Genomic DNA, 416,645 nt, shown 5'->3' on the forward strand with positions numbered 1-416,645 from the left:
CTGTTTTTTGGTTTTAGTGGTATCGGCAGGGGTACCTGCAGGTTTGGCTACGGTAGTATCTTTTTTAGATCCGCCACCAAATAAGCGTTCAAAGAAACTTTTATTTTTATCGTGCACAATTACAACCGGTAAACCATCGCCATCATCATCAAACGCGGTGGTATCTACCACAGCGGTATCAGGTGCTAAATAGCGGCGTAGTCCTTCTCTCAGGCGAACGTTATAAAAACCATAACCTGAGGTATCACTTGGTGTTAAACCTTTTCTGGCCATAATATTTCCCATAAACCTGAAATAATTAAACATATAAGGTTTCAGGCTACCGTCGGCCATAAACTTGTACATCGATGCTTTTGGTTTAGGCACAATACTGGCCAAAAACAATCCATCGCCGATGGTTAAATCGGCTGGTTGTTTCCCGAAATAATATCTTGATGCCTCTCCTATCCCATAAATGTTCTGGCCAAGCTCCATAATGTTGAAATACACTTCAAGCATGCGTTGTTTACTAATCAGGTGGTTATGTTCGATAAGCCAAACGATTAAAATCTCTTCGGCTTTACGGGCCAAAGTTTTCTGACGGCTTAAATAAACGTTTTTAACCAGCTGCATGCTGATGGTACTGCCGCCACGTTTAAATTTCTTTTCTTTAAAGTTTACCGCAATCGATTTCCGGATTGATTCTTCAACGAAACCATTGTGTGTAAAAAAAGATGGATCTTCTGCCGTTAAAACTGCATTAATGAAGTTTTTGGATATGGCAGATAATGGTGTAAAGTTCGGGTTAGATGGGCCAATGGTAATATCACGCATCGGTTTGCCGTATTCGTAGGGCGTGTAAACAAAGGTATTGTTGATTTTTTGCAGATTTGTTTTTCCCCACTGCACAATTTTAAAATCAACGGGCGTTAAGGTCGAATTAAAACGGACACTATCAGGTATTTTGGTATCCAGGTAAAAATTGAGGTTGTATTTTACCTTTCCCTGTACTTTTAATCCTTCCAGCGATTCGAACAAACCTTGAGGAAAAGCATCTAAAATACTTTGCGCATCCTGTTCTTCGGCCCTTAACTTTAACTCGTAAATCTTATTTTTGCCTAAAGTGTATTTAACGAAAGGATGTATCTGCGCATTTTTAAGGTAAGCCGTAGATGAACTGTCTAACGCAATATAATTTGGGCCAACCAAAATATCGGCATCCAGTTTTGCACTTTGTACGATAATATCATTTGAGGCAATACGCGGCTGGTTGATCAGCATGTTTTTTACAGACCAGGAGCCCGATATTTTGTAATCATCGCCACTGTATTTTGCATTTTTAAGTTCAGTTTGCAGGGTGTCGAAACTGAGTTTTGCGTGCAGCTTATTGTTTAAATAGGGTAATTCGAGTTTTTTGCCGTCAGCGTAAGCCATAAAGCGCAACTCTTTACTTCCAGGATTTACATAACCATCTACATGCCAGGTAGCTTCGCCATTGTTCACATTTATGGCCGATTTTAAATCCCCACCATCGATTGTAGCCATGGTGGCAAAACTTAATTTAGCGGTATCATGATCATTCAGTTTAAAAATCATGTTTTGCACATCCATGTCATCAGGGATTTTATACAAAACCTGGTTAAGGATGTTACTGGCTATTTCTGATAAATTAACTTTCCCTTTAGTTTCGGTGCTGTCTTTTTTCTTCCTTTTTAAGATAAAATCGATGTTGGTAGTCGAATCTTTAAGCACTACGCTTACAAAACCTTCCTTCAGTTTTACTTCCGAAAACTTCACATTGCCAAAAATGAGTGGAAAAAGTTTTACACCAACACTTAGCTCTCCGATGTTGGAAAGCGTATCGCGCTCTTTTGGAACGACAGAAATATTGGTCATTTTTACGGTGCTTAAGCCTGTAAATCCGGCTGATCCGATTTTAACTTCCAAACCGTAATCTTTATCGGCTTTGGCAATTGCCTTTGCGACCATTTTTTTAAGAAGGGCTTCCCTTTTGCTATAAGCTACGGCACCCAAAGCAATACAAACAACTAAAAAAACACCTAAAACCCAGGCTCCGATTTTTAAATATTTTTTGGGGATCTTAATTTTTGGTATTCGCATATAGTCGTTAAAATGGTTAATTGCTTAAACGTAACAATTAAATGTTTATTTCGTGTTAAAATTACAGTTAAAAAGCCTAAATAAAAGTATTTATGGCTATGTTTTGTTAATTTTGAATTTAAATTAATACAATGCAGATTAGCCCGCAACAAGTTTTAGATGCGCTTAAAAATGTTGAAGATCCGGATCTTAAAAAAGACCTGGTAACCCTGAACATGATTAAGGATTTACAGATAGCAGATAACCACGTCAATTTTACATTAGAGCTTACTACGCCTGCATGCCCGATGAAGGAAATGCTGAAAAATGCCTGTACAAATGCCATTAAACATTTTGTATCGCCAACGGCAGAAATAACAATCAATGTAACATCCAGGGTTACCCAGCCAACCAACTCATCTTCACTAGATAACATCAAAAACATCATTTTGGTTTCATCAGGTAAAGGCGGTGTGGGTAAATCTACCGTATCAAGCAATCTGGCTGTGGTATTGGCCAGGGATGGTGCTAAAGTTGGTTTGATTGATGCCGATATTTATGGTCCATCGGTACCTACCATGTTCGATCTGGTTGATGCCAAACCAGGCGCAGAAGAAACTGCAGATGGCAAAACGAAAATTTTACCGATCGAAAAATACGGGATCAAACTATTATCCTTAGGCTTTTTTGCTGATCCCGGGCAACCGGTGCCCTGGCGTGGCCCCATGGCTTCTAACGCAGTAAAACAATTATTTAATGATACGAACTGGGGAGAACTGGATTATCTGATCGTAGATCTTCCTCCTGGTACCGGCGATATCCACATTACCATTACGCAGAGTTTCCCGATTTCGGGAGCGGTTGTGGTTACCACGCCACAACAGGTTGCTTTGGCCGATACACATAAAGGGTTGGCCATGTTCAGGATGCCCGGAATTAATATCCCGATTTTAGGTGTTATTGAAAACATGTCGTATTTTACACCTGCAGAACTGCCGGATAATAAATATTACATTTTTGGTAAAGGTGGTGGTACGGAACTTGCAGCACGTTTTGATGTGCCGTTTTTGGGAGAAATTCCGATTATACAGAGCATTTCTGAAGCAGGCGACAAAGGAAAACCGGTGGCATTGAACCAAAATCCTTTGCTGGATGGCATATTTGGCGATATTGCAAGTAAGATTGCACAGCAGATTTCCATCAATAACGCGCAAATGGTGAATTGCTAAAAAATTACTATTTTTATAACCTTAAAAAATATATAATGAATTTAACAGAACAAGTAGAACAGGCATTGGAAACCATCAGGCCATATTTAAAGGCCGACGGAGGTGATGTTTCTGTTGAAGAAATTACATCAGAAGGAACGGTAAAACTTAAGCTTTTGGGTAACTGCGGGTCATGCCCGATGAGTTTTATGACCATGAAATCGGGTATAGAACAGGCAATTATGAAAGCTGTTCCACAGATCACTTCGGTAGTTGCCGTAAATATGGCAGAGCAAGAGTAAGCTTTAACACTATTTAACTAGAAAGTTTTATTTTAAAAATTACTTTTGTCTTAATGAGATATTGTATTACCCTGATTTGCCTAATTTTTTCCATAACCGCTTTTGCACAACAGAAGCCGGTACAGGATAAACTCATCCAGTTTTCAGGGATTATTACCGATATCGATAGCTCAAATGTAATACCTTACGTAACCATCACCAATCTTTCTGCAAAGAGTAAAAGGGTTGGTGCCGATTACAGGGGATACTTTACTTTTATTGTTAACCCGGGCGATACGATCCTTTTTACCGCCATCGGTTACAAAAAATTCTCAACCGTAATACCGCAAAGTACGCCGGATAGCAAATATACCATTATGGTTAAACTAAAAGCAAATGTGATCGATTTACCTTCGGTACGTGTTTTTCCATGGGCTACTACAGAAGAATTTACCCGCGAGTTTTTATCGATGAAACTGGCGGATGATGATATGGCCATTGCCAAAAAGAACCTTTCGCGTTCATCAATCGATGGGTTGATCCAAACGCTGCCACGTGATGGTCAGGAAATCGGCAGTCAGAATTACCGCTATAATTTTGACAGAATGGTGAATAAGAACATGGTTCAAACCAATCCACTACTTAATCCTTTCGCCTGGGGCAAGCTGATGCAGCAGATCTTTGATGGCGATAAGAGCAGAACGAATTAGTCTGGAGTCTTAAGTCCGGAGTCCTTAGTCTTGGATGCAGCGGACAGTTTTATTTAGCAATACATTTTATTCTTGATTCAGATTTTTGCGCATTCCGGAAAGATTTGAAAGCTGTTTTTTAAGTCTCAAAGATAAAACTGTTGGTTCATGGAGACACGAACCAAGACGCGTGATAATTCTGTTTACTTCCATAAGTCCATCATCTAGACTGAAGCGTAGCGGAATGGAGAGATCTATTTGGTTAGATTTCTCGACGTCATTGCATTTTTTGTCATTGCTAATTTCAATAGAAAAGTCGTCATTGCGAGGCACGAAGCAATCTTAAAACGATCGCTAACAGCGTTCGCATTAAGATTGCTTCGTCGGCTGAAAAGCCTTCTTGCAATGACGAGACCTCACAGCTGAAATAAATTAAGTATGATGATATGGCAGAGAATCATTCAAATTAAAAAAAGGGAAAACGTTTCCATTTTCCCTCTTACATCTTCCTTCAAAACCTATCTTTTCTTGCTCTTGTTCGGAAACTTCATTTTGTAATCTGTTTTGATATTTCCTTTCGAAATGGCATCCAGTTTACTTTTTAGCATTGTTTTGCGGAGTACACTTACTTTATCAGTAAATAATTTACCTTCAATGTGGTCATATTCATGCTGGATTACGCGTGCCGGCATTCCGTCAACATCATCGGTATGTTCTACCCAATTTTCGTCGAAATAAGTAATCTTGATATTAGGCTTACGCATGATGTTTTCACGGATATCAGGAATGCTTAAGCAACCTTCGTTAAAGCTCCAGGCTTCACCGGTTTCTTCCAGAATCTCTGCATTGATAAATACTTTTTTGTAACCAGGTTTGCCATCTTCATCTTCACCAGTATCTACAATAAACAAACGGATCGGTAAACCGATCTGTGGCGCAGCAAGGCCCACACCATTGGCGTAATACATAGTGTCGAACATATCGCTGATCAATTGTTTTAATTCCGGATAATCTTTATCGATATCGGTTCCTACCTTTTTTAAAACAGGATCTCCGTAAGCTACTATTGGTAATTTCATTGTATTGTATTTTATGTCGTCCGTCATTGCGAGGTACGAAGCAATCTTAAAGCGCTGGGTGAACTAGCGATTGTTGTAGGATTGCTTCTTGCCTCGCAATGACGAAAAAAGTCAAGCAATGCAAATTGCATTTTTTTACAAAAATAACAATTATTCCTCTATTGGGCAGAAAGTAAAGATATTCAGTTGATCAATATCTAAAACTTCGTGTACCACATCAGCCATTTGCGTGGTGGTAACGGCATTAATTTTCTCAAAAACCGTCTCCAGCGGGTCTATTTTATCATGATCGATCAGGCTTTTGGCCATCGAAATGATTAAACCGATCCTGTTTTCTTCTCCTAAGGCAATCTGTCCGATAAATTTGTTTTTGGCTTTTTGCAGTTGCAACTCATTTAAAGGTTTTTCTTTAAGTTTCCTGATCTCTTTAAAGATTAAAGAGAGTGCCTTTGTCTGTTTTTCCTTATCGGTGCCAAAGTAAATGGAAAAAATGCCGGTATCGTGTAACGGCGAGAAATTAGATTCGATGGTATAAGCAATTCCGTATTTTTCCCTGATTTGTAAGTTTAAAACCGAGCTCATCCCATTACCGCCAAAGTAATTGTTAAGCAGCATTAAAGGAACTTTCTGCGATTGGTAAGTAGAATATGCCTGTGTGCCCAAAATACAGTGTGCCTGCATAATCGGTTTGTAAATGGTGGTGTTGCTTTGTGGAAGAATGCCTGGTTTAATCCTTTTTTTATCCGGATTATTCTCTTCAACATCAGCAAAATATTTGCTTCCTTTGGTTATAACACTGTTTAAAGTATAATTGCCTAAAACGGCCACAACAATTTCGTTGGTGCGGTAATTGGCCTTTCTGAAATTGATCACATCCTCACGGGTAAAATTTTGAACGGATTCTGTTGTGCCTAAAATATTGTTCCCCAATGCATGACCAGCAAAAAGCATATCTTCAAAATCATCATTAATGGCTTCTTCGGGCTGATCGAGGTAAGAAGAAATTTCATCCAGGATAACGCTTTTTTCTTTATCCATTTCTTCTTCTGGAAAAGTAGAATGGAACATGATATCGTTAAAAAGATCTAATGTTCTATCCAGATATGGATTTAAAAATGAAGCATGTACACAGGTATATTCTTTTGTGGTATAGGCATTTAAATCGGCCCCAACACTCTCCAAACGGTTTAAAATCTGGTTAGTGCTGCGTTTTTCGGTCCTTTTGAAAATTAAATGCTCAATAAAATGAGCTAAACCCGCCTTATTTTCGGGTTCATCGCGAGATCCGGTATTGATAATGATGCAGGCGTGAGATATGGCTGAAGCCGAAGGCACATGCAGTAAGCGTATGCCGTTTGGCAGGGTGTGAACATTGTATTCCATTGAAAGGCAAAGATAAGGCTAATTGCTTACAAAGCCTCTGTATCGGGGTATTGCAATTGTAAAGCGGAAATCAATTTATCCTTAGTTGGCCTTTTTAGTACTAGAAAAACAAAATTAGCGAGGCCAAAAATTAAGAAGAACGAATTATGTGTCATAAAAAAACCTACAATATTAAAAAGTGCACCGCCTTCTAAAAGTGCTGAACTGATGATAAAGGCACTTTGGTACATGTTGATTTTGGTATCGGCAGTGGCAGATTTATCAATTTTGGTAATGAGATTTCTGTAAAAGAATATGCTTCCGGATATGGTAATCAGCCCCATAATTGGAAATATCGGGTTAAAAGGCGAAGTAGTTTTTGGATTGGCATCAAAAAACATGATTTCGCGGTTAAGAAAAATGGTTACCAACGCGAAGAGGAAAACGCCTGAGCATAAAGCAAGGTGGATAATTTGGAGTGTTTTTAGTTTGGTGTTCATGATATTGTTTAAGGTTTTTAATTAGATCCCGTCATCTCGACCGTAGCGGAGAGATCTATCTAGACAGATTTCTCGACTCCATTGCATTCCGCTCGAAATGACGAGGTTAATGTATTTACTTCTCTATCCCCTCTAACGAGAATAAAAAGGCCCAGCGTAATGCCACATCTTTTAAATAATCGAAACGGCCTGATGCGCCTCCATGGCCAAATTCCATATTGGTTTTAAGTAGCAGTACATTTTTATCGGTTTTGGTTGCCCTTAATTTGGCTACCCACTTGGCCGGCTCAAAATACTGTACCTGACTATCGTGCAGCCCGGTTGTAACGAGCATGTTCGGATAGGCTTTTTTCTCTACATTTTCGTAAGGTGAATAGCTTTTCATATAATCATAAGCCGCTTTTTGCTTCGGGTTTCCCCATTCATCAAATTCGTTTGTGGTGAGCGGAATGCTTTCATCCAACATGGTATTAACTACATCCACGAAAGGAACATCGGCAATTACACCATTCCATAAATCAGGTGCCAGGTTTACAACGGCACCCATTAATAAACCACCGGCGCTACCACCATGGGCATATAAATGGCCTTTCGAGGTGTATTTCTGATCAATCAAATATTCCCCTGCCGCAATAAAATCGGTGAAGGTGTTTTTCTTTTTCATCAGTTTTCCGTCTTCGTACCACTGGCGACCCATTTCCTGTCCGCCACGGATATTGGCGATGGCAAATACAAAGCCCCGATCTAACAAGCTCAAACGCGGAGATGAGAAATAAACATCAGAATTTGCACCATAAGATCCATAACCATACAGCAATAAAGGCGATTTCCCATTCTTTTCAAAACCCTTTTTATAAACCAAAGCAATCGGAACTTTAGTGCCATCTTTCGCGTTTGCAAAAACACGCTCGGTTACATAATCTTTAGGGTTATATCCACCCAAAACTTCCTGCTGTTTCATTAGTTTCTGGTCTTTTTTGATCAGGTCGTAATCGTAGGTAGAATTTGGCGTTGTTAATGAGGTATAAGCATAGCGCAAAGTAGTGCTGTTATATTCAGGATTAGCACCAACACCGGCATCGTAAACAGGCTCATTAAACTTGATGTAATAATCGCTTTTGTCTTTTTTAAGTACACGAAGCTCGGTCAGGCCGTTTTTGCGTTCGGATAAAACAGTAAAATCTTTAAATTCTTCAACACTTTCCAATAAAACATCAGCACGGTGCGGAATTACCTCTGTCCAGTTTTCCTTCTCCGTTTTATCCAGCGGACATTCCATTAAGCGGAAATTTCTGGCATTCCAGTTGGTCCGAATCAAAAATTTGCCATCAACAGGCATTACATCATACAATACATCTTTTGATCGCGCTGCAAAAACTTTAAAAGGATTTTCAGGATGGTCGGCATCTACTATTTTATATTCTGATGTAAGCGTTCCCTGTGAAGCAATAAAAATATACCTGCCGTTTTTCGATTTGCCTACGCCTATGTAGTTGGTATTATCTTTCTCATCGTAAACTATAACATCGCTTTTAGCATCTGCACCGAGTACATGTTTCTTGATTTTTTCGCTTAAGAGCGTAACCGGATTTTTTGAAGTGTAAAAGAATGTTTTATTATCGTTGGCCCAGGCAACGCTGCCTTCGGTATTGGTGATGGCATCTTTTAAAATTTCGCCCGTTTCTAAATTTTTAATGTTTATGGTGTACTGACGGCGTGAAACCTGATCAACCCCAAAGGCTAAAAGTTTATTGTCAGGGCTGATGCTAAAACCGGTTGCGCTGTAATAGGCATGTCCTTTTGCAAGCTGATCTACATCCAATAAAATTTCTTCAGCTGCTGATAAATTTCCTTTTTTGCGGCAGTATTTAAAATATTGTTGTCCGTCTTCGGTGCGGGAATAATAATAATAGCCATTTTTAAAAACGGGAACCGATTCATCTTTTTCTTTAATGCGGGCTTTCATTTCCTTAAATAAACCGGCCTGAAACTGATCGGTACTTTTCATCATGGTATCCAGATAAGCATTTTCGGCCTTCAGGTAATTTACAACCTTGGTACTATCCGGTCCTTTTTTAAAATAATCGATCATCCAATAGTAATTATCTACTACGGTATCGCTATGTATTACCCTTTGGTGCGGAATAACCTCCGCGATGGGTGCCTTTGCATCAGGCCACTTTATTGCTTTCATTTCTTTTTTTTGTGGATGGTTACAAGCCGTAATTGCACTGAGCAATATAAGGCTTGGTAAGATACGTTTCATAGTGTTTTGATTTAGGTTCAATTGCAATTTAATAATTTTTTAGTTCAGTAGTTCATTGGTCATTTGTTTATTAGTGGCGTGGTGGTTAAGTGCTCAGCAAACTGTCAATTGAAAATTGGTTAACTGTTTAATTGTTTAAATCGGTTAACTGTATTCGGCGCCCAAGACTTCGGACCTCCGTCATCAGACTTCAGACTTGCACCAAACGCATAGCGCCATACGCCAACCGTTGCCATTTTCGCAAAAATCCATTAAGCCTATAGATATTCCTCCGATTTAAAAAAAATGATGTTAAATTGCCACATCCAAACGGTTTGAAGATCATAATGAAATTAGGCTACAAAAAAATAGTTGTTAAAGTTGGTTCAAATGTAATTACGCAAGCGAATGGTTTGCCGGATGAAGCAAGGATTAAGCACCTTGTAAATCAATTGGCCGACATTAAAAAGCAGGGTATTGAAATGATTCTGGTTTCTTCGGGAGCAGTGGCTTCGGGAAGAAGTTTAATCAAGGTTTCCGAAAAACAGGATGCAGTAACTACCCGTCAGCTATTGGCAGCCATTGGTCAGGTAAAACTGATTAATACCTATTCCAGTTTCTTTGCAACCCACAAAATACAATGCGCCCAGGTTTTGGTTACTAAAGAAGATTTCCGCGACCGTGCACATTATTTAAATATGAAAAACTGTCTGCAGATTTTACTTCAAAACGATGTAATCCCGGTGGTAAATGAAAATGATGTGGTTTCGGTAACTGAGCTGATGTTTACCGATAACGATGAATTGGCGGGGTTAATAGCCTCGATGCTGAATGCTGATGCACTGATTATTTTATCGAACGTAAACGGTATTTACAATGGAGACCCGAAAATTGAAGGATCAGAAGTGATTCAGGAAATTAATGGTTCGGTTGCCAACCTGGCTTCTTTTATCCAAACCGGAAAATCGCAGTTTGGTCGCGGCGGGATGATTACCAAATCGACCATGGCGCAAAAAGTGGCTAAATTGGGTATTTCTGTGCATATCGCCAATGGAACAAATGACGACGTACTAATTTCTTTATTGAATAATGAACTGGTGCATACCCGTTTTGTACCCGAAAAAAGTAAATCGGGCAAGAAAAAATGGATCGCCCATTCAGAAGCCGCAGCAACAGGGGTAGTTAAGCTAAATGATGGCGCAAAAACAGTATTAACCTCTGGTAAAGCAACCAGTTTATTGCCTGTGGGGATTATCGAAATCCAGACCGACTTTTTAAAGGGTGATATTATTAAAATTATTGATGAAAAAAATAACCTGATCGGGCTGGGCATTGCAGAATACGGATCGGATAAAGCAAGAGAAAGAATTGGCCAAAAGAAACAAAAAGCGCTGGTACATTACGATTATTTTTATTCGGCTATTTAAGCTGAAAGACCCAAAGGGCATGGCCAACTTAAGCTAATTTAAGTCTTGATACTTTATACCCCTCGTACTTGATACTATTAAAATGGATTACAAACAATACTTCGAAAAAGCAAAACAAGCTAGTCGCAATTTGATTAGCTTAAGCAAAGACATAACAGATGCTGTTTTAAATGATCTGGCTGAAGCTTTAGTGGCCAATACAGCTGAAATTCTTACTGAAAATGAAAAGGATTTAGCTAAAATGTCCATCGAAGATCCCAAATACGACAGGTTAAAGTTAAGCGCATCACGTATTGCAGATATTGCTAATGACCTTAAAAATGTCGCGGATTTAAATAGTCCGTTGGGTAAAATACTTTCTGATAAAACACTGGATAATCAGCTGCATATCCAAAAAGTGAGTGTGCCACTAGGTGTTGTTGGTGTAATTTACGAGGCCCGCCCGAATGTTACTGCCGATGTATTTTCCCTTTGTTTTAAAACCGGAAACGTTGCTGTACTTAAAGGCGGTAGTGATGCTGAGTTTTCAAATCTCGCCATTGCAAAAGTAATTCATGGAGTGTTAGATAATCATAAAATTAACCGGGATGTTTTAACTTTATTGCCTGCTGAAAGGGCTGCAACCGAAGCTTTATTAAATGCCAGGGGTTTTGTTGATGTATTGATTCCGAGAGGAAGCCAATCGTTAATTAATTATGTCCGCGAAAACAGTAAAATACCTGTAATCGAAACCGGCGCTGGCATTGTACATACTTATTTCGACGAATCAGGCGATTTAGAGAAAGGCAAAGCGATCATTTTTAACGCCAAAACCAGACGGGTAAGCGTTTGTAATTCGTTGGATTGTGTACTTGTTAACGAAAACAGATTAAATGATCTGCCTGCACTTTTATCTCCTTTAGCTGATGGAAATGTGGAATTATATGCAGATGAAAAAAGCTATGAAGTATTAAAATCTTTCTATCCTGAGAATCTGTTAAATCAGGCAACTCCCGAACACTTTGGTACAGAGTTTTTATCGTTAAAATTAGCGGTTAAAGTGGTTGAAAATTTAACCGCAGCATTGAACCATATTGCCGATTACAGTTCGAAACATAGCGAAGCCATTATTTCGGAAGATGCTAATAACATCGCCAAATTTTTAAATGAGGTAGATGCCGCTGCGGTTTATGCGAATGCCTCAACAGGTTTTACAGATGGTGCACAGTTTGGTCTTGGTGCCGAAATCGGGATCAGTACGCAAAAACTTCATGCCCGCGGACCGATGGGACTAGAAGAATTAACGAGCTACAAATGGGTGGTACGTGGTGATGGGCAAGTGAGGAAGTGATAGATTTATTGTCATTCTGAGCGCAGCGAAGAATCTGCAGGCGATAAAAAACTGCCAATGAATTTCTTGTAATCGGTGGTGCAGATAATTAAGAGATTCTTCGCTGCGCTCAGAATGACAGCGAAGTATTACAACTCAAAAACTGCTCCCCTTTCAGGCACTTCAACATTAAAACCTTCTTCCTGTAATGCCAATGATAAACTTTGAAGGCTCTTATCTTCACCATGCACCAGGAAAACTTTTTTTGGCTGTCCGGTTTGTTTAATGGTTTTTACCAGGTCGTTATGATCGCCGTGACCACTTAACAGATCGGTTTGGCGGATGGTGGCATAAACCATCATTTCGCGGTCTTTAATCCGCACAATTGGTGCGCCACTTAATAATTTGTAGCCGAGCGTTCCTTTAGCACAGTAACCGATAAAAAGAATGGTACAGTAGTAGTTCTGGATGTTGTAATACAAGTGATCCTGAATCCGTCCGCCTTCTAACATACCAGCAGATGAAATGATAATGCAGGGATCAAAATAATTGGAAACATCCTTACTTTCTTTCATGGTTTGCACATAGGCCAGATGCTCAAATTCGAATTCGTCACCCATCGTCTGGTAAAAATCTTTCGCTTCCTGATTTACCAGGTTATGGTGCTTGCGATAAATCTCTGTTGCCTGAATAGCCATCGGACTATCTACAAAAATCTGGATTGGTGGTAATAGCTTTTTGGTAAAAATCTGGTTAAGCGCAAATACGAGCGATTGCGTTCTGCCAATGCTAAATGCAGGAATGATTAATCTTCCTGGGCTTTTAATGCAGGCTTCTGTAATTTCCTGTACCAGGCGTTCTTCAATCGTTTGGTCTTTGGTATGCATCCTGCCACCATAGGTAGCTTCGCTTACCACATAATCTACTTCAGGCAGTGGTTCAGGATTTACCAGAACCGGATAGTTTTCTCTGCCGATATCACCGGTAAATGCTATTTTTTTTTCAATGCCGTTATCATTTATGGTTAAAATAGCTGCTGCGGCACCCAACAAATGGCCTACAGGCACGAATGTCAGGCTGATATCGCCATTAATTTTGAAAGGCTTATTGAAGGCAATAGTTACGAAACGATCTATCGTATCCATTACATGTTTGTGCAGGTACAAAGGTTTTGGCCCGCTGAAATTGCCCCGTTTGGTGCGTGGTTTTCGCCCGGCTTTTCTTAAAAAAAGTTCAACAGAATCGAACAGCAATATCGAAGTTAAATCGGCAGTTGGTGGTGTACAAAGCACCTGCCCATCAAAACCCATCCGAACCAATGTTGGCAAATTACCAGAATGGTCGATGTGTGCGTGGGTTAAAATTACCAGGTTAATACTTGCCGGATCGAAGGGAAATTGCTGGTTTTCTTCCTGATAGGTTTCCTTTTCATAATCTAATCCACAATCTATCAGTATTTTATAATGCCCGATTTCGAGTAAGTGCATACTCCCTGTTACCTGTTGCGCTGCGCCCCAAAACGTTAACTTCATCTTCTTATCTTTCGCGTAAATTCTTTTGCCGTAAAGTAGTATAAATGATGGGATTTTTAAACAATCAGGCGTAATTTTTTAATTATAGTCCGTTAACTTCTCTGAACTTAAGGCTCTTCAGTATTTCGCTTTTTCCCTCTTCCGAAAAATCTTCTAAATCAGCTGTTGTAATGATTTTCTCTACGAGAAGAGCAGTTATGGTACCTAAAAACCATGAATTTCTAAGTCCGTCGTACCTTCTGGCAATGTGTTTATCAAAATCTTTTACAGCAGTAAAAATTTTATAATAATCATCTCTGTTGTCTTCAGGTTGTTGCGTTTTCCATTGGTCTAAAATTTCGGAGAATAACTGCATTTCCTTTTTTAGTTCCCGTTGTAAAGCTACTTCGAATAATTTTCGGGCAACTTTATTGTCTGCTTTTGAAAAATCCATAGGTTAAATTTATGAGGATAAAGATAGCAAAGTCTCGTTTATAGCTAGTTACCTCAACAAAAAGATTTTTATCTTTGTCAAAAAATATCAGTATGCAAGAACCTTTCGACATCGAAATCGGCCCGATCAATTATTCAGTTTTTCCGGAAGGAAATGATTCGTACACCATATTTAAAGATGGAAAAGAATATATCCAGATTCAGAAAGATACTTCATCAATCTGGTTGAAAATGGATTACAAAACAGAACTTCCAATTTTTGAGGAAGATGAAGAGGTTAATGCCATTGGACAGGCGATTGAAAAATACGTGCCTGAAGAAGATGATGAGGAAGAAGAATTATAGGTAAAAAAAAAGCCCGGTTTTTATAAAACCGGGCCTTTTACTTGTTTAATGGTTATCTTGTACAGTTTGCCGTCCAGGTTTGGCCATCTTTTACAACCAGAATTTTAAGGTTGCTGGCATCAATACTAATGCCTGTTAAGCCCGAGCCTACACTTACATAACTGTTATCGCCGGTTTTTTCAAACTTTACGCCGGTAATATCAGGAATGTTGCTGCCAAAGTAAAAGTTATACGTTTCGCCAACTTTGCTTACGGTTACTTTACCATCAGAACTGTTAATGGTTGTTTCGCCATTTCGGTAAGAAACCGTTCCCTTGTAAGTACCCACGAAGAAATCTTTATCTGCCGGATCAGTATCTTTTTTACACGATACCATTACTGTTAATGCTATTAAAAGCATACTGAAAATTTGCACTGTCTTTTTCATCTCTTTCACTTTTTGTTTTAAATAAGGTTGATAATGTAACAGCCCTATGACAATGACTATGCCAAAGAAGATTGTGAACCTCTTAAATGAAGGTGATTAGTCTCTTGATTATAATTTTAATTGCCTGATAGATAAGTAATTGTTATGATCTTTAATTTTTATAACCAGGCTTTTTAGAGACGGGAAAGAAAGGGAACTGAATAGCGTATTCTTTTTTAGAATAATCGTTCTTAATGGACAGATTTTTTTAAAATCTTCCTGATTCTTTTATCCAGTTCAGTGGGGTCGCTATCAAAAGTGTCTTCAAAACTTTCGCCGATCTGATAAGCTTTGTTAGCTTTAGAAATTTTATAAATACTGTAATTATTTGTACCAGACAAACCATAAGATACAACAACATGATGTTTGCGGTTGTATTCAGGATTGACAATGTTTTCGAAGTTTTTAACCTTACTAATCTTTTTGTTTTTAGGATCAAGCAGAAATAAATAATAAAACGCATTGCCGCCTCTTGCGCCTGTTTCTGAAAAGATGAGTACATCTTTAATGCCATCGCTGTTATAGTCTTCGTAGGAAACATTACCGGTAATCAGCTTTGCATAAATTTTTTCTTTCCAAAATAGCTGATCTGTTTTTAAACCAATTTTACCAAAATAAATAGTGGTATTTATATTTTCTCCTACTTGTTCTTCTTTTACTCCATATTGTATGGCAAGTACATAGCTTTTATCTTTAAATGGAGAGATGTATTGCCACGTTCCCATTGCATCAGGTTGTTTAAATATCTTTTGAGCAAACGAATAACCGGAAATAAATATGAGGCATAGAAATAATATCCTTTTCATGTGTGGTATTTACAAATCGTTTACATTACATTTCTGAAAGTTTTTGGCCAATCTCTTCCGTCATTTCTTCAAGTGTAAATAGTTTGCCCCAGTTAAACTTCTTCCAAACTGTTTTTGGTTTATTGGTTTTGTCGCTAAACATATTGCCGCCAAAGGTTTCACTTTTTTTTCGTGTAGAGAAATTGAGGCTCGTAATGGTTTCTTCTCCTGAAGAACGGCTATAACTTGAAATGTTAAAGCCAATCAGTTCCATTTTTTGGTTTTGAAACCTGAAAGTATAATCGAGGTTGCTTACTTCGTAGGAGCCGCAACTTAACCAATATTGATAGCTTAAAATTAGTGTACCATTCTTGATCATAATTGCACCCGTTTCTTGTAAGGGATCGGCCAGGCAGGTACTTACCGTGTCGTTTTCCGTAGGTATAAACCTGGTGTTTTGAGCCTGTAACTGGTATTGACCGGGTGTTTTAAAAAGGACCAGAAGCATACGGGGATTAACATTCAGTTTATTTCCGCCCATACTGCCGTTTTTGATGATGTTTTTTGGATTGGTATTCTGGATAATGATTGCTTCATCAGATACATTATCTTTATTTAAATCGCCTTTGGCCTTATAAATTACTTTCCAGCCTTTTGGAATAAAGGAATTGATATTGGCGCCTGTTTTTGGGATTTGTGGATGATCTGCCTGTGCAAATAGATGAATGGAAATTAGCGATAACAGTACTACTAAAATGATTTTCATGGTAGATGGAGGGTTAATAATAAAAGTATTTGCTCGTAGCGGGGATTTTTAGTTCGGCTTTACCAGGCGCAAAACCATCCATTTTGGGGATGGCTCTAAACGGATATTTAAAATTATAAAAACGATCTTTTGGTATTTTTTTGTCGTCATCGCAACTGCCGTAAGTGTAAGCTACGCTCACCTTTTTGGTAGAGAAATTAATGTCGTATTGGTAATTAAAATCACAGGTATCGTAATCGTTAAGGGTAGAGCCAATTAAAAACCAATCGTTATTTTGATATCGGTAAATGTTCTTCCAGGTACTGTAATGCCTGCTGTTATGGTTAAATGTTTGCCCGGTAATCAGCGTATTATTGCTGATTTTTATGGAGAGATTTACGCCGGCATCTACACAAAAACCGCAGTCTTTATTGCTGCGTAAAATAGTACTGCTGCTTTTCCATAATTTGATTTTACCATCAAGCTGTTTACAGATATAGAGAATCCTTTTAAGTCCGTTATTTCCATCGGGTTTGTCTGTGTCAAATGCATATACCACTTCGTTAATGCCATCTTTATCTAAATCGCCTTTGGTTTCGATGACCAATTTGTAATTTTTTGGCGGGTTGAAATCGGGTAGTGTCTGGCTGCTACAATTAAGGGTTATAAATAAGCTGAAAAAAGTAAGGGATATTTTTTGCATAGCGGATATTTGTAGATCAATAAACATAATGCTTATTATGATAACAAATAAATTTTAACAGCAACTTTTTACCATGTGCCTACCCGGCCCATCCATCCCGATCTAAACTCCGGTAATTAATGGATTCGGCCAGGTGCTCAAGCTCTACATTTTCGCTTCCTGCTAAATCGGCAATGGTACGGGCCACTTTTAAAATCCTGTCGTAAGCCCGCGCCGACAGACCTAAACGTTCCATCGCGGTTTTTAAGAGCATGATTCCATCGGGATTAATATGGCAGACTTTACGTACCATTTTAGGGCTCATTTGTGCGTTATAGTGCAATTCTGGTTTATCTGCAAAGCGTTTATCCTGAATTTCCCTTGCTTTAATTACACGGTTTCTGATGATGTCGCTTTTTTCAGCATCGTCTGATGATGCCAAAGAAGTAAAATTAACAGGTGTAACTTCTACGTGCAGGTCGATCCGGTCTAAAAGCGGGCCTGAAATTTTACTGAGGTATTTTTGCACCACACCGGGAGCACAAACGCAATCTTTTTCGGGGTGGTTATAAAAACCACAGGGGCATTCCTGCGTTGCCCTGTTTGCGTCAAGAACGGCAATTTAGTAAGCCTACTGCGGTTTTCATTCCTGAAACACCATCCTTTTTAGGGGAGCATATAAGGAAGAAAAGGATAGAGAAAGGATTGGTCCAGACTGATCTAGCGAGGCTATTTAACGTCACTCCTGATTGTATCACTTATTGGGAACATAACAGGAGTAAACCTCAAGTTCAACATTACCCCGATATAATAGAATTTTTAGGGTATTTCCCATTTAAACTTGATATATCAACGTTTGAAGGTAAGATTAAAGCATATAGATATATAAATGGACTAAGCCAGAAAAATTTTGCAAAGAACATGGTTATAGATCCCGCTACCGTTACTAGGTGGGAAGAAGGAAAAGGCCGTGGACCAAAAAGGAAGGAAATAGAAGCTTTTTTATCTAATTTTTTAGTAAATAATCTAAATTATCCGATTGATTAGAAATAGTGTTTTAAGTGTCTGAAAAACAAGCGGCTTTTGAAATATTCAATCACCGAAAGGATGATATCGATATTTTTTGAATATGTAATCTTCTTATCAATAAATTATTAAAACATCATATGTAAACAAGGCAACATTTATCAGATAGGTCGATCAACTTTGGTACATCATAAATTAGTATCAAGACTATCCCAAGCTTCATACTATTGGATCAAAAGACTTTTTGCTTGTTCGGGGGTGTATTTTGATAATGATTATAAGCCTTATCTCCGGTTTTCTGGATTTTGATTTCCGCCTCTGTTATTAACAAGTCTAGTAATCCCACAAGGGTCTTCAGATCAGTATGTCTTGAGTATCCTCATGCAGCATATACCCAGTTTTGGATACCTTGATGAAAACTATAGCTTGTTCATATGCCGTATCATCAATATATTGCATAATTTGAAAAAAAATGGTTATAATTGAATTAAATCATGCCTCAAATTAATCAATATGCAAACTCTGGTGTTCAGGGCTCCAATGGCTATGAATTTCAGAAACATTGCGCTCTATACATTCTTCTTAACGGGTATGCTAGCTTGGTTGGCACGAGGTATTTCATTTGCCTTGAGCACCATGAAGATTTTTTATTTTGTCATCTCACGGACAATGATCTAGTGAAGTACATAGAAGCCTACCAAGCAAAGAAAGCTTCGGATAGTTGGGGGTTATCAGTAGATCTTTTTGAAATCATCCACAAAATGACAAATGTGGGTTTGGATCTAAATAATGATCATATGACAAAAGACTCTTCTTATGACCATTCGCTTGATTTTATATCTAACCATGATATAAAACTTACGATTAGGGAAAAAGGAAAGAAAGATATAAAGGATACCATAAACGTCGGAAACGAAAAAGTACTATTTAGAGACTTAAAACCAGAAGTAGCCAACAAAATTAAAGATGAAATCGATAAGCTATCGGGATACAATTCAGATAATATGGATCAGCTCGAAAAATTGTCTTTCGGTTTTATCGACTTAAATAAAGCTTATTCGAGACAAAAGCAAACTTTAATTGGACAGTTTAACCTTATTTTTGGAAATACTGTGGCTGACCATTCTGCTGCTGTTGAAACACTGCTAAGATTATTTAGGGATGCTGAAAATGTTCTAAATCAGGGGGGGGTAGTTCAATTAATGGATCCTTCCAAAAGGGTTCATTCAAATGCTATTAATCATGCTATTGCCATTATTACAAATGAGCAAAAAGCTTACCAGTTATGGCGATCTCAAGCTGACGAAATTGCAAAAAAGATTGGAATAACATTGGCTGAAAGAAGTAGATTTGAATTAGAATTCAAAAATAGCTTTGATTTGTTCAAAGATACAAAACAAGCAGAGCACCAAAAGATACTGAAGTTTGTGGTAGATAATAAATCCGTTTTCAACAACCATACTTCAGAAGTTGAGTGTATTGAAGACCTGTATAGTCAATTCACAGGCAAACATAACACACAACTTACGTCCGCGACAATTAAGGCAACATTATTTGCCGCTTATATTGAAGTTAGAGAAACATTATAATGAAACTAATGCTGATCATAAATCGCTTGTTTGTTTATTCCGAAAGCGAAAAAAAATATTTTGATGCTGAATTTTCTGAAGGTCTGAATATAATTTCCGGTCGTAATACTTCTGGTAAAAGCACCTTATTCCTTGCTATTAATTATACGTTTGGTATCAATGATTTTAATACCCAACTTAAGGCTATCTTAAATTTTAAACCTGTTTTTCGTTTAGACTGTACTATGAAAATCGGTGCCACAACTCAATCATTAATTCTGATTAGGGAAGATGACACGCTTTTGGTTGAACAGGGTGATCTACCTGTAAAGAGATTCAATGGAATAAATGCAAATCATTCGGCCGAACATGTTAAACTAAAAGAATATTTTCATACTCTATTTGATTTCCATCTAGATCTAGAAACCCAAAACGAGTATAAAGCAGCCCCAATTGAGGTAATATTTCTTCCATATTTCATATCACAGAAAGTAGGCTGGGTATATATGAGAAAGTCATTCAGTAGCCTAGATTTTTTTAGAAACTTTAAAAACGATTATTTGGATTATTATCTCGGGATTGAGAATAATACTGAACGCGAAAAGAGAAAAAAGATTGAATTACAGCTGAAAGCAATAAGTGAAGAAATCCGATTTCTTGAAAGAGCAGAAACTACAAATGAGGATTTTCAGATTAGCAAACTTTCTGACGAAGAGTACTCGAAACATTCAACAGATTATATTCAGGTATATTCTGAACAACTCATGGAACTAACTGCGCTAGAGAACGAGTATGTTCTAAAATGTAATGAGCTTGGTTTTTTAATTGAGCGACTATCAGTCTTAAGAAAAGTATCCCGAAATCACAAGTTACAGGATCCTGAGATTGGCGATTGCCCAGTATGCAAACAAAGTCTTCCACATCCCGTAAGCGCAACATATAAACATCTTCAAGAGGAAAACGATACTAATACAGAAATTGCTAGGTACAGAGCCAAGATTAAAGATGTTCAGGGGCTAATCAACAGTCTTAATAAGAAAATAAAGGAAAAGAAACAGATTATTGAAGATGCCTATAGAATTGTTTCCCGATATACTAATACAGAGCATTCATTTGAAAGTTGGCTAAATAATAAAGCCAATCTAAAGCTATCAGAAAATGTCAGTAAAAATATTGGTGACCTCGTGCTGCAACAAAATAGATTAAAGGAGGAACTGAAAAACTATAAAACAGCTGAAGAGGTTGAGCAAATCAGAAAACAAAAGAATTACGAATTTGAGAAAATTTTTGTTCAATATAGGACAGATCTAGAAACAGTCGATGAACTCGATGAAAACAGATTTACAAAACTCTACGATATAACGGCATTCCCTTCTGATGGAGTAGAGCTCCACAAAACAATTATGGCTTATCATTTTGCATTTAATAAACTTATTAAGTCAACCGAAAACATCCATAGGCTGCCTTTTATGCTCGATGCTATTTTTAAAGAGGATATTGAAGCTTATAATAAGACTGTTATTCTAAAGTTTATTGCGAAAAATAAACCTGATGATACTCAGACTATACTTTCGATTGCGGAAAAATCAGATCATGAAAAGGTCGTAAATGAATATAATGCAACATATTTCAACAATCAAGGGAAAGTCATATTGATTGGCGGTGGCGTGAACGTAAAATCATTTTTAACGGATTATAAGGGACAAGAGGATCGTTATTTGAAAGAAACTTTGGGATACATTTTGAATAATTAGTTTTTTGAAATGGATCTAGTATGAAAAAAAAGAATACAACACAGACAACCTGCCTAACATAGCAGAATTAGAGAGAATTGTTCACGAACTGAAATCTGCCATCTTGGGGAAGGTCTCTAACGAGAAAGTGTTTTACAGAATCTTAAACGAACTGAAGTTTATCCCCTTTGTTACGGCTAAACTTAGAGCAGGACATCATATTGAACGTGCAAGAATTAACGAACCAGGGCAGATTTTCTATTCAGAAAGTGAGTTGATCTACAGGACAGACGCTCATAATCTAAGGACGTTCGGTCGCGCAAATTGCACCAGAACAGGCAATCTTTATGGAGCGATAAAAACGGAACATATTGAATACCCCAGGATTGTCAACCTGTTTGAGATCTATGAGATATTTCGGAATAATGACCAGCAATCCGTTGATACGTTTACAATGACAGTAGGAAAATGGAGAATTAAACAAGATTTCGAAATTGTAGAAATGGTTTTCAACCAAAGTAACATTGAGAATATCCCACAGATAGCTAGGGCTTATGAACACCATATAGAAAGACTACGAGCGGAGATACCCGATAGAATAGACACATTGAATTTCTGCTCCCGTTTTTTTTTGACGAATTTGCCAAGAAAGAAATAAAATCGGATAGCGATTACAAGATTTTCGTCGCTTATACACAAATGGCTGACGCCTTTAAGAATTTATTAGGAGCAACTTATCCCAGTGTTCGAACAGACTATTACGGTTATAACGTGGCATTGACAATACCTGCAGTTGAGGCTTTCTTAGATCTAGAGGCTGTAGCGATGTTTAAGGTCTATAAGAAACAGGGACATACTTTTATTGATAATCTAGCTTTTGCGACAGAACTGGGGGAACTGAAATCAAACTTTAAGTGGGTGGATATAAAGGAGACGGATGAGAAAGTAATAAATGCAATACTGTTAGGAGATTATCTGTTTAGCTTCGAGATCTCTTTCACTAGTTTTAAACAACCTGCTAAAACTAAAAGGAAGGCACAACTAAAATACTGCACCCACCTTATCTAAGTCTCAAGAATCTACTTTCTATACTACCGATCCTAATGTCGACATATCCTTGGGAATTTATATATCGATGATACAAATTTTTGAATCAATTTGCTTATCCAAGCCAGCATTTCTAATTAAATTCTGACCTAAAATTCATTTTTGAAAGCAAATTTTTACTTAGATTATCCTGCGAAAATCAAAAAATAAATTGGCAACGTATTACACTAAGGTAAATCTCTTTAAGCAACGTAAATCGCGAGAAGCATTTCCAGGGGAATTTCTTATTTAAAACCAATTAACCTTCATACTGAAAGCCCTTAGTAAAGGGACATGGTTGCGTTGCCTTTAGTGCAATTTAGGCGAGAGTATACCAAACCTATGTCTCCGAGCTATCCTAAAAAACCCATGAGCATCGGTGAACACCTGAGGAAGAAAAGGATGGAATTAAGGCTTTTGCAGCGGGATTTGGCTGATATTTTAGGTGTTTTTGAGGGTTGTATCACCTATTGGGAAACCAATAGAAGCGAGCCCCAAATTAACTATTTTCCAGCAATACATCTATTTTTAGGTTACACGCACCTTAAGTTTGATGAAAGCACTTTTAGGGGGCAACTTGAAGCGTATCGGTGGAAAAACGGACTGAGCCATAAGCGTCTCGGGAAGGTTTTGGGCGTTCACGGATCAACCATCGGTTCATGGGAGAATGGAGATTCGAGACCTAACAAGGAAAACCTGGAACAGCTCGAAATGCTGTTTGGCAAATAAAGATTATTTAAGAACTGAACTGATGAACTTAAGCAAATAGTAGTATGCGTGGATGGAATTTTTTTAGGCGACACAAAATCCCTTGGAATTGTTCATCTATATAATTAGAGAGTTAGTTTAGATAAACGGGAGCAATCAAATTCGACTGTTCCTGTTTTTTTCCTTTTCCATATTTAATGAATAGGGAAATTTAAGCTTAATTGACGAATCGACGATATTCAATGGGGTACTATTACAGTGGAGAAATCATTGTTCTTGCTCTCCAATTATGTTTCCAATACGATTTTTGTACTATTCTCCCCCGAAGTTATCTAGATAGCTTTCCTCAAGAATCTCGCTCACTCTAGCATATAGATTTTCTGAAAGATTAAGAGAGCTGCAGTAGTGATCTAATAAGTCGCGGTTTAGTTTGGATTTCGCGCTGTTTCCAAAATCTTTTTGATAAAAGTGTGTATAACTCACTCGCTCGAACCAGAGTTTTATATTGTTATGATGGTTTATGTGATCTGCTGAACCCAGTAATCCCTCAAGGCTTTTGAGATGATTAATGGTGGACCTAATATTTTCAAGAAGTAACCCCGCAACTCTACGCACTTCTGGCAAATTATATTTCGACTTTAGTTGAAATGCATTAGCATTCCCCAGTCGTTCAACATTGTCAGGACCAGTGCCCATGATTTTTTCTTCCCTACTAATATGTACACCAGTTTTTATTTCTAGCTTAATCTCTTTGACTTCGATGTTAAGTGGATCCATTATTGGGACAAAAACAAGATCCCTACGAAATCCATCAAGATATGGATTCATGTGATACTGGTCTGTAAACTCAGTAGTTCCTTTATTAACTTGATTGCAATTTTGTCCAGAAGGTACTAAATTAAAAATTGAGGTGGCTAACATTGGGTGCCTCGCCTTATCATAAAAATGATCCAAATCAAAGCGATATACATGTTGTTTATTAACGGAATTCTCCAAATACATTGCTGGTTCGTTGTTGCAATACGGACAAAATTGCGTTAGCTCCTTATCTTTAAAAAATGTTTTAATTGGTTTGCCGGCAGCATTATCATCCCAATATCTAAAACCGAGTCTCAGTATTTTCAGTTCCCCGTCGAGTTTTATCGAAAATTTCTGTAGTAAACTTGTGTTGATACCTAACAATTGGTCAGCTTCACCACCCAACAATTCATCAAGAGCATTTTTGTCAGTTAGTAAATGGTCTAGTATATTTGAAACGTTAGAAAGGTTGGCAATCGCGTCCTTGTTCGGAGCATTTTCAATCATTAAAGCCGATGCAATATAGTTTTTTTTGATGAAGGGTTTTTCGCCTAGGCCTTTGATATCAAATGTTTCCTTAATAACCAAAGCATTAGCTGCTATTCTGCGGCTATGTTCATTTATGTTAATCATTGAAGCATTCTGGAGGTGGCTTATCGTTGTTTTTAACTGCTTTAAATCTTCCAATACTTGTGGTTTAATCGCTAGAAGATAATCAGTCTTAAGCTGTTCACGATCACTTATTTGAAGTTTTATCATGACTTATTATCTATTAGATTCATCAGACTAATATTTAGAAAGTCATCCCCTATCAAGTTGATCGTATTCATTTCATCCTTAGATAATTTGATATTTTCATTAATCTTACTAATCAATCCTTTGATTTTTTCCTCCGCGAACGACCCCATAAGTGTCCCTTTAAGAAAGAAACCATCGGCGAGCAAATCATTAATATTGGCAGCAAATGTATTTTTGTCCAAGCTTAAATAAGGAATTGATAATGAGCGTAGGCCATTCTCTCGCACTTTGAGAAGAAGAATATTTTCCCTTGGTATATCTGATAAAATAAATGGAGAATGAGTGAGAAAAAGAATATTGATTGCTTGGATACCATCTTTCTTTTGAAGTTGTAAACTATCGACGGCAGAAAGCAAGTCCATGAGGAATTTTCGTTGATAATCTGGATGAAAATATAGTTCTATCTCATCAAACACAATGTTTACTGCACGGTAACGTATGCGATCCTTAGAAATTTTGCCAGCGTGAACAGACTGAAGGTTGTTTAGATGGTAGATTACAGATTGAATAGTATGGACCTTTTGCTGCTCACCAGAGCTTAAATCATTAAAATAACATGGAGAATCCGAAATGTCGTCAAGGACAAAATCTATATCAAAAAATGATGGTGGAAGAAAATGCATGAGGTCCCCGTCTAGAGGAACATTCATCCAATCTATCAACTGCTTTGGAGTTGGTTCGAAGAATACCTTGCTTTTAAGTCTTAATTGATCTGCATTGACATGAAATAGTGCTTTCCTTCCACGATAGACATTGTAATGAAGAAAATTGAATGCCTGCCTCAGCTTATAGGTAATATGACTTTGGTCACTTTTGATTGCATCAATTAATTCTGAATTAAGGATAAAGGGAGTTTGTTCGTTGAACTCAAAAACTGGACCGAACCAGGGGTATATTTCGGCTATTTTGTCGAATTTTTGAACAATATAGCTACAAAGTATGTCCTTTAAGGGAAATTCAGCAATGTAAAAATCTACCTCGTTGCCAATGTAAAAATGCGGCAAAAGCTCTTTAAAAAGTGCGACTGCACGTGGATTTCCTGAAATCTGCCTTTTCGAGAAATAAATCGACTTTGGAATACTCGCAACCTTGTTATGATTTAGATCCAACCTAATCTTACTGATATATTGTTTATCAGTTAATAAAACCTTTCGTTTTGATCCTCTGGAGTTTTGCCACTGCCTTAGAACATTTGTGAGTAACCGATATTTTGCCCGCTTCATTTCTGGTATGATCTCAAAATCTCCGTTTGTACGCATCGGGTTTATTACTAGCGGCGCTGTGTATCCGTCATTTTTGTGAAACAACTGATTAATCCAATCCCCCATGTGTTGAGAATTTAAGGCGAAGTGCGAATTATTGACTGCTATCGTATAAAATAGATTTTCCAGTATATGTTTCGATTCGCCACCTTCGATTACTTTTGGGCTGACTTTGTGATCCGTTCCGATTATTGAAAGCCTTGAAATAGGCTGTAATTGTCCTTTATCGAAATTTAATTCGAGTCGATAATTAGTTTTATCGAACTGAAAATATAGCTCACCTTTATATTCCCTTTGAAAACGAAGGATCTCCTGTGGAAGTTTTTTAAAATATTCAAGCTCACCTTCTATAATTTCTAACCTTCTATTATCCAAGGTTTCTTGGGCAAAATATTGTCGCAGTTCTTCAATGTCGGCACTTTCTTTAAAGTTGCTTTTTATCCTGGTGTTACTCTTCCTTTGCTTTTGTGTAAGTTTGCTCTTTTCCTCCTTTAGCCCTTCAATGGCTGAATTAATCATTCGTGGATTAGCATTCAGTTTTTCGTTATTTACAGAAAAAACATATAGCGCGGCAAACATAAATTCAATCAGAGAACTTTTTCCGCTACCATTCTTTCCGGCAATGGCGGACACATTTATCGCTGTTTTTTGCTTTGCTTTTGAAGAAGTTGAAAAAAAGTTTTCAGGAGTTTTGCTGTTATCAAGAATAGATGCAACTTCATCGCCTCGCTTTACTGTGTCGCCTTTTTCATTACGAAAATCAAATCCATTATATAGCTGATAGATATGTCCAGGAGTTAGATTCTTTATAAATCTTTTGTTACAGCCCACTAAAGGACGTATTGCAATAAGTTTGAAGTTATACATTTTGATAAAGCGTCTTATGATGACGTAAATTTATCAATTCGAGAGAATTTTTACTTCAGGTATAGTGTTATTTTACAAAGTTTATTTCAAGAATGTTCTCTTAATAATCCCTTCAATTATGGAACGTTTTATTTTTGTGGTTTCATGGGAGGTTGGAATATAGATCACGTTTACCTTGTAAACCCTGTCTGGTTTTTTTTAATTTGGTTGTTGTCCCAGTGTAACAGTGTAGGAATTCTGATGCGGTACTTTTACATCCGAAAACTCATCAGAGATTTCTTTTTCCATAGGCAGATAGCAGGTTGATAGATGAATTAACAAATGTTACGTTTTTATGTTTAGATATATAACATTGTTTGCCATCTTTGGTTTTGAATTTACATCTGTTCAATAGATACATTTAGAAAATATCTTCATTGCACCGATCTGTATAACAGATTATTCATCAATTCGGTAACTTGCTTGACACGCTGCTCGATATCTTTTGAACTCATCAAAATGCGGATTGAGTATATCGAATTCTGAAGCTTTAGTTTCAGCCTTGTGCCAAGCATCAGTTTCACGTAGATATTTAGCCATGGTCCCTTCTTTTAACTCTTCGTCCAGAGGTCGTCTTTGAATTAGATGTCCATATTCATGGAAAATTGACCAAAGAATATCCAATTGTACCATACGATCCCGGACGCCGATGAAAAGCTCGAAATTTCTTTCCTTGGAATTAAAAGGAGTTTGGCAGAGGTATGACGATTTACGGCGCGAATCAATAATGATAATTGAATCTCTCGAATAGAATTCAGAAAATAGTTGGTCTATAATGTTTTCAAAAGGAGCTAAATCTGGAGCATTAGCAATTAATTCACGTATGGTATTTCTTTTTCTCGTTTCCAATTTATTGATTAATAATATATTAATGTATAAGGATCTCAGTTTGGTTTTTATCAAGCAGGTTGTAGAAATAATCTAGAAGGGCATTGAATGTTGCAAACCCTTTATCCTCGTACGTTATTCCTTGAAGCTTGCAAAATAGACTAAGCCCTACGTTCATTACCCGGTTAAGTTGAAATTCGTAATCTTCAGAGAATGCAGTTTGTCCCAGAAAGTTAAATATTCTAACATGTGAGCTTGGGTGGGTTATAGATGTTAATTTCGATCCCTTCTTTAAAGCAAATAAGCTAACAAGCCCGGTTAAAATAATGCCAAGTTGTTTATGATACCTTGCCTCTTCGTCTAACTGCGAACTAACTAAGCAGTCATAGGCGAATGAATCGGCTTCTTGTTCCATTTGTATGCAAAGCATTTGCTCGTCAGAATTTAAATGTTCCCCTATAATTAACTTTTTCTGTATAGCTTGATAATTTTTCCAGTGGCCATTCACTAGGTGAGCAACCTCATGAAACATGATGTAGCAAATTGCATCAATGAAGATTACATTTGTGACTCTAACGGAAAAAGTTTTCATGGTCGGATTGGGAAGATTCGTTGGCCAATCAGTTTTATCGTCATGTTTTAGGCTAAATGCCCAGTCAAATAAGTGATCTAAATCTTGGACCTCGGGATCTTTTTTATCCAGCAAGCTATACGTTTCCGTTAATTTAATCGCTGTGCTAGATTTGTTTTGGGTAACCTCATAAATTATGTAGGTTATGCACCATGTCAAGATCAGAAATCTTTCATTCAAGACAATCTCTTTGGTTTGATGATCTGAAAAGGGAGTCGAGAAATTGCCGGTTTCAATTTTTATGCTTCTGCTTAATTGCTCTTCACCGTACGACATCAACCTTGAATTTGAGATTTGACTAGTGTTTTCAAATGTAGTTATAAGACGGTCGTAAAGCGATGCAATCAAATTTTCGGTTCTCATATAGTCGAATTTAATGCAAAAATTCTGTTGCTGGACTAGCGGTCTCTAGGTTGTAAGATGAGCGTTAGAATCCGTTCTGCGCAACGAAATTTTACTGAATAAGATAAGCAATAATACAGATTTTAATTAACCTAAGCCGCTCGCGAAATGACAATTTTTGCTTAATGATCAACACTAAGATTCGGCTAAGCTTCAGCTATTATCAATTTCAATTACGAGATACCTTTGTATAGTTTCCGACTGAAAATAAGCTGTCGTTTATCGTCTTAAGCATGCTTTTTACCTTTAAAATAGTTTGTTGCCAAGATTGGATATACGTTTAGAATTTTATGTAATGGGCAGCATAGACATTTAGTGATAATATGGTTAAAAACGGGATGAAATGGATTTAGAAAACGGCTTTACTAGCCCCAAAAATAAGGGTATTTGCCTGTCCTTTGCAAAATCGAAAATTATTTGTATAATAGGGCGGTCCAACGCCCATAAAAGGGAGCGCAATAAAAAATTGCGATAGCTATGGACTTTAACCAGATCATCAAAATAGTTGCCATCATTGGCGGATCCGCCAATGTAGGTATAGCGCTAAGCCTTACCTATAAATTTATTCTAAGGAAGAGGCCACTGGAGGAAACAGAAGAATTTGACAGCAAGGGCAGAATCCTAAAGCGACACAAAAAATTCAGGTAGCAAAATGCAAAGAATAAGAGAATGCTTATTCATGATCAGCTCACATGCTAGATCTCGGTTTGGAAATGTTACCTACCTTCCAAAGCTTGTAATTGAGATTATACATTACTTTAAAGGCGGCACTGGCCTTTTCGATCAGTTCCGACCAGTCGATATTTTGTGCATCCCATTTCAGGGAGAATTGCCCAAGATCTAAGGATGGTGGCAATTGATAATTCTTCGCGTTCATTTTCTCTGTTTGGTAGATCATAAAATTTCGAATCAGCTGAAAAATAGTGCTAGTCTTATTTTCATAATAAGGCTTTTCCTCCTTGGCTATAAAACCAGTGTCGAAAAATTCAAAATCCCCAAGTCCTTTTAGCGTTAGAATAAGTTCATAAAATTCATCGTTCATGTATCGCAGATTCTCTGCACAAATGATATGGCATTCTAGATAAAAATATTGTTCATCCAGACCCCAGTGAAAAGTTGTGTTTAGTTTTTCCGATTTCAATAAGAGGTTTTGCCCATAAACATTAATGTGACATTTCGAATTATCCCAAGTATCTTTAAATTTTCCAAATCTGAAAAAATTCTCTGCTACCTCTAGTAGAAGTTGATTGCTCTGAAAGAAAATCCTTTCACGTTCCTGATCTGTCCAATCTAGCCTGTTATACAGACAGTGTAGATGTTCATTAAGCATTTTGTCCAATTTTGAGAAATGCTTAACGTTCGAAGAGGTCAATTTGGTAGATGCCATTTTAATATTGTGTCTTTTAGAAGTGTCAAAATAAAAGTAGAGGTGAAATCACGAAATATAATGATCACATAGCGAACTTATTTGATTAAAAATCTAAAATATCAGGTTTTTTGTAGGTACGCTCTTTCTTTAGTATAGACCTCTCGTAAGGGATTTCCTTTCTTACAACCTCTAATGAGCTTATTTCGAATATCTGTAGGTTATTTTCGTGAATCTTTAGAGTGAACTCCCTTTTATCCTCTGAAACAGGCCATCGTGGTGAGGGAAGAAATCCTAGTCTTGGATGATAAATATGGTCTTTTATTGGCTCCTCTTTTTTAGGCTTGTTTGGTGGTCGAACAACTACATTATAGGTTTCGTATTCTCCCTCAGCAGGTTCATAGATGGTTGAATGGGCAGTAATTGTCGCACCTTCAATTACATCGATAGGCTGAACCCTTGCTGCGCGATGGAAAAGCACAACATTTGCGCCATCTTTTTTTGACTGAGTCGATGAGAAAATGATTCCATCAAAAGGGGGATCCTGGGCTTCTGCTGAAAAGTCTGCAATTATCTGGGTTGAGAGATAATCTTTTGATTCTTGTGCCGGCATAATAGGAAGTGCAATTCGGTCTACAAGGTGGCTGAGGAAAAGTGCCTTTTCGCGAAGTGGCGCGTAGGCTGGGTCAAAAATGCTTCCTTCTGCTCGCGCGTTCCTGAGCGCTGTAAGATCAAGAAGTCGAAGTGGCCTTAATATTTCAAAATAACCGATAACCACCTTGCTTCCTACTGGCGGTCTAACCTCTGCCAGGGCAAGTTCATGGCTGGTGGCACCATAGAAAACTGCGATACCCTGTGCGTTCATCCGTCCACTCCTTGCAAACTTGGAAGATGGGGTGCCGATTTGCTGATCAGGGTATTTAATTGCTGATAACATCTCTTCCATGTCCTGGAAAACCCTCGCCCTGTAAAGTCCTTTGATATCTTTTATCCCGGCCTTGCGGACTAGTGGTGCACTTCTATAGGAGGTGAACTTGTCTAATCCGCTGAAAACCCTAGAGAGATATTCATAAACCTTTTTACTGAAAAAACGGGATTCCGATTGGACAACGCGTTCGAATTCGTCCCAATCCTGTTGCCAGAGGTGATCGGATACCCCTTTCATTTCATACAGTGCTTCACTGCTAAATTGTTGTTCCTGAAAATCCGTATCGTGATCGTAATACCGGGACTGAAGTATTTTTTGAATATCCTCTGCTGCGTTTTCAGGAATGCCACCCATATCTTCGAGCAAGAAAGGTAGACTTTCACCTTCGCGATACCACCAATATGTAGATTCGGGATCAGAGTGTTGCCTGTAGTATTCTTCCTCAGTAGGTTGGTCATTGGTTGGCTCAAAATGCTGTTCAAAAGCTTGTTCAACACGATCGGCCATCTGAGTTAATGTGTATGAGCGCCTTTTCTTCTTGCAATATGAGCATATACAACTTACACCCTTACTCCTTACTTCTGCGCTCAGAAAGTCATCAGTTACACACTTGTAGCACAATCGGTCATCGTCAAAGTCTTCCATATTTTATTGTATTAGGTATAGGTTATTAAATAGCTGAAAACCTTCTCATATCTTAAACATCATGCTCCTTCTTATCTTTTAAAGCCTGATAGTAGTAGCTAAAGGGAAATCCGTGATATATAGGTTCGGAAATCCTGGACCCCGATTTAGCTGTGGATTCATCGTTATTTCCCATCTTACCTACCATCAGCCTTAGTTTTAGTAGCAATCGATTGCGGCTGGAATCCAGGCGTTTAAGCTGTATGCGAGAATATTTATTGTCCGTTAATAGTTTGTAGCCGCTCACCCAGCACATCTCATTTGGGATTTGCTTATAATTCCAAAGGGCTACCCTTCCTACTGACATGCCGATTAGTCGGCTGGCAACAGACTCATAAATGGATCCCTTGCCGCTCCTGCAGTTGGGATCCCTTAATATTTGTTTCAGGTCGCCGACTACCCGGAACTGTTTTTTCATCTCTTTCAAAAGGGAACTTTTTCTGACCCTGATATGTCCTTGGTAGTGGACCTCATAACCTACAAAGCCAATCCAAGGCGAGCCCATTCCGGTTTCATTACCCCATTTATAACAGCTTTTTGATTTTTCCGACCAGAACTTTTTCGGAGTTGCATAGGGGGTTTCCACGGGATTGTGCACTACAAGTTTTTTAGAGTTTAATCCCAAGAGATACTGTTGAAATGCTTGTTGGCATTTCTGTTGCTGGGGGTGTATGATAAGCATGTCATCGCAGAATCTTAGATAAAGAAGCTTTCCGTCTTGTAATGCGGTTATTTTCCTGTCTATGCCATGCAAAACAGCATTCGCTATCAAGCCAGAAAGTGCGCCGCCTTGGGGAATGCCAATTTTAGCAGATGAAAGGCGTTTATAATATCCGTTGGCAACCAACTCCTTTCCCACCCAGGCATATTCCCCTTTGGGGATATAAAACCTGTCGAAGTGGGCCTGTTTCTTATTTAATGGTAAGACGCTTTTATTGAAGGTATAGGAATCTAGATAGTCGTAGAGAATCCGCTTTGCATCCCCTAGATCTTGCTGCGGGTAGCTTTCCATTCCCTTTCGGCTAAAAAACTGGGCGAAAATCTTTTTGATTAATGTATGGCTTACTGTATCGAAAAACTTTTTCATGTCGCATTCGGCCACATAAAGACTTCCCTCTTCAAATCGTTTCCTATAAGCCAAGATTTCTTCAACAGGTTCATGGTGTGTTGGACACATCAGCTTCTCTTTGATCATACGTTTGGATCGAAAGGCAAACGAATTGTCAATAAAATATGGGTCAAGGACACCTGTTAGATACCTGTTAACAATGCTTAAGATGATCTTATCTTTCAGGCCAAATGATGCAATAGGTCTACAAATATTTATTTTTGTATCGCTTGCTTTGTCCTCTTTTAGCTTGGGGATGATCTTTGGGGCACCGATTTTATAGTTAACTCCGTGAATACCTTCTTGAACCTCTTTTATAAAGGAATCAAGACGGCCAAGGAAAGGAGCGTCCGGCTGATTATCTCTAAAATATCTGAGAGTTGCCTGCAAAGATAACATGGTCTTTTCCGTTGAGCTGCGCGGAATGCCGTTTTTCATCCTTTTTCGTTGGATTACCGATTTCCATTGTTTTCTTGGTGGAAATAAGCTGGCTAAAAGTTCCGTGCTCTTAGTACTGGAATTTTTGTGGTAGTTATGTTTTTTTGATTTGGTATGTAGGTGGATCAGGTGTTCCTTATTGCGGCGATGGGCCAGCTTTACCCTTAGTCGGCAGAGCATATCAAGGATGCTTTTTTCAGATGAAAAATCCCTGAGCTTTAGCATAAAGAAAGAGAAAAAGGTTCCTGACTAGAAAATACTGAACTATAAGAGCTCCTCCCAACTTTGTCGTGCACAGAATGGCTGTTAATACTTGCGATGTACTTTGCTATTTTCATAACATTTCCTCCACCTTAGGTACCTCTTTCTCTTTCTTATAGCCAGCTTGCTTAGCAAAAAAGACTACGGTTGCAAATGTAAACTTTCCCATCGAATTTGCATAGCAGTAATTCATCATATTCCGGCTTCCCTTTTCGTTATAGTCTTTGCCATCAAGTTTAGATAGAGAAAGGAAATATTTCATCCCTAGTTCGTAGGTAAATGTGTTGGCTATAGCGTATGATACCTGGTACCAGTTGTGAAAACTGTCAGTTATCGAAAGCCCTCTTTTGAAAAGATACCTGATGATTGCCTGTATTTCGGACCTGTTTGGCTGACTATTCTTTCCCAAGGGGTTGAACTTTTGGTTAGCGGTCGGTTCTGGGGCGTAGGAATAGACCGCTTTTCGGATCGTCTGACTTACAAGCGCAGCTTCGGTTTCTGTATATGGTACCTGGAAGGGCGTTATTTCTTCTCGAATAAAAAGCTTTGGATCAAAAGAAAAGAAACAAAGGCGGGTAACGTCGCTACCACTTTTATCAAGTTCGGATCCGTGTTTTTCCTTAAAATAGGTGTGTACCTTTCCAAAAGCATAGGTATGCCTAAAGTTGGTGTCCTCGGCGGGGAAATCCGAAGGGAATTCCAAGTACATCAATCCTTTAAGTCCTGATCCAGAGGGGGATTCCCAAAAGGATAATATATGTGAATCGTCTTTGAGCTTGGACTTCAGCATATCCTTGGCTTCGGCAGTTAACTTATCGAAATCTAGTACAAGTAGTTGGTTGTATTCTAATATAGATGACCTGTTTCTTTGGTTGTCGAAACTGGCCGAAAAAGTTACTGCGGGCAGCCTTTTTTTCTCTCTGTCATAATAATCGGTATCTCCTTCGCTTAGACGTTTTCTTAGATTTTCAACCTCGCTTCTGTAAGTCCCGTTTTTGATATGCTCCAGACATTTTCCAACATTAAATTGGCCGGAAAGTGGACTCCAAGAATTTTCCTGGAAGGAAACGGTCATGGATAATAGCGATTGAGAGGTCATTTTTTATCTAATTGGATATTTTGAAAAGTAGGCAAAATTTGGAGTCTACGAAAATCTTTCTTCCATTTTAGGGTTGATCTTCATCAAATATCATTCATCCCGTCCAGAATGGCCTGCCATCTTGCTGTTTCACGTTTTGATATTATTGCCCTGACCCTTTCAGCAAGTACCGGCGAATCGGCTAGTAGTTCTCTTATTTTTTGGCCTATCAGTCTTGAGCAGACCAGTTGAATATAATCATTCTCTTTAGTGTCGTATAGTTCCATCAGCTCAAAATGGGATGTATAGATGTCATCTGTATTCAGTTCGAAATAGCTTTGTATCAGATGCTCTATATCGGTAATATCCTTAGTCCGCTCTGGCCGGTCATCATTGGCGATTAATTTTAAAAGGATGATACCCTCAATCGTGCAGACCTTCACCATCTGACCGTTGCCGATATCATAATCCCTTGCGAATGGATAGATTTCGGTAAAGCCGGGCATGTTGAGCACAAAGGTTGGGTCTGTTAGTCTGACGTTTCTGTTCGGTTCCTCAATCTCCCCGAATGGAAGAAGGTCAAGTTCTATCCCTTTTTTGTATATAAGCTTTATAGTTTCTGTCTCATGGCCTTCAAAAATTCCTGTTGCAATCAGCGCATTTTTAATTTGGTTATACTGTCCCTCATCGCTGATGGTGATGGCAAGGTCTACATCTTTTGTCCCTCGTTTCGATAATAGCTCTTCGTTGGCAGACAGGTGTATATCTCTTGCGATCGCACCTACAAGATAAAAATCGATGTCGAATTTCGCGCATATAGTGCTCATCTCCCTTAGCATTTCTGATACCAGTGGAAGAAGTATTGGATTATCCGACATATTTTTCTTTTATTCTTAGTGCTATTTCTCTGTTTCTGCTGTCCAGGCTGCTTATTAGTTCGGCATATGCTAACATAGGTGGAACGGTTCCGTGTCCGAGTTCTGCTGTATCTTGGTTCCAAAAAGGTCTCAGAATTTCTACGTCGCCATTTGTAGCAGGAACCAATCTTAGCCTTTTCATGAGTTCAAATCTATCGCTGTTCGAATAAATGGTATAAATCTCTGGAACAAGGTGCCCCGTGAGAATCTCCCCCGCAGTTTCTCCGCCCCAAAGGATGTCATCATATTGGGTTGTATGCTCGTGCCAGTTTGTTCTGTCCTCTTTTTTTGCAAAACGGAATTTTCCGACCAGTTGCTTTGGTCTTAAAACTGTACGGTACATATCTGCCCATTTGTCTAGAATTGCAGTTTTGTTTTCAAGGATTAAAGTAGGCTGTCCGAGGCGCGTGCCCATAATAATGTAGCCGTCCCGCTTCATCTCGGTGATAAAGTTACCTACATTTCCGAGAGCGACTCCAGAGGCATATGCCATGTTACGATAAGATGTATTCAGTATTTCAGGCTCCTGAAGTACGGCAAATAAGAATTTGATCCCTGCAGGTGCCCATAACTTGGTATCTTCGTTAAATTTTGGCTGGGCTGTTTTTTGGTCGCTTACCAGAATAAACATACTGCGTGTTTCGATGTAGCAGTTTCCCGAGGTTTCGATATAGCAGATGCTGTGCTTACGAAGTTCTTCCTTCATTGGAGTGGGAATATATTTTGCAATTAGGATTCTTCTGCCGTCTGTTTGGTCTTGGCGTAAAATGATATTGTCCAGAGTGGCAGTCCTTACCTCGGTTTTAACGTCTGCTTCGAGTATAGATGTTTGTTGTCCTTTGATAAGTTCAATTACAGCATCTGAATTTTTGCCTCGTCCAGATGGATAGCTCAATATTTTTGCTGTTATTCCAGCAATTTCTGTTAGTCTATCTAGCGCAGGCAACAATATATCTTGCTCTTTCATGTTCATTATATTTGACTGTTCATGTAACATGAACAGTCAAATATAATGAACAAATTCTAAAATCCCTATCTATCCTTATTTTTATGTTCAATAAATTCAAATGTTCATGTAACATGAACATTTGAATTTATTGAACGGGTGCAAGCTAAAAATAGGGAAAAACATTGTACACATGTTTTTATGTGCTAAGAATTCGCTAACTTTATGATATAAATACGCTCGATAATGATACAAATAAATCTAAAACTTCCACACTCAGTCCGGGTGAACTGTAAGCCTTCCATTCGTAAATCAATTAGTTTAATGCTATAGAATGATTACGCTACAGCGGTTTCGAAAAATAGACAAAGAAGTTCAAAAGGCGATCGAAGAAGCATTCGACCATATAGCTGCAAATACATTAGAACATAACTACCTATTGTTTTTAGCTGAAGGGGAATACAAGGCAAGGCCTACAAATCCCGTTCTACGTCTAAATCCCTACACGATTGACAATAGAGAGGATAGGTACAAGGACGAGTCGAGGCTTAGATTTTTTATTCAGTTCATGAAGAATCAGTATGGCTTTCCATCTGGGCAGACATTTATTCCTGATGATGAGTATCAGATTACGATAGAGATGATGGTTTATACCCATATTTGGGAGGCCAAAACGTTCCTGCGCCAGTTGTACCGAACGGCAGAGTTGGTGAAAGGGGCAAGTTACCCTTGGCAGGTCGAAGTTCCCGAGATGAGCAAGCATACATACATCAGAAGTAATATCAGAGATGTATTGGCAAAGAAAAAGCTAAAGCTGGCAAAAGTAATTAGCGATGGTTTTCACACTTCACTCAGAAATGCATTTGCACATTCAGAGTATCAGATAGACATGCACAAAAAACAGATCTACCTGGATACTTATAAGGGAGCAAGTTGGGATATCCCCTGGATAAGTTTTGATGATTGGAGCATACGGTTTGCATATTCGGCATTGCTTTCTTATCATTTCCTAAATATTAAAGCCAGAAGAAGAAAGGAATTTGGGACTACAAAGCCCAAGGCTCTGATCATACATCCAATAACATCGGTAAGGCATTTTCGTGCCCGCTATATTTATTATGACCAAAGAAGGAACTCATTTGGATTCCACCCATAAGCAAATGGAAAACTTAACAGAACAAGAACTTGAGGATGTACTATTCAGCATCGGCCCGAATTATCTGGGCAAATACCTCATGAATAAATTTTTTATACAGATAAAAACGACATTTAGGAAAAAGGATATACCAAGCTACGATTATGAAAAGCACGATTTTTCGCATGTTGACCAGCTGGCAATACAGAAGCTTTACCAAGAGGTAATACATCATGAGAATATACATTATGTACATGAGGTAAGTACGATGGTCGGTATAACCACCTTTTATTTTCAGGTTATAAATAGAGCGATATTCACCGAATTCGTGAATGTTCCAGAGAGTAGCTCGGTAGAAAAAATTTCTGGAGAAAAGTTTGATATGTGGAAAGGTATAAATGGAACACTCTTTACAATTATGGGTGGATCCGCTGTGAACTTTGATAACAGAATCGTATATAATATTCAAAAAATTGAGCATATCGATATAAAGGCGTACGCTCCCTATTATGAAGATAAAATGGATATGTCCGTCCCCATGATCCATTATGAATACTTGGAAAAGACAACAGGTCAAAGGCTCACAGACCAGGTTTTCTTCGGTCATTTCTATATATATGAGGGATTAGCATCTAACCTCGAGCGCGAATGTGCCGGACTCTTGGGCAAGAAAAACCCTCCAAAATCTAAGCTCGGCTTTGAATATCTACTGATGGAGAAAGTGGCAAAGCACATCTATCCAAGGATAAAAAGTAGGGATATGCTCGAACTCGCCTCACTTTCTTTAAGCTACCTAAATGCAGCTCAAATGTTTGTCCAGTTTGTAACAGAACTGAAAGCTGCAAAGGGCAAAAAAAAGAATTTCGTAGAAAAAAAGAAAAATGAAGTTTCATATATCCTGAGTGAAAAACTAGATGGTGTAAAACAGACGTTGGAAGAAATTGCCGGTATATTTGATTATCGTGAATCGTTCAAAAAAGCAGTAGGGCATCTAACATCAGTTATGTTAGAAGGGTATAAAAAACGAATAGAAAACCCAGTTTTCGAAGTGGATCTTACTTTTGCCGGCGAACATTATAGAATGGGCGAATATGTGACGTTATGCGATATGGCATATGAGCTCGTTGATAATGATGATTACATGAAAGATTATTCAGGAACCTATCTTGCTGAGGATTCCTTAAGCCATGCATTGAGGGTTTTACTATGTCATGTAGACTACTATTCGTCTTTCGTAAAAGGAGAACAGAATCACCGTTGCCCACAATATACGTTCTGCTCCCATGAGCGAAGAAAACAAAAGCCCGACCAGTGCAGAACTACCCCTCGATTGGCATTCGAGGATATGGATGAACTCGGAGCATGCCACTATTCTCTTGGAGTAGCTTATTGCAAGGCCACGGATATTGCGCAAACCGGTTCTCAGGAGAAAATATAAATTTATCTGACGAATCGGTAGATTTAAATTCTTAGATATCGCCCTTTACTACATTGGTTAATCTAGTTAAAAAAGTGTTGGAACAAAATAAATTTTAACTTTATTGTCGGGGAGCTGGTACCAGCTATATTCTTAACACATGAAGATGTCTATGCCTTAGTCCAATCTATATATTCCTGTCATGAACTTGAACTCGAAACCTTTGTCGCTCAGTTGCCATTTTTTTTGGGCATGAGGGTTTCGTTATAAAGTCGTTTTAAGATCTGGTAATTGCGCATGATGATGCAGTTTAACTGGCGAAATGTTCTGGTTCCTCCCAAAACGGAACGTACGGTTTCGTTGAAATACGCAGTCTATCAGCCATTTTTGTGTCATCCTCTATTTTGGTTCCATCAAGTAATTTTAATGCATGATAAAATCCATGACGCATATCTAATATTTCTGAACCTTTAAGTTTCAACACATCAGTTTGCGATTCGTTTTTTTGAAGAATAGCTTCAAGCTTTATAAAGGGAATATATTGCTCAATAGCGATATATCTTTTAAGTTCTATTCAGAAGGATTTTCCAAGTTGCTAAAGTCTAATAAATCATCAACGCTCACATTCAGTGCTTCAGCTATCTTAACTAAAATATAAGCGGTTGGGTTAGCACCTTGTTTTTCGTATCTATTGATAAATTGTTTGTCTTTTCCGTCTAATATCGCTGCCAGTTCAGTTTGCTCTAAGCCAGATTTCATTCTGAGTTGAGCAATTCGCTTTCCGAGCTTGATTCTAAAGTCTACAACCGCTTGCTTCATTGCGCAATCTTGCAAATAAATAAAAATGATGGTCAACAAATTTGTTTACTCATGTATTTTTTATATATTTGATTATATAATTATGTATTAATAAGAGTCTTGTAGCTGCTTTTCTGACCCCGCTAATGCAAGACAGCAGATTAATACTCACGTCTATTTAAAGATGTGCTATATTAGCATGTCCAAATAGATGTGAGGCTGCTGTAAATCCATGTTAGCTTAAGGGGTCAGAACTTTTACAGCGGCCATGGTTTGCAGCCTCACATGTATTGCCTACCATAATATCAAGACTCGTATAACACGATACGAGTATGATTTTAGAAACAACACATCTTTTCGATCACCTCATTTCTTTAGTGATCTGCGCACCTGAGTAGCTTTATTAGTTACAGCAAGAAATCCGTATGGGGATATAGTAAAATAGGTTTTTTAATAATGCTCCTTGCCCCAATTCCTATTTAGTTTAAGGCTTTCAAATATGAACTTCATGAAAAAAATGATTAAAGCAGTCGTAATGGCTATCTTATGCTTTTTTGACGAGGATAGGCAGGCAATCTTTAAGGCTCGATCTCAAGCAGAAAGTTTAATTAAATTATTTACTAAGCTCGCATTTGAGGAGCTTGGGCTCAAAGACGTATTTCTCCGTACCTCTGTAGGGTCAGACATGGCAGAGAGCCGGCCTACACCTTATTTGTGTCGTCCGCTTCCACTGCCCATTTACAGACACTTAAGATGATATCATTATGGAATTAATAAAACTAAACTCAAATCGTGCTGTAAATTTCACCAAATTTAAGGAAGGGAATGAGAAGGGGCTTGAATTTTTTTATAAACTATTATATCCGCGGACATATTATTTTGGGTACAAATATATAAGGGATGACGTAAATGCGGGATGCATTGTAAATGAAGCTTTCTTGCGACTTTGGTTGTCCAGAAAAGTTATTACTTGCCCAGAGCATATCGAGACTTTTGTCAGAAAACTGACTTCAGACGGATGCAGGGCGTATTATAAAACCTCTAGTAGCAGGTTTCACCGTAATATGCTGCGGCTGGATGAAATCGAAAACTACCAGGAATTTATAGGTGGTTATGAACCTAGCATAGAAGAAGAAACGGATATATTCCATTATCATGAACCAGAGGAAGAAGAGAAAAAGCAATGGGATCGAGTGAAGGCGGTTATCCCAAACCTCAGCACTGACCAACAGCTATTTATTAGGCTATGTATTAAATACTCCTTTGACTACGGGCAGATGGCCTGGCATATCGGTGGTATCTCCGATTATCAGGTAGCAAGAAAGGTGGAGAAAACACTCGAATGCCTGAAGTCAGTGATCAGCGATACAGAAAAGCTCAATAAAATAGAGAAAACGAGCAGGTTTACTTTCGAGGGGGATGTCAGCGAAGAGCAGGCGGTGATCCTGCAAATGCGATATGAGCTCCAGTATAGCTTCACTGAGATTGCGGAAGCGTTAAGCCTCGATCAGGGACACATTCAGAAGGCTTTCGCAGCTGCTTCACTAAAGATAAAAAAAACAAAAATCAGGTGATATGGAAAACGATACAATGGTTTTGACACGCAAAATACAGCTTTTCATCGATTCTGAAGATCAGGACTTTGTGAAGGATGCTAGGGATCAGCTGTACAACTGGCAATGGATCTGCTTCCGTGCAGCGAATATGATCATGAGCCATCATTTCGTTCAGGAACGGGTAAAAGACTTTTTTTACCTGACTGAAGAGATTAAACTTAAGCTGGCCGATGAGAAAAAAGAGGACAACGGCATTCTGAAATCTTCACGTCAGAATACTACCTATAGGTTGCTTTCCAATCATTTTAAGGGCCAGATCCCAACAAACATACTTAGCAACCTCAACAATACTTTGATCTCTTATTTCAATAAAGAAAAGGATGCTTATTGGAAAGGCGAAAAATCGCTTAGGAACTATAAAAAGAATATACCGTTGCCTTTTGGGGCAGAGGTAATTTCCAAACTAAGCAGGACTGCTGACAACAGAAATTTCACCTTCAGGCTTTTCCAGATCCCGTTCCGGACGTACCTTGGAAAGGACAGGTCTGATAAAAAGATCATGCTGGATCGGATCATAGGTGGAACCTTGAAACTTCGTGCCAGCCAGATACAGCTTGACAAAGGAAAAATATTCCTTCTGGCAGCAGTACAGATAGATAAGGAAAAGCATAGCCTGGACCCTACCATTATCGCTGAAGCATCACTTTCCATAGAACATCCTGTCACTGTCAAGATCGGCAGGCATGAGCATACCATTGGAAACAGGGAAGAATTTCTCCACCGGAGACTGGCCATACAGGCTGCGGTAAACAGGGTCAAAAAAGCAGTTCCCTTTAACGGCGGCGGCCATGGCAGGAAGCGTAAAATGAAAAGTTTGGAGGATTACCGCCACATGGAAAAGCGGTACGTGGAACAAAAGCTGCATGTTTACAGCCGGATGCTAATTGATTTCTGCGTTAAGCACCATGCAGCAACTTTGCTACTTATAAACCAGCAGCAAAAAGAAGAAATAGCGAAGGAAGATCATTACCTGTTGCAGAACTGGAGCTATTATAGCCTTAAAGATAAAATCAGTTATAAGGCAGAAAAAGCAGGCATACAGGTCATTGTTGAATAGGATTAAAAAAAGAGGTTTCTTGCAAAACCGTATAGTGAGATTAAAATATGCTCATAAGCCAATAAGCAAACAGGCATGCAATGGCGGGCTTCATGTTAGAATTGCTCGGAAATACCAGATGGTTTTCTATACGAATATATGTGCAGATGTCCGGTGGTCGTCAGATGGGAAAGGGGAGAAAATTACTAGTTCTGATAAACAATTGGATATCAGCAGCCTCAAAGATAAACGTCAGACCAGGCTAGGAGGTGTCTGGTGTCAAATAGTTTTTGAAATATGGATATTGAGGCTGCTTGTACAGCCGTATGGTGAGGATTCTTTATCGCTCACTGACTTGTTTTATTATTTGGGAAGTAAGACCTGGAAGTATATATTTCCCGGATTTGAAATGGAGATACAACTTACTATGGTTTTTCGCATTGTTTTCTTCCTGTAGTTTGAACTGGAGATACAACTACTATGGTTTTTCGCGTTGTTTAACCAACATTTCTAATAAAAGCCATTTGAATGTAAGTTCTCAAGTATGTGAACTCACATCCAAATATTACTTAAATTTTAGAGATATTCATCAAAACCGCTTTCTAAATAGTATTTCACTTTCTCCTTTTCTTCTGAAGTCTGCTCTCGTGATATATGGGGATAAGCATTTAAGAGCAGTTTCTTGAATTTATCGAATGCATTTTTCTCCAGTCGCTCGTTGTGTATGTTAATCGAGTTTAACCAGGCCATTAACTTTTTGATAAAACCAACAGGATAAAGGTAGTCCGGAATATCAACCCATTCGTCAATAAAGTCATCCAGTTGAAGATATTTGTTTTTTAAGACGTGATCACATGTACCCTTACAGCTAAAATAAGCTTCTTGGTAGGGATGACGAATAGGGTTTTCAGCTGTATAATCCGTGCGCTTTCTAAGGGTTACGAAAATACCACTTTTCGTCTCCAATAAATCCTTTTCACAATATTCACAGCAAATACTGGGTTCTTCGGCAAAGATTTTTGCTGGCTTTGGATTTTCATTCGTATAATTTTTGTAGCTCACAGGAAAATAGCGACTTGATAGTTTTAATCCGTTGGGACTGTCAAGCAAAATCTGCTCAATTGACTCATGATCAAAACTTTGGATCTGGAGTCTATTTTTGAGCCCTTGTAAATTTGCTCCGAGAGATGTTGCTGGCAGGGTTGAGTAAAATCCGATAAAACCATCACATTGATGTGTTATTACCCTATCAACTATGTTTGGCTCATCTGTATCTGAGACCGAACGGCCACTATAGGCATAGTGTTTACAGCTTACCAACCATTTTATTTTTGTCGTGCCAGAAACGCCAGTTCTAGTTTCCTGTATTATCAAGTTCTTTTTTCCGTCGGCACCGCGATCAGGATGTTGCAGTATTTCATATCCAAGGTTTTGAAAAAAGTCTCTCGCAAAAAGTTCAAATGTATCTTGCATTCCTCCACCACCATTTGCCTGTGGTATTTCTTTAAAGTCGAATATCATTGTTGTATTTTGTTTTTTTATCTATCGTTTGAAATTTAGCGTGATGGTATATTTTTAGGTAGTTTACTACTCCTCTGGAACTGGTAAACCCTAATATTTTCCCAGACATAAACCTTGCCGTTGATAGATTTAATCGCTCTTACTTCTCCGTCCTGAGAAACCACAAAACCTACACTTTCGGGATATTTCTTGCAATAGGCGAACATCGACTGATGCCTTGTGCCAAAATGATTGGCTGGTGTTTTAATTACTGAATTACCAGGGCGTGATGCTGTACTCAGGTAAACGTATTCTGGCGAAACAGTTTCGGCAATAACGGTTCCAAAACCATAAACATTTAGCCTTGGCGACATCAAGACCAATCCGTCAACGCAACTGAGCGATGCGGCAAAACGTACCGCTCCAACCATTTCATTGTAGGCTTCTTCGATTTCCAACTTATTATCATCATAATCGTCGAAATCATCAATGGGAACGTCCTTTTTTCTTTTCTTTAGGTTTTCTATTTTTTCCTCATAATATTCCTCGTCTGTAATGGAGGTTATCAAGTGTTCAATGGAAAGAGAAATCCTGTTGTATTTCATTTTATATTTAGGCGTCAGGTCATCCTCCCTATTTCTTGTGATCAGCACCGCACCCCCATGATGATAATTCTTCATTTTCAACAATATCCTGCAAATTGCCTGCACTGTATAATCATAGACAACTTCATTGTATGCTTCGGTATCTTCTTCATCTAATTCTCCTTCAAGCAGATCTTCCAATCTACTTTTGGATATTGCGGAATGTTCTTTCAGAAATGACGAAACAGGCCCGATCTTGAAAACGTTGGGATACAATTTTATGAGAGTTTGTTGATTAAGTGTAGCTAATGCTTCATAATCTAACATCACATTCAAAATTCCAATACCATTGATGATGGTCTGAATGATCCCTGGATGTTCCGGTTTATCTTCGCGTTCGTAGTTTAAAAAACTCTGGTAGTGTATTGATTGATCGATCATACCGTAGATGAACAGGTTTTCGTCATCATCAAAGTAAACCGCAAGGCTTGAACTCCATGGATCTGCAGCCTTTGACAGTTTAACCATATTTTTTACATTAAACTCTAAAGGCTCTGAAAACGGATAAAAACTCCATCTGTCCAATTGGTCAACTTCATCATCAAAATTCTTGATGGTATCATGGTCAACCAAGGTTGCCGTGACCTTGATAAATTGACCTTCCTCCGTTTTCAAACTGGTAAAATATAGGGTATTGAATAAATCCCGAAGAACGTTAATGCTCGGCTTGGTCTTTATTTTTGTCAGGCCCAGCTTTTGATGAACAAAATCTGCTAGGTCATCTGGTAAGTAGTTTTTTGGCATAAGAGAGATTAATTTCCGCTAAATATAGTTTTAACGATGCAATCTTTTTTATCTCAATAAAAATAGATGTTCATAGACGAGTAATCCCAAACTATAAATTGTTTAATTTGCTAAACTAAACGCTCCAAATCAATGAATAAAAAAGAGATAGAAAATATCATTACCGACTACAGAAAACTACGGACACAACATCCAGATTATTGGCTTATAGATTGCGCAGCAGCTACGAGCTTGGAGCATGCCGTTGAAATGGCTGCAACAGCCAGAAATTTAGTTGGGCGAAAACATCCCCATCAGTTTCGTATCCAAAATTCAGTCCTTCAAGATTTTTCGCTTTCTCTCCTATCCATCAAGTTCGAAATAAGAGAAGCCGCTTCTTTTCGGCTGTTGTACTCGTTGGTTGATGGTTGCAGAATAAAGGGAATTTCGGATTTAACAATCTATGATACCTCGCATAGGATTGGTTGCTTTTTAAACCTATTTCCCGAGGAAGTCTATCTACACAGCGGCACAAGAAAAGGAGCGGAAATTATTCTTGGAAAAATTATGGGAAAAACCATACTTGTTGAACAATTACCCCCACTATTCAACTCCGGATTATCTCCTTCTGAGCTTGAGGATATGTTGTGCATTTACAAATCCGCCTTGCAAGATTCATTAATTAACAAAAGAACAAACAAATGCTAGAAGATAAATACAGGGATGCAACTTGGAATGGAAGTAGCTTTTGGCATGGTACTTCTTCGATTTTTTTAGACTCTATACGAAATACAGGACTTGGCGCGATCAATCCAGCTACGGATTATAAATTATTGGATGTCCTCGGTTTTCTCTATGATGAAATCATACGAAACGGGATTACCCACCCAGTTTTTTTGACTAATAAATCTTCGATAGAGGCGGCAATAGCACAAGGCACACTAGAGTTAAATGGTATGTTGTTGAACTTCAAACATGATGGCGTTTACGTGTCTGCAAGTCCAATAAAGGCTGCATATTATGCCTGCCTTAACTTGGTAGGAAGTGAGATCTTAGAGAAGTGTCTTATTTTGTTGAGCGTGTTAATCGATGGCGGAAAAGAGCCTAAAATCCCAGATGAACTCGATGTTTTTGGTGTCCGTAAATACCTTGATAAAAAGCCAACACCAATAATGATCGAAATTACTGAAATTACTGATGATAAATTGCTTCTGGAAAATGGTGCTGATCCCTCGGCATTGCTAAAGGAAATGCGAGAAATGTTTCCCAATCTTCCTATTGCCCAGCAATTTGAACGTCTTCAATTTTGCAACTTCAAGTTACTGAATCCAATTCCTAGAACTAAGCTTCGCTTTTATGAGGTTGATTTTGAGGGCGATCCTAAAACACGAAATTTCCAATACTATCTATCACGGATTTGATTGCCCTAAAGCTATTGCAATGGTCGACATAAATGTTTCTTCAAAAATTATCCTGTGGATGGAACTGCATTAACCTGCCAGTGGGATCAATTTTTATCGAGTAATAATTCCCATTGTAATAATAGCCCTTATCGTTTTGGATATGAAATCCCTTACCTTCCAAAAGACGGCTCTCAATGGCATCTTTATTCGCACCTAGGACAATAGTAATAATTCTTCTCACATCTTTCAATGTGTACTGAAATCCCGTGCCCTGCCCTTTGGATGACTCTTCGATGAGGAACTTTTTATAATGTCTCAAATAGATATGTATGAACCTCTCGAAATCCCAGTAGACATGGACTTTCCAACCCCACAGCGTTAAGGTCTCATCTTCAAAGCCATACACAAGCCTCATCAGTTCCATCCATGCTTCCTCATTTTCGGCTCGGAGCTTATCGATGTGTTTAACCGCAACTCCCAAATGGCGACATATAAAAGCAACACGTTCTTTTTTTCTGTTGGATAGGGCCTTGTTTAATGTAGATTTAAGTGGGCTATTTTCTCTATCTCCATACACAAGGGTATTCATTGTGGTAATAATTACGTCATCATAGACATAACCTGTTTTTGGATTGATTAGAAAATCCTTTCTATCCTGATCGGTGAGTTCATTCTTATCGAGTAGTAAAAGGAGAGAATAGTAGGCTCTTTTTTCGGCTGCAATCAAAGGAATTCCTTTTTCCATTCTTTTTCTAAACAGGTTTAGCCTCATCCTTTCGCCGTAGAACAGGCTTGGAGTAAAGTCAATGTTGATAGTGTTTGGTATTTCTTTTTTATCGGTATTATCGTATTGGTTTTTGATTGGATCAAGATCAAATGTACTCAGCCTACTGATGTCTTTTGCAAAGAAGCCCTCGATTTGGAGCATCTCGTTTATTTTGGTATCCTGCAAAGCACCATCTAGCAGTACCAGACCATCATCATCGCCAATTGCATCCGAGTTAATCTCCTGCTTTAGCTTTGCGCGTTGGGACGGTGAATAGATAATGTAGCCGTAAACAGTATTGCCATATTTCTTATAGGCTTCCGAACCAAAATAGAAATCAAATATTGCATAACGGTCATATTGGCCGACCTGTACAAAAATATTCTGTATCGAATGTCTTATGGGCTTATCCATTGTCTGCAGAATTAATCCTCTTCTGTTTGGTTCGCAGAATCGATTAACTGCTCAATCCCATTTCTTGCTCTTAGCAAAAATGGCAGCCCCTCTTGTCCCACCCATCCAGTGGGATTTGACAATTCCAAAAGCATCCATAACGAATTGTTAAACCAATCATAGTTTCCCCGTAATGGCGGTATCGCATGCGCATTTAAGAACTTTATAGCTGAGATAAGTACTACCTCCCCATCCGGCAAGTTTTCGACCATATAGAAATTCCTTTTAGCTATCTCTACAAATTTTTCGGTCATCTGTGAAAGCTCTTCCATCTGCTCTGGCAGTTTTTCCAGTGGCGAAGTGATTTTCTCCCAAGTCAAATCCTCTGCAAGCGAAAAACAGGCTTCGAATAATCTTTTCTCATCCATACTTACTGGTTTATTTGAGTAAATGTAAGAAGTTCCGTGAACTATTTTTTACCACCTTACGGCCGTAGTGTTAATGCTTCGATTTGTGCTTGTACAATTTTGCCGTAGTTAAACCATTGAACGCTGAAAATTGAAAGAAGTTCACATCCCAGAGGGACGATTAGAACCAAACAATCTAACTATCAAATCCGCTGAATTTTTGAAAGCCAAATCCCACTTCTTATCGCAACACTATCAATTAATTTCTTATTTAAATAGTCATTTACAGCCAAATGGAAAAAAAATGGTGAGCATTTGGTGAGCTGATTTTAATTTTTTCCTTTAAGACATTAATTTATAGGTTCTTATATTTTGGTGTTTAAGTCCAGTCCAGACCGAAATTGTTATTCCTAGATTTTCTGATGTTAAGCTTCTCATTTACAATTTAAGTCACTTTGATTTATTCAATAGCTTTAAAATATTTCGATTTTTAGAAAATATTATAGGCATTCCGGACAAAGTGTCAAATCGCTAGTTATCTCCTCATGATTTTTGACCGACAAACGATTGATCTTTGACATTTAGGAATGAAACATTATCCGGCAGAAAACCGGAAATTTTGCGAAACCTTGAGATAGCGTCAACTTGGTGAAAGCGCACTGGCAGGCTGATAGGCCCGGATCGGGGGATCTGACGTGAGTAGTTCCGTTTTTTTAAAAACTTTTTTGCCATTAGTTTGCGGCAATATAGATGTCAAGAATGGCTATGTCCATTCTTTGTTTTTTATTATTTATTCGTTTCATCTGGTGAAAGGCAGAATGATGGTAAATGCTTTATCAGATAATCCCATATTTGCATATTTAGATATCTAGATAGATATGTATCCATCGAAATATATTAACGCATCTATTTTCGTTGTGTTTTCCTTTAGCTATCATTCCTCACTATATGTGCCTATCCACATTGCTACACGTTCAAATATCCTTTATTGAGATATTGAAATGTGTTGATTCTGATTGTTTTTCTTTTAGGAGTTACAATTGGTAATATGTGCATATTTGTATTGCTATATATATGAATATTCCTGTATGGGAAATATTTAGTATTTCCGCTTTGATGGATTCCCTTAATTACTGTTATTGGGCTCTGTATAATTGCTATTTATGTTAATATCCATATATCAAAATAGATCTCGATCCAGATTTTATGGTTTTTGATCAGCTTAGTAGTAGAAGTAGGTAGTATCAAAGTATTAGTTTGTTTGCTGCATTGCTTGATATATCAGGCATCAAATTATCAGAAGAGCTTTCAGCTTAATTTTGTTTAAAATAAGCTTGAAATAGCATTTTAAGTTTGTTTTTTGCCGGACTGTTTTTACCGGAACATGGAAACAGGTTTAAGCTCTGGTTCTATCCTGAAAATGGGATAGGTTTTTTTGTCGTTTTTTAACCTGCAAGTTGTGTTTTTGTTGCTCAAAAACCCTATAACTTGCCCGCTTTTTTCCGCCCAAAGGGGGCGAGCGGGATGAAAAAACGTCGCAACTAGTTTTTTCTTTTTAGGGAGGATATCCTTAAAGTATTCGATATGACCAAGAAAAAGAATGGAAGATCTTTGAAGCTTGTGGGGAAACTAACAAGGCTTGTTAAGGCGAGGGTTAACGAAGAGGAATATACTTTAATCTGTAATTTCGCTGATGTTAAAGAAAGTGAATTCCTCGGGTTATTAATCAACCAGCTAGACACTCCAATTTCATGAATAAACGGGGGATGCTCTCAGCGTGTGTATTTCACTGAATTTTTGCCGAAATACCTATTTGGAAAAAAAACTATTCAGCATGCTCATCTTACACCCAATGTAACATTAATCGATTAATAAAAATGCTTCCTAATGAAACAACAATCAACTTCTCCCGAAGATGGAGAAAAAAAACAAACCCAATATTATGGAAATAAAGGGATGGCTACAGGAAGAAAGGTCACACTTACTAAAGAATCAGTAAAAAGATATAAGGTTACTGTAATATACATCCCAGTTTCTGAAGAAGAAGCTAAAATTAAACGAGCCATTATCGAAACAATTATGAAGAAGCCGTCTAAAAAATAGAGATTTTGTTTATGTACGATATCTTGTTAATTAATCAAAGAATATAAAATTAGATGGTGAAAAATTAACTGCTTGTGAACACAAGGATCTGTTAATGAGTGTTTTGATTAATGTTTTTATTTAAAATTAGCTAAATTTTTGATATCTTTAAGTAACAAATAAATCATCGTATTATGGAAGATAAAAAACGAGTTGGTATTTGGATAAGGGTATCCACTGATATGCAGGTGAAGGATGATAGCCCAGAACATCACGAACAACGGGCAAGATACTATATACAATCAAGGGATTGGCAAGTGGCCGAGGTATATAGACTTGAAGCGGTATCTGGAAAGACAGTTATGAACCATCCAGAGGCACAACGCATGCTAAAAGATTTAAGAAGCGGTCGTATTTCGGGTCTGGTATTTTCCAAACTAGCACGCCTAGCGCGCAGTACAAAGGAACTTTTAGAATTCGCTGAAATCTTCAGGAAAGAGGGTTCGGACTTGGTTTCATTGGCGGAACAGATAGATACCAGTTCTCCTGCCGGCAGATTGTTTTTTACAATAGTAGCAGCGATGGCAGAGTGGGAACGTGAAGAGATCTCAAGCCGGGTTGCTGCATCTGTTCCTATACGTGCACGGATGGGCAAACCATTAGGGGGACAGGCAAGCTTCGGTTATAAGTGGCAGGATAAAACTTTGCTTATTGACGAGAAAGAAGCTCCTGTTCGCAAGCTAATTTATGAGATATTCCTGGAATGCCAACGTAAGAAAACCACAGCCAATAGACTAAACGAATTGGGACACCGGACTAGAAACGGGTCTCATTTCTCTGACACAACTATAGACAGATTATTAAGGGATACAACTGCCAAAGGAGCTCGCCTTGCTAACCACACAAAAAGTATTGGGGAAGGCAGGCAATGGGTGTCTAAACCTGAGGAGGAATGGATAGTGCTACCCTGTCCGGCGTTAATCGACGAGCAATTATGGGATAAATGCAACTCCATTCTTGATGAGCAGGCAATTAAGCGAGTTAAAACCGGAAGAAAATCAGAATACCTGCTTGCCGGATTCGTGAAGTGCCAATGCGGTACATCGATGTATGTCTATAGCAGGGCTAAGAAATTTACCTGCAAAAACTGCAAAAATAATATCTCGGTTAAAGATATGGATGATGTGTATCAACAAGTTCTTAAAGGTTATCTCAACGACCTTAACCCACAAGTCTATCTAGAAGAAATAATGGCGCGGCTGAAAGAAAAGGAAGTTCTGCTTGTTGAAAGTGTTAAAAAGCACGCCAAGTTGCGTAAACAAATGGATGATCTGATTCCACTGAGAATAAATGGAGATCTTGATAGCGACCATTTCGCTGCGGTCTATCAGCCGCTCGTATCTCAGGTTAAGCAACTTGACAAGTCGATTCCTGAACTTCAAGGAGCGATAGATTTTGAGAAAATACAACTTACATCAACCGATTATGTGTTGAAAGAAGCAAAGGAACTGTATAATGAATGGTCAAAAATGCTTTTCCCTCAAAAACGGGCTATTGTTGAGACAATTACAGAATATGTTACCGTTGAAAAAGATAACGTAATTGTGGCAATTTCCCATCTTTCTTCGGGTTCTCTGCTAACAAGTCAACACGACTTCAAGGATTCATAGAAGCCACCAGCATAAAACTGGCAGGGTATTCTACCGAAAACCTGGCCCTCGAAATGGCAACTTTACGATCTTCTAAAGGTTGGCGCATTACTTCTAAAACGGTACGTTTAAATTCGGGCAGCTCATCTAAAAAAAGCACACCGTTGTGCGCCAGCGATATTTCTCCCGGCTGCGGGTTAATTCCGCCGCCAACCAGGGCCACATCGCTAATGGTATGATGGGGAGAACGGTAAGGACGTGAGGTCATTAAAGCATCTGCAGCAGAAAGTTTTCCGGCTACAGAATGGATTTTTGTAGTTTCCAGTGCCTCATTTAAATTTAAGGGTGGCAAAATGGTAGGCAGGCGTTTGGCGAGCATGGTTTTTCCGGCGCCCGGCGGACCGATCAATATCACGTTATGTCCGCCAGCAGCCGCAATTTCGAGGGCACGTTTAATGTTTTCCTGTCCTTTAACATCTGCAAAATCGTGTTCGTAATTGTTGATGTTTTTTAAAAACTCTTCTTTGGTATCTACCTTAACCTCTTCTAACGCCGCTGTTTTATTAAAAAATGCGGCTACCTGTGCCAGATTTTCTACGCCATAAGCAGTTAAGCGATCAACAATAGCCGCTTCGCGTACGTTTTGTTTGGGCAGGATAAAGCCCTTAAAGCCATCTTGTTGTGCCTGTATAGCAATGGGTAGAGCACCCTTTATAGGCTGGATACTTCCATCTAAGGAAAGTTCGCCCATAATGAAATAGTTTTCCAGTTCATCATTGGGGATTTGCCCTGATGCAGCTAAAATGCCGATGGCAATGGGTAGATCATAGGATGAGCCTTCTTTTTTAATATCAGCAGGTGCGAGGTTGACTACGATTTTTTGCTTAGGCATGCGCAAACCCGAGATATTAATGGCGCTGGCCACGCGTTGCAGACTTTCTTTTACCGCATTATCCGGCAAACCTACCATGTAATATTTGGTGCCCGCACTGATATTCACTTCGATGGTTATGGTTAGCGCATTTACACCATAAACAGCACTCCCGTATGTTTTTACAAGCATTAAATTTTTAATTAAATAAAAGCAGGATGTAAATTATTCGGGATGAATATTGATTTGTACTAAGATAGTAATTGTTTAAATAAAAGCAATGTTTAGGTGTTAACTTATATGCTTATCTAAATATCTTTGGTTGAAACCAAAGACAATGGTAGCTGAGCGAATAATATTTTTGTCTCGCTTGCAGCAAACTTCGTTAAATAAACCTGATTGGACGAATGCCGGTTCCTTCTATCGGCAGCAGGGAAAGCAGGGCTATATTTACCAATGGAATACAGCACATTCATTTCCAAAACCTTTAAACAAGAAAATCCCAATCATTACTGATCGGGATTTCAATACTTGCAATCTGTTATTTTTGCTGTAAGCTTTGGTCTTTAACCTTTCAGCTAAAACCTATCTTCCAAACGGCATTTTAGGCATACCTTTCATCATGGCTGCTGCGGCTGCCGGGTTAGAAAACTGCTTCATCATTTTACGCATATCCTCAAACTGTTTAATCAGCTTGGTTACTTCTTCAACTTTGCTGCCCGATCCTTTTGCGATACGTAAACGGCGGCTTTGCTGGATGGCATCCGGATTTTCCTTTTCAAACGGCGTCATCGAATTAATAATGGCTTCGATTGATTTAAAAGCATCATCCTGGATATCGACATTCTTCATCATTTTGCCTACACCAGGAATCATTCCCATCAAGTCTTTCATGTTACCCATTTTCTTGATCTGCTGAATCTGGTTATAGAAATCGTTGAAATCGAATTTATTTTTACGGATTTTTTTCTGAAGTTCTGCTGCCTCTTTCTCATCAAATTGCATCTGTGCACGCTCAACAAGTGAAACCACATCACCCATGCCCAAAATACGCGATGCCATACGATCAGGATAGAAAACATCCAATGCCTCCATTTTCTCGCCGGTACCAATAAATTTAATCGGTTTGTTAACTACCGATTTAATCGAAAGGGCTGCACCACCACGGGTATCACCATCTAATTTGGTTAAAACAACACCGGTAAAATCTAAACGGTCGTTAAATACTTTTGCCGTATTTACCGCATCCTGACCGGTCATTGAATCTACTACGAATAAGATCTCATGAGGCTGAGTTTTAGCTTTTACCTCAGAAATTTCGTTCATTAAAGATTCATCAATGGCTAAACGACCAGCGGTATCGATAATGATTACGTTATTTCCGTTTTGTTTACCGTGCGCAATACCTTCCAAAGCAATACCCACAGGATCTTTAGAATCGCGGTTGGCATAAACCGAAACCCCGACTGAAGTTCCTAAAACCTCCAACTGGTCTACCGCTGCAGGGCGGTACATATCGCCGGCAACCAATAAAGGTTTTTTGCCCTTGCCTTTTAAATGTAGTGCCAGTTTACCCGCAAAGGTGGTTTTACCCGCACCGTTTAAACCCGCAATTAATATAATGGTAGGGTTTGCTTTCGTTTCTAACTCCGTAACTTCACCGCCCATTAAGGCCGCAAGTTCATCGTTCATGATTTTGGTAAGCAACTGCCCTGGCGAAACCGCTGTAAGTACATTTTGCCCTAAAGCTTTTTGCCTAACCTCATCGGTAAATGCTTTTGCTGTTTTATAGTTAACGTCGGCATCCAATAACGCTTTGCGGATCTCTTTCATGGTTTCTGCCACGTTGATTTCCGTAATGCTGCCTTGTCCTTTTAATACTTTAAACGCTCTGTCTAGCTTGTCCTGTAAATTATCAAACATCTTTTTTTAAGCTAAAGCCTCATGCCGCGGGGCAAAAAGCTACTTGGTTTTTAATAAAAGGCAAATGTATCAAATTTTGCTTGTAAATCGCTGCACCTCAAAGTCAAAAATCTTTTTTTGAAAGTGAGCGGTTAAATTACTGAGTGACTTAAATTTTATGTTTTTTTCTTTAGGTGCAACATTTTGTTCCCGGCATAGTCTTATATCTGATTAACCTAAACAAATGAAACGCTGTATCCTCCCTGTTTTAATATTTTTATGTATTTTCTGTAAGGCGCAGGATATTTCTAAACAAAAGCATTTAGATGCTAAAAGGACACTACAGACTCCTAAAATTGATGGTGTTTTGGATGATGAATGCTGGAATAATGTACCTGTTGCCACTGATTTTATACAAATAAGGCCAAATCCCGGAAAAATTGAAACGCAGGATAGGCGCACCGAAATGAAAGTGCTTTACGATGATGTTGCCATTTACGTGTACGCCCGGATGTACGATCATCCTGATAGTGTTTCGCACGAGTTGGTTTCGAGGGATAACATTGGCAATGCCGATTTTATTTCAATCATTGTAGATCCTTTTTATGATAAAATGAACGGAAACGGATTTTTCGTTACCGCTGCAGGTGTGCAGTTTGATGCTAAATACTCGCAGGTGGGTGATGAAGATGCCAACTGGAATGCGGTGTGGGAAAGTGCAGTTAAACTGGATGATAAAGGCTGGACCTGCGAAATGAAAATCCCCTACTCCGCATTGCGTTTCTCTGGCAAAGATATTCAAAACTGGGGCCTTAATTTTAGCCGCAGGATACAGCGGAGCAATACTCAAACCTTTTGGAACTTTGTTGACCCTAAAGTGAATGGTTTTATCAATCAGGAAGGGCTTTGGACGGGTATAAAAGATATCAAGCCACCTTTAAGGTTATCTTTTTCGCCATACATTTCGGCCTATGTAAACCATTATCCTGCTAATTTACCGGGAGTAAAAAATACAACCTCGCGCTTTAACGGCGGGATGGATGTAAAATACGGCATTAACAACAGTTTTACCCTCGATATGACTTTGGTGCCCGATTTCGGTCAGGTGCAATCGGATAACCGGATCCTTAACCTTACCCCTTTTGAGGTAAAATTTAACGAAAACCGTCAGTTTTTTACGGAAGGAACCGAACTTTTTAACAAAGGCGATCTTTTTTATTCCAAGCGGATCGGTTCTATCCCATCTTATTACGATTACAGCGGAGTGGGCAGCGATAAAATTATAAAAGATCAAACCGAAGCTAAAGTACTAAATGCTACCAAAATTTCTGGCCGGACGGCAAAGGGCCTGGGTATCGGGATTTTTAACGCCGTTACCAATGGCATGGAAACCGAAGTGGAAGATGCTCAGGGTAACCTCCGTATGGTAGAAACCCAGCCGCTTACCAATTATAACATTTTGGTTTTCGATCAGTCGTTAAAAAATAACAGTTCGGCAACATTTATCAATACCAATGTTTTAAGGCGGGGTTCGGCTTATGATGCCAATGTAACGGCCTTATTGTTTAATTTAAATAATAAAGGCAATAAATATTTTGTTAACGGCGCGGCCAAAATGAGCTATTTACATGGTAAAGAAAGCAGTACCGGATATAGTTACGGGCTTAAGTTTGGCAAGCAGAGCGGTAATTTTCTCTGGAGTTATTCGCAACAATACGCTGATGATAAATTCGATCCCTCTGATTTAGGCTTTTTTACCAACAACAATTTTTTAGATCAGGTAGCAGAATTACATTATAATATTTATAAACCAGGCAGCTGGTACAATCAGCTGTTAAGCTATTTTAGCGTTTTATACTCGCGCAGGGCCATGCCGGGCAGCTTTCAAACTTTTTCGGTAGAAGGCGGACCTTACGTTCAATTCAAAAACCTGTGGTCGGCAGAAGTAAACGGTATTTATACCGCAGCAAAAAACGATTTTTACGAATCGAGAAACGGGCAGGTGTATAAAGCACCCGAAAGTTATAGTTTCGTTTTATATATTAACCCTAACCGTGCAAAAGCCTATAATTTTGGCGGCAACATCCGTTACAGGGAACAGGGACTTTTTAAGGGCAGGGAATATAATTTTTACTTTTTCCAGAACCTGCGGTTAAATGATAAAATCGCCTTTGGTTTAGACCTTAATTTTAATCCCAATTACAATTATGTAAACTGGGTAACGGCACAGGGCGATAAAGCAATTTTTTCTAAATATGACCGCCGGACGGTTGAAAACTCCTTCGATGCCAAATATACTTTTACTAATTTAATGGGCTTTACGGTGGTATTAAGGCACTATTGGAGCGACAGAAGGAATAAAGAGTATTTTATGCTCAAACCTGATGGCAATTTAACAAATTATACCGGAGCGCCGCTAAACGGACTGGACAGAAATTACAACGTGTTCAACATCGATTTAATTTACACCTGGCAGTTTGCCCCTGGCAGCACACTATCTGTTTCTTATAAAGATGCTGCAGAAACTTACGATACCTATTACACGCAACGTTATAATAAAAACCTGAGCGGGATTTTAAATGCGCCTCAAAATAACAGCCTTTCGGTTAAGGTTTTGTATTATGTAGATTACCTTGATCTGAAAAAGAAAAGAAAAAAGGTTTAAATAGATTTAACCTCATTTCCTGGCGTTGGGTTTAAACCCAACGCCAGGAATAACGTTCAAAGACTAAAGACTAAAGGTTGGGGAATCCAAACTTTAAACTCCCAGCTAAATCAACGCGCTTTCCCGGGGCTTATCCCAAATTTCTTGCTAAAGGCATTACTGAAATGTTGTACTGAAGAATAACCCAGCTCATCTGAAATATTTTTAATGTCTTTACTGCTATCAGCGAGGAGTTCTTTGGCTTTCATCAGTTTATAATCGCTCAGATAACCAAAAACGGTATTTTTAAACACTTCCTTAAAACCGTGTTTCAGTTTAAACTCATTTATACCTGCAGTTTTGGCCAGTTCGGTTAAAGATGGAGGGTGATTTGCATTGGCCAGCAGATATTCTCTTGCATAATAGATGCGATCTTTATCGTAAGCCGATTTTATTGCCGGGTTTACTGTTTTTTTAGCAGCCTCCTCAAAAGCCTGTGCCTGTAAGGCCAAAAGCTCCAGGCATTTAGATTGAAGGAATAATAATTTTAATCCGCCTGTAAACTGGCAGTTCATAATATCATTAATGCAGCTATGCATGGCCAGGCTGATCGGCAGGTTTTCTGATGAAATTTCTACCGAACGGTTGTTCATAATATTTTCGGCAAAATTCTTTAACAGTGTGCTGCTTTCGCTGGTTAAATCGATAAAACGTTCCCTTTCGAAATTTACTTCGAAAAATTTATGCCGGCCTCCGGTATCAAACTCAGCCATCCCGTCAAAATCAGGGCTGTAAATAATGTTATGCTGGTTCGCTTTAATATCCAGTCGTTTATTGGTGAGGTAATTCTCCATGATGCCACCGCCAGTGAGCGCAAAGTGGAGTTCTACCATATCAGGTTCATCAAAAGATTTAATGCGCAGGCGGCTTTGTTTCACCACCATATCGCCGTAAACAATATAAATACCCGAAAAAGCGATCTGTACAATCTCTGCATCACCAAAAGGAAAACTGTATTTATCTCTCCTTTCGGTTACCAGTGGCTGATTAAATTGAGAAATGTCGAACTTACTTCCTACAACATAATATTTATCATCGCTATCGTAAATGTTTAAGGCCATAAAATCCTTTTGATATAAACTTTAATCCTTTTGGTATAAAAAGATGCGTTTGTTAGACAACTACTTTTGTTCAAAGTTACTAAACAAAAGAATACGATGCCTAAATTACCTTCATGGCTGGCCAACACAATGGAAAAAGTGATCAGCAATAAAATATATCAAGTAGAAGTTGTAGAAACCAAAATGTTAAGCAGAAACTTAAAGTGTGTTACCTTTAAAGGCGATTTTTTTGATGCCAAATTTATTCCCGGAAACGAAGTGCTGTTAAGGGTTAATGCAAATGAATACAGGCATTACACTTTATCGGGCTTTGATGAAGCACACGAAACCTGTGAAGTGATTTTTTATCTGAACAGACAAGGGCCGGGCCATCATTTGGCCGTAAATATTCAAAAAGGCGACCGTTTAAAATTGATTGTAGACCGTGCGAAGGTAAAATATAACGAAGCCTCTAATCAGCATTTCTTTTTTGGCGATGAAACCAGTCTTGGCTTATACGAATCGTTGGGTAAAAAAGTGATGGAAGAAGATGTAGAATATTTTGGCGTGCTGGAGCTTCAGGAAGAAAACCTGAATTCGGTTGAACACCTTAAATTATTAATTGATACGGTACCATCTGATGTAAATGCCCCGGCGAAAAATGCCATTACCTGGATGGATAATATGCATCCGCTGTGTTGGGAAATGTGGCAAAACGCTACGTTTTATCTCACAGGCAGGGCGAAATCGGTGCAGCAGTTTAAACGCTATCTAAAACAAAGAGGCGTAGGTTTCAGGCAGATTATTACCATGCCCTACTGGGAAATTGGCAAGGTTGGCGGCGGTTAACGCTACCTCGGGAAGGTAAACCCGAAACCGAGCGCCAGCGTTTGGTTGGCCTGGATTTTATTGGTGCCTGTATCATCATCAAATAACAATACGCCCGTTAAACTAGTATTCATAAAACGGTTAATTTTTGCCGTTAAAGCAATATCCAGCCTGTGATCGATTTTACTGGCCTTAAAATCCTTATAAGGTATAAACATAGCATACCTGGCTTTCAGGTTGGTATTGGTGAAAATATCTTTGTCAAAAGCACTTACAACCTGAAAAGCCAGTTCGTTTTTAAACTTTTTGCCTTTTTCTACCGCATAAACCTCGTTTTTACTGTCGTAAACTGCAGTATCAAGTACAAAAGTTTGTCGCGCTGTACCTGTACCAATACGGGTTGAGAAATATTTAACAGGTTTATACTCAAAACCGATTGATTCTGTTAAATAACCTGGTGCCATAAATTTTGAGATTAAAACCTGCTGTTCATCACCATTTCCATCTCTATAGTATCTGAAACCTTTATCAAACTGAGATTCGAAACTTACCGACCCGAAGAAATACCAGCTTTTAGATAATTGAAAAGAAGCCTTATTATCCCAAAAAATACGGTCGTTGGTTTTCTTTTGCAGCTGATCTTTGTTTTTAATCTTGCCGTACTGCAAAACCACCTCGCTCACGTAGCTATAACTGTTTTTATTATATTCTGCTTTCCAGTTAACCAAACCGCCAACGGCTACCGAGTTGGTACCTCCACCCTTCCAGTTATTGCTAAACTGTGCCTGGTTTACATTAATACCGATACTGGTTTTGGTTTTCCAGTAATTAATCTTTGCATTAACCACCAAAGGTTTAATTTTTACCGGTTCAAAGTTTAACGGGCCCTGTCTGCTTGGCAGCGGACTGCGTTTCAACTTTATGTTCAGGTCTTTGGTATTGATAGGAATAGTATCAATTTCCTGTGCACGTAATTGGATAGAGCAGAAACTTATAATCAGGATAATGGCAGCTAAACAGTTCTTCATTATTACAAAGAAAAAGAAAAATTTTAGAGATAAAAAGCATTTAACGAAATGATTGTCAGATCGACAATTCAATTTGAACAGAAAATTGTCCCATCATATCGATCTGATCCAGCCATACCAATTGCCTTTTTTAAGGTAGTGGAGGTCGGTTTCATGATCGTAGGCTTCCTTTTCAAAAATGATGTTCCGGTAAGCTAAATCGTGGTTTTGATACCTGAAAAGGTTAATAAGGTAGTTAAAAAAATACAGGAGGTAAAAAGGAAAAATGAGCAGCTCCAGTTGCTGGCGCAGGTGGATTGTTTCATGGTTAATAATCTCCGGATCGTTTTTAAGCCTTTCTGATTTTAGCAGAATAAACGGAAATATGGCCATGCCAGCTGCCGGAAGTTTTTTAACGATGATAATGGGCGCCCTCACAGCTTATCGATGGTTATTTTAGGTAATGGGGGCAATTGCAGTGCCTTAGGGTTTAATCTGTAGCTTTTATAAGCATTTCTGATGAACTGATTAAAAGAATAATCTGTCGCATCGAGCACAAACTGATAAGTGGGACGGTATTGTTGCATAAAATCGGTCAGTTCGTCTCCCTGTATGCCCAATACCTGGCGCACTAAATTGGCATTAAAACGGTAATCGATTAAATCTTCCCGGTAGTCTTTTTCGAGGATTTTCTGCAGGTGCCGGGCATTTCTTCCCTGCCTGCTTAACAGGTTGTAAATGGCATCAATACCCAAACCTACACCACCATTGCCCAGGTTTAGTAAATCTTTACTGCTGCCTTTCATGGTTTGGTAGCGGTATTCCTGTACATTTTTTTCATACAGTTGCTGCGGGGTTAAGCGTTTACGTTGAATTACAACATCGCGCAGCCTGATCCCTAAAGTTTTAAGCTGAAAATACATGGCGGTTTGCCCCTTAAAAAGCATGGTATCTACCCCATAACCCGATAATGCAGCCACTAAAGTATCACCGGGTATAGCGAAAGTGCTAAATTCTCCTTTTGTATTGTTGTATAAACCATCTCCGGTGCGGATATTGTATATGTACACTTTGGCCAAACGCTGCTTGGTTTCTTTGTCAATTACGATTCCCTGCACAGGTTTTGTTTGTGCAAAAAGCAGCTTCGAGAGGCCTAAAATGAGAATAAGGGTGAGAAAAAACTTCATCAGACTACAAAACTACAAATATCCGGCAGGCAATGTTTGTACTTAACATTATTTAACCTTAAGCACCTGGCCCAACTTAATTCCATCTGTAGTCATTTCGTTCAGCATTTTTAACTGATCAACCGTTAAATTGAAGCGTTTTGCAATATTGTACAAAGTATCGCCCTTAACAACAGTATAGGTACCATCAGCAAGAATTGGCTTTGCACCCGGAGGAGGTGTATCAACAGGTGTAAACTTAGCCTTTTCCTGCGGGATATTCTGGTTAATTTCTGTAAAAACCCTGTCCTCACGGGCAATTTTCTGCTTTTCGCTTTCAGACTGATCGTATTGGTAAAGCTGGTATTTCTCTATGGTATTGATCAGCAGATCCGGGTATTTTGGGTTAGTGGCATATCCGGCTGTTTTTAAACCCTGTGCCCAGCTTTTGTAGTCGTTTTTATCCAGCTGGAAAAGAAAACCATAACGTTTACGCTTTAAAAATTCAGAATGATCCCTGAACGATTCGCGGGCATCTTTATACACCCTGAAGCAATCGTTTTTCTGGTCGTCATCGCGGAAATAATTTTTTCCCTTCCATTCTGAAGTACATTTAATGCCGAAATGGTTGTTGGCATATTTAGCTAAATCGCTGTTACCGCTCCCCGATTCTAAAATGCCCTGTGCAAGGGTAATACTTGCCGGAATACCCGCCGAATTCATTTCTTCTATTGCTACACCTTTAAACTCGTCGATATAACTTAAAGTATTATAGCTTTTGTACGAGTTGTTATTGGCTTTATTGGCTGCTTTTTCGATCTGTTTATTGTTTTTCGAAAATTTCCTTGAACCACATGAGCTCAAAAAAACAAGGATTGCCGCTAGCAGAATAAAATGATTGGATGAACGCATATGGGGTTTAATTGTTTAAATCGGTTAATTAAAATATGGTTAACTGTTTAAATTGGTTAATTGGTTAACTGTTTAAATTGGTTAATTGGTTAACTGTGGAATGCAAATTGGATAAGGGTTAACTGTTTAAATTGGTTAATCGGTTAACTGGTTAACTGTGAGCTGCAAATTAGACTTAAGACTCATGACTATGGACTTAAGACTAAAACTTAATCTTCTGTCCTGGTTTTAAATTGGCCTTTTTAATGCCGTTTTTCTGCATCAGTTTTTTAACCGTTGTACCTTTCTTTTTGGCGATGATACTTAAATTATCGCCTGATTTTACAGTATAGGTTTTTGTTGTTCTCCTGCTCCTCGTACGGTGACGTACCGGGGCGGCGTAAACAGGCTCCTCGTATCCTTCAGGCCTTTCGTCGTATTGGTAAAGCTCGTATTTTTTAATGAGCCCTATAACCTGACTGGCCCAGCTTCTGCTGCTGGCGTAACCGCAGCGGCGGATGCCATAAGTCCAGCCTTTATAATCGTATTGATCGTATTTGGCAAAAAGGTTATTGAAAGGCTCCCGCGTTTCCATAATCTCTACAAAATGGCTGTAAGATTCGTCTGCATTTAAATAATCGCGGTACGAAGAACGGATTTCTGCATTATTGTTAGGCCCTTTTACGCCAAAATGGTTGTTGAGGTGCTGAGCAATTTTACTGTTTCCGGCACCCGATTCGTGTATGGCAACAGCTAAAATAACGCTGGCCGGAATTTTATGATCATGCATTAAACCCTGGGCATATTCTGCATGCTCAGCAATATATTCTTCTGTGTCTTGCGCCCTGGCGATAATGCCAGATAGGAGCAGCAGACAAAAAGTAAAAATCTTCTTAGTCATGGTTAACTGTACAAATTGTTTAATTGGTTAACTTTACGATTAACCGGTTAAATAATTTAACCGATCAATCTTAATATACTAAACGCTCTTCATTTCATTTTTTGGTTAATTGCTTAACCGGCGTTCATTAATCAATTAACCGGTTAAAACAGTTTCTACAATTAACCCAGCTTCCTGATCACAAACAAACCATCGCGAACAGGCAATATCAATTTCTCAACCCGCTCATCTGCAGCTATTTTGTTATTAAAACTAGTAATATTTCTGGTGTCTTTATCTTGTTTCTCCTGAAGTACTTTTCCACTCCATAGCACATTATCCACAATAATAATTCCGCCCGGGCGTACGCGGTCAAAAATCAGGTCGTAATAAGTGCCGTTATTTTTCTTATCCGCATCAATAAAAACAATGTCGAAAACTTCGTCTAAACCAGCTATTGTTTTGGTGGCATCGCCCAGGATATAATTAATCTGATCGTTATATGTTGATTTTGCAAAGTTGCTACGCACCATATCTTCCAGCTCCTCATTAATATCGAGGGTGTAAAGCAATCCGTCTTTCGTTAAACCTTCAGCCAGGCATAAAGTAGCATATCCGGTAAAAGTGCCGATTTCTAAAATCCTTTTAGGGGAAACCATTTTGCTGAGCATGCTTAAAACCCGGCCCTGATAATGGCCGGAGAGCATCCGTGGCATTAAAACTTTAAGGTTGGTTTCGCGGTCTATTTGTTGCAATAGTTCGCTTTCTGGCTCGCAGTAGGCAATTAATAAATCTTGTAAATCGTCGTTTATCAGGCTCATTTGTTGGTTATAAACGGTTACTTTCCATAAAATATTGTAAAATGATGGTTGCGGCAATAGTATCAACCCGATCTTTGTCTCTTCGGTCCATCTTTTTTAAACCACTTTGCATAATGGCCTGATGGGCAAGTTTAGAGGTAAAACGCTCATCAACCCAGTGCCTCGGAATATCGGGAAATGATTTTTTTAACAGCGTGGCAAAACCTTTCACATGTTGTGCAGAATCAGAAGGCGAACCATCCATTTGTTTAGGGTCGCCGAGTACAAAAGCTTCTACCTGCTCGGTAAGCATATATTTTTTAACGTATTCAATCGCATCTTTCGGGTGTACCGTATCCAGTCCTGTTGCAATAATCTGCAAAGGATCGGTTACTGCAATACCGATGCGTTTTGTTCCGTAATCAAATGCGAGGATCCGTGCCATACAAGTTAAGCGTTGGGTGTTTGGCGTAAAGCGTTACCACCGTTAAAAAAATAAAAGCCCAAAGTTAAGGTTTTTGAAATAATCGGTAAATTTAACAGGTAATATGCTGTTAGCGTGTGTGTTATTGTCTTAAAAAGTTGTTATGTTTATTTTTTTGGAAAACCAAAACCTGTAGTACTTGGGTATGTTGGTCCTGCTGTATGCTTTAGCCCTCATGCTTCGGGGCTGCCGCTTCCATCAGGTTTAATTGATGCAAACCGGTGCAGTTTGGGTAAAGTTGCAGCCTGCACTATTTGATGTTCCCTAAGAATCACCAGCTTTGTTAAATAAACCTGATAGGACGGAAAGCCCGGAGCGAAGTATGAGTGAGGACTTGGAGGGATAGCAGGGCTGCAACGGCCATTAAAACGGAACCTTTCATTTCCAAAAAATATGTTGCTGATGATTCGTCTAAGCCTCACCGTTTTTGTACTCAAAACATAAGATCATGATCACGAATGTGCGAATATCATATCTATTTCTTATTTTGCACCAAATGCAGTTTAAAGAAATCATAGGACAGGAAAGAGTAAAGCAACAATTGGTGCAAACGGTTAAAGAAAACCGGATTAGCCATGCGCAGCTGTTTTTGTCGCCTGCCGGTTCGGGTGCGGTACCGCTGGCCATTGCCTATGCGCAGTACATCAATTGCCTCGATAAAGGTGAAAATGATAGCTGCGGCGAATGTTCGAGCTGCAGGAAATACGAACGCCTGATCCACCCGGACCTGCATTTCTCCTATCCGTTTTTTGCTTCGGCCAGTGTAAAAACCGCGGTAGATGTACTGGAAGAATGGCGCGCTATGTTAATGCAGGATCCTTATTTTGATATGGATATCTGGCGTTCCAAACTCGATGCCGCCAATAAACAGGCCAATATTAACATCGCCGAATGCCACGACATTATTAAAAAACTGAGTTATAAAGCTTTTGAAGCAGAAACCAAGGTTTTAATTATGTGGTTGCCCGAATACCTGGATAAGGCTGGTAACGCTTTGTTAAAATTGATTGAAGAACCACCTGCAAACACGCTGTTTATTTTAATTGCGCAAAGCCAGGACCAGATTTTAACCACTATATTATCCAGAACGCAGATTGTGAAGATCCCGAAATTATCTTCAGAAGAAGTAACAGGATATTTATTAAACAGCAGTGGATTAAACGAAAACCAGGCCATTGATTATTCATTTTTGGCCGACGGAAATTTAATTGAGGCAAAAGCTTTAGCCGCCGATACGCAAAGTGATAGCTCGGGTACCTTTACGGCCTGGTTAAGGATGGGTTTCGGAAATAAAGTGCCGGATCTGATCGATTTTACCGACGATGCCGCGAAGTGGGGAAGAGAAAACCAAAAGAATTTTTTAAAGTATGGCGTAAATTATTTACGCGAATGCTGTTTAATTATAAGCGGTGCAGAAGAATTGGTGAAATTACCGCCTCTTACCTTCGAAACGGCGAAAAAGCTCAGTACACACGTGCTTACCTTACCAATGGCTGAGGCCATAATAGGCGAGCTGGAGAAGGCACATTACCACATTGAAAGAAACGCGAACCCGAAAATTCTGTTTTTAGATGTATCTTTACAATTGGTAAAAATTATCAAGTTTAAAACGCTCCCCGCGGGGACTCAATATATATACAATTAATATGGGATGTGGAAGTTGTTCAACAGGTGGTGGTTGCACCCCTAATGGATGCAAAAGTAATGGCTCATGTGGCACCGGTGGTTGCCAGACAATGGAAGTTCACGACTGGCTGTCTAATTTGGATATGCCTTCTAATTATAAACCTTTTCAGGTTACCGAAATCAAGTTTAAAGGCTCACGCAAAGAGTTTTTCCTTAATAACGACAACATTTACCTCGAAATCGGGGAGCTTGTAGCTGTTGAAGGACCAACGGGTGGTTTCGATGTAGGGCACGTTTCGCTTACCGGCGAGCTGGTACGTATCCAGATGAAACGCCGCAAAACAGCACTCGATCAGGTCACCAAAAAAATCTACCGTAAAGCTACCGAAGCCGATGTAGAAAAATGGAATGCCGCAAAAGGGATGGAATGGGAAACCATGCACAAAGCCCGTAAACTGGCATTGGATTTACGTTTGCAGATGAAAATCAGTGATGTAGATTACCAGGCCGATAAAACAAAAGCTACTTTCTTTTATACTGCCGATGGACGTGTAGATTTCCGCGAGCTGATTAAAAAGATGGCTGAAAGTTTCCGTATCCGTATTGAAATGCGCCAGATCGGAATGCGCCAGGAAGCTGGTCGCTTAGGCGGAATTGGTTCATGCGGGCGCGAATTATGCTGCTCTACCTGGTTAACCAATTTTAAAACGGTTTCTACAGCTGCGGCGCGTTATCAAAACTTATCATTAAATACTTTAAAGCTTGCCGGCCAGTGCGGTAAATTAAAATGCTGCTTAAACTACGAGCTGGATACCTATCTGGATGCCTTAAAAGATATTCCCGATAGAATTGAAAACCTTGATACTGAGGCTGGTTACGCCCGTCACCAGAAAACCGATATTTTCAAAAAAATCATGTGGTTTAGTTATCAGGGTGATGAAAACTGGATTCCGGTTAAAGCTGCCCGCGTAAAAGAAATCATGGCGATGAACAAGGCTGGCAAAAAAGCACCTAATCTGAAAGAGGAAGCCGTTCAGATTGCTGCGCCGGTTGTGGTAGAAAAATCGTTCGATTACGAAAATGTGGTGGGTCAGGACAGTTTAACCCGTTTGGACGAACGTTCACGCGGAAAAAATAACCAGAGCAAAAACCAGAAAAATAACAGAAACAATCAGAACAGACGGGATAGAGTGCCCGCCGGAGAGAAAAATACCGGGCCTAATAACAGGCCACAGCCTCAACAAAGTGCACAGAAAGCTCAGCAAGGTGGAAAACCACAGCCTAACGGACCAAAACCTCAGCAAAACAGTAGTCAGAGGCCTCAACAGACCGTACCAAAACCTCAGCATGTTAATGGACCAAAACCTCAAAATAACAAGCCAAAGCAGCAGCCACAGGCGCAAAAACCTGTTGTAAACGTAGAAGGAAGTGTTGCTGCGGAGGGAGCTAAGCCAGAACAGAGCAAAAATAAGAACAGAAATAACCGTAGGAAAAACAATAACCGCCGAAACAATAATAATGGCTCAGAAAATAAACCTGCTGCTGAATAAGAGACAAGTATTTTTGCTTGGTTTTTTATTGATTACTTCGCTATTTGTTGGCTGTACTTCAAGCATAATAGATAGTAATGTAGAAATTGCCGACCGCAGGTGGACTTACCGTAACCATATTTCGACCCCTTTTGAGATTAAGGATAATACCAAAGCCTACAATATTTATTTTAAGCTTAGGCATACTGCAGATTATAAATACGCCAATATTTTCATCCTCGCCCATTTTAAAGATGGCAAAAAGATGGAAACTAAGCGTTACCAATACAAACTGGCCAAAAACGATGGTGAATGGCTGGGCAGTGGATCAGGAAATTTGTTTAGTTACACCCTACCCTTATTAACTAACCATCGTTTCCCTCATAATGGTAAGTTTGAGATAGAAATTGAACAAAATATGCGCGACAACCCGCTTTTAGAGGTTAGCGATGTTGGTATTTTGGTTAATGCAGCCGAATAACTGTTCATTTTCTTGTTTAGAGTTTAATTTTCGCAATATTTTAGTCTTTTGTCTTAAATTACCTACATAAAAATTTTGTTTATTTAATATTCTGTTCTTTATCAGGCATTTGTTGTGTGAAACTTTGTAATAAATTTGTTATTATTGTTTATAAACCTATGAACTATGATAAAAATATTATTCAAAAACTCCCTGATCATCCTCCTTCTGTTCTTTTCTAATCATTTACTTGCCCAGGGCTTAAAGGGGAAAGTTACAGATTCTGCAGGATTAGCTATTCCAGGCGCTACCGTACAGGTAGTCGGCTCAAAAGTGGGTACCTCTTCGGATGGAAATGGCCTTTATGCATTAAAATTTCCTTCGGCCGGGGCTTATAAAGTCCGGATTTCTTTTACCGGTTATCAGACAGCTGAAGTAGCGGTTCAGATTGATAATACCGTTAAAACAATGGATTTTGCTTTGCAGGATACCAAAGAACTGTTAAGTGATGTTGTTGTGGTAGGATCGAGGTCAACGCCGCGAACAAATATCGAAAGCGTGGTCCCTGTCGATCTGATTTCTACAAAAGACGTTAAAGTATTTGCACAGACCGATTTAACGCAGATTTTGAACTTTGTAGCGCCATCTTTTAGTTCTAACCGGCAAACCGTTTCTGACGGTACCGATCATATCGATCCGGCATCTTTACGTGGTTTGGGTCCAGATCAGGTTTTGGTGCTGGTAAACGGAAAACGCAGGCATACCACCGCATTGGTAAACATTAACGGTACTTTCGGACGTGGTTCTGTTGGTACAGATTTAAACTCCATTCCGGTTTCGGCAATCGAACGGATCGAGGTTTTACGTGATGGTGCTGCGGCGCAATACGGTTCTGATGCCATTGCCGGGGTAATTAACATTGTGTTAAAAAAGGTAACACCATATAGTTTCTCTACCTCTTTTGGTCAATCTTCATCAAATGCCCTGGGCCGCGATTTTAGCGACGGAAGGACTTTTCAGGTTGATTTTAGCAAAGGATGGGCATTTAAGAACGATAAAGGTTTTATTAATTTTGCAGCGCAGTACCTTCAACGCGGATATACCAATCGTGGCGGTTTAGATACCCGGCCATTATTGTATTCTGCAAGTCCAACCAAAGGCCCGACAGAAACCGAAGCTGCTTTTCAGGCCCGTTTTGCCAGTTTAAAAGCTGCTGATGATGCAAGGGCGGCCGCAAATGGTTTAGACAGAAATAATATGCGCGTGGGTAATTCTGATTCTAAAAACGGCGGCGGTTTCTTAAACGGACAGTTTAATTTTGGGAAAACCACCCAGTTGTACTATGCAGCAGGTTTTACCCATAAAACAGGAAGTGCTGCGGGTTTTTACCGCTTGCCAACGCAAACCACCCAGATAGATTTATCCATCTATCCTAACGGATTTTTGCCATTTATTGATACCAAAATCAACGATTATTCGTTTTCTGCTGGTTTAAGAGGTAAAATAGGCACATGGGATTACGACATTAGTAATACCAGTGGAGAAAATACCATAGCTTTTAATATTAATAATACGGTAAATGCCTCTCTGCCAACCGGAATAAGCCCTACTTCGTTTTATGCCGGCGAGTTGCTGTTCAGGCAAAACACCAGTAACCTTGATATCAACAAAAAGCACACCTTTGATGGTGATTTTTTAACTTCATTAAATACTGCTTTTGGTGGAGAATTCAGGATAGATAACTATCAGATTAAAGAAGGTGAGCTGTTATCCTATTCAAATGGCGGAAGACTGATCGGGACATCGCCTACCGCTTCCGGCGCACAGGTATTCCCTGGTTTTAAACCCAGCAATGCTTTGGATAAATCGCGACATAACGTTGGTGCTTATGCCGATTTTGAAGCTGAATTCGGACCAAGAGTAACTTTAGAAGCGGCAGGCCGGTATGAAAACTATAGCGATTTCGGATCGAATTTCTCTTACAAATTTACAGGTAAGGTTAAACTTTTTGGCGATGTTTCCATTCGCGGGGCTTATGCTACTGGCTTTAGGGCCCCATCGCTGCATCAGCAATATTTTAACAACGAAAGTACCCAGTTTGTAGGTACCAATGCTACGCAGGTTTTAACGGTAAATAATGCGAACCCTATTGTTGCACAGTTTGGTGTTGGCGCATTAAAACCTGAAATTTCCAGATCAGGAAGTTTAGGTTTGGCCGGTAAAATTGCAAAAACTTTTACTTTCACCATTGATGCTTATAACATTGATATCAGCGACCGGATTGTTTTCTCCAGTCAGTATGCGCGCGAGCGTTCAGGAGGTGTTTTAATACCCACAGGTGTAGTAAACCAGATTTTAAATACCGTAGATCCATTGGCACAGATTAACAGTGTGCAGTTTTTCACTAACGCCATTACGACCAATACCGCAGGAATCGATGTGGTATTGACCAATAGATTTAACCTGGGCGCAAAAAGCAGCCTGATTTTAAGTGTGGCGGGCAACGTAAATAAAACCGTGGTGAGAAGTATTCAGGGATCTGATAAAATTGAAAGCGACCCAACCTTAAAAGCGAAATTATTCGATCGTTTGGAGCGCTCGCGTTTTGAAAGTTCTGTGCCTAAAAATAAATTGAACATCACCGCAACATATAATGTGAATAAACTGTCGTTTGTTGCCAGAACGGTTCGTTTTGGTGAGGTTACCTATTTAAATGCCATCGATCCCAATATCCCTGCCAATGGTTTACCAACCCAGCTTGATCAAACTTTTGCCCCTAAATGGGTAACGGATTTCTCGGTGAGTTATGCAGCAGGTAAAAACTGGTCGGTTACTGTTGGTGCGAATAATATTTTTGATGTTTATCCGGATAAATTATACATCGATCCACGCGATAACCAAAATAACCTCAGCGGCAATCCTGCAAGCAATTATTCTGGAGGACTAGATAACACTTCCAACGGCAGGTTCTTATATCCAAGGGCAGTCAGCCAGTTTGGTTTTAGCGGCAGGTATGTTTATGGTAAAATTGCCTGTACATTTTAATGTTATCAGGCTTTTTAGCTACAGATGCACACAGATAAGCACGGATTTTTGATATCTGTGTGCATCCTTTTTATCTGTGGTAATTAATACCGGGCTTAAATCATTTCAGGCTTAAAGATTGACACTATAAGTACTGCAGCAAATTTTCCAGTTTCATTCCTCTTGATCCTTTTAACAGGACCAAATGATTCTGAACCGGATTTTCCTGTAAAAAAGTAGCTGCTTCGGCAGGTGTTTCAAAGAAAATGCCTTTTACGTTGTTTTTGTAGTGAAAAAAGTCTTTCCCGATGAAAATGATCTGATCTAAACCGCTTTTAGCTGCCTGTTTTGCAATTAATTCATGCTGACCGGGAGATTCTGGCCCTAATTCCAACATGTCGCCCAAAATAGCGGTCTTTTTATCTGCAGATATCACGGAAATGTTTTTTAAGGCAGCGGCCATACTACTTGGATTGGCATTATAGAAATCACATATGACCGTGTTTTTTTCAGTTTTGGTGAGTTGTGAGCGGTTGTTTTTCGGCTGGTAGCTTGATAAACCTGTATTGATCTCTTCAGGGCTCATGTCAAAAAAATCTCCAATACAAATTGCCGCCAATATATTTTCGAAATTATAACTGCCTGTTAAATTGGTTTTTACAGACGATGAAACTTCATGATTGGTCCAGTGTACTTCGATAAAAGGATCGCTGCTTTTCAGTTCCCCTTTAATGGTATTGCCGTTTTCTGTTCCATAATAAATCAGTTTGCTTAATCCTGCAACGGCACTCATTTCGAGTAAATTTGCATTATCGCGGTTAATAAAGGTATAGCCATTTGTTTTTTTCAGGTATGCATAAAGCTCTGCCTTGCCTTTTTTTACGCCTTCAAAGCCCCCGAAGCCATCTAAATGGGCCATACCTACATTGGTAATAATGCCATGGGTGGGCTGTGCGATGGTACAGAGTAGTTCTATTTCCTTTTGGTGGTTGGCTCCCATTTCGATTACCGCAATCTGCACATCATTGGTGATGGATAAGATTGATAATGGAACACCGATGTGGTTATTTAAATTGCCAAAAGTGGCAAAGGTTTTATAACGTTCTGCTAAAACCGCATTTACCAGCTCTTTACTGGTGGTTTTACCATTACTGCCGGTTAAACCGATAACCGGGATATTAAGCTGTTTACGATGGTGGCGTGCCAGATCCTGCAAAGTACCAAGTACATTTTCAACCAGCAAACACTGAGCATTAACCGCATATTTTTCTTCGTCGATTATAGCATAGGCCGCTCCTTTTTCAATGGCCTGGGCAGCAAATTCATTAGCGTTAAAAAGATCGCCTTTAAGCGCAAAAAATATACAACCTAGCGTAATGTTTCTCGTATCGGTAGAAATAACAGGGTTTTTCAGGTAGTAATCGTATAGTTTTTCGGTAGTAATCATGCTTATCGTAAAAAATATGATGTAAAATTAAGCTTTAGCAACAACAAAAAACAAAATTAGTACATTAGGTAAAAATATTTTAACATGAAGAGACTGTTAACGTTCTGCATAATCTCCCTTACCTCTGTTTTTTTTGTACAGGCACAGCTTAAATCTCCCGATGATTTTTTAGGTTATTCGCTTGGTTCACATTTTACACCACACCATAAAGTAGCCGAATATTTTAGGCAGATTGCTGCGGCAGCACCAAAAAACGTAAAACTGATAGAATATGGCAAAACCAACGAAGGCAGGCCTTTAATGGTGGCTATTGTTTCTGCTGCAGAAAATATAGATCAACTGGAACAGATCAGAAATAATAACCTGGCTTTAACAACAGGGATCAATACCAGTGTAAATTTAACTAAACAGCCTGGTCTGCTTTGGCTAAGTTATAATGTGCATGGCAACGAAGCAAACTCTACCGAGACTTCGATGAAGATGCTTTATACACTGGCTTCGGGCACAAATAAACCGGCTACAGAGTGGTTAAAAAATACCGTTGTGGTAATCGATCCCTGTTTAAACCCCGATGGTAGGGACCGTTATGTAAATTACTTTAACAGTGTGGTTGGAAAGATGCCTAATTCCGATCCTTCATCAAGAGAGCATATCGAACCCTGGCCGGGTGGCAGGCCAAACCATTATTATTTTGATTTAAACCGCGACTGGGCCTGGCAAACGCAAATTGAAAGTCAGCAAAGGCTGGCTTTATATAACCAGTGGATGCCACAGGTACATGTCGATTTTCATGAACAGGGATATAATGAGCCTTATTATTTTGCACCTGCGGCAGAGCCTGTACATCAGGATATTACGCCATGGCAAAAAAGTTTTCAGGTGGTTGTGGGTAAAAACAATGCTAAATATTTCGATGCAGAAGGCTGGCAATACTTTACCAAAGAACGTTTCGATCTGCTTTACCCGTCTTACGGCGATACTTATCCTTTATATAACGGATCAATTGGTATGACTTATGAGCAGGGCGGAATCAGGGCCGGATTATCGGTAGTAACCAACGATGGCGATACCTTAACCTTAAAAGATCGTATTGCGCATCATTTCACTACTGGAATGTCGACGCTTGAAATAACCTCTTTAAACCATAATAAGCTTTTAGAAGAATACAAAAAATATTTCCAGCAGGAACTGGCCAATGCACCTGGTATTTATAAAAGTTATATTATTAAACCGACTAACCTGTCGCGGTTAAAAAAACTGGCTGAACTGTTAACGAAAAACAAGATCGAATTTGCCTATGGAGGCGATAAAACCGGCCGGGCTTATGATTATGATACACAAAAGGAAGAAAATTATACCCTTGGCAGGAACGATCTGATCGTAAATGTTCAGCAATCAAGGGCTGTTTTGGCCAATGTCTTATTGGAGCCGCAAACATTTGTAACCGATTCTAATACTTATGATATTACGGCCTGGGCGCTCCCTTATGTATATGGATTAAAGGGTTATGCCAGTAAAGAGAGCATTAAAGGAAAATATGCTTCATTAGAAGAACCAAAAACGGTAAATACAGAAGTAGAGAAGCCGTTGGCCTGGTTATTTACCTGGGGAACAAGTGAAGATGCCCATGTTTTAATCGCCCTGCAGAAAGAAAATATAAAAGTAAGGCAGGCAGATCAGCCTTTTTCGGTAAGTGGCAAAGATTATCCTGCCGGGACACTAATTGTGCTGCGTGCTGAAAATGAACGATCGGTTAAAGGTGTAAAAGATAAAGTTACTTTTATCGCCAAAATGCTCGATAAACCCGTTCAGGCGGTAAGCAGTGGTTTTGTAGAAAAAGGAAAGGATTTTGGTTCTAATGTTTATCCTTTACTAAAACAACCTAAAATTGCCATCGTATCAGGCATGGAGGTTTCTTCTTTGGCATTTGGCGAAGCCTGGTTTTACCTGGAGCATGACTTAAACCTTTCGCCGAGTATTATTAATGCCAAAGACATCAACAATTTAGACATTAATAAAATCAATACACTTATCCTGCCCGATGGAAGCTACAGTCCGTTTATTGGTGATGGCTTAACCGCCTGGTTAAATAAAGGAGGTAAGTTGATCTTAATGGAAGATGCCATTGAAAGTGTGCTGGAGAAAAAAGGATTTGATATTAAAAAGAAGGAAGCGGTTGTTAAAAAAGACGAAAAACCGGAAGCCAATAAACTTCTTTTTAAAGATAAGGACAGGGATGATTTCGAAACCACCATACCCGGGGCCATTTATAAAATTAACCTCGATGCCACTCACCCATTCTCTTATGGCCTGGGCAAAGCTTATTATAGTTTAAAAACCGACCGAAAAATTTATGAACCTTTTGCTAAAGGCTGGAATATTGGTTTAATTAATGATAAAAGTTTAATGGCAGGTGTAGTAGGTAAAAAAGCCAGGGAAGAACTTAAAACCGGATTACTCATCGGTGTGCAGGATTTTGGCCGCGGACAGGTGGTTTACCTCGCAAACGACCCCTTATTCAGAAATTTTTGGGAAGGCGGCAAAACGCTCTATGGCAATATTTTATTTTGTAGTTATTAGGATTTCACCTCAATAAAACTAAACGGCCTTGCAATTAAATTGTAAGGCCGTTTTCTTTTTAACAAAAAATTAAAGGCTAAAAATTTTCCAATAATTTCTAAACGTAATAAAATAACGTATCTTCGTGATTATTCACCCCTGAATTATTAGTTAATTCCGGAGATTATACTCCGGAAAGATCACATCCTCCAAATGCGCAACGCATTTAATTAATCTTTACTAATCTATTTAAGAATGAAAAAACTTTTACAAAGTTTGTTCATCCTCGTGCTGTTTGCATATTCTGCAATGGCCCAGGAGCGGACAATTACTGGTACAGTTACTTCAGGGGATGACAAGCAAGCTATACCTGGGGTAAGTGTTAAAATTATCGGAGCTCAGGGTGCTACCGTTACAGGGGCTGATGGAAAATTTTCCATAAAAGTGCCTTCTACAGCAAAAGAATTGGAGTTTTCGTACATTGGTTATGCCCGTCAAACCAAACCCATTACGGCCGGGGCAATCAATGTGGTGTTGATGCCCGATGCTAAATCGCTGGATGAAGTAGTGGTAACCGCTTTAGGGCAAACAAGAAAAAAGAATACACTTTCTTATGCCGCACAGCAGGTTAAAGGCGAAGAGCTGAGTCAAACACGCTCTGCCAATGCCGCTTCAGCATTATCTGGTAAAGTTTCTGGTCTGCAAATTATTCAGGGCAATGCAATAGGTGGTTCAACCAATGTAGTTATACGCGGGAGTAAATCGCTAACAGGGAACAACCAGGCGCTATTTGTGGTAGATGGTGTACCGGTAGATAATTCGAACAACAATTCAAGTGATCAAAAAACAGGGAGGGGCGGTTATGATTACGGTAATGCCGCTGCGGATATTAATCCCGATGATATTGAATCAGTAAACGTATTAAAAGGTGCTGCCGCAAGTGCATTGTATGGTTCAAGAGGTGCTAATGGTGTAATTATGATCACCACAAAAAGTAGAAAAGCGAATGGCATGGGCATCACCATTAACAGTGGCCTTACCATTGGGCACATTGATCGGTCTACTTTTCCAAAGTATCAAAAAGAGTATGGGGCAGGTTATTCTGATGGCTACGACAGTGGAGATGGCTTTTACCTGATCGATGTTTTAGGCAATGGCATAAAAGAGAAAGTTGCCCCTACCGGTGAGGATGCTTCTTATGGTGCAAAGTTTGATCCTAACTTATTGGTATATCAATGGGATGCTTTTGATCCCAGCTCGCCAACCTACCATCAAAAAACGCCCTGGGTTGCAGCAAAAAACGATCCCTCTACTTTTTATGAAACTTCCATTTCAAATAGTAACAGCATCACCCTTGACGGTGCTTCAGATAAAGGAACATTTAAACTGGGCTATTCCAGAAATGACGAACGCGGTACTTTACCCAACAGTAAAGTGCTTAAAAACATCATTAATTTTGGTGGAAGCTACAAAATTACAGAACGCTTAACCGCATCGGCCTTAGCCAATTTTTCTAAAGTAGACGGGCTTGGCAGGTATGGTTCCGGTTATAGTGGCCTGAACGTAAATCAGAATTTCAGGCAATGGTATCAAACCAATGTCGATATCCAGGAACAAAAAGAAGCTTATTTTAGAAATGAACGAAATATTAGCTGGAACTGGAAATATCCATCCGATCAAATGGCTTTAGTTCCGAGGTTTACTGATAACTACTATTGGACCAGGTACCAAAACTATGAAAATGATACCCGGAGCAGAATTTTTGGTAATGCATCATTAAACTATAAAGTGACAGATTACCTGAATATTTTGGGTCGTGTTACCTTAGATTCATACAATGAACTTCAGGAAGAACGTATTGCCAGTGGCAGTAAAGATCCGGGCATGTACAGCCGGACAGACAGGACCTTTCATGAAACCAATTTTGATCTGATCGCAAATTTCGATAAAAATCTTAACGATAATTTTAATCTTAAAGCACTGGCTGGCGTAAATATAAGGCAAAGCCTTTTAAATGATACCTACTCTACCACTAACGGAGGCTTAATTGTACCCGGCTGGTATAGTATTGCCAATTCTGTTGGTACAGTAGATGCGCCTGTAGAAAATTATGAGCCAAGGGAAGTTGATGGTATTTTTGGAGGGGCAACTTTAGGTTATAAAGAATTTTTAACCCTTGAGGGAACTTTTAGGAGAGATAAATCATCAACACTCCCTGTCGGAAACAATGCTTACAATTATTATTCTATCGCAGGAAGCTGGTTGTTTTCCAAACATTTAGAGAAAGAACTTGGCTGGCTGTCATCCGGCAAAATCAGGGTAAATTATGCTACTGTTGGTAACGACGCACCCTGGGGAAGTATTAAAAATGTGACACTCCTCAAAGGCCGTTTGGCACAACTAAACTTTTTGCCTTTCCGATAACCGTAAAAAATCCTGACTTAAAACCCGAACAAACCGAAAGTAGTGAAGTAGGCCTGGAAATGGCTTTTTTAAAGAATAGAATCGGCTTTGATGCATCCTACTATCTGGCAAAATCCAAAAATCAGATTTTTGCTGTAGCTACTTCAGCAGCCGTTGGCTTTACCAACAAATTTGTAAATGCAGGGATAATCAGAAATAATGGTGTAGAACTATCGCTGTATGGCAGTCCGGTTAAAACCAAAGATTTTTCCTGGAACATTAATGTAAACTGGACAAAGAACAACAGTAAAGTACTAGAGCTTTATAACGGGAGTACTAATTTGCAACTGGGCAGTTTTCAGGGTGGCGTAAGTATAAATGCTACACTTGGTCAGCCTTATGGAACAATCCAGGGGAAAGATTTTGTTTATGATGGAAATGGGAATAAAGTTATTGGAGCCAATGGCTATTATTTGGTTACCAATACCACTACCAATGTAATTGGTAACATTAACCCAAAATGGACTGGTGGTATTCAAAATACGTTTAAATATAAAAATGTATCGCTTGGCTTCCTGGTTGATTTTCGCCATGGTGGTAATGTTTGGTCGCTCGATCAGTATTATGCCACTTATTCCGGTGTATTAGCCAACACTGCAGGTTTAAATGACCTGGGTAATCCGTTAAGAAACCCCCTTACCAATGATAGTAAAAGCGGAGGCGTAATTTTAGATGGCGTTACAGCTGATGGAAAGCCCAATACAAAACGTGTGGTAATCGATGCGAGCTCGCCAACACCGCCGCCGGCTGCTTTTTCGTATGATGCCAGTTATATTAAACTGAGGGAAGCTACATTAACCTATGCGCTGCCTAAGAATATTGTTTCGAAGTTAGGGCCTCTTAAAGCGGTAGATTTATCTGTTTTTGGCCGTAACTTATGGATTATTCATAAAAACCTTCCGGATGCCGATCCTGAAGAAAACCTTTCTTCTGGTAACATACAAGGTGTTCAAAGTGGGGCTTATCCAACCACCAGAACATTTGGGTTTAACGCAAAAATTTCATTCTAAACGTTTAAGAAAATTCCAATGAAAAAACTTAAAATATTTTTTGTTGCCCTGTTGGCCTTGGGGGCATGTAAAAAAGACATCACCTCATTAAATGATCCAACAAAAAGGCCGGCAGTGGCACCGGCAGGTACATTATTTGCCTATGCAACAAAATCATACAGCGATGCGATTACCAGCGCCAGTGTAAATACAAATGTATTCAGGTTTGTGGTTGGCCATTGGGCCATGACCACTTATCAGGATGAATTACAGTACGATTTTAATACCCGCGAAATTCCTAAAACATGGTGGACCATTATGTACCGCGATGTGCTTCAAAATTTAACTAAATCTGCTGATTTTGTGCGTGCAGATCCATTAATGGATCCGGCGGTTAAGGTTAATAAACTTGCTATTTTAGATATTATGCAGGTGGTGGCTTACAGTACATTGATAAATACATTTGGAAATGCACCCTACAGCAAAGCATTAGACGAAAACAATCTGTTTCCGGTTTACGATGATGCCAAAACCATTTCACTCGATCTGATTAAAAGGTTAAATACTGATATTTCAAAATTAAATACCAGTAATAATGGCTTTAGTGATACAGAAGACCTGATTTATAAAGGCGATATTGCCAAATGGATTAAATTTGCCAACTCTCTGCGCATGCAACAAGCCATGATTTTAGCTGATGTTGATAATGACGCAGCTAAAGAAAGTGTTGAAGCATCTGATGCTGGTGCTATTTCTGCTGCTGCTGATAATGCTTCCTTTATTTATCTGGATGGATCGCCAAATCAAAATCCGCTATTTGTTGATATCGTAACAGGTAACAGGGGCGATTATGTGGCAGCTAGTGATCTTCTTAATAAATTAAAAACATTATCCGATCCTCGCCTGGGTTTATTTTATTCCCCTAATAAGGATGGATTATTTGTGGGTGGCATTTCTGGTTCAGGCAATTCATTAAATGCAATATCCAACCCCAATCCAAGGCTTTACGCTGCTAATGCGCCAACTTTGTTTATGGATTATGTAGAAACAGAATTTTTCAGGGCAGAAGCAAAAGAAAGAGGGTATGCCGTAAGCGGAACTGCTGCAGAGCATTATAATAATGCCATTACTGCCTCTATTATTTATTGGGGAGGAACAGCGGCCGATGCTGCAGCCTATTTAACAAATCCCGAGGTAGCCTATCAAACCGCGTCGGGTACTTGGAGAGAAAAAATTGGCATGCAAAAATGGATTGCGCTTTATAACAGGCCGTTTAACGGCTGGACAGAGTTAAGAAGGTTTGATTATCCTAAAATTACACCTCCGGTTGGAGCTAAATCAGGTTTCCCTGTTAGGTTAAACTACCCAACTAATGAACAACAGTTGAATGGCGCCAACTATACAGCTGCTGCTGCCGCAATTGGCGGTGATTTGGTAACAACAAAATTGTTCTGGGATAAGTTCTAGATGAGCTATTTGGCTTCACCCCCTGTTAGTGCCTGCTTTGTCGGGCACTAACAGGGGTTTTTCTATAGTAATCATCTTAAAGGCGCTCCACTTTAACCACATAATTAAGTTACTATTTTATTTGCTATATATTTCCCAGCCCCGGGGCTTATTCAATGTCTGCCAGTTAATAAAAATGTGGGTTTAACTGCTGTTTTAGTTCTTTTTAGGGTGTAGATTAGAATTTTGGCACAATTTTTTTATACAATTTAGTCGCCCTATGCTGCCGTTTTAATGTTAAATTAATGCTATTTTGATCATGTTTCTGCACAATTTGTTTAAATGCATATAATTTAATGTCTTTTTGTAGAAAAATACCCCCAATCAGTCTTTTTTGTAATACAGCTTAATTGTCAAATAAAAGTCATTATATTTCTTTGTTTTGTTAAAGTTTGTTAAAATGTTGGGTATCTCTGCTATATTTAGCTTTTAAAATAATCATTAACTAACCTATTTTCAAATTATGAAAAAACTTCTACAAAGTTTGTTCATACTTATGTTTATTGCTGTAACGGCAATGGCACAAGATAGAACAATCACTGGTACAGTTACATCAAAGGATGATGGATTACCAATTCCTGGTGTAAGTGTTACGATTACTGGAGCTAAAAGCGGAACTCAGACATCTTCTGATGGTAAGTTCAGCCTGAGTGTACCTTCTGGTACTACAAGCTTAAGATTCTCTTTTTTGGGTTTTCAGTCTCAAACAGTAACTATTCCTGCTAACGGAGTAATTAGAGTATCTTTAACATCAGATCAACAACAACTAGGTGAAGTTGTGATCACTGGTGCATTGGGAATCCAAAGACAGAAAAAAGAACTTGGATATGCAGCTGCAACAGTAGGAAATGCTACTTTGAATGCAGGTAATGCAGTTAACCTGGCAACTGGTTTACAAGGTAAGGTGTCGGGCTTAAATATTGCTACAACTAATAGTGGTGTATTCGAAAACGTTAAAATTAACCTTCGTGGTATCCGTTCATTAACCGGAAACAACAACCCATTATTGTTATTGGATGGTGTTCAAACTGACATCAACTATTTATCGTCATTAAACCCTAATGACATTCAGGATGTTTCTGTATTAAAGGGAGCAGCTGGTGCTGCGGTTTATGGTTCTGATGCCAGAAACGGTGTAATTATCGTAACAACAAAAAAAGGCACTAAAGATGGAAAGCCTGTTGTAACAGTTAGTAACTCAACTCAATTTCAGGATATCAGCTTTTTCCCTAAATTCCAGGAAGGTTTTGGTTTAGGTGGTGGTGGTAACAACGCTAAACTTGGTGATTATACCTCTATTGAGAACTGGTCATGGGGCCCTGCTTATGATGGCTCACAAGTTCAGATAGGGCCTGACTTAACTGGAATTACAGATCCTGTTTATGGTCCGCTAACTACTCAGCATGTAACTTATAGCCCTGTTAATGACAGAAAAGAATTTTTTAATACGGGTTCTATTATTCAGAATAACGTTTCATACGGAGATAAAAACTTCTTCTTAAGTTTACAAGATGCAAACATCAAAGGAATTGTTCCAGACGACAAAAACCGTAGAACAGGTATCCGTTTAAATGCATCTAGAGAATATGGCCGGTTAAAAGTTGCTTTAAACACGAATTATATCCAACAAAACTACAATATCTTTGATGCAGAGGGTATGTCTGATTTTAATGCTTCTCAGAACATCGGTTTGAATCAGGGTTTAATGAACTTGTTGTTTAACACTGCTGGTTATATTCCTCTTAACAGCTATAAGGATTTTAAAAATGATCCTTATGCTTCTTATAACTATTATTATACAGACTACGGGTTAAATCCTTATTTTGCTATCGATAACTGGCGTAAAACAGGTAAGAGAGCAGATTTAGTTACTAACTTAAATTTAGATTTCAAAATTACCGACTGGGTTAACTTAAGCTACCGTGCCGGGTTAACTACTCAGGCTACTGACGAAAGAAGAACTTCTCAAGGTGAACAACCAAATGCATTTGGTGTAGCTACAAGAGGTTTTGGAACAATTTCATCAAATGTTGAAGAGCGTTCTTTCAGATCAGAAAGATTATCATCAGAGTTGTTTGCTAATTTTAACAAACAAATTAATGATGATTTCAAAATCACTGGTGTTTTAGGTACATACGTTCGTCAGGATAAAGCGCGTGATACACGTGTTGGTGCTGTTCAATTAGTAGTTCCTGATTTGTATAATATTTCTCAACGTGTTGGTGAATTAACAGGAACTTCTCCTTCAAGACAAAGCCGTTTATTTGCACTTTATGGTAGTGCTGCTTTAAGTTATAAAGGTTGGGCAAATATTGAGGTTACAGGAAGAAATGAAGAAACATCTGTTTTAGCTGACAATCTAAATAGCTATTTTTACCCAGGTGTTACTGCTTCATTTATCGTAACGGATGCAATTGATGCGTTAAAAGGAAGTAAAGTACTTTCATATTTAAAGTTAAGAGGTGGTTGGAATAAAACAGGTAATGCTGATATTGCTCCTTATCAATTGGCAGCAACTTTCTCTCAAGGTGGTGGTTTCCCATATGGAACAACTCCTGGATACAGTGCTGATAACACCATTTATAACCCATTATTAAGACCAGAATTTATTAAGAGTGTTGAAGCTGGTTTTGAGGCAGGATTCTTAAACAACAGAATTAGTCTTGAGGCAACATACTTCCACCAAACAATGACTGATCAGATTATTCCGATCAATTTATCTTTAGCTACAGGTTATTCAAGTGCATATGTGAATGCAGCATCTTTCATTAACAAAGGTGTTGAGATGGACTTAGGATTAACTCCGCTAGTAGATTTAGGTCAGGTAAGGATTAACTTTAAAGTTAATGCAACCTATAACAACAGTAATGTTACTGAAGTTTATCCTGGTTTAGATCAAATTTCTATCGGTGGTTATACCTCTGCAGGTAATTATGCAATCAAAGGCTATCCTGCTTTTATGGTTAGGGCAACTGATTATTTAAGAGATCAACAAGGTAGGGTAATTGTTAGTGCATTAACTGGTGCGCCAACTGCAGATCCTAATACTAAAATTTTCGGAAATTCAATGCCTAAATGGATTGTTGGTTTAAATCCGTCTATCCGTTGGAAAGGTTTAAATGTTTCTGCATTATTTGAATATAAAGATGGCTATATGGCATATAGTGACATAGGTAATGCGATGTCTTGGACTGGTGTTTCTGCACTTTCAGCTATTAATAACCGCGAAAGATTTATTTTCCCTAATTCTTCTATATTAGTTAATGGTCAGTACGTAGATAATACCAACGTTACCTTAAACAATCCTGAAACATTCTTTACAGGTGTTGCAAGAAATGTTTCAAGTAATTATTTGTTTAGTGCTGCATCATGGAGATTCCGTGAACTATCTATTGGTTACGATATTCCGGTATCTGTTTTCGGTAGTCAAAAAGTAGTTAAAGCATTAAACGTTGCATTAACCGGTAGAAATTTATTTTTATGGTTGCCTAAATCAAACATGTACACAGATCCAGATTTTACATTTAGTCCGGCGGCCAGTAACTTCGGTAGCGGAAGTACAACTGGTGTTACAACAGGAAATCAAAGTGGTATTAGTAACTCAACCATTAACCCTCCTGTAAGAACTTTTGGTGGTAGTGTTACAATTACATTTTAGTGATTAAATTAAATAGAAAAGAGATGAAAAAAATAATAATTCCAATTTTTGCAGCAGCTGTTTTACTTGGCGCGGGCTGTAAAAAAGAATTTTTCGATATAAATACAAGTCCTAACTCACCAACTGAAGTTTCGGTTACACCTCAGGTTCTTTTACCTAGAACACTTCATAATGTTGGATTGAGAGTAGGAACTGGATTTGATTATGCAGCTGATTGGACGGGTTATTGGAGCCGTTCAGGTTCGTATGGACAATCAATCGAACTTGAATCGTATAACATTACCTCTACTACATTAACAGCACAATGGACCAACTGGTATGACATCTTAACAGATGTTAACTTGATGGAGAAGAAGGCGCAGGCTTCAGGCTTACCTTTTTATCAAGGCGTTGCGAAAACAATGAAAGCAGTTGGTTTCATGTATCTTGTAGATCAATACAATAACGTTCCATATTCTAAAGCATTTGACTTTGTTGGAAATATCACCCCTGGTTATGATAAAGGAGAAGATATTTATGCAGATCTTTTTGTGCAGTTAGACGCAGCAGGAAAATTGTTTGCTTCTGTTACTACAATGGACGCAGCGACTCAGGCTTCTGATATTATGTTTAAAGGCGATCTTACCTTGTGGCGTAAATTTGTAAATACCATGAGATTAAAATTATTAATCCATGAGTCACAAGTTGTATCTTCAGCTACTGTAACTGCGGTAGTTGCCCAAATTACGGCAGATGGTTCGGGTTATCTTGGTGCTGGTCAATCGGCTTTAGTAAACCCTGGTTATGTGCAGGTTGATACCAAACAAAATCCTTTTTATAATACCTATAAGTTATCTGCTTTAGGTGTAAAGGATACTTATAACAGAGCTAACAATTATATTTTGAAGAAATATTTTGGTCCGGACGGTCATGCGGATAATGCTGTAACACCTGGCACTGATGATGATCTTCGTTATAAAGCTGTTTTCAGTGTGGTTGATACTAAATTAGCTGCATTCCCAAGCGCAACATATGATTATGTTGGTACCAACTTTGGAGAGGTTGTTCCTAATAGTGACCCATTCAGAGCGGTTAATCAATCGGATGTTGCTGGTCCGGGTCTTGCTAAAAGCCCAACCCAGTCTCAACCTGTATTAACATCAGTAGAAAGTTTATTCCTTCAGGCGGAAGCTGCTCAACGTGGCTGGATTACAGGTACACCTCAAACCTTGTTAACAAGTGCTGTAAGAGAGTCGTTTACTTATCTGGGCGTTCCTGGGGGAGCTGGTGCTGCAGATGCTTATTTAGCACTTGGTATTCCTATCGTTGATTATACAGGAGCAGCAAATAAAGTTAATTTCATCGTAATGCAGAAATATTTGGCATTAATTGGATTGGCAAACTTCGAAGCTTATGTAGATTACAGAAGATTAGGCGTTCCTACAGATTTGCCATTGTCATTAAATGCAAACAGGATTAATAACGTAATCCCATTGCGTTTACAATATCCTCAAAGTGAGTTTAACTTCAACGCAGCGAATGTTGCCGCTCAAGGAACAATTAACCCACAGACTTCAGCAATTTTTTGGGATAAATAGATTTGACTTATAAAAGAAATTGAAATGAAAAAAATAACAAACATATTATTGCTCGCAGGCTTAACCTTAAGCTTGTCTTCTTGTCTGAAAGATAAGGGAGCCGAGTCAAACTTGTATGGGATCAATCCATCCTTAGAGGATAATAAAGTGGTAAATATTCCTACAGCTGGTACTACTTTTACTGTTGCTGGTACATACCCGCTTACAGGTACGCCTGCTACCACTCCTGTAACTATTACTATTCCTGTGCATCTTTCAGCGAAGGATGTTGCAAGTGAAGAAGTGAATGTAACTTTAGCCGGCGATCCAACTGACGCCCGAATTACCGCATATAATGCTACTATCGCAACTAATCCAAAATTCATTAGGCTTCCAGCTGATAAATATGTTTTATCAAATGGCGGTGTAGCGAAAATTGCTCAGGGAAGCAGAGATGCATCTGTTACCTTAACTTTTACACCTTCGGCATTAACTCCGGGCGTGCGTTATGCACTTCCTGTTAGTATCGCAAGTATTGATAAGTCAGGCTATATTATCAGTGGAAATCAAGGATATCGCATGTTTCTTCTTACAATAAGATAATCCTGTTTTTGTACGGAGAATAAATTCTTGTAAAAACGGCCGTTTGTAGAATATACAAACGGCCGTTTTTTTGTTGTAATTGCTATCAGGAATAATATTATACCAATAGTATTACAAAGCATTAAAGTGATCAAATAAGATTGCTAGATCACCATCTTTTTTTATGTTTAATTTATAGCTGGAAATATAATTATCAACTTCTTTTTTATCTTGTGATAAGATTGGGTATATAGCGCTTCTCTCTCTTTTAATTTTCTCCAGTTTTCCCGCCTTTTCAATAAAATAGGTATCTACAGGCTTCATTTTTTTAACAGAATAAAGCATTCCTGCTTCTCTTTCATCTACCCTTTTCATCTGTACTCTTTTTAATAAGGTGATTTTCCCTTCCGATAGAATTTCGTAAAAAGTTTTTTCATTTCCGCCGTCTATTGAAGGGTACCCAGATTTAAATTTTTTGCTTGCTCCGCCATTTTCTGAAGATGTAATGGTAAATTCCTTTACTGCAAGCTTAAATAATTGTGGTAAATCATTATCTGCTTTAAATATTAAACGGTCGTTGCTTAAATCGTACATAAGGTTCATCCCTTTATACAAACTATCATTAGATAATTTTACCGATCCTTTATTCCATGTTTCGTATAGATAAGAAACATCATTATTTCCTTTGGTCGTGTTTCCTGAATAATTTACATCATTATTTGCCAGTTGCAGGTTTACCCCTAATTGGGCATGACCGGCTAAATAAGGCAATACAAAAACTAATGACAATACGATTGTTTTTTGAAAGAGATTTTTCATGTTAATATGATTATTTATATAAACTTACAAATAATCATGGCCTTTTACTATTAAGCATAGGTTGTAATTAAAAAAAAGAAAAGACTTATCGTGAAGATTCAAATCAGAATAACCTTTTCTGAACTATGTTTCATTGAATTTAAAGTGGAACCAAAAAAATTTGCTTAAGTGCAAACAAACCGTTAACTAAATAGTTAGTACTAAATTTTAATTGAAATATAGTAATCAAAATGTCATAATTTAGTTAAAGTCACGCTCTTTGTAAATTTCGAGACTTAAAATTTGAACTACGCTTCAATTATTTTATAAATTCGAACCTCATTAATTCAATTATCCCTAACTAACTTAAATTTCATGAAAAAACTTCTACAAAGTTTGTTCGTGCTTTTGTTAATCGCATCCTCTGCAATTGCACAAAACCGAACAGTCTCAGGTACAGTTACTTCAAAAGAAGATGGTTTACCTCTTCCAGGAGTAAGTGTAAAAGCGGGTGGCACAAGCGCTGTTACTCAAACAAACGTTGACGGTAAATACACAATTAGTGTTCCTTCTACGGCAAAAACATTAGAATTCTCTTACATTGGTTATACTAAACGAACGCTTGCCATTACAAGTGTACTAAATGTTACTTTAGTTGCCGATAACCAATCACTTCAGGATGTTGTAGTAACCGCGTATGGTACGGTTAAAAGACAAAATTTTACAGGTACTGCTGCAACTGTAGGCAGTACGCAGATTAAAGATCAATTGGTTAGTAACATTGGTAACGTATTACAAGGTCAGGCAAGCGGTGTTGTTGCTGTTAACAGTACTGGCCAGCCTGGTGCGAACCCAACTATCCGTGTACGTGGTATTGCTTCGGCAAATGCTTCTTCAGATCCTTTAATTGTTTTAGATGGAGCAATATACGGCGGTCATTTAAATAACATTAATCCCAATGATATCGAAAGCATTACCATTGGCAAAGACGCAACCGCAACATCATTATACGGATCGAGAGCAGCCGCGGGTGTTTTGTTTATTACCTCAAAAACAGGATCGGGCAAGCCTAAAATTGATATAAATATTAACAGTGGTTTTTCTAACAGAGCTGTTAAGGATTATGAATACCTGGGCTCTCAGGGGCTTTACGAAACTACCTGGGAAGGTCTTCGTAATCAGGCATTAATTACTCCGGCTTTGGTTACTTCTTCTGGTTCTGCATCTGCAGCAGATTATGCCAGCAAAACTGTTGCCCCTACATTAGTGTATAACCCATATAATCTTGCTCAGCCGGTTGGTTTAGATGGTAAACTGGTTGCAGGTGCAAATGCACTATGGAATCAGGATTGGGCTGATGCGTTATTAAGAACCGGAAAAAGAACAGACGTTAATGGAGCTGTTTCAGGCGCTTCTGATAAAACACGCTATTATATTGGTGGTGGTTATCTGTCAGATCAAGGTTTAGCAACAGAATCTCAGTTTAAAAGGTACAGTGGCCGTGTTAAATTAGATAACCAAACTACTAACTGGTTAAAAGTTGGCGCAAACGTAAGCGGGTCTTTTTCTACTCAAAACTATCCAAACCAGGCGGGTTCTGGTTACTCTAACGTAATCTCCTGGATCCGTACGGTATCAAGCATTTATCCTGAATACCTTTTGGCTCCAACAACTGGTCAGCCAATTTTAGATGCTAACGGTAATAAACAATACGATTTTGGTAACAACGGACCATTGCTTCGTCCGGTATTAAGACCAGGTAACCCAGCGGCTACTACTTCAATGAACCCTACTACTTACGATCGTTATTTAACTTCACTTAACGGTTATGCAGAAGCTAAAATCATTGATGGTTTAACAATCCGTTCTCAATATGCTTTAGATTACTATCAATACGCATTTGACCAGTATTATAACCCATTTGTAGGTGATGGTGCTGCATATAGTGGCAGAAGTGAAAAGTACAGAGAAACAACAATTACGCAAACGTTAACAAACACTGCCACATACGATAAAACATTTGGTGTTCACCATCTTAACTTATTGGCTGGTTGGGAAGTTTATAAATACAAAGATAACTATACTGATGCAGAAGCAAGAGGTTTTACTTTCCCTGGTACTACCGAGCTTTCTTATGGTGCAACGCCATATACTGCAAGTTCTAATACTTACCTGAACAGACAGACCAGTTTCTTTGGTAGAGCAAGCTATGATTATAAAGATAAATATCACGTAACGGGTTCGGTTCGTGGTGATGGAAACAGCCGTTTTGCAGAAAATGTTCGTTGGGCAACCTTCTATTCAGTTGGTGCTTCCTGGAATGTTAACCGCGAAAGCTTCCTTTCGGATGTTAAAGCGCTGAGCGACTTAAAATTAAGGGCAAGTTATGGTACAACTGGTAATCAGGCATTATTAAACAGTGCTGGTAGCCAAAGTTATTTCCCTTATCTAGGCGTTTATACCGGCGGTGCAAACATTGCAGGATATAGCGGTTCTTACATTTTAAGTGCAGCAAACGACGTTCTTACCTGGGAGAAACAAACGGATTTAGATCTGGGTATTGATTTCGGTGTTTTGAAAAATAGAATTTCAGGATCATTTACCTACTTCAACAAAAAATCAAAAGGATTATTGTTTAACAGGCCATTAGCTCCTTCAAGTGGTTTAAATGGTGTTAACGATAATATTGGTCAGTTATCGAACAAAGGTATTGAGGTTGAGTTAACTACAAGAAACTTTGCCGGTAAAGATTTCCAATGGACAACCTCGATCAACTTTACACACATCAGAAATAAAATTACATCACTTCCTCAACCTACCATTACAGGAAGTAACTTTTCTCAGCTTTCTGTTGGAGAATCATTATATAATTTCTACTTAAGAGATTATGCTGGTGTTGATCCTGCTGATGGTCGCCCGATGTGGTATCTGGATCAAACAGATGCTAATGGAAATATCACACAAACAACCACAAAAACCTACAGTGCAGCAACCCGTTACTATAAAGGAACAGCGTTGCCAAATGCTACTGGCGGTATTAACAACACATTCAGCTACAAAAACTTTGATTTGAATGTGCTGGCTTCATTTAGTTTCGGCGGAAAAATTTATGATTCTGATTATGCCGGCTTAATGCACGCGGCAATTGGTACAAACCCAGGTTACAACTGGAGTGTTGATATATTAAACAGATGGCAAAGTGCAAGTAATCCTGGTGATGGCGTAACTCCTCGCTTAACCGGTACAACAGATGATCAGGCAACTTCGGCTTCAACACGTTTCTTATATGATGCAAGCTATGGCCGTATCCGTAACATTACTTTAGGTTACCGTTTGCCTCAGCGTTGGTTAGATAAAGTTAAATTTGCCCATGCCAGAATTTTTGCAGATTACCAAAACCCATTCACCATTTTCGGTCGTAAAGGTTTAGATCCGGAGCAAGGTATCGCTGGTGTTACCAATAACGCTTCTGTTGTTTACAAAACCTTATCGTTCGGCGTTAACTTCGGATTTTAGTAGGCCTATTTAAAAAAGATTATTATGAAATTTAAAAAATATTTATTGATTGGTTTAGGTGCTATAGCGCTTTCATCATGCACCAAAGATTACCTTAACGAGCCTCAGCCTGCTGATGGCAGCGTTTCGGATGTATTGGTTTTTAATTCTAAAGTGGGTGTAGATAATGCTCTGACAGGTATTTATTACCTGATGCGTAATTACCAGGGTTCTGCGCAAAATATGTACGGTTGGAAAACGGTACAGTTGAACTTTGATTTGAGGGGTAATGATATGATCTCCGATGCGAGTAACTGGTGGTTATACGAAAACAACTGGAGTGATAATACTTACGGAAGAATTGCTACAGCATCACGTAATGCCCAGATCTGGAACCTTTGCTATAAAGTAATTAACAATGCAAATGCCATTGTAACCAACATTAACAAGTTACCAGAATCAGATGCTGTAAAAAATGCTTTTGTTGCAGAAGCCAGGGCCTTAAGGGGTTGGGCTTACTTTCAACTGGCAAGAGTGTATCAGTTTACTTATGCCAAAGATATAAATGCAGCAGGTGTGCCGATTATGTTAGAAGCTACTACAGCAACTACTACAGGTAAACCACGTTCATCAATGAAAGATGTTTATGCGCAAGTAGTGTCTGATTTAGAGTATGCAACTGCAACATTAACCACAACCCGTGTTGATAAATACCGCATTAACAAAAGTGTAGCTCAGGGTATTTTGGCTGAGGTTTATCAGGAAATGGGAATGGCAGATGCTTCATTATGGACAAAAGCGGTTTCTAATGCACAGGCAGCCAGAACTGGTTTTACTTTAATGAGTGCCGCAGATTATAAAGCTGGTTTTAATACTGTTTCTAATGCAGAATGGATGTGGGGCTTACAATTTAATGCATCACAGTCGTTATCGTATGCATCTTTCTTCGGTTATATCGAACCTTTAAATACACCAAATACCTCTTTCAAAGCGAGGTATAACGATTTATACATCAATAATACTTTCGTAAGTTTATTTACTGCTACTGATATTAGAAATACTTTCTTGGCTGCACCTGGACAATCTAGTGCTTTAACCTGGAAAAAATTTGTAACCTACAAATTTCAGGATAATGCAACTCAAACAGGCGATTTTGTAATGATGCGTGCTGCTGAAATGTACCTGATTGAGGCAGAAGGCGATGCGCAGCAAGGTTTATTAGAGCCTGCTAAAGATGTGCTTTTTGTATTGCAGAAACAGAGAGATCCTAATGCCGTTCGCTCAACAGCTACAAGTAAAGATGCATTAATTAATGAAATTCTGGTAGAACGCAGAAAGGAATTATACGCAGAGATGGGAGTTGAATATTTCGATTTAAAACGTTACCAGAGAGGTTTAGTTCGCAATGGTATCCAGTGGAGTTTATTAAATATCGCTGCAACCGACAACCGTTGGAGGTGGCAGATTCCACAAACAGAAATGGACAACAATAAGAGCCTAACCAGCGCTGATCAAAATCCATTATAGATTTATAATATAATTTCAAGCCCTGTAACCAAAAGTTACAGGGCTTTTTTTTAAGTAACTTTGATGTTGTTTTTTTTAATACCTATAATATTTTGATGTTATCCCTCTATGGCTAATTATTTCTAAATTGGCTATTTACATTTAGCTGATTTATTTCCTCACCTCTACCTGATTTTGACTGGTTATTTTAATCGTGATGTTTTTGCCGGGTTTTTCTGATCAATCGATATCGCCTCATAATCATAATTTTTCTAACCCTGTTTTAATGTAATTGTATCTTTTTAAATAGATAATTAGCAGTTAATAGTTTGATTATATTGCTTTTTTGGTGTTTCTAGCTGTTTTTGACAGATTTTACTGATGATTTTTAGCTTCTTTTTGAATAATCACAAAAAAAATAAATTAATTTTTATTTTGTAAAATTTGCATGACGTTTTTCTAAATCCTATATTGGATTATTAAACGGAAACTAAACTAATTATTTATGAAACAACTCGCCCAGAGTTTGTTCTCATTGTTGTTCATTGCAACCGGAGCAATAGCACAAGAAAGAACAATCAAAAGCGCTGATGTGGCCAGAGAAGGCTACAAAGATCCCCCGGAAACAAGTGTTAAAATTCAAAATGCGACCTATAGAACCACCATCACTGGCGCAATTGAAAATTTAACTTAAATAACCCTGGTCGTTAACTCAAAAATAACTCAATCATTAACTTCTAATATTTAATCTTTAAACCGGCAATAAAAACAGGTGCAGTTCTTATTGTTGAATTTGTGTTGCAGAATACAAACCAATTGCACGATTATTAACTAAACTAAACTAAATTTTTTTATGAAAAAACTTCTACAAAGTTTGTTCATATTGCTGTTTATTGCCTCTTCGGCAATAGCGCAAGAAAGAACAATCACTGGTACAGTTACGGGTAAGGAAGACGGAATGCCGCTTCCTGGTGTAAGTGTTAAAATTAAAGGCGCAACCGGCGGAACCACAACTGGTGCAGATGGTAAATACACAGTCCGTGTAACATCAAGAGCAACAACATTAGAATTTTCGTACATAGGTTACAGTACTCAATCAAGAACGATCGGAGGAGGATCAGTAGTCAACGTGGCTTTAGAAAGCGATTCGAAAACGTTAACAGATGTAGTGGTTACAGGTTATGGCGTAACCAAGAAAAAAGATTTTACCGGATCGGCAGCAAGCGTTAAGGGTGACGATTTAAAAGATAAACCCGTACAAAGTTTTGTGCAAGGCTTAACTGGTCAGGCTGCTGGTGTGAGTATTATCCAGCCGAACGGCTTGTTAAACAATCCTCCGGTAATCCGCGTAAGGGGCGTAAGTTCAATATCACTAAGTTCTTTTCCTTTGGTAATAGTAGATGGTATCCCTTTTCCAACCGGCGATGCCTCGGCTAACTCTGCAGCAAATAACCCATTGGGCGATATTAATCCGTCGGATATTGAATCTATCGACATTTTAAAAGATGCTGCCTCAACCGCATTATATGGTTCCAGAGCTGCAGCAGGTGTATTGGTAATTACCACTAAAAAAGGAAAAACCGGCGATGCCAAAGTTACCTACGATGGTTGGGTGGGTGTAAATAACGCCGTACGTTTACCAGAAGTATTAAATGCACAACAATATATCGATTCGAAAAATGCTGCTGTTAAAAATGCATTAGCAATTAATCCCAGCGCACTTACCGCTGCTCAGAGAGACGCTAACGGACTAAGTTTCTTCCCGAGCTACAACGCAGATGGTTCATTGGTAGATACCAAATGGTATGATGAAGTTTACAGAACGGCTTATTCGCAAAACCATAACGTAACCATAAGCGGCGGAACAGCTAAAACAACTTATTACATTTCGGGTGGTATTTCTGATCAGGACGGTTTCTTGAAAGCGAATTCTTTTCAAAGAAACTCTGCGCGTGCCAATTTAACGCACAAAGCCACAGATTGGTTAGAGTTAAACTTAAACCTGAATTACAACAACAGTTTCAATAAATCGCCACAAAGTGGATCTGCTCCGGGTTCAGCATTTGCGTCTTCAGGTTTAGGTCGTATTGCCATTGCTGCTGCGCCAAACGTTTCTGTATATAAACCAGATGGCAGCTACAACTTAAGCGGTCAGTACATTGGTAACAATGCCAACCTTATTGCTGGTACCTGGGCACACCCAACTGTATTGGTAGAAAAAGATTTAAATACATCAGAAAATACCCGTTTTTTAACTAATCTGGGTGCAACTTTCAAAATTGTAGATGGATTAACCTTTAGGTCAAACTACTCATGGGACAGAAGTAATACCGAAAATATCCAATTCTGGAATCCTTTATCAGGAGATGGTTTTACTTATACTGGTTATGCATACAATAATACTGCACGCCGTAACAACTGGAACTGGATTAATACCGTACAGTATAACAAAACTTTTGGTGGCGACCATAATTTAAACTTAACCTTAGGCTCGGATGTTCAAAAAACAAGAACAGTAAACTGGGGAGCTATCCGCCAGGGCTTAGGTGATCCAACTTTCTTCAATCAGTTTCAAGGTACTTATGTAACCAATGTTCCTGGAGGAAACAGCATAAACCAAATTTCTTTCGAAGCTTATTTGGCAAGCGTTAGCTATAACTATAAGGGTAAATATTTCTTAAGTGGTAATTTTAGAAGAGATGGTAACTCTGGTTTGGCTCAAGAAAACAAATGGGGTAATTTTGGTGGCGGATCAATCGGATGGTCCATCTCTCAGGAAGATTTCTTCAAAAATTCATCGTTAGCAAATACCATCAGCAATTTACGTATCCGTGCAAGTTATGGCAGGGTTGGAAATGCAAACGTAGGTTCGTACAATGAATACACCACTTATAGTCCTGCTTTATATGGTGCTATTCCTTTTGCCTGGTTATATGGACAAGCTGGAAACAAGGATTTGAAATGGGAAACCAGTAACCAGACCGATATCGGTTTAAATATCGGGTTCCTGAAAGACAGACTTACCTTTGAAGCCGACTACTTCCATAAAGATATCAATAACTTAATTTTAGATGTTCCTCAGGCGCCATCAAAAGGTATCCCGGGCGGAAGTATCCTTGCCAACGTAGGTTCGATGTATAACAAAGGATTTGAATTTGCAATTTCAGGTGTTCCTGTAAAAACAACAAACTTCACCTGGACCACAAACCTAAACTTTACGACAATTAAAAATGAGGTAACTGCATTAGATCCAAACGTGAAACAAATTATCGGTACTACGAGTTCTTTAGAATCGGCAAGTGTTACCACAGTTGGCCAGTCTATCGGAAGTATATATGCGGTTAAAACGAATGGTGTTAACCCGGCTAACGGACGCAGGATTTTTATTAATGCGGCAGGCCGTGAAGTACAGTATTTACACCTTGGCGGTGCAAACGCATGGACATACCTCGATGGTACCCCAGCTCCGTCTCCGGCAGGTGATGCTCAGGTAATTGGTGGTACCCTGCCTAAATGGTATGGTGGATTTAACAATACATTTGCTTATAAAAACTTCGATCTAAACATCATGTTTACTTATTCCGGCGGAAATTACATCTATAATGGTTCTCGTGCAGGATTATTAGACCAACGTTTCTGGAACAATTCAACTGAGATCTTAAACGCCTGGACTACACCTGGTCAGGAAACCAATATTCCAAGAGTGGTTTACGGAGATAACGTTTCCAATGGATCATCATTCCCTATTGATGCCAATGTTGAAAAAGGAGACTTTCTTCGTTTGCAGGCAGCAACTTTGGGATATAAAATTCCAAAATCTGTATTTGGTAAGATCGGTATCAACAGCGCAAGGGTTTATGCTTCTGTAAACAATGCTTTTATTATTACAGGCTATACAGGCGTTGACCCGGAGATATCTACTAATGGTAACTCAAACCTTGCGAGTGGTATCGAACGTAATAGTATTCCTCAGGGAAGATCTTTCACCTTCGGAATTAGTTTAGGATTATAATTTTAACTACAAATCAACATGAAAATTTTTCATATCAATTCATACAAACAGAAGGTTGCTATATTGGCAGTAACAGCATTGCCATTAATAGGTTTTGTATCTTCTTGTAAAAAAGATTTTCTGGTGGCAGCACCAGAATTGACCCTTCCCGATCAAGATGCATTTGCCAATCCAACAAGGATTTTAGGACAAGTAAATGGTTTATATGTGTCGCTTAAATCTGGTTCATTTCTTGGTGGCAGATACGAAATTTACAATGACATCAGGGCCGAGGAATTTACGAACAGATTAAGTAATAACGTTACAGGTTATGATGTTTATGGGGGAACCAACAACTCCACTAATACCTATATCGCCAGTTTTTGGTCGCAGGGTTATTTAACCATTAACAGGGTAAACCTATTTTTAAAAGGGATAGAAACCAATTCTACTGTTTTAACTCCTGCTTTAAATGCCAACTACATCGGCGAGGCTAAGTTTATCAGGGCTTTGAGCTATTTTTCTTTAATACAGATTTTCGCTAAACCTTATGTCCAAAATAACGGAGCATCACGTGGTTTGCCATTGCGTTTGCAGCCTGAAACATCACTGGCCAATAATGCTTTAAAAAGCAGTACGGTTGCAGCAGTGTACGCACAGATTTTAAAAGATCTGGATGATGCAGAAGCTGGCTTGCCTGATACTTATTCTGCGTCAGGTGCCGCAGAAACAGCACTTCTCCGTACAACACGTGCGCACAAAAACACCGCAATTGCTTTAAAAACGCGTGTTTATCTGGCTATGGGAAATTATGCGAAAGTAATTGAAGAAGGGAATAAACTGGTTCCGCAAGTTGCTCCATTTATCAACACAGCAAGAACACCTCAGGCTTTACAAGCTAATGTGGCTAATGTGTTTGCTGCACCTTATACTACTTCAGAATCTATTTTCTCTTTACCGATGGCAGATACTAATGCGCCTGGAACACAGAATCAGCTTGGGTATTACTATAATAGTAACGTAGAATACTTCCTGAATCAAACAGGTGCAGGTATATATGCAGATGCCGCATGGCCGGCAACTGACGCCAGAAAATCCAGTTTAACAGGAAATGTGGCCCTGTCTTCTACCAGTACGGTGCGTAGGGTAATTAAATTCTCAGGAACTTCACCATTTATTGATTATGTTCCAATTATTCGCTATGCAGAAGTGCTGCTTAATGTTGCTGAGGCAGAAGCTTTGGTAACTGGTGGTAATTTAGTTCGTTCAAGAGCCATATTACAGGCTGTACGTACACGTTCTGATGCTACTTATGTATTTGGTGTGTTTGCTACTCCAGCCGATCAGGTAAATGCAATTCTGAAAGAAAGGCGAATTGAGTTACTGGCTGAAGGATTTAGGTATAACGATTTGGCCAGAAAAGCCACTCCGCTCCCTTCTTTTGGTATCGGTGCTGCTGTTCCTGTTACGGATGACCGCTACACTTTCGCTATACCGCTTGCAGAAATTAATACCAACTCAGAAGTTAATAACTTCTAGTTAAACAATATTGCCGAGGCTATCTTTTTAGATAGCCTCTTTTTTTACTATCTCTTGCTGAGCTGAAAAATAGCTTATAAAAGCTAAATTTTGTAATCTTTTCAGCACTGCCAACATTCGGCTAACTTCCCTCTTTAATCGTTGACCCTCAGTTTATTCCATGTTTTAAGGTTTTTTGAAAATAGGAGAAATTTTTATTTTGTAAAATTTGTATTACAAAATACTAAGTCTTATATTGTACTATTATTAACTAAACTAAACTATTTTTTTTATGAAAAAACTTCTACAAAGTTTGTTCATATTGCTATGTATTGCCACCTCAGCAATTGCGCAAGAAAGAACAATCACTGGGACAGTTACGGGCTCGGAAGACGGAATGCCGCTTCCTGGTGTAAGTGTTAAAATTAAAGGAATATCCAGCTCTGGTGTTTCTACTAATGCAACAGGTAAATTTTCGATTAAAGTAAGTGCAGATGCTAAAACTTTAACTTTTTCTTCTGTTGGATATTCGACACAGGAAATTGCTATTCGGGGAAGCATAATCAATGTTTCTTTGGAAGTTGATTCAAAATCCTTATCAGAAGTTGTAGTAACGGCATTAGGTCAAAAAAGAGAAGCTAAATCTTTAGGCTATGCAGCTACTACCGTTGATGCTTCAAAATTAACCGCTGGTCGTTCAACTAATGTGGTAAATGCATTAGCAGGTAAAGTAGCGGGTGTAAAAATTCTATCAACGGGCGGTGCAACAGGTGCTTCTTCAAATATCAATATCAGGCAGGCCACAACCTTTACCGGATCGAACCAACCGTTATGGGTATTGGATGGCATTCCAATTGATAATGGCGGAGGAGACCAATCAGTAAATACGGGAAGTACGAATTCGAACAGGGGTATTGATTTAAACCAGGACGATATTGAGTCGGTAACGATTTTGAAGGGGCCAGCTGCGGCCGTACTCTACGGATCAAGGGCTGTTGCCGGGGCAGTTATCGTAACCACTAAAAAAGGAAGTAAAGGTCAGGCTGGAAGAGTAGAATTAAGTAGTAATTACAATTATATAGAAGTTAACCGTTTACCGGATTATCAGAATCAATATTCTCAGGGCGCCAATGGATTATATGATTCTTTTTCACAAATGTCGTGGGGAGCTAAAATAATAGGCCAAACGGTTACCAATTACCTTGGTAATCCGGAAACCCTAACCGCTTATCCTGATAATGTTAAGGATATATTTAAAGGTGGGTATAACCTGCAGAATAACGTTACTTTTTCTGGAGGTACCGAAAAAACAGCCTACTATTTTAATTATGGTAATTTTAAAGAAAGTGGATATATCGATAATAATACTTTGGCTAAAAATAACTTTACTGTTAACGCCAGTACACAATTGAGTAAAAATTTAACCATTAGTTCTTCAATTCAGTACATCCATAATAATTCTGTGGGTACCCCTACCGGTAATGCAAGGTCAAATCCCTTATTTGATGGTATGACTTTACCCAGGACCTATAATCTTGCAAATTATCCATTTGAAACGGCTGCAGGTTTGAATAATATACCAAGCAACCGTGTTAACAATCCAGGTTATACTTATTATAATGTTTTAGGTACAGATAACCCCCTATGGTCAATTAAATATGTATTATTTAAACAAAAAATAGATCGGGCCATTGGTAATGTGGGTTTAGATTATAAAATAGCTGATTGGTTAAGTGCCAATTACAAAATCGGGATTGATCAATATACCAATGTGTCCAAAACAATCAACGAAAAATCGGCAAACAATAATCAATCTGCCAGTAGAACAGGTTCCATTATAGATAATACCACCAACAGGCGTGAGGTGAGTTCGTATTTCAATTTAGTGGCCAATAAAAGGTTTTTAAAAGATTTTGGTGCCAGATTTTTATTGGGTAACGAGATTAATTATAGAAGAACAGATCAATTGCAGGTAACTGGTAATGGCATACAGGCAGCGCATAACTACAATATCTCCAATACCCTAACTTATGTTCCGCTTCAAACCATAAGAGAACAAAGTTTGGTAGGGGTATATGCCGATATTAGTTTAGATTATAAATCCTTTGCATACCTTTCATTTACAGGTCGTAGAGATGTTTCTTCAACTTTTGCTCCTGATAAAAGAAGTTATTTTTACCCTAAAGTAGATGCCAGTTTTATTGCTACAGAGGCTTTTCCGGAGTTAAAACAAAACGATATTTTAACCTACCTGAAAATCAGGGCTAACTATGCAAAAGTAGGTAGAGAAGCACCAATTTATAGTACCGGCACTTATTTTAGTACTGCGGGTCCTTCTGATGGTTTCGGGCCAAATCTTATTTTTCCATTTAATGGAGTAAATGGTCAAACTTTTTCAAATGCAGCAGGCAATATTAATATCAAGCCCGAATTTACAGCTTCAAGAGAAGTTGGTTTAGAGGCTAAACTTTTAAAAGACAGGTTAAGTATTGATGTTGCGTACTATAGCACTAAAAGCACCGACATTATATTTTCTGTGCCTAGTGCACCTTCTTCAGGTTATACCAGCACCCTGTTAAATGCCGGAACATTAAAAGCTCACGGTATTGAGTTGTTGATTAGTGGAACACCAATAAAATCTACAAACTTTAACTGGGATTTATCTGTAAACTTTACCAAAGGCAGAAATGAAGTAGTAGAACTGGCACCGGGTGTACCCTTTATTGGCAACGGTGGCTTTACCAATCCGCAGGGACGGATTGTTACCGGATATCAGTATGGAACACTATTCGGTCAGGTATTTAAAAAACTTAACGGTAAGGATGTGGTTGATGCGAATGGCAGGTTAAGTTCTGGTCAGATCAACACTGCAGAATTACAACCCATTGGCGATCCAAACCCAAAATGGACGGGCGGTGTAAATACCACCTTCTCTTATAAAGGCTTATCATTAAGTCTATTTGCAGATATACGTTACGGGGGCGATATTTATTCGAGAACAATTACCGATTTAAGAAGATATGGTGTGGCTGCAGAAACAGGCAACAGAGATCGTTTATATATGCACAACGCAGTATATGCCGATGGTACGCCAAACAATACCTTAATTACAGCCGAACAATATTATAGCGATTTGTATTCTTCTGCAGCCCAGGAATACGCTGTTTTTGACGGTTCCTGGATCAGGTTACGGGAGGCCACAATCTCTTATCGTATCCCGGGCAAATTATTAAACAAATTAAGCTTTATAAAAGGAATTAATGTTGGTTTAACCGGAAGAAACCTTTTGATGTATGCGCCCAATTTCCCTCACTTAGATCCCGAGAATAACCTTTTAGGTGTGGGGAACGGACAGGGGATTGAGTATAATGGCCAACCTCAAACAAGAACCTATGGTGGATTTTTAAAATTATCATTTTAGCATTAGGAGAGTTTAAATATGAAAATTAATATAAAGAAAGTAGCTTTTGGATTGGCATTAGCCATAACAGGACTGAGCTCGTGCAAGAAATTTGTAGACATTAATGATGATCCTACACGATTAAAAGATCCCGATGCAAGTTTGGTTTTACCTGCTGCACAAGGTAATCTTGGCTTTACAATGGGTTCTGATATACACCGTTTTACAGCTTTATGGGTGCAGCAGTTTGCTGCACAGGGTGGTGGTGCAGCCCAGCCTACGCAATATGATAAATATGCCATAGGTGAAGGTGATATTAATAATACCTGGGCAGCAACTTTTGCAGGTACCCTGACCGATTTACAGAAAGTGATCGAAAAAACTAAAGCAACAAGCCCCAAATATGCAGGTGTTGCAGAATTGGTAAAAGCGTATGTTTATCAGACCCATGTTGATGCATTTGGAGATTTGCCTTATACAGAAGCTATAGGCTATGAAGCGAATTTAAAACCTAAGTTTGATGGATCTTCTGCCATATATGACAATGTGTTTAATTTAATTGATGAGGGTATTGCAGATATCAAAAAAGCATCTTTATTGGCCCCTGCAACTGATGACCTGTTTTATGGAGGCGATATGGATAAATGGGAACGTTTTGGAAATGCTTTAAAATTGAGAATGTATATCCACTACTTTTCTACCAACGGAACTGCTGCAGATGCAACGAGAGCTAAAACGGGTATAACCACTATATTAGCTGGCAATAAACTGTTACGGGCGAATACCGACAATTTTCAAATGCGGTTTTTAACTTCTGCCAATCAAACCAACCCTATTCACCAATTTGAAGGATCAAGACCGAACCAGTTTTTTCCAAGTAAAACTTTGGTAGACATCATGAATGCCAAGAGCGATAGCAGGAGAAATTCATTTTTTACATTACAGGCGGGTTCATATATTGGTGCTACTAATGGAAATGGCGATATAGTGGTAAGTACTTCCTTTTCGCGCATGAGCACTTACCTTAGAGGAAAGCTTTCAGCAGGTGCATATTCTGGCGAAGCACCAATAAGAATGTTAACATTTGCTGAGCAAAATCAGATTTTAGCTGAATATTTCGCCAGAACAAACGGTGGAAATGATTTAACCACGGCAGATACTTATTATAAAGCAGGCATAAACGCTTCATTTGCAAGTGCAATTGAGTTTTCAGATGTAACAGAAGCTGGGGCTGTAACCGCCGGTTTAGCTACTTATCTGGCTTCAGCAAATGGAACGCTGCTAACTGGTAATGCGCTGCAAAAAATCATCGAAGAAAAATTTGTGGCTAACTTTGGGGTTGCTATAGAGCCATGGACGGACTGGAGAAGAACAGGATTTCCTGTATTATCGCCGGTATCTCCTTCAACAGCCATTCCTCGCATATTACCATATTCATTTAACGAAAGAAGCTACAATCCTAACACACCAGCCCGACCTTCAGTATTTGTAAAATCTGTATTCTGGGATAAATAATTATAACTATGAAAAGAATTTTAATCATATTATTTGCATCAATTTTAGGCCTGGCCTCATGCAAAAAAGATCCAAAGCAACCTGAAACACTTGATACAGTTGCAACCATTACTTTTGATGGTAACTTAAATACGGTATCAGGCACCTACTCAAGCTATGCCACAGCTACTCCTACTACAAAAGGAACAGGAACTGTAAATATTGTAATTACCTATAGTGGAGATGTAAAAACACTTTCATTTACCACGCCAACAGGTACGGTAATCAACAATCTGGGCACCGCAACAGTAAGCGGAGGCAGTTATACCTTTACCAAATTGGTAAAAGATTTACGTGGCGCGGCTGATGCGCCGCTCCCAACCTCTGGTACAAGCGGCGCAGTTATTTTAACGGTTACGGCCACACTCGGCAATGGCCAGACGGTGAAACGCTTTTTTACCATTAACATTACCGGATAATTTGCTAAAACAAAGGCCTGGAAATTTTCCGGGCCTTTATTTCTTAATTGAAAGAATAGTTAAGCTATTTCTTATCCACACTATATTTTCCCGGGCCGATAAAAATCAAGCCGAAAAATACAATGCCTAATTCTATTGCATGGCTGGCACCGCCTAATCCATCTCCCTTGCCAAAATGCACTAAAGCGGCAATAATCATGGTAAAGATTAATAAAATTAAGGCCGGTCTAAAAAACAAGCCTACAATTAGAAGAAAACCACCAAAGGTTTCAGTCGCTGCGGCCATAAAGCCCCAAAATATCGGCAAAAAATCTATGCCGATTACTTTCATACTTCCGCCTAAGTTTGTCCAGCCGTTTGGCCCGCCGGCAAGTTTTGGAAATCCGTGGATAATGAACATTACTCCTATGCCCAATCGCAAAAGTAACAATCCGGTATTGCGGTATTTTCCTAAATTATCTAAAATCGCCATCTTATAAATATTTAAATTGAACGTTATTGGTTTCTACATGTAATGCTACTTCGGCGCCCAAAGCCATACATAGGTTGTTTTCAATATGCCCTGTAGGGAAATTAAAACAAACCGGGTAGTCGTATTCCTTAACAATCTCCCAGATTACCTCATCGGCTGTTTGCCCGAATGAAATTTTTTCTTCTGCTATCTCATTAAAAGCACCAACAATTAAGCCTTTTAAATGCTTGAGTTTGCCAGCCCTTTTCAGCATCCGTAACATCCGATCGATGCTGTATTCATGTTCGCCAACATCTTCCAGAAATAAAATTTTATCTGTAAAATCCATTTCCGAAACCGAACCCTGCATCATGGCCAGTAAAGTAAGGTTACCGCCAATTAAAATGCCATTGGTTTCTCCAACCCTATTTTTAAACGTGCTCTGGTAATTATACTCCTGTTTTTCGCCAAATAAAGCCTTTTGTAAAGATATTAAAGCTTCAGCTGTTGATTCATCGAAAGTGTAAGGCATTTGTGCATGGAGGCACTGCGTATGGCTTTGTGCAATCAGGTGCGATAGAAGCACCGTAATATCGCTGAAACCTACAAACCATTTCGGGTTTTTGTTAAATTCGGTAAAATCAAGGTTATCAATGATACGGATGGCGCCATAACCTCCGCGACCAGAAATAATGGCTTTTATTGATGGATCATCTAAAAAGCGCTGAATGTCTTTTGTCCTTAAATGGTCGCTTCCGGCAAACTGGTGGTGACTGGCATACACACTATCGCCTATAATAACCGCTAAACCCCAGCTTTTTAATATTTCAATGGCATGGTCTATCGGTTTGGGTAATTTTTTTGCCGGACATACGAGGGCAATTTTATCTCCTTTTTTTAAATACGGGGGCTGCTTAATCATCTTCAAAACACTTATCTTTGCCAAATTAATAAAAATTGTTTTGGATAATAGTAAAATAAAAAGATATACCGTAACTGCGGCCCTTCCATATACCAATGGACCGGTTCATATTGGGCACCTTGCTGGTGTTTACATCCCTGCAGATATTTATGCCCGTTACTTAAGATCGAATAAACGTGATGTGAAATTCATCTGCGGATCTGACGAAAACGGCGTTCCGATTACTTTAAAGGCCAAAAGAGAGGGAATTACCCCTCAGGAAGTGGTAGATAAATACCACAAAATTATTGGCGATTCTTTTAAAGAATTCGGGGTTTCTTTTGATATTTACCACCGTACTTCTTCGCAAACCCATCACCAGACAGCAGCCGATTTCTTCGAAACGCTCTATGATAAAGGTGTTTTTACAGAAGAAATTACCGAACAATATTACGATGCTACGGCGAAACAATTTTTGGCCGATCGTTACATCACCGGTACCTGCCCGAAATGTGGCAACGAAAATGCTTATGGCGATCAGTGCGAAAACTGTGGCTCTACGCTTAATGCGACCGATTTAATTAATCCAAAATCTACCCTGTCTGGCGATAAACCGATTCTGAAAGAAACCAAAAACTGGTTTTTACCGCTCGATAAATACGAAGACCGTTTAAGAGCCTATATCGAAAGCCACAAAGAATGGCGCCCTAATGTTTACGGCCAATGCCAAAGCTGGTTAAATGCCGGTTTACAACCAAGGGCAATGACCAGAGATTTAGATTGGGGAGTACGCGTTCCCCTTCGCGATGCTGAAGGAAAAGTACTTTACGTATGGTTTGATGCGCCGATTGGTTATATTTCCGCCACGAAAGAACTTTGTAACTACGCAAAACTGGATGTCTGGAACCCGAAAGCGGAAGAATATTATATCAGCAGTTACGAAAGTGATAAATGTGGCTGGGAAGAATATTGGAAAAGCGACGAAACCAAATTAGTCCACTTTATTGGTAAAGATAACATCGTTTTCCACTGCATTATTTTCCCTGCAATGTTAATGGCGCATGGCGAATATACTTTGGCCGATAACGTGCCTGCTAACGAGTTTTTAAATCTCGAAGGACAAAAAATATCCACTTCTAAAAACTGGGCAGTTTGGCTGAACGAATATTTAACGGAATTTGAAGGTAAACAAGATGTTTTACGTTACGTATTAACTGCAACTGCGCCTGAAACGAAGGATAATGATTTTACATGGAAGGATTTTCAGGCAAGGAACAATAATGAATTGGTTGCTATCCTGGGCAATTTTGTAAACCGTGTAGTGGTACTTACCCATAAATATTTTGGCGGTTCGGTTCCTACCTGTATGGAAATTACCGATGTAGATCAGGCTGTTATTGATGAACTGGCTGGCTATCCTGCAAAAATTTCTGCCTCTATTGAGAACTACCGTTTTAGAGAAGCCTTATCAGAAGTAATGAATGTGGCGCGTTTGGGTAATAAGTACCTGGCAGAAACAGAACCATGGAAACTGATTAAAACCGACGAGGACCGGGTAAGAACGATATTGCATATTGCACTTCAAATTGCTGGCAATATTCAGATCCTGATTGAGCCTTTCTTGCCATTTACAGCAGAAAAATTAATGAAAATGCTTAAAAATGGCGGACATGATTGGGAAAATGCAGGTACAATCAACCTGTTAAAACGCGGTCATGAAATTGGCGAAGCTGTTCTTCTGTTCGAAAAAATAGAAGATGCTGAAATTGATTTCCAGATTGAGAAATTAAACCAGAGCAAAGCCAGCAATGCTGCCAGTACAGCGATTGCTGTTCCTGCAAAAGAAAACATCCAGTTTGATGATTTCTCGGCCATGGATATCCGTGTAGCCACCATTATTGCTGCAGAAAAGGTAGAGAAAACCAAAAAACTATTAAAACTGACTGTAAATACTGGTATTGATGAAAGAACAGTCGTTTCTGGTATCGCCGAATATTATAAACCTGAAGATATTGTTGGTAAACAAGTAAGTATGATTGTAAACCTGGCTCCACGCGAAATTAAAGGGATATTATCACAGGGAATGATCCTGATGGCAGAAAATGCTGAAGGAAAACTTACTTTTGTGGCTCCTGCAGAGAAGTTTCAGGAAGGTAGCGTAATCCGGTAATATCACAGATAATAATAAAAAAAGCCATCTGATCTACTGATCAAATGGCTTTTTGCTTAAATATTAAAGTGGATTAAGGATTCATCCGGTTAAAATATTCGCATATAGAATCATTATTCGCTTTTGCCCTGTCTTCACTCGTGCCAAAGGTTAATTCGGTTTTTCCTTCTTTCATCTGTTCAAATACTGATGTTACAAAGTCACTCACTGCGGGGTGTGCATCATGGATTCCTTTTCCACCCAAATCAGTATTCAAAGCCGGCGGAATCATCTCAATTACCTCTATCTTCGAATCTTTCAGGCTGTGGCGTAATGAAAGCGTAAAAGAACGCATAAAGGCTTTCGTTCCACAATAAACAGGTACCTGAGAAAACGGCACAAATGCCAAACCTGAGGTAACATTAATAATCGTATCTAAAGAATCCAGCTCGGTGAAAAGTTTTGTTAAATGAATCGGCGCCAAAACGTTGGTGGTGATTTCATCATTTGCTTTTTCATAGAAATCATCATCACCAATTTTCATCCAGTTTTGGATACCGGCATTATTTACCAATACATTTAAATCGCTATGGTTTTCGGCAATCCATTTGTATAATTCAATTCTATCTGTTTCGTTTGATAGATCGCAAGCTTTAGTAATTACCGATGGTAGTTTTTCTTTTGCCTCGTGTAAAGCCGATTCACGTCGGCCACAGATAATTACCGTATTGTTTTCTTTTATAAATCTTTCGGTCAGCCCGAAGCCTATGCCACTTGCGCCGCCTGTAATCAGGATTTTATTATTTGCTAATTTCATGTTCTAATAAATTGATTGGTCAAAGATGAAGCTATTAAAAAGATTTATTATGGTGAGTAGTACAGTTTTTTCATAGTCCTTTAAAAGATGAGTTCATTAAATAAATCAGATTTTAGTCCCCAGGTAATAAACCATTAATGCATGATAAAATGAATTCTCTTGAGAGAAAACTTTTGTTATATTTGCGCAATCAAAATAAAATGGTCCCGTAGTTCAACGGATACCCGCCTGAACGACTTAGTCGGGCAGGGAATAGAAGTTTTCTAAACTTTAGCAATGAGTTACTTTGCCTATGTAATTAAAAGTTTGCATTTTGATTATTTTTACAAAGGACATTGTGAAGATTTAGATAAACGATTAAAAGAACACAACGCTGGTAAGACGAAGTCAAATAAGGCTTACCTCCCCTTCATAATTTTTTATTATGAAGAATTCCCAACAAGGGATGAAGCAATTAAAAGAGAAAAATATTTTAAATCTGCTTCAGGAAGGCGATATTTGAAAAATAAAATGGTCCCGTAGTTCAACGGATAGAATAGAAGTTTCCTAAACTTTAGATATGAGTTCGATTCTCGTCGGGACCACACTTATTAGTTGCAACCAATTGATTTATAGTAAATTAATATTGGTTGCGACTATTTTGCTTACAGATTTACCTACACTTTTATATAATTATTTTGCAGGTTGTATTTTGCTATGACTTGTGTATTGATACCTATCCTAAATTTTATTGCGTATCTGTCGATAAATAAAATAATAATTCTAGAGCAAATTTCTCAAAGTTATGCCCTTTGCGGTAATAATGTCAAGAAAGTCTGCGTTTGTATCTTGAATGTTCAAAGCATGTTTTATTTTATCATAGCCTCTTTTTAATTTAAACTTTTTATTTAAATCCTCGATGGAATCGTCAGATACTTTCTTCCTTTTCAAAAACATACATTCTGGATCAGACAACTGCCAGGTACCGTCAAGCAATTTAAATGCTTTCAAATATTCGAGTAACTGGATTTTATACTTAAAAGTTTCTCCAGCCGAATCGACTTCAGTCAAAACAATATATTCATTTGGATCTTCCTTTATGGAGACTAATATTTTAGCTTCAAGCTTTCTTAGTTTTATTAATGTTCCTTTTAGCTCAATCAATTCTAATTTATAGATAGGGGCATCTAAATTATCATGCGATAAAGGATTTAGAAGAATATCCTTATATTCTTTCAGTTTTTTAAATTCATTGAAATCACCTCCATATTCCTGATAAACCTTTTTAAAATTATCCATTAACGTATCTAGTTGCAGAGCTTTAGTGCCTTCTTCATCAGTAGTTTTAATGGTTTTATGATATGGAAGTAATTGCTTTAAAAGCCTCTCTGCTTCTTTTCTTAAGTAGTTCGCACATGCAGGATAATCGAATTCTCGCAAGTATTTTTCGGCCCTCTCTAGGTAATCACTATTATTTGGGATAAAGGGGATTGGTATTTTTTCATTATTTTCATCTTGATACATTTCCCTTATTGCCCATTCGGCTAAAAGGCCTTCATAATCTAATCTTTTTTTAATCAAGTTAAAAAAACTCCGATCGTGCGTCAATATTATTATTTGATAATTTTTAAACTGATTTAATACTAGCTCTAAAACCATATCTCGATTGCTCATATCGAGACTAATAAGTAAATCATCTAAAACTAATAGTTTTGTTGCATCCCTAATGTATTTCAAATCCAAAACAGCGAACCGGATGGCGAGAGCTATTGTTGTTAGCCTTGCTTCATTAAGAAAAGAATGTGGTCTATTAATGCCTTTATTCGCATCATCTAAAGAATCATGTAGGTACTGTACAGACAAGAGAATTTTCGGTCTTATTACTGAATGATTTCGTTTAGTTGTGCTGTTTGGTAAGAATGCATCATAAGATGTGTTACAATATTTAAATTCGACTTTTAATTTTTGCTTAAATTTATTTTGAAGATAGTCATTTGCACTCTCTACTATTCTATTTAAAAAGGTATCGAATTCAATATTAAATCTGTTAACCGAATCTTGAAATTCGACATATGCTCGCTCATGCATTTTTGGTCGTGGATTCAGTCCATTAGCGATATGTTGCCACCAATCATTTGCATTTCTGTTACCTGCAATAAATTCAGAATCGAAGTTAACATAAGTCAGTATTTCTGCTTCAAAAATTGAAAATAAATCAACTTTATCTCTATTACTAAAATCGTATACTTTAGACAACAACCTGTAATTAATGAAGTCACTACTTTGAGCAACCGTTTTTAAAAAATTATCACTTTTCGTATTAACTGTAGCTAATGAAATTTTCTTCGTTATACTTGACTCATGTTCATCCTCAAATTCGACAACGATTGAACTGTTTGTGCCTGGAAGCATAAAGCGATTGACGAGATTTTGCTCGTTTTCCGGATCGAAATATTTTTTTATTTCCTCATCCGGCTTGTATACGCTTTGAAGGAAAGTGTATAGCGCCCAATAGATTGAACTTTTACCACTTCCATTCTCTCCATAAATGAGTATATTTTTTTGACAGAATTCGATATTATTTTCTCCGAAAAAAAACTTGAAGTTGTTTAGATGTAATTTTTTTATCTTTTGCATTGAGAGGCGTTTATCGAATTATGAAAGTGTTTTAAAAGGCATAATTAATGATGCTAGTCTTATGTCCATAAGCTTGAGGTTATTTCGAACCTCATTATCCTTATTTCTTAATAGTTGATATGTTTGATGAACTATATTGACAGAGCCTGTTATGTCTTCCGTATCTATAGGATAAAAGATATTAGATACATTGTCTAGAATAACTATATTTTCCTCTTTGAATTCGCCTGGGAAATATAGTTCATAGACTAGCGCGTCTAAAATATCCATTACCTCTTGAAAAATATGATGATTCGGTACATATTCGTTTATTTTAACATCATATAGCTCGTTTATAAATAAAAGGTACTCAACTAACAAACTGATAGTGTATTTGACAGACTCTGAGACTTTTTTAATAGGAATTTGTCTTAATTGTTCTGGTTTGATATTTACATCAAAAAAATAAAATGAAAACCATCTGTTAATTAATTTAGAGTTAATTATTCCTAAAATATATTTCAGTTCAGTTTTGACATCTTTAACATGTTTTTTGCATAAAATATTAGATAATCCATCACTACTAATAAAACGGTTTTCATCATATGTTGCTACCAACCTGTCCTTTAGTTTCGGATTTCTGATTCTTTGAATTAACAAATGGGGCTCTGTATATATACGTTCCGGCCTTGATCGATGGAGCCAGTTCCCGAACAAAATGTACTCTCCAGCCCATTTAACTTGATACTTGCCTATATCGCCCCCATTAAGCATCGGCCTATGGTTCTCATCAATTTTGATAAAAGAATTGTATGGTCTATCTTCACTCTTAGCACCATAGGCTGACATACCTCTAAATATGTCTACTATATCTGCAAGAGGGTAGGAATTTTCTTCAATCAGCCCGATATCTAACGGTTTTGACTTTAGCGATATTATTGAATCTGTCGGAGTTGATATTATAGTGCCCTTTCTGGAATATTTTAAATCCTTGCCAATTACATCGAAAGAAAATTTATCATCTAATTTTCTTGAAATACCGTATATATTTGTATCTACAGTAGCTTCATCGAATACGTCGTACAGCGTTTCAGAGCAAAATTCCAAAGAAAATTTTTCAGAAATTATTACTCTTATCCTTTTGAAATAACTAAGATTAATCCACGTATTAGGTGTTATAAAACATAGCAAGCCGTCATTAGAAAGTAGCTCTAAGCTTCTTTCTATAAAAAACTTGTAAATTTCAAAGGGGCCCTGTGTTGAAGAATAATTATCCTTGAAATAACGTTTTTCATTTTCATGTATTAAGGAACCATAAGGTGGATTCCCTATAATCAGATCAAAGCCACTGAATCCACCATCTAGACCTAATGTTTCTGGAAACTCAATACGCCATTCAAATGCATTTTGATAAATAATATTCTGTCTAGCTTTTTCAATTTTGTCTCTTAATTTTATAATTTCATCAGCAAGTTTCTTTTTGCCAGAATTACGCTTTTCATCTAAATTTTCAGAAAAGAGTTGAGTGCTGTCATATTTTATATAAAAATCTCTTTCTTTTTTGTCTAGAGACGCGACATTTTTATCTGTCTTTGAAATAGTGATTCTAAAATTATTTTTGATATTATTTATTTCATTCTCTATTTCCTTTTTCTTATTTTTATCACTAGTATTTTGATACTCCTTTACAGATTCATAATATTTTTTTATCGCAATTTCCTTATTTTTTAAACTTGAATCTAAAGGCAGTTTGTTTATAAGGGAATTTCCCACTTTAATATTAATATCAATATTAGGTAGGGTTTCTAATACTTCAATTTCGCCTGATTCTAAATCGGCATGATAGTATGAATGCTTTAATAGTTCTATCCATAGCCTAAGACGACAAATTTTCACCGAATTTGGATTAATATCTACACCAAATAGACAATTTTCGATTAATGTTTGCTTTTCATTAAAAATAGCAACCTGTAATTTTTGAATCGAATCTATAGTTCTATTATGTGTATTTAAAATATAATTAAAGTTTTTTTCATCTATTTCATCTACAATGTTCAACTCGTCATCACTATTACTTATAACATAACCTCTGATTATGCTACCATCTAAATAACATAAAATACCTAGCTCAAATTTGATAACAATCAATTCATTTAATGCTGAAACTAAAAAGTGGCCCGAGCCGACTGCTGGGTCACAAATTCTAACCTGATTTATGAGCTCATTAGCAAATTGCCTAACTTCTCGATTTGTGAAATCCAATTTTTGCTTCAAATCTTCAAAATCTGCAGCTTTAATACCTTTGTTTTTAAAAGTTATAGATCCATTAAATTTATTTACAACTACTCTTCGGAGAGACTCTCTACACATGAATGTTGTTATTCTCCCTGGGGTAAAAAATGAACCCTCTTTGTACCCGTTAATTTTTTCAAAGATTAATCCTAATACAGAAGCGTTTATTAGTGATTTCTTCTCTTCTTGAATTACATCATTTGTATTACTACTGAAATTGAATGAACCAAGGAATTTAAAAATATACTCCAATGGATCCAGACTGCCTTTGAGTCTTTTACCCCCACTCTCGAGGACAGTTGAAGAAAAAATCTTCAGCTTGACATTTGGATTAAGGTTATTGAGAGTAAGAATTCTTTTTTCGAGTTCTGTTGGTTCAAACAAAGAACTATTTAAATACGGAACACTATTAAATTTTGGCCGTACCTGTTCCGTCCTCGTTTCGAGTGGGCGAGCTAGTACTTCAAAAAAAAGGTCGTTTAAATCAGTGTAATTTTTTAGATAAGAACTATTTAAAAAATTATAACTTTTGCTATCACGGTGATATTTAATTAATTGTGATTCCAAAAGCTTTAAAAACAAAATTCTATTTACCCAAGTAATGACTAACTCAAGCGATATGTTAAATAGTTGTTCTGGGTATGTTTTCCCATATATCTGAATTTCATCTAAATCACCAATTTTATTTACGGCATCAATTTTATTGATAGTGTTTTCAATAAACGATCCTGGATCCCTTTCTCCAATAGGCTTTCTATTTATCACTTTCTTCCCAGCGGAAATCTCCTCTAATCCTATTATATGGAGAAGTTCATGATAAAAATCATTATCTAACGCATTACTTTCATTAGAGACAGGAAGCTTTAAGAGATGACCTGGAGAAAGAATTTTATAAGGGACAATTAAGGCGTCATCGTAATCGTTGTTTTCAAGATGTCTTTTCTTTATATCCGCAATCGTGAAATAGGTAACATTCAAGACCAAATCGTTTTGTGAGTTTAAAATCTTAAATAACTCCTCATAAAAAAAAGGATTTAACTTGCCGTCACTCAGCTTAAGTTCAAAAAGACGTTTTATTTGTGAATTACTATAAATTTTTTTATCAAATTCATTAGCATCAAAAATATACCACTCTTCGACGTTTGAAATTATAAGGTGTTTCAACTCCGTATTTTTATTTTCAAGTCTTTCCCTAAAATAATATAGTATTAACTCATGAAGTGCTTTAACATTAGGCTTTTTGAATGTTATCATCTCGCTAACATTCTTAGGGCTTTTAATTTCTAAAATTACTCCAACAGGGTGTGACGGTAGTTTGCCTAGATGAATTACTAAGTCATTTTTTGCAATGGGATTAATTTGGTTTGATTCCTTATACCATGTATCTTTCAAGAAATCACCAAGCAAATATTTTAAATGATCTTCATCGAATTTCTTATCAACTTTTTCAAACAAGCTTTTCAAATTCTTCTTATAAGAATCGATCTCCTGCCTATCAACAGGAACTTTTCGATACGAAGTATTTAAAGATTTGAAAGGTGAGATTTTATTTAGCTGCATAGGTGATTAAAGAAGTAATGGTAATTTCTCAATGAAATTAGTATTAAATATAAGTAACTTTCCGAACTGACAGAATCAGCTTATTGTTTGTAAATAGCACTAGGTTAATTGAACCCAGAAATGATGTAAGGTTAAATTAGATTTATCGTCTCTAGTATGGAATGATTCTAACCGATTATTCGAGCCGTTCACCAACTGAAGGTGTTCACTTTTTTCCCACCCAGCGTCACCAATCCAGCCATTAATTTTTGTTAACCAGAACTTGTAATCATCGGCCTTAATAAACCCTATTAGTCCATTAACTGATAAGGGTTCATTCCGATTATTTAAGCCATGCTTACCCTCCTTAAACCTCTGTATACCTGCGCCTTTTCCGAAAACATATTCATGTTCAAGTCTTTTTTCTTTTGGTCCTGAATTTGGAGTTGGCAATAACTTAGCTTCAATTGTGAAAATTAAGCTACTCCCATAATAAACACCGATATCAATTACACTTGTTCCCAACTGTGAGTTTTCTCTTGCAAAATAAAATTTCGAGCTACAATTGTTAGTCATGAAAACACAAAAAGATAATGAGTGTTGATTTTCATTCTTTTTTAATTCCAGAATATTAATAAACTCTTCTGACCCAGTGAAGGATTTTAATTCTGACTCTATATAGATTACTAATTCATCAATTATATTATTTGGCTCTAGCAGCTTAAACCCTATGAAATTTTCCATAATTTAGAAACCAGCTTTTTTGAAATCCATAAATGTGTCATCAACATCTTTTAAAGCAATTGAATCCAGCCAGTACCTTTGGGCAATAGGTTTAACGAATATGATGCAATCATATCCATCTACATGCTGATAAATTCTTAAAATCCGCTTATTGATTAGTCCAGAATTTGTTATATTATCATTTACTAGAACTTCTAAATCTTTGGGGTCTCCATTTAAAGCTGCATTATTGAACCCTCCATCTGGTCCAAAACCAAATTGTAAATAGACAAACTGATTTGTCGATTTTTGGCAACCTACTTGCCAGGAATTACCATTTTTCTTATAAAGTTTATTAAGTGATGCGCAAAAAACTTTACCAAAGCTAGTTAATTGGTTATCAGAAACTGGTGAAACAAAGATATTTCCTGCGCTTCTAGAACTAATTGCCTTGCCCAAATGCACATAATACTTTAATATATCTTCCTGTATTAATTTTTCTTCAATAGAGAGGTCTAAGTCTTCTATTTGCTGTGGATAGGGTAGTGAATCAAAATCTTCCTTAATAAATGCAGTTTCTTTATGTATTAAAAGCTTTGAACTAGTAAGCAACATGTAAAGTCGATTTATCTTTGAAATATCATCATTAACATAAAGTCGGTTATAAATATCATTAAGTTTATCGAACTCATTTAAAGGAGCATGAATACCAATGAAACTAATATTAAAAGTTTGATAAGCATTAAACAACTGCATTGGAATCTTTTTCTTTCCAAGGATCTCGGCTACTACTAAAACAGGCGGACTAAAAAGTAACTCATTTCTAGGTGCTTCGAATTTTTTTTCAGCTTCTATAGTTGTTGTAAAACAATTTTGGCTTTCATCAAATTTTATTTTAGTGCTTATTGATGGCTTTTGGTGTAGGTGTAAGGCGAATGATTTAGTGTTTTCATTACCTCCGATTTTATACCCGGAACTATATAACCATTCCTCATTTTGTCTTTTAAGATCTTCAAAATGATTCTTAAGGGTTGGCAATAAACTCAACTTATAAATTAGATGAAACAATCTTCCTCCACCAAGTAAATTTGTTTTCCAAATAAATGATTTGGAAGGATCTAGTGCCCAATCTAACTTGACTTGCTGTTGATCATAATAATCTATCTCAAATCTAATTTTCTTCTCCGCTTCAGTAGTTCTTTTAACAATTACATGTTGTATAGGTGCGTCTATTGGCTTGACGTTATTTATTATTAATGCAGCAACAGGTGTTCTACCGATTTTCTTTTTATCATCATAATTACTATTGCTCTTTTTGGTAAATAATACCTCTCTCAAATGGGTAAAGTCATAAATTTTTTCAACAGTAAAATTTGAAAAAAGACTGTGCCTATAACTATGAGCTGCTTTATTATACAACAGAACATTGGAAGGGATTATTAAACAAATTTTCTTCCCAAAAAGGCAAGATCCTTCTAAAAAATGAAGAGCGAAGTTATTGTTAGGGATTTTTTTATTAAAAAAATCAAGTTTCTTTATAACTGAGGGAGCTAGTACATCTTCTTTGTTTTTTCCAGTCTCAATATTAAATGGGGGATTTCCAATTATCAAGTCAAAAGAAAGCTTTTGTTCTTTTGCTGTTAAAGCCCACTCAAAAAAATTGTCATTTTGAATGTTTTTTTGACTAAGATCCTTAAATCTAAGATTGTTCCAAATCTCTTGAGGAGTGAGTTTGTCTAATAAAGCAGTCGTTAGGCCAAATATTGTTACTAATGTTGCGGTTTTTTTAACGTCAATTCCAAAAATATTCTCTTCGAGAATACGTTGAGCAACTTTAGAACTTGGGTATACAATCTCGTCTTTGGTACTATTAGTAATAGCCCACCATTGTAATAATCGCTTATATGCTGCAACTAAAAATACCCCTGATCCACACGTTGGATCCAAAATTTTGAAATTCCCATCGTTAAATAGATGAGGTTTATCCAAAGGCATCACCTCATCTATTAATAGATTTACGAGGTGTATTGGGGTATAAACCACTCCTTTTTCACTATCACCGTTTTGTCTTATTGCTTCAGCCTGAATAAAATTTTCGTAAATGGCACTAATGATCTCTGTTGGTAGATGTTTAAAGCTATACTGTTCCCAAAAAAATAATTGTCCAGACTTAATATCTATGTTAGCACGTAAGAAATGCGCTAACAAACTGAGATCGGACGATGAAATGAGATTTTTTTCTAAACTATCAAATTTATCAAAAATACGGCCATTAAATTCATTAGCTAAATCATTTAAAATGTCTATGACTAGTTTATTATCGACTGCTTCAGCAAAATTATTAATTTTGTATTTCTTATAAAGTAATCTTAGAGTATGCTTGCCCTGATCATCTTTTATCTCCTCTAAAAATTTAACAAGAATGCACGTAACTAATAATTTGTCTATTGTTTCAGGTAATAGGTTGAGAGATCCGTCTGCTAATAAAAGTTTTCTAACGGTCATTAAATAGTCCAATAGAAAAATATATGGACTATTTCTCTCGTCAATTTTTTCTTCAAACTGTGGTTGATCCCAAAAAGTACCGCTACCAAATAATTTAGCAGAAAAAAGTTCCTCCTGAATTCCATTAATTGCTCTACTAGATGCAAGCACTAAACTTTCGATACTTAGATTATTTTCATTGTTAGATTCAGCAGGTTTTCTGGCGTTGATGATATCTATGCGAGTCTCGCCCTTTATTACATAAACTTCATTTTTTCCAGCACTCCATATCGCCGCATGCAACTTTATATGCTCTGCACTATCAAAAAAAACATCATTTTTTACGAGTACACAAACTGACGGCTCGGATTTATAAGAAATTTTCTCTGTTTCTACATAGTATCTACGAAAAAGTACCGCATCTATACCTAGCTTCTTAGCTTCGTTAATATAAAGGATTTCATAATTATTTTCAAGACTAACAGGATTGGCGCAAAAAACAAGCCCATTTTTTTCAGTAAAATCTAAAACGTTAGCTTCCATTTGTATTTTTTTGCGAAATAATTTAGTTTGCAAAACTAATAATGATATTGACTAATTCATGTTTCTATTTACATGATTAGAACTATTTTGCCACTTAAATCCTAAATTTATCTTTTTAATTACGCTATAATATAATTAATATAGAAGTAATGCAGTTTACCGCCCTTTCAGAAGCTCTACTTTTTCCTTTTCACTTGCTAGTAACTTTTCATATAATTTCTTGTTTTCTTCATATAATTCAATGACTTTTTCTAAGGGATTGAATGTTACCTGATAACCAATATTTGCACCAGTATTATTTGAGTTCTCATAATTATTCTGAATATTGTAGATCATTTTTTCTTCATCGAAATTGCGTATCGAGTCGGCTGGCAACCCTAATACCAAGGCAATCTTTTCCAACGTAGAATCTTCAATAACCTCACTTTGTTCGAGTTTACTAACAGTCTGTTGACTAACTCCCAATTCCATAGCCAATACCTCCTGTTTCATGCCTCTTAATTCACGGATTTTAGAGATTTTACGGCCTAAATGCATACGTGTGTTTTTTTCTGAGGTTTCCATATCCCAAATATATCTTTTTTTTTGATGGTAAAAAACAAGGAATGAGCTGTATTTTACGCCGGTAATCGGTTCAGTACGCCCGATACACTTTCGAATTTAGGGTTCACTTAAATCCCAGATTATGAATGTAGAAACTATCAACCAAAGCAAAATTAGTCCGGATAGGCTAATATCTTTCACAGAGACATTGGTTTACAAGTTTGAGCCAATGCAGATCTATCTGTTTTCAAAAATAGTAAACACAAATATTGAAGACGGATGTTTCACACCACAGGTCAATAAAGAAAAGGTCCATTATTTTTTGATGATGATCATGGAAAGCCCAACCCGGAATGAACACGAGGCTCAGGACTTTTGCAGATCTAAGTTCGGTTATGGGAAAATAACAATTCTTTCACATAGCCTAGCGACCGTTCAGGAAAGCACCAGAAAAAACAACAGGTTTTTTATCAGTATACTGAACAATGGCAAACTACTTTATGACCATACCGGATTTGTCAAATCAAAAAACAACCTTCCGTTCGATCCCAGTCAAAATTTCGAAAAAGCAGAAAGGCATTATAGCCATCGGATCAGATTGGCACAGGGCTTTCTGGACGGAGCCGGTGACAGTTATGGTAACGGGCATTATTCCGTAGCGGTCTTTATGGTGCATCAGGTTATTGAGCAATGTACGATCGTTCTGATCAAGGTGAACCTTGCATACCGCTCCGACATTCATAACTTAGGCAGGCAACTGGACTTGTGCCAGTGCTTTTCTGCGAAACCATCAGAAATATTCAGGACTTCCAACGAAGATCTTCGGCTCTTCGAAATATTGCTGCGAAGTTACTCACAGGCAAGGTATAAGGATAATTTCAAGGTCGATCAGGAAGATGCGGATAAGCTGGTAACAAAGGCCTATGCTTTCTTTGAGCTGACCAAGAAAATCTGCCTGGATAAAATAGAAGAGTTTAAGGCCGAAAATGCCCAGTTAAAAGAAAGAGAGGTAAGCTTTGAATAACAACATTATCGAAATCCCTGACCATAGGTTTTTCAGGCTTCCCTTTGAACACGGAACACTGAAACTGACGAGAAGTATACTCGACTCACATTCTGAATTCAGGAAGCCCAGACGTACCTATCTCTATGTCGGAACCAGAATGATTTCATTTTTAAATAATATCCTAACTTTTTCAGTAACCATTGAAAACGAACATGAAGAAATGGTATATCTGAAGGTTATTGAATCACATCTCCTGGTAAGTTGCAGTGTAGATACCGATAGGACATATCTGAGCAGGTACGCCTATTTCTTTCTGGATAAATACCTGAATTTTTATCCGGCAAAGGATATGGATAATTTCTACTGGCCGGATTTTTTTGATGCTACAGGAAAGTCGAAATTTCTTAAAATTGAAAATAAGGAAAACACCTTTGAGATAAAACTGAGAACTAAATACCAGTTTTTTTATAAACCGGGTCTTGCGCTTCCGCTTGTCTCTGGTAAATATCGGGTTAGAAAGAGCGAAGTATCCCGATATACTACAACTAGTAAACCTATAAAAGAGCCTTACGTAATTGCATATTGCCTTCTGGATTCCTTAAACCTCCGTGTACAAAATCAGGAAAACAAAGAACTGACGCTGTTAATTCCAATAAAGGCCACACTCAATCAGGATCAAAAATCTTTTAAATCCATGTTACGTTATCTGAGCACAAGCGACAGTCATAAATTGACGGCACAGAATGATGATCAATACGTGCTAAACAATATATGCAATGAGATGTGGAAAAACACGCTGTTTTACCATAGCAGAAATGCAAAGACAGGAATACTATCAAAAAAATATGTTGAGAGAAACCTCACCCAGTTCAAATTATGGGAACAGGCTTTTCCCTTGCTGACCGGACAAAAATTTGTCTGTTATCAGCAGTTCTATGGCTTACGTTATATCAAGGGGAAGCCGACCAAAAAAGATATCAGTCCCTGCGAATTTTCACCGGAAATACCAACGCTTAAATTTTTCCTGAAAGATAAAGGCGATTACTACAGGTTGGAAATCAAGTTTGCGGTTAACGAAAAGACCTTCAATTTCGCCAGTCATCTTACAGCGCATTACTTTGCTGCCTCCGATATCGATCCAAAAAGATTTTACCTTCTTAGATCACCGGAAGACGCGGAACTTGTCAGTTTTTTTGCAAGAATAAACTTTAGTCTGCCTGTTCTGAAGAAACACTACCATAGCCACTTTAAGGTTTTCGCTGACAAGATCCGCAGGATTTATGGAATCAAGGAACGATAAGCTAAAACAACCACAGCTTAATCTAACCAACGCTTATAAATCGCATTTAATATTTTTACTCCGTAGATGCAAAAAAATAAGCAAAACAGGTAAGGGAAAGAGGCGACTGGGTTTTGCAGGCCGAAAATGCGCGCGAGGGAATTGGATCAATCGTCCTGATATTATTGGCACCTGCTAGCGTGTATTTGTTCTTGCCTGTTTCTTTCGTTGGCGGTTGCGCCCGTTAATGGCTTCGTCATCAATATCATCCTGAATATCTATATCCAGAGAAAATATATAGCCATTTTCCATCTGCGCAAAATCAGTTTGAGTTTGATAGTTTTCTTGCAACGTTTCCGTGCCTGTCTGTAGTTCTTTGATATTAGTTGCAGCCGATTCCAACTTTTCTTCCTGAACTTTCATCTCTATGCGCTCTGTAAGGGTGCCGTTCTTCCTTGTATTGGAGTAAGCCATTGTTTCTGTCAGTTGTCTATCAAAACCAAACAGATCATCAAATAAACTTTCCCCACTCTGTTTAAAGGCAACACGGTCAAACTGGCCCATTTTCTTTGAGTGCTCGGCATTCTTTCCCCGTGAAGTGTTCTGGGGACTGAGCTTGATTTTATTGGTGGCATCCTTCCGGCTGACAATAATCTGCAGATGCATCTGGTCACCAGGTTTACGGTCCCCTCTTTTTTTTAAACCTTGTTTGACTTCAAGATCATTATGGCCGTAATAACGATAGTTTTCCAGTTTGCCAAACCAGACAAGATTATGATGGCTTTCAATCCCTGTCCTCTTGAAGTTCTGTGCATAAACATCCATTACGCGAACCACAAATGCTTTCATCTGGGCTTTCGCACCGTCTTCTCCATACTGCTGCTTTAAAAATGCTATTTCCTTCTGACTGGGACTGATGTTGATCAAAAAGAATTTTGCATCATCCCTGCCCAGTTTGGCGTTATTGCTATCAATCTTACGCCTGACCTCATAGGGTTCAATATTTGTTTCACTCCCGTTGAACCAGTATTCAGGCTCTTTGTTATGAATACGGTTCTCTTTTTCCAGATAATGGACAAGGCCACTGCTGCTGGTTTTGTTGTCCGCCTGTTTACTGTCTGTGATATTGATAAACATAGAACTGGGTTAATTATTTATAGCAACCTTATCTGTTCTTTGGTAAGGGCGATAAGATCTTCTTTTTCCTTGGCAGAAGTCATCATACCGAACGAATCCCTTGATCTGATATAACCGTCCAGAATGAAGACAAACTGTGCCTTCAGGGCGTGCTTGTTGTTAAGGCTATCAAGTATCGTATTCAGTAGTTTTCCTGATTCACTGAATGCCCCGGCAAGGGCATTCAGGTTGTTAAGTACATCAACATTGTGCTTCAGCACTTCCTTGTTGAAACGGTCTATGATCTGCCGCTGCGATTCTGATATCCTGCTCATCTCCATTTTGGCAGGAATGAGGAGCATCTCCTCCTGTGCCTTGATGAAACCAATGTATTTCTGGTGGTTTTTAACCAGCATATTTTTTAACAATTCATCATTGAAATCAAGCGGATCTTTTTTGCTCCTATAGAAATAATCCACCATCTGCGAGAAGACTAAACGCTTTGAACGGCCCAGTTTTATGGCGATCCTGTCCATTTTTGAAGCGGTCTGACTGTTAAACTTAATCGTGCTTAATGTTTCTTCCTTTATATTTATCGGGTCAAGTGACATAAAATTTGATCGTTAAAATAATTATCATATATCTGCATATATAGCCTACCAATGCTACAGATATGTTGAACCCTGCCTAGGGTTCCTTTTTCTTTTACCTGGCCCTCCCATGGGCCACAAGAACCCCTGGAGGGTTCTTCAAGCGGGCTTTACGGTATCGTAAGGCCTGGAAGTAGGGCTCTGCCCAACTTCCGCTTGCTCCTTTTTCTGGAAATGAAAAAGGACCTTTTGCATACTCGATAATCCCCTCAAAGTTTCGTTCCCTGGGTTATATAGGTATATATAAATATCAAACTATTCGATTATCTATATATCCGTATATTCTGGTTCTGCCCAGCGGAACAGGCTTCGTCGGCTCTGTGAAGGGATGCACAATGCAGTACCTAATTTGCAGTTCTTACTTCCAGTGGGTTTTGTATTTTACTTTCCATGCTCTCCTTCGTTTTTTGATCGAATAACCATTACATTGATTACTTCGCTTTTTCTGAAATAGATTCGCTTTCCTAATCGCAGATAAGGGATAATACCCCTTTTCATCCAGTCAGTTAAACTTACTAACGAGATATCAAGTTCATTGGCCATTTCTTTCTTTGTAAAAAGGCGTTCGTTTCCTTTTTCCTTTTCTGCAAGTAGAATATCATTCATATCGCCGAATTGGATTTTCATTTCATCCCTAACTGCATCCTTGATGCATTGGATAAGGACATTTGAATCAAATAGTTGCATATTCTGCTCATTTAGGTTATTTCTCAATAAAGACTACTTTTTTTAAATCGTCTTTATTAAGTGGAGCAAAGTTTGGCAGAAGGCTAAAAAAAAACTGCCTTTCAAGTTCGGAAAGGCAGTTTTACGAGAAAGGTTGGCGACAATCACCTATCTATGTATGAAATGTTATAAATCCTATCGCTTTTTTTTAGTTTAGAGGTGCCATCAAAATAATTTAACGCTGTCTCAAGAGGGATAGCTTTTCCATTTTCAGTAAAATAAAGTGAAACAATTTTTGCCCAGGTCTTAACAGCACTTGTCGATATCGTTACTTTATCGCTATTTTTCGGATGTTCGATTTCAATAAGATCTTGAAACAATGCAATTAGATTTTTCTTATTCCCATTTTTAATATCAATTTTATGATGGGGCTCAACTGTAATTTCAGAAAGAAGGCTTGTTAAAGCTTTATTTTCCTCCTGAAGCTTTTTATTTCTCTCACTTTCGCTTTCCAATATACCCCATTCATCATACTCTGAAATTGTTTTTATGAACTTATCAAGCTTATTATGCCTACTATCTAATTTAACCTTCTCTATGCTAAATAAAGTTTTCCTTGATTGCCTTATGATTTCACTTCGGGTAAGTGTTACAATATCCATTATTTTACGGAAAAAGTCTTCTTTCAGTTTCTTTTTCTGATTACCTAAGAAGAATTTTAAATGGTAGTTATAAAGCGCGGAGTACTCTATCTCTTTCACCTCAAATATTTTGTTTATAAAAAAGTTGTCAAGAAATGGCTCTGGTGCATACATCAGTGGATGTAAGACAATATCGTAGATTGTTCGATTTTTATCTCTTATATCACAGGTTTTGAAAAAAATATTCATTCAGTTAGAGTTTTTAGTGTACAAGGGCAATTAACGGCTAAAATAAAAATTGATTTCTCTCTGTATTAAAGAACCTGAAATCCAATCATAAATCCACTCCCTTAGTAAGGATCTTATTCTTGCAGGATACCTGGTAACTTCTACAAAAATGATATCAATTAATAATTAATTCTATGTTTATAAAGATACAAATATCGGACAGTTTTAAAATTAGGACAGGTGTGACAAGCGATGGAGGGCGTATTGGTACAAATCCAAAGGAACAATTATAATATGCTTTTTCTTGATAGTCCCATGAAGTGTTGCTTATAGGTTTCACCATTTAAGATTTCTGATGAATGCTTTTTAAATAACCCTGTTTCTCTCAGGATTAGTAGTTTTTATTATTTCAATGATGAACGACTTTTGAATCAGGATAAATATTGTTACGGGATGGCTATTTGTTTGAGCCAACGTGGTAAGGGGTTTTTAGTCCGGCAACTCTTCTCTAAATTTTCCACATATCCTTTAATCGATTAGCCTCCTCCTGAGCTGTTACCTTAATATATTTGAGAAATATGGTTTCAGTTTTGTGAGATGTTATCATCATTATCAAACGACTTGGAACTCCCCGCAAATATTGATTTGTGGCGAAACTTCTTCTTGAGGTATGCGAGCTTACCAAATCAAATTTCTTGGTTTTTTCCGAGACCACTTTTCCCCCTTTTGTGATGGTTGTTACAATCTCTTCATTGATCTTAGCTTTTTCACAGATTTTTTTGATGTATTCATTCATTTTTTGATTTGAAATAGCTTTTGGAAGCTTGTAATCATATTTCTCCAAAATCTGTTTGACTAGGTTATGAATTGGGATAATAATTTTTTGCTCTGTCTTTTGAGTCCTGATTGTCAAGAAGTCATCCTTTATATTGTCGCCATCAACTTTCGACAGATCACCGAATCTTAAACCTGTCCAACAACCGATAATAAACAAATCGCGTACTTTATCTAAGTGTGGCAATTTAGAGAGATTTAACTTATAGAGCCGTTCAATTTCGCTTTCATTTAAATATATCGAATCACTATCTTCCTTTAAAACTTTAAACTTCTTACTCCTAAACTTGAGGTTGTCGTTTATTCCTCTTTCCGTTGCTTCATTAAGAAATACCTTTATTATTTTAATGTGTTTACCTATACTGTTTTTACTCAGTTCGGCATTGGTTAAATAGTTTATAAAGTCATTATAGAAGTTTAAATCAATGTCATTGAATTCAAGCCTTTTATTATTCGTCCTTGCCGCATGAAATGTCTTTAAATGCACCACTGTGGTATTGTAAGCTAGCATGGTTGCGGATGCACGTGTAGATTTCACATTCTCGAGGAAAAGCTCTATAAATTGTAGAAAGTCCGGCTTTATTTCCCGATTTTTTTTATTAAGTATTATGTTCGAGATATTTTCCTTAATGATTTCATCGTTTATTAATTCATTATTTAGTTGTAACCTCCTGTACATACTTTGTATTTGTTCAGAATAGCTATCGAGTTTTCCATTAATTTCTAAGCTTCCTGAAACTGAAGTTTTTACGCGTTTACTTTTTGGATTCCAATTTTTCTTATTAACAGTTTCGTTTGTGCTGAACATTAGCCTCCTATCATTATAAGAATAGTATAACAGGATTAATCTATTGTCTTTAGAATCAGCTTTGCTGTTTAAGTAGTAGTTTACTTTTGCCATGATCAAATTTAGCAAAAAGGATTATTATTACCTACAGAATTACTTACACTTTTTAGTTATTTCATCTTTATTTCATTTAGTCTGGTTTTTCTCAATTTAGTTATAACTAATTAAAATATAGTATTTTATGATAAATTAAAATAATTTATATTAATTAATATGTGGTCTCGTCGGGACCACAACTGTTAAGCCTTTGGATAAAATCTGAAGGCTTTATCATTTCATCACTTTTACAGCTTTAAGTCGTCCTTGCAAATTATTAACCATTCTGCAATGATTTTTTGTATCTAATTAAATAGCGCTGCAATTTCTATCAATTTAGTCTATCTAAATTTACCGTTTCTATAATATAATGCCTGATTTTGGTTGCAATAAGCATTAATTTAAACTTTTTGTTAAAATTATTGGCAAATATCATTTGTTTTACTACACGAATGATGTTAGATTTGGTAATCAACCATCCTAAGAGAAACCAAATAAAAGAAATTGGCAACTACAATATTTAGGTCTGCAATTGCAAAACATTCGATATTTTGGATATTATACTGGCTATACGAAATAGCCATCGTTTTAGTATTGGATGCTACAAAGCTTCTGTGGCAGGAAACCATTTTAATGGCCATTTTAAATACTTCAGTATTTTATTCCAGTGCCTACTGGGTAATGCCACAAAGAGGAAAGCAAATTTCCTATTTTAAATCGGTTTACAAGATTCTTTTGGTGCTTTGTAGTTATTTGGCTTTTAAAACGGCAATAACAGTATCCTTATTACACATAAATATAATAGAACATACAAACCTATATCAAAACTCTTTCGCCTATGTTATATCGGCAATATGGCGGAGCAGTTATTTTATTTTTCTTGGAATAGCATTTTGGTTTTCCCGGATGTCGATTTTAAGTGAGCAGGAATTAAGAAAAAAAGAGTTAGAAGAGCAGAAATTAAAAATGAGTATTCTGGATATGAAAATCGCCTACTTTAAATCGCGGATCAATCCACACGTGCTTTTTAATGCGCTAAACTTTCTGTATTCTGAATCGCTTGATTTATCTAAAGAACTTTCCAAAGGAATATTAACACTATCAGAAATCCTGCGATACTCTTTAAGAGACATAGAGGATGACGGAAAATCGTTATTGGTTGAAGAAATAGCGCAGATCAAAAATTTGATTCTCTTAAATCAGTTTAGATTTGGAAAGGAAATCCACTTTATACATCATGAAAAAGGAGTTACCAAAACACATAAAATAGTGCCGCTCATTTTAATAACGCTTGTAGAAAATGCGTTAAAGTTTGGAGAAATGACAGATGAGCATAACCCTATTAAGCTTAATATTGAAGTAAATAACGGGAAGCTAAGGGTTTCTTTAGAAAACAAGAAAAAAACGGAAACTTTACTAAGTGTTGAAGGATACGGAATTGGCCTTAAATTTATAACTTACCAACTTGACCGATATTATCAAAAAGATTATATCCTGAAAATTGATGATAAAGAAGAGTTTTATACTGTTACACTGGAAATAAATATTTAACATAATCAATGTCCCACCATGATAAAATGTTTAATTGTTGATGATGAACCGCATGCAATAGAAGTACTCAAAAAATTTTGCCAGCGAACGCCATACCTCGAAATTGCTGGCACCTTTAATAACGCCATTGAACCGATAGCGCTCATCGAAAGTGAAAAAATAGACCTGATTTTTTTGGATATCAATATGCCCAATTTTACCGGTCTGGATTTTGTGAAGAGCTTTGGCAATAAAGTAAATATTGTTTTAACAAGTGCATATTCCAATTATGCTATAAATGCATTTGATAACGATGTGATAGATTACCTGTTAAAACCTTTTTCTTTCGAAAGATTCCTGATCGCCACACAAAAGGTAATTAACAGGCTATCAAAGCCCGTTGCAGGTGTAGAGCATGCCAAGCCTGAAAAAAGAGAGCATATTTTTGTAAAAACGGATAAGAGTAAAATTGTAAAAATTAATTACGACGAAATCGTTTATATTGAAGGACTTAAAAATTATATTTCGCTTTATTTAACTGGTAACAGAAGGGTAATTACACTTTTAAATATGAAAACACTCGAAGAAAAACTCCAGCTCCATGGCGTATTGAGGGTTCATAAATCCTACCTGATCGCTCTTGATAAAATCATTTCATTAGATGGTGGTGTGGTTAATTTATCCGGTGCCGAAAAGCCTATCCCGATAGGAAGCACTTTCCGCACTTCGTTCCTGGATAGTTTAAAAGGAAGGATGTTAACATAATAACTATTTCATGATCCGATCCTTATCTTTTTTATTTACCATATTTTTGAGTACATATTCTTTGGCCCAATCTGTTTCTGCCCCCAGAGCCTATCTAAATTCGGCGCTGGCACTGATGAAATCGAATTCCATTCGCAAGAACGAACTTAACTGGACTTCTATTTACGAGTTTGCTTACAAGCAATCTGAAAAATGTACTACTATAGCTGAGTTATACCCGGTTATTGATAGCACTCTGACCATGTTGAACGATCAGCATTCTAGTTTTTATGCACCAGAAAAAGTAGCCGGATTATTTAAGGGATACAGGGCAAATGAGGAAGAACTGCCAATGGTAAGCGCAAAAATCGTTAAAAATGGATATGGTTATTTAAAAGTTCCCCATTTTTATTTTGCCAATAATGAAGAATGGGAAGAATTTGTAACGGATGCCTACAATAAGCTAAAAAAGCTGGATGTTTTAAAGCCAAAAGGTTGGATTATTGATTTACGTGATAATGACGGTGGAATGCTTGTGCCTATTTTGGGTGCAATAGCGCCATTTATAGAAGGATCGAAAGCCATAGGAATAAAAGATGCAGACGGTATCATTAAACATTATTACTATTCGGCAAATGCTGTTAAATATGGCGATTCGGTTGTTTATCAGTTTAAAACACCTTTAATTAAACTTGGCAGTAAAACAAAGCCTGTTGTTGTGCTGATTAACAAGCATACAGGTAGTTCGGGAGAATTTGCTGCTGCGGCTTTTATTGGTAGACCGGATACAAAACTCATGGGGTCAGAAACCAATGGCTTAACGTCTTCCAATACAGAATTCAAGCTTGCTGACGGGGCGTATCTTGTCATTACAAATGGTACATTGATAGATCGTAACAATTACGAGTACAAGGAAGTGGGCGCGGGTATAAAGCCCAACATCAAAATATTAAAAAAGGATCTGGAGAGCGACAAAATATTTAATATCGCAATAAAAGCAATGAAGTAGTCAGGCATATTTTAATACCACTTTACCCATACGGTTTTTATCGTTAAAAGCCATTTCTATAAACGGGCCTAAATTATCCAGTTGGTAAATGTTTTCGATGTTTACTTTTATCCTGCCACTCTTTAAATCTTCAATTCCGTTTAAAAGATCTTTTGTGTTGCCCAGGCAGTTGCCTATTAACTGCACATTTTTCATAATCATGTGGGCAAGCAGATAACCAAGAGACGCATTACCCGGCTGATTTAAGGCTATAAATTCGGGCTTTTGTTTATACAAGCCACAGGTGATGTACTTTCCGTTTACATTAACAAAAGGGAGTAATTTCTCAAAAAACACATCAGAAAACGGATCAAACACAATGTCAAAACCATTATTTAATCCATTAAATTTTCTGAGCGCCGTTTCAATGTCTTCAAGTTGATTGTATAAAACCACCTCATTTCCATCCTTTTTCAAAGCTTTAAATGTATTCTGGCTGCTTGTAAGGATTGTAGGTAAATATCCTTTCATTTTAAGCGTTTCGATAATAAAAAGGGAGGTGTTTGAACTTCCTGAAGTAACCAATATCCTGCTGTTCTTTTTTAATTTTGCCTTTCTGATCATGGCGTAAGAGGTTTGAAGTCCGATAGATATGGAAGCCGCAACTTCATCACTTAAATCATCATCAATTTTAATTAATTTATCTTCAAGCAGAAATTCATAGGCCATTGAAGCCCGGTTTGATGGAATGCCTTTGCGCGAAACACCCCGCATTGGTTTAATAAAATAATCACAATTTGGAATTACCCTGTCTCCTATCTTAATCGATCGTACTTTTTTACCTATGCCTACAACTTCTGCAACAAAATCAGACCCAAAAAAATGATGGCCCGATGGAGATTGTTTTAAATTGTTGTTAAGCGTAAATAACATGGATAAATCCCTGAAATTTATGGATATTGCTTTTTTTAAAACGAGAACCTTATAATCTCCAAGACTATCTTCGCCATCAGGAACTGGTTCAGGCGTTTTTAAGATTCCAAAATTGAATGGTTGATGATGGATCTGGGTCGAATACTTAAATTCAGGCCGTTTAGGGCCATTTGGGGGAAGCAATGCAAGTGATTTCATATTACATCAGAAATATTTTAGTCCATGAAGTTTCTTTGGGCGTTAACCGTTCGTTAAGCCTGATGGCAACTGCCCCGAGGCCGGCTTCAAAAACAAAAGGAGACTGGTAGGGATTAATTTCTTCGTATTTTGTATAAAAAAGCGAAAACTGTTGCTTTGTAAATTCTTCGCACCAGGTATTTTTACTAATTGCTGAAAGCTTTTGTAAAAGCAATAACTGTCCGGCAAGTCCATGCCTTAGTCCAATTTCTATTTTATCGGTTTTATTGTTTTTTGTTTTTTCGGTTGCAATTTCGAATAGTTTTCCGCAAAGGGTGTGTAAAGCGTTATCTTTAAATAAGGCAGCGAGTGTATATAGTAGGCACAATACACCAAAATCGCCATAACTCCAGCTTTGGCTGGCTGAGTAAGTGGGTATTGCCCCTGTTTTTTCAATTTTAATAGGAAATATAGATTGCTCTGATAAGTTAATTTGCTCTTTTAAATATTTTAGGGTTTGATCAAGTAAATCCCAGATCTGATCTTTTTGCTTAACCCGTTCATCGGTTACTGCTTTACATAGTACAAGTGCAGTGCCTGTTATGCCATGGGCAATACCCAGGTTAACATGTGAAAAAAAGCGATTCGGTTCGATAATCCGTTGCCGTGTGATCTGGTTTTTTTCTACGCCATTAATTAATGCAGAGAGGATACCATTAATGTATCCGGTATTTGCCATATCAGCTTTTTGATTTAAAAAATAAGATAGCGGGCCAGAACACCCAAATAAAAAATCGGTGTGCCCTAAATTGGCCTGAAGTGTGGCTCCCTTGAATATAATCTGATCAATATCCGTTAATTCTGCTAAAACCGAATCATCAAAAACCTCCTGTTCTATTAAATAGGCAATTACAGAGGTAAAACCCGAAAGCCCGGTACCCATTGAGGTATTGGTAAGTGAAGAACTGCTGGAAGATAGTCTATCAAATACATCTGCAACAATATCGAACGTCCTGTCTGTATTCAACAGGTCTTTGTTAAGCTGAGAAATAAGGTGCTGACAAATGCAATGCCCCATTGAGCCAGCCAATAGAGAATCGCCCGAATAATCGCTTTTTTGGAGCGAATCGGAAAATAATTTAGGGTTAAACATATAGGAAGAGGTGATCGGATGAATAAAAAAGGGTATCCGGTTTTCTTTCGGATACCCTTTTAGAAGTTCGAATTAGCTACAAGAATAGTGGATACTATCGCTTTCAAGCGCTTCTTCTTTTGGTTTAGGCTCGATGGTTACTTTAGTGCAGCAAGTGAAAGTAACACCACCTTGAATCTGGTCAAGATTTGAATCGTCTAATTTAGAGATTGATTTTTTGTTCAATGACAATTTTCTGTCTGTTAAGTTTTTCTTTTTCATGTTGTTGTTTTTTAAGTGGTTCTAATTATTTACCGCAAGAATAGTGTACACTGGTATCTTCAGCTAACTCTTCTGAAGCCTTTGTTTTGATTACAACTTCTGTGCAACAAGTAAAAGTTGCGCCACCTTGAATTTGGTCAAGATTTGAATCATCCAGGTTAGAGATCGCTTTTTTGTTCAGTGACAATTTTCTGTCTGTTAAATTTTTCTTTTTCATGTTTTTTGATTTTTATGGTTATAGATTTAATTGTTTTTAACTTTATTAATTCCCCGTAAGCCGGGTTTCTTTATCGTTTTGACAAGGGTAAAATTATGGCGATTGCAGCCTGGTATTTATAGTTAGAATTAATCATTTTGAGCAATCAAAATAGTAACTGCCGAAAACTGTGGCTACCGCTCTTATGCTTATCTTGCATGATGTAATTCGCTAACAGCCTAAACCTTAAAAACATGTCAAACTTTAAAAACAACTATTCATTTACCGATAATTTTGTAGTCAGGCTCCCTGTTTTTCCTTACCAAACGGCTTATACGGGAGAAGAAGTGAAGACTTATTTTAAAACCTCCGAATTGTTTAGAGAAGCTGTTTTTCTAGCTTCGCCTATTCTTTATGCCGAGGCAGATAAATGGATAAATAACCAGATAGAATCAAAACAGGAGGCCGATAAAATTTTGGTATCCTTAACCAAATACCTGATCAGGATGAGTACTAGATGTACACCTTTTGGACTATTTGCTACATGTTCTTCGGCAAAATGGAAAAACCGGAGCGACTTAACCATCAGTGATAAACTATCCCGGAAAACAAGGTTCGATATGCTCTATCTGTGCGAACTGGCCAAAAGTTTAGAGCAGCACGATAATATCAGGCATGCTTTAAAATATTATCCAAACAGTTCAATCTATCATCTTGGTGATGAAGTAAGGTATGTAGAATACCATGTTACCAACGCTAAAAGGTTTCATCAGATCAGTTCCGTTTTACGGTCGGAGGAGTTGCTTGCCCTTTTAAATGCATCAACAGATGGAAGCACAATTAAAGTACTGGCTGATGTGATCCAACAATTGGGTTATAGCCTTGAAGAAGCACAGGAGTTTGTAGAAAGCTGTATCTCATCGCAGGTTTTAACCAGTGAACTGGAGCCCGAGATTACCAATGAAGATGTACTGCAACAGATTATCAATATTTTAGAAAAAATTACTGCACAAGGGGTAGATATTGCTTTCGAATTGAAAACATTACAGCAATTGCAGAAAAACTTACAGGAGCTTGATGGAGCAGGGATTAACCAACCCGGAGCTTATCTTTCCATTATCGAAAATGCAAAAAAACTGAATGTGCCCATCAGCGAAAAATTTTTCTTTCAAACAGATGCTTTCCGCGCAGAAAACCAGTTTAGCCTTGATAAAGCGGTGCAGGAAGATATTATGGAGGCACTTCACGTGCTTTCTGCAATTAATCCGGTAAAGGAAAACAATAACCTTCAGCAATTTGCAAAGAAATTTTATCAGCGGTACGAAGAAAGAGAAGTGCCCATTCTTGAAGTACTCGATACCGAATCGGGCATAGGTTATCTTGCAAAACAAAAAAACGGTTATTCGCCTTTAATCGATGGACTAACATTAAATAAAAGATATGCTGATGCCCTTGGGATGGATATTTACCAGCAGGAACTTTTTTTGATAGCCAAACTGGAAGATGCCATGAGAAAGGGACTTAAAGAAATTGAAATTACCCGCGATGATTTAAAGGCCGCCGGAATTGATGTGATCAATAACGACCTCCCCAACAGCATGTCGGGTATAATTTATCATTTAGGCGGACAGAAAATTCATATAGAATCTTTTGCAGGTAGTAGCGCGATAAATGTACTTGGCAGGTTTGGACATGCAGATGAACAGATAAAGGAGACCATCCTCGACATTACCAGGCATGAATCTGAATTAGAAACTGACGCGGTTATTGCAGAAATTGTCCACTTACCCGAAAGCAGGGTTGGAAATATCCTGCTGCACCCTAAATACAGGAAATATGAAATTCCATATCTGGCTAAAAGCTCAGCCAGCCCGGAAGATACCATTAATCTGCAGGATATTTTGGTGTCGGTAAACAGGGGAAGGGTTGTTTTAAGGTCAAAAAGACTTAAAAAAGAAATACTTCCCAGGTTAAGCAATGCACATAATTATGTATATAATGCGCAACCGGTATATCAGTTTTTGTGCGATATGCAACAACAAACAGGAAGAAGGGGCTTATCGTTTAATTGGTTCGATTTGGCTAAAAAGTACAGGTTTTTACCCAGGGTAACGGTTGGTAATTCGATTGTTTCGCTGGCAACATGGACGCTTAACAAACAATATATGGCTGATTTTTCAAAGGCCTCTAAAAGCACAACCGACCTGGAATTGTGGTTGAAACAGCTCGGGCTGCCCGAAGTTGTAACACTTGTTGATGGCGACAATACTCTTTTAGTGGATTTTAGAGAGCAAAACTCCATTCAGTTGTTTTTAGACCTGATCAAAAAGCGAGAAACTTGTATCTTAAAAGAGCATCTGGCTGCTAACGGAGATTATCCGTTTAGGGATGCCAAAAGCCAGACGTATCTTAATCAGCTTATTGTTCCAATTGTTAAAAAACAGCAAGCGAAAACTGCATCTGCCGGACGTACTCAAGCCGATGTACCGAAAGCCCAAAGAACATTCTCTATCGGTTCTGAATGGTTATATTTTAAATTTTATTGCGGTGCCCAGATTAGTGAAAGAGTTGTGGCAGAAATCCTTGCGCCTTTAACACAGTTGTTAAAAGAAAAAGGCCTGATTAAAGAATGGTTCTTTTTAAGGTTTGCAGATCCGGACCTGCACCTCAGGGTAAGGTTTAAGTTAGCTGCAGTTGAGCGGATTGGTGAGGTAATCGCTATAGTAAACGAAAATTTATTACATTTTACCAGCAAAAAACTGATCTATAAGGTAACAACAGATACTTACGAAAGGGAAATTGAACGCTACGGGGATGAATATATTGAAAGGGCTGAGGAGATTTTTCATCATGACAGCGAGAGCGTAGTGCAGGTTTTAGGAAATATTGAAGGCAGTGAGGGCGAAACCATCCGGTGGTTATGGGGAATGAAATCGGTAGATGCTCTTTTAAATGATTTTAACCTGTCAACCGAAGAAAAGCTTATTTTCTTAACCCCCCTGAAAAGTGGTTTTGCAAATGAATTTAATGCCGATAAAAGCACAAATATGCAGATCAATAAAAAATACCGCGATTTTCGTAATGAAATTTATGATATTATGGGGAGCAAAAAGGAAAATGAACATCTTTATCAGCCATTGTTCGAAATAATAGAAAATCGTTCTGCACAGATAGGCGAAACCATTATTCCAAAAATGCGTGCTTTGACAGATGTGAAAGAAAATCAGAGGAAATTGTTCGATCTGTTGGCTAGTTTTACCCATATGCACATTATCCGCCTTTTCCCTTTTCAGCAGAGGTTGCATGAAATGATTATATATGAGTTTCTTTATACTTATTATAAAACGCAATTGGCGATAAAAAATGGCAAAACAAAAGAAAGTACATTGAGCCTGGCCTAGTAAGTCAGGTCATGTTATAATTACGTTATCAATAAAAAAGGGCCAATTGGCCCTTTTTATAATTATTGCTTGCAATCACGACTGTTTAGGTTTCGGATTTACCGGGAATTATAAGTTTATTGTTTCACCAATTTCTGGTAATAGTAACGTTTTCTTTTCGCGCTCAAATTTATCTACGGCAACTTTGGTATCAATTTCAATTACGGGGAAAGTGTTATAGTGCACGCCGATTACTTTATCGCAATCAAAATATTTGGTGGCAATTAATGCGTCATCAACATCCATGGTATAGTTTCCACCGATTGGTAAAATAGCATAGTCGAGGTTATAAATATCGGCTAAAACCTTCATTTCGATGGTTAAACCAGTATCACCTGCAAAGTAAATCTGCTTGCCATCTACTTCAAGCACAAAACCTGCAGGGTTACCGCCATAACTTCCATCAGGTAAACCCGACGAATGTGTAGCAGGCACCATACGTACTGCTCCCCAATCGAAAGTAAATTTACCAAAGTTCATTCCGTGTACTTTTTCTACACCTTGTTTAGAAGCCCAATCGGTAATTTCCGGCATTGCGATAACGGTTGCCTGAGTTTGTTTAGCCAGTTCAACTAAATCGGCCACATGATCGCCATGACCATGACTCACTAAAATATAATCAGCTTCAATTGATTTAATATTAATATGTTTAGCTAATGGATTGTGTGATATAAAAGGATCGAACAATAATTTTTTGCCGGCAGCTTCAAGCAGGAAGCAAGATTGGCCATAATAAGTGTATTTCATAATTGTAGTATCAGTTAAGGAATTTGAGTATCAAGTATTGAAATCTGAATATTAAGTATCAAGCTTGGAGCAGCAAGATTGATTTAACAATATTACTGGCCAAACATACCGCCTAAACCGCCCAGCATATCCTGCGCAGAGGCCTGCATTTCTGCAGCACTAACCTGCTCGGCACTTGCCATGGCTTTGTTAATTGCGGTTAACAACAGCTCTTCTAATTCTTCTTTATCGGCGCCTTTTAAAAATTCTTCATCAATAGCTACTCCGGTAATGGCCTTATTTGCTGTTGCAGTGATTTTTATCGCACCATTTTCAACTTCGCCATATACCGATATGGTATCTAAGCGCTTTTTAATTTCTTCGGCTTTTTGTTGAGCCGCAAATAATTTATCGAACATAATCGTTTTGTTTTATTATAAAACTAAATCCGGCCCAAAATCGTATTCGCTTCATCAAGAAAACGCTCAATTTTTTTAGTGCCTATAAAGCTTTTAAGGTTTAAAATGGTTGTTTTGTTTTTGGCAGGCAATAAAATTTCTGCCCTTACCTCAGTACCCGAATAAATAAGGTTGGTTGTTTTACGGATTACCTGAAAGCGGATGAGGTCTTCAAAAGGATATTCTTTTTTAAAACGGCCGGCAAAAGTAGAACGGATAATTTTTCTCTGGCTTTTATCAAAACGGATATTCGAAGTTGCCGCGAAAAGAAGTGCCAGGCCAATCGCCGCCGGAAAATAGGTTAAGAGTACTTTTTGAATAGGCCCTTCGTTTGCCAAAAAACCGGGACTAAACAATATCGCAATGGTAGCTCCGATAAAAATCAATCCAACAATGAAACTTCCTATCTTATTATCGCGCAAGAGGTAAACGCCTCCTTCTTCTTTAAAAAACCTGAAATCGTATATTGTCTGTTTAGGAATTACAGGTGCATTGGCGAATACTAGCTCATCAATTTTTGGTAGCACTTCCTGCTGAAAAGAGATTAGATTAGCATCATTGGCTTTGCCATATCCGGACGAAACAAGAATGCCTCTGCCATGCCGGTTACTTTTTTTGAACAGTTTATAATTGAAACCGCTTCCGAGTATCTGATAGGGTTCTACTGAGGCAATATCATCAAACGGAACTGATCCCGTTGGTAAAAAAGCAATTCTTTTATATAAAACCCTGCTGTTGCCATCAAAAATAACTTTGGTTTCGGCAACAAAAATCAACAGTAACGGAATCAGTAGAAGGAAGCCATAATAGCCTATGGTGAGGCCGGCAGAATAACCTTGTACCGATCTTGATAAATAGAAAATTAATGCCGCAATTAATACAAAAAATATAAGCCCAACTATCCTTAAATTTCTTTTAGGATAGATGGTTAATGTACCTGGGCTGATAATCCATTTTGTTTTTGCCATAAATTTAATCTTCGTCAGAACCTGGCAAACTGCCGTTGCCGTGATAAGCCCCCTTACGGATAATTGGCATATCGAAGTGCTTGTAAAGATCGTCGAGATGCATTAAACTTCCATTGGTCAGGTTGCCTAAAAACACAATAACAATGTTTTTGTTTAAATCTCTTACATAAATGTGGCGGAAACCATGCCACCAGCCCGTATGGTACACTACTTTATCCATTTTTTCGCCATCGAACATTCTCCAGCCATAACCGTAGTTAAAGTGTCCGTTTACAGGCTTATTGTGACCAGTATAGGCAGAATCGAGGCTTTTTTGGGTCAATAGTCTGCCGTTTTTCAGGTATTTATCAAACAGTACCAAATCATGTACGGTACTGTAAATGCCTTTATCTCCAACGGGGCCATCCAGAAAGTTTTGCGCAACAGAATAACGCCAGGTACGATCGTGACCAACCACATCAACCGGGATTTTTTCGTATTCAGTTGTGCTATATACGTGGGTATGTTTTAATCCGGCGGGTTTAAAAACGTGCTCCATCATGTATTGCGAATAACGCTGTCCGGTTACTTTTTCTATAATCGCACCCAAAACCATAAAGTTTGAGTTATTATAATGGAAACGGTTATCGGGTTTGGTATAAGGATTGGGTTTACGCTCGGCAATTACATCCATTACTTCCTGGTTGGTTACGCCTTTTTTCATCGGGCGCTTTTCTTTACGCCAGATATCGTCGATAAAGTAAACGTAATTCATCATGCCGCTGCGGTGCGAAAGCAATAACTTAACGGTTATCCCATCGTAAGGGAAATTAGGATAAAACTTTTTAACGTTATCATTTAATGATAGTTTACCGGCCTCAACCAGTCGCATAATAGCAGTACCTGTAAAAGTTTTGGTAATTGAGGCGAGTTCAAATTCAGAATTGATGTTTAAGCTATCGCGGTGCAGGTAATCGGCCCATCCAATGGCTTTTTCATAAAGGATTTTGCCATCTTTGGCCACCAGCATATTTCCGTTGAAACCATATCTTTTATGCAGGTTATCTACAAAATCAGCGATCCATTTGTCGCCTTTTTGTGGATTATAAACTAATAACAGGCTGTCGGCTTTATCATCTTCTTTGGTGCGGATTTTTCTATCAGCGGCTTTTTTCTCTTCAGATTTTTTACCTGAACAGGCGGTTAATAGAGTTGCGGAGAGGGCTAATGCTGAACATATATATCGAAAATTCATTTATATCAGGGATAGTGTATTTAAAACCCGAAAATTAAAGAATTTTAGACGGTAAAAACGAAAGAGTTTTACACATTTTCGCATTTTTGATTGTACCAGCATTCAAATAAATGGCCTTTGCTTCCATAAACAGGGTCGCTGTCAGGATTTTTTACTTTGGCAATGTCTTCGTCTGCTTCAGCACGCTCTTCGGGCTTACCATATTTGATATTATATTCTGCTCCATTCGGATAGGCACCCACTACCGTAAAATCATCGGTGGAGTTTAATTTCTTATGTGCTACACCTGCCGGAATGATAATTACATCGCCTTTATCCAGTTCGATACAAACCCCGTGATCGCCACCAAACTGTACATCGGCCTTGCCACAGAAAACACCCATCACTTCATGCGTATTGCTATGGTAATGGTGATAATCAAAAATGCCGTCAACCCACGAATTAGTATAGCCGTTTTGCGCAAAAACCTTTCTGATCACGTCTTCGGTATCATCAGGATGCAACCTGAAAGTACCTTTATAAATCATTAATGGCAAATTGGGATTATTAGGGAAATTGCCATTCTCTTCTATCTTGTGCGCAACCAGGTAAGCTTCTTGTATCAATTTTTCTTTGTCCATGATTTGGGTGTTTTAATAATTAACAAAGGAATTGGAAAAGGGTTTAGCGATATGGTTAGTTTCCCGCAGATTTATATCAAAAGGGGTCGTCATTGCGAGAAGGCTTTTTCAGCCGGCGAAGCAATCTTAATGCGGATGTTCGTAGCGATCGTTGTAAGATTGCTTCCCCGAAAATTCGGGGCAGGCTGTCGCACCTCCCCGCAATGACGATTATCTCTATTTCTGGCTTGCCGCCCAGGTATCCATTTTAGCTTCAAAAACTGATAATGGGAATGATCCGTCTTTTAACACTGCGGTATGAAAAGCAGCAAGTTTAAATTTCGGGCCTAGTTCTTTTTCGTATTTAGTTCTTAGCTCGCGTATTTTCATGGCGCCGGTTTTGTAGCCTAAGGCCTGTGCGGGCATCCCCATATAACGTTCAATTTCAGCAGTAGCACCTTCGGTACTGATGGCTTCGTTATCCGTCATATATTTAATGGCATCTTCCCTGCTCATGTTCTTGCTATGGATGGCCACATCAACCACTAAACGGATGGCACGGTGCATTTCATCTCCCAAAGCGCCCATGTGTTGGTAAGGATCCTGATAAAGGCCCAGTTCTTTGCCCAGCGATTCGCAGTAAAGTGCCCAGCCTTCTACATAAGCATTGTGCCCGCCAAAACGGCGAAAATTTGGTAGTGATTTATTCTCCTGGGTTAAAGAAATCTGGTAATGGTGACCAGGGATTGCCTCATGAAGAAATAACGATTCCATGCCCGAAGTGGTGTTGAATTTTTTGGCATCTAGAATCGGCACATAAAATATTCCCGGACGAGAGCCATCTGCAGAACCCTGATTATACTCTGCACTAGCCGATGCTGCCCTGAAAGCCTCTGTTTGACGGATTTCAAATGGAGTTTTCGGTTCCACTTCAAACATCTTTTTTAAATTGGGTTTCATGCGCTGGTGAATATCCTCAAAAGCAGCTAAAATTTCCTGAGGTGTTTTATAAGGCATGAATTTTTTATCTGTTTTCATGTATTCAAAAAAGGCTTTTAAATCGCCCTTAAAACCAACCAGGTTTTTAATGCTGTCCATTTGGCCTTTAATGCGGGCTACTTCTTTTAAACCCGTCTGATAAATTTCTTCGGGAGTTTTATTGGTGGTAGTTTGTTGCTTTACCAGATAAGTGTACCAGGCTAAGCCACCCGGCATAGCAGAATATCCTGAAGTGGTGCGGCTTTTTGGCAGGTATTCATTTTGTAAATAATCGCCTAGCTTTTTATAGGTTGGAATAATTACCTTGTTGATCGAATTGAGGTATGCTGCTGTTAATCGCTGTTTATCTGCCGCAGAAAAACTGTTTGGAATTGATTTGATGGGGCCGTAAAATAAACTTTCTTCCGGTTTGGCTACCACCATGCTCTGCATCTGTGGGATCATTTTTACCACCAACGCTTTTGGCAATACAATGCCTGCTGCCACACCTTTTTTGAAGTTTCCAATGGCGGTATCGGCCCATACCGAAAATGCATCAGCACGTTTTAACCAATCTTCATAATTTTTTACGGTTTTAAAAGGCTGAGCTCCTGTGCCGGAACCCAATTGCCCAATGGTTAGGGGCAAGGCAGTCATTTGGTTAAATGGCAGGTATTCTGAATGGTATTTCAAGCCTTCTAAATTGATTTCCAGCTGATCTTTCAGATAATCGAAAGATAGTTTATCATTTGCATTAAGGTTTTCGCGGTCGTATTTGCCTAAGCTATCCAAATAACGCTGATTGTAACTTTTAAATTCTTTTAAATAGGCTTGCGATCCATCGTTTGCCAAAAGATCGTTATAACGCTCATCGCCAATGTAAGTAGCATTAAGGGGATTTATTTTTAATCCATCCTGATAATATTGTTCGCAAAGTGCCGAAAAAGCTTTATTTTCTGTACCATTATCAGAATTGTTTTTTTGCTTACAGGCAAGCATAGCAGTAATGCATGCAGCAAAAAGAAGTGTTTTTTTCATTTGGGTTTTAAGTTAGTATCTAATCAAAAATAGCAAATTAAGTCGCTATTTACGAAAAGCCTTAAACGCAAAAAGCCACCCTGAAAGGATGGCTTTAAATATACAGTCAGTATAAACTGAAAACTGTGAATTGCTAACTGATTAAGCCAATAACCTGATCGGCTCTTCTAATAAACCTTTTAATGTTTGTAAGAATTGTGCTCCTGTTGCCCCATCAACCACACGGTGATCGCAACCTAAAGTTAATTTCATTACGTTACCAGGAACAACAGCACCGTTTTTAACAACAGGAATTTGCTGAATGGCACCTACTGATAAAATTGCACCGTCAGGAGAGTTGATGATTGAGGTAAACTCATCAATACCAAACATACCCAGGTTAGATACGGTGAAAGTAGAACCTTCCCAATCAGCAGGTTGTAATTTTTTAGCTTTTGCTTTTCCACCGAAATCTTTCACTTCAGCAGAAATGTGCGATAATGATTTGCCATCAGCAAAACGTACAACCGGTACCAATAAACCGTCTTCAACAGCCATCGCTACACCAATGTTGGTATGTTCGTTAAACCTGATTTTATCGCCACCCCATGATGAATTAACTGCCGGGTGTTTTTTCAATGCAACGGCTACCGCTTTAATTACGATATCGTTGAAAGAAACTTTAACCGGAGCAACAGCGTTGATTGCCGTACGGGCAGCCATTGCGTTATCCATATCAATGCTGATGGTTAAATAGAAGTGTGGAGCGGTAAATAAACTTTCGGCCAAACGTTTTGCAATTACTTTACGCATTTGCGAAACCGGAGCTTCTGTATATTTAACCTCACCAACAAATGTTGGGATAACCGGTGCTGGCGCAGCAGCTTTGTCAGCAGCAGGAGCTGAAGCAGATTCTGCTTTAGCCGGAGCGGCCGATGGTTTGAAGTTTTCGATATCTTTTTTAATGATACGGCCGCCTTCTGCACTACCTGCAACCTGGGCTAAATCGATTCCTTTATCTTTAGCAATTTTTTTAGCTAAAGGAGATGCTTTAACACGGCTATCTGAAGAACTTTCTGCAACAGGAGCAGATGTATTTGCATCAGCAGTTGCAGCTTGTTTTTCTTCTTTTGGCGCTTCAGTACTTTCAGCTTTAGGTGCCGGAGCAGATCCACCAGCTAAAATCCCGCTAACGTCAGTTCCTTCCGGGCCAACAATTGCGATAATTCCGTTTACTTTAGCGGCCTGGCCTTTTTCTACACCAATGTGTAATAAAGTTCCGGTTGCATAACCCATTACTTCCATAGTTGCCTTATCGGTTTCTACATCAGCAAGAACATCATCATCCTTCACTTTATCGCCCACTTTTTTATGCCATTCGGCAATTACGCCTTCTGTCATGGTATCACTTAATAAAGGCATGCGGATAACCGTAACACCTTTAGCAGCCAATTCTTCTTCGCTTAAACCACCGCCTTGAGCAGGGGCAGCTTCTTCTTTTTTATCTTCAGCTTTAGGCGCTTCATCTTTGCTTTCAGACTTCGGACTTGCCGACTCCTGACTTCCTGATTGTTCTGCCTCTAAAGCTGCTTTATAATCTTCGCCTTCTTTACCAATAACGGCCATGATGGCATCAACCGGAACAGCTGATCCTTCTTCTACACCTACGTACAAAAGGGTACCATCCCAATAAGATTCCATATCCATTGTTGCTTTGTCAGTTTCTACTTCTGCCAAAACATCACCGCTTTTCACTTTATCGCCCACTTTTTTGTGCCACTTCGCCAAAACCCCTTCGGTCATGGTGTCGCTCATTTTGGGCATTTTAATTACATCAGCCATTATATCTAATTAATTGAAATCTTATTAATATTAGTCCATTACGTAAGGGTAGTTCTCGGTCATGTACACATCTTTATATAACTCAGATGCTTCCGGCCATGGAGATTCTTCAGCAAATTTCACTGCCTGATCAACAGTTGCTTTTACTTTAGCCTCTACTTCTTCAATCCATGCTTCGTCTGCATACTTTTCTTTTAAGATAGTTTCTCTTGCAAGTTCAACCGGATCTTTAGCTTTATAATCTTCTAATTCTTCTTTGGTACGGTATTTAGCCGGATCGGACATCGAGTGACCGCGGTAACGGTAAGTTCTCATTTCTAAGAAAGTTGGTCCTTCACCTTTACGTGCACGTTGAATAGCCTCATCCATTGCATTATGAACTGCAACAGGATCCATACCATCAACCGGTGCGCATGGCATATCAAAACCTAAACCAATTTTATAAATATCGGTCATGTTGGTGGTACGTTGTACTGAGGTACCCATTGCATAACCATTGTTTTCGCAAACAAAAACAACAGGCAATTTCCACAGCATGGCCATGTTAAAAGTTTCGTTTAATGCACCCTGGCGCACCGCACCATCGCCCATATAACAAATGTTAACATTATCGGTTCCTTTATATTTTTCTGCAAAAGCAACGCCAGCGCCTAATGGAATCTGACCGCCAACAATTGCATGTCCTCCGTAGAAGTTATGCTCTTTACTGAACATGTGCATTGAACCACCTTTACCTTTAGAGCAACCTGTAGCTTTACCGTACATTTCTGCCATAATACTATCGGCACTTACTCCTAAAGCTAAGGCATGGGCGTGATCACGGTAAGTGGTAATCATTGAATCGCCTTTTTGCATTGCAGATATTGCTCCTGCAACTACAGCTTCTTGTCCAATGTATAAATGACAAAAGCCACGTATTTTTTGTTGTCCGTATAACTGGCCGGTTTTCTCTTCGAATTTGCGCATCAGCAACATCGACTCAAACCACTTTAACCAGGTATCTTTATTTATTTCTACTGCACTCATTTTAGGGTATTTGTTTTTTGCGACAGCAAATCTAATTTTTTTATTGTAATTTTTGGCACTTTTAAGTGTAAAAACATCATGGTATTGGGGCTAAAATAAGATTTAACAGTTGTTTTACAATTAAATACGAATCTCCGGCACATTTGTTAATTTAATAACGATTTCTCATAATTAAATCATTGCCCTTTATCATAATATGGATTCAATTTATTCTAAAATTTAATTCTGCATAAGTGCCTGTTTACATAATTTAAAAACCATCTGTTTTTTCAACCTGCTCTCGTTACTGAAATAAAATCCTTTTGAAAAAAAGATATTTTAAGGCTGAAACTGCCAGTGAAATGGTGGATAAAAAATAAAAATGTTAATAACTTTCATTTTTTATAACATTACATTTGGATAACATTTGTATAATCAATACTTTTGACAACCAACAATAAGCCCATGTGGTGTACGTTAATGTGTAAGTGAATACCCAAACATAACTGTATAACATGATTAAAAAATTTTTGTTTTCTACCCTAATCGCTATCTGCACGCTCTCAACCGCATTTGCGCAAACAAAAACAAAAGAATCTGGTAAAGAATTAAATGACCCTGATAACCTTGCATCGCAATATTTTTCGCAGGTAATGGGTGTTGCGGTAGATGCGACCTCGAATTTAAAACTCTACAAATTTATATACGAGTGGATCGGAACACCATACAGCTATGGTGGAAACAGTAAAAGAGGCATCGATTGCTCGGCTTTTACTAAAGCGATTTACGACAAAGTTTTCAACACTACCATCAGAAGAAATTCGCGTGATATTTTCAGCATGGTAGATCCGCTATCCAAAGAAGATTTAAAAGAAGGCGATCTGGTTTTCTTCAAAATTAAAAGCAGAAGCATTTCACACGTAGGTATCTACCTTGGCGACAACAGATTTGCACATGCATCAAGTTCTCGCGGTGTAGTAATCAGCAACCTGAATGAACCATATTACAGTCGTTACTTTTATAAAGGCGGGCGTGTGTTAGAATCGTTTAAGAAAGAATTTGAAGTAGAATAATTCAGCTGGCAGTTAACAGTTCACAATTTCGGTTAACGGTTGCCTGAATAAAGAATACAATCCTCCTAAAGAAATTTCGGAGGATTTTTTGTTTAACACAACTCAAGCCGTCATTTCGCGCGGAGTGAAACGGAGTCGGGACCCCAAAGGCTCTGCGAAGCAAAATCTATCGGGATAGATCTCTCCATTCCACTACGTTCCAGTCGAGATAACGAGTATAATAAATACCTAATGAAGCTCATCAACACCATCCTAATTTTACCCTTTGTTGTTATTGTCCTGATCAGCTGCACCAGCAATAATGCCCAGGTTGCTGCACCGATAGCTAAACAGGATACCGTAATCCGGAAAATAAAAGATACGATATCGATCACCGCAGTAGGCGACATTATGCTTGGCTCTGCTTTTCCGTCAAAAACCAATCTTCCACCTGATGATGCCGTTAACAGTTTCCAGGTGGTTGATAGTTTGTTAAAAGGAGATATCGTATTTGGAAATCTGGAGGGCTGTTTTCTTAATTCAGGTAATTCGAACAAATGCAATGGTATAAACCCGAACAATTGTTATGCTTTCAGAATGCCTGAACGTTATGCCGGAATTTACAAAAATGCAGGCTTTAACGTATTGAGCATTGCCAATAACCACGTTGGCGATTTTGATGCGAAAGGAAGAAAAAATACGGCAAGGATTTTAGATTCGCTACAGATCCATTACGCCGGACAGGTAAATAAACCATTTGAAGTTTTTGAGAAAGACAGCATAAAATATGCTTTCTGTGCTTTTGCGCCAAACGAAAACACGGTATCGATCAATAAGATCGATAGCGCAAAGGCCCTAGTTGCCCGTTTAAAAACCATGGCTGATATTGTAATCGTATCTTTCCATGGTGGAGGTGAAGGCGCCAGGTTTGAGCATGTTCCCCGCAAAAATGAAATTTTTTACAAAGAAAACAGGGGCAACGTTTATGCTTTTGCACATGCCGTGATTGATGCCGGTGCCGATGTAGTACTGGGCCATGGGCCGCATGTAACCAGAGCTGTTGAAGTTTATAAGAATAAATTTATCGCTTACAGTTTGGGCAATTTTTGCACCTATGGAATGTTCAGTTTAAAGGGGAATAATGGTATTGCTCCTTTGCTTCAGCTAAAAATAAACGCCAAAGGCGATTTTCTCTACGCAAATGTAGTATCAGTTAAGCAGGATAAAATTAACCGTTTAACCCTCGATGATAATCATAGGGCTTTTAAACGGATAAAAGAACTTACCGATATTGATTTCGTTGGTCACCAACTTAAGTTCACCGATAATAAAATTAGCTTAAAAGATTAATTTTCTGCGACACCAATCTCAATTTAATTCAGAATATTTGCCTTATGAAAACGGGATTAATACTTCATTATATTATTGGTATCGCAGCGGCTATTTTAGTCCTGGCAGCAGCTTATTACATTCAGCAAAATCCAAAAAACTTATTATCTGCCGGCATTATTATACTGGCGGGTTGTTTGGTTGCTTTTAGTCAATACCAGATTATTAAGCACAAAAAGAAACAAAAATGATTGCTGTTGTTATAGAAGCAATAAATGCCTCAAACTTTAAGGATGGTATTTACCTTAGTTTAGCCATCGGTGCAGCAGTGGTACTTTTTCTTTTATCAAGAAAGTTCGGGAAGAAGAGATAGTTTAGCTCTCATCTTTCGTATTCTTTACCAAACCAATTCCAGAAACAAAGAATATCAGTCCGATGATGCCATAAACCATTAATCCCCTTGTATTTTGATTATGGTTTACAAAGCCATATCCGGCATAAATTAAGCCGATAATTCCCAGTATTGTTAAAATGGTTCCAAAAGTGCGTTTTACGTTCATGATCTATTTTTTAAGATAAGACAAAAATTTAAGGCTTTTGTTTGAGCACCGGAAAATGGAGTATTAATCGTTTGTATTTATTTTTTTATAACTTCATAAAAAAATCTAATTATGCAATACACCATTTATGTTATAGCTATTGTAGCGTTCATTGTCCTACTCAGCTCATTTGTTACCGTTAAACAGGGAACCATTGCGGTGGTAACGGTTTTCGGTAAGTACCGCCGTCAGTTAAGACCAGGTTTAAATTTTAAAATCCCATTAATAGAGCAGATTTATTCGCGCATTTCGATCCAGAACCGTTCGGTTGAATTATCTTTCCAGGCGGTAACACAAGATCAGGCTAATGTGTATTTTAAAGCGATGCTTTTATATTCTGTGGTAAATCAGGATGAAGAAACCATTAAAAATGTAGCGTTTAAATTCGTAGATGCCACCAACCTGATGCAAGCCTTAATCAGGACCATAGAAGGTTCGATCCGTGCTTATGTAGCCACGCAGAAACAGGCAAACGTATTGGCACAACGTAATGAAATTGTGCTTCATGTTAAAGAACAGATTGATCAGGTTTTAGATGGCTGGGGATATCACCTGCAAGATCTTCAATTGAATGATATTACTTTTGATGAAGAAATTATGCGCTCGATGAGTCGTGTAGTAGCGTCGAATAACTTAAAAGCAGCGGCTGAAAATGAAGGTCAGGCTTTATTGATTACGAAAACCAAGGCTGCTGAGGCTGATGGTAATGCCATCAAGATTGCTGCAACAGCCGAACGTGAGGCAGCTCAATTACGCGGACAGGGTATCGCTCTTTTCCGTGCAGAGGTTGCGCATGGTATGAGCAAGGCCGCACAGGAAATGGAACAGGCTAACCTGGATATTTCTGTGATTTTATTCACCATGTGGACGGAATCGATCAAACATTTTGCCGAGAATGGCGATGGTAATGTAATATTCCTTGACGGTAGTACTGAAGGCATGAACAAAACCATGAAAGAAATGATGGCCATGCAATTAAGTAAACAAAACGAGCCTTCAGGAAAGAAATAAGGATTTAATAGTCAAAATTGAGACCTATTAGTTTAATAAAGCACATTACAATCAAACCCAACGGGAGGTCTTATCAAAACTCCAAAGTAAATAATAAAGCCTCTTTAGCCAAAACTAAAGAGGCTTTATTATTTAAAAGATATTTCTTTTTAGTTATTCTTTGGCATCAGGCCTAAGTTCATTACATAACTACCTGATTGCTGCATAAAATCGCCCATTACCCTTAACGATTCATCTTCAATAAAATCGAAAGCATCTTGTTTGGTTACTTTATCTCCTTTTTTAATGGCCGGTAAACCTCTCAATGCCCTTAATTCATTTTGTCTGGTCAGGGTTTTGGCTTCCTGTGCTTCGCGTTCTGCTTTAAGTTTAGCCTCATTTAATGTTACAGAAACTTCGTTATCACGTTTTTTAAGATCTGCGATATCCTGTTTAAGGTATTTGAAATCTAAAGAGTTTGCAATACGTTGTTCACTGTTTTTAGTCAATTGAGCTTTCACAGCAGCTAAATTAGCAACGGCTTTAAAATTAGAACTTGGAATTACATCCCATGGTAAAGCAGATGGCTCTGTATCTTCGCCAATTTTATCCATTGGGTAAATAGAAGGGAAAACAACATCAGGTGTTACGCCTTTATGCTGTGTACTGCTACCAGCCACACGGTAAAATTTAGCCATGGTTAGATTAATCTGACCTAAATTGATATCTGCAGGATTTGCACTATTAGGAGAAGTTCCAACGGTTTTATCTTTCGAAATTAAACCTGCCACCCTTTGCAACATGCTCGGATTTACCAGTTTATTCAAATCTATAGAAGATTGAACGGTACCTTTACCATAGGTTTGGCTACCCATAATAATACCGCGGCCGTAATCCTGTATCGCTCCGGCAAAAATTTCAGATGCTGATGCGCTTAAACGATCAACCATAACACCAAACGGACCATCCCATGCTACACCACTGTTCTCGTCTTCATCTACCTCAATTTTACCGCGTAAATCTTTTACCTGCACTACAGGGCCTTTATCAATAAATAAACCTGTTAACGAAATGGCTTCAACTAAAGAGCCACCGCCGTTTCCGCGTAAATCCATCACAATGGCATTTACTTTATCGTAAGTTTTTAATGAATCGATCAGTTTTCTTACATCGCGGGTGGTACTTTTATAATTTTTATCACCAGCATTGGCTGCTTTAAAATCAGCATAAAAAGCAGGCAAAGTAATAATACCTACTTTAATGTCTTTACCATTGCTGTTAATGGTTTTTACCTTTTTCTTGGCAGAAGTTTCTTCCAGTACAATTTTATCGCGCACCAGTTCTATAATTACTGGTTTAGACGACATTTCTTTTCCTACAGGAATCACTTTTAAACGCACTTTAGTGCCTTTAGGGCCTTTTATTTTCGATACGGTGTTATCCAGTCTCCATCCAACTACATCAACAAACTCACCGTCGCCTTGCGCTACAGCAATAATACGATCGCCAGCACTTAACTGTTTGCCTTTAAAAGCAGGTCCGCCGGCAATGATTTCTGAAATTTTAACTACCTCATTTTCCAGTTGTAAACGTGCACCTATACCCTCAAAAGAGCGCGACATGTCTTCGTTAAAAGCAGCTGCATTGCTCGGGTTGAAATAATTGGTATGGGGATCAATAGATTCGGTAAATGCATCCATTAAAATCTGGAAAACATCCTGATTATTCATTTTTGAGGTTTGCGACTGTAAATTCTGATAACGTTTGGTTAAAGTTTCTACATTTTTTGCTTCAGCTGTTCCGGCTAAATTAAGGTTAATCAACTCATATTTAACACGTTTTTTCCAGGTATCGTTTAAGGCAGTTGTAGAAACCGGCCAGGGTAATTTTTCCCTGTCGTACACATAAGTATCGGTTTGGTTAAAATCGAATTTGGTTTTAATCTGCGCCAGCGAATAATTAAAATATTCGTTAAGCCTTTTAGCGTAAACGTTATAGATAAAAAAGGGACCACTTAAATCGCCGTTTTTAAAATCGTCGTCTAACGTATATCTGTATTTTTCAAATTCCTTAATATCAGATGCAAGGAAATAATTTTTACCCTGATCTAATGATTTGATATACTTATCTAAAATAATGGAAGATATAGAATCGTTGACCTGAATTTTCTTGTAATTGTAACTCTCAATCAGATTCACAACCTCCTTAATCACAAGCTGTTGCTGCTGATCCGGCTTTATATTGGTAATTCCCTCAACAATCGGCTGAGTTTTGGGCGCAGCATGGCAGGCAAGTACGGCTCCGGTAAAAATTACAAAAAATATTCTCTTTAACATCTCTTTAAATGATTTAAAATCCATTTCCAATTCTATATAGCCAATATGATACCATTTTAGCAAAAAAACAAAAAAGAGACAGCATTATTACCGTCTCTTGTTAAAACTTTATCAAATCTAACTAAAAGCTTTTTATTTAACAATTTCTTATAGCACAACGCTAAGAGATATTTTTTGTTTTAGGCAATATTTAAAATTTGACCGAATAAAGACGTATAATCGCTTTTAAAGCAATGTTTTAGTATTTGTGGGAATAATTTTTCCGGATGATTAGAGGTTACAGGTTGATTAACCTTTTTTAGTAGCGGTTTTGCTGGCAATTATTTCCCTGGCATCCTTAATCTGCGCTTTATACTGCGTGGTTTTGATGGAATTGGCCAGCCATTCTGCCGATTTTAAATCCCTGAGCGCAAGGGTAAAATCTTTCTTTTTAATTTTCACCTGAACAATGCCCAAAATAGATTCGATATAGGCATTATTGCTTTTTAACTGTTTAGCCAGTATGCCCTGCTGGGTGTAAAACCACATCGATTGCGTGTATTTGGTATTAGCAAGGTACACTTTGCCCAAAAGGCTGTAGGTATTCATGATTCCGGCACGGTTACCGGTTTTAGAATAATTTTTTAAAGCAACATTTAAAAGGATCTGTTCTGCATCGGTGAAACGGCCCAGTTGGTAATGCATGCTGCTCATCTTAATGATGGCCTGCCCGTACCTGTTGAAATTTTTTACAGAATTATATTCGAAAGCAGCTTTGCCAAATAATGTTAAGGCTTCGTTATAATCGCCTTTTCGCTCTAAATCTTCAGCTTCTTCAAAAAAAGAATTCCCGTCTTCCAGGTCGAATTTAGATACCGCTATATTAATAGCGCTACCTCCATTGGGTTCCTGGATGTCTGTTTTGTCTATGTTTTGAGCCTGAAGTTGTAACGATGCAAAAAGGCCGATTAAAGCCAGTACAATTTTGGTCATGCAACAAAAATAATACTTTAATTCTAATTTTAGCTAAATACCTGTAAATTAACATCAAAAGATGCCCAAACCATATAGGGATGCGAATCGCAATGATATATTTCGCCTTCTGCGGTGATGCCAACTATACCTGCAAAGCCATCAAAAGCCTTTAATTCGGCGAAAGATTTGTCTGATGCATCCTTTAAAGTAAAGCCATCGGTAACACGTGTAACGATTTTGGCGGCCAGTGCACCACTCACAATATCTTCGCCAACACCAGTACAAGAGATTCCTGCAAACTGGTTAGCATAATTGCCGGCAACGGTGGCCGAATCGCTTACGCGGCAGGGAATTTCAAAGCCTTTACCGCCTGTAGAAGTTGCAGCTGCTAAATCTCCATTGGCATCAAGCGCTACACAACCTACGGTTCCTTTATTGTTTTTCTGGTTTAATTTTGCTTCGTACTCAGATTGACGCTGTAGTGTGATGGGATTAAAATATTCAAATCCGTTATCGCGGGCAAATTGCTGTGCGCCATCGCCACTTAATACACGATCATCATAGGTCAAAAGGTTTTGGGCTATCTGGATCGGGTTTTTCACATCCTCCACATTGATTACACCACTAAATTTTTCGGTTTTACCATCCATTAAAGCAGCGCTTAACCTTACTTTTCCATCACTTTGAATCTGCGAACCAATTCCTGCATTAAACAATTCGTTATCTTCTAACAAAGCAACGGTATAAACCACAGTTTCTAAAGCGGTATGTGTTTTCAGGTATTCGTGGCCCAGCGTAACAATAGAAGCTAAGGCATCTTGTTTTGCCTTTTTTGTTTCCTGATTGGTGGATGATTCGCTGAAAAAGCCGCCGTGTATAATTAGTTTCATTTTTGTAGTATCGAGATGTAAGTTACTTAGACTGATAACCGCCCACTGTTAATTGCTAACTGAACTACCCTATTGGAATAACTTTAGGATGATGGATTACTAAACTATGATCATTTAAATCATAAACGTCGCCATCGCACATAACGTGTACCACCATGTTTTTTATCGAAACCGGTTGTCCCATTTCTACATCGGTTAAATTGGTGTCGGCCATGTTGCGGCCATCAACCAAAATTACCATACCTGAGCCAATGGCTTCCATGGTATGCCCGTCTGATATAAAAAGCCCGGTATCTTCACCTAAACCAATGCCCAAAATACCAGGATTACTGGCTGCAGCATATAATAAACGGCCGATTCTGCCACGCTGAACAAAGTGTGTATCTACAATAACATCATCAATAAAACCTAAGCCACCGGTAATTTTAACTTCACCTTTAAGTAAAGCATCTTTACTGCTGCCCTGGTAAATCATGTTTTTAGAGCTTGCTGCTGCTCCGGCCGAAGTACCCGCAATTACAACAGGTTCATTTCTGTATTTTTCTAACAGGATCTGATGGATTTTCGTGCCGCCAAAAATAGATGAAAGGCGAAGCTGATCGCCACCGGTAAAAATAATTACCTCAGCGGCTTTGATACGCTCATAATTTTCGTCAGAATTGGCTTCTTCACGGTTGGTAATATTTAACACACCAACATTATGTACATCCAGTTGCGCATAAGCTTTAATGTATTCTTCACCAACTTTTTCGGGCATTAATGATGCGGTGGTGATGATCTCGAAACGTGATTGGGTATCTTTAATTGATTCAGTAGTAATCCTTTTTAAAATTCCACGCTCAAAAAAATTCATGTTTTCTGGTAGTCCAAATTGCGTTTCTGCGAAGCTACCGGTGTTAATTGCGCCACCAATGATGATGAGTTTACCTTTCGGAACCATTCTTTGTGTATATAATTGTATCAAAAAACCCAAATATATAGGCTTAAGATAAAAAACACGACTTTTTTTGTCAATAATATTCAATTTATTAACAAACGTTAAAATAATCTAACCTAAAATTAACGTAATAGTGCTTGAAAATAAAACAAATACGTATTAAAATTGATTTACGTAAATGGAACGCCTAATTTCAAAATAAATGCATATTTTACAGTCATCAATTTCATTCTCAAAATTGAATTAAAAAGGCCGTCCCAAAACCTTGTTAAATTAAAAAACGAACAAAACATTACATGAAGATATTAAACATACAAGTATTAAGAGGACCGAATATATGGTCGATTAGCCGGAAGAAATTGATCCAGATGCGGTTGGATTTAGAAGATCTGGAACAAAAACCCACCAATGTGATAGACGGTTTTAGCGAGAGGATTGAGAAACTGTTGCCAAGCATGTTTACCCACCGTTGTTCTAAAGGGGTTGAAGGCGGTTTTTTTACCCGGGTGAAAGAAGGAACCTGGATGGGCCATGTAATTGAGCATATTGCACTTGAAATTCAGACCCTGGCAGGTATGGATACCGGATTTGGCAGAACCCGAATGACCAAAACCGAAGGTATTTACAATGTGGTTTTCAGTTACCTGGAAGAAAAAGTAGGTATTTATTCGGCCGAAGCTGCAGTAAGGATTGCCGAGGCTTTAATTAACAATGAAGAATACGATTTAGAACACGATATCCGCAGGATGAAAGAAATCCGCGAACTGGAAGCATTGGGACCCAGTACAGGCTCCATTGTGGAGGAAGCGGTGAAACGCAGTATCCCGTGGATCAGACTGAACAAAAGTTCGCTGGTGCAATTGGGTTATGGCAAAAACCAGGTGCGTTTTAGGGCCACCATGACCGAAAAAACCAGCAGCATTGCAGTAGATATTGCCAGTAATAAAGAAGAAACCAAACGTTTGCTTACCGAAGCTGCCATTCCTGTAGCATCAGGTGTAACCATTTCAAATGTTGATGACCTCGAAGCGTCAGTTAAAAAAGTTGGATTTCCTTTAGTTTTTAAACCGCTGGATGGCAATCACGGTAAGGGTGCAACCATCAACGTAAAAACCATGGAAGATGCGTTGGCGGCTTTCGAATATGCCAAAACCTATTCGAGAAGGGTAATTATAGAAAAATTTATTACCGGCTACGATTTTCGTGTATTGGTAATCGATCATAAAGTTATTGCCGCGGCACAACGCGATCCGGCACATGTAAGAGGCAATGGAATTCACACCATTCAGGAGCTTATTGATAAAGAAAATGAGGATCCACGCCGTGGTTATGGACATGAAAATGTATTAACTGAAATAGCTGTAGACCGCGATACGCTGGATTTACTGGCTAAAAAAGAATATACTTTAGAAACCATTCCGGAAAAGGGAGAGGTAGTTTATTTAAAGTCGACCGCAAATTTAAGTACAGGAGGAACATCGATTGATGTAACCGATATCGTACACCCACAGAATATTTTTATTTGTGAAAGGATTTCGAGGGTAATCGGACTGGATATTTGCGGTATAGATATTATGGCACAAAACCTTACGCAGCCTTTAACCGAAAATGGTGGTGTGGTGTTAGAGGTTAATGCTGCGCCTGGATTCAGGATGCACCTGGCGCCAAGCGAAGGTTTGCCTAGAAATGTTGCTGCATCGGTTATCGACATGCTTTATCCGCAGGGAAAATTATCGCAGATCCCGATTATTGCCGTAACCGGAACAAACGGAAAAACCACAACCACGCGTTTAATTGCGCATATTATCCGCAGCAATGGTAAACGTGTAGGTTTTACCACCAGCGATGGGGTATATGTGCACAACACCATGTTAATGAAGGGCGATACCACCGGACCGGTAAGTGCCGAATTTATTTTAAAAGACCCGACTGTTGAATTTGCCGTTTTAGAAACTGCCCGTGGCGGAATTTTAAGGGCTGGTTTAGGTTTTAATGCCTGCGACATTGGTGTAGTAACCAATATTCAGGAAGATCACCTCGGGATTTCCGACATTCACAACCTCGACGATTTAACCCGTGTTAAAGCGGTTGTAATTGGCGCGGTTCGCCGTAAAGGCTGGGCAGTATTAAATGCTGATAATGGTTATTGCGTACGCATAGGTAAAGATGCCAGGTGTAATGTGGCTTATTTTAGTATGGATGAAAACAATCCGGTAATTAAAGAGCATTGCAGAAAAGGTGGTATTGCTGCTATTTACGAAAACGGATTTATTACCATTAAAACCGGCGACTGGAAATTAAGGGTTGATAAAGCCACTCATATTCCTTTAACATTTGGTGGTTCGGTAAATTTTATGATCCAGAACGTACTTGCGGCAACACTGGCTACCTATTTATGGGGTTATAAACCAGAAGATATTCGTTTATCGTTAGAAACATTTATCCCCTCGGCAGCACATACGCCAGGAAGGATGAACATTTTCAGGTTTAAAGACTTTAAAGTTCTGGTAGACTTTGCGCACAATCCTGACGGGTTTAACGGCGTAAAAAGTTTCTTGCAGGGAGTAGAAGCTACAGAACATGTGGGTATTATTTCGGCAACCGGTGACAGAAGAGATGAGGATATCCTCGAAACAGCCCGGATTTCTGCACAGATGTTTGATAAAATTTACATTTGTCAGGAGAAATACTTACGCGGAAGACAACAGGATGAACTGGTTGATTTATTATTGAAGGGCATTAAGGAGGTTGATCCGAATAAAGAGGTCATCATTAATAACAAAAGTACCGAGTGTTTAAAAATCGCGATTGAAACAGCTCAAAAAGGTTCTTATCTGACTATATTAAGCAATACGATTGACAATACAATTCAGCGTGTTACTGAGCATTTGGATAGGGAACTGGAGGCGTAGTTTTCATCTATAAAACCGTCATTTCGAGCGGAGTTCAGCGCAGTCGAGATAACGGCCCTAAATAAAAAAACCTCCTCCGATTAGATCGAAGGAGGTTTTTTCGTTTTTATATATTGTTCACTTATGCCTGGGCATCACGCAATCTTTTGATTTCGTCGTGAGATGTTCTCAATGATGCTTTTTGATCAGAGATTAATTCTCTGATATTTGCAGGAATTTCTTCTTCTTCCAGGGCCATTTTATAACCATTTTGAGCTGCATCTTCGCCGAATTCGCAATTGTTTAAAACGGTTTTGCGATCGTGACCGGTAAATATGGCTTTAACATCCATCCATGCCCTGTAAATTTTACCTGAATTGGTTGTTCCTGTTTCAATATCTTCGCCTAATGCACTTACTTCTGTTGCTAATGCCATTTTATATTTCTGGCTTTCGGCAATCATATTTAAAAATAGCGTTTTCAGATCTGCATCACCGTCTTTTAATTCCTGACGGGCTTTTTCATAACCTTCAATACGGTCGTTATTGATCTGGATCAGGTCATTCAATACCTCTGCTGTTGCTGTTGTCGTTTTCATGTTGTTATTTTTTATAGTTTCGATGTATAAAAGCAACACAATCAATCAAAAAAAGGTTTGTCATTTTTTCAATTGATTAAAAATACAGAGATAAAATGTTGTTTGTCAGGTTATTTCTTCGAAAAGTATTGCGCCAGTTTTTCTTTTACAAAACGCCTTACCCGCGTTACCATATTCCCCTTACGTTTAGTTAAAAAGGATTTGATGGCTTTATATGCAGTTGCATCCTCAGCAATTACGGTCGGAAATTCGACGATAGGTTTGGGATTGATAATAACATTATAGATGTCATTTATCCCCGAATGGACACCGGTACCATCATGTCCGATGTTATTTACCAGCGACTGTGATGGGTTGAGGGTTAAACCACCTTTTAAGAAAATAGAGGCGTACCACCTGATGGCCCAGCTGTTGTTTTTTCCTTTTTTGAACTCCTGCATCTGTTTCCAGAAATTCATTTTGTTATCAATGGAAAAAGCCGCTTTTTTCCTTTTATCAAACTGTTTTAAAAGTACATCGATATTGGGTTCAAAATTTTTCCAGGCCCTCCCCCATGTGGCCCAGCCCCAGCTCGTGGCTGCCCTGTAAAAAAATGATTGTGGCAGTTCTTCAGCTTTTAAAGGATACATATAAGCACCAATGTGCATCACTTTTTCTTCTTCGCTATATCGGGTTAGTGCCTCGTTAAAATAGTGCAAAGTGTGCGGAGAAGTAACCAGGTCATCCTCAAAAACAATTACCTGATCGTATTCTTCTATTAGCCGGGTAACTCCCGCAATTACGGAATTGGCTAAGCCTGCGTTATCCTTTCTCTCGATTACTTTAACGGATTTAAAGCCCTTCGTTTTATTGATAATTTTCCTTACAGCAGCCACATTCTCCTCCTCACGAACGGTCTTTGCGCCATCAGAAAAGATGTACAGATGGCTTTCGGCAGCCAGATCGTTCTGTTGCAAAAATGTTAACGTACGCTCGGTATGCTGCGGACGGTTATATACGAAAAGTGCTATGGGAGCAAGGTTTTGCATTTTTGTTTTTATCAATTAAGCTTATCAATAAGCGTACTAGGCATTTTTTAGATTCGTCATCTCGACTGAACGCAGTGGAATGCCCGCCTGCTTCGGGCAGGGAGAGATCTATGTAGAAGTTTTTTCAAGATAGATTTCTCGGCTTCATTGCATTTCGCTCGAAATGACGGGTTGAGTGGATTTCCGCCTGAAATAAAGGCAACTCTAATAATACACTTTAATTTACTAAAATATCTGCAGGTTATGCTCTGATTTTTTAGTTAGTACAGTATATGCATTGGCAAACTGTTCTTGTTTTTTCCTTCCGAATAAATTGCCTAATGTTTTTTTAATGCGGTATTCCAATTCAATTTTTAAGTTTTTAGAAAATGTTTTTGGCGCTTTCCTATTAATAAACTCATTAAATTTTACGGTTTCAGGAGCAGTCATCGAAACTTTATCTTCCAAAATCTCCAGACCCTCACTCTGCAGTAAAAATCTTAAAGAAGTTGGCGTGTACATATTGATGTGTCCGTAATCCAAAAAGTGTTTCATCCTTTGGTCTACACCGAAACGGTAATCTTTTGGCACTTCTACCACTATATATTTAGCCACGCGTTTCAATTCCCGGATCAGGATCCTCTCGTGTTCTACGTGTTCTAAAACGTGTGCAAGAATAATCAGATCAAAAGTATCATCTCCGTAAGGAATTTTATAGCCATCAAAAGTTTGCGCTTCTTTTAAGGCCGAAAGATTACGGTCTTTTATAATATCAACACCACTTTGTGCAATTTCCAAAGCATACAGTTCTGGAGCGAAATGCCATTCATTTAAAAAATGCAGAATACTGCCATCGCCTGCACCAACTTCAAGCACTTTTTTAGGCTTCAGTCCTTTGCAAACATCAACAATATTCCGGGCTTTATATTTGGCTCCCAGCATTCGCCAGGCCACATCGCTATTGGTATAAAAATTATCGTAGGCAGTTTTTACTTCTTCGCTTAACATGGTTCTGACCGATTTAAATACCTAAACAATTATCCTGCTTATAAAAAACTGAAGTTGCCTTTTCGTAAAAAAGTCCGGGAGAAATGCCACTAAAGCTGATTTCTTTAAAACCCTGTGCTTTTAGCAATACCCGTGCAGGATGGTAAACTTCGCGTTCGCTATCATCCAAAACCAATACCCCATCCGGAGAAAGTGCCTCAATACTGTATTTACAGCAGTTTACGCGGTCGCGGCCATCAACAATAATAATGTCGAATTTTTTATTCAGCAAAGTTGCTTTTTTAGCATACTCACCATCTTTTTCCAGTTGACAAAAGATCATTTCTGCGTTGGCAGGGCTTGTATTTTTAACCTTATCGTGCCATCCTTTATCATGCTCAACAGACGTTACAGCGCCAGCTCTTTCCGCATAAAATATGGTAGAATTGCCTGAGCCATATTCGAAAATATGCTGGTTTTTGTTTATCCGTTCTTTTATAAAATCGATAAACGAATAAGTTACCCATGGAAGTGCCTTTCCATTGCCATCTACGGCCTGTTTTTTGTCAAAAGCGGTAAACCAGCCAATGCTGTTCAGGTAGCCTTTATGTCCGTATGATAACAATGCTTTAAGCCTGTTTGGCTTTGCAATTAATGTGCTTAATGCTTTAAGAGTACTCAACGTTTAAATATTTTTTGAAATGCTGTGACCAAAAATAATGATTTTAACATCATTATACCTTGTTTACGAAGTTTCGGTATAAATAGTATAAAAAATGCGGAAATAAAGTATGCAACTACTGTAGCTACTGCTGTACCCATCATGCCCATTCTTGGGATGAGTATAATGTTTAGAATGATATTTACAACCGCACCTATCCCTGTTCGAATAAAAGTTAAGCGGCCAAAGTTTTCGGCAATTAAATACTGGCCACTTGCTACGCCAAGAAATATGAAAGCAGAGCCCCAAACATGAACAGACAAAACTGGTGCAGCATCTGCAAATTCTGGTTTAAAATAGCTGTAAATAAATGGTGAAGCAAAAGTTATAAAAATTGCAAAACTTAAACTTAACCACACCATTAAATCGTATAAATTCTGAAGTCTTTTTTGATAACGCTCCTGATCATCTCTTCTTGCATTTAAAATTGCCGGGAAAAGCGACGAAACGATTGCAACAGGAACAAAATTTAATGCCTCACTAAAGTTAACTACAGTTGCATAAGCACCTGCTTCGGCTGTTCCCCTTTCTCCTAAAATTTGTTTAAGCATAATTTGATCAATTTTCATGTATATAGAGACCATTATGCCTGAGATGATTAAAGGCCAGGAAAGCGCACAAAGTTTTTTTGCTAATGTTTTTTCAAATTTCCAGCTAAAAATACTTCTGCCTTTACGGCTATAAGTAATAATATAGCCTACTGAAAGTAAAACAGTGTCAAATAGAAATGCGAAAAAGAAATAACTAATCGGCGAATGTGTATAAATCAGGATAATTTTTATAGCAGCTGAAATCAAATTTCCAATAATCTGAACCTGCATGATGTATTTCGATTTTACTTCTGATTGGAAATAAGAATCTATAACCGTAAAAGATTGAAAAACGCCTATAAATGAAAGCAGAAGTATAAAGGAATATTGAATGTCCTGTAATGGATAAATAAGCCACGCTAACGAAATTAAAGGGATACATAAAAATCCTGCAAAAGTTTTAAGCCCGAATGCGGTACCTAAAATCTGATCTCTCCTTTGCGGAAACTGGTGAAGTTCTTTAACGATAAATTGATCCAAACCAAGTCCTGCCAGCGCTGCAAATAAAAATACATAAGCAATCGACGTCGTGAGAATACCATTGCCATAAGAAAGGAGATAGTTTGCAACAGCAATGTTGGTTAACATTTTAATTCCTAAGCTGCCAACTTTCCCTATTAGAAGCATCCCTGTATTTTTAAAATACTTTTTTAGTGCTTCTTCGTCAAAACCTTTTATGGCGGGTAATTTCATTAACGCAAAGATGTAAAAAAATGTGCGTTAAGTAAGGTACCCTAAATTCAAAATATTTTTATTGCATAATGGCGGTTAGCCTTCACTTTTTGTTTCCGGCACTTTGGCTTCTGTATTTTTGGTTTCGGGTGCTGAAACCGGGTTTACAACCGGAGCAGGTTTGCTGTTTAACGGTGCACCAACGGCGAGGTCGCACCTGTGGTTCGGCTGACCATGTGGTGGATTCAGACCTTTACCCACTTTTACACCCGATACTTGTGTAACCGCAGGTTGCGAAGTTGTAGCTACCTGGGTCGGCTTACTATCTAAAGGCACACCAACCGCTAAATCACATCTATGGCCAGGCTCACCGTGTTTAGGATTTAGCTTCTTTCCGGAGGCATTTACAACAGGAGCAGCCGGGGCAGGTGCAGGCTGTGGCGTTACATTTTGCTGAGGCTGTACTCTTGCCGTCGGGTTTAGAGGCGCACCAACGGCCAGGGCACAGGTATGGCCGGCTTCGCCATGCGGCGGATTAAAAATCAGGTTACTTTGGGTATTCTGCGCTGCAGGTTGAGTGGCATTGCTTTTTTGTAATCCCTGGAGCCCTGTTGGCGTTGGGATAACCGCCTGAGCAGTTTCTTTCTTTCCGCTGGTATTACAGGCACAAAGTACAGTAAGTGTTAACAGGTAAAAAGCGTATTTCATGAGCAAGAGGTTTAGGATTAACCAAATATGGCGAAATTAATTTAGGCCTGAAAGCTCTTTTCTATTCTTTCTAACTGTTTCAGGTGGTGTTTTAGATGAATTTCGATAAACCTAAGCCATTGTTTAGCATTTAAATAGCCTAAACGCGGATGTTTTGTTTTGCAATTGGCTTTTGCATTTACAATTAACGGGTAATTATCATCCAAAGCTTTTTCGAATTCTAAAATAAAATCAAGGGCTTCTGTTTTACTAATTTTTTTTACTCGATCTGCCAACCGTTTCGGCACCTTATATTTTTTTGCCGGAGGTAACGAACCCAGTAATAAAATCAGCTTTACAATAAAATGTGTGGGTTTATTTTCGCCTTTACCATTTGCTGCGTGTACAAAGGCAATTATTGAAAGTAAGCTCGAATCAAAAATATGCGAATATACCTCACTGTAACTCCAGCCAGAAATTGGTGGAGTGGTTTGGAAAATATCTTCGGGATAATGTGATAATTTAGATTTATAGGCATCGACCACCTGATGTATCGATGCCTTTACTTTTGCGGCCGTCATTTAATAAAGATAAGCCGAAAAAGGGGTACAACTAAAAAAGTTTCAATAATTCTTCCAAATGAGTAATTTCCTGTTTTACATCTTCAGGTTTTTCTTTTTGTAAAGGATTGAAAAAGATCGCTTCCATACCAAAATTTAATGCACCATAAATATCAGCCTCCAAACTATCACCAATCATGATACTTTCTTCTTTCAGGGCGTTTGCTTTATTCAATGCATATTCAAAAATGATTGGATTTGGTTTATTTACGCCTACATCTTCCGAAATAATCACGTTTTCGAAATAGGGATTGAGGTTAGAGAGATTCATTTTGGTTAAGGTAGTTTCCTTAAACCCGTTGGAAATGATATGCAGGGTATATTTTTGCTGTAAGTATGCCAATACTTTTTGTGCACCTTCAAACAGGTTGGTTTTAGTTGGCGAAATATTTACATAATCATCCTCAAATTGATGCGGTACGGCATCGGGATGAATGCCCAGCTGGATAAATGTTTTACTAAAACGCTCCGACCTTAAAAAATCTTTCGTGATTTTTCCTAAATGATAATCGGCCCATAACTGGTGGTTATTTTCTGTATAAGTGCTGATGAAGTCGGCACAGGATTTAAGGCCAAGTTCTTTTAATTTATAGGTATGGTAAAGCTCGTTTAAAGTTTCTTCGGCATTACGGTCAAAATCCCAGATGGTATGGTCGAGGTCGAAGAAGATGTGTTTTTTCATTTGTGATGATTTTTCACAAAGGTAACCTAATGATGTTTGATTTATAAATTTTGAGGGAAGCTTTGAATGACTTTAATTAAGATTGTTATAAATCGATTGTTAGGATATCATTTCCATCTTAAACGAAAAATGCCTGAAGATTTCAGGCATTAAATTTATTTTTTCTTTACAACAGGTAGACCGAACTTCTCAAGTACTTCTATTGCTTTCTCTGCTTTTTTCACAAAATACAGATCATTTTCATAATCTTTAACATGTTTGCTAACTACAGCATTACCTTGATCAGTATGTTGGGCACTTTTTTTAATTGTAGTAGGCATATCTCTCTCCTTTCTGTATTGCTAATCAAATATACTTGTTTATTTTTTCTTTATCAAGAAAGCTTTGTACTCCTCTGTACCTGTAAATTCTACCCATCCTGCTTCCTCTAATCCATACACTTCAAATTCTGTGCTAATTATTTGCAGCATCTGCGATATTTTCCGTTGATACAATTTTGTTCTGATGGGCGTGCTTCCGTGAGCAAAAATAAATTGGTTAGGATAATGCGCTATAAAATCGTAAATAGTGTTAGCAACGGTAGAAAGAACTTTTTCCATATCCCCGTTATTGCTATTTACAACATCATTAATACGACCATCACTGGTAAGGTCACCAAAACCAAGATTATATACTATTCCAACGCCTGGGATAGTTAATTTTGAGTACTGAACAATTTTTTCAATTGCCCCGTTTTTTCCCTTGCTGGTAAATTGATAGGTTAAGAAGTTGTTTTTAGCAAAATATTCATATTGATCCAGGAACATAGCATCATTTAGTCTCTTCGAAAATAACAAATTTCAGCCCAAAATTTAGCAGCTTTTTCCAATTAGTTAACTCAAAAAACTATAATCTATATTATTTAGCAATTTCACAAATACCCATCCACTTTCGCTCTAATTTCACAGATAAGCTCTTCATCCATATACTGGTAATCGTCAGGAATATCTAACGTAACGATTTCTTTTTCATAAACTTCTGCCGGGAAACGTTCGGTAATTCTTTGTTTATGTTTTTTCTCCATTACGAAGATGAGATCGGCCCAGATAATCAGTTTAGCATTGATTTTAATCCTTGCCGAAGGCTCCGTACCTGCTGAGCGTACCTGATGATCGGGATTGTTTTTATAAATAGTTTCGGCAGTGGCACTGCGCCATTTATTTCTACTGCACACAAAGAGGATATTCATTTATATTGAGCGTTACAAGACTCCGGACTAAGGACTAAACCTTCTCTCCATAGGCTAAATCGCCGGCGTCGCCTAATCCTGGAACAATGTACGATTTGCTGGTCATTTCTTCATCAACAGCTCCAACCCAAATTTTCGCCTTAGGCAAATTGGCACGTACATGGGCAATGCCTTCGGTACTGGCTATTGCAGCAACGATATGGAGTTCTTCAATTTTGTAACGGTTAATCAGTTCTTTACAGCACATTACCATACTTTGTCCCGTTGCCAGCATTGGGTCGGCCATGATCAGCACTTTACCATCTAAATCGGGTGTAGAAATGTAATCCATCTGGATTACGAAATCGCCACTTTTTTCTACTTTCCTGTAAGCCGAAATAAAACAGCATTCGGCCCTGTCGAAAATGTTAAGCAAACCTTGTTGCAAGGGTAGTCCGGCCCGCAGAATAGTGGCCAAAACGGGTTGTTGTGCTAAAACTTCGCAAGGTGATACACCTAAAGGAGTAGTGATATCTTTAGTGGCATATTTTAACGATTTACTGATTTCGTAAGCAAAAAACTCACCAAGCCTCTCCAGGTTTTTGCGGAAACGCATCGAATCTTTCTGGATATTCTCATCCCGAAGTTCGGCAATAAAGGTATTGGCAATCGATTTTATTTTGCTGATATCAAAAATCATCATTCTCGTTTTATAGGGCTATTTTTTAGCCACGGATATTCACAGATAGCCACAGATTTTATATCTATGTGTATGCTTTATGTCCGTGGTTAGTTTTACTAAATCCACTCCGGTTTAATGGTTAAATTTAGCGATTTCATGCGAATAATTTAAAAAAATCAATTTCCTGCGTAATTGAGCATTTCGATAAACAATAATTTCAATTTTTTATATTTAGGATGATCTGATAAACTCCTTAAACTCCAGCTGCTATAAAAGGTACCATTTACAACCTTAACTGCATCGATATATTGATGTAAGGTTTTCGTTGCCGATTCGTTTGTTAAATATTGCAGGATATAATCGGTTAAACAATACGAATTTACCACTAAAGGTGTTACTTTTTCGAGCTGAAGATCGTACCAGTTAAAAGGTGTACAGGTTCCGGCCCTAAAGCCCGGCACATTGCTGTAGCCCATAGAATAATCTGCCGTAATACCCGAATTGAGGATGTTTAAATAACAGATTGGAAATTTTAGTACGTCTAATTGCTGACTGGTTAAAGGAATAGCTACTGGATGGATTTTCCTGAGTTTAATCAGGCCTTCTTTAATTTCGGTCATTTTTTGCTTGTCGCTGGCGCAGGGCCTGAGTAAACCCACAGATTGACTGTGAAGATGTTGATTGATACCATTGATTTTAATATAATCCATAGGCACTTCAGGAAAATCGACAAAATAAAGTGGTGTATTTTTTTTAGCTGCAAAAATTTTGTTCACATCTTCCAGTACCTGTTCATTGCTGATGCCTACTCCGGTAAGCCTATCGAATTTGGAGCTCAGGTAATTATTTTCTTTTTTGAAAAGTGCACTAAAAACAAATTTAGTTCGGTTTAAAAAACCTTCGGGCAAACCAGGCAAAATGTTGAAGTTAATGGTAGGCTGGTGCTGAAACTTCTTTTCGTGAAACTTAAAAGCCGGATGTTTCTTTTTGATGATGCTTTTAATCATCAGGGCCCATTCATCAATTACCGGTTTATCTAAAACCTTCCATTTATGCTGGTAACTTTTTGAGGGTTTAAACTCTTCTTCGGTATTTTTCTGGTGCAGGTATTCCTCGTAACGGCTTACCATAAAAAAAGACGCTGCAAAAACATCGAATGGCAAAGCCGATTGCTCAACCGGGAAAGGAGCCTGATATTCGCCAAAAGAAATGGTTTTCGGTTTAATTTCTACCAGTTTATTGGAAAAGAGTAAAGCTGTGCTTTTAAAAAAAAGCTCATCACCCAGCGGTTGGTCGCCATAGCTTATTTTAACCTGTTCACTCTGTAAAAAATACTGGCTGTTACCTGTAAATTCTATTTCAGCTTTAAGGATATCTTTAAAAATAAAATTGAAGATATATTTTATGCGGGGCGTTAATATATTGGAGAAGATGATTAGATGCATAACTTATTTTAACAACACAGGATTTAAAAAAAGATGACAAGAAATATTCCTCAGCTAATATTAACACATAATATTGCCAATTAAATTTAACGGTAATTTAACATTGAACCATTATCTAATACAAAAATTACAATTAAAAGTTTGCAGCGAACTTCTTCTCGGGGTAAAGTATTTTGGTGCTTTTGCGGGTGTTACCCTTCACTATGTGTACGATACTCATCTGATCATCAAACATATCGTATAAAATGGTATCGTTAACTTCAACAGTTTTAACGGCAGTTATTTTTTCAACCTCAAGGTAGATATTTGTCGCTTCGTGATCAATCTCAAACCCTATATAGTTCATGGCAACGGTTTTTCCATTGGCTTTCAACTGTAAATGGCTAAGCAGGTATTTTTTTACCAGTTCGTCCATAGCGGCTTTCAGGTTCGTATTGCTTAAATCAGTTTTCTGCTTGTATAATTTTGATAAAATGGCTTCAAAATCATCTGAAAAAATCCGACAGCTTATTTCTAAAGTCTTATCCCTGGCATTAAAATTTATTTCAGTGGTGCTTACATGCAAAGGGTGTTTCATCCCGGCACTGGCAGAGAAGAAGATACAGCACAATAGCAAAAAGAGATATTTTAATTTATGCATCAATATTAAGGTATTACGGTAAGCAAAGTTAAGATTTAAAGCTTAAACCAAACAATCGCCATAAATCACTTAAAAATCAGTAACAAATTTGGTATTTATGGTTTTGTTTGAAGGATATTTGGGCTTTTTGCAATTAAAAACATAATTTTAGCTTTATAAACTATTTTAACTCCAATAGTTAGCTTATTATTTCATGCCGTTACAAGATTTTATCTTTTATTTTAAATTAGGATGGGAGCATATTATAAGCGCCGATGCTTTAGATCATCAACTTTTTATTTTAGCATTGGTAGCCATTTATAGTTACCACAACCTAAAACAGGTATTGATATTAGTTACGGCTTTTACCATTGGCCATTCGCTTACCTTGCTGTTGAGTGTTTTAGATATCATCAGGTTTGAAAGTAAATGGGTAGAATTTTTAATCCCCTGCACCATTGTAATTACCGCGATAAGTAACCTGTTCAGAAAGAATTTCTCGATGAAATCTGTAAAGATCAATTACTTTCTGGCATTGGGCTTTGGACTGATCCACGGCATGGGCTTCGCTAATTCGATCAGAATTATGCTCGCAAAAGACCAGAATATTGGCTGGGGACTATTCGGTTTTAACGTTGGGCTTGAGGCAGGGCAGATATTTATGGTGATTATTATTTTATTGATTACCTTTTTAATTTTTAACTATACCCGCATTAAACGCCTCAGCTGGGTGTTATTTGTATCGGCAGCCGTATTTAGCCTGGCTTTAAAAATGGCTTTGGAAAGAATTCCCTTTTAATAAAACATAACATGAATAAACTGTTTACTTTAACCGGTCTTTTACTCTTTTCGGGTAGTTTGGCCATGGCCCAAAACATTCAGAACAACCCTGGCAGCAACCACGGGAACAAGTTTGAGCAGCTGGGCACTATTTTACCTACACCAAACGAACAACGTACGGCCAGCGGAGCACCCGGTGTTAAATATTGGCAGCAACGTGCCGATTACAACATTAAATGTGAGCTTGATGAAAAAAATCTATTGCTTACGGGATCTGAAACGGTAACTTATACCAACAATTCTCCTGATCCATTAACTTATATCTGGTTACAGCTTGATGAAAATGAGCACAGTACCGATAAAAATGCAAACTATCAGGATGCAACTAAAATGCCCCCTATCGGCACAACCAAAACTTTAGATCAGTTAAGTGCAACCGCAAATAATGGCGATGGAATCAATATTACGAAATTGACGGATGCCATGGGCAAAAACCTTAAATATACGGTAAACAAAACCATGATGAGGATTGATTTGCCTGTAGCTTTAAGAACCGGTCAGAAATTTGTTTTCAATATAGACTGGAATTATAAAATTACCGACAGGATGAGTGTTGGTGGTCGTGGCGGTTACGAGTTTTTTCCGGCAGATGGCAATTACCTGTTTACCATGACGCAATGGTACCCACGTTTGTGTGTATATAGCGATTTTCAGGGCTGGCAGAACCACCAGTTTACAGGAAGAGGCGAATTTGCACTAACTTTTGGCGATTTTAAAGTGCAGATGACGGTGCCAGCAGATCACCTGATTGGGGCAACAGGAGAGTGTATCAACTATAGCGCGGTGTTAAACCCAGCACAGTTAAGCAGGTATAATGCTGCAAAAACTGCAGCAGCTCCGGTTGAAATCCAGACTTTAGCCGAAGCAAAAACTGCTGAAACCAAAAAATCTACCGCTAAAAAAACCTGGGTTTTCAACGCTAATAATGTGCGTGATTTTGCCTGGACTTCTTCACGTAAATTCATCTGGGATGCCATGCCGCAAAAAATCCAGGCCAACAACAATACCGTTATGTGTATGAGTTTTTATGGTAAAGAAGCCTATAACCTGTACAGCAAGTTTTCTACCCGTGCCGTAGCGCATACCATTAAAACCTATTCAGATTTTACCATTCCTTATCCTTATCCGGTTGCGCAGAGTATCGAGGCCGCTAATGGAATGGAATACCCGATGATTTGTTTCAACTATGGCCGTACTGATGCCGATGGAACTTACAGCGAAAGCACTAAAAATGGGATGCTTGGCGTAATTATTCACGAAGTTGGCCACAACTTTTTCCCAATGATTGTAAACAGTGATGAACGCCAGTGGACCTGGATGGACGAAGGTTTAAACTCTTTTGTTGAGTATTTAACCGAGGAGCTTTGGGACAATAAATTTCCAAGCAAAAAAGGACCTGCTTACACCATTGTTGATTACATGAAATTGCCAAAAGATGAGCTGGAGCCAATTATGACCAACTCTGAAAATATTGCACGTTTCGGTCCAAATGCTTATTCAAAACCTGCGACAGGCTTAAATATTCTTCGCGAAACCATTATGGGCAGAGAATTATTTGATTATGCCTTTAAAGAATATGCCAGAAGATGGGCTTTTAAACACCCTGAACCGGCAGATCTTTTCCGTACCATGGAAGATGCCAGTGGCGAAGATTTAGACTGGTTTTGGAGAGGCTGGTTTTATGGAACAGATCCATGCGATATCTCATTAGACAGTGTGAAATTTGCCAAAGCCGATTTCCCTAAAGAAGTTCCGGCGGCCAGATCAAGAATGGTGAAAATTGATAAACCTGCGGTAAATGCTTTTGAAGATATTTCGAAAATTAGAAACCGTGAGGATAAAAAAATTGGTTTCTACGTAGATAAAAATACTGCTGCACAGGATTTCTATTATAAATATGATAGAGGCCTTGTTACCGTTGATACTACTGTAGCAACTAAAATGGATGCTTCGGCGCCTTTAGAGGTTGTTGCTGATGCCGATCAGAGTAAATATGCCAACCAGTTTTTATATGAATTAAGCTTTAGCAATAAAGGTGGCCTGGTGATGCCGATTATTGTGGAATTTACCTATAAAGATGGCACCAAAGAAATCGACCGTATTCCGGCGCAAATCTGGAGACATAATGAACTGAAAACTTCAAAATTTTATGTAAAAAACAAAGAAGTGGCTTCAATTTTAGTAGATCCATTGCGCGAAACTGCCGATATCGATACCTCAAACAATACCTGGGGCGGTAAAGCAAAAGAAAGCAAATTTAAAGTTTACAAAATGAAAGCCGGCGGAGCCGTAAGAGGCCAGTCGGTTGGTAAAAACCCAATGCAGGCAGCTGCGGGTAAATAAATAACCCTATCGTCATTTCGACCGTAGTGGAGAAATCTACCTCGAGTTAGATCTCTCTCCCGAATATTCGGGACTGCGCTTCAGTCGAGACGACAAAATGTTCTAAAAATCCCCGTTGAAGAAAAAATTCAGCGGGGATTTTTTATTGGATCTCAGGTAAAATATCCAGTAAAAAGGTTTTAATATTGGTTACCTTAATATCATTAGAAGCCAGATACGTTTCACTCTTTGGCGTAATAATATACTTGTATTTCGGTTCCAGATCCTTGATGCAACTGATAAACCCTTTTGATACCGTAGGAGCATTCGAAAGTTTAATTTCAATACATGCTATCGGTGTAATCCCCTGAACGAGGATTAAATCACATTCTGCTCCGGTTTGGGTCCTGTAAAAAAAAAGGTCCGTCTGCTTTGCTTTCATCTGATAAATCTGCTCAATTACATAGCCCTCCCAAGATGCACCTACAGCGGGGTGACCAAAAAGATCGTTATAACCCGGAATATTTAATAAACGGTGAAGAATCCCTGTATCCCTTATATATGTTTTAGGCGACTTAATTAAGCGCTTTTTCGCGTTAACAAACCATGGCTGCAAACGCCTGATCAAAAAACCTCCCTCTAAAAAATCCAGATACTTATTTACAGTAGGTGCACTTACGCCTAACGATCTAGCGAAAGATTCTCCGTTAAATAAATTTCCATTCAAATGAGCAAGCATACTCCAAAAATTTCGTAGCAAAGTTGGTGCTAAGTCTACATTAAACATCTTTGCCAAATCTCTTTCTACATAACTTACAATAAAATCATCAATCCATTCTTTACTCAACAGATCGGTTTCTGCCAATATAGCTTCCGGAAACCCGCCACGAAACCAATGTTGCTCGAAATTTAATTGATTGGGTAGTTCAGTTAAGCCTATTGGACATAATTCATTATAAGAAATTCTTCCGGCTAATGTTTCAGAAACTCCCTTAACCAATTCAGGAGAAGCAGATCCAAGCAATATAAATCTTCCGGGAGTTCTTTTTGCATCAATTAAAGGACGTAATAAAGAAAATAATTCCGGCAATAATTGAACCTCGTCAATAATTACGGTATAATCCTGCAAACTTTCTAAAAAAGTATAGGCATCCTCTAGCTTAGCCACATCCCGGGGATTTTCCATGTCAAGGTAGATATAATCGCTACTTAAACTTTTTGCTAAAGTAGTTTTTCCAACCTGCCGTGGGCCTAGGATTGCGATTGCAGGAGACTTTTTAAGCTTATCCGTTAATTGTGCAGCAAGATTTCTGATAATTAGCATAAACAAATATACAAACAAACCTAGTAAATCAAAAGTTTAACTTTCGATTTACTAGGTTGATACTCATTTAAATGCTTTAAAAGCACTTTTTGTTTTTATCGTAATTCATCGCTATGTGTTAAAGCCCATTATAAATCCGATTAATTAACAACTTTCCTGACTTTCGCCTGTTTTACTCTTTGCGGCCTAAACCGTATATTTCTCCCAACCGTTTATGTTTTTATAAGCGGTGGAGAGAACATTAAAATTGATTTAGAGATCAATTTTAACTAAGTTTGATATACTCATGAAATTTAAAATCACCTCAGAATATAAACCTACCGGAGATCAGCCAAATGCTATTAAACAGCTGGTGGATGGTGTAAATGCTAACGAACATTACCAAACCTTATTGGGCGTAACGGGATCTGGAAAAACCTTTACGGTAGCCAATGTAATTGAGCAGACACAAAAGCCAACCCTGATTTTAAGTCACAATAAAACCCTGGCCGCACAGCTTTACGGCGAGTTTAAAAATTTCTTCCCCGAAAATTCGGTGAACTATTTTGTATCCTACTACGATTATTACCAGCCAGAAGCTTTTATTGCTTCCAGTAATACCTATATCGAAAAAGATTTAAGCATTAACGAGGAAATCGAAAAACTACGTTTGCGTACCACCTCTTCATTAATGAGTGGCAGACGTGACATTATCGTGGTTTCATCCATTTCCTGCATTTATGGTATGGGAAATCCTGAAGATTTTTCGCGCATGGTTTTCCGCTTTGGTGTAGGCCTAAAGATTTCCAGAAATGCTTTTTTGCATAGCCTGGTCGAAATTTTATATTCCCGTACCACAACAGATTTTAAACGCGGAACTTTTAGGGTTAAAGGTGATACGGTTGATATTTTTCCGGCTTATCTGGATCATGCCTATCGCATTTCATTTTTCGGAGATGATATTGAAGAACTTTCTGCCATCGATCCGGTTTCGGGTAAAACCCTGGAAAAACTCGAAGATATGGCCATTTATCCGGCAAACCTTTTCGTTACCCCTAAAGACCGTTTCAACCAATCCATTTGGGGGATTCAGGAAGAGCTGGAAATCCGTAAGAATCAATTAATTGCCGACAGGCATTTATTAGAGGCCAAAAGATTAGAAGAACGGACCAATTTTGATATCGAAATGATGAAAGAATTAGGGTATTGTTCAGGTATCGAAAATTATTCGCGTTTTTTTGATGGAAGGCAGCCTGGCATGCGTCCTTTCTGTTTACTGGATTATTTCCCTGAAGATTATTTAATGGTCATCGACGAAAGTCATGTTACCGTTCCACAGATCAGGGCAATGTACGGTGGCGACAGGTCGAGAAAATTGTCGCTGGTAGAATATGGTTTCCGTTTACCCGCCGCGCTTGATAACCGGCCATTAAACTTTAACGAGTTTGAAGCACTTGCTCCACAAACCATTTATGTAAGCGCAACACCAGCCGAATACGAACTCGAAAAATCAGAAGGTGTGGTGGTAGAACAGGTAATCAGGCCAACCGGTTTACTGGATCCGGTGATCGAAATCAGGCCAGCCATAAACCAGGTTGATGATCTTTTGGATGAAATAGACATCACGATAAAAGATGGCGGTCGTATCCTGGTAACTACTTTAACCAAGCGAATGGCCGAAGAGCTGACCAAATATCTGGATCGCTTAAACATTAAAACCCGGTATATCCATTCCGAAATTAAAACCTTAGAGCGTGTAGAAATCCTACGTGGTTTGCGTTTAGGAGAATTTGATGTTTTGGTTGGGATTAACCTTTTGCGAGAGGGTTTGGATTTACCAGAAGTAACGCTGGTTGCTATTTTAGATGCCGATAAAGAAGGTTTCCTCCGTTCCGAAAAATCGTTGATCCAAACCATTGGCCGTGCCGCCCGTAATGATAGGGGCCGCGTAATTATGTACGCGGATGGCATTACCGAAAGTATGGAAAAAACCATTTCCGAAACGAACAGGCGCAGGGATATACAAATCGCCTATAACCTGGAAAACGGAATTACACCAAAAACCGTTGGAAAGTCTAGAGAGGCTATTTTAGAACAGACTTCTGTGCTGGATTTCTCACAAAAAGCGAGCGACAACAAAGCAAGGGCTTATGTAGAAAATGCCGAAATCAGCATTGCAGCCGATCCGATTGTACAATATATGGGTAAGGGCGAATTGCAAAGAGCGATTGACAATACCCGGAAAGATATGCAGAAAGCAGCAAAAGATATGGACTTTTTACAGGCAGCAAAACTCCGCGACGAAATGTTTGCCTTAGAGAAAATGTTTAACGAAAAGTTCGGTAAGTAACGATTTAGTTTTAAAGAATGGTTTTTAGATAAATTTGGATTACTATTGCAGCTCAATAAGTTATCTAAAAATCATTCAATGAAATCTTTTAAACTCGTAGCGCTGATCGTACTCGGCGTTATCGGTCTGAAAAGTCAGGCCCAAAATTCTGCGGTAATTTCTTTGCCGCTTGCAGGCAACGCCTACAGTTCCCTGCATCAGGATTCGGAAAGAACCTTGTCTAATAAAGGTATTGTAAACTGGACCAATCCAAAAGAGTATTTTACCGCTTATTTCAGGGTTTCCAAACCAGGAACAGTTGTAATTTCGCTGGTCGACAAACCTTTTGTAGAAGGGCAATCCACACTAGAATTTACCATTAATAATCAACCCAAAAAAGTAAGTTTCGATGAAAACAAAGTTTTCGATGGTAAAATTGGCGAATGGACGGTCAAAGATACCGGTTATGTGGCTGTCAGCATTAAAGGGATCAGCAAAAGCGGGGCAAAGTTTCCTTCCATTCCAACGTTAACCATCGGTGGAACAGCTACCGAAGGAAAAACAGCCTATGTTAAAAATAATGAAGGTAATTTCTTTCATTGGGGAAGGCGTGGTCCGTCCGTACATTTAAATTATCAACAACCCGAAAATGTTAATGCAGAATGGTATTATAACGAAGTAACCGTTCCAAAAGGCGAAGATATTTTAGGTTCCTATTTTATGGCCTGTGGCTTTGGAGAGGGTTATTTTGGCATGCAGGTAAACAGCCCGACAGAAAGGCACATCCTGTTTTCGGTATGGAGCCCGTTTAATACTGATGATCCTAAAAGCATCCCTGAATCGCACAAAATTAAAATGTTAAAGAAGGGTGAAGGCGTACATACCGGAGAATTTGGCAATGAAGGATCTGGGGGACAGAGTTATTTAAATTATCTATGGAAAGCAGGAAATACCTATAAGTTTTTGCTTCATGGCGTTCCCGGAAAAGATAGCGTTACCACCTACACCGCCTATTTCTTTGCGCCTGAAATTAATAAGTGGCAATTGATTGCCAGTTTCACCAGGCCACAAACCAAAACCTACCTTAAACGTTTCCATTCCTTTTTAGAAAATTTTTCTCCGGTACAAGGCGATTTATCAAGAAAAGTATTGTTCGATAATCAATGGATCTGTGATGATAAAGGCAACTGGAGCGAGTTAAAATCAGCACGTTTTACCACCGATAATACGGGAACAAAAGGATACCGGATGGATTATCAGGGAGGAACTGAAAAAGGAGCATTCTATTTAAAAAACGGTGGTTTCTTTAATGATTACACCACACCAAGAAAAATCTTCACCAGAAGCTCTGCAGGTAAGAAACCAGAAATAGATTTTAGCAAATTACCTTAACATTCAAATTAATTATGGAATTTTGAGGCTTTTATCATCAACTTATTAGAGCACAATGGACGGGCAAAACAGAAAAGACATTTATCCGGGGTTAGAAGTCGGAATTATTTTGAAGAAGGACCAAAGGTCGGGAAATATTACTTATGGAGTAGTTAAAGACCTGCTTACTTCTTCAGCATTTCATTCGAGAGGGATAAAAGTGCGGCTCGAAGATGGCCAGGTTGGCCGCGTAGCTGAAATAGTTGGAGACTAATGAAACAAACTTACTTTATCCTTTTATTTTTTCTTTTTATCGGCAGCGCATCTGCTCAGATAACCGATGCGCTTAACAGAAATCTTGAAGAGTATAAAGCCATTCCCGATCAAAAAATCAGGATCTGTGCACCTTCAAGGGCAGGTATAATTACAAATCAACCACTTTATGTTGTAAATAAAGTCGCCATTAAAAACACCGGTGCATTTGAATATTTAAGCCCCCTGGATATAGTATCGATAAAAGTACTCAAATCTGAAGAAGAAGTTAAAGCATACGGCCCAAACGCAAAGAACGGTGTAATTGAAATTACACTAAATAATAATATTGAATTATTAAGTTTAGCCGAACTTTTTAAAAACTATAAGATCAAAAAGAAATATCGGAACCTGCCTGTTTTTATTGAAGGGAAAAAAGTAACCGACACCAATGATTTTTATCTTGCAAACAACCTTGTTAAGGCTATAGAAGTTATAAAAACGAATAATACACTTGAAAAGGACCGCTTTATAAAAATTTGGTTAAAACCATTATAGGCTTATTTGCGTATTATATTGTAATCAAATTGCAATTAAAGGCTCAAAAAGTAACAAAATAAATTTTATGACGTCTATATTTGTAATAACAGTAATTTAAAGAATGGTATTAATAAAATTCATTTTCATCACGATATTGGTGCTTTGGCTGATCAGAATGTTGATCAGGCTGATTTTGCCAATGCTGTTTAATAACCTGACCAGCAAAATGCAAAGTCAGGCAAGCGGGCAGCAACAACAACAAAGACGATCTAAACCTGAAGGTTCTATTTCTATAGATTATATGCCTCCAAAACCCGATCAAAGTAAAACAGATAAACTCGGCGATTTCGTAGATTACGAAGAAATAAAATAAAAAAGACCCTGAACTTGTTTCAGGGTCTTTTTGCTTAAAATCAAATCTGTTTTTCTCCTGGTAACTTTCTTCAAAATCTATTCAATCATTAACAAGGTCCGTTTTGTTCATCGATACGCTTCAGTATCGACGAGAGCACTATCGTGTAGATCACATAAGCTACAAATATGAAAAAGCCAAGTTGCAGGGCAGAATTATTTGCTGTAACCGTTTTTAGGGTGTCATTTTGCATGTTCAGTCCGGAAAGCTGACTCTTTAGGATTCCGTTAAGACCAATATAAGTCATCGCAACACCAACCACCATTACATCAGCCATATCCCATTTCCCAAGGTCAAACGCCAGAAACCGCAACACTTTTTGGCTGCCAAAAAGATGGCCGCAGGATACATGAACACCTCTGGCTATAATTCTTAGGAGTGGAAGAATTACCACAAAAATCAGCAGCAGTGCCCCAACCAAAACGGCATCAGGCTTCGGTTGTTCAATGAGCGTTCCGATAATCCCCAATATGCTCTTGCTCTGAAAGAAAAGTACCTGGTTGGTAAAGGCAATTTTATCTCCAAGCAGTGCAAACTCCAGAGACTGAATCCTTGCATCAACTTCTATAATCGGAGAGGTAACTCCTACGGCAAGCAGGATAACGGCAAACAACAGCGACATGATAAATAATGGCACATGCAGCTGTACTTTTTTCCTCAAAAATAACCACAATATCAGTGCAATGGCCACGCAGCCAAGCATTCCAAGTGCATACTGAAAGCTGGCTTTTTTTATTTCTGCCAATCTTGTATTCACTAAACGGTCAAAAGCATTGGCATTCGTTACATGGTATTTATGATAAATGTTTTGTTCAACAGTAGTAATGGTTGTATCTGTACTATCGTAGGTTTGTGCTTCAAGTTCGTCCACTTTACTGGCTGCAATCCCTTTTAATCTTTTTAAACTGGTAGGGCTCGTAATTTTTGCAACAATCGTTTTAGCGAAAGAAGGTACCTGCGCATGAAGTTCACCTACATCTACAAAACTTTTAAAGGCTAATTTTTTAAGCTTTCCTCCAAGGCTTTTCTGCGGTTTGGTTACTTCAGCTACTGCTTTGTTTACCAGGCCGTGCAGTTCTTTCTCCACCTCTTTCCGCATTTCTGTTTTTTGTTTCGCTGTGAGGTTAAAACCTTTCACCCTGCGATCAACAACGGCCGAAATTTTCTCTCCCCACCTGTCAACCGAAAATATACCAAAAGTAATGTTGTTTGACAGGCTGTAATCTTCTTTGATATGCTTCTGCTCTACAGATAGCTGATGGAAGCGGTAGCCAAAATAGGCTTCTCCCAGCAAAAGGATGCTGAGGGCAGCGATAAGCAATATAGGAGCTACCCTGTTTTTCCTTACCGGAGTATCTGGAGTGGTATTTATTGTTGTTGCCATAATAATTAATCAAACAGCTGAAATAAAAATGGTTTAGTGGGCATCATGTGGCGTAATGAACTTTAATATAGTGGATAAGATAAGGCCATAAAGTACAAAACTGATAAATATGATATATCCCGGCTGCAGGGCTGTATTGTTGGTGGTTAAAATGGTGAGTGAATCGTTTTTAATATTCAGTGCCTGAAGTTGTCCTTCGAGCAGTCCGTTTAGCCCGATATAGGCCATCAGGATGGCAATTACAATCACATCGGCCATACTCCACTTACCCGACTGGAAAGCAAAATATTTAATCACTCCGTTTTCAGCCAAACGTTTATTACCCAAAAGATGGATGCCCGTTGAGCTGAGCTTTACCACAGGAAAAAGGATGCTAAAAACCAATATCAGTACCCCAACGAGTATCGAATCGATCCCGGGCTGACTGATCAGTACCCGAACTACATCCATAATGCTCTTGCTCTGAAAAAACAGTACCTGATCTTTAAACATCACATGTTCGCCCAATAACACAAAATCGAGTGAACGGATCCGTGCATCTACCTCAATCATAGAGGCCGTAAGGCCTACGGCTAGGAGGATAAAGGCAAAAAACAGCGACATTACAAAAAGCGTAACATGCAAATCTCTACGTTTACGAAGCCCCCACCAAAAGCCAAGCACCACCACTACACAAGCCAGCATACCAAAAGAATAGCCGTAGGTTTTTGTGCGGATTTCAGCAAGCGAGGCTACTAATTTTTTGTTCAGCACGTCAGTAGAAGATACCTGATATTTCTGGTACATCGTTTTAATCGCGGCTGCATTTGCAACAAACGCGCTATCTTTTTTCTCTTCATTGGCAATTTCATTAAATTCACCAATGGCCATTTTACTCAATTGCTTTTTGTTTTTTGGGTTATCTACCTCGGCAATGATCTTTTTGGCAAAACCAGGTACCTGAGCTTTTATGCTATCAGAGTTCACAAAATTCTTAATGGCGAATTTCTGTATCTTCCCGCTTAAGGTTTTTTTCGGTTTATTTACGAGGGCTTCTGCCTTATTAATCAGAGCCAGCAATACCTGTTCAACTTCGGTTTGCAATACCTTTTTCTGCTTTTTGGTCATCTTCAGGTTACCTACCTGGTGATGCACAATTTTTGATACATTATCTTTCCACTGCTGTACCGAAAACAGCCCGTAAGTAATGTTGTTGATGCCCGAATAATCTTTCTTAATCTGCTCCTGCTGATCAGAAAGTTGATGTAGCCTAAATCCAAAGTATCCTTCTGCTCCAAGCAGCAGTGCAAGGGCAAGTATAAGCAGCAATTTAGGAAGAAAAGACTTCCGCTCCTTTGTATGTTTTTCTTGTGTTTCCAAGCCGGTTAATTTAAGTGGTTATGCCAATTGACGGCAATATTTGGTCTGGTATTGCCAGATAAAACCATCAACACGTAAAAAGGTTTTAAAAGCGCGATAAAATTGTGCCGGTACGGCTAAGTGCGGAAAAATCAGGCTGATAACTTTGATCACTGATGCGCCGTATATCCCCTACTTTTGTTTAATGGATCATGATAACTCTGCGCTTACCAAAGCTTCAATATCCTAAATCATTTTTCAGGTCGTCCTTAAATTTCGATAGTTGGACATTTTTCCAGCACAGTTGGTGTATATCTTTTTTTTATTTCTGAGCAACTTCTCACATTAGATTAAACAAAAAAACAAATCCCATGAAGAACGCTAAAAACACAATCAAATTAAAAAAGAGAATCATTGAATACCTGAACAATGATGAAATGAAATCGCTAAACGGTGGAGGTGGAAATTTTGATACCATGGATACCACGCTTACGATTACCGTTACCAACCTGCCTCCAATGAACAAATAAGATAATTCATCTACCTATGGAAAAACATCTCAACTTTAAAAGCATTGGACCTATTTGTATCGCATCAGAAAACAATATTTTGTGCGAAGCATTATTTGAATACCTGGGAAAAAGAAATTTCGAAAATATAGGTATTGCAGGTTCGGAAAAAGAAACCATTAACTTTTTGTGTGCAAACACTTCTTCCATCCTGATCATTAGTTCGAGCCTGCTCGACAGCACTATTTTTCAGACGATGGATGCCTTAAAAAAAATAAGATCAGATTTTAAAGTTATCTTATTAAGCAATGATGTAGAAATATTAAGGTATTACAGTGAAGGGAAGAATAACCTGGTGAAGGGATTGCTTTCTAACCACGAGAGTATGAGTGATTTGTACTACTGCATTATGGAAGTTGCTTACGGACTGGATTATCAATCGAACCATGTAAAAAGATTACTCCAGACCAAAAACTCGTTGGTTAAAGAAAACTTACTTTTTATCTCTTATTTCAACAAGATAAAAGAACTGACCAAAAGGGAGATGGAGATTTTTATTGCACTATCTACTTCCTTGTCTACTAAAAACATTGCCGAAAAACTTTACATCAGTCCCGCAACTGTAAATAACCACAAAGCCAGTATTACCTGCAAATTAAGCTTAAGGGGCAAAAACCAATTGTTATCGCTTGCGCTGTGGTACCGTACAACTATAATTAAATCGGCATGATCGAACCATCGGACATACTAAAGTTTCTGCTACGCCAGATTGATGGGAAGGGCAAACCGTATGAAAATACTGTGCGCTATAGTGTGGTGCGATTTTTATTGGCTGTAATAGAGGGTAGTCCGGTGAAAGCTGAAGACAAGGCACTTTTAAGGGGCGCAGAATCTTTTGATAAAAAGATATTTATAGAACCTTTTTTAGGTGCGGTAAATGTACTCTTTATCATAGAGCCAGAAATTGAGAAACGCATTTTTGAAGACGAGTATTTATTGCCCGAACTCAACACTTACATTGCAGAAAGTGCCAATATAGCTATAAGCAGTAATATTTTTGATTTTGCCCATGGTGCATCGGGAATGTTGTTCTACCTGAAATCGGTAAACAGCAGCGAAATACTATGCCTTAAAAGCAGGTTTGTTAGCGGTGTAAGAAATTATGTTGATAAAAGGGCATACACACTTACCGAGAACCCTCAATATCTGTTGTCGAAATTAACCGATACCCTGATCGGAATATATTTAAATAAATCAGACGAACTCGAAGAAACAGAGCTTATTGATACCATTGATACCTGCTTTAACGCCATGTTTTCATTTTGGCAGGAAGTAAACCATGAGGATCAGAAGTACCTCTTTTTAGGTAGAAACCTGGAATACCCTACGTTAAAGGGATTACTTACCTGGTGTGAAGGTGATATCCAGAAAGCAATAGTTACCATCGTGTACTCGGTTTTAAAAAACAACAAGCCTCTGTATAAGACCGGGCTTTTGCTTGGACTGCATACCTTAATATTACCCGATTTGTTTGAGGATAATATTGATGGCGTTGATTTTTATTCGGGCGCACTGGGGCCGTATTATGGCTATAAACTGCTGTACGATTTTACGGACGACATTAATTTTTTGGAAGCTTCGGATCTCTGGATGTCGAGGTTAGAAGCCAATCTCTCCAGAATTATTTACGCCCAAAAAGAATTAAGCTTTCAGGAAATCATGATGATAGCCACCTGTTATGCATTCGTTAACCAAAAAAGCCAATACAATGACTACACCAGAGAAATCTTTTGATTATATGAACTCCAGTTCTTCAGAGATTGTTGAAAAGCTGATTTTTAACGGTGTTAAAACCCTGAACAATTCGCTTTTTTCTGGTCAGTTGGGTTATATTCTATATTTATTTGAAAGTAGCAGGCTTACTGGTGATGATGCAAGAGAAGAAGCTGAAACTTTACTCTACGGGCTGTTTGAAAAAATAAATGGCTCCACGCCTGCTTTTGGCGATTACTCTCTTGCCAATGGCTATGCAGGCTTTTCTTTATTGGTTAATTACCTGGAAAAACAGGGTTTTATTGAGATAGATGTAGAAGATGAATTGCATCAGTTTGATCTGGCCATCGCTAATAAGGCAATTGCCGATGTTAAACTTAACAATACCGATTTCCTTTATGGTGCTACTGGGTACCTGCACTATTTTGCCGAAAGAAATTTTAGTCCCTTTATAAAACAACATATAGAAACATTATTAAAAAGAATTTTTGAAAATGAAATCCTTGACGAAGAAGGGCTAAGGTTTAGAAATGCCTTCTACCATAAAGAACCCGGCGAAAATAACCACATTAACTTAGGTCTTGCCCATGGAAACCTGGCTTTAGGATTGGTTTTTTTGAATTTGGCAGACAAAGATCCGGCGCTCCATTGGTTGAGAAAAAAAGCCGAATTGCTTGCAGATTATATGATTAAAAATCTTGAGCTGCGAACCGGCGATGATGCAGTAATCAGGTCTTTATTTCCGTCAATTATACGAACCGACGGGGTAAAATGCTTTAACAAAATCCCCGTGGCCTGGTGTTATGGCGATCTGGCGATTTGTATCTTTTTATACAGGATAGGGCAGTTTTCAGAAAATAACCAATACCATAAAGTTGCCGGTCAGATTGGTCATTTATCGATGAAAGATACCTTTAAGCAGCTGGATTTTGTTAACGATCCGTTTTTTTGCCACGGAAGCGCCGGTATTGCTCAATTATATAAATCATTGTATCAATTATCAAACGACGAAAATTACCTCAATCATTATGAGTTCTGGATCGACAGGACAAATAAGATCATCGCTACAAAATACAGATCGAAAGATATCAACGATGCTATCGAAAAACCAGAACATGCATCACTTCTGGAAGGATTAATTGGAACCGCTTTAGTGCTTAACAGTTATAAAAGCAATATCGATCCCTGGAAATCTATTTTTTTACTTTAAAATCTACCAAATGAAAAAGTTAATCTTATTACTCGCACTAATTGTTGCCATAACCACCACCGTAAGTGCACAAACAGATATCCAGATCAAAGGAAAGGTTTTGGATGCCAAAAAAGAACCGGTAATTTTCGCTACCATATCATTAATTGATAGTTTGGGCAAAGCGGTCAATTTCGCAATATCCGATGAACAGGGAAACTACCTCTTTAATTTAAAGCAAGGTAAAGGTGCCTATAAATTATCGGGATCATCAATGGGGTATTCGGGCGCTGCCGTTTCGATTAATATTTCTGCTATTCCTGAAACAGTTACGGCACCTGATATTATACTCCTGGCCGACACCAAAATGCTGGCCGAGGTAAACATTAAGGGGAAAAAGGCATTAATAGAGCAAAAAATCGACAAACTGATTTTTAATGTTTCGCAAAGCCCCATGACGGCCGGAAGTTCGGCTTTGGATTTGCTTAAAAGGGCACCCGGGGTTTTTGTTGATCAATCAGACGCGATCAAACTGCGTGGTAAAAGTGTTCTGGTTTTGGTAGACAATAAGCAGATATATTTATCAGGAGATCAGGTAGCACAATATTTAAAGAGTCTGCAGGGCGATAATATCGATAAAATAGAAATCATCAGTAATCCATCTGCCAAATATGATGCACAGGGCGTTGGTGGGATAATTAATGTAATTTCTAAAAAAGATAAGAAAATAGGTGTTAACGGCAACCTTACAGCCGGCGGGGGCTACGGCAGAAATGGAAAATACAATAGCAGTGGTTTACTTAACTACAGGCAAAAAATGTTTGCAGTTTCGGGCAATATTGGCTACAATCATGATAAAAGCCCTACATCCGGAGAACTTAACAGAACCTTATCGGGAACCAGTTTTTCGCAAAACAGCTCCAGCATTAAAACCATTAACTCTGGCCTTGCCAAACTATCTGTAGATTTTTTTCCAAATGAAAAAAATACATTAGGTTTTGGTTTTATTGGTAACAGAGCGAGTAATGACCTCGCAAACAACAGTTTAACTTCGTTAAGTGAAAGTGGCGCCATTAACCAGCTTAATCTTTTTAGTGCCAACCTGACCGATTGGAACAGCCTCACCTATAGTTTAAATTATAAACTGGCACTGAGTAAAGATGAAAACCTATCTTTTGATGCCGATCTTTCTAATTATGAAAATGACGGGGATATTAATTACACTTCCAATAATGCAAACAATCAGCTTTCGCAGCCAAATACCCTCAACATCAATAAAACCATGATTAAGATTGCTTCGGCAAAGCTTGACTATGAACGTGTGCTCTTAAAAAAGCTTAATCTGGAAACAGGTGCAAAGGTAAGCCGCGTAACCACTGATAACATGACCCGGTTTAACCAACAGATTGATGGCAATTGGGAAAATGATGTAAAAAGAAGCAATGTTTTTAACTACGATGAAACCATAGTATCGGGTTATGTAAACCTGAATACCAAATTAGGTAAAAAACTATCATTGCAATTGGGTTTAAGGGGCGAGCAAACACGATCAGACGGTGATTCGAAAACGCTTGATTCAGTTTTCAGGCTTAATTATTTCAAGCTTTTTCCAAGTGCCTATATTACTTATGATTTTAACCAGAACAATCAGCTCGGTATTTCTTATAGCAGGCGGATTGGGAGACCAGGCTATAAAGATCTGAACCCGTTTACCTATTACACCGATCAATACACGGCAAGTCAGGGTAATCCGTTTTTGAGACCAAGTTTTACCAATTCATTCGAACTAAATTATACCCTGCTCCAGCAGTTTAATATATCGGCAGGTTTCCAGCATACAAAGGATGAATTTGAAAAAATTGCCGTGCAGGAAGCCGATACCAAACTGGTAAAAGAAATCTATCAAAACTTTGATCAATTTTATGGCTACTATATCGGGGCTAACATTCCGGTAAAAGTGCTTAAGATATGGGAGATTAGTAACTACGCCAACTTCTACTATACCGATTATACCATGGGCCAGATCAGATCGAAAGGCTCGGCGCTGCAGCTTAACAGTACTTCATCTTTCACGCTGCCAAAAAGCATAACAGCCGAACTGGACATGATTTATTTTTACAACAATGCCTATGGTATTTACCGGGTAAAGCCCAACCTGTATTTTAATCTGGGCATAGCCAAAAGCCTGTCAGACAAAAGATCTACGTTTAAGCTGAGCATTTTCGACTTATTCAATACAAACAGGTCTTCTATAACGGCCAACCTGGGTACACTAAACCTGGCTTCGAACTACAGGTGGGAAGGCACGAGGGCGAATTTAAGCTATAGCTACAAATTTGGTAAAAGCACAGTTAAGGGGGCCTCTACCAAGAGAAAATCTTCGGGCGAGGAACAGGGCCGGATTAAAAACTAATAGCACAGGCAGTAAATTATTATTCACTTTTAACTGTAGATATGAAAATCGGAATTCTGGAGTTTGGCGCCATTGATGGACATTCAGGGGCTGAAATATTGGAAAATGTTTTGGAATATGCTCAAATTGCTGATGCAGCTGGTTTTAGCCGTTTCTGGCTAACCGAACATCATCCTTTAAGTCTGGCATGGAACAGCCCCGAAATGTTGATTCCAACACTAGCCTGTTATACCGATCGCATTAAGATTGGCATTGCAGGCACATTATCTGCTGTTCACTCACCATATCGCGTGGCCTGCGATTTTAAGCTTTTAGCTACACTTTTTCCGGGCCGGATAGATTTGGGCTTTGCAAATGGCAAGCCAAACTTAACAGCTGCGGGATATTTATTAAACCGCTCTGATGTAACCGATGAAATTTATAAAACCTTTAACGATAATGTTAGATTAACCTATGATTTTCTGAAAGGAGAAGCACAATCTATAGCCCCCGTACATGGAGATTTACCCGAAATGTGGCTTTTAGGGGCTTCGTATAATCAATTACCTTTTGCACGCGAAATGGGAATAGGTTTTTCAAGGTCTTTGTTCCACACAACCGATCCGGCTGGTAAAAATGCAGATTTATTATTTAGTCACATGGAATTATTTGAGGCCCGGCATAAGGCCCCGCCACCACTTAACCTGGCATTTGCAGGGATTTGTGATGCGGATAGCCAAAGGGCCGAAAAACGCTTTTACGATACCTATAAAACAGCATATGACCCGCTGAGCAATTTCATAGTCGGATCGCCTGCTTATTTTTCTGATCGTCTGGAAGCCCTCTATGAAGAAACCGGCATCAGTGAATTTATTTTCAAAGACCTAGATACGGATAACAGCAGGCGGCTGGAAACACTATCAACATTAAGCAATTTAATTAGTGACCGGATTCCAATACTCAAAAGCCATGATTAACCCAAGTTTAAAAAAATTCCCGCATTTTACGCAGCTAGATCATATGGATTGTGGTCCAACCTGCCTGAGGATTGTGAGCAAATTTTATGGTAAATTCTTCAACCTGCAAAGTTTAAGGAACCTCAGTAAAACTACACGGGCCGGCAGTACCATGCTCGGGCTGCTCCGTGCATCCGAAAAACTGGGTTACAATAGTTTTGGTGCAAAAGTAAACCTGGAAATGCTCCAAAACGAGGTAGACCTGCCTTGTGTTTTACACTGGAACCAGAACCACTTTAATGTGCTTTATAAGATTACCAAAACAAAAGCTTATATATCAGATCCGGCAAGGGGATTATTGGTGTACAGCATAAAAGATTTTTTAAAAGGTTGGGCATCCGGCGGAGATATTGGCTTTGTACTGATTCTGGAACCTACACCAGCCTTTTATGCTCAAGAAGATGAGGAAAACGGGATATATAAAGGAATAGGTTTCCTTTTGCCTTTTTTGAAAAAATACAGGAGCTATGGCGTACACCTGCTGGCCGGGCTGGTAATTGGAGGCGCCTTACAGCTTGCCTTTCCTTACCTCACACAATCTATAGTTGATAATGGAATCAAAAACAAAAATGTAAACATCATTTATATGATCCTGGCTGCTCAGTTGTTCTTGTTTTTAGGCAAAATAAGCGTAGAGATACTGCGCAGCTGGATCCTGGTACATATCGGTGCGCGTTTTAACATTTCCATGCTTTCTAATTTCTTTGTAAAGCTGATGAAATTGCCTCTATCATTTTTCGATGTGAAAATGACAGGTGACCTTTTGCAAAGAATTAACGACCATAAAAGAATAGAACAAACACTTACGTCCAACTCCATTAGTACCTTAATTTCATTTTTTAACCTTTTCCTTTTCAGTATTGTATTGGTAAATTATAACCTGTCGATTTTCTTAATCTTTATGTTTGGCAGTTCCTTAAATTTTATATGGATTTATTGTTTTATCAAAAAACGTGGAGATCTCGATTATAAAAGGTTTAACCAGCTGAGCGCAAACCAGAGTAAAACCATAGAACTGATAAATGGCATACAGGAAATTAAATTAAACAATGCAGAACGGGAAAAAAGGTGGCAATGGGAAAAATTCCAGACGAAACTGTTCAGGACAAATATCCAGAGTTTAGCACTTGATCAGGTGCAGAATATCGGTTCACTTTTTATTAACGAGCTCAAAAATATTATTATTACGGTTATTGCAGCACAGCTTGTAATTAAAGGAGAACTCACGCTGGGTATGCTTTTGTCCATCAGTTATATTATTGGCCAGTTAAATTCGCCTATTACGCAGCTTGTATCATTTGTACAATCTTTTCAGGATGCTAAACTGAGTTTGGAACGGATTGCAGAAATACATGGCAAGGAAGAAGAAAACAACCATTACAATGTAGAAATACCAGACACTACAGATGGGGTTGAAATTAAACTGCAAAATCTTACATTTTGCTATTCCGGGGCGCCCGATCAGATTATTTTAAACAATATTTCCCTTACCATTCCACGCAATAAAGTAACGGCAATTGTAGGCTCGAGTGGCAGTGGTAAAACCACCCTGATGAAACTGCTGTTAAATTTTTATAAACCAACGGTTGGCGAGATATTGGTGAACGAAAAAAGATTAGCCTCTATTTCTGATGAATTTTGGAGACATATCTGTGGTTCAGTACTTCAGGAGGGGTTTATATTTTCGGATACGATTGAAAAAAATATTGCTGTTGGGGTTGAATATGTAGAACACGACAAGCTGCGGAATGCACTTAGGGTGGCCAATATTGAAGGTTTGGTAAATTCTTTACCGCTGGGTTTATCAACAAAAATCGGTCAGGAAGGTGTTGGTTTAAGTACCGGCCAAAAACAACGGTTATTAATTGCACGGGCAATCTACAAGGCTCCTCAGGTACTGTTTTTTGATGAGGCTACAAGCGCGCTAGACAGTAAAAATGAAAAAGAGATCGTTTCTAATTTAGACCGTTTCTTTAACGAAAAAACAGTTGTTGTAATTGCACACCGGCTTAGTACCATTAAATCGGCAGATCAGATTGTTTTACTAAATGAGGGCCGTGTAGAAGAAATTGGTACACATGAAGAACTGATCCGGAAAAACGGGTTCTACTTTGATCTGGTTAAAAATCAGTTATCAATGGATGAAATTAATCAAAATCTAATTCAATTTAAAACAGCCTAACCATGCCAGTTAACCAACCAATTGCCGAACCTGCTGCAAATGATTATTCAGAAGAAGTTGATCATATTTTAAGTAGTTTGCCTAAATGGCTCAAACAATGGAACATCTATATCATCGTTATCGTGATATCAGGCAGCCTGCTGATTTATCAGTTATTTCAAAAGAAACTTCAGTTTACGCCAATTTATACCACACTCAATATATCTCCTGCACCTCAGTATATAGAAGTGAAAAACCTTTCGAAGATCAGCCGGGTTTATGCCATAACGAATAAAAAGGTTGTGAAAGGAGATACTATAGCGAAGTTGTCAGAAATCGGATCTCCCTCAAAATATCAGTTTTTAATTGCCCCAATAACCGGGGTATTAAATATTAAAGGCGATTTAAAAGCTGGGAGTATTCTTCGTAAAAATCAGGCAATGATAGAAATTTCGGCAGAAGAAGAGAAAACCATTTATGGCGAATTAAGGGTAAACAAAACTCAGGCAGATAAATTTAAGCCGGGAAATCTGATAAAGATAGAACTGGATGAACAAGGCAAAGAGCAGTTTTTACAAGCGAGTATCCAGCAGGTTGATGATACTGCCGATTCGGTAATTATTTACTACCAGATTGCTAATCCCGGCAAATACAATATTAATCCCAGGCTTAAACAGGTAAGGGGAAAATTAGTGCAGGAGAAAACAAAATTTTCTTTCAGTTCGCTCTTGTAGGCGGTTAAGTATCAAATCAATTTGGTAGAAATAACCATAGCTGGATTAAAGAAATGGTTAAATAGAAATAAGAAGTTTTTGTAATGCTCTGGTTGAAAAAATGGATCAACGGTTTTTAAAACAAAAAAGGGCCTCCAATTTTCATTAGAGACCCTTTCAAATTATAAACCTGAACCTAATTCTTTTTTGCAGCTTCTTTATTGGCTTTGTAGCGCATATCAGCTGTACCGTCTTTCTTTGTTGGACCAGCAACTTTAGTTACTGCTTTTGCTTTATTTTCTTTAAAACGCATATCCGGAGTGCCATCTGCTTTTACTTTAGCAGCTGTAGTAGTGGTTTTAGTTTCTACTTTTTTGGCCTCTTGTTTTACACCTGCTTTTACTGGGGCAGTGGTAGTTTTTACTTCTTTTTTAGCAACTGTTTTAGCCTTTGCAGGAGTTGTTGCCGGTGTTTGAGCAAATGCTGTGGTTAAACCAAATGCTGCGATTGCGATTAAACTCAATAACTTTTTCATAATTTTTAGATTTGTTTTTAATTGTTATGAAGCTTCTTCGTTACACTCCAAGGTTTCATAACTTCTGTTTTACTCGTTTATTTTGTTGATATAAAATTCATAAATCGATATGAAGTTTTAATGAAGATAACGAATATTTTTATTTAACTGAAAAAACTAATTAATGGAAAAATTAATGTTGATGTTGTAGGGTACGGCTATTGTTTTACCGAATAAGGTAGCCGGAATCCAGTTTGCAGATTGTTCCAGTACCTTGATGGCTTCCTCCGCCAAACTAATGTGTGGTGCCGAAATAACCTTAATATCTTCTATTTTGCCTGATCCGGATACTAAAAATGATAAGTAAACCTTTCCCTGCGCCCTGCTGTTCCGGGCATCTGCCGGATACCTGATGCTTTTGGCCAGGAACATATAAAATTTCTTCATGCCGCCAGGAAATGAGGGCTCTGTTGTAATTTCGGCTTTGCTTACCGGTTTTCCATCAATATCTAAATAAGTGCTGTCCGTTACCTTGCTTTTACTGTCATAAAGCTCTCTAAGTGCAGGTTTACCATCTTCGTAACTAATTTTCCATTCTCCAGTTTTCTTATCCTCAGTGTAGTTTCCCGTGGTTTTAGGCGCACCATTTTTCCAATAAGCAGTATAAGGGCCATTAAGTTTGTCCTGATCGTACACCTTGGTTTCCTTTGTTTTACCATCAGCATCGAAGCTTGTCCACAAGCCCGTTTTTTTATTATCGTGGTAAAAACCCTTCAACGAAACTTTTCCATCCTCATACTCCAGGTATTCGCCGTTTAACGTTTTTAATTTACGGTCGGTAAATGTCTCAGATTTGGTTAATGCCTGTTTCGAATTAAAAGTTGTTCTGATCCAGACACTGTCTTTTTTGTAAACTTTATAGGTTTCGGCCGATTTGGCTTTATCATAATTACCTCCAAAATTGTAAGTAATCAGCGTATCGCTTTTCTGGGCCATACATCCAATGGATATAAAGCAGCCTAAAATAAATATGGAGAGCGTTTTCATATTAGTGTGCAGCCAGCCAGTTATCTCCCTCTCCAATTTCTACCACAATAGGCACGGTTAATTTTATGGCATTGGCCATTTTATCCTGGATGATGGCTTTCATCACCTCTTTTTCCGATCGTACCACATCAAAAACCAACTCATCATGCACCTGCATGGTCATGGTTGATTGTAAGTTTTGTGCCTTCATTTCTTTATGGATATTGATCATCGCAATCTTGATCATATCGGCTGCTGAACCCTGAATCGGTGCGTTAATGGCATTTCGTTCTGCAAAACCACGTACGGTTTGATTGGCAGAGTTAATGTCTCTTAAATAGCGTCTTCTGCCCATTATCGTTTCCACAAATCCGTTCTCACGTGCAAAGTTCATGGTATCGCTCATGTAGCGTTTAATACCCGGATATTGCGCAAAATATTGTTCGATAATTTCTGCTGCTTCTTTACGCGGGATACCTAAGTTCTGAGATAAACCAAAAGCCGATTGACCGTAAATGATCCCGAAGTTTACAGCTTTGGCGTTTCTACGCTGGGTTCCATCTACTTCTTCGATGCTTACGCCATATACTTTGGCTGCTGTAGCGGTATGGATATCAATCCCTTTGCTGAAAGCATCCAGCATATTTTCTTCTTTACTAATTTCGGCAATAATGCGCAATTCTATCTGCGAATAATCGGCAGATAGAAGGATATGGTTTTCATCCCTTGCAATAAAGGCCTTACGCACTTCCCTGCCCCTTTCGGTACGGATCGGAATGTTTTGTAAATTCGGATTATTGGAACTTAACCTGCCTGTAGCGGCTACGGCCTGATTATACGAAGTATGCACCCTGCCGGTTTTCGGGTTAACCATTAAGGGCAAAGCATCAACATAAGTTGATTTAAGCTTCTGTAACTGGCGGAAATCTAAAATATCCTGTACAATATCACTTTTACTTGCTAAAGCTGTTAAAACGTCTTCTCCGGTTTGGTACTGACCGGTTTTGGTCTTTTTAGCTTTCGGATCGAGCTGTAGTTTATCAAACAGCACCTCTCCCAGTTGTTTTGGCGAAGCCAGGTTAAACTTAATCCCTGCTTTATCGTACACATTTTGCTCGAACTTAATGATCTCAGTTTCGAGTTCTTTAGAATAAGCCTTTAAGGTTTCAATATCAATACGTACACCTTCTTTTTCAATATCTGCCAATACATAAACCAAAGGATTTTCAATTTCTTCGGCCAGTTTGGCTGCATTTAATTCTTTTAATTTGGGCTCGAAAATGTGCGCCAGCTGTAAAGTTACATCAGCGTCTTCTGCGGCATAATCTACCACATCTATCACCGGAACATCGCGCATGGTACCCTGGTTTTTGCCTTTTGCACCAATTAATTTGGTGATCGAAATTGGCGAATAACCCAGGTAATTTTCTGATAATACATCCATGCCATGGCGGGTATCTGGATCAATCAGGTAATGGGCCAGCATGGTATCGAACAGTTTTCCTTTTACTTCAACGCCGTACCATTTCAGCACTAAAATATCGTATTTGGTATTCTGACCAATCTTCTCGATATTTTCGTTTTCCAATACCACCCTAAATTCATCAACAATAGCCTGGGCTTCTTCCCTTTCTGCCGGAACGGGAATGTAATAACCTGTGCCTGGTTTTATAGAGAATGATAAGCCAACCAAATCGGCCATATTTGCATCGGTGCCTGTAGTTTCGGTATCAAATGAAATGCGTTTTTCGGCAAGCAAGCGTTTAATTAAACCGGCACGTTGCTCAACAGTATCTATTAATTGATAATCGTGTTCTGTATTTTCGATGGTTTTGGCCGGAAGTTTTTCTGCCGGTTCTTCTTCAAGCGTATTGGTATATTGTATGGCCTCACCAGATTGATTGCCGAAAAGGTCGGTTTGGGTACCTTCCTGAAAACGTGCCGTAGTAACCGAAAATTCGTCGCCGAATACCCTTCGGCCTAAAGTCCTGAATTCTAATTCGGTAAATAAAGGTTCTAATAAATCGCGGCTTGGATCGCAAAGTTCTAAACTGGCTTCATCCAGTTCTACAGGCACATCTAATAAAATGGTAGCCAGTTTTTTGGAAATCAGCCCTTGTTCTGCAAAATTTTCTACGTTCTCGCGCTGTTTTCCTTTCAATTCGTGTGAGTTGGCAATAATGTTCTCCATCGAACCGTATTGTTTGATCAAAGCTTTAGCCGTTTTCTCGCCAATCCCCGGAATGCCCGGGATATTATCTACTGCATCGCCCCACAAGCCCAAAATATCGATTACCTGTAATACATTTTCGATTTCCCATTTGGCCAATACTTCTTTTACGCCCAATATTTCCATATCGTTACCCATACGGGCCGGCTTGTAGATAAAAATATTTTCAGAAACCAGTTGCGCGAAATCCTTATCCGGCGTCATGCAGTAAACCTGAAAACCTTTTAGTTCTGCTTTTTTGGCCAGTGTACCAATAATATCATCAGCCTCATAACCATCAGAAGTTATTACAGGAATATTAAAACCCGTAATTAATTTAATTACATAAGGCATTGCGGCAGCCAGATCTTCGGGCATGGCCTGGCGGTGCGCCTTATAGGCTTCGAAAGAAGTATGCCTTTCTGTTGGTGCCTCGGTATCAAAAACAACCGCAATATGTGTCGGTTTTTCTTTCTTCAGTACATCTAATAAGGTATTGGTAAAGCCCATTACTGCCGATGTATTGATGCCTGTTGACGTAAAACGAGGGTTTTTACTTAATGCAAAATGCGCCCTGTACATTAGCGCCATACCGTCTAGGAGAAAGAGTTTTTTCATATTATGATTACACCGGTTTAATGATTACTCCGATAAGCCGTTTAAATGAACTTATTGGTGATAAATTAACCAAAGTTAAAGGTTTACAAGAGATATACATCCAATTTAACGGAAAAAGAACTCCAATAATATCATTATAAAATTAATGAGACTATGAAATATGATAGAGTAGATTAAACCATATTTAATTCGGAGATATCCCATTGATAGTCCATCAAAGAATTGTGAGATGACAAATATAATAAATACAGGGTCGCTAAGGGTCAAGTCTTTTATGTTAGTTAAATGGATTAAACCAAATATTATGGCTGAATAGTAAAATATATATCCGAACGATTGACGTTGGAAAACAATTTTTCTACGGATATCCATTCTTTTAAAGTATCCGCGCAAAATGAGAGATATAAAAAAGAAAATTATATAAATTGGCAATTTGAGATAAGTGCTGTTTATGAAATAATCAGTTATCAAGGCAAGGGTAAAGCATATAAAGTATATGGAAAGATATTTTCCTCTTAAATGCCACCTGAATAAAGATTCTTCTAATAGTGGAGCTAGAATACAGGCGATTAATAGTGCTGCTAATAGACCAAATTTTTTTAGGATATCGATTTTTTCTACATATTCATCGATAATTTTGAATTGTACCAGGATATAATAAATACCCATTATAATACCTGCAAATATTATGTCGAGTAGGAGTAGCCAAAAGATATCTCTCCGAAGAGATTTCTTATCTTTACTGAGTTTTAGAAGTTTTGGCTTTTTTAAGAAATGCCAAAATGCAGAGAGCGTTTCAATCATTACTGTTTTTGGATATTATTTTTAAATAATTACGTTATATCCCGATATTGCTAACTTATGAAGATTTTTAACCTTTTTATTTTATTTTTATCAATAACCATTACTACTTCTGCCCAGGATTTTATCGTTAAAAACAATGATGATGTGATTCGCGGAACCATAAAAGGCACTGATTATTTTTCGGTATTTATCAGTGCCAATGATGAAGCAGATGTAATTTTACCGGCAAAGGATGTTAAAAACTTCTTCTGGAATGGCGACAGCTTTGTAAGCAAGGGATTTGCAAACGGCCGTAATTTCGAATACCGTTTTGTAAAGGTGATTGAAATGGGAACGGTTAACCTTTATTCGTTTGGTGGAGGAACTTTGGTGCCCCAGGTGAAAGAGAAAAAAGTAAGGTTCAGGCCTTCAGTAGGTATCGGAACCGGAACCGGTGGTTACGGCGGCATGGGCATGGGCGGAGGAATCAGCATTGGTGGCGGACGTAGTTCGGCTCCGGAAAGGCCTGCAGGAGCACCTGCTGTCCGTTATTTTATTGAGAAACCCGGTGCTGGTCCGCTGCAGGAAGTACCCATGAAAGCCATCACCGAGGATGCCAGGAAGCCAGAGGTTAAAAATATTCTGTTGCAGAAAATGGGCGATCAGCCATTATTAAAAGCCAAAATAGAGGCTGGTGCAGAATTTAATACCCGTGATGTGACGGAGTGGGTAAAGGAGTATAACGCGACTAAAAAGTAAAGCCAGGATTTAATCGATTTTAGGATTGCAGGATCATTTTGGTATAAAATTATCTCGCACAGCAGTTTAACAGGTGATCGTTAACCATTCCGGTGGCCTGCATGTGCGCGTAGCAGATGGTGGTGCCGAAAAACTTAAAGCCACGTTTTTTCATGTCTTTGCTAATGCGGTCAGAAAGTTCGGTGCGTGGCGGAACATCACTCATCTTTTCAATACGGTTTTGGATCGGTTTGCCATCAGGAACGAAACTCCACATGTATTTAGAGAAACTACCAAATTCTTTCTGGATTTCGATAAACAGTTTGGCGTTGTTGATCGCTCCATTCACTTTTAAACGGTTGCGGATAATGCCTTCATCATTCATTAACCGCTCTACATCTTTTTCATTAAAAGCAGCCACCTTTTTTACATCGAAACCTGCAAAGGCCTTGCGGTAATTTTCGCGCCTGCGAAGGATCGTAATCCAGCTCAAACCCGCCTGCGCACCTTCGAGGATTAAAAATTCGAATAAAATCTTATCATCGTAAACAGGCTTTCCCCATTCTTCATCGTGGTACTTAATGTAGAGGGGATCGGAAGTGGCCCAGGAACAGCGGGTTAGTGAGTCTTGCATATGGTATTATGTGAGATTTTATTTAATTACTTTTCGATAAGACGCTGAAATAAGTTAATAAGGACTAATTTACATAATGGCATCGTCATCTCGACTGAAGCGTAGCGAAATGGAGAGATCTACAATAGATTTCTCGGCTGCGTTGCACTCCGCTCGAAATGACGACTGTATTGTGCTTGTTCTTGGAATAGCACTCTAAACTCCCAACTCCGAACTTAGTTCATCCCAATACTCTACAGCTCTTCTATAATGCGGAATTACAATGCTGCCGCCTACGAGGTTGGCGATCATGAAGATTTCATTCATTTCATCGCTGTTAACGCCGGCATCGAAACATTTACCCAGATGGTATTTAATACAATCGTCGCAACGCAAAACCATTGATGCCACCAGGCCCAGCATTTCTTTCGTTTTAATATCCAGGGCGCCATCTGCATAGGAAGTGGTATCTAAAGCAAAAAAACGTTTGATGTTTGTATTCGCCGTTTCCATAATCCTATCGTTCATTTTTTCGCGATAGCCATTAAATTCTTCTACTAATTTTCCCATGTATAATTAATTATTGAATGAATGATTTTTTAGTGAGAGAATGGCGTTAATATTATTTGTTCAATCGAGGTTGATTTCTTCCAGCGGGTTCCAGAATACTTTTTTAAAGTTAACCACCTTATCATTTTTAACTTCAACGCCTTCCTGCCTTAACAGTTCTTCCATTAATTCAGGTGGTTTAAAATGAAATTTTCCGGTAAGGAGGCCGCTGCTGTTTACCACACGGTGAGCAGGTACCCTGGGATGCGCCGTGCCGGCATAAAGCATGGCATGCCCAACCATCCGCGATGATTTTGCCGCGCCTAAACTTTTGGCAATTGCCCCATAGGATGTTACCCTTCCTTTCGGAATTAAACGGGCAATCTCATAAACCTGTTCGTAAAAATTGGTATCCATTATTCAAAAGAAAACTGAATATAGTTAATATTTTTATCGTGTAATAGGTATTTTTTCTCGTAATAGGTTTTGATCGACAGCACTTCGTCAACCAGATCCGAAGTATATAAATGATCGGTGTTTTTATGGACCTTTAAGCCTAATTCTGAAACTTTTTCGCAGGTATAGGCATATAACTGATCGTTATCTGTTTTTAAATTAACGTTGCCACCAGGTTTTAGAACCAGTTTATACCTGTTCAAAAATGCAGGAAAAGTTAAGCGTTTTTTCTCACGGCTATCCTGTGGCTGCGGATCAGGGAAGGTGATCCAGATCTCATCAATTTCTCCTTCATTAAAATAATCAAGGATATTTTCAATCTGTATCCTTAAAAACGCAACATTATCAATCCCGTCTTCAATAGCGGTTTTGGCTCCACGCCAGATGCGGTTACCTTTATAATCAACGCCGATAAAATTCTTCTCAGGAAATAACCTGGCCAGGTTTACCGAATATTCGCCCTTTCCACATGCCAGTTCGAGCACAATAGGGTTTTCATTTTTAAAATGTGCTGAAGCCCAGTTTCCTTTTAAAGCTTTTCCTGCGTCTAATTGATATACGTTTGCAAATGTTTCGATTTCTGCAAAACGCCTAAGTTTATCTTTACCCAAAAGTTTTTTTCTGCAAAAATACAATTAAATCAATAACCCATGTTTCTTTTGCCATAAAGATTCATGTCAATCTTGTTTAGGAATCGTATTTTTGTAACCTATAAAATTTACTGTGAAAAAAGAAGCTAAAATATACATTGCAGGCCATCGTGGTATGGTGGGTTCGGCCATTTACCGTAAACTGCAGAAAGAAGGTTACGAAAATATCATCACCAGAACTTCAGATGAACTTGATTTGCGCAACCAGCAGGAGGTTACCGGTTTCTTTGCTGAAGAAAAGCCTGAATATGTGTTTCTTGCTGCAGCAAAAGTTGGTGGTATAGTGGCAAACAATACTTACAGGGCCGATTTTCTTTATGAAAATTTAGCCATTCAGAATAACGTAATCCATAATGCTTATGTAACTGGCGTTAAGAAATTAATGTTTCTGGGCTCGAGTTGTATTTACCCGAAAATGGCACCACAACCTTTAAAAGAAGATTACCTTTTAACCGGAACTTTAGAGCACACCAATGAGCCTTATGCCATTGCAAAAATTGCAGGAATCAAAATGTGCGATGCTTACCGCGATCAGTACGGATGTAATTTTATTTCAGTAATGCCAACCAACCTGTATGGTTATAACGATAATTACCATCCCCAGAATTCGCATGTTTTACCGGCCCTGATCCGTAAGGTACATGAGGCAAAAGCAAACAACGAAAAAGAGGTGGTGGTTTGGGGATCTGGCTCGCCAATGCGCGAATTTTTGTTTGCAGATGACCTGGCGGATGCCTGTTATTTTTTGATGCAACATTATAATGAGCCTAATCTGATCAACATTGGTACCGGACACGATTTGACCATTAAAGACCTGGCTTTACTCATTAAAGACGTGCTGGGTTTTAAAGGTGAATTGGTCTTCGATGCCGGCAAACCCGACGGAACACCGCGTAAATTAATGGATGTGAGCAAACTGCATAATTTAGGCTGGAAACATAAAGTCGAATTGAGAGAAGGAATTGCACTGGCTTATCAGGATTTTGAAAGCCGGTACTAAATAAATTTTACAATGGTGCGCAGGATTTTATCCTGCGCATTTTTATTTGCACCTTATTTTTTAGCAGCAGGATCATAAATTGCTACTGCCACCTGGCTATCGGCACAGCCGTAATATAAAAACCATTTCTTTTTGAAATAAACCAGTCCTTCGATAAAAACTGTACCCGACGGGTATTGACCACTTTTTTCAAAAGGTGCAGTAGGCACGAAAAAGGGTTGATCGAGCCGTGCTATCACTTTTGAGGGATTTTTCAGATCGAACAATACCTGCCCCGCCGAATAGGTATTGGCCACGTAATTGGTATCTCTTTCGGCATCGCCCCTGTTTTTACCATTGTACAAAACTAAAATACCTTTGTCGGTAACAATTGCCGGTGGACCGCATTCGGTCAGGTCGCTATCAAAATAATTTTTCCGGGGTTGCACAATTAAATCCAAATCGCCTTTTGCATTTAAGGAGGGCTCCCAGTTAATAAGATCAACCGAAGTAGCAATATTCATGAAACGTTCTCCCCAGTACATCATATATTTACCATTTATTTTGGTAATTACCTGTTTTCCGTTTTCTACCTTGGTTACAATAGAACCGGATTTACATTTGAGCTCCCGAAATTTACCATTATAAGCCTTACTAAACGCAGCACCGTGTTTAGTCCAGTGTTTTAAATCTCTTGAAGTAGCTACAGCCAAACGAAATATATTGCGGTTCCACTGTGTATAAAGCATTACATACAATCCTTCTTTGGTTACCGCAATTCGTGGGTCTTCACAACCTCCCGGCCATTCGGCTGCTTTCTGACTGTCTTCATCAGGATAAAACACCGGTTCGGGATTTCTTTTCATTATAATCCCATCACTACTTTCGGCAATGCCTATTCTCGAAGTACGCTTGCCGATACCAATGCCTGAGCGGTCTTCTCCGCGATAAAGTACATATATTTTATTTTTGTATTCGGCAGCCGCCGGATTAAATACATCACCCGCTTCCCAGGCAATTTTTTGTTTGCTCATCGGGTCGAAGAAAAGACTTTCGGTTTTTGGCGAAAGAATGGGATTAACATTTTCCGGTCGGATAAACGGTCCTAGTGCCCATTCAGGAAATATAGCCTGGGCATTTGTTGCAGAGGCCAGCGGAAGAAAAACGACAAGAAGAAATAAGCGTAAAGCGATTTTGTTCATAAAGCTAATATACCCAATTAATCTGGTAAGTATTGAGGGTTAGATAATTGCTAATTAAGTCAATAGCACCTGCATATTCTATTCAATTTTTTGTTTAAACGTCTCATATGCATGAAGAATTTCATCATTTGATTATCCCGAAAACAGCCTTTTATTTCTAGCCAGCTCAGATCGTTTTTTATTATAGTTAAAATTGATATCTTTGAGATTATAAATCAATTTTACCTATATGACTTTAGTTCAGCTTGAATACATTGTTGCAGTTGATACTTACAGAAGTTTTGTAACCGCTGCTGATAAATGTTTTGTTACCCAGCCAACCTTAAGTATGCAGGTGCAAAAACTGGAAGAATTGATCAGCGTTAAAATTTTCGACAGGAGCAAACAGCCTGTAAGTCCAACGGAGATCGGAGCACAGATTATTGCACAGGCCAGGATTATTTTGCAGGAAAGCGGTAAAATAAAAGAACTCATCAGCAGCCAGCAGCAGGATGTTTTAGGCGAATTGCGGATTGGGGTTATTCCCACAGTTGCACCTTATTTACTGCCAGAAGTAATTTCGGCCATGCTCGAAAAATATCCTGAATTAAAGCTTTTAATCTGGGAATATACCACCGAAGATATCATCCATCATTTAAAAACAGGTGTGTTGGATTGCGGGATACTGGCTACGCCACTAACCGATCAAAACATTACGGAAACACCGCTGTACTACGAAAACTTTGTAAGTTACATTAGCAAAAACAGCAAACTTTATAAAAAGAAAGCGGTAGATGCCGAAGACCTGAACGACGAAAATATCTGGCTGCTAAACGAAGGTCACTGCATGCGGAACCAGGTATTAAATATCTGCCGTTCTACAAAAAACAATCGTTTACAAGGCTTGGAATATAATACCGGAAGTGTAGAAACTTTAGTACGAATGGTTGATTTAAATGGTGGCGCTACCTTGCTACCCGAACTGGCCATTGCCGAGTTAAACGCCAAACAAACCAGTAAAATCCGTCATTTTAAATCTCCTGAACCCGTGCGTGAGATCAGTTTGGTAACCCATAAAAACTTCATCAAAAAACGGATGCTTAATGCTTTAAAAGACGAGATTTTAGAAATCATCCCAAAAGCCATGAAGCAAAAAAAGAAAAAGGATATTGTAGGGATTTAGTCTTCTTGCCCCGCGATCGTCATTTCGAGCGGAGTACAACGTAGTCGAGAACCACGTAAGTGCTCAGCGAAGCTAAATCTGACGCGATAGATCTCTCCATTTCACTGCGTTTCAGTCGAGATGACGACTTTTTATAGCTCAGAAGCTAACCCCTTATCCTTATCTACATGCTCCGCCAGCTTATAGCTTTGGGCTTCAGGATTTTTATCTTCCAAAAAAATCAGTATAATTAGCGAAATAATAGGGATTAAAAAAGAAATAAAAAACCAGAACCAAAAATTTCGTCCGGTTCTTTTCGCTAAAAAGCCAGCCAGTAACTGCGGAGATAATAACAACCCGAGTACTATAGATCCGAGGATTATTTCCGGCATTTCTTAATTTAACTATTATTGGTTTTGTTTTTCAACCGGTGGGGCAGAAAGCAGGCCTTTAATGTCGCTTTCCACTTCTTCTTCCTCGCCTTTTTTCTTTTTCTTGTTTTTGCCTTTCAGGCCTTTACCGCTTAAACGTTCTTCTATAACTTTATCGTATTCAGTCTGTTGCTCGGGTCTTAACACATTGCGGATATTTTTGGTGGTTTCGTTCTGCAGTTTATAAAATTTATCTACATCCTCCTCGCGCGAGTTTCCGGCTTGCTGTCTTTTAATTAAATCGGCCTGTTCTTTTGCCTGGTTAAAAGTAAAGCTATAGATTACGCTTTTTTGCGTAGCATTCAGTTTTAACCTTTTATCCAGATCATCTACATTTTTTTGTGCAATTTCTGTAGGTGTAGGCATTTTGTTCTGCTGTGCACTTACCATCCCATTTACACTAACAACAATTAAAAATAAAATTACAAGCCTTTTCATTTCGAATATTTTAATTGGTGCGAAGTTACTTAATTATCTTAAAACAAGAAAGTCCCGATTTTTAACCGGGACTTTCTTTTAATTTTATTGGAATTAGCTTACAAAGCTTTTTTGTAAAGTTCTGCAACAGCATCCCAGTTCACTACATTCCAGATTGCCGCTAAATAATCAGGGCGTTTGTTCTGGTATTTTAAGTAATATGCATGTTCCCAAACATCAATACCTAAAATTGGTGTACCTTTTACTTCAGCAATATCCATTAAAGGGTTATCCTGGTTTGGAGTAGAAGAAACCTGAAGTTTTTTATCAGCACCAACTGATAACCAGGCCCAACCCGAACCGAAACGCGTAGCGCCAGCTTCCTGTAATTTAGTTTTAAGCTCAGCAAACGATCCGAAAGTTTCGTTAATTGCTTTAGCTAAATCGCCGGTTGGCTCACCACCTTTATTCGGGCCTAAAATGTTCCAGAACAAAGAGTGGTTATAGTGACCGCCACCATTGTTTCTAACAGCAGCAGGGAATTTTGAAATGTTTTTAACAATTTCTTCGATGCTTGAAGTCGCCTCTGGTTTACCTTCCAACGCTTTGTTTAAGTTGGTAACGTAAGCCTGATGGTGTTTATCATGGTGGATTTCCATGGTAGTTTTATCAATATGCGGTTCTAATGCATCGGTTGCGTAGTGTAACGCAGGTAATTCAAAAGCCATAATGTTTATGTTTTAAGATTTAAAAATGTTTCTTGTAGCAAATATAACATTAGAACGTTAAGATTTGTTCATGTTATTATCATCAAATCGTTTTCCCGGGTAATGTTATGGTGTTAAAGGTTTTAATGTTGGAAGGTTTAAGGAGGAAATCGTTTTTCTTTGGTTCATGGTTCATGGTTTTTTGAATATAGACGAAGTTTTGGCTATAAGGCTATCAGCCATAATACCATGAGCCATTAACGAATAAGCCTAAGCATCTATCGTTTCCTCGCAAAAAATCCCTTCATCAGCGCACCGCATTCTTCTGCCATTACGCCGCCCTTTAATACCGTTTTAGGATGGAGCAGAGTTGCATTTTTCGAAATAAAGCCTCTTTTTTCCTCACGTGCACCGTAAACAATACGGCCAATTTGCGTCCAATAGCTGGCGCCGGCACACATCACGCAGGGTTCGATGGTTACATATAAAGTGCAATCCCTTAGATATTTGCCGCCAATGGTTTGGGCTGCCGAGGTAAAAGCCTGCATTTCGGCATGGGCAGTTACATCGTTAAATCGTTCGGTGAGGTTATAACCCCTGCCAATAATCCGGTTTTTACTTACCACAATGGCGCCGATCGGAATCTCATCTTCAGCTAAAGCTTTTTTCGCTTCTTCCAAAGCAAGCTTCATGTAATGGATGTCTTCTTCTTCAGGGTCGGTATTTTCGAAATTGTAAAAACTCATAGGGCAAATATAGGGTTTTAAGCAGCCAGAATCTGGAATTTCTAATAGGCATGGCGCAGGCGAATTCGGAAATCTAAAGATAATTTTTTGAAGCGCGTTTTCAGTGCTTATCGGTTATTGCAGTCCTGCTTTGCGCTTCAAGTCCGCACTCGTTCCTCGCTTGCGGGCTTTCCGCTTCAATCAGGGCTATTTTACAAAGGTTTGTGCGAAGACTTCCGAAGTTTTCAAAGGCCTAAACGCTGACCAACTTCGGAAGTCGGGCCTAAAGCTCCTAAACCAGCTTACTACCATTCGGTACCTTGCTTTGCACTGCAGTTAATACAATATCACCGTTTTCATCGGCAAAACCGGTAACCAGAAATTCAGACATGAACTTACCAATCTGCTTTTTTGGGAAATTAATTACCCCAACAATTTGTTTCCCCGGTAATTCTTCCAGGGTATAATGTTTGGTAATCTGTGCACTACTCATTTTTATGCCGAATTCTCCAAAATCTACTTTCACTTTATAGGCTGGTCTGCGGGCTTCAGGAAATTCAAAGGCTTCTAAAATAGTGCCCACCCTTAATTCTACTTTTTCAAAATCATCCCAGGTAATCTGTTCCATAACTTAATTTAACGTATGTCCCAAAAATATAAATTATTCACCATTCGAATGGTTAAAACAAGTAATTGTGGTAATAGATAGCTTTCATTTTAACTCGATTTTATAAAAAATTTGCGTTTTATATTTTTACATCTATCTTTATGCAACCGTTTGCATAACCAAATATAAAATAATTTTGAATCATGTATTTATTAGGAATTGATTTAGGTACCTCATCCATAAAAGTTGCAGTTGTTGATGTTGCCACTCAAAAAAAAGTAGCCACTGCTCAATACCCGGAAGAGGAAACCGCAATCAAATCACTGCAACCGGGTTGGGCAGAACAATCGCCAAATGTGTGGTGGCAAAATGTTCAGCAGGCCATACTTAAATTAAATTCGGCAGGCTTATTTGATCCGAAAGAAATTAAAGCCATTGGTATTGCCTACCAGATGCATGGTTTGGTGGTGGTCGATAAAAATCAGGAGGTTTTGCGCGATAGCATTATCTGGTGCGATAGCAGGGCTGTAGCACTCGGCAATAATGCTTTTGATTCCATCGGTCACGATAAATCGTTAAAACACCTGTTAAATTCACCGGGTAATTTTACCGCTTCGAAACTGGCCTGGGTAAAAACAAACGAGCCTGATACCTATAAAAAAATTGATAAAATGATGCTGCCCGGCGATTTCATTGCCATGAAGTTAACCGGCGAAATTACCACCAGCATCTCTGCCCTGTCTGAAGGTATTTTATGGGATTTTGAGAAACACGAAATCTCTAAAGATGTATTAAACAATTATGGCATTAATGAGCAGCTTATCCCAACAGTAAAACCATTGTTCTCGGCGCATGGTCATTTAAAAACCGATATCGCTTCGTTATTAGGCTTAACTGCTGGTATCCCGGTTGCTTACAAATCCGGCGATCAGCCCAACAATGCACTTTCTTTAAATGTATTAAAACCGGGCGAGGTGGCTGCAACTGCCGGTACCTCCGGAGTAATTTATGGCGTAAGCAGCGATCTTACCTGCGATAAACAATCACGGGTAAATACCTTTGCACATGTAACCTATTCAGCAGAAAAAAAACATACCGGCGTGCTCCTTTGCATTAACGGCACGGGGAGTATGTACCGCTGGGCCAAACATACTTTTGCACCTCAATCTACTTACGCCGAATTGAACGGCCTGGCGGCTGAAGCACCAATAGGCAGTAACGGATTAAAAGTACTTCCATTTGGTAACGGTGCCGAAAGGATGCTGAACAACAAATATACAGGCGCGCAGTTATTAGGCATCGATTTAAACATCCACAGCCAGGCCGATATTTTTAGGGCCGTGCAGGAAGGTATTGCCTTTGCTTTTCGTTATGGTTTGGATATTATGCGCGAGAACGGTATGGAACCTAAGGTAATCCGCGCCGGACTGGCCAATTTGTTTTTAAGTGAGGTTTTCGCCCAAACTTTTGTGGATGTTACCGGAATCCCTGTCGAGTTATACGAAAACGACGGAAGTGTTGGTGCCGCTTTGGGTGCAGGCATTGGCGCGGGTATTTTTAGCAGTGCCGAAGAGGCTTTTAATAATCATGGAGTGATTAAAACGTTAAACCCCAAAAATTCAGCAGCATACGAGCCAGTTTATCAGGATTGGAAAGTAATATTAGAAAAAGAATTAGCAAAATAAACGGGTTCATGGCTCATGTTTTAATGGTTCATAGATAAGTTTATTATCATGATCCAATAAACTATCAACCAATAAACCATCAACGAAAAGATCAACCAAAAACAAAACACATGACAAAAGTAGTAACAGGAGCAAAAGAATTTTTTAAAGGCATCGAACAAATTCAGTTTGAAGGCTTAACCAGTGATAATCCTTTAGCCTTTAGGTGGTACGATGCCAATAAAGTGGTAGCAGGTAAAACCATGAGCGAGCACTTTAAATTTGCCTGTGCGTATTGGCACTCGTTTAACGGCAATGGCTCCGATCCCTTTGGTGGTGCCACACATGTTTTTCCCTGGGATGAAAAGAAAGATGCCATAGAAAGGGCTAAAGATAAAATGGATGCCGCTTTCGAGTTTATAACCAAAATGCAGATCCCTTATTACTGTTTCCATGATGTGGACGTTGTAGACTATACCGATGATGTGGCCGAAAACGAAAGCAGGCTGCAAACCTTAGTAGAGTATGCCAAGCAAAAACAGGCAGAAAGCGGTGTGAAATTACTTTGGGGAACAGCTAATCTGTTCAGCCATAAACGTTACATGAATGGTGCCTCTACCAACCCCGATTTCCACGTACTGGCTCACGGTGCCGCACAGGTTAAAGCCGCTTTAGATGCAACAATTGCCCTGGGTGGCGAAAATTATGTTTTCTGGGGCGGACGTGAAGGTTACATGAGCCTTTTAAACACCAATATGAAACGCGAGCAGGAGCATTTGGCTAAATTTTTACATGCTGCTAAAGATTATGCGCGCAAACAGGGCTTTAAAGGCACTTTCTTCATCGAACCGAAACCATGCGAGCCATCAAAACACCAGTACGATTATGATGCAGCAACCGTTAAGGGCTTTTTGCAGCAATACGATCTGCTGGCCGATTTCAAATTAAATCTGGAGGTTAATCACGCTACGCTGGCCGGTCATACTTTTCAGCATGAATTGCAGGTAGCGGTTGATAATGGCTTATTAGGATCTATCGATGCCAACCGTGGCGATTACCAGAATGGCTGGGATACCGATCAGTTTCCGAACGATATTAACGAATTAACTGAAACCATGCTGATCATTTTAGAAGGTGGCGGACTACAAGGTGGTGGTGTAAACTTTGATGCAAAAATCCGCCGTAATTCTACCGACCCCAAAGATTTATTTTATGCGCATGTAGGTGGAATGGATATATTCGCCAGAGCCTTGATTACGGCAGATGCCATTCTTCAAAAATCAGATTACAAAAAAATCAGATCCGACCGTTACGCTTCTTTTGATATTGGTAAAGGAGCCGAATTTGAACAGGGTAAATTAAGTTTAGAAGATTTGAGAAATTATGCTGCAGAAAACGGCGAACCCGAAGTACGCAGCGGAAAACAGGAATACCTGGAAAACCTGATCAATAGATACATTTAAAAGATTTGTCAGTCTGAGCGTAGTCGAAGACCTTTATACCCGTGGTCTGTGTCCTCACAGACCATTTGCATTTTATGACCTTTTTCAAAGCTCCGCAAAATAATAAACGTCACATTAACATTTTTTAATTTAAAAAAAAGCGGATATTATTTCCTGATTTTATTACATTTAACTTTCTAAACCAAATAACCACTATTACTTTAATGAAACAAAATTTATTGGACACGAAGGATTACATTGTATTTGCAATCTACTTCGTCATTGTGGCTGCTTACGGTCTGTACATCTACAATAAGAAAAAATCCGCATCCACAGGCTCAAAAGATTATTTTCTGGCAGAAGGTTCACTTACCTGGTGGGCAATTGGTGCATCTTTAATCGCATCAAATATTTCGGCCGAGCAATTTATCGGCATGAGCGGATCGGGCTTTAAGATGGGACTGGCAATTGCAACTTACGAGTGGATGGCTGCCCTTACGCTGGTAATTGTTGCTGTTTTCTTTATTCCGGTGTACCTGAAAAATAAGATTGCTACAATGCCCCAGTTTTTGCACCAGCGTTACAATGGAACCGTAGCCATGATTATGGCGGTGTTCTGGTTATTGCTGTATGTAGTGGTAAACTTAACTTCAATCCTTTATTTAGGCGCATTGGCGGTAAGCAGTATCTCTGGTTTTGATCTCAGTTTCTGTATGTATGCCATTGCTGCTTTTGCCATCGTGATTACGCTGGGTGGAATGAAAGTGATTGGTTATACTGATGTAATTCAGGTGTTTTTCCTGATTTTAGGTGGATTAGCTACAACTTATCTGGCTTTAAACCTGGTTTCTACCCACTATGGTACCTCAGGTATTTTTGAAGGTTATAGTTTAATGACTTCAAAAGCATCTGAGCATTTCCACATGATTTTAAAACCTGATAATGAAAACTATATCGATTTGCCGGGTTTAAGCGTGCTTGTAGGTGGTATGTGGATAGTAAACCTGAACTATTGGGGCTGTAACCAGTACATTACCCAGCGCGCTTTAGGTGCCGATTTAAAAACCGCCCGCGGAGGTATTTTATTCGCTGCATTTTTAAAGTTATTGATGCCAATTATTGTGGTTTTACCCGGTATTGCGGCTTATGTATTGTATAAAGATGGTGCTTTCCAATCTGAAATGTTGCAGGGCGGATCTGTTAATCCAGACCGTGCCTATCCTGTATTGTTAAATTTATTGCCTGCAGGTTTAAAAGGTTTATCTTTCGCTGCTTTAACCGCTGCGGTTGTGGCTTCTTTAGCAGGTAAGGCAAACAGTATTGCAACCATTTTTACTTTAGATATTTATAAAAAAGTATTAAAAACTGATGCTTCTGAAAAGAACCTCGTTTTTATAGGTAAAATTGCTGTGGTAGTAGCCATGGTGCTGGGTGTTTTAATTGCGCCTCACTTAGGTATCGATAAAAAAGGAGGCTTCCAATACATTCAGGAGTACACAGGTTTTGTATCGCCAGGTATCTTTGCCATGTTCATCCTGGGTTTCTTCTGGAAAAGAGCTACATCAAATGCAGCACTTTTTGCTACCATTGGTGGTTTCGGATTATCCTTGCTGTTAAAATTCCTTCCGGGCTGGACTGATCTTTCCTGGTTATCTGGAATGGGCTTTTCGGTTAAAAACAGTGCGGGCATTTACGAAATCCCTTTCTTAGACAGGATGGGTTTTGTATTCGTATTCTGTATCATCGGTATGGTGATTATCAGTTTATTCGAGAATAAAAATGGTGTTAACCCTAAAGGATTGGAAATCGATTCGAAAATGTTTAAAACCACCACCAGTTTTGCGGTTGGTGCATTAATTATTATAGGATTATTGGTAGCCCTTTACGGTATTTACTGGTAAAATTTCTTTTTAAATATTTTAAAGCTTTCCGGGGATACCGGAAAGCTTTTTTTGTTTAGCAGAAACCGATAATATAGTATTGTTTTTTGGAAAGCAGATGTAGTATCGTTTAGGTGAGGTTTAGTCCTGCTCTCCGTTCCTTCCGGTGAAAAACCGGAACCACTCCGATCAGGTTTAGGTGGCAAATAAGGTGCTGCTATTTGTGGTTGCAGTGTAGAGAAGTTTTAGCAATAGACCTCGGTTCCTTAGCCCTGATTGAAGTGTAAAGCCCACAGCGCAGCGAGGACTTGAAACGTAAAGCAGGACTACCTTATCCGATTAGCAATGCAACTGCGCTGCAAAAAATAAATTGAACAAGTGATTTGTTTCATGGCGATACGAAACAAGGCAATAGCTTACTGCGCGCAAGGCCCGTCAGGAATTTCTTTGCTGATTTTAATTACTTTAGTAACCACCAGGGTAGAATCGAAATCGGCAGAAACAGTAGCGGTATCGGTTTTTTTGAAATAACCTTCTAACTCTACATATACCGGCTCGTAAGGCTTTTCGAAACCTAAATTGCTATATGCCAGCTCTAAATTTTTTACGCTGTCGGTAACCCAATAATCGCGGGTATCTTCGCAAAGTGTAAAAGATTTCATTTCTGGTCCAAAGCTATACAAACCTTTAACAATTTTCAGGTTACTTTTTTCTCCCTCGGCTTTATCGTTTCTATTACAAGCTGTAATGGCCACGCCAAGGAGCACAACGAATACAATTGCTTGTTTAACTAACTTCATTTTATATGGATTGATTAATTTGATCGATCTTTTTTACACTTAAATTGGAGGACAAAGCCGATGCCAAAAATGAGAAGATTCCTACGGTAAAGAAAACTAAAATGAAATCTTTCCATTTTAAGCCTATAGGATAAGAACTTACCAAAGTTTTATTTTCTTCGCCCATTTTAATCAGGCCGTAAGTGTGCTGAAAATAGTAAAAAATGAGGCCAATAATTAAACCCAATACGCAGCCCGACATGGTAATCATCATGCCCTCAAATAAGAATATACGTTTGATTAATTTTTTACCGGCACCTAAACTGCTCAGAATGGCAACATCCTTCACTTTATCGATTACTAACATGGTTAACGACCCTATGATGTTAAATATAGCAATTATCAGGATAAAAGTGAGAATGATATATACCGCCCATTTTTCGGTATTTAAAATGTGGTACAGTGATTTATTCTGCTCGGCCTGGTTCTTTACCTCGTAATCTTGTCCGGCTTTTTCAATTACCTCTTTTTGAAAGGCATCTACATCCGTACCTGGCTGTAGATTGATCTCAATTGCAGACACATTTTTTTCTTCACCGAGCAATGCCCGGGCAAAATCAAGGGGGACAATAATTCCATTGTCAAAATCCTGCTGTACTTCAAAAACGCCACTAACCCGGATGCTTTTTACCACAAAATCATCAGCAGGATTTAAGCTGTTTGGCACGATATCTTTTTTAGGCGAATAAATTTCCAGTTCGGTAAAAGGATCTACCGTATTTACGGCCAGGTAACTTTGCAGCGCCGAACCAATTACGGCGTTATTGCCGCTTTTGTTATGGAGGATAAAATGGCCCTCTTTTATGGTGCTGTCTAATTTGGTGTTTTTTAAATAATCGGCACTTACCCCTTTAACCATTCCAACAGCCTGTTTATTGTTGTACTTTAACAAGGCATTTTCTTGCAGTACCTCTGTAAAAGCGGCAACAGCTTTGTTTTTTCTGAGCTGGTTAAAGTAAGGGGTGTTCGGATCGAAAGTTTTGCCTTTAGCTGGTGTAATGGCAATTTGCGGGGTAATGGTATCGAACATGTTCAAAACCACCGTTTCTAAACCGTTAAATACCGAAAGGATGATAATTAATGCTGCGCTGCCCACCATTACGCCCACCATAGATATGCCCGATATCAGGTTAATGGCATTGGTAGATTTTTTGGCAAAAAGATATCTTTTGGCAATATAAAACGATGTATTCACAGCGGTAAAGATAGGTAAAATGTACTATGTAAGATGGAAGAGCTATGATGGACACTTAATATAGCAGATGTAAAATGAAAGATCAATATTCCATTATCCATTTAACATCTTACATTTACCATCTTCATTATCCATCATACCTTAAAAAAACGGGTTATGTTGTTTTTCGAAACCGATGGTGGTAGCTGGTCCGTGGCCAGGGTACACTTTGGTTTCATCAGGTAATACAAAAAGTTTATCCGAAATGTTTTGAATTAATTGCTGGTGGTTGCCTCCCGGAAGATCAGTACGGCCAATACTGCCATAAAAAAGGACATCGCCTCCCATTAAAATGTGATCGGCTGCGCTGTAAAAGCATAAATGTGCAGGTGAGTGGCCGGGTGCAAAAATTAAGCTTAAAGTGCTCTTGCCAAAAGATATGGTTCCGGTTTCAGGCAAAAAAGTGTCTGGCTGCGGCGAAACCTCGTATCGGGTAAAGCCCATTGAAGGAGCATAACCGGGAATTGCATTTAAAATCGGTAATTCGCCTTGATGAAACTGTGGTTTTAAACCGTAAGTATCAAAAACGAATTTATTGCCAAAAACATGGTCGAGGTGGCAGTGCGTGTTTAATAATAATACAGGTTTAAGGTTTTCCTGTTTAATAAATGCCGTCAGTTCATTCTGCTCATAACCTTCGTACATGCCCGGGTCGATAATGACACATTCTTTGGTTTCATCGTAAAGCAGATAGGTATTTTCGCTGTAAGCGTTAAAGGTGAAGGTTTTTACTGTAATCATATATTTTTAGAAAGATCTGGTAGCCATCAGGTGAAGTTAATTTTTCCACATAAAGGTGGCAATTAAGGTATCGATATCTTTTTTAATAAAGTTAACAACGGGTGCTATCGAATCGTATTGTGGTCGCTCGTTAAAATACAGTGCACCCCTAAAATAATGTTTGGCACTATCGGTTAAAAAAAACTGTACGGATGATGCGGTATTACCCTCAATAGCGTAATAAATGCCATATACCTTGCGGCTGGGATAATTAATTATTTTTTGATCGATGGCACTTGCCTTTATGGTATGTTTAAAAGCAAGTTTGCGGGCATCTTCCACCATTTCATCGTATTCGCCCTTGCCCGATACATCGTAATAGGTTAAGTGCAAAAAGCCGTTAAACTGTTTAAAATGAAGGTTATACCAGTTCTTTCTGGCGTCGCGGCTCTGATCCTGCTCTACTGTTGCGTAAATTGGATATTCAAAGCTAAAGGGAACGGGCTCGGTAAAATTGGTATATTTTTTTTCAGGGAAAACAATCCTGAAATAAGCTTTAGGTTTAGGGCTGTAATCGTGGTTTTGGCAGGCTGTTATGCATAAAAGCAATACAAAGGGTAAAAAAATGAGTTGTTTTAATTTCATAACATTCAATCAAAGATTGCTTACCCCAAATTCGGGACTGGCTGTCGTTCCTCCCTGCAATAACGATCAGTTAAACTATTTATTCCATATTGCCCAGGCTTTTTCGGCCTGTTTGTATAACATTTCCAGGCCGTTTTTGATCGCTGCGCCCTGTGCTGCTGCTTTTGCCAGAAATGTAGTTTCTAACGGGTTGTAAACCAGATCGTAAGCCAGGTGTTCAGTCCCGAGCTGCGAATAATCAATTTCAGGAAAGGTATCAATATTTGGCGACATTCCCAATGGCGTGGTGTTGATCAATAATTTGTGCGAAGCCAAAATTTCAGGTGTAACCTCTGCATATAAAATAGCACCATCAACCGCTTTGCGTACCACCACCTGGTATTCGATATTCAGTTTTTCTAAAACGTATTTTACCGCTTTGGCTGCTCCTCCATCACCAAAAACCAATGCTTTGGTATGTTGTGGCCCTAACAAGGGGGTTAGTGATGCTTCAAAACCATAGGCATCGGTATTGTAACCTTTTAAATAATTTTCGCCTTCAAAACTTTTAATAGAAATGCAGTTTACCGCACCAATTTTTTCTGCAGCCTCATCTACTTCGTTTAAGTAGCAAAGCACATTTACCTTATGCGGTATGGTTACGTTTAAGCCACAAAGTGATGGGTTTTCGCTTAAAAGATCGGGCAGCGATTTGATATCTTCAATGGGGAAAAGCTCGTATTGATGACCGGCGATGCCTTCATTTAAAAACTTTTCGGTAAAATATTTTTTAGAGAAAGAATGTGATAAAGGATATCCGATTAAGCCGTATGTTTTCATATTGATGTAAATAAGCAAAACCTTACAGGTTTATTTAAATATGCCCTGCTATGCAATGTTATTAAGTAAGCCATTGGCGGGCACAGGTAAAAATAATTTAACCACAGATAAAGAGGATGCGCACAGATATAAAATCCGTGTTTATCTCTGTGCATCTGGGTTAAAAAATCTTAACTTAATAATATTGCCTCGCAATAACGATTTTTGTCTTTATTTTACCTGGTTCAGGAAATAATCGAAAGTATCTCCACGTAAACCCAAACGGATGGTTTCTAACGGAATAACTTCTGCAGGGGCAATATTGCCCAGGTTTACATTGCTGCCGATTAATTTGATAAACCAAACCTGTTGTTCTTTTTGAGGGGCCTCCCAGATAATGGTTTCTTCAGGAATCTGGGTTAAAATTTCATCAACCAAACCTTCGCGTACTTCGCCGCTTCCACGGTAAATACCTACGTTACCACCTTCGCGGGCTTCAGCAATAACTTTCCACGAGCCGGCTTCGATTTCGGCCTGCATTAATTTAATCCACTTGTATGGTGCAAATATTTTAGCCGCATCTTTACTGCCCACTTCAGAAATTACCGTTACCTGTTTAGAAAGTTCACGGATAAATTCACATTTTTTATCATGCTCAATTTCGATCGATCCATCAGAAACTTCTGCATATTCCATTCCGTACTGGTCTAAAACGCGCTGATAATCTGCAAACTGGTTGCGGATGATAAAGGCTTCAAATAAGGTTCCTCCGAAATAGGTTGGGATGCCGGCACTTTTATATAAAGCTAATTTTTCTTTAAGGTTTGGTGTTACGTGTGAGGTAGCCCAGCCTAATTTTACGATATCTGTATGTACACCGGCAACTTCAATAAAATCTTCTACCTGGCGTAGGCTCAATCCCTTATCCATAACCATTGTTAAGCCTTTTTGGCGTGGTTTAGCTGGACGTTCGGGAACGTTTAATAATGGATAATTCATATGCGTACAAAAGTGAAAAAAATTTTGAGATTTATTTGTTAAATTTTTCTCACAAGGTCATTACCTTATATATCTGTTTATAACGTTCAAAATGGCACTATTATCCTGCAATTGCGGTAAATATTCAAACAAAATATAATGTTTGTCAGGGTCGGTTGTTAAAGCTGTTTCCAGGTATCCCAGCGCATCGCTATAATTGCCCATGGCAAAAAGATAGGCTACCATGCGGTAGTAAAGCTCGGCAGCCTCAGGGTTATTTTTGATTGCCTCGGCCATTGTTTCTGATGCCTCAAGCAGTTTTCCCTGTTCGTAAAGCACGGTACTAAAATCCAGCCAGGCTTCGATATCCATTGGATTAAACTCCAGTACTTTTTCGTAGGCTTCAATCGATTCATCAATCTGGCCTAATTTATAATAAGCATCGGCCATGGCGAACCAGAAATCAGGATTTTCAGCCTCTAAATCAATTGCTTTTTTATAAAAATGTAAGGATTCGAAATAACGTTCCTCAAAATTCAGCGTAACACCGATCCCAAACCAGGCATCAGCCATTTTGGGGTCCATTTTTACCGATTTTTTATAATAAGAACGTGCCTCATCCATTTTTTCCAGCTTTTCGTAACACTCCCCAATGGCACAATAAGTATCGGCATTAGGTGGTTCATATTCGAAAGTCTGTTTATAAACTTCAATGGCCTCATCGTATTTATCCAGCTGCACCAAAGCATTCCCTTTATTGAAATAAGCCGAACTGAAATCTTCTTTAATTAAAATGGCATAATCGTAAGCATCAATTGCTTTTTCGAAAAGATTCAGTTTGTGGAAACTATTGCCCAGGTTATACCATGCCGCATACGAATAGGGGTCGGTATCGATATATTGCTGGTAAAACTTAATGCTTTCTTCCTGCTTGTCTAAAACATCGTAGCAAAAAGCCAGTTCGTATAAACCATCCTGGTTTTCCATATTCTGCTCTAAACTGAGCTTAATATAGGTAATGGCACTTTCATAATCGCCCATGCTTTGATATACATAAGCCATCTGCAATAAAATCTCATCCGTGCTTTCGGCAAGGCCTAAAGCTTTTTCATAATTTTCCAAAGCCTCGTCATAACGTTCGGTGTTCTGAAAAATATTACCGCGAAGCAGGTAAATATCCGGTTCTGATGGTTCTAAAAGTTCAGCCTTTTGTAAAGCAATAAAAGCCTGTTCGTGGTTGTTGGTTAAAATGTAAAGATGAGCCTGTTTAATTAAAAAAACAGTTGCATAAGGGTGCTGACTAATTGCAAAATCAACTACCTGCAAAGCTTTGACCGGATCATTTTTCTCGATGTAAAAATCTACAATGTATTCAAAAGCGCCTGCATCGAAAAAATACTGGTCCTGATTGCGGAGCATTTCTTCGTAACGTTCTACCGAGCGTTGTGCGTCTTCGTTGGATTCAAAAAAGAATTCTTCTTCCATATATTATACTATTAAAGAACCGTGCCAATTAGCAGAAAAACACATTATAAGTTTACCAATTTAAATAATCCGTTTTTAAAATAATTATTAACATCAATAAGCTTAAACAGCGTAAATGGCTGAATATAAAGTGTATTAACTGTGGTTAAGATGTGTGGATAATCGACAGATTTTTTGCAACATCGCGGTTCCTTTTCCCTTCTTTTACAAAAATACTATAAATTTATGGGATATACGTAATTATGAAGTCATGAAAGGATTGATCACTTTTGCCCTGTTTTTATCGGGTTTTACTACACATGTTCTGGCACAAAATAACGAAGAAAGCGCTGTTAAGGAAGCTATAAACCATTTGTTTGCCGGTATGAAAACAGGCGACAGCACTTTAACCAGATCGGCCTTTGCAACCGGCGCGGTGATGCAAACCATTGTAAGCAAGGATGGAAAAGTAAGTGTTAGGACAGAATCGGTCGATGATTTTGTTAAGCTGACCGGCACGCCGCACAAAGAAGTGTATGATGAGCGTATTGTATTCAGCAAAATATTAATTGATGGGCCACTGGCTGCAGTATGGACAGATTATAAATTTTATGTAGGTGAAAAATTTAGCCATTGCGGGGTTAATTCCTTTCAATTGGTAAAGGGAGATAAAGGCTGGCAGATTGTTTACATTATTGATACGCGGAGAAAGGATAACTGCAATTAATTTATTTCCTTTTTCCACTTAATTTGGTTTATTGTAAAAGTTGAATACTTTAATCAAATCCTCCTCTTGTTTCAGGTCGAGCTGTTCATTTTTGATAAAAGTGGATATTTCGTCTTTTTTATCGCCTAAAACGGTTGTAACATTTTTTGCTGATGGCGTAAATTTCTGAACCACCCCACCTTTATTGGTAAAATAATTGCTTTGCTGAACCATTTTATTAGCCTTTTTTTTGGTGTACCAATCTTCTGTTGCCTCTTTTTTCACTGTGTATTGTTTAAGCAGCGCAACGCTTCCATCGGCCACTGTTTCGTAGAAATTATTGGTATGATCAGCACCTGATTTATTAAATGTATGAGATTTGCCAAGCGAATCGACCAGGGTGAATGACTGAACCGAATCCTGAATGGCATAAATATTATTATTCTCAGTATATTCTAGTTGCTGCGTTTCTAAATTATAGCGTAAATCTTTTACGTTAAATTCCTTCTGGCTCACGGTTTTTATTTTGCCGTTAGCATACCTGTTGTTAAAGTATGGACTGCCTTCTGTTGGATTTTTTGTTACTGACTTTAACAGCGGCTTGGCGCTTGGACCAACTGTTACATTTTGTGCAAAAGCAAAAATTGCCTGAGTGGTTAGAAAAAAAAGGAAAATGAGGTTTTTCATATTGTTTTTTTTAGTTAAAATTTAGAAAATAGAAAGCTTTATTGCGCAATTAAGGCTTTAAAATTATTAATGTTTCTGGATTTCTGTTTTTTATTTATTTTTTATCAAAAATCTACTGTTTTTTTAGTTTGAAATTGTACTTATTAAGAATTACTAAAACAATTTAGATCTATTTTAAATGCAATTTATACTATTTTTAATATAAATGATGTTTTTTTTGATTTATTGATAAAAATAACTGTAATTCGGGGATTATTAACTTAAACTAACTTCTAAAAACTATGAAAAAACTCGTACTGTGTTTATTCATATTTTTATTTTGCGGCATTACAGAAACCAATGCTCAAAGTAAAAATATTACTGGTAAAGTAGTTGCATCTAATGATGGCCTTCCGCTTCCAGGGGTAACTATCCGTGTAAAGGATACAAAAAAAGCCACCACAACAGGCTCCGATGGTAAATTTACCATCAACGTTAGTCCGAATGATGTTCTCCAGTTCGCCTACCTTGGGTCTTTACCTAAAGAAATTACAGTTGGTACACAATCTAACCTCGTTGTTAGTTTAGAGCCCGATTCAAAAACTTTAAGTGAGGTTACCATTTCTACCGCATTGGGTATTAAACGTAAGCCAAAAGAAATCGGTTATGCAACGCAGCAGGTAACCGGTAAAGCATTAACCGCAAGCAGGCCAACCAACCTTGCCACCGGTTTATCAGGAAAGGTTGCCGGTTTACAGATTAACCAGGCAAACAACCAGATCGATGCCGGCGATCAGGTAAGGGTTGTATTGCGTGGTAACCGCTCATTTACAGGGAACAACCAGGCCCTTTTGGTATTGGATGGTATTATTGTGCCTTTGAGTCAGTTAAATTCGATTAACCCGAACGATATTGACAATGTAAACATTTTAAAAGGTGCTAATGCTGCAGCGCTTTATGGTTCTGATGCTTCGAACGGTGTAATTATTGTGAGCACCAAGAGGGGATCTTCTGACGGAGGAGGCATCACCTATACTAATTCTACTTTACTAAATCGTTTAAGCTACTTTCCAAAGCTGCAAACGGAGTTTGGAGGGGGAACAAATCAGGATGATTTTGGATTTGGTTTGTACACGCCTTTCGAAAACCAGACTTTCGGCGATCGCTTTGATGGAAGCCTCAGGCCACTGGGCCGGGTATTGGAAGATGGTACCTACCAGATGGTTCCTTATTCCTATAAAGATGGTGAGAAAGAAAATTTCTTCGAAACCGGTATTGATGAGCAGAACGACCTTACCTATTCGGGCGGAAATGAAAGCGGAACCACGTATATCAATTTACAGCGCGTAAACAGTAAGGGTTATGTTCCTGGCGATAAATCGAACAGAACGGCAATCCGCATTAACGGAACCCGTAAGCTGAATAAATTTTTAGCCGATTACTCGTTCAACTACACACAAAGAAATTATGATAAAAGTAACAACCAGGTGTATAATAATGTAATTAACACGCCGGGTAACGTACCATTAACAGAGTATAGTGATGTAACCTCTAAATATGGCAATCCGAACGATTATTATAACGATTATTATAACAACCCGTATTTTGGTTTACAACAAAACCGTAATAATGAGAGAAGAGACGATTTGCTGGGTAATATTTCTTTTACTTATAAGCCGGTTGATTGGCTGAGCTTATTGGCCAGGGGTGGTTTCAGCAGCAAGAATACGCAGGGAAAAAATAAAAATTATGCCTATACCTATTCAGATTTTGCTCACAACTCAGGCAAGGCAGCAGCTGCAACGCAATACACTAAATCATCGGTAACCGATTACAATGAATTTGAAAGCAGGTACACAGGCGATTTTCTTGCAACAGCCACTAAAACGTTTAACCAATTTAAATTTACTTTAATTGGCGGTGCCCAGGTGATTCAGAAAAATTATAAGTACATGTCGCAATCGGGTTCTAACCTGGTGGTAGATAACCTTTTCAATATCAATAATCGTACTGGTGAGATTGTAGGTTCGGAAACGGAGCGAAATTCTAGACAACTGGGTGTTTTTGGTGATTTCACCGCTACGTATAACGATTTTTTAACCATCCACGTATCGGGCCGAAACGACTGGGATTCAAGGCTAGCGGCAAGCAACCGTTCATTTTTTTACCCCGCAATTGATGCTGCCATAACCCTTACCGATGCTATACCAGCTTTAAAAGAGAGTAAGGTAATCAGCAATTTGAAACTCCGCGGAGGTATTTCTAAAGTATATGCGGTACAGGTTGATCCTTACAATATCATTTCTACAATTAGTCCTGCAGGAAACTTCCCTTATGGTGGTACGGCAGGTTATTCGATAGATAACAAATTATTTGATCCAAACCTGAAACCGGAACACACAATTTCGAAAGAGATTGGTGTTGATATCGGTTTCCTGAATAACCGGATTACTTTAGAAACTTCTGCATACCTTCAGAATACAAAAGATCAGGAGATTATTAACGGTATCGATTTATCAGGCACAACCGGTTATACCAGTGCAGTTATCAATACTGGTGAGGGACAAAATAAAGGGATTGAGTTCAGTTTAAACGCTGCTCCCGTTATTGGTTTGGCCAATGGATTTAGGTGGAACGTTGGTGTAAACTATTCTTATAACACCAATAAAGTTCTATCATTATATCAGGGCCAAAATCAATTGGGAATTGGCGATAACAACTATATTGTGGTTGGCCAGAGTTTCCCTTCTTTACAGGTTAGTACTTATCAAACAGATCCGCAGGGGCGTGTTATTGTTGATGCCAATACCGGACTGCCACTTTCTAATCCGATCAATAAAGATTTCGGACAAACCAACCCCAGTCATGTTTTAGGTATCAACACCAGTTTTACCTTTAAAAACTTTACCCTTTCGGGTGTAGCCGAATACCGTAGTGGTAACGTGTTTTACAATAGTTTTGCCGGAACGCTTGATTTTGCCGGTATCAGTTACACTTCAGGAGAGGCCGGACGTGAGCGGTTTATTTATCCAAATTCAGTTATAGAAACATCGCCAGGGGTATTTGTGCCTAACACCAATACCACAACTATACAGGGCAATGGCTCTTTCTGGTCGGATGGTATCCGTACAAACACGGCTTCTAACTATGTAATGAGTGCTGCATTCTGGAAAATCAGAGAGCTTTCTTTGGCTTACCAGGTGCCAGGCCAGTGGTTACAGAGCAAGGCTAAATTTATTAAAAATGCGAGTATAGCGCTCATCGGAAGAAACTTGTTTATGTTCCGTCCGAGCGATAATATTTACACCGATCCGGAAATTAACGTAGGCACAGGAAATGCGCAGGGTGTTAATAACCTTAATCAAACGCCTCCAACCCGTATTTATGGTTTTACCGCAACAATTGGCTTTTAACGATTAACGAAAAAAACATGAAAAAGAAATTAATATATGTGTTTACAGTATCAGCAGTATTACTGTTGGGTGCCTGTAAAAAGGGGTTTTTGGATATTAACGATAATCCGAACAATGCAACTACGGTTAAACCGGCCCTGGTTTTAACCGGTGCATTAAATAATACTGCTGCCTATACAACCGGCGGTTCTATTTTTTACAGCTTTGCTGCACTATGGATGAATTACTGGATGACACCAGGGGGCGTTTCGGGATGGTATGAAGAACGTTCGTATAATTTTACCACCAACTGGAGCGGTTCTACAACACTTTGGGCCAATCTATACGATAATTTAAATGATTACCAATATTTGGAAACGCAGGGTAAAGCATCCGGACAGAATTTTTATGTTGCTGTTGCCAAAACAATGAGAGCATGGGATTTTCAGTACCTGGTAGATTTTTATGGTAACGTACCTTATACGCAGGCATCAAAATCTGTAACTTTCCTTAACCCAAAATACGATAAAGCGCAAAGCATTTATGAGGATTTAGCGAAACAGCTTGATACTGCTGCCAATTTGTTCAAAACCATTACGGTATCTCCTGCAGATGCCGCTGCTGATATTTATGCCAAAGGAAACCTGCAAAAATGGGGCAAGTTTGCCAACACCTTAAAACTGAGGATTCTTTTGCGTCAATCAGAGATGCCTGGTCGCGAGCAATATATTAAAGATGAAATTGCCAAAATTACGGCCAATGGTTTTGGATATATCGGAACCGGAGATGGGATATTCAATAATCCGGGGTATTTAAATACGGCAGGAAAGCAAAATCCGTTTTGGGCCGTTTATGGTTATGGTGTTGATGGTACCAGAACTGCTTCGCATGGTTACATGTTGGCGAGTTCTTACGGTCTTAATTTCCTTCAGGATAATGATGACCCGAGATTGGGCCGGTTATATAATACCATTAACGATGGTGCGGGCACTACCTACGAAAGCTTAATTTGGGGACAGGACGTTGATGCTCCTTTTACCATTGCGAGGGTTTCGAGTATCGGTAAAGGTGTGTTGAAATCATTCGATCAGCCACAGCCGATTATTACTGATTTTGAAAGTTTGTTTATTCAGGCAGAAGCTGCACAAAGGGGTTATATTTCTGGCAGTGCACAAGCAGATTATGAAGCTGCTGTAACCGCAAACTTTGTTTACCTGGGGCTGACCGCAGCTGATGCAGCAACTTATCTTGCTGATCAGTCTGTTGCAACATGGGATGCGAATGCCGATAAAATTGCATTGATTATTAAACAGAAATGGGCGGCAATGAACGGCACAAATGCAATTGAACCATGGACGGATTACAGGCGCTTGGAGCTTCCGGCAGATATGCCAATTTCTATTGCTTCAACCGTAACCACTAAAAAAATCCCGGTAAGAATGTTATATCCACAGAGAGAATATAACACCAACTCTGCCAATGTAATTGCAGAAGGTACTATTAACCAGTTTACTTCAAGAATTTTCTGGGACGTTAAATAAATCAGTTAAAACGATGAAAAATAAAAATATATTCAGCGGACTTGCCGCAATGTTATGCATTGTAAGTCTTTCGTCTTGTTTAAAAAACAAAAACGAACAACCCGATTTTTCGACTACAACACCCGTTGTAGAAATCCCGGTTGGCTCTCCGGTTGGTGATGGCAGTGTAAATTCGTTAACAACTTCGCTTATCCAGCAGGATGCACCCAGCGATTACATTTATTATATCAATTATGCAGCATCCAGTACAAAATCTACCGACATTAAAGTAACTTTATCTATCGATCCTGCCACACTTGATAAGTACAATGCTGCACATACTGATGCCCCATTAACCATGGTGCCAACAAATGCTTTCAGCACTTCTACAACCATTACCATTCCGGCCAATACCCGTAGGGTACAGGTTCCGGTAAAATTTGTGAGTACAGCTCTGGATCCTGCACTTAGTTATGGGTTGCCGATAAAAATTACCGATGCATCGGGAGAAGTGATCAGCAAAAATTTTGGGGCAGTTGTTATAAAGGTTGCAGTAAGAAACCGCTACGATGGAAAATATAGCTTAAAAGGTTATATTTTCAGAGAAGGTGATACTGATGGGCTTATGGGCTATTTTAAAGGTTTAAGTCAGGATTTATCGAGTAACGGTGCCACGGCATTAAACTTTTCTCAGGTTTGGAAAACTGGTGCCGGTGCTGGTGGTATTGATGGTTTAACCATTAATGTTAATCCGACAACCAATAAGGTAACGATGAAAAGTACAGCAAATGCAACTTTAGTAAACGATCCGGCTTACGATAGCCGTTACGATCCGGCTACTAAAACTTTTTATATTTCTTTTAAATGGGGCGCAAGTCCGGCCAGCAGGGCAGCTACCGACACACTTACCTATGTATCAGCTCGTTAAGAAATAAAACATTTTATCAAAGCCCCAAGGATGATTCTTTGGGGCTTTTTTATTATTAAGGTAGATGAAATTTTCAACCACGGATAAACACAGATCAACACAGATTTTATATTCCTTTCGCATCAATAATCTGGTCTTAGCGTTTCGCTAATACACCAAAATATACTTTATTGTATGTCCGTAACAAAACGCTACAGACTAGATTGGTTCATAAAAAAGTCGTCATCTCGACTGAAACAGCCCTAATATTCGAAAGAGAGATCTATCTCGAGGTAGATCTCTCGGCTACGTTGCACTCCGCTCGAGATGACGATCTGTTGGAGGTTAGCACAAGGCAATCTTAAAGCGCATGCTAATAGCGATCGTTTTAAGATTGCTTCCCCGAAATCGGGGCAGGCTGTCCGCTGAAAAAGCCTTTTAGCAATGACGACCTAGTGGAGGAATAAAAATTATTCCTTTTCTAAATCTGCAGCACCTTTTTTAAACAGCTCGGCCTGTTTGTTCAGGTTTGTTTTAGCTTCTCCACTTGCTGCTGTAGCCTGTTTTGTTTTGGCTTGTGCGGTGGCTGTGTAAGCTCCTGCCAGCTGTTTATTTAAATACGATTGCAGTTTTAACCTCTCAATTGCACTGCTGATGTTTTTTATCCCTTTTTCGGTAATCGCAGGGTTTGTATTTGCCCTTAAATACTGGAAATACTGGCCAATTACACCAAAAATTTTATTACGGTCGCCGTTTAGCATAATGTTTTCGTAAAATGCCTGATGCTCATCTTTAGGATCGCTGATGTACAACGATGCAATAGATGGCGCGATGTGGTCTTTCGTATCTGCATCTAAAGCCGATAGAGCCGTAATACTTTCTTGCGGAGCCAGTTTAGCCAAACCACCAATACCGGCAGCAAGCACTTTGTACGATCTGTCTTTCAGGCTTTCCTGCATCAACGTTTTATAAGCCTGATCGCCGGTTTCTGATAATTTTACTATCGCAGCCGATCTTACTTCAGTGTCTTTATCACTTTTTGCCATTTGAAGCAGGATTGGTAAAGCTGCGGCTTTAATTTTTGCATCTTCCAGGTTAATCCCGTCGATACTTAAAGCACGTAAATCTCCCGATTTATCTTTTAGTCCTTCAAGCAATACCTGCTGACCGCTGTTGGCTTTGCTTTGCATAATAAATTGTAAAGCTTCGATCCTGTTGGCATAACTTGGTGCATTTTTATACTGGAAATAATAGTTTTCGGCTGTTTTATTATCATTCGTTTCGCCCACAATGATTTTATCCACGTCGAAATCGATCAGATCGGGTTTAGCGCTTACGTCAAAACTAAAATTCTGCTCGCGGCTATTGATCAGGATCTCTTTTCTGATTTTTTTACCGCCAGCATAAATATCGATTTTAACCGGTAAGGTAAAAGTTTGCACGCCCGAGTCCTGAGTTTGTTTCACCTTAATGGTTGCTTTGCCATTTTCGTAACCATAATCGATGCTTAAGATTGGGTGACCGCCATTGTAGTACCACTGGTTAAAATACGGGCTCCAGTCTTTACCGGTTACATCTTCCATGGCCAAACGCAATTGGTGTGTTTCGCCATTTTTGAAAGCATTGGTGGTTAAGTAGCGGTTAAGCGATTTGTAAAAAGCTGCATCGCCCATCTGGTTTTTAAGGGCATATAAAATGATCGATCCTTTGGCATAACTCACATTATCGAACATATCTTCCTTGTCGTTATAATAAAAACGGGCCAAAACAGGGCTCTCACCTTTCTTTGTCGATCCTAAATACGATTGCAGTTTTTCGTAACGCGATTTATCTTCCGCATCCTGACCAGCGTCGTGCCCGTGCCAGATTACCTCTCCAAAAGTAGCAAACGATTCGTTCATGGTTAAGTTAGACCACGATTCGGCAGTAACATAGTCGCCAAACCATTGGTGAAAAAGCTCGTGCGCAATGGTTCCTTCTTCATTGCCATCCAGTAATTCGCGGTCTGTTTTTTGTACCTGCTCGCCATGTAAGGTTGCTGTGGTATTTTCCATCGCACCCGAAACATAATCCCTGGCTACCACCTGCGAATATTTGTTCCATGGATAATCTACACCCAAAATATTGCTGTAAAACTGGATCATATCGGGGGTTTTCCCAAAGATCTGTTTAGCATAAGGCGCAAATTTTGGTTCCAGGTAATAATTCACTTCTTTGCCTTTATAAGTATCCTTTGTCACCTTAAACTCGCCAATGGCCATCATGAATAAGTAAGGTGAGTGTGGCAGGTCCATTTTCCAGGTATCGGTTCTGGTTCCATCGGCGTTGGCTTTCTGACTGACCAGTTTCCCGTTAGAAAGTGTGGTGTACTTTGATTTAACCGTCATCGAAATTTCTTCGGTGGTTTTCTGGTCCGGTTTATCTATTGTAGGAAACCAGGCTGATGATGATTCCGTTTCGCCCTGCGTCCAGATTTGGGTTGGTTTATTTTTATCCGTACCATCAGGGTTGATAAAATAAAGGCCTTTGGCATCGGTTATGGCCGCACTTCCCTTTACTTTCAGTTCGTCAGGTTTGGCAGTGTAAGCAATGTAAACCGTATATTTTTCGGTATTGGTGTACTTTTTATTTAATGTGATGTATAGTTTATTGTCATTATACACATATTTAAGCGGTGTATTTCCGTTAGCACCAACTAAAGCAACGGTTTTAATGTCCATACCCTGCGCATCGAGGGTTAAAGAATCTGTAGGGTAAAAATGAGGCTTTAAAGTTACCCATTCTTTACCATATAAATATCGTTTAGCATAATCAAAAGATACATCGAGTTTGGTATGTACCAGATCGTTAACCTTGGTTGCGGTAACGCGGTAAACGCTGAGGTTATTTGATTTTTCGGCAGGTTGTTCCTGTGCGAAAAGTGGATTAGCCATAAAGGCTGAAACCAATATTACCCCACAGGCAATAAATTTTTTATTCATTTTTTAAGATTTTATAAGTCAGTTATCTTTAAAGCAAGATATTAAGAATTGTGGTAAAAGTAAAGCGTCAAATGTAACCTGCTTTAACTTAATTTTTTGTTTTTTTGTGTAAATCGTTAGATATATGACTACAGATATTCAATCCATTTTAAATAAACTGGGTGTACAGGCAGACAATTCGGCCTATAGTACAGGGAGCAGCTGGGGCGGTGCATCGAACACAGACAGGTTGGAAAGCTATTCTCCTGTTGACGGTAAACTGATTGCTTCGGCGAGAGTTGCAAGTGCTACTGATTACGATGCCATTATGGTAAAAGCACAAGCTGCATTTAAGGATTGGCGTACTGTTCCGGCTCCGAAAAGAGGTGAAATTGTACGTCAGTTTGGTGATGCCCTGCGCGAAAATAAAGAGGCTTTGGGCACGCTGGTTTCGTACGAAATGGGGAAAAGTTTGCAGGAAGGATTTGGCGAAGTACAGGAAATGATCGATATCTGTGATTTTGCAGTGGGTTTATCGCGGCAGCTTTATGGTTTAACCATGCACAGTGAACGCCCGAGCCACCGCATGTACGAACAGTGGCATCCGCTTGGGGTTGTAGGCATAATTTCTGCCTTTAATTTCCCGGTTGCGGTTTGGAGCTGGAATGCCGCGCTGGCCCTGGTTTGTGGTAATGTTTGCATCTGGAAACCATCAGAAAAAACACCTTTAACGGCCATTGCCTGTCAGCATATTATTGCAAAGGTTTTTAAAGCTAACGATGTTGCCGAAGGCGTTTGTAGCCTGGTATTAGGTGATAGAATTGTAGGCGAATTAATGACAAATGATAGCCGTATTCCATTGGTTTCTGCAACCGGATCAACCCGTATGGGGAAAGCGGTTGGTGCTGCTGTTGGTGCCCGTTTAGGTAAGAGCTTACTCGAGCTTGGGGGTAACAATGCCATCATTATTTCCGAACATGCCGATCTGGATATGAGTTTAATCGGAGCAGTATTTGGTGCAGTTGGTACGGCCGGTCAGCGCTGTACGTCAACCCGGAGGTTGATTATCCACGAAAGTGTGTACGATGCTTTTACCGCCAAACTGGTTAAAGCTTACGGGCAACTGCGCATTGGCGATCCGTTAGATCAGAATAACCATGTTGGTCCACTGATTGATACCGATGCCGTTGCAGCATATTTAGATTCAATTGAAAAATGTAAGGCCGAAGGAGGTAATTTCATAGTAGAAGGTGGTGTTTTATCAGGCGATGCTTATGCCAGTGGCTGTTATGTAAAACCTTGCATCGCCGAGGTTCAGAATGATTATAAAATCGTACAGCACGAAACTTTTGCACCAATTTTATACCTGATTAAATATAAAACATTAGATGAAGCCATTGCGCTGCAAAATGGTGTGCCACAAGGCTTATCGTCAGCAATTATGACCTTAAATTTAAGAGAAGCAGAACAGTTTTTATCAGCTAATGGATCTGATTGTGGCATTGCCAATGTAAATATCGGTACTTCGGGTGCCGAAATTGGGGGTGCTTTTGGAGGCGAAAAAGAAACCGGCGGCGGTAGAGAAAGCGGGTCGGACGCCTGGAGAGCCTACATGCGCAGACAAACCAATACGATCAATTATTCGAATACTTTGCCACTGGCGCAGGGCATTAAATTTGATTTGTAAAGAAGAATTGTCATTGCGAGAAGGAACGACGAAGCAATCTATATTGGCCAGGGTTTATAATCCGGACCATCTTTTAAAGCAAAAAAGGCGCTGAAATCTAAATTCAGCGCCATTATGGTAAAATATATGATAGGGTTAGAATAGTTTTTCTAATAAATCAACCCGGATATCATCGTAACGGGATTTGTTGTTGGCTAAAAGTGATTTTCCGGTTAACCGGATACTGGTTTCCTGAGCGGTAAAACCAGCCATATTTATTTTAGATGCTATACCCAAAACGGCCTGGTGAGAATCGGTTGTGCCTTCTAATTTTAAGGATGCATCATCTTTCACATTTGTTGATAAATTAACTGTATTGGCTTTAATGTCTGCCGATGCCTCATCATTTAAAACCACGTTCAGGTTTAACAGATTGAAAGTTCCGGCAGTGCTTACAGTTGCAGTATTTGAAGCTTCGATATCGGTTAAATTATTTACATGCGCTATAACCGTTAAGGCATTTTTATCAAATGAACTGATTCTCAATTCTGCTCCCTGTTGTTGTACCAAAGCATTTTTGGTGTAATATTGATCGTAAACCTCAACGCTTTCCTTGGCATCCTGAACCAGGATCAGTTTCACATTGCCTGATACCACAATTTTGCTGATGTTTTTAACTTTGGTTATAGCAGTGTAGTTAGCATTGTTTTCTGTTGCGTTTGCTACAACTGTTGCGCTGCTTAAAGTAACCATTACTAATGCTGCTGCGAATAAATTTTTGATAGAGTTTTTCATGACCTTAATATTTTATGTTTATAAATCTTAATTTTAAATCCCTAGTAATTAGGTGTTTTTGTAGTTAAGACTGCGATCTGGTAAAAACGTTTCAGCCAATTTTAGGCTATTATACCATGCGCTTGTATTTATAGACGAACGCCAAAATAACCTATACGAAAACCTGCTTGTTTTTTGAAACTTCGACAAACAAAAAAGCCGATTTGGTTAAAGACCGGCCATTTATTAAAAGTGATTTGGCTTAAAGCTTTTTAATGAGCAGATAACTCCTTGTCTCACTCCAAAAATAATCCTTGCTATCGTTTTCGTAATAAGTACTTTGTAAAGACGTAACGATGATGGTATATTGGTATCCGTTAATACTTTTAGAAACACTCATCAGCTTTGCGGGGTAAAAGTATTCCTGTTTTTTATTAGTGGTTTTTAAGGCACCTTTTTTATAGGCATTAACGGCTTGCTTAAATACTTCTTTTAAATCAAACTGAAGTGCTGGTTGATTATTAACCAATAGCAGGAGTTTTGAACCGATTTTATTTGTTGTTAAATCTGTACCGTAAAGCCGTGTTATTTTTTTTTCCTGATATCCATTCATTTCGATCAGGTAATCATAACCCTTAACATTTAAAACCTGGTTTTCATCATTTTGGAGTGTAATGCTTACACCGTGATCATATTCCAAATCACCTTTAACTTTAAAAATAGCCAATGCGGTATCAACCTTGTTCATGCGCATGCTGTACCGATAGCTATTGGTAGCATCTATTTTTTCTTCTATTTTACTAAGATCTCTTTTGGTAAAGGGTTGAAGGGTTTTTAATCCGTGGGTGTACACCAGATATCTGATTACCGCTGGTTTTTCTTTAATATCGTCTTTTTTCTTACTGCCCATGATTCGCTTTAACCGGCTCAACTGCGAGTATTTTGATACAGAAAAGGCACTTTGCGGGCCATAAGTAGCCAATAGCGAAATGATGCACAAGCTTATCGGGATTACTTTGATATTCTGCTTTTTACTGAAGAGAAAATAGATGGTTACCCCTGCCAGCCATAAAGCCAGTGCAGTTAAAATATACCTGCTTTCTGTAATGCCATAATGCCCCACCCTTTTCCATACGGCAAGCAATAAAAGCACCACTAAGGGGATCATCATGGCATAAAAGAATTTGGAAAATAATTTAATCCAGCTGTTACCTGCAGTTTCTTTAACCGGAAAAACCAGAAGCAATGACAGGATTCCAAAAACAGCGTAACCTAAAATCAGGCTGGAAACCAAACCCTTTGGCAATTCCCATAACACCACGATTTTGAGTTCATAAACGAGTAAAATTGCTAAATAAATAGTCACCAGTGGAATAAGTACAAACTGGGCAAATATTTTCAAGCCTTTCGGATAGCTTTGATCTTCTTCCAGTAATTTATAATCGGTAGGAATTCCTGCCAAAAAGAATGTGGTGCTAAATCCTGCGCTAATGATGGCAAATAGGATCATATATGTTTGCCATTTAATTTCGGCATTAAACAATCCGTTAATGGCAACCAGGGCAATAGCCAAACCAGCATATAGTACCGCAGAATAAAGTGCAGAAGTAAGAAACCGAAGAAAAAGGGCTTTGTTAAACTGCCAGAAGCCGTTTACATTTTCCTGGCCGATAAATGGTGCAAATGCAACAAGCAAATGGAAGGCAAAAGCAAATAAGAAAATGCGGTAAAGATCTGCTGAATAGTTGGTCGGATCGAGGCTGAAATAAAGTAAAACACAGATAAGTAACCCACCCAAACGCAATAACCATTTTTTCTTTACTGCGTATTGGTTCCGTTCTGAAATTAAATCGAGGGCCAATAAGAGTGTGAGCGCCAGATTTAAAATGGCAATGGCCTTTATTAAATGATCTTTTAAATTTTCGTTCTGTTCTGAGTAGTCCCGATAATCTGAAATATGGATATAATAGCACCAGCACAATGTTGCAGCAACTGCAAAAATAAATTGTAAGGGAAAACGCTTAATTACATTTAAAAACCCATTGTAGAGCTGTTGGAGAGAAGGTAATTTCATCTGATTTTTTTATTAAAGATATAACGTTTTAAGCTTAATGATTAAGGCTCAGGATTTAATTTGTTAAAAAAGGTTAAAGCATTGCACGCAACTAATATATTAGTTTTATATTCGGGCAACAAAACCAAACCTTATCTATGACACGTCTATTCCTCTCGTTGTGTTTTTTAGTATTGATTAGCTCATACTCAAAAGCACAGGGCCTTCACACCATTAAAGGCCGAACGATTGACACCGCATCTACCACCCTTTTGTCCGGAACTTCCGTTGCAATTTTAAATGCAAAAGATTCTACACTGGTAAAATTTACCCGAACAGCCGAAAACGGCTCTTTCGAAATCAGTGGCATTAAAAACGGAAAGTTTATCCTGTTGGTCTCCTATCCAAAATATGCCGATTTTGTTGATCATTTTACCTTAGATTCTACCACTCAGGTTAAGGATTATGGAAAGATCAATCTTACCGGAATGGCTAAAATCCTTTCTGATGTAATTATTAAAGGAAACCGTACTGCTATAAAAATTAAAGGCGATACCACCGAGTTCGATCCTAAAGCTTATAATATTGAGCCAAACTCGAAAGTAGAAGACCTGATTAAACAGTTTCCAGGCTTTCAGGTAGATAAGGACGGAAAAATTACCGCCCAGGGCAAAACCGTTCCAAAGGTACTGGTAGATGGTGAAGAGTTTTTCGGCGATGACCCAACTTTGGTAACCAAAAACCTCAGGGCAGATATGGTAGAATCGGTTCAGCTGTATGATAAAGCCAGCGATCAGGCCAGTTTTACCGGTATTGATGATGGCGAGAAAACCAAAACGCTGAATATCAAACTAAAAGAAGATAAAAAGAACGGTTATTTCGGTAAAGTGCAGGGTGGTTATGGAACGAAAGATTTTTACCAGGGACAGGCGATGTTCAACAAATTCTGGGGTAAAAAGAAATTCTCTGCCTACGGTATTCTGGGCAATAACGGAACAGTAGGTTTAGGCTGGGATGACCGCGATAAATACAGCGGATCAAGCGGTTTAACGATGACCGATGATGGCGGAATGTATTTTAGCTATGGCGGTGGCGATGATTTCGATTCGTACGATGGCAGGTATAACGGGGTGGGTTTGCCGGTGGCCAGAACAGGTGGCTTGCATTTCGATAATAAGTGGAACAAAGACAAAGAATCGATCAATACCAATTATAAAATCGGGTCGATCAGGGTAAAAGGCAGCCGGAATTCCATCAGCCAGAACAATTTAGCTTCAGGAACGCAGTTTAGCACTTCAGATGAAGATTTTGATAACGACATGTTCAGGCAAAAACTGGATGCGACTTACGAAATAAAAATAGATACCACCTTAACCATGAAAGTGAGTGTTGATGGCGCCCTGAAAAAAAGCAACACTTCAAACCATTATGTAACAACTACAAACGGAGAAAACGAGTATTTCTTAAATTCATCAGATAGAACGGTCACCAATAAGGCGGATGATCAGAATTTCAATATGAATGTGTTGTTAACCAAAAAACTGAAGAAAAAAGGGCGTACATTATCCTTAAATCTTAATCAGTCGATCAATAAAAACAGTACTGAAGGCTATTTGAACTCTGAAAATAAACGACGTATTATAGAAACGGGTGCAATCGTAGACAGCCTTACCAATCAGTTTAAGGTAAACGATATCACAAACAATTCGTTTAAGTTAAATACAGCTTATACCGAACCGCTCTCTAAAACCTTAACGGTAATTGTGAACTATGGTTTGACGTTAATGAATGGGAAATCAGACCGCAGGTCCTTCAATCAATCTGGTAGCGGCAGGTATGATATTTTAGATACATTATTCAGCAATAACTTCGAACTGAACCAGACCATTAATCAGGGAGGTGCCATTTTCAACTATAAAAAAGGTAAAACGGTAATCAATTTCGGCTCTAAATTTAGTGGGGTAAACTTTAAACAGGATGATCTTTACCACAACAGAACGTACATCCGGAATTTTGTAAATTATATGCCTCAGGCATCTTATCAGTATCGTTTTTCTCAGCAAAAATCGCTTAGAATTAATTATAATGGTAATACCAATCAGCCTTCGCTTGATCAGTTGCAACCGGTTAGGGTAAACAACGACCCTTTTAATGTGGTTAAAGGAAATCAGGATTTAAGGCCTTCCTTCAGAAGCAATGTGAATGCAAGTTATAACTCCTATAAAGTGTTAACCAATCAATCCATTTGGTTAAGCGGTTCTTATAGTTTTACCTCAAATCCGATCATTAGCGATGTGAATACCGATGGTGCTGGTAAGAGTACCTACAGTTATATCAATTTCTCGGATAAAATGCAGACCAACTTTTACCTGTACGGGCAGGTTGGCCGGAAAATTAAGCTTCTGGACATGAACATTGGTTTAAACCTGGATGCGAATGGAAATTCTAATTATAACTACATTACCACTAACCAGGGCAGGACATTAAACAACACTAAAAACTATAATTATGGCGGAGGATTAAATATTTCAAAATATGTAGAAAAGAAGTATAGTTTTTATGGCCGTTTTGGTCCGACTTATAACATGTCGAGGGTAAGTATTGGTACAAACAGTGATGGATGGGGATTAAGTGGCTATTTCTCCGGAAATGTGCAGTTACCGGTTAAATTCGAAATCTCAACTGACGGAGAATACCAGTATAATGGAAAAACACAGGTGCTGAACAAGAGTTTTGAGCGCTTTATCTGGAATGCCTCACTGGGTAAAAAATTCTTCAAATCTGAAAATTTAAAATTTGCGGTAACCGTAAATGATATTTTAAACCAGAATGTTGGGTTTGATCGTTCGGCAACCAATACCACCATCAGAGAAACCCGGAATACCACCATTCAACGGTATTTTATGTTCTCGGTATCATGGGATTTCAACAAAATGGGCGGCGGTATTAAAACACAGAAATAATTATGAAAACTACACTAAAATATATTATCCTTTTTGCTGTTATTTTCATCAGCAGCGATCTTTTTGCCCAAAATATCCACTTCGTGCAAAATGGTGTAATCGAATTCGAAAAAAGATCGAATATATATGCGTTGATTAAAAAGAAAATCGATAAAGACAATGAAAGTTACATGAATGAGGCTTTCGAGTTGTACAAAAAAAATAATCCTCAGTTTAAGGTTGCCAAAAGTACCTTAAGTTTTACCCGCGATAAAAGTTTATATAAATGGCCACCGGTAGAAGAAACAGCAAATAACAACTGGATTTCATCTGATGCACTGGCTGATTTAAAAAATACAATTGCCACAAATTTCGATCAGCAAACCAGTATCACGCAAAAAAATGTGTACGAAGAGGTGTACCTGGTTAAAGATAGTGTGCGTAAAATAAACTGGAAAATTACGGATGAAACCCGTGAAATTGCCGGTTACGAATGCCGCAGGGCAAATGCCATTATTATGGATTCGGTTTATGTAGTGGCTTATTACAGCAACCAGATAGCGGTTTCCGGCGGACCAGAATCTTTTACCGGCTTACCCGGGATGATTTTAGGTTTAGCCTTGCCGCACGAAAATGTAACCTGGTTTGCAACTAAAGTAACAGAGATCACCGTGCCCGAAAAAGACCTGCTGGCACCCACAAAAGGAAAACCAACCGATAATAAAGGATTAAAAGCAATATTACTTTCGGCAATGAAAAACTGGGGGCAATATGCACACCCTATTTTTAAAGCCTTTTCGCTTTAGCGCCATGAGGTTCTTATAATTATGCTATTTTAGCATAATCAATAAGATAACATGTACAGCGCACTTTATAACCACATTAATAGATTTATAGATTTGAGTACCGGTGAGCAGGAGATTCTTGCACCGATGCTCAAATCTTTTTCTGTTAAAAAGAAAGCCTTTTTGTTAACCGAAGGACAAACCTGCAGGGCCAATTATTTTGTGGCGAAAGGTTGCCTGAGGCTTTATTTTATTGATATTAAAGGTGCAGAGCAAACTACCCAGTTCGCCATCGAAAACTGGTGGATTACCGATCTCACCAGCTTCCTTTTTCAAACCCCTTCCGAATTTTATATTCAGGCAGCAGAAGCAACAGAAGTAATTGCCATTGAGCATCACCTTTATGATGAGATGTTTCATAAACTACCCAAACTGGAGCGGTATTTCAGGTTAATTTTACAAAAGAACCACCAGGCTTCACAAAGGAGGATAAAGTTTCTGTACAGTCAAACCGCCGAAGAAAGATTCCGCCATTTTAATAGTTTGTTCCCCGAATTTGTACAACGGGTACCGCAATATATGCTGGCATCTTACCTGGGCTTTACACCTGAATTTTTAAGTAAGATCAGAGCAAAGAAATAGTGCCTTGTTAACCCCCGCAAAGTACTTAAGACGGATTTGAGCTTATTGATTCGTCATTTCGACTAAAGCGAAGCGAAACGGAGAAATCTGTAAGTTCTAATTCCGTGGTTCGTGTCTCCACGAACCATTAAGTTATTATATGCGATATGTTATCCGTGGCTAGAATAAGATATTTTTTGTGCAATCTGGTGATTCGTGGAGACACGAACCACGGCAGCAGCAGATTTGAGCTTATTGATTCGTCATTTCGACTAAAGCGAAGCGGAACGGAGAAATCTGTAAGTTCTAATTCCGTGGTTCGTGTCTCCACGAACCATTAAGTTATTATATGCGATATGTTATCCGTGGCTAGAATAAGATATTTTTTGTGCAATCTGGTGATTCGTGGAGACACGAACCACGGCAGCAGCAGATTTGAGCTTATTGATTCGTCATTTCGACTAAAGCGAAGCGGAACGGAGAAATCTGTAAGTTCTAATTCTACTAAGCTATTATATGCGATATGTTATCCGTGTTTCCGTGCATCCGTGGCTAGAATAAGATATTTTTTGTGCAATCTATGATTCGTGGAGACACGAACCGCGGCACGGAAATGACGGAGCGCATAAATTTGTCGCATAGTTTAAATGGCAAACTAACAGGACTTTTAAGCTTACTTAGCGCAATTTGCGAAGAAATTTACGTGTTTTCCGGTTAGAAATCCATTTCTTAAACTACATTAAGTTTTTTGTTTTTTATGATGCCGACCTTTACATCGTAATCAAAAAACAAATAAAATGGAAAACAGAATTGATATCCCAAAAGTAGAGCCTGCAGCTTATCAGGCCATGTATGGTTTAGAAAAATATTTATCAACCAGCAAACTGGATCCGATCCTTTTAGAGCTGATCAAAATGCGTGCTTCTCAAATTAACGGCTGTGCATTTTGTTTAAACATGCACTCAACCGATGCACGTAAAATCGGCGAAACCGAACAACGTTTATACCTGTTAAACGCCTGGAAAGAAACCACTTTGTTTAGCGAAAAGGAAAAAGCTGTTTTGGCTTTAACAGAAGAAGTAACTTTAATTAGCCACCACGTTGCTGATGCCACTTACCAGAAAGTAGCAAGCTTTTTTAATGAGCAGGAGGTAGCGCAGATTATCATGGCCATTGTAACCATTAACGCCTGGAACAGGCTTGCTATTACTGCAAAAGTAATGGTTGGGTAGATATTTTCAGACCTCGCAGGTTTCTCAGAACTGCGAGGTCTGAACCTAACAGAGATGCCCTCAGGTGGCTCAGGTGGTCGATATTTTTTTGGAAAACAATGGTTCAGTACCTTTTGGTCACTGTAGTCCTGCTATCCCTTCAAGTCCTTGCTCATGCTTCGCTTCGGGCTTTCCGTCCTATCAGGTTTATTTAACAAAAGTCAGTTGTTTTAATACTAACTATCAAGACTTCGCAGGTTTCTGAAACCTCCGAGGTCTAATTTTGTCCTCCGTTAATCTTCTTCAATTCCTCATATACCAACCTCGCAACTTCTTTAGCTCCCTCTGGCTGGAAATGCGTGTTATCCTTCTGCCCTTTCAGGTAAGCTTCGTATTTGCCCGAATCTAAATTCATAAAATAGTGTTTGCTTACAAATTCGTTTCCTTTAGTGGTGAAAAAATCAGCTGAAAGTGAAGTAAGATCGATTATGGGCACATTTAATTCTTTGGCCACATCTTTTACAGCCTGCGGATATTCACCATGCGCACTGCCCAGTTTACCGTCTTTCCAGGGATAATTTCTGGTAACAGGAGTAATAAGGATGGGTAAAGCACCTTTAGCCCTCGTTTCTTTTACATACATCCTTAAAAATTCTTTATAACCGGCAATAGCTACATAACGTTCGGGTTTATCTTTGGCTGCATCATTATGCCCAAACTGGATCAATACCAGATCATTTTTGTCTAAAGTGGATAAAACATCTTTCCATCTGCCCTCTTCAAAAAAAGTCCGGGTGCTTCTGCCGCCTTTTGCTTTATCAATAACCAATGCACTATCGCTTTTAATCAGATTAGTTAATTTCTTTAAGCTGTCTTTAGCTAAAAATTGCTGAAAAACCTGCCCCCAACCCGTAATCGGATATTTTTTCTGCATATATCCATCTTCCAAAGTATAATCAGCAACCGTAGAATCGCCGATCAAATAAACTTTAACAGGTTTAGTTTTCATGATGAAAGACATGAATAAAATAGCACCAAATGCTGCGATCAGAAATTTGTATTTTTTCATCCTATTTTATTTTAAAGTTTCTACACGGAACCAATCATACTCAGCAATTCCTGAATCATTCGTTTGTGTATCTCTGGTGGCAAATATTCCCATTTTGGCCCCAATCCATTGCCCGGCTGTAGCCTGAAATTCATCACCTGCATTACTGAAATTTATTCCATCTTCGCTAAAACTGAACTGGCATTTTGCGCCGGCCGAAACTTTTACGCGCAGATAAACCAGGCTCGATTTCAATTTCGTAATCTCTTTTTCATTCTCTGCTTTTCCCTTATCCGCATTCTGGCAAACACCATACATGAGGTACAACCCATCTTTTTTGCTTTTGATGCTCATTTGTGCATAACTTCTTCCCATAACCACTAAGCCCGTTTTTTCATTTTCCAATTTAGGATTAGGTTTAAACAAAAGTTTTGTGGTTGCCATAAACTCATCAGCAGGGAATTTCTGCATCAATAAATTCGGAACATCCCACAGGTTTTTCGCTTCATCAGGCATCCTGGCCGTATATAATTTTAATATTCCTTTAGCCGCATCGGTAAATAGCCAGGTTGGCTGCGGGTTCGCCTGCCATTGCCACTGCAAACCTAATTTCGCAGCATTAAATTCATCACTTTCTGCCGGAGTTTCAATCGGGTACACCTTGCCCACATTTGGTTTTTTATAAGTAGCCACAGGCTCGCCTTTTCCGTTGCCATCTTTATCAATACCGATAACCGGCCAGTTATTTACCCATTTCATAGGCTGTAAATGCACCACTCGTCCGTAGGCATCTTTATCCTGAAAATGCAAAAACCAGTCTTCACCGGTTTGTGTGTTTACCCAGGCGCCCTGATGCGGCCCGTTAACAGCAGATTTTCCCTGATCCATCACCACTTTCCTTTCGTACGGACCGTAAACATTTTTGCTCCTTAAAACGAGTTGCCAGCCTGTAGAAACTCCTCCGGCAGGTGTAAATAAATAATAATAACCATTGCGTTTGTAAAATTTTGGCCCTTCAATGGTCGGGTCTAATTCGTGTCCATCGTACACAATTCTACCGGTTTCCGTTGCCTGTGAACCATCGTTGTTGAGCGGCATAACAGCTAATACACTTTTAATCCCCGCACGGCTGCCGGCGTATGCATAGGCCAGATAAGCCCTGCCATCTTCATCCCACAGCGGGCAGGGATCGATCAAACCTTTACCTGCCGCGACTAATTTAGGGGCACTCCATTCGCCTGTAATGGTTTTGGCTTTCGTTAAATAAATGCCAAAATCGGGATCCGGGTAATAAATGTAAAATTCGCCATTACGGTAACGGATAGCAGGGGCCCAAACACCGTTGCCATGTTGTGTTTTTTCAAAATGTTCGAAAGGAGGCTGACGTTTTAAAGCATGACCAATTATTTTCCAGTTCACCAGGTCTTTCGAATGTAAAATCGGTAACCCCGGAATGGCATCAAAACTGGAGGCAATCATATAAAAATCGTCACCTACGCGGATGGCATCCGGATCAGAATAATCGGCATTGATTACCGGATTTTTATAGGTTCCGTTCCCCTGATCGGCAACCCAAACTTTAGAAACATATCCTTTATCCGGCGTTTGCTGTGCAAATGCATTTATAGTAAAACTTAAAATTAAGATTGAACAGTATAGATATTTCATCTTACAATGATGTTTTTAATATTTGGTTATTGCAGCGTTCCTTTTTTCCTGCGAAGGCGGAATCTTAATGTGGCTAGATCGCTTAATTGTCAATTAGCCTGCCAACAAGATTAAGCCTTTTTTTATTTTAAGGCAAGCTGATATTGTGCAATCGTTCCCGACATCGTTTGCGATGTTTAATGTTTGAAAAATTTCTTTCTGATGAATATTAATGTTTAAAATTGTTCATCATATATTTTAAAACACGGCTGCGTTACAAAGTTTATACTTTTACGTGGCCGATTTTAATTTTAGCCTAACCAAATTAATATGAAAGCAATCATCCTATTTTTTCTAGTAGCTGTTTCTTCTGCGGTTTACGCCCTGGATATTAAACCCGATTTCGTGGTGGCAGCCGATGGAAGTGGAAATTTTAAAACCGTGCAGGAAGCCATCCACGCGGTACCTGATTTCAGAAATAAAACCACCATAATTTTTATTAAAAAAGGCATTTACAAAGAAAAGCTGGTATTGGCGGCTTCTAAAAAGAATGTAAAGTTCATCGGCGAGAGCCTGAATGAAACCATTTTAACCTACGATGATTATGCCCAGAAAAAAAATACTTTTGGAGAAGAAAAAGGCACTTCGGGTTCATCAAGCTTTTACATCTATGGCGAAGGTTTTTCTGCAGAGAACATCACTTTCGAAAATTCTTCTGGTACGGTGGGGCAGGCTGTAGCCATTTGGGCTGGCGGTGATAAACTGATTTTTATCAATTGCAGGTTTTTGGGCTTTCAGGATACACTTTATACTTATGGAGGCAATAACCGCCAGTATTATAAAAACTGCTACATCGAAGGAACAGTCGATTTTATTTTCGGCGCCTCTACGGCCTGGTTTGAAAGTTGTACCATTTTTTGCAAAAAAGCGGGCTACATCACGGCTGCTTCAACAGCTGATACCACAAAATTTGGCTACGTCCTCAACAGATGCAAAATAAAAGGAGATGCTCCTGCCAATAGTTTTTACCTGGGTCGCCCCTGGAGGCCTTATGCCAAAGTTGCCTACCTCAATTGCGAACTACCCGATTTTATCCGTCCCGAAGGCTGGAATAACTGGGGTAAAGAAAGCAACGAAAAAACGGCTTATTACGCTGAATATAAAAGCACTGGCAAGGGTGCCGATCCTAAAAACAGGGCCAATTGGTCGCACCAGTTAACGGATAATGAGTATAAGGCTTACATTTTGGAAAACGTTTTCCGTGGGTGGAATCCGGAAGCAAAATAACTGGCGTAACTATCTGTTTTACAGCTGTTAATGAGGTTTTTAAATTGATTTTCTTGTCCGGGTTTCCGGTAACGATTGCATAGATTTCTCTTCTGTTTTAACTGCAAACAACGTACACTTGTTATTACAATAACCAAGTATAATTTAACAACGCGAATAATGAAACATATTTCTGGTCGTTTATGCCATATTAAAATAGCGCTCGCATGCTTAATTTTATCTTCTGCAACGGCTATGGCTCAACAAAAGCAAAGCTTACCCGTTATTCAGCAGGTTAAATTTAAAAAAGATACGACGAGCATAGTAAGTTTTGGTGCAAAAGGCGATGGAATTATCTTAAATACCCAAAGCATTAATAAAACCATTGCCAGCGTGAGCCAAAAAGGCGGTGGTGTGGTGTTAATTCCATCCGGCCTATGGTTAACCGGACCTATCGAATTAAAAAGCAATGTAAATTTACACTTAAAACGCGACGCGATTCTTCAGTTTACTGCCGATTTTAATCAATATAAACTCGTTCAGGGAAATTGGGAAGGTCAGCCCGCATGGCGCAACCAGAGCCCGATTTCGGGTGTAAACCTCGAAAACATTGCCATTACCGGCAGCGGGATTATTGATGGTAACGGTGGTGCCTGGCGCATGGTTAAAAAAGATAAACTCACCGAAACACAGTGGAAAAATCTCGTTGCATCGGGCGGAATCGTTAAAGCTGACGGGAAAATGTGGTATCCGTCAGAGAAAACCGTTAAAGGTTCGAATACCAAAAATGCCGGCGTAATTGAAGCAGGAAAAACTGCGGCAGATTATGATGATATCAAAGATTTTCTTCGCCCTAATTTATTGGTATTAACGGGCTGTAAAAAAGTGCTTTTAGAAGGCGTTACTTTTCAGAATTCGCCGGCGTGGAATTTGCACCCTTTATTATGCGAAGATTTAACTTTAAGAAATTTACAGGTAAAAAATCCATGGTTTGCACAAAATGGTGATGGTGTTGATGTAGAATCGTGCAAAAACGTATTGATTGAAGGCAGCACTTTTGATGTTGGCGACGATGGGATCTGCATCAAATCTGGCCGCGATGAGGCCGGACGTAAACGCGGTGTGCCAACCGAAAATGTAATTGTAAGAAATAATATCGTTTATCATGCCCATGGCGGTTTCGTAATCGGTAGCGAAATGAGCGGTGGTGCTAAAAATATCTGGGTGTACGATTGTTCTTTTATCGGTACTGATATTGGTTTGCGTTTTAAAACAACGCGTGGTCGTGGTGGTGTGGTAGAAAATATCTACATCAATAACATCAACATGATCGATATCCCTGGCGAAGCCATTTTATTCGATATGTATTACGCTGCCGTTGATCCGGTTCCTCTGGCTGGCGAAAAACGCGAAGCTGTTAAAACGGTTACTGTTCCCGTTACCGAAGCCACGCCCCAGTTCAGGAACTTTTACATTAAAGATGTAGTAGCCAATGGTGCAGAGAAAGCTATATTTTTCAGGGGATTACCTGAGATGAATATCAAAGATGTGCATCTGGAAAATGTAACCATAAAAGCTAAAAAAGGCATCGAGATTATTGAAGCAGCAGGAATTTTCCTTAAAAATGTAAATGTAATTACAGAAGATACCAGTCCGGTAGTGATGATCCAGAATGGCTCGAATATTAACATCAGCAACCTTATTTATCCAGCTAACAGCAAAGTTTTATTTGATGTTTCAGGCGAAAAATCAAAAGGTGTAAAAATTAGCGGAACCGATGTTTCCAAAGCAAAAACAGCATCTGTTTTAAGTACAGAAGTAGATAAAAAAGCACTGGAAATTTCAAAATAATTGAAAATGAAGAAATCAATCTTATATAAAGCAGCTGCACTTATCGGTTTTTCCATTTTAACACAAAGTGGATTCGCCCAAAAGAAACTCTCGGAACAGTTAACCCTGACTGCCATGGAACAACTATGGCAGGATACAACGGTTTTAAAAGGCCCAAAGGGACCGAGATGGAGCTACGATATGGGTGTGGTTTTAGAAGGTGCAGCAGCAGTTTGGCGCAATACCGGCGATGGAAAATATTTTAAATATATCCAGAGTTCGATGGATGCATATCTGGATAAAGAAGGCAATATCACTACCTATAAACCCGATGATTTTAATATCGATAACATCAAAAACGGTCGGTCATTATTATTACTGTTTAAAGTTACCGGGCAACAGAAATACCTGTTGGCAGCAACTAAATTATACGATCAGTTGCAAAAACAGCCGCGTACCAAAGAAGGTGGCTTTTGGCACAAGAAAATTTATCCAAACCAGATGTGGCTGGATGGTTTATACATGGGCGAACCTTTTTACGCAGAATATGCAAAGCTGATGAAAAAAGATGCGGCTTTTGATGACATTGCCAAACAGTTTATCCTGATGGAAAAAAACTCTCGGGATGCTAAAACAGGTTTACTTTATCACGGTTACGATGAAAGCCGAACCGAACAATGGGCCGATAAAACCACCGGCCGATCGCCAAATTTCTGGGGAAGGGCAATGGGCTGGTACATTATGGCCCTGGTTGATGTGCTGGATAATTTCCCGGCCAATCATCCACAACGAAAAGAATTACTGGCCATTTTAAATCGTACAGCAACTGCTGCCGTAAAATACCAGGATCCGAAATCAGGGGTTTGGTTTGATATTCTCGATATGCCAGCCCGTAAAGGAAATTACCTCGAAAGTTCGGCATCGAGCATGTTTGTATATGGCCTGGCCAAAGGTGTGCGTAAAGGCTGGTTAGCACCATCATTTATGGCTGCTGCAAATAAAGGTTATGCCGGTTTAAAGAAAGAATTTATCGAAAAAGCAGGCGATGAAAGGGTAAACCTCACTAAAACCGTTTCAGTATCAGGCCTCGGCGGAAAACCGAAATATCGCGATGGCAGTTTCGATTATTACATCAGCGAAAAGGTAATTACGAACGATCCGAAAGGAATGGGCGCATTTGTTTGCGCAGCCGCCGAAATGGAAGTAGATCAGTTACCGAAACCGGGCAAAGGCTTGACAGTAACCGTTGATAATTTCTTTAACAACGAATACATGACAGGGCCAACCGGCGATAAAATCCCTTTCCATTACCTTTGGGAAGAAGATGATAACAACGGTTTCTCTTTATTCGGAAAAGTATTTAACGATGCCGGCGTAAAAACGACCACACTTAAAACTGCACCAACTACTTCAAATTTAAAAGGAAGCAATATTTACATTATTGTTGATCCTGATACGGAAAAAGAAACCGCGAACCCAAATTTCATGAATGCCGCACATGCCAAACAGATCAGCGAGTGGGTTAAAGCTGGTGGTGTTTTGGTATTGCTGTTAAACGATGCAGGTAACTGCGAAATTTCAAAATTTAATGTACTGCCCGAAACTTTTGGTATCCACTTTAACGAAGATAGCCGCAATAAAGTACAGGGAACAAACTTTGAACAAGGTGCAATAAAAATCACGGCAGGCAATTCTATTTTCAAGACAGCCAAAAAAGTGTACATCAAAGAAATATCGACCATTGTGGCGAAAAGTCCTGCGGTTTCTGCTTTAAACGATAAAGGAGATGTGATTGTAGCTACTGCAAAATATGGTAAAGGAACAGTTTTCGCGGTAGGCGATCCATGGTTTTATAATGAATATATCGACGGTAGAAAATTACCTGCAGAATTTGAAAATTTTAAAGCCACCAATGATTTAGTGAACTGGCTGATTAAACAGGTGCCAGGGAAGAGGTAAGATTTAACTACAGATGAAAAGGATGAACACAGATAAATAAATATTAGCCGCGGAAAAAGAATTAAATGGTGATCTGTGGGGACACAGACCACGGATAAGGAGAAAAATCCTCCGTGTTAATCCGTGCCTCCGTGGCAAACAAAAACCATGGCACATGGAAACAAAAAGAAAATTAGTGGTCTGGACCACGAAACAAACCAAACGATGAAAATAAAAATATTGTTCACCCTCATCTGCAGCACTTTATTGCTATCGTGTTATGCGCAGCAACCAACCGATGCTACAGCAGATAAAATGCTCGTGTACCAATTGGGCAATGGTGGCTGGCCAAAACAACTGGAAGATAAAAGTGTGGTTAATTACGGTGCGGCCATAACCCCCGAATTATTAGCAAAGATAAAAGCAACTAAAGATCTCCACGCCACTTTCGATAATAAGGCCACCAGCAGAGAAGTGGTGTACCTGGTAAAAGCCTATAAAAAAACACAGAATAAAACTTACTTAACTGCTGCCGAAAAAGGACTGGATTATATTCTGTCTGCCCAATATGCCAATGGTGGCTGGCCACAATATTATCCTGATAAAGCTTTATACCGCTCAGAAATTACCTATAATGATGATGCGATGATTAATGTGCTGAATATTTTGCAGGATATTGCCACGCAAACAAACGATTTTGAAGTGGTAAATTCTGCTTACATTAAAAAAGCAGAAAAAGCAGTTGCAAAAGGTATCGATTGCATCTTAAAAACCCAGGTAAAACAGAACGGTGTTTTAACTATCTGGGCCGCGCAATACGATAAAGATACCATGTTGCCTGCAAAAGCCAGGAATTTCGAGCCGGCCTCGTTAAGTACAAGCGAATCAGCAGGGATCGTGAGGTTTTTAATGCGGATGAAAAATCCTTCAACAGCAGAAAAAAATGCAATAACAGCAGCAATTAAATGGTTTGATACCTATAAAATTGCCGGCTACCGTTTCGACAGGCCGAGTGATCCAAAAACCAATATTAAAACCGCTGCTTTGATTGCCGATAATACCGCCAGTACCTGGGCACGTTTTTACGACCTGGAAAAAAACACCCCGATTTTCGGCGATCGCGACAATACTATCAAAACAAAACTGGAAGAGTTAAGCCCTGAAAGGCGCAACGGTTATGCCTGGTATGGCAACTGGGGGCAAAAATTAATTGAAAAAGAATACCCGAAGTGGTTAGCCACAAACGGGAAATAAACATCATATAACTCGTCGCTGCGAGGCACGAAGCAATCCTACTACTATGGGTGGGTATCACTACCGCTTTAAGATTGTTTCGTTTCCCAGCAATGACGGAAACAGGAAGACCAATGATTTTAAACAAAGAAAATTTAAAAAACATTAACGGCGATAAGGTTACAAAACCCACTGCCGGAATTTTAACCTTACCCGAAAAAGTAATCCAGTTTGGAACAGGTGTTTTATTACGTGGATTGCCAGATTATTTTATCGATAAAGCCAATCAAAAAGGCATTTTTAACGGTCGTGTTTTGGTGGTTAAATCTACCTCAAGAGGCGGATCTGATGAATTTTCGAAACAAGATAACCTATATACACTTTGCGTAAAAGGGATTGAAGATAGTGTAAGTGTTGAAGAAAATTCAATCAATGCTTCAATCAGCAGGGTTTTATCTGCTTCGCAGGATTGGGCCGAAATTTTAAAAGCAGCGCATCAGCCCGAAATGCAGGTCGTGATTTCGAATACCACTGAAGTTGGGATTGTTAAAAGCGAAGATAAAATCACCGATAATCCGCCACAATCTTACCCGGGCAAATTACTGGCTTTTCTGCACGAAAGATACCAAGCCTTTAATGGTTCGGCCGAAAGTGGAATGGTGATCGTCCCTACGGAACTCATCAGCGATAATGCCGATAAATTAAAAGAAATCGTACTGGATCTTGCCATCCAGAATAAACTGGGCTGGGATTTCGAAAACTGGTTAAAAACAGCCAATCATTTCTGCAAAACTCTGGTTGATCGCATCGTACCAGGAAAACTCCCTGAAGCCGAACAAAAGGCCATCGAAAATGAATTGGGTTATGAAGACGAACTCATGATCATGGCCGAACCTTTCAGGCTGTGGGCCATTGAATCATCAAGCGAAAAAGTAAAAGAGGTTCTGTCTTTCGCAAAGGCCGACAAGGGTGTTTTCATTGTTCCTTCGATCGATAAGTTTAAAGAGTTAAAACTGCGTTTACTTAACGGTACGCATACCATTAGCTGCGGATTAGCCATTTTAGCAGGTTTTAATACCGTAAAAGAGGCAATGGCCGATAACGATTTCGCCAACCACGTGTTAAAACTGATGAAAGAGGAAATTGCTCCTGTTGTAGTAAATGAAGACATTACTGAAGATGAAGCCCTTGCCTTTGCCGAAAGTGTAACCGATCGTTTTAGTAATCCTTTTTTAGAGCATCAGTGGCAGGCCATTACACTAAATTTCACCTCAAAAATGCAGATGCGCAACATGCCGCTCATCAGAAGATATTATGCCTTAAAAAATGAAGTGCCACAACTTACCGCTTTGGGTGTTGCCGCATATATTCTTTTTATGAATGTAAATAAAGATGGCGATACTTACACGACCAGCGCTCATGGAAAAGCCTTTCCTGTGCAGGATGAATTTGCGGAAGTGTTATACGAATACTGGAAAGATCCTGAAACCGTTGTAGATAATACCCTTGGCGACAGGCGCCTTTGGGACAAAAACCTGAACAATTACCCCGGCTTTAACGCAGCCGTAAAATCATACGTTGAATTATTACAAAATAAGGGTGCAAAAGAAACTTTAAGTAACTTGCATTCAGAAAGAACAATTTAAAATGGTTACTAGAATTTTAAAAATCCATCCTAACGATAATGTACTTGTTGCCTTGCAAAACCTGGCAAAAGGCGAAACCGTTATTTACGATGGGCACGAATATATTTTACAGGATGATATCCAGGCGAAACATAAGTTTTTTATGCAGGATATGAATCCGGGCGATCACATCATTATGTACGGCGTACTGGTAGGAAAAGCGCAGCATTTTATCCTCAAAGGCGGTTTAATGGATACCGAAAATACCAAACACGCCTCCGATCCTTACGAATTCCGTCCGTACCATTACGAATGGCGTGCTCCGGATGTTTCTAAATTTGAAGGGCGTACTTTTAACGGGTATATCCGTAGCGATGGCCGTGTAGGCACCGCCAATTACTGGTTGTTCATCCCGACTGTTTTCTGCGAAAACAGGAATTTAGATGTCATCCGTGAGGCTTTGCACAACGAATTGGGTTATGCCGTAACCGATAAATACAAATCGTACGCGCACCAGCTGGTAGAAGCTTATAAAAATGGCGAGATTTTAGAAGAAGCTGATCCAAATTCCATCGGATTGGCCAATCCGTCGGCCAACCGCGTTTTTAAAAACGTAGATGGCATTAAATTCCTGAACCACCAGGGTGGCTGCGGTGGTACCCGTCAGGATGCCGCTGTGTTGAGCAAGCTTTTAGCTGCTTATGCCGATCATCCCAATGTAGCTGGTGTAACCGTCTTAAGCCTGGGTTGCCAGAATTTACAGGTGAAAGATTTTGTGGATGATTTAAAACAACGCAGTCCGAATTTCGATAAACCATTATTTATTTTTGAGCAGCAACAATCTCAAAGCGAAGAACAATTGGTTAAAGAAGCCATCCGTAAAACCTTTATTGGTTTAACCGAAATCAATAAAATCGAACGTCAGCCTGCGCCATTGAGTAAACTGGTTTTAGGCGTTAAATGTGGCGGTAGTGATGGTTTTAGCGGCATCAGTGCTAATCCTGCAGTAGGTTATACTTCCGATTTACTGGTGGCTTTAGGCGGAACGGTGCTTCTTGCCGAATTTCCCGAACTTTGCGGTGCCGAACAACAACTTATCGACCGTACTAAAGATGAAACTGCTGCACGTAAGTTTATCCAGTTGATGACAGCTTATAACCAGGCTGCTGAAAATGTGGGTTCTGGATTTTTTATGAACCCATCTCCGGGTAATATTAAAGATGGTTTAATTACTGATGCCATTAAAAGTACCGGTGCAGCTAAAAAAGGCGGAACATCGCCAGTAGAAGATGTTTTAGATTATACCGAACCAGCAACAAAACCCGGCTTAAATTTGGTTTGTACACCAGGAAACGATGTGGAAGCCACTACAGGAAAAGCGGCATCGGGCGCAACATTAATTTTGTTCACTACAGGTTTGGGTACGCCAACAGGAAACCCGGTTTGCCCGACCATCAAGGTGTCAACCAATAATGCATTAACCAAACGCATGGGCGATATCATCGATATCAACTGTGGACCAGTAATCGAAGGCGAAAAAACCATCGAGCAAATGGGAGAAGATATCCTGGAATATTGCATTAAAGCTGCCAGCGGCGAAGTAATCCCTAAAGCAGTATTGCTTAACCAGGATGATTTTATCCCATGGAAAAGAGGAGTTAGTTTATAGTCCGGAGTCATGAATCCGAAGTCGTGAGTCTTAGACCCATTCCCGTGGTCTGTGTCCCCACAGACCACTGAGAGAATAAAATATAAATTGATTTCCTTTCTGTGTCGATACAGGGAATAGGATAAAAAATAAAATATTAACAGGATATGATTAAAATGTAATTCATATCGTACATCTAACCATAGCATGAAACCTTTTTTAGACGAAAATTTTCTTTTGCAAAGCAAAACAGCAGAAAAGCTTTACCACAACTTTGCAAAACCACTACCCATTATCGATTACCATAATCACCTTATACCGGAGCAGATTGCCAATAACACCCAATTTACCAACATGAGCCAGGTTTGGTTGTATGGCGATCATTATAAATGGCGTGCCATGCGTGCCAATGGTGTTGATGAAAAATACATTACCGGCGTAGGATCTGATTATGAAAAATTTGAGAAATGGGCAGAAACCGTTCCTTATACTTTGCGTAATCCGCTCTACCACTGGACGCACTTAGAACTTCAGCGTTATTTCGGTGTAACCGATTTACTTTCGGGCAAAACCGCTCAGAAAATTTACGACGAATGTTCTGCAAAACTGCAAACCCCGGAGTATTCTGTGCGTGGTTTATTGGCCAAAATGAATGTAGAGGCAGTTTGTACCACTGATGATCCACTGGATAGTTTAAATTTTCACCAGCAACTGGCAAGAGAAGGCGCAAACCTGAAAATGTTGCCCGCTTTCCGTCCGGATAAGGCGATGAACAGCGATGATATCGAAGGTTTAAACGAATATATTGATAAACTGGAAAGTGTGGCCGATAAAACCATCAGCAGTTTTCAGGATTATATCGATGCTTTAAAAAGCCGTCACGATTACTTTGCCGATAATGGCTGTTCGGTTTCCGATCATGGTTTAGAGCAGATTTATGCAGAGGATTATACCGAAGCCGAAATCTCGTCTATTTTTGATAAAATCCGCAGTAAACAAAATATTTCTTACCAGGAAAACCTGAAATTTAAATCGGCCATGCTGGTTTATTTTGCAGAGTGGGATCACGAAAAAGGTTGGGTGCAGCAATACCACCTCGGGGCCTTGCGTAACAACAACGCCCGGATGTTAAGGCAGTTAGGCCCTGATACCGGTTGGGATTCAATCGGAGATTTTAGTCAGGCCCGTATGCTTTCTAAATTTTTGAACCGTTTGGATAACCAGGATAAATTGGCCAAAACCATTATTTACAACCTCAACCCTGCCGATAATGAATTAATTGCCACCATGATCGGTAATTTTAACGATGGCTCGGTTGCTGGTAAAGTTCAGTTTGGTTCGGCCTGGTGGTTTCTGGACCAGAAAGACGGGATGATCAAACAATTAAATGCACTATCGAACATGGGGCTTTTAAGCCGCCTGGTGGGTATGCTTACCGATTCGCGCAGTTTCCTTTCTTTTCCTCGTCACGAATATTTCAGAAGGATTGTTTGTAACCTGTTTGGAGAGGATATCGAGAACGGCGAATTGCCTAACGATTTGGAGTGGGTTGGCAAAATTGTTCAGGATATTTCGTACTTTAACGCAAAAAATTACTTTAAATTTTAACCAAAATCAGGCTTTAGGAAGGTATTTCATTGGAATTAAATCATTTCAATCGTTTTCCTTCCATTTTCATACCGTTGCAGAAAACAGCATGAAATACGCCGGTGAGACACAAAAATGAGCACCCAAATATTCGCTTCATCAAAAAAAGGAAAAAAAGTTTTAAGCTTTGGTGAAATACTTTTGCGCATCTGTCCTGATATGGATGGTGCCTGGTTAAAAGAAAACAAACTTCCGTTTTATGTTGGCGGTGCAGAGCTGAATGTGGCCACTGCACTGGCGCTTTGGAATGTTCCGTCCGCCTATTTATCGGCTGTGCCCGATAATTCGGTAACCAGGGAAATTGTGGATTATCTTGATGCCCGTAATATTGATACTACACCAATGGTTTACCATGGCGAGCGTTTGGGTTTATATTATCTTCCTAAAGGAAAAGACCTTAAAAATGCCGGCGTAATTTACGATCGTGCAAATTCGGCCTATGCCGATTTAAAGGTTGGCCAGATTAACTGGGATGAAGTTTTTCAAGGAGTGGGCTGGTTTCATTTCAGTGCAATATGCCCTGCAATCAACCAATCTGTTGCCGATGTTTGCCTGGAAGCCTTAAAAGCAGCAACAGAGCGAAACATCACCATTTCACTGGACCTGAACTACCGCGCTAAACTTTGGAAATACGGTAAAGATCCGATTGACGTGCTACCAGAACTCGCTCAATATTGTACGCTGATTATGGGTAATGTGTGGGCGGCCAGTAAAATGCTGGGAACGGCGCTTCACGAAGATTTAACACCAACTGAGGGTTATGCAAAAGAAACGTTACTACAGCAGGCAACCGATACTTCTAAAGAAATATTAAGTTTGTTTCCGGCATGTAAGGCGGTGGCCAATACCTTCAGGTTCGATCATGGCAAAGGTATCAGGTATTATACCGCTATTTATACCGAAGGTGAATTAACCGTATCGGAAGAATATGTTTCAGACGAAATTTTAGATAAAGTGGGCAGTGGCGATTGTTTTATGGCAGGTTTGATTTATGGTTTTTATAATCAGCTATCAGCCAAAGAAACCTTAAACTTCGCGACAGCGGCAGCTTACGATAAATTATACATTCCAAGTGATGCTACAACCAGTACCGTAGCTGATATAGAAAAAAGAATAATACGCAATGATTAGCAACAAGCACAAAATTTTAGATGCCATTTTAGAGCAGGGTATGTTACCGCTTTTTTATCAGGATAGTGAGGCAGGTAGCGTAGAAATATTACGCACGCTGTATAAAGCTGGTGTCCGCGTTTTCGAATATACAAACCGTGGTAAATCAGCACTGCCGAACTTTAAAAAACTAAAGGAAGTACGCGATGCCGAAATGCCTGATCTTTATCTGGGTATCGGAACCATTAAAACCCCTGCTGATGCAAATGCCTTTATTGAAGCCGGAACAGATTTTATCGTGGCACCGATCGTTAATCCGGCTGTTGCCGAAATAGCCAACAAAATCGGTATGCTATGGATTCCGGGTTGTATGACGCCGACTGAAATCAGCGTTGCCCAGGAACACAAGGCCATGCTGATTAAAATTTTTCCTGCCAATATTTTAGGCCCTGAATTTATTTCATCCATTAAAGATCTTTTCGCCGGACAGTTATTTATGCCAACCGGCGGGGTAGAAATTAATGCCGATAACTTAAAAACCTGGTTTAAATCTGGTGTTTGTGCAGTTGGTATGGGCAGTAAATTAATCAGTAAGGATGTGATGAGCAAAGGCCTTTACGAGGAATTATTCGACAATACTAAATTAGCCCTCGATCTAATTCAGCAGAGCAAATAAAAAATTTAACATACCTAACCAAATGAACCAACCCAAAACAAGCAAATATAGATGGACCATCTGTTTGCTGTTATTCTTAGCCACTACGATAAATTATTTAGACAGACAGGTCCTTTCGTTAACCTGGACGGATTTTATTAAACCGGAATTTCATTGGGACAATAACGACTATGGAAATATAACGGCACTGTTCTCTATTTTTTATGCTATATCGATGCTTTTTGCAGGTCGTTTAGTTGATAAACTGGATACCAAAAAAGGCTTTTTATGGGCCATCGGTGTTTGGTCGGTTGGAGCCTGTTTACATGCTTTCTGTGGTATAGCAACTGCAGGTATTGTTAATGGAAACTGGTTTGTAGGTTTTGAAGGCGCTAAAGAAATTATTGCCCGCGTTAACGATACCGGTTTGGTAGTTTCAGTAAGTGTTACCCTCTTTATTTTTGCCCGTTTCGTACTGGCGGTTGGAGAAGCAGGAAACTTCCCTGCGGCAATTAAAGCCACTGCTGAGTATTTCCCTAAAAAAGACCGCGCATTTGCAACCAGTATTTTTAATGCAGGTGCTACGGTTGGTGCATTGGCTGCCCCGATTACCATTCCTTTTATTGCAAAAGCTTATGGCTGGGAAATGTCGTTCATCATTATCGGTGCCCTGGGCTTTGTGTGGATGGGCCTATGGATTTTTGTGTACAACAAACCAGAGCTTCACAAGCGGGTGAGCCCTGAGGAACTGGCTTATATCCAGCAGGATGTGATTAACGATAGAAAACTGGCCGATTACGTAGAAGAAACCAAAGAAAAAGTTTCTTTTATTGATTGTTTTAAATACAAACAGACCTGGGCTTTTGCTTTTGGTAAATTTATGACCGATGGCGTATGGTGGTTCTTTTTATTCTGGACTCCTGCCTACCTGAAATCGGTTTATGGAATGGATTCTACCCAAAGTGCGTTGCCGTTATTTGTACTTTATATGATTACCCTGCTTTCGATTATCGGAGGATGGTTGCCCACTTATTTCGTTGATAAAAAAGGCATGAACCCTTACGAAGGCCGCATGAGGGCCATGTTAATTTTTGCATTTTTCCCATTATTGGCTTTGGCGGCGCAACCTCTCGGTCACATTACTTACTGGATTCCGGTCATTATTATCGGTATTGCAGGTGCGGCTCACCAGGCATGGTCGGCAAATATTTTTTCTACTGTGGGCGATATGTTCCCTAAAAAAGCCATTGCAACCATTACCGGTATTGGCGGTATGGCCGGTGGCTTAGGCTCTTTCATTATCAATAAAGGCTCTGGTTTACTGTTCGATTATACGGGCAAAAACGAGATTGTTTTTATGGGTTTTAAAGGTGAAGAGGCCGGTTATTTCATTATCTTTTCCATCTGTGCGGTTTGTTATTTAATCGGCTGGACGGTAATGAAAACCTTAGTGCCAAAATATAAAGTAATCGAACTAAAATAAACCAAAGGCTGATGTTAAGGAAAGCTTTCTGAACAATCAGCCTTTTTATACAAACGAATCTATACTTAAACGATAGATTTAACATTAATTTAACCCTAACAACAACTTAAATTGAGTACAACGCTAAACCTCGAAAGTATTTTCGTTGAAGAGAGCCAGATTCCAGATGAATTTAGGCTCACGGAAGAAATCAATCAAAAGGAGTTTCTATCAAATGGAGAGATGAAACCATGGAACGGACCGTTTAATGAAGTGTTTTCTCCGGTATGCGTAAAAACCCCTGAAGGTTTGAAACGAAAGCGTATCGGCAGTTTTCCGGTATGTACGGAGAAAGAATCGACCGAAGCTTTGGATGCCGCTGTAGCCGCTTACGACAACGGTCGCGGGCAGTGGCCAACTATGAGCGTTGCCGATCGCATTGCCTGTGTAGAAAACTTTACCCATAAAATGATCGAGCAAAAAGAAATCGTTGCGAAATTGATTATGTGGGAAATCGGTAAATCTTATGCAGATTCGGTAAAAGAATTCGACCGGACAGTTGAATATATCTATGCAACCATTGATGCATTGAAAGATATCGACAGACAGTCATCACGTTTCGAAATAGAGCAGGGTATTGTGGCCCAGGTGCGCCGTTCGCCGCTTGGAGTAGTACTTTGTATGGGGCCGTTCAACTATCCGCTAAACGAGACCTTTACTACGCTGATCCCGGCTTTGATTATGGGCAACACACTATTATTCAAACCACCTAAACACGGTACTTTATTGCACTATCCTTTGCTTGAAGCTTTCCGTTCCAGTTTCCCTAAAGGTGTGGTGAATACCATTTATGGCCGTGGCAATACCATTGTTCCGGGATTGATGAAATCAGGAAAAATCAATGTGCTTACTTTAATCGGTTCGAGTAAAGTAGCCAACGAACTTAAAAAACTGCACCCTAAAGTAAACCGCTTAAGGGCAATTCTAGGTTTGGATGCCAAAAATGCTGCGATCATCACTAAAGATGCTGACCTGGATTTAGCCGTTTCTGAAACAGTTTTAGGTTCGCTTTCTTTTAACGGACAACGTTGTACTGCGATAAAAATCGTTTATGTACACCGCAGCCTGGCACAGGAATTTTTAAAGCGTTTATCTGCAGAAGTAGAAAAACTGAAATTTGGTATGCCATGGGAAAAAGGCGTAAACCTTACACCGCTGCCAGAGCTGAATAAACCGGAATATTTAAAAGAATGTATCGATGATGCGGTTTCGCACGGTGCGAAAGTGGTCAATAAAAACGGTGGACAAACTTTAGAAACTTTTGTTTATCCGGCCATTGTTTATCCGGTAAACAGCAACATGAAATTATACCGCGAAGAGCAGTTCGGCCCGATTGTGCCGGTTGTACCTTTTGATGATCTGGAAGAACCTATTGAGTATTTAATCGGCTCGCCACATGGCCAGCAGGTGAGTATTTTTAGTAACAATGCTGCGGTAATTTCTTCACTGATTGATCCTTTGGTGAACCAGGTGAGCCGTGTAAATATTAACTGCCAATGTCAGCGTGGACCAGATGTTTTCCCTTTCACCGGTCGTAAAGACAGTGCCGAAGGAACGCTTTCTGTAGTGGATGCCCTGCGTTCATTCTCGATCCGCTCTTTGGTGGCCACTAAATTTACCGATGATAATAAAAAGTTATTGAACGAAATTGTGAGGGGAGATGATTCGAACTTCTTAAGTACGAAGTATATTTTCTAGTTGCTAATTATTTAGTGTAGATCGTCATTGCGAGGAGGAACGACAAAGCAATCTTAAACGATGAATTAATCATCAGTTCTAAGAAGATTGCTTCGTCGGCTGAAAAGCCTTCTCGCGATGACGATTTTTTTTATTTTAAACTCTTTGCTAAACTCAATTTCAATTCCTTAATTCCTTTCACTACCAAACCCGCTACCTGTTTAGCACCCTCCGGACTTAAATGCGTATCATCTTTTTTGCCATTTGGGTAATTTACATTTCCTGAATCGACGTAATTGAATAATTTTATCGAAGGTTCATCTCCCAAACGGGTTAATAAACTTTCTGTTTTTGCCAGCATATCAATTAAGGGCACATTTAACGAATCGGCCACCTGACGGGTAATTCTCGGATAATCGCCATGCGAATCGATTAAAACCCCATTTTTGAAACTTCTGCGGGAGATTGGCGTCAATAAAACCGGGAAAGCTTTTTTGCTTCGGGTTTCTTTTACATAGTTCACCAGATTAATTTTAAAATCAGCAAGTGAAACCCCAACTGTTGGTTTGTCTACTTTCTCATCATTATGCCCAAATTCGATAAAAACATAATCGCCAGGGTTTAATTGCGCTAAAATTGGATCCCAGCGTTTTTCGGCTCTGAATGATTTGGTGCTTCTTCCATTTAAAGCCCTGTTATCAACGGTAACATCAGGTTTAAAATACGATTGCAATGCCATGCCCCAACCCGTTTCCGGATAAGCTTTTTCTTGTTTATTGGCTGCGGTAGAATCGCCGATGATGTACAATTTTGTTTTCTTTTGAACAAAAGTAAAAGAGAATAAAACGGCTAATGTTCCTGCCGCAAAAATCTTAAAGAAATTCGTTTTCATTTTAACTAATTTGTGATTGGGTTCCATTGGTCTGGTCCACCCAGTATATTTTTTAAAGTATAATTTTTTGCTTCTTTATCTGTGAGCTGTTTCGTCCAGGGTAACCTTGTTTTTGGCGATGCACCTGCGCCTGTATTATTATATTCCGCGTAAAAAACAGTTTGTTCTTTATCAGGAAACATTTTATCACCTTTCCAGGGGTTCCAGCCTTCTGCTACAATATGTTTGCCTAAATCACAGTTAATAAATACTGTTTTCGCATACGGTCGCCACGGCCGGCCTAAAAAAGCTTTCGTTACCGATGGATCCGCAACGAGCTTACAATTTAGAAAAACAAATCCGAATTTTTGCTGTGCAGAAGTTGAGGCTGCTGTAACATAAGAGTCGCTTAAATTTTTGACCGTACAATCCTGGAAAACGACTGTGGCCTTGCCGAAAATGAAATCGGTTGTACCTTCGACATAACAGTTTTGATAATATTGACGGCTATTTTCAACAGCAGCATAAAGGGTATCCTGATTGCCCAGAAATCTACAGTTTTTGGCTACAAAACGATCACCTTCTACATGTAAGGCAACCGCCTGTCCGACACGGCCGGCTGAATTAATAATGGTTAAATTCTCGAGGTGGATGTCAATGCCCTGAACCAACACGGTAAAAGAGGTATAAGTGCTGAATTTAGCATTGCCATAAACATCTTTACCAGCCGGATTTGGTTTGCCCGAATAATCATCAAAAGTAATGATGGTATTTTCTGCATCTTCTCCTGTAATTGAAATCCTGATTTTCCAGGAGGGAATAATCAACTTTTCCTTATAAATTCCTTTTTTAACGTAAATCTTAACTTCTTTTTCTCCTAAATCTCTTACCGAATTTACTGCTTCCTGAATGGTTTTATAGTTTGCATCACCATCTTTTGAAACGGTTATTGTTGATGGATATTTAGGATCCTGTGCGTTGGCGTGAATAAAGGATAAGGTATTTAAAAAGAGTAGCGTAATCAGTTTAAAATAAGGTATTCTTCTCATTATGGCTAAGTTTGTAAAAATCAATGACAGTATATTCTTCGCAATTTGATAGTCCGAGGAGAATCGTCATTACGAGAAGGCTTTTTCAGCCGACGAAGCAATCTTACCACGATCGCTACCAGCGTTTGCTTAGGATTGCTTCGTTCCTCGCAATGACGATATTTTTAATTAGTAGTTAAATTTCATTAAAAAAGGGCAGATTAAAACCTGCCCTTCATAAAATAAATTAATATGCCCACCTGGGGTCGCCAATTGGCCCTCCGGTGCTTCCTGCGCTTCTTAAAGGCGAGGATGCAGGCAAAGTAAAATCAGTTGTAGTGGCGGTCCAGCCCATGTTAATGCTTTGGTTGCTGGCTAAAGTTGCCGTTCCAAAGGTTAAGGCTGTTCCACCGGTTAATGCACTGAACAAATTAAAATAGTTGCTGTTCGAAATTCTTAAAGCGCTTCCCGTTCCTGTACCCCTAATGGCGGCAGCATTTACAGTGCCTGATTTTGGGGTATTGGCCAAAATACTGTTCTGGATCGTAAAGTTGATCGGGTTAGTATTGGCATCCAATAAGGCGTATTTCGCATTGCCACCAAAGCCGTTAAAAGTTGAATTGGTAATCGAAACGGTTGGGATAACATCACCAGTATAGGTGGTACTTGCGGTAACTAAACCCGGACCAGCGTTATAAAAAGTAGATTTCGAAACGGTTAGGGTATTAAACTGCATTTTGTTTACATGGAAGGTATAATAAGCCGAAGAACCATTTGCGCCCATATCGTACACAATTGAATTATTCACCGTAATACCGGTTATTTTAAAATCGCGGGCTGCTGTTCCCCTGTCGCCTCGTAAAAATGCGGTTGTAGCACCATGAGCAATGCAATTATCCACCACCACGTTGGTAAAGGTTGCTGCGGCGCCATTTGATGCCTGTGTACCAATAAAATTGATAAAATAAAGGGCGGCGGCCGAAGTTCCATCAAACTCAAGACCCGATAGTGTTACTCCTGCGCCCGTTCCTTCTAAATCAATCTCTTTAAAGTTAACCTTCGTATCTGTTGGGTTGCCTGAAGTTGATTTAATGGTAATGGTTTTCTGGGTAATAAAAGTGGACAATGCGGTTATGTTGTAAATGCCCGGATTTAAACCAATAATTGCGCCATTGGCTGCTGAAGTAATAGCCGCCGCAAGGTCATCGCCCGGATTTAATTTTACGGTGTAAGTGGTTGGCGCAAGAGTGGTAAATGTGGTAATACCCTTACTCTTGGTACCTGCAAAAAGTTCGGCGGTATATTTTGTTCCTGCCGTTAATCCTGTAATGGCTTTTAAGCCTGCAGATGCATCACCTGCACTCAAAGTTGTGGTAGTAGCAGCGCCTGTTGCAGGGGTTAATACAATAGAAGTTAAACCAACAGTTGGCGTGTAACGCAAAGTAATGCTGTTTTCTTTAATTTCGTTATCCCTGATCAGTAAAAACAGCTGGATACCTGTTAACTGAAATGCACTGCTTCTTACATACTTCGATTCAGGCTGACTTTCGGTTGCGTTGGCTTTAACCCTGGCGTAATATTTTGTTCTAACGGCCAAATTATCTTCCGTTACCGTTACGCCAGCGGTATCGGCAGTAGTGCTGTAATTCACTGTTGCAAACAACGAATCGGTAGAAAAATCGATACTGTATTTAAAGGTTTTTCCTGTCGACATTAAAGGCGTAGTCCAGGTTAGTTTAGCCGAAGTTTCTCCCGACGTAATTTTTATATCGCTGGGCTTAAAAATCCTGGCCGGATCTGTGGGTGCATCATCCTCTTTTTTACAAGAAGAAACTACCGCAACCATTAACGATAAAATGATCAGTTTAAGCCCGAATTGATTTATAATTCTTTTCATGATTGATAATATAAATGCGTTAATAACCAAAATTTTGAACCATGCCTGGGTTTTCGATCAATGTAGTTTTTGGATATGGGAAAAGCTCTTTTTTGTTGGCTTCGAAGTAAAATGCAAGGCCGGTAGAAGTGCTGGTGATCGAATTATCTTCGGTTACGGCTTTTCTCCAGTTTTTAACCGTATAACCTGTTGGTGCTGTTGAGCTGTTTAAACCCGGAGAAGCAAATACATTGTTTGGCACACCGCCATAAAGATCGAGCGTGGTTACTTCATTTACGCTGGTGCCCAATAAATAATTACTTTCTTTAGCGTAGATATAATTTGGCACGTTAACATAATCACCCGTTCCGGCAATTAAAGCACGTATTTTAGTACGTGTTTCGTCAAACTTGCTCGCCAGTAAATTCCAGCGGATCAAATCATATTTACGGATGCCTTCGCCACCAAATTCCAATAAACGCTCTTTAACAAGCGCATTAAAAAATCCGGTTTTATCCATCGGCGTTACAGGAATCTGGGCTTCGAAACCGGCATAAGCACGTTTCTGAACCTCTTGCAGGGCACTAACTGCTGTAGCAGATGGCGCACCATTAATTTCGTTATCGGCTTCAGCGTACATCAGCAGGATATCTGAGAAACGTAACATCGGCCAGTTTACCCCAAAAGTTTGCGAAGCAGATGAATTGTTAAAAGCCGTCCACGATTTACGGAACTTTCCATCCGTCATGTTAAACAGCGTATTAACGATTTTTTTAGATGAGGCCACAATTTCGAAAACACCAATGGTTACATCCCTGCGGCAATCTTTACTTGCATCAAATTCATAAAAATAAGTTGGAATGGCATTCATACCGCCGCCGCCCGAGCCAAAAGTAGAAGCTGAGTTAAAACGGATACCGTTGTAATAACCCAATTTACTATCAGTAGAAGCATTGCCACCAAATGCAGCCACTTCGAACATCAGTTCATGGGCATCATCATAGCGCGTGGTGGTGTGCAGGCTTTTAAATACATTTTCGTAAACCGGGTTTAAATTATGTTCCGAACGGTGGTTCATAATATCCAGGCACTCATCAAAGGCAATTTTATAATAGGTTAAATAATCAGCACTGCGCTCCATGGTATGGCTTCCTGATCTTAACGAGTAACCGCCCCTGGCCAGGGCAATCCTCGCCCTTAAACCTTTAATTGCTCCTTTAGTATAACGGAAACTGCCGTATTCGGTAATTCCGCTTCTCCACGGAACCAGGTCTTCAGCCATTTTTAAATCGGCAATAATCTGGTCGTAGGTTTTATTACGGTCTACATTCGGGCCGTACAATGTTTCTGCATCAGCCGATGGCACAAAAGATGCCGGAACATCTCCCCAGTTGCGGATCAGCTCATATAAAAATTGTGCCCTTAAAGTAAGTGCTTCACCATAATAACGTTTCATGATGGTTTTCTCGGCGTCAGATCCATTGGCATATAATTTTGAAGCCGGAATGTATTTGATACAGATATTTGCACGCTCCACGCCTGAATACAATTGCAGAAATGGGTTAATCAGGTCGGTATTGTCAGAGCTTGCCCCGTACATACTAATCCCCCTGCGATCTGACGAGCTATAACTCCCCGAAGTTTTAAAATCATCAGCAGTTAAGCCAAATAAGGTAGAAATACGGCTTCCGTAGCCATTATCGCCGCAAAGGCGGTTATAAATGGCAATAACTGCAGCATTGGTATTATCGGTACTTTCGAAAACTACATCAGGCGAAGAAGTTGACGGCGATTGTACATCTAAATATTTTTTACAGGAAGTGGTGATACTCAATGCTCCAACAGCAATTACCATTAAAGCCGATTTAATAAATTTATTGTTCATTTTCTTTAATGTTGAGGTTAAAATACCATGTTAATACCAGCTAGAATGTACCTGCTGCGCGGATAAGCCGCATAATCTATACCTGGCGTAAGCGGGTTCGACCGGCGGGTATTTGCTTCAGGATCATAACCCGTGTAACCTGTAATGGTATAAAGGTTGTTCACTGTTCCATATACCCTTAGTTTAGAGATGAAACCTGTTTTTTTGATCAAACTTTGTGGCAAACTATAACCCAGGGTTACATTGCTGATCCTTAAAAAAGATCCGTTTTCGATGGCATAAGAAGTTAAGGCATAATTTCCGGTGGTTGGTGTCCACAGGGTGGTATTTGCATTCATCGCTGTCAACACAGCCGGATCGGTTACTTTCACCCCATTGGCATCAAAATTCTGCCACCTGTCGTTCATCACTGCCAGTAAATTATTGTCTTTTACATTGTATTGCGAAGTAAATTCGAGTTTATTGGCATTATAAACCTTACTGCCATAACTGAAGTTTACAAATACCGTCAGGTCGAAATTTTTATAGGCAAACTGGTTGTTGAAACCGCCGGTAAATTTTGGCTGTGCTGTACCTAAAACCGTTCTGTCGTCATCGCCGATCATCATGCTCGATGAAGAAGAAAGTTTCTGTACTTTCATATCGCCCGGCTGCGGATCGCGGTTGCCCAATAATACCCTGCTGTTTGCCACATTTGGTTTAAGCGTGTAGGTATAAACTCCGGTGGTGGCATTTTGTACATAGGTAAAATCATCAACGGTATAACGCCCGTCAGAAACGAAACCGTAAAACTGGCCGACAGGTTTTCCTACTTCAACTTTAAAATCGCCCAAACTGTTTACCCAGCCCGATTGCGTGATGTAAGAACTTACGCCGTTCTGCAGTTCGACAATTTTATTTTTATTAAAGGAGATGTTAAAACTGGTGTTATAACTAAAGTTTCTGGTTTTTACCGCCTGATAATTTAACTGCAGCTCGAAACCTGTATTTTGAGTTTTACCAACATTTTGCTGTTGGGTAGAGTAACCTGTAGTTTGTGGCACATTTGCATTTAACAACAGGTTTTTGGTTCGGTTGTCGTAATAATCTAAATTAAGCGATAACTTATTTTTGAACAGGTCGATATCGATACCCAAGTTTTTTGAAATATTGGTTTCCCAGGTAATATTCGGGTTAGATAAAATATTTCCGGTGGCTGTACCCGAAATCAGTCCGGTTGATATTGCGCCATCCGTTGCTGCATAACCACCAGTGGTAGAGCTCAGGTAAAACAAGGTTCTGAATAAATCCTGACCAATCCGGTTATTTCCGGCAGCACCATAACTAAACCTCACTTTAAAGTTATCAAGCCAGGTTAACTGCATGTCTTTAATAAATTTCTCCTCCGTAACCCTCCAGGCAACCTGTGCGGATGGAAAATAGCCCCATTGTTTGCCCGCGGCGAATAATGATGAAGCATCTGTTCTGAAATTGACCGTAGCCAGGTATTTATTTTGAAAACCATATGATGCCCTTCCGAAAATCGAAAACTGCCTGGTTCCCGAAATTAATGAAGTTGGCCTGTCCTGGATCGTATTTGCCGGGGCACTGCTTACAAAAGCATCTTCAGCAGAAATGTTGACCGGTAAAAATTTGAGCACCGTTGTTCTCGAATCGATATCTACCATATTGATTTCCTGTCCTACCAATAAATCTAAACTGTGGTCTTTACCCAGGTTTGGTTTATAATTGATGGTATTGGTGTTGATAAACGATTTTTGAGCTACCGTATCCAGTTGGATGGCCGGCAAACCCGCATTGTTCCTGGCCACATTACTCACCGGGCCGTTAAAGGTATTGGTGTGCCTGCTGGTTCTGTTGTAACCAACGGTACTTTTTATCGTTAAGTTTTTAAGGATTGAATATTGTACATAACCGCTTGAAATTAAATCATTGCGGTAATCGTATTTCAGTTCCTGGTTTGCTAAAGTGATCGGGTTCGTTAATCCGGTGGTCAAATAATCGGCATCGAACAGATCGCCGGAATCACTTCCGCCTGAATAGGGCTGATAACGCACCGAGTTTCTTAAACGATTGGTGCCCTGCGAGCCAGTAGAGCTTGTGCCCACACCATCAACGCGCTGACGGCTGTAACGTGCGTTTAAACCAACCCTGAATTTGTCTGAAAATTTATGGTCTAAACGCATCGAAGCAAATGTTCTCCTGTAGCCTGAATTAAGCATAATCCCGTCTTCTTTGGTATTGTTTACCGAAACATTGTAAGTAGTTTTAGAAGTGCCGCCCGATAGATTTAACACTTCGGTATTGCTCCATGCCTGGCGACCGAAAACTTTATCCTGCCAATCGATATTTGGAATATTTTTGTAAATGTCAAGATCTTCAAAAGTGCCGTATTTCTTGGTAAAAGTATCTTTAACATCCTGGTTGGTGTTGTTATTATACAGTTCATACTGGTATTTGATAAAATCATAAGGATTCATCACATCCAGCTCATTTACAATCTGTCGCGCACCCGCATAAGCATCAAACGAAACAACCGGTCTTCCTTTTTTACCGCTTTTTGTAGTGATGATTACCACCCCATTGGCCCCGCGGCTACCATAAATTGAAGTGGAGGCCACATCTTTCAGCACATCGATAGATTGGATTTCATTTGGCGATAAAATAGATAAAGCATTTTCAACCTGAATACCATCTACAATGTATAAAGGAGAATTATCGCCCGTAAGCGAGCTTCCGCCACGTACTTTAATTACAATATCTGCACCCGGACTTCCCTCAGTTGTAGTAACCGATACTCCTGCAAGTTTACCCGCAAGTGCCTGTGCAGCAGTACTCACCGGAAACTGATCGATATCTTTCCCCGTAACGGAAGAAACTGAGCCCGTTAAAGCTTCTTTACGTACCGAGCCATAACCGATATTTACCGTAACCTCTTGTAAAGTATTGGCATCTTCTTCCAGGCTGATATCAAGTTTAGTCTGATCGGTGATGGTTACATTTTTGGTTTTGTAACCTACGTAGGTAAACGTTACCACAGCACCTTTGGCGGGCACACTGATTTTGTAAACCCCGTTTGCATCGGTACTGGCGCCTGATTTCGAGTCTTTAACGTTTACACTAACCCCAACAAGTACCTGTCCGTCAGTTTTATCCTTTACCGTTCCGGTAACCTGCCTGGTTTGTGCCGAGGCTACAGATAATCCAAAAAAAGCGAAAAATGCTAAAAAGAGTAGAACTCTGCTCATAAATTATTTATTTGAAGTGATTTGGTTATTTTTAAGATGCTGCAATCGCTTGCATGTAGAATTAAATTCTATTTCGGGATGTTATTGTTTGTTTATATTTGGTTACGTTGATGTAACAATTTTACAAACTAAAAACCGTTTGAAACCATTTTTAACTAAAAAAGTGTGCAAACGTTCCCAAAAACGTTGTTATAACGTTTATTAATCTTACTGATCCCATCCCCTTAAAGAGATATTTTTTGTAACTTGTACGCACTACGAAAATGAGATTTGAAACATCTACCATAAAGGATATTGCTAAAGCATTAGGACTGTCAACTTCAACAGTTTCAAGGGCTTTAAGAGACCGTTACGAAATTAGTGAGGAGACGAAAAAACTGGTTTTGGCCTATGCCGAAAAGGTTAATTATCGCGCCAATCCCATTGCCCGGAGCTTAAAAGAACGCCGTAGTTATTCTATTGGTATTATTGTGAGCGAAATTGCCAACAATTTTTTTTCGCAGGTAATAAACGGCATTGAATCAATTGCTTATGATCGTGATTACCACGTAATCATCTCTCAGAGTCATGAATCTTACAAACAGGAAAAACTGAATGTTGAGCACCTCGCCTCGCGCTCTATAGACGGTTTGTTGATTGCACTCTCATCTGAAACGCAGGATATCGATTATTTACGCAGCCTGTATGCCAAAGGTTTACCTATTGTTTTTTTTGACCGTGTACCCAAAGATTTTGAAACCCATAAGGTAATCGCCAATAATTTTAAAGGCTCTTTTGATGCAACCGAACACCTCATTTTATCAGGAAAAAGGACTATTGCACACTTAACCAATTCAGAAAACCTTTCGATAACGAAAGAAAGACTGGAAGGTTATAAAGCCGCCCTGGTTAAATACCATATCGAATTTAAACCCGAACTGGTTAAATATTGCCAGCATGGTGGCATGCACAGTGCAGAACTGGAGCAGGCCGTTAAAGAACTTTTACCCTTAAATCCCGATGGGATTTTTATTTCGAGCGATCGTTTAACCACCGGCTGCATTATGGCGCTTAAAAAAACCAATCCCGAGGTGGCCCATAAAATCGCCATTGCAGGTTTTACAAATTCTAACCTGGTCGAATTGTTTAATCCGTCATTAACTTCCGTTAAGCAGCCCGCTTTTGAAATGGGCCAGGTAGCTACCGAGTTATTAATTTCGATGATTGAAGCCAAAAGACCTATTACCGAATTCGAAACCAAAGTTTTAGATACGGAGCTGGTAAAGATGGCGAAGCGATAAGCGGTTTGTGTTTAGCGCTTAGCGAATGGCGATAGGCGTTTAACTTTACTCCCAACTCCAGTCCCTCAACTGCCAAATTTATCTTTCAACGCTTAACGCCAAGCGCTCTACTCCAAACTCCCATCTCTCAACTCCAAACTAATTATTACCTTTGCACCATGGTAGAAATCATATTAAAAAAGGGCAAAGAAAAAGCAGCATTGCAACGACATCCATGGGTATTTTCTGGCGCACTGGAAAAAGTTAAAGGAAGACCTGAAGATGGTGATGTGGTAAAAGTTTTTGCTTTTGATCATGAATTTCTGGCCTATGGTTATTTCAACAGCAATTCGCGGGTTGCGGTTCGTTTGTTGGAATGGGATGAAACACAAAACATTGATAATAACTGGTATCAAAACCGGTTAAAACAGGCCATTGCTTCACGCCAGTTTATTTTAAATGAAAATACCAATACCTGTAGACTGGTTTTTAGCGAGGCCGATTTCCTGCCGGGTTTAATTGTTGATCAATATGCAGATTTCCTTTCCCTGCAGATTTTAAGTTCCGGAATCGAAAAAGTGAAAGAACAGATCGTAGACATTTTAAGAACAGAATTAAAACCGAAAGGAATATTCGATAAAAGTGATGCCACTGCCCGTACCCACGAAGGTTTACCTGTTGAAAACGGTTTGCTTTGGGGCGAAAATCCACCTGAATTTTTAGAAGTAAAAGAAAACGGGATTATTTATCATATTAATATTGCTGAAGGACAGAAATCTGGTTTTTATTGCGATCAGCGTGATAACAGAAGTATTTTGGCAAGCTATACCAAAGGTAAAAAAGTGCTGGATTGCTTTAGTTACAGCGGTGGTTTCAGTTTAAACAGCCTGGCCAATGGAGCCGCTACTGTAACCAGTGTTGATAGTTCTAGTTTAGCGGTTGAAACCTTAAAACAAAATGTAGCTTTAAATAAATTCGATATAAATCAAGTAACAGCCATCCAATCAGACGTAAACAAACAATTACGTGCTTTTAAAGAATCAGGAGAACTATTTGATGTAATTGTACTCGATCCACCTAAATATGCACCCTCACGCTCTGCATTAGATCGTGCTGCAAGAGCTTATAAAGATTTAAACCGCCTGGGCATGTTATTGTTGGAAAAAGGTGGTTTATTAGCAACGTTCTCCTGCTCTGGAGCCGTGGATATCGAAACCTTTAAACAAATTATTGCCTGGGCAGCGCTCGATGCCGGTAAAGAAGTGCAGATCATCAAACAGTTCTGCCAGCCGGAAGATCATCCGGTTAGGATTTCTTTCCCGGAGGGAGAGTATTTGAAGGGGTTGTTACTGAGAATTTTGTAGCGACATGTCATCCTGAGCGTAGTCGAAGGATCTTTGTGTTTTGTGGCTCATCAGTTTATTTGTCATTCGTTTATTAGTTAGCACGTTACACAACCCACTTACCCTGGTCTGTGTCCTCACAGATCAGTATTCTATAATTTTAGCCCCGGATTCACAGATTAACACGGACTCAGTCTGTCATCCTGAGCGTAGTCGAAGGATCTTATAATAACGTCATTTCGAGCGGAGTGCAACGAAGTCGAGAAATCTGCTTCGAGATAGATCTCTTCCTGCCGTTACCCTGGTCTGTGTCCTCACAGATCAGTATTCTATAATTTTAGCCACGGATTCACAGATTAACACAGATTCAGTCTATCATCCTGAGCGTAGTCGAAGGATCTTTATAATAACGTCATTTCGAGCGGAGTGCAACGAAATCGAGAAATCTGCTTCGAGATAGATCTCTCCATTCCGCTATGCTCCAATCGAGATGACGATGCTTTTTTCGAAAAGTCTTTCAATCCTTGGTCTGTGTCTCCACAGACCAATAATCTTATAATTTTCAGGCCACAGATGCGCAGATTGACGCGGAATTTAACTCGATTTGTCCTCCTGAGCGTAGTAGAAGGATCTTTGTGCATTTGTGATTCATCAGTTCATTTGTCATTCGTTTATTGGTTAGCATGGTTCAGAAATCTGATGGCGTAGATTGATTCGTCATTGCGAGAAGGCTTTTTCAGCCGACGAATCAATCTTTCTGGCAAAGATCGCTAGCAGGAAAGATTGATTCGTCGTTCCACCTCGCAATGGCGCCAACTGAAAACTCATCTTTCTTGTTCAAAAAACTTCGCTACAGCCCCTCCGAATTTTCCGGCAGTTGCTCATACTCACCTTTCCAGGCATAAAAACCGAAAATCATCAATCCCAAACTGATTGGCAGAAAAATAAACAGGATAATTCCCCATTGTAAAATCGTATTGGTACGTTCGATATCAGTATGCGTTAAACCTACTTTATCAATCGCCTGTAAAAACAGAAAAGTCATGGTCAATGGTCCCAAAACCATCCAAACCAAACCTAAAATTTTCTTTAACGTATTCATCCTTTTTGTATTAATCGTTAATGTTTTCGTCTCTTTTATTCGATAAATAAATCGTTCCGATAATTAAACTAAGTGCCGCAATGCCTATCGGGTACCACAAACCTGATAACGGCGTAGAACCCGAAAAACTTGCAATTAAGGTCGCAATAAACGGAACAAGTCCACCAAAAAACACCGTTACCGATATGGTAGGGTAACGACATCGAAGTGTACCTGATCTTAGTTGGGAACAACTCTACCAGAAACGCCGCAATTGGTCCATAAACCATCGTTACCAATAAAATCTGGAAGAAAATTAAACCCACAAATTTCCAGAAAACTGGTGTAGCCAAAACTTTGTCTTTAATCACTTCTTTACCCAAAAGAATACCTCTTGTTGCAGAAACAGTATCTATCTGAACTTTATTAAATTCTGCTCCATTTTTGAGGAGTACTTTAACAGATGTTGTCCTTAAACTATCTGGCGAATCTGCAATTAAAACTGAGGTTATTGGTGCAGGGGTAGATGACAAAATATCCGTCTGTTCAATTTTTGTATAATCTGTATCATCCAAAAATATTTGATAAATAGGGCGGTAAAAAAGGATTCCCAGCAACATTCCGCTCAACATAATCCACTTTCTTCCTACTTTATCACTCCAGGCACCAAAAACCACAAAAAATGGTGTGGCAAAAGCAATTCCCCAGAGTAAAATATACCTCGAATCGTTAAAGTCCAGTTTGCAGGTATTCTCTAAAAACGATTGTGCATAAAACTGGCCAGTGTACCAGATTACGCCCTGGCCCATGGTAGCCCCAAAAAGTGCGAGCAGCACCATTTTAAAATTTGCCTTATTGTTAAAACTTTCTTTAAGCGGATTTTTAGAAACATTGCCTTCTGCTTTCAACTTCGAAAACATAGGCGATTCATGCATCTTCATGCGGATATAAATCGAAACCACCACCAATACAATTGATAGCAGAAAAGGAATCCGCCAGCCCCAGTCGCCAAACGTTTCGGCACCCAAAATATTCTTGGTAATGACGATAATTCCCAACGAAAGAAAAAGTCCTAAAGTAGCCGTAGTCTGGATCCAGCTGGTAAAAAATCCTCGTTTATTTTTCGGTGCATGTTCGGCTACATAAGTTGCTGCGCCACCATATTCGCCGCCCAAAGCCAGGCCCTGAATCAATCTCAATACCAATACCAGAATAGGCGCTGCATAACCAATGCTTTTATAAGAAGGAATTAAACCGATAAAAAATGTCGATCCGCCCATCAGTATCAGTGTGAGTAAAAAGGTATATTTCCGGCCGATTAAATCGCCTAATCTGCCAAAAACCAATGCACCAAAAGGGCGAACAATAAATCCGGCAGCAAATATGGCCAGGGTATTAATTAAGGCCGAAGCACCTGCATCTTCAGGAAAAAGCTGATGGCCAATGATAACAGCAAGGCTTCCGAAAATGTAAAAATCGTACCATTCTATCAGTGTGCCCAGTGATGATGCACCAATAACTTTAAAAATGTTGTTTTTGGGTAACGTTTCGCTCATAAGAAAAAGAATATTTGGTTCTCCAAGATAAACATTTGAATAACAATCGGCAACCTGTACTGTCTGTCAATTAATTTGTTACATTCTAAAACATTTCAGCTTTAGTTTTGTATTTTCAACCGTAACAATTGTTTCCAATCAAAATATATGCTTTTAATACAGAACATCCGGTTAAGCAGGATTTTAAGAAATACATGGCACGTTGATCTGATTATGATCGCTTCCTGTACGGCAGCGTATCTTGTGCGCGAATATTTAATTGCCCACCATTTCTCCATTCCATCCATTATTCCAACCGTTTTAGGTACAGCAATTGCTTTTTTTATCGGTTTTAACAATAATCAGGCTTACGATCGGTGGTGGGAAGCCCGGAAAGTATGGGGTGCATTGGTAAACGATTCCCGCTCTTATGCACGGGCTTTGATTAATTATGTTGATGAGGATGAAGAAAGTGTGAAACGCATGGTGTACAGGCATATCGCTTTTTTATATGCGCTAAAAGCTAATTTAAGAAACACGGTTGATGAAATTTATACCAAATATCTACCGGAAGCCGATTTAAATGAAATAAAAAAACACAATAATGCACACAATGCCCTGCTTAACATCCAATCGCGGGATTTGCAGAAGTTAGCAAAAGCAAATAAAATTGATGGTTTCCGTTTTATAGAAATTAATGAAATGCTTACCCGATTTTCAGATTCGATGGGAATGAGCGAAAGGATAAAAAATACGATATTTCCAACCACCTACACCTATTTAACTAAGGTATTTATCTGGTTGTTTGTGGTAACTTTTACCCTTGTAATTAGTCAGGATGCCGGACCTGCAGCCATATTTTTAGGCTGGCTGATTGGTTTCGTATTTGTTTCTACACAGATTAACGGGATGAGTCTGGTAAATCCTTTCGAAAACAATTCTGCAGGTGTACCGCTTAATCAAATCACCCGGACCATCGAAATTAACCTGTTACAAATGCTGGAAGAAGAAGAAATTCCAGAACCTGTTAAACCAATCAATGACGAATATATTCTTTAAATTTTAACAACTTTCTTGCTGACAAATCAAAAACTAAGCTAAGCATTTCAACTATTCTTTTGGATCTTAGCGAGACGCTAAGACCAGAGGATATTTTAATAGATTTTTCGTTATGGCGAGGCACGAAGCAATCTTACAACGATCGCTTGCCCAAACGCAATATTTAAGATGCCTTATCCAATGAAAATTAGCTTCATAATGTCCAGCAAAGATCATCCTTTCCAATGCTTCACAGATTCTTCACTGCGTTCAGAATGACAGAGTGGTATTTAACTTCTCTTCAAACAAAACCGACTTAGCTTTAAACTGAGGATCTGTAAATGAAATATTTGCTGTAGCATAAATAATCTTTCCATCCTTGCCTACCAGAACATTTGATGGAAAACCATGATTGATGTTCAACCTGCGGATTTCATCTTTACTCAAAGAAACAATTTCATATTGATAACCATTCCGTTTTTGAAAACGTTTGGCGCTTGCAGGAGCATCGTGGGTAATACCGATAAACCTCACGCCATTTTCGCCATATTTGGTTACCAGCCTGTTTAACTCAGGCATTTCGGCAATGCGGGGCGGACATTTTTCGAACCAGAAATTGATTACGGTTACCTGGTTTTTTAAATCAGCATTGCTGAAAGCTTTTTTGTTAATCGTTAATCCTTTAAAAGCCGGGAGTTCTTTTCCTGCTAAATCTTCGAAAAAGGTTTCCTGTGTAGCCCATTTAACCGGAGCATCTTGCGCCAGCACTTTTAGCGAAAAAACAGAAAGCAGGGTAATCAGTAAAAATTTCATCGGCGATAAATATAAAAAAAGTCCTGCCAATGCGGCAGGACTTTATAGTTTGTTTGGTTTTAAAATTCTTATTTAAAAGTAACCGACCCGTACTCGGTTTTAACAGATACGTTTGAAGCACCACCGCTGCCAATCTTACCCGAATATTTTTTAGTTTCATCATCTTTGCTTACCATGCTCGAGGTTACGTTCGAACCATATTTAAATCCGGCATAAGAGGTAGAAACATTAAAAGTACCATTATAACGGTCGGCAAAGCCAAGGCTTACGCTTACATATTCTCCACCAAAACTGAAGTTTCTGCAGGCGGCTGTAATTTCATTTACGCTCAAACGGTTGTAGTCCATGTTAATATTCGCATCGCCATTTAAGGTACCCAAAGTAACGTTAGAATATTCTGCATTTACTACTATTTTACCTGCTGAAGCGATATTTAAGTCGCCATAAGCCTGTTTGGCAACCGTATTGCCCCGCACCGTATTGATATTTACCTTGGCATATTCTGAATTTAAAAGCAGGTTACCGCCAATGGTGCCAATGGTTAGGCCCTTGCCATATTGCACCTTAATATCAGCCGATTTTCTGATGGTATTAATGTTTACCGCAACGTATTCTGCATCAAGTTCTAAGGTGCCAACAGCACCGATTGTTACCGGGCCATTGTATTCATGTTTCACCACGGCAGCATTTAAATCCTGAATATCACATTTACCATACTGCACATTAATGTAATTATTAGCGTTGCTTAAATTACCTGCAACCAGATTGCCATACTCAACTTTTAAAGATGTAGGACCGGCAAAATTGCCCATTTCTACACTGCCGTATTGTTGTAAAACTGTTAAAGGATTTATAGCCGGCATGTAAACCGTATAAATTACCTTAACTTCCCTCCTCCAGGTGGTTACCCCGTTTTTAACACCGCGGCCATAACGTCCGTTCCTGTCGCCCATATTGGTTTTAACAGAAACCACATCTCCGTTTTTAGAAGCGTCGATATTTACACCGTCGATCAATCTTTGTACATCACTATCCGAATTGCTGTAAGCTTTAATGTCTACATCTACTTTTACTTCCTTCCTGTCCCAGGTTTTAATGGTGATGGCTCCGTATTGGTTGTTTAAATTAATCTTATCATTATTATCTACACTAAAACTCTTGCTAAAAGATTTAGAACGTTCGGCGTCACTCCCTGTTTGGGTGCTTTTTGAGTAACTCACCATAGCCAGCGAAGTCGACTTATCGGAAGCTTCTGCAACTGCTTTTTCAGTTGGGTTATTCACCGCAATTTCTTGTGCATTGGTTTTTACGGCGATTAAAGCCATAAAGGCTAAAAATATTTTTATCGTTTTCATGTGTTTGTTAATTGTTAAACATTTAAAAGCTTAAAACCTGCCGGCTGGTAATAAGCAATGTAAATGTGGTGAGCGTTCTCCTCCTGGTATCAGGTAGTGTAAATCAGGTATCAAGACTGATTTCGGCTACTGTTTTAATTTATATCTGGTTAACCCTTTTATAATCGTCAACCTGGTTAATAATCAATAATTGTTGTTTTAATAACTGTAACTGTATTTCGCGGTTTTTAACCATGGCCTTTACCACAAAAGTTTGGTTGGGCGAGGTTGGCAGTTCTGCCTTTAACCTTTCGTAATCTTCATCAAGCTTTCTCAGGTCGGCAGTAAATTTTTTATATAATTCAGGGTTTGCCGAGGCGAAAATGGCCAAACTATCTCTTTTTTCAGTAATTAAGCCTGCAAAGTGGACTTCTTTTTTTGCATACGAAGCACTAACGTCGGCTATTTCTAAATCTTTGTTTTGTAACCTTCCGGCGTACAGCCAAACTAAACCGAAAACCACTACAATAGCTGCTGCTACACTCATCCATAAATACAGCTTTACCGGCTTTTTTTTCTTTTTAGCATCTAAACCCTGTTCAATCTTTGCCCAAAGATCGGCCGATGGCTCCATGATATCAAAAGCTTTACGGTTATCCTTTACAAAGGTTTCTAATCTGTTATTCATCTCTCATCCCTTTCTGTTCTAAAATACTTTTTAACTTCTTTTTTGCCCTCATGTACTGTGTACGACTGGTATTTTCACTTATTTTTAAAATGTGTGCAATCTCTTCATGGTCGTAACCTTCTAACAGGTACAAGCTCAGTACCACGCGGTAACCATCGGGTAACTGGGTAATGGCCTGTCTGATCTCTTCTGCCTGTAACTGCACTTCACTGTCGTCAAAACTATCTTCATCCGGCACTTCCGATATTTCTTCCGTACCTACAAATTCCATCTTGCGTTTACGCAGGTAATTGATGGATTTGTTGATCACAATCTGCTTGAGCCAAAGTCCGAAGGTGGTTTCCTGCCTAAAATCAACAATTCTGGTAAAAGCATCCAAAAATGCTTCCTGTAAAACATCCTCAGCCTCTTCCTCATAATTTAAAATGCGCAGCGCCACATTATACATGGCCTTGGCATACAGCTTGTACAATTCAAACTGTGCTGCGCGGCTGCCCTGCATGCATTTTTTTACGAGGTCCAGGTTTTTATCGATGTAAACGGCTTCCAAAATTTCGAATATTCTGATTATAAGACATAAGGGATTTTAAAACGTTGCATCAAGGTATAAAAAAAGTTTAAAATATGTTAATTCAGTATTAAGATTAAAATTTAATGTGCTGCGAGTTTCAGGAAAGGAATAAGATAAGCGCTTTGGTTTGTAAAAAATGTTTTATTATAAATTGGAAATGAGCAGTTCTGTGCTTTTGGCATTTTCAGTCCCGCTTTTTGGTACGAGTTCCGATGAAGGATCGGAAGCTCTTCCCGGCAATCGGGTTTAGATACAAAGTTTTATGCCTTGAAACGAACCTTTGTTAAATAAACCCGACAGGAGCAGGCATCCCGATTTTTCATCGGGATAAAGCGGATGGCGGGACTACAGTGCCTATGAAAGGCTGATCTTTCATTTCCTAAAAAAGAAAAAATATTAAGATTATTAGGAAATGGTTGGTTCTGTGCCTTTGGCCGTTGCAGTCCCGCTTTTTGGTACGAGTTCCGATGAAGGATCGGAAGCTCTTCCCGGCAATCGGGTTTAGATACAAAGTTTTATGCCTTGAAACGAACCTTTGTTAAATAAACCCGACAGGAGCAGGCATCCCGATTTTTCATCGGAATAAAGCGGATGGCGGGACTACAGCACCTATGAAATGCTATCCTTTCATTTCCATAATATGAAAAACATTTTATAACTATTCAAAAATTCACGATTTCAATTTTTTTGACATTTGTGGAAAATCAGCTTCCTCATCATCATAAATTTGAAAACCCTGCTACAAACCATTAACTTCATGCCATGGAAACCGATTTAATTATTTCTGCCATTAACGAGCTACACCAAAAAGCAAACCTGGCTTTAGAAAATAAAGATTTAACGGCTTACGCAGCCATGTTTGATGATGCTTTTAGTTTTGCCCCTTTCGAAAAATCAGCTATAAATAAACGTGATTATACCATCGATATAAAAAAACATTTCAACAATGCTAAAGAAATCCATACCAGTTATTACCGGATAAAATCAGCTATTGAAGATGATGTTTTTACTGAGAAAATTGCCCGAAAATCAATTATTTTAAAACCTAAGCTGCTGGTTTTTTCCAAAAAACAGACCATCCAGACGGAAGAAATTTACCATTGGAAAAATATTAAAGGGGAATGGAGGGTAATTGCGCTCGAAATTGTGTTAGAAGAAAAGTATTAGGCTAAATGTATAGCTCTTTCATTTTTTGACCTACATCAAAGGTTAGGCCTTTTAATACCTGCACTTTTGAGTATTAGAAAAAATATAAAATGAAAAAAGAATACTTTAGGTACATCAATACTTTATTTGTGGTAATACCCATGACATTAATTATGGCTTTTGTAGGTTTAATGCGCAATTACGGTTTTGGTGAAGACTGGATAATCAAATTTTTAAAAGCATGGAGCGTTATGCTGCCCGTAGCTTATTTTGCAGCATTTATCATTATTCCGAACGCCCGTAAGCTTGCTGAAAAAATTGCAGGTAAACCTTAAATTATTTATAAATATGTACAAACTGCTTCCGGATTATATTAAGGAAAAAATCACGATCAGCGATCCGGATCTGGAAACAGTATTGTCGTATTTTAAACCACAAAAGTTAAAAAAAAATGAAATCCTGGTTAATCCTGGCGAAAAACCACAAAGGATTTATTTTGTCGTAAGTGGCTGTTTGAGGATTTTTTTTCTTACCGAAGGCGGTGCTGAAGCCACCAGGCATTTTGCCTTCGAAAACCAGTTTGCAACCGCTTTGGTTAGTTTTATTACCGGCGAAATTTCTAAAGAATATGTTCAGGCTATAGAAGATACCGAGGTATATTTTATCTGGCAAAGCGATTTTTACGAATTGCTTAAAATTATTCCTCAATGGGAAAAACTCTACCGCCATTACCTGGAATATGCCTATGTAACCAATACCAACCGCTTAATGTCGTTTATTACGCTCGATGCAACCGAACGTTACCGCCAGTTGCTGGCGCAAAACCCAAACGTGGTGATGCGTATGCCGAACAAAATGGTGGCCTCTTATTTAAATATTTCTCAGGAAACGCTGAGCAGATTGAAATCAAAAGCATAAATTTAAGCAAGGCATTAAATAGTGTTACTTTTTCTTTGGGTTCTTCGTGCCTCCGCGGTCCACAAAGGCAAATCTTCTATTGCAAAATTTCCTTAAATCTTCTGCGCTGAACTTTAAAACAAAATCGGTATTTTTGCCGCTCAATTTAGATTATATATATGTTAAGAACAGTAACTTGTGGTGCATTAAACCTAAATAACTTAGGCGAAAGTGTTACGTTATGTGGTTGGGTACAAAAATCAAGAGATTTGGGCGGTATGACTTTTATCGATATCCGCGATCGTTATGGTATTACCCAGTTGGTTTTTAACATGGACGACAATAAAGCGCTTTGTGAAACTGCACGTACTTTAGGCCGTGAGTTTGTAATTAAAGCGGTTGGTACGGTTGTAGAAAGAAGCAACAAAAACCCAAAAATGTCAACAGGTGATGTTGAAATTAAAGTTTCAGCTCTGGAGATTTTAAATGCTGCAAAATTGCCTCCTTTCATGATCGATGATGAAACAGACGGTGGTGATGAGTTGCGTATGAAATACCGCTATCTGGATTTACGCCGTAACCCGGTTCGTAATAACCTGGTTTTGCGTCATAAAATGGCACAATCGGTTCGCCGTTATTTAGATGCTTTAGATTTTATTGAGGTAGAAACACCTGTATTGATCAAATCAACACCGGAGGGTGCCAGGGATTTTGTGGTGCCTAGCCGCATGAACGAAGGTGAGTTTTATGCTTTGCCTCAATCGCCGCAAACCTTTAAACAATTGTTAATGGTTTCGGGTTTCGACCGTTATTTCCAGATTGTAAAATGTTTCAGGGATGAAGATTTAAGGGCCGATCGTCAGCCCGAATTTACACAGATCGACTGCGAAATGTCGTTTATTGAGCAGGAAGATATCTTAAATACTTTTGAAGGTTTAATCCGTACCTTATTTAAAGAAGTGCGTAATTACGATTTACCGGAGGTTCCGCGTATGCAATACGCTGATGCGATGCGTTTATACGGTTCTGATAAACCCGATACCCGCTTTGCAATGCAGTTTGTAGAGCTCAACGATCTGGTAAAAGGAAAAGGTTTCCCTGTTTTCGATAATGCTGAACTGGTTGTGGGTATTAACGCTAAAGGCGCTGCAAGCTATACACGTAAGCAATTAGATGAACTGACTGATTTTATTAAACGTCCGCAAATTGGTGCTACCGGCCTGATTTATGCCCGTCATAACGAAGATGGAACCATTAAATCATCAGTAGATAAGTTCTTTAACGAAGAAGACCTGAAACAATGGAGTGAGGCTTTCGCAACCGAAAAAGGCGATTTATTGCTGATTTTAGCAGGTACTACTGATAAAGTTCGTAAACAATTAAACGAGCTTCGTTTAGAAATGGGTAACCGTTTGGGTTTACGTGATAAAAACGCTTTTTCTGCCCTGTGGGTACTTGATTTCCCGCTTTTAGAATGGGATGAAGAAACAGAACGTTACCATGCCATGCACCACCCGTTTACTTCGCCTAAGCCTGAAGATATTGCCTTGCTGGATACTAAACCTGGTGAAGTAAGGGCCAATGCTTACGATATGGTTATTAACGGAACCGAAGTTGGCGGCGGATCTATCCGTATCCACGACCGTACATTGCAGGCTTTAATGTTTAAACATTTAGGTTTCAGTGCAGAAGAAGCACAAAAACAATTTGGTTTCTTAATGGATGCTTTCGAATTTGGCGCACCTCCACACGGTGGTATTGCTTTTGGTTTCGATCGTTTAACTTCAATTTTCGCAGGTTTAGATTCAATCCGTGATGTAATCGCATTCCCTAAAAATAACTCAGGCAGGGATGTAATGATTGATAGTCCGAGTACTATTGATGAGAAGCAATTGAAAGAATTAAAAATTAAGACGGATCTATAGGTTTATTGGTCATTGGCCATTAGTTTATTGGTCATAATTGGGAGGCCAAGTATGCTCATTTCGTTATTAGTTATATAAAAAACTATACAGAATCTTGAAGTTTAACAAGATGGAAAGTGAATATTTCGACTATTCTTGCAATGTTAACAATGAGAAATTTGAGCATAGACTGAAAATTATAGAAAAATTTGTCGAACATATAGCTATATGTCCAATTTGTGGGGCTGAAAATTGTGGCGGACCTGAAGATAAATTTATTTGGGCTGAATTCGAGGATGAGAAATTAGCCATACATTTTGGAGATGGTAAGTTTGAGGAGTATTTATCATTTTGGCATTACGAAGGTATAACTGAAGATAATTACAAAGCTTTACCCAACTTTATTAATGAATTTAATGAAGGTAGGGGTTGGGATGGTGATGAGCTTAACCCAAATTCAGTAATAGATGCTGTTGATTTTAAAAAATCGATGGACGTAATAAAAAATTCAATGTATGTTAATGAAAATGATGAATTTTCAACTTCATTTTATCCCAAAATAATGGAATTCGTAGAGCGGGTAATTAAGGGAAATAAAGTATTGAATATATTGAAATATTGATAAAACCATGTTCAACTTTTCATTAAAATTTAACAAAAAAGCCTCGAAATTTTTAAATTTCGAGGCTTTTTTGTTTGAAATGATATCTGCAATTTGCTAACTAATAAACAAATGGCAAATGAACCACTGAACTAATAAGTTTCACTATCAGGCGGAATGCCATAATCAATAAACTTCTTGTCCTTTTTTTCTTTCTTTTTGCCAAACCAGCCTTTAACCGAGTTAAAAATGGCCGACAAATGTTCAGCGTCTAGTGATTTGCCTACTTTGCCCGAAATTAAACCAACGGCTGCCTTTGTTAAAAAGCCTGCACCTCTGAATATGGTTTTATTCATTACCATGGGTAAAAGTAACGACATGGCAGTGCCGCTGATGTTTAACTTTTCGTCGGCTTTAAATAGGTTATTCGGCGTGGCGTACCTTTTAATCAGAGCACCTAACGTAAACTGTTTAAGAAACGTTTTGGTATCCGTTTTAAGCATATTCTGCTTAAGTGTGTACTCAACCTTAAGTTCTAATTTTCTAGCCTGCAGGTCGTTCAGGTTGCGGATGTCTTTATAGCTTCTCATCTTCCTCCTTATCTGCAAGTTTATCGAAGTATTTTCTAATGGCTATATTGATAATTGCTTTTTCGATGTATTTATCCTTGGTTAAATAAACAATGATGGCCAATAAAATATAGAACAAGGAAACACAGCCAAAACCACCCGCATAACTGCCCAAAAGATCGGATACGTACAGCGCCAGGGTTACAGAGCCAAATAAAAAGGCTAATATAAAGCAAACAATAACGGCAGTACTGGTTACCAGATCGGCAAAAATTTTCGATGCTTTTTCTACAATATAAAGTCTGGTGTACTCTACCCGGGCTTCTAAAAAGCCTTTAGCATCGTCTAAAAGATCTTCTATACTTTTATCTTTATTCTCCTGCATAATTCAGATGAGATTTAACCGGGCAAAATACCCGGCTATGCAATATTTTATTTATTAAGCGTGCTCTACGTCGTCGCTGTATTCTTCTTCTACACTTCTCAATTTGGTTTTGATAGAGCTCACCACTTTATCTTTCAAGCTCGCCAGGTTGTTAATTTCATCAGCAGCTTTATCTTTGATAGAGTCGCCCAGATCTTTTAACGATTGACTTAATTTATCACGTGTTTCATCACCTTTATCTGGTGCGAACAAAATTCCTAGGGCTGCACCGGCAGCTAATCCAGCTAAAAGCGCAACTACAACTTTTGAGTTATCATTCATAATTAATGTATTTTAAGGGTTTAACAATTATGTACAATATAAAACTACTACATTATTTTATTGTTAAGCTATATTTATAACTCACTATGCTCATTATTTGTTTTAATTCTTTCCAATCTTTCTGATGCAAGCGTACTGGTTTCGTAAATTTTAATAAGCAAAATAAAATAAGACAATAGCAAGGGGCCAAAAACAAGGCCTAATATTCCGAATAAAGGAATACCAATAATTACGCCAATTACTGTAATTATGGGATGAATGTTGCCAACTTTTTTTGCAATGATGAAACGCAGCACGTTATCGATGTTAATAATTACTACAAAACCAAAAATAAGCATGGCCCAGCCGGCAAAATTATTTCCATTGGCAATTTGCAAAATGGCAGCGGGTACAAAAACAACAGGAGGGCCCAAAACCGGGACAAATGAAATAAATGTAGTGATAACGCCCCAGAAAACAGGGTCTTTATACCCCAAAACATAAAATGAAAGGCTTACTAACGATCCTTGTACCAAACAGATTAATCCCTGGCCTAGTACATTAGCATAAGTGGTATTCCGCATTTCATCACCAAACCGGAGCGCATTCTGTTCTCTGAAAGGAGCATATTTTATTAATGAAAATTCGAATTTTTTCCGTTCAATCAGCATAAAATAGAGTAAAAAGTACATCACCAGTAAACTCAGTATAATATTTACTGCACTCGAAATAAGCGAGGGAAAAAGCTGTGTGGCCCAGTTGCCTAAGCGGTTCATGCCGTCCTGAATCAGTTCCTGGTTAATTTTTATTGGGATAAGATGCTGTAATTTAACCAAAAGGTTTTTAAAAAAGATTTCGTTGCTGCGTAGCTCTGAAATTTTGCTGATTACCATGCTGCTTAGCGCATAAAAAGGCAATACAATTAAAATAATGCTGATGGTGATAAGTAAAATAGCCACAAACCTTTTATTCCATCCTTTATTTTCTGCGAGGTGAATGTAAGCGGGCCGCATCATGGTGTACAATACCAGGGTGCTCAGGATGGCGCTAAAAATACTCTGTAAAGAATAAGCAATTAAAATTCCAAGCGCAATAATGATAACAAGGTTAATGTTGTTACGCTGTTTATAAGAAAATACTGACATAATTTAGGACGCTTGGATTATTCTTTAAAATACCAAATGAGCCTGTTTTGTTTTATCGATTTTCAATTTCTTCTTCATTGAGATTATTCACCTTTATTTTATTATACAGTGTCTTTCTGTCGATCTGGAGTATTTTGGCCGCCTTGGTTTTATTAAAGTTAACTTCTTTTAAAACATTTAAAATGGCAGTATATTCTGCTTCTTTAGTTAGTTTCTTCAAATCCTGGGCGGTATTGCCTGATTTTTTTAAGGCGGTAAGTCTTTTTTCGCGCTGCTGACTTTTAGCAGAACTGACCTTTTCGAATTCCAGCGGCAAAGCACTCATTTCAATCTGGTGTCCGTTAGTTAGTAAAGCCACGCGCCTGATTACATTTTTAAGTTCGCGTACATTACCGGGCCAGTTGTAGGTTAAAAAGCAATTTTTAACTTCTTTAGAAAAAGAAACAATGTTTTTATTAAGTTCTTCGTTTGCTTCTGCCAGAAAACAATCTGCAAAAACGAGTATGTCTTCACTTCTGTCTTTTAAAGATGGAACGTTGATGGAAAATTCGTTAAAGCGGTGGTATAAATCCTCTCTGAATGTTCCTTTTTGAATACAGTTTTCGAGATTTTCATTTGTGGCAATAATAATCCTCACATCGAGGTCTATTTCTTTTGTACTGCCTATGCGTTTAATTTTTCGTTCCTGCACGGCCCTTAGTAAGATAGCCTGGGTTTCGTACGATAGGTTGGCTACCTCATCAAGAAACAAGGTGCCGCCGTTGGCCTGTTCAAAATGCCCTACTTTGGTAGATAATGCACCTGTAAACGATCCTTTTTCATGCCCGAAAAACTCACTTGCAGCCAGTTCTTTGCTTAAAGAACCACAGTCCATGGCCACAAAGGGTTCATTTTTGCGTAAACTGTTCAGGTGAATGGTTTTGGCTACACATTCTTTTCCTGTGCCACTTTTTCCGTGCAAAATAATGCTGTAATTGGTTGGTGCAACCAGATTAATCTGCTCTAAAAGCTTTAATGAAGGTTTGCTTTTACCTTCAACATATTTAGGAAAATTAAGTATTTCTGCCTTATTTTCGTTTTTATTGCTGCTGTGTTTTTTTAATGCTTTTTTAGTCTCCAGCGATTTGTTTACGGTATTTAAGATCTCATCGGGGTAGAGCGGCTTAACGATGTAGTCATAAGCGCCCATTTTAATCAGCTCTACAGCAAGCCTGATATCTGAGTAACCTGTAATAATAATAACACCGGTGGCAGGATAATTTTCCTTTACGTGTTTTAAAATTTCTCTGCCATCTGTATCGTCAAGGCGATAGTCGCATAAAATCAGGTCGAACTTTTCATTTTCCAGCATCTCTATTGCTGAAGTACCTGTTGTGGTATTTGAAACCTCAAAGCCGTTTTTAGTTAGATACCTGGATAATAATAGCCCTACATTTATTTCATCGTCGATTATAAGTATTTTATTTTTCATTAATAGGATTTTTTATTGATTAAAGAACCCCAAATAATTAAGTAGGATGAGTCAAAAATATTTAGATTAAATCACACATAATTACTCAAAAATTATGACAGTGGGAAATATTTTCTACACTTTTGATTTTTGCGAATAGATTTAATACTACACGGTTGTTAATGTCCTGTAAAACTGGCTTTTCTTTTTTCTAAAAATGCGGTAACCCCTTCTTTAAAATCAGCAGTTTCAAAGCATTTGCCGAAAGATTCTATTTCTGTTGCATAGCCATTATCATCATTTAAAGAAGCAATTACCGATTTTATGGCAGCAGAAATGGCTAAAGGCGCGCGTTGCTTAACCACATTGAGGATTTCTTCTGCCTTGCCGGTTAAACCCGCTTGCGGAACAACATGGTTTACCAGGCCAATTTTTCCCGCTTCTTCGGCAGTAATCATATTAGCCGTTGCAATAAGTTCAATTGCCTTGCCTTTTCCGACCAGCTGTGTAAGTCGCTGGGTACCACCATAGCCTGGTATCAGACCCAAAGTTACTTCAGGAAGTCCTAATTTGGCGTTTTCGGATGCAATACGGATGTGACAGGCCATCGCAAGTTCCAGTCCGCCGCCTAGTGCAAATCCATTAATTGCAGCAATAAATAATTTTGGCGAATTTTCGATGGCATTAAATACCTCATCTTGTCCGCGTTTGGCCAGTTCTTCTCCCTGTTTGCCGCTGTAATCTGCAAACTCCTTAATATCAGCGCCTGCAACGAAAGCTTTTTCTCCCGCCCCGGTTAAAATAACGCCCCTCACTTCATCGGTTTTGCCTGCATAAGCAATTACGTCGGCGAGTTCGGCTAAAGTATCCTTATTTAACGCGTTAAGTGATTTTTCGCGGTTTATGGTAATGTATAAAATGTTTTCTTTTACTTCTGTAATTAAATTCTGGTATGCCATTGCTTAAAAATTTCTGTTTTCAGTAACCCAATTTTGAATATATTCTACAATACTTGCCATTGTTGTGCCCGGCGGAAATAATTCTCCAACGCCGAGGCTGGCAAGTTTTAACCGGTCGGCCTCCGGAATAATTCCTCCACCGGTTAATAACACATCATCCATCTGTTTTTCTTTCATAAAATGGATAATTTTTGGAAAAACGGTCATATGCGCACCAGAAAGTATCGAAATCCCGATGGCATCAACATCCTCCTGGAGTGCCGTATTTACCACCATTTCTGGTGTTTGGCGGAGGCCCGTATAAATTACTTCCATGCCGGCATCGCGTAAAGAAGTGGCGATTACCTTGGCGCCCCTGTCGTGACCATCCAGGCCAACTTTAGCCACCAGAACGCGTATAGGCCGGTTTAATATTTTGCTCATAAATGAATATTAAGTTGATGTAAATGTATTGATTTTATTAACGAATAGAGAAACAGGCCGTATAGATTATGGCTGATGCTTCATAGCCATTGCCTGTAAGAGCAAACCGGCACATCATTTTACAACTATTAATGAAATTCTATTGCCACTAATGTTAACTGTATGCTAATAAACCGTTAATCATTGCATAAATACGCTCAATCTTTTTACATTTGCATTCCTAATTTACAGGTTTTTATGAGTGAAGAGAAGTCATTGAACTTTATTGAAGAAATTGTTGAGAACGACTTAAATAGTGGTAAGTATGAAACTTTGGTTACGCGTTTCCCTCCGGAGCCTAATGGTTATCTGCACATCGGCCACGCGAAAGCAATATGCTTAAATTTCGGACTAACACAAAAATATGGCGGTTATACCAACCTGCGTTTTGATGATACCAATCCGGTAACGGAGAAAACAGAATACGTTAACAGCCAGCAGGAAGATATCAGGTGGCTGGGTTTTAACTGGAAAAATGAATTGTATGCATCAGATTATTTTGATGAACTTTATGGTTTTGCAGTTAAGCTGATCGAAAAAGGATTGGCTTATGTGGATGAAAGTTCGGCAGATGAAATTGCAGCTTTAAAAGGCACACCAACAGAACCTGGTCAGGACAGTCCACACCGTAACCGTACCATTGAAGAGAACCTCGATATTTTTACCAAAATGAAAAATGGTGAATTTGCCGATGGTGCTTATATTTTGCGGGCTAAAATCGACATGGCAAGTCCGAATATGTTGATGCGCGATCCGATTATTTATCGCATTAAACATGCTGAGCATCACCGTACAGGCAACAAATGGTGCATTTACCCGATGTATGATTTTGCCCACGGACAAAGTGATAGCATTGAAAACATCACACACTCGATTTGTACTTTAGAATATGTTTCGCACCGCGAACTATACGATTGGTTTATCGAAAAATTAGAGATTTTCCCTTCTAAACAATATGAATTTGCCCGTTTAAATCTTACCAGTACGGTAATGAGCAAACGTAAGCTTTTGCAATTGGTTAACGAGAAGCTGGTAAGCGGTTGGGACGACCCACGGATGCCTACAATTTCGGGCCTGCGCAGAAGAGGATTCACACCAAAAAGTATCCGCAAATTTTGTGAGCGTATTGGTATTGCCAAACGCGAGAATTTAATTGAATTAAGTTTGTTGGAGTTCTGCATCCGCGAGGACCTGAACAAAACAGCGAACCGCGTAATGGCAGTTTTAGATCCGATTAAACTGGTAATTACCAATTACGAAAAAGGAACAGAAGATTTAATCGGCGAGAACAATCCGGAAGCTGAAGATGGAGGAGGTACCCGCGTAATTCCTTTTAGCAGCCAGCTTTGGATTGAGCGTGAAGATTTTATGGAAGTACCGGCTAAAAAATGGTTCCGTTTGGCGCCGGGTGCAATGGTTCGTTTAAAATTTGCCTACATTGTGAAGTGCGAAGATTTTGTGAAAGATGAAAACGGAAACGTTACCGAAATCCGTTGTACTTACATTCCTGAATCGAAAAGCGGAAGCGATACCAGCGGTATCAATGTTAAAGGTACTATCCATTGGGTAAGTGCGCCACATGCTAAAACGGCTGAAATCCGCCTATACGACCGTTTATTTACTTCGGAAACACCAGATGCGGAAGAAGGTGATTTTAAAGATTATTTAAATCCTGAAAGTTTAACGGTGTTGCCAAATGCTTACATCGAGCCGGCTTTAGCCGATGCAGATTTAGATGGCCGTTACCAGTTTATCCGTAAAGGTTATTTCTGTTTGGATAAAGATTCTACTGCCGATAAATTGGTTTTCAATAGAACGGTAACACTAAAAGATACATTTAAGAAGCCAAACTAGTTTTTTCTTTTTTGGCTACAGATAGGCACAGATGAACACAGATTAGCGTGATTTATCTGTGCTTTTTTTTAGTTCGTTGGTTTATTCGTCATTGGTCATTGGTGGGTTTTGGCGCCAGATCATTCCATCATCCATTTTACATCTTCCATCATAACCGCAAAAAATGATTAGGTTGATTGGTCATTAGCCATTGGTGGGTTTTGGCGCCAAATCATTCCATCATCCATTTTACATCTTCCATTACTAAAATGTGAAGCTCGCAAAGTAGCGACGCGAAGTACGCTGAGAAGAGTATTTTGCACCAAAACTTCAGACATCGTCCTCCAACTTTTCGGACTCATTTGCGCTAACCGCCGAACGCCACCCGCCTAGTACTTCGCATACACATTATAAAGCACCAAAATATCAACCGGTGTTAAAATCGGTGTAATATCACTCTGTATAAAATGGATTTTAAAAGCTGTAATTGCTGCCGGCAGATTGCTGGTATCGTAACCGATATATTTTAAGGCCATTTCGGTGTTAAAATCAGCAGGTGGGTTTTTTAGTACATCATCATACCAATAACCGAAGCCTTTATCAGCGAGTTTTTTCCAGGGGAAATTTTTCGGGTCGTTTTTACGTTTTGGCGCAATATCGGAATGGCCAATAAAATTTGCAGTTGGAATGTTATAGGTTTTCTTCAATGTAGCCAATAACTTCAGCAAACTATTAATCTGTGCATCCGGCCATGGGTCTGTTAATCCATTATTATCCAATTCTATCCCAATTGATGAAGAATTAAGGTCGGTATCTTTGCCCCATTTGCTTATTCCGGCGTGGTTGGCGCGGAGGTAATCGTTAACCATGTGTACTACCTTACCATCTCTGCTGATTACATAATGTGCACTGGTACCTGCTTTGGTAGAGAAAAATGTTTTAATCGTTTGTGCCAGACTATCTTGCGCCGTATGGTGGATCACCACAAAATTTGGTTTACGTATCCCAAAATTTACAGAACCAACCCACTCCTGATTTGTTGCTTCTAACGAATCATAAAGCTGACCTGTTGGGGGCACGGTACTGATTATTTTCGAAAAATCTTTTGCCTTATCTTTATATATTTTTTCTGTTGCAGCGTATTTATTGGTGCTACAGGCCGATAAAATGAGTACGAGAGAAAAAGATAAAATAGAAGTTGACTTTGATAATCTGGAAAATAACATGGGCATGAATTGTTAATGGGATGAAGTTACAAAGTTATAGGAAACTTAAGTCAATACATCAAACTTTATACAAAGCTTTCAAAATTTACTAATTTAGCAGCGATATACTTTAATATGAAGAATTTATACAAATCAACCCTGATTTTATCTGCAATTGCTATTTCGGCCGGGTCAATAACATCTTGTACAGGCGATAATAAACCTGCAGATGGAAAAGCCACTGTAACAATACAAAAAGATAGCCTGACAAATTATGTTGCTCAGCGTCTGGCCATTTACGAAAAAGTTAAGCTCACTACCAATATCAACCAATTAAGTGTTAACGACCGTAAAATTTTGCCTTTGCTGATCCAGGCGGCAGAAATTATGGACGAGCTGTATTGGAAACAGGCCTATCCGCAAAGGGATAGCTTGCTGGCAACCATTAAAGATGAAAAAACACGTGATTTCTTAAATATCAATTATGGTCCCTGGGATAGGTTAAATAACGACAAACCTTTTGTTGAAGGCGTGGGTGCTAAACCAGAAGGGGCCTCTTTTTATCCTTATGGAATTACAAAGGACGCGATAGAAAAATCTGACCTGGCTGATAAATTTGGTGCATATTCTGTGGTTCAGAAAGATAGTACGGGGAAATTATCTACTGTTCCTTACCACGTTTTATATGCTTCAGAATTGCAACGCGTGAGTTCTCTCCTTAAACAGGCTGCTTTAATTACGGAAGATGCAGGTTTGAAAAAGTATTTAAACTTAAGGGCTGATGCCCTGGTTACAGATAATTTTACGGCGAGTGATTATGCCTGGCTGGATATGAAAACCAATGGGTTGGACATTATTATCGGTCCGATTGAAAACTATGAAGATAAACTCTTTAATGCCCGTACCAGTTACGAAGCTTATGTTTTAATTAAAGATAAAGAGTGGAGCAAACGTTTAGCAAAATATGTTAAAATGTTGCCTGAATTGCAGAAAAACCTGCCTGTTGCAGCTAAATATAAAGCTGAAACCCCGGGTACAGATTCTGAACTCAATGCATACGATGTGGTTTATTATGCCGGTGACTGTAACGCGGGATCGAAAACCATTGCCGTTAACCTTCCGAACGATGAAAAAATACAACAGGAAAAAGGCACCCGTCGTTCGCAGTTAAAAAATGCGATGCAGGCTAAATTTGATAAGATTCTGGTGCCGATTTCTAAAGAACTGATTGATGCCGATCAGCAACAATACATTAAATTCGACGCTTTTTTTGCTAACGTCATGTTTCATGAAGTGGCGCATGGTTTGGGTATTAAAAAAACCATTACCGGAAAAGGATTTGTACGTGCAGCACTAAAAGAACAATATAGCTGGTTAGAAGAAGGTAAGGCCGATATTTTAGGCTTGTACATGGTAACTGGTCTGCTTAAAAAAGGCGAATTAAAAGGAGATATTAAAGATTACTACACCACATTTATGGCTGGTATTTTACGCTCGGTGCGCTTTGGGGTATCAGAAGCGCATGGAAAAGCCAACATGCAGTGTTTTAATTATTTCCAGGAAAAAGGAGCTTTCGAACGTACTGCCAAAGGTACGTACAAGGTTAATTTTGAGAAATTTGCAACTGCCATGAACGATTTAAGTGCATTTATTATCACCCTCCAGGGCAATGGCGATAAAGTTGCGGTAGAAAAAGCGCAAAAAGAAAAAGCAATTATCCACCCGGAACTTCAAACCGATCTTGACCGCTTAACCAAAAAGAATATTCCGGTTGATGTTGTTTTCGAACAAGGAGTTGATGTACTCGGCGTAAAATAATATTTTCTCATTCAGGGGATCTAAAGGCCATAAATCAGCAGGTTTAAACTTGTTGATTTGTGGCTTTTTTATTGGTAATTGCAATTGATTATTGGCCATTTTTTATTTGGGTAATTGTTTCCTTCGGCAACGCTCAGGGGGTTAATTGGTTAATTGGCATGATCTGGATTTGAGTACTGCCAATTGCCAACTGAAACTTCCTGGTGTCTTCGTGCCTTTTTTAAAAAGATTGTTCATTAGTTACTGCGAAGTTATAACGCTAAACTTCCGTTATCGGACGTCCGACTGAGGACTCAGGACTGCGGACTTCAGACTTTTTCAAAATCCTTGTAACCTTTTCAAAAAACGGTCGTCTTATTTATAACTAAACAATGGGGAACCTTTCGTTCCGAGCTAAACTTTAAATAAGCAAGCACAAAGTAAAAAGCGCATGTAAAAGCGTTGTGGAATCTTTTTGCCCATTTTTTTAAGATAATAAAACCTGAAAATGAAAATATTTTACACCATATCGTTAACATTAACGCTGTTTTTAAATGCCACAATGGGTTTTGCACAAACAAATCCCAAAGCCAACATCAGCGGGATAATTTTGGATGAGAATAAAAAACCTGCCGATTATGTTACAGTTGTACTCTTTAAAGCGGCTGATTCGAGCATTGTTAAAACAGCTTTTACTGATCCGAACGGAACCTTTGGCTTTAATGTGGCCTCTAAGGGAAGCTACTTTTATAAAGCCAGCAATATGGGTTATAAAACGCTGAAAAGTAAAATCATTGTTTTAACAGAAGATAACCAGAAAGTGGATTTTGGAACGGCACAGCTTGTTGCAACAGCCCAGAACCTAAAAGAAGTGAGTGTAGCGGTAACCAAACCGTTAATCGAAAGAAAAATGGATAAGATCGTAATGAACGTTTCTAACAGTGCCATCATGACCGGTTCTACTGCGCTGGAAGTTTTACAAAAAGCGCCCGGCGTGACGGTAGATCAGAACGATAAAATTTCGATGATGGGTAAACAGGGTGTACTGATTCAGCTGGATGGAAAACAGACTTACATGAGCAGCGCCGATGTGGCCAATTTACTCCGTAATATGCAAAGTTCAGAAATCGAAAGTATTGAGCTGATCACCAATCCTTCTTCAAAATACGATGCTTCGGGTAATTCGGGAATCATCAACATTAAAACCAAGAAAAATAAAAACGGTGGTACAAATGGCAGTTTAACCGGAACAGCCGGATATGGAAAAAACTTTAGGGGCAATGCGGGTTTAAACCTTAACCATAGAACACAAAAACTGAATCTTTTTGGCAATTATAATTATGGCAGGAACGAGCGCGAAAACCGCATTGACATCGACCGGATTTCAAACGGAACACCGGACACCTATTTTATGCAGGTTGGCAGCAGTTTAAGAAAGCAACAGAACAACAACTTTAAAGCAGGTTTAGATTATTTTATCGATAAGAAAAATACCATTGGTGTATTGGTAAACGGTTACTTTAACCACGGTACAGAGGCCTCGGTAAATAATACGTTAATTGGTCCTTCTTTTCAGAAAACAGATTCCATACTGATTTCGAATACTTTGCAAACCAATAAATACAATAATCTTTCTTACAATTTAAACTATAAGTCGGTTTTAGATACCGCCGGGTCGGAAATTTCTGCTGATGTAGATTATTCAAGGTACAACGGAAATGATGGGTCGAAGTATGATAACGATTACCTGTTTGCTAATGGGGAAAGAATGCGACCTATTATGTACACCAGAAATAACACGCCATCTATTATAGATATTAAAGCATTTAAAGTTGATTATAATGTTTCGTTAACTAAAACCATTAAACTAGAGGCGGGGGTAAAAAGCAGCTGGGTTAAAACCAATAACGACCTTCAGGCTGAAGAATTTGTAAACAATAACTGGCAGAACGATGTACGCCGCAGCAACCAGTTTATTTATGATGAAAACGTAAATGCAGCTTATACCAATTTAAACAAGCAACTTAAAAATACGAGTGTACAGATTGGTTTAAGGATGGAACAGACCAACTCGAAAGGGAATTTGATCACCACTAATACTGTTGTGGAGCGGAGTTACTGGGATTTCTTTCCAACATTGTTTGTTCAGCAAACGCTTTCCAAAAACAATCAATTGGGCTTTTCTTACAGCAGAAGGATCGATCGCCCGAGTTACGATGCCTTAAATCCTTTTGTGTATTATCTGGATCAATACACTTATAATAAAGGGAATCCTTTTCTGAACCCGCAATACACCAATAATTTTGAACTGAGTTATACTTTATTGCAAAAATATATGTTATCAGTTGGATACAGCAGGGTTAACGACGTTATTATGGAAGTGCTTTTGCCAGATACTGCTCAAAAAGCCCTGTACCAAACCAATGCAAACCTTGCCAAAAACATCAGCTACAACGCCAATTTGAATATCCCTGTTCAGGTGACGAAATGGTGGCAGATGAATAATAATTTAAATGTTTTTTACCTGAGTTTCCAGGCGCCGGATTTGTCGGGGAAGGAATTAAAAACAGGAAAAACATCTTTTCAGTTTAAAACGCAGCAAACCTTTACCATTATGAGCGGTTTCACGGCAGAACTGAATGGCAGTTATGAATCGCCGCTTGATTATGGCACTTTCGCGATCAGGCCCCGTTACTCTATCGATGCCGGTTTAAGTAAAACGTTATTTAATAAAAAAGCAAGTTTAAAACTGGCTTTATCGGATGTGTTTAATACCTATAAAACCAATTTATCGAGTATATATTCTGGTTTAACCTACGAAGTGCGTCAGAAAAATGAAAGTCAGGTGGGCCGGATCAGTTTTACTTACCGCTTTGGCAAGAATGAGATTAAACCCGCTCGCCGGAGATCAACTGGAACTGAATCGGAACAGGGAAGGATGAAGAATTAGGAATAAAAAAGCCTCAGAATTGTTAAGATTTTGAGGCTTTTCGTTAAAAAAAAGTCGTTATCCCGACTGAAATGCAGTGTAGCGCCCGCCTGCTACGGGCAGGGAGAGATCTATCCCGAGATAGATTTAGCTTCGCTGAGCACTTACGTGGTTTCCGACTTCGTTGCACTCCGCTCGAAATGACGGGAATTTTAGAGGTGTTAAAACCTGTACTCCATTACATAATCATCCATAAAAAAACCTCCGCCGATATCGATTTTCACCGATTCTTTAACGGTAAAACCTCCTTTTAGGTAGAAATCTTTGGCTTTATTATGTTTGTTTACATTTAATTGTAAAGCACTTCCACCGGCATCTTTTACCTGATTAAATACTTCATTAATCAAAATTTTACCCACGCCTTTACCGTGTGCTGATGGCAATACATAAAGTTTGTGCAGCTTGAAAATCCGCTCTTCATGCCCGGTGATGGAATAACCTGCAAAGCCAAATTGATTTTCGCCTTCTTCGGCAATCAGGAAAATATGCCCCTCCATCAATTGTTTTAATAGTTCGCCTCTGTTGTACATTTTATCCAGCATGTAATCAATCTGCGCCTGTCCGATAATATCCAGGTAAGTTGAAGGCCAGGTAACCGCTGCAATATCCCTGATGATTTCTAAATCTTCTTCTTTTGCTTTTCTAAGGGTAATCATATCGGTTCGCTAATAAAAATAGGTTGTCCGGAAAAGGTGAATTCTACAAAACCATCGTTAACCACTTTAAAAATTTCGTCTTCATCCTGCATCAGGTTGGTTACCTCAAGGTATCGGTTGCCGTGGATCAAAAACTCGCTTCCTGCAGGTTTCCAAACCGAAAATCCCGATTTAATCGGATAATGTTTAGCCCTTTCGGTAAAAACAACCAGGTTGATTTTGTCTTCAAAGCCTGCGTATTTTTCTAAATCGAATTTACGGGTGATCACATTTACTGCAGGATATTTTTCTTCGTACAGGTAATTAATGGCCACCATTAAAGCATCAACAGGCCCCTGAATTATTTTGGTATCTTCCTGTACTTCCTGTCCGTTGCCATTCACTAAAACATCAACCTTTAAACCGAGAGAAAATATTTTATCATAATTTTCGCCATTAACCAATAAGGTTGGGCTCCATTCTAACAGCTGACCTAAAAGTTCTTCGTTAAAATTTCCAAGCTCTTCTATAAATAAAGCCGGCTCCTGTTTTTCTTTTACAATGTGATGTGAAGACATACTGCGAATATAGAAATTTCACATTAAGAAGCATACACGAAGAATCAGCTCCGGGTAAAATGATTAGCGGTTATAAGGATATTCATTTACCCAATGAAAACCCCTGTTAGTTAGCCTGAAATCTTTCAGGTTTTTCTTTTTAAAACTCACCGAAACAGAATCTTTATTTCTCAAGCCCGAAATAACAAGTTGATCTTTCCCGATAAGATTGTAGTTTAGCACATATTTCAGTGAATCTTTAGCGGTGGATTTTAATACCAGTTCTTTCTTTTTCTGGTTAAAAACCGTGGTGAAATTGACGATACTATCATTCATTTTTTTAACCTTCGCATAACCCTCATAGCTAATAATCATCTGTTTCCATCGGGTACTGTCGGTAGTTAATGGCGGTAACACTGCGCCTTTAAGTTTCATGTTTTCTACATTGTAAATACCGTATAAAAATGGTTTCGGAGCGGCGCTGCCATAAGTTTTTCTTTGCTGAAGTAATGAATATAGAAGTAAAATAACCGAAGCCGTAATGTACAGGTATTTTAAGCTATAAGCCGAAATATAAAGCCATCGTTTTTTAAAGGTTGGCCGGTACATTTGATCGAGCTGTTGACTTTCGTATTTAATAAAGAAACGGTATAATTTTAAAAAGTGGGGAGCTAAAATAAAAAGGCTCATTACTACAAGTGCTGTAGAGAGTAGTTTTACAGGAACATCGAAAAAATAATTCATCGACATTACATGAGCGGTTGCTGCGAGTGACAGGAAAGCACCCACAATTACCGTTCTGCGGAATAATAGTAAAACCGCAGAAACTTCTACAATGCCCATAAAAAGATTATATCCTTTCGAAAAACCAAGGAAGGTCCATGCCAGACCCATTGGAGAGGCATCGCCAAATGGCTGAAGCAACCTGTTTAGCGAAGGATCAGGAAACTGGAGCTTAATTACTTTTACCGCTCCATATAGTAATAAAGTTAAAGCCAGGTAAAACCTAACCAGCACCACCAGCCAATAATATGCAGCATTATAACTCTTGCGTTTGCGATCTAAAACCGACCAAATAATACAACCTATAACCGAAACAAGAAACATAACCAGCAATAATACCCAGTCATATGAGGTATCGCCACTTCCGTTGGTTTGGATGCTAAAATCGTAAGTGTAGTGGATGATATGTTTGGAGAACCAGGGAATAAAATCGTGTAGCAGTAAACCAGGCAACTGCAATACACCCGACAGCACCATGAAAGCGCCGTTATTGTTCAGGATAATAAAAAGTGATAACAGCAGAAAAAAGAACCTGAAGGATACTTTTTTATAAATATTCCATGAAGGGCTGGTTTGAAGCGCGTTTTCAGACATATTGGTTTGGGTTTATCCCAAAACTAAAAATTATCCAACGGTCATCAAACTATAAAATGTTAATTAACAGCACTTTCTTTAACTAAGCTGTAAAAATCCTGATAAGCTTCTATAAAATCATCAGCAAAATTAACTGCTCCGGAAACGGCTATTCCGTAAACGCCGGTTTGCATTAGAGCTTCTACATTATAAATTTTAACGCCCCCTACCGCCAATACCGGAAGATCGATTCCTTTTTCCTCTAATTCCCTTATGGCTTGCTGATAACCTTCGAGATCCAAAAGCGGATAATCGTTAGGCTTGGTTTCAGTCACTGCATATGGACCAAACCCTGCATAATCTGCTCCTTCGCTAGCCAGTCTGATTAAATTCTTAAGTGTATTTGCTGAGCCACCTAAAGTAATATCATTACCCACTAATTTGCGCAAGGCAATAAAATCAGCATCCATATCCTCGATGTGGAAACCCTGGATATCGGCTTTTCCGTTTAAATGCACATGATCGGTAACAATCAGTGTGGTACCCCAATCATCACAGATTTCTGCAATGGCATTGATATCCTGCAAAAGTTCTTCATCTGTTTTACTCAGGCAACGGTATTGGATCCATTTTGCTCCTGCCTCGCAGGCTAACTGTACCTGTTCGATGTGGCTTAAGTGTGGAATATCGTGTGTGATATACTGAAATTTTTCGATATACTTCATTGGATCAGGATTTGTAAGATTAAAGGATTTTTAAGATCAGGAGGGCAATATAACTAAAATCGCCATTGAGAGTTGATCTTCAAATGGCGATTTTTAGCTTTAGTTTTTATTTAGGCTTTAGTCTCTCAGCTTTGGCCTTTCTTAAAACTTAACGTTCAAACTCAGTAAAAAGTTAGTTCCGGCTTGCGGGTAGAAAAAGTTTTCGGTTATTCTGCTCCCGCCCGATTGGTAACCATAAGTATAGCCGTTGCTTTCGTATTTTTTATCTAAAAGATTATTCACCAATAAACCAAGGTTAATATTTTTAACGCCGGCAAATTTAAAATCGTAACCTAAACGTGCGTTATTTACCCAGTAACCATTAATGGTTCTGTCGTTGTTTTGCGTATTGTCTAAATATTGTTTGCTAACATATTTGCTCTGTAATGCGATAGCAAAACCACTTACAGGTTTATAAACCAGTTCGCCAAATAGCACCGTGTTTGGAGAAAATGAAATATCGGTAAGGTTGTAGTTGTTTACTACCTGTCCGCCGTTATCGTAATCATCATAATATTCGGTAAAGTTTTTGATTTTGTTGCGGCTAAAAGCGGCGTTGGCGTTTACAATAAACTGTTTGCTAATGATATAAGAACCGTCCAATTCAATACCCATACGATAACTTTTATCTACATTCTGGCGGAAGTTACCACCCACATCATTTATTTTTCCGGTTACCACCAACTGGTTTTTATAGAACATGCCATAAGCATTAGCGCCAATATTAAACTGATCATTTTTAAAACGGTAACCCAATTCCACATCGTTCAGGTGCTCCGGTTTAGGGGTAACGCCTACCGTTGCATCGGTATAATCATCGCGGTTAGGCTCTTTATTGGCTACACTAAAGGAAGCGTAAACATTGCTTTGCTGATTAATAAAATAAGTAGCGCCAAATTTAGGATTAAAGAAATTTAGGGTTTGGTTAATCGCCAGGGTATTCAATTTGTTTTCTGTTCCGGCAATATCATAATAAACACGGCGGTACTGTAAATCGGCAAATAAACTCAAAGCTTCAACCGGACTGTAGTTTACCTTACCATAAACGTTAAAATCGGTCTTGAAACCATCGTTATCATAATAATGCCTGTCTATGTTTCCGTTTGATGCGTATTGCGCCCAGATTACCTGGCCAAAATGTGCTCCCTTATATTCGTTGTAAGCACCACCCAAAGTAAAGTTTAAACTCTTTTCCGGCACATAGTTGAAAGCATAGGTAACCCCATAAAAATCATTATCCAGCCAGCGGCGACGGATTAAATCGGTATTGGTAACCGGAGCTCCGCCAGGAATAACAACAGGGTTTAGACCGTAGTTTTTCAGTTCATCCTGCACCCGGTATTCTTCGTAATACCCTTGTCCCTGAGTATAATGTAATGCCCCGTTAAAAGAAAACTGATCAGAAAACTGTCTGGCATAAATTAACTGATAGTGGTTCTGTGTATAATTATCCGTCTGGTTATTATAAAGGAAACTGTTGTACCTTCTGCCCGAGTTTAAAAGGTTTGCAGCATCTTCGGCACTTAATCCGTTTCTGTCGATATAGGCATTCATTCCGGCTACATCATTTTCTAAACGTGATTGCGGAATGCCGTTCCACGATTGGTAGGTTTTCTCATTGCCCGAAAAAACATTTACACGCAACAAATCTTTATTTCCATGGTAGGCACCAGATAAAAAATACGATTTAAGTAACGACGATCCGCGGTCTACATAACCATCAGAACTGATTCTCGATAAACGTCCGTCGAAACTGAAACGGTTATTAATTAAGCCTGTCCCAACTTTTACCGTGTTTTTCCAGGTGTCGAAACTGCCATAAGTGCTGTTTACCTCTGCGTAAGGTTCCGTTTCGCTGGCGGTGGTTTGGATGTTTAAACTTGCGCCAAAGGCACCTGCGCCATTGGTTGAGGTACCTACCCCGCGCTGGATCTGTACATTATCAACCGAAGAAGCAAAATCGGGCATGTTTACATAAAACGTTCCCTGGCTTTCGCTATCGTTAATCGGAATACCGTTCACCGTTACATTGATCCTGCTGTTATCGCTCCCGCGGATCCGGATCCCCGTATAACCCACACCGGCACCAGCGTCAGAGTTTACCACTACGCCAGGGGTATTCTGCAAAATAAAAGGCAGATCCTGCCCGAAGTTATTCTGCTGGATTTCTTCCTTGCTGATATTCTTATAAGTAGTTGCCGATTTATCTGTAGCACGGGTTGCGCGAACAATTACCTCCTCAGTAAGGAAATTTTGTGGCGCGAGGCTAAAATCCAGGGTAGTGTTTTGCGTAAGTTCTACCGTTTTTTCTGTCGATTTATAGCCCACATAACTTACTATAAGGGTATATTTTCCGTTCGACAGGTTGGTAATGGAATAATTTCCGCCGGCATCGCTCATTACAGCTGTTTTCTGATTCCTCAGTTTTACCGTGGCACCCGGAAGGGCTTGCTGATTCTGATCGGTTATTTTGCCTGTAACCGAAAACTGTGCCGATGCAAAGAACGGTAGCATTGCAACAAGCGCTGCAAAAAGTAAATTTTTCAATGTTTTTGTTTTTAGTTAAACCCATCGGAAAAGGGGCTTCCCCGATTTCAGTTAAACTTCCATAACTCCAATCCCTACGCCGGCATTACCCGGATCAGGTGCATTCGAGGCTGATGGATGGAGGGTTTTTAAGGCTGATGGTTTTACCCTCTACCTTTTTACCTTCTACCTTTTACCTCAAAATGGGTATGATCTCAGCCTGTTTTTGTGTTTATTTAAACAAGGCACCCCTAATGATGAGGCAAATGTAGAAAATATTTGGCAATTCAGATGGTTTTTAATGCGTTATAGGTTAACCGGGCAAAAATTGACAGTATTATTTAAAAAAGAGCGTTTTTTTATGTTTAGAAAATGATCGGTTCTGTGTACATGGCATTTTTAGTCCTGCTTTACGTTTCAAGTCCTCTCCCGATGAAAAATCGGGATCCGGGCTTTCCACTTCAATCAGGTTTAGGTGGCCAGAAATTTAAATTTATCAACGGCTGCCCATCAGGCGTTCTACGGAACGGCAAAGGCATCATATTACAGATCGTCCCATCGGGACGATTTATGGGTAGAAAAAAAAATGTTGTTTTTTTTCCGTTCCGTAGGAACGGTTCGTGTTTCTGCACCATGGTAACAAACCGCTGTTAAATAAACCCGACAGCAGCGAACACGATTCCCAATTCTTTACCGATGAATCGGCACTAACTTAGCATCGGGATGAGTAAAGTGGATGGCGGGACTGCCGGCCGCCAAAAAACTACTGACAATCGTTTCCAAAAAATAAAAAAACCTAATTGATTTATTATCTCCCCAAAAACTCATCAATAGCCTTAATCGCATTTGCAATTCTTTCATCATCCAAACCGCCAATAACTTTATAATTGGCATGAAGCGATTGTAGTTCCTGATGCCAAACCTCCATAAAATATTCTCGTTTATCTGGGAAATCTCGTAGCGGATCATCCTGCCAGGGTAAATCGATGTCCATTAACAGGTATAAATCGTAAGGCCTTTTGGGCAAAGCATCAAGTACTATGTTTGGCGTTTCGCCCAGCACCTCATCACTCCATATTTTTACGGTAACAAAAGTGGTATCGCAGATGATAAAATCGCTTTCGGTAACGGCTAAAATGGCATCTTCGAGGGCTACTTGTCCGTAATACATGTTTTCTTCATCTTGCAGGGTATAATCCGTAACCAGGTTTTCGCAGTAATAACGGGCATATTCCGGCACCCACGAAACTTTGTAGTGTTTTGCCAGCCATTGAGATAGGGTAGATTTTCCCGTACTTTCCGGGCCAACAACAGCGATTTTTTTGATATTTTTATTCACGATAAAATTTTCTGAATACATCCAAATGTAAAGGAAAAAGCCTTAAAAGAAAAAATCCGGTTGAGGAGGGCTCCTCTAACCGGATAATAAACCAAACAAACTATTTATGAAGAAATCCTCATTGCGGGTAACTAATCCGCGGAGGAAGCTTTAGATCATTGTCTAAAGTATATACAAAACGCATATATGTTCTGCTTATTACAACATTATTGCCAATAATGGGATCTTCACAACTTCGTGACTTAATTCTGACGCGTGAGGCTGTTTTTTCTAAATTCTTTTAACACTAATTAACATTTGCGGTAATATTGTACATTTTGATTTTACATTCGTGTATAATTTATAGTACAATATGTATTTGGGGTGTTCATTATTTAAAACTATTTATACAAAATGGTGTTATTTATTTCGGACATCACACTAAAACGATATACCATGAAAAAATTATGTGTTGTATTATCACTGATTATTGTATTTGCCCTGGGTGCAATTGCATTTACCAATATTAAACAGGGCGGAATAATCGGAAAAATTAGCCCGGTTGATGCTGCATCATCTGTTACGCTTGTAGCTGCCACAGACACGCTTAGAGCCGAAGTAAATCAGGGAGTTTTTACTTTCACCAACCTTAAACAAGGTGTTTATAACGTGGTGATAAAAGCCAATGCACCATATAAAGATGCTGTGATAGAAAAGGTTGCCGTAAAAGATAGCGCCACTACAGATTTAGGCGAAATTAAATTGCAACAGTAGCGAATTTTACGAAAGAAAAATCTAAAAAGGGGGTTCGGTAAACCCTCTTTTTTATTTTAAAAAAATCAGCATAAAATCCCTCTAAAGGTGTATCTTTGCATCCCGACAGAACAGTTGGGATTTTTCTTCTTACAAGCACAAAATCTCGTTGCTTCCTGGGTTTAAAACACCCTGATACTTTAGAATTTTAATTATTGTTTAAGCTTTATCATGCCTAAAGACACTTCCATCCGCTCAGTACTGATTATAGGATCTGGACCAATTATCATTGGCCAAGCCTGTGAATTTGATTACTCGGGTTCGCAAGCGGCCCTTTCTTTAAAAGAAGAAGGGATTACCGTTTCCATTATCAACTCCAATCCGGCTACTATTATGACGGATAAGGTTATCGGTGACCATGTTTACCTGCGCCCGTTAACTGTTGATTCAATAGAGGTTATTTTACAAGAGCATATCGACTCTGCAGATTTACCTAGAATTGATGCGGTACTTCCTACAATGGGAGGTCAAACAGCCTTAAATCTTTGTAAAGAAGCTGAAGAACGTGGTGTTTGGGAAAAATACGGTGTTAAAGTAGTTGGTGTAGATGTTGCTGCAATCGAAAAAACAGAAAACCGTGAAGCTTTCCGCCAGTTAATGGTTGATATCGGTGTAGGTGTTGCTGAATCGAAAATTGCCAATTCATTTTTGGAAGGTAAAGAAGCCGCACAGGAAATCGGTTATCCATTGGTAATCCGCCCTTCGTACACTTTAGGTGGCTCTGGTGGTGGTTTCGTACATAAGAAAGAAGAATTTGATGCCGCTTTAAAACGTGGTTTAGAAGCTTCTCCAACACACGAAGTACTGGTAGAGAAAGCGGTTTTAGGCTGGAAAGAATATGAGCTGGAGTTATTAAGGGATAGCAATGATAACGTAATCATTATCTGTTCGATCGAAAACTTCGATCCGATGGGTATCCATACCGGAGATTCGATCACTGTTGCGCCTGCAATGACCTTATCAGATCGTTGTTATCAGGAAATGCGTAACCAGGCCATTAAAATGATGCGTGCAATCGGCAACTTTGCCGGTGGCTGTAACGTTCAGTTCTCGGTTAACCCGGTAAATGACGAAATTATCGCCATCGAAATTAACCCACGTGTATCGCGCTCATCAGCCTTGGCAAGTAAGGCAACCGGTTATCCGATTGCAAAAATCGCTGCAAAACTGGCTATCGGTTATAACCTGGATGAAATTGAAAACCAGATTACGAAAACCACTTCGGCCTATTTTGAGCCTACTTTAGATTATGTAATCGTAAAAGTACCTCGCTGGAACTTCGATAAATTTAAAGGCGCAAACAAAGAGCTTGGCTTGCAGATGAAATCTGTGGGTGAGGTAATGGCTATCGGCCGTACCTTTATCGAAGCGCTGCAAAAAGCTTGTCAGAGTTTGGAAATTAACCGCGCAGGTTTAGGTGCAGATGGCAGACAGGTGCGCAATATCGAAGAAATTATGGACGGTTTGGAACATGCTTCATGGAACCGTTTGTTCTTAATAAAAGATGCCATGGTAATGGGCGTGCCTTTGGAGTCGATCCGTAAGGTAACCAAAATCGATAAATGGTTCTTAAACCAGATTCAGGAGCTTGTATTGCTTGAAACTGAACTAAAAAGATACTCTTTAAATAATATCCCTCAGGATTTCTTTGTAACGCTTAAACAAAAAGGTTTCTCTGATATTCAGATTGCCTGGTTGTTAGGAAACGTTACCGAAGATGAAGTGTACGATCGCCGTAAGGCTTTAGGCATCAACAGGGTATATAAAATGGTTGATACCTGTGCAGCAGAGTTCCCGGCTAAAACACCATACTACTACTCTACTTTTGAGGAGGAGAACGAATCTAAACCGTCCGACAGGAAGAAAGTAATTGTATTGGGTTCTGGTCCTAACCGTATTGGTCAGGGTATTGAGTTCGATTATTCTTGTGTACATGGTTTACTGGCTGCAAAAGAATCAGGTTTCGAAGCAATCATGATCAATTGTAACCCTGAAACGGTTTCTACAGATTTTAACATGGCCGATAAATTATACTTCGAGCCGGTTTTCTGGGAACATGTACGCGAAATTATTGAACTGGAGAAACCAGAAGGTGTAATTGTTCAGTTGGGTGGACAAACAGCCTTAAAAATGGCAGAGAAATTAACCGAAAAAGGAATCAAAATTATCGGTACCTCTTTCGAAAATATGGATATCGCGGAAGACCGTGGCCGTTTCTCTGACCTGTTAAAAGATCTTAATATTCCTTATCCAAAATATGGTGTTGCAGAAAATGCTGAAGAAGCAATTGTTGTAGCAAACGAAGTGGGTTATCCGGTGTTGGTTCGTCCGAGTTACGTATTGGGTGGACAAGGGATGAGTATCGTTATCAACGATGAAGACCTTGAAAAAGCAGTAGTAAAATTATTGGGCGATTTACCGGGCAACCGCGTATTGATTGACCACTTTTTAGATAGAGCAGAAGAAGCAGAGTCGGATTCGATTTCTGATGGTGATGACGTTCACATTGTAGGTATGATGGAGCACATTGAGCCTGCAGGTATCCACTCCGGAGATTCGTTCGCAGTATTACCAACCTTTAGCTTATCAGAAACGGTAACTAAAGCGATGGAAGAATACTCAATTAAAATTGCAAAAGCTTTAAATGTACGTGGATTATTGAACATCCAGTTTGCCATTAAAGATGAAAAGGTATATGTAATTGAAGCCAACCCAAGGGCATCGCGTACGGTTCCGTTCATTGCAAAAGCATACGATGTACCATATATTAATATCGCGGCTAAAATTATGCTGGGCGCAGCAAAACTGAAAGATTTCACAATTGTGCGCAAGCTTAAAGGTTATGCGATTAAAGAACCGGTTTTCTCTTACGAGAAATTCCCTGAAGTAGCGAAAGAATTAGGTCCTGAAATGAAATCAACAGGTGAGGCGATCCGTTTCATCAAAGATTTGGAAGATCCTTACTTCCGCAAGCTTTACAAAGATAAATCGATGTACTTGAGTAAGTAATCTGCTTATTCAGTGTTATAAATAGCAATGGCCAGTGATTTTTCACTGGCCATTTTTGTTTCATCATCTCGACTGAAGCGCAGCGAACCGGAGAGATCTTTTAAACTGGCGGAAAAGATTTCTCCACTTCGGTCGAAATGACGATCGCGCTTAAACCTATTAGATTTTTAAAACCTGGTAGATTTACAATTTATTATTTCTTCAGCTTCGGTATTCTGGTTGGTGTATCCGTTCCGTTTACAATGGTTACAGCGCTTTTAGCAATGGCTTTGATGGTAGAAAGGATATTCTCTACATCTAAAGAGCTATACTCATCTTTCACGCTGTGGTATAATTTATCGATATCAATTTTATCGGTACTAATGGTGTGTGCCGGAACGCCTAAAGCGGCTAAAGTAGCATTATCACTTCTGTAAAATAAGTTTTGATCCGGATATGGATCCGGGTGGAAAGTAAATTCCGTTCCAGCTAAGTTTTTCTGTAAAATCTTGCCAAAATCCGATCTTTCATAGCCAGTAATAAATGCGGTGTTTTTTCCAAATTTCGAATCTTTACCGATCATTTCGATATTGAACATGGCCACAACATCATCAGGATTTAGTTTTTCTGAGAAGTATCTTGCACCAAAACCACCAATTTCTTCTGCTGTAAAAGCAACAAAGATTAAAGTACGTTCGTTATTTTTTTGTGCTTTGTAATATTTTGCCAGGGCAATCATTGCGGTTGTGCCCGATGCATCATCATCGGCGCCGTTAGCAATACTATCACCTTCTACAGGTTTTAAGAAGCCTAAATGATCATAATGACCAGAGAAAACCACAATTTCTTTTGCTTTAGATTTACCCGGAATTACGCCTGCTACATTGAACAATGGCATTTTAGTTACCTTGTTTTTAAAAGTGGCTGAAAAATCTGTTGCAGCATCCTTACCTAAAACAAAAACCTGTACAGCACTGGTTGTTTTTTTAATATCTTCTTCATCAACAGTTGCCGGTTTACTGAAATGATCCCTGTAACGGTTAAAGAGATCTGCAAATTTACTGTCGACCAAAACAATCTGACTCTTTTCTGCATTGAGCATAGCCCTGAACTGAGCTACAAAAGGCTTTTCGGGGTCTAACTTAACTACTGTGGCATTCGATTTATCAAGTGTAATATTTTCGGTGGTAGTGCCCGTAACCATTAAATTTTCCGGTGCAATTTCCTGTCCATCTATTTTAACAATGGTACTTTGGTTGGCTACCTGGTATTTGTTAAAAGTCTGGCGGAATGTTTTTTCTCCCGTTAGAGGCTGTAAACCGATTTTTTTAAATTCTGACTCAATAAATGTAGCTGCTTTATCAATGCCCGGGGTAAATGTTGCACGCCCCTGCATATCGTCTGCACTTAAAGTTTTAATCAGGTGATCGGTGTACTCACGCGTGATGATTTTATCAATATTTTGCGCCCTAAGCTGCAAACTTGCCATTCCGACAAGGGTAAAGAGGAATATTTTCTTCATATAATAAGTATAGAGGTGTGAATTTAGGGAAAATTAAGGTTTTTGACTGATAGTTGTCTGATTTTTTAGTTGATGGCCTGATAGTTCGTAGCCTTATTGGTTTATAGTTGATGGTTTTTTTGTTCATAGTTCTATTTTACTTTGCAACCTTGAAACCTTTCAACATTACAATTTACCCTGATCTATTAAACCATTCGCCCCCTCATCCCTCTCACATTATCCATCTTCCATCTACTCCCCATCCCAATCATATTTCTCCAGGTCGCGGTAGGCTTTTCCTTTAATAATTTCTTTCTTTTTGGTTGATTCGGAATCTACCCTGGTTTCGTGGATGTTATCGGCCACTTCGAAGTGGAAATCCTTGTCTTTTTTAGAGTGATAAATCGCTACCTCATCACCATCTGATATGGCATAATCATAAGGTCCGCGGGCGCTCATGAGTTTTACAAAAACCGGCAAACATTCGAAGAAAATAAATAGCAGTCCGATAAAAGTAACTGCAATGGCTGTATTGTTATCGCTGGTGCCATCTACATTAAATTTAAGCTGACCTAAAGCCCAGTTGCGGTCGGCAAAACCTGCAATATCCGATAAACTGTCTAATTGCTTTTTGGTGTACAATTTCTCGGTAAACAAACCATCAAATGCTTTGCGTTTATCTACAAAACTTTCTGATTTACTGATGGCAGCTTTTAACGAATCAAGCTCTGTGGTTCGCTGTGCAATTTCTGCTTCCTTACGTTTGGCATAAGGACCATAGCCCATCACCCCCGATGTTTCAGTGGTTTTATTCCCGAAAATCTCGAAATTAAGCTTTTGTCTGTCCGCTTTGATGCCTTTTTCAAGTGAATCCCTGGTGGCTTTCTGCTGATTTAACCTGCCAAATTCTACCTGGTATTTTTTCTCGAATGCTTTGTTCAAAGTATCAATTTTGGCCCGCTGACCATTAAGGTAACTTACTTTTAAGCGTTCTTTAATCTCTTTATCAAAAATTTTAAGCTCAATTGGGCGCGATATCACCATACCGATCATAATGGCCAGTAAAATACGAGGCGTAGCCTGGAGCAGCTGTTTGTTGGTGCTTGCGCTTTTATTAATGCTCGATACAATGTAACGGTCCATATTAAAAATGGCTGCACCCCATAAGAAACCAAAAATGATGGCGAAAATTACGGCGAGATCGGTGCCCTTAAATACAAAATACATGGCGTAACCGCCAGAAAGTGCTGCAAACAAGCCCGTAAAAAAGATGGTGGCACCAATGCCGGTATATTTATTTTGTTCCGAAGGGTATTTCTCGAGCGTTGGGATGTGGGCGCCAGAGCAAAACCAGAAGAAACGGTTCAGTTTGTCCATTTGTAACTATTTATATTTAAACGCCTAAGGGTTTCAGTTGTTACAGTTTTAAGCAAAATTTTATGGCATTTTTTTGATGGGGAGTGTAAAGCTGATTTTCCTATATTTGCATAAATACATTTAATAAAATGAAAGAAATATCGGTACAAGAACTAAAAGAGAAAATCGATAACAAAGAAGATTTTCAACTAATTGATGTTCGTGAAACATTCGAATATGAGGTTTCCAATCTTGATGGTGAGAATATCCCTTTGGGCGGAATTTTAATTGAAGCGGATAAGGTTGCTAAAGATAAACCGGTAATTATTCAGTGCCGTAGCGGAAAAAGAAGTGCAGCAGCAGTAATGCAGTTAGAGCAACAGTATGGGTACGACAATCTTTATAACCTAAAAGGTGGTATTTTAGCCTGGCAAGAAGCTTTTGACCCGAATATGCAAGTATATTAATGATAGAATGAAGGAATGATAGGTTGAGTGAATGTTTAATCAGTCTATCATTCCAAATTTAGCATTCACTCGTTCAATTCCTCTCGCATTCACTCATTCTATCATTCAATCCTTCTATCATTCAATCCTTCTATTGTGGGTAAAAAATTTGCTTTAAATATCTTTTATAACCTCGCCATTATCCTTTCCATTTTTGGATTGGTTTGGTGTTATAATAACCATAAATACCTGCCTGCAGCGTTTTTGGTTGGTGTGGTTTGCTGCTTGTTTTATTTCAAGTATCAGTTAACTAAAGCGCTTAGAAAAAGTTTTAAAGAAAAAGATCAGAAGTAGATCCTTCTAATCCTAAACCGGGTAAATTTTTCAAAACATATTTTCCGTTTTCAAAATCGGGATCGGTAAATGGGTTGTTTTTGGTGAGCCAGGGCCCGTCTAAATCGGCCCAGTTGCATAATGGTGCTAAAGCGGCTGCGGCTAAAGTGGCGCAACTGGTTTCGCTCATACAGCCGATCAGTACTTTCATGCCAAAAGACCGGGCTTTTAAAATCATCTGATGGCCTTCGTACATGCCACAGCTTTTCATTAGTTTTACATTAATGCCATGATAAGCCCCTTTAAGTTTATCCATATCGGCTAAACGCTGCACCGCTTCATCTGCCAGTAATGGAATCGGACTACGTTCAGTAAGCCAGGCATTTCCTTCAATATTATTTTTATCCATCGGTTGTTCAATCAACACCACGCCCTGGTTATGCAACCAATAAATTAAGTCGATTGCTTTTATTTTATCTGCCCAGCCCTGGTTTGCGTCTACATAAAGGGGTACGTTGGTTATGCTGCGGATGGTTTCAATAATTTCCTGGTCGTTATCCCTGCCCAGCTTTACTTTGATCACTTTAAATGCTTCGGCATCTTTCAGTTTTTCGCGGATTACTTCTGGGGTATCAATCCCGATGGTGTAAGAAGTTACGGGCATTTTTGCCGGGTCGGCACCATAAATATCGTAACAGGGCTTGTTTAATAGTTTGCCTTGAATGTCGTTAAGTGCAATATCGATAGCCGCTTTTATCGCAGGTTGGCCAGGCGCAAGACTATCTAAATAAGCAATAATTTCTTCAAAATTGAATGGAAAATGGATTCTATCCCAATCTACCAGTTTAAGAAAATTACCTGCACTTTCGTAGTTTTCGCCCATGTATGGCACCATAGAGGCCTCTCCATACCCCACAACACCTTCGTGCTCGATCTTTAATAACATTAAAGGGGTACTGGTACGGGTAAATTTCGAAATCGAAAAAGGATGTTTTAACTCTAACTCAAATTGCTTGCAACTAATTTTCATTATCAATCGTCTTCTAAATAAATGAGGTAATTGTCGTCTTACAAATTATCTTTGTTTATTAACGCAAATATTCCTGCCATGAAAAACATTTCAAGATTACGGTATTTTATTTATTTATCCTTAATAATTATTGGAGGATGTACCACAGGGAAAAAAGCCTTGCAAAAAGGTGATTATGATGCTTCGGTTGAAAAATCGGTAAGCAGGTTGCAAAACTCGCCAAAAAACAGCGAAGCAATGGAAGTGCTGAAAACGGCCTATGGACTGGCTTTGCAGGGTCATTTGCGGAAAATTGACGAAGCCAAAATGTCGAACGATTTGTTCAGGTGGGAATCGGTGATGTACGATTATCAAAAAATTAATCAGCTGGCCGATGATATCAATAGCTGCCCTGCCTGTTTGGCGATCGTTCCAAATCCTTCAAAATACATTGCCGAACTGGCTGATAGTAAATATAATGCTGCCGGTGCAAGGTATGGTTCAGGTTTGGGCTATTTAAGGGAAAATAACCGTCAGTCCGCAAAAAAAGCGTATTACGAGTTTGAGAAAACAATAAACCTTCAGCCCGATTATAAAGATGCCAAAGCAAAAATGGAAGATGCTTACTGGGCCGCAGTAACCAGGGTTGTGGTGCAACCGATTATTGTAAATAGCAGCTTGTATAAGTTAAGTGCTGATTATTTTCAACAGCAGATTGATCAGTATATTGCAAAATACTCCAGAAATAAGTTTGTGATTTTTTACGGTGAAGAACAGGCTACCAATCAAAAAATTGTTCCCGATCAGGTATTGAGTTTAAATTTTGATGATTTTGTAGTGGGCCAGACTTATGTAAAAGAAAGGGTTGAAAAACTAAAACGCGATAGTGTGGTGATTGGCGAAACCCGCGATAAAAAACCGGTTTATGGTACGGTAAAAGCCACTTTAAGCATTTTTGAAAAAAACATTTCCTCTTCAGGCTTACTGGATATGAGCATTACCGATTGGAAAACAAGAAAACTGGTGCACCAGCAGAAATTTCCTGGCACTTATGTTTGGAGAGATAGCTGGGCCAGTTATAAAGGCGATGACAGGGCTTTAAGCAACCAGCAATTGGCCATCACCAGAAGGAAAGAACAATTGCCGCCGCCACCAAGTGCGCTGTTTTTAGAGTTTACCAAACCAATTTACAACCAGTTGGTAGAGGATATCGGGTATTATTATAATAATTACTAGACTTCACCCACCTCACCCTGTTAAGGTCGCTGGTACCGCAATGTCTTTTGTCTCCCTCTCCTGCAGGAGAGGGAAACGGTGGACACTGCTATACTACTGCCACTCACAGGGTGAGGTTGTAATCCCTGCGTTAAAATAAAACATCGTTGCTTAGCCCTTAAAATATAATGGCTAATATTGCAGTGATGAATACCGGCTTATACAATCCTTTCCAGAATTTCGATTTTTTATATAAAACCTGCTTTTTAAGTGGTAAAACCTTTAATTCTCCTGTTATTCAGGTGCCTTTGCTACCAAAATGGCTGTTGGAGCAGGCAGGTTTAAGCGGCGAAGAGCAGATCCAGTTTTTGGATGAAAGCATCCGTTCGTACAACACCCTGGTGATTCCGGTAAACAGTGAGGTAAATGAGCAGTTTTTAAATCCGCTGGAAGCTAAGATCGAAGCGGCTTTTGCAAAAGGTTACGATGCGGTTGCTGCGTTGCCGGAGCTGGATCTTTTTAACTGGATTGGCAAGTTTTTATATGGTTTTGTGTACATCGAAATGCATTCAGCTTTGCGCAAAGAAATGACCGCTGATGGTTTGAATATGTCGCAATCGTTAATGATGAAATTTGCCAACCTGAATTTCATGATGCAAAACCTTTACACAGACCTGGAGTTTGAGGATTTTTCGCCATGGTCTATCACCGTTGTAAAATTGGAGAATGAGGAAACGCCATTCAGCTTCCGCGATGAAATTAATACGCTCACTTTCTCTTTAAAAATGAAAGATTTTGGCATTATTGCCTGCCTGCAGGATAATGGAACCAATAAACGCTACCATCAGGACATTATTAACGAAGTAAAAGGTAAAGCTTTAACGGCTGAACAATTTGAAGAACTGAGTGCCCGTTTTTATTATTCAGCCTATCTTTTTAACCGCCTGCCCGAATATACTTTTATGCCTGTTGAAGGCACTACTTATATTGAAGCGATGCCTTTACGCGGCAACATGACCAAACCGCTTTTTGATGTCTGGCAAAATAAAATATATGCACAGGTACTGGAAAATTTCTGGAAACCGTGGGGTTACGTGGTGTTCGAGATTATTAAAAACCCTGAGGAGCCGATGAGTTTCTTTGAGAAACCTTATTTGCCAACTGCAGGGTAGGTTTTATCTAGGCGTGATCGTCATTTCGAGCGGAGTGCAACGCAGCCGAGAAATCTGTGTTGATAGATCTCTCCCCGCCTGTACGGGCAGGCATTCCACTGCGTTCCAGTCGAGAGGACGAAGTTAAACTACCTCCCGCCGGTTAACATGGTAATAAAGTTCTGCAAAATACCCGGAACGCAAATAATGGTAAAAATCAATCCGGTTAGCGCCCCGAAAAAGTGTGCATCGTGGTTGATGTGATCTCTGGAATTACGTGAAGCGTAAGCACAATAAATTAAATATAAAATCCCAAAAACTACGGCAGGAATTCCGATGGGAATAAACATGATGTAAATTTTAGACATCGGATTAAATAAAATATAACTGAAAAGTACTGCACTAATGGCGCCTGACGCCCCTAAACTATTATAGTTAAAATGATCTTTATGTTTAAAAACTGTAGGCAGATCGCTTAACACCAAACCCAAAAAGTAAAGTATTCCAAAGCGCCAGCTTCCCATTAAACTTTCGAGTGTAAAAGCGAAAGCGTAAAATGTAAACATGTTAAAAAATAAGTGCATCCAATCGGCGTGCACAAGTCCGCTGGTAATTAATGTATATACATTCTGTCCTTTTGAAACGCTGTATGGGTGCAGCATAAACTTTCCGTAAATCGAATGATCGTAAAAAGCATACAGACTGGTAATGATGGTAAAAACAAAAATTAACGAGGCAACTGGTGCCATATTGAAATATTCCATTGGGGTTATTTTAAATCAAGTTTTACGTCTGTTAGCAAACGGGCAACCGGATATCTGTTATGTGTTTTTTCGTAATAATCAGAATTTTTATACACAAAATCAAGTTGTGCAGCACCATTCTTGGCAAATTCAGGATCTGCTGATTTTTTGGCTTCCAGAGCACTTCTCAGTTCCGGGTTGTTTTTCAGCAATTCTGTTGCGGTATCTTCAAACACATAAGCCGAATAATGCTCTTTCATATCCAGGATAGAATCGAAAAAATTCCAGTTGAAATAAGAATCGGTAGCCTGCGGTTCTAAGGTTTCAATAATGTAACGGTTAACTGGCTGGTTAGCGTACACTGCAAAATCGCCGGCATAATACTGCAGGTTCTGTTTTACGGTATTCAATTTTACGGCCGAATGCAGGTAATGCCCTTCGTAAGGCCTGGTTCCTGTTTTAAAATCACCGATGTAATAACTTTCTACCGCAATTTTCTGATCAGATTTTAGTTCCCTGACTTTAACATTATTCAGTTTAAGCAGCGCGATTACACGGTCCCAGGCTTTTGGAATGATATAAGCCACCGGCTTTTGCACAGAAATTGCCGGCTCGAACTTATTCCATTCTTTTATGGTTTTGGTGTAAGGTTTGGTGCGGTCGTAATATAAACGATCGGTGCCACTTACTGTACTGGGTTTCTGTCCGGCCTCAAAGCCTTTAAACGTTAAATCGTTTACTTCCGTTTTATTTAGCTTCCAATCTAAGGGAAAATCCTTTTGCATTGCAACAGCTTCATCGGCTTTGCGTTTATTCTCCCCGATTACCCTGGCATCACGTTCAACAATCTGAATATAGCTTTCCAGAAGCTTATAAGTGGCATCCACGCGTAAATCGTATGATTTTAGCATATGCGTTTCTGGCATAAAACCAATGGTATTATGGAGCGTGGTATAACCTGTTGAGTAACGCGGTGGATCAATAAATCCGGTTATTCCCGTTTCCGGGGTTTCGCCGATCGAATTTACATAAGGAATCATCGGATAACCCGTTTTCTCCATTGCGGTGTACAAATCAGGTACCAAAGTTTGGGTTAAATAACCGGAAAGTATGGGATTTAGCTTATCCTTTTGGGTGGGAATAAGCGTCATCACATATTGATAGTCGGCACCATTGCTGGTATGAGTATCTACAAATATTTCAGGCTGCCAGGTGTTAAAAATAAGTTGAAATGCAGCCGAGTTTTTTGAATCGGTTTTAATAAAATCGCGGTTCAGGTCGAGGTTTTTACTATTGCCCCTAAAGCCATAGGCAAGCGGTCCGTTCTGGTTGGCCCTCGAAGTACCTGTGCGGTTAAAGCTTCCGTCTATATTATAAAGTGGAATAATGCAGATGACTACATCTTTAGGGAGTTTACCATCTTTGAGCAGATCACGGGCAAGCATCATCGAAGCATCTATCCCTTCAGGCTCGCCTGGATGGATCCCGTTATTAATCAATAAGACTCTTTTATTGCTTTTTCTGATCTGCACCGGATCGAAAACCTTATCACGTGATAAAACCAATAGATGTAAAGGTTTTCCAAAATCTGTATTTCCGTAGGCAAATAGTTTTGCTTCAGGATAATTTTTAGCCAGGTTTTCGTAATAAGATATTGCTGCAGTGTAGGTTGTGGTTTCGGTCTTTCCGCTTAATTCGAAAGGTGTTTTTTGTGCGATGGCTTTTAGCCTCATCGATAGCAAACATAACACAAAGAATTTTCTCATGCCTTAAAGCTAAGAAATGAAATGCTGTTATTAAAGTGTTTTACGATAAGATTTAATACTGCCCAGCATGTACTTAAAACCGATGGTGTAAGTGTTGTACACGTCGGGAGAGTAGTTTTTAAATTTGGTACTCGAATCGTTATAACCGTCTAATCCCTCTCCAAAAGTAAAATTCGATTGCGCATTGATATTGATGATATACCTCATGTAACCATAACCATCATTAATGAAATAGTTAAAGCCAAAGTTTATAGGCACCAGCAGGTTATTGCTTTTATCTTGTCCGGGGAAAGGACCATAACCAGGATCATAAGCTGCCCAGCTTGGTTTGTACCTTACAATATCAGTAATATTGTTGTTTACAACACCAACACCGAGCCCTAAATACAGGCCTCTTATATTATATAAAAACTCGCTTTTATCATAGTCAACCACTTCACCAAGCATCAATTTAACGTTAACAGAGAGGGTTTTATATTTGTTTACAAACTGACGGTTGTGCGGATCGGTTTCAATGTCGCCGCCCTGAACCATTCCATACTGCCCTTCGAGGCCAAATGTTACAAACGGGGTGATATGATAATCGAATACGCCATAGGCTGTGTAGCCAAACCCTCCTTTGTAAACGTCGGTATAAGATTTGTTCACTCCACCACCAAAACCGTACGACATTTTAAAATAGTTGGATTGGGCAAAAGAAAAACTTCCAATAAAAACAAGCAAAAGGGTTATATAAGTAGCTCTCAGCAAATTAAAAATCATATCGTTTTTTTACAAAAATAATATGTTTATCGAATATCTATAACTTTTACCTTTGAATTATGAGCACATACAGCAACTTTAACAAAACTTTAGAAGCGCGTTTTATCAAATATGCAAAGATTGATACGCAATCTGATCCCAATTCTCCAACTTGTCCATCAACCTCAAAACAAAAGAATTTAGGAAGAGAATTGGTGCAGGAACTGTTAGAAATCGGTGTTTCTGATGCAGAAATGGATGAAAATGGATATGTATATGGCACCATTCCTTCCAATACACATAAAGAATTACCTGTAATTTTTTTCTGCTCGCATATGGATACTTCGCCGGATTGCAGTGGTGAAAATGTAAAGCCGATTATTCATGACAAATATCAAGGGCAGGACCTGGTTTTGCCTGATGATCCTAAAATCGTAATCAGGATGGCAGATCATAAAGATTTGAAGCACCAAATCGGAAACGATATTATTACCGCCAGCGGTACTACTCTGCTGGGCGCAGATAATAAAGCTGGTTTAGCCGAAATTATGGAAGCTGCGGCCTTTTTTATGAAAAACCCGGATGTAAAACACGGAACCATTAAAGTTCTTTTTACACCTGATGAAGAAATAGGCAGGGGGGTAGATAAAGCTGATTTAAAAAAACTGGGTGCCGATTTCGGCTATACTATAGATGGCGAAACCCTGGGCTCTATTGAAGATGAAACTTTTTCGGCTGATGGTGCCACCCTTAAAATTTATGGCGTAAGTACACACCCTGGCTTTGCAAAAGGAAAAATGGAAAGTGCAATTAAAATCCTTGCGGAAGTTTTAGACACCTTACCAAAAGATAGGCTAACGCCTGAAACAACACACCAAAAAGAAGGTTTTATCCACCCGGTAAGCATGCACGGGCAGGTAGAGGAAGCCGAGGCGCAGTTTATCATCCGCGATTTTACCAATGAAAAACTTGCTGCTCACGGTCAGTTTTTAGAAGAAACGGTGAAGCAGGTGATGGCGAAATATCCAAAATCGAGTTACACTTTAGAGATCAAAGCACAATACCGCAACATGAAAGAGGTGCTCGATCAGCATCCAAAAATTGTACAGTATGGTATTGAGGCCATTGAGCGTGCCGGCGTAGTAGCCAAACAACAAAGTATCCGTGGCGGAACCGATGGGTCGAGGTTATCTTACATGGGTTTGCCTTGTCCGAATATTTTTGCCGGCGAACATGCTTTTCATAGCAAACAGGAATGGGTAAGCGTACAGGATATGGAGAAAGCTGTGCAAACCATTATTAACATAGCTTGTATCTGGGAAGAACGTAGTTAGTTTGGAGTAGGGCGTTTGGAGTCACATTCACTTAAAAATCAAAATGAAGGATACAGTTCTAGGGCGTAATGACTCCAAACGCTCAACTCCGAGCTCCCAACAGAACAGGATTTATTTTTAATAAAAAACATATCTTTCTGAACATCTTTTCCCTAATTTAGATTGCAAATGATTACTCTCGAAAACGACTATATAAAAGTTAGCCTGGCGGCTAAAGGCGCAGAATTGCAAGGCTTATTTAGCAAAGAAACCGGATTGGAATATTTATGGAATGCGAATCCCAAATATTGGGCAAAGCATAGTCCTGTTTTATTTCCTATTGTTGGCTCATTAAAAAACAACAGTTTTAATTATCAGGGTAAAAACTACGAATTGCCACGGCATGGTTTCGCACGCGATCATGTTTTTAATTTCGAAAAAATAAGTGAAACCGAAGCTGTGTTTACTTTAACCCAAACAGATGAAACCTTAAAAATTTATCCTTTTTATTTTGGGCTGAAACTTAAATATCAATTGATAGACAGGAAGTTAAATTTAACTTATGAAGTAATTAACACAGGTACTGAAGAACTTTTATTTTCATTGGGTGCACATCCCGCGTTTGCCGTTCCCAATACACCAAACACGGTTTACGAAGATTATTACCTCGCATTTAATACAGATGAAAAGTTAACTTACTGGAAGCTGGATGATGGTTTAGTGGCTGATGAAACCGAAAACATTGAGCTGAGTTATCATAAATTAAACCTTAAACACGAGTTGTTTTATAACGATGCACTGGTGTTTAAAACTTTGCAAAGCAATTGCATTAGCTTATTGAATACCAAAAACGATTATGGTCTTCACTTCCATTTCGAAGACTTTCCTTTCTTTGGGATATGGGCGGCAACAGATGCTCCTTTTGTGTGCCTGGAACCCTGGTGCGGTGTGGCCGATGGCGTTAACCACGACCAGGAACTGGAACATAAAGAAGGCGTCATTAAGTTAGCGGCTGGCGAAAAATGGTCGAGGTTTTGGGAAGTAGAGTGTTTTTAGGCTGATTTTCAGAAGCTGCTCATTTCTTAATCTGGTTTAAGAAAGTTATGACATACAGGCGCTAAATTGCGCATATTCTATTCACTTAAACACGATGAAAAACACGCCACATTTTGCTCAGTTATTTCTTAGGCTCGCTTTGGGCATTGGTTTTATATTGCCTGTAATGGATCGCTTTGGCTGGCTGGGCGCACCGGGTTCGCCAACTGTGGGCTGGGGTAGCTGGTCGATATTTGTAGATTATACAAATTCACTTATGCCTTATTTAAGCCGCGCACTGGCCAATGTTATGGGCATTATTGCCACAGCCGGTGAATTGATTTTTGGCATATTACTAATTATCGGTTATAAAATTAAACTGGCAGCCATCGGCAGTTTTTTACTTACGCTGGCCTTTGCCTTATCGATGTTTATTTTTGCGAATTACAGGGCACCATTTAATTATTCGGTTTTCGTGGTAAGTGCTTCGAGTTTGGTGCTGGCAACTTTGCCAGGCTATAAGTGGAGTGTGGACGGCATTAAATAAGGGTTTTGACACAGATGTGCACAGATAAACACAGATTTGTAATAGCGAGCCCGGAAACCATATAATATGCTCCCGGCTCTGTGTACGTCAAGCCTTTCCTCTGTGACCTTGGTAGTAAAAAAGCAAAGACAGAAAATTTAAAGCGATAACCTGCTCAAAGTTTCTCTGGTTACTCCAAGATAGGATGCAATAAGGGTTTTCGAAATCCTTTTCTGTAAAGACGGATACTGGTTGCGCCACTGCTTATAGCGCTCACCCGCGTTATTGCTCAGCAAGGCCAGTACCCTTTTTTGCAAGGCCATGTTGCCTGTAGTGTATTTTTTTCTGAAAAAGTATTCCATTTTACGGGAAGAAGCGCAGAGCTTTTCTTTATTTTCAAAAGAGATCGAAAGGGTTTCTGTATCTTCAATACAATCCACGTTTAAGGTAGCCGGCATTCCTGTATTAAAAGCATTCGGATCAGAAAACCACCATTCTTCCATGGCCAGCTGTAAAATATATTCTTTGCCCTCATGGTCGGTATAAGAAGATTTTACAATACCTTTTACTACAAAATGTTCCTGACTGGCAACATCACCTGCCTGGATGATATACTGGTGTTTTTTGTATTTCCGCTTTGTAAAAAAAGATTCTGCATACTCAAATTCCTCATCTGTTAAACAAACGATCTGATGAATGTGCGCCCTTAAAAAATTTGTTTCCATGTTTCTCTGATACCAAAGGTAATATTTCTTGAAGATTTATAATCCTGGTAAAATTGCCGCTCAACATAAACGTGACAATCATCACAATAAAATAGTGATGTATGTCCTTTTCCAAAGTTATGCCTTGCATTATGTTTGCAGAACACAAACACACAAAACCAACCTAAAACACACAAATGAAACTTAAATTATCAGCCGTGATGGTCATATTGGCCTATTTAATTACTCAGAAAGCAAATGCCCAGAGCCTGGCTAAAATGAACTGGTTTAATGAACCCGGGAAATGGGAAATTAAAGATAAAAATACCTTTAGCATGTTTGTTCCGGCCAAAACCGATTACTGGCGCATTTCGCATTATGGTTTTACGGTTGATGACGCACCTTTTTATTATGCCACATATGGCGGAGAATTTGAAGTGAAAGTAAAAATTACCGGAAATTATGTAACTACTTTCGACCAGATGGGATTGATGCTCCGCATTAATGAAGAAGAATGGATTAAAGCCGGAGTAGAGTTTGTAAATGGAAAACAAAATGTAAGTGCTGTGGTAACACACAAAACCAGCGATTGGAGCGTGGTGGAACTGGAAAAAGCACCGGCATCAATCTGGATAAAAGCCGTTAGAAAACTGGATGCTGTAGAAATTTTCTATTCATTAGATGATAAGAAATATACCATGCTCCGTACCTGTTATTTTAAAGATAATGCCCCGGTAATGGTGGGTTTGGTAGCCGCCTGCCCTGATGGTAAGGGCTTTAATGCCACTTTCGAAAATTTTAAGGTCACAACTACACCCGATCAGCGCAGATTGGATTGGGCCAGGAAACAACAGAATTAATAGTGTTCTTAATGTACCGTCATTTCGAGCGAAGTGCAACGTAGTCGAGAAATCCGTCTAGATAGATCTCTCTCCCGAACCTTCGGGACTGCGCTACAGTCGGGATGACGATTTTTCTATTGCAACGCCTTAACTAAATCCTTAAAACCTGGCCTGTTTAACGGTAAGGTATCCAAACAAGCATCTCTAAGTTTGCTGATGGTTGCATAAACCTCTTCATTCACTTCATCATCTTTTAAAGAAAGTAAGTCATCAAGTAAATAGCCATAAGCACTTACCTCTATCCTTTCGAGCGCCATGGCCGGTTGAGCTGTTTTATCGTAAAAACTTGCTGCACCAAAATCACCGAATAAGGTACTGCCTTCCTCATCAATTAAAGTGTTGTGCGCATATAAATCGCCATGCATGATGCCAGCCTCATGTAATTGGGCTGCTAACGAGGCAATGGTTTTTGCTATACTAACTATTTGTTTTTCTGAAAGTTTCCTGTCGGCAGGGAAAACATCTCTGGTGCAGCTTTCTAAACTGGGCGGATGGCCGAGGTTATAAAAATGATGCGGAATCAGGTCCATCACCAATCCTTTTTTATCTTCCGGATGGTGGGCAATCTGACCGATCAGGTTTACCAAACCCGGATGATAACCTGCAGCAATATAGGCCGTCATTTCATCTTCCGGCAGGCCGTCGCTGGTAACATCGCCCTTAAATATTTTAACAGCCACTTCACTCGTTTCGTCTCCGATGTTTCTGTTTGCTTTCGAAATCACGCCCGAAGCGCCTTCGCCCAATAAATGGCTGATTTCTAAATCATGCCAGTTGATTAATGAAAGTGTTTCAACAGCTGGCGTTTTACTAAAATTATTTCCCGAAAATGCAATCCACGATAGTTTTGGCATTTCTGTAATCCATTGCGGCAACTCATGCAATTTATTCGCCGCAATTCGCAATAATGCCAAATTTCGGCAATTAGCCAATTCTTCGGGCAGGGCCGATAAGCGGTTTCCCGACAACATCAGCTTTTGCATCCGTTTACAAAGACCGATTTCCTCAGGCAGTTCGGTAATGTTATTATTAGTTAAAATTAACCAGCGCAGATTCGGGTTGATCGACTTTGACGGTACCGTTTTAATCTGATTGGATTTAAAACCAACGATATCCAGTAAAGGGCAATCGGCTAAGGCCTCAGGTAAAACTGTAAAAAGATTTTCCGAGCAAAAGAAAATTTTCAACTTCTTTAAACGACCAAAATCTTCAGGTAGTGCACTTAATTTGTTAAATGATAAATCCAGCACTTCCAAAGTATCCGCAAGCCCGAATATTTCTTTTGGAAACTCACTCAGGTTTTCAGAAAGTTTTAACGATACTGATCCATTGAGTTCGCCATTTTGAAGTGCCAACAAGCTTTGCATAGGGTACTGATTTTAATTTGAAACGAAGATAACGCTATATATTTTGTTTTAAAGATGAATTGTATGTGCTATATGAATTTGATCCAGAAAATATTCATCGTGCGATATCACCAGAAGCGTTCCCTGGTATTCATTAATGGCACTGGTTAAAATCTCAACATTTTGAATATCAAGGTTATTGGTCGGTTCATCCAGGATGATCAGATCGGGCGATTGGTTGCTGATCGTTAACGAACAAAGGATCAGCCGCATTTTTTCGCCGCCGCTTAAGGCTAAACAAGGTTTGTTCCAGTCGGTTTTGCCAAATAAAAACCGGTTTAAACGGATTTTTACCTCATGTTCCTGCAGTGCACCTGAGTTATATTGCTGTGCCTGTTCGTAAACCGTAAGGTGATCGTCAATTAACGAATAATCCTGATCAATGTACATTGAGCTGATGTCGGCTTTGTTTAAAATCCCTGTTAATGGCTTTAGTTCGCCTAAAATAATCCTGATCAGCGTAGTTTTGCCCGAACCGTTCCGGCCTTTGATCACATAACGCCTGCCACTAAACACCTGAAAGCTGATGGGCTCCTTCCAAAGCAGCTGATCGTAAAAGCCAAAATTGATTTCCCTGGCCTCTACAATACTTTTGCCCTTGTGTAATGTAGCCTGATTGAAACCGATTTTCATTTTATCCGTATCTGGCAATGCAGACCGAAGCTGGCTTAACTCAGAAGAAATATGACCAAGTTTCTCCGCATGCACACCCTTCAGTTTTGCCGTGCTTTTTTCTGCATTGTTTTTTAACGTATTCATCGAGATGGTCGGCAAACCGGCTTTTTCCTGCTTCTTTTTCCCCCGGGCATCGAGTTTTTGCTGACGCTCTATTGATTCCCGTTCTACTTCTTTCGCCTTGCGGAGTGCCTTTTCTTTGGCTTTTAAGTCGTTGTTTAACGCATCGTTTTCAATCTTTTTCTGTTCAGCGTAGAAATCGTAATTACCACCATAAACGGTTATTCCCCTTGGGGTGAGTTCGCAAACTTTATCGATCAGGTTCAATAACATACGGTCGTGACTTACCACAACCAAAGTATTTCTGGTCGATTGGATATAATCGTATAATTGATTCCTGCCTTCCAGGTCCAGATGATTGGTCGGTTCATCCAGTAAAACAATTTCCGGGCGGTGGATGGCGATGCCAGCCAAAAATACGCTGGTTTTTTGTCCTCCGCTTAAACTTTCCATCTTTTGGTTTAAATCTAAATCGTCCAGGCGCCAATAACTTAAAGCTTCTTCGCAACGCTCTTCGATGGTCCAGTCATCATTGAGCAGCGACATGTTTTCTTCACTTACTTCTCCATTAAGGATTTCATTCAAAGCTTTCAGTTTATCTTCAATTTTAAGGGCCTGCGCAATGGTAAAATCATTAAACTGACCAAAAAGCTGTGGAACATAATAAGGCGTCGATTCTGCTTTAACATGTCCGGAAGTTGGCATGAGGTTGCCTGCCAAAATTTTTAAAAGTGTCGATTTTCCTGCGCCGTTATGGCCAATAAGTGCAATTTTTTCGTATTTGTTGATGGTGAGATTTAAATCTGAAAACAGTAAATCTCCGTTAGCATGGATATAGCCAGCCGCTTGTAGATTAAGCATAAATTTCTTTTTTACCGGTAAATAATTGCAGTAACGGAACCGTTCTGCCTGTTATCTATTTTCTGAAAAGAAATGAATCTTACATTTATCGGGTGATTTGGTGATGATGCAAAGATAAGAAAAGTTCTGTGTTTGCGAAGAGGGGGTGGAGTGGTATAGTTCGATGTAGAGATTTTGGCAGAAAAGTGCCGTCATTTCGAGCGGAGTGCAACGCAGTCGAGAAATCTATCTAGGTAGATCTCTCCATTCCACTATGTTCCAGTCGAGATGACGAATCGATGATATCTCAATCATAAACTATAGATTTTATCTATATCGATTTTTATTTGCATTAGAAATTTAATCGCATATATTTACAAAAAACTTTAGGGGTGCCTACGTGCTGAGAAATACCCTTTGAACCTGATGCAGTTAGTACTGCCGAAGGGAAAAGTGAAAGCAATTACAATTGCTGTCTTTTCGATCTCCATTTTGGGGCAATCTCTATAGTTTTTCCAATTTTTTAAAATATGGAAGTAACTATCAACAATCAAAACCATCAACTCAACGAAGCCTGTTCCATCGAACAAATGCTCGCTGCTGTTATTTCAACCGGTACAGATGGCCTGGCCATAGCCGTTAATCAAACCATCATTTCCAAATCTGTTTGGGATACCCACCTGTTAAATCCAGGCGATCAGATTATACTCATTAAAGCCACACAGGGGGGGTAATGGGAGGATTGAATTGAGAGAATTTTGCAATGATTGAATGGAAGATGCAGTCTAATCAATCACTCATTCAATCCTTCTCTAATTTGGTCATTCGCTCATTGGGTCATTCTCTCATTCAATCAATCAATAATTCCCTCACTCTATCAATCACTCATTAGCCATTCTATCACTCAAATATGAAACAAGAAAAAACACCAAACCAGGAAGTCATCAGTCGTAGCCCATTTCCGGCTTCGCGAAAAATATTTGTACCCGGAAAAATCCACGATATCCAGGTGGCGATGCGCGAAATCAGCTTAACCGAAACGAAAATCCACAATGGATTTGGCCTCACTGAGCCAAACCCACCCGTAACCGTGTATGATACCAGCGGACCTTACACCGACCCCAATGCCACTATCGATGTAAGAAAAGGGCTTCCGAGGTTAAGGGAGCAATGGATTAAAGACAGGCAGGACGTTACCCAGCTTGATCAGTTATCTTCTACCTATGGGCAACAGCGCCTGGCCGATACCAAACTCGATGTTTTACGTTTTAACTACACCAATAAACCTTATAAAGCCCAGCCGGGTGCTAACGTATCGCAGATGCATTATGCAAAAAAAGGCATCATTACAGCCGAGATGGAATACATTGCCATCAGGGAAAACCAGCAGATCGAACGATTAAATGAACAATTGGGCGATCAGCATGAGGTAATGAACCACCAGCACAACGGCAATAGTTTTGGTGCCAATACGCCAAAGGGCTACATTACACCAGAATTTGTACGGGCAGAGGTTGCGGCCGGACGTGCGGTAATCCCCTGCAACATTAATCACCCTGAACTGGAACCGATGATTATCGGGCGCAATTTCCTGGTAAAAATCAACGCCAACATTGGTAACTCGGCCGTTACCTCTACCATTGAAGAAGAAGTAGAAAAAGCCGTTTGGGCCTGCCGTTGGGGTGCCGATACCATTATGGATCTTTCTACAGGGAAAAATATCCACGAAACCCGCGAATGGATTATCCGCAATTCGCCTGTGCCTATTGGTACCGTTCCCATTTATCAGGCTTTAGAAAAAGTGAACGGAAAAGCCGAAGACCTGACCTGGGAAATCTTTCGCGATACCCTGATTGAGCAAGCCGAACAAGGCGTAGATTATTTTACCATCCATGCCGGCGTACTGCTTCGTTATGTGCCTTTAACCGCTAAAAGAATAACCGGAATTGTTTCGCGTGGCGGATCGATCATGGCGAAATGGTGTTTGGCGCATCATAAAGAAAACTTCCTTTATACCCATTTTGAAGAAATCTGTGAGATCATGAAAGCTTATGATGTAGCTTTTTCTTTAGGCGATGGTTTACGGCCGGGTTGTATTGCCGATGCCAACGATGCCGCACAGTTTTCGGAACTCGAAACCCTTGGCGAACTGACCAAAATAGCCTGGAAACACGATGTACAAACCATCATCGAAGGTCCGGGGCATGTACCGATGCACCTGATTAAAGCCAATATGGAAAAACAGCTCGAACATTGTTCGGAAGCGCCTTTTTATACCTTAGGTCCGTTAACCACCGATATTGCCCCGGGTTACGACCACATTACCTCAGCCATTGGTGCTGCGATGATTGGCTGGTTCGGAACAGCGATGCTCTGTTATGTTACACCTAAAGAACACCTGGGTTTACCAAACAAAAAAGATGTAAAAGATGGGGTAATTACCTATAAAATTGCTGCACATGCAGCCGATCTGGCTAAAGGCCATCCCGGTGCACAATACCGTGATAATGCCTTAAGCAAGGCAAGGTTCGAATTCAGGTGGGAAGACCAGTTCAATTTATCACTCGATCCGGATACGGCAAAAGAATTCCATGATGAAACCCTGCCTGCAGAAGGTGCTAAGATTGCGCATTTCTGTTCAATGTGCGGACCAAATTTCTGTTCGATGAAAATAACGCAGGATGTGCGCGAATATGCTGCGCAGCAAGGGGTAGAAGCAGACGAAGCCTTAGCCAAAGGTATGCAGGAAAAATCGAAAGAGTTTACCGAAAAAGGAAGCGAAATTTATTCTTAACCCGCAATGGAACTGATCGTAATTGCCAAACCAACTGTTTTTAAGGAAGAAAGTAATCTTGTGAATCAGCTTTTCGAAGCTGGTTTACAGGTTTTTCACCTGCGTAAAGAAAATGCTGATGAGGCAGCTTACCGGAAAATAATTGAGGGAATTTCACCCGAATACCATCCGCAGATCGCTTTGCATCATTTCCATTCGCTGGCCAACGATTACGATATTAACCGGATCCACCATACCGAGAGTTTCAGAAAAGAAATTAATAATGGATCATTACCTGAAAATAAAATTTACAGCACTTCTATCCATCACTTAGCTGATATAGGGCAGATCGGGCAGTATGATTATAGCTTTTTCAGTCCGGTGTTTAACAGTTTTTCCAAGCCGGGTTATCAGGGTGTAATTCCGGCAGATTTCCGTTTGGATAAACAACAGGTCAAGCCGAAAATCATTGCCCTTGGTGGCATCGGTTTAAACGAAATTGATCGGATAAAAGCGATGAATTTCGATGGTCTAGCACTACTGGGCAGCATCTGGAACGATCCGTCGCAAGCCATCATCACTTTTAAAAAAGCACAGGCAAAATGCCAGGCTTATGCTCAAAATTTAACAATACAAACATGATTCAGCCTTTACAATATATCTCACAGGCCCCTAAAACCGGTACCCATATCGACGCCATTGAGCAGGTGCTCCGGGCTGGCGGAAAGTGGATTCAGCTCCGCATTAAAAACCAGGCCGAAGCCGAAATCCTCCCTTTTGCAAAAGCCGCACAGGCTTTATGCGAAAGTTATGGTGCCAAGCTGATTATCAACGATTATCCGCACCTCGCCAAAGCGGTAAACAGCTATGGTGTGCACCTAGGTTTGCAGGACATGCCTATCCCGGAAGCCCGGAAAATTATCGGAAAACACCAGATTATCGGGGGTACCGCCAATACTTTTGCACATATTCAGCAAAGGGTAGCCGAAGGAGCCGATTATATTGGTTTAGGACCATTCAGGTTCACGCGGACAAAAGAAAACCTGAGTCCGATTGTAGGCCTGGAAGGTTACCAGAAATTAATGGAACAGGTAAAAAAAGTGGGTATCAGTACTCCAATTATTGCCATTGGTGGTATCGAAGCCGAAGATATTCCGGCAATTCTCGAAACCGGAATTTACGGAATTGCCATATCCGCAGCGCTCACCAATCAAACACAAACGGCTGCGGTTTTGGAAGAAATCAGCAGCAAATTCAACATTCATTCCATTTAAAAATTAAAGATATGTTAACCATAGCAGATCAAACTTTTAGCTCCCGCCTCTTTACCGGTACCGGAAAATTCAGTTCGGCCAGAGAGATGGAAAGCGCCTTAATTGCCTCGGCCTCCGAACTGGTTACCGTGGCCCTTAAACGTGTTGATTTAAAAGGAAAAGACGATGATATCCTTCATCACCTTAAATATCCGCACATTAATTTATTGCCCAATACCTCTGGTGTGCGCAATGCAAAGGAAGCCGTTTTTGCTGCTCAACTGGCACGCGAAGCATTGGAAACCAATTGGATCAAACTCGAAATCCACCCCGATCCAAAGTATCTCATGCCCGATCCGATTGAGACCTTAAAAGCAACAGAAGAACTGGCGAAACTCGGCTTTGTGGTGCTGCCTTATATCCACGCCGACCCGGTATTATGTAAACGTTTGGAAGATGTGGGTACCGCTGCGGTAATGCCTTTGGGCTCTCCGATTGGTAGCAATAAAGGTCTCCGCACCATTGATTTTTTAGAAATTATCATTAGCCAGAGCCGGGTTCCGGTAATTGTAGATGCAGGAATCGGCGCACCTTCTGATGCCGCAAAAGCAATGGAAATAGGAGCAGATGCCGTTTTGGTAAACACCGCTATTGCCATTGCCAAAGACCCAACCAATATGGCCATTGCCTTTAAACTGGCTGTAGAAGCCGGCAGAATGGCTTTCGAATCTAAACTGGGCAGCCAGCAGCATTATGCCGCAGCAAGCAGCCCATTAACCGCATTTTTGGATGAAGAGTTTTAACGAAGTATTCGAATCTTACAACTGGGACGATACCAAAGCCAGTATTTACGATAAAACAGCCGCAGATGTAGAGCGGGCACTAAACAATCCGCAACGGACGCTTGAAGATTTTAAAGCGCTCATTTCCCCGGCGGCATTGCCCTTTCTTGAAGATATGGCGCAGATCAGTCAGCGGTTAACCTTAGACCGCTTTGGCCGGGTGATCCAGATGTACATTCCGCTTTATCTCTCCAACGAATGTAATAATATCTGTACCTATTGTGGCTTCAGCTATGATAATAAAGTAAGGCGCAGAACGCTTAACCCGATGGAGATTATGCAGGAAGTGGCCGTAATTAAAGGCATGGGTTATGATCATGTGCTGCTGGTAACCGGCGAAGCTAACCAGACGGTGCATACCGATTACTTTAAAAAAGTATTGGATCTGATTAGTCCGCATTTTGCCCATATTTCTATGGAAGTACAGCCTTTGGATGTAGCTGATTATGAAACGCTGATTCCGCATGGCTTAAATACCGTACTGGTTTATCAGGAAACCTATCACCAGGACGATTACCGCAAACACCACCCCAAAGGCAAAAAATCAAACTTTTTGTACCGTTTAGAAACCCCCGATCGTTTGGGGCAAGCCGGAATCCATAAAATGGGATTGGGCGTGCTCATTGGCCTGGAAGACTGGCGTACTGATTCTTTTTTTACGGCCCTGCACCTATCCTATCTCGAAAAACAATATTGGCAGAGTAAATTCAGTATCTCTTTCCCCAGGTTACGGCCTTTTAGTGGCGGTTTGGAACCCAAAGTGGTGATGAACGATAAAGAATTGGTGCAACTGATCTGCGCTTACCGTTTATTTAACAGTGAAGTAGAGCTTTCGATTTCCACCCGCGAAACCCAGGCGTTCAGAAATCAGGTCATTAAATTGGGAATTACCGCCATCAGTGCAGGTTCCAAAACCAATCCCGGTGGTTATGAAGTAGAACCACAATCGCTGGAGCAGTTCGAAATATCCGACGAGCGTTCGGCACAGGAAATTGCAGCGATGATCAGAAAACAGGGTTACGAACCCATATGGAAAGATTGGGATAGGAGTTTGATTAGTAAATCATGTTAATAAAAGAAGAACTGAACCGCTACAACAGGCAGATGATTTTGCCTGAACTAGGCCTTGTTGGACAAGAAAAACTAAAAGCCGCCAAAGTATTGGTTATTGGTGCAGGCGGTTTAGGCTGCCCCATCTTGCAATATCTGGCCGCAGCCGGGATCGGAACAATCGGAATTATAGATGATGACGTGGTGGAGTTGAGCAACCTGCACCGGCAGATCTTATACAACCATACCGATATTGGGCTGTCCAAAGCAAAAACTGCCGCAGCAAAACTTAAATTGCTTAATCCGCATGTAAATTTCACTGCTTATGATGAACGTTTTAATCCCCATAATGCTGTAAATATTTGCCAGGAATATGACCTGTTAATCGATTGTTCCGATAATTTTAGCACCCGTTACCTGGTGAACGATACTTGTGTAAGTTTAGGTAAAACACTCATTTTTGGCTCCATTTTACAGTTTGAAGGTCAGGTTGCGGTGTTTAATCATCAGGGCGGACCAAATTACCGGGATCTTTATCCAACACCACCTACCGAAAATATCAATTGCGTAGAAGGCGGCGTAATCGGAATTTTGCCCGGAATTATCGGGATATATATGGCCAATGAAGCCATTAAGCTGATTTGTGGCATCGGTGAAACCCTTTCAGGTAAACTGATGACCATTAATGCATTAGATAACACAGTACTCGTATTCAAAATTGCGCAGGAAAAACAACCGGAAATAGTTAAAAAAGAAGTTATAATTGAAACCACAAAAGAAATCGATCAGGCAACGTTAGAGCAATGGCTTTCAAAATCTGCTGATGAAGTTTTCCTGATCGATGTACGTGAGGATTATGAACATGAGGATTTCAACATAGGTGGAGTGAATATTTCTTTATATGAATTAACAAATGCCATTGAAAACATCCCACAGGACAAAAAAGTAGTTTGTTATTGCCAAACCGGGCAGCGCAGTAAAATGGCGGTGCAATTATTGAACGGAGTTTATAAAGGGAAAGTGTATAGTTTAAAAGGAGGGGTTAGTTCAATTGTTCATTAGTCATTGGTTTATTGGTCATTGTTGATTGCCTGACAGATTAATCGGTTAAATTGCCTTGCACCTCAAGCTATACGCTTATCAATTTTAACCTCAATTTTGCGGCTTCTGGTCACAGAGAACATCAGACTAGATACTTATCTTAATGTACTTAACCTCTTAATGGTAAAAACATCTTTTGTAAGTTCTGCCTCCAGATTGACTAATCGATTAATCCACTCTTAACATGATTAAGTATGGTTTATTGGTTATTAGTTTATTGGTGTTTGGTTCATTGATCATTGCATGATAGATTAATCGGTTGAATTGCTTTACGCCTTAAGCGAAACGCTTATGAATTTCACAGCGCCTGGACACAAAAAATCAGGCTAGTTGATTATCTTAATATTCTTAACCTCTTAATGGTAAAAACATCTTTTATAAACCAACGCCAAACACCCCGCCCCAAACTCAAAAACCGGCTCAATCTTTGCTCCTACCGAAGCTTAAATTTAATAAGGAAACCCATTTAGATCATGAACAAATTACAAGCACTATCCCAAAAATCAAGATTCGCAATTTTAATTATCACAACACTTTTTTTCTCCGCCTGCTCCGAAACTCCTGAACGTTTCTTCGACATCGCCATCCTGAACACCAACATGATCAACGATTTTGCCAGCGCAGATCTGGCCCGGCATATTAACGATGAAACCAAAGAATTTCCTGATATTCCATCCAGTAAAAAGAAAGGCGACGAAGCCGCGGTTAGCCTCAATAATAAAATATTATACCTCGAACAATCGCTCGATAAAGTGAAAAAGCTTTCGGCCTCTGGTGAAGAAGAGAAAGAAATTAAGGCCCTTTCCCAGCAATTATACGAACTCGTTATCCCTGTTTATAAAAACGAATACCTGGCCTACGCTAAATTGTGCGATAGTAAAGGTAGTCAAACAGCTAAAGATGAAATTATTAAAAATATCGATGAAAAATACGGCGCACGTTTCGAACAACATTTTAATGCGTTAATGGAAAAAGGCAAAGTTTATGCCCAAAAGCACAATATCCAGGTAAACTGGGGACAATAAAAACCCCTCTTAATCTTTAAAATACACCTTTATAGCCCAATAGTAATTATGTTATTATTGGGCCGTTTGCTTTACTAAAATCCTCAATACGACTGTTGCTTGTTTCATTCTGATTGCTAATTTTAATCTTCTTTTTAGTCTTACTTGCCCCGATACCGCAAAGGCTTACAAAAAGAGCTGCACATAAAAACCATACTAAACGGGTGAGCATGTACCTGTAATTGGAAGTGTATTTGGTTAAAATCGTGTTAGTAAGTGGTTTTAATACCCTTTGTATATCCTGAGGATAGGCACCGCTGTCGGTAAAAAACTCATGGTCTTTTACAAATCCTTTATACCATACTTTACCTAACGAATAGGTGGTTAAAGTATCGGGTAAATTAATTTTTCTTTGATGCTGTAATTTTTTTTGATCTAATGGAATTATGGTCACACCATTTATTTGTGCATCACATTTTACCGGTTCGTAATGATCATCATCCCAATACATGCATTTCTCATCTGTGGTAGGATTTCTAATTACTGTAGCACTATTCTCCCAGGCCACAAAAGAAGTGGTGCCAATAAAAAGTAGGAGGATACAGGTAGCAATAATATAACGTGTAGGGAATCGGGGTAATTGAATCAGTTCATCAACTTGATCTAGTCCTGTTTTAATTTCTTCTTTGGTGTTATTTTCTGAAATAGAAATAACCTGGTCAGTTAGTTTAACTAAAGGTTTATTTACAGCTTGATTTTCTGTCTCATAGGTTTGTTTAGTAATACCTAAGCCAGTGGACTTATCTAAAAGCTCATTTACATCATTATTTTTTTCTTCTGTGTTACCTTGTTCTTCTATCTCTGTACTTGTGTGAACTTTTTCCTCATCAATATTTGTTTTTCCTTCATCATCATTATCTGTTCCGTTGTTATGTAAGCTCTCACGAAGGCTTTTATAATATGATCCACTAGGCCTAGGCTTAAAGTTAATTAGCCAGGCCAATAGATCGCTATTTCTCTCGTTTGTGGCTGTTTCATCTCTAATATGGTTATATAGCGCTTTAAAATAATCAGATTTAACTTCAGATATTACTTTGCGAAAATCACATTTCATTTTGTCAACATTAAAAAATACCGAAAGTATATCTGCATCATCTTGATTATACCTGCTGTCATAAACTTTCAGACAAGCATTTTTTAAAGCTGCAGTTGTCTCCTTAGGTAGGATCGTATATAGCTCCCCATTATCTCTCATCTTTTTATAGGTAGACAATACTAATTCTGGGTATTCTGGAGTCATTTTTTTAAAATTTTAGCGTAAAAATAGAACGGAACTTGCCGGAATTTTTACGGTTTTCCGGAATTCGAAAGGAATTTAATAAGAATTATTGGAATCTTCGGAATTATCTGAAAACTAGCGATTTGAAGCTTGGATATTTGTCCCAACAATTAATTCAAGCAACGATTCAAACGATAATCTTAGCAAGAACTAAAAGTTAAAATCGAGTAGAAATCGCGGTCGTTATTAGCCGGTTTGGGAAGCAGTTATTAGCTCCCGCGACAGACACTCACCACTTCCCAAAAATTGCAGAAGGCCTTCTGATTTACAGTTTGTAGCAACCCCCACGCAAGGGGCGTGGGGAACTACGTGTACATCACTTTTTAAATTTTTGAATCATGTTTTTTCCAATGTTTATTGCCATATTATTAGGCTTGGTAAGCCCATCTAATACAAATAATAACTGTACCCACGGCGGTACTACCGTAAGTACCAACAGTAACACACCTGGTGATCCGGGTAATGACCCAGGCAACGACCCAGGTGGTGATGATACAGGTGGTGAGGGCTCACATGTTCCACCAAAAAATCCATAACTGTTAATTAATCTGAGATCAGAAACTATCTCAATAACTACAAGTAAGGCAGCAAATGTTGCCTTACTTTTTTGTTTATTAAACTATTCAGGAATATCTAGCAAAAACTATCCTCTTTTTTTATATTTGAATAAATAATCACTCTCAATCTTGAAAAAAACATACATTTTCTTATTTTTTGTTTTGACTGTATTTGCTTGTAAGAAAAAAAGCAGTACCCAGGCAATTGTTAAAAACCAAAATTTTGAGAAGGCTGAATCATTTTATTTTAAAAATAACGACTCTGCATTTTATTATTTCAACAAAGTAACTACAACTGCTCAGGATAGCTTGCTGGTGGCTATGTCTTATAACTATATGGCAGTGATCCAATCAGATGCCGGAGATTATTTTGGAGGACAGGAGAGCCTGACATTATCATTAAGGTTCTTAAATGAACAAAAAGAAACAGATCTTGCTTGTATTGCTTCTAATTATAATGAGTTAGGATTAAATAGCACCTATTTCAAGAAATATACCGATGCCATCAATTACTACAATCTGGCACTAAAGTTTTGCCGAAACGAGGCGTATAGATTACGGTTTCTTAATAATAAAGCATTAGCTTATCAAAGAAGTGGTGCCTATTCAAACGCAATCGATATTTACAATGAAGTTTTGAGAAAAATCCGCGACAAGAAAGAATACGCAAGAGTACTTTCTAACGCGGCTAAAACTAAATGGCTTCAAAATCCAAATTATAATCCAATTGCAGATTTATCAAAGGCATTGCAGATGCGCTATTCAGAAAAGGATGAGTGGGGACAAAATGCCAGCTATGCACATCTTGCTGATTATTACGAAAAGAAAAAACCTGATTCAGCATTTAATTACGCACAAAAGATGTATTTAATTGCAACAAGACTTAATAGCCCTGACGATCGGCTGGAAGCACTCCAAAAATTAATCAAACTTAGTCCGGCTGCGGCAACTAAACAGTATTTTCAAAAATACCAAAAAATTGATGACAGTTTGCAAACCGCCCGCAGTGCTGCCAAAAACCAATTTGCATTGATCCGTTACGATACGGAGAAAAGCAAGGCAGATAACCTCGTGCTGCAAAAAGACAACGAAGGCAAAAGGTATCAGATCATCATCCTCAGCATCGGTATATTATTGCTAACAATTGCCGGTACGCTGTGGTATAAAAAAAGAAAACAACGATTAGAACTCGAAGCTCAGAATACCATCCGCGAAAACAAACTCAAAACTTCGCAAAAAGTACACGATGTGGTAGCAAACGGACTGTACAGGATTATGAATAAACTCGATAATCAGGAGAGCTTAAAAGATAATCCTATTGTTAATGAGATCGAGGAACTTTATGAGCAATCGCGTGATCTCTCCTACGAAAAACCAAAATCGAAAAACCAGTCCTTTAACGAAAAAATATCCGAGCTGTTAAAATCCTTCGCTTCCGAAAATACCCGGGTGATACTTGTCGGAAATTCAGCCCCGTTATGGGAGAAAGTACCCGGGCAGACCAGAGATGAAATAGAACATATCCTTCAGGAGCTAATGGTAAATATGGGTAAACACAGTAAGGCAAGTGATGTGGTGATTAAGTTTGAGCAGGTACAGCAAAAAATAAATATCCAATATACCGATAACGGCATCGGCATTGCAGGTAAGGTGCAACCTAATAACGGACTCACAAATACGGGAACCCGTATTGATGCAATTGGCGGTACAATTACCTTTGATACCAAAGTTGAAAAGGGGCTTAAAATCCAAATCTCTTTTCCGGTTTCCTAATTGTATTAAATATGTTTAAAAGAATACTTATTGCCGAAGATCAAGAAACACAGAATATTTCGCTACAGAAAACATTAGCCGATCTGGGGACAGAAAAACCCGAATATGTTTATTATTGCGATGATGCACTTACCTGGATAAAAAACGCCATTAAAGCAGAGCGCCCCTACGATCTGTTAATTACCGACCTCTACTTTGAGGAAGACCATAACCGGCAAAAAATAGCTGGAGGTGCCGAACTCATCAAAGCTGCAAAAGAAGTGCAACCTGATTTAAAAACACTGGTATTTTCCGGAGAAAGTAAAACGGCTGTTATCGATATGCTGTTTAAGGAAATGAATATTGATGGTTATGTTCGAAAAGCCCGTCACGATGGCCAATACCTCAAACTGGCTATCAATGCCATCCACAATCATAAGAAATACCTTTCGCCTGATTTAAAGCAGGCCAGAAAAGAAAATAACTCGCACGATTTTACCGATCTCGATATTGCCATCATTTCTCAACTGGTTGATGGAACCCCCCAAAAAAACATTCCCTATTATTTACAGGAAAATAACATTAAACCATCTGGACTCAGCAGCGTCGAAAAGCGTCTGAATTTGATGAAGGAAGTACTGGGTTTCTCCAAAAATGAACAACTGATTGCTTATTGCAAGGATGTAGGGATTATTTAATTAGTCCTAAGCTTCAGTCCGTAGTCAATTGATCTATGCTTAAAAATCCCCTCAAGTTACGTCATTTCGAGCGTAGCTCAGCGCAGTCGAGAAATCTATTATAGATCTCTCCACTTCGCGTTGCTCCGGTCGAGAGGACGACCAGTCTATTGGATTTTGTTAATTTTAACAATCTCAGTGTGCGCTGTGACATTTCTCTGTGGTTAAAAAAAGCTAACGTTTAGTGCTTAGTATGGATAATCGCCAAGCTATCAACCTATCGAAAAAGATTGCTTCGGCTCCTTCATTCCGGCCTCGCAATGAGGAAAACGGCTATGCATTAATGACCAATAAAATATTGACAAATGAACCAACATACGGTTTCCCGTAAGGATTCACCACATTCCCCTCATACTTTTGAGCAAACAAAAACAACTATGGGGAAATTTATCATTACCAAAAGAACCAATGGCCAATTTCAGTTTAATCTTGAGGCGTCAAATGGCAGAGCTATCCTCGCCAGCGAGGGTTATACTACAAAAGCATCATGCATTAAAGGCATCGAATCTGTAAAAAACAATGCGCCAACCGATACCAGGTACGACAGAAAAACTGCTAAAAACGGTTCGCACTATTTCAATTTAAAAGCCGGAAACGGCGAAATTATCGGTACAAGTCAAATGTATTCCACTGCCGATGGACGCGAAAACGGAATAGAATCGGTTAAAGAAAATGCACCTGATGCATTAGTTACGGATGAAACCATTTAATGCTAAAAGTTATGGACCTTAAATTAAAATTAGAGCAGCTTCATCAGCGCGTGGTCGGGTTAAAAGATCAGATCAATACCGAAGAGGCTACCAAAAATGCGTTTGTAATGCCTTTTATCCAGATTCTAGGCTATGATATTTTTAATCCAACAGAGGTAATCCCCGAACACATCTGCGATATCGGCACCAAAAAAGGAGAAAAAGTAGATTATGTGATCCGTAAAAACGACCAGCCCATCCTTATTTTCGAATGCAAACACTGGAAAGAAAGTGCCGATGCCCATAATTCGCAGTTGCACCGCTATTACCATGTTTCAAAAGCAAGGTTTGGCGTATTAACCAATGGTACAGTGTACAATTTCTATGCAGATCTCGAAAAACCGAATATTATGGACGAGAAACCTTTCCTCACCATCGATATCGAAGACCTGAAAGATAATGCCATTAAGATCCTCGAAAGTTTTACCAAAAACGAATATAATCTAGAAACCATTCTCGATTCGGCCGAAGGGTTGAAATACATTAAAGCCATTAGAAAGGAATTTGAGAAGGAAATCGACAACCCTTCAGACGAAATCGTAAAGTTATTGGTGAACCGCTTTTTTGATAAGCCCCTCACCGCCAACCGGATGATTGCTTTTAAAGAATACGCCAAAAAAGCTTTGGCCATTTCCATCAACGAATCCATCAGCGACCGTTTAAAATCTGCGCTGAATATCAATGAGAAAATAGAGAAGAAAGATGAGGAGAAAGTAATTTCCGTGACCGAAGATCCTGAAGCTTCGAAAATTGTAACCACCGAAGAAGAACTGGAAGCTTTCCAGATTGTGAAGGCAATATTGCGCGAAAAGATTCCTTCGGCACGTATTGCCGCACGCGATACGCAATCTTATTTTGGTGTATTACTGGATGACAATAACCGTAAACCGATTTGCAGGTTCCATTTTAATACCGCCAATAAATACCTTGAAACCTTTCATAATGGAAAAGACGCAGGAGAGAAAAAACAGTTGTTTAACCTCGATGAACTTTACGATTATAGAGATCAGCTGCATCAAACCATAGCGAATTATTAATTAAACGCTCATCTCTCACGAAAAATGTAGGGGTTGCTTCATGGCCTGTATTGGGAGCAGACAGGGCAGCCTCTCATTTTTTAAGCACAAACCCAGGAGACCTAATCCATCATTCAATCACTCCATCCCTTTCCCATTCATTCAATCACTCCATCCCTCTCTCATTCATTCAATCACTCCATCCCTCTCTCATTCATTCATTCATTCTTTTTCCCACCCCTAAGGTTATCCGTAAGGAATCCGTTTTTAGCCTGAATACCTTAGCGATATGAAATACCTATTTATATTGCTCGTATTCACCATAATGTTAAAAACTGCCCGGGCGCAGAAAATTTTAACCTACCAGTTAATGGAACCCGGTTTTAACAATAAAGTAATTAACGGAACCATCAGCGAAGTTTATACCACTAAACGATATGGAAAAACATTCTGGTGGGTGCGCATTGGCCGTGATACCATTATGCACGTTTGGCCCAGGCACCTCGATACTGCCACTATGAAACCAGGCATCACCCGAACATTTTTATCAATTAAGCACCTCGATAACAACTGGTGGAAGAAGGAAAAATCAGAAGATTATATTAAGCCGAAGGAATAATTTGCGATGATTCGTCATTGCTGAGGAGGCTTTTTCAGCCGAGGAAGCCTGTCTGCTGCAGGTGGGCAATCTTAAACGACAGGTTTAACAAGATCGTCATTTCGACCGCAGTGGAGAAATCTGTTGAGAAAATATAACCATACTTCTTTCATTATTCGCTATGATTTATTTTTTATCTAATTCTTTGATTTGTAGCGTGTTTACATTTTCAGCATCATAAGAATAGTTTTTCGCGTTTACGGTTTCCCGTAAGGAAAGCCTTCTTTATCAGGGTATTTTTGAATCATTAAACAACAATAAAATGATCACAACGGATCCTGTTAAACCATCAGCTGTAAAAAAAGATCACCACAATAGCAGTGTAATTGTGCAAAGGTATGTAGGTGCCATCTGTGCAATAGCCTGTTTTGTTGCCATTTTAAGATTGCCGATAGTTTATTACACTTTCCTCCGCACCATCATTTCATTAGGAGCATTAATATTTATTTACAGTTGGATCAGGCAAAAGAACTATTACCTGGCAGGTGTTTTTGCGTTGGTGCTGATTCTCTTTAACCCGGTTTCCCCCATTTACCTGTATAAGAAAAGTATCTGGATCCCGCTTGATATTATCACCGGAATACTCTTTTTAATCATTGCATTTTATAAAAAAAGTGAACCCGCATCACAGGAAGAAAAGGCCGCGGAAGTTTTACCTGCTCAAAAAACATACTACAGAGACCGGATTATTGCAACGAAACGAGAAAAATAATAATCACATCATAAATCAAACTAAAACTTAATGTTATGATTGCCCAAATAGAAGAATTTTTTAATCCAAAAACAGCTGATGCGCCTCAGGATGAAAATGTGGAGATCAAACAACCTGTTAGCGAAGAAGGGGAGGAGGTAAGGAAAAGAACTTACCACGAAGCCGGTTTCAGAGATGGATCGCGGAACAGTGGTAGTCCACTGGCGCTTTCCATTTGCTTAAACGCCATTTACGCCAGGTTTCAGAATGAAGAAAAAGAGCTGATAGAGAAACAGCAACTGGCAAAAGAGCCCTATATCACTGAGCAGAAAAGCAAGGAGACCGAAATCAAAACACTGGTAATCAGTAAAGAAAGTAAAGAACAGCAGATTGCGAAGGTAGAAACCGATATCAGGGTCGTAAAAGATAATATTGAAGAGCTAAAGTTCGAGATTAACGACCTGCCCCGGAATCCTGAAAAATACCATATCAGTGCTTCAAAAGGTGCTTCGGGCAAGTTCTGGATCGGTTTAATCATCCTGATGCCTTTAAGTTTGTATCTGTTCACTTTTTATATCTCCACTTCTTACTCTGCCTTTTTTAAACCCTTTGATGCCAATAGTACCATCATTATGAATGTGCTGGATTCGAAAGCTTTTGAAAAAGCCTGGCATGATGGTTCGCTTGAAGGCGCATTTGTGACCTTTATTCCTTTTGTGTTTTTAGGACTAGGTTATTTAATCCACATGTTCGGAGAGGTTAAGAGCACTGGGAATTATATAAAAATCGGTCTGCTCTTACTTACTACCTTTATTTTTGATGCTATTCTGGCTTACCAGATCGAAGAAAAGATTTACGAGCTAACCAAAACACTAGATACACCTGAATTTAATATCCCCATTGCCTTTGGCAAAATCCAGTTCTGGGGAATCATCTTTGCCGGTTTTGTGGTGTACCTTATCTGGGGAGTAGTATTCGATTTTATCATGAAAGAACACCGCGAGAAAGATAAAATCAAGCACGAACAGCTGAGGAGGAAAAAGGATATCCAGATTCATCAGGACAGGATAGCCGACATCGAAACCCAAAAAGCGAAATTGATAGAAGAGCTTAATAAATTCAAAACAGATTCGATTGCAGCCCAGGAACGGGTTAAAACCCTTCAGGGCATTATCGATGCCGTAATTATCCCCACTAAAGAGTATGTGCTTTATGCTTCGGAGTACATGAAAGGCTGGATTACGTTTGTTAGTGAAAAGCTGCATATTTCGATGCATGAAAAAATTGTGCTTCAAACAGAATGTATTGACTGTTACAACGAAAACCTTAAAAGCGTAGGGGCCAGCGAAGATTCGCAAAATGCTGTTTACGTCACTAATTTATAACCGCCTGGCATCATGAAGCACACATTACTAAACATATTACTGCCGCTCTTAATTACAGCTGCTTTTACGAAAGAGGGTAAAGCCCAGCCAAAACAGAACCTTAACATCAGCTTTTTACTGGATTTATCTGACCGGATCGATCCTAAAAAGAATCCCGGAATTTATCAGCGCGACCTTCAATATATAAAATCAGTACAAAAAGCATTTACTAACCATGTAAAGGGAAAAAAGATGCTCCTGTTGAAAGACCAGATGCAGGTTTTCTTTAATCCCCTGCCCAATATCCCCAATATAAATCAGCTAAGTCAACAGTTAAAAGTCGATTTTAACCCTAAAACCAGTAAAAAGGACTTTGTGGATATAGATAAATTTTATACTGATAATCCTGCTAAAATTTACCAGCGTGCCATTAAAGATGGTAATTATGTAGGCTCTGATATCTGGAGGTTCTTTAAAAACAACGTTCGCGAATATTGCATTAAACCAGATCATCGGAACATTTTAGTGATACTGACTGATGGTTACATGTATCATAAAGATAGTAAAATAAACGTAGGAGGTAAAAGCTCTTATATTACTCCACAATTTCTAAGTATAAAAAAGCTCACAACTGCAGATTACCAAAGCATTATGAAGAAAAACAACCTTGGTTTTATTGCCTTCCCCTATAACTTAAAAGAACTCGAAATTATGGTATTAGGCATCAATCCTTCCGTTAAAAATCCTTATGAAGAAGATGTAATTAAACAATATTGGGCAGATTGGTTTAAAGCCATGAAGGTGAAAAAATTTGAACTTCGAATAACCGACTTGCCTTCCAGTTTAGACCCTATAATTGAAAGTTTTATTAAACAATAATTGAATTCTAACTATTTTTTATATTTAATAAGCTGATTATAAGCATAGAACTAAATCTTATAATTTTCTAAAACCATCCCTCAAATCATGAAAACACTCTCTTTACTCCTTATTTTCTTCACCAACATTACCTGCAAAGAAAGCACAACAGTTTACATCTGCAACAGCCCTGGCGCCAAAAAATACCACAACACTTCCGATTGTCGTGGTTTAAGCAATTGCACTTATAAAATTGTAAAGGTTGATATCGAAAAAGCCAAAAAAGACGGAAAAACATTATGCGGCTGGGAAAAGTAAGCCTGCTGCTGCTGTTGCTCACGCTTCAGTCATGCTTTATCCAGCCAGCTGAAAATAAAGGCATCAACTATAGCAATCTGGTTTTTACGGCCAAAGTGATCCGCATTTTAGATGGCGATACCATGGAAGTATTATATCAGGACGAGCCTCTTAAAATCCGTTTGGCACATATCGATTGCCCCGAGAAACGTGGTCACCAGCCTTTTGGAACCAAAGCGAAACAGGCATTATCTGATTTATGCTTCGGACAAATGGTAACAGTGCAGGGCCAAAAATACGACCGCTATAAAAGACTAATTGCCGTAGTAATTAACGACAAAAAACAGGTAGTTAATCAGGAAATGGTTAAACTGGGTATGGCCTGGCATTTTAAAAAATACTCCAGCGATCCGCTTTATGCGCAACTGGAGATAAACGCAAGGAAAAATAAGGTAGGTTTATGGCAGGATAGCATAGCAGTAGCACCATGGGAATGGCGGAAGATGAAGCATGTTTTAGCAAAGTAGTTATATCAACAGACGACATGGCTGAAATTTGGAATAAATATGAAAATTAATTATTACTATCAAAAAATAGTCTGATAGATATAATTGTTAAAAAAGTACTTGAAGAATTTGAGCTTGATATTTCAATATTATTACAAACAGCGTATCTTTTGGTAACAAGTTATTTCCATTAATAACACATACATTTTATACTGATGAGTTTATGGTTTCCCGTAAGTTGCACTCTCATTATTTAAATATCTTTAGGCTTACAATAACTATTGTAAATACTTATTTATAGGTATTGTTCTAATCTGAAAAAACTACTACTTTAAGAGATTTGAACAAACTATGTGCGATTGACATGCTTAAGCTGATGATGTTAGCTATAAGTTAAAAGATAAGAAAAGTTGTAATAATTACTAAATCCTACGAAGATTTTCTGTTGGTAAGAATTAAAATTCCTATCTCAGTAGCAATATAAGGGTTTGATAATATTTGTTGTAGGATTACTAATCAAATGATTATTTAAGGAATATTCAGCGGTAACGGTACCAAACAGAAAAAAAATTAGAAAATATGGCGCTTTCAGGATTATCATTCGTTAAAGAAAATAATTCATTTTATTGTCGGATTGATGTTTTAAGCGATGAATTAAAGCAAAAAATACGTGAGCAGTTAGGGAGTGTTTGGAGCGGTTTTGCAAATATTGAAGATTTACCTGAAATATACTCATACCGACGTACATTAGAATCCTTTTTAGACAGATATCGTTCAAAGAGTGAGGAAACTCAGAAAGGAATGATTGGGGAGTTATTGGCACATATACTCATACCAGAGGAATTTCCTCAGTTTCATTCACTTTCTGTATTGAAGAATAAGGAAGAACGTAGCATTAAGAAGGGTTTTGACATCATCTACTATAAGGAAGATGTGTTATGGTATAGTGAGGTCAAATCAGGAAGAAGTGAAAGCAGATCGCATAATTCAAATGAATATAATGAAGTATTACTTGATCGTGCGCATAAGGGGATAAGTCAAATGTTCGAGTCTGAGCGAAGTTCATTATGGGAAAGTGCGCTAATCGATGTGAAGCTATGCATTAATTCAAGGGATAAAGTTGTTGAACTCAGTAAACTTCTTGACAATGATTCTCCTGTTCACCAGTCAAGCGACAAGAAAAATGTGATACTGATTTCAGTTTTATACCATTGCCCCAGCGATCCCATTCTATTGGAAAAAGTAGTTGGATTTAAGAATAAGGTTGCATCAGAGGATTGTTATCTCGATTCCATAGTTTTTAGCATTCAGAAAAAAACATTTGAGGCAATTGCAACTTTCCTTGAATTAGAACTGGCAAACCATGATTGAGACACCTCAAATAACCATTCGTAAACTACGAAATAGGATAACTACAAGTAAATTTCAAAAGACCTATATCAGTCTAATGATTGAAAGTAGAGGTTCGTTGACCGATGAAGAACTTATTCATTTGTTGAAGTTAGGTGTAATCTTTCTTAATTATGGTGATGATAGTATCCAAAGACTTGGATATAGAATTATCGTGCGTTATTCGAATTTAAATGATGAGTACAGGCCATTATATGATGTGGCCATCAATAAGGGATTTATTCCTGTTTCAAAGTTTATTGAGGAGCATCATTTTAGTATAGCAGAAACCGAGAGCTTTTTCAAAACCTATTTTTCGTCATATCAAGATAATTTCTCTCAAAATGGAATTTACCTTTCATATGGTCAAAAGAAACTGATAGAATTTTCACAGGCTACTCAGGGAGACTTTGTTCTCATTGCTCCAACTTCATATGGAAAATCAGAAATCATAGTCAATAAAGTATATCAGTATCTAAATCAGAAAATATGTGTAATCGTGCCTAGCAAAGCTCTATTAGCGCAAACAAAAAAGAGAATCTTAAATGGTGTAAGGGGTTCTGACGTAGGTAGGATAATTACGCATCCCGAAATGTACAGGGGCGACGAGCAATCCTTTGTGGCTGTGCTTACTCAGGAACGTTTGCTACGCTTGTTGCAAAAAAATCCAAAGTTACGGATTGATGTAGCTTTAGTTGACGAGGCTCATAATATGCTGAAAAAAGAAGAGCGTGCCGTTCTCCTTGTTCAAGTAATGATGATACTTCGAAAGAGAAATACATCTTGCAAATTTAATTTCTTCTCTCCCTTTATATCAAGTGCCTTGAATCTTGAAAACCCAAGAAGTAGCTATAAACTTCTTACTGGAAGGTCGGAAGAATTTATCAAAGTTGAGCGATATTTTACATGTAATACCTTATCAGGAAATCAATTGTTCTTTTATGATCAATTTCTAAACCAATTTACTGAATTACCTTCGCAGAGATATCAAAGTGATACCCAACTGATTCTTGATAAGTCTGCGGGTAAAAATATTGTATATCTAAACCGTCCAAGAGATATAGTAAATTTTGCGCTACGACTTTCCGGCATTATAAACACTGAAATTTCCGTTGCTAAGATTCAGGAAGCCACGACAACCATTGGTGATTTCTTGCATCCCGACTACAACCTGCTCAAATGTATTGAATGCGGTGTGGTGTATCATCATGGAGGAATGCCAGAACTAATTCGGCTGTATGTGGAAAGTATCTTTTCTGATAATAAAGATCTTCGTTACATCATAACTAGTTCCACACTCTTAGAGGGCGTTAATATTCCTGCTGAAAAAATTTTCTTGCTTACAAATAAAATTGGAAGAAGAATATTCACCAAATCCCAGTTTAAGAATTTAATCGGAAGGATATGTCGCTTTAGCGAAGTGTTTGATAAACAGACAGGTAGATTGAGTATGTTGGAGCCTGAAATCTATCTAATTAAAAGTCAATATGAAGCAATTAGTGCTAATCATGCTTCATTTCTAATGACACATGCTAAGTCCGACATAGATCTGGAAGATGAGGTTGAGAATATTCTTTTGAAAGAAGAGACATCCCTACAAACTCAAGTTCAGCGTGACGAACTTCGAAAAACCCTCGAATATCTTGAAAATATCGAACCTGATACAGTAGAATTACCAGGAATGGTATATGTTGATTCGCAAATAGCACAACTCTGCTTTCGTAACAATGTATACGATTTCAACATTGCAGAAAATGAAGCAAGGTTGCTAAATAACATAGAAGAGTTTGGTAGTAATAATAAGATAATCGATACTGAATCTCTCGTTAACGCGATATATGCAATATTCATTTATCAAATTGATGTTACGAGTATAGCCCTGAAAAGACTTGAAAATTTTCCTGCAAGAAGATTCTATTCAATGATTCTGAATTGGCGTACTCAGGGAAGTTCTTACAAAGAAATGATTACGAAGTTTGTTGGGTATTGGAATAGCCTTGAAGATAAGGTTGTTTATTTCGGTTCTGCTTGGGGAGAAATCAAAAGGAATCAGGAAGACTTTGTTGAAAATTATATCGATTTGTCTCAAAAAAGTGGAGCGGAGCGAGTGAATTTGGCAATTCTTAAAATTAAGGAAGAGCAGGACTTTGTCGAATTTAACTTATTGAAATATATCGAAATCCTTTTCGAAATTGGCTTAGTTGAGGCTGATTATTATGAAAAAATTAAATATGGAACATCAGACAAGAGGGTGATTAGCTTACTTAAGAATGGCTTTTCAATTGACCTTGCTAAATGTATAACCTCTGCAGATTATGCTCCTTTTATAAACATCAATACTGACACAGACATTATTGAAATCAATGGATTGATTCCCGAGGTCATGGATGCAAATGGTGAAAACAAACTTTTAATATTTGAAGTGCGGTATCATATGCGTTCCTTAACGTAATACGGGAGCTTGAAAAGGTGTTTGTGAGATTATTCCCCCAAATTGATAAGCATTGGCATATATGGATTATAGTGAGAAATTTAGTCATTTAAAATTGATATTGATTTCTATGGTAGGCCAAATATTCCTGCTGCTTTTTATTAAAACTTCCGACATTAGTCTCTTGAAGATTCCAGCTTTTAAAAATATCTTTTGCCTCATCTTTGATTAGAACTTCACCGTTATCACTAAAGCTTATAAAACCTTTGTCAAAAAGTTTGTCAACATGTGGGCTTAAAAGTAGGCCGTTATTTCCATCAAGTTTTTCTGTATCGTTTGATTTGCTCCAGGGTTTAATATGACTAGCAATCAAGAAAGCTATATCAGAAGTCCCTGTGATTCTACAATTTTTTTCAATACTAACAACATCTCTCCTAAATTTGCCTTGGCCCAATCTGGCGTCGATTAGTCTTTGCTTTTGTGTTGGGGTTCTCTCAGAATTATTAATTTCTTGTACTTCATCTTTTTCTTCTTGGGCGACAGAGGTTAAATTTTTAGCGGCTACGAGCTCGGAGTATATTGATAGCATGAGTTTTAAGTCACTAACCAATTCATCTTTTGGAGGTACGTTAGCTAAGCTATAAAATTTAGAAATGATATTTCCAGCCTCGTAGTCTCTTGGCAAATGGCTTTTGGTGTTTTTTCCCTTTCTTAAATTAATATTTTCTGAGGAAAATAATTGAGCGTCATAATTTATTTGCATTCTTAAAGAATTCGCACGCTTTTTCAAAATACTCCTGTAGCCTTTTTTAATCTCTTGTCCAACGCTGGTAACGCCTTGGTTTAGTGTTAAGTAAAAGCCAGTCATGTCTTCTCTAAATATATAAACTGGATAGTAGCCATCTTGAGTACTTGTGGTTACAAGTACGTCGAGTATGGCAACCCATGGGCATGCAGCCCAACGGCTTTGGCCAGCAGAACCCTTGAAAATATATTTGTCTGACTCTTCAATAATATCTTTTATTGATTTTGGAAAGCTATTGCGCAACAAATCAGCTATTGGATGGTCTGTAAAATTTCCTTGGGACGCAGGGATATAATGTTCTAGAACATTAATGAAAAATGAACGCATGATAAAATAGGGATGAGGGATGATTTAAATTATTATTCTGAAAAGCTAAAGGCTTAAACTTATGTTTCTATAATTGTGGGATTATGGTAATTAGGCGATGGTGCCTTACTATGGTTTTCAATCCTAAGGTAAGTATCTTTTTGCAAATAGCAATATGGTTTCCCGTGGCTGTAAATTTTAGTCCAATAAGGCTGGTTGTGCTTTTTATAATTAACTAAGTTAAATTTAAAGCAACATACGCTATCGGCAATCTTTACTAAGCCCCCAAGGCGAGAAGGCGAAAACATGATGTAAAGTTTGGAACGAAATCTGAACTAGCTTACATTTGGAAAGATAGTACTAAATTAGCGCAAGCCTAATCGATACATCTCTATTTTACAATTAATTTGAATAATCGTCTCCAAAAATACCTTAAAGCCTTTACCCGCCTCAAACGTGGTGTAACACCATACGGTCTAGCGCCACATAAACCTGTGCTATTGCTAAGCTTGATTGAGCTTATTGAAAAAGGTGTTGTCACCAATAATCAGTTCGAAGTAAATGCAGATCTTGTCGCCACTTTTAAAGAAAACTGGTTGTTGCTCGTGCCTACTTTACATCAGGCCGATTTTACACAGCCTTTTTATTATTTGCAGAGCGAAAAAGTGGAAGGTAAGCCCTTTTGGATTTTACAGCCCAATTTAGGTATGCAAATTAATGCGCATATTAAATCGGTAACCCGCTTAAGTGAAACCTGTGCCTTTGGTTATTTTGAATCCGAGCTGTTTATACGATTTAGTGACCCTAATAATAGGGCAATAGCAACGGCATTGTTGCTTGATGCATATTTTGCTGAAAGTAAAGTCGGTTTTATTGCAGCTAAAAATCATGGTGAAGGCTACCTGCATGATCAGGAAGATTTTGTGTTAAATGAGCCTGAAGTCAGATACAAACGCATGGTCATCAATACCGAAGAAGATGTTTTTGTAAGGAATGGATTATTTAAGAAATTGGTACCGAAAATTTATGGGAATAAATGCAGTTTTACCGGCATGCAATTGAACAGCACTTTTGGCATAACTTTATTGATGCCTGCCATATTGTGCCATTTAGCCAAACGCACGATGATAAGGTTACTAATGGTATTGCACTTTGTCCAAATCTGCATCGAGCATTCGATCGTGGTCTGGTTAGCATAACTAATGATTACACCATTTTAGTTTCTAAACACCTGATCGAAAACACCAACCATCCTTATGCTTTAAATAGATTAAATGGACGGAGAATTTTGTTACCAAATAAATCAACCCAATACCCTGAAATTGCCGCAATAGAATGGCATCGGCAAAATATATTTAAGGATTAAATAAAACACACAATGCGTTCTGGTTTCCCGTAAGTTAAACCGATTTTATAATGGCATTTTGAGATAGCGTAAGCTATAATGTTAAACCATAAAAAAATTAATTATGCCACAAAGAATTTTAAACGAAGATTGGAACGAGTACGACAATCGAAAAATTAGAGACAAAAGGGATGCTAAATTCTTTTCATGCGAAGAGAAATGGGAAGTAGATTATTTGGTAGCCAAAATCAAAAAGCACAAAAGCAATCCAGAACAAGAAATCAGGAATGCAATAGCTGCATGTTGCAAAACAGTATCTGCACCCAGGCCAAGAAAGCAATTTGTTGAATGTGTGATGTCGAAACTGTAATCTTTTTAGGGAAAGTCTAGCTTTCCCTAAAATTGTTTATTATACTAGCCGCCTCGAATAAATCTTTTATAACCTTTACCCTAACATACTTTCCGAAACTTCCTTTCGTTATACATCACATACAGCGTCGTTTATTTTGCTGTTTAATTACTGATTAAATTTACAGTTGATGGAAAAACGAATTCAGGTTTTTATCCCATCCCTAACAATTAGATCATCCCGGTTTGTGCATGCTCTCCGCATTTATGCACGCTGCAGGCGCCCGCAAAAGGTACCATGCATCAGGTATTGTATTGGCCTGATCGGGCTGAGCCGCGGTTACCCATAAGCTCTGAACCTACCGCAATTTACACACACACACAACACATAATGATAATTAACCCGAATTAGCTGACGGTTAAATGCCGGTTGATCTTAGTTTGCAGGTTTAAATCCAATGGTAAATAACCATTTTAAGAAGATTTTAGCGGCTCAAGGCAATTGGCTTAACACTCAGCACAGGAACGACTGAAACATTTTTAGAACCTGAATATCCCTGACAGTTTTGGGAGAATGTTTTCATGTTTTTAAACGCTATACACATGAAAGACTATGAAGCGCTTGTACAGATTTTGTACAATATTTATCTCGTACTGAATAAAGAAAACCGGCCTTTTACTTTTATCGATCTTTTTGGCAGCCCAAACGAGCAACTTACGCGGCAGCAGGTAAAAGATTACCTTAAAATAAGCGAGAGTACTTACAAACGCAAGGTAAAAGACGGGACTTTAAAACCCATAAAACTACCGGGTGGCGACCGCTTTTACCTGAAAGATTTATTGAGTGCTTATTTAGAAAGTCAAAGAAAGGGGCGGATTTAACCACCTGCGCGCTTTACCTTTTGCAGGTACCAGGTTAACCCCACATGTACCCTTTGCTTACTTATCCTTTACCTTTTCTATACCTTTTGTTTACCCCGGCTTTACCCTTTATTTACCAAAAAGGCGAAGCCGGGGTATTTTTATGCAGGAGGTTTGGCCGCATTCCGGGCCAGCTGTCCCCTGGTTAATTTCTGCTGCATCTCTATTCTGTATTGTGAGTTGCTTTTTTAAAGGTTCATTTTGGCTCAATGATGCCTGTAACGGGTCCAATATAGCCCATTAAAGTCCGGAATAATGTATCCTGAAAGCCTATAGTTAAGTTTGGGTATGGATTTAAGCCACTGATAAATGGGGAAATCCTGAAGCACACATCTTTTCACTTAAAAAACAACATTATGGCAACGTATTCAAAAGGCGCCAATGGCGCATTCTCAGGTAAAATAGGCAGTATTGTTGGCAGCAACTGGCGCGGGGTAAATTACCTCAAAAGCCTGCCCAAAAAGAATAACAGGCAAAGTTCCGACCTGCAGCTGGCACAACGGAGTAAATTTGCACTCGCTCCACTTTACCTCAGTCCGATTAAAGACATCTTAAATATTGGTTTCAAAGATAAGCAGCTCAATAAAATCACCGGTTACAACGCTGCGGTGAAGATTTTTTTAAACAATGCGGTTGGAGGAGATTACCCGGATTTTGTAATCGATTTTTCGCAGATTGTACTCAGCAAAGGTTCGCTTTCTGTGTTCCACGGTTTAAATGCTGTTTTACAGGGTACCGATATTGTGCTCACCTGGCAGGGAATCCCGAACCGTTATAATGCTTTCGACGATGATATGTTGATGGTGGTATTATTTAACGATACCAAAAAAATGTACTTCGTGTACGAAGAAGCAACAAGGGCCGCTTTAACCTACACCATAGCCGTGGGCAATACTTTTGCCGGCGATGTGTTTTATGGCTGGGCTTTCGCCGTTAAGCGCGAAAACAATGTGGTATCTAACAGCCAGTACCTGGGCAGCTTTACCATGCCGAAAGCTTAAACATTAAGCCCTGCCCTCATTAATACCTGTAAAGGTTAGGGCAGGGTTTTTAAATTTTGTTTTTTGAGCTACACTTTCCTCACTGCGGTTTTTAATACCGAGAGGAGAAAAAGGATCAGAAATATGATGATTACAGGGGCAAAAACTTCTAACCAGCCAATGCGCCCGAAAATGATTCTGATGATAAAGAGGATGCAGCTAAAAAGCATCCCCAACAGGATTAAGATTTCTTTAAAACCCCTTTGTTTTGTTTTCTTTGTTCTTCTTTTTGCCACAAGATTTTTTTAAATGGTTAATTTAACGGCAGTGATCTCTTAGTTTCGTCATTGCGAACTGAAGAAGGGGCTTTGTGCAGGAGTGAAGCAATCTTTTTTAATAATGAATAGATTGCTTCGCCTCGCACCTATTCAGTCTGACGTAATTATGCAACATTAACCTTAACTTACAGCAATGTAACCTCAACACGCCTGTTCTTTTTTCTTCCACCAGCCGTATTATTTGAGGCAACCGGATTTTCAATGCCTTTTCCTGTCGCGCTTATCCGGCTTGCTTCGATATTTAATGCTGTTAAATGGTTCTTAAATGCATCGGCCCTTGCCTGCGATATCTGCTCGTTTACCGCTATCGGGCCATCACTGCTGGCATAACCATCAATATGGATAGAAGCTGCAGGGTTTTTAGATAAATGTGCTAAAATACGTTTAATTAAAGGCTTGTTAATGCTTGCAAAAGATGATGTTCCCTGAACAAATGTTACCGGTACCGTATGGTTTAATGCTTTAAGTGCTGCCGTTTTTAGTTCAGGCGAAGCAGCCTCTGCACTTGTTTTTCCGCCTGATTTCTCCTTGATTTCGGAAGTGTTTACCGGTGCCGTTGGATCTGTACTGTTAATATTTGCTTTTATGGGGGCAACAGAGGCAGCTGCGTTATCCGGTGCCGAAACAGTATCTTGAACGGCTTCTCTGGCAATGTTATCTGATGGCTGACCGGATGAATAATACCAGATGCCGCCACCAATAATTAAAAGTCCAAATAAGCCAATTAACCAGCCCCGCGATCGGCCAGCGGGTTTTTCGATCTCTCCTTTTGAAAGATCAAATTTAGATCGCTCTTTTTTAGAACCATCGTTTTTATTTAAATCGAATGCCATAATTTTATTTTTTAGGTGTACATCTCCACTAAAGTTTGCAAACTGCCGGTATGTGCCCTGCCCATCGCTTCAAACTCCCAGCTTTCGCCGGCACGGAACAAACGCCCGAATTCTACGGCATCTTCATTGGTATATTGGTCTTTCAGGTCGTAACGCAGGATCTCCGAGCCGGTGCTTTCATCTACAATCCTGATGTAGCAATCGTTCACTTTTCCAAAATTCAGGTCTAATGTTCTTCTGTCTTTTTTATTGTCGTTAGGGTATTTGCAAATCGTACAGCAAATGATAATCTGCTCAACCTTAGGGCTAACTTTTGATAAATCGATAAACATATCTTCATCATCGTCGCCATCACTTCTGCTCCCGTCAGGATCATCAATGGCACCGATAATGGCGCCGTCTTCGGTAAACGGTCTGAAAAGGCCTTTTTCTACCTTATCCTCAATTTTATTACCCATGCGGATTTGCCCGTAAAAGGTAAAGTACGAATCAGAAGGGATTTTGAAATCGCCACCAATTGAAAATGCCGAAACATCGAGGTCGAACTCCGGACCACCCGGTTCTTCGTTAGGATCCCAGCCCATGCCTATTTTTACTATGGTGAGTCCGGGTGCTGCCTTGGATAGAGAGAACCTGTCTCCCTTATTTAAATTAAAACTGCTCATTATTGATATAATTCTATTAGTGTATTTAAACCGCCCGAAAAGGCCTGGCCTAGCGCCTCTACATTCCATGTGCCCCCGTTTCTGGCAATGGAAGCAATCATCAGCGAATCTTCGTTTGTAAACTCCTCTTTAAGCTGGTACTGGCATAAAACCGATTTATCGGCATGGTTCCTGATATTGATATAGGAGTTTTGAACATGGCCAAAATGGTGGCCTCTTTCTTCGCTTTGATCAATGGTTACTGCGAAATAAAGGAACTCTACTTTCGGGTCTATTTTGGATAAATCGATATGGATTACTTCATCATCTCCATCGCCTTCGCCGCCCCTGCTATCACCCGGATAATGGGTAGAACCATCAGGGCTCGTGTTATTGTTATAAAAAACAAAGTATTCATCGGCAAGGAGTTTGCCGTTTTCGCCCAGCATAAACACGGAGAGGTCGAGGTCTACCGGGTGTCCGTTTACAACAGCGGTATCCCAGCCCAGGCCGGCAATGAGGTGATTTAAGCCCGGTTCTTCCCTGATCAGGGATACGGGTTTTCTTTTTTCTATTTGTATAGCCATTTTGTTAAGTTTTAGATTTTATAGGCCCTAACTCTTTTTTGGAGGTAAAGGCGGTGGTTTTACCGGATTGTTTTTGGTGTTTTGCGGTACTTTTATTTCGGGCAACCTGGGGATGTTTACCGGTTTTGAAACATCGCTTTGCTTTTTAGGTGGTAATGGTGGTGGCAGTTTTGGTGTTGGAAGGGCTGGTCGCGGCAGTACAGGAGGCGCAGTGGGTACTTTTGCTTTAACATTGTAACCGGCATTGGCAATTGTTTGAAAAATGGCCAGCATGGTATCTTTAACATCAACCGGCTGTAAGGCGATAACATGATGATACTTTTTCAGCAGTTTATCAGAAAAATATGCGGTGCTGATTTCTTCTGATCCCAGCAGGATCATTACATCATCGGCCTGCAGGTTGTTTGCCCTTAACAGATCGTCTGTTGCGGCAAAAATCATCCCGTCATTGGCATAATATTGCAGCCTGTCGTTCAGGTTTCTTTCCCTTACATTAAACCAGTACCGGTTTCCGTCGGATAGTTCGGCCTCGCCTTTAATAATCGGACCGATGTTTTGAAGTAAAGCCGCACAGAAGGGAAGCAGGAAAGCAATTTCGGCATCTTTATTAACCGACAGGTAAGAATTTTGCAGAATGATATATTCTACAATCATATCGGCGAGGATTTTTACCCTCGGGTCGGCACCCTGACCTACCAGTTTGGCCGATCCAAGCGCTTCGGCCTTACTGTTTTTGTAAAGGTTTAAATAAAGTACATTATCAATGCCATTCATCAATAAAATGGCCTTGTTGTTTGGCAAAATCTGCTTTTGCGTAAGTATATTAAAAAGGGTATGGTGATAGGCAATGCGTTCTAAATTAAAATAACCAGCCTCCTGAAAGAGGTTTTCGATCAGCGATTTCTCATTGTCTTCAATATCATCATCAAATAAGAAGCGCAAAGGGAACTGCTGCCTGTACGATTCGATAGAATCGGCTTTGTATAATACGGTGTTTAAAAAATGCGATAAGTATTGTTCTACACCATAATAAAATAGCTGTTTAACCGGTTTTTTGTTGCCATATATACTGAAATGTTTAGCCGGATCTTTTACAATTTCGAAATAATTGCCATAAGCGTAGGGATCGTTTTTGTAAAAGCGTTCCCTAGCGGCGGCACCAAAAATAAAATCGTTGCCATTTACATAAAAGTATAAGGGAACCTCATTCGATTCCCTCATTTTTAATGGGGCATAAGGGTTACTGTCTGCTTGATACCAGAAAGTAACCGTCCGCTTCGATATTTTTGCCAATACACAGAATCCCATCTTTACTATTGTTTTTGAATGCCTTTAAGCAGGTGTTTTTCGAAGAATTTCATCCCTTCGAGAATAATGATCGGCGCTACATAATCGAAATCTTTCTGGTCATCGTGTTTCCGCTTTTGTGCTTTGATAAAATCGGGCTCGCCTTTGATGTAGTTCTCGATGTTCATATCCTGAAAACCGGCCATAAAATCTGTCGCATTCATTTTCAGGCCAAACATGCCGGATGATACCTTGTAAAACAGATCGGCAAAATCCATAAACCTCGGGCAGTGCGGTTTGCCTTCCTGTGGTAAACAGATAAAATGATTGCCAATATGCTCCAGCATTTCGGGGGTAATGGAGTTGGTTGATTCGAGGTATTTAAATTCGCCGTTTGGCGTAACCACACAGAAATTATCTTCGCCCAGGATCTCAATGGCCTGTTTGTTGGTAGGTACCAGAATGCTGGTGATGTTGGTTGGGATGGCCAAACCTTTCGACACTTCGTATTTCACATCGGAATTATCTGTTCCGCGTTGCGAATTGATATCGATTATTTTTAAAGGGTTTGTAGTGATGGGACTAATGGTTTGTTTGGCCACTGTTTCGCCGCCCATGCCCCTGATAAACATCTGTGTATAATAATCGTCTGCTGCGGCCGGATTTACCGCGGTAAACCAGTCGAATATCCTTGCGCCTTTACCTGCAAATGCAATTTTTATTTTCGGCGGAATGGCTTTAACGGCTGGTGGTGCATCTTCTGATTTTACAATCTCATTCCTTAACTTATAAGCCAGCTGACCTGCGTAAAACATAATCAAACCGGTAACGTAAAGGTTAATGCTCATCATTTCCTTACATTCGGCAGCGATTAAGAGATAAAAAGTTTCAAAATCTGAAGCTTCCAAACGATCAACAACCTGTTCGAAATAATAGGGGGCGGTATTTTCGTTAAATTTAGGTGTACCGGAATTTAAGCCCTGGATGGATATCTTTTTCTTTTCGCAGATCCTGAGCAGCACGTTTTTAAAGTTGGGCGAAAATTTTGTCGCCTGTGCTACGCGTTCGGCCGCAAAACGAATGGAGTTCTGTTTAATCATTGCCTTTCCGCCATCCATTGAACACAATGCGGTGATATCTGTTGTACTGCCACCGATATCAAAACATAATACCAACTCTCCATGATTAATGGAGTAACCCCCGTTTGGGCGCACCAGGTAATTGGCTACGGCACAGGCTTCGGATAAGGATTCTTCGTTGCCTAATTGTTTAAAATTAAACCTTACCGGGCCGGTTTCCGTTTTAATATCTACCGCTGTAAGTGTTTTTTTAGCCTCATTGCCCCATCCAGTAGCAACAATTTCTTGCGGTTGTTCGCCCCAGGCGCTATTGCCGGTGCCGGTTGAACCCCATGCTGGTGTTGTAGCGGCAGGTGCTGAAGCCTGGCTGCCCCAGCCACCTGATTGAGCTGCAGGAGCGCCCCAGCTGCTGCTGCCTGATGTATCGCCTATATCAGAAAGATCGGAAGGAGGAAAGGTTTTTAATTTAACATTACTTTCAATCGGAGATACTTCTTTAAGCGAATCCCATATCCCCCTGTATTCGCTTAATAATTCTTTACCCATTGATGAGGGGTACGACCATTTTAAGGTGTGCGGCTCATGCCCTTCAATAAATAACTGTGCATAAACATGGAGCAGTAAGGTACTTAAATAGGCAGTTTTATAACTTTTATCAATCTGCTGGGTAGACCATTTCATATTGTACACCAGCTCTGCCCTGCCAATGCGGTTATAACCTAAAATGTAGCGGTTGTTTTCTGCATTTTCGATCGGCAGGTTTTTTTCGAAACAGGGAAAACCACCCTTTACCGCCTGGGCCATTAAGGAGTTAACCTGGATGTTGCCATCATTTACCACTCTTCGCGAATCGTGGATGGTTAATACAGATTTGATGGAATTGGTGAGGATTTCGTCGTTCTGGAAAAAGAAAATTTCATCTTCCACCGCTGGTCGTTCATCGTTGTTTTTACTATCGCTCGCCAGTAACGATACCCTTTTATTGGTGAGTTTCAGGTTTTCGCAAACCTCGTTCCGCTGATCGGAAAAGTAAGCAATGGAAGAATTTGTACTGCCAAAATCGACCCCTAAAAAGGCCGGCGACAATGTCCTTGGTGCATTTAGCATGTTCACCGGTAAGGCCTGCGTATTGCCTGATCCATCGTAACGGATAATCCCAAAACCACAATCAACGCCTGCATGTGCAAACTTTACCCCTTTAAAAGGTTTATTGCTTTCGTATATTTCGTATTTATACTTATTATCGGCCACTGCATTGTTTGATGCGATGTGCAACTGCGCTTTAATGTTGCCGTATTTTTCAGGGATTACTGCTGCCTTTCCGTTAGCGGCCAGGTATAAAGGATTACCTTTTTCATCGAGTACAATCCTGAAAAAATCGTCGTCCACATTTCCGATAAATGGCGTAGCCTGAAACCTGGCATCGTTATGCGGTATTTCCGAATACAGAAAGTAACGGTTCCATTGTTTGGAAATAAAATTAGGCCACATTAAAATGTCCTTACCGCTGATCGATTCGGAAGTTACCCGGTAAATCACCTCCTTAACAATTTCATTCCCGGTTTCGGTGTATAACTTTAACTGAACAATCAGCCGTTCGCCATCCTTATCGGCCGGATCATAAATGGCGGTAATGCGCGATTTTACGTTCGATGATTCGGAAATGCCGACCAATGCATCAAGTGTGGCACCAAAAACATTTAGTGCCAGTGGGGTTAAGGGCAGGGTGAAATAGGCATAGCTGTTCAACTGCCCTTTGGTTTCGGCCGCCAGTAACAATATGGGTTTCGATTTCAGGAAATTCCGGGTTTCCATGCCATCCCTGCCAAAATCGATCTGGGCAATTTCGGTGGTATCGGGAAGCAGTAAATCTTTCGGATCAAACAGGATACTGCCCTCTTTGGATTCGTTGTAGATAATCCCTTCAGAGCCGAATAATGCTGTAGAATAGTTAAAAAGAAGGCTAAAAGGATAGTTGAACAGGGAGCCAACTTCGGGAGCGGTAGATTTATCGAGTTTAGGATAACCTTTTGCCTGCTGATAAATAATCATATCATTCATCCACGCCTGGATACAGGTAGAAATATTGCCATACTCAGGCCTGATCAGTTCTTCTACACCGGCATAATTTAACCTGAACTTTTCAATGTTATCTAAAATGTGTTTGGCATAACCATACAGTGTAGAGAGTTCTTGCGGGTTAATTTCCGACTGTAAGGGATCGATAAATTTTCCGTTCTGTACGTTAATGAAGGGAAATTTCTCCCTGATCTGATAGGATACGGAAGTAAAAACAAAACTATCAGGAGAGGTTCCGCCGATCACATGGCCTTTAAACGAAATAACATCGATAAAGGGTATTCTATCCGCATTATTGGCCAGTGATTGATCGCACCATAAGGGTTTACGCTCAAATAACATATTGCCAAATGCCCCGGTAGGTTCATATATATTTGTGGTGGTATGTAAATGCCCGCCATCCGAATAAGATAGATGGATTCTATTTGCTTCTATATCTTTATAGTTTAAAGCTATACAGCTGATCAATCCCTTCCATTCGCTGATGAGTGATTTATAGAATAACATCAAACCCGATGCTTCAGCTTCTTTATCGCGGATATTATCTATGGCATTTTTGAATAAATTAGCACGGGCAAATACCGATGGGATGCCCGATACAATGGTTCCGATATTAACCGAAGAATTACCGTCCTGATCTACTGCGATTTCGGGAATCAGGATGTTTTTGGTAAATACTTCAAGCTGGGGGATTTTATCCCAGGCAAATTCGACACCGTTTGGCTCTGTTTTGGGATGAACTTTTATCGCCAGTGCTTTGATTCTTTTATCTGACATGGTGCTTTAGTTTATATCGAAGTTTTGTGAAATGGTAAGGGCATTAAAAATGTGCGCGAGGAATTTCTCTTTGGTGGTATTTACTTTCTGCTCCTCTTTTGGGTTGGTGTTAATTAGTTTTTCAACAAAAACATCATAACGGTCTCTAAAAAGACCTCCTTTGCTCCAATGGTGTTTTTCATCAAGGAAAATGGTACCCACATCCAGTTTTTTTAGTTCGGAAGGGTTATCCGGGAATGCCTTACTATCGAACAGGAACCTGCCAGGGGCAACAGAACTCCTCACCTGATACAGCCAGCCCGGTATAAATTTGGCATCTTTAAAGGTATAGGCAAAAAGCTTAAAATATTCGTTGATGTCTTTACACTCTGCATCGGTAATGGTGCTGTACTGGTTCAGTTTTTGGTTTTCGCACTGTTTGATGAAACCTTTTATACCGCCATCATCAAAAGCCCCACCGTTTTTGGTTAATGAAATGTGTGCCAGGGAGAAAAAAGCACCCAGCTTGTTTACAAATATTTCGCCCGATTTATTTTCGTTGCCTATAAAGTCGTCAAAAGAGAAGTTGAACGAATTATCTTTAAATTCTACCGCTTTATAGAGGTAATCGGCCTTTGCGCTGTTAAAACCATCATTCCGGGTAAAAAAATCGTAAGCAGCACAGGCGCATAACAACTCTGTAATGTGGCAGGGATTTTTCTGTTCGCTGCCACCGGTTATGGTTTGATTGGAAACATTGTTGCCATCAATTTTTTTACTTTCTATCGGCCAGCCGATATGGTAAAGCAGTTTATAACATTTCTGAACGGTAGGATCGCTTTGGTAAAACTGCAACGCAGCCTGACTGTTTAGTGGAAAAAACGACGAATCGGCAATTACGCTATTGGCTTTGCTGGCCTTCTGTTTATCATCGGGTTTATTAAAAGTGAAATACTCTGTTAATAAGGTAGAGCCAAATTTGGCCTTGGCGAAATCAATACTGGCATTTCCGTTAGAGCGGATTTTTACGAAATCCTGCAGTGCTTTCGGTATTACCGGAATAGATGATGCACCTGTACCACCGAATATAGAACCAAAGATAAAAACCCTGGCATTTGCACCTGCACCCTCCAGTTTGCCCATAAAGGTGTCCAGTTCGCGCTCCTGCGATTGTACTGCAGCACCTTTGCTAATATTGCGGGCGGCTTCTACTATGCCATGGTACATCAGCATAGAGCCAAGGTGGGTTTGTGCCCGGTAGCCATGATCTAAAGCAAACTCCTGTACGGAACCATTATCCAAAAACAGGTCGGATATTAGTTTATTGGCTTTCTGCTGCTCGGGCGAACCTGTGGTAATTTTGCTGATGTTTTTATAGGTTTCCCTTCCCGGGCCGGCATAGTTGGTAAAAAACCGGTGTAAATTCAGTTTTGCAGAGAAAAAGGTGTTTGCATTTGGCGTTCCGCCTACACTGGTACCGGTTGTTTTGATCCGGTTGTAAAGGGCAATCAGTTCTTCAACTCGGCCTTTATTCCCGTTGTTCTGATCGGTATCAAGCGTGAGGACTTCGATTTCCTGATTATCGAACATACCAATTCCACATAAGTGGGTAAAGGCTTCTAAACAACGCATCCCGGTACCGCCTATGGCGATGACGAATAATTTATCCATTGATGTTTTGATTAGGGTTAAAACCAGTGTCCGATTTTACCGGTTGCAAATACTTTGCTCAGTACAAAACCGATGATGATGTAAATGACGAAACCGATGGCTGTGCCGATACTCAGGGCGGTTACATAATTATTTACGACCATGATGTTCGCATCAGGCTTGAATGCATAATAACCCAGTAAAAAACATACTGCCGGATTTAAGATGGCCAATACCCAGAACCAGGTTTTGCGTGCTTTAGGATCTTTTGGGTTGCTCCCTCCTTCAAACCTGATGGCGTTTGCAATAATGGCCGATAGTAGCAGAAAGATTAATGCGGTGATGATGGAGATGATGTAAGCTGAAGTTGATTCCATTTTAGAGTTTATTTTAATGATTTAGATTACTGTTTAGTTTTGATGTAGTACGAATACACTACTTTATCTACAGGTTTAAGCTCCTGCAAGGTGTTTTTGATTGATTCGGATAAAGCCGTATTTGGGATGTTTTTAGCATTTATCCACTCAAATTTGGCCATTTTAGCACCCTGTAGATTAGGTGTGGCCGTGTTTGATAAAATATCTACCCTGATTAATCCATCCGGATTACGGATGTTGGCTGCACTGAATTTAGGGTCGAAAGCAACACCCAACTCTGCATGTTTTGGATTAGCTGCCCTGGTATTACTAAAAAGGGTTTGGTTAAGGGTAAAAACCTCATTAAGGGGATTTGATGGCTGTGTTTTGTAAACCCATTGCGCCTTTAATTTCCCATCGGTATTGTAACAGGCCAGTGCAATTGCATCGCTTTCCTTGTCAGAAAACTTAGCCTCGCCATTACTGCCTTTGCTTAATTTAGGTTGGTGTTTTTTAGCTTCTTCTGCTTTTGCAAAGTTTTCGAAATCGGTAGTTACGTCTGAAACTTTTACGCTGAAGTTTCCGAAAGTGTAACTATCTTCATTACTGAGGTCGATAAAAAGTTTCCTGAAGAAATCGTTAAACTGATTTTGCGCGGCATAAGTGCTGTGCAGCTGATCAATGTTTTTCCAGTCTAATCCGAGCGGATAAAACTCAAAGTTGTGTCCGCTTTTTGTTCCGTTGAGGTAACCTTCTTTTAAATCGAGTACATTTTTGGCTTTGTCTGACTTTGCCGTATCATCATAAAAAATACCACCTGATTTTTCTGAAGGATATCCGGTTGAGAGCTGGTAAGCCGTGTTGGATAAATCAAACCTGGTTGTTGAGGGAGCAAGCTTTGATTCGAGTTTTGAAATCATGCTGCCTGCATCCGGATTACCAGAGCTGAATATGGTGAAATAAAGGTGTTTGTTAACCTTGCCTTCTTTATAATCGGCAATAAAAAAGTGAATGGAATTTCCTTTTTCGAGCCATTTAGAGAATGGGATTTTTAGAAAGGCGGTGTTGGTCACCTCTATGTTTTTTTGCCACTCCTCAAAATCGGTAATGAGCAGTGCATCGCTGTTATCCGCCACAATTTTTTCTACTGATGATTGCAATGGCGCCCAAATGTCGGCATATTGTTTCGGATCGCTTACCTGTTGACCCAGTTCGGTAGTATTGGCTACATTTAATAATGATATTTTATTGGAACCTAATTTATAAACTTCAAACTGTTGTGCCAGAATGGTATTGAAGCAGGCCGACATCATGTTTTTAATCGTTGGATCGCTAAAAGCCTTGTTTATACCAGATGAGAAATCGATGTAAAGTGCCGGTGTGCCCCTTTTAATTTCATTGCCCGGAGTGGTAACGTTATGGTATGCTTCGATACGCTTCCCTAAGTCCTGATCATAAAAATTGAAGTTTGTAGCTGCGAAGGGATCTTCTGATGGGGATCCTCCGGAACTTTTACAAGCTGACATTGTAAATAATCCCAGTAGCCCCATTAACCTGAAAAATTTCAGGGTATTGCCTGTTTTCATAATTTATACATTTAATGCTTTTAGTATTGTTTAGATGATCAAAAGTATAGGCAGGGCAACGGCAATCCTTACGGAAAACCGTAAAGCTGGGATTATGGTTATAAAAAATTAAGATAGCGTGTTTTAATTTACCACCTTAGAACATTTAAGCTGTTAAATGGTATTAGCCGTCTTACAAGGGTTTTACCATATAAGAAATATAAGAGCATGTAAGCTTATATGATCCTTAAATGTCTTACATGGTTGAAAAAGGATTCGGGTATAATTCACCACCTTAGTTACCTTAGAATATTTAAGCTGTTGAACAATTGCACATTGTGTATAAGAGGTTTTACCATATAAGTAAGATAATGGCATGTGAGCTTATATGGAACTTAAATGTTTTACATGGTGAAAAAAAGCATTCGGGTATAATTTATGATCGAACATTTAAGCTGTTGAACAATTGCACATTGTGTATAAGAGGTTTTACCATATAAGTAAGATAATGGCATGTGAGCTTATATGGAACTTAAATGTCTTACATGGTTAAAAAAAGCATTCGAGTATAATTCACCACTATAGCTATCTTAAACATTTAAGCTGTAAGAGGTTTTACCATATAAGAAATATAAGAGCATGTAAGTTTATATGGTCCTTAAAATATCTTACATGGTGAAAAAATGCATTGATTTTAGTTTATCGAGTTATCGTTTAATTTTGTAAAACGCAGGTGATCTTTGGTGACTCAGGTGGTTGTAAAAATAAATATTGCGCGGTATGATATACCACCTTAGTCACTTTAGAACATCTACTTTCTGCTTTAGTCTTTATGCTTTCTACACTCAGCTTATCGCTAAACGCCCTCTGCCTCTCGCTTTATTACTTTATTCCTTACTACCAACAATTGCTTCATATACCGGGTTAAGAAAAGTTTTTCAGCCAGCCATCCTAAAATGTCTAAGGGTGCTTTAAATTCAAAAATGTCGGTCATTTCGGTTTGGGTATCGATGGTTTTAAATAAGTGTTGATGGTGAAGTTTTTTAAACGGCCCCCTAATCATTTCGTCAATGAATGAGTTTGGATATTCCAGGGTTGTAATTTTATTGGTCATTTCGAAATAAATGCCAAAATGTTTGGCCCTCCAGGAAACTGATTCACCTAAGTTGATTAACCCGCTTATCTTTCCTTTTATGGCTTGTTCTCCGCAATGCTGCATTGATTGTACGTGTAGATCAATGCTTCTCGCCAGATCAAAACACTGCCCCATTGGCGCATTGATTAATGTTTTTAAAATGATGGTTGGCATAATTAACGATTTTGTGATATGCCTAGCGTTTGGCGCCAGGGGGGGTTGCGTTTAATATCATAACCTTTTCTCCTTATCGCCAAGCGCCAAACGCTTTCCGCTCAGCGCTTCCACCGCCTCCTTCACTTCCCCATACTTAAACTCAAAACCACTATTCACCAACACAGCTGGTTTAACCCATCTGCTTTTTAAGATCAGTTCTGTTTCTGTTCCGATAATTTTTGCGCCAATGGCCAGTAACCAGGCAGGTGTAGGTAAACCGAAGTTGCGACCAAAAGCTTTTCTGATGCTGCGCATAAAAAGATTATTTTTAACTGCATTTGGTGCGGTACAGTTTACTGTCCCTTTTATTTCAGGGTGGTTAAGCAACCATTCAATACTCCGGGCAGCATCCTCTTCGTGGATCCAGCTCATGTACTGTTCGCCATTGCCTTGTTTACCGCCCATACCCAGTTTCACCAGGTTGAGTAAACGTGGAAAAGCACCATCTTTTAAACCTAACACAATGCCCATCCTAAGGGCTATTTTTCTTGTTTGAGGTGTTTCAGTTCCGAAAAAACTCTTTTCCCAGGCTTTACAGACTTCAATTGAGAAACCTGTACCGATTTCGCCGGTGAATTCATCCTGAGGCCGGTCTTCCGCATGGCGGTAAATGGTAGCAGAAGTAATATTGATCCAAAGCCTAGGCGGGTTTCCCATATCATTGATCGCTTCGCCCAGTAAACGGGTAGGAATCAGTCTAGAATCAAAAATTTCTTTCTTGTTTTTTTTGGTGTACCTGCAGTTTACATTTTTGCCGCAAAGGTTAACCAGCAGGTCTGCGCCATTTAAACTATTTGCCCATTCGCCCATAGTTTTACCATCCCATAATAGCGTTTTAATATTTCCGGTTTCGGCCTGCGGTTTTCTGGCAAGGATGATCACTTCATCAGCCAGGTTGCTAAAATGTTTCGCCAGTACACCGCCCAAATAGCCATTTCCTCCAGCCAGTACAATTTTTCCGTATTTCATGATCTTAAAAACTAAATATTAAACCTAAAACAATTAAGCGGTAAAGTGCCCAGCTCACACTCATTAACCAACCCAGCTTTAACAATTTGCTCCTGCGGATGTGTTCCAAAAACATCAATCCTGCAACCATTAAAAAGTACAGAACAAAAAATACAGGTTGGCTTTCAAGATACTTAACCAATGTCAAAACAGGCAGAAGCAACAATGAACCGGCGAAAGAAATGGTCATCATATTGCCAAGGTAATCCCACAGTTTTTCTTTTCGGTAAAAAAGAATAATAGCTCCCTGAAAAAATAGCTGCCCGCCACAAATTAAATATTCCCGGTATTGGTTACCCAATGGGACAAAATCGGTAAGCAAATGTGCATAAGCCGTTAATACGTAAGCAGTAATCAGCCAGGTAGAAAGGAGATAAGCAATGCGGTAATGGAGTTTAAAAGCAGGCTGTATGGTGTTTTCTTTAACTGCTGCGGGAATAATCACTTTGCGGTTGTAAGAAATAAAAGCATAAAATTTACGCATTAAATAAATAAACGGCCCAAATAAAAATAATGGTTTAAAGAAGGGTATGGCATGTGCAATGATCTTGAATAAACTTTGGATGCCATAGGTAACTTCGCCCGTTTCTGTGTTTATCAGCGCAATTTCATTCGCTACCCGCTGCCTGTCTACCAACGGACAAATATCCTGCGGCATTTCCTGATAAGCTTCTCTGCCATCTTTTGCCAACATACCAGTTTTAACAAAAACCTTGGTATAGGCATAACACATGGGGCACTCATTGTCAAATAAAATCACATGGTTCTTTAGCGTTCTCATTTTATTTAAATTTTAATACTTTCAGTAAATTATGAAACATAGATTTAAAAAATTAAGCCGGACTATAAGTAAGGCTTTTTTAAGATGTAAGGTTTAAGGGTGTATGGTTTATAAGGTTTAAGTTAACGCTGTCTTAATACTATAATCTTGATACCTAATACTCCAATCTTGCTACTCGCTACTCCAATCTAACTTAACCAGTCTCACATCTCAAATCTCGTGTCTCACATCTCTATTTAAACACCTTCAACACCGAACTCCAGAACCAGCTTTCTTCCGCTTTTAGCATCGTTTCTAAAGTTTTATCTACGTTTCCGGCTAATTTGTTAATGTCTTTGATAGATTTTTTGAAAGTAATAAACTCCGGGTCTTTTTCATCGCCATTTACGGTAGAGAGTTCGTTCAAAATCTTTAAAACGGGGTCTAGTTCTCTTTTTTTGCGTTCTTTCGCAACCTGACGGGCAATATTCCACACATCTTTATCTGCAAAAAAGTATTCTTTCCGCTCACCGGCTTTATGCTGCTTTTCAATCAATCCCCAGCCAATCAGGTCGCGGAGGGTCATGTTTGCATTGCCTCTCGAAATACTGAGCTGCTCCATAATTTCTTCGGTGGTTAATGCTTCCGGTGAAATTAACAACAGCGCATGTACCTGAGCCATGGTGCGGTTAATTCCCCATTCTGAGCCTAATTTGCCCCAGGCTTCTATAAATTTTAATTTTGCTGCTGCTAATTCCATACACAAATATAATCTTATTTTTAAACTTTCAAAAATTATTGAAACTTTATTTAATTTGAAAGGTGTTATTTATGCTTTAGTTCATCTAATACTTTTTGCCAGGTGCTTGGGTTGCCGCTTACCTGTTTTAACAGATCGCTTTGTGCAGGATCAAAATAAACTGAGAATCTTAATACCGGCAAAGCCAGGCCTGGTTTAAACATGCTTCCTGGTGCAAAGCCCGGTTCGTTGTTCTTTGCCCGGTCGCGATCGAATTTAACCGTGGTATTTACATATTCCTCATGCTGTTTTTCGCCTTTGATATACGGGATCAACCATTCTACCGATTTTTTGATCGATGATCCTTTTGGCGATTCGTAGGTATAAAAGTTTTCTCCCTTAGCCCGGTCGATTATGATGGCCAGTTTCAACATGGGCTCCAGGTCGTAAATGTGGTAATGCATGGCATCGCGTTCTTTAAAGTCTAAACTGGTACCATCTGCGTACAAATTAATGTTGATGTGGCTTTTCAGGTTGTCGATTGTCCAGTTGATTAATTCCTGGTTGTGGATTGTATAGCCAATTTCGCCCACTACTTTTAAACGGTGTGCATTCCAGTTATTGATAGCCGTGCCCCTGCCTGCTTTCATCCTTTTGCTGTTAATTTCTGCCCATGCCGTTTCACTCAGCCATTTTTCGATCTCTTTTTTAGCTGCGGCCGGGATGTCGGTTTTGATCAGGTCGTAAGCTTCAACTGCCGGATCGAGATTGGTATCGTCAATAGGATCGCCATTGGGCTTGTTGTTTTTTGCCCAAGCAGAAAGAAATTCTACACTTTTGTTTAAATATTTCTGATCACTGGTAATCCGGTATTCTAAAGCCAGTGCAAATATTTTGCTCATATCGGCAAGGGCCTGCTGGGTTTTCACTTTCTTCGGATTTCCTTTCAGTAAACCTTCCGTTCTGATGGTATCGATTGGGTTGGGCTGTTCGCTCAGGTATTTTAAAGTCGATTTTTCGAAGCCCTGATAGAGTTTCTTGGTTTCTTCATCATTTTTGATTGCGCTTTTCAGCTTTGCAGTTTCAGCGGAGGTTAAACTTACAATCTGCCCGAAAGATGCAATAGATAGGGATGCGAGCGCGATTGTAACAACAAACTTTCTCATAATAAATGGGTTGAATTTTTATACTCTGCTACAAATCTAATTTTTTATTCAGCACGCATTTAATTTATTCCTTTTTTATACCGCCCAAATTTTTATTTTTGACGTTCGTTTAAACTTAAACAAACCTTAATGAATAACTGGTTTAATAAAAATGGCGTACACCTGGCCATTATTGCATTTTTTGTAGTCATAACTTTTGCCTACTTCAGTCCTGTTTTACAAGGCAAAGCGCCACAGCAAGGCGATGTTTTGCAGGCCAAAGCCATGCAGAAAGAAATTATGGATATTAAGGCTAAAGATGGTAAAGGACCACTTTGGACCAACCAGATGTTTGGCGGTATGCCTGCTTACCAGATCTGGGTGCAATATCCGCTTAACATTACCACTTATGGTATTGATGTAATTAAAGGCGTATTTCCCGATCCGGTTGGAACGGTTTTATTATACCTTTTGGGTGCCTATTTATTGTTCTGTGTATTAAAAATAAACCCCTGGCTTGCTGCTGCGGGTGCCATTGCCTTTGCATTTACCTCTTATAATTTTATTATTATAGCAGCAGGGCATAGCAATAAAGCTTTGGCCATTGGTTTCTTCGCTCCTATTTTAGCAGCCATTATCCTCACCCTAAGGGGAAGGTATTTGGTTGGAGCCAGTTTATTGGCCCTTTTCATGGCTCTGGAGATCCGATCGAACCACATCCAAATGACTTATTATTTATTTATAGCCCTGTTTATTTTAGGCTGTATAGAACTTTACCATGCCATTAAGGCGAAACAGCTTCAAACGTTTGGTAAATCAATCGCTTATATTGTTGCCGGTATTTTCTTATCGGTACTGGTAAATGCAGGTACTTTGTGGACTACTTACGAGTATGGTAAAGAAACCATCCGTGGTAAATCTAATTTAACAACTGATAAGGCTGAACCTGCAAATGGTTTGGATAAAGAATATGCTTACCAGTGGAGCCAGGGTGTTGGCGAGAGTTTCTCGTTCCTGATCCCGAATATTTATGGTGGTGCGAGCAGTATTGATGAAATGATCAAACCTGAAAGCAATACCTACAAAGCGGTAGAGAAAAATCTTCAGGGTGTAGATCCGCGTCAGGCCATTGGTTATGTTGCACAGAATTTGAACACTAATCAATATTGGGGCAATAAACCGGGTACCTCTGGTCCATATTATTTTGGAGCGATTATCTGTTTCTTATTCGTATTCGGCTTGTTTATTGTAAAACACCGTTGGAAATGGTGGATTTTAGGAACCAGTATTTTGTTATTGTTCTTATCATTCGGACAAAACCTGCCATTTATCTCTGACATCTTTTTTGATTACCTGCCAGGATACAATAAATTCAGGGCTGTTGAATCGATTCTGGCTGTTGTAGGGTTTCTGGTTCCTTTATTGGCAATATTGGCCATTAAAGAAGCTCAAGATGGTAAATACGATCAAAAGTATTTAGTACAACGTTTAACATGGTCGGCGGGCATTACCGGTGGGTTCGCATTGATTATCGCCGTGATTCCAACTGCGTTTTTCAGCTTTACACAGGCTAACCAACCACAGGTTTTAGATGCTTTAACCCAAACATTACAAAATAACCGTGCTGCGGCCATGGAAATTTTAAATGGCATTGTTGCCGATCGTGTAGCTTTGGCCCGTGCTGATGCATTGCGTACGTTATTGTTTATTGCGGTTGGTTTTGGTATTACCTGGGCCTTCATCACCAAAAAGTTGAACATGCAACTGGCTTTTGGTTTATTGGCTTTGTTTGTGCTGATCGATTTATGGCAGGTAGACCGCCGTTATTTGAATAACCAGAATTTTGTAAGCAAATCTGACCTGAATAACCACTACCAGCCAAGAGATGTAGATAATTTTATCTCGGCAGATAAAGATCCTAATTTCAGGGTTTTCGATTTATCATTGGGCGATCCGTTTAAGAGTGCCGAAACATCTTATTTCCATAAAACCGTTGGTGGTTTCCACTCGGCCAGGTTAAAACGTTTTCAGGAGTTGGTTGATAACCAGTTAACAAAAAGCATCAACCAGGATGTATTGGACATGTTAAACACCAAATACATCATTACGCAGGATCCTCAAAACGGCTCGTACAAAATGCAGCGTAACCCAACAGCAGCGGGTAATGCATGGTTTGTACAAAGCGTGCAGTTTGCCAGAAATGCCGATGAAGAAATGAAAGCCATCAGCAGTTTTGATGCGAAAAAAGAAGCTATTGTTGATGAAAGCTTTAAAAATGTAATCGATACCAAACGTTTAGGTACCGGGCAGGAAGGCTTTATTAAATTAACCAGTTATAATCCTGACCATTTAACCTACGAATATTCTACGGCTAAAGATGCCATTGCAGTATTCTCAGAGATCTATTACAACAAGGGATGGAAAATGTATATCGATGGTGTTGAAAAACCATATTTCAGGGCCGATTATGTTTTACGTGCGGCACAGCTGGAAGCCGGTAACCATAAACTCGAATTTATTTTCCACCCAACTTCGTATTACACTGGTGAGAAAATCTCCTTAGCAGGATCGATCTTATTATTGGCTGGTTTAGGTCTCGGTTTTTATTCAGAAGAAAAAAAGAAAAAGAAAGCGGTTAAAGCTTAATTATTCCTTTAAATTATATTTACACCCCGTAGGATTTAATTCTTGCGGGGTTTATTTTTTAGTCGGGGTTCCGGTGACCGAGGTCGGAAGTTATTAACCCAAACTCAATCCCACGCGATAGATCTCTCTCCCGAATATTCGGGATGTTCCGGTCGAGATGACATCCTTTTACTATACTTTCCCTCGCGATTAGTCATCCTGAGGGATAATTTATTGTATCCAATCGATTATAGAAGAATCCTATCGCAATGATAAGCCGCCAAATTCGTCATTGCGAGAAGGCTTTTTCAGCCGACGAAGCAATCTTTCTAGCAAGGATCGCTAGCAGAAAAGATTGCTTCGTCGTACCTCCTCGCAATGACGACTTTTCTTCGCATCTGTCAATGGTAGCGTAGGATCTATAGTACTGCTCCCAGCCCAATTAACCAATTTATACGGTTAACCGGTTAACTAATAAACCAATGGCAAATGAACCAATTAACCGCCAAACTAAAATTTAACAATGTCGTAACATTTGTTTGATATACAGCGTCTTATCTTTGTATTGAAAAATCAGGTGATATGTTAGAGTCATTCTTTGCCGTATGCTTATTAATTGTTGTACTTTATTTCTTTAGCCCTTTTGAGGTAAAACTCGATGAGGAAGAAGAATGGTAACCCATTTAATTTGTCTCTAAACTGCTCAAAACGGGCGGTAACCATACCCTTCCCCCTAAAATTTCCCTTTTATGGATAAAAGAAATGTCGATGTAGTCGTAATCTCCGATGTACATCTAGGTACTTATGGCTGCCATGCAAAAGAACTTTTAAAGTATCTTAAAAGCATTAAACCCAAAACACTGATCCTGAACGGCGATATCATCGATATCTGGCAGTTTAGTAAAAGTTACTGGCCCGAATCGCACATGAAAGTGATCCGTAAACTGATGAAATTCGTTTCAGAGGGTGTGCAGGTACATTACCTTACCGGGAACCACGATGAAATGCTCCGTAAATTCGACGGTATGGAAATGGGGACTTTTCACCTTCAAAATAAACTGATTTTAGAGCTCGATGGCAAAAAAGCATGGTTTTTTCATGGCGATGTTTTCGATGTAACCATGCAGCATTCCAAATGGCTGGCCAAACTAGGTGCCGTGGGTTATGATACGCTAATCCTGATTAATAGTTTTGTAAACTGGGTACTTACGGCGTTTGGAAGGGAAAAGATGAGCTTTTCTAAAAAAATTAAGGCTAAGTTTAAAGATGCTGTTAAGTTCATCAACAGTTTTGAACAAACGGCAGCCGAGCTTGCGATAGAAAAAGGATATCACTATGTGGTTTGCGGTCACATTCACCAGGCCGAGCAACGTGAAATTGCAACCGAAGATGGAAAAGTAACTTATCTGAACAGTGGCGATTGGGTTGAAAGTTTGACTGCTCTGGAGTATCAGGATCAAAACTGGACGGTATTTAAATATGAGCACCAGCACTTTACCAAAGATGAACTGGACGAAGGACTTCTTTCGGATGCAGAAGATTTAAAAAGTAAACTGGACATAAATATTCTTTTACAGAATATAAAGTATGAAATTGCCCAATAATTTTAGATATTCGGGCATAAATGAAGATACTTTACGCAATACAGGGAACAGGTAACGGTCATATCAGCAGGGCGAGGGAAATTATTCCTCTCCTTCAAAAATATGGCGAACTGGACATTTTGGTTAGCGGCACGCAGGCCGATGTAAAATTAAGTCAGCCCGTTAAATACCAGTTACATGGTTTCAGTTTCATTTTCGGGAAAAAAGGTGGTGTAGATCATTATAAAACCTGGCTGAACATGAATCTTTTCCGTTTTAGGAAAGATATGAAACAGTTGCCACTTAAAGAATACGATTTAATTGTTAACGATTTTGAACCGGTAAGTGCCTGGGCCTGCAAACTGCAGGGCATCGAATGTGTTTCATTAAGTCATCAGGCTGCATTTAAATCAAAAAAAGTACCCCGTCCTAGGACTTTAGATTGGGGAAAGCTTATTTTGAGCCGTTATGCACCCACCAGATACCACATTGGTTTCCATTTTGACCGTTACGATACTTTTATTCATACTCCGGTAATCAGGGCAGAGATCAGAAACCTGAAAAGTGAAAATTTAGGACATTATACGGTATATCTGCCAGCCATTGATGATAAGCGTTTGGTAAAGCTTTTTACCCAGATACCGAATATTACCTGGCAGGTTTTCTCTAAACACAGCAAAGTTGCTTATCAGCAAGGGAATGTTTTTGTAGAACCTGTTAATAACGAAAAGTTTAATAAAAGTCTGGCTACCTGCGAAGGATTGTTTACCGGTGGCGGCTTTGAAGGACCAGCTGAAGCACTTTATTTAAAGAAAAAACTGCTGGTTGCGCCTATGCGTTTCCAGTTTGAGCAGCAATGTAATGCCTATGCTTTAAAACAGTTTGGCTTACCTGTAATTTGGGGAAGTACGCGTAACTGGTTGCCGATTGTTAAAAACTGGGTGGAAAATCCTCAAAAACACGAATTTGATTTCCCGGATGAAACCGCGCAGATTATTGATGATATGGTGAGGAAATATGCGAGGGTTAGTCTGAAGTCTTGAGTTCGGAGTCTATAGTCCAGAGTCGATTATACTCGTTTTGTCATCGCTAGGGGGGTGATTTATTTTATAAAAATCCCCTCCAGATACCGTCATTTCGAGCGGAGTGAAACGCAGTCGAGAAATCTAGTATAAAGATTCTTAATTTTTGAACCATTTAAGACATGTAAGTGAATATAAGCTCAAACGGGTTCTTGCACAGTACATTGTTTTCTAAACCTGACAGGAGCGGGCACCGAACGCAGAGAGGTAAAGCGGATGGCAGGGCTGCCTTAACCAAAAAGAGCCGGAACCTGCTTTCCAAAAAATAATAGATTTGCCTTTTCTTCTACCTCATTCAACTACCAAATGGTCTTCGACTCCGCTCAGACTGACAATTCTACAAATCCTCGCTTTAAGCTTTAGTCTTTCCGCTCAGCGCCTACCGCTCTCCACTCTTCATCTTTCTTCCCTACTCTTAAATTATTTTCTTTACTTTGCCTACTCTTTAAAAAGGCATGATTAATCAGTTTAGAAAGCTAAATCCAATTAACCTCGTATTCTTGCTGGCGTACACGTTTTTCTTGCGTATGGCCATCTTTTACGAAATACCTGCGCATTTGAACTTCGATTTTTTAGAACCTTTTGCAAGGTTGTTGATCAATGTAGATTTGGAGAATGCCTTTACACCATCTACCAATATTTTTATTGCAGGCATACTGGTGTACATCCAGGCATTAATTTTTAACCGCATCGTAAATAACCACAATTTATTGGGCAAACCCAGTTTTTTGCCCGGGCTGATGTTTATTACCGGAACGAGTTTGTTTATGCCCTTCATGATCCTGTCTCCGGCATTGATTTGCAATTTTCTGCTGATCTGGATTATCGACAAATTTTTAAAACTGGGTAAAAGCGCCAACTCAATCAACACGGTTTTCGATATCGGGATGATTATTGCCATAGGTACACTGGTGTATTTCCCTTTTATGGTGATGTTGTTTATGATCTTTTTAGCCTTGTTGCTTTTCAGGTCGTTTAACTGGCGTGAGTGGGTAGCCGGACTGATCGGATTTATTACCGTATTCTTTTTTCTTGCGGTATTTTATTACTGGAATGATAATTTAAGTTCATTTTACCAAATCTGGAAACCATTGGGCAATAAGTTTCCTTCTGTGTTTAAAATCAACTATAACGATTACCTGGTGCTGATTCCGGTGGCGGTAATTATTATACTGGCATCTTTACAGCTGCGCGAAAATTTCTTCAGGAGTTTTATCAGTACAAGGAAAAGTTTCCAGCTGCTGTTTTTTATGTTTATCATTTCTGCAGCGAGTTTTTACCTGAAACCCGATTTCAGAACATGGCATTTTTTACTCTGTGTGCCTCCTGGTGCGGTGCTGCTGGCCTACTATTTCAGCAATGCCAAAAAACGCTGGTTTTACGAAACTTTGTTCCTTTTATTTGTACTTTCTATACAGTATTTTCTGTTTGTTTAACCTTTTTTAACAAATAACTAGAACGAAACTTGACAAAGATTAATAGCTTTGTGCATGATTTTAGAATTGAAGCCTTTTAGGTTTTAATCAGATGGATAAAAAATGGAGTCATTGGAATTTCTAAAGAACATATTATTTGCAAAGGGAGATTTTAAATGCGCAGGTTAAGCATTGATATTGGAAATTCTGCTGCTAAGGTTGCAGTTTTTGCAAATAAGGAAATTGTTCACCATCAGCGTTTCAATAAACTGGGCATCATTGATTTAGCGCAGCTGATCGAAAAATTTTCGCCTGCAAAATCCATCATCAGCAGTGTAAGCCAGGAAATTGGGCCACTGGAAGTATTTTTAAAGAAACATACTGAGTACATCCGTTTTTCAACCTTGTTGACTAATGGCGTACAAAACAGATACAAAACACCAGTTAGTTTAGGCTTGGACAGGTGGGCTGCAGTTTTAGGTGCAAACGGATTATACCCCACAAGCGCAAGTTTGGTGGTAGATGCCGGAACCTGTATTACCTATGATGCCTTAACCCGATCGAAAGAATATTTTGGCGGCAGCATAAGCCCGGGCATTAAAATGCGTTTTAAAGCGGTACACGAATTTACTGGCCGGTTGCCTTTGGTAGAATGGGATGAAAAAGAAGGGATAGCGGAAGGAACCGATACCCTGTCGGCAATTAAAAACGGTGTTTTACAGGGAATAATAAATGAAATTGAAGGCTTTATTGCCCTAAATAATAAAAAAGAAAGTGCCTTAAAGGTGATTATAACAGGTGGCGATGCTAATTTTTTGTATAAGCAATTACAAAACAGCATCTTTGCGCCTCAAATTATAAAAGATCCCTACCTGGTATTAAAAGGATTAAATGAAGCTATTGCAGATTAAAATGTACAGAAGAATAAATTATATTGCAGCCATACTCGTTCTAGTTTGTGGTTTTGGTGCGCAGGCACAGGTTACCACATCATCACCATATTCAAGATATGGGCTTGGAAATATAAAAGGATCTTTATTGCCTCAGTTTAGGGCAATGGGTGGTATTTCTACTGCTGTAGGCAAAGTTACCGGTTTCAATAACATCAATATGCAGAATCCTGCATCGTATGCTAGCATTAACTTAACAACTATTGATATTGGCATGAGTGCCAGTACAACCAATTTAACCAGGGGTAATTTAAGCGAATCAAGCTTTAATTCTACTTTCAGTCACCTGGCATTTGCAGCCCCTGTTACAAGAAGATCAGCCCTGAGTTTTGGTATTTTGCCTTATTCTGATTTAGGTTATTCTTATAAAAGCACTACAAAAGTTGATACCACAACATTAAATCAGCTTTACGAGGGTGAAGGCGGTTTATCAAAAGCTTATCTGGGCTATGGTTATCGTTTTGGCGATCACTTAAGAATTGGGGGTAACTTAGAATATATTTTTGGTAACCTGCAAACTACACGTGCAACCGAATTTCAGTCGGCAGGTGCCTTAAACGCAAAACTTCAGAATAAAAACAGTGTTGCAGGTTTAAATTACTCTTACGGAATCCAGTATGATTTTAATGTAGGCAAGAAAACATTGGTTACTTTAGGTTATTCTGGCAGTACTTCGGGTAAAATAAATTCTACACAAACATTCTTTGCTACACAATATACCAGAGATCAGGACGGCAATGAAAATACAGCGATTGATACTTTGAGCTCAATCAACAACGGAAAATCAAGCCTTACTTTACCATTATCACATAATTTTGGTATCGCTATCCAGGAAAACGATAAGTGGTTAGTTGGTGCCGATTTTAGAATGAGCAAATGGTCAAAAACCAGTATCAATGGTATAAACCAGGGCTTGCAGGATAGTTGGGGAGCATCATTGGGTGGTCAGTGGACACCTGATGCCTACTCTTATAACAGTTATCTGAAACGTATTGATTATCGTTTGGGCGTAAACTATGATAAAACATATATCCGGATCAACAATCAGGATATCAAGCAAATGGGTGCATCATTAGGTTTTGGTTTCCCGTTACCAACCGCAACAGGTGGTACTGCCTTCTATAAAATCAATTTTACAACAGAAGTTGGACAAAGGGGAACTTTAAACAATAACCTGGTAAAAGAGCAGTACATTAACTTCCACTTAGGCTTTACTTTAAACGATACCTGGTTCCGTAAGTACAGGGTTGATTAATGAAACTTAGCGCAGTTTTATATGGTTTGTTTCTGGCGTTGCCTTTATTTTTGGCATCATGTGGAGACGACGATCTAAAAAATGCAAGTTCAGTTTCTATAAATAAGACAATTTTATCGCGCGACAGAACAATCGGGGTTGATATTACTTACAGCGATTCTGCAAGAGTAAAAGCAAAAGGATACGCCCCAATAATGGATAAGGTTACGCCTGCCAACGGAAGCTCCTACCAGGAGATGGTTAAAGGCGTAAACATCGATTTTTATAATCCTAACGGAACCATTGACGGAAACCTGGTTTGCGATTATGCCATCAGGAAAGATGCTGAACTTAAAACCGAATTCAGGAAAAATGTGGTGGTGAAGAACAGCAAGGGTGATACTTTCTCTTCTCAGGAACTGATCTGGGACGAATCTAAAAAATATTTCTACTCCAGCCAGCGCGTGTATGTAAAAGGTGCCGATGGCAGTATCGGTGAAGGGATTAATTTTAAAGCTCCTCAGGATTTTAGCACTTACGAAATGGACAGCGGCAACGGAGAGCTGAATATGAAAGAGGGCGTGGCGCCTTAGTAAAAATGATTGGATGAGAGAATGGTGAACTAATTGAATGTTTTATTGGATCTATTTTTTTGATATTTTTCAATAATTCTTTAATTCAGTCCTCTCCTAATTCTGTCATTCTATCAATCAATAATTCATTCCTTCCATCATTAATAAGAGACTTCCATTCCCTTAATAATTAAGCGCTTGATAAATAAAATTTTGTATTTTCTTTTTTAATGCAAATTTGTATCTTGCGCCCTCTTAAAAAAGAACTAAATAAATTTATAATTACAATATGGGATTAATGACATTTTTGCGTAACCGTGCGGGCTACATCCTGGTCTTCGCAATTGGTTTTGCAATTGTTGCATTTTTAGTAGGTGATGCAATTAACGTGGGTAAACCTTTTTGGTCGGCAAATCAAAAAGTTGTAGGATCTATTGATGGTAACGACATCAATATCGACGAGTTCGGTCCAAAAGTTGATCAGGGTGTAAACCAAATGAAACAACAATATGGCGGTAGTGCAAATGCACAGATGACTGCTATGGCTGTAGATCAGGCATGGAACGCAGAGCTTGCAAAAGTTTTGTTAACTAAAGAGTATGATCGTTTAGGTTTAACCGTATCAGAAGATGAACTGTTAGATTTATTACAAGGCCAGAATCCCAGCCCGCTGATTAAACAATATTTCTCGAACCCTCAAACCGGACAGTTAGACCGTGCTACTTTGATGAACTTTCTGAAATCGAAAGAACCTCAGGCTTTACAGCAATCTACTATGTTACAGGAAGAGATTAAAAACCAGGCATTACAGACCAAATATTCTAACTTGATCCGTAACTCGGTTTATGTAACTTCATTAGAAGCTACAGATGAATATAACAACCGTAACAAACTGGCTAACTTTAAATATGTTAGTTTAGATTATGCTTCTGTTCCAGATAAATCGGTTAAATTAACTGATGCTGATTATTCAGAATATTACGATCAGAACAAAGCGCGTTTCAACAATCCTCAGGAAACACGTGCTTTCGAGTATGTTACATTCAGCATCAGCCCAAATAAGGCAGATTCATTAGCAATCAAAACTCAGGTTGATAAAATTGCTGCAGATTTCCAGGTGGCTAAAAACGATTCACTTTTCGCAGCAATCAATTCAGAAGTTAAAGTTCCGTTTACTTACTTAACAAAAGGGAAATTAGATCCTGCAATTGATTCAGCAGTGTTCGCTTTACCCGCAGGTAGCTTCTATGGTCCGAAATTAACCGGTAACTCATACAAAATTATTAAAGTTGTTGCTACCCGTATCTCTCCTGATTCGGTAAAAGCAAGCCACATCTTAATCGATCCTGCTAAAGTAGGTGGCGAAGATAGAGCAGTTAAATTAGCTGACTCATTAAAAGCATTAATTTTAAAAGGTGGCAACTTTGCCGAACTGGCTAAAAACTACAGTGTAGACGGTTCGAAAGATAAAGGTGGCGAATTGGGTACTTTTGCACGTGGTGCAATGGTTCCGGAATTTGAAAACGCTGCTTTCGATGGTAAAACTGGTGATATTAAAGTGGTAAAATCACAATTTGGTTACCATGTAATTAAAATCGAAAAACAGATCGGTTCTTCTAAAGTAGCTAAACTGGCTTATGTAGAAAAAGCATTGGCAGCAAGTAGCAAAACACAGGCAGCAGCTTATAAAGCAGCAAGCAGTTTCTTAGCTGATGTAAAAGGTAACGATTTTAGCAAGTTTGCAACCCAAAAAGGATTAAAAGTAGGTGTGGCTGATAAAGTTGCACCAACACAAGGATTTGCAGCCGGTTTAGATAATCCGCGTAAACTAATCCAGGATGCTTATGCAGCAGATAAAGGTGATGTATTACCAGAAATTTACACCATGAGCAATGCTTATGTGGTAGCGCACTTAACCAACATTAGTCCTAAAGGTATTTTATCATTGGCTGATGTGAAAAAAGAAATCGAACCAATGGTAATCAATGCGGTTAAAGCAAAGCAATTGAAAGAGAAACTGGCTAATGCAGGTTCTAACTTAGATCAGGTTGCTGCTAAAGTTGCCCGTCCGGTTAACCCAGTTCAAAATGTTGTATTTGCCAATCCGGTAATTCCAGGTGTTGCACAAGAAAATGCTTTAGTAGGTAGTGTATTTGGTTCGCAGCCAGGTAAAGTATCTGCGCCTGTTCAGGGCGAGCGCGGTGTATATGTATTTACCGTTGATGGTTTTACAAATCCCGCTCCAATTGCAAACATGTTTAAACAAAAAGAAAGCATGTTGTTAAGTTTAGGTCAGCGTTCATTAGGATCTGCTTTCCAGGCTTTACAGGAAAATGCCAAGATAAAAGACAATCGTGTGAAATTCTATTAATCAGAAAATACGTAATTTTGTAACCGTTCCGATAAATCTTCGGAACGGTTTTTTTATTTAAGGCCATGGAAATTCAAGAGAACATTGTTAATAAAGTTGCCAGCAGCGGTTTAATCACCTTAAACCTCGAAGACTTTTACCATAAAGGCGAAAGAGTTGTATATGATATTGTAGATAATCTTTTTCATGGCTTAATGCTGAGGGAAAAAGATTTCAGGGCTTTTATCAAAGATCACGATTGGGCACAGTACCAGGATAAAAACGTAGCCATTACCTGCTCTGCAGATGCCATTGTTCCTACCTGGGCTTATATGTTATTGGCCAATAAACTGCAGCCTTATGCCAATGAAGTAGTTTTTGGCGGGCTGGATACTTTAGAAGCGGTATTGTTTACCAAAGCCTTATCTAAAGTGAATCCGCAGGATTATGCTAATGAGCGTGTGGTGGTAAAAGGCTGCGGCGACATCGATATACCTGTTTCGGCTTATGTAGAAATTACCAATTTGCTTACTCCAATGGTTAAAAGCATCATGTTTGGCGAGCCGTGTTCTACCGTACCTGTATATAAGCGAAAAGATTAAATTTTGGTTTGCTTTTTGTATATCTTCATAGAGAAAAGAATTTGAGTGGATTTTAAAGAGACCCGGTTCTTTCTCAACCACACACAAATGAATACAAAAGCAATGAAAAAGATATTGATAACCCTAACGGCCAGCTTATTTAGCCTTTTTGCAGTGGCTCAGGAACTTCCGCTGAAGAAAGATGCTGTATTTCAGGAAGGCGAAGTTTTACAATATAAGCTCAGGTACGGGTTTATTACAGCAGCAGAAGCCACCATTAAAGTAACCAATTCTGATTTAAAGTTTGATAACAGGCCTACCTATAAACTTACTGTTGATGCGCAGACTTCAGGTACTTTCGATATTTTTTATAAAATAAGGGATCATTACGATTCTTATATTGATAAAACTGACCTTTTGCCATATTTCTATCAGGAGAATATCCGCGAAGCCAGTTATAAGCGTCAGGATAAAGCACGTTTTAATCAGGACGGAAAAAAAGTAGTTTCGAACAGGGGAACATTTACCACGCCAACAAACCAGACTTTTGATCTTGTTTCGGCCTATTATTTTGCCAGAAGTTTGGATATCAGTAAAATAAAAGTTGGCGATAAATTTAAACTGAACTATTTCCTTGGCGACGAAATTTCAGCACTTGAGGTTGAATATGTTGGTAAAGAAACCGTTAAGAATAAACTAGGCAATATCCGCTGTTTAAAATTCAGTCCTTCAATAAAGCCTGGAAGGATTTTTAAAAAAGACAGCAGGTTGTACCTTTGGGTAACCGACGACGGAAACCGTGTACCGGTAAAAGCTCAGGTAGAAATATTGGTGGGTGCGGTAACCATGGAATTAAAATCGGCCGACGGCCTTAAATACGCTTTAGCAAAAGAATAATGATGATAGAAGTTGAACAGGTGCTGGTGCACGAAGATGTGTTGAAAGAAAACTTTGTTTGTAATTTAAGCAAGTGCAAAGGGATTTGTTGTGTAGAAGGCGATTCGGGCGCACCTTTGGATAATGATGAGAAAGCTATTTTGGAAGAGATTTATCCGAAGATCAAACACCTGTTAAACGAAAAAGGCATTAAGGCCATTGAAGAACAAGGCGTTTATGTTGTTGACGAAGATGGCGATTTAACCACACCCTGTGTTGATAAAAATAAAGAATGTGCTTATGTGCTTTTTGAAGGAGGCATTACCAAATGTGCTATCGAAAAAGCTTATGAGCAAGGTATTGTAGATTGGCAGAAGCCTATCTCTTGCCACTTATACCCTATCCGCATTACCAAATACCCTGAATTTGATGTGCTGAATTATGATCGTTGGCACATCTGTCACGATGCCTGTACCTTTGGCCGAGAGCTTAAAGTGCCGGTTTATAGTTTTCTAAAAGGACCACTAATCCGGAAGTATGGAGAGGAGTGGTATAAAGAGTTAGAAAGTTCTGTGGCGGCGATGTAAGCGCTCAAATCTAAAGATAGATTATATCTATGCTTTATTATAGAATATCTATTTTAATTATCAGCTTATCTTTTTAATAGAAAGATAATGGCCCCAAGCTTGCTAATTGCTTCTAAATTATTTTGTTTAGTTTTTTAGCTTATGTCAAAATTAAGTTGTTTTTTGTATAAATCTAGCTTACTTTAGCCCATTGAAAATCATTTAATAACTGTGAAAAAAATCTTAATCACTGGTGGTGCGGGCTTTATTGGCTCCCATGTAGTCCGCCGTTTTGTCAATAACTATCCTCAATACGAAATTGTTAATTTAGACAAACTTACCTATGCCGGTAATCTTGCTAATTTAACAGATATTGAAAACAAGCCAAACTATAGATTTGTAAAAGAAGATATTACAGATGCAAATGCGATGTTTGACCTGTTTAAAACAGAAAATTTCGATGCAGTGATTCATCTTGCCGCAGAAAGCCATGTAGATCGTTCTATCTCTGATCCAACAGCTTTTGTAATTACCAATGTAATTGGCACAGTAAATTTATTGAATGCAGCCCGAGAATATTGGAAAGGCGATTACGATAAAAAACGTTTTTACCATGTAAGTACCGATGAGGTATATGGTGCATTAGGCGAAGAAGGTATGTTCACCGAAACCACTGCTTACGATCCGCATAGTCCATATTCGGCTTCAAAAGCCAGTTCAGATCACTTTGTGAGGGCTTACCACGATACCTATGGCATGGATTGCGTTATTTCTAACTGCTCTAACAATTATGGTTCTCATCATTTTCCAGAGAAACTGATCCCGTTAGCCATTAATAATATTAAAAATAATAAACCTGTACCCGTTTACGGTAAAGGAGAAAATGTACGCGATTGGTTATGGGTAGAAGATCATGCCAGGGCAATCGATGTGATTTTCCACAATTCAAAAACTGGTGATACCTACAATATTGGTGGCCACAACGAATGGAAAAATATTGACCTGATCAATTTACTTTGTACCATCATGGATCAAAAACTAGATCGCGAAGCTGGGGAATCAGCTAAATTGATTACCTATGTAACCGATCGTGCTGGTCATGATTTACGTTATGCCATCGATTCAAGTAAACTTCAAAATCAACTGGATTGGGTTCCAAGCCTGCAGTTTGAAGAGGGGTTAGCTAAAACTGTCGACTGGTATTTACAAAATGAAGACTGGTTAAACAACGTAACTTCTGGCAATTATCAATCTTATTACGAACAACAGTATAGCAGTAAATAATGGAAATCGAGCAAACAGGTTTAAAAGACTGCCTGATAATTAAGCCAAGGGTATTCGAAGATCCAAGGGGCTATTTTTTTGAGAGTTTCAATCAAAATGTCTTCGAAGCAAATACTGGTTTTTCAGGAAGATTCGTTCAGGACAATCAATCTTATTCATCTTATGGAGTAATCCGAGGTCTTCATGCTCAAGCTGGTGAATTTGCTCAGGCTAAATTGGTAAGTGTAATTAGTGGTGAGGTTTTGGATATTGCGGTTGATGCACGCCCAGGTTCACCAACTTATGGCAAACATTTCTCAATAAAACTAAATGCTGTGAATAAGCTGCAAGTGTATATTCCAAGAGGATTTTTACATGGTTTTTCGGTGTTGAGTAAAAGTGCTGAATTTGTATATAAGTGTGATAATTTTTTTAATAAAGCTTCAGAAGTTGGAGTGATTTATAACGATTTGGATCTGAATATTGATTGGTTGATCCCAGAAAAGGATCAGGCTATTTCTGATAAAGATTTACTTTTAAAAACATTTGCCGAATTACAACATATATGACTAAAATATTAGTAATTGGTGCTGGTGGGCAGCTAGGCCGGTGCTTAAAGGTAGTTGCAGAGCGAAGAGGAATTACTGAAATAGTTTTTCCGCCCGAAAAGGACGCAAATATATTAAATCAAAGTGGCTTAAATGATCTTTTAGCAAAAGAAAAACCTGCTTATGTAATCAATTGTGCAGCTTATACTGCCGTTGATAAAGCAGAAGATGAACTTGATTTAGCCAAAGCGATTAATGAGACTGGCGCAGCTTATCTGGCTTCAGCTTGTTTGGCCAATGGCGCAACATTAGTACACGTTTCTACCGATTTCGTTTTCGAAGGAAATGAAGTGAAATTGCTTAAAGAAGAAGATGAAGCAAAACCGATCAATGTTTATGGCTTAACAAAACTTGATGGAGAAAAAGCTGTAGCATCAATATTACCTGCTCATTTCATCATCCGTACCAGCTGGTTATATTCTGAATATGCGAATAATTTCGTAAAAACCATGTTGAAGTTTGGTGCCGAACGTGATGAATTGAATATCATTGCCGATCAGGTAGGTACACCAACCTATGCTATCGATCTGGCAAATGCCATTTTTGATGTGATTACTTCTTCATCTTCGGCTTACGGGATATATCATTATAGCAATGAAGGTGTGACCTCGTGGTTCGATTTTGCCAGGGCAATTTTTGATATCAGTGAAACAACAGTTAAAGTAAATCCTATCCCAGGATCTGCTTATCCAACTAAAGCTACCCGTCCGGCTTTTTCGGTAATGGATAAATCTAAAATAAAAAATACATTTAAACTTAATATTCCTTATTGGAGAGATAGCCTGGTGGAGTGTATAAAACAAATTGACAATAACAGATAAAAAATATAGATCATTAGGTTGGACTATTCACTTCAATCTAATATCTCAAATCTCAAATCTAATATGAAAGGTATAATCTTAGCTGGTGGCAGCGGAACGCGTTTACATCCATTAACCCTTGCCTGTAGTAAACAAATGATGCCGGTTTACGACAAACCGATGATTTATTATCCTTTGTCTACCTTAATGTTGGCCGGGATAAAAGAAATACTCATTATCTCTACCCCACACGATCTTCCTAATTTCGAGAAATTATTAGGTGATGGCGCTTCATTAGGCTGTAGATTTAGCTATGCTGTGCAGGCAGAACCTAATGGACTGGCGCAGGCTTTCGTAATTGGTGAAGAGTTTATCGGTAAAGATAAAGTAGCACTGGTGCTTGGTGATAATATTTTTCACGGTGATGGCATGGCGAAATTATTACAGGGCAGTTCCGATCCAGATGGAGGTGTAGTATTTGCGTATCAGGTTGCTGATCCGGAACGTTACGGCGTGGTGGAGTTTGATGAACACAAAAATGCTATTTCTATCGAAGAAAAGCCTGTTCAGCCAAAATCTGATTATGCAGTGCCAGGATTATATTTCTACGATAATGAGGTAGTCGAAATCGCAAAAAACATCAAACCTTCTCCACGTGGTGAGTACGAAATTACCGATGTAAACCGTGTTTATTTAGAGCGTGGTAAATTGAAAGTAGGCGTGTTAAGTCGTGGTACTGCCTGGTTAGATACCGGAACATTTACCTCTTTAATGCAGGCAGGTCAATTTGTGCAGATTATCGAAGAGCGCCAGGGCTTAAAAATCGGATGTATTGAAGAGATTGCCTATCGCATGGGCTTTATCAATGCAGAACAGCTTAAAGCTATTGCTACCCCATTGGTTAAAAGTGGTTATGGTAGTTATTTGTTAAAACAGATTAAGTAATTTTATCTAAAATATCCTTGTTAATCTCCGGTAAATACACTTGTACTTACCAGAGATTTTATTTTTATAGCTTTGTCATTCTGAGCGAAGCGAAGAATCTTTCAATATATAAAATCTTTATTTAGCTAAATCCATCTTTTCGTATTTTGCTTTTTAAGATTTTGTGACCCAAGAATTCCTCCGGTAATAATCAAACGAATTAAACCTTCCTCCATTTATCTTATCTTTGCTCCATCACCGAAAGAAAAATGAATAAAAAAAAGCAGATTGCCATTATTGGTTTAGGTTACGTCGGACTTCCTTTGGCTATTGAATTTGCTAAAAAATACAAAGTAATTGGTTTCGATACCAATGAAGGTCGTGTAGAAGAACTAAAACAGTTCGAAGATCGTACCCATGAAGCTAATCTGGATGATCTGAAGTTGGTCTGTTCCTTAACAGATAATGGATTAAGCTTGAGTTCAAGTTTACCTGATCTAGCAACTTGCACCATCTATATTGTAACTGTACCCACACCTATCGATCATCTTAAGAGGCCCGATCTGCAACCTTTGCTTGCAGCAAGCAAAATGCTGGGCATTGTGCTCAAAGTTGGCGATATTGTGATTTATGAATCTACCGTTTATCCAGGCTGTACTGAAGAAGATTGTGTGCCGGTTTTAGAGAAAATTTCAGGCTTAAAATATAATATCGATTTTTTCTGTGGTTATTCACCAGAACGGATCAACCCTGGTGATAAAATAAATACACTTACCAAAATTAAAAAAGTAACATCGGGTTCTATTCCTGTTATTGCAGAGGAGATCGACCAACTGTACGCGTCAATTATTACGGCAGGAACTCATTTAGCACCTAGTATCAAAGTTGCAGAAGCTTCAAAAGCTATCGAAAATGCGCAGCGAGACGTCAATATCTCATTTGTTAATGAATTGGCTTTAATCTTCGATCGTATGAACATTGACACAGCCGATGTGCTTGCTGCGGCAGCAACCAAATGGAATTTTCTTAATTATAAACCTGGTTTAGTTGGCGGGCATTGTATTGGCGTAGATCCATATTATTTAGCACATAAATCGGAGGCTCTAGGCTACAAACCTGAAGTAATTCTTTCTGGGCGCAGAGTAAATGATAACATGGGTATGTTTGTCGCCAATAAGGTAATCAAGATGTTGGTCGCCAGAGATAAAGTGATCAATGGTGCCAAAGCACTGATATTAGGTTTTGCTTTTAAAGAAAACTGCCCTGATACAAGAAATACGAAAGTAATAGATATTTATAAAGAACTAAAGTCTTTTGGTATGGAGGTGGATGTTTACGATCCATGGGCTGATGCTGGTGAAGTGAATGTGGAATACAATATCCAACTAATCGAAAATAACCGATTTATGCATTATGATGTGCTTATTTTGGCCGTTGCCCATCAGCAATTTTTAGAAATTGATTACAGGAGCTTTCGAGAAAATGGCGCCATAATTTTCGATACAAAATCTTTTATAGATAGAGAGTTAACTGATGCCAGATTATAATCGTTCATCAATTGTCATTTTAAAATATTCAGTATGTTTGTAGCGCGTAAAATACATCAATAAATTCAATGCTGCTTTAATTACAGCTATTACAGGACAGAGCATATTTGGCAGAATTTTAACTAAAAAAAAGGGTATTTTGTACCTTAAGTTTATTAGAAGCAGTACGTATTTTAGGTTTAATAAAAAAAACCGGGTTCATCTGGCCAGCACTTCCGAATTTTATGGATTGGTACAAGCTGTTCCACAAAGCGAAACCACTCCTTTTTATCCCCGTTCTCCTTATGTTGCTGCCAAAATGTATGCTTATTGGATTACAGTAAATTACCGTGAAGCATACGATATGTTTGCCTGCAATGGAATTTTATTTAATCACAAAAGTCCATTAAGGGGTGAAACTTTTGTTACCCGCATAAGTACCAGGGCTGAAGCTAAAATTGCTTTAGCCCTGCAAAAATTCCTTTATCTAAGTAATCTTGCTGTTCAAAGGGATTGGGGCCATGCTAAAGATTGTATTGAGGCTATGTGGTTAATTCTGCAACAAGAAAGGCCAGAAGATTTCGTTATAGCTGCAGGTATTACCACCACTGTTCGCGATTTCGTGCGCATGAGTTTTGCAGAGTTGGGGATTGGTGTCAGATTTTCGGGGAAAGATGAAAATGGTGTAATAATTGGTTTAAATGAAGAGCTCTTGAATCAATACGGATTAAGAAGCGATAAATTATTCTTATGCAGTACGATTGTACACGTTGATTCTAAATGTTTCAGGCCAGCAGACGTAGATTTATTATTGGGAGATCCAACCAAATCTAAAAAGAAATTGGGGTGGGAGCCTAATATGATCTTGCTGCCTTAGTTAAAGATATGATGTTCTCTGATCGTCATTCAATGAAAAAAGATGGATGTTTAAAAGAGGGTGCTTTTAAGACCCTGGATTATTTTGAATAATATTTTATAATATAAAGAAGTGATATTGATTCATTTCTGGAGTTAGGATTAAGATGTAAATTTTTAGAGGAGATCATTTCGACTATTTGTCTGATATAATCTACTGTTTATAGGAAAACAGTATAAAATGTTTTAAATTTATACAGTTAATTTAAGTAATCATCTTTTTGCTCTTAATCTACAGATTATCAGGGTTTAGTTAAAATGCTAAATATTAATTATAAGTGAGTTGATTTAATATTATATGTTAAGCTTTTTTAGTAAGAAAAATAAAATTACCGATATCTCATGGCTTGGGGTAGATATACATTCTCATATTTTGCCAGGTATTGATGATGGATCACCGGATGTAGCAACCTCTGTTCGATTTGTGAAATCACTGACCGAATTGGGCTTTGAACAATTAATTGCTACCCCTCACATATTAAAGGAACTATATCCCAATACGCCTCAAAGTATCAATAAGGCCAAAACCGATTTACAAACAGCACTTGATGATGCCAATATTTCGACAAAGTTAGGCGCCGGAGCAGAATATATGATAGATCAGGACTTTGATCTGAACGAAAGTCTATGTACGTTGGATCAAAAACACCTGCTGATAGAAATGTCTTACTTATCTGAAAGCCCGGGTATCAGTCAAACTATATTTGACGTTGAGATTAAAGGTTATAAGCCAGTCCTAGCACATCCTGAGCGCTATACCTTCTATTTTAAAGATAAAAGTCGCTTAAAACGCTTTAAAGAAAAAGGCTGTTTATTACAATTGAATCTTTTGTCGGTTTTGGGATACTATGGTAAAGATGTAAAGCAGCTTGCTGAGTCACTTTTAAAAGAAAAAATGTATGACCTAGCAGGTACTGATTTACATCATGATAAGCATCTAAGCACTTTAACCGATGCAGTGCAGTCTGGAAAACTATACGATTTAATTGGTACTTACGGATTTAGAAACCAGGAAGTTTTTGGATCGGTTTTGATCTAATCTTTATTTCTACATTGGAAAGTCAAAATTGGCATCATATTTATAACTAACGCTCAAATTAAACTTATCATAATTATTCTGAAATTATGACTTTTAGATATTACAATTAAATGATTAAGTTTGCAAGCTGTTCGTCATTTACAATATTGTTAGAACAGATTTATATCTATGAATAAAAAATTTAATTTGAATAAGAGATCAAGACTGGCAGTTCTGTTTTTTGCGATTACTCTTTCCTGCTCTTGCGTGAGCAATAAAAAAATTGCTTATTTCCAAGACATTCAGTCAGTTAAACAAGCTAGATTAGATAGTGCAATTGCTTTTACGGAGCCTGTAATCCAGCCAGATGATATATTAAGCATCAATGTCTTTACATTAAACCCTCAAAGTGGAGCCATTATTAATCAAGCCGCATCAACGCCTACATTGGGTGGTAACACAAATAGTAGCTTAGCATCCCAAAGTACCGGTTTTTTAGTCGATAAAAATGGAGAGATTGAACTCTCACTTATTGGAAAATTAAAAGTGGCAGGTTTAACTACCTATCAGGCAAGGGAATTGATTCGTGAAAAAGCCACAGATGTTTACAAACAGCCTAATGTGCAATTGCGTTTTGCCAATTTTAAAGTAAGTGTGTTGGGCGAGGTAAATGCGCCATCTGCTTATACGCTACCCAATGAAAAAGTGACAATTTTAGATGCATTAAGTCTGGCGGGGGATTTGACCATTTATGGCAGAAGAGAAAATGTATTGATTGTTCGCGACAATAATGGTAAAAAAGAATTTGCAAGGTTGGACCTCAATTCCAGTAACATTTTTAGCAGCCCATTCTACTATTTAAAGCAGAATGATGTAATTTATGTGGAACCCAATAAGCGTAAGGTTTCTGCTTCTAATTCTGCTCAAATCCAAACAATAGGCGTAATTGCCTCCGTAGTTTCGGTAATTGTTTTGGCTATTTCTAACTTTAAATAATAGCAGCTGTTTAAATGAATAATCCAGAAATGAATAGCGCACATGAGCGTGAAGAAGTAGAAATTAATTTTAAAGACATATTTAATAAATTTTTAGATAAGTGGAACTGGTTTTTAATAAGTATCATCATTTGCCTATTTACTGCTTATATATATGGAAAATATACAGCTCCAAGTTTTCAAATTTCAGCAAAATTAATTGTCAATGATGATCAGAAAGGTAGTGGAATAGGCAAACAGGCTGGAGCTTTGATGGATTTAGGTGGAATAATGGGTTCTAAAAACTCCGTCGATAATGAAGTCGAAATCTTAAAAACCAGATTTCTCATGGAACAAGTGGTAAGGGATATGCGGTTAAATATTGTTTATTCAAAGAAAATAGGTTTAGTTAGTCGTGAATTATATCAATCACCATTTAAAATTAATATTCTTAAAAGTGTTGACACGATAGCACCTGCAAAATTGAAAGTGGTTAAAGTTTCGCCAAATAAATTTTTAGTTAGTACCAAAGATTTTAAAAAAGAAGCTAGTTTGAATGAAACTTTCAATTTTCCAGGTATTGGTGTCTTAGAAATAGAATCAAATTCTTCTAATATGTCGAGTGAGGGTGAATTTTATGTCTCTATTAGTTCAATTGATTCAAAAGTTGCATCTCTTATGGGGCAATTTTCTGTTGCTGCTAGTAATAAGCAAGTAAGTATCATTGATCTGAAATTAACTTATCCATTACCAAAGAAAGGCGAAGATATTTTAAATACCTTAATTAAAAAATATACGCAATCTAATTTGAATGATAAGAATGCTGTAGCTGATAGTACGTATCGTTTTATCAAAGAAAGATTAAATGTTATTGCCTCTGAATTAGGGGATGTTGAAAACAAAGTAGAGAACTTTAAGCAACAAAATCAACTCGCAGATATGAGTGAGCAGGGAAAGTTATTGGTCCAAAGTTCAGGCCAATTCTCTGCAGAATTAGCTAAGGCTGAAACTCAGGTTAGCGTAGTTTCTGAATTAGAAAAATACATAAAAGACGGCGGTAATAGTAAACGTGCATTTCCATCTTCGCTTATCCCACAAGATATCGTATTTTCTAATATTATGGAACACTACAATTCTTTAGTTATCGAACGGGAAAGACAACTGTTGAGTGTTACTGAACAAAGTCCATTTATTCAAAATATAGATCAGCAGATTGCAGAACTGCGTAATAATATAATTTCGAACATTCAAAGTACTAAAAAAGCTGCTCTGCTTACCAGGGATAAACTAAGGAACCAATTAAAATCTGCTGAGAATCAAATTTCTGGTGTACCTCAAGTCGAAAAAAACTATTTGAAATTAGCCAGAAATCAACAAATTAAGCAAGAATTGTACATCTTTTTGATGCAGAAAGCGGAAGAAACTAATATTTCAAAAACCGCTAATATCTCAATTGCCAAAACTATTGACCCTCCAAAGTCGGAAGTTACGCCGTCTAGCCCCAAGAAAAGTATAATCTATTTCTTGGGTTTAATTATGGGGATAGTTTTTCCTATATCAATGGTTTTTGGATTAGAAATATTTAATACAAGCATAGATACAAAAGAAGAGATCACTTCACTCACCAGAGTTCCAGTAATAGGTGAAATTAGCCATAATAAAAGCGACGATAATTTGGTTGTTGCTAACCAAAGCCGGTCTGCCATCTCAGAGCAATTCAGGGCTTTACGCACTAACCTTTCGTTCTACCTCAAAAAAGAAAATGAAAAAATTATCCTTTTAACCTCCAGTATGAGTGGAGAGGGTAAGTCTTTTACAGCTATTAATTTAGGTAATATCTTAGCTTTAGCCGGAAAGAAGGTATTGTTGATGGAATTGGATTTACGCAAACCAGGTCTGTCTGCAAAATTAGGGGTACGAAATGACATGGGATTCAGTAATTTTACCATAAGTCCTGAAGTAAAGATGGCCGATATTGTTAAGCCATTATCGATCAATAAAAATATGTTTATTATTTCATCTGGGCCTTTGCCGCCAAATCCAGCCGAGACATTAATGAATGAACATGTTCCAAGTCTTATCGAGAAATTGAAACTTGAGTTTGATTATATAATTATGGACGCTCCCCCTGTAGGAATTATCGCCGATGCTCAATTACTTTCCAGATATGCTGATGTAACTTTGTATTTGGTAAGACAGAAAGTGACACAAAAGAATCAGCTTAAAATAGTTGAAGAATTGTACCTGACGAACAAAATGAAGAATCTCGGAATTGTGGTTAATGATATTATTAGTAAATATTATGGTTATGGCTACGGGTATGGAACTTATGGCGAAAACACAAATGAAAAATGGTACCGAAGAATCTTTAAAAGATAAAATAGAACTAAAATATTTTTTATATAAGAGATTCAGTCCGATATTTTGAACAATATTATTTTATAAGGGGATCAGCTATAGTTTAATGATTCAAGAAACTAACAAGTCATCTATAAATATAAACATTTGCAACACCAATTTTCTGGTGGTTGATTTTGATGAGAGCATTGGTAGTTTTGTGAATTGCTGAATCAGTTCTTACTATTCGAAATAATTTATAAAAACCAATTACGTGGCTATGAGCTTAGATAGGGTAAAGAAAATAAATTTGCCGAAAATTTTAGATGAGAGAGGCAATCTCTCATTTCTAGAAGAATACAAACATATACCTTTCAAGATTGAAAGGACCTATTGGATATACGATGTACCAGGAGGAGAAGTGAGAGGTGGACATAGTTATTACGAAAATGAAGAAATTATCATCGCTTTAAGTGGAAGTTTTGATGTAGTATTGAATGATGGCATGTCTGAAAAAAAAATCTCACTAAATAGGTCTTATTATGGCTTATATGTTCCAAAAGGAACTTGGCGGCATATGGAAAATTTCTCTACAAATGCACTGGGTTTTATTGTTGCATCAACCAAGTTTTCCGCAGACGATTATGAGAGAGATTTCAACAAATATTGTTCGTTAAATAAATTTTAGGTTATGACTACGACATACGATTGTTCTATTTTTGAACTTCCTCAAATTAAGAGTCGTGCAGGCAATATAACACCTGTACATAATAATTTAGAGATCCCATTTGAAATTAAGCGAATTTTTTATTTGTACGACATACCTGGTGGCGAATCCAGAGGCGCACATTCTCACAAGGAGTGCCATCAATTTTTAATTGCTGCTAGTGGAAGTTTTGAAGTTTTACTGGATGACGGGAGGACCAAAAGATTGATCCAACTAAATAGACCTTATATAGGACTACACATTCCTCCTGGAATTTGGGCCTCAGAAGTTAACTTTTCATCGGGTTCAATATGTTTGGTATTGGCATCTCATACCTTTAATGAAGAAGATTATATCCGAGATTATGTTGAATACATTAAATATACGTATGGGTAATATTCACAAACTATCAGATGTTCAGTCTACCCAGATTGGATTAAATACCGTTGTATGGCAGTTTACTGTAATTTTAGGGGGTGCTTCAATTGGAGCTAATTGTAACATTAATTGCAATTGTTTCATAGAGAACGACGTTACAATTGGGGATAATGTCACAATTAAATCAGGGGTACAAGTATGGGATGGTGTGCAGATTGAAAACAATGTGTTTGTTGGGCCAAACGTGACTTTTACGAATGATCTGATTCCACGGTCTAAAATTTATCCTAAAGAGTTCAAAAAAACGATTTTAAGAGAGGGCTGTTCTATTGGTGCAAATTCTACAATTGTAGCTGGCATCACTATTGGTGAAATGGCTTTTATTGGGGCTGGGAGCGTTGTGACAAAGTCAATACCACCATTTACGGTTTGGTATGGTAATCCCGCAAAACAACATGGGTATATAACAAATGACGCTTGTTTATTAGGGCTGGACTTAATAGATAAGCAAACGGGTATACAATATTTTTTAGATGGATTTAAACCGATTACAAAATGATTAAATTTCTAGATTTATATAAAATCAACCAGAACCATAAGTTACAGTTGGTAGAGGCTTTTACAAGAGTTTTAGACTCAGGTTGGTACATTATGGGCCAGGAGTTGAAGACTTTTGAGCACGAATTTGCTCATTATACGGGAGTCAAACATTGTATCGGTGTAGCAAATGGTTTAGATGCATTAGTTTTAACTATAAGGGCCTATAAGGAATTAGGAGTTTTTAAGGAAGGTGATGAAATCATAGTACCCTCTAATACCTACATTGCAAGCATTTTAGCTATCTCTGCCAATAATTTGGTTCCTATTCTTTTAGAGCCGAATATTTCAACCTACAACATCGACCCCACTTTGATAGAAGCTGCTATTACATCAAAAACTGTAGCTATTTTGCCCGTGCATTTGTATGGACAACTTTGTGAAATGGAAGAAATTTTGAATATTGCTAATAAATATAATCTTAAAGTTATAGAAGATTGTGCACAAGCACATGGGGCAAGAAATATTAATGGAAAACTTGCAGGTAGTTTTGGAGATGCTGCCGGCTTTAGTTTTTACCCAGGGAAAAACTTAGGAGCTCTTGGTGATGCTGGCGCAATAACAACAAGTGATGATCAATTGGCTGATACTTTAAGGGCATTGTTAAATTATGGTTCTCATATTAAATATCAAAATAAATATAAGGGCGTAAACAGCAGATTGGATGAGTTGCAGGCAGCATTGCTAAATGTGAAACTTAAAGCTCTTGATGATGAAACAGAAATAAAACGAAAAATTGCTAACCGATATATTAATGAAGTTAACAACCAGAAAATTATAATGCCAAGTGCCGATGTACAGAGTGCACATGTTTGGCATCTTTTTGTAGTAAGGGTTCAAAACCGTCAAGAATTTCAAGAATATTTAACCGACAATAATATTCAGACAGTGATCCACTACCCCATCCCTCCGCATAAACAGGAGGCTTACAGGGAATTAAATGATTTGCTGTTTCCTATATCGGAAAAAATCCATGAAGAGGCAATTTCATTACCATTAAGTAATGTTATTGATTCTTCAGATGTTGATCATATTATATCGATCTTAAATGAGTATTAAGTCAATATCTAAAAAAATAGCCGCACTGACTTTAAATAAAATTATTTCAAGGATATATATTAAACAAAGAATATTAAAGTATAAACTATTATCAAATTGTAAAACAATAATAGGGAAGCCTATTTTGACTACTCCTATGTTGGCTCTAGGACAAGGAATAGTCCGATTTGGTGAAAATGTTAACTTAGGAGTGTACGGTTCACCAAATTTTTTTAATAGCTACATCTACATTGAGGCAAGAAATACTTCATCGTCTATTGTTTTTGGAGATAATATATATATAAATAATAATGCAAGTTTTATAAGCGAAGGGGCTGGTATTGTGATAAAAAATGATGTTTTAATAGGCCCAAATTTTTCAGTCTTTGATTCGGACTTTCATGAAATAGATCCAAATAAGAGATTGTCTGGAAAACACATTACCAGAGAGGTAATTATTAATGAGAATGTCTTTATAGGTTCAAATGTTACAATCTTGAAAGGGGTAGAAATTGGAAGAAACTCAGTCATTGCCAGTGGGTCTGTTGTAACTAAATCAGTTGAAGCCAATATTATTGCTGGAGGTAATCCGTGTAAATTTATAAAACAACTTAACGTATAATTGTGAAGTTAATAAAAACAAGTCTTTTTTCGGCTATAGTTACATTTATTAGAATAAGTTCAGGATTTGTTGCGAGCAAGGCAATAGCAATTTTTACTGGTCCAGCAGGTGTAGCATTAATTGGTGCATTTGCTAATTTTATATCAGTTGTATTATCTTTTGCAAATGGGGCAATAACATCTGGTGTTGTAAAGTATACTGCAGAGTTTAACAATGATGAGGATGAATTAAAGAAGATTTTTAGAACGTCATTTCTAATTTCTCTTTTTTGTTCTATTATAGTTGGAGTAATCCTTCTCATTTTTGCAAAAAATTTTTCTAACCTAATTCTTACTAACGATGTATATACAAATCCGATAAGGATTTTAGGCCTGACTATAGTTCTATATTCGCTAAATTCTCTCTTAATTTCGATTTTGAACGGTAAGGGTCAGATTAGATTATACACCTGGGTAAACACAATAGGAAGTATTATTGGGCTAATATTTACTATTGTTTTAGTTTATTTTTATAAAGTACAAGGCGCGCTGTATGCTCTTGTTCTTTCTCAGTCAATTGTTTTTTTTATAACTCTTGTGCTCATTGTAAAAAGTCCTTGGTTTTCAATAGACTACTTTAAGGGACCTCTAGACAAAATAGTAGCGATGAAGTTAGGCCATTTCAGCTTAATGGCAATAGTTACAGCTTTAACTATGCCTGTTGCTCAAATTATATTAAGGAATATGCTAATTTCAAATTTAGGAATCAATGCTGCTGGAATTTGGCAAGGAATGATGAGAGTTTCTGATGGCTATTTAATGCTAATCACCACAGCATTAAGTACGTATTATCTTCCAAAACTTTCATCTTTAATTAAAGATACAGAGATAAAAAATGAAATATTTAGAGGATATAAAATAATACTTCCTTTAGTATTTTTAGGCTGCATTTTGATATACTTCCTTCGATTTTTTATTATCAGGATATTATACACGCCCGAATTTAATGAGATGCAAAGCTTATTCCTTTGGCAGCTTGTTGGTGATTTTTTTAAAATGGCTTCTTGGATGCTGGCTTATCTAATGCTTGCAAAGGCTATGACTAAAGCGTACATTATTGTTGAAGTTGTTTTCAGTTTGGGCTATGTCCTTTTGAGTTATTATCTTACAACTAATTTTGGATTAAAGGGTATTTCAATTGCTTTCGCTTGTAATTATTTTTTATGTTTTATAGCTATGATTATTATTTTTCGAAAACTACTATTAACTCCGAATGAATAATTTACCTTTAGTATCAGTCATAATACCGTGTTACAATCATCAAGATTTTATAGAGGCCTGCTTAGAGAGCGTTGTCAATCAAACATATAAAAATATCGAGGTAATTGTAATAGATGATGGTTCAAAAGATGAGACACCACGTATTTTACAAAAACTTGCAAATAAATATACCTTTAGTCTCGAGATTCAAAAAAATTTAGGATTGTCTAAAACGCTGAACAAAGCAATTAGAAAATACGCAGGGGGCAAATATATCAGTATCATAGCATCTGATGATTATTGGGAATTAAATAAGATATCTAAACAAGTTGACTTTCTAGAAAATTCAGAGAATTATGCGCTTGTATTTGGAAAGGCAAAAATTGTTGATAACAATAATGTATTTTTAGGTAATTTGGGCGATGATATGAATGAAGAGTTATCGTTTGAAACTTTACTATTTGATAACAAAATTATTGCTTCAACAACGATGTTCAAAAGAGATATATGGGAAAAAGTAGGTGGTTTTAATGAAGATAGTTATATTGAAGATTGGGATTTATGGCTTAAAATGGCTGAGAATTATAAAATCGGCTTTATAAATGAAAACCTAGGATTTTACAGGCGCCATGGTTCGAATATGTCAAATAACCTTCTTAGGATGGAGAATGCTAAAACAAATATTGTAAAGCAATGGTCTGCTAAAGACCAATATCCTTTAGCAATTAAATTGCATATTTTATCAAAAGCAAATATTTTAGCGCCAAAATTTAAAAAAGAGACAATGACACTGCTTTGGGAAAATAAGAATTATTTCTTTAGTGTCAGATATTTAACAGCTTGCATAAGACTATTGTTTTTTTGGTAAAATATGATGAAAATACTTCACACGGTAGAATCTTACTTGCCATCTAGGCATGGAATGCAGGAAGTTGTAACTCAATTATCGGAAGCTCTCGTGAAAATGGGGCATGATGTAAGCATAGCGACATCTTACAATGAACACAGAAAAGTTGAAGTAATCAACGGAGTTAAAATTGTGGCGTTTAAAATTGAAGGTAATTATTCAACGGGAATTAAAGGAGATGTTTCTGAATATCAGAACTACTTACTGGCATCTAATTTTGATATCATTACAAACTTTGCTGCACAACAGTGGGCAACTGATTTGATGCTGCCAATAATGGATCAAATGAAAGGGAAAAAAATATTTGTACCTACGGGATTCTCTGCTCTTAATCAACCTATTTATAGAGAATATTTCACCAAGATGAAACTCTGGATGAAAGGATATGATGACAATGTATTTTTATCAGATAATTATAGGGATATAAATTTTGCCAAAGAAAATAATATTACGTCCATTAAAATCATACCGAATGGGGCTAGCGAAAAAGAGTTTTCTGAAACTAATTTCATCAATGTAAGGGAACTTATTGGAGTTCCAGATGAGACTACGCTAATTCTTTCAGTGGGCAGTCATACGGGATATAAAGGTCACGATAAATCAATTGAGATATTCCAAAAAGCTAAAATACCTAATTCGGCATTGTTGATTATCGGAAATGTGACAACAAGTGGTGGGAAGTTTAAAAGTATTTTGAAGGGCTACTTAAATTTACTTGGCCTAAAGCGAACAAACTGCAGCCTTTCTTGTCGAACCAAGGCTCGGCTTCATAATAGTAAAAAATTGAATAACAGTATACATATAAGAGAATTTCCACGTTCTGTCACTGTGAATGCTTATAAGCAAGCTGATCTTTTTATGTTAACATCTTTAATTGAATGCTCCCCTATCGTACTGTTCGAAGCTTTAGCTGGAGAAACACCTTTTCTTGTTAATGATGTAGGAAATGCAAAAGAAATTATAAACTGGACGAGAGGTGGAAAATTATTACCAACTACGTTTGATGATAATGGATTCAGCATAGTGGATATTGATTCTTCTGCAGATATTTTACGTGATTTAGTTAAGGATACAAATCAAATGGAGAAATATGCTTATGACGGACATACTGCATTTTTAAATGGCTTTACTTGGGAGAAAATAGCTCTAAAATATGAAAGGTTATACTTTTCACATGTTAATAAATTAAATTAATGATAATAGTAAAAATTTGGGGTGGGTTGGGTAACCAAATGTTTCAGTATGCTATGGCCAAAGCACTTGCGCTTAAATTTAATTTTGAGTTGAAATTGGATATATCTCATTATAGCAAAAATATTTCAAATGAAACGCCACGACAATTTAGATTAAATATTTTTCATGGAATTACTGATGAGATTGCGTCTCAAAAAGATATAAATACATGCATAACTACATTTAAGGTTCCAATATTTAATTCTATATATAAAATAATTAATCGTAAATTTTCAATATTTAATCCCAACTATATAATTGAAAAAGATAAATCGTTCAGATCAATTGAATATATTGGTACTAAAAATTTGTTTTTAGAGGGTTACTGGCAATCAGAAGAATATTTTAAAGAATATAGGGAGCACATATTAAATTCTTTTAATCTGGAAAGGCTATTTGATAACTCAGAGTTAGCCTTAAAGGTAAAACAAATAGAAATGTTTAATTCAATAAGTATACATGTAAGAAGAGGTGATTATGTCTCAAATATACAAGCAAATTCTTACCATGGTATTTGTAGTTTAGCTTATTATGAAGATGCTATTAAGGCGATAGTTAATAGCCTACAATATGAAAGTGTACGGTTTTATATCTTTTCTGATGACATTTCCTGGTGTAAAGAAAACTTAAAGATATCTTATGACCATGAATATATTACAACAACTGAAGATTATCATGATTTATTTTTGATGGGTCAGTGTAAACATAACATCATTGCCAATAGTTCGTTCAGCTGGTGGGCAGCATGGTTAAATCCATATATTGAAAAAAAAGTTATTGCCCCTAAAAATTGGTTTGTTACAGAGGATGTTGATAACATAGTTCCAAATGAATGGATCAGAATATGATAGGTAATAAATTACGGTATTTGTTTCTTGTAGGAATAATATTTCTATTTATTTATAATCCGCCTATTTACTTTTTTCCAATGAATACGGGTATTCTTGTAGGTATGGCTTTTTTCTGTTGTTATGCTTTCAAATTTTTGTCCAGTTTGATAGTGAAAGTACCAGTTAGAATAGATCGTTCTATACTGAAAATAATTGTATCTATAAGTTTTATTGTTTTATACTCATTAATTGTTGCACTTGTAAGCGGCTCTCTTGATTTGCAGGTGTTTAAATCTTATCTATCATTTCTTTTGTTCTACATTCCTGGTGCATTTGGTATCGTTTGGTGGGCAAAGCGATATTTTACTCCAATTGATTTGCTTAAAATGTTTGTTTTAGCTACAGTATTACAGAGTTTAATAATACTATTTATGTTAGCTATACCTAGTGTAAAGTTTTTCTTTTTTTCACTTTTAAAGGATGGGGATGCGAGGATAGAAAAGAACTTACTCTCAGGTGGTTTTCGCTTTCTTGGCTTTGCGTTTAACCCTACATGGGATTTATCTATTGTGCAATCAATGGGTGTGATGTATTTATGCTTACTTTTTAAGTTGGATAAAAAAGAGATTACTTTTAAAAATTCCTTATTTTTCTTATTAATAGCGATTAGCATTTTTTTAACTGGGCGAACTGGTTTTATTGGACTTTTATTGGGGTTAGTGATTTTAGTAATACCGAGCAACATTAAAGAAGTTCCTTTTTTAAAATTAGGTAAGTTTTTAACTAAAATATTAATAATAACATTACCATTAATCATACTAATCATGGCAATCTTGCCTACCGATGTTGTTGATATAGTGGAAAATAATGTTGTCCCCTGGGCCTTTGAACTGTTTCAAAATGATAATGGGGGTAAATTGGAAACTGCTTCATCAAATGAGCTAAAAAAAATGTATTTTATGCCCAATGCGTCTACACTTTTAATTGGTGATGGATACTATGTAAATCCACTCGATACTACTAGATACTATATGGATACCGATGCAGGCTATATGCGTCATATATTGTATTATGGTTTATTAGGTAGTTTTATGATGTGTATTATTTATATAATGATTTTTTTTAAAATTTATCAATTCTCCCATACTCTTGGTAAGTCTAGAGCTTTAAAATTGTTTTCTATACTATTGGCAGCTTATTTTTTTATATCGCACGTAAAGGGTGATTTATTTTTAGGCGCAGATATGCCTATAAAATCTTTATTTTTTTTGTTAGCGATCTTAATGATGAAGAGTAATATTCCTCCGAAACTTAGAATTCAGGGAAAGTTATCATGAAAAAGTATTTAATGACAGCTTTATTATTATTTCATGTTGTAAATGTCTTTGGACAACTGATATTATCCAAGGCCACAAGAGTTGGTGATGTAATGTATAATGTTTTTGATAGTTACACAGGTGAGGCAATTTCCTTAAGGAAAGTAACTAAATTTTATGATGGTTCAGAAATGAACGCTGCGAAATGTGATAATGTTATTTATATCAATTATGGTAAAGATTTTTTTCAGAGAGTTTATGGTGATAATGTAGATATTAGATGGTTTGGGTGTAATGAAAAAAGGAATGATAATCAGGTTATTATCAACAAAATTTTGCAGAAATACAAAACGGCTACGATACCTGCGGGAATATTTGAAATCTCTGGAGGCATTACTGTTCCAGAATATGCTACACTGAAAGGAAATGGAAGAAATTGTATAATCAAACTCAAAGCACCTCTCCCTGTCGACGGTATTAGTGTCTTCAGAGGCGCTGTCATAAAAAATTTTACACTTGATTGTACTGAGACATCCCTTGACCTAAAATCTGCGATAATAATTAACCCATGGCAAAAAAATTCATTTACAGGTCAAGAAATCTTATTAGAAAATTTAAATTTATTAGGTAATTATCCTCATTTACAGGGGGTTGGTCTCAAGCTGCAGATACTTAAAAATGAAAATAATCTTTCGTTGATTGCTTTTTGTAAGTTTCTTAACATTAACATATATGGTTTCAGAGATGGTATATTCTGTGATTTAGATTATTTTGGCGGAAATAAAATTTCATATATTAATGCAAATACCTTTGATAATATCATTATTTACAATTGCCTAAGACCGCTGCAACTAATTAACACTGGAAAAAAAGAGGATGTATTGGCTGGCAAAGCAACAATAATGTCTAATTTTTTCTCCAATATTATCGTCCAACATGTTGTAGGCAAATACCCAGCATTTTATTTGGATGGTGCAGAATATAATAATTTTACAGCGCAAATAATAGATTGGCCTGTTCCATACTTCGAGGAAACTAAGAAGGGAAGAAACAATACCTTTAACTCATTACCATTTGATGGTAACAAAAAGTGAAAATTATTTGTTTTTGATATCTTAGTCAGCAATTATATTAATAAATTAAATAAAAGTGTCAACTAAACCAGTATTATTAACCATTGGGTTACCGTTCTTTAACAATGAAAAAACAATTGCTCAAGCAATTAAATCAGTGTTAAATCAGACATATATTCATTTCGAACTATGTTTAATCGACGATGGTTCAACAGATCAATCTTATAATATTGCAAAACAAGTTGTCGGCGAAGATGCTAGAGTAACTATCATTAGGGATGGTGAGAATAAGGGATTGATAAGTCGTTTGAACCAAATTATAGACTTTTCTAATGGTCTGTATGTGGTGAGAATGGATGCAGATGACATCATGATGTTGGATAAATTGGAGAAACAGGTCAAATGTTTTGAAGAATATCCGGAAATTGACGTAGTTGCTACCGCAGCCTACACGATTGATGAACAGAATAACGTAATTGGGATTAGAGACATACATTCAATCCAAATTCGTTCTGGTAGGGATGTCATTAAATCTTCGATATTAATTCACCCTACTGTGATGGCTAAAAAGTCATGGTTTGTTCAAAATAGGTATGATAATGCATATTTCCGGGCCGAAGATTATGAACTTTGGTGCAGAACATTTAACCATACTGCTTTTTATAGGATTACTGAGCCTCTATTCTTCTACAGAGAGGGCAATGTGAGTTTGAATAATTATAAATTGAGTATGCGAACATTGCGAAAAATACTGAAAAACTATGGTAAAAAATATTTGGGTTGTTCCGAGTTGTACATTGAAATTTCAAAGACCTATCTGAAGAATGCGCTTTATCAAACATTTGGGCTCTTCAAATTGCAGCATATACTTTCATCGCGTAGAAATATGACCCTAACGGATAACCAACGTTCTCATGCAAGGACGATATTGAATAATTTAAATAATCTGTAAAATATATGCGAAAAGTATTACATGTTGTCAATATTTCGTTTGTTCTACCATATTATATAGGTGAGCAGTTTACGTATTTTGCAAATAAGGGAATAGAGTTTTATGTTGCTTGTTCAAATTCAGAACACTTGAATAAATATGCTGAGGAGAAAAAATTCAGAAAGATAGATATTCCAATTTTAAGATCTATAAATCCGATTCAAGATTTAAAGTCGATTTTGGCATTGCGGCATTTTATTAAAAAAAATAAAATAGAAATTGTATTTGGGCATACACCTAAAGGAGCGCTGATAGGAATTGTAGCAGGGTATCTTAGCGGTGTTGAACGGAGAGTATATTTTCGTCATGGTCTTATGTATGAGACATCGACTGGTCTTAAACGCTTTTTGTTAAAAAAAATAGAACAATTAACGAGCAGATTGGCAACTGAAATTGTTTGTGTAAGTCAGTCTGTCATTAATAAAAGTAACCAAGAAAGGCTAAACAATCCAAAAAAAAATATGCTATTGAGTAAAGGTACTTGTAATGGTATTGATAGTGATAGATTTTCCCGTCATACCTTATTGCCTGCAATGCAGAATGAATTGAAAAAACTTCATAATATTACATCAAATAATCGTATAGTAGGTTACGTTGGACGTTTGGTGAACGACAAAGGTATCAATGAGTTAATCGGCGCTTGGAAATTATTAATAAAAGAATTCTGTGATATAAAGCTACTGTTAATAGGTCCATTTGAAGAAAGAGATGGCCTTTCATCCCAGGTAAAAGATTTTATAATCAATGAACCATCTATTATCCATACGGGATTGATTGATGATGTGAAACCATACTATGGCTTGATGGATATTTTTATTCTACCGTCTTTTCGTGAGGGATTCCCAACAGTAGTATTGGAAGCATCAGCTATGGAGCTGGCAGTTATTACCAGCAAATCGACTGGATGTATCGATTCAATAATTGAAAATGAAACTGGGAAATACACTGAAATTTCATCATATGGTATTGCTGAAAATATAAAAGGATACTTATTAAATTGGGACTTAGCAAAAACACATGGTGAAAATGGTAGGAGATTTGTTGTAGAGAATTTTAAGCAACGAATTATCTGGGAAGAGATAGGGCGTAAATTTTTAGATATAAGTTAATGACGGCTTTAATAACTGGGATAAATGGATTTGTCGGAAGAAATCTTAGTAAGTATTTAGGCTCCGCAAAAGACTTAAATTTAAGAGGTGATTGGTCAAATGAATTAGAGACTGGTAGTGTACTACCAATTATACATTTAGCTGGCAAGGCTCACGATATGAAAGCAGCTTCAAATCCAGATCAATATTATGAGATTAATTTTGAATTAACTAAAAAATTATATGATAAATTTTTAAAGTCTAATTCAAAAAAATTTATATTTATTAGTTCTGTAAAAGCGGTAGCTGATGTGGTACAAGGAGTTTTGACAGAAGATTCCATTCCAAACCCATTGACGCACTATGGGATATCTAAACTTATGGCCGAAGAATATATTTTAAGACAGCCCTTGCCGCCAGGAAAAAGTTGTTATATTTTACGGCCATGTATGATTCATGGTCCTGAAAATAAAGGAAATCTAAATCTTTTATACAAATTTGTAAAAATGGGAATACCATATCCTTTAGCGGCTTTTGACAATAAAAGGTCTTTTTTGAGTATAGAGAATCTTTGTTTTGTAATCAATACGCTACTAGAACAAAACGTGAAATCAGGAGTTTACAACATTGCGGACGATGAGCCATTGTCAACAAATGAAGTTGTTAAGATATTAGCCAAATCGTTAAACAAACAACCAAAATTATGGGCATTACCGATTTGGCTAGTAAGAAAGGTAGCGAAAATAGCAGATTTTATTAAACTACCATTAAATACCGAACGTTTAGATAAATTAACCGAAAATTATATAGTCAGTAACAGAAAAATAAAAGAGGCGATTAATTCGCCTTTACCAGTTACATCTAGAGAAGGATTATCAAATACAGCTAATTCGTTCGAAAAGAGGTAATTCTATCTTAATATTTAAAATAATATGAAAAAAGCCCTTATAACAGGTATTACAGGACAAGATGGCGCCTACCTGGCAGATTTACTTTTAAAAAAAGGTTACGAAGTTCACGGTATCAAACGTAGGAGTTCATTATTTAACACAGACAGAATTGATCATTTATATCAAGATCCGCATGAGGCTGATGTAAGGTTTAAATTGCATTATGGAGATTTAACCGATTCAACCAATCTTATTCGGATAATACAGGAAGTACAGCCGGACGAAATCTACAATTTAGGCGCTATGAGTCATGTGAAAGTCTCATTTGACTCGCCAGAATATGTGGCCAATGTCGATGGTATTGGTACTTTAAGGATTTTAGAAGCAGTAAGAATTTTAGGTTTAGAAAAGAAAACAAGAGTATATCAAGCATCGACATCTGAATTATTTGGTGGAATGCCTGAAAATAAGAATCATAAAGGATTTTATGATGAAAATTCACCATTCTATCCTCGTTCACCGTATGGTGTAGCCAAGATTTACGGTTTCTGGATAACTAAAAATTATCGCGAAGCTTATAATATGTTTGCTTGTAATGGTATTTTATTTAATCATGAGAGTCCATTAAGAGGAGAAACTTTCGTGACACGTAAAATTACTCGAGGAACTGCTAAAATTGCATTAGGTCTTCAGGATAAACTTTATTTGGGTAACCTTGATGCGCTACGCGATTGGGGGCATGCCAAAGATTATGTAGAAGCAATGTGGTTAATTTTACAACAAGAAACTCCTGAAGATTATGTGATTGCGACAGGTGTGACTACTTCAGTGAGGGATTTCGTTAAAATGTCCTTTAAACAAGTAGGTATAGAACTGGAGTTCAAAGGTGAGGGTGTAGAAGAAAAGGCTTATGTAGTTTCTTGTTCAAATACTGATTATCAAATAGAAAATGGTAAAGAAGTAGTTGCGGTTGATGCTACATATTTTAGACCAACAGAAGTAGATTTACTGATTGGTGATCCGACCAAATCTAAAACTAAATTGGGTTGGAAACCACAGTATGATCTGGCTGGCTTGGTAGCAGATATGATGGCTTCTGATGTGAATCACTTTAGAAAAGAATTAATGCTGAAAACCGCAGGTTATAGTGTTAAAAATCAGTTCGAATAAAATTATTTATGGAGAGCACACGTGAGTGGCTTTTCATAATCAAACCACAATAATGAATAGAAGCGAAAAAATTTATATAGCTGGCCACCGGGGGATGGTGGGTTCTGCCATTAAGCGTCACTTAGAGGCTAATGGATATACTAACATCATTACGAAGACCTCTTCTGAATTAGACCTTCGGGATGGTCAAGCAGTTGCTGCGTTTTTTGAACAAGAAAAACCACAATATGTTTTTTTGGCTGCAGCGAAGGTGGGGGGGATTATTGCCAACAATACCTACCGGGCGGATTTCATTTATGAAAATTTGATGATCCAAAATCATGTGATCCATCAAGCCTATTTGAATTCGGTAACCAAACTTATGTTTTTGGGCTCGTCATGTATTTATCCAAAGCTAGCGCCACAACCGCTGAAAGAAGATTATCTGCTGACTGGAGAGCTTGAACCGACCAATGAACCCTATGCCATTGCTAAAATAGCGGGTATCAAAATGTGTGATGCTTACCGAGATCAATACGGTTGTAATTTCATTTCGGTTATGCCAACCAACTTATATGGACCTAATGATAATTACGATTTAAATAATTCTCATGTATTACCGGCGTTGTTAAGAAAATTTATTACAGCCAAACAAAATGGTGATGCAGCAGTAACCATTTGGGGTACGGGAAGCCCAAAAAGAGAATTTCTTCATGCAGATGACTTAGCGGAAGCTTGTATCTTTTTAATGGAAAATTATAATGAGTCGGGTTTAGTAAATATTGGTGTCGGCAATGACCTTTCCATATTAGATTTAGCAAAATTGGTGAAAGATGTGGTAGGCTTTAAAGGTGAGATTTTAACTGACCCGAGTAAACCTGATGGCACACCTCGTAAGCTAATGGATGTGAATAAGCTTCACGGATTGGGATGGAAGGCTAAAATATCCTTAGAAGAGGGAATAACACAAGTATATCAGGAGATTAAAAATAATGACTGGAACTCATACTAATACCTATGTATTAATCATGGCGGGGGGCGTGGGATCTCGTTTTTGGCCGAAAAGCCGTAACCAATTTCCCAAACAATTTATAGATATATTGGGTTTGGGTAAATCGTTGTTGCAACTTACTTATGAAAGGTTTACGCATATTTGTGACCCACAACATATATATATATTGAGTAATGAAAATTACAAGGATTTAGTGTTGAGTCAACTTCCTGCATTAAATGAAGGTCAGGTATTACTGGAGCCAAGTCGGAATAACACCGCTCCCTGCATTGCTTATGCAAGCTATAAGATTTTAGCAATCAATCCTGAGGCTAATATTGTAGTGGCCCCGTCTGATCACCTGATTTTGAAGGAAGAAGAATTTCTAAGTAAAGTTCAACAAGCATTAAGTTTTTCAGCTAATCATGATGCTTTGCTTACCTTAGGGATTCAGCCAACCCGGCCAGATACTGGCTATGGCTATATTCAATTTGAAGAAACGCTACTAAATGAAGATGGTATTCGTAAAGTATTAGCATTTAAAGAAAAACCATCGTTAGAAAAAGCAAAAGAATATTTATCAGGTGGAGAGTATTTATGGAATGCAGGAATTTTTATTTGGTCAGCAAAATCAATAAAAAAGGCATTTGAAAATCATGCTGCTGAGATTGATAGTATTTTTGAACAAGGAAACAAGTTCTATAATACGAGCAAAGAAGTTGATTTTATTGCAGAAAATTATCCGAAATCGCCGAATATATCTATCGATTATGCCATTTTAGAAAAAGCTGATAATGTATATACCATTCCCGCTGATATTGGTTGGTCTGATTTAGGCACCTGGGCTTCACTACATAGCGTTGCCAATAAAGATGAGTATGAGAATGCAGTTAACTGTACGCATTTACATTTGGAGAATACTTCCAAATGTATCATACAAATACCAGCCGATAAAGCAGCAGTAATTAAAGGAATGGAAAATTATATTATTGTAGATGATGGTAAAGTATTGCTGATTTATCCAAAATCTGATGAACAGGAAATAAAACAAGTTGCAGCAAAAATGGTGAGCAACTATGGAAATGAATATTTGTAATCACAATTTTATATAAGGCAGGCTAGTTTTAGTCTGCTTTTTCTTTTTTTGTACTCCCTCCTAATTTTCTCTATCTTCGCCAAAATAAAGATTTATGACATTGGTTTTTACCCTGATTACCTTAATTGCTCTTTTTATTATTGAACTGGTTTACTTTAAAGTCGCCGATCACTTTAACATCATCGATAAACCAAATCACAGAAGTTCTCATACCACAGTTACTATCCGTGGTGGAGGAATTATTTTTACGATAGCTGCCCTGATTTTTTTCTTCACTTTTGGATTTCAATATCCTTATTTTATTCTGGGTTTATTTTTGATTAGCCTGATTAGTTTTTTAGATGATATTTTTACACTCAATAATAAAATTAGACTTAGTATTCATCTCTTAGCTGTGATTCTGATGTTCTATCAATGGCAGTTGTTTAGTTTAAACTGGTATTGGATTCCGGTGGCATTGATTTTTGTTATCGGAACAATTAATGCCTATAACTTTATGGACGGCATCAATGGAATTACTGGCGGCTACAGTTTATTGGTAATCGCAACCTTATACTATATTAACGAACAGGTTGTTTCATTTACTTCTTCAGATTTATTGATTATCGTTGGGCTATCGTTACTAGTATTTAATTTTTTCAATTTCCGCAAGAAGGCTAAATGCTTTGCCGGTGATGTAGGAAGTGTAAGTATCGCTTTCATTATTGTTTTTCTTATAGGACAGCTGGTAATCCAAACACAGAACTTTAATTATATCCTATTATTATTGTTTTATGGACTAGACGCTGTAACCACTATTGTATTTCGGGTTATTAGAAAAGAGAATATTTTTGAAGCGCACAGAAGCCATTTTTATCAATTTCTTTCTAATGAAAAAAAATGGCCTCATTTAGTGGTCGTTAGCAGTTATATTTTAATCCAATTGATCATCAATGTACTTCTCATTTTATTTGTGGGAAAAGATTCGCTAACGGCACTGTTTTTGATTGTAACGTCGGGAATTATTTTCCTTGTTGTCCGTTTCACAACGGAGGGGAAAGTTAGACTGACAAAATCAATAAAAAATGAATGATTGGGTAGTTTATGGTGGCGGAGGTCATGCCAGGGTAATTGGTGATGCAATCACGTTAAATAAAGATAGGTTAATTACTTATTTTGATGATAATAAAGAGTTATCGTCTATTAATGGAACTCCTGTTTTACCATATCACGAAAATGCAGAGCAGCAGGCTAAGATGATTCTTGGAATTGGTAACAATGAAGTGCGTAGAAATATTGCCAGGTATGTTGTTCACGATTTCGGAATAGTGATTCACCCAAAGGCCATAGTTGCTTCTGATGCTATAATAGGAGAAGGGAGTATTATTTTAGCGGGAGCAGTAATTCAATCAGGTGCTATCATCGGTAAACATGTAATTGTAAATGCGAATGTTACCATAGATCATGATGTAATTATTGAAGATTTCTGCTGTGTTTATCCAAATTCTTATATAGGGGGCGGTGCCAGAGTTGGTACAGGTGCAATCATAGAAGCATGCACAGCAATTCCCAGATTTAGTACAATCCCGAAGGCCTTTGAGCCTGAAGAAGTTGTTGCATTAGACTTGTATTAATCTTGTTATAATGCGTATATTTAACAAAATTTAGCCTATTGTATTTTGTTTACACAAATTAATATTGTTCCACGCTGGGTCATTTTCCTATTGGATTTGACCATTTGCACTTGTTCTTTAATATTTGCTTACTCCCTTAAGCATAACCTTGATTTAATGGCAATCGAGTTGCCTGAGCTCGCAAGAAATCTCTTGATTATCAGTACGATCAATATTGCTGTTTTTTTTCATATCAGAACATTTACAGGTATTATTCGCTATACCAGTGCACAAGATTCATTTCGTATCTTAATCGCAGTTGTAATTGGTAATGGTACTTTTTTTGTACTGAATCTAATTGCTATTACCTTTTTTCAATATCCATTAATCTCCATTACAATATTGATTACAAATGGCCTAACCAGCTTTTTGTTTCTAATGACTTATCGGGTTTTGATTAAATATTTCTTTATTTATGTTAAAAATCTTAACCTGGATAAAAAGAAGGTCATTATATATGGGGCAGGTGAAGCTGGTCTGGCCACCAAAAGAACTTTTGATCATGATGGAAGCGTAAATAAAAATATTGTTGCATTTGTTGATGATGATCCTCGCAAAGTAGGTAAAACCATAGACGGAATTAAGATTTTAGATGCTGCAAATCTTGACTATTTGATAGGTGAGCATGAACTGGATGAAATCATTTTTGCATCCTATACTATACCGGATGAGAAAAAGGATCAAATTGTTGACTTGTGTCTGGAAAACGATATAAAGATCTTAAATATTCCACCTCCTGATGTATGGACTAACGGGCAGTTAAAATCGACACAGATTCAAAAGCTTAATATTGAAGATTTGTTGAACCGTAAATCTATTAAAATTGATATTGATGGAATCGGAAATATGCTGGATAAAAAGCGGATTCTAATTACAGGTGCAGCAGGATCTATCGGTAGTGAAATTGTTCGTCAGCTTTCTAAGTTTAATGTGGGGCTGATTATTCTTTGCGATCAATCGGAAACGGCTTTGCATGAATTGTATTTAGAGTTGGAAGAAACGAATGGCAATAAAAACTTTCACGCCTTTATTGGTGATGTTCGTGATGAACAGCGGATGGATAAACTGTTTGAAACTTATAAGCCTCATTACGTTTATCATGCAGCTGCCTATAAACATGTCCCTTTAATGGAGGATAATCCTGCAGAGGCCATTAAAGCCAACGTATTGGGAACTAAAACCATTGCAGATAAATCTGTTAAATATGGTGTCCAGAAATTTGTGATGATTTCTACTGATAAGGCAGTAAATCCGACCAATATTATGGGGGCTTCAAAACGGATTGCTGAAATATATGTTCAATCACTTAATAATTCTTTGAGCACTGATGGATTTATCTTCAGTAATGGTTTACAATATATCAACGATCTTAATGTTAAACCCATTACTAAATTTATTACTACACGATTTGGAAATGTATTAGGTTCAAATGGTTCTGTAATTCCCAGATTTAGACAACAGATTGAGAAAGGCGGTCCGGTTACGGTAACCCACCCGGAAATTACACGTTATTTTATGACTATTCCTGAAGCCTGCCGTTTGGTATTGGAAGCAGGATGTATGGGAAAAGGAGGCGAAATATTCGTTTTCGACATGGGCAAGTCAGTTAAGATTGTAGAATTGGCTAAGAAAATGATCAGACTTGCGGGGTTAGAGCCCAATGTTGATGTTAAAATCGAATATTCTGGTTTACGCCCAGGAGAAAAGTTGTACGAAGAACTATTAAACGACAATGAAAATACCATGCCTACCCATCATGAGAAAATTATGATCGGAAAAGTAAGGGAATATGTATTTGCTGATGTTGAAAAACAGATTTACGAATTGATTACATCTGCTAAATCTGATAATGACCGGCAGGTAGTAATGAATATGAAAAAACTGGTTCCGGAATTTAAGAGTAAAAATTCGATATTTGAAGAATTAGATAAGGTAATAAACAACTAAAATATGATAAAAAGAATCTTTTTAATGGCCTTTATGGCCATTTTTGCTTTAACTGCTGCTGCACAAAACCCTACTCCCAACCGTATTATCCCATACGATTATCAATTTTATCAAAAACTAAATCCGGCTGTTTACGATCAACATTCAAAATTTCACTCTGCTATTAAAGGTTTTTATGGAGATGACAGTGCCTTACAGCTGCACTATGATTCATTAATGAACGCCGGAACGGATAGTTTAAATAGAAGAAGCTGGGTGCATCGTAAATTATTCCAGGAGCATCTTATAGAGTTTAAAAACGAAGATTATAATATATATGCAGACTTTTTACCCGATTTTCAGATCGGAAAAGATTTTAGCGGGAATAGATCAACCTGGTTAAATACACGTGGCTTTCAGGTTGGTGGAAATGTGGGCAAGCAGTTTTCCTTCTATTTAAATGGTTTCGAAAACCAGGGCAAATTTGTTGATTATGTAAATAACTTTATTGTGGCTAATCAGGTAGTGCCTGGTCAGGGCTATGGAAAGTTAGCTACAAATACGCAAGATTGGTCTTATGTTACTGCTTTATTGTCTTACACACCCAATAAGTATTTAAATTTTGCTTTAGGCTATGATAAGAATTTTATTGGTGATGGTTACCGTTCAATGTTGCTGTCTGATGTTTCTTCCAATTATTCTTTTTTTAGGGTTAGGGCAACTTTAGGAAGTGTGCAATATCAAACCATATTTGCTTATATGCTCGATCCAGGAGCGCCTAAATTGGCAAGCGACAGAAGACTGGGAGACCGTGGGAAATGGATGGCCGCGCATTACGTAGACTGGAATGCTACCAAACGTTTTTCTGTTGGATTCTTTCAGGCAGTTACCTGGGCTGATGCAGAACCGGAAGGTAAAAGAGGATTTGATTTTAACTATGTTCATCCTTTTATATTTTTGCGCCCTGTCGAAAATACCAATACCACTTCACCTGATAAAATGCGCTTAGGAATTAACCTTAAGTATGAGTTGTTGGAAAAAACAACATTATACGGTCAGTTTATGTTTGATGAATTTACGGCGAAAGAGTTTTTTAAAGGAAACGGTTACTGGGCAAATAAATTTGCTGTTCAGTTTGGTGTACGGGGATCTGATCTTTTTAAAGTACAGGGCTTGAATTATCTTGCTGAATTTAACACCGCGAGGCCTTATACTTATGCCCACTTCGATAGAATTTCGAACTATGCAAATTACAATCAATCTTTAGCACATCCTCGTGGTGCAAACTTTAGAGAGTTTTTAGGAATCTTAAATTACAGCTATAAGAGATTTGATCTTCAGGGCGAAGCACTGTATTCAAGATACGGACTGGATCCTGCCGGGATGAATTATGGAGGCGATATTTTTAAGAGTTATGATACCAGGTCTGTCCAGTATGGTAGTCACATAGGGCAAGGTATTGGTACAGACCTTTACTATGTGAAAGGCCAGGTAGCTTATCTACTAAACCCTAAATACAATTTAAGGTTAGAAGTGGCAGGTACATATAGAAGAGAAAGTAACGATTTAGGTATCAACAAAACGGGGTTATTAACCATTGGTTTAAGAAGCTCGTTTAGAAATATATACCACGATTTTTAAGGATTTGCAATGCCGGTTTTTATCCAGACTTTTTGCTTAATTTATCTCTGTTTAAAGATTGATTGAATAAATATCCAAAAAAATTAAGAACTGTTTTTGTAAATAGGATGGATTTTTTAAACGTTGTCATTACTATTTTATTAGGGTTTGGTGGTATTATAACAAATATAATACCACTAAACATAGTAACTTAAATATTGTTTGCAGATCAAAGTAGATTATTGGGACAATAAAATCGATTCTGGTCATCTATGAGTAGTTATGACATATATCAATACTTATTATTGGGTAATTTTAGAAAAATCAATAAAAATTTAACCATTTAATAACCTAAAATAAAACTACGTCAGGAATTTGACTGTAGAAAATTACCCAGCCATCGTATTAGTTGTCCTTTTTACCGCAATTTTCCTAACCGCTTCAATAATTGCATTTTTATCATAACCACATTCAGCCCAAAGTTCAGCCTGTTCGCCATGTTCGATAAACTGATCCGGGATACCTAAACGAATTACGTTTGCGCTATAACCATGATCGGCCATAAACTCCAGCACTGCAGATCCTACCCCTCCAGGTAAAGAACCATCTTCTACCGTAATTACATGTTTATATTTAGCAAATACCTCATGTAATAAAGCTTCGTCCAGTGGTTTTACAAAACGTAAATCGTAATGCGCCGGGTAAAAACCTTCGCTGTTCAATTCGGCCCTCGCTTCAACTGCAAAATTACCCACGTGGCCAATGGTTAATAAAGCTACATCTTCTCCATCACATATTTTACGTCCTTTGCCGATTTCTAATGCTTTGAAAGGTCTTTTCCAATCAGGCATTACACCATTACCACGAGGATAACGGATTACAAAAGGACCAACGTTTTCTTGTTGAGCGGTAAACATCAGGTTACGAAGTTCCTCCTCATTCATAGGAGAAGAAACAACCAGATTTGGGATGCAGCGCATGTAGGCGATATCATAAGCACCATGGTGTGTAGCACCATCAGCACCAGCCAGACCTGCCCTATCCAAACAAAAAACTACATTCAGTTTTTGTATAGCCACATCATGGATCACCTGATCATAAGCCCTTTGCATAAAACTTGAATAGATGTTGCAAAATGGAACTAATCCTTGCGTAGCTAAACCAGCAGAAAATGTTACTGCGTGTTGTTCGGCAATACCCACATCAAAGGCACGTTTTGGCATAGCTTTCATCATGATATTTAATGAAGATCCTGAAGGCATCGCAGGCGTAATCCCTACAATTTTATCATTAGCCTCAGCCAATTCTACCATAGTATGTCCAAAAACATCCTGGTATTTTGGGGGCTGTGGCTTATCCGGAACACTTTTTTTGATTTCACCGGTAATCTTATCAAAAAGTCCTGGCGAATGCCATACCGTCTGATCTTTCTCTGCTAAGGCGAAACCTTTACCTTTCACCGTAATGCAGTGAAGCAGTTTCGGACCAGGAATAGCAGATAGATCTTTTATGGTTTGAGCCAAACGCTTTACATCGTGACCATCAACAGGTCCGAAATACCTAAAGTTTAAGGCTTCAAATAAATTACTTTGCTTTAGCAGCGTTCCTTTAATGCTTTTCTCTATTTTTTTGACATACTTATGTGCATTTGGGCCTAATTTAGAAAGCCCGGCCAGTACATGAGAGATATCATCACGAAAACGGTTGTACGATTTTGAAATGGTGATGCTGGTTAAATATTCTTTAAGCGCACCCACATTTGGATCAATAGACATACAGTTATCGTTTAAGATAACCAGCACATTGCTGTTTTCGATTCCCGCATGGTTTAATCCCTCAAAAGCCAGCCCCGCTGTCATGGCGCCATCACCAATAATGGCCACATGCTGTCTGTCTGTTTCACCTTTTAGTTGCGAAGCTACAGCCATACCCAGCGCAGCCGAAATGGAAGTAGAAGAATGGCCAACGCCAAAGGTATCGTACTCACTTTCCGAAATTTTCGGGAAACCGCTAATGCCTTTATATACACGATTGGTGTGGAACTGATCCCTGCGACCGGTTAAGATTTTATGACCATAAGCCTGGTGGCCTACATCCCAAACCAATTTGTCGTAAGGAGTATTCAAAGCGTAATGTAAAGCTACTGTGAGTTCTACAACGCCTAAGCTGGAAGCAAAATGGCCTCCGTTAACACTTACTACATCAATAATATACTGTCGTAATTCCTGGCTTATTTGTTCTAAGTCAGATTCGCTATATTGCTTTAAATCAGCAGGATAGTTAATTTTAGATAATAGGGGGCCAGCTTTTACTTGCATTCGAAATTTATGGTAAAAAACAAGGTACAAAGTAAGGTATTTTTGTTTTAAAATAGAAAAGAAAAATGTTGGTTTATTATTGATGGTTAAGTCGTTAGTGTTTAGTGCTTTATATTACCTGAAGATAAATGGAAGAGATCTTTTTACATTCGGGTTAAATATCTTTCAGACACGATTTTTTCATTATGTTTGTGCCTTCACATGCAGGCAGAGAATTTTGAGATAAAACTTCCGGTATTCGAAGGACCCTTCGATTTATTGTTGTTCTTTATTGAGCGCGATGAGCTTAATATCCAGGATGTGGAGATTGCAAAGATTACAAACGACTTTTTAGCTTATATTCATCAACTCCTCGCTTTAAATGTAGAAGTAGCCAGCGAATTTATTTTGGTGGCTGCAACCCTGATGCGCATAAAATCTAAAATGCTTTTGCCGAGGATTGAGGTTGATGAAGCCGGAAACGAAATCAATGCCGAACAGGACCTGATTGCCCGGCTGATTGCCTATAAACAGTTTAAATCTGCTGCCGAGGAGATGAAGATTTTTGAGGGGGAGCGTTTAAAGCAGGATCACCGGGGAAACATTGCCTTTGATTTAACCCTTGCTGCTGCCTCTTCCGCTCACCAGGATGAACTTTTATCGCTGGATCTTTATAAACTTTTAACCGTTTATCACCGGACGATGCAGAAATATGAGTTGCGTAGTGAGGAAGTTAAACATACCGTGGTACAATATCCGTACACCATTGAGCAGCAAAAGCACTTCATAGCGAATTTACTCGATATTAATAAACAAATCGATTTTGCATTAGTGCTTAAAAATTCCGAAAATAAAGTGCATTTCGTTTATAACTTCCTGGCCATTTTGGAAATGCTGCAGCAACAGATTGTTGAGATAACCATTGGAAGCGGCTTTAATAACTTTAATGTGAAAGCATTATCCTAAATACGGCACATATTAAATTTGAAATTCTTACTTTTGCCAAAAAAATACAAACCTCATATAATGATGACACGCGACAACCAAATTTTTGAACTTATCGATAAAGAACTGAACCGCCAGGAGCATGGTTTAGAGCTTATTGCATCAGAAAACTTTGTAAGCAAGCAGGTAATGGAAGCTGCCGGATCGGTACTAACCAATAAATATGCTGAAGGCTTACCGGGAAAACGTTACTATGGCGGTTGCCAGGTGGTAGATGTGGTAGAGCAGATTGCTATCGATAGGGCTAAAGAATTGTTCGCTGCAGCGTGGGTAAATGTTCAGCCGCACTCTGGTGCACAGGCCAATGCAGCAGTGATGCTTGCTGTTTTGCAACCTGGAGATAAAATATTAGGTTTCGATCTTTCTCACGGAGGTCACTTAACACATGGCTCACCAGTTAACTTTTCGGGTAAATTATATCAACCCTTATTTTATGGTGTTGAAAAAGAAACCGGACTGATCGATTATAAAAAATTAGAAGAAGTAGCCTTAGCTGAAAAACCAAAATTAATCATCTGCGGGGCATCTGCTTACTCACGCGAGTGGGATTATGCATTTATCCGTTCGGTAGCTGATAAAATTGGCGCGCTGGTTTTGGCAGATATTTCTCACCCCGCAGGTCTGATTGCTAAAGGTTTGTTGGCCAACCCACTTCCACATTGCCATATCGTAACTACAACTACCCACAAAACTTTACGTGGCCCACGTGGCGGTATGATTATGATGGGACAGGATTTCGAAAACCCATGGGGATTAAAAACGCCAAAAGGCGAAATCAGATTGATGAGCAATTTGCTTGACATGGCTGTTTTTCCAGGTACACAAGGAGGTCCGTTAGAACATATTATTGCAGCAAAAGCAATTGCTTTTGGCGAAGCTTTAAGCGAAGAATACGGAACATATATTAAGCAGGTAGCTGCTAACGCACAGGCAATGGCAAAAGCATTTGTAGCTAAAGGTTACGGCATTATTTCAGGTGGTACTGATAACCACTTAATGCTGATCGATCTTCGCAACAAAAACATCACTGGTAAAGTTGCTGAGAACGCTTTAGAAAAAGCAGAAATCACCGTAAATAAAAACATGGTGCCTTTTGACGATAAATCACCGTTTGTAACTTCTGGCATCCGTGTGGGTACTGCTGCCATAACCACCCGTGGTTTAAAAGAGGCTGAAATGGAACAGATTGTTGAATTAATCGACAGGGTTTTAACCAATCCTGAAGATGAAGCAAATCTGAATGCGGTTAAAGCCGAAGTAATTAAACTGGTAAGCGCATTTCCTCTTTATAAATAAGAGTTACCTTAAGAAATAAAATTGTAAAAGCAGTTACATTAACTTGTAGCTGCTTTTTTGATTTAACAAGTTTTTTAGTGCTTATGTATTAAAACAAACGTTTGTTTTATATATTTGGCAAATTAATGTGATAATAAAAAATTATGTGTGGAATAGTAGGCTACATTGGTTATAGAGAAGCTTGGCCAATTGTATTAAAAGGTCTTAAAAGATTAGAATATCGCGGTTATGATAGCGCTGGTATTGCACTGATGAACAGCAGCGGACAGCATATTTATAAAAAAGCTGGAAAAGTTGCTGTTTTAGAAGAATTTGCTGAGGATCAGGACAAATCTGGTACAAGTGGTATGGGCCATACCCGCTGGGCTACCCATGGTGTTCCTTCTGATCGTAATTCCCATCCGCACACATCAAATAGTGGTAAACTTTCTATTATCCACAACGGAATCATTGAAAACTACGCTACGCTAAAAGAAGAATTAATTAGCCGTGGGCATGAATTTAAAAGTGATACGGATACAGAGGTATTGATCCACCTGATCGAAGAAATTCAGGAAATTGAAAAGATTGATCTTTTAGAAGCTGTTCGTTTAGCCTTACACGAAGTAAATGGAGCTTATGCCATCGTTATTATGGATAAAGATCATCCAGATCGTTTAATTGCTGCCAGAAAAGGAAGTCCCATGGTAATTGGCGTTGGACAGGGAGAATATTTTATTGCTTCTGATGCTACTCCGATTATTGAATATACTAAAAATGTGATCTATTTAAAGGATGGCGAAATTGCTTTAGTTACCAGAGAAGACCTGTTAATTAAACATTTAGACAATGTGGTTCAAACCCCACTTATTCAGGAATTAGAGTTAAAGCTCGAAATGCTGGAAAAAGGTGGTTTCGATCATTTTATGTTAAAGGAGATTTATGAGCAGCCCCGTTCGATCAAAGATTGTATGCGTGGCCGTATATATCCTGAAGAAGGTAAAGTACAGCTTGGCGGGATTAAAGAATTTGCAGAGAAATTAAAAAATATAGACCGGATTATCATTGTAGCGTGCGGAACATCGTGGCATGCGGGTTTGGTTGGCGAATATTTAATTGAAGAATATGCCCGTATCCCTGTAGAAGTTGAATATGCTTCAGAATTCAGGTATAGAAACCCAATCATTACAGAAAAAGATGTGGTAATTGCCATTTCGCAATCCGGAGAAACTGCTGATACCATGGCGGCCATTGAAATGGCTAAGGAACGTGGCGCAACCATTTTCGGAATTTGTAACGTTGCCGGTGCATCAATCCCGCGTTTAACCCATGCTGGTGTTTATACCCACGCTGGTCCGGAAATTGGTGTAGCTTCTACAAAAGCATTTACCGCACAGGTAACGGTTTTAACTTTGATGGCCTTTTACATGGCACAACAAAAAGGTACCATTACCACTTCAAAATTAATTGAGCTTTTAACTGAACTGGATCATATTCCTGAAAAAATCCAGGTTGCGTTAGAATCTAACGATCTGATTAAAGAAGTTGCAGAAAAAATCAAAGACTCTACCAACTGTTTATTCTTAGGTAGAGGAAGTGGCTTCCCGGTAGCTTTAGAAGGCGCCTTAAAATTGAAGGAAATTTCATACATCCATGCAGAAGGTTATCCGGCAGCAGAGATGAAACACGGTCCAATTGCTTTAATCGACGAAGAAATGCCGGTGGTTTTTATTGCCACGCAAAACTCATCGTACGAAAAAGTGATCAGCAATATACAGGAAGTTAAAGCAAGAAAGGGTAAAGTGATTGCCATTGTAACACAAGGCGATACAGAAGTGAAGAAAATGGCCGATTACTGTATCGAAATTCCGGACGCTAACGAAGCTTTTTTGCCGCTTTTGGCTACTATTCCACTTCAGCTATTATCGTATCATATTGCGGTAATGCGTGGATGTAATGTAGACCAGCCGAGAAACCTGGCTAAATCGGTAACCGTAGAATAATTAAACAACAAAATAAATAGATAAAGCAGTTGCATGAATTTGTAGCTGCTTTTTTTTTGTTATAGGCGAATTTTTATATACAGACTTTGTTAACTAAGCCCGATTGAACGGATGCCGTTTTGATCCGCATTTCTTTGACATTGATAAATTAAAACGGCAGGAGGAAAAGCGGGGCTGCAGGCTGCCATTGGCACCAATGTTCACTTTCAAAATAATAATACCTGGAATAGATGGATATTCAAAACTAATCTGAAAGAACCGAGCTGCAATCTTAAAATCCTGATAAAAAGTAAAGGGCCGATATTCTTTTGAAGAAATATCGACCCTTACCATCTAAATTAACGCTCTCGTATATATAAACGAGATTTCTCGCTGAATTGTTTTCAGAAAATAAAAAAAAGTGATTATTTCTCGTAACTTCCTAAGGTTGAGGGAGAAATTCTTGTATTGCCTTTTCTATCTTTATCAAGGTAGCCTGTAAAATAAGGATCACTACTTAAATCAGCTCCTTTCTTTCTGGCCGGACTATCCGCCGACACCTCAAAATTTTCCATTTCCTTATTGATAAAGGATGGATCAATATTCAAAATATTGCCGTTGCTGCTATAACTGCTGTTGGCAGATCGGATTAAGTTGTTCCATAAATTAAGCTGAATTGCTGCGGTGGTTTTCTTTTGAATATCCAGCTCATTAGTTAAGCTGCCCCAAATAATATTGTTTGTAAAATCTAACCGGAGCTTGTTGTAAGCGCCGGCAGATAAATAATCTGAAAAGCTAAGTGAAGCAGTTTTACGTGGGAAATTTAAATTATAACCTGCAAATGTATTTTGTTTAAGGTTGTAGTTTCCACCTCCAACAGCATATATAAGGTAATTGCCGCAATTATACATCACATTGTTAAAGGCCAACAACTCAGAGTGATAACCAATGTAGGCTGCTACCTGCATATTTTTGATAATGCTGTTGCTCAAAATTAATTTAGGTTCGGCAGTTGATGACAGCGAATCGGAAGTAATACCAACTGAGGCATTTTTGATTATTGCATTTTTAACCATTCCGTTGCCAGTTCTTTTCAGGAAAATGCCTTTCCACTGGCCTGGCTCCTCATTGTACAGTTTTTCCAGTCTGTCACTACAAAATAGTACCGGGTCGGTAACCGTTCCATTTACCAGTAAATTACCTTCCACATTTAAGCTGGCGTCTTTATGAAAATAAACCTTGGCACCTGGTTGGATAATGAGTGATGATCCGCTTTTAACCGTTAAAACTCCATTAATAATATATGGTAGCGATTTTGTCCAGGTGGTGTTGGTCGCAATTGTTTGGCCGTTAATAAAAACCGCATTTTGGCCATAAGCTAAAAGTTTCACAACTTGCCTGTTCCCATTGGTATTTAAAATAATGGAATCCTGCACCAAAAACGGCATACTCTCTGTATTTGGATTAATGGTAACCTTAACAAAAAGATTAATCGAATCCTGACCATTTATAACCAGGTCATTTTTGTTAAATGTATCTTCTCCGTTAATATTAAGGCTAAACGCAGAACTGCTCCCCCCGGTTAGTGTGATTTCTGAAACCTTTACTGCATCCTTATTATTGTTTACGATGCTTAATCGCTTCGTTATAGAACCAATTGAGGTAAAAATAGTATCGAACAGCAATTCCGGAGTTGCAATGGTTAACTTGGCGTTTGTATCTGTGGTGATGCGTTCTCCTTTCCGGCAGGAAGAAACTAAGAAAAAGAGCAATAGCACTAAACTGATATTTGAACGCATAAATCAAACTTAGAAAAATGTTTGAGTACTTACAACTGTATAGGAAATAATGAAGTTATTCGGCAAATGCCAATGCCGCGATGCTCACTTTTGCTGCTCCGCTATTTAAAAGTTCATTTGCGCAGGCCTCTAATGTTGCACCGGTTGTAATTACATCATCTACCAACAGGATGTGTTTGCCGGCAATGTTGGCCTGGTCGTGTACTTCAAAAACGTTCTGCATATTCTCGTATCGGTTGTACCTGCTCTTTTTGGTCTGGCTTTCAGTTGCGTTATTACGTACTAAATTTTCTTCGCTAAAGCCAGTCTCCATTCTTTCTGCTGTTCCTTCGGCAATAAAAGTACATTGATTGTATCCTCTGTGTTTATATTTTTTATGATGCAGGGGCACAGGAATGATTAAATCAACATCTTTATAAAGCAAACTCATCTTTAACTTTTCGCCTAACATATTTCCTAACAGTACACCAACATCCGTTCTTCCATTATATTTTAAGTTATGGATCAGGTTTTGCACTTTCGCCCCTTTCCTAAAATACAGCATCGCCATGGCGGCATGAAGCGGCACCCGTCCCCACAACTGTTTGGCCACCCTGTTTTCTGCATGTTGATGATAATCGGTAAAAGGTAAATCGTACAGGCATTTGGTGCAGATTAAGTGCTCACTCTGATATAAGGATACACCACAGGCATTGCAGAGGTTTGGAAATAACAAACCGAATAAATCATCACACCATTGTTTAACCTGTAACATATCACTAATTTATAAAATATTTGTGAGGATACCATATGGTTTAATAAGGTCTGTTATATAGAGTAGGCTTTTATTTTTATTAGCTTTTTCAGTAAAGCAGGTTTAGTGCTACGATATAAGTTTGTCCCCGCTTTTTACTACAAGTCCTCTCCCGATTGAAAAAATCGGGATGTGGGCTTTCCGTTTCAATCGGGTTTAGTTGGGGCGGGGCAGGGGTTAAATACGAAGTTTCCAAAGGCCTGTGCAACTGAAAGCTTCGCAAGTCTTCAGCCCAAACCTGCCCTAAACACGCGATCCTTCAAAAAGTTTTGCTTCGGGCAAAACTTTTTGTTGCTGTAAACCATCCAGTTACAATAAAACTCCCAATAAATAGCAAATATGCTTTGCTTGTAAATTAAAAAATCCTACTTTTGCATCCCGCTTCGGAGGAAGGGTTTTAGTTGAAAGGATGGCTTAGAGATACGGAAAGCAATATTTATTTTAAAATAAATATTGCAGGAGAGAAAAAGATTGCTACCTTTGCAGCCCGGTTCGGAAGAACGGAAAGTCGGTTAAAGCTGGCGTATTGAAATAAAGGAAAGAGGAGAAAAAGAGGATTAAAAATAAAATTTATTTTATTTGGAAGTTTAAAAAAGATCCTTACCTTTGCACTCCCAACCGAAAGGGAAGGAAAAAAGAATCGGAACGGCGGATGTCGGGAAGGTCACAAAACAAGATTGAAACGGATGAAACACAGGCTGGACGAATAAGACCAACCGAAACTGAAACCGAAGATATATAAAGATCTGCCGCGAGGTTTATAGATCGATAAGTTCTTAAAAGAGATGTCAATGTAGCGTAGCGGGGTAATGGAGTACTGGTCAAAGTACATGATTATTTTGCTTTATTTTAAAGGTGGTGTCTAACAGACAACATAAAAAAAAGAAGACTATTTTTAACAATAGTTAAAACTGGTCAGTATTGAACAAAACATTTTACAATGGAGAG

348 protein-coding genes, 1 tRNA gene, 4 pseudogenes and 1 riboswitch (1 of these 354 only partly in view) are annotated in these 416,645 nt (G+C 38.6%); of the genes and pseudogenes, 187 read left to right on the forward strand and 166 right to left on the reverse strand.

Annotation, left to right across the window (positions count from 1 at the left end; genetic code table 11):
* Window positions 1-2,100, reverse strand: the 5' portion of a protein-coding gene (locus tag ABD769_RS10570) for a transglycosylase domain-containing protein (RefSeq protein WP_344851386.1). Its footprint begins 63 nt before the window's first position; the window shows 2,100 of its 2,163 coding nt (coding positions 1-2,100); it begins with the start codon at window positions 2,098-2,100; its stop codon lies beyond the left edge, outside the window.
* 131 nt (window positions 2,101-2,231) lie between these two features.
* Here ABD769_RS10570 and ABD769_RS10575 point away from each other — a divergent pair, with 131 nt between their 5' ends.
* Genes ABD769_RS10575 through ABD769_RS10585 form a run of 3 tightly spaced genes read left to right on the forward strand, consistent with a single transcriptional unit; the run spans window position 2,232 to window position 4,278 of the window.
* A complete protein-coding gene (locus ABD769_RS10575) occupies window positions 2,232-3,308 on the forward strand; it encodes an Mrp/NBP35 family ATP-binding protein (protein WP_344851387.1) in 1,077 nt (358 codons plus the stop codon).
* 35 nt (window positions 3,309-3,343) lie between these two features.
* Entirely contained in the window at window positions 3,344-3,589 is a 246-nt protein-coding gene (locus ABD769_RS10580; RefSeq protein ID WP_025141622.1) for a NifU family protein, read from the forward strand.
* Between the two features lie 53 nt (window positions 3,590-3,642).
* Window positions 3,643-4,278 (forward strand): peptidase associated/transthyretin-like domain-containing protein, encoded by a 636-nt coding sequence (locus ABD769_RS10585; RefSeq protein WP_344851388.1) that lies wholly within the window; start codon window positions 3,643-3,645, stop codon window positions 4,276-4,278.
* 497 nt (window positions 4,279-4,775) lie between these two features.
* On the opposite strand, the gene def is transcribed toward ABD769_RS10585, so the two are convergent.
* The 4 genes from def to ABD769_RS10605 all read right to left on the reverse strand — a co-directional run bounded on the left by def (window position 4,776) and on the right by ABD769_RS10605 (window position 9,464).
* A complete protein-coding gene (gene def, locus ABD769_RS10590) occupies window positions 4,776-5,336 on the reverse strand; it encodes a peptide deformylase (RefSeq protein WP_025141620.1) in 561 nt (186 codons plus the stop codon).
* 150 nt (window positions 5,337-5,486) lie between these two features.
* On the reverse strand, window positions 5,487-6,719 hold the full coding sequence (locus ABD769_RS10595) for a M16 family metallopeptidase (RefSeq protein ID WP_344851389.1): 1,233 nt from the start codon (window positions 6,717-6,719) through the stop codon (window positions 5,487-5,489).
* Between the two features lie 26 nt (window positions 6,720-6,745).
* The gene (locus ABD769_RS10600) at window positions 6,746-7,198 is read right to left on the reverse strand and encodes a hypothetical protein (RefSeq protein WP_344851390.1); all 453 of its coding nucleotides are present in this window, start codon (window positions 7,196-7,198) and stop codon (window positions 6,746-6,748) included.
* 115 nt (window positions 7,199-7,313) lie between these two features.
* Entirely contained in the window at window positions 7,314-9,464 is a 2,151-nt protein-coding gene (locus ABD769_RS10605) for a S9 family peptidase (RefSeq protein WP_344851391.1), read from the reverse strand.
* A gap of 326 nt (window positions 9,465-9,790) precedes the next feature.
* On the opposite strand from ABD769_RS10605, the gene proB reads away from it, so the two are divergent.
* Both proB and ABD769_RS10615 read left to right on the forward strand, forming a co-directional pair.
* Window positions 9,791-10,870 (forward strand): glutamate 5-kinase, encoded by a 1,080-nt coding sequence (proB, locus tag ABD769_RS10610; protein ID WP_344851392.1) that lies wholly within the window; start codon window positions 9,791-9,793, stop codon window positions 10,868-10,870.
* 82 nt (window positions 10,871-10,952) lie between these two features.
* Window positions 10,953-12,200 (forward strand): glutamate-5-semialdehyde dehydrogenase, encoded by a 1,248-nt coding sequence (locus tag ABD769_RS10615; protein ID WP_344851393.1) that lies wholly within the window; start codon window positions 10,953-10,955, stop codon window positions 12,198-12,200.
* 128 nt (window positions 12,201-12,328) lie between these two features.
* Here the strand turns inward: ABD769_RS10615 and ABD769_RS10620 are convergent, their stop codons facing one another.
* Together ABD769_RS10620 and ABD769_RS10625 are read right to left on the reverse strand one after the other, a co-directional pair.
* Complete coding sequence (locus ABD769_RS10620; protein ID WP_344851394.1) at window positions 12,329-13,711, reverse strand: MBL fold metallo-hydrolase RNA specificity domain-containing protein; 1,383 nt, start codon at window positions 13,709-13,711, stop codon at window positions 12,329-12,331.
* Window positions 13,712-13,793: 82 nt separating this feature from the next.
* Window positions 13,794-14,144: a hypothetical protein gene (locus ABD769_RS10625; protein WP_344851395.1), complete on the reverse strand. Its 351-nt coding sequence runs from the start codon at window positions 14,142-14,144 to the stop codon at window positions 13,794-13,796.
* 92 nt (window positions 14,145-14,236) lie between these two features.
* Here ABD769_RS10625 and ABD769_RS10630 point away from each other — a divergent pair, with 92 nt between their 5' ends.
* Complete coding sequence (locus ABD769_RS10630; RefSeq protein ID WP_344851396.1) at window positions 14,237-14,488, forward strand: hypothetical protein; 252 nt, start codon at window positions 14,237-14,239, stop codon at window positions 14,486-14,488.
* A gap of 52 nt (window positions 14,489-14,540) precedes the next feature.
* Here the strand turns inward: ABD769_RS10630 and ABD769_RS10635 are convergent, their stop codons facing one another.
* The 5 genes and pseudogenes from ABD769_RS10635 to ABD769_RS10655 all read right to left on the reverse strand — a co-directional run.
* Complete coding sequence (locus ABD769_RS10635) at window positions 14,541-14,915, reverse strand: hypothetical protein (protein WP_344851397.1); 375 nt, start codon at window positions 14,913-14,915, stop codon at window positions 14,541-14,543.
* 230 nt (window positions 14,916-15,145) lie between these two features.
* Window positions 15,146-15,760, reverse strand: coding sequence for an XAC2610-related protein (locus ABD769_RS10640; protein WP_344851398.1), 615 nt, complete (start codon window positions 15,758-15,760; stop codon window positions 15,146-15,148).
* A 25-nt stretch (window positions 15,761-15,785) separates the two neighbouring features.
* On the reverse strand, window positions 15,786-16,505 hold the full coding sequence (locus ABD769_RS10645; protein WP_344851399.1) for a hypothetical protein: 720 nt from the start codon (window positions 16,503-16,505) through the stop codon (window positions 15,786-15,788).
* A gap of 13 nt (window positions 16,506-16,518) precedes the next feature.
* On the reverse strand, window positions 16,519-17,187 hold the full coding sequence (locus ABD769_RS10650) for a hypothetical protein (RefSeq protein ID WP_344851400.1): 669 nt from the start codon (window positions 17,185-17,187) through the stop codon (window positions 16,519-16,521).
* 79 nt (window positions 17,188-17,266) lie between these two features.
* Window positions 17,267-17,752, reverse strand: a pseudogene (locus tag ABD769_RS10655) (magnesium chelatase subunit ChlI family protein); the annotation flags it as partial.
* A gap of 934 nt (window positions 17,753-18,686) precedes the next feature.
* Here ABD769_RS10655 and ABD769_RS10660 point away from each other — a divergent pair.
* The 4 genes from ABD769_RS10660 to ABD769_RS10675 all read left to right on the forward strand — a co-directional run bounded on the left by ABD769_RS10660 (window position 18,687) and on the right by ABD769_RS10675 (window position 23,308).
* Entirely contained in the window at window positions 18,687-19,781 is a 1,095-nt protein-coding gene (locus tag ABD769_RS10660; protein WP_344851401.1) for a dsDNA nuclease domain-containing protein, read from the forward strand.
* An 8-nt stretch (window positions 19,782-19,789) separates the two neighbouring features.
* Window positions 19,790-21,514, forward strand: coding sequence for a hypothetical protein (locus ABD769_RS10665; protein ID WP_344851402.1), 1,725 nt, complete (start codon window positions 19,790-19,792; stop codon window positions 21,512-21,514).
* 678 nt (window positions 21,515-22,192) lie between these two features.
* Entirely contained in the window at window positions 22,193-22,561 is a 369-nt protein-coding gene (locus ABD769_RS10670) for a hypothetical protein (RefSeq protein ID WP_344851403.1), read from the forward strand.
* A 387-nt stretch (window positions 22,562-22,948) separates the two neighbouring features.
* Window positions 22,949-23,308, forward strand: a complete 360-nt coding sequence (locus ABD769_RS10675) for a helix-turn-helix domain-containing protein (protein ID WP_344851404.1) — start codon at window positions 22,949-22,951, stop codon at window positions 23,306-23,308.
* Between the two features lie 291 nt (window positions 23,309-23,599).
* Here the strand turns inward: ABD769_RS10675 and ABD769_RS10680 are convergent, their stop codons facing one another.
* From ABD769_RS10680 to ABD769_RS10725, 10 genes are all read right to left on the reverse strand, one after another.
* Window positions 23,600-24,844, reverse strand: a complete 1,245-nt coding sequence (locus tag ABD769_RS10680) for a hypothetical protein (protein ID WP_344851405.1) — start codon at window positions 24,842-24,844, stop codon at window positions 23,600-23,602.
* Window positions 24,841-27,012 carry a hypothetical protein gene (locus ABD769_RS10685; RefSeq protein ID WP_344851406.1) on the reverse strand — a complete coding sequence of 724 codons (2,172 nt, stop codon included), beginning with the start codon at window positions 27,010-27,012 and terminating at the stop codon, window positions 24,841-24,843. Before ABD769_RS10685 ends, ABD769_RS10680 begins: the two co-directional genes overlap by 4 nt.
* Window positions 27,013-27,450: 438 nt before the next feature.
* On the reverse strand, window positions 27,451-27,900 hold the full coding sequence (locus ABD769_RS10690) for a hypothetical protein (RefSeq protein ID WP_344851407.1): 450 nt from the start codon (window positions 27,898-27,900) through the stop codon (window positions 27,451-27,453).
* A gap of 19 nt (window positions 27,901-27,919) precedes the next feature.
* Window positions 27,920-28,873, reverse strand: coding sequence for a phage exclusion protein Lit family protein (locus ABD769_RS10695; RefSeq protein ID WP_344851408.1), 954 nt, complete (start codon window positions 28,871-28,873; stop codon window positions 27,920-27,922).
* Window positions 28,874-29,600: 727 nt separating this feature from the next.
* Window positions 29,601-30,299, reverse strand: coding sequence for a hypothetical protein (locus ABD769_RS10700; RefSeq protein WP_344851409.1), 699 nt, complete (start codon window positions 30,297-30,299; stop codon window positions 29,601-29,603).
* Between the two features lie 85 nt (window positions 30,300-30,384).
* Window positions 30,385-31,713, reverse strand: coding sequence for an RES family NAD+ phosphorylase (locus ABD769_RS10705; protein WP_344851410.1), 1,329 nt, complete (start codon window positions 31,711-31,713; stop codon window positions 30,385-30,387).
* A 190-nt stretch (window positions 31,714-31,903) separates the two neighbouring features.
* Window positions 31,904-33,661 carry a reverse transcriptase domain-containing protein gene (locus ABD769_RS10710; RefSeq protein ID WP_344851411.1) on the reverse strand — a complete coding sequence of 586 codons (1,758 nt, stop codon included), beginning with the start codon at window positions 33,659-33,661 and terminating at the stop codon, window positions 31,904-31,906.
* A 109-nt stretch (window positions 33,662-33,770) separates the two neighbouring features.
* Window positions 33,771-34,772, reverse strand: coding sequence for a BT4734/BF3469 family protein (locus ABD769_RS10715; protein WP_344851412.1), 1,002 nt, complete (start codon window positions 34,770-34,772; stop codon window positions 33,771-33,773).
* 107 nt (window positions 34,773-34,879) lie between these two features.
* Window positions 34,880-35,653 (reverse strand): nucleotidyl transferase AbiEii/AbiGii toxin family protein, encoded by a 774-nt coding sequence (locus ABD769_RS10720; protein ID WP_344851413.1) that lies wholly within the window; start codon window positions 35,651-35,653, stop codon window positions 34,880-34,882.
* A complete protein-coding gene (locus ABD769_RS10725) occupies window positions 35,643-36,659 on the reverse strand; it encodes a type IV toxin-antitoxin system AbiEi family antitoxin (protein WP_344851414.1) in 1,017 nt (338 codons plus the stop codon). The genes ABD769_RS10720 and ABD769_RS10725 overlap by 11 nt, the downstream gene beginning before the upstream one ends.
* Window positions 36,660-36,972: 313 nt before the next feature.
* Between ABD769_RS10725 and ABD769_RS10730 the strand changes: the two genes are divergently transcribed.
* Together ABD769_RS10730 and ABD769_RS10735 are read left to right on the forward strand one after the other, a co-directional pair.
* Window positions 36,973-37,794, forward strand: coding sequence for a hypothetical protein (locus tag ABD769_RS10730; RefSeq protein ID WP_344851415.1), 822 nt, complete (start codon window positions 36,973-36,975; stop codon window positions 37,792-37,794).
* A 4-nt stretch (window positions 37,795-37,798) separates the two neighbouring features.
* Window positions 37,799-39,211, forward strand: a complete 1,413-nt coding sequence (locus tag ABD769_RS10735) for a hypothetical protein (protein WP_344851416.1) — start codon at window positions 37,799-37,801, stop codon at window positions 39,209-39,211.
* 549 nt (window positions 39,212-39,760) lie between these two features.
* Here ABD769_RS10735 and ABD769_RS10740 read toward each other — a convergent pair.
* Complete coding sequence (locus ABD769_RS10740; RefSeq protein ID WP_344851417.1) at window positions 39,761-40,009, reverse strand: helix-turn-helix domain-containing protein; 249 nt, start codon at window positions 40,007-40,009, stop codon at window positions 39,761-39,763.
* Window positions 40,010-40,752: 743 nt separating this feature from the next.
* Between ABD769_RS10740 and ABD769_RS10745 the strand changes: the two genes are divergently transcribed.
* Both ABD769_RS10745 and ABD769_RS10750 read left to right on the forward strand, forming a co-directional pair.
* Entirely contained in the window at window positions 40,753-41,562 is an 810-nt protein-coding gene (locus ABD769_RS10745; RefSeq protein ID WP_344851418.1) for an RNA polymerase sigma factor, read from the forward strand.
* A gap of 1 nt (window position 41,563) precedes the next feature.
* On the forward strand, window positions 41,564-42,661 hold the full coding sequence (locus ABD769_RS10750) for a hypothetical protein (RefSeq protein ID WP_344851419.1): 1,098 nt from the start codon (window positions 41,564-41,566) through the stop codon (window positions 42,659-42,661).
* A 555-nt stretch (window positions 42,662-43,216) separates the two neighbouring features.
* On the opposite strand, the gene ABD769_RS10755 is transcribed toward ABD769_RS10750, so the two are convergent.
* Window positions 43,217-44,161, reverse strand: coding sequence for a restriction endonuclease (locus ABD769_RS10755; protein WP_344851420.1), 945 nt, complete (start codon window positions 44,159-44,161; stop codon window positions 43,217-43,219).
* A 35-nt stretch (window positions 44,162-44,196) separates the two neighbouring features.
* Entirely contained in the window at window positions 44,197-45,528 is a 1,332-nt protein-coding gene (locus tag ABD769_RS10760) for a putative sensor domain DACNV-containing protein (protein WP_344851421.1), read from the reverse strand.
* A 132-nt stretch (window positions 45,529-45,660) separates the two neighbouring features.
* On the opposite strand from ABD769_RS10760, the gene ABD769_RS10765 reads away from it, so the two are divergent.
* On the forward strand, window positions 45,661-46,215 hold the full coding sequence (locus tag ABD769_RS10765) for a hypothetical protein (protein ID WP_344851422.1): 555 nt from the start codon (window positions 45,661-45,663) through the stop codon (window positions 46,213-46,215).
* On the forward strand, window positions 46,209-46,928 hold the full coding sequence (locus tag ABD769_RS10770; protein WP_344851423.1) for a hypothetical protein: 720 nt from the start codon (window positions 46,209-46,211) through the stop codon (window positions 46,926-46,928). The genes ABD769_RS10765 and ABD769_RS10770 overlap by 7 nt, the downstream gene beginning before the upstream one ends.
* 40 nt (window positions 46,929-46,968) lie before the next feature.
* Here ABD769_RS10770 and ABD769_RS10775 read toward each other — a convergent pair whose 3' ends face one another.
* On the reverse strand, window positions 46,969-48,090 hold the full coding sequence (locus tag ABD769_RS10775) for a hypothetical protein (protein ID WP_344851424.1): 1,122 nt from the start codon (window positions 48,088-48,090) through the stop codon (window positions 46,969-46,971).
* Between the two features lie 11 nt (window positions 48,091-48,101).
* Window positions 48,102-48,497, reverse strand: coding sequence for a hypothetical protein (locus tag ABD769_RS10780; protein WP_344851425.1), 396 nt, complete (start codon window positions 48,495-48,497; stop codon window positions 48,102-48,104).
* Between the two features lie 1,563 nt (window positions 48,498-50,060).
* Here ABD769_RS10780 and ABD769_RS10785 point away from each other — a divergent pair.
* The 3 genes from ABD769_RS10785 (at window position 50,061) to ABD769_RS10795 (ending at window position 52,228) form a co-directional block, all read left to right on the forward strand.
* On the forward strand, window positions 50,061-50,231 hold the full coding sequence (locus ABD769_RS10785) for a hypothetical protein (RefSeq protein WP_344851426.1): 171 nt from the start codon (window positions 50,061-50,063) through the stop codon (window positions 50,229-50,231).
* A 132-nt stretch (window positions 50,232-50,363) separates the two neighbouring features.
* Complete coding sequence (locus ABD769_RS10790; protein WP_344851427.1) at window positions 50,364-50,579, forward strand: hypothetical protein; 216 nt, start codon at window positions 50,364-50,366, stop codon at window positions 50,577-50,579.
* A gap of 173 nt (window positions 50,580-50,752) precedes the next feature.
* On the forward strand, window positions 50,753-52,228 hold the full coding sequence (locus ABD769_RS10795; protein ID WP_344851428.1) for a recombinase family protein: 1,476 nt from the start codon (window positions 50,753-50,755) through the stop codon (window positions 52,226-52,228).
* On the opposite strand, the pseudogene ABD769_RS10800 reads toward ABD769_RS10795, so the two are convergent.
* Window positions 52,218-53,270: pseudogene (locus ABD769_RS10800) on the reverse strand (YifB family Mg chelatase-like AAA ATPase); the annotation flags it as partial. The gene ABD769_RS10795 and the pseudogene ABD769_RS10800 sit on opposite strands and share 11 nt — an antisense overlap.
* A gap of 393 nt (window positions 53,271-53,663) precedes the next feature.
* The gene (gene ffh, locus ABD769_RS10805) at window positions 53,664-55,001 is read right to left on the reverse strand and encodes a signal recognition particle protein (RefSeq protein ID WP_344851429.1); all 1,338 of its coding nucleotides are present in this window, start codon (window positions 54,999-55,001) and stop codon (window positions 53,664-53,666) included.
* Between the two features lie 223 nt (window positions 55,002-55,224).
* On the opposite strand from ffh, the gene ABD769_RS10810 reads away from it, so the two are divergent.
* Entirely contained in the window at window positions 55,225-57,645 is a 2,421-nt protein-coding gene (locus ABD769_RS10810; protein ID WP_344851430.1) for a DUF5916 domain-containing protein, read from the forward strand.
* Window positions 57,646-57,755: 110 nt separating this feature from the next.
* On the opposite strand, the gene ABD769_RS10815 is transcribed toward ABD769_RS10810, so the two are convergent.
* Entirely contained in the window at window positions 57,756-58,745 is a 990-nt protein-coding gene (locus ABD769_RS10815; protein ID WP_344851431.1) for a helix-turn-helix domain-containing protein, read from the reverse strand.
* Window positions 58,746-58,841: 96 nt separating this feature from the next.
* On the opposite strand from ABD769_RS10815, the gene ABD769_RS10820 reads away from it, so the two are divergent.
* On the forward strand, window positions 58,842-59,573 hold the full coding sequence (locus tag ABD769_RS10820) for an SIP domain-containing protein (protein ID WP_344851432.1): 732 nt from the start codon (window positions 58,842-58,844) through the stop codon (window positions 59,571-59,573).
* A gap of 2 nt (window positions 59,574-59,575) precedes the next feature.
* Here ABD769_RS10820 and ABD769_RS10825 read toward each other — a convergent pair whose 3' ends face one another.
* From ABD769_RS10825 to ruvX, 7 genes are all read right to left on the reverse strand, one after another.
* Window positions 59,576-60,580 (reverse strand): DUF3078 domain-containing protein, encoded by a 1,005-nt coding sequence (locus ABD769_RS10825; RefSeq protein ID WP_344851433.1) that lies wholly within the window; start codon window positions 60,578-60,580, stop codon window positions 59,576-59,578.
* A gap of 93 nt (window positions 60,581-60,673) precedes the next feature.
* A complete protein-coding gene (locus ABD769_RS10830) occupies window positions 60,674-60,997 on the reverse strand; it encodes a hypothetical protein (RefSeq protein ID WP_344851434.1) in 324 nt (107 codons plus the stop codon).
* Window positions 60,994-61,746, reverse strand: coding sequence for a hypothetical protein (locus ABD769_RS10835; RefSeq protein WP_344851435.1), 753 nt, complete (start codon window positions 61,744-61,746; stop codon window positions 60,994-60,996). Before ABD769_RS10835 ends, ABD769_RS10830 begins: the two co-directional genes overlap by 4 nt.
* Before the next feature lie 48 nt (window positions 61,747-61,794).
* Window positions 61,795-62,637 carry a glucosaminidase domain-containing protein gene (locus tag ABD769_RS10840; RefSeq protein WP_344851436.1) on the reverse strand — a complete coding sequence of 281 codons (843 nt, stop codon included), beginning with the start codon at window positions 62,635-62,637 and terminating at the stop codon, window positions 61,795-61,797.
* 202 nt (window positions 62,638-62,839) lie between these two features.
* Window positions 62,840-63,517, reverse strand: a complete 678-nt coding sequence (locus tag ABD769_RS10845; RefSeq protein ID WP_344851437.1) for a glucosaminidase domain and LysM peptidoglycan-binding domain-containing protein — start codon at window positions 63,515-63,517, stop codon at window positions 62,840-62,842.
* Window positions 63,518-63,678: 161 nt separating this feature from the next.
* The gene (locus ABD769_RS10850) at window positions 63,679-64,317 is read right to left on the reverse strand and encodes an O-methyltransferase (protein WP_344851438.1); all 639 of its coding nucleotides are present in this window, start codon (window positions 64,315-64,317) and stop codon (window positions 63,679-63,681) included.
* Between the two features lie 7 nt (window positions 64,318-64,324).
* Window positions 64,325-64,741, reverse strand: a complete 417-nt coding sequence (ruvX, locus tag ABD769_RS10855; protein WP_344851439.1) for a Holliday junction resolvase RuvX — start codon at window positions 64,739-64,741, stop codon at window positions 64,325-64,327.
* 535 nt (window positions 64,742-65,276) lie between these two features.
* Here ruvX and ABD769_RS10860 point away from each other — a divergent pair.
* From ABD769_RS10860 to ABD769_RS10875, 4 genes are all read left to right on the forward strand, one after another.
* Window positions 65,277-66,425 carry a DNA polymerase III subunit gene (locus ABD769_RS10860; RefSeq protein WP_344851440.1) on the forward strand — a complete coding sequence of 383 codons (1,149 nt, stop codon included), beginning with the start codon at window positions 65,277-65,279 and terminating at the stop codon, window positions 66,423-66,425.
* A 1-nt stretch (window position 66,426) separates the two neighbouring features.
* The gene (locus tag ABD769_RS10865; protein ID WP_344851441.1) at window positions 66,427-67,956 is read left to right on the forward strand and encodes a PSP1 domain-containing protein; all 1,530 of its coding nucleotides are present in this window, start codon (window positions 66,427-66,429) and stop codon (window positions 67,954-67,956) included.
* On the forward strand, window positions 67,925-68,416 hold the full coding sequence (locus ABD769_RS10870; RefSeq protein ID WP_344851442.1) for a gliding motility lipoprotein GldH: 492 nt from the start codon (window positions 67,925-67,927) through the stop codon (window positions 68,414-68,416). Before ABD769_RS10865 ends, ABD769_RS10870 begins: the two co-directional genes overlap by 32 nt.
* Window positions 68,417-68,581: 165 nt before the next feature.
* Window positions 68,582-71,440 (forward strand): TonB-dependent receptor, encoded by a 2,859-nt coding sequence (locus ABD769_RS10875; protein WP_344851443.1) that lies wholly within the window; start codon window positions 68,582-68,584, stop codon window positions 71,438-71,440.
* Window positions 71,441-71,564: 124 nt separating this feature from the next.
* Here ABD769_RS10875 and ABD769_RS10880 read toward each other — a convergent pair whose 3' ends face one another.
* Window positions 71,565-72,866: a UDP-N-acetylmuramoyl-tripeptide--D-alanyl-D-alanine ligase gene (locus ABD769_RS10880; protein WP_344851444.1), complete on the reverse strand. Its 1,302-nt coding sequence runs from the start codon at window positions 72,864-72,866 to the stop codon at window positions 71,565-71,567.
* An 84-nt stretch (window positions 72,867-72,950) separates the two neighbouring features.
* Between ABD769_RS10880 and ABD769_RS10885 the strand changes: the two genes are divergently transcribed.
* The 7 genes from ABD769_RS10885 to ABD769_RS10915 all read left to right on the forward strand — a co-directional run bounded on the left by ABD769_RS10885 (window position 72,951) and on the right by ABD769_RS10915 (window position 86,200).
* The gene (locus ABD769_RS10885) at window positions 72,951-75,446 is read left to right on the forward strand and encodes a M14 family metallopeptidase (RefSeq protein ID WP_344851445.1); all 2,496 of its coding nucleotides are present in this window, start codon (window positions 72,951-72,953) and stop codon (window positions 75,444-75,446) included.
* A gap of 234 nt (window positions 75,447-75,680) precedes the next feature.
* Entirely contained in the window at window positions 75,681-77,849 is a 2,169-nt protein-coding gene (locus tag ABD769_RS10890; protein ID WP_344851446.1) for a SusC/RagA family TonB-linked outer membrane protein, read from the forward strand.
* A 59-nt stretch (window positions 77,850-77,908) separates the two neighbouring features.
* Window positions 77,909-78,898: a SusC/RagA family TonB-linked outer membrane protein gene (locus tag ABD769_RS10895; RefSeq protein ID WP_344851447.1), complete on the forward strand. Its 990-nt coding sequence runs from the start codon at window positions 77,909-77,911 to the stop codon at window positions 78,896-78,898.
* Window positions 78,899-78,916: 18 nt separating this feature from the next.
* The gene (locus ABD769_RS10900; protein ID WP_344851448.1) at window positions 78,917-80,344 is read left to right on the forward strand and encodes a SusD/RagB family nutrient-binding outer membrane lipoprotein; all 1,428 of its coding nucleotides are present in this window, start codon (window positions 78,917-78,919) and stop codon (window positions 80,342-80,344) included.
* 502 nt (window positions 80,345-80,846) lie between these two features.
* Window positions 80,847-84,041, forward strand: a complete 3,195-nt coding sequence (locus ABD769_RS10905; RefSeq protein WP_344851449.1) for a SusC/RagA family TonB-linked outer membrane protein — start codon at window positions 80,847-80,849, stop codon at window positions 84,039-84,041.
* A 23-nt stretch (window positions 84,042-84,064) separates the two neighbouring features.
* The gene (locus ABD769_RS10910; protein ID WP_344851450.1) at window positions 84,065-85,618 is read left to right on the forward strand and encodes a SusD/RagB family nutrient-binding outer membrane lipoprotein; all 1,554 of its coding nucleotides are present in this window, start codon (window positions 84,065-84,067) and stop codon (window positions 85,616-85,618) included.
* Window positions 85,619-85,642: 24 nt separating this feature from the next.
* Window positions 85,643-86,200: a DUF1735 domain-containing protein gene (locus ABD769_RS10915; protein ID WP_344851451.1), complete on the forward strand. Its 558-nt coding sequence runs from the start codon at window positions 85,643-85,645 to the stop codon at window positions 86,198-86,200.
* Between the two features lie 111 nt (window positions 86,201-86,311).
* Here the strand turns inward: ABD769_RS10915 and ABD769_RS10920 are convergent, their stop codons facing one another.
* On the reverse strand, window positions 86,312-86,998 hold the full coding sequence (locus ABD769_RS10920; protein WP_344851452.1) for a hypothetical protein: 687 nt from the start codon (window positions 86,996-86,998) through the stop codon (window positions 86,312-86,314).
* Window positions 86,999-87,352: 354 nt separating this feature from the next.
* Here ABD769_RS10920 and ABD769_RS10925 point away from each other — a divergent pair, with 354 nt between their 5' ends.
* From ABD769_RS10925 to ABD769_RS10960, 8 genes are all read left to right on the forward strand, one after another.
* On the forward strand, window positions 87,353-90,493 hold the full coding sequence (locus ABD769_RS10925; protein ID WP_344851453.1) for a SusC/RagA family TonB-linked outer membrane protein: 3,141 nt from the start codon (window positions 87,353-87,355) through the stop codon (window positions 90,491-90,493).
* 24 nt (window positions 90,494-90,517) lie between these two features.
* The gene (locus tag ABD769_RS10930) at window positions 90,518-91,999 is read left to right on the forward strand and encodes a RagB/SusD family nutrient uptake outer membrane protein (RefSeq protein ID WP_344851454.1); all 1,482 of its coding nucleotides are present in this window, start codon (window positions 90,518-90,520) and stop codon (window positions 91,997-91,999) included.
* A gap of 484 nt (window positions 92,000-92,483) precedes the next feature.
* Window positions 92,484-92,672, forward strand: coding sequence for a hypothetical protein (locus ABD769_RS10935; protein ID WP_344851455.1), 189 nt, complete (start codon window positions 92,484-92,486; stop codon window positions 92,670-92,672).
* A 159-nt stretch (window positions 92,673-92,831) separates the two neighbouring features.
* Window positions 92,832-95,990: a SusC/RagA family TonB-linked outer membrane protein gene (locus ABD769_RS10940; RefSeq protein ID WP_344851456.1), complete on the forward strand. Its 3,159-nt coding sequence runs from the start codon at window positions 92,832-92,834 to the stop codon at window positions 95,988-95,990.
* A gap of 18 nt (window positions 95,991-96,008) precedes the next feature.
* On the forward strand, window positions 96,009-97,508 hold the full coding sequence (locus ABD769_RS10945; RefSeq protein ID WP_344851457.1) for a RagB/SusD family nutrient uptake outer membrane protein: 1,500 nt from the start codon (window positions 96,009-96,011) through the stop codon (window positions 97,506-97,508).
* A 271-nt stretch (window positions 97,509-97,779) separates the two neighbouring features.
* Entirely contained in the window at window positions 97,780-100,908 is a 3,129-nt protein-coding gene (locus ABD769_RS10950; protein ID WP_344851458.1) for a SusC/RagA family TonB-linked outer membrane protein, read from the forward strand.
* An 18-nt stretch (window positions 100,909-100,926) separates the two neighbouring features.
* Window positions 100,927-102,402 carry a SusD/RagB family nutrient-binding outer membrane lipoprotein gene (locus tag ABD769_RS10955; protein ID WP_344851459.1) on the forward strand — a complete coding sequence of 492 codons (1,476 nt, stop codon included), beginning with the start codon at window positions 100,927-100,929 and terminating at the stop codon, window positions 102,400-102,402.
* An 8-nt stretch (window positions 102,403-102,410) separates the two neighbouring features.
* Window positions 102,411-102,860 (forward strand): hypothetical protein, encoded by a 450-nt coding sequence (locus tag ABD769_RS10960; RefSeq protein ID WP_344851460.1) that lies wholly within the window; start codon window positions 102,411-102,413, stop codon window positions 102,858-102,860.
* 64 nt (window positions 102,861-102,924) lie between these two features.
* Here ABD769_RS10960 and ABD769_RS10965 read toward each other — a convergent pair whose 3' ends face one another.
* Together ABD769_RS10965 and ABD769_RS10970 are read right to left on the reverse strand one after the other, a co-directional pair.
* Window positions 102,925-103,332: a DoxX family protein gene (locus ABD769_RS10965; protein ID WP_025141574.1), complete on the reverse strand. Its 408-nt coding sequence runs from the start codon at window positions 103,330-103,332 to the stop codon at window positions 102,925-102,927.
* 1 nt (window position 103,333) lies between these two features.
* Entirely contained in the window at window positions 103,334-104,233 is a 900-nt protein-coding gene (locus ABD769_RS10970) for a S66 peptidase family protein (protein ID WP_344851461.1), read from the reverse strand.
* 40 nt (window positions 104,234-104,273) lie between these two features.
* On the opposite strand from ABD769_RS10970, the gene metG reads away from it, so the two are divergent.
* A complete protein-coding gene (gene metG, locus ABD769_RS10975) occupies window positions 104,274-106,382 on the forward strand; it encodes a methionine--tRNA ligase (protein ID WP_344851462.1) in 2,109 nt (702 codons plus the stop codon).
* 73 nt (window positions 106,383-106,455) lie between these two features.
* On the opposite strand, the gene ABD769_RS10980 is transcribed toward metG, so the two are convergent.
* The gene (locus tag ABD769_RS10980; RefSeq protein ID WP_344851463.1) at window positions 106,456-107,178 is read right to left on the reverse strand and encodes an SDR family oxidoreductase; all 723 of its coding nucleotides are present in this window, start codon (window positions 107,176-107,178) and stop codon (window positions 106,456-106,458) included.
* A gap of 276 nt (window positions 107,179-107,454) precedes the next feature.
* Here ABD769_RS10980 and ABD769_RS10985 point away from each other — a divergent pair, with 276 nt between their 5' ends.
* Together ABD769_RS10985 and ABD769_RS10990 are read left to right on the forward strand one after the other, a co-directional pair.
* On the forward strand, window positions 107,455-107,700 hold the full coding sequence (locus ABD769_RS10985; RefSeq protein ID WP_344851464.1) for a GIY-YIG nuclease family protein: 246 nt from the start codon (window positions 107,455-107,457) through the stop codon (window positions 107,698-107,700).
* Window positions 107,691-107,762, forward strand: a tRNA-Arg gene (locus ABD769_RS10990). The genes ABD769_RS10985 and ABD769_RS10990 overlap by 10 nt, the downstream gene beginning before the upstream one ends.
* 178 nt (window positions 107,763-107,940) lie before the next feature.
* On the opposite strand, the gene ABD769_RS10995 is transcribed toward ABD769_RS10990, so the two are convergent.
* The 5 genes from ABD769_RS10995 to ABD769_RS11015 form a co-directional block, all read right to left on the reverse strand.
* Window positions 107,941-109,794 (reverse strand): AAA family ATPase, encoded by a 1,854-nt coding sequence (locus tag ABD769_RS10995; RefSeq protein ID WP_344851465.1) that lies wholly within the window; start codon window positions 109,792-109,794, stop codon window positions 107,941-107,943.
* Between the two features lie 18 nt (window positions 109,795-109,812).
* Window positions 109,813-113,625 carry a type IIG restriction enzyme/methyltransferase gene (locus tag ABD769_RS11000; protein ID WP_344851466.1) on the reverse strand — a complete coding sequence of 1,271 codons (3,813 nt, stop codon included), beginning with the start codon at window positions 113,623-113,625 and terminating at the stop codon, window positions 109,813-109,815.
* Window positions 113,626-113,724: 99 nt separating this feature from the next.
* A complete protein-coding gene (locus ABD769_RS11005; protein ID WP_344851467.1) occupies window positions 113,725-114,348 on the reverse strand; it encodes a hypothetical protein in 624 nt (207 codons plus the stop codon).
* A gap of 3 nt (window positions 114,349-114,351) precedes the next feature.
* Window positions 114,352-117,354 (reverse strand): HsdM family class I SAM-dependent methyltransferase, encoded by a 3,003-nt coding sequence (locus tag ABD769_RS11010; protein WP_344851468.1) that lies wholly within the window; start codon window positions 117,352-117,354, stop codon window positions 114,352-114,354.
* 156 nt (window positions 117,355-117,510) lie between these two features.
* Window positions 117,511-117,918, reverse strand: a complete 408-nt coding sequence (locus ABD769_RS11015) for a helix-turn-helix domain-containing protein (RefSeq protein ID WP_344851469.1) — start codon at window positions 117,916-117,918, stop codon at window positions 117,511-117,513.
* A gap of 121 nt (window positions 117,919-118,039) precedes the next feature.
* Between ABD769_RS11015 and ABD769_RS11020 the strand changes: the two genes are divergently transcribed.
* On the forward strand, window positions 118,040-118,921 hold the full coding sequence (locus ABD769_RS11020) for a HEPN domain-containing protein (protein WP_344851470.1): 882 nt from the start codon (window positions 118,040-118,042) through the stop codon (window positions 118,919-118,921).
* Window positions 118,922-119,252: 331 nt separating this feature from the next.
* Window positions 119,253-120,203, forward strand: coding sequence for a hypothetical protein (locus ABD769_RS11025; RefSeq protein WP_344851471.1), 951 nt, complete (start codon window positions 119,253-119,255; stop codon window positions 120,201-120,203).
* Between the two features lie 174 nt (window positions 120,204-120,377).
* Here ABD769_RS11025 and ABD769_RS11030 read toward each other — a convergent pair whose 3' ends face one another.
* From ABD769_RS11030 to ABD769_RS11050, 5 genes are all read right to left on the reverse strand, one after another.
* Window positions 120,378-121,319 carry a DUF5712 family protein gene (locus ABD769_RS11030; RefSeq protein WP_344851472.1) on the reverse strand — a complete coding sequence of 314 codons (942 nt, stop codon included), beginning with the start codon at window positions 121,317-121,319 and terminating at the stop codon, window positions 120,378-120,380.
* A 17-nt stretch (window positions 121,320-121,336) separates the two neighbouring features.
* The gene (locus ABD769_RS11035; protein WP_344851473.1) at window positions 121,337-121,909 is read right to left on the reverse strand and encodes a BfmA/BtgA family mobilization protein; all 573 of its coding nucleotides are present in this window, start codon (window positions 121,907-121,909) and stop codon (window positions 121,337-121,339) included.
* A 420-nt stretch (window positions 121,910-122,329) separates the two neighbouring features.
* Entirely contained in the window at window positions 122,330-122,635 is a 306-nt protein-coding gene (locus ABD769_RS11040; protein ID WP_344851474.1) for a helix-turn-helix domain-containing protein, read from the reverse strand.
* Between the two features lie 143 nt (window positions 122,636-122,778).
* A complete protein-coding gene (locus tag ABD769_RS11045; protein WP_344851475.1) occupies window positions 122,779-123,504 on the reverse strand; it encodes a hypothetical protein in 726 nt (241 codons plus the stop codon).
* Between the two features lie 487 nt (window positions 123,505-123,991).
* On the reverse strand, window positions 123,992-125,218 hold the full coding sequence (locus ABD769_RS11050; protein ID WP_344851476.1) for a site-specific integrase: 1,227 nt from the start codon (window positions 125,216-125,218) through the stop codon (window positions 123,992-123,994).
* A gap of 486 nt (window positions 125,219-125,704) precedes the next feature.
* Here ABD769_RS11050 and ABD769_RS11055 point away from each other — a divergent pair, with 486 nt between their 5' ends.
* The 3 genes from ABD769_RS11055 (at window position 125,705) to ABD769_RS11065 (ending at window position 128,483) form a co-directional block, all read left to right on the forward strand.
* A complete protein-coding gene (locus ABD769_RS11055) occupies window positions 125,705-126,751 on the forward strand; it encodes a sensor histidine kinase (RefSeq protein WP_344851477.1) in 1,047 nt (348 codons plus the stop codon).
* Window positions 126,752-126,769: 18 nt separating this feature from the next.
* Entirely contained in the window at window positions 126,770-127,495 is a 726-nt protein-coding gene (locus tag ABD769_RS11060; protein ID WP_344851478.1) for a LytR/AlgR family response regulator transcription factor, read from the forward strand.
* Between the two features lie 115 nt (window positions 127,496-127,610).
* Window positions 127,611-128,483 carry a S41 family peptidase gene (locus ABD769_RS11065; RefSeq protein WP_344851479.1) on the forward strand — a complete coding sequence of 291 codons (873 nt, stop codon included), beginning with the start codon at window positions 127,611-127,613 and terminating at the stop codon, window positions 128,481-128,483.
* On the opposite strand, the gene ABD769_RS11070 is transcribed toward ABD769_RS11065, so the two are convergent.
* The 4 genes from ABD769_RS11070 to ABD769_RS11085 form a co-directional block, all read right to left on the reverse strand.
* Window positions 128,484-129,593: an alcohol dehydrogenase catalytic domain-containing protein gene (locus ABD769_RS11070; protein ID WP_344851480.1), complete on the reverse strand. Its 1,110-nt coding sequence runs from the start codon at window positions 129,591-129,593 to the stop codon at window positions 128,484-128,486. It abuts the gene before it with no gap.
* A 1-nt stretch (window position 129,594) separates the two neighbouring features.
* Window positions 129,595-130,725, reverse strand: coding sequence for a lanthionine synthetase LanC family protein (locus ABD769_RS11075; RefSeq protein ID WP_344851481.1), 1,131 nt, complete (start codon window positions 130,723-130,725; stop codon window positions 129,595-129,597).
* Between the two features lie 72 nt (window positions 130,726-130,797).
* Window positions 130,798-130,986 carry a class I lanthipeptide gene (locus ABD769_RS11080; protein ID WP_344851482.1) on the reverse strand — a complete coding sequence of 63 codons (189 nt, stop codon included), beginning with the start codon at window positions 130,984-130,986 and terminating at the stop codon, window positions 130,798-130,800.
* Between the two features lie 25 nt (window positions 130,987-131,011).
* Window positions 131,012-131,203, reverse strand: a complete 192-nt coding sequence (locus ABD769_RS11085) for a class I lanthipeptide (RefSeq protein WP_344851483.1) — start codon at window positions 131,201-131,203, stop codon at window positions 131,012-131,014.
* Window positions 131,204-131,436: 233 nt separating this feature from the next.
* Between ABD769_RS11085 and ABD769_RS11090 the strand changes: the two genes are divergently transcribed.
* Window positions 131,437-134,583 carry a lantibiotic dehydratase gene (locus ABD769_RS11090; protein ID WP_344851484.1) on the forward strand — a complete coding sequence of 1,049 codons (3,147 nt, stop codon included), beginning with the start codon at window positions 131,437-131,439 and terminating at the stop codon, window positions 134,581-134,583.
* A 108-nt stretch (window positions 134,584-134,691) separates the two neighbouring features.
* On the opposite strand, the gene ABD769_RS11095 is transcribed toward ABD769_RS11090, so the two are convergent.
* The 8 genes from ABD769_RS11095 to pdhA form a co-directional block, all read right to left on the reverse strand.
* Window positions 134,692-135,369, reverse strand: coding sequence for a metal-dependent hydrolase (locus ABD769_RS11095; protein ID WP_344851485.1), 678 nt, complete (start codon window positions 135,367-135,369; stop codon window positions 134,692-134,694).
* Window positions 135,370-135,461: 92 nt separating this feature from the next.
* A complete protein-coding gene (locus tag ABD769_RS11100; RefSeq protein ID WP_090497846.1) occupies window positions 135,462-135,767 on the reverse strand; it encodes a YbaB/EbfC family nucleoid-associated protein in 306 nt (101 codons plus the stop codon).
* A gap of 23 nt (window positions 135,768-135,790) precedes the next feature.
* Window positions 135,791-136,774: a hypothetical protein gene (locus ABD769_RS11105; RefSeq protein WP_344851486.1), complete on the reverse strand. Its 984-nt coding sequence runs from the start codon at window positions 136,772-136,774 to the stop codon at window positions 135,791-135,793.
* 4 nt (window positions 136,775-136,778) lie between these two features.
* Complete coding sequence (locus tag ABD769_RS11110; protein ID WP_344851487.1) at window positions 136,779-138,008, reverse strand: serine hydrolase domain-containing protein; 1,230 nt, start codon at window positions 138,006-138,008, stop codon at window positions 136,779-136,781.
* Window positions 138,009-138,076: 68 nt separating this feature from the next.
* The gene (locus ABD769_RS11115) at window positions 138,077-138,628 is read right to left on the reverse strand and encodes a cupin domain-containing protein (RefSeq protein WP_344851488.1); all 552 of its coding nucleotides are present in this window, start codon (window positions 138,626-138,628) and stop codon (window positions 138,077-138,079) included.
* A 216-nt stretch (window positions 138,629-138,844) separates the two neighbouring features.
* Window positions 138,845-140,623, reverse strand: coding sequence for a DUF885 domain-containing protein (locus tag ABD769_RS11120; RefSeq protein ID WP_344851489.1), 1,779 nt, complete (start codon window positions 140,621-140,623; stop codon window positions 138,845-138,847).
* A 141-nt stretch (window positions 140,624-140,764) separates the two neighbouring features.
* The gene (locus ABD769_RS11125) at window positions 140,765-142,444 is read right to left on the reverse strand and encodes a pyruvate dehydrogenase complex dihydrolipoamide acetyltransferase (protein WP_344851490.1); all 1,680 of its coding nucleotides are present in this window, start codon (window positions 142,442-142,444) and stop codon (window positions 140,765-140,767) included.
* Window positions 142,445-142,474: 30 nt separating this feature from the next.
* Window positions 142,475-143,470: a pyruvate dehydrogenase (acetyl-transferring) E1 component subunit alpha gene (gene pdhA, locus ABD769_RS11130; protein ID WP_344851491.1), complete on the reverse strand. Its 996-nt coding sequence runs from the start codon at window positions 143,468-143,470 to the stop codon at window positions 142,475-142,477.
* 494 nt (window positions 143,471-143,964) lie between these two features.
* Between pdhA and ABD769_RS11135 the strand changes: the two genes are divergently transcribed.
* From ABD769_RS11135 to ABD769_RS11150, 4 genes are all read left to right on the forward strand, one after another.
* Entirely contained in the window at window positions 143,965-144,522 is a 558-nt protein-coding gene (locus ABD769_RS11135; RefSeq protein ID WP_316844818.1) for a C40 family peptidase, read from the forward strand.
* Window positions 144,523-144,753: 231 nt separating this feature from the next.
* Entirely contained in the window at window positions 144,754-145,851 is a 1,098-nt protein-coding gene (locus ABD769_RS11140; RefSeq protein WP_344851492.1) for a CapA family protein, read from the forward strand.
* Between the two features lie 44 nt (window positions 145,852-145,895).
* On the forward strand, window positions 145,896-146,081 hold the full coding sequence (locus tag ABD769_RS11145) for a hypothetical protein (protein ID WP_025141506.1): 186 nt from the start codon (window positions 145,896-145,898) through the stop codon (window positions 146,079-146,081).
* Window positions 146,078-146,203 (forward strand): hypothetical protein, encoded by a 126-nt coding sequence (locus ABD769_RS11150; RefSeq protein ID WP_344851493.1) that lies wholly within the window; start codon window positions 146,078-146,080, stop codon window positions 146,201-146,203. The genes ABD769_RS11145 and ABD769_RS11150 overlap by 4 nt, the downstream gene beginning before the upstream one ends.
* A gap of 1 nt (window position 146,204) precedes the next feature.
* Here ABD769_RS11150 and ABD769_RS11155 read toward each other — a convergent pair whose 3' ends face one another.
* Window positions 146,205-146,390, reverse strand: coding sequence for a hypothetical protein (locus ABD769_RS11155; RefSeq protein WP_113950816.1), 186 nt, complete (start codon window positions 146,388-146,390; stop codon window positions 146,205-146,207).
* Window positions 146,391-146,501: 111 nt separating this feature from the next.
* Here ABD769_RS11155 and ABD769_RS11160 point away from each other — a divergent pair, with 111 nt between their 5' ends.
* The gene (locus ABD769_RS11160; protein ID WP_344851494.1) at window positions 146,502-147,440 is read left to right on the forward strand and encodes an SPFH domain-containing protein; all 939 of its coding nucleotides are present in this window, start codon (window positions 146,502-146,504) and stop codon (window positions 147,438-147,440) included.
* Window positions 147,441-147,589: 149 nt separating this feature from the next.
* On the opposite strand, the gene ABD769_RS11165 is transcribed toward ABD769_RS11160, so the two are convergent.
* From ABD769_RS11165 to ABD769_RS11180, 4 genes are all read right to left on the reverse strand, one after another.
* Entirely contained in the window at window positions 147,590-149,755 is a 2,166-nt protein-coding gene (locus tag ABD769_RS11165; protein ID WP_344851495.1) for a carboxy terminal-processing peptidase, read from the reverse strand.
* Window positions 149,756-150,043: 288 nt separating this feature from the next.
* On the reverse strand, window positions 150,044-150,727 hold the full coding sequence (locus ABD769_RS11170) for a hypothetical protein (protein ID WP_344851496.1): 684 nt from the start codon (window positions 150,725-150,727) through the stop codon (window positions 150,044-150,046).
* Window positions 150,728-150,756: 29 nt separating this feature from the next.
* Window positions 150,757-151,599 carry an isoaspartyl peptidase/L-asparaginase gene (locus ABD769_RS11175; protein ID WP_344851497.1) on the reverse strand — a complete coding sequence of 281 codons (843 nt, stop codon included), beginning with the start codon at window positions 151,597-151,599 and terminating at the stop codon, window positions 150,757-150,759.
* Window positions 151,600-151,663: 64 nt separating this feature from the next.
* Complete coding sequence (locus tag ABD769_RS11180) at window positions 151,664-152,563, reverse strand: cyanophycinase (RefSeq protein ID WP_344851498.1); 900 nt, start codon at window positions 152,561-152,563, stop codon at window positions 151,664-151,666.
* A gap of 269 nt (window positions 152,564-152,832) precedes the next feature.
* Here ABD769_RS11180 and cphA point away from each other — a divergent pair, with 269 nt between their 5' ends.
* On the forward strand, window positions 152,833-155,448 hold the full coding sequence (gene cphA, locus ABD769_RS11185; RefSeq protein WP_344851499.1) for a cyanophycin synthetase: 2,616 nt from the start codon (window positions 152,833-152,835) through the stop codon (window positions 155,446-155,448).
* 121 nt (window positions 155,449-155,569) lie between these two features.
* On the opposite strand, the gene ABD769_RS11190 is transcribed toward cphA, so the two are convergent.
* The 14 genes from ABD769_RS11190 to ABD769_RS11255 form a co-directional block, all read right to left on the reverse strand.
* Complete coding sequence (locus ABD769_RS11190; protein ID WP_025141493.1) at window positions 155,570-156,025, reverse strand: ferritin-like domain-containing protein; 456 nt, start codon at window positions 156,023-156,025, stop codon at window positions 155,570-155,572.
* 110 nt (window positions 156,026-156,135) lie between these two features.
* Window positions 156,136-157,053, reverse strand: coding sequence for a sugar transferase (locus ABD769_RS11195; protein ID WP_344851500.1), 918 nt, complete (start codon window positions 157,051-157,053; stop codon window positions 156,136-156,138).
* 225 nt (window positions 157,054-157,278) lie between these two features.
* Window positions 157,279-158,040, reverse strand: a complete 762-nt coding sequence (locus ABD769_RS11200) for a class I SAM-dependent methyltransferase (protein ID WP_344851501.1) — start codon at window positions 158,038-158,040, stop codon at window positions 157,279-157,281.
* A gap of 13 nt (window positions 158,041-158,053) precedes the next feature.
* A complete protein-coding gene (locus tag ABD769_RS11205) occupies window positions 158,054-158,701 on the reverse strand; it encodes a class I SAM-dependent methyltransferase (protein WP_344851502.1) in 648 nt (215 codons plus the stop codon).
* On the reverse strand, window positions 158,698-160,023 hold the full coding sequence (locus tag ABD769_RS11210; RefSeq protein WP_344851503.1) for a flippase: 1,326 nt from the start codon (window positions 160,021-160,023) through the stop codon (window positions 158,698-158,700). The genes ABD769_RS11205 and ABD769_RS11210 overlap by 4 nt, the downstream gene beginning before the upstream one ends.
* 75 nt (window positions 160,024-160,098) lie before the next feature.
* Window positions 160,099-160,710, reverse strand: a complete 612-nt coding sequence (locus tag ABD769_RS11215) for a hypothetical protein (protein WP_344851504.1) — start codon at window positions 160,708-160,710, stop codon at window positions 160,099-160,101.
* A gap of 41 nt (window positions 160,711-160,751) precedes the next feature.
* A complete protein-coding gene (locus ABD769_RS11220) occupies window positions 160,752-161,270 on the reverse strand; it encodes a hypothetical protein (protein ID WP_344851505.1) in 519 nt (172 codons plus the stop codon).
* Window positions 161,271-161,301: 31 nt separating this feature from the next.
* Complete coding sequence (locus ABD769_RS11225; RefSeq protein WP_344851506.1) at window positions 161,302-161,991, reverse strand: YjjG family noncanonical pyrimidine nucleotidase; 690 nt, start codon at window positions 161,989-161,991, stop codon at window positions 161,302-161,304.
* A 155-nt stretch (window positions 161,992-162,146) separates the two neighbouring features.
* Window positions 162,147-162,311: a hypothetical protein gene (locus ABD769_RS11230; protein WP_344851507.1), complete on the reverse strand. Its 165-nt coding sequence runs from the start codon at window positions 162,309-162,311 to the stop codon at window positions 162,147-162,149.
* Between the two features lie 39 nt (window positions 162,312-162,350).
* Window positions 162,351-162,797 carry a DUF6934 family protein gene (locus ABD769_RS11235; RefSeq protein ID WP_344851508.1) on the reverse strand — a complete coding sequence of 149 codons (447 nt, stop codon included), beginning with the start codon at window positions 162,795-162,797 and terminating at the stop codon, window positions 162,351-162,353.
* Between the two features lie 104 nt (window positions 162,798-162,901).
* Complete coding sequence (locus tag ABD769_RS11240; RefSeq protein WP_344851509.1) at window positions 162,902-163,219, reverse strand: low molecular weight protein tyrosine phosphatase family protein; 318 nt, start codon at window positions 163,217-163,219, stop codon at window positions 162,902-162,904.
* A gap of 34 nt (window positions 163,220-163,253) precedes the next feature.
* Window positions 163,254-163,898, reverse strand: a complete 645-nt coding sequence (upp, locus tag ABD769_RS11245; RefSeq protein WP_344851714.1) for a uracil phosphoribosyltransferase — start codon at window positions 163,896-163,898, stop codon at window positions 163,254-163,256.
* Between the two features lie 158 nt (window positions 163,899-164,056).
* Complete coding sequence (locus ABD769_RS11250) at window positions 164,057-165,325, reverse strand: DUF7033 domain-containing protein (protein ID WP_344851510.1); 1,269 nt, start codon at window positions 165,323-165,325, stop codon at window positions 164,057-164,059.
* A 133-nt stretch (window positions 165,326-165,458) separates the two neighbouring features.
* The gene (locus ABD769_RS11255) at window positions 165,459-165,965 is read right to left on the reverse strand and encodes a DUF6702 family protein (protein ID WP_344851511.1); all 507 of its coding nucleotides are present in this window, start codon (window positions 165,963-165,965) and stop codon (window positions 165,459-165,461) included.
* Between the two features lie 193 nt (window positions 165,966-166,158).
* On the opposite strand from ABD769_RS11255, the gene ABD769_RS11260 reads away from it, so the two are divergent.
* A complete protein-coding gene (locus tag ABD769_RS11260) occupies window positions 166,159-166,743 on the forward strand; it encodes a HupE/UreJ family protein (RefSeq protein WP_344851512.1) in 585 nt (194 codons plus the stop codon).
* A gap of 11 nt (window positions 166,744-166,754) precedes the next feature.
* A complete protein-coding gene (locus ABD769_RS11265; RefSeq protein WP_344851513.1) occupies window positions 166,755-169,127 on the forward strand; it encodes a M1 family metallopeptidase in 2,373 nt (790 codons plus the stop codon).
* A gap of 142 nt (window positions 169,128-169,269) precedes the next feature.
* On the opposite strand, the gene ABD769_RS11270 is transcribed toward ABD769_RS11265, so the two are convergent.
* The gene (locus tag ABD769_RS11270; protein ID WP_344851514.1) at window positions 169,270-170,430 is read right to left on the reverse strand and encodes an ATP-binding protein; all 1,161 of its coding nucleotides are present in this window, start codon (window positions 170,428-170,430) and stop codon (window positions 169,270-169,272) included.
* A gap of 286 nt (window positions 170,431-170,716) precedes the next feature.
* Here ABD769_RS11270 and uvrB point away from each other — a divergent pair, with 286 nt between their 5' ends.
* The 5 genes from uvrB (at window position 170,717) to ABD769_RS11295 (ending at window position 175,274) form a co-directional block, all read left to right on the forward strand.
* Window positions 170,717-172,759 carry an excinuclease ABC subunit UvrB gene (uvrB, locus tag ABD769_RS11275; protein ID WP_344851515.1) on the forward strand — a complete coding sequence of 681 codons (2,043 nt, stop codon included), beginning with the start codon at window positions 170,717-170,719 and terminating at the stop codon, window positions 172,757-172,759.
* Window positions 172,760-172,837: 78 nt separating this feature from the next.
* Window positions 172,838-174,130 carry a DUF3472 domain-containing protein gene (locus ABD769_RS11280; RefSeq protein WP_344851516.1) on the forward strand — a complete coding sequence of 431 codons (1,293 nt, stop codon included), beginning with the start codon at window positions 172,838-172,840 and terminating at the stop codon, window positions 174,128-174,130.
* Window positions 174,131-174,185: 55 nt separating this feature from the next.
* Complete coding sequence (locus tag ABD769_RS11285; protein WP_183767082.1) at window positions 174,186-174,383, forward strand: YwbE family protein; 198 nt, start codon at window positions 174,186-174,188, stop codon at window positions 174,381-174,383.
* Window positions 174,383-174,919 (forward strand): hypothetical protein, encoded by a 537-nt coding sequence (locus ABD769_RS11290; RefSeq protein WP_344851517.1) that lies wholly within the window; start codon window positions 174,383-174,385, stop codon window positions 174,917-174,919. Before ABD769_RS11285 ends, ABD769_RS11290 begins: the two co-directional genes overlap by 1 nt.
* A 103-nt stretch (window positions 174,920-175,022) precedes the next feature.
* Complete coding sequence (locus tag ABD769_RS11295; protein ID WP_344851518.1) at window positions 175,023-175,274, forward strand: DUF4834 family protein; 252 nt, start codon at window positions 175,023-175,025, stop codon at window positions 175,272-175,274.
* An 88-nt stretch (window positions 175,275-175,362) separates the two neighbouring features.
* On the opposite strand, the gene ABD769_RS11300 is transcribed toward ABD769_RS11295, so the two are convergent.
* From ABD769_RS11300 to ABD769_RS11310, 3 genes are read right to left on the reverse strand one after another with little or no spacing between them, the layout of a single operon-like run.
* Window positions 175,363-176,697: a paraquat-inducible protein A gene (locus ABD769_RS11300; RefSeq protein ID WP_344851519.1), complete on the reverse strand. Its 1,335-nt coding sequence runs from the start codon at window positions 176,695-176,697 to the stop codon at window positions 175,363-175,365.
* A 33-nt stretch (window positions 176,698-176,730) separates the two neighbouring features.
* Window positions 176,731-178,056, reverse strand: coding sequence for a paraquat-inducible protein A (locus ABD769_RS11305; RefSeq protein ID WP_344851520.1), 1,326 nt, complete (start codon window positions 178,054-178,056; stop codon window positions 176,731-176,733).
* Between the two features lie 18 nt (window positions 178,057-178,074).
* A complete protein-coding gene (locus ABD769_RS11310; RefSeq protein ID WP_344851521.1) occupies window positions 178,075-178,209 on the reverse strand; it encodes a hypothetical protein in 135 nt (44 codons plus the stop codon).
* A gap of 197 nt (window positions 178,210-178,406) precedes the next feature.
* Here ABD769_RS11310 and ABD769_RS11315 point away from each other — a divergent pair, with 197 nt between their 5' ends.
* From ABD769_RS11315 to ABD769_RS11350, 8 genes are read left to right on the forward strand one after another with little or no spacing between them, the layout of a single operon-like run.
* Window positions 178,407-178,565, forward strand: a complete 159-nt coding sequence (locus ABD769_RS11315; protein WP_344851522.1) for a hypothetical protein — start codon at window positions 178,407-178,409, stop codon at window positions 178,563-178,565.
* A gap of 16 nt (window positions 178,566-178,581) precedes the next feature.
* Window positions 178,582-179,274, forward strand: coding sequence for a helix-turn-helix transcriptional regulator (locus ABD769_RS11320; protein ID WP_025141471.1), 693 nt, complete (start codon window positions 178,582-178,584; stop codon window positions 179,272-179,274).
* Entirely contained in the window at window positions 179,271-180,338 is a 1,068-nt protein-coding gene (locus ABD769_RS11325; RefSeq protein WP_344851523.1) for a hypothetical protein, read from the forward strand. The genes ABD769_RS11320 and ABD769_RS11325 overlap by 4 nt, the downstream gene beginning before the upstream one ends.
* Window positions 180,313-181,527: a lanthionine synthetase LanC family protein gene (locus ABD769_RS11330; RefSeq protein ID WP_344851524.1), complete on the forward strand. Its 1,215-nt coding sequence runs from the start codon at window positions 180,313-180,315 to the stop codon at window positions 181,525-181,527. The genes ABD769_RS11325 and ABD769_RS11330 overlap by 26 nt, the downstream gene beginning before the upstream one ends.
* Window positions 181,528-181,537: 10 nt before the next feature.
* Window positions 181,538-183,919, forward strand: coding sequence for a TonB-dependent receptor domain-containing protein (locus tag ABD769_RS11335; RefSeq protein WP_344851525.1), 2,382 nt, complete (start codon window positions 181,538-181,540; stop codon window positions 183,917-183,919).
* A gap of 41 nt (window positions 183,920-183,960) precedes the next feature.
* Window positions 183,961-184,875 carry an LLM class flavin-dependent oxidoreductase gene (locus ABD769_RS11340; protein WP_344851526.1) on the forward strand — a complete coding sequence of 305 codons (915 nt, stop codon included), beginning with the start codon at window positions 183,961-183,963 and terminating at the stop codon, window positions 184,873-184,875.
* Window positions 184,868-187,096, forward strand: coding sequence for a peptidase domain-containing ABC transporter (locus ABD769_RS11345; RefSeq protein WP_344851527.1), 2,229 nt, complete (start codon window positions 184,868-184,870; stop codon window positions 187,094-187,096). Before ABD769_RS11340 ends, ABD769_RS11345 begins: the two co-directional genes overlap by 8 nt.
* A gap of 2 nt (window positions 187,097-187,098) precedes the next feature.
* On the forward strand, window positions 187,099-187,809 hold the full coding sequence (locus ABD769_RS11350) for a hypothetical protein (RefSeq protein WP_344851528.1): 711 nt from the start codon (window positions 187,099-187,101) through the stop codon (window positions 187,807-187,809).
* Between the two features lie 175 nt (window positions 187,810-187,984).
* Here ABD769_RS11350 and ABD769_RS11355 read toward each other — a convergent pair whose 3' ends face one another.
* The 4 genes from ABD769_RS11355 to ABD769_RS25005 all read right to left on the reverse strand — a co-directional run bounded on the left by ABD769_RS11355 (window position 187,985) and on the right by ABD769_RS25005 (window position 192,959).
* Window positions 187,985-188,323: a hypothetical protein gene (locus ABD769_RS11355; protein ID WP_113950801.1), complete on the reverse strand. Its 339-nt coding sequence runs from the start codon at window positions 188,321-188,323 to the stop codon at window positions 187,985-187,987.
* Window positions 188,324-188,479: 156 nt separating this feature from the next.
* The gene (locus tag ABD769_RS11360) at window positions 188,480-189,349 is read right to left on the reverse strand and encodes a TonB family protein (protein ID WP_344851529.1); all 870 of its coding nucleotides are present in this window, start codon (window positions 189,347-189,349) and stop codon (window positions 188,480-188,482) included.
* Between the two features lies 1 nt (window position 189,350).
* Window positions 189,351-192,155, reverse strand: a complete 2,805-nt coding sequence (polA, locus tag ABD769_RS11365) for a DNA polymerase I (protein ID WP_344851530.1) — start codon at window positions 192,153-192,155, stop codon at window positions 189,351-189,353.
* A gap of 105 nt (window positions 192,156-192,260) precedes the next feature.
* Window positions 192,261-192,959 carry a CPBP family glutamic-type intramembrane protease gene (locus ABD769_RS25005; protein ID WP_425568855.1) on the reverse strand — a complete coding sequence of 233 codons (699 nt, stop codon included), beginning with the start codon at window positions 192,957-192,959 and terminating at the stop codon, window positions 192,261-192,263.
* Window positions 192,960-193,016: 57 nt separating this feature from the next.
* On the opposite strand from ABD769_RS25005, the gene ABD769_RS11370 reads away from it, so the two are divergent.
* On the forward strand, window positions 193,017-193,697 hold the full coding sequence (locus ABD769_RS11370; RefSeq protein ID WP_344851531.1) for a hypothetical protein: 681 nt from the start codon (window positions 193,017-193,019) through the stop codon (window positions 193,695-193,697).
* A gap of 49 nt (window positions 193,698-193,746) precedes the next feature.
* On the opposite strand, the gene ABD769_RS11375 is transcribed toward ABD769_RS11370, so the two are convergent.
* From ABD769_RS11375 to trmB, 4 genes are all read right to left on the reverse strand, one after another.
* The gene (locus ABD769_RS11375) at window positions 193,747-194,310 is read right to left on the reverse strand and encodes a DNA-3-methyladenine glycosylase I (RefSeq protein ID WP_344851532.1); all 564 of its coding nucleotides are present in this window, start codon (window positions 194,308-194,310) and stop codon (window positions 193,747-193,749) included.
* 195 nt (window positions 194,311-194,505) lie between these two features.
* Entirely contained in the window at window positions 194,506-194,859 is a 354-nt protein-coding gene (locus tag ABD769_RS11380) for a carboxymuconolactone decarboxylase family protein (protein WP_344851533.1), read from the reverse strand.
* Window positions 194,860-194,919: 60 nt separating this feature from the next.
* Window positions 194,920-195,255, reverse strand: a complete 336-nt coding sequence (locus ABD769_RS11385; RefSeq protein WP_344851534.1) for an MGMT family protein — start codon at window positions 195,253-195,255, stop codon at window positions 194,920-194,922.
* Window positions 195,255-195,905, reverse strand: coding sequence for a tRNA (guanosine(46)-N7)-methyltransferase TrmB (gene trmB, locus ABD769_RS11390; RefSeq protein WP_344851535.1), 651 nt, complete (start codon window positions 195,903-195,905; stop codon window positions 195,255-195,257). Before trmB ends, ABD769_RS11385 begins: the two co-directional genes overlap by 1 nt.
* A gap of 112 nt (window positions 195,906-196,017) precedes the next feature.
* Here trmB and fcl point away from each other — a divergent pair, with 112 nt between their 5' ends.
* Window positions 196,018-196,944, forward strand: coding sequence for a GDP-L-fucose synthase (gene fcl / locus ABD769_RS11395; RefSeq protein WP_344851536.1), 927 nt, complete (start codon window positions 196,018-196,020; stop codon window positions 196,942-196,944).
* Between the two features lie 53 nt (window positions 196,945-196,997).
* On the opposite strand, the gene ABD769_RS11400 is transcribed toward fcl, so the two are convergent.
* Window positions 196,998-198,125, reverse strand: a complete 1,128-nt coding sequence (locus ABD769_RS11400; RefSeq protein ID WP_344851537.1) for a glycoside hydrolase family 130 protein — start codon at window positions 198,123-198,125, stop codon at window positions 196,998-197,000.
* Window positions 198,126-198,354: 229 nt separating this feature from the next.
* Here ABD769_RS11400 and ABD769_RS11405 point away from each other — a divergent pair, with 229 nt between their 5' ends.
* Window positions 198,355-199,287, forward strand: coding sequence for a hydrogen peroxide-inducible genes activator (locus ABD769_RS11405; RefSeq protein WP_344851538.1), 933 nt, complete (start codon window positions 198,355-198,357; stop codon window positions 199,285-199,287).
* 386 nt (window positions 199,288-199,673) lie between these two features.
* On the opposite strand, the gene ABD769_RS11410 is transcribed toward ABD769_RS11405, so the two are convergent.
* From ABD769_RS11410 to ABD769_RS11425, 4 genes are all read right to left on the reverse strand, one after another.
* Window positions 199,674-200,135, reverse strand: a complete 462-nt coding sequence (locus tag ABD769_RS11410; protein WP_344851539.1) for a hypothetical protein — start codon at window positions 200,133-200,135, stop codon at window positions 199,674-199,676.
* A 98-nt stretch (window positions 200,136-200,233) separates the two neighbouring features.
* Window positions 200,234-200,842 carry a superoxide dismutase gene (locus ABD769_RS11415; RefSeq protein ID WP_223191005.1) on the reverse strand — a complete coding sequence of 203 codons (609 nt, stop codon included), beginning with the start codon at window positions 200,840-200,842 and terminating at the stop codon, window positions 200,234-200,236.
* Between the two features lie 257 nt (window positions 200,843-201,099).
* Window positions 201,100-201,567 carry a nucleoside deaminase gene (locus tag ABD769_RS11420; protein ID WP_344851540.1) on the reverse strand — a complete coding sequence of 156 codons (468 nt, stop codon included), beginning with the start codon at window positions 201,565-201,567 and terminating at the stop codon, window positions 201,100-201,102.
* Between the two features lie 271 nt (window positions 201,568-201,838).
* Window positions 201,839-202,174 (reverse strand): tRNA-binding protein, encoded by a 336-nt coding sequence (locus tag ABD769_RS11425; RefSeq protein WP_108201322.1) that lies wholly within the window; start codon window positions 202,172-202,174, stop codon window positions 201,839-201,841.
* A gap of 182 nt (window positions 202,175-202,356) precedes the next feature.
* Here ABD769_RS11425 and ABD769_RS11430 point away from each other — a divergent pair, with 182 nt between their 5' ends.
* From ABD769_RS11430 to ABD769_RS11440, 3 genes are all read left to right on the forward strand, one after another.
* Window positions 202,357-203,838: a xylulokinase gene (locus ABD769_RS11430; protein WP_344851542.1), complete on the forward strand. Its 1,482-nt coding sequence runs from the start codon at window positions 202,357-202,359 to the stop codon at window positions 203,836-203,838.
* A 110-nt stretch (window positions 203,839-203,948) separates the two neighbouring features.
* The gene (gene xylA / locus ABD769_RS11435) at window positions 203,949-205,280 is read left to right on the forward strand and encodes a xylose isomerase (RefSeq protein WP_344851543.1); all 1,332 of its coding nucleotides are present in this window, start codon (window positions 203,949-203,951) and stop codon (window positions 205,278-205,280) included.
* Between the two features lie 203 nt (window positions 205,281-205,483).
* Window positions 205,484-207,160 carry a sodium/sugar symporter gene (locus ABD769_RS11440; RefSeq protein WP_344851544.1) on the forward strand — a complete coding sequence of 559 codons (1,677 nt, stop codon included), beginning with the start codon at window positions 205,484-205,486 and terminating at the stop codon, window positions 207,158-207,160.
* 395 nt (window positions 207,161-207,555) lie between these two features.
* On the opposite strand, the gene ABD769_RS11445 is transcribed toward ABD769_RS11440, so the two are convergent.
* From ABD769_RS11445 to ABD769_RS11475, 7 genes are all read right to left on the reverse strand, one after another.
* Window positions 207,556-207,939 carry a hypothetical protein gene (locus tag ABD769_RS11445; RefSeq protein ID WP_344851545.1) on the reverse strand — a complete coding sequence of 128 codons (384 nt, stop codon included), beginning with the start codon at window positions 207,937-207,939 and terminating at the stop codon, window positions 207,556-207,558.
* A gap of 1 nt (window position 207,940) precedes the next feature.
* Window positions 207,941-209,173: an ABC transporter permease gene (locus ABD769_RS11450; protein ID WP_344851546.1), complete on the reverse strand. Its 1,233-nt coding sequence runs from the start codon at window positions 209,171-209,173 to the stop codon at window positions 207,941-207,943.
* A gap of 141 nt (window positions 209,174-209,314) precedes the next feature.
* The gene (locus tag ABD769_RS11455) at window positions 209,315-209,953 is read right to left on the reverse strand and encodes an MBL fold metallo-hydrolase (protein WP_344851547.1); all 639 of its coding nucleotides are present in this window, start codon (window positions 209,951-209,953) and stop codon (window positions 209,315-209,317) included.
* 36 nt (window positions 209,954-209,989) lie between these two features.
* Entirely contained in the window at window positions 209,990-210,577 is a 588-nt protein-coding gene (gldD, locus tag ABD769_RS11460; RefSeq protein ID WP_344851548.1) for a gliding motility lipoprotein GldD, read from the reverse strand.
* 75 nt (window positions 210,578-210,652) lie between these two features.
* A complete protein-coding gene (locus ABD769_RS11465) occupies window positions 210,653-211,396 on the reverse strand; it encodes a shikimate dehydrogenase family protein (protein WP_344851549.1) in 744 nt (247 codons plus the stop codon).
* Window positions 211,397-211,606: 210 nt separating this feature from the next.
* Window positions 211,607-212,374, reverse strand: coding sequence for a phosphosulfolactate synthase (locus ABD769_RS11470; RefSeq protein WP_344851550.1), 768 nt, complete (start codon window positions 212,372-212,374; stop codon window positions 211,607-211,609).
* A gap of 60 nt (window positions 212,375-212,434) precedes the next feature.
* Window positions 212,435-213,838: a tetratricopeptide repeat protein gene (locus ABD769_RS11475; protein WP_344851551.1), complete on the reverse strand. Its 1,404-nt coding sequence runs from the start codon at window positions 213,836-213,838 to the stop codon at window positions 212,435-212,437.
* Between the two features lie 250 nt (window positions 213,839-214,088).
* On the opposite strand from ABD769_RS11475, the gene ABD769_RS11480 reads away from it, so the two are divergent.
* A complete protein-coding gene (locus ABD769_RS11480; protein WP_344851552.1) occupies window positions 214,089-214,544 on the forward strand; it encodes a nuclear transport factor 2 family protein in 456 nt (151 codons plus the stop codon).
* An 18-nt stretch (window positions 214,545-214,562) separates the two neighbouring features.
* Here ABD769_RS11480 and ABD769_RS11485 read toward each other — a convergent pair whose 3' ends face one another.
* On the reverse strand, window positions 214,563-215,210 hold the full coding sequence (locus tag ABD769_RS11485; protein WP_344851553.1) for a hypothetical protein: 648 nt from the start codon (window positions 215,208-215,210) through the stop codon (window positions 214,563-214,565).
* Between the two features lie 281 nt (window positions 215,211-215,491).
* Between ABD769_RS11485 and ABD769_RS11490 the strand changes: the two genes are divergently transcribed.
* The 3 genes from ABD769_RS11490 to ABD769_RS11500 are packed head-to-tail and all read left to right on the forward strand — an operon-like array spanning window position 215,492 to window position 221,029.
* On the forward strand, window positions 215,492-218,602 hold the full coding sequence (locus tag ABD769_RS11490; RefSeq protein WP_344851554.1) for a SusC/RagA family TonB-linked outer membrane protein: 3,111 nt from the start codon (window positions 215,492-215,494) through the stop codon (window positions 218,600-218,602).
* A 17-nt stretch (window positions 218,603-218,619) separates the two neighbouring features.
* The gene (locus tag ABD769_RS11495) at window positions 218,620-220,122 is read left to right on the forward strand and encodes a SusD/RagB family nutrient-binding outer membrane lipoprotein (protein WP_344851555.1); all 1,503 of its coding nucleotides are present in this window, start codon (window positions 218,620-218,622) and stop codon (window positions 220,120-220,122) included.
* A gap of 13 nt (window positions 220,123-220,135) precedes the next feature.
* Window positions 220,136-221,029, forward strand: a complete 894-nt coding sequence (locus ABD769_RS11500) for a DUF1735 domain-containing protein (protein ID WP_344851556.1) — start codon at window positions 220,136-220,138, stop codon at window positions 221,027-221,029.
* Window positions 221,030-221,478: 449 nt separating this feature from the next.
* Here the strand turns inward: ABD769_RS11500 and ABD769_RS11505 are convergent, their stop codons facing one another.
* A complete protein-coding gene (locus tag ABD769_RS11505) occupies window positions 221,479-223,989 on the reverse strand; it encodes a M1 family aminopeptidase (protein WP_344851557.1) in 2,511 nt (836 codons plus the stop codon).
* Window positions 223,990-224,113: 124 nt separating this feature from the next.
* Between ABD769_RS11505 and amaB the strand changes: the two genes are divergently transcribed.
* A complete protein-coding gene (gene amaB, locus ABD769_RS11510; protein WP_344851558.1) occupies window positions 224,114-225,655 on the forward strand; it encodes an L-piperidine-6-carboxylate dehydrogenase in 1,542 nt (513 codons plus the stop codon).
* Between the two features lie 135 nt (window positions 225,656-225,790).
* Here amaB and ABD769_RS11515 read toward each other — a convergent pair whose 3' ends face one another.
* The gene (locus ABD769_RS11515) at window positions 225,791-226,429 is read right to left on the reverse strand and encodes a GIN domain-containing protein (protein WP_344851559.1); all 639 of its coding nucleotides are present in this window, start codon (window positions 226,427-226,429) and stop codon (window positions 225,791-225,793) included.
* 241 nt (window positions 226,430-226,670) lie between these two features.
* Window positions 226,671-228,482 (reverse strand): DUF4153 domain-containing protein, encoded by a 1,812-nt coding sequence (locus tag ABD769_RS11520; protein ID WP_344851560.1) that lies wholly within the window; start codon window positions 228,480-228,482, stop codon window positions 226,671-226,673.
* Window positions 228,483-228,619: 137 nt separating this feature from the next.
* Here ABD769_RS11520 and ABD769_RS11525 point away from each other — a divergent pair, with 137 nt between their 5' ends.
* The 4 genes from ABD769_RS11525 to ABD769_RS11540 all read left to right on the forward strand — a co-directional run bounded on the left by ABD769_RS11525 (window position 228,620) and on the right by ABD769_RS11540 (window position 234,041).
* Window positions 228,620-231,424 (forward strand): outer membrane beta-barrel protein, encoded by a 2,805-nt coding sequence (locus ABD769_RS11525; protein WP_344851561.1) that lies wholly within the window; start codon window positions 228,620-228,622, stop codon window positions 231,422-231,424.
* Between the two features lie 2 nt (window positions 231,425-231,426).
* On the forward strand, window positions 231,427-232,209 hold the full coding sequence (locus tag ABD769_RS11530) for a GLPGLI family protein (RefSeq protein ID WP_344851563.1): 783 nt from the start codon (window positions 231,427-231,429) through the stop codon (window positions 232,207-232,209).
* A gap of 51 nt (window positions 232,210-232,260) precedes the next feature.
* Window positions 232,261-232,830, forward strand: coding sequence for a Crp/Fnr family transcriptional regulator (locus tag ABD769_RS11535; RefSeq protein WP_344851564.1), 570 nt, complete (start codon window positions 232,261-232,263; stop codon window positions 232,828-232,830).
* Between the two features lie 776 nt (window positions 232,831-233,606).
* Window positions 233,607-234,041, forward strand: coding sequence for a carboxymuconolactone decarboxylase family protein (locus tag ABD769_RS11540; RefSeq protein WP_344851565.1), 435 nt, complete (start codon window positions 233,607-233,609; stop codon window positions 234,039-234,041).
* A 256-nt stretch (window positions 234,042-234,297) separates the two neighbouring features.
* Here ABD769_RS11540 and ABD769_RS11545 read toward each other — a convergent pair whose 3' ends face one another.
* Both ABD769_RS11545 and ABD769_RS11550 read right to left on the reverse strand, forming a co-directional pair.
* Complete coding sequence (locus ABD769_RS11545; protein ID WP_344851566.1) at window positions 234,298-235,089, reverse strand: rhamnogalacturonan acetylesterase; 792 nt, start codon at window positions 235,087-235,089, stop codon at window positions 234,298-234,300.
* A 6-nt stretch (window positions 235,090-235,095) separates the two neighbouring features.
* The gene (locus ABD769_RS11550; protein ID WP_344851567.1) at window positions 235,096-236,736 is read right to left on the reverse strand and encodes a glycoside hydrolase family 43 protein; all 1,641 of its coding nucleotides are present in this window, start codon (window positions 236,734-236,736) and stop codon (window positions 235,096-235,098) included.
* A 309-nt stretch (window positions 236,737-237,045) separates the two neighbouring features.
* Between ABD769_RS11550 and ABD769_RS11555 the strand changes: the two genes are divergently transcribed.
* The 11 genes from ABD769_RS11555 (at window position 237,046) to ABD769_RS11605 (ending at window position 252,887) form a co-directional block, all read left to right on the forward strand.
* Window positions 237,046-238,002 (forward strand): pectinesterase family protein, encoded by a 957-nt coding sequence (locus ABD769_RS11555; protein ID WP_344851568.1) that lies wholly within the window; start codon window positions 237,046-237,048, stop codon window positions 238,000-238,002.
* A gap of 159 nt (window positions 238,003-238,161) precedes the next feature.
* Entirely contained in the window at window positions 238,162-239,832 is a 1,671-nt protein-coding gene (locus ABD769_RS11560; protein ID WP_344851569.1) for a glycoside hydrolase family 28 protein, read from the forward strand.
* A gap of 6 nt (window positions 239,833-239,838) precedes the next feature.
* Window positions 239,839-241,770 (forward strand): glycoside hydrolase family 88 protein, encoded by a 1,932-nt coding sequence (locus ABD769_RS11565; RefSeq protein ID WP_344851570.1) that lies wholly within the window; start codon window positions 239,839-239,841, stop codon window positions 241,768-241,770.
* Window positions 241,771-241,917: 147 nt separating this feature from the next.
* Window positions 241,918-243,003 (forward strand): pectate lyase, encoded by a 1,086-nt coding sequence (gene pelA / locus ABD769_RS11570; protein WP_344851571.1) that lies wholly within the window; start codon window positions 241,918-241,920, stop codon window positions 243,001-243,003.
* A 113-nt stretch (window positions 243,004-243,116) separates the two neighbouring features.
* Window positions 243,117-244,628 carry a tagaturonate reductase gene (locus ABD769_RS11575; protein ID WP_344851572.1) on the forward strand — a complete coding sequence of 504 codons (1,512 nt, stop codon included), beginning with the start codon at window positions 243,117-243,119 and terminating at the stop codon, window positions 244,626-244,628.
* A gap of 1 nt (window position 244,629) precedes the next feature.
* Complete coding sequence (locus tag ABD769_RS11580; protein WP_344851573.1) at window positions 244,630-246,276, forward strand: UxaA family hydrolase; 1,647 nt, start codon at window positions 244,630-244,632, stop codon at window positions 246,274-246,276.
* A gap of 186 nt (window positions 246,277-246,462) precedes the next feature.
* Window positions 246,463-247,863: a glucuronate isomerase gene (uxaC, locus tag ABD769_RS11585; protein ID WP_344851574.1), complete on the forward strand. Its 1,401-nt coding sequence runs from the start codon at window positions 246,463-246,465 to the stop codon at window positions 247,861-247,863.
* Between the two features lie 114 nt (window positions 247,864-247,977).
* Complete coding sequence (locus ABD769_RS11590; RefSeq protein ID WP_344851575.1) at window positions 247,978-249,033, forward strand: PfkB family carbohydrate kinase; 1,056 nt, start codon at window positions 247,978-247,980, stop codon at window positions 249,031-249,033.
* Entirely contained in the window at window positions 249,026-249,688 is a 663-nt protein-coding gene (locus tag ABD769_RS11595) for a bifunctional 4-hydroxy-2-oxoglutarate aldolase/2-dehydro-3-deoxy-phosphogluconate aldolase (protein ID WP_187592198.1), read from the forward strand. Before ABD769_RS11590 ends, ABD769_RS11595 begins: the two co-directional genes overlap by 8 nt.
* Before the next feature lie 22 nt (window positions 249,689-249,710).
* On the forward strand, window positions 249,711-251,150 hold the full coding sequence (locus ABD769_RS11600) for an MFS transporter (protein ID WP_344851576.1): 1,440 nt from the start codon (window positions 249,711-249,713) through the stop codon (window positions 251,148-251,150).
* A 111-nt stretch (window positions 251,151-251,261) separates the two neighbouring features.
* Complete coding sequence (locus ABD769_RS11605) at window positions 251,262-252,887, forward strand: NADP-dependent glyceraldehyde-3-phosphate dehydrogenase (RefSeq protein ID WP_344851577.1); 1,626 nt, start codon at window positions 251,262-251,264, stop codon at window positions 252,885-252,887.
* A gap of 130 nt (window positions 252,888-253,017) precedes the next feature.
* Here ABD769_RS11605 and ABD769_RS11610 read toward each other — a convergent pair whose 3' ends face one another.
* From ABD769_RS11610 to ABD769_RS11630, 5 genes are all read right to left on the reverse strand, one after another.
* Window positions 253,018-253,758 (reverse strand): rhamnogalacturonan acetylesterase, encoded by a 741-nt coding sequence (locus tag ABD769_RS11610; protein ID WP_344851578.1) that lies wholly within the window; start codon window positions 253,756-253,758, stop codon window positions 253,018-253,020.
* A 5-nt stretch (window positions 253,759-253,763) separates the two neighbouring features.
* Complete coding sequence (locus ABD769_RS11615) at window positions 253,764-254,786, reverse strand: pectinesterase family protein (RefSeq protein ID WP_344851579.1); 1,023 nt, start codon at window positions 254,784-254,786, stop codon at window positions 253,764-253,766.
* Window positions 254,787-255,012: 226 nt separating this feature from the next.
* A complete protein-coding gene (locus ABD769_RS11620) occupies window positions 255,013-256,662 on the reverse strand; it encodes a fibronectin type III domain-containing protein (RefSeq protein WP_344851580.1) in 1,650 nt (549 codons plus the stop codon).
* Window positions 256,663-256,681: 19 nt separating this feature from the next.
* Entirely contained in the window at window positions 256,682-258,526 is a 1,845-nt protein-coding gene (locus ABD769_RS11625) for a RagB/SusD family nutrient uptake outer membrane protein (protein ID WP_344851581.1), read from the reverse strand.
* 17 nt (window positions 258,527-258,543) lie between these two features.
* A complete protein-coding gene (locus ABD769_RS11630; protein WP_344851582.1) occupies window positions 258,544-261,774 on the reverse strand; it encodes a SusC/RagA family TonB-linked outer membrane protein in 3,231 nt (1,076 codons plus the stop codon).
* A 263-nt stretch (window positions 261,775-262,037) separates the two neighbouring features.
* Here ABD769_RS11630 and ABD769_RS11635 point away from each other — a divergent pair, with 263 nt between their 5' ends.
* Complete coding sequence (locus tag ABD769_RS11635) at window positions 262,038-263,054, forward strand: LacI family DNA-binding transcriptional regulator (protein ID WP_344851583.1); 1,017 nt, start codon at window positions 262,038-262,040, stop codon at window positions 263,052-263,054.
* Window positions 263,055-263,212: 158 nt separating this feature from the next.
* On the forward strand, window positions 263,213-264,397 hold the full coding sequence (locus ABD769_RS11640) for a class I SAM-dependent rRNA methyltransferase (RefSeq protein ID WP_344851584.1): 1,185 nt from the start codon (window positions 263,213-263,215) through the stop codon (window positions 264,395-264,397).
* 829 nt (window positions 264,398-265,226) lie between these two features.
* On the opposite strand, the gene ABD769_RS11645 is transcribed toward ABD769_RS11640, so the two are convergent.
* Together ABD769_RS11645 and ABD769_RS11650 are read right to left on the reverse strand one after the other, a co-directional pair.
* Complete coding sequence (locus ABD769_RS11645) at window positions 265,227-265,478, reverse strand: DUF6814 family protein (protein WP_344851585.1); 252 nt, start codon at window positions 265,476-265,478, stop codon at window positions 265,227-265,229.
* Between the two features lie 10 nt (window positions 265,479-265,488).
* Window positions 265,489-267,013, reverse strand: a pseudogene (locus ABD769_RS11650) (MFS transporter).
* A 147-nt stretch (window positions 267,014-267,160) separates the two neighbouring features.
* Between ABD769_RS11650 and ABD769_RS11655 the strand changes: the two are divergent.
* The gene (locus tag ABD769_RS11655; protein WP_344851587.1) at window positions 267,161-268,051 is read left to right on the forward strand and encodes a bestrophin family protein; all 891 of its coding nucleotides are present in this window, start codon (window positions 267,161-267,163) and stop codon (window positions 268,049-268,051) included.
* A gap of 249 nt (window positions 268,052-268,300) precedes the next feature.
* Here ABD769_RS11655 and ABD769_RS11660 read toward each other — a convergent pair whose 3' ends face one another.
* From ABD769_RS11660 to ABD769_RS11675, 4 genes are all read right to left on the reverse strand, one after another.
* Entirely contained in the window at window positions 268,301-268,843 is a 543-nt protein-coding gene (locus tag ABD769_RS11660) for a TlpA family protein disulfide reductase (RefSeq protein WP_344851588.1), read from the reverse strand.
* A gap of 68 nt (window positions 268,844-268,911) precedes the next feature.
* On the reverse strand, window positions 268,912-270,198 hold the full coding sequence (locus ABD769_RS11665) for a hypothetical protein (RefSeq protein ID WP_344851589.1): 1,287 nt from the start codon (window positions 270,196-270,198) through the stop codon (window positions 268,912-268,914).
* Between the two features lie 139 nt (window positions 270,199-270,337).
* Complete coding sequence (locus ABD769_RS11670; protein WP_344851590.1) at window positions 270,338-270,865, reverse strand: hypothetical protein; 528 nt, start codon at window positions 270,863-270,865, stop codon at window positions 270,338-270,340.
* Window positions 270,858-271,415: an RNA polymerase sigma factor gene (locus tag ABD769_RS11675; RefSeq protein ID WP_344851591.1), complete on the reverse strand. Its 558-nt coding sequence runs from the start codon at window positions 271,413-271,415 to the stop codon at window positions 270,858-270,860. Before ABD769_RS11675 ends, ABD769_RS11670 begins: the two co-directional genes overlap by 8 nt.
* Window positions 271,416-272,198: 783 nt before the next feature.
* Here ABD769_RS11675 and ABD769_RS11680 point away from each other — a divergent pair.
* The 5 genes from ABD769_RS11680 to ABD769_RS11700 all read left to right on the forward strand — a co-directional run bounded on the left by ABD769_RS11680 (window position 272,199) and on the right by ABD769_RS11700 (window position 276,005).
* Window positions 272,199-272,603, forward strand: coding sequence for a hypothetical protein (locus ABD769_RS11680; RefSeq protein ID WP_344851592.1), 405 nt, complete (start codon window positions 272,199-272,201; stop codon window positions 272,601-272,603).
* Window positions 272,604-272,692: 89 nt separating this feature from the next.
* Entirely contained in the window at window positions 272,693-272,917 is a 225-nt protein-coding gene (locus ABD769_RS11685; RefSeq protein WP_344851593.1) for a DUF2798 domain-containing protein, read from the forward strand.
* A gap of 13 nt (window positions 272,918-272,930) precedes the next feature.
* Window positions 272,931-273,500, forward strand: a complete 570-nt coding sequence (locus tag ABD769_RS11690; protein ID WP_344851594.1) for a Crp/Fnr family transcriptional regulator — start codon at window positions 272,931-272,933, stop codon at window positions 273,498-273,500.
* 158 nt (window positions 273,501-273,658) lie between these two features.
* Window positions 273,659-275,404 (forward strand): aspartate--tRNA ligase, encoded by a 1,746-nt coding sequence (gene aspS / locus ABD769_RS11695; protein WP_344851595.1) that lies wholly within the window; start codon window positions 273,659-273,661, stop codon window positions 275,402-275,404.
* 109 nt (window positions 275,405-275,513) lie between these two features.
* Window positions 275,514-276,005 (forward strand): hypothetical protein, encoded by a 492-nt coding sequence (locus ABD769_RS11700; protein ID WP_344851596.1) that lies wholly within the window; start codon window positions 275,514-275,516, stop codon window positions 276,003-276,005.
* A gap of 131 nt (window positions 276,006-276,136) precedes the next feature.
* On the opposite strand, the gene ABD769_RS11705 is transcribed toward ABD769_RS11700, so the two are convergent.
* The 7 genes from ABD769_RS11705 to ABD769_RS11735 all read right to left on the reverse strand — a co-directional run bounded on the left by ABD769_RS11705 (window position 276,137) and on the right by ABD769_RS11735 (window position 281,215).
* Window positions 276,137-276,574 carry a hypothetical protein gene (locus ABD769_RS11705; RefSeq protein WP_344851597.1) on the reverse strand — a complete coding sequence of 146 codons (438 nt, stop codon included), beginning with the start codon at window positions 276,572-276,574 and terminating at the stop codon, window positions 276,137-276,139.
* Window positions 276,561-276,938 (reverse strand): phage holin family protein, encoded by a 378-nt coding sequence (locus ABD769_RS11710; protein ID WP_344851598.1) that lies wholly within the window; start codon window positions 276,936-276,938, stop codon window positions 276,561-276,563. Before ABD769_RS11710 ends, ABD769_RS11705 begins: the two co-directional genes overlap by 14 nt.
* A 54-nt stretch (window positions 276,939-276,992) precedes the next feature.
* A complete protein-coding gene (locus tag ABD769_RS11715; RefSeq protein WP_025142262.1) occupies window positions 276,993-277,259 on the reverse strand; it encodes a YtxH domain-containing protein in 267 nt (88 codons plus the stop codon).
* Between the two features lie 74 nt (window positions 277,260-277,333).
* On the reverse strand, window positions 277,334-278,383 hold the full coding sequence (locus tag ABD769_RS11720; protein WP_344851599.1) for an AI-2E family transporter: 1,050 nt from the start codon (window positions 278,381-278,383) through the stop codon (window positions 277,334-277,336).
* Between the two features lie 52 nt (window positions 278,384-278,435).
* A complete protein-coding gene (locus tag ABD769_RS11725) occupies window positions 278,436-279,854 on the reverse strand; it encodes a sigma-54-dependent transcriptional regulator (RefSeq protein ID WP_344851600.1) in 1,419 nt (472 codons plus the stop codon).
* Window positions 279,855-280,012: 158 nt separating this feature from the next.
* Window positions 280,013-280,792, reverse strand: coding sequence for an enoyl-CoA hydratase/isomerase family protein (locus ABD769_RS11730; RefSeq protein ID WP_344851601.1), 780 nt, complete (start codon window positions 280,790-280,792; stop codon window positions 280,013-280,015).
* A 3-nt stretch (window positions 280,793-280,795) separates the two neighbouring features.
* A complete protein-coding gene (locus ABD769_RS11735) occupies window positions 280,796-281,215 on the reverse strand; it encodes a cobalamin B12-binding domain-containing protein (RefSeq protein ID WP_344851602.1) in 420 nt (139 codons plus the stop codon).
* A gap of 237 nt (window positions 281,216-281,452) precedes the next feature.
* Between ABD769_RS11735 and ABD769_RS11740 the strand changes: the two genes are divergently transcribed.
* Entirely contained in the window at window positions 281,453-283,108 is a 1,656-nt protein-coding gene (locus ABD769_RS11740; protein ID WP_344851603.1) for a glutamine--tRNA ligase/YqeY domain fusion protein, read from the forward strand.
* Window positions 283,109-283,476: 368 nt separating this feature from the next.
* On the opposite strand, the gene ABD769_RS11745 is transcribed toward ABD769_RS11740, so the two are convergent.
* The gene (locus ABD769_RS11745) at window positions 283,477-284,313 is read right to left on the reverse strand and encodes an N-acetylmuramoyl-L-alanine amidase (protein WP_344851604.1); all 837 of its coding nucleotides are present in this window, start codon (window positions 284,311-284,313) and stop codon (window positions 283,477-283,479) included.
* Window positions 284,314-284,427: 114 nt separating this feature from the next.
* Here ABD769_RS11745 and ABD769_RS11750 point away from each other — a divergent pair, with 114 nt between their 5' ends.
* The gene (locus ABD769_RS11750) at window positions 284,428-286,110 is read left to right on the forward strand and encodes a dipeptidyl-peptidase 3 family protein (RefSeq protein WP_344851605.1); all 1,683 of its coding nucleotides are present in this window, start codon (window positions 284,428-284,430) and stop codon (window positions 286,108-286,110) included.
* 487 nt (window positions 286,111-286,597) lie between these two features.
* Window positions 286,598-289,039, forward strand: a complete 2,442-nt coding sequence (locus tag ABD769_RS11755) for an outer membrane beta-barrel protein (protein ID WP_344851606.1) — start codon at window positions 286,598-286,600, stop codon at window positions 289,037-289,039.
* Window positions 289,040-289,239: 200 nt separating this feature from the next.
* On the opposite strand, the gene ABD769_RS11760 is transcribed toward ABD769_RS11755, so the two are convergent.
* The 6 genes from ABD769_RS11760 to ABD769_RS11785 form a co-directional block, all read right to left on the reverse strand.
* Window positions 289,240-289,734 carry a GNAT family N-acetyltransferase gene (locus ABD769_RS11760; protein ID WP_344851607.1) on the reverse strand — a complete coding sequence of 165 codons (495 nt, stop codon included), beginning with the start codon at window positions 289,732-289,734 and terminating at the stop codon, window positions 289,240-289,242.
* On the reverse strand, window positions 289,731-290,291 hold the full coding sequence (locus tag ABD769_RS11765; RefSeq protein WP_344851608.1) for a thiamine pyrophosphokinase: 561 nt from the start codon (window positions 290,289-290,291) through the stop codon (window positions 289,731-289,733). Before ABD769_RS11765 ends, ABD769_RS11760 begins: the two co-directional genes overlap by 4 nt.
* A gap of 63 nt (window positions 290,292-290,354) precedes the next feature.
* Window positions 290,355-291,647 (reverse strand): hypothetical protein, encoded by a 1,293-nt coding sequence (locus ABD769_RS11770; protein ID WP_344851609.1) that lies wholly within the window; start codon window positions 291,645-291,647, stop codon window positions 290,355-290,357.
* 59 nt (window positions 291,648-291,706) lie between these two features.
* Window positions 291,707-292,351: a thiamine phosphate synthase gene (locus ABD769_RS11775; protein ID WP_344851610.1), complete on the reverse strand. Its 645-nt coding sequence runs from the start codon at window positions 292,349-292,351 to the stop codon at window positions 291,707-291,709.
* A 141-nt stretch (window positions 292,352-292,492) separates the two neighbouring features.
* Window positions 292,493-294,937 carry a TonB-dependent receptor gene (locus ABD769_RS11780; protein WP_344851611.1) on the reverse strand — a complete coding sequence of 815 codons (2,445 nt, stop codon included), beginning with the start codon at window positions 294,935-294,937 and terminating at the stop codon, window positions 292,493-292,495.
* 787 nt (window positions 294,938-295,724) lie between these two features.
* Complete coding sequence (locus ABD769_RS11785; protein WP_344851612.1) at window positions 295,725-296,255, reverse strand: AAA family ATPase; 531 nt, start codon at window positions 296,253-296,255, stop codon at window positions 295,725-295,727.
* A 435-nt stretch (window positions 296,256-296,690) separates the two neighbouring features.
* Here ABD769_RS11785 and ABD769_RS11790 point away from each other — a divergent pair, with 435 nt between their 5' ends.
* Together ABD769_RS11790 and carB are read left to right on the forward strand one after the other, a co-directional pair.
* Window positions 296,691-297,008 (forward strand): carboxypeptidase regulatory-like domain-containing protein, encoded by a 318-nt coding sequence (locus ABD769_RS11790; RefSeq protein WP_344851613.1) that lies wholly within the window; start codon window positions 296,691-296,693, stop codon window positions 297,006-297,008.
* Between the two features lie 210 nt (window positions 297,009-297,218).
* Entirely contained in the window at window positions 297,219-300,056 is a 2,838-nt protein-coding gene (carB, locus tag ABD769_RS11795) for a carbamoyl-phosphate synthase large subunit (protein WP_344851614.1), read from the forward strand.
* A gap of 193 nt (window positions 300,057-300,249) precedes the next feature.
* Here the strand turns inward: carB and ABD769_RS11800 are convergent, their stop codons facing one another.
* Complete coding sequence (locus ABD769_RS11800) at window positions 300,250-301,557, reverse strand: M20/M25/M40 family metallo-hydrolase (protein WP_344851615.1); 1,308 nt, start codon at window positions 301,555-301,557, stop codon at window positions 300,250-300,252.
* 231 nt (window positions 301,558-301,788) lie between these two features.
* Window positions 301,789-302,913 carry a DUF4407 domain-containing protein gene (locus tag ABD769_RS11805; protein WP_344851616.1) on the reverse strand — a complete coding sequence of 375 codons (1,125 nt, stop codon included), beginning with the start codon at window positions 302,911-302,913 and terminating at the stop codon, window positions 301,789-301,791.
* A gap of 128 nt (window positions 302,914-303,041) precedes the next feature.
* Here ABD769_RS11805 and ABD769_RS11810 point away from each other — a divergent pair, with 128 nt between their 5' ends.
* Together ABD769_RS11810 and ABD769_RS11815 are read left to right on the forward strand one after the other, a co-directional pair.
* The gene (locus tag ABD769_RS11810) at window positions 303,042-303,359 is read left to right on the forward strand and encodes a rhodanese-like domain-containing protein (protein WP_344851617.1); all 318 of its coding nucleotides are present in this window, start codon (window positions 303,042-303,044) and stop codon (window positions 303,357-303,359) included.
* 135 nt (window positions 303,360-303,494) lie between these two features.
* Entirely contained in the window at window positions 303,495-303,692 is a 198-nt protein-coding gene (locus ABD769_RS11815; protein ID WP_344851618.1) for a DUF6358 family protein, read from the forward strand.
* Here ABD769_RS11815 and ABD769_RS11820 read toward each other — a convergent pair.
* Window positions 303,670-304,701 carry a dipeptide epimerase gene (locus ABD769_RS11820; RefSeq protein ID WP_344851619.1) on the reverse strand — a complete coding sequence of 344 codons (1,032 nt, stop codon included), beginning with the start codon at window positions 304,699-304,701 and terminating at the stop codon, window positions 303,670-303,672. The two genes, ABD769_RS11815 and ABD769_RS11820, sit on opposite strands and share 23 nt — an antisense overlap.
* Window positions 304,702-304,779: 78 nt before the next feature.
* Between ABD769_RS11820 and ABD769_RS11825 the strand changes: the two genes are divergently transcribed.
* Window positions 304,780-305,916: a hypothetical protein gene (locus tag ABD769_RS11825; RefSeq protein WP_344851620.1), complete on the forward strand. Its 1,137-nt coding sequence runs from the start codon at window positions 304,780-304,782 to the stop codon at window positions 305,914-305,916.
* Between the two features lie 167 nt (window positions 305,917-306,083).
* Complete coding sequence (locus ABD769_RS11830; protein ID WP_344851621.1) at window positions 306,084-307,067, forward strand: hypothetical protein; 984 nt, start codon at window positions 306,084-306,086, stop codon at window positions 307,065-307,067.
* 128 nt (window positions 307,068-307,195) lie between these two features.
* Here ABD769_RS11830 and ABD769_RS11835 read toward each other — a convergent pair whose 3' ends face one another.
* From ABD769_RS11835 to ABD769_RS11845, 3 genes are read right to left on the reverse strand one after another with little or no spacing between them, the layout of a single operon-like run.
* The gene (locus ABD769_RS11835; protein ID WP_344851622.1) at window positions 307,196-307,810 is read right to left on the reverse strand and encodes a rhomboid family intramembrane serine protease; all 615 of its coding nucleotides are present in this window, start codon (window positions 307,808-307,810) and stop codon (window positions 307,196-307,198) included.
* A 5-nt stretch (window positions 307,811-307,815) separates the two neighbouring features.
* Window positions 307,816-309,555, reverse strand: a complete 1,740-nt coding sequence (locus ABD769_RS11840; protein WP_344851623.1) for a M14 family metallopeptidase — start codon at window positions 309,553-309,555, stop codon at window positions 307,816-307,818.
* 30 nt (window positions 309,556-309,585) lie between these two features.
* Window positions 309,586-310,317, reverse strand: coding sequence for a hypothetical protein (locus ABD769_RS11845; protein WP_344851624.1), 732 nt, complete (start codon window positions 310,315-310,317; stop codon window positions 309,586-309,588).
* Window positions 310,318-310,376: 59 nt separating this feature from the next.
* Between ABD769_RS11845 and pepT the strand changes: the two genes are divergently transcribed.
* From pepT to ABD769_RS11860, 3 genes are all read left to right on the forward strand, one after another.
* Window positions 310,377-311,630: a peptidase T gene (pepT, locus tag ABD769_RS11850; protein WP_344851625.1), complete on the forward strand. Its 1,254-nt coding sequence runs from the start codon at window positions 310,377-310,379 to the stop codon at window positions 311,628-311,630.
* A 168-nt stretch (window positions 311,631-311,798) separates the two neighbouring features.
* Window positions 311,799-312,665 (forward strand): aldose 1-epimerase family protein, encoded by an 867-nt coding sequence (locus ABD769_RS11855; RefSeq protein ID WP_344851626.1) that lies wholly within the window; start codon window positions 311,799-311,801, stop codon window positions 312,663-312,665.
* A gap of 94 nt (window positions 312,666-312,759) precedes the next feature.
* Window positions 312,760-313,191 (forward strand): DoxX family protein, encoded by a 432-nt coding sequence (locus ABD769_RS11860; protein WP_344851627.1) that lies wholly within the window; start codon window positions 312,760-312,762, stop codon window positions 313,189-313,191.
* Window positions 313,192-313,328: 137 nt separating this feature from the next.
* Here ABD769_RS11860 and ABD769_RS11865 read toward each other — a convergent pair whose 3' ends face one another.
* Window positions 313,329-313,895 carry a Crp/Fnr family transcriptional regulator gene (locus tag ABD769_RS11865; protein WP_316826460.1) on the reverse strand — a complete coding sequence of 189 codons (567 nt, stop codon included), beginning with the start codon at window positions 313,893-313,895 and terminating at the stop codon, window positions 313,329-313,331.
* 176 nt (window positions 313,896-314,071) lie between these two features.
* Here ABD769_RS11865 and ABD769_RS11870 point away from each other — a divergent pair, with 176 nt between their 5' ends.
* Entirely contained in the window at window positions 314,072-314,734 is a 663-nt protein-coding gene (locus ABD769_RS11870) for a DUF1349 domain-containing protein (protein ID WP_344851628.1), read from the forward strand.
* 116 nt (window positions 314,735-314,850) lie between these two features.
* On the opposite strand, the gene ABD769_RS11875 is transcribed toward ABD769_RS11870, so the two are convergent.
* Window positions 314,851-316,143 (reverse strand): leucine-rich repeat-containing protein kinase family protein, encoded by a 1,293-nt coding sequence (locus ABD769_RS11875; protein ID WP_344851629.1) that lies wholly within the window; start codon window positions 316,141-316,143, stop codon window positions 314,851-314,853.
* A 48-nt stretch (window positions 316,144-316,191) separates the two neighbouring features.
* A complete protein-coding gene (abc-f, locus tag ABD769_RS11880; RefSeq protein WP_344851630.1) occupies window positions 316,192-317,778 on the reverse strand; it encodes a ribosomal protection-like ABC-F family protein in 1,587 nt (528 codons plus the stop codon).
* Window positions 317,779-318,135: 357 nt separating this feature from the next.
* Window positions 318,136-318,224: riboswitch (TPP riboswitch) on the forward strand.
* Window positions 318,225-318,287: 63 nt separating this feature from the next.
* On the opposite strand from abc-f, the gene thiS reads away from it, so the two are divergent.
* From thiS to ABD769_RS11920, 8 genes are all read left to right on the forward strand, one after another.
* A complete protein-coding gene (thiS, locus tag ABD769_RS11885) occupies window positions 318,288-318,491 on the forward strand; it encodes a sulfur carrier protein ThiS (RefSeq protein ID WP_344851631.1) in 204 nt (67 codons plus the stop codon).
* A gap of 176 nt (window positions 318,492-318,667) precedes the next feature.
* A complete protein-coding gene (gene thiC / locus ABD769_RS11890; RefSeq protein ID WP_344851632.1) occupies window positions 318,668-320,551 on the forward strand; it encodes a phosphomethylpyrimidine synthase ThiC in 1,884 nt (627 codons plus the stop codon).
* A gap of 6 nt (window positions 320,552-320,557) precedes the next feature.
* Window positions 320,558-321,172: a thiamine phosphate synthase gene (locus tag ABD769_RS11895; RefSeq protein ID WP_344851633.1), complete on the forward strand. Its 615-nt coding sequence runs from the start codon at window positions 320,558-320,560 to the stop codon at window positions 321,170-321,172.
* Window positions 321,169-321,804, forward strand: a complete 636-nt coding sequence (locus tag ABD769_RS11900; protein ID WP_344851634.1) for a thiamine phosphate synthase — start codon at window positions 321,169-321,171, stop codon at window positions 321,802-321,804. The genes ABD769_RS11895 and ABD769_RS11900 overlap by 4 nt, the downstream gene beginning before the upstream one ends.
* Window positions 321,805-321,815: 11 nt before the next feature.
* Complete coding sequence (locus ABD769_RS11905) at window positions 321,816-322,586, forward strand: thiazole synthase (protein WP_344851635.1); 771 nt, start codon at window positions 321,816-321,818, stop codon at window positions 322,584-322,586.
* Window positions 322,573-323,697, forward strand: a complete 1,125-nt coding sequence (thiH, locus tag ABD769_RS11910) for a 2-iminoacetate synthase ThiH (RefSeq protein WP_344851636.1) — start codon at window positions 322,573-322,575, stop codon at window positions 323,695-323,697. The genes ABD769_RS11905 and thiH overlap by 14 nt, the downstream gene beginning before the upstream one ends.
* Window positions 323,691-324,737: a molybdopterin-synthase adenylyltransferase MoeB gene (moeB, locus tag ABD769_RS11915; RefSeq protein ID WP_344851637.1), complete on the forward strand. Its 1,047-nt coding sequence runs from the start codon at window positions 323,691-323,693 to the stop codon at window positions 324,735-324,737. The genes thiH and moeB overlap by 7 nt, the downstream gene beginning before the upstream one ends.
* A gap of 512 nt (window positions 324,738-325,249) precedes the next feature.
* Window positions 325,250-325,801: a hypothetical protein gene (locus ABD769_RS11920; protein WP_344851638.1), complete on the forward strand. Its 552-nt coding sequence runs from the start codon at window positions 325,250-325,252 to the stop codon at window positions 325,799-325,801.
* A 46-nt stretch (window positions 325,802-325,847) separates the two neighbouring features.
* Here the strand turns inward: ABD769_RS11920 and ABD769_RS11925 are convergent, their stop codons facing one another.
* Window positions 325,848-327,080: a hypothetical protein gene (locus tag ABD769_RS11925; RefSeq protein ID WP_344851639.1), complete on the reverse strand. Its 1,233-nt coding sequence runs from the start codon at window positions 327,078-327,080 to the stop codon at window positions 325,848-325,850.
* Window positions 327,081-327,457: 377 nt separating this feature from the next.
* Here ABD769_RS11925 and ABD769_RS11930 point away from each other — a divergent pair, with 377 nt between their 5' ends.
* The 13 genes from ABD769_RS11930 to ABD769_RS11990 all read left to right on the forward strand — a co-directional run bounded on the left by ABD769_RS11930 (window position 327,458) and on the right by ABD769_RS11990 (window position 340,145).
* Entirely contained in the window at window positions 327,458-327,655 is a 198-nt protein-coding gene (locus ABD769_RS11930) for a hypothetical protein (protein WP_344851640.1), read from the forward strand.
* Between the two features lie 150 nt (window positions 327,656-327,805).
* On the forward strand, window positions 327,806-329,449 hold the full coding sequence (locus ABD769_RS11935) for a tetratricopeptide repeat-containing sensor histidine kinase (RefSeq protein ID WP_344851641.1): 1,644 nt from the start codon (window positions 327,806-327,808) through the stop codon (window positions 329,447-329,449).
* A gap of 11 nt (window positions 329,450-329,460) precedes the next feature.
* Window positions 329,461-330,126, forward strand: a complete 666-nt coding sequence (locus ABD769_RS11940) for a DNA-binding transcriptional response regulator (RefSeq protein WP_344851642.1) — start codon at window positions 329,461-329,463, stop codon at window positions 330,124-330,126.
* Window positions 330,127-330,470: 344 nt separating this feature from the next.
* On the forward strand, window positions 330,471-330,875 hold the full coding sequence (locus ABD769_RS11945) for a YegP family protein (protein WP_425568857.1): 405 nt from the start codon (window positions 330,471-330,473) through the stop codon (window positions 330,873-330,875).
* 11 nt (window positions 330,876-330,886) lie between these two features.
* On the forward strand, window positions 330,887-331,951 hold the full coding sequence (locus ABD769_RS11950; RefSeq protein WP_344851643.1) for a type I restriction endonuclease: 1,065 nt from the start codon (window positions 330,887-330,889) through the stop codon (window positions 331,949-331,951).
* A 268-nt stretch (window positions 331,952-332,219) separates the two neighbouring features.
* A complete protein-coding gene (locus ABD769_RS11955; RefSeq protein ID WP_344851644.1) occupies window positions 332,220-332,549 on the forward strand; it encodes a hypothetical protein in 330 nt (109 codons plus the stop codon).
* A 301-nt stretch (window positions 332,550-332,850) separates the two neighbouring features.
* Window positions 332,851-333,300: a DUF6804 family protein gene (locus ABD769_RS11960; RefSeq protein ID WP_344851645.1), complete on the forward strand. Its 450-nt coding sequence runs from the start codon at window positions 332,851-332,853 to the stop codon at window positions 333,298-333,300.
* 35 nt (window positions 333,301-333,335) lie between these two features.
* Complete coding sequence (locus tag ABD769_RS11965) at window positions 333,336-334,664, forward strand: hypothetical protein (RefSeq protein WP_344851646.1); 1,329 nt, start codon at window positions 333,336-333,338, stop codon at window positions 334,662-334,664.
* 12 nt (window positions 334,665-334,676) lie between these two features.
* Window positions 334,677-335,522: a hypothetical protein gene (locus tag ABD769_RS11970; protein ID WP_344851647.1), complete on the forward strand. Its 846-nt coding sequence runs from the start codon at window positions 334,677-334,679 to the stop codon at window positions 335,520-335,522.
* Between the two features lie 87 nt (window positions 335,523-335,609).
* Window positions 335,610-335,819, forward strand: a complete 210-nt coding sequence (locus ABD769_RS11975) for a hypothetical protein (protein WP_344851648.1) — start codon at window positions 335,610-335,612, stop codon at window positions 335,817-335,819.
* Window positions 335,801-336,325, forward strand: a complete 525-nt coding sequence (locus tag ABD769_RS11980) for a thermonuclease family protein (protein ID WP_344851649.1) — start codon at window positions 335,801-335,803, stop codon at window positions 336,323-336,325. The genes ABD769_RS11975 and ABD769_RS11980 overlap by 19 nt, the downstream gene beginning before the upstream one ends.
* A 558-nt stretch (window positions 336,326-336,883) precedes the next feature.
* Window positions 336,884-337,675 carry a Hachiman antiphage defense system protein HamA gene (locus ABD769_RS11985; protein WP_344851650.1) on the forward strand — a complete coding sequence of 264 codons (792 nt, stop codon included), beginning with the start codon at window positions 336,884-336,886 and terminating at the stop codon, window positions 337,673-337,675.
* A gap of 76 nt (window positions 337,676-337,751) precedes the next feature.
* A complete protein-coding gene (locus tag ABD769_RS11990; protein ID WP_344851651.1) occupies window positions 337,752-340,145 on the forward strand; it encodes a DEAD/DEAH box helicase in 2,394 nt (797 codons plus the stop codon).
* Window positions 340,146-340,233: 88 nt separating this feature from the next.
* On the opposite strand, the gene ABD769_RS11995 is transcribed toward ABD769_RS11990, so the two are convergent.
* Entirely contained in the window at window positions 340,234-341,256 is a 1,023-nt protein-coding gene (locus ABD769_RS11995; protein ID WP_344851652.1) for an MrcB family domain-containing protein, read from the reverse strand.
* Between the two features lie 386 nt (window positions 341,257-341,642).
* On the opposite strand from ABD769_RS11995, the gene ABD769_RS12000 reads away from it, so the two are divergent.
* The 5 genes from ABD769_RS12000 (at window position 341,643) to ABD769_RS12015 (ending at window position 344,850) form a co-directional block, all read left to right on the forward strand.
* Window positions 341,643-342,434, forward strand: a complete 792-nt coding sequence (locus ABD769_RS12000) for a hypothetical protein (RefSeq protein ID WP_344851653.1) — start codon at window positions 341,643-341,645, stop codon at window positions 342,432-342,434.
* Window positions 342,338-342,601 carry an HNH endonuclease gene (locus tag ABD769_RS25010; protein ID WP_425568858.1) on the forward strand — a complete coding sequence of 88 codons (264 nt, stop codon included), beginning with the start codon at window positions 342,338-342,340 and terminating at the stop codon, window positions 342,599-342,601. The genes ABD769_RS12000 and ABD769_RS25010 overlap by 97 nt, the downstream gene beginning before the upstream one ends.
* Before the next feature lie 103 nt (window positions 342,602-342,704).
* Entirely contained in the window at window positions 342,705-342,950 is a 246-nt protein-coding gene (locus tag ABD769_RS12005; RefSeq protein WP_344851654.1) for a hypothetical protein, read from the forward strand.
* A gap of 581 nt (window positions 342,951-343,531) precedes the next feature.
* Window positions 343,532-343,810 (forward strand): helix-turn-helix domain-containing protein, encoded by a 279-nt coding sequence (locus ABD769_RS12010; protein WP_344851655.1) that lies wholly within the window; start codon window positions 343,532-343,534, stop codon window positions 343,808-343,810.
* A 395-nt stretch (window positions 343,811-344,205) separates the two neighbouring features.
* Window positions 344,206-344,850 carry a DUF6266 family protein gene (locus ABD769_RS12015; RefSeq protein WP_344851656.1) on the forward strand — a complete coding sequence of 215 codons (645 nt, stop codon included), beginning with the start codon at window positions 344,206-344,208 and terminating at the stop codon, window positions 344,848-344,850.
* Window positions 344,851-344,918: 68 nt separating this feature from the next.
* Here the strand turns inward: ABD769_RS12015 and ABD769_RS12020 are convergent, their stop codons facing one another.
* The 14 genes from ABD769_RS12020 to ABD769_RS12085 form a co-directional block, all read right to left on the reverse strand.
* A complete protein-coding gene (locus tag ABD769_RS12020; RefSeq protein ID WP_344851657.1) occupies window positions 344,919-345,125 on the reverse strand; it encodes a hypothetical protein in 207 nt (68 codons plus the stop codon).
* Between the two features lie 167 nt (window positions 345,126-345,292).
* Complete coding sequence (locus tag ABD769_RS12025; protein WP_344851658.1) at window positions 345,293-346,000, reverse strand: OmpA family protein; 708 nt, start codon at window positions 345,998-346,000, stop codon at window positions 345,293-345,295.
* Between the two features lie 11 nt (window positions 346,001-346,011).
* Window positions 346,012-346,665 (reverse strand): TerD family protein, encoded by a 654-nt coding sequence (locus ABD769_RS12030; protein ID WP_344851659.1) that lies wholly within the window; start codon window positions 346,663-346,665, stop codon window positions 346,012-346,014.
* On the reverse strand, window positions 346,665-347,231 hold the full coding sequence (locus tag ABD769_RS12035; RefSeq protein ID WP_344851660.1) for a TerD family protein: 567 nt from the start codon (window positions 347,229-347,231) through the stop codon (window positions 346,665-346,667). Before ABD769_RS12035 ends, ABD769_RS12030 begins: the two co-directional genes overlap by 1 nt.
* Window positions 347,232-347,258: 27 nt before the next feature.
* Complete coding sequence (locus tag ABD769_RS12040) at window positions 347,259-348,452, reverse strand: hypothetical protein (protein WP_344851661.1); 1,194 nt, start codon at window positions 348,450-348,452, stop codon at window positions 347,259-347,261.
* A 92-nt stretch (window positions 348,453-348,544) separates the two neighbouring features.
* Window positions 348,545-352,453 carry a hypothetical protein gene (locus tag ABD769_RS12045; protein ID WP_344851662.1) on the reverse strand — a complete coding sequence of 1,303 codons (3,909 nt, stop codon included), beginning with the start codon at window positions 352,451-352,453 and terminating at the stop codon, window positions 348,545-348,547.
* 6 nt (window positions 352,454-352,459) lie between these two features.
* Window positions 352,460-354,103, reverse strand: coding sequence for a hypothetical protein (locus ABD769_RS12050; RefSeq protein WP_344851663.1), 1,644 nt, complete (start codon window positions 354,101-354,103; stop codon window positions 352,460-352,462).
* Window positions 354,104-354,120: 17 nt separating this feature from the next.
* Complete coding sequence (locus ABD769_RS12055; RefSeq protein ID WP_113950842.1) at window positions 354,121-354,459, reverse strand: hypothetical protein; 339 nt, start codon at window positions 354,457-354,459, stop codon at window positions 354,121-354,123.
* Window positions 354,460-354,485: 26 nt separating this feature from the next.
* Window positions 354,486-356,024, reverse strand: coding sequence for a hypothetical protein (locus ABD769_RS12060; protein ID WP_344851664.1), 1,539 nt, complete (start codon window positions 356,022-356,024; stop codon window positions 354,486-354,488).
* Between the two features lie 835 nt (window positions 356,025-356,859).
* On the reverse strand, window positions 356,860-357,312 hold the full coding sequence (locus ABD769_RS12065) for an SRPBCC family protein (RefSeq protein ID WP_344851665.1): 453 nt from the start codon (window positions 357,310-357,312) through the stop codon (window positions 356,860-356,862).
* Between the two features lie 57 nt (window positions 357,313-357,369).
* Window positions 357,370-358,323, reverse strand: coding sequence for a TIGR01777 family oxidoreductase (locus ABD769_RS12070; protein WP_344851666.1), 954 nt, complete (start codon window positions 358,321-358,323; stop codon window positions 357,370-357,372).
* A 4-nt stretch (window positions 358,324-358,327) separates the two neighbouring features.
* On the reverse strand, window positions 358,328-359,143 hold the full coding sequence (locus tag ABD769_RS12075; RefSeq protein ID WP_344851667.1) for a DUF393 domain-containing protein: 816 nt from the start codon (window positions 359,141-359,143) through the stop codon (window positions 358,328-358,330).
* A gap of 232 nt (window positions 359,144-359,375) precedes the next feature.
* The gene (locus tag ABD769_RS12080) at window positions 359,376-359,882 is read right to left on the reverse strand and encodes a GbsR/MarR family transcriptional regulator (RefSeq protein ID WP_344851668.1); all 507 of its coding nucleotides are present in this window, start codon (window positions 359,880-359,882) and stop codon (window positions 359,376-359,378) included.
* 65 nt (window positions 359,883-359,947) lie between these two features.
* The gene (locus ABD769_RS12085) at window positions 359,948-361,027 is read right to left on the reverse strand and encodes an alginate lyase family protein (RefSeq protein ID WP_344851669.1); all 1,080 of its coding nucleotides are present in this window, start codon (window positions 361,025-361,027) and stop codon (window positions 359,948-359,950) included.
* Window positions 361,028-361,156: 129 nt separating this feature from the next.
* Between ABD769_RS12085 and ABD769_RS12090 the strand changes: the two genes are divergently transcribed.
* From ABD769_RS12090 to ABD769_RS12290, 41 genes and pseudogenes are all read left to right on the forward strand, one after another.
* The gene (locus ABD769_RS12090; protein WP_344851670.1) at window positions 361,157-363,652 is read left to right on the forward strand and encodes a YfhO family protein; all 2,496 of its coding nucleotides are present in this window, start codon (window positions 361,157-361,159) and stop codon (window positions 363,650-363,652) included.
* Window positions 363,653-364,380: 728 nt separating this feature from the next.
* Window positions 364,381-365,235, forward strand: coding sequence for a UDP-2,3-diacylglucosamine diphosphatase (locus tag ABD769_RS12095; protein ID WP_344851671.1), 855 nt, complete (start codon window positions 364,381-364,383; stop codon window positions 365,233-365,235).
* A gap of 20 nt (window positions 365,236-365,255) precedes the next feature.
* Window positions 365,256-366,257: a glycosyltransferase family protein gene (locus ABD769_RS12100; RefSeq protein WP_344851672.1), complete on the forward strand. Its 1,002-nt coding sequence runs from the start codon at window positions 365,256-365,258 to the stop codon at window positions 366,255-366,257.
* 494 nt (window positions 366,258-366,751) lie between these two features.
* Window positions 366,752-367,732 (forward strand): DUF6427 family protein, encoded by a 981-nt coding sequence (locus tag ABD769_RS12105; RefSeq protein ID WP_344851673.1) that lies wholly within the window; start codon window positions 366,752-366,754, stop codon window positions 367,730-367,732.
* 155 nt (window positions 367,733-367,887) lie between these two features.
* Window positions 367,888-368,622 carry a type III pantothenate kinase gene (locus ABD769_RS12110; protein ID WP_344851674.1) on the forward strand — a complete coding sequence of 245 codons (735 nt, stop codon included), beginning with the start codon at window positions 367,888-367,890 and terminating at the stop codon, window positions 368,620-368,622.
* A gap of 1 nt (window position 368,623) precedes the next feature.
* Window positions 368,624-369,916, forward strand: coding sequence for a BamG family beta-barrel-assembly machinery protein (bamG, locus tag ABD769_RS12115; RefSeq protein ID WP_344851675.1), 1,293 nt, complete (start codon window positions 368,624-368,626; stop codon window positions 369,914-369,916).
* Window positions 369,916-370,488, forward strand: coding sequence for a hypothetical protein (locus ABD769_RS12120; protein WP_344851676.1), 573 nt, complete (start codon window positions 369,916-369,918; stop codon window positions 370,486-370,488). Before bamG ends, ABD769_RS12120 begins: the two co-directional genes overlap by 1 nt.
* Before the next feature lie 277 nt (window positions 370,489-370,765).
* Window positions 370,766-372,838 (forward strand): peptidylprolyl isomerase, encoded by a 2,073-nt coding sequence (locus ABD769_RS12125; protein ID WP_344851677.1) that lies wholly within the window; start codon window positions 370,766-370,768, stop codon window positions 372,836-372,838.
* 65 nt (window positions 372,839-372,903) lie between these two features.
* Window positions 372,904-373,419 (forward strand): DUF2480 family protein, encoded by a 516-nt coding sequence (locus tag ABD769_RS12130; protein ID WP_344851678.1) that lies wholly within the window; start codon window positions 372,904-372,906, stop codon window positions 373,417-373,419.
* A 102-nt stretch (window positions 373,420-373,521) separates the two neighbouring features.
* Window positions 373,522-374,295: a DUF3108 domain-containing protein gene (locus tag ABD769_RS12135; RefSeq protein WP_344851679.1), complete on the forward strand. Its 774-nt coding sequence runs from the start codon at window positions 373,522-373,524 to the stop codon at window positions 374,293-374,295.
* Window positions 374,296-374,297: 2 nt separating this feature from the next.
* Window positions 374,298-374,861 (forward strand): DUF3109 family protein, encoded by a 564-nt coding sequence (locus ABD769_RS12140; protein ID WP_086549448.1) that lies wholly within the window; start codon window positions 374,298-374,300, stop codon window positions 374,859-374,861.
* Between the two features lie 210 nt (window positions 374,862-375,071).
* Complete coding sequence (rfbB, locus tag ABD769_RS12145) at window positions 375,072-376,124, forward strand: dTDP-glucose 4,6-dehydratase (RefSeq protein WP_344851680.1); 1,053 nt, start codon at window positions 375,072-375,074, stop codon at window positions 376,122-376,124.
* A complete protein-coding gene (gene rfbC, locus ABD769_RS12150) occupies window positions 376,124-376,672 on the forward strand; it encodes a dTDP-4-dehydrorhamnose 3,5-epimerase (RefSeq protein WP_344851681.1) in 549 nt (182 codons plus the stop codon). Before rfbB ends, rfbC begins: the two co-directional genes overlap by 1 nt.
* Window positions 376,669-377,532 (forward strand): dTDP-4-dehydrorhamnose reductase, encoded by an 864-nt coding sequence (gene rfbD / locus ABD769_RS12155; protein ID WP_344851682.1) that lies wholly within the window; start codon window positions 376,669-376,671, stop codon window positions 377,530-377,532. Before rfbC ends, rfbD begins: the two co-directional genes overlap by 4 nt.
* 63 nt (window positions 377,533-377,595) lie before the next feature.
* Complete coding sequence (gene rfbA, locus ABD769_RS12160; protein WP_344851683.1) at window positions 377,596-378,456, forward strand: glucose-1-phosphate thymidylyltransferase RfbA; 861 nt, start codon at window positions 377,596-377,598, stop codon at window positions 378,454-378,456.
* A 248-nt stretch (window positions 378,457-378,704) separates the two neighbouring features.
* Window positions 378,705-379,982: a nucleotide sugar dehydrogenase gene (locus ABD769_RS12165; RefSeq protein ID WP_344851684.1), complete on the forward strand. Its 1,278-nt coding sequence runs from the start codon at window positions 378,705-378,707 to the stop codon at window positions 379,980-379,982.
* A 143-nt stretch (window positions 379,983-380,125) separates the two neighbouring features.
* A pseudogene (locus ABD769_RS12170) lies at window positions 380,126-380,930 on the forward strand (GDP-mannose 4,6-dehydratase); the annotation flags it as partial.
* 244 nt (window positions 380,931-381,174) lie between these two features.
* The gene (locus ABD769_RS12175) at window positions 381,175-381,915 is read left to right on the forward strand and encodes a tyrosine-protein phosphatase (RefSeq protein WP_344851685.1); all 741 of its coding nucleotides are present in this window, start codon (window positions 381,175-381,177) and stop codon (window positions 381,913-381,915) included.
* 168 nt (window positions 381,916-382,083) lie between these two features.
* Window positions 382,084-382,890, forward strand: coding sequence for a polysaccharide biosynthesis/export family protein (locus ABD769_RS12180; RefSeq protein WP_344851686.1), 807 nt, complete (start codon window positions 382,084-382,086; stop codon window positions 382,888-382,890).
* Between the two features lie 14 nt (window positions 382,891-382,904).
* Entirely contained in the window at window positions 382,905-385,247 is a 2,343-nt protein-coding gene (locus ABD769_RS12185) for a GumC family protein (protein WP_344851687.1), read from the forward strand.
* 238 nt (window positions 385,248-385,485) lie between these two features.
* Window positions 385,486-385,893 carry a sugar 3,4-ketoisomerase gene (locus ABD769_RS12190; RefSeq protein ID WP_344851688.1) on the forward strand — a complete coding sequence of 136 codons (408 nt, stop codon included), beginning with the start codon at window positions 385,486-385,488 and terminating at the stop codon, window positions 385,891-385,893.
* A 3-nt stretch (window positions 385,894-385,896) separates the two neighbouring features.
* On the forward strand, window positions 385,897-386,307 hold the full coding sequence (locus ABD769_RS12195; protein WP_344851689.1) for a sugar 3,4-ketoisomerase: 411 nt from the start codon (window positions 385,897-385,899) through the stop codon (window positions 386,305-386,307).
* A complete protein-coding gene (locus ABD769_RS12200) occupies window positions 386,276-386,848 on the forward strand; it encodes an acyltransferase (protein ID WP_344851690.1) in 573 nt (190 codons plus the stop codon). The genes ABD769_RS12195 and ABD769_RS12200 overlap by 32 nt, the downstream gene beginning before the upstream one ends.
* On the forward strand, window positions 386,845-387,945 hold the full coding sequence (locus ABD769_RS12205) for a DegT/DnrJ/EryC1/StrS family aminotransferase (protein WP_344851691.1): 1,101 nt from the start codon (window positions 386,845-386,847) through the stop codon (window positions 387,943-387,945). The genes ABD769_RS12200 and ABD769_RS12205 overlap by 4 nt, the downstream gene beginning before the upstream one ends.
* The gene (locus ABD769_RS12210; RefSeq protein WP_344851692.1) at window positions 387,935-388,546 is read left to right on the forward strand and encodes a DapH/DapD/GlmU-related protein; all 612 of its coding nucleotides are present in this window, start codon (window positions 387,935-387,937) and stop codon (window positions 388,544-388,546) included. Before ABD769_RS12205 ends, ABD769_RS12210 begins: the two co-directional genes overlap by 11 nt.
* Before the next feature lie 2 nt (window positions 388,547-388,548).
* Window positions 388,549-389,805: an O-antigen translocase gene (locus tag ABD769_RS12215; protein ID WP_344851693.1), complete on the forward strand. Its 1,257-nt coding sequence runs from the start codon at window positions 388,549-388,551 to the stop codon at window positions 389,803-389,805.
* Window positions 389,798-390,652 (forward strand): glycosyltransferase family 2 protein, encoded by an 855-nt coding sequence (locus ABD769_RS12220; protein ID WP_344851694.1) that lies wholly within the window; start codon window positions 389,798-389,800, stop codon window positions 390,650-390,652. Before ABD769_RS12215 ends, ABD769_RS12220 begins: the two co-directional genes overlap by 8 nt.
* Window positions 390,653-390,655: 3 nt before the next feature.
* Window positions 390,656-391,885 (forward strand): glycosyltransferase family 4 protein, encoded by a 1,230-nt coding sequence (locus ABD769_RS12225; RefSeq protein WP_344851695.1) that lies wholly within the window; start codon window positions 390,656-390,658, stop codon window positions 391,883-391,885.
* Complete coding sequence (locus ABD769_RS12230) at window positions 391,885-392,772, forward strand: alpha-1,2-fucosyltransferase (protein WP_344851696.1); 888 nt, start codon at window positions 391,885-391,887, stop codon at window positions 392,770-392,772. Before ABD769_RS12225 ends, ABD769_RS12230 begins: the two co-directional genes overlap by 1 nt.
* A gap of 80 nt (window positions 392,773-392,852) precedes the next feature.
* Window positions 392,853-394,091, forward strand: coding sequence for a hypothetical protein (locus ABD769_RS12235; protein WP_344851697.1), 1,239 nt, complete (start codon window positions 392,853-392,855; stop codon window positions 394,089-394,091).
* Window positions 394,088-395,164 carry a hypothetical protein gene (locus ABD769_RS12240; protein ID WP_344851698.1) on the forward strand — a complete coding sequence of 359 codons (1,077 nt, stop codon included), beginning with the start codon at window positions 394,088-394,090 and terminating at the stop codon, window positions 395,162-395,164. The genes ABD769_RS12235 and ABD769_RS12240 overlap by 4 nt, the downstream gene beginning before the upstream one ends.
* A gap of 55 nt (window positions 395,165-395,219) precedes the next feature.
* Window positions 395,220-396,095, forward strand: a complete 876-nt coding sequence (locus tag ABD769_RS12245; RefSeq protein WP_344851699.1) for a glycosyltransferase family 2 protein — start codon at window positions 395,220-395,222, stop codon at window positions 396,093-396,095.
* Between the two features lie 5 nt (window positions 396,096-396,100).
* Window positions 396,101-397,243 carry a glycosyltransferase family 4 protein gene (locus ABD769_RS12250; protein WP_344851700.1) on the forward strand — a complete coding sequence of 381 codons (1,143 nt, stop codon included), beginning with the start codon at window positions 396,101-396,103 and terminating at the stop codon, window positions 397,241-397,243.
* Window positions 397,243-398,130, forward strand: a complete 888-nt coding sequence (locus ABD769_RS12255; protein WP_344851701.1) for an NAD-dependent epimerase/dehydratase family protein — start codon at window positions 397,243-397,245, stop codon at window positions 398,128-398,130. The genes ABD769_RS12250 and ABD769_RS12255 overlap by 1 nt, the downstream gene beginning before the upstream one ends.
* A gap of 24 nt (window positions 398,131-398,154) precedes the next feature.
* Window positions 398,155-399,282 carry a GDP-mannose 4,6-dehydratase gene (gene gmd / locus ABD769_RS12260; protein ID WP_344851702.1) on the forward strand — a complete coding sequence of 376 codons (1,128 nt, stop codon included), beginning with the start codon at window positions 398,155-398,157 and terminating at the stop codon, window positions 399,280-399,282.
* A gap of 52 nt (window positions 399,283-399,334) precedes the next feature.
* Window positions 399,335-400,273 (forward strand): GDP-L-fucose synthase family protein, encoded by a 939-nt coding sequence (locus ABD769_RS12265; RefSeq protein ID WP_344851703.1) that lies wholly within the window; start codon window positions 399,335-399,337, stop codon window positions 400,271-400,273.
* Window positions 400,254-401,348 (forward strand): mannose-1-phosphate guanylyltransferase, encoded by a 1,095-nt coding sequence (locus ABD769_RS12270; RefSeq protein ID WP_344851704.1) that lies wholly within the window; start codon window positions 400,254-400,256, stop codon window positions 401,346-401,348. Before ABD769_RS12265 ends, ABD769_RS12270 begins: the two co-directional genes overlap by 20 nt.
* A 94-nt stretch (window positions 401,349-401,442) precedes the next feature.
* Entirely contained in the window at window positions 401,443-402,420 is a 978-nt protein-coding gene (locus tag ABD769_RS12275; protein WP_344851705.1) for an MraY family glycosyltransferase, read from the forward strand.
* Window positions 402,413-402,961 (forward strand): PglD-related sugar-binding protein, encoded by a 549-nt coding sequence (locus ABD769_RS12280; protein ID WP_344851706.1) that lies wholly within the window; start codon window positions 402,413-402,415, stop codon window positions 402,959-402,961. Before ABD769_RS12275 ends, ABD769_RS12280 begins: the two co-directional genes overlap by 8 nt.
* 156 nt (window positions 402,962-403,117) lie before the next feature.
* The gene (locus tag ABD769_RS12285; RefSeq protein ID WP_425568860.1) at window positions 403,118-404,947 is read left to right on the forward strand and encodes a polysaccharide biosynthesis protein; all 1,830 of its coding nucleotides are present in this window, start codon (window positions 403,118-403,120) and stop codon (window positions 404,945-404,947) included.
* Between the two features lie 3 nt (window positions 404,948-404,950).
* A complete protein-coding gene (locus ABD769_RS12290; RefSeq protein WP_344851708.1) occupies window positions 404,951-406,567 on the forward strand; it encodes a gliding motility protein RemB in 1,617 nt (538 codons plus the stop codon).
* Window positions 406,568-406,935: 368 nt separating this feature from the next.
* On the opposite strand, the gene dxs is transcribed toward ABD769_RS12290, so the two are convergent.
* Window positions 406,936-408,864, reverse strand: a complete 1,929-nt coding sequence (gene dxs, locus ABD769_RS12295; protein WP_344851709.1) for a 1-deoxy-D-xylulose-5-phosphate synthase — start codon at window positions 408,862-408,864, stop codon at window positions 406,936-406,938.
* Between the two features lie 201 nt (window positions 408,865-409,065).
* On the opposite strand from dxs, the gene ABD769_RS12300 reads away from it, so the two are divergent.
* The 3 genes from ABD769_RS12300 to glmS all read left to right on the forward strand — a co-directional run bounded on the left by ABD769_RS12300 (window position 409,066) and on the right by glmS (window position 413,126).
* The gene (locus ABD769_RS12300) at window positions 409,066-409,809 is read left to right on the forward strand and encodes a segregation and condensation protein A (protein WP_344851710.1); all 744 of its coding nucleotides are present in this window, start codon (window positions 409,066-409,068) and stop codon (window positions 409,807-409,809) included.
* A 63-nt stretch (window positions 409,810-409,872) separates the two neighbouring features.
* Complete coding sequence (glyA, locus tag ABD769_RS12305) at window positions 409,873-411,144, forward strand: serine hydroxymethyltransferase (RefSeq protein WP_344851716.1); 1,272 nt, start codon at window positions 409,873-409,875, stop codon at window positions 411,142-411,144.
* Between the two features lie 143 nt (window positions 411,145-411,287).
* Entirely contained in the window at window positions 411,288-413,126 is a 1,839-nt protein-coding gene (glmS, locus tag ABD769_RS12310; protein ID WP_344851711.1) for a glutamine--fructose-6-phosphate transaminase (isomerizing), read from the forward strand.
* Window positions 413,127-413,530: 404 nt separating this feature from the next.
* Here the strand turns inward: glmS and ABD769_RS12315 are convergent, their stop codons facing one another.
* Window positions 413,531-414,904, reverse strand: coding sequence for a hypothetical protein (locus tag ABD769_RS12315; RefSeq protein WP_344851712.1), 1,374 nt, complete (start codon window positions 414,902-414,904; stop codon window positions 413,531-413,533).
* A 55-nt stretch (window positions 414,905-414,959) separates the two neighbouring features.
* Window positions 414,960-415,658, reverse strand: coding sequence for a ComF family protein (locus ABD769_RS12320; RefSeq protein ID WP_344851713.1), 699 nt, complete (start codon window positions 415,656-415,658; stop codon window positions 414,960-414,962).
* Between the last annotated feature and the right edge of the window lie 987 nt (window positions 415,659-416,645).

The sequence above is a fragment of the Pedobacter jeongneungensis genome (genome assembly GCF_039538295.1).
GTDB lineage: Bacteria > Bacteroidota > Bacteroidia > Sphingobacteriales > Sphingobacteriaceae > Pedobacter > Pedobacter jeongneungensis.

Coding starts and splice junctions, on each gene's coding strand:
- ABD769_RS12105 (WP_344851673.1), top strand. CDS start 366,752: ATGATTAATCAGTTTAGAAAGCTAAATCCAATTAACCTCGTATTCTTG.
- ABD769_RS12120 (WP_344851676.1), top strand. CDS start 369,916: ATGAAACTTAGCGCAGTTTTATATGGTTTGTTTCTGGCGTTGCCTTTA.
- ABD769_RS11300 (WP_344851519.1), bottom strand. CDS start 176,697: ATGGCAACAACAATAAATACCACTCCAGATACTCCGGTAAGGAAAAAC.
- ruvX (WP_344851439.1), bottom strand. CDS start 64,741: ATGGCACGGATCCTCGCATTTGATTACGGAACAAAACGCATCGGTATT.
- ABD769_RS11240 (WP_344851509.1), bottom strand. CDS start 163,219: ATGAATATCCTCTTTGTGTGCAGTAGAAATAAATGGCGCAGTGCCACT.
- ABD769_RS11705 (WP_344851597.1), bottom strand. CDS start 276,574: ATGAGAAGCTATAAAGACATCCGCAACCTGAACGACCTGCAGGCTAGA.
- ABD769_RS11985 (WP_344851650.1), top strand. CDS start 336,884: ATGGCGCTTTCAGGATTATCATTCGTTAAAGAAAATAATTCATTTTAT.
- ABD769_RS11340 (WP_344851526.1), top strand. CDS start 183,961: ATGAAAATCGGAATTCTGGAGTTTGGCGCCATTGATGGACATTCAGGG.
- ABD769_RS10680 (WP_344851405.1), bottom strand. CDS start 24,844: ATGATAAAACTTCAAATAAGTGATCGTGAACAGCTTAAGACTGATTAT.
- ABD769_RS10885 (WP_344851445.1), top strand. CDS start 72,951: ATGAAGAGACTGTTAACGTTCTGCATAATCTCCCTTACCTCTGTTTTT.
- ABD769_RS12015 (WP_344851656.1), top strand. CDS start 344,206: ATGGCAACGTATTCAAAAGGCGCCAATGGCGCATTCTCAGGTAAAATA.
- ABD769_RS11145 (WP_025141506.1), top strand. CDS start 145,896: ATGAAAACGGGATTAATACTTCATTATATTATTGGTATCGCAGCGGCT.
- ABD769_RS11820 (WP_344851619.1), bottom strand. CDS start 304,701: ATGAAAATTAGTTGCAAGCAATTTGAGTTAGAGTTAAAACATCCTTTT.
- ABD769_RS12280 (WP_344851706.1), top strand. CDS start 402,413: ATGAATGATTGGGTAGTTTATGGTGGCGGAGGTCATGCCAGGGTAATT.
- ABD769_RS11620 (WP_344851580.1), bottom strand. CDS start 256,662: ATGAAAAGAATTATAAATCAATTCGGGCTTAAACTGATCATTTTATCG.
- ABD769_RS11005 (WP_344851467.1), bottom strand. CDS start 114,348: ATGGAAAATTTCATAGGGTTTAAGCTGCTAGAGCCAAATAATATAATT.
- gmd (WP_344851702.1), top strand. CDS start 398,155: ATGAAAAAAGCCCTTATAACAGGTATTACAGGACAAGATGGCGCCTAC.
- ABD769_RS10755 (WP_344851420.1), bottom strand. CDS start 44,161: ATGATATTCGACTTTAAAGAAATACCACAGGCAAATGGTGGTGGAGGA.
- ABD769_RS10935 (WP_344851455.1), top strand. CDS start 92,484: ATGAAACAACTCGCCCAGAGTTTGTTCTCATTGTTGTTCATTGCAACC.
- ABD769_RS11150 (WP_344851493.1), top strand. CDS start 146,078: ATGATTGCTGTTGTTATAGAAGCAATAAATGCCTCAAACTTTAAGGAT.
- ABD769_RS12085 (WP_344851669.1), bottom strand. CDS start 361,027: ATGAGAAAGTTTGTTGTTACAATCGCGCTCGCATCCCTATCTATTGCA.
- ABD769_RS11535 (WP_344851564.1), top strand. CDS start 232,261: ATGTACAGCGCACTTTATAACCACATTAATAGATTTATAGATTTGAGT.
- ABD769_RS11170 (WP_344851496.1), bottom strand. CDS start 150,727: ATGACCAAAATTGTACTGGCTTTAATCGGCCTTTTTGCATCGTTACAA.
- ABD769_RS12095 (WP_344851671.1), top strand. CDS start 364,381: ATGGATAAAAGAAATGTCGATGTAGTCGTAATCTCCGATGTACATCTA.
- ABD769_RS10835 (WP_344851435.1), bottom strand. CDS start 61,746: ATGAAGTTTTTTCTCACCCTTATTCTCATTTTAGGCCTCTCGAAGCTG.
- ABD769_RS10890 (WP_344851446.1), top strand. CDS start 75,681: ATGAAAAAACTTTTACAAAGTTTGTTCATCCTCGTGCTGTTTGCATAT.
- ABD769_RS10650 (WP_344851400.1), bottom strand. CDS start 17,187: ATGCAAAAAATATCCCTTACTTTTTTCAGCTTATTTATAACCCTTAAT.
- ABD769_RS11115 (WP_344851488.1), bottom strand. CDS start 138,628: ATGGACAAAGAAAAATTGATACAAGAAGCTTACCTGGTTGCGCACAAG.
- ABD769_RS11095 (WP_344851485.1), bottom strand. CDS start 135,369: ATGAAATACACTTATTATGGCCAATCTTGCTTCCTGCTTGAAGCTGCC.
- glyA (WP_344851716.1), top strand. CDS start 409,873: ATGACACGCGACAACCAAATTTTTGAACTTATCGATAAAGAACTGAAC.
- ABD769_RS11680 (WP_344851592.1), top strand. CDS start 272,199: ATGGAAACCGATTTAATTATTTCTGCCATTAACGAGCTACACCAAAAA.
- ABD769_RS11155 (WP_113950816.1), bottom strand. CDS start 146,390: ATGAACGTAAAACGCACTTTTGGAACCATTTTAACAATACTGGGAATT.
- ABD769_RS11505 (WP_344851557.1), bottom strand. CDS start 223,989: ATGAATAAAAAATTTATTGCCTGTGGGGTAATATTGGTTTCAGCCTTT.
- ABD769_RS10895 (WP_344851447.1), top strand. CDS start 77,909: ATGGCTTTTTTAAAGAATAGAATCGGCTTTGATGCATCCTACTATCTG.
- ABD769_RS10980 (WP_344851463.1), bottom strand. CDS start 107,178: ATGAAATTAGCAAATAATAAAATCCTGATTACAGGCGGCGCAAGTGGC.
- ABD769_RS10915 (WP_344851451.1), top strand. CDS start 85,643: ATGAAAAAAATAACAAACATATTATTGCTCGCAGGCTTAACCTTAAGC.
- ABD769_RS11380 (WP_344851533.1), bottom strand. CDS start 194,859: ATGGGAAAATTAGTAGAAGAATTTAATGGCTATCGCGAAAAAATGAAC.
- ABD769_RS10600 (WP_344851390.1), bottom strand. CDS start 7,198: ATGAACACCAAACTAAAAACACTCCAAATTATCCACCTTGCTTTATGC.
- ABD769_RS12065 (WP_344851665.1), bottom strand. CDS start 357,312: ATGCCAACCATCATTTTAAAAACATTAATCAATGCGCCAATGGGGCAG.
- ABD769_RS11730 (WP_344851601.1), bottom strand. CDS start 280,792: ATGGCATACCAGAATTTAATTACAGAAGTAAAAGAAAACATTTTATAC.
- ABD769_RS11520 (WP_344851560.1), bottom strand. CDS start 228,482: ATGAAATTACCTTCTCTCCAACAGCTCTACAATGGGTTTTTAAATGTA.
- ABD769_RS12005 (WP_344851654.1), top strand. CDS start 342,705: ATGCCACAAAGAATTTTAAACGAAGATTGGAACGAGTACGACAATCGA.
- ABD769_RS10575 (WP_344851387.1), top strand. CDS start 2,232: ATGCAGATTAGCCCGCAACAAGTTTTAGATGCGCTTAAAAATGTTGAA.
- ABD769_RS11035 (WP_344851473.1), bottom strand. CDS start 121,909: ATGTCACTTGACCCGATAAATATAAAGGAAGAAACATTAAGCACGATT.
- ABD769_RS12110 (WP_344851674.1), top strand. CDS start 367,888: ATGCGCAGGTTAAGCATTGATATTGGAAATTCTGCTGCTAAGGTTGCA.
- ABD769_RS10900 (WP_344851448.1), top strand. CDS start 78,917: ATGAAAAAACTTAAAATATTTTTTGTTGCCCTGTTGGCCTTGGGGGCA.
- ABD769_RS11315 (WP_344851522.1), top strand. CDS start 178,407: ATGAAGAACGCTAAAAACACAATCAAATTAAAAAAGAGAATCATTGAA.
- ABD769_RS11895 (WP_344851633.1), top strand. CDS start 320,558: ATGGAACTGATCGTAATTGCCAAACCAACTGTTTTTAAGGAAGAAAGT.
- ABD769_RS11475 (WP_344851551.1), bottom strand. CDS start 213,838: ATGGAAGAAGAATTCTTTTTTGAATCCAACGAAGACGCACAACGCTCG.
- ABD769_RS12220 (WP_344851694.1), top strand. CDS start 389,798: ATGAATAATTTACCTTTAGTATCAGTCATAATACCGTGTTACAATCAT.
- ABD769_RS11670 (WP_344851590.1), bottom strand. CDS start 270,865: ATGAATAACAGATTAGAAACCTTTGTAAAGGATAACCGTAAAGCTTTT.
- def (WP_025141620.1), bottom strand. CDS start 5,336: ATGAAATTACCAATAGTAGCTTACGGAGATCCTGTTTTAAAAAAGGTA.
- ABD769_RS12315 (WP_344851712.1), bottom strand. CDS start 414,904: ATGCGTTCAAATATCAGTTTAGTGCTATTGCTCTTTTTCTTAGTTTCT.
- thiC (WP_344851632.1), top strand. CDS start 318,668: ATGAAACAAGAAAAAACACCAAACCAGGAAGTCATCAGTCGTAGCCCA.
- ABD769_RS11040 (WP_344851474.1), bottom strand. CDS start 122,635: ATGCAACTATTTGATTCAAATGTCCTTATCCAATGCATCAAGGATGCA.
- ABD769_RS10945 (WP_344851457.1), top strand. CDS start 96,009: ATGAAAATTTTTCATATCAATTCATACAAACAGAAGGTTGCTATATTG.
- ABD769_RS11415 (WP_223191005.1), bottom strand. CDS start 200,842: ATGGCTTTTGAATTACCTGCGTTACACTACGCAACCGATGCATTAGAA.
- ABD769_RS10765 (WP_344851422.1), top strand. CDS start 45,661: ATGAATAAAAAAGAGATAGAAAATATCATTACCGACTACAGAAAACTA.
- ABD769_RS11975 (WP_344851648.1), top strand. CDS start 335,610: ATGAAAACACTCTCTTTACTCCTTATTTTCTTCACCAACATTACCTGC.
- ABD769_RS11970 (WP_344851647.1), top strand. CDS start 334,677: ATGAAGCACACATTACTAAACATATTACTGCCGCTCTTAATTACAGCT.
- ABD769_RS11405 (WP_344851538.1), top strand. CDS start 198,355: ATGACTTTAGTTCAGCTTGAATACATTGTTGCAGTTGATACTTACAGA.
- ABD769_RS11425 (WP_108201322.1), bottom strand. CDS start 202,174: ATGGAACAGATTACCTGGGATGATTTTGAAAAAGTAGAATTAAGGGTG.
- ABD769_RS10880 (WP_344851444.1), bottom strand. CDS start 72,866: ATGATTACTACCGAAAAACTATACGATTACTACCTGAAAAACCCTGTT.
- ABD769_RS10955 (WP_344851459.1), top strand. CDS start 100,927: ATGAAAATTAATATAAAGAAAGTAGCTTTTGGATTGGCATTAGCCATA.
- ABD769_RS12030 (WP_344851659.1), bottom strand. CDS start 346,665: ATGAGCAGTTTTAATTTAAATAAGGGAGACAGGTTCTCTCTATCCAAG.
- ABD769_RS12270 (WP_344851704.1), top strand. CDS start 400,254: ATGACTGGAACTCATACTAATACCTATGTATTAATCATGGCGGGGGGC.
- ABD769_RS11925 (WP_344851639.1), bottom strand. CDS start 327,080: ATGACTCCAGAATACCCAGAATTAGTATTGTCTACCTATAAAAAGATG.
- ABD769_RS11640 (WP_344851584.1), top strand. CDS start 263,213: ATGGTAGAAATCATATTAAAAAAGGGCAAAGAAAAAGCAGCATTGCAA.
- ABD769_RS11455 (WP_344851547.1), bottom strand. CDS start 209,953: ATGATTACAGTAAAAACCTTCACCTTTAACGCTTACAGCGAAAATACC.
- ABD769_RS11265 (WP_344851513.1), top strand. CDS start 166,755: ATGAATAAACTGTTTACTTTAACCGGTCTTTTACTCTTTTCGGGTAGT.
- ABD769_RS11865 (WP_316826460.1), bottom strand. CDS start 313,895: ATGGAAACAAATTTTTTAAGGGCGCACATTCATCAGATCGTTTGTTTA.
- ABD769_RS10620 (WP_344851394.1), bottom strand. CDS start 13,711: ATGAAGTTAACGTTTTGGGGCGCAGCGCAACAGGTAACAGGGAGTATG.
- ABD769_RS12180 (WP_344851686.1), top strand. CDS start 382,084: ATGAATAAAAAATTTAATTTGAATAAGAGATCAAGACTGGCAGTTCTG.
- ABD769_RS10635 (WP_344851397.1), bottom strand. CDS start 14,915: ATGAAAAAGACAGTGCAAATTTTCAGTATGCTTTTAATAGCATTAACA.
- ABD769_RS10865 (WP_344851441.1), top strand. CDS start 66,427: ATGGGATGTGGAAGTTGTTCAACAGGTGGTGGTTGCACCCCTAATGGA.
- ABD769_RS10705 (WP_344851410.1), bottom strand. CDS start 31,713: ATGGCCGATCGTGTTGAACAAGCTTTTGAACAGCATTTTGAGCCAACC.
- ABD769_RS11945 (WP_425568857.1), top strand. CDS start 330,471: ATGAACCAACATACGGTTTCCCGTAAGGATTCACCACATTCCCCTCAT.
- ABD769_RS11750 (WP_344851605.1), top strand. CDS start 284,428: ATGAAGAATTTATACAAATCAACCCTGATTTTATCTGCAATTGCTATT.
- ABD769_RS11470 (WP_344851550.1), bottom strand. CDS start 212,374: ATGAATTATCCATTATTAAACGTTCCCGAACGTCCAGCTAAACCACGC.
- ABD769_RS11100 (WP_090497846.1), bottom strand. CDS start 135,767: ATGTTCGATAAATTATTTGCGGCTCAACAAAAAGCCGAAGAAATTAAA.
- ABD769_RS10750 (WP_344851419.1), top strand. CDS start 41,564: ATGGAAAACGATACAATGGTTTTGACACGCAAAATACAGCTTTTCATC.
- ABD769_RS11160 (WP_344851494.1), top strand. CDS start 146,502: ATGCAATACACCATTTATGTTATAGCTATTGTAGCGTTCATTGTCCTA.
- ABD769_RS12125 (WP_344851677.1), top strand. CDS start 370,766: ATGACATTTTTGCGTAACCGTGCGGGCTACATCCTGGTCTTCGCAATT.
- ABD769_RS11615 (WP_344851579.1), bottom strand. CDS start 254,786: ATGAGAAGAATACCTTATTTTAAACTGATTACGCTACTCTTTTTAAAT.
- ABD769_RS11325 (WP_344851523.1), top strand. CDS start 179,271: ATGATCGAACCATCGGACATACTAAAGTTTCTGCTACGCCAGATTGAT.
- upp (WP_344851714.1), bottom strand. CDS start 163,898: ATGATTTTTGATATCAGCAAAATAAAATCGATTGCCAATACCTTTATT.
- ABD769_RS12235 (WP_344851697.1), top strand. CDS start 392,853: ATGAATACGGGTATTCTTGTAGGTATGGCTTTTTTCTGTTGTTATGCT.
- ABD769_RS12090 (WP_344851670.1), top strand. CDS start 361,157: ATGAATAACTGGTTTAATAAAAATGGCGTACACCTGGCCATTATTGCA.
- ABD769_RS10580 (WP_025141622.1), top strand. CDS start 3,344: ATGAATTTAACAGAACAAGTAGAACAGGCATTGGAAACCATCAGGCCA.
- ABD769_RS11480 (WP_344851552.1), top strand. CDS start 214,089: ATGAAAGGATTGATCACTTTTGCCCTGTTTTTATCGGGTTTTACTACA.
- ABD769_RS12140 (WP_086549448.1), top strand. CDS start 374,298: ATGATAGAAGTTGAACAGGTGCTGGTGCACGAAGATGTGTTGAAAGAA.
- ABD769_RS11320 (WP_025141471.1), top strand. CDS start 178,582: ATGGAAAAACATCTCAACTTTAAAAGCATTGGACCTATTTGTATCGCA.
- ABD769_RS10745 (WP_344851418.1), top strand. CDS start 40,753: ATGGAATTAATAAAACTAAACTCAAATCGTGCTGTAAATTTCACCAAA.
- ABD769_RS11430 (WP_344851542.1), top strand. CDS start 202,357: ATGTATTTATTAGGAATTGATTTAGGTACCTCATCCATAAAAGTTGCA.
- ABD769_RS10675 (WP_344851404.1), top strand. CDS start 22,949: ATGAGCATCGGTGAACACCTGAGGAAGAAAAGGATGGAATTAAGGCTT.
- ABD769_RS11490 (WP_344851554.1), top strand. CDS start 215,492: ATGAAAAAACTCGTACTGTGTTTATTCATATTTTTATTTTGCGGCATT.
- ABD769_RS11485 (WP_344851553.1), bottom strand. CDS start 215,210: ATGAAAAACCTCATTTTCCTTTTTTTTCTAACCACTCAGGCAATTTTT.
- ABD769_RS12070 (WP_344851666.1), bottom strand. CDS start 358,323: ATGAAATACGGAAAAATTGTACTGGCTGGAGGAAATGGCTATTTGGGC.
- ABD769_RS11550 (WP_344851567.1), bottom strand. CDS start 236,736: ATGAAATATCTATACTGTTCAATCTTAATTTTAAGTTTTACTATAAAT.
- ABD769_RS11360 (WP_344851529.1), bottom strand. CDS start 189,349: ATGAAAACGCTCTCCATATTTATTTTAGGCTGCTTTATATCCATTGGA.
- ABD769_RS25005 (WP_425568855.1), bottom strand. CDS start 192,959: ATGATTGAAACGCTCTCTGCATTTTGGCATTTCTTAAAAAAGCCAAAA.
- ABD769_RS11540 (WP_344851565.1), top strand. CDS start 233,607: ATGGAAAACAGAATTGATATCCCAAAAGTAGAGCCTGCAGCTTATCAG.
- ABD769_RS10810 (WP_344851430.1), top strand. CDS start 55,225: ATGAAACGCTGTATCCTCCCTGTTTTAATATTTTTATGTATTTTCTGT.
- ABD769_RS11845 (WP_344851624.1), bottom strand. CDS start 310,317: ATGATTTTTAATTTGCTGAGAGCTACTTATATAACCCTTTTGCTTGTT.
- ABD769_RS10995 (WP_344851465.1), bottom strand. CDS start 109,794: ATGCAAAAGATAAAAAAATTACATCTAAACAACTTCAAGTTTTTTTTC.
- pepT (WP_344851625.1), top strand. CDS start 310,377: ATGAGCACATACAGCAACTTTAACAAAACTTTAGAAGCGCGTTTTATC.
- ABD769_RS11200 (WP_344851501.1), bottom strand. CDS start 158,040: ATGTTAAGCGAAGAAGTAAAAACTGCCTACGATAATTTTTATACCAAT.
- ABD769_RS11835 (WP_344851622.1), bottom strand. CDS start 307,810: ATGGAATATTTCAATATGGCACCAGTTGCCTCGTTAATTTTTGTTTTT.
- ABD769_RS11755 (WP_344851606.1), top strand. CDS start 286,598: ATGAAAATATTTTACACCATATCGTTAACATTAACGCTGTTTTTAAAT.
- ABD769_RS10825 (WP_344851433.1), bottom strand. CDS start 60,580: ATGAAGAACTGTTTAGCTGCCATTATCCTGATTATAAGTTTCTGCTCT.
- ABD769_RS12080 (WP_344851668.1), bottom strand. CDS start 359,882: ATGGAATTAGCAGCAGCAAAATTAAAATTTATAGAAGCCTGGGGCAAA.
- ABD769_RS10725 (WP_344851414.1), bottom strand. CDS start 36,659: ATGAAAGAGCAAGATATATTGTTGCCTGCGCTAGATAGACTAACAGAA.
- carB (WP_344851614.1), top strand. CDS start 297,219: ATGCCTAAAGACACTTCCATCCGCTCAGTACTGATTATAGGATCTGGA.
- ABD769_RS12100 (WP_344851672.1), top strand. CDS start 365,256: ATGAAGATACTTTACGCAATACAGGGAACAGGTAACGGTCATATCAGC.
- ABD769_RS10930 (WP_344851454.1), top strand. CDS start 90,518: ATGAAATTTAAAAAATATTTATTGATTGGTTTAGGTGCTATAGCGCTT.
- ABD769_RS10950 (WP_344851458.1), top strand. CDS start 97,780: ATGAAAAAACTTCTACAAAGTTTGTTCATATTGCTATGTATTGCCACC.
- ABD769_RS11175 (WP_344851497.1), bottom strand. CDS start 151,599: ATGAAACTAATTATACACGGCGGCTTTTTCAGCGAATCATCCACCAAT.
- ABD769_RS10685 (WP_344851406.1), bottom strand. CDS start 27,012: ATGTATAACTTCAAACTTATTGCAATACGTCCTTTAGTGGGCTGTAAC.
- ABD769_RS11220 (WP_344851505.1), bottom strand. CDS start 161,270: ATGACGGCCGCAAAAGTAAAGGCATCGATACATCAGGTGGTCGATGCC.
- ABD769_RS11665 (WP_344851589.1), bottom strand. CDS start 270,198: ATGAAAACGATAAAAATATTTTTAGCCTTTATGGCTTTAATCGCCGTA.
- ABD769_RS10625 (WP_344851395.1), bottom strand. CDS start 14,144: ATGGATTTTTCAAAAGCAGACAATAAAGTTGCCCGAAAATTATTCGAA.
- ABD769_RS10840 (WP_344851436.1), bottom strand. CDS start 62,637: ATGCGTTCATCCAATCATTTTATTCTGCTAGCGGCAATCCTTGTTTTT.
- ABD769_RS11720 (WP_344851599.1), bottom strand. CDS start 278,383: ATGTCAGTATTTTCTTATAAACAGCGTAACAACATTAACCTTGTTATC.
- ABD769_RS12165 (WP_344851684.1), top strand. CDS start 378,705: ATGAATAAAAAAAAGCAGATTGCCATTATTGGTTTAGGTTACGTCGGA.
- ABD769_RS11810 (WP_344851617.1), top strand. CDS start 303,042: ATGAAAGAAATATCGGTACAAGAACTAAAAGAGAAAATCGATAACAAA.
- ABD769_RS12320 (WP_344851713.1), bottom strand. CDS start 415,658: ATGTTACAGGTTAAACAATGGTGTGATGATTTATTCGGTTTGTTATTT.
- rfbC (WP_344851681.1), top strand. CDS start 376,124: ATGGAAATCGAGCAAACAGGTTTAAAAGACTGCCTGATAATTAAGCCA.
- moeB (WP_344851637.1), top strand. CDS start 323,691: ATGTTAATAAAAGAAGAACTGAACCGCTACAACAGGCAGATGATTTTG.
- ABD769_RS11410 (WP_344851539.1), bottom strand. CDS start 200,135: ATGAAAAGGCTTGTAATTTTATTTTTAATTGTTGTTAGTGTAAATGGG.
- ABD769_RS12045 (WP_344851662.1), bottom strand. CDS start 352,453: ATGTCAGATAAAAGAATCAAAGCACTGGCGATAAAAGTTCATCCCAAA.
- ABD769_RS12035 (WP_344851660.1), bottom strand. CDS start 347,231: ATGGCTATACAAATAGAAAAAAGAAAACCCGTATCCCTGATCAGGGAA.
- ABD769_RS11210 (WP_344851503.1), bottom strand. CDS start 160,023: ATGAAATTACCCGCCATAAAAGGTTTTGACGAAGAAGCACTAAAAAAG.
- ABD769_RS11610 (WP_344851578.1), bottom strand. CDS start 253,758: ATGAAAACGAATTTCTTTAAGATTTTTGCGGCAGGAACATTAGCCGTT.
- ABD769_RS10860 (WP_344851440.1), top strand. CDS start 65,277: ATGCAGTTTAAAGAAATCATAGGACAGGAAAGAGTAAAGCAACAATTG.
- ABD769_RS11805 (WP_344851616.1), bottom strand. CDS start 302,913: ATGGACAAACTGAACCGTTTCTTCTGGTTTTGCTCTGGCGCCCACATC.
- ABD769_RS10630 (WP_344851396.1), top strand. CDS start 14,237: ATGCAAGAACCTTTCGACATCGAAATCGGCCCGATCAATTATTCAGTT.
- ABD769_RS11630 (WP_344851582.1), bottom strand. CDS start 261,774: ATGAGCAGAGTTCTACTCTTTTTAGCATTTTTCGCTTTTTTTGGATTA.
- ABD769_RS12225 (WP_344851695.1), top strand. CDS start 390,656: ATGATGAAAATACTTCACACGGTAGAATCTTACTTGCCATCTAGGCAT.
- ABD769_RS10660 (WP_344851401.1), top strand. CDS start 18,687: ATGCCTCAAATTAATCAATATGCAAACTCTGGTGTTCAGGGCTCCAAT.
- rfbA (WP_344851683.1), top strand. CDS start 377,596: ATGAAAGGTATAATCTTAGCTGGTGGCAGCGGAACGCGTTTACATCCA.
- ABD769_RS11960 (WP_344851645.1), top strand. CDS start 332,851: ATGATCACAACGGATCCTGTTAAACCATCAGCTGTAAAAAAAGATCAC.
- ABD769_RS11645 (WP_344851585.1), bottom strand. CDS start 265,478: ATGAATACGTTAAAGAAAATTTTAGGTTTGGTTTGGATGGTTTTGGGA.
- ABD769_RS11335 (WP_344851525.1), top strand. CDS start 181,538: ATGAAAAAGTTAATCTTATTACTCGCACTAATTGTTGCCATAACCACC.
- ABD769_RS12185 (WP_344851687.1), top strand. CDS start 382,905: ATGAATAATCCAGAAATGAATAGCGCACATGAGCGTGAAGAAGTAGAA.
- ABD769_RS12275 (WP_344851705.1), top strand. CDS start 401,443: ATGACATTGGTTTTTACCCTGATTACCTTAATTGCTCTTTTTATTATT.
- ABD769_RS10970 (WP_344851461.1), bottom strand. CDS start 104,233: ATGATTAAGCAGCCCCCGTATTTAAAAAAAGGAGATAAAATTGCCCTC.
- ABD769_RS12055 (WP_113950842.1), bottom strand. CDS start 354,459: ATGGAATCAACTTCAGCTTACATCATCTCCATCATCACCGCATTAATC.
- ABD769_RS12255 (WP_344851701.1), top strand. CDS start 397,243: ATGACGGCTTTAATAACTGGGATAAATGGATTTGTCGGAAGAAATCTT.
- ABD769_RS11255 (WP_344851511.1), bottom strand. CDS start 165,965: ATGCATAAATTAAAATATCTCTTTTTGCTATTGTGCTGTATCTTCTTC.
- ABD769_RS11980 (WP_344851649.1), top strand. CDS start 335,801: ATGCGGCTGGGAAAAGTAAGCCTGCTGCTGCTGTTGCTCACGCTTCAG.
- ABD769_RS10925 (WP_344851453.1), top strand. CDS start 87,353: ATGAAAAAACTTCTACAAAGTTTGTTCGTGCTTTTGTTAATCGCATCC.
- ABD769_RS11105 (WP_344851486.1), bottom strand. CDS start 136,774: ATGGCAAAAACAAAATGGATTATCAGCCCAGGTACATTAACCATCTAT.
- xylA (WP_344851543.1), top strand. CDS start 203,949: ATGACAAAAGTAGTAACAGGAGCAAAAGAATTTTTTAAAGGCATCGAA.
- amaB (WP_344851558.1), top strand. CDS start 224,114: ATGACTACAGATATTCAATCCATTTTAAATAAACTGGGTGTACAGGCA.
- ABD769_RS10595 (WP_344851389.1), bottom strand. CDS start 6,719: ATGGAATACAATGTTCACACCCTGCCAAACGGCATACGCTTACTGCAT.
- ABD769_RS10940 (WP_344851456.1), top strand. CDS start 92,832: ATGAAAAAACTTCTACAAAGTTTGTTCATATTGCTGTTTATTGCCTCT.
- aspS (WP_344851595.1), top strand. CDS start 273,659: ATGTTAAGAACAGTAACTTGTGGTGCATTAAACCTAAATAACTTAGGC.
- ABD769_RS11710 (WP_344851598.1), bottom strand. CDS start 276,938: ATGCAGGAGAATAAAGATAAAAGTATAGAAGATCTTTTAGACGATGCT.
- ABD769_RS11135 (WP_316844818.1), top strand. CDS start 143,965: ATGATTAAAAAATTTTTGTTTTCTACCCTAATCGCTATCTGCACGCTC.
- ABD769_RS10670 (WP_344851403.1), top strand. CDS start 22,193: ATGGCTGACGCCTTTAAGAATTTATTAGGAGCAACTTATCCCAGTGTT.
- ABD769_RS11290 (WP_344851517.1), top strand. CDS start 174,383: ATGAAACAAACTTACTTTATCCTTTTATTTTTTCTTTTTATCGGCAGC.
- ABD769_RS11660 (WP_344851588.1), bottom strand. CDS start 268,843: ATGAAATTTTTACTGATTACCCTGCTTTCTGTTTTTTCGCTAAAAGTG.
- ABD769_RS10920 (WP_344851452.1), bottom strand. CDS start 86,998: ATGAAAAATCTCTTTCAAAAAACAATCGTATTGTCATTAGTTTTTGTA.
- ABD769_RS10605 (WP_344851391.1), bottom strand. CDS start 9,464: ATGAAACGTATCTTACCAAGCCTTATATTGCTCAGTGCAATTACGGCT.
- ABD769_RS11075 (WP_344851481.1), bottom strand. CDS start 130,725: ATGTTTAACCCTAAATTATTTTCCGATTCGCTCCAAAAAAGCGATTAT.
- ABD769_RS11125 (WP_344851490.1), bottom strand. CDS start 142,444: ATGGCTGATGTAATTAAAATGCCCAAAATGAGCGACACCATGACCGAA.
- ABD769_RS11870 (WP_344851628.1), top strand. CDS start 314,072: ATGAAACTTAAATTATCAGCCGTGATGGTCATATTGGCCTATTTAATT.
- ABD769_RS11545 (WP_344851566.1), bottom strand. CDS start 235,089: ATGAAAAAATACAAATTTCTGATCGCAGCATTTGGTGCTATTTTATTC.
- pelA (WP_344851571.1), top strand. CDS start 241,918: ATGGCACATGGAAACAAAAAGAAAATTAGTGGTCTGGACCACGAAACA.
- ABD769_RS11120 (WP_344851489.1), bottom strand. CDS start 140,623: ATGAAAAAAACACTTCTTTTTGCTGCATGCATTACTGCTATGCTTGCC.
- ABD769_RS11010 (WP_344851468.1), bottom strand. CDS start 117,354: ATGGAAGCTAACGTTTTAGATTTTACTGAAAAAAATGGGCTTGTTTTT.
- ABD769_RS11285 (WP_183767082.1), top strand. CDS start 174,186: ATGGACGGGCAAAACAGAAAAGACATTTATCCGGGGTTAGAAGTCGGA.
- ABD769_RS11590 (WP_344851575.1), top strand. CDS start 247,978: ATGAGCACCCAAATATTCGCTTCATCAAAAAAAGGAAAAAAAGTTTTA.
- ABD769_RS11625 (WP_344851581.1), bottom strand. CDS start 258,526: ATGAACAATAAATTTATTAAATCGGCTTTAATGGTAATTGCTGTTGGA.
- glmS (WP_344851711.1), top strand. CDS start 411,288: ATGTGTGGAATAGTAGGCTACATTGGTTATAGAGAAGCTTGGCCAATT.
- abc-f (WP_344851630.1), bottom strand. CDS start 317,778: ATGCTTAATCTACAAGCGGCTGGCTATATCCATGCTAACGGAGATTTA.
- ABD769_RS12040 (WP_344851661.1), bottom strand. CDS start 348,452: ATGAGGGAATCGAATGAGGTTCCCTTATACTTTTATGTAAATGGCAAC.
- ABD769_RS11955 (WP_344851644.1), top strand. CDS start 332,220: ATGAAATACCTATTTATATTGCTCGTATTCACCATAATGTTAAAAACT.
- thiH (WP_344851636.1), top strand. CDS start 322,573: ATGAAGAGTTTTAACGAAGTATTCGAATCTTACAACTGGGACGATACC.
- polA (WP_344851530.1), bottom strand. CDS start 192,155: ATGAAAAAACTCTTTCTCCTAGACGGTATGGCGCTAATGTACAGGGCG.
- ABD769_RS11215 (WP_344851504.1), bottom strand. CDS start 160,710: ATGAAATACGCTTTTTACCTGTTAACACTTACTGTACTTTGTGCCTGT.
- ABD769_RS11500 (WP_344851556.1), top strand. CDS start 220,136: ATGAAAAATAAAAATATATTCAGCGGACTTGCCGCAATGTTATGCATT.
- ABD769_RS11765 (WP_344851608.1), bottom strand. CDS start 290,291: ATGTCTTCACATCACATTGTAAAAGAAAAACAGGAGCCGGCTTTATTT.
- ABD769_RS10820 (WP_344851432.1), top strand. CDS start 58,842: ATGCCTAAATTACCTTCATGGCTGGCCAACACAATGGAAAAAGTGATC.
- bamG (WP_344851675.1), top strand. CDS start 368,624: ATGTACAGAAGAATAAATTATATTGCAGCCATACTCGTTCTAGTTTGT.
- ABD769_RS11345 (WP_344851527.1), top strand. CDS start 184,868: ATGATTAACCCAAGTTTAAAAAAATTCCCGCATTTTACGCAGCTAGAT.
- ABD769_RS10960 (WP_344851460.1), top strand. CDS start 102,411: ATGAAAAGAATTTTAATCATATTATTTGCATCAATTTTAGGCCTGGCC.
- ABD769_RS11770 (WP_344851609.1), bottom strand. CDS start 291,647: ATGTCTGAAAACGCGCTTCAAACCAGCCCTTCATGGAATATTTATAAA.
- ABD769_RS11330 (WP_344851524.1), top strand. CDS start 180,313: ATGACTACACCAGAGAAATCTTTTGATTATATGAACTCCAGTTCTTCA.
- ABD769_RS11775 (WP_344851610.1), bottom strand. CDS start 292,351: ATGAAGTATATCGAAAAATTTCAGTATATCACACACGATATTCCACAC.
- ABD769_RS10735 (WP_344851416.1), top strand. CDS start 37,799: ATGGAAAACTTAACAGAACAAGAACTTGAGGATGTACTATTCAGCATC.
- ABD769_RS12285 (WP_425568860.1), top strand. CDS start 403,118: ATGGCAATCGAGTTGCCTGAGCTCGCAAGAAATCTCTTGATTATCAGT.
- ABD769_RS11385 (WP_344851534.1), bottom strand. CDS start 195,255: ATGGATACCAATTTTTACGAACAGGTTTATGAGATTGCCCGTTTAATT.
- ABD769_RS11830 (WP_344851621.1), top strand. CDS start 306,084: ATGGCTAATATTGCAGTGATGAATACCGGCTTATACAATCCTTTCCAG.
- ABD769_RS11225 (WP_344851506.1), bottom strand. CDS start 161,991: ATGAAAAAACACATCTTCTTCGACCTCGACCATACCATCTGGGATTTT.
- ABD769_RS12010 (WP_344851655.1), top strand. CDS start 343,532: ATGAAAGACTATGAAGCGCTTGTACAGATTTTGTACAATATTTATCTC.
- ABD769_RS11735 (WP_344851602.1), bottom strand. CDS start 281,215: ATGAGCAAAATATTAAACCGGCCTATACGCGTTCTGGTGGCTAAAGTT.
- ABD769_RS11530 (WP_344851563.1), top strand. CDS start 231,427: ATGAAAACTACACTAAAATATATTATCCTTTTTGCTGTTATTTTCATC.
- ABD769_RS11030 (WP_344851472.1), bottom strand. CDS start 121,319: ATGTTTATCAATATCACAGACAGTAAACAGGCGGACAACAAAACCAGC.
- ABD769_RS11090 (WP_344851484.1), top strand. CDS start 131,437: ATGTCAAACTTTAAAAACAACTATTCATTTACCGATAATTTTGTAGTC.
- ABD769_RS10790 (WP_344851427.1), top strand. CDS start 50,364: ATGAAACAACAATCAACTTCTCCCGAAGATGGAGAAAAAAAACAAACC.
- ABD769_RS11065 (WP_344851479.1), top strand. CDS start 127,611: ATGAAATCGAATTCCATTCGCAAGAACGAACTTAACTGGACTTCTATT.
- ABD769_RS11045 (WP_344851475.1), bottom strand. CDS start 123,504: ATGAATATTTTTTTCAAAACCTGTGATATAAGAGATAAAAATCGAACA.
- ABD769_RS11355 (WP_113950801.1), bottom strand. CDS start 188,323: ATGAAAAAGTTATTGAGTTTAATCGCAATCGCAGCATTTGGTTTAACC.
- ABD769_RS11580 (WP_344851573.1), top strand. CDS start 244,630: ATGGTTACTAGAATTTTAAAAATCCATCCTAACGATAATGTACTTGTT.
- ABD769_RS10770 (WP_344851423.1), top strand. CDS start 46,209: ATGCTAGAAGATAAATACAGGGATGCAACTTGGAATGGAAGTAGCTTT.
- ABD769_RS11060 (WP_344851478.1), top strand. CDS start 126,770: ATGATAAAATGTTTAATTGTTGATGATGAACCGCATGCAATAGAAGTA.
- ABD769_RS10645 (WP_344851399.1), bottom strand. CDS start 16,505: ATGAAAATCATTTTAGTAGTACTGTTATCGCTAATTTCCATTCATCTA.
- ABD769_RS11195 (WP_344851500.1), bottom strand. CDS start 157,053: ATGCAAAACCTTGCTCCCATAGCACTTTTCGTATATAACCGTCCGCAG.
- uxaC (WP_344851574.1), top strand. CDS start 246,463: ATGAAACCTTTTTTAGACGAAAATTTTCTTTTGCAAAGCAAAACAGCA.
- cphA (WP_344851499.1), top strand. CDS start 152,833: ATGAAGATATTAAACATACAAGTATTAAGAGGACCGAATATATGGTCG.
- ABD769_RS10850 (WP_344851438.1), bottom strand. CDS start 64,317: ATGAGCCTGATAAACGACGATTTACAAGATTTATTAATTGCCTACTGC.
- thiS (WP_344851631.1), top strand. CDS start 318,288: ATGGAAGTAACTATCAACAATCAAAACCATCAACTCAACGAAGCCTGT.
- ABD769_RS10845 (WP_344851437.1), bottom strand. CDS start 63,517: ATGACTAAGAAGATTTTTACTTTTTGTCTGCTGCTCCTATCTGGCATT.
- ABD769_RS10720 (WP_344851413.1), bottom strand. CDS start 35,653: ATGTCGGATAATCCAATACTTCTTCCACTGGTATCAGAAATGCTAAGG.
- ABD769_RS11555 (WP_344851568.1), top strand. CDS start 237,046: ATGAAAGCAATCATCCTATTTTTTCTAGTAGCTGTTTCTTCTGCGGTT.
- ABD769_RS11445 (WP_344851545.1), bottom strand. CDS start 207,939: ATGAAGTTAGTTAAACAAGCAATTGTATTCGTTGTGCTCCTTGGCGTG.
- uvrB (WP_344851515.1), top strand. CDS start 170,717: ATGAAATTTAAAATCACCTCAGAATATAAACCTACCGGAGATCAGCCA.
- ABD769_RS11085 (WP_344851483.1), bottom strand. CDS start 131,203: ATGAAAAAGAAAAATTTAACAGACAGAAAATTGTCACTGAACAAAAAA.
- ABD769_RS10985 (WP_344851464.1), top strand. CDS start 107,455: ATGAGTTACTTTGCCTATGTAATTAAAAGTTTGCATTTTGATTATTTT.
- ABD769_RS10965 (WP_025141574.1), bottom strand. CDS start 103,332: ATGGCGATTTTAGATAATTTAGGAAAATACCGCAATACCGGATTGTTA.
- ABD769_RS11965 (WP_344851646.1), top strand. CDS start 333,336: ATGATTGCCCAAATAGAAGAATTTTTTAATCCAAAAACAGCTGATGCG.
- ABD769_RS10730 (WP_344851415.1), top strand. CDS start 36,973: ATGATTACGCTACAGCGGTTTCGAAAAATAGACAAAGAAGTTCAAAAG.
- ABD769_RS11440 (WP_344851544.1), top strand. CDS start 205,484: ATGAAACAAAATTTATTGGACACGAAGGATTACATTGTATTTGCAATC.
- ABD769_RS11930 (WP_344851640.1), top strand. CDS start 327,458: ATGTTTTTTCCAATGTTTATTGCCATATTATTAGGCTTGGTAAGCCCA.
- ABD769_RS11635 (WP_344851583.1), top strand. CDS start 262,038: ATGAGATTTGAAACATCTACCATAAAGGATATTGCTAAAGCATTAGGA.
- ABD769_RS10715 (WP_344851412.1), bottom strand. CDS start 34,772: ATGACCGTTTCCTTCCAGGAAAATTCTTGGAGTCCACTTTCCGGCCAA.
- ABD769_RS11595 (WP_187592198.1), top strand. CDS start 249,026: ATGATTAGCAACAAGCACAAAATTTTAGATGCCATTTTAGAGCAGGGT.
- ABD769_RS11050 (WP_344851476.1), bottom strand. CDS start 125,218: ATGGCAAAAGTAAACTACTACTTAAACAGCAAAGCTGATTCTAAAGAC.
- ABD769_RS11995 (WP_344851652.1), bottom strand. CDS start 341,256: ATGCGTTCATTTTTCATTAATGTTCTAGAACATTATATCCCTGCGTCC.
- ABD769_RS11715 (WP_025142262.1), bottom strand. CDS start 277,259: ATGAATGATAACTCAAAAGTTGTAGTTGCGCTTTTAGCTGGATTAGCT.
- ABD769_RS11465 (WP_344851549.1), bottom strand. CDS start 211,396: ATGAAAACATACGGCTTAATCGGATATCCTTTATCACATTCTTTCTCT.
- ABD769_RS11600 (WP_344851576.1), top strand. CDS start 249,711: ATGAACCAACCCAAAACAAGCAAATATAGATGGACCATCTGTTTGCTG.
- ABD769_RS12025 (WP_344851658.1), bottom strand. CDS start 346,000: ATGGCATTCGATTTAAATAAAAACGATGGTTCTAAAAAAGAGCGATCT.
- ABD769_RS10905 (WP_344851449.1), top strand. CDS start 80,847: ATGAAAAAACTTCTACAAAGTTTGTTCATACTTATGTTTATTGCTGTA.
- ABD769_RS11230 (WP_344851507.1), bottom strand. CDS start 162,311: ATGCCTACTACAATTAAAAAAAGTGCCCAACATACTGATCAAGGTAAT.
- ABD769_RS11260 (WP_344851512.1), top strand. CDS start 166,159: ATGCCGTTACAAGATTTTATCTTTTATTTTAAATTAGGATGGGAGCAT.
- ABD769_RS11655 (WP_344851587.1), top strand. CDS start 267,161: ATGCTTTTAATACAGAACATCCGGTTAAGCAGGATTTTAAGAAATACA.
- ABD769_RS10870 (WP_344851442.1), top strand. CDS start 67,925: ATGGCTCAGAAAATAAACCTGCTGCTGAATAAGAGACAAGTATTTTTG.
- ABD769_RS10815 (WP_344851431.1), bottom strand. CDS start 58,745: ATGGCCTTAAACATTTACGATAGCGATGATAAATATTATGTTGTAGGA.
- ABD769_RS11745 (WP_344851604.1), bottom strand. CDS start 284,313: ATGTTATTTTCCAGATTATCAAAGTCAACTTCTATTTTATCTTTTTCT.
- proB (WP_344851392.1), top strand. CDS start 9,791: ATGAAATTAGGCTACAAAAAAATAGTTGTTAAAGTTGGTTCAAATGTA.
- ABD769_RS11400 (WP_344851537.1), bottom strand. CDS start 198,125: ATGAACAAAATCGCTTTACGCTTATTTCTTCTTGTCGTTTTTCTTCCG.
- ABD769_RS11420 (WP_344851540.1), bottom strand. CDS start 201,567: ATGAGTTTTTACAATTTCGAAAATACCGACCCTGAAGAAGAAGACATC.
- dxs (WP_344851709.1), bottom strand. CDS start 408,864: ATGCAAGTAAAAGCTGGCCCCCTATTATCTAAAATTAACTATCCTGCT.
- ABD769_RS11905 (WP_344851635.1), top strand. CDS start 321,816: ATGTTAACCATAGCAGATCAAACTTTTAGCTCCCGCCTCTTTACCGGT.
- ABD769_RS12200 (WP_344851690.1), top strand. CDS start 386,276: ATGTTGAATACATTAAATATACGTATGGGTAATATTCACAAACTATCA.
- ABD769_RS10785 (WP_344851426.1), top strand. CDS start 50,061: ATGACCAAGAAAAAGAATGGAAGATCTTTGAAGCTTGTGGGGAAACTA.
- ABD769_RS11190 (WP_025141493.1), bottom strand. CDS start 156,025: ATGAAAACGACAACAGCAACAGCAGAGGTATTGAATGACCTGATCCAG.
- ABD769_RS11350 (WP_344851528.1), top strand. CDS start 187,099: ATGCCAGTTAACCAACCAATTGCCGAACCTGCTGCAAATGATTATTCA.
- ABD769_RS11370 (WP_344851531.1), top strand. CDS start 193,017: ATGAAGATTTTTAACCTTTTTATTTTATTTTTATCAATAACCATTACT.
- ABD769_RS12300 (WP_344851710.1), top strand. CDS start 409,066: ATGCAGGCAGAGAATTTTGAGATAAAACTTCCGGTATTCGAAGGACCC.
- ABD769_RS11025 (WP_344851471.1), top strand. CDS start 119,253: ATGGATAATTTCTACTGGCCGGATTTTTTTGATGCTACAGGAAAGTCG.
- ABD769_RS12175 (WP_344851685.1), top strand. CDS start 381,175: ATGTTAAGCTTTTTTAGTAAGAAAAATAAAATTACCGATATCTCATGG.
- ABD769_RS11950 (WP_344851643.1), top strand. CDS start 330,887: ATGGACCTTAAATTAAAATTAGAGCAGCTTCATCAGCGCGTGGTCGGG.
- ABD769_RS11165 (WP_344851495.1), bottom strand. CDS start 149,755: ATGTTAAAGAGAATATTTTTTGTAATTTTTACCGGAGCCGTACTTGCC.
- rfbD (WP_344851682.1), top strand. CDS start 376,669: ATGACTAAAATATTAGTAATTGGTGCTGGTGGGCAGCTAGGCCGGTGC.
- ABD769_RS10780 (WP_344851425.1), bottom strand. CDS start 48,497: ATGGATGAGAAAAGATTATTCGAAGCCTGTTTTTCGCTTGCAGAGGAT.
- ABD769_RS12050 (WP_344851663.1), bottom strand. CDS start 354,103: ATGGATAAATTATTCGTCATCGCCATAGGCGGTACCGGGATGCGTTGT.
- ffh (WP_344851429.1), bottom strand. CDS start 55,001: ATGTTTGATAATTTACAGGACAAGCTAGACAGAGCGTTTAAAGTATTA.
- ABD769_RS11495 (WP_344851555.1), top strand. CDS start 218,620: ATGAAAAAGAAATTAATATATGTGTTTACAGTATCAGCAGTATTACTG.
- ABD769_RS11560 (WP_344851569.1), top strand. CDS start 238,162: ATGAAACATATTTCTGGTCGTTTATGCCATATTAAAATAGCGCTCGCA.
- ABD769_RS10640 (WP_344851398.1), bottom strand. CDS start 15,760: ATGAAAAGGATATTATTTCTATGCCTCATATTTATTTCCGGTTATTCG.
- ABD769_RS11900 (WP_344851634.1), top strand. CDS start 321,169: ATGATTCAGCCTTTACAATATATCTCACAGGCCCCTAAAACCGGTACC.
- ABD769_RS12205 (WP_344851691.1), top strand. CDS start 386,845: ATGATTAAATTTCTAGATTTATATAAAATCAACCAGAACCATAAGTTA.
- ABD769_RS10775 (WP_344851424.1), bottom strand. CDS start 48,090: ATGGATAAGCCCATAAGACATTCGATACAGAATATTTTTGTACAGGTC.
- ABD769_RS11860 (WP_344851627.1), top strand. CDS start 312,760: ATGAAAAACACGCCACATTTTGCTCAGTTATTTCTTAGGCTCGCTTTG.
- ABD769_RS11875 (WP_344851629.1), bottom strand. CDS start 316,143: ATGCAAAGCTTGTTGGCACTTCAAAATGGCGAACTCAATGGATCAGTA.
- ABD769_RS10665 (WP_344851402.1), top strand. CDS start 19,790: ATGCTGATCATAAATCGCTTGTTTGTTTATTCCGAAAGCGAAAAAAAA.
- ABD769_RS11790 (WP_344851613.1), top strand. CDS start 296,691: ATGAAAAAATTATGTGTTGTATTATCACTGATTATTGTATTTGCCCTG.
- ABD769_RS11800 (WP_344851615.1), bottom strand. CDS start 301,557: ATGAAGAAAATATTCCTCTTTACCCTTGTCGGAATGGCAAGTTTGCAG.
- ABD769_RS10700 (WP_344851409.1), bottom strand. CDS start 30,299: ATGGCATCTACCAAATTGACCTCTTCGAACGTTAAGCATTTCTCAAAA.
- ABD769_RS10710 (WP_344851411.1), bottom strand. CDS start 33,661: ATGCTAAAGCTCAGGGATTTTTCATCTGAAAAAAGCATCCTTGATATG.
- ABD769_RS11015 (WP_344851469.1), bottom strand. CDS start 117,918: ATGGAAACCTCAGAAAAAAACACACGTATGCATTTAGGCCGTAAAATC.
- ABD769_RS11070 (WP_344851480.1), bottom strand. CDS start 129,593: ATGAAATCACTTGCATTGCTTCCCCCAAATGGCCCTAAACGGCCTGAA.
- ABD769_RS12060 (WP_344851664.1), bottom strand. CDS start 356,024: ATGAAAACAGGCAATACCCTGAAATTTTTCAGGTTAATGGGGCTACTG.
- ABD769_RS12290 (WP_344851708.1), top strand. CDS start 404,951: ATGATAAAAAGAATCTTTTTAATGGCCTTTATGGCCATTTTTGCTTTA.
- ABD769_RS11280 (WP_344851516.1), top strand. CDS start 172,838: ATGAAATCTTTTAAACTCGTAGCGCTGATCGTACTCGGCGTTATCGGT.
- ABD769_RS11760 (WP_344851607.1), bottom strand. CDS start 289,734: ATGATTACCCTTAGAAAAGCAAAAGAAGAAGATTTAGAAATCATCAGG.
- ABD769_RS11235 (WP_344851508.1), bottom strand. CDS start 162,797: ATGTTCCTGGATCAATATGAATATTTTGCTAAAAACAACTTCTTAACC.
- ABD769_RS12230 (WP_344851696.1), top strand. CDS start 391,885: ATGATAATAGTAAAAATTTGGGGTGGGTTGGGTAACCAAATGTTTCAG.
- ABD769_RS11525 (WP_344851561.1), top strand. CDS start 228,620: ATGACACGTCTATTCCTCTCGTTGTGTTTTTTAGTATTGATTAGCTCA.
- ABD769_RS11740 (WP_344851603.1), top strand. CDS start 281,453: ATGAGTGAAGAGAAGTCATTGAACTTTATTGAAGAAATTGTTGAGAAC.
- ABD769_RS11515 (WP_344851559.1), bottom strand. CDS start 226,429: ATGAAAAACTCTATCAAAAATTTATTCGCAGCAGCATTAGTAATGGTT.
- ABD769_RS11920 (WP_344851638.1), top strand. CDS start 325,250: ATGAACAAATTACAAGCACTATCCCAAAAATCAAGATTCGCAATTTTA.
- ABD769_RS11000 (WP_344851466.1), bottom strand. CDS start 113,625: ATGCAGCTAAATAAAATCTCACCTTTCAAATCTTTAAATACTTCGTAT.
- ABD769_RS12265 (WP_344851703.1), top strand. CDS start 399,335: ATGAATAGAAGCGAAAAAATTTATATAGCTGGCCACCGGGGGATGGTG.
- ABD769_RS10875 (WP_344851443.1), top strand. CDS start 68,582: ATGATAAAAATATTATTCAAAAACTCCCTGATCATCCTCCTTCTGTTC.
- ABD769_RS11690 (WP_344851594.1), top strand. CDS start 272,931: ATGTACAAACTGCTTCCGGATTATATTAAGGAAAAAATCACGATCAGC.
- ABD769_RS12075 (WP_344851667.1), bottom strand. CDS start 359,143: ATGAGAACGCTAAAGAACCATGTGATTTTATTTGACAATGAGTGCCCC.
- ABD769_RS11140 (WP_344851492.1), top strand. CDS start 144,754: ATGAAGCTCATCAACACCATCCTAATTTTACCCTTTGTTGTTATTGTC.
- ABD769_RS11565 (WP_344851570.1), top strand. CDS start 239,839: ATGAAGAAATCAATCTTATATAAAGCAGCTGCACTTATCGGTTTTTCC.
- ABD769_RS10615 (WP_344851393.1), top strand. CDS start 10,953: ATGGATTACAAACAATACTTCGAAAAAGCAAAACAAGCTAGTCGCAAT.
- ABD769_RS11855 (WP_344851626.1), top strand. CDS start 311,799: ATGATTACTCTCGAAAACGACTATATAAAAGTTAGCCTGGCGGCTAAA.
- ABD769_RS12195 (WP_344851689.1), top strand. CDS start 385,897: ATGACTACGACATACGATTGTTCTATTTTTGAACTTCCTCAAATTAAG.
- ABD769_RS11295 (WP_344851518.1), top strand. CDS start 175,023: ATGGTATTAATAAAATTCATTTTCATCACGATATTGGTGCTTTGGCTG.
- ABD769_RS10760 (WP_344851421.1), bottom strand. CDS start 45,528: ATGCCAAAAAACTACTTACCAGATGACCTAGCAGATTTTGTTCATCAA.
- ABD769_RS11825 (WP_344851620.1), top strand. CDS start 304,780: ATGAAAAACATTTCAAGATTACGGTATTTTATTTATTTATCCTTAATA.
- ABD769_RS11020 (WP_344851470.1), top strand. CDS start 118,040: ATGAATGTAGAAACTATCAACCAAAGCAAAATTAGTCCGGATAGGCTA.
- ABD769_RS11375 (WP_344851532.1), bottom strand. CDS start 194,310: ATGCAAGACTCACTAACCCGCTGTTCCTGGGCCACTTCCGATCCCCTC.
- ABD769_RS11840 (WP_344851623.1), bottom strand. CDS start 309,555: ATGAGAAAATTCTTTGTGTTATGTTTGCTATCGATGAGGCTAAAAGCC.
- ABD769_RS11250 (WP_344851510.1), bottom strand. CDS start 165,325: ATGCATCTAATCATCTTCTCCAATATATTAACGCCCCGCATAAAATAT.
- ABD769_RS11575 (WP_344851572.1), top strand. CDS start 243,117: ATGATTTTAAACAAAGAAAATTTAAAAAACATTAACGGCGATAAGGTT.
- ABD769_RS11940 (WP_344851642.1), top strand. CDS start 329,461: ATGTTTAAAAGAATACTTATTGCCGAAGATCAAGAAACACAGAATATT.
- ABD769_RS11080 (WP_344851482.1), bottom strand. CDS start 130,986: ATGAAAAAGAAAAACTTAACAGACAGAAAATTGTCATTGAACAAAAAA.
- ABD769_RS12250 (WP_344851700.1), top strand. CDS start 396,101: ATGCGAAAAGTATTACATGTTGTCAATATTTCGTTTGTTCTACCATAT.
- ABD769_RS11700 (WP_344851596.1), top strand. CDS start 275,514: ATGGAAAGTGAATATTTCGACTATTCTTGCAATGTTAACAATGAGAAA.
- ABD769_RS11110 (WP_344851487.1), bottom strand. CDS start 138,008: ATGAATTTTCGATATATATGTTCAGCATTAGCCCTCTCCGCAACTCTA.
- ABD769_RS12135 (WP_344851679.1), top strand. CDS start 373,522: ATGAAAAAGATATTGATAACCCTAACGGCCAGCTTATTTAGCCTTTTT.
- ABD769_RS10695 (WP_344851408.1), bottom strand. CDS start 28,873: ATGAGAACCGAAAATTTGATTGCATCGCTTTACGACCGTCTTATAACT.
- gldD (WP_344851548.1), bottom strand. CDS start 210,577: ATGAAATTAAAACAACTCATTTTTTTACCCTTTGTATTGCTTTTATGC.
- ABD769_RS11270 (WP_344851514.1), bottom strand. CDS start 170,430: ATGCTAATTATCAGAAATCTTGCTGCACAATTAACGGATAAGCTTAAA.
- ABD769_RS12190 (WP_344851688.1), top strand. CDS start 385,486: ATGAGCTTAGATAGGGTAAAGAAAATAAATTTGCCGAAAATTTTAGAT.
- pdhA (WP_344851491.1), bottom strand. CDS start 143,470: ATGAGTGCAGTAGAAATAAATAAAGATACCTGGTTAAAGTGGTTTGAG.
- ABD769_RS10585 (WP_344851388.1), top strand. CDS start 3,643: ATGAGATATTGTATTACCCTGATTTGCCTAATTTTTTCCATAACCGCT.
- ABD769_RS12130 (WP_344851678.1), top strand. CDS start 372,904: ATGGAAATTCAAGAGAACATTGTTAATAAAGTTGCCAGCAGCGGTTTA.
- ABD769_RS10795 (WP_344851428.1), top strand. CDS start 50,753: ATGGAAGATAAAAAACGAGTTGGTATTTGGATAAGGGTATCCACTGAT.
- ABD769_RS12210 (WP_344851692.1), top strand. CDS start 387,935: ATGAGTATTAAGTCAATATCTAAAAAAATAGCCGCACTGACTTTAAAT.
- ABD769_RS10740 (WP_344851417.1), bottom strand. CDS start 40,009: ATGAAGCAAGCGGTTGTAGACTTTAGAATCAAGCTCGGAAAGCGAATT.
- ABD769_RS10910 (WP_344851450.1), top strand. CDS start 84,065: ATGAAAAAAATAATAATTCCAATTTTTGCAGCAGCTGTTTTACTTGGC.
- ABD769_RS11725 (WP_344851600.1), bottom strand. CDS start 279,854: ATGAAAAATAAAATACTTATAATCGACGATGAAATAAATGTAGGGCTA.
- ABD769_RS12240 (WP_344851698.1), top strand. CDS start 394,088: ATGAAAAAGTATTTAATGACAGCTTTATTATTATTTCATGTTGTAAAT.
- ABD769_RS11685 (WP_344851593.1), top strand. CDS start 272,693: ATGAAAAAAGAATACTTTAGGTACATCAATACTTTATTTGTGGTAATA.
- ABD769_RS11990 (WP_344851651.1), top strand. CDS start 337,752: ATGATTGAAAGTAGAGGTTCGTTGACCGATGAAGAACTTATTCATTTG.